Annotated in this window: 417 protein-coding genes, 1 tRNA gene, 1 pseudogene and 3 riboswitches (2 of these 422 only partly in view); of the genes and pseudogenes, 254 read left to right on the plus strand and 165 right to left on the minus strand. The window is 72.0% G+C overall.

Going from position 1 to position 456,032, the window contains the following annotated elements; translation table 11 throughout:
* Positions 1 to 386 carry the end of a low specificity L-threonine aldolase gene (locus FLW16_RS00250; RefSeq protein WP_142556453.1) on the plus strand. The gene continues 703 nt to the left of window position 1, outside the view, so 386 of the gene's 1,089 nt are visible here — the last part of the coding sequence; the start codon falls outside the window, past its left edge; its stop codon occupies positions 384 to 386.
* Here FLW16_RS00250 and FLW16_RS00255 read toward each other — a convergent pair.
* A complete protein-coding gene (locus FLW16_RS00255) occupies positions 383 to 1,300 on the minus strand; it encodes an AraC family transcriptional regulator (protein ID WP_142556454.1) in 918 nt (305 codons plus the stop codon). The two genes, FLW16_RS00250 and FLW16_RS00255, sit on opposite strands and share 4 nt — an antisense overlap.
* 89 nt (positions 1,301 to 1,389) lie before the next feature.
* Between FLW16_RS00255 and FLW16_RS00260 the strand changes: the two genes are divergently transcribed.
* Positions 1,390 to 2,241 carry an alpha/beta fold hydrolase gene (locus FLW16_RS00260; RefSeq protein ID WP_142556455.1) on the plus strand — a complete coding sequence of 284 codons (852 nt, stop codon included), beginning with the start codon at positions 1,390 to 1,392 and terminating at the stop codon, positions 2,239 to 2,241.
* 28 nt (positions 2,242 to 2,269) lie between these two features.
* Here FLW16_RS00260 and FLW16_RS00265 read toward each other — a convergent pair whose 3' ends face one another.
* The gene (locus FLW16_RS00265) at positions 2,270 to 2,959 is read right to left on the minus strand and encodes a DUF305 domain-containing protein (RefSeq protein ID WP_142556456.1); all 690 of its coding nucleotides are present in this window, start codon (positions 2,957 to 2,959) and stop codon (positions 2,270 to 2,272) included.
* A gap of 106 nt (positions 2,960 to 3,065) precedes the next feature.
* On the opposite strand from FLW16_RS00265, the gene FLW16_RS00270 reads away from it, so the two are divergent.
* On the plus strand, positions 3,066 to 3,731 hold the full coding sequence (locus FLW16_RS00270) for a DUF3105 domain-containing protein (protein WP_142556457.1): 666 nt from the start codon (positions 3,066 to 3,068) through the stop codon (positions 3,729 to 3,731).
* Positions 3,732 to 3,753: 22 nt separating this feature from the next.
* Here FLW16_RS00270 and ald read toward each other — a convergent pair whose 3' ends face one another.
* Positions 3,754 to 4,872 (minus strand): alanine dehydrogenase, encoded by a 1,119-nt coding sequence (ald, locus tag FLW16_RS00275; RefSeq protein ID WP_142556458.1) that lies wholly within the window; start codon positions 4,870 to 4,872, stop codon positions 3,754 to 3,756.
* A 177-nt stretch (positions 4,873 to 5,049) separates the two neighbouring features.
* Here ald and FLW16_RS00280 point away from each other — a divergent pair, with 177 nt between their 5' ends.
* From FLW16_RS00280 to FLW16_RS00290, 3 genes are all read left to right on the plus strand, one after another.
* Positions 5,050 to 6,654, plus strand: coding sequence for a SecDF P1 head subdomain-containing protein (locus FLW16_RS00280; RefSeq protein ID WP_396684859.1), 1,605 nt, complete (start codon positions 5,050 to 5,052; stop codon positions 6,652 to 6,654).
* A 204-nt stretch (positions 6,655 to 6,858) separates the two neighbouring features.
* The gene (locus FLW16_RS00285; protein WP_260614713.1) at positions 6,859 to 7,383 is read left to right on the plus strand and encodes a hypothetical protein; all 525 of its coding nucleotides are present in this window, start codon (positions 6,859 to 6,861) and stop codon (positions 7,381 to 7,383) included.
* 90 nt (positions 7,384 to 7,473) lie between these two features.
* The gene (locus FLW16_RS00290) at positions 7,474 to 8,160 is read left to right on the plus strand and encodes a hypothetical protein (RefSeq protein WP_142556461.1); all 687 of its coding nucleotides are present in this window, start codon (positions 7,474 to 7,476) and stop codon (positions 8,158 to 8,160) included.
* 11 nt (positions 8,161 to 8,171) lie between these two features.
* On the opposite strand, the gene FLW16_RS00295 is transcribed toward FLW16_RS00290, so the two are convergent.
* Complete coding sequence (locus FLW16_RS00295) at positions 8,172 to 10,424, minus strand: molybdopterin cofactor-binding domain-containing protein (protein WP_142556462.1); 2,253 nt, start codon at positions 10,422 to 10,424, stop codon at positions 8,172 to 8,174.
* Between the two features lie 119 nt (positions 10,425 to 10,543).
* Between FLW16_RS00295 and FLW16_RS00300 the strand changes: the two genes are divergently transcribed.
* Positions 10,544 to 12,067: a PucR family transcriptional regulator gene (locus FLW16_RS00300; RefSeq protein WP_142556463.1), complete on the plus strand. Its 1,524-nt coding sequence runs from the start codon at positions 10,544 to 10,546 to the stop codon at positions 12,065 to 12,067.
* Here the strand turns inward: FLW16_RS00300 and FLW16_RS44865 are convergent.
* Positions 12,064 to 12,195, minus strand: coding sequence for a hypothetical protein (locus tag FLW16_RS44865; RefSeq protein WP_260614714.1), 132 nt, complete (start codon positions 12,193 to 12,195; stop codon positions 12,064 to 12,066). The two genes, FLW16_RS00300 and FLW16_RS44865, sit on opposite strands and share 4 nt — an antisense overlap.
* A 1,269-nt stretch (positions 12,196 to 13,464) precedes the next feature.
* On the opposite strand from FLW16_RS44865, the gene FLW16_RS00305 reads away from it, so the two are divergent.
* The 3 genes from FLW16_RS00305 (at position 13,465) to FLW16_RS00315 (ending at position 17,588) form a co-directional block, all read left to right on the plus strand.
* Positions 13,465 to 14,757 carry a helix-turn-helix domain-containing protein gene (locus FLW16_RS00305; protein ID WP_142556464.1) on the plus strand — a complete coding sequence of 431 codons (1,293 nt, stop codon included), beginning with the start codon at positions 13,465 to 13,467 and terminating at the stop codon, positions 14,755 to 14,757.
* A gap of 261 nt (positions 14,758 to 15,018) precedes the next feature.
* Positions 15,019 to 15,597, plus strand: coding sequence for a copper resistance CopC family protein (locus tag FLW16_RS00310; RefSeq protein ID WP_142556465.1), 579 nt, complete (start codon positions 15,019 to 15,021; stop codon positions 15,595 to 15,597).
* Positions 15,594 to 17,588 (plus strand): bifunctional copper resistance protein CopD/cytochrome c oxidase assembly protein, encoded by a 1,995-nt coding sequence (locus FLW16_RS00315; protein WP_260614716.1) that lies wholly within the window; start codon positions 15,594 to 15,596, stop codon positions 17,586 to 17,588. Before FLW16_RS00310 ends, FLW16_RS00315 begins: the two co-directional genes overlap by 4 nt.
* A 165-nt stretch (positions 17,589 to 17,753) precedes the next feature.
* Here the strand turns inward: FLW16_RS00315 and map are convergent, their stop codons facing one another.
* Positions 17,754 to 18,602 carry a type I methionyl aminopeptidase gene (map, locus tag FLW16_RS00320; RefSeq protein ID WP_142556466.1) on the minus strand — a complete coding sequence of 283 codons (849 nt, stop codon included), beginning with the start codon at positions 18,600 to 18,602 and terminating at the stop codon, positions 17,754 to 17,756.
* Positions 18,603 to 18,645: 43 nt separating this feature from the next.
* Between map and FLW16_RS00325 the strand changes: the two genes are divergently transcribed.
* Entirely contained in the window at positions 18,646 to 18,822 is a 177-nt protein-coding gene (locus FLW16_RS00325) for a hypothetical protein (protein WP_260614717.1), read from the plus strand.
* Between the two features lie 151 nt (positions 18,823 to 18,973).
* Here FLW16_RS00325 and FLW16_RS00330 read toward each other — a convergent pair whose 3' ends face one another.
* Positions 18,974 to 19,264 carry a hypothetical protein gene (locus FLW16_RS00330; protein WP_142556467.1) on the minus strand — a complete coding sequence of 97 codons (291 nt, stop codon included), beginning with the start codon at positions 19,262 to 19,264 and terminating at the stop codon, positions 18,974 to 18,976.
* A 103-nt stretch (positions 19,265 to 19,367) separates the two neighbouring features.
* Between FLW16_RS00330 and FLW16_RS00335 the strand changes: the two genes are divergently transcribed.
* Positions 19,368 to 20,327 carry a LysR family transcriptional regulator gene (locus FLW16_RS00335; RefSeq protein ID WP_142556468.1) on the plus strand — a complete coding sequence of 320 codons (960 nt, stop codon included), beginning with the start codon at positions 19,368 to 19,370 and terminating at the stop codon, positions 20,325 to 20,327.
* A 22-nt stretch (positions 20,328 to 20,349) separates the two neighbouring features.
* On the opposite strand, the gene FLW16_RS00340 is transcribed toward FLW16_RS00335, so the two are convergent.
* Entirely contained in the window at positions 20,350 to 20,928 is a 579-nt protein-coding gene (locus tag FLW16_RS00340; protein WP_185949185.1) for a hypothetical protein, read from the minus strand.
* A gap of 131 nt (positions 20,929 to 21,059) precedes the next feature.
* Here FLW16_RS00340 and FLW16_RS00345 point away from each other — a divergent pair, with 131 nt between their 5' ends.
* Complete coding sequence (locus FLW16_RS00345; RefSeq protein ID WP_142556469.1) at positions 21,060 to 22,208, plus strand: lipase family protein; 1,149 nt, start codon at positions 21,060 to 21,062, stop codon at positions 22,206 to 22,208.
* Between the two features lie 140 nt (positions 22,209 to 22,348).
* Here FLW16_RS00345 and FLW16_RS00350 read toward each other — a convergent pair whose 3' ends face one another.
* The 4 genes from FLW16_RS00350 to FLW16_RS00365 all read right to left on the minus strand — a co-directional run bounded on the left by FLW16_RS00350 (position 22,349) and on the right by FLW16_RS00365 (position 25,097).
* On the minus strand, positions 22,349 to 22,762 hold the full coding sequence (locus FLW16_RS00350; protein ID WP_221890826.1) for a lasso peptide biosynthesis B2 protein: 414 nt from the start codon (positions 22,760 to 22,762) through the stop codon (positions 22,349 to 22,351).
* Between the two features lie 5 nt (positions 22,763 to 22,767).
* A complete protein-coding gene (locus tag FLW16_RS00355; protein WP_185949186.1) occupies positions 22,768 to 23,040 on the minus strand; it encodes a PqqD family peptide modification chaperone in 273 nt (90 codons plus the stop codon).
* Between the two features lie 38 nt (positions 23,041 to 23,078).
* Positions 23,079 to 24,869, minus strand: coding sequence for an asparagine synthase-related protein (locus FLW16_RS00360; RefSeq protein ID WP_142556471.1), 1,791 nt, complete (start codon positions 24,867 to 24,869; stop codon positions 23,079 to 23,081).
* A gap of 102 nt (positions 24,870 to 24,971) precedes the next feature.
* Complete coding sequence (locus FLW16_RS00365) at positions 24,972 to 25,097, minus strand: lasso RiPP family leader peptide-containing protein (RefSeq protein ID WP_142556472.1); 126 nt, start codon at positions 25,095 to 25,097, stop codon at positions 24,972 to 24,974.
* Positions 25,098 to 25,651: 554 nt separating this feature from the next.
* Here FLW16_RS00365 and FLW16_RS00370 point away from each other — a divergent pair.
* The gene (locus tag FLW16_RS00370; RefSeq protein WP_142556473.1) at positions 25,652 to 27,421 is read left to right on the plus strand and encodes an ABC transporter ATP-binding protein; all 1,770 of its coding nucleotides are present in this window, start codon (positions 25,652 to 25,654) and stop codon (positions 27,419 to 27,421) included.
* A 61-nt stretch (positions 27,422 to 27,482) separates the two neighbouring features.
* On the opposite strand, the gene FLW16_RS00375 is transcribed toward FLW16_RS00370, so the two are convergent.
* The gene (locus FLW16_RS00375) at positions 27,483 to 28,157 is read right to left on the minus strand and encodes a response regulator transcription factor (protein WP_142556474.1); all 675 of its coding nucleotides are present in this window, start codon (positions 28,155 to 28,157) and stop codon (positions 27,483 to 27,485) included.
* Entirely contained in the window at positions 28,154 to 29,008 is an 855-nt protein-coding gene (locus FLW16_RS00380; protein WP_142556475.1) for a sensor histidine kinase, read from the minus strand. Before FLW16_RS00380 ends, FLW16_RS00375 begins: the two co-directional genes overlap by 4 nt.
* Before the next feature lie 132 nt (positions 29,009 to 29,140).
* On the opposite strand from FLW16_RS00380, the gene FLW16_RS00385 reads away from it, so the two are divergent.
* The 4 genes from FLW16_RS00385 to FLW16_RS00400 all read left to right on the plus strand — a co-directional run bounded on the left by FLW16_RS00385 (position 29,141) and on the right by FLW16_RS00400 (position 32,486).
* Positions 29,141 to 29,845, plus strand: a complete 705-nt coding sequence (locus FLW16_RS00385) for an ABC transporter ATP-binding protein (protein ID WP_142556476.1) — start codon at positions 29,141 to 29,143, stop codon at positions 29,843 to 29,845.
* Positions 29,842 to 30,606 (plus strand): ABC transporter permease, encoded by a 765-nt coding sequence (locus FLW16_RS00390; protein ID WP_142556477.1) that lies wholly within the window; start codon positions 29,842 to 29,844, stop codon positions 30,604 to 30,606. Before FLW16_RS00385 ends, FLW16_RS00390 begins: the two co-directional genes overlap by 4 nt.
* Positions 30,603 to 31,373, plus strand: a complete 771-nt coding sequence (locus FLW16_RS00395) for an ABC transporter permease (RefSeq protein WP_142556478.1) — start codon at positions 30,603 to 30,605, stop codon at positions 31,371 to 31,373. Before FLW16_RS00390 ends, FLW16_RS00395 begins: the two co-directional genes overlap by 4 nt.
* Before the next feature lie 447 nt (positions 31,374 to 31,820).
* Positions 31,821 to 32,486 carry an LmbU family transcriptional regulator gene (locus FLW16_RS00400; protein ID WP_260614718.1) on the plus strand — a complete coding sequence of 222 codons (666 nt, stop codon included), beginning with the start codon at positions 31,821 to 31,823 and terminating at the stop codon, positions 32,484 to 32,486.
* A 91-nt stretch (positions 32,487 to 32,577) separates the two neighbouring features.
* On the opposite strand, the gene FLW16_RS00405 is transcribed toward FLW16_RS00400, so the two are convergent.
* Together FLW16_RS00405 and FLW16_RS00410 are read right to left on the minus strand one after the other, a co-directional pair.
* Positions 32,578 to 34,407, minus strand: coding sequence for an ABC transporter ATP-binding protein (locus FLW16_RS00405; protein WP_185949187.1), 1,830 nt, complete (start codon positions 34,405 to 34,407; stop codon positions 32,578 to 32,580).
* A gap of 62 nt (positions 34,408 to 34,469) precedes the next feature.
* Entirely contained in the window at positions 34,470 to 35,246 is a 777-nt protein-coding gene (locus tag FLW16_RS00410) for a hypothetical protein (RefSeq protein ID WP_142556480.1), read from the minus strand.
* Positions 35,247 to 35,683: 437 nt separating this feature from the next.
* Here FLW16_RS00410 and FLW16_RS00415 point away from each other — a divergent pair, with 437 nt between their 5' ends.
* The 7 genes from FLW16_RS00415 to FLW16_RS00445 all read left to right on the plus strand — a co-directional run bounded on the left by FLW16_RS00415 (position 35,684) and on the right by FLW16_RS00445 (position 43,493).
* The gene (locus FLW16_RS00415) at positions 35,684 to 35,896 is read left to right on the plus strand and encodes a mersacidin/lichenicidin family type 2 lantibiotic (RefSeq protein ID WP_076431873.1); all 213 of its coding nucleotides are present in this window, start codon (positions 35,684 to 35,686) and stop codon (positions 35,894 to 35,896) included.
* A gap of 103 nt (positions 35,897 to 35,999) precedes the next feature.
* On the plus strand, positions 36,000 to 38,957 hold the full coding sequence (locus tag FLW16_RS00420) for a type 2 lanthipeptide synthetase LanM family protein (protein WP_142556481.1): 2,958 nt from the start codon (positions 36,000 to 36,002) through the stop codon (positions 38,955 to 38,957).
* Between the two features lie 62 nt (positions 38,958 to 39,019).
* Positions 39,020 to 39,769 carry an ATP-binding cassette domain-containing protein gene (locus tag FLW16_RS00425; protein WP_142557255.1) on the plus strand — a complete coding sequence of 250 codons (750 nt, stop codon included), beginning with the start codon at positions 39,020 to 39,022 and terminating at the stop codon, positions 39,767 to 39,769.
* The gene (locus FLW16_RS00430; RefSeq protein ID WP_142556482.1) at positions 39,766 to 40,464 is read left to right on the plus strand and encodes a hypothetical protein; all 699 of its coding nucleotides are present in this window, start codon (positions 39,766 to 39,768) and stop codon (positions 40,462 to 40,464) included. The genes FLW16_RS00425 and FLW16_RS00430 overlap by 4 nt, the downstream gene beginning before the upstream one ends.
* Positions 40,465 to 40,510: 46 nt before the next feature.
* Complete coding sequence (locus tag FLW16_RS00435) at positions 40,511 to 41,299, plus strand: Tat pathway signal sequence domain protein (RefSeq protein WP_142556483.1); 789 nt, start codon at positions 40,511 to 40,513, stop codon at positions 41,297 to 41,299.
* 140 nt (positions 41,300 to 41,439) lie between these two features.
* Positions 41,440 to 42,111 (plus strand): NADPH-dependent F420 reductase, encoded by a 672-nt coding sequence (gene npdG / locus FLW16_RS00440; RefSeq protein ID WP_142556484.1) that lies wholly within the window; start codon positions 41,440 to 41,442, stop codon positions 42,109 to 42,111.
* An 86-nt stretch (positions 42,112 to 42,197) separates the two neighbouring features.
* Positions 42,198 to 43,493 (plus strand): esterase-like activity of phytase family protein, encoded by a 1,296-nt coding sequence (locus FLW16_RS00445; RefSeq protein ID WP_260614719.1) that lies wholly within the window; start codon positions 42,198 to 42,200, stop codon positions 43,491 to 43,493.
* Positions 43,494 to 43,555: 62 nt separating this feature from the next.
* Here the strand turns inward: FLW16_RS00445 and FLW16_RS00450 are convergent, their stop codons facing one another.
* The gene (locus tag FLW16_RS00450; protein ID WP_142556485.1) at positions 43,556 to 44,236 is read right to left on the minus strand and encodes an alpha/beta hydrolase; all 681 of its coding nucleotides are present in this window, start codon (positions 44,234 to 44,236) and stop codon (positions 43,556 to 43,558) included.
* A 113-nt stretch (positions 44,237 to 44,349) separates the two neighbouring features.
* Here FLW16_RS00450 and FLW16_RS00455 point away from each other — a divergent pair, with 113 nt between their 5' ends.
* Positions 44,350 to 45,528 carry a PLP-dependent aspartate aminotransferase family protein gene (locus FLW16_RS00455; protein ID WP_142556486.1) on the plus strand — a complete coding sequence of 393 codons (1,179 nt, stop codon included), beginning with the start codon at positions 44,350 to 44,352 and terminating at the stop codon, positions 45,526 to 45,528.
* 63 nt (positions 45,529 to 45,591) lie between these two features.
* Here the strand turns inward: FLW16_RS00455 and panB are convergent, their stop codons facing one another.
* A complete protein-coding gene (panB, locus tag FLW16_RS00460) occupies positions 45,592 to 46,437 on the minus strand; it encodes a 3-methyl-2-oxobutanoate hydroxymethyltransferase (protein WP_142556487.1) in 846 nt (281 codons plus the stop codon).
* A 201-nt stretch (positions 46,438 to 46,638) separates the two neighbouring features.
* Between panB and FLW16_RS00465 the strand changes: the two genes are divergently transcribed.
* The 3 genes from FLW16_RS00465 (at position 46,639) to FLW16_RS00475 (ending at position 50,490) form a co-directional block, all read left to right on the plus strand.
* Positions 46,639 to 47,928 carry an MFS transporter gene (locus FLW16_RS00465; RefSeq protein WP_142556488.1) on the plus strand — a complete coding sequence of 430 codons (1,290 nt, stop codon included), beginning with the start codon at positions 46,639 to 46,641 and terminating at the stop codon, positions 47,926 to 47,928.
* 416 nt (positions 47,929 to 48,344) lie between these two features.
* Positions 48,345 to 49,859, plus strand: a complete 1,515-nt coding sequence (locus FLW16_RS00470; protein ID WP_142557260.1) for an MFS transporter — start codon at positions 48,345 to 48,347, stop codon at positions 49,857 to 49,859.
* Between the two features lie 7 nt (positions 49,860 to 49,866).
* Positions 49,867 to 50,490, plus strand: a complete 624-nt coding sequence (locus FLW16_RS00475) for a TetR/AcrR family transcriptional regulator (RefSeq protein ID WP_142556489.1) — start codon at positions 49,867 to 49,869, stop codon at positions 50,488 to 50,490.
* A gap of 284 nt (positions 50,491 to 50,774) precedes the next feature.
* On the opposite strand, the gene FLW16_RS00480 is transcribed toward FLW16_RS00475, so the two are convergent.
* The 3 genes from FLW16_RS00480 to FLW16_RS00490 form a co-directional block, all read right to left on the minus strand.
* Complete coding sequence (locus FLW16_RS00480) at positions 50,775 to 53,291, minus strand: glycosyl hydrolase family 18 protein (RefSeq protein WP_260614721.1); 2,517 nt, start codon at positions 53,289 to 53,291, stop codon at positions 50,775 to 50,777.
* Between the two features lie 185 nt (positions 53,292 to 53,476).
* Positions 53,477 to 54,196 (minus strand): response regulator transcription factor, encoded by a 720-nt coding sequence (locus FLW16_RS00485; RefSeq protein WP_142556491.1) that lies wholly within the window; start codon positions 54,194 to 54,196, stop codon positions 53,477 to 53,479.
* The gene (locus tag FLW16_RS00490) at positions 54,193 to 55,740 is read right to left on the minus strand and encodes a sensor histidine kinase (RefSeq protein ID WP_142556492.1); all 1,548 of its coding nucleotides are present in this window, start codon (positions 55,738 to 55,740) and stop codon (positions 54,193 to 54,195) included. Before FLW16_RS00490 ends, FLW16_RS00485 begins: the two co-directional genes overlap by 4 nt.
* Positions 55,741 to 56,083: 343 nt before the next feature.
* On the opposite strand from FLW16_RS00490, the gene FLW16_RS00495 reads away from it, so the two are divergent.
* Genes FLW16_RS00495 through FLW16_RS00505 form a run of 3 tightly spaced genes read left to right on the plus strand, consistent with a single transcriptional unit; the run spans position 56,084 to position 59,372 of the window.
* On the plus strand, positions 56,084 to 57,022 hold the full coding sequence (locus tag FLW16_RS00495) for an ABC transporter ATP-binding protein (RefSeq protein WP_142556493.1): 939 nt from the start codon (positions 56,084 to 56,086) through the stop codon (positions 57,020 to 57,022).
* Positions 57,019 to 58,593 (plus strand): DUF1349 domain-containing protein, encoded by a 1,575-nt coding sequence (locus FLW16_RS00500; RefSeq protein WP_142556494.1) that lies wholly within the window; start codon positions 57,019 to 57,021, stop codon positions 58,591 to 58,593. Before FLW16_RS00495 ends, FLW16_RS00500 begins: the two co-directional genes overlap by 4 nt.
* Positions 58,590 to 59,372, plus strand: a complete 783-nt coding sequence (locus tag FLW16_RS00505; RefSeq protein ID WP_142556495.1) for an ABC transporter permease — start codon at positions 58,590 to 58,592, stop codon at positions 59,370 to 59,372. The genes FLW16_RS00500 and FLW16_RS00505 overlap by 4 nt, the downstream gene beginning before the upstream one ends.
* Here the strand turns inward: FLW16_RS00505 and FLW16_RS00510 are convergent.
* The 4 genes from FLW16_RS00510 to FLW16_RS00525 form a co-directional block, all read right to left on the minus strand.
* Complete coding sequence (locus FLW16_RS00510; RefSeq protein ID WP_142556496.1) at positions 59,369 to 61,117, minus strand: NAD+ synthase; 1,749 nt, start codon at positions 61,115 to 61,117, stop codon at positions 59,369 to 59,371. The two genes, FLW16_RS00505 and FLW16_RS00510, sit on opposite strands and share 4 nt — an antisense overlap.
* Positions 61,118 to 61,167: 50 nt before the next feature.
* Entirely contained in the window at positions 61,168 to 62,682 is a 1,515-nt protein-coding gene (locus tag FLW16_RS45870; RefSeq protein ID WP_142556497.1) for a BTAD domain-containing putative transcriptional regulator, read from the minus strand.
* A gap of 81 nt (positions 62,683 to 62,763) precedes the next feature.
* Complete coding sequence (locus tag FLW16_RS00520; protein ID WP_142556498.1) at positions 62,764 to 64,785, minus strand: sensor histidine kinase; 2,022 nt, start codon at positions 64,783 to 64,785, stop codon at positions 62,764 to 62,766.
* Positions 64,786 to 64,875: 90 nt separating this feature from the next.
* Entirely contained in the window at positions 64,876 to 66,081 is a 1,206-nt protein-coding gene (locus tag FLW16_RS00525) for an MFS transporter (protein WP_221890827.1), read from the minus strand.
* A gap of 73 nt (positions 66,082 to 66,154) precedes the next feature.
* On the opposite strand from FLW16_RS00525, the gene FLW16_RS00530 reads away from it, so the two are divergent.
* A complete protein-coding gene (locus FLW16_RS00530; RefSeq protein WP_142556499.1) occupies positions 66,155 to 67,117 on the plus strand; it encodes a DUF5937 family protein in 963 nt (320 codons plus the stop codon).
* A 28-nt stretch (positions 67,118 to 67,145) separates the two neighbouring features.
* Here FLW16_RS00530 and FLW16_RS00535 read toward each other — a convergent pair whose 3' ends face one another.
* Positions 67,146 to 69,233, minus strand: coding sequence for a sensor histidine kinase (locus tag FLW16_RS00535; protein WP_142556500.1), 2,088 nt, complete (start codon positions 69,231 to 69,233; stop codon positions 67,146 to 67,148).
* A gap of 246 nt (positions 69,234 to 69,479) precedes the next feature.
* On the opposite strand from FLW16_RS00535, the gene glnA (FLW16_RS00540) reads away from it, so the two are divergent.
* Positions 69,480 to 70,841: a type I glutamate--ammonia ligase gene (gene glnA, locus FLW16_RS00540; protein ID WP_142557264.1), complete on the plus strand. Its 1,362-nt coding sequence runs from the start codon at positions 69,480 to 69,482 to the stop codon at positions 70,839 to 70,841.
* Between the two features lie 160 nt (positions 70,842 to 71,001).
* The gene (locus FLW16_RS00545) at positions 71,002 to 71,760 is read left to right on the plus strand and encodes a hypothetical protein (RefSeq protein ID WP_142556501.1); all 759 of its coding nucleotides are present in this window, start codon (positions 71,002 to 71,004) and stop codon (positions 71,758 to 71,760) included.
* A gap of 93 nt (positions 71,761 to 71,853) precedes the next feature.
* Here FLW16_RS00545 and FLW16_RS00550 read toward each other — a convergent pair whose 3' ends face one another.
* Positions 71,854 to 73,044 carry a MalY/PatB family protein gene (locus FLW16_RS00550; RefSeq protein WP_260614722.1) on the minus strand — a complete coding sequence of 397 codons (1,191 nt, stop codon included), beginning with the start codon at positions 73,042 to 73,044 and terminating at the stop codon, positions 71,854 to 71,856.
* Positions 73,041 to 73,565, minus strand: a complete 525-nt coding sequence (locus FLW16_RS00555) for a DinB family protein (protein ID WP_142556502.1) — start codon at positions 73,563 to 73,565, stop codon at positions 73,041 to 73,043. Before FLW16_RS00555 ends, FLW16_RS00550 begins: the two co-directional genes overlap by 4 nt.
* 169 nt (positions 73,566 to 73,734) lie before the next feature.
* Between FLW16_RS00555 and FLW16_RS44880 the strand changes: the two genes are divergently transcribed.
* Positions 73,735 to 73,941: a CGNR zinc finger domain-containing protein gene (locus FLW16_RS44880; RefSeq protein WP_260614723.1), complete on the plus strand. Its 207-nt coding sequence runs from the start codon at positions 73,735 to 73,737 to the stop codon at positions 73,939 to 73,941.
* Positions 73,942 to 73,945: 4 nt separating this feature from the next.
* Here the strand turns inward: FLW16_RS44880 and FLW16_RS00565 are convergent, their stop codons facing one another.
* Positions 73,946 to 74,803, minus strand: a complete 858-nt coding sequence (locus tag FLW16_RS00565) for an alpha/beta hydrolase (protein ID WP_142556503.1) — start codon at positions 74,801 to 74,803, stop codon at positions 73,946 to 73,948.
* Between the two features lie 69 nt (positions 74,804 to 74,872).
* Here FLW16_RS00565 and FLW16_RS00570 point away from each other — a divergent pair, with 69 nt between their 5' ends.
* The 5 genes from FLW16_RS00570 to FLW16_RS00590 all read left to right on the plus strand — a co-directional run bounded on the left by FLW16_RS00570 (position 74,873) and on the right by FLW16_RS00590 (position 82,043).
* Positions 74,873 to 75,574 carry a type 1 glutamine amidotransferase gene (locus FLW16_RS00570; RefSeq protein WP_142556504.1) on the plus strand — a complete coding sequence of 234 codons (702 nt, stop codon included), beginning with the start codon at positions 74,873 to 74,875 and terminating at the stop codon, positions 75,572 to 75,574.
* A gap of 287 nt (positions 75,575 to 75,861) precedes the next feature.
* On the plus strand, positions 75,862 to 78,882 hold the full coding sequence (locus FLW16_RS00575) for a bifunctional [glutamine synthetase] adenylyltransferase/[glutamine synthetase]-adenylyl-L-tyrosine phosphorylase (RefSeq protein ID WP_142556505.1): 3,021 nt from the start codon (positions 75,862 to 75,864) through the stop codon (positions 78,880 to 78,882).
* Between the two features lie 123 nt (positions 78,883 to 79,005).
* Entirely contained in the window at positions 79,006 to 80,367 is a 1,362-nt protein-coding gene (locus tag FLW16_RS43295) for a hypothetical protein (RefSeq protein WP_185949188.1), read from the plus strand.
* A 78-nt stretch (positions 80,368 to 80,445) separates the two neighbouring features.
* A complete protein-coding gene (locus FLW16_RS00585; RefSeq protein WP_142556506.1) occupies positions 80,446 to 81,684 on the plus strand; it encodes an MFS transporter in 1,239 nt (412 codons plus the stop codon).
* Positions 81,681 to 82,043 (plus strand): ester cyclase, encoded by a 363-nt coding sequence (locus FLW16_RS00590; RefSeq protein WP_142556507.1) that lies wholly within the window; start codon positions 81,681 to 81,683, stop codon positions 82,041 to 82,043. Before FLW16_RS00585 ends, FLW16_RS00590 begins: the two co-directional genes overlap by 4 nt.
* On the opposite strand, the gene FLW16_RS00595 is transcribed toward FLW16_RS00590, so the two are convergent.
* From FLW16_RS00595 to FLW16_RS00610, 4 genes are read right to left on the minus strand one after another with little or no spacing between them, the layout of a single operon-like run.
* A complete protein-coding gene (locus FLW16_RS00595; RefSeq protein ID WP_221890828.1) occupies positions 81,982 to 82,344 on the minus strand; it encodes a hypothetical protein in 363 nt (120 codons plus the stop codon). The genes FLW16_RS00590 and FLW16_RS00595 overlap by 62 nt on opposite strands.
* 32 nt (positions 82,345 to 82,376) lie before the next feature.
* A complete protein-coding gene (locus FLW16_RS00600) occupies positions 82,377 to 82,817 on the minus strand; it encodes a nuclear transport factor 2 family protein (protein WP_142556508.1) in 441 nt (146 codons plus the stop codon).
* 32 nt (positions 82,818 to 82,849) lie between these two features.
* Positions 82,850 to 83,179, minus strand: a complete 330-nt coding sequence (locus FLW16_RS00605; protein WP_142556509.1) for a hypothetical protein — start codon at positions 83,177 to 83,179, stop codon at positions 82,850 to 82,852.
* A gap of 48 nt (positions 83,180 to 83,227) precedes the next feature.
* On the minus strand, positions 83,228 to 83,998 hold the full coding sequence (locus FLW16_RS00610; RefSeq protein ID WP_142556510.1) for a hypothetical protein: 771 nt from the start codon (positions 83,996 to 83,998) through the stop codon (positions 83,228 to 83,230).
* 128 nt (positions 83,999 to 84,126) lie between these two features.
* Between FLW16_RS00610 and FLW16_RS00615 the strand changes: the two genes are divergently transcribed.
* The gene (locus FLW16_RS00615; RefSeq protein WP_142556511.1) at positions 84,127 to 84,648 is read left to right on the plus strand and encodes a GNAT family N-acetyltransferase; all 522 of its coding nucleotides are present in this window, start codon (positions 84,127 to 84,129) and stop codon (positions 84,646 to 84,648) included.
* 98 nt (positions 84,649 to 84,746) lie between these two features.
* Entirely contained in the window at positions 84,747 to 85,241 is a 495-nt protein-coding gene (locus tag FLW16_RS00620) for a hemerythrin domain-containing protein (protein ID WP_260614725.1), read from the plus strand.
* On the opposite strand, the gene FLW16_RS00625 is transcribed toward FLW16_RS00620, so the two are convergent.
* Positions 85,238 to 85,852 carry a bifunctional 2-polyprenyl-6-hydroxyphenol methylase/3-demethylubiquinol 3-O-methyltransferase UbiG gene (locus FLW16_RS00625; protein ID WP_142556513.1) on the minus strand — a complete coding sequence of 205 codons (615 nt, stop codon included), beginning with the start codon at positions 85,850 to 85,852 and terminating at the stop codon, positions 85,238 to 85,240. The two genes, FLW16_RS00620 and FLW16_RS00625, sit on opposite strands and share 4 nt — an antisense overlap.
* A gap of 4 nt (positions 85,853 to 85,856) precedes the next feature.
* Positions 85,857 to 86,729, minus strand: coding sequence for a LysR family transcriptional regulator (locus tag FLW16_RS00630; protein WP_142556514.1), 873 nt, complete (start codon positions 86,727 to 86,729; stop codon positions 85,857 to 85,859).
* An 83-nt stretch (positions 86,730 to 86,812) separates the two neighbouring features.
* Here FLW16_RS00630 and FLW16_RS00635 point away from each other — a divergent pair, with 83 nt between their 5' ends.
* On the plus strand, positions 86,813 to 88,054 hold the full coding sequence (locus FLW16_RS00635; RefSeq protein WP_221890829.1) for an MFS transporter: 1,242 nt from the start codon (positions 86,813 to 86,815) through the stop codon (positions 88,052 to 88,054).
* Positions 88,051 to 88,281 carry a hypothetical protein gene (locus tag FLW16_RS00640; RefSeq protein ID WP_221890830.1) on the plus strand — a complete coding sequence of 77 codons (231 nt, stop codon included), beginning with the start codon at positions 88,051 to 88,053 and terminating at the stop codon, positions 88,279 to 88,281. The genes FLW16_RS00635 and FLW16_RS00640 overlap by 4 nt, the downstream gene beginning before the upstream one ends.
* An 83-nt stretch (positions 88,282 to 88,364) precedes the next feature.
* On the opposite strand, the gene FLW16_RS00645 is transcribed toward FLW16_RS00640, so the two are convergent.
* Complete coding sequence (locus FLW16_RS00645; protein WP_260614727.1) at positions 88,365 to 88,862, minus strand: hypothetical protein; 498 nt, start codon at positions 88,860 to 88,862, stop codon at positions 88,365 to 88,367.
* A gap of 425 nt (positions 88,863 to 89,287) precedes the next feature.
* On the minus strand, positions 89,288 to 89,659 hold the full coding sequence (locus tag FLW16_RS00650; protein WP_142556516.1) for an MmcQ/YjbR family DNA-binding protein: 372 nt from the start codon (positions 89,657 to 89,659) through the stop codon (positions 89,288 to 89,290).
* Between the two features lie 304 nt (positions 89,660 to 89,963).
* Here FLW16_RS00650 and FLW16_RS00655 point away from each other — a divergent pair, with 304 nt between their 5' ends.
* Both FLW16_RS00655 and FLW16_RS43300 read left to right on the plus strand, forming a co-directional pair.
* Positions 89,964 to 90,728, plus strand: coding sequence for an SDR family NAD(P)-dependent oxidoreductase (locus tag FLW16_RS00655; protein ID WP_142556517.1), 765 nt, complete (start codon positions 89,964 to 89,966; stop codon positions 90,726 to 90,728).
* Positions 90,725 to 90,862: a hypothetical protein gene (locus tag FLW16_RS43300; RefSeq protein WP_185949189.1), complete on the plus strand. Its 138-nt coding sequence runs from the start codon at positions 90,725 to 90,727 to the stop codon at positions 90,860 to 90,862. Before FLW16_RS00655 ends, FLW16_RS43300 begins: the two co-directional genes overlap by 4 nt.
* A gap of 142 nt (positions 90,863 to 91,004) precedes the next feature.
* On the opposite strand, the gene FLW16_RS44885 is transcribed toward FLW16_RS43300, so the two are convergent.
* Entirely contained in the window at positions 91,005 to 91,682 is a 678-nt protein-coding gene (locus FLW16_RS44885) for a hypothetical protein (protein ID WP_260614728.1), read from the minus strand.
* Here FLW16_RS44885 and FLW16_RS46090 point away from each other — a divergent pair.
* Positions 91,572 to 91,868, plus strand: a complete 297-nt coding sequence (locus tag FLW16_RS46090) for a hypothetical protein (protein WP_396684864.1) — start codon at positions 91,572 to 91,574, stop codon at positions 91,866 to 91,868. The genes FLW16_RS44885 and FLW16_RS46090 overlap by 111 nt on opposite strands.
* Here the strand turns inward: FLW16_RS46090 and glnA (FLW16_RS00670) are convergent.
* Positions 91,771 to 93,195, minus strand: a complete 1,425-nt coding sequence (glnA, locus tag FLW16_RS00670; protein ID WP_142556519.1) for a type I glutamate--ammonia ligase — start codon at positions 93,193 to 93,195, stop codon at positions 91,771 to 91,773. The two genes, FLW16_RS46090 and glnA (FLW16_RS00670), sit on opposite strands and share 98 nt — an antisense overlap.
* A gap of 169 nt (positions 93,196 to 93,364) precedes the next feature.
* Positions 93,365 to 94,399 carry a hypothetical protein gene (locus FLW16_RS00675; protein ID WP_142556520.1) on the minus strand — a complete coding sequence of 345 codons (1,035 nt, stop codon included), beginning with the start codon at positions 94,397 to 94,399 and terminating at the stop codon, positions 93,365 to 93,367.
* 130 nt (positions 94,400 to 94,529) lie between these two features.
* Between FLW16_RS00675 and FLW16_RS00680 the strand changes: the two genes are divergently transcribed.
* Positions 94,530 to 94,991 carry an RDD family protein gene (locus FLW16_RS00680; protein WP_142556521.1) on the plus strand — a complete coding sequence of 154 codons (462 nt, stop codon included), beginning with the start codon at positions 94,530 to 94,532 and terminating at the stop codon, positions 94,989 to 94,991.
* A gap of 128 nt (positions 94,992 to 95,119) precedes the next feature.
* Here FLW16_RS00680 and FLW16_RS00685 read toward each other — a convergent pair whose 3' ends face one another.
* The 4 genes from FLW16_RS00685 to FLW16_RS00700 form a co-directional block, all read right to left on the minus strand.
* Complete coding sequence (locus tag FLW16_RS00685; protein ID WP_142556522.1) at positions 95,120 to 95,914, minus strand: class I SAM-dependent methyltransferase; 795 nt, start codon at positions 95,912 to 95,914, stop codon at positions 95,120 to 95,122.
* Positions 95,915 to 95,934: 20 nt separating this feature from the next.
* Complete coding sequence (locus FLW16_RS00690; RefSeq protein ID WP_142556523.1) at positions 95,935 to 96,606, minus strand: DUF4191 domain-containing protein; 672 nt, start codon at positions 96,604 to 96,606, stop codon at positions 95,935 to 95,937.
* A gap of 29 nt (positions 96,607 to 96,635) precedes the next feature.
* Positions 96,636 to 97,577, minus strand: a complete 942-nt coding sequence (gene lipA / locus FLW16_RS00695; RefSeq protein ID WP_139578173.1) for a lipoyl synthase — start codon at positions 97,575 to 97,577, stop codon at positions 96,636 to 96,638.
* A gap of 135 nt (positions 97,578 to 97,712) precedes the next feature.
* Positions 97,713 to 98,888, minus strand: coding sequence for a hypothetical protein (locus tag FLW16_RS00700; RefSeq protein WP_142556524.1), 1,176 nt, complete (start codon positions 98,886 to 98,888; stop codon positions 97,713 to 97,715).
* Between the two features lie 83 nt (positions 98,889 to 98,971).
* Here FLW16_RS00700 and FLW16_RS00705 point away from each other — a divergent pair, with 83 nt between their 5' ends.
* Together FLW16_RS00705 and FLW16_RS00710 are read left to right on the plus strand one after the other, a co-directional pair.
* Positions 98,972 to 99,625, plus strand: a complete 654-nt coding sequence (locus FLW16_RS00705; RefSeq protein WP_142556525.1) for a TetR/AcrR family transcriptional regulator — start codon at positions 98,972 to 98,974, stop codon at positions 99,623 to 99,625.
* Entirely contained in the window at positions 99,622 to 99,909 is a 288-nt protein-coding gene (locus FLW16_RS00710) for a DUF6204 family protein (protein ID WP_260614729.1), read from the plus strand. The genes FLW16_RS00705 and FLW16_RS00710 overlap by 4 nt, the downstream gene beginning before the upstream one ends.
* Positions 99,910 to 99,912: 3 nt before the next feature.
* Here the strand turns inward: FLW16_RS00710 and lipB are convergent, their stop codons facing one another.
* From lipB to FLW16_RS00740, 6 genes are all read right to left on the minus strand, one after another.
* Positions 99,913 to 100,587, minus strand: coding sequence for a lipoyl(octanoyl) transferase LipB (gene lipB / locus FLW16_RS00715; RefSeq protein ID WP_260614730.1), 675 nt, complete (start codon positions 100,585 to 100,587; stop codon positions 99,913 to 99,915).
* 2 nt (positions 100,588 to 100,589) lie between these two features.
* A complete protein-coding gene (locus FLW16_RS00720) occupies positions 100,590 to 101,330 on the minus strand; it encodes a peptidase E (protein WP_142556527.1) in 741 nt (246 codons plus the stop codon).
* Positions 101,331 to 101,364: 34 nt separating this feature from the next.
* Positions 101,365 to 102,255 carry a TIGR01777 family oxidoreductase gene (locus FLW16_RS00725; RefSeq protein WP_142556528.1) on the minus strand — a complete coding sequence of 297 codons (891 nt, stop codon included), beginning with the start codon at positions 102,253 to 102,255 and terminating at the stop codon, positions 101,365 to 101,367.
* A gap of 111 nt (positions 102,256 to 102,366) precedes the next feature.
* Positions 102,367 to 103,869, minus strand: a complete 1,503-nt coding sequence (gene sucB, locus FLW16_RS00730) for a 2-oxoglutarate dehydrogenase, E2 component, dihydrolipoamide succinyltransferase (RefSeq protein WP_142556529.1) — start codon at positions 103,867 to 103,869, stop codon at positions 102,367 to 102,369.
* A gap of 33 nt (positions 103,870 to 103,902) precedes the next feature.
* Entirely contained in the window at positions 103,903 to 105,282 is a 1,380-nt protein-coding gene (gene lpdA / locus FLW16_RS00735; RefSeq protein ID WP_142556530.1) for a dihydrolipoyl dehydrogenase, read from the minus strand.
* 153 nt (positions 105,283 to 105,435) lie between these two features.
* A complete protein-coding gene (locus FLW16_RS00740; protein WP_142556531.1) occupies positions 105,436 to 106,956 on the minus strand; it encodes a leucyl aminopeptidase in 1,521 nt (506 codons plus the stop codon).
* A 136-nt stretch (positions 106,957 to 107,092) separates the two neighbouring features.
* Between FLW16_RS00740 and FLW16_RS00745 the strand changes: the two genes are divergently transcribed.
* From FLW16_RS00745 to FLW16_RS00755, 3 genes are read left to right on the plus strand one after another with little or no spacing between them, the layout of a single operon-like run.
* Entirely contained in the window at positions 107,093 to 107,452 is a 360-nt protein-coding gene (locus tag FLW16_RS00745) for a GntR family transcriptional regulator (RefSeq protein WP_142556532.1), read from the plus strand.
* Positions 107,449 to 108,462 carry a DUF1648 domain-containing protein gene (locus tag FLW16_RS00750; RefSeq protein WP_142556534.1) on the plus strand — a complete coding sequence of 338 codons (1,014 nt, stop codon included), beginning with the start codon at positions 107,449 to 107,451 and terminating at the stop codon, positions 108,460 to 108,462. The genes FLW16_RS00745 and FLW16_RS00750 overlap by 4 nt, the downstream gene beginning before the upstream one ends.
* A gap of 5 nt (positions 108,463 to 108,467) precedes the next feature.
* The gene (locus FLW16_RS00755) at positions 108,468 to 109,391 is read left to right on the plus strand and encodes a CPBP family intramembrane glutamic endopeptidase (RefSeq protein WP_260614731.1); all 924 of its coding nucleotides are present in this window, start codon (positions 108,468 to 108,470) and stop codon (positions 109,389 to 109,391) included.
* A gap of 13 nt (positions 109,392 to 109,404) precedes the next feature.
* On the opposite strand, the gene FLW16_RS00760 is transcribed toward FLW16_RS00755, so the two are convergent.
* Together FLW16_RS00760 and FLW16_RS00765 are read right to left on the minus strand one after the other, a co-directional pair.
* Entirely contained in the window at positions 109,405 to 110,364 is a 960-nt protein-coding gene (locus FLW16_RS00760; protein ID WP_142556536.1) for an adenosylcobinamide-GDP ribazoletransferase, read from the minus strand.
* Positions 110,365 to 110,382: 18 nt separating this feature from the next.
* Positions 110,383 to 111,429: a bifunctional adenosylcobinamide kinase/adenosylcobinamide-phosphate guanylyltransferase gene (locus tag FLW16_RS00765; protein WP_142556538.1), complete on the minus strand. Its 1,047-nt coding sequence runs from the start codon at positions 111,427 to 111,429 to the stop codon at positions 110,383 to 110,385.
* Positions 111,430 to 111,592: 163 nt separating this feature from the next.
* Between FLW16_RS00765 and FLW16_RS00770 the strand changes: the two genes are divergently transcribed.
* Positions 111,593 to 111,799, plus strand: a complete 207-nt coding sequence (locus FLW16_RS00770) for a hypothetical protein (RefSeq protein WP_139578251.1) — start codon at positions 111,593 to 111,595, stop codon at positions 111,797 to 111,799.
* A 91-nt stretch (positions 111,800 to 111,890) separates the two neighbouring features.
* Here the strand turns inward: FLW16_RS00770 and FLW16_RS00775 are convergent, their stop codons facing one another.
* A complete protein-coding gene (locus FLW16_RS00775) occupies positions 111,891 to 112,889 on the minus strand; it encodes an aldo/keto reductase family protein (protein WP_142556540.1) in 999 nt (332 codons plus the stop codon).
* A gap of 64 nt (positions 112,890 to 112,953) precedes the next feature.
* Between FLW16_RS00775 and FLW16_RS00780 the strand changes: the two genes are divergently transcribed.
* Entirely contained in the window at positions 112,954 to 114,033 is a 1,080-nt protein-coding gene (locus FLW16_RS00780; RefSeq protein ID WP_142556542.1) for a hypothetical protein, read from the plus strand.
* A 42-nt stretch (positions 114,034 to 114,075) separates the two neighbouring features.
* Here the strand turns inward: FLW16_RS00780 and FLW16_RS00785 are convergent, their stop codons facing one another.
* Complete coding sequence (locus FLW16_RS00785) at positions 114,076 to 114,711, minus strand: DUF3043 domain-containing protein (protein WP_142556544.1); 636 nt, start codon at positions 114,709 to 114,711, stop codon at positions 114,076 to 114,078.
* 147 nt (positions 114,712 to 114,858) lie between these two features.
* Here FLW16_RS00785 and FLW16_RS00790 point away from each other — a divergent pair, with 147 nt between their 5' ends.
* From FLW16_RS00790 to FLW16_RS00810, 5 genes are read left to right on the plus strand one after another with little or no spacing between them, the layout of a single operon-like run.
* Complete coding sequence (locus FLW16_RS00790; RefSeq protein WP_142556546.1) at positions 114,859 to 115,659, plus strand: PspA/IM30 family protein; 801 nt, start codon at positions 114,859 to 114,861, stop codon at positions 115,657 to 115,659.
* Positions 115,656 to 115,934, plus strand: coding sequence for a PspA-associated protein PspAA (locus FLW16_RS00795; protein ID WP_142556548.1), 279 nt, complete (start codon positions 115,656 to 115,658; stop codon positions 115,932 to 115,934). The genes FLW16_RS00790 and FLW16_RS00795 overlap by 4 nt, the downstream gene beginning before the upstream one ends.
* Positions 115,934 to 116,824 (plus strand): zinc metalloprotease HtpX, encoded by an 891-nt coding sequence (gene htpX, locus FLW16_RS00800; protein ID WP_142556550.1) that lies wholly within the window; start codon positions 115,934 to 115,936, stop codon positions 116,822 to 116,824. Before FLW16_RS00795 ends, htpX begins: the two co-directional genes overlap by 1 nt.
* A 14-nt stretch (positions 116,825 to 116,838) precedes the next feature.
* Complete coding sequence (locus FLW16_RS00805) at positions 116,839 to 117,387, plus strand: PspA-associated protein PspAB (protein ID WP_142556552.1); 549 nt, start codon at positions 116,839 to 116,841, stop codon at positions 117,385 to 117,387.
* 15 nt (positions 117,388 to 117,402) lie between these two features.
* Positions 117,403 to 118,149, plus strand: coding sequence for a maleylpyruvate isomerase family mycothiol-dependent enzyme (locus FLW16_RS00810; RefSeq protein WP_142556554.1), 747 nt, complete (start codon positions 117,403 to 117,405; stop codon positions 118,147 to 118,149).
* 51 nt (positions 118,150 to 118,200) lie between these two features.
* Here the strand turns inward: FLW16_RS00810 and nadA are convergent, their stop codons facing one another.
* Positions 118,201 to 119,355: a quinolinate synthase NadA gene (gene nadA / locus FLW16_RS00815; RefSeq protein WP_221890833.1), complete on the minus strand. Its 1,155-nt coding sequence runs from the start codon at positions 119,353 to 119,355 to the stop codon at positions 118,201 to 118,203.
* Positions 119,356 to 119,550: 195 nt separating this feature from the next.
* Between nadA and erpA the strand changes: the two genes are divergently transcribed.
* Both erpA and FLW16_RS00825 read left to right on the plus strand, forming a co-directional pair.
* Positions 119,551 to 119,904: an iron-sulfur cluster insertion protein ErpA gene (erpA, locus tag FLW16_RS00820; protein WP_036321717.1), complete on the plus strand. Its 354-nt coding sequence runs from the start codon at positions 119,551 to 119,553 to the stop codon at positions 119,902 to 119,904.
* Between the two features lie 199 nt (positions 119,905 to 120,103).
* Positions 120,104 to 121,090 (plus strand): carbohydrate kinase family protein, encoded by a 987-nt coding sequence (locus tag FLW16_RS00825; RefSeq protein WP_142556558.1) that lies wholly within the window; start codon positions 120,104 to 120,106, stop codon positions 121,088 to 121,090.
* Positions 121,091 to 121,100: 10 nt separating this feature from the next.
* On the opposite strand, the gene FLW16_RS00830 is transcribed toward FLW16_RS00825, so the two are convergent.
* The gene (locus FLW16_RS00830) at positions 121,101 to 121,322 is read right to left on the minus strand and encodes a sulfurtransferase TusA family protein (protein ID WP_225898452.1); all 222 of its coding nucleotides are present in this window, start codon (positions 121,320 to 121,322) and stop codon (positions 121,101 to 121,103) included.
* A 92-nt stretch (positions 121,323 to 121,414) separates the two neighbouring features.
* Positions 121,415 to 122,548: a cysteine desulfurase family protein gene (locus FLW16_RS00835; RefSeq protein WP_142556561.1), complete on the minus strand. Its 1,134-nt coding sequence runs from the start codon at positions 122,546 to 122,548 to the stop codon at positions 121,415 to 121,417.
* 322 nt (positions 122,549 to 122,870) lie between these two features.
* Between FLW16_RS00835 and coxB the strand changes: the two genes are divergently transcribed.
* The 5 genes from coxB (at position 122,871) to FLW16_RS44330 (ending at position 127,316) form a co-directional block, all read left to right on the plus strand.
* Positions 122,871 to 123,566 carry a cytochrome c oxidase subunit II gene (gene coxB / locus FLW16_RS00840; RefSeq protein WP_260614736.1) on the plus strand — a complete coding sequence of 232 codons (696 nt, stop codon included), beginning with the start codon at positions 122,871 to 122,873 and terminating at the stop codon, positions 123,564 to 123,566.
* On the plus strand, positions 123,563 to 125,227 hold the full coding sequence (gene ctaD, locus FLW16_RS00845) for a cytochrome c oxidase subunit I (protein WP_260614737.1): 1,665 nt from the start codon (positions 123,563 to 123,565) through the stop codon (positions 125,225 to 125,227). Before coxB ends, ctaD begins: the two co-directional genes overlap by 4 nt.
* Complete coding sequence (locus tag FLW16_RS00850) at positions 125,224 to 125,619, plus strand: cytochrome c oxidase subunit 4 (RefSeq protein ID WP_139578199.1); 396 nt, start codon at positions 125,224 to 125,226, stop codon at positions 125,617 to 125,619. The genes ctaD and FLW16_RS00850 overlap by 4 nt, the downstream gene beginning before the upstream one ends.
* Before the next feature lie 141 nt (positions 125,620 to 125,760).
* Positions 125,761 to 126,930: an Ig-like domain-containing protein gene (locus FLW16_RS00855; RefSeq protein WP_142556567.1), complete on the plus strand. Its 1,170-nt coding sequence runs from the start codon at positions 125,761 to 125,763 to the stop codon at positions 126,928 to 126,930.
* A 209-nt stretch (positions 126,931 to 127,139) separates the two neighbouring features.
* Positions 127,140 to 127,316, plus strand: coding sequence for a response regulator transcription factor (locus tag FLW16_RS44330; RefSeq protein WP_396684599.1), 177 nt, complete (start codon positions 127,140 to 127,142; stop codon positions 127,314 to 127,316).
* Between the two features lie 141 nt (positions 127,317 to 127,457).
* Here FLW16_RS44330 and FLW16_RS00865 read toward each other — a convergent pair whose 3' ends face one another.
* Genes FLW16_RS00865 through FLW16_RS00880 form a run of 4 tightly spaced genes read right to left on the minus strand, consistent with a single transcriptional unit; the run spans position 127,458 to position 131,606 of the window.
* Positions 127,458 to 129,089: a ubiquinol-cytochrome c reductase cytochrome b subunit gene (locus tag FLW16_RS00865; RefSeq protein ID WP_142556572.1), complete on the minus strand. Its 1,632-nt coding sequence runs from the start codon at positions 129,087 to 129,089 to the stop codon at positions 127,458 to 127,460.
* Positions 129,086 to 130,165 carry a ubiquinol-cytochrome c reductase iron-sulfur subunit gene (locus tag FLW16_RS00870; RefSeq protein WP_142556574.1) on the minus strand — a complete coding sequence of 360 codons (1,080 nt, stop codon included), beginning with the start codon at positions 130,163 to 130,165 and terminating at the stop codon, positions 129,086 to 129,088. The genes FLW16_RS00865 and FLW16_RS00870 overlap by 4 nt, the downstream gene beginning before the upstream one ends.
* Positions 130,162 to 130,971, minus strand: coding sequence for a c-type cytochrome (locus FLW16_RS00875; RefSeq protein WP_142556576.1), 810 nt, complete (start codon positions 130,969 to 130,971; stop codon positions 130,162 to 130,164). The genes FLW16_RS00870 and FLW16_RS00875 overlap by 4 nt, the downstream gene beginning before the upstream one ends.
* 17 nt (positions 130,972 to 130,988) lie before the next feature.
* The gene (locus FLW16_RS00880; protein WP_030508904.1) at positions 130,989 to 131,606 is read right to left on the minus strand and encodes a heme-copper oxidase subunit III; all 618 of its coding nucleotides are present in this window, start codon (positions 131,604 to 131,606) and stop codon (positions 130,989 to 130,991) included.
* Positions 131,607 to 131,768: 162 nt separating this feature from the next.
* Here FLW16_RS00880 and FLW16_RS00885 point away from each other — a divergent pair, with 162 nt between their 5' ends.
* The 3 genes from FLW16_RS00885 (at position 131,769) to FLW16_RS00895 (ending at position 134,381) form a co-directional block, all read left to right on the plus strand.
* Positions 131,769 to 132,164 (plus strand): response regulator transcription factor, encoded by a 396-nt coding sequence (locus tag FLW16_RS00885; protein ID WP_079313344.1) that lies wholly within the window; start codon positions 131,769 to 131,771, stop codon positions 132,162 to 132,164.
* 265 nt (positions 132,165 to 132,429) lie between these two features.
* Positions 132,430 to 133,479 carry an anthranilate phosphoribosyltransferase gene (trpD, locus tag FLW16_RS00890; RefSeq protein WP_142556578.1) on the plus strand — a complete coding sequence of 350 codons (1,050 nt, stop codon included), beginning with the start codon at positions 132,430 to 132,432 and terminating at the stop codon, positions 133,477 to 133,479.
* A 98-nt stretch (positions 133,480 to 133,577) separates the two neighbouring features.
* The gene (locus FLW16_RS00895; RefSeq protein ID WP_142556580.1) at positions 133,578 to 134,381 is read left to right on the plus strand and encodes a sensor histidine kinase; all 804 of its coding nucleotides are present in this window, start codon (positions 133,578 to 133,580) and stop codon (positions 134,379 to 134,381) included.
* Between the two features lie 34 nt (positions 134,382 to 134,415).
* Here the strand turns inward: FLW16_RS00895 and FLW16_RS00900 are convergent, their stop codons facing one another.
* The 3 genes from FLW16_RS00900 to FLW16_RS00910 all read right to left on the minus strand — a co-directional run bounded on the left by FLW16_RS00900 (position 134,416) and on the right by FLW16_RS00910 (position 137,140).
* A complete protein-coding gene (locus tag FLW16_RS00900) occupies positions 134,416 to 134,703 on the minus strand; it encodes an Lrp/AsnC family transcriptional regulator (RefSeq protein ID WP_079313341.1) in 288 nt (95 codons plus the stop codon).
* A gap of 67 nt (positions 134,704 to 134,770) precedes the next feature.
* Positions 134,771 to 136,492, minus strand: coding sequence for a DEDD exonuclease domain-containing protein (locus FLW16_RS00905; protein WP_142556582.1), 1,722 nt, complete (start codon positions 136,490 to 136,492; stop codon positions 134,771 to 134,773).
* Between the two features lie 78 nt (positions 136,493 to 136,570).
* Entirely contained in the window at positions 136,571 to 137,140 is a 570-nt protein-coding gene (locus FLW16_RS00910) for a GNAT family N-acetyltransferase (RefSeq protein WP_142556584.1), read from the minus strand.
* A gap of 325 nt (positions 137,141 to 137,465) precedes the next feature.
* On the opposite strand from FLW16_RS00910, the gene FLW16_RS00915 reads away from it, so the two are divergent.
* The 5 genes from FLW16_RS00915 (at position 137,466) to FLW16_RS00935 (ending at position 143,251) form a co-directional block, all read left to right on the plus strand.
* Positions 137,466 to 138,782 (plus strand): NYN domain-containing protein, encoded by a 1,317-nt coding sequence (locus FLW16_RS00915; RefSeq protein WP_142556586.1) that lies wholly within the window; start codon positions 137,466 to 137,468, stop codon positions 138,780 to 138,782.
* Between the two features lie 136 nt (positions 138,783 to 138,918).
* Positions 138,919 to 139,881 (plus strand): C40 family peptidase, encoded by a 963-nt coding sequence (locus tag FLW16_RS00920; protein WP_142556588.1) that lies wholly within the window; start codon positions 138,919 to 138,921, stop codon positions 139,879 to 139,881.
* Positions 139,882 to 140,196: 315 nt separating this feature from the next.
* A riboswitch (cyclic di-AMP (ydaO/yuaA leader) is annotated at positions 140,197 to 140,351 on the plus strand.
* A gap of 74 nt (positions 140,352 to 140,425) precedes the next feature.
* Complete coding sequence (locus tag FLW16_RS00925) at positions 140,426 to 140,998, plus strand: C40 family peptidase (protein WP_260614738.1); 573 nt, start codon at positions 140,426 to 140,428, stop codon at positions 140,996 to 140,998.
* A gap of 117 nt (positions 140,999 to 141,115) precedes the next feature.
* Positions 141,116 to 142,030, plus strand: a complete 915-nt coding sequence (locus FLW16_RS00930) for a hypothetical protein (RefSeq protein WP_142556590.1) — start codon at positions 141,116 to 141,118, stop codon at positions 142,028 to 142,030.
* Between the two features lie 111 nt (positions 142,031 to 142,141).
* Positions 142,142 to 143,251 (plus strand): glycosyltransferase family 4 protein, encoded by a 1,110-nt coding sequence (locus FLW16_RS00935; RefSeq protein WP_142556592.1) that lies wholly within the window; start codon positions 142,142 to 142,144, stop codon positions 143,249 to 143,251.
* A gap of 13 nt (positions 143,252 to 143,264) precedes the next feature.
* On the opposite strand, the gene FLW16_RS00940 is transcribed toward FLW16_RS00935, so the two are convergent.
* The 4 genes from FLW16_RS00940 to FLW16_RS00955 form a co-directional block, all read right to left on the minus strand.
* The gene (locus FLW16_RS00940) at positions 143,265 to 144,521 is read right to left on the minus strand and encodes an Nramp family divalent metal transporter (RefSeq protein WP_260614739.1); all 1,257 of its coding nucleotides are present in this window, start codon (positions 144,519 to 144,521) and stop codon (positions 143,265 to 143,267) included.
* Positions 144,522 to 144,754: 233 nt separating this feature from the next.
* On the minus strand, positions 144,755 to 145,228 hold the full coding sequence (locus tag FLW16_RS00945) for a manganese catalase family protein (protein ID WP_142556594.1): 474 nt from the start codon (positions 145,226 to 145,228) through the stop codon (positions 144,755 to 144,757).
* Between the two features lie 264 nt (positions 145,229 to 145,492).
* A complete protein-coding gene (locus FLW16_RS00950; RefSeq protein ID WP_142556596.1) occupies positions 145,493 to 146,326 on the minus strand; it encodes an SAM-dependent methyltransferase in 834 nt (277 codons plus the stop codon).
* A 306-nt stretch (positions 146,327 to 146,632) separates the two neighbouring features.
* Complete coding sequence (locus FLW16_RS00955; protein WP_142556598.1) at positions 146,633 to 148,432, minus strand: long-chain fatty acid--CoA ligase; 1,800 nt, start codon at positions 148,430 to 148,432, stop codon at positions 146,633 to 146,635.
* Positions 148,433 to 148,670: 238 nt separating this feature from the next.
* Between FLW16_RS00955 and FLW16_RS00960 the strand changes: the two genes are divergently transcribed.
* From FLW16_RS00960 to FLW16_RS00990, 7 genes are all read left to right on the plus strand, one after another.
* A complete protein-coding gene (locus tag FLW16_RS00960) occupies positions 148,671 to 149,438 on the plus strand; it encodes a metallophosphoesterase (RefSeq protein WP_142556600.1) in 768 nt (255 codons plus the stop codon).
* Positions 149,439 to 149,452: 14 nt separating this feature from the next.
* Positions 149,453 to 149,890 carry an SRPBCC family protein gene (locus FLW16_RS00965; RefSeq protein WP_142556602.1) on the plus strand — a complete coding sequence of 146 codons (438 nt, stop codon included), beginning with the start codon at positions 149,453 to 149,455 and terminating at the stop codon, positions 149,888 to 149,890.
* A complete protein-coding gene (locus FLW16_RS00970; protein ID WP_142556603.1) occupies positions 149,887 to 151,047 on the plus strand; it encodes an ArsA family ATPase in 1,161 nt (386 codons plus the stop codon). The genes FLW16_RS00965 and FLW16_RS00970 overlap by 4 nt, the downstream gene beginning before the upstream one ends.
* Positions 151,044 to 151,478, plus strand: a complete 435-nt coding sequence (locus FLW16_RS00975; protein ID WP_142556605.1) for a DUF5304 family protein — start codon at positions 151,044 to 151,046, stop codon at positions 151,476 to 151,478. The genes FLW16_RS00970 and FLW16_RS00975 overlap by 4 nt, the downstream gene beginning before the upstream one ends.
* Positions 151,479 to 151,621: 143 nt before the next feature.
* Complete coding sequence (locus FLW16_RS00980; protein WP_142556607.1) at positions 151,622 to 152,566, plus strand: ROK family glucokinase; 945 nt, start codon at positions 151,622 to 151,624, stop codon at positions 152,564 to 152,566.
* Positions 152,544 to 153,320, plus strand: a complete 777-nt coding sequence (locus tag FLW16_RS00985) for an endonuclease/exonuclease/phosphatase family protein (RefSeq protein ID WP_260614740.1) — start codon at positions 152,544 to 152,546, stop codon at positions 153,318 to 153,320. The genes FLW16_RS00980 and FLW16_RS00985 overlap by 23 nt, the downstream gene beginning before the upstream one ends.
* Before the next feature lie 152 nt (positions 153,321 to 153,472).
* Entirely contained in the window at positions 153,473 to 154,672 is a 1,200-nt protein-coding gene (locus FLW16_RS00990) for a hypothetical protein (protein WP_142556609.1), read from the plus strand.
* Positions 154,673 to 154,717: 45 nt separating this feature from the next.
* On the opposite strand, the gene FLW16_RS00995 is transcribed toward FLW16_RS00990, so the two are convergent.
* Positions 154,718 to 155,185: a hypothetical protein gene (locus tag FLW16_RS00995; RefSeq protein ID WP_142556611.1), complete on the minus strand. Its 468-nt coding sequence runs from the start codon at positions 155,183 to 155,185 to the stop codon at positions 154,718 to 154,720.
* Positions 155,186 to 155,197: 12 nt separating this feature from the next.
* A complete protein-coding gene (locus FLW16_RS01000) occupies positions 155,198 to 155,962 on the minus strand; it encodes a carboxylesterase (protein WP_142556613.1) in 765 nt (254 codons plus the stop codon).
* A 118-nt stretch (positions 155,963 to 156,080) separates the two neighbouring features.
* Between FLW16_RS01000 and FLW16_RS01005 the strand changes: the two genes are divergently transcribed.
* Together FLW16_RS01005 and FLW16_RS01010 are read left to right on the plus strand one after the other, a co-directional pair.
* A complete protein-coding gene (locus FLW16_RS01005) occupies positions 156,081 to 156,779 on the plus strand; it encodes a 1-acyl-sn-glycerol-3-phosphate acyltransferase (RefSeq protein WP_142556615.1) in 699 nt (232 codons plus the stop codon).
* 334 nt (positions 156,780 to 157,113) lie between these two features.
* Positions 157,114 to 158,652, plus strand: coding sequence for an MDR family MFS transporter (locus FLW16_RS01010; RefSeq protein WP_260614742.1), 1,539 nt, complete (start codon positions 157,114 to 157,116; stop codon positions 158,650 to 158,652).
* Between the two features lie 75 nt (positions 158,653 to 158,727).
* On the opposite strand, the gene mmuM is transcribed toward FLW16_RS01010, so the two are convergent.
* From mmuM to FLW16_RS44890, 4 genes are all read right to left on the minus strand, one after another.
* Positions 158,728 to 159,582, minus strand: coding sequence for a homocysteine S-methyltransferase (mmuM, locus tag FLW16_RS01015; RefSeq protein WP_142556618.1), 855 nt, complete (start codon positions 159,580 to 159,582; stop codon positions 158,728 to 158,730).
* A 135-nt stretch (positions 159,583 to 159,717) separates the two neighbouring features.
* Positions 159,718 to 160,185 carry a MerR family transcriptional regulator gene (locus tag FLW16_RS01020; protein WP_142556620.1) on the minus strand — a complete coding sequence of 156 codons (468 nt, stop codon included), beginning with the start codon at positions 160,183 to 160,185 and terminating at the stop codon, positions 159,718 to 159,720.
* Positions 160,186 to 160,704: 519 nt separating this feature from the next.
* Complete coding sequence (locus FLW16_RS01025; RefSeq protein ID WP_260614743.1) at positions 160,705 to 163,359, minus strand: VIT domain-containing protein; 2,655 nt, start codon at positions 163,357 to 163,359, stop codon at positions 160,705 to 160,707.
* A 4-nt stretch (positions 163,360 to 163,363) separates the two neighbouring features.
* Positions 163,364 to 164,320, minus strand: coding sequence for a helix-turn-helix domain-containing protein (locus FLW16_RS44890; protein ID WP_260614744.1), 957 nt, complete (start codon positions 164,318 to 164,320; stop codon positions 163,364 to 163,366).
* Between the two features lie 505 nt (positions 164,321 to 164,825).
* Here FLW16_RS44890 and FLW16_RS01035 point away from each other — a divergent pair.
* Positions 164,826 to 165,779 (plus strand): PhoX family protein, encoded by a 954-nt coding sequence (locus FLW16_RS01035; protein ID WP_260614806.1) that lies wholly within the window; start codon positions 164,826 to 164,828, stop codon positions 165,777 to 165,779.
* Between the two features lie 126 nt (positions 165,780 to 165,905).
* Here FLW16_RS01035 and FLW16_RS01040 read toward each other — a convergent pair whose 3' ends face one another.
* Positions 165,906 to 166,667 (minus strand): trypsin-like peptidase domain-containing protein, encoded by a 762-nt coding sequence (locus FLW16_RS01040; protein ID WP_185949191.1) that lies wholly within the window; start codon positions 166,665 to 166,667, stop codon positions 165,906 to 165,908.
* A 39-nt stretch (positions 166,668 to 166,706) separates the two neighbouring features.
* Positions 166,707 to 167,615, minus strand: a complete 909-nt coding sequence (locus tag FLW16_RS01045; protein WP_142556626.1) for a helix-turn-helix domain-containing GNAT family N-acetyltransferase — start codon at positions 167,613 to 167,615, stop codon at positions 166,707 to 166,709.
* A 264-nt stretch (positions 167,616 to 167,879) separates the two neighbouring features.
* On the opposite strand from FLW16_RS01045, the gene FLW16_RS01050 reads away from it, so the two are divergent.
* The 4 genes from FLW16_RS01050 to thiI all read left to right on the plus strand — a co-directional run bounded on the left by FLW16_RS01050 (position 167,880) and on the right by thiI (position 172,549).
* On the plus strand, positions 167,880 to 168,905 hold the full coding sequence (locus tag FLW16_RS01050; RefSeq protein WP_142556628.1) for a 6-phosphofructokinase: 1,026 nt from the start codon (positions 167,880 to 167,882) through the stop codon (positions 168,903 to 168,905).
* A 184-nt stretch (positions 168,906 to 169,089) separates the two neighbouring features.
* Complete coding sequence (macS, locus tag FLW16_RS01055) at positions 169,090 to 170,340, plus strand: MacS family sensor histidine kinase (RefSeq protein WP_142556630.1); 1,251 nt, start codon at positions 169,090 to 169,092, stop codon at positions 170,338 to 170,340.
* Positions 170,341 to 170,432: 92 nt separating this feature from the next.
* Positions 170,433 to 171,083 (plus strand): response regulator transcription factor, encoded by a 651-nt coding sequence (locus FLW16_RS01060; protein WP_142557287.1) that lies wholly within the window; start codon positions 170,433 to 170,435, stop codon positions 171,081 to 171,083.
* A 269-nt stretch (positions 171,084 to 171,352) separates the two neighbouring features.
* Positions 171,353 to 172,549, plus strand: a complete 1,197-nt coding sequence (thiI, locus tag FLW16_RS01065) for a tRNA uracil 4-sulfurtransferase ThiI (protein ID WP_142556632.1) — start codon at positions 171,353 to 171,355, stop codon at positions 172,547 to 172,549.
* 89 nt (positions 172,550 to 172,638) lie between these two features.
* On the opposite strand, the gene aroF is transcribed toward thiI, so the two are convergent.
* Positions 172,639 to 173,679 (minus strand): 3-deoxy-7-phosphoheptulonate synthase, encoded by a 1,041-nt coding sequence (aroF, locus tag FLW16_RS01070; protein ID WP_142556634.1) that lies wholly within the window; start codon positions 173,677 to 173,679, stop codon positions 172,639 to 172,641.
* Positions 173,680 to 173,930: 251 nt separating this feature from the next.
* Between aroF and FLW16_RS01075 the strand changes: the two genes are divergently transcribed.
* Together FLW16_RS01075 and FLW16_RS01080 are read left to right on the plus strand one after the other, a co-directional pair.
* Positions 173,931 to 174,551: a sulfite oxidase-like oxidoreductase gene (locus FLW16_RS01075; RefSeq protein WP_142556636.1), complete on the plus strand. Its 621-nt coding sequence runs from the start codon at positions 173,931 to 173,933 to the stop codon at positions 174,549 to 174,551.
* 27 nt (positions 174,552 to 174,578) lie between these two features.
* A complete protein-coding gene (locus FLW16_RS01080; RefSeq protein WP_260614745.1) occupies positions 174,579 to 175,721 on the plus strand; it encodes a sensor histidine kinase in 1,143 nt (380 codons plus the stop codon).
* A gap of 38 nt (positions 175,722 to 175,759) precedes the next feature.
* Here the strand turns inward: FLW16_RS01080 and FLW16_RS01085 are convergent, their stop codons facing one another.
* Positions 175,760 to 177,127 (minus strand): HAMP domain-containing sensor histidine kinase, encoded by a 1,368-nt coding sequence (locus FLW16_RS01085; RefSeq protein WP_142556638.1) that lies wholly within the window; start codon positions 177,125 to 177,127, stop codon positions 175,760 to 175,762.
* Between the two features lie 216 nt (positions 177,128 to 177,343).
* Here FLW16_RS01085 and FLW16_RS01090 point away from each other — a divergent pair, with 216 nt between their 5' ends.
* Positions 177,344 to 178,072: a LytTR family DNA-binding domain-containing protein gene (locus FLW16_RS01090; protein WP_142557289.1), complete on the plus strand. Its 729-nt coding sequence runs from the start codon at positions 177,344 to 177,346 to the stop codon at positions 178,070 to 178,072.
* 34 nt (positions 178,073 to 178,106) lie between these two features.
* On the opposite strand, the gene FLW16_RS01095 is transcribed toward FLW16_RS01090, so the two are convergent.
* Positions 178,107 to 178,688: a TetR/AcrR family transcriptional regulator gene (locus tag FLW16_RS01095; RefSeq protein ID WP_260614746.1), complete on the minus strand. Its 582-nt coding sequence runs from the start codon at positions 178,686 to 178,688 to the stop codon at positions 178,107 to 178,109.
* 77 nt (positions 178,689 to 178,765) lie between these two features.
* Here FLW16_RS01095 and FLW16_RS01100 point away from each other — a divergent pair, with 77 nt between their 5' ends.
* Complete coding sequence (locus FLW16_RS01100) at positions 178,766 to 179,710, plus strand: ATP-binding cassette domain-containing protein (protein ID WP_142556643.1); 945 nt, start codon at positions 178,766 to 178,768, stop codon at positions 179,708 to 179,710.
* Entirely contained in the window at positions 179,707 to 180,534 is an 828-nt protein-coding gene (locus FLW16_RS01105; protein ID WP_260614747.1) for an ABC transporter permease, read from the plus strand. Before FLW16_RS01100 ends, FLW16_RS01105 begins: the two co-directional genes overlap by 4 nt.
* A gap of 339 nt (positions 180,535 to 180,873) precedes the next feature.
* On the opposite strand, the gene FLW16_RS01110 is transcribed toward FLW16_RS01105, so the two are convergent.
* Positions 180,874 to 181,713, minus strand: a complete 840-nt coding sequence (locus FLW16_RS01110) for a deoxyribonuclease IV (RefSeq protein WP_142556645.1) — start codon at positions 181,711 to 181,713, stop codon at positions 180,874 to 180,876.
* 192 nt (positions 181,714 to 181,905) lie between these two features.
* On the opposite strand from FLW16_RS01110, the gene uraD reads away from it, so the two are divergent.
* From uraD to alc, 9 genes are read left to right on the plus strand one after another with little or no spacing between them, the layout of a single operon-like run.
* A complete protein-coding gene (gene uraD, locus FLW16_RS01115) occupies positions 181,906 to 182,379 on the plus strand; it encodes a 2-oxo-4-hydroxy-4-carboxy-5-ureidoimidazoline decarboxylase (protein ID WP_142556647.1) in 474 nt (157 codons plus the stop codon).
* Positions 182,376 to 182,723, plus strand: a complete 348-nt coding sequence (gene uraH / locus FLW16_RS01120) for a hydroxyisourate hydrolase (protein WP_142556649.1) — start codon at positions 182,376 to 182,378, stop codon at positions 182,721 to 182,723. The genes uraD and uraH overlap by 4 nt, the downstream gene beginning before the upstream one ends.
* A gap of 1 nt (position 182,724) precedes the next feature.
* Positions 182,725 to 183,585: a factor-independent urate hydroxylase gene (pucL, locus tag FLW16_RS01125; RefSeq protein ID WP_142556651.1), complete on the plus strand. Its 861-nt coding sequence runs from the start codon at positions 182,725 to 182,727 to the stop codon at positions 183,583 to 183,585.
* Between the two features lie 3 nt (positions 183,586 to 183,588).
* The gene (locus tag FLW16_RS01130; protein ID WP_142556653.1) at positions 183,589 to 184,446 is read left to right on the plus strand and encodes a xanthine dehydrogenase family protein subunit M; all 858 of its coding nucleotides are present in this window, start codon (positions 183,589 to 183,591) and stop codon (positions 184,444 to 184,446) included.
* Positions 184,443 to 184,934 carry a (2Fe-2S)-binding protein gene (locus FLW16_RS01135; protein ID WP_142556655.1) on the plus strand — a complete coding sequence of 164 codons (492 nt, stop codon included), beginning with the start codon at positions 184,443 to 184,445 and terminating at the stop codon, positions 184,932 to 184,934. The genes FLW16_RS01130 and FLW16_RS01135 overlap by 4 nt, the downstream gene beginning before the upstream one ends.
* Positions 184,935 to 184,987: 53 nt before the next feature.
* Positions 184,988 to 186,352, plus strand: coding sequence for an 8-oxoguanine deaminase (locus FLW16_RS01140; protein ID WP_260614748.1), 1,365 nt, complete (start codon positions 184,988 to 184,990; stop codon positions 186,350 to 186,352).
* Positions 186,353 to 186,395: 43 nt separating this feature from the next.
* Positions 186,396 to 187,565 (plus strand): glycerate kinase, encoded by a 1,170-nt coding sequence (locus FLW16_RS01145; RefSeq protein WP_185949192.1) that lies wholly within the window; start codon positions 186,396 to 186,398, stop codon positions 187,563 to 187,565.
* 10 nt (positions 187,566 to 187,575) lie between these two features.
* Positions 187,576 to 188,889, plus strand: coding sequence for an allantoinase AllB (allB, locus tag FLW16_RS01150; RefSeq protein ID WP_142556659.1), 1,314 nt, complete (start codon positions 187,576 to 187,578; stop codon positions 188,887 to 188,889).
* On the plus strand, positions 188,886 to 189,851 hold the full coding sequence (gene alc, locus FLW16_RS01155; protein WP_142556661.1) for an allantoicase: 966 nt from the start codon (positions 188,886 to 188,888) through the stop codon (positions 189,849 to 189,851). The genes allB and alc overlap by 4 nt, the downstream gene beginning before the upstream one ends.
* A gap of 117 nt (positions 189,852 to 189,968) precedes the next feature.
* On the opposite strand, the gene FLW16_RS44895 is transcribed toward alc, so the two are convergent.
* The 5 genes from FLW16_RS44895 to thiO all read right to left on the minus strand — a co-directional run bounded on the left by FLW16_RS44895 (position 189,969) and on the right by thiO (position 195,216).
* On the minus strand, positions 189,969 to 190,718 hold the full coding sequence (locus FLW16_RS44895; RefSeq protein ID WP_260614750.1) for an NUDIX hydrolase: 750 nt from the start codon (positions 190,716 to 190,718) through the stop codon (positions 189,969 to 189,971).
* Between the two features lie 179 nt (positions 190,719 to 190,897).
* The gene (pknB, locus tag FLW16_RS01165) at positions 190,898 to 192,892 is read right to left on the minus strand and encodes a Stk1 family PASTA domain-containing Ser/Thr kinase (RefSeq protein ID WP_142556663.1); all 1,995 of its coding nucleotides are present in this window, start codon (positions 192,890 to 192,892) and stop codon (positions 190,898 to 190,900) included.
* A gap of 211 nt (positions 192,893 to 193,103) precedes the next feature.
* The gene (locus tag FLW16_RS01170; protein ID WP_142556665.1) at positions 193,104 to 193,868 is read right to left on the minus strand and encodes a thiazole synthase; all 765 of its coding nucleotides are present in this window, start codon (positions 193,866 to 193,868) and stop codon (positions 193,104 to 193,106) included.
* Positions 193,869 to 193,870: 2 nt separating this feature from the next.
* Positions 193,871 to 194,071: a sulfur carrier protein ThiS gene (gene thiS, locus FLW16_RS01175; RefSeq protein ID WP_139574490.1), complete on the minus strand. Its 201-nt coding sequence runs from the start codon at positions 194,069 to 194,071 to the stop codon at positions 193,871 to 193,873.
* Positions 194,068 to 195,216 (minus strand): glycine oxidase ThiO, encoded by a 1,149-nt coding sequence (gene thiO, locus FLW16_RS01180; protein WP_142556667.1) that lies wholly within the window; start codon positions 195,214 to 195,216, stop codon positions 194,068 to 194,070. The genes thiS and thiO overlap by 4 nt, the downstream gene beginning before the upstream one ends.
* Positions 195,205 to 195,315, minus strand: a riboswitch (TPP riboswitch). Its footprint overlaps the gene before it by 12 nt.
* Positions 195,316 to 195,634: 319 nt before the next feature.
* Here thiO and FLW16_RS01185 point away from each other — a divergent pair.
* The 3 genes from FLW16_RS01185 to thiE are packed head-to-tail and all read left to right on the plus strand — an operon-like array spanning position 195,635 to position 197,913.
* Positions 195,635 to 196,813 (plus strand): NAD(P)/FAD-dependent oxidoreductase, encoded by a 1,179-nt coding sequence (locus tag FLW16_RS01185; protein ID WP_142556669.1) that lies wholly within the window; start codon positions 195,635 to 195,637, stop codon positions 196,811 to 196,813.
* Positions 196,814 to 196,856: 43 nt separating this feature from the next.
* Entirely contained in the window at positions 196,857 to 197,231 is a 375-nt protein-coding gene (locus FLW16_RS01190) for an Rv2175c family DNA-binding protein (protein WP_142556671.1), read from the plus strand.
* 28 nt (positions 197,232 to 197,259) lie between these two features.
* The gene (gene thiE, locus FLW16_RS01195) at positions 197,260 to 197,913 is read left to right on the plus strand and encodes a thiamine phosphate synthase (protein ID WP_396684644.1); all 654 of its coding nucleotides are present in this window, start codon (positions 197,260 to 197,262) and stop codon (positions 197,911 to 197,913) included.
* 99 nt (positions 197,914 to 198,012) lie between these two features.
* Here the strand turns inward: thiE and FLW16_RS01200 are convergent, their stop codons facing one another.
* Positions 198,013 to 199,080 (minus strand): polyprenyl synthetase family protein, encoded by a 1,068-nt coding sequence (locus FLW16_RS01200; RefSeq protein ID WP_142556673.1) that lies wholly within the window; start codon positions 199,078 to 199,080, stop codon positions 198,013 to 198,015.
* A 140-nt stretch (positions 199,081 to 199,220) separates the two neighbouring features.
* Here FLW16_RS01200 and metF point away from each other — a divergent pair, with 140 nt between their 5' ends.
* A complete protein-coding gene (gene metF, locus FLW16_RS01205) occupies positions 199,221 to 200,150 on the plus strand; it encodes a methylenetetrahydrofolate reductase [NAD(P)H] (protein WP_142556674.1) in 930 nt (309 codons plus the stop codon).
* 14 nt (positions 200,151 to 200,164) lie between these two features.
* Here metF and FLW16_RS01210 read toward each other — a convergent pair whose 3' ends face one another.
* Together FLW16_RS01210 and FLW16_RS01215 are read right to left on the minus strand one after the other, a co-directional pair.
* Positions 200,165 to 200,734, minus strand: coding sequence for a GNAT family N-acetyltransferase (locus FLW16_RS01210; RefSeq protein WP_142556676.1), 570 nt, complete (start codon positions 200,732 to 200,734; stop codon positions 200,165 to 200,167).
* A 44-nt stretch (positions 200,735 to 200,778) separates the two neighbouring features.
* The gene (locus FLW16_RS01215) at positions 200,779 to 201,255 is read right to left on the minus strand and encodes a YbaK/EbsC family protein (protein ID WP_142556678.1); all 477 of its coding nucleotides are present in this window, start codon (positions 201,253 to 201,255) and stop codon (positions 200,779 to 200,781) included.
* Positions 201,256 to 201,381: 126 nt separating this feature from the next.
* Here FLW16_RS01215 and FLW16_RS01220 point away from each other — a divergent pair, with 126 nt between their 5' ends.
* Both FLW16_RS01220 and FLW16_RS01225 read left to right on the plus strand, forming a co-directional pair.
* The gene (locus FLW16_RS01220; RefSeq protein ID WP_260614753.1) at positions 201,382 to 202,269 is read left to right on the plus strand and encodes a L,D-transpeptidase family protein; all 888 of its coding nucleotides are present in this window, start codon (positions 201,382 to 201,384) and stop codon (positions 202,267 to 202,269) included.
* A 404-nt stretch (positions 202,270 to 202,673) separates the two neighbouring features.
* Positions 202,674 to 203,111, plus strand: a complete 438-nt coding sequence (locus FLW16_RS01225) for an SAV_6107 family HEPN domain-containing protein (RefSeq protein WP_142556683.1) — start codon at positions 202,674 to 202,676, stop codon at positions 203,109 to 203,111.
* 105 nt (positions 203,112 to 203,216) lie between these two features.
* Here the strand turns inward: FLW16_RS01225 and FLW16_RS01230 are convergent, their stop codons facing one another.
* Together FLW16_RS01230 and FLW16_RS01235 are read right to left on the minus strand one after the other, a co-directional pair.
* Positions 203,217 to 204,461: an arginine deiminase gene (locus FLW16_RS01230; RefSeq protein WP_142556685.1), complete on the minus strand. Its 1,245-nt coding sequence runs from the start codon at positions 204,459 to 204,461 to the stop codon at positions 203,217 to 203,219.
* Positions 204,462 to 204,589: 128 nt separating this feature from the next.
* Entirely contained in the window at positions 204,590 to 205,084 is a 495-nt protein-coding gene (locus tag FLW16_RS01235) for a transcriptional regulator (protein WP_030508976.1), read from the minus strand.
* 499 nt (positions 205,085 to 205,583) lie between these two features.
* On the opposite strand from FLW16_RS01235, the gene pyrR reads away from it, so the two are divergent.
* The 20 genes from pyrR to FLW16_RS01345 all read left to right on the plus strand — a co-directional run bounded on the left by pyrR (position 205,584) and on the right by FLW16_RS01345 (position 229,035).
* Positions 205,584 to 206,141: a bifunctional pyr operon transcriptional regulator/uracil phosphoribosyltransferase PyrR gene (gene pyrR, locus FLW16_RS01240; protein WP_142556687.1), complete on the plus strand. Its 558-nt coding sequence runs from the start codon at positions 205,584 to 205,586 to the stop codon at positions 206,139 to 206,141.
* Positions 206,138 to 207,073, plus strand: coding sequence for an aspartate carbamoyltransferase catalytic subunit (locus tag FLW16_RS01245; RefSeq protein ID WP_142556689.1), 936 nt, complete (start codon positions 206,138 to 206,140; stop codon positions 207,071 to 207,073). The genes pyrR and FLW16_RS01245 overlap by 4 nt, the downstream gene beginning before the upstream one ends.
* Before the next feature lie 26 nt (positions 207,074 to 207,099).
* Positions 207,100 to 208,401: a dihydroorotase gene (locus FLW16_RS01250; protein ID WP_142556691.1), complete on the plus strand. Its 1,302-nt coding sequence runs from the start codon at positions 207,100 to 207,102 to the stop codon at positions 208,399 to 208,401.
* The gene (carA, locus tag FLW16_RS01255) at positions 208,398 to 209,513 is read left to right on the plus strand and encodes a glutamine-hydrolyzing carbamoyl-phosphate synthase small subunit (protein ID WP_142556694.1); all 1,116 of its coding nucleotides are present in this window, start codon (positions 208,398 to 208,400) and stop codon (positions 209,511 to 209,513) included. The genes FLW16_RS01250 and carA overlap by 4 nt, the downstream gene beginning before the upstream one ends.
* A complete protein-coding gene (gene carB / locus FLW16_RS01260) occupies positions 209,506 to 212,784 on the plus strand; it encodes a carbamoyl-phosphate synthase large subunit (protein WP_142556696.1) in 3,279 nt (1,092 codons plus the stop codon). The genes carA and carB overlap by 8 nt, the downstream gene beginning before the upstream one ends.
* 73 nt (positions 212,785 to 212,857) lie before the next feature.
* Positions 212,858 to 213,715: a dihydroorotate dehydrogenase electron transfer subunit gene (locus FLW16_RS01265; RefSeq protein ID WP_142556698.1), complete on the plus strand. Its 858-nt coding sequence runs from the start codon at positions 212,858 to 212,860 to the stop codon at positions 213,713 to 213,715.
* Positions 213,716 to 213,736: 21 nt separating this feature from the next.
* Positions 213,737 to 214,711, plus strand: coding sequence for a dihydroorotate dehydrogenase (locus tag FLW16_RS01270; protein ID WP_142556700.1), 975 nt, complete (start codon positions 213,737 to 213,739; stop codon positions 214,709 to 214,711).
* Positions 214,708 to 215,406 (plus strand): orotidine-5'-phosphate decarboxylase, encoded by a 699-nt coding sequence (pyrF, locus tag FLW16_RS01275; protein WP_142556702.1) that lies wholly within the window; start codon positions 214,708 to 214,710, stop codon positions 215,404 to 215,406. The genes FLW16_RS01270 and pyrF overlap by 4 nt, the downstream gene beginning before the upstream one ends.
* Positions 215,407 to 215,625: 219 nt before the next feature.
* Complete coding sequence (gene mihF, locus FLW16_RS01280; protein WP_030450375.1) at positions 215,626 to 215,949, plus strand: integration host factor, actinobacterial type; 324 nt, start codon at positions 215,626 to 215,628, stop codon at positions 215,947 to 215,949.
* Between the two features lie 122 nt (positions 215,950 to 216,071).
* The gene (gene gmk, locus FLW16_RS01285; protein WP_142556704.1) at positions 216,072 to 216,632 is read left to right on the plus strand and encodes a guanylate kinase; all 561 of its coding nucleotides are present in this window, start codon (positions 216,072 to 216,074) and stop codon (positions 216,630 to 216,632) included.
* A gap of 13 nt (positions 216,633 to 216,645) precedes the next feature.
* Entirely contained in the window at positions 216,646 to 216,909 is a 264-nt protein-coding gene (rpoZ, locus tag FLW16_RS01290; protein WP_030508986.1) for a DNA-directed RNA polymerase subunit omega, read from the plus strand.
* A 15-nt stretch (positions 216,910 to 216,924) separates the two neighbouring features.
* Positions 216,925 to 218,202, plus strand: a complete 1,278-nt coding sequence (gene coaBC / locus FLW16_RS01295) for a bifunctional phosphopantothenoylcysteine decarboxylase/phosphopantothenate--cysteine ligase CoaBC (protein WP_142556706.1) — start codon at positions 216,925 to 216,927, stop codon at positions 218,200 to 218,202.
* 66 nt (positions 218,203 to 218,268) lie between these two features.
* Complete coding sequence (locus FLW16_RS01300) at positions 218,269 to 218,637, plus strand: hypothetical protein (protein ID WP_142556708.1); 369 nt, start codon at positions 218,269 to 218,271, stop codon at positions 218,635 to 218,637.
* A gap of 186 nt (positions 218,638 to 218,823) precedes the next feature.
* Positions 218,824 to 220,011 carry a methionine adenosyltransferase gene (metK, locus tag FLW16_RS01305; RefSeq protein ID WP_142556710.1) on the plus strand — a complete coding sequence of 396 codons (1,188 nt, stop codon included), beginning with the start codon at positions 218,824 to 218,826 and terminating at the stop codon, positions 220,009 to 220,011.
* Between the two features lie 154 nt (positions 220,012 to 220,165).
* Positions 220,166 to 222,802, plus strand: a complete 2,637-nt coding sequence (locus tag FLW16_RS44340; RefSeq protein ID WP_221890836.1) for a primosomal protein N' — start codon at positions 220,166 to 220,168, stop codon at positions 222,800 to 222,802.
* A gap of 40 nt (positions 222,803 to 222,842) precedes the next feature.
* Positions 222,843 to 224,525: a hypothetical protein gene (locus FLW16_RS01325; RefSeq protein ID WP_142556712.1), complete on the plus strand. Its 1,683-nt coding sequence runs from the start codon at positions 222,843 to 222,845 to the stop codon at positions 224,523 to 224,525.
* A gap of 23 nt (positions 224,526 to 224,548) precedes the next feature.
* Complete coding sequence (locus FLW16_RS01330) at positions 224,549 to 225,790, plus strand: hypothetical protein (protein ID WP_142556714.1); 1,242 nt, start codon at positions 224,549 to 224,551, stop codon at positions 225,788 to 225,790.
* Between the two features lie 46 nt (positions 225,791 to 225,836).
* A complete protein-coding gene (gene def / locus FLW16_RS01335) occupies positions 225,837 to 226,385 on the plus strand; it encodes a peptide deformylase (RefSeq protein ID WP_142556716.1) in 549 nt (182 codons plus the stop codon).
* Positions 226,385 to 227,314: a methionyl-tRNA formyltransferase gene (gene fmt, locus FLW16_RS01340; protein WP_142556718.1), complete on the plus strand. Its 930-nt coding sequence runs from the start codon at positions 226,385 to 226,387 to the stop codon at positions 227,312 to 227,314. Before def ends, fmt begins: the two co-directional genes overlap by 1 nt.
* A gap of 239 nt (positions 227,315 to 227,553) precedes the next feature.
* On the plus strand, positions 227,554 to 229,035 hold the full coding sequence (locus FLW16_RS01345; protein ID WP_142556720.1) for an RsmB/NOP family class I SAM-dependent RNA methyltransferase: 1,482 nt from the start codon (positions 227,554 to 227,556) through the stop codon (positions 229,033 to 229,035).
* Positions 229,036 to 229,065: 30 nt separating this feature from the next.
* Here FLW16_RS01345 and FLW16_RS01350 read toward each other — a convergent pair whose 3' ends face one another.
* On the minus strand, positions 229,066 to 229,938 hold the full coding sequence (locus FLW16_RS01350) for a winged helix-turn-helix transcriptional regulator (RefSeq protein WP_142556722.1): 873 nt from the start codon (positions 229,936 to 229,938) through the stop codon (positions 229,066 to 229,068).
* A gap of 54 nt (positions 229,939 to 229,992) precedes the next feature.
* Here FLW16_RS01350 and FLW16_RS01355 point away from each other — a divergent pair, with 54 nt between their 5' ends.
* Positions 229,993 to 231,297: an MFS transporter gene (locus FLW16_RS01355; RefSeq protein ID WP_142556724.1), complete on the plus strand. Its 1,305-nt coding sequence runs from the start codon at positions 229,993 to 229,995 to the stop codon at positions 231,295 to 231,297.
* An 89-nt stretch (positions 231,298 to 231,386) separates the two neighbouring features.
* Positions 231,387 to 232,058 (plus strand): ribulose-phosphate 3-epimerase, encoded by a 672-nt coding sequence (gene rpe, locus FLW16_RS01360; RefSeq protein ID WP_142556726.1) that lies wholly within the window; start codon positions 231,387 to 231,389, stop codon positions 232,056 to 232,058.
* Positions 232,059 to 232,187: 129 nt separating this feature from the next.
* Here rpe and FLW16_RS01365 read toward each other — a convergent pair whose 3' ends face one another.
* From FLW16_RS01365 to FLW16_RS01385, 5 genes are all read right to left on the minus strand, one after another.
* On the minus strand, positions 232,188 to 233,219 hold the full coding sequence (locus FLW16_RS01365) for an ABC transporter ATP-binding protein (protein WP_142556728.1): 1,032 nt from the start codon (positions 233,217 to 233,219) through the stop codon (positions 232,188 to 232,190).
* The gene (locus tag FLW16_RS01370; protein WP_142556730.1) at positions 233,216 to 234,280 is read right to left on the minus strand and encodes an ABC transporter ATP-binding protein; all 1,065 of its coding nucleotides are present in this window, start codon (positions 234,278 to 234,280) and stop codon (positions 233,216 to 233,218) included. Before FLW16_RS01370 ends, FLW16_RS01365 begins: the two co-directional genes overlap by 4 nt.
* Before the next feature lie 57 nt (positions 234,281 to 234,337).
* Positions 234,338 to 235,318, minus strand: coding sequence for an ABC transporter permease (locus FLW16_RS01375; RefSeq protein ID WP_142556732.1), 981 nt, complete (start codon positions 235,316 to 235,318; stop codon positions 234,338 to 234,340).
* Between the two features lie 78 nt (positions 235,319 to 235,396).
* Positions 235,397 to 237,190, minus strand: coding sequence for an ABC transporter substrate-binding protein (locus FLW16_RS01380; RefSeq protein WP_142556735.1), 1,794 nt, complete (start codon positions 237,188 to 237,190; stop codon positions 235,397 to 235,399).
* Between the two features lie 32 nt (positions 237,191 to 237,222).
* Positions 237,223 to 238,242, minus strand: coding sequence for an ABC transporter permease (locus tag FLW16_RS01385; protein ID WP_142556737.1), 1,020 nt, complete (start codon positions 238,240 to 238,242; stop codon positions 237,223 to 237,225).
* Between the two features lie 339 nt (positions 238,243 to 238,581).
* Positions 238,582 to 238,729: riboswitch (FMN riboswitch) on the plus strand.
* Positions 238,730 to 238,885: 156 nt separating this feature from the next.
* On the opposite strand from FLW16_RS01385, the gene ribD reads away from it, so the two are divergent.
* From ribD to FLW16_RS01415, 6 genes are all read left to right on the plus strand, one after another.
* Positions 238,886 to 240,034: a bifunctional diaminohydroxyphosphoribosylaminopyrimidine deaminase/5-amino-6-(5-phosphoribosylamino)uracil reductase RibD gene (ribD, locus tag FLW16_RS01390; RefSeq protein WP_142557299.1), complete on the plus strand. Its 1,149-nt coding sequence runs from the start codon at positions 238,886 to 238,888 to the stop codon at positions 240,032 to 240,034.
* Positions 240,035 to 240,643, plus strand: a complete 609-nt coding sequence (locus FLW16_RS01395; RefSeq protein ID WP_142556739.1) for a riboflavin synthase — start codon at positions 240,035 to 240,037, stop codon at positions 240,641 to 240,643.
* Positions 240,640 to 241,275, plus strand: coding sequence for a nicotinamide mononucleotide transporter family protein (locus tag FLW16_RS01400; RefSeq protein ID WP_142556741.1), 636 nt, complete (start codon positions 240,640 to 240,642; stop codon positions 241,273 to 241,275). Before FLW16_RS01395 ends, FLW16_RS01400 begins: the two co-directional genes overlap by 4 nt.
* Complete coding sequence (locus FLW16_RS01405) at positions 241,272 to 242,531, plus strand: bifunctional 3,4-dihydroxy-2-butanone-4-phosphate synthase/GTP cyclohydrolase II (RefSeq protein ID WP_142556743.1); 1,260 nt, start codon at positions 241,272 to 241,274, stop codon at positions 242,529 to 242,531. Before FLW16_RS01400 ends, FLW16_RS01405 begins: the two co-directional genes overlap by 4 nt.
* The gene (ribH, locus tag FLW16_RS01410) at positions 242,528 to 242,998 is read left to right on the plus strand and encodes a 6,7-dimethyl-8-ribityllumazine synthase (RefSeq protein ID WP_142556745.1); all 471 of its coding nucleotides are present in this window, start codon (positions 242,528 to 242,530) and stop codon (positions 242,996 to 242,998) included. Before FLW16_RS01405 ends, ribH begins: the two co-directional genes overlap by 4 nt.
* Positions 242,999 to 243,144: 146 nt before the next feature.
* On the plus strand, positions 243,145 to 243,594 hold the full coding sequence (locus tag FLW16_RS01415; protein WP_142556747.1) for a PH domain-containing protein: 450 nt from the start codon (positions 243,145 to 243,147) through the stop codon (positions 243,592 to 243,594).
* Between the two features lie 320 nt (positions 243,595 to 243,914).
* On the opposite strand, the gene FLW16_RS01420 is transcribed toward FLW16_RS01415, so the two are convergent.
* The 5 genes from FLW16_RS01420 to FLW16_RS01440 form a co-directional block, all read right to left on the minus strand.
* Positions 243,915 to 245,060: an LLM class flavin-dependent oxidoreductase gene (locus tag FLW16_RS01420; RefSeq protein WP_142556749.1), complete on the minus strand. Its 1,146-nt coding sequence runs from the start codon at positions 245,058 to 245,060 to the stop codon at positions 243,915 to 243,917.
* Entirely contained in the window at positions 245,057 to 246,052 is a 996-nt protein-coding gene (locus FLW16_RS01425) for an ABC transporter substrate-binding protein (protein ID WP_142556751.1), read from the minus strand. Before FLW16_RS01425 ends, FLW16_RS01420 begins: the two co-directional genes overlap by 4 nt.
* Positions 246,049 to 246,894: an ABC transporter ATP-binding protein gene (locus FLW16_RS01430; RefSeq protein WP_142556753.1), complete on the minus strand. Its 846-nt coding sequence runs from the start codon at positions 246,892 to 246,894 to the stop codon at positions 246,049 to 246,051. The genes FLW16_RS01425 and FLW16_RS01430 overlap by 4 nt, the downstream gene beginning before the upstream one ends.
* The gene (locus FLW16_RS01435; RefSeq protein ID WP_142556755.1) at positions 246,867 to 247,712 is read right to left on the minus strand and encodes an ABC transporter permease; all 846 of its coding nucleotides are present in this window, start codon (positions 247,710 to 247,712) and stop codon (positions 246,867 to 246,869) included. Before FLW16_RS01435 ends, FLW16_RS01430 begins: the two co-directional genes overlap by 28 nt.
* 72 nt (positions 247,713 to 247,784) lie before the next feature.
* Positions 247,785 to 248,753, minus strand: coding sequence for a YafY family protein (locus tag FLW16_RS01440; RefSeq protein ID WP_142556757.1), 969 nt, complete (start codon positions 248,751 to 248,753; stop codon positions 247,785 to 247,787).
* Positions 248,754 to 248,843: 90 nt separating this feature from the next.
* Between FLW16_RS01440 and FLW16_RS01445 the strand changes: the two genes are divergently transcribed.
* On the plus strand, positions 248,844 to 249,977 hold the full coding sequence (locus tag FLW16_RS01445) for an epoxide hydrolase family protein (protein WP_142556759.1): 1,134 nt from the start codon (positions 248,844 to 248,846) through the stop codon (positions 249,975 to 249,977).
* A gap of 34 nt (positions 249,978 to 250,011) precedes the next feature.
* On the opposite strand, the gene FLW16_RS01450 is transcribed toward FLW16_RS01445, so the two are convergent.
* A complete protein-coding gene (locus FLW16_RS01450; protein ID WP_260614758.1) occupies positions 250,012 to 250,602 on the minus strand; it encodes a hypothetical protein in 591 nt (196 codons plus the stop codon).
* A gap of 1,089 nt (positions 250,603 to 251,691) precedes the next feature.
* On the opposite strand from FLW16_RS01450, the gene FLW16_RS01455 reads away from it, so the two are divergent.
* Positions 251,692 to 251,958 (plus strand): DUF4031 domain-containing protein, encoded by a 267-nt coding sequence (locus tag FLW16_RS01455; RefSeq protein ID WP_142556761.1) that lies wholly within the window; start codon positions 251,692 to 251,694, stop codon positions 251,956 to 251,958.
* A gap of 111 nt (positions 251,959 to 252,069) precedes the next feature.
* Here the strand turns inward: FLW16_RS01455 and FLW16_RS01460 are convergent, their stop codons facing one another.
* Together FLW16_RS01460 and FLW16_RS01465 are read right to left on the minus strand one after the other, a co-directional pair.
* A complete protein-coding gene (locus tag FLW16_RS01460; RefSeq protein ID WP_142556763.1) occupies positions 252,070 to 252,684 on the minus strand; it encodes a metal-dependent phosphohydrolase in 615 nt (204 codons plus the stop codon).
* A 36-nt stretch (positions 252,685 to 252,720) separates the two neighbouring features.
* On the minus strand, positions 252,721 to 254,064 hold the full coding sequence (locus FLW16_RS01465) for an MFS transporter (protein WP_142556765.1): 1,344 nt from the start codon (positions 254,062 to 254,064) through the stop codon (positions 252,721 to 252,723).
* An 88-nt stretch (positions 254,065 to 254,152) separates the two neighbouring features.
* Between FLW16_RS01465 and FLW16_RS01470 the strand changes: the two genes are divergently transcribed.
* From FLW16_RS01470 to FLW16_RS01535, 14 genes are all read left to right on the plus strand, one after another.
* Positions 254,153 to 254,485 (plus strand): helix-turn-helix transcriptional regulator, encoded by a 333-nt coding sequence (locus FLW16_RS01470; protein WP_142556767.1) that lies wholly within the window; start codon positions 254,153 to 254,155, stop codon positions 254,483 to 254,485.
* Positions 254,486 to 254,634: 149 nt separating this feature from the next.
* Complete coding sequence (locus FLW16_RS01475) at positions 254,635 to 257,763, plus strand: hypothetical protein (protein ID WP_142556769.1); 3,129 nt, start codon at positions 254,635 to 254,637, stop codon at positions 257,761 to 257,763.
* 184 nt (positions 257,764 to 257,947) lie between these two features.
* Positions 257,948 to 258,850, plus strand: coding sequence for a MoxR family ATPase (locus FLW16_RS01480; RefSeq protein WP_142556771.1), 903 nt, complete (start codon positions 257,948 to 257,950; stop codon positions 258,848 to 258,850).
* Entirely contained in the window at positions 258,843 to 260,042 is a 1,200-nt protein-coding gene (locus FLW16_RS01485) for a VWA domain-containing protein (protein ID WP_312847109.1), read from the plus strand. The genes FLW16_RS01480 and FLW16_RS01485 overlap by 8 nt, the downstream gene beginning before the upstream one ends.
* On the plus strand, positions 260,035 to 261,135 hold the full coding sequence (locus tag FLW16_RS01490; protein WP_142556773.1) for an XdhC/CoxI family protein: 1,101 nt from the start codon (positions 260,035 to 260,037) through the stop codon (positions 261,133 to 261,135). Before FLW16_RS01485 ends, FLW16_RS01490 begins: the two co-directional genes overlap by 8 nt.
* Positions 261,132 to 261,719 carry an NTP transferase domain-containing protein gene (locus FLW16_RS01495; protein ID WP_142556775.1) on the plus strand — a complete coding sequence of 196 codons (588 nt, stop codon included), beginning with the start codon at positions 261,132 to 261,134 and terminating at the stop codon, positions 261,717 to 261,719. The genes FLW16_RS01490 and FLW16_RS01495 overlap by 4 nt, the downstream gene beginning before the upstream one ends.
* A 16-nt stretch (positions 261,720 to 261,735) precedes the next feature.
* Complete coding sequence (locus FLW16_RS44900; RefSeq protein ID WP_312847112.1) at positions 261,736 to 261,903, plus strand: SAM-dependent methyltransferase; 168 nt, start codon at positions 261,736 to 261,738, stop codon at positions 261,901 to 261,903.
* A 95-nt stretch (positions 261,904 to 261,998) separates the two neighbouring features.
* Positions 261,999 to 263,033 (plus strand): LLM class F420-dependent oxidoreductase, encoded by a 1,035-nt coding sequence (locus FLW16_RS01505; RefSeq protein ID WP_142556777.1) that lies wholly within the window; start codon positions 261,999 to 262,001, stop codon positions 263,031 to 263,033.
* 97 nt (positions 263,034 to 263,130) lie between these two features.
* Positions 263,131 to 264,267: an aminopeptidase P family protein gene (locus FLW16_RS01510; protein ID WP_312847110.1), complete on the plus strand. Its 1,137-nt coding sequence runs from the start codon at positions 263,131 to 263,133 to the stop codon at positions 264,265 to 264,267.
* Between the two features lie 25 nt (positions 264,268 to 264,292).
* Positions 264,293 to 264,853 (plus strand): elongation factor P, encoded by a 561-nt coding sequence (efp, locus tag FLW16_RS01515; RefSeq protein WP_142556779.1) that lies wholly within the window; start codon positions 264,293 to 264,295, stop codon positions 264,851 to 264,853.
* Between the two features lies 1 nt (position 264,854).
* Complete coding sequence (gene nusB / locus FLW16_RS01520) at positions 264,855 to 265,265, plus strand: transcription antitermination factor NusB (protein WP_142556781.1); 411 nt, start codon at positions 264,855 to 264,857, stop codon at positions 265,263 to 265,265.
* A gap of 96 nt (positions 265,266 to 265,361) precedes the next feature.
* A complete protein-coding gene (locus tag FLW16_RS01525; RefSeq protein WP_142556783.1) occupies positions 265,362 to 266,084 on the plus strand; it encodes a methyltransferase domain-containing protein in 723 nt (240 codons plus the stop codon).
* Positions 266,085 to 266,126: 42 nt separating this feature from the next.
* A complete protein-coding gene (locus tag FLW16_RS01530; protein ID WP_142556785.1) occupies positions 266,127 to 267,371 on the plus strand; it encodes a DNA polymerase IV in 1,245 nt (414 codons plus the stop codon).
* A 147-nt stretch (positions 267,372 to 267,518) separates the two neighbouring features.
* Positions 267,519 to 267,896 (plus strand): DUF3040 domain-containing protein, encoded by a 378-nt coding sequence (locus FLW16_RS01535; RefSeq protein ID WP_142556787.1) that lies wholly within the window; start codon positions 267,519 to 267,521, stop codon positions 267,894 to 267,896.
* Between the two features lie 250 nt (positions 267,897 to 268,146).
* Here the strand turns inward: FLW16_RS01535 and FLW16_RS01540 are convergent, their stop codons facing one another.
* The 3 genes from FLW16_RS01540 to FLW16_RS01550 all read right to left on the minus strand — a co-directional run bounded on the left by FLW16_RS01540 (position 268,147) and on the right by FLW16_RS01550 (position 272,899).
* Positions 268,147 to 270,564: a DUF3488 and transglutaminase-like domain-containing protein gene (locus FLW16_RS01540; protein ID WP_142556789.1), complete on the minus strand. Its 2,418-nt coding sequence runs from the start codon at positions 270,562 to 270,564 to the stop codon at positions 268,147 to 268,149.
* A 35-nt stretch (positions 270,565 to 270,599) separates the two neighbouring features.
* Entirely contained in the window at positions 270,600 to 271,856 is a 1,257-nt protein-coding gene (locus FLW16_RS01545; protein ID WP_142556791.1) for a DUF58 domain-containing protein, read from the minus strand.
* 62 nt (positions 271,857 to 271,918) lie between these two features.
* Positions 271,919 to 272,899 carry a MoxR family ATPase gene (locus FLW16_RS01550; protein WP_142556793.1) on the minus strand — a complete coding sequence of 327 codons (981 nt, stop codon included), beginning with the start codon at positions 272,897 to 272,899 and terminating at the stop codon, positions 271,919 to 271,921.
* 489 nt (positions 272,900 to 273,388) lie between these two features.
* Here FLW16_RS01550 and mraZ point away from each other — a divergent pair, with 489 nt between their 5' ends.
* The 18 genes from mraZ to FLW16_RS01640 all read left to right on the plus strand — a co-directional run bounded on the left by mraZ (position 273,389) and on the right by FLW16_RS01640 (position 295,382).
* Entirely contained in the window at positions 273,389 to 273,820 is a 432-nt protein-coding gene (gene mraZ, locus FLW16_RS01555; RefSeq protein ID WP_079318531.1) for a division/cell wall cluster transcriptional repressor MraZ, read from the plus strand.
* Positions 273,821 to 274,102: 282 nt separating this feature from the next.
* Positions 274,103 to 275,026, plus strand: coding sequence for a 16S rRNA (cytosine(1402)-N(4))-methyltransferase RsmH (gene rsmH, locus FLW16_RS01560; protein WP_142556795.1), 924 nt, complete (start codon positions 274,103 to 274,105; stop codon positions 275,024 to 275,026).
* Complete coding sequence (locus tag FLW16_RS01565; protein ID WP_142556797.1) at positions 275,023 to 275,940, plus strand: hypothetical protein; 918 nt, start codon at positions 275,023 to 275,025, stop codon at positions 275,938 to 275,940. Before rsmH ends, FLW16_RS01565 begins: the two co-directional genes overlap by 4 nt.
* A gap of 1,028 nt (positions 275,941 to 276,968) precedes the next feature.
* The gene (locus tag FLW16_RS01570; RefSeq protein ID WP_260614759.1) at positions 276,969 to 278,699 is read left to right on the plus strand and encodes a penicillin-binding protein 2; all 1,731 of its coding nucleotides are present in this window, start codon (positions 276,969 to 276,971) and stop codon (positions 278,697 to 278,699) included.
* A 79-nt stretch (positions 278,700 to 278,778) separates the two neighbouring features.
* The gene (locus tag FLW16_RS01575) at positions 278,779 to 280,350 is read left to right on the plus strand and encodes a UDP-N-acetylmuramoyl-L-alanyl-D-glutamate--2,6-diaminopimelate ligase (RefSeq protein ID WP_142557307.1); all 1,572 of its coding nucleotides are present in this window, start codon (positions 278,779 to 278,781) and stop codon (positions 280,348 to 280,350) included.
* A 63-nt stretch (positions 280,351 to 280,413) separates the two neighbouring features.
* On the plus strand, positions 280,414 to 281,781 hold the full coding sequence (gene murF / locus FLW16_RS01580) for a UDP-N-acetylmuramoyl-tripeptide--D-alanyl-D-alanine ligase (RefSeq protein WP_142556801.1): 1,368 nt from the start codon (positions 280,414 to 280,416) through the stop codon (positions 281,779 to 281,781).
* Positions 281,778 to 282,854 carry a phospho-N-acetylmuramoyl-pentapeptide-transferase gene (mraY, locus tag FLW16_RS01585; protein WP_142556803.1) on the plus strand — a complete coding sequence of 359 codons (1,077 nt, stop codon included), beginning with the start codon at positions 281,778 to 281,780 and terminating at the stop codon, positions 282,852 to 282,854. The genes murF and mraY overlap by 4 nt, the downstream gene beginning before the upstream one ends.
* The gene (gene murD, locus FLW16_RS01590; RefSeq protein ID WP_142556805.1) at positions 282,836 to 284,212 is read left to right on the plus strand and encodes a UDP-N-acetylmuramoyl-L-alanine--D-glutamate ligase; all 1,377 of its coding nucleotides are present in this window, start codon (positions 282,836 to 282,838) and stop codon (positions 284,210 to 284,212) included. Before mraY ends, murD begins: the two co-directional genes overlap by 19 nt.
* On the plus strand, positions 284,209 to 285,669 hold the full coding sequence (gene ftsW, locus FLW16_RS01595; protein ID WP_142556806.1) for a putative lipid II flippase FtsW: 1,461 nt from the start codon (positions 284,209 to 284,211) through the stop codon (positions 285,667 to 285,669). The genes murD and ftsW overlap by 4 nt, the downstream gene beginning before the upstream one ends.
* A 1-nt stretch (position 285,670) precedes the next feature.
* Positions 285,671 to 286,750: an undecaprenyldiphospho-muramoylpentapeptide beta-N-acetylglucosaminyltransferase gene (gene murG, locus FLW16_RS01600; RefSeq protein ID WP_142556808.1), complete on the plus strand. Its 1,080-nt coding sequence runs from the start codon at positions 285,671 to 285,673 to the stop codon at positions 286,748 to 286,750.
* Positions 286,747 to 288,171, plus strand: a complete 1,425-nt coding sequence (murC, locus tag FLW16_RS01605; protein ID WP_142556810.1) for a UDP-N-acetylmuramate--L-alanine ligase — start codon at positions 286,747 to 286,749, stop codon at positions 288,169 to 288,171. Before murG ends, murC begins: the two co-directional genes overlap by 4 nt.
* A 31-nt stretch (positions 288,172 to 288,202) precedes the next feature.
* Positions 288,203 to 288,874, plus strand: a complete 672-nt coding sequence (locus FLW16_RS01610) for a cell division protein FtsQ/DivIB (protein WP_142556812.1) — start codon at positions 288,203 to 288,205, stop codon at positions 288,872 to 288,874.
* Positions 288,875 to 289,121: 247 nt separating this feature from the next.
* On the plus strand, positions 289,122 to 290,585 hold the full coding sequence (gene ftsZ / locus FLW16_RS01615) for a cell division protein FtsZ (protein ID WP_142556814.1): 1,464 nt from the start codon (positions 289,122 to 289,124) through the stop codon (positions 290,583 to 290,585).
* A 33-nt stretch (positions 290,586 to 290,618) separates the two neighbouring features.
* Positions 290,619 to 291,332 (plus strand): YggS family pyridoxal phosphate-dependent enzyme, encoded by a 714-nt coding sequence (locus FLW16_RS01620; RefSeq protein ID WP_142556816.1) that lies wholly within the window; start codon positions 290,619 to 290,621, stop codon positions 291,330 to 291,332.
* Between the two features lie 134 nt (positions 291,333 to 291,466).
* The gene (locus FLW16_RS01625) at positions 291,467 to 291,994 is read left to right on the plus strand and encodes a cell division protein SepF (RefSeq protein WP_142556818.1); all 528 of its coding nucleotides are present in this window, start codon (positions 291,467 to 291,469) and stop codon (positions 291,992 to 291,994) included.
* Positions 291,995 to 292,098: 104 nt separating this feature from the next.
* The gene (locus FLW16_RS01630; protein WP_396684701.1) at positions 292,099 to 292,365 is read left to right on the plus strand and encodes a YggT family protein; all 267 of its coding nucleotides are present in this window, start codon (positions 292,099 to 292,101) and stop codon (positions 292,363 to 292,365) included.
* A gap of 49 nt (positions 292,366 to 292,414) precedes the next feature.
* Entirely contained in the window at positions 292,415 to 293,278 is an 864-nt protein-coding gene (locus tag FLW16_RS01635; protein ID WP_142556820.1) for a DivIVA domain-containing protein, read from the plus strand.
* 46 nt (positions 293,279 to 293,324) lie between these two features.
* Positions 293,325 to 295,382 carry a hypothetical protein gene (locus tag FLW16_RS01640; RefSeq protein WP_142556822.1) on the plus strand — a complete coding sequence of 686 codons (2,058 nt, stop codon included), beginning with the start codon at positions 293,325 to 293,327 and terminating at the stop codon, positions 295,380 to 295,382.
* A 105-nt stretch (positions 295,383 to 295,487) separates the two neighbouring features.
* Here the strand turns inward: FLW16_RS01640 and FLW16_RS01645 are convergent, their stop codons facing one another.
* Entirely contained in the window at positions 295,488 to 296,111 is a 624-nt protein-coding gene (locus FLW16_RS01645; RefSeq protein ID WP_142556824.1) for a TetR/AcrR family transcriptional regulator, read from the minus strand.
* A gap of 70 nt (positions 296,112 to 296,181) precedes the next feature.
* Between FLW16_RS01645 and FLW16_RS01650 the strand changes: the two genes are divergently transcribed.
* Positions 296,182 to 297,075, plus strand: coding sequence for an NADP-dependent oxidoreductase (locus FLW16_RS01650; RefSeq protein WP_142556826.1), 894 nt, complete (start codon positions 296,182 to 296,184; stop codon positions 297,073 to 297,075).
* A gap of 101 nt (positions 297,076 to 297,176) precedes the next feature.
* On the opposite strand, the gene ileS is transcribed toward FLW16_RS01650, so the two are convergent.
* The gene (gene ileS, locus FLW16_RS01655; protein WP_142556828.1) at positions 297,177 to 300,335 is read right to left on the minus strand and encodes an isoleucine--tRNA ligase; all 3,159 of its coding nucleotides are present in this window, start codon (positions 300,333 to 300,335) and stop codon (positions 297,177 to 297,179) included.
* A 701-nt stretch (positions 300,336 to 301,036) separates the two neighbouring features.
* Here ileS and FLW16_RS01660 point away from each other — a divergent pair.
* Genes FLW16_RS01660 through FLW16_RS01670 form a run of 3 tightly spaced genes read left to right on the plus strand, consistent with a single transcriptional unit; the run spans position 301,037 to position 302,959 of the window.
* Positions 301,037 to 301,432: a TraR/DksA C4-type zinc finger protein gene (locus FLW16_RS01660; protein ID WP_142556830.1), complete on the plus strand. Its 396-nt coding sequence runs from the start codon at positions 301,037 to 301,039 to the stop codon at positions 301,430 to 301,432.
* 53 nt (positions 301,433 to 301,485) lie between these two features.
* On the plus strand, positions 301,486 to 302,037 hold the full coding sequence (gene lspA, locus FLW16_RS01665) for a signal peptidase II (RefSeq protein WP_260614762.1): 552 nt from the start codon (positions 301,486 to 301,488) through the stop codon (positions 302,035 to 302,037).
* Positions 302,030 to 302,959: an RluA family pseudouridine synthase gene (locus FLW16_RS01670; protein WP_142556834.1), complete on the plus strand. Its 930-nt coding sequence runs from the start codon at positions 302,030 to 302,032 to the stop codon at positions 302,957 to 302,959. The genes lspA and FLW16_RS01670 overlap by 8 nt, the downstream gene beginning before the upstream one ends.
* 102 nt (positions 302,960 to 303,061) lie before the next feature.
* On the opposite strand, the gene FLW16_RS01675 is transcribed toward FLW16_RS01670, so the two are convergent.
* Together FLW16_RS01675 and FLW16_RS01680 are read right to left on the minus strand one after the other, a co-directional pair.
* Entirely contained in the window at positions 303,062 to 304,675 is a 1,614-nt protein-coding gene (locus FLW16_RS01675; RefSeq protein WP_142556836.1) for a serine/threonine-protein kinase, read from the minus strand.
* Between the two features lie 96 nt (positions 304,676 to 304,771).
* Positions 304,772 to 306,736, minus strand: a complete 1,965-nt coding sequence (locus FLW16_RS01680) for a serine/threonine-protein kinase (RefSeq protein ID WP_142556838.1) — start codon at positions 306,734 to 306,736, stop codon at positions 304,772 to 304,774.
* Positions 306,737 to 307,098: 362 nt separating this feature from the next.
* Here FLW16_RS01680 and FLW16_RS01685 point away from each other — a divergent pair, with 362 nt between their 5' ends.
* Together FLW16_RS01685 and FLW16_RS01690 are read left to right on the plus strand one after the other, a co-directional pair.
* Positions 307,099 to 309,942, plus strand: coding sequence for a M14 family zinc carboxypeptidase (locus FLW16_RS01685; RefSeq protein ID WP_221890838.1), 2,844 nt, complete (start codon positions 307,099 to 307,101; stop codon positions 309,940 to 309,942).
* 66 nt (positions 309,943 to 310,008) lie between these two features.
* On the plus strand, positions 310,009 to 311,439 hold the full coding sequence (locus tag FLW16_RS01690; protein WP_142556840.1) for a M1 family metallopeptidase: 1,431 nt from the start codon (positions 310,009 to 310,011) through the stop codon (positions 311,437 to 311,439).
* A gap of 54 nt (positions 311,440 to 311,493) precedes the next feature.
* On the opposite strand, the gene FLW16_RS01695 is transcribed toward FLW16_RS01690, so the two are convergent.
* From FLW16_RS01695 to FLW16_RS01710, 4 genes are all read right to left on the minus strand, one after another.
* Positions 311,494 to 312,129 carry a response regulator transcription factor gene (locus tag FLW16_RS01695; protein ID WP_142556842.1) on the minus strand — a complete coding sequence of 212 codons (636 nt, stop codon included), beginning with the start codon at positions 312,127 to 312,129 and terminating at the stop codon, positions 311,494 to 311,496.
* Positions 312,126 to 313,271 (minus strand): sensor histidine kinase, encoded by a 1,146-nt coding sequence (locus FLW16_RS01700; protein ID WP_142556844.1) that lies wholly within the window; start codon positions 313,269 to 313,271, stop codon positions 312,126 to 312,128. The genes FLW16_RS01695 and FLW16_RS01700 overlap by 4 nt, the downstream gene beginning before the upstream one ends.
* 180 nt (positions 313,272 to 313,451) lie before the next feature.
* Positions 313,452 to 315,296: a cellulose binding domain-containing protein gene (locus FLW16_RS45875; RefSeq protein WP_142556846.1), complete on the minus strand. Its 1,845-nt coding sequence runs from the start codon at positions 315,294 to 315,296 to the stop codon at positions 313,452 to 313,454.
* A gap of 244 nt (positions 315,297 to 315,540) precedes the next feature.
* On the minus strand, positions 315,541 to 316,245 hold the full coding sequence (locus FLW16_RS01710; RefSeq protein ID WP_142556848.1) for a GNAT family N-acetyltransferase: 705 nt from the start codon (positions 316,243 to 316,245) through the stop codon (positions 315,541 to 315,543).
* A 302-nt stretch (positions 316,246 to 316,547) separates the two neighbouring features.
* Here FLW16_RS01710 and FLW16_RS01715 point away from each other — a divergent pair, with 302 nt between their 5' ends.
* Positions 316,548 to 317,321, plus strand: coding sequence for a MerR family transcriptional regulator (locus tag FLW16_RS01715; protein ID WP_142556850.1), 774 nt, complete (start codon positions 316,548 to 316,550; stop codon positions 317,319 to 317,321).
* 109 nt (positions 317,322 to 317,430) lie between these two features.
* Here the strand turns inward: FLW16_RS01715 and FLW16_RS01720 are convergent, their stop codons facing one another.
* Positions 317,431 to 320,061, minus strand: coding sequence for a serine/threonine-protein kinase (locus FLW16_RS01720; RefSeq protein WP_142556852.1), 2,631 nt, complete (start codon positions 320,059 to 320,061; stop codon positions 317,431 to 317,433).
* 325 nt (positions 320,062 to 320,386) lie between these two features.
* Here FLW16_RS01720 and FLW16_RS46095 point away from each other — a divergent pair, with 325 nt between their 5' ends.
* The 5 genes from FLW16_RS46095 (at position 320,387) to FLW16_RS01745 (ending at position 328,151) form a co-directional block, all read left to right on the plus strand.
* The gene (locus FLW16_RS46095) at positions 320,387 to 321,388 is read left to right on the plus strand and encodes a chorismate mutase (protein WP_142556854.1); all 1,002 of its coding nucleotides are present in this window, start codon (positions 320,387 to 320,389) and stop codon (positions 321,386 to 321,388) included.
* A gap of 80 nt (positions 321,389 to 321,468) precedes the next feature.
* Positions 321,469 to 324,990 (plus strand): DNA polymerase III subunit alpha, encoded by a 3,522-nt coding sequence (dnaE, locus tag FLW16_RS01730; RefSeq protein ID WP_142556856.1) that lies wholly within the window; start codon positions 321,469 to 321,471, stop codon positions 324,988 to 324,990.
* Between the two features lie 403 nt (positions 324,991 to 325,393).
* Complete coding sequence (locus tag FLW16_RS01735; RefSeq protein ID WP_142556858.1) at positions 325,394 to 325,852, plus strand: hypothetical protein; 459 nt, start codon at positions 325,394 to 325,396, stop codon at positions 325,850 to 325,852.
* Between the two features lie 32 nt (positions 325,853 to 325,884).
* Entirely contained in the window at positions 325,885 to 326,382 is a 498-nt protein-coding gene (locus tag FLW16_RS01740; RefSeq protein ID WP_142556860.1) for a hypothetical protein, read from the plus strand.
* A gap of 104 nt (positions 326,383 to 326,486) precedes the next feature.
* A complete protein-coding gene (locus tag FLW16_RS01745) occupies positions 326,487 to 328,151 on the plus strand; it encodes a hypothetical protein (RefSeq protein WP_142556862.1) in 1,665 nt (554 codons plus the stop codon).
* Positions 328,152 to 328,259: 108 nt separating this feature from the next.
* On the opposite strand, the gene FLW16_RS45880 is transcribed toward FLW16_RS01745, so the two are convergent.
* From FLW16_RS45880 to murA, 4 genes are all read right to left on the minus strand, one after another.
* Positions 328,260 to 330,782, minus strand: coding sequence for a tetratricopeptide repeat protein (locus FLW16_RS45880; protein WP_142556864.1), 2,523 nt, complete (start codon positions 330,780 to 330,782; stop codon positions 328,260 to 328,262).
* Between the two features lie 4 nt (positions 330,783 to 330,786).
* Positions 330,787 to 331,203 carry a hypothetical protein gene (locus FLW16_RS01755; protein ID WP_142556866.1) on the minus strand — a complete coding sequence of 139 codons (417 nt, stop codon included), beginning with the start codon at positions 331,201 to 331,203 and terminating at the stop codon, positions 330,787 to 330,789.
* Positions 331,204 to 331,267: 64 nt separating this feature from the next.
* Complete coding sequence (locus FLW16_RS01760; protein WP_260614766.1) at positions 331,268 to 334,147, minus strand: transglycosylase domain-containing protein; 2,880 nt, start codon at positions 334,145 to 334,147, stop codon at positions 331,268 to 331,270.
* A 52-nt stretch (positions 334,148 to 334,199) separates the two neighbouring features.
* Entirely contained in the window at positions 334,200 to 335,504 is a 1,305-nt protein-coding gene (murA, locus tag FLW16_RS01765) for a UDP-N-acetylglucosamine 1-carboxyvinyltransferase (protein WP_142556869.1), read from the minus strand.
* Between the two features lie 101 nt (positions 335,505 to 335,605).
* Here murA and FLW16_RS01770 point away from each other — a divergent pair, with 101 nt between their 5' ends.
* Complete coding sequence (locus FLW16_RS01770; protein WP_142556871.1) at positions 335,606 to 336,091, plus strand: hypothetical protein; 486 nt, start codon at positions 335,606 to 335,608, stop codon at positions 336,089 to 336,091.
* Between the two features lie 64 nt (positions 336,092 to 336,155).
* Here FLW16_RS01770 and FLW16_RS01775 read toward each other — a convergent pair whose 3' ends face one another.
* From FLW16_RS01775 to FLW16_RS01820, 10 genes are all read right to left on the minus strand, one after another.
* Positions 336,156 to 337,556 carry an amidase gene (locus FLW16_RS01775; protein ID WP_142556873.1) on the minus strand — a complete coding sequence of 467 codons (1,401 nt, stop codon included), beginning with the start codon at positions 337,554 to 337,556 and terminating at the stop codon, positions 336,156 to 336,158.
* 78 nt (positions 337,557 to 337,634) lie between these two features.
* A complete protein-coding gene (gene ybaK / locus FLW16_RS01780) occupies positions 337,635 to 338,132 on the minus strand; it encodes a Cys-tRNA(Pro) deacylase (protein ID WP_142556875.1) in 498 nt (165 codons plus the stop codon).
* Positions 338,133 to 338,213: 81 nt separating this feature from the next.
* A complete protein-coding gene (locus FLW16_RS01785; RefSeq protein WP_142556878.1) occupies positions 338,214 to 338,414 on the minus strand; it encodes a hypothetical protein in 201 nt (66 codons plus the stop codon).
* 239 nt (positions 338,415 to 338,653) lie between these two features.
* A complete protein-coding gene (locus tag FLW16_RS01790) occupies positions 338,654 to 339,010 on the minus strand; it encodes an arsenate reductase family protein (protein ID WP_142556880.1) in 357 nt (118 codons plus the stop codon).
* 31 nt (positions 339,011 to 339,041) lie between these two features.
* On the minus strand, positions 339,042 to 341,033 hold the full coding sequence (locus FLW16_RS01795; RefSeq protein WP_185949193.1) for an HNH endonuclease signature motif containing protein: 1,992 nt from the start codon (positions 341,031 to 341,033) through the stop codon (positions 339,042 to 339,044).
* Between the two features lie 410 nt (positions 341,034 to 341,443).
* Positions 341,444 to 342,760, minus strand: coding sequence for an NAD(P)/FAD-dependent oxidoreductase (locus tag FLW16_RS01800; RefSeq protein ID WP_142556883.1), 1,317 nt, complete (start codon positions 342,758 to 342,760; stop codon positions 341,444 to 341,446).
* Complete coding sequence (locus FLW16_RS01805; RefSeq protein WP_260614767.1) at positions 342,757 to 344,205, minus strand: NAD(P)/FAD-dependent oxidoreductase; 1,449 nt, start codon at positions 344,203 to 344,205, stop codon at positions 342,757 to 342,759. The genes FLW16_RS01800 and FLW16_RS01805 overlap by 4 nt, the downstream gene beginning before the upstream one ends.
* Positions 344,202 to 345,641: an FGGY family carbohydrate kinase gene (locus FLW16_RS01810; RefSeq protein ID WP_142556885.1), complete on the minus strand. Its 1,440-nt coding sequence runs from the start codon at positions 345,639 to 345,641 to the stop codon at positions 344,202 to 344,204. Before FLW16_RS01810 ends, FLW16_RS01805 begins: the two co-directional genes overlap by 4 nt.
* Positions 345,638 to 347,161 carry an amino acid permease gene (locus tag FLW16_RS01815; protein WP_142556887.1) on the minus strand — a complete coding sequence of 508 codons (1,524 nt, stop codon included), beginning with the start codon at positions 347,159 to 347,161 and terminating at the stop codon, positions 345,638 to 345,640. Before FLW16_RS01815 ends, FLW16_RS01810 begins: the two co-directional genes overlap by 4 nt.
* 75 nt (positions 347,162 to 347,236) lie before the next feature.
* A complete protein-coding gene (locus tag FLW16_RS01820; protein ID WP_142556889.1) occupies positions 347,237 to 348,001 on the minus strand; it encodes a DeoR/GlpR family DNA-binding transcription regulator in 765 nt (254 codons plus the stop codon).
* 198 nt (positions 348,002 to 348,199) lie between these two features.
* On the opposite strand from FLW16_RS01820, the gene hisD reads away from it, so the two are divergent.
* The 9 genes from hisD (at position 348,200) to hisF (ending at position 354,467) form a co-directional block, all read left to right on the plus strand.
* The gene (gene hisD, locus FLW16_RS01825; protein ID WP_142556891.1) at positions 348,200 to 349,507 is read left to right on the plus strand and encodes a histidinol dehydrogenase; all 1,308 of its coding nucleotides are present in this window, start codon (positions 348,200 to 348,202) and stop codon (positions 349,505 to 349,507) included.
* The gene (locus tag FLW16_RS01830; RefSeq protein ID WP_142556893.1) at positions 349,504 to 350,580 is read left to right on the plus strand and encodes a histidinol-phosphate transaminase; all 1,077 of its coding nucleotides are present in this window, start codon (positions 349,504 to 349,506) and stop codon (positions 350,578 to 350,580) included. The genes hisD and FLW16_RS01830 overlap by 4 nt, the downstream gene beginning before the upstream one ends.
* Complete coding sequence (gene hisB / locus FLW16_RS01835) at positions 350,577 to 351,182, plus strand: imidazoleglycerol-phosphate dehydratase HisB (RefSeq protein ID WP_030509942.1); 606 nt, start codon at positions 350,577 to 350,579, stop codon at positions 351,180 to 351,182. Before FLW16_RS01830 ends, hisB begins: the two co-directional genes overlap by 4 nt.
* Positions 351,182 to 351,334: a hypothetical protein gene (locus tag FLW16_RS43310; protein WP_185949194.1), complete on the plus strand. Its 153-nt coding sequence runs from the start codon at positions 351,182 to 351,184 to the stop codon at positions 351,332 to 351,334. The genes hisB and FLW16_RS43310 overlap by 1 nt, the downstream gene beginning before the upstream one ends.
* Entirely contained in the window at positions 351,331 to 351,963 is a 633-nt protein-coding gene (gene hisH / locus FLW16_RS01840) for an imidazole glycerol phosphate synthase subunit HisH (RefSeq protein ID WP_142556895.1), read from the plus strand. The genes FLW16_RS43310 and hisH overlap by 4 nt, the downstream gene beginning before the upstream one ends.
* A gap of 108 nt (positions 351,964 to 352,071) precedes the next feature.
* The gene (locus FLW16_RS01845) at positions 352,072 to 352,443 is read left to right on the plus strand and encodes a hypothetical protein (RefSeq protein ID WP_142556897.1); all 372 of its coding nucleotides are present in this window, start codon (positions 352,072 to 352,074) and stop codon (positions 352,441 to 352,443) included.
* Between the two features lie 4 nt (positions 352,444 to 352,447).
* Positions 352,448 to 353,173, plus strand: a complete 726-nt coding sequence (gene priA / locus FLW16_RS01850; RefSeq protein ID WP_142556899.1) for a bifunctional 1-(5-phosphoribosyl)-5-((5-phosphoribosylamino)methylideneamino)imidazole-4-carboxamide isomerase/phosphoribosylanthranilate isomerase PriA — start codon at positions 352,448 to 352,450, stop codon at positions 353,171 to 353,173.
* Between the two features lie 100 nt (positions 353,174 to 353,273).
* A complete protein-coding gene (locus FLW16_RS01855) occupies positions 353,274 to 353,693 on the plus strand; it encodes a RidA family protein (RefSeq protein ID WP_142556901.1) in 420 nt (139 codons plus the stop codon).
* A gap of 3 nt (positions 353,694 to 353,696) precedes the next feature.
* A complete protein-coding gene (gene hisF / locus FLW16_RS01860) occupies positions 353,697 to 354,467 on the plus strand; it encodes an imidazole glycerol phosphate synthase subunit HisF (RefSeq protein WP_139574373.1) in 771 nt (256 codons plus the stop codon).
* Between the two features lie 58 nt (positions 354,468 to 354,525).
* On the opposite strand, the gene FLW16_RS01865 is transcribed toward hisF, so the two are convergent.
* Together FLW16_RS01865 and FLW16_RS01870 are read right to left on the minus strand one after the other, a co-directional pair.
* Positions 354,526 to 354,756, minus strand: a complete 231-nt coding sequence (locus tag FLW16_RS01865) for a hypothetical protein (protein WP_139574372.1) — start codon at positions 354,754 to 354,756, stop codon at positions 354,526 to 354,528.
* A 529-nt stretch (positions 354,757 to 355,285) separates the two neighbouring features.
* Positions 355,286 to 355,849 carry a TetR-like C-terminal domain-containing protein gene (locus tag FLW16_RS01870; protein WP_142556903.1) on the minus strand — a complete coding sequence of 188 codons (564 nt, stop codon included), beginning with the start codon at positions 355,847 to 355,849 and terminating at the stop codon, positions 355,286 to 355,288.
* A gap of 179 nt (positions 355,850 to 356,028) precedes the next feature.
* Here FLW16_RS01870 and FLW16_RS01875 point away from each other — a divergent pair, with 179 nt between their 5' ends.
* The 3 genes from FLW16_RS01875 (at position 356,029) to FLW16_RS01885 (ending at position 358,635) form a co-directional block, all read left to right on the plus strand.
* Positions 356,029 to 357,201 (plus strand): MFS transporter, encoded by a 1,173-nt coding sequence (locus FLW16_RS01875; RefSeq protein ID WP_221890839.1) that lies wholly within the window; start codon positions 356,029 to 356,031, stop codon positions 357,199 to 357,201.
* A 346-nt stretch (positions 357,202 to 357,547) separates the two neighbouring features.
* A complete protein-coding gene (locus FLW16_RS01880; RefSeq protein WP_185949195.1) occupies positions 357,548 to 358,243 on the plus strand; it encodes a DUF998 domain-containing protein in 696 nt (231 codons plus the stop codon).
* A gap of 107 nt (positions 358,244 to 358,350) precedes the next feature.
* Positions 358,351 to 358,635 carry a chorismate mutase gene (locus FLW16_RS01885; RefSeq protein ID WP_142556909.1) on the plus strand — a complete coding sequence of 95 codons (285 nt, stop codon included), beginning with the start codon at positions 358,351 to 358,353 and terminating at the stop codon, positions 358,633 to 358,635.
* Positions 358,636 to 358,941: 306 nt separating this feature from the next.
* Here FLW16_RS01885 and FLW16_RS43315 read toward each other — a convergent pair whose 3' ends face one another.
* The 3 genes from FLW16_RS43315 to FLW16_RS01890 form a co-directional block, all read right to left on the minus strand.
* Entirely contained in the window at positions 358,942 to 359,097 is a 156-nt protein-coding gene (locus FLW16_RS43315; protein WP_167538708.1) for a hypothetical protein, read from the minus strand.
* A 282-nt stretch (positions 359,098 to 359,379) separates the two neighbouring features.
* The gene (locus FLW16_RS43320) at positions 359,380 to 359,544 is read right to left on the minus strand and encodes a hypothetical protein (protein ID WP_185949196.1); all 165 of its coding nucleotides are present in this window, start codon (positions 359,542 to 359,544) and stop codon (positions 359,380 to 359,382) included.
* 101 nt (positions 359,545 to 359,645) lie between these two features.
* Positions 359,646 to 360,281, minus strand: coding sequence for a TIGR03085 family metal-binding protein (locus FLW16_RS01890; protein WP_142556910.1), 636 nt, complete (start codon positions 360,279 to 360,281; stop codon positions 359,646 to 359,648).
* A 314-nt stretch (positions 360,282 to 360,595) separates the two neighbouring features.
* On the opposite strand from FLW16_RS01890, the gene FLW16_RS01895 reads away from it, so the two are divergent.
* Together FLW16_RS01895 and FLW16_RS01900 are read left to right on the plus strand one after the other, a co-directional pair.
* Entirely contained in the window at positions 360,596 to 362,386 is a 1,791-nt protein-coding gene (locus FLW16_RS01895; protein WP_142557315.1) for an ABC transporter ATP-binding protein, read from the plus strand.
* Positions 362,367 to 364,241, plus strand: coding sequence for an ABC transporter ATP-binding protein (locus tag FLW16_RS01900; RefSeq protein ID WP_142556912.1), 1,875 nt, complete (start codon positions 362,367 to 362,369; stop codon positions 364,239 to 364,241). Before FLW16_RS01895 ends, FLW16_RS01900 begins: the two co-directional genes overlap by 20 nt.
* Before the next feature lie 40 nt (positions 364,242 to 364,281).
* Here the strand turns inward: FLW16_RS01900 and FLW16_RS01905 are convergent, their stop codons facing one another.
* Positions 364,282 to 364,689, minus strand: a complete 408-nt coding sequence (locus FLW16_RS01905) for a nuclear transport factor 2 family protein (RefSeq protein WP_142556914.1) — start codon at positions 364,687 to 364,689, stop codon at positions 364,282 to 364,284.
* An 87-nt stretch (positions 364,690 to 364,776) separates the two neighbouring features.
* Between FLW16_RS01905 and FLW16_RS01910 the strand changes: the two genes are divergently transcribed.
* Both FLW16_RS01910 and FLW16_RS01915 read left to right on the plus strand, forming a co-directional pair.
* On the plus strand, positions 364,777 to 365,346 hold the full coding sequence (locus FLW16_RS01910; protein ID WP_142556916.1) for a TetR/AcrR family transcriptional regulator: 570 nt from the start codon (positions 364,777 to 364,779) through the stop codon (positions 365,344 to 365,346).
* 46 nt (positions 365,347 to 365,392) lie between these two features.
* On the plus strand, positions 365,393 to 365,848 hold the full coding sequence (locus tag FLW16_RS01915; protein WP_221890840.1) for a RidA family protein: 456 nt from the start codon (positions 365,393 to 365,395) through the stop codon (positions 365,846 to 365,848).
* Positions 365,849 to 365,930: 82 nt separating this feature from the next.
* Here FLW16_RS01915 and FLW16_RS01920 read toward each other — a convergent pair whose 3' ends face one another.
* The 4 genes from FLW16_RS01920 to FLW16_RS01935 all read right to left on the minus strand — a co-directional run bounded on the left by FLW16_RS01920 (position 365,931) and on the right by FLW16_RS01935 (position 370,071).
* Positions 365,931 to 366,731 (minus strand): ABC transporter permease, encoded by an 801-nt coding sequence (locus FLW16_RS01920; RefSeq protein ID WP_030509955.1) that lies wholly within the window; start codon positions 366,729 to 366,731, stop codon positions 365,931 to 365,933.
* Between the two features lie 64 nt (positions 366,732 to 366,795).
* Positions 366,796 to 367,665: an ABC transporter permease gene (locus FLW16_RS01925; RefSeq protein WP_076432239.1), complete on the minus strand. Its 870-nt coding sequence runs from the start codon at positions 367,663 to 367,665 to the stop codon at positions 366,796 to 366,798.
* A gap of 74 nt (positions 367,666 to 367,739) precedes the next feature.
* Complete coding sequence (locus FLW16_RS01930; protein ID WP_081903772.1) at positions 367,740 to 368,972, minus strand: ABC transporter substrate-binding protein; 1,233 nt, start codon at positions 368,970 to 368,972, stop codon at positions 367,740 to 367,742.
* 46 nt (positions 368,973 to 369,018) lie between these two features.
* The gene (locus tag FLW16_RS01935) at positions 369,019 to 370,071 is read right to left on the minus strand and encodes an ABC transporter ATP-binding protein (RefSeq protein WP_142556918.1); all 1,053 of its coding nucleotides are present in this window, start codon (positions 370,069 to 370,071) and stop codon (positions 369,019 to 369,021) included.
* 121 nt (positions 370,072 to 370,192) lie between these two features.
* On the opposite strand from FLW16_RS01935, the gene FLW16_RS01940 reads away from it, so the two are divergent.
* The 15 genes from FLW16_RS01940 to FLW16_RS02010 all read left to right on the plus strand — a co-directional run bounded on the left by FLW16_RS01940 (position 370,193) and on the right by FLW16_RS02010 (position 382,914).
* Positions 370,193 to 370,936: a FadR/GntR family transcriptional regulator gene (locus tag FLW16_RS01940; RefSeq protein WP_142557318.1), complete on the plus strand. Its 744-nt coding sequence runs from the start codon at positions 370,193 to 370,195 to the stop codon at positions 370,934 to 370,936.
* A gap of 5 nt (positions 370,937 to 370,941) precedes the next feature.
* Positions 370,942 to 371,742, plus strand: coding sequence for a cache domain-containing protein (locus FLW16_RS01945; RefSeq protein ID WP_142556920.1), 801 nt, complete (start codon positions 370,942 to 370,944; stop codon positions 371,740 to 371,742).
* Positions 371,743 to 371,833: 91 nt separating this feature from the next.
* Positions 371,834 to 372,184 (plus strand): phosphoribosyl-AMP cyclohydrolase, encoded by a 351-nt coding sequence (hisI, locus tag FLW16_RS01950; RefSeq protein ID WP_142556923.1) that lies wholly within the window; start codon positions 371,834 to 371,836, stop codon positions 372,182 to 372,184.
* Complete coding sequence (locus FLW16_RS01955; RefSeq protein WP_185949197.1) at positions 372,181 to 372,807, plus strand: Trp biosynthesis-associated membrane protein; 627 nt, start codon at positions 372,181 to 372,183, stop codon at positions 372,805 to 372,807. The genes hisI and FLW16_RS01955 overlap by 4 nt, the downstream gene beginning before the upstream one ends.
* Positions 372,808 to 373,244: 437 nt before the next feature.
* A complete protein-coding gene (locus FLW16_RS01960) occupies positions 373,245 to 373,928 on the plus strand; it encodes an RDD family protein (RefSeq protein ID WP_142556927.1) in 684 nt (227 codons plus the stop codon).
* 10 nt (positions 373,929 to 373,938) lie between these two features.
* Positions 373,939 to 374,364 (plus strand): DUF2752 domain-containing protein, encoded by a 426-nt coding sequence (locus FLW16_RS01965; RefSeq protein WP_142556929.1) that lies wholly within the window; start codon positions 373,939 to 373,941, stop codon positions 374,362 to 374,364.
* Between the two features lie 144 nt (positions 374,365 to 374,508).
* The gene (trpC, locus tag FLW16_RS01970) at positions 374,509 to 375,333 is read left to right on the plus strand and encodes an indole-3-glycerol phosphate synthase TrpC (RefSeq protein ID WP_142556931.1); all 825 of its coding nucleotides are present in this window, start codon (positions 374,509 to 374,511) and stop codon (positions 375,331 to 375,333) included.
* 65 nt (positions 375,334 to 375,398) lie between these two features.
* On the plus strand, positions 375,399 to 376,604 hold the full coding sequence (trpB, locus tag FLW16_RS01975) for a tryptophan synthase subunit beta (RefSeq protein WP_260614814.1): 1,206 nt from the start codon (positions 375,399 to 375,401) through the stop codon (positions 376,602 to 376,604).
* 22 nt (positions 376,605 to 376,626) lie between these two features.
* Positions 376,627 to 377,421 carry a tryptophan synthase subunit alpha gene (trpA, locus tag FLW16_RS01980; protein ID WP_142556935.1) on the plus strand — a complete coding sequence of 265 codons (795 nt, stop codon included), beginning with the start codon at positions 376,627 to 376,629 and terminating at the stop codon, positions 377,419 to 377,421.
* A gap of 137 nt (positions 377,422 to 377,558) precedes the next feature.
* Positions 377,559 to 378,128: a DoxX family protein gene (locus FLW16_RS01985; RefSeq protein WP_142556937.1), complete on the plus strand. Its 570-nt coding sequence runs from the start codon at positions 377,559 to 377,561 to the stop codon at positions 378,126 to 378,128.
* A gap of 51 nt (positions 378,129 to 378,179) precedes the next feature.
* A complete protein-coding gene (locus FLW16_RS01990; RefSeq protein ID WP_260614770.1) occupies positions 378,180 to 378,926 on the plus strand; it encodes a DsbA family protein in 747 nt (248 codons plus the stop codon).
* Positions 378,927 to 379,174: 248 nt separating this feature from the next.
* Positions 379,175 to 380,131 (plus strand): ADP-ribosylglycohydrolase family protein, encoded by a 957-nt coding sequence (locus tag FLW16_RS01995; protein ID WP_142556939.1) that lies wholly within the window; start codon positions 379,175 to 379,177, stop codon positions 380,129 to 380,131.
* Positions 380,132 to 380,222: 91 nt separating this feature from the next.
* Positions 380,223 to 381,272 (plus strand): prolipoprotein diacylglyceryl transferase, encoded by a 1,050-nt coding sequence (lgt, locus tag FLW16_RS02000; protein ID WP_142556941.1) that lies wholly within the window; start codon positions 380,223 to 380,225, stop codon positions 381,270 to 381,272.
* Positions 381,269 to 381,988, plus strand: coding sequence for a VIT1/CCC1 transporter family protein (locus tag FLW16_RS02005; RefSeq protein WP_142556943.1), 720 nt, complete (start codon positions 381,269 to 381,271; stop codon positions 381,986 to 381,988). Before lgt ends, FLW16_RS02005 begins: the two co-directional genes overlap by 4 nt.
* Positions 381,985 to 382,914 (plus strand): hypothetical protein, encoded by a 930-nt coding sequence (locus FLW16_RS02010; protein WP_142556945.1) that lies wholly within the window; start codon positions 381,985 to 381,987, stop codon positions 382,912 to 382,914. The genes FLW16_RS02005 and FLW16_RS02010 overlap by 4 nt, the downstream gene beginning before the upstream one ends.
* A 55-nt stretch (positions 382,915 to 382,969) precedes the next feature.
* Here the strand turns inward: FLW16_RS02010 and FLW16_RS02015 are convergent, their stop codons facing one another.
* Entirely contained in the window at positions 382,970 to 384,553 is a 1,584-nt protein-coding gene (locus tag FLW16_RS02015; protein ID WP_142556947.1) for a bis-aminopropyl spermidine synthase family protein, read from the minus strand.
* A gap of 158 nt (positions 384,554 to 384,711) precedes the next feature.
* On the opposite strand from FLW16_RS02015, the gene gltB reads away from it, so the two are divergent.
* The 4 genes from gltB (at position 384,712) to FLW16_RS02035 (ending at position 393,210) form a co-directional block, all read left to right on the plus strand.
* Positions 384,712 to 389,253, plus strand: a complete 4,542-nt coding sequence (gene gltB / locus FLW16_RS02020) for a glutamate synthase large subunit (RefSeq protein WP_142556949.1) — start codon at positions 384,712 to 384,714, stop codon at positions 389,251 to 389,253.
* Positions 389,254 to 389,321: 68 nt separating this feature from the next.
* Entirely contained in the window at positions 389,322 to 390,806 is a 1,485-nt protein-coding gene (locus FLW16_RS02025) for a glutamate synthase subunit beta (RefSeq protein ID WP_142556951.1), read from the plus strand.
* Between the two features lie 176 nt (positions 390,807 to 390,982).
* On the plus strand, positions 390,983 to 392,665 hold the full coding sequence (locus FLW16_RS02030; RefSeq protein WP_260614772.1) for a S8 family serine peptidase: 1,683 nt from the start codon (positions 390,983 to 390,985) through the stop codon (positions 392,663 to 392,665).
* A gap of 128 nt (positions 392,666 to 392,793) precedes the next feature.
* Entirely contained in the window at positions 392,794 to 393,210 is a 417-nt protein-coding gene (locus FLW16_RS02035; protein ID WP_142556953.1) for a DUF2784 domain-containing protein, read from the plus strand.
* Here FLW16_RS02035 and FLW16_RS02040 read toward each other — a convergent pair.
* Positions 393,131 to 393,985, minus strand: coding sequence for a hypothetical protein (locus tag FLW16_RS02040; RefSeq protein ID WP_142556955.1), 855 nt, complete (start codon positions 393,983 to 393,985; stop codon positions 393,131 to 393,133). The genes FLW16_RS02035 and FLW16_RS02040 overlap by 80 nt on opposite strands.
* 107 nt (positions 393,986 to 394,092) lie before the next feature.
* On the opposite strand from FLW16_RS02040, the gene pyk reads away from it, so the two are divergent.
* From pyk to FLW16_RS02070, 7 genes are all read left to right on the plus strand, one after another.
* On the plus strand, positions 394,093 to 395,526 hold the full coding sequence (pyk, locus tag FLW16_RS02045; RefSeq protein ID WP_142556957.1) for a pyruvate kinase: 1,434 nt from the start codon (positions 394,093 to 394,095) through the stop codon (positions 395,524 to 395,526).
* 147 nt (positions 395,527 to 395,673) lie between these two features.
* A complete protein-coding gene (locus tag FLW16_RS02050; protein ID WP_260614773.1) occupies positions 395,674 to 397,065 on the plus strand; it encodes an ABC transporter ATP-binding protein in 1,392 nt (463 codons plus the stop codon).
* Positions 397,023 to 397,535: an ATP-binding cassette domain-containing protein gene (locus FLW16_RS44925; protein ID WP_260614815.1), complete on the plus strand. Its 513-nt coding sequence runs from the start codon at positions 397,023 to 397,025 to the stop codon at positions 397,533 to 397,535. The genes FLW16_RS02050 and FLW16_RS44925 overlap by 43 nt, the downstream gene beginning before the upstream one ends.
* Positions 397,532 to 399,541, plus strand: coding sequence for an ABC transporter ATP-binding protein (locus FLW16_RS02055; RefSeq protein ID WP_142556959.1), 2,010 nt, complete (start codon positions 397,532 to 397,534; stop codon positions 399,539 to 399,541). The genes FLW16_RS44925 and FLW16_RS02055 overlap by 4 nt, the downstream gene beginning before the upstream one ends.
* A 127-nt stretch (positions 399,542 to 399,668) precedes the next feature.
* Complete coding sequence (locus FLW16_RS02060) at positions 399,669 to 400,142, plus strand: anthrone oxygenase family protein (protein WP_142556961.1); 474 nt, start codon at positions 399,669 to 399,671, stop codon at positions 400,140 to 400,142.
* Between the two features lie 121 nt (positions 400,143 to 400,263).
* Positions 400,264 to 400,626 (plus strand): nuclear transport factor 2 family protein, encoded by a 363-nt coding sequence (locus tag FLW16_RS02065; RefSeq protein WP_142556962.1) that lies wholly within the window; start codon positions 400,264 to 400,266, stop codon positions 400,624 to 400,626.
* Complete coding sequence (locus tag FLW16_RS02070) at positions 400,623 to 401,231, plus strand: NAD(P)-dependent oxidoreductase (RefSeq protein ID WP_142556964.1); 609 nt, start codon at positions 400,623 to 400,625, stop codon at positions 401,229 to 401,231. Before FLW16_RS02065 ends, FLW16_RS02070 begins: the two co-directional genes overlap by 4 nt.
* A gap of 5 nt (positions 401,232 to 401,236) precedes the next feature.
* Here the strand turns inward: FLW16_RS02070 and FLW16_RS02075 are convergent, their stop codons facing one another.
* From FLW16_RS02075 to FLW16_RS02105, 7 genes are all read right to left on the minus strand, one after another.
* Positions 401,237 to 401,674: a thioesterase family protein gene (locus FLW16_RS02075; protein WP_142556967.1), complete on the minus strand. Its 438-nt coding sequence runs from the start codon at positions 401,672 to 401,674 to the stop codon at positions 401,237 to 401,239.
* Positions 401,671 to 402,816, minus strand: a complete 1,146-nt coding sequence (locus tag FLW16_RS02080; protein ID WP_142556969.1) for an acyl-CoA dehydrogenase family protein — start codon at positions 402,814 to 402,816, stop codon at positions 401,671 to 401,673. The genes FLW16_RS02075 and FLW16_RS02080 overlap by 4 nt, the downstream gene beginning before the upstream one ends.
* A gap of 236 nt (positions 402,817 to 403,052) precedes the next feature.
* Positions 403,053 to 404,339: an ABC transporter substrate-binding protein gene (locus FLW16_RS02085; protein ID WP_142556971.1), complete on the minus strand. Its 1,287-nt coding sequence runs from the start codon at positions 404,337 to 404,339 to the stop codon at positions 403,053 to 403,055.
* A complete protein-coding gene (locus FLW16_RS02090; RefSeq protein WP_221890865.1) occupies positions 404,300 to 405,346 on the minus strand; it encodes a branched-chain amino acid ABC transporter permease in 1,047 nt (348 codons plus the stop codon). The genes FLW16_RS02085 and FLW16_RS02090 overlap by 40 nt, the downstream gene beginning before the upstream one ends.
* 91 nt (positions 405,347 to 405,437) lie before the next feature.
* Positions 405,438 to 406,328 (minus strand): branched-chain amino acid ABC transporter permease, encoded by an 891-nt coding sequence (locus FLW16_RS02095; RefSeq protein WP_142556975.1) that lies wholly within the window; start codon positions 406,326 to 406,328, stop codon positions 405,438 to 405,440.
* The gene (locus FLW16_RS02100; RefSeq protein WP_396684876.1) at positions 406,328 to 407,164 is read right to left on the minus strand and encodes an ABC transporter ATP-binding protein; all 837 of its coding nucleotides are present in this window, start codon (positions 407,162 to 407,164) and stop codon (positions 406,328 to 406,330) included. The genes FLW16_RS02095 and FLW16_RS02100 overlap by 1 nt, the downstream gene beginning before the upstream one ends.
* A 47-nt stretch (positions 407,165 to 407,211) precedes the next feature.
* Positions 407,212 to 408,087, minus strand: a complete 876-nt coding sequence (locus FLW16_RS02105; RefSeq protein ID WP_142556977.1) for an ABC transporter ATP-binding protein — start codon at positions 408,085 to 408,087, stop codon at positions 407,212 to 407,214.
* A gap of 187 nt (positions 408,088 to 408,274) precedes the next feature.
* On the opposite strand from FLW16_RS02105, the gene FLW16_RS02110 reads away from it, so the two are divergent.
* Positions 408,275 to 409,453 (plus strand): CdaR family transcriptional regulator, encoded by a 1,179-nt coding sequence (locus tag FLW16_RS02110; protein WP_142556979.1) that lies wholly within the window; start codon positions 408,275 to 408,277, stop codon positions 409,451 to 409,453.
* A gap of 383 nt (positions 409,454 to 409,836) precedes the next feature.
* Here FLW16_RS02110 and FLW16_RS02115 read toward each other — a convergent pair.
* Positions 409,837 to 409,910: transfer RNA gene (locus FLW16_RS02115), tRNA-Leu, on the minus strand.
* 139 nt (positions 409,911 to 410,049) lie between these two features.
* Between FLW16_RS02115 and FLW16_RS02120 the strand changes: the two genes are divergently transcribed.
* Positions 410,050 to 410,628 carry an ANTAR domain-containing response regulator gene (locus tag FLW16_RS02120; RefSeq protein WP_142557327.1) on the plus strand — a complete coding sequence of 193 codons (579 nt, stop codon included), beginning with the start codon at positions 410,050 to 410,052 and terminating at the stop codon, positions 410,626 to 410,628.
* 207 nt (positions 410,629 to 410,835) lie between these two features.
* Entirely contained in the window at positions 410,836 to 412,137 is a 1,302-nt protein-coding gene (locus FLW16_RS02125) for an ABC transporter substrate-binding protein (protein WP_142556982.1), read from the plus strand.
* Between the two features lie 99 nt (positions 412,138 to 412,236).
* Here the strand turns inward: FLW16_RS02125 and FLW16_RS02130 are convergent, their stop codons facing one another.
* From FLW16_RS02130 to FLW16_RS02155, 6 genes are all read right to left on the minus strand, one after another.
* Positions 412,237 to 412,737: a hypothetical protein gene (locus tag FLW16_RS02130; RefSeq protein ID WP_142556984.1), complete on the minus strand. Its 501-nt coding sequence runs from the start codon at positions 412,735 to 412,737 to the stop codon at positions 412,237 to 412,239.
* Positions 412,738 to 412,877: 140 nt separating this feature from the next.
* Positions 412,878 to 413,813 (minus strand): ABC transporter ATP-binding protein, encoded by a 936-nt coding sequence (locus tag FLW16_RS02135; RefSeq protein ID WP_260614775.1) that lies wholly within the window; start codon positions 413,811 to 413,813, stop codon positions 412,878 to 412,880.
* Positions 413,810 to 414,739 carry an ABC transporter ATP-binding protein gene (locus FLW16_RS02140; protein WP_142556986.1) on the minus strand — a complete coding sequence of 310 codons (930 nt, stop codon included), beginning with the start codon at positions 414,737 to 414,739 and terminating at the stop codon, positions 413,810 to 413,812. Before FLW16_RS02140 ends, FLW16_RS02135 begins: the two co-directional genes overlap by 4 nt.
* On the minus strand, positions 414,729 to 415,718 hold the full coding sequence (locus FLW16_RS02145) for a branched-chain amino acid ABC transporter permease (protein WP_142556988.1): 990 nt from the start codon (positions 415,716 to 415,718) through the stop codon (positions 414,729 to 414,731). Before FLW16_RS02145 ends, FLW16_RS02140 begins: the two co-directional genes overlap by 11 nt.
* A 13-nt stretch (positions 415,719 to 415,731) precedes the next feature.
* Positions 415,732 to 417,021, minus strand: coding sequence for a branched-chain amino acid ABC transporter permease (locus FLW16_RS02150; protein ID WP_260614776.1), 1,290 nt, complete (start codon positions 417,019 to 417,021; stop codon positions 415,732 to 415,734).
* Between the two features lie 452 nt (positions 417,022 to 417,473).
* On the minus strand, positions 417,474 to 417,854 hold the full coding sequence (locus FLW16_RS02155) for a PaaI family thioesterase (protein ID WP_142557333.1): 381 nt from the start codon (positions 417,852 to 417,854) through the stop codon (positions 417,474 to 417,476).
* Positions 417,855 to 417,952: 98 nt separating this feature from the next.
* On the opposite strand from FLW16_RS02155, the gene polA reads away from it, so the two are divergent.
* Entirely contained in the window at positions 417,953 to 420,634 is a 2,682-nt protein-coding gene (gene polA / locus FLW16_RS02160; RefSeq protein WP_142556990.1) for a DNA polymerase I, read from the plus strand.
* A gap of 78 nt (positions 420,635 to 420,712) precedes the next feature.
* On the opposite strand, the gene FLW16_RS02165 is transcribed toward polA, so the two are convergent.
* Complete coding sequence (locus FLW16_RS02165) at positions 420,713 to 421,534, minus strand: DUF2127 domain-containing protein (RefSeq protein ID WP_221890842.1); 822 nt, start codon at positions 421,532 to 421,534, stop codon at positions 420,713 to 420,715.
* Between the two features lie 74 nt (positions 421,535 to 421,608).
* Here FLW16_RS02165 and FLW16_RS02170 point away from each other — a divergent pair, with 74 nt between their 5' ends.
* From FLW16_RS02170 to coaE, 4 genes and pseudogenes are all read left to right on the plus strand, one after another.
* Positions 421,609 to 422,655, plus strand: coding sequence for a polysaccharide deacetylase family protein (locus FLW16_RS02170; protein WP_142556994.1), 1,047 nt, complete (start codon positions 421,609 to 421,611; stop codon positions 422,653 to 422,655).
* A 199-nt stretch (positions 422,656 to 422,854) separates the two neighbouring features.
* Positions 422,855 to 424,318, plus strand: a complete 1,464-nt coding sequence (gene rpsA / locus FLW16_RS02175; protein WP_142556996.1) for a 30S ribosomal protein S1 — start codon at positions 422,855 to 422,857, stop codon at positions 424,316 to 424,318.
* A gap of 193 nt (positions 424,319 to 424,511) precedes the next feature.
* Positions 424,512 to 425,027, plus strand: a pseudogene (locus FLW16_RS02180) (GNAT family N-acetyltransferase); the annotation flags it as partial.
* 10 nt (positions 425,028 to 425,037) lie between these two features.
* Positions 425,038 to 425,643 carry a dephospho-CoA kinase gene (gene coaE, locus FLW16_RS02185; protein WP_142557000.1) on the plus strand — a complete coding sequence of 202 codons (606 nt, stop codon included), beginning with the start codon at positions 425,038 to 425,040 and terminating at the stop codon, positions 425,641 to 425,643.
* Positions 425,644 to 425,871: 228 nt separating this feature from the next.
* Here coaE and FLW16_RS02190 read toward each other — a convergent pair whose 3' ends face one another.
* The 3 genes from FLW16_RS02190 to FLW16_RS02200 all read right to left on the minus strand — a co-directional run bounded on the left by FLW16_RS02190 (position 425,872) and on the right by FLW16_RS02200 (position 427,907).
* Positions 425,872 to 426,072 (minus strand): hypothetical protein, encoded by a 201-nt coding sequence (locus FLW16_RS02190; RefSeq protein ID WP_142557002.1) that lies wholly within the window; start codon positions 426,070 to 426,072, stop codon positions 425,872 to 425,874.
* Positions 426,053 to 427,246: an SRPBCC family protein gene (locus FLW16_RS02195; protein ID WP_221890843.1), complete on the minus strand. Its 1,194-nt coding sequence runs from the start codon at positions 427,244 to 427,246 to the stop codon at positions 426,053 to 426,055. The genes FLW16_RS02190 and FLW16_RS02195 overlap by 20 nt, the downstream gene beginning before the upstream one ends.
* A 67-nt stretch (positions 427,247 to 427,313) precedes the next feature.
* Positions 427,314 to 427,907: a TetR/AcrR family transcriptional regulator gene (locus FLW16_RS02200; protein ID WP_260614778.1), complete on the minus strand. Its 594-nt coding sequence runs from the start codon at positions 427,905 to 427,907 to the stop codon at positions 427,314 to 427,316.
* 141 nt (positions 427,908 to 428,048) lie between these two features.
* On the opposite strand from FLW16_RS02200, the gene FLW16_RS02205 reads away from it, so the two are divergent.
* Entirely contained in the window at positions 428,049 to 428,885 is an 837-nt protein-coding gene (locus FLW16_RS02205) for an alpha/beta fold hydrolase (protein WP_142557004.1), read from the plus strand.
* Positions 428,878 to 429,438, plus strand: a complete 561-nt coding sequence (locus tag FLW16_RS02210) for a TetR/AcrR family transcriptional regulator (RefSeq protein ID WP_142557006.1) — start codon at positions 428,878 to 428,880, stop codon at positions 429,436 to 429,438. Before FLW16_RS02205 ends, FLW16_RS02210 begins: the two co-directional genes overlap by 8 nt.
* Here the strand turns inward: FLW16_RS02210 and FLW16_RS02215 are convergent.
* Positions 429,435 to 435,227 carry a TIR domain-containing protein gene (locus tag FLW16_RS02215; RefSeq protein ID WP_142557008.1) on the minus strand — a complete coding sequence of 1,931 codons (5,793 nt, stop codon included), beginning with the start codon at positions 435,225 to 435,227 and terminating at the stop codon, positions 429,435 to 429,437. The genes FLW16_RS02210 and FLW16_RS02215 overlap by 4 nt on opposite strands.
* A 78-nt stretch (positions 435,228 to 435,305) precedes the next feature.
* Between FLW16_RS02215 and FLW16_RS02220 the strand changes: the two genes are divergently transcribed.
* From FLW16_RS02220 to FLW16_RS02245, 6 genes are all read left to right on the plus strand, one after another.
* Complete coding sequence (locus FLW16_RS02220) at positions 435,306 to 436,496, plus strand: SLC13 family permease (RefSeq protein ID WP_142557010.1); 1,191 nt, start codon at positions 435,306 to 435,308, stop codon at positions 436,494 to 436,496.
* 106 nt (positions 436,497 to 436,602) lie between these two features.
* The gene (locus FLW16_RS02225) at positions 436,603 to 437,214 is read left to right on the plus strand and encodes a biotin transporter BioY (protein WP_260614780.1); all 612 of its coding nucleotides are present in this window, start codon (positions 436,603 to 436,605) and stop codon (positions 437,212 to 437,214) included.
* 7 nt (positions 437,215 to 437,221) lie between these two features.
* The gene (locus FLW16_RS02230) at positions 437,222 to 438,595 is read left to right on the plus strand and encodes an AMP-binding protein (RefSeq protein WP_142557014.1); all 1,374 of its coding nucleotides are present in this window, start codon (positions 437,222 to 437,224) and stop codon (positions 438,593 to 438,595) included.
* 1 nt (position 438,596) lies between these two features.
* Positions 438,597 to 439,742 (plus strand): thiolase family protein, encoded by a 1,146-nt coding sequence (locus FLW16_RS02235; RefSeq protein ID WP_142557016.1) that lies wholly within the window; start codon positions 438,597 to 438,599, stop codon positions 439,740 to 439,742.
* Positions 439,743 to 440,417, plus strand: coding sequence for an energy-coupling factor ABC transporter ATP-binding protein (locus FLW16_RS02240; protein WP_079315775.1), 675 nt, complete (start codon positions 439,743 to 439,745; stop codon positions 440,415 to 440,417).
* A complete protein-coding gene (locus tag FLW16_RS02245) occupies positions 440,414 to 441,019 on the plus strand; it encodes an energy-coupling factor transporter transmembrane protein EcfT (RefSeq protein ID WP_142557018.1) in 606 nt (201 codons plus the stop codon). The genes FLW16_RS02240 and FLW16_RS02245 overlap by 4 nt, the downstream gene beginning before the upstream one ends.
* A gap of 18 nt (positions 441,020 to 441,037) precedes the next feature.
* Here the strand turns inward: FLW16_RS02245 and FLW16_RS02250 are convergent, their stop codons facing one another.
* Genes FLW16_RS02250 through FLW16_RS02260 form a run of 3 tightly spaced genes read right to left on the minus strand, consistent with a single transcriptional unit; the run spans position 441,038 to position 443,549 of the window.
* Positions 441,038 to 441,880, minus strand: a complete 843-nt coding sequence (locus tag FLW16_RS02250) for an inositol monophosphatase (protein WP_142557020.1) — start codon at positions 441,878 to 441,880, stop codon at positions 441,038 to 441,040.
* Positions 441,853 to 442,515 (minus strand): hypothetical protein, encoded by a 663-nt coding sequence (locus FLW16_RS02255; protein WP_142557022.1) that lies wholly within the window; start codon positions 442,513 to 442,515, stop codon positions 441,853 to 441,855. The genes FLW16_RS02250 and FLW16_RS02255 overlap by 28 nt, the downstream gene beginning before the upstream one ends.
* The gene (locus FLW16_RS02260; RefSeq protein WP_142557024.1) at positions 442,512 to 443,549 is read right to left on the minus strand and encodes a hypothetical protein; all 1,038 of its coding nucleotides are present in this window, start codon (positions 443,547 to 443,549) and stop codon (positions 442,512 to 442,514) included. The genes FLW16_RS02255 and FLW16_RS02260 overlap by 4 nt, the downstream gene beginning before the upstream one ends.
* Before the next feature lie 244 nt (positions 443,550 to 443,793).
* Here FLW16_RS02260 and uvrB point away from each other — a divergent pair, with 244 nt between their 5' ends.
* The 6 genes from uvrB (at position 443,794) to FLW16_RS02290 (ending at position 450,187) form a co-directional block, all read left to right on the plus strand.
* Positions 443,794 to 445,905 (plus strand): excinuclease ABC subunit UvrB, encoded by a 2,112-nt coding sequence (gene uvrB, locus FLW16_RS02265; RefSeq protein ID WP_142557026.1) that lies wholly within the window; start codon positions 443,794 to 443,796, stop codon positions 445,903 to 445,905.
* A gap of 457 nt (positions 445,906 to 446,362) precedes the next feature.
* Positions 446,363 to 446,902, plus strand: a complete 540-nt coding sequence (locus tag FLW16_RS02270; protein WP_142557028.1) for a hypothetical protein — start codon at positions 446,363 to 446,365, stop codon at positions 446,900 to 446,902.
* A gap of 240 nt (positions 446,903 to 447,142) precedes the next feature.
* Entirely contained in the window at positions 447,143 to 447,625 is a 483-nt protein-coding gene (locus FLW16_RS02275; RefSeq protein ID WP_142557030.1) for an Rrf2 family transcriptional regulator, read from the plus strand.
* 105 nt (positions 447,626 to 447,730) lie between these two features.
* Entirely contained in the window at positions 447,731 to 448,969 is a 1,239-nt protein-coding gene (locus tag FLW16_RS02280; RefSeq protein ID WP_260614784.1) for a cell wall metabolism sensor histidine kinase WalK, read from the plus strand.
* Entirely contained in the window at positions 448,966 to 449,274 is a 309-nt protein-coding gene (locus tag FLW16_RS43325; RefSeq protein ID WP_185949198.1) for a hypothetical protein, read from the plus strand. Before FLW16_RS02280 ends, FLW16_RS43325 begins: the two co-directional genes overlap by 4 nt.
* A 307-nt stretch (positions 449,275 to 449,581) precedes the next feature.
* A complete protein-coding gene (locus FLW16_RS02290) occupies positions 449,582 to 450,187 on the plus strand; it encodes a DUF4126 domain-containing protein (protein WP_142557031.1) in 606 nt (201 codons plus the stop codon).
* Positions 450,188 to 450,434: 247 nt separating this feature from the next.
* On the opposite strand, the gene FLW16_RS02295 is transcribed toward FLW16_RS02290, so the two are convergent.
* Positions 450,435 to 451,130: an acyltransferase gene (locus tag FLW16_RS02295; protein ID WP_142557033.1), complete on the minus strand. Its 696-nt coding sequence runs from the start codon at positions 451,128 to 451,130 to the stop codon at positions 450,435 to 450,437.
* Between the two features lie 156 nt (positions 451,131 to 451,286).
* Between FLW16_RS02295 and FLW16_RS02300 the strand changes: the two genes are divergently transcribed.
* From FLW16_RS02300 to FLW16_RS02320, 5 genes are all read left to right on the plus strand, one after another.
* Complete coding sequence (locus tag FLW16_RS02300) at positions 451,287 to 452,957, plus strand: CTP synthase (protein WP_142557035.1); 1,671 nt, start codon at positions 451,287 to 451,289, stop codon at positions 452,955 to 452,957.
* A 14-nt stretch (positions 452,958 to 452,971) separates the two neighbouring features.
* A complete protein-coding gene (locus FLW16_RS02305) occupies positions 452,972 to 453,583 on the plus strand; it encodes an NUDIX domain-containing protein (protein WP_260614786.1) in 612 nt (203 codons plus the stop codon).
* A 35-nt stretch (positions 453,584 to 453,618) separates the two neighbouring features.
* Complete coding sequence (locus FLW16_RS02310; RefSeq protein ID WP_260614787.1) at positions 453,619 to 454,557, plus strand: site-specific tyrosine recombinase XerD; 939 nt, start codon at positions 453,619 to 453,621, stop codon at positions 454,555 to 454,557.
* A 98-nt stretch (positions 454,558 to 454,655) separates the two neighbouring features.
* Positions 454,656 to 455,543, plus strand: a complete 888-nt coding sequence (locus FLW16_RS02315; RefSeq protein WP_142557039.1) for a ParA family protein — start codon at positions 454,656 to 454,658, stop codon at positions 455,541 to 455,543.
* A gap of 46 nt (positions 455,544 to 455,589) precedes the next feature.
* Positions 455,590 to 456,032, plus strand: the 5' portion of a protein-coding gene (locus FLW16_RS02320) for a ScpA family protein (RefSeq protein WP_142557041.1). The gene runs 433 nt beyond the window's last position; 443 of the gene's 876 nt are visible here — the first part of the coding sequence; its start codon is at positions 455,590 to 455,592; the stop codon falls past the right edge of the window.

A 456,032-nucleotide genomic window follows, 5' to 3' on the forward strand; every position in this document is an offset into this window, starting at 1 on the left:
CGTCGCGCGGCCTGCCGTACCTGCGCAAGACGAGCATGCAGCTCGCCTCGAAGATGCGCTTCGTGTCGGTGCAGTTCGAGGCCCTGCTCGGGGGCGACCTGTGGCTGCGCAACGCCCGTCAGGCCAACGCGATGGCCCGGCGGCTCGCGGACGCCGTACGGGACCTGCCCGGGGTGAGCGTGCCGCGCCCGGTCGAGGCCAACGCGGTCTTCGCGATCCTGCCGGCCGACGTGGCCGACCGGCTGCGCAAGCGGTTCCGGTTCTACAACTGGAACGAGCAGATCGGCGGGGGCATGGTCGAGGTGCGGTGGATGTGCGCCTTCGACACGACCGAGGCCGACGTGGACGCGTTCGCCGCGGCGCTGGCCGAGGAGCTGCGCGCCTAACCGCGGTCCGCGGCCGTCGTCCCGTCGTCGGTCCGGTACGGCGGCCGCGCCCTCTGGCGTCTCCCGTGAGCCGCGGAGAGAGCCTCCTGGCCGGGCCACGCGATGCCGTCGACGGCAAGGAACGGCTCGCCCGCCACGTTCGCCGGGGTCACTCCGGTGAACTCCACGACGTCTCGATGCAGGTGGGACTGGTCGGTGTAGCCGGCCTCCACCGCGACTCGGGCCGCGCTGCCACCCGCGACCAGGCGGTGGGCGGCGTGGTCGAAGCGGACCAGCTTCGCGGCGCGCTTGGGCGGCAGGCCGATCTGCGAGTGGAATCGGGACCACAGGCGCTTACGGCTCCACCCGAGCTCGGCGGCCAGCCGGTCGACCCGGACCAGGCCGCGGCCTCCGGCGATCCGGCGCCAGGCCCAGGCCACCTCCGGGTCCACCGGCGGCCCCGTCTCATGCCGGCGGGCGAGCAGCGCGCCGGTCAACGCGAAGCGATCCTCCCAGGAGGGGACGCCGGCCAGTTGCTCGCGGACCTGTGACGCCTCCCGGCCCCACAGGTCGTCGAGGGCCACCACGGCGCCGTCGAGGTCGGCGGGGGAGACGCCCAGAATCGCGCGTGCGACGACCGGGGACAGGCGCACCTGCACGCACTCGACGTTCTCCCCGCGTGCCCGGACCGCGCCTCCGGACCCGAGTCCGGGCCCGGCGACGAGACTTCCGCGCTGCTGCCGCCCGGCGGCGTAGTCCACGACGGGCGAACCGGCGCCGAACTCCAGCAGCAGCGTCACGGCCGGGTGCGGGACCATCCGGAGCGCGTCCAGGTCGCCGACGCGGAACCCGGCCATGGTGACACCGGCCACGCGGCTGGGCCGCCGCGGGCAGGCGACGTCCCACACGGCCTCACCGTGCACGAATGTCGACACGGCCGCCAGGCTATGCGAGTGCGCATTGACATGCGGGCGGGGAACATTCGTCCAAGACACCGGCGCGCACCCGCGGCCACAGTGGGCGCATGACTGTTTCCGACGGCGAGCGGCATGCGGAAGCCGAGACCACCGAGAGTTCGACGCTGTCCCTGGACGACGGCGACATCCACGTGTGCCAGGACGGCCCACGCGACGCCCCGCCACTCCTGCTGATCCACGGGTCCGCCTCCTCGACCCGCTCGTGGGACTCCTTGGTTCCGCTGCTGACCGGTTCGCATCGCGTCATCCGGATCGACCTGCTCGGGCACGGCCGGTCGGCCAAACCGGCCGGTCCGAGCTACGCGACCCCGGACCAGGGACGCCGGGTCGGCGTGGCACTGGACCGGCTCGGCGTCGAGCGCGCGATCGTGGCCGGTCATTCCAGCGGCGGCGTGGTCGCCACCGCTCTCGCCGAGCAACGACCCGACCTGGTGATCGCGCTCGCGCTCGTCAACACCGGGCCCCGCATGGACGCCTTCATCGCATCGGAGTCCGCAGCGATCGCACCGTCGCAATGGCCGCCGACCGACGAGCAGATCCGCCAGTTCGCGAGCACCGGTTTCAGCCGCGCGGGCTATCGGATCCCCCAGGAGCTTCTGGACGAGGTGCGCATGATGACCTACCACACGCTCACCGCGACGATGCAGGGCGCCCGCGACTACCTGGAGCAACAGGCGCTCCCGGAGCGGCTGACGGCCCTCGGCAAGCCGCTCCTGGTGATCTTCGGCGAGGACGACCGCAGATGGAGATCCTCGTCCGCCGCCGACTACCGGAAGGTTCCGGGAGCGAAGGTCGAGTTGCTGCCCGGTCTCGGGCACTCGCCCATACTCGAGGATCCGGTGCGGACCGCCGGTCCCCTGCTGGCCTTCACCGCGCTCCACGCCGCACGGGCGGACTGAAGGGGCTCGCCGGACCGGCCGGAGAGGGCTAAGGCGCGGGGAGCGGCTGGGCTCCCCGCTTGGCCAGCAGCTCCTTCATCGTGCGGATCTCGGCGTTCTGCCCGTCCACGATGTGCTGGGCCAGGGCGCGCACCTCGTCGCGGTCCGACAGCCTGAGCAGGCCCTCGGCCATCTCCACGCCGCCCTGGTGATGGCGGATCATGAGCTGGAGGAAGAGGACCTCGGCGTCCCTGCCGGTGGCCTGGCGGAGCCGGTTCATCTCCTCCTCCGTGGCCATGCCGGGCATCGTGCCGGGCATCGTGCCGGGCGCCGGGGCGGTCGTGGCCGCCCCGCCGTGCCCGTGCCCGGACATCCAGGCCATCGCCGGGCGGCCGGAGCTCTGGTCGAGGCCCCACTGCTGCAGCCAGCCCATGAAAATTCCACGCTGGGTGCTCTGCGTCGTGATGATGTCGTACGCCAGACTGCGCAGCGCCTGGTCGGAGGTCTTGTCCCTGAGGACGAAGGACATCTCCACCGCCTGCGCGTGGTGGACCCCCATGTCCCTGGCGAAGCCGGCCTCGGGGGAGGTGTCCCCGGGCGTCGCCTGCCTGGTGAAGAACAGCACGAGCGCCGCCGCCGCGAGGAGGACGACGACCAGCCCGAGGACGGGGAGGCGGCGCCGGGCCGGGGGAGCGGTCTCGACCGTGTCGTCCCCTGGGGCGTCGATGTCAGTGCTCATCGCCCACAGGCTACTCGCCACAGCCGTCGCACTGCCCGAAGCAATACCTTTAGCCACTATTCTCCATACGCAGCGGGGGTGTCAGTGATCAGCGGTTGGAGGAGCGATGACCAAGGAGAAGTCGCAGGCGAGGCGTGAGCACCTCGCCCGCATGCGCGCCGAGCAGAAGCGTAAGGAGCGGCGCGCCGCGCTTCTCATGTGGGGGATAGGCGGCCTCGTGATCGTCGTCCTGGTCGCCCTCGTCGCCGTCTACGTGGTCAACGACCGCTCGGCCAAGTCGCTCAGCGCCGTGAAGACCTTCAACTACAAGGGCTCCGACCACTCCTGGAACAAGGTCTCCTACAAGGAGACCCCGCCCGTCGGCGGCCAGCACAACTTCTACTGGCAGAACTGCGGCATCTACGACAAGCCCATCCACAACGAGCACGGCGTCCACTCGCTGGAGCACGGCGCCGTGTGGATCACCTACCGGCCCGACCTGCCCAAGGCCGAGGTGGACAAGCTCAAGAGCCTCGCCTCCGCCGACTACATGCTGCTGAGCCCCTACCCGAACCTGCCGTCCAAGATCGTCGCCAGCTCCTGGAACCACCAGATCGCGCTGGACTCGGCGGACGACCCCCGGCTGCCGGAGTTCGTCAAGAAGTACAAGCAGAACCCGACCACCACCCCCGAGTACGGCGCCTCCTGCTCGGGCGGCATCGGCACCACCGACGAGCAGCCGCTCCCGCCGGCCCAGCAGGAGACGATGCCGAGCACGGCCCCGTCCTCCTGATCCGGACGTCCCCTGGCCGGGTTCAGGGAACCAGCACGCGGTCCACGGGCACGGCCTCCAGCCCGTGGGCCTCGGCCACCGGGCGGCTCGTGAGGTGGCCCTGGTGGGTGCTCAGACCGAGGGCGAGCGCGGGGTCGGCGGTCAGCGCCTCGCGCCAGCCCAGGTCGGCGATCGCCAGCGCGTACGGCAGCGTGACGTTGGTCAGCGCGTACGTCGAGGTGTGCGGCACCGCCCCCGGCATGTTGGCCACGCAGTAGAACACCGAGCCGTGCACCCGGTAGACCGGGTCGGCGTGGGTGGTCGGCCGCGAGTCCTCGAAGCAGCCGCCCTGGTCGATGGAGATGTCCACCAGCACCGACCCCGGCTTCATCCGCGAGACGAGGTCGTTGCTCACCAGGGTCGGCGCCTTGGCGCCCGGCACGAGCACCGCGCCGATCACCAGGTCCGCGTCCACCACCGCCCGCTCGACCTCGTACGCGTTGGACGCCACCGTCTGGCAGCCTCCCCCGAACACGAGGTCGGCGTGGCGCAGCCGGTCGACGTCGCGGTCGAGCAGCAGCACCTGGGCACGAAGGCCCACCGCGACCGCGGCGGCGTTCATGCCCGACACCCCCGCGCCGATCACCGCCACCTTGGCCGGATAGGTGCCGGGGACGCCGCTCATCAGCACTCCGCGCCCGCCGCCCTGGCGCATGAGATGGTAGGCGCCCACCTGCGGCGCCAGCCGTCCGGCGACCTCGGACATGGGCGCGAGCAGCGGCAGCGTGCGGTCGGGTTTCTGCACGGTCTCGTACGCGATGCCGGTCACGCCCGACTCCAGCATGGCCCGGGTGCAGGACTCCGAGGCGGCGAGGTGGAGATAGGTGAACAGCACCTGCCCCTTGCGCATCCGGTGGTACTCGTCCGGCACCGGTTCCTTGACCTTCAGGATCAGGTCGCCCTCGGCCCACACCTCGTCCGCCGTGCCGAGGATGACGGCCCCCGCCGCGGCGAAGTCCTCGTCCGGGATCGCGGACCCCAGCCCCGCGCCCTTCTCGACGAGGACCCGATGACCTTTGCGTACGAACTCGTTGACCCCCGCGGGTGTGAGCGCGACCCGGTACTCGTGCGTCTTGATCTCTCGGGGAACTCCCACCTTCATGCTTTCACTGTCTGCTCCCAACGCCTGTGTGGCCATCGGGCAACGGGCAACCATTTGGCGGATATTCATGACAAATTGTCAATAAAAGAGCGTGTTGAGCGTTCCATGGCCGGCCGGTTACCCGCAGTTGGCAGACCTCGGTAGGCTCTGCGAGCGGTGTAAGGGATCGAGGTGGGAATGCACAACGCGCCCGTGCCGGGAGACGAGGAGCCCGGCCCGCGCCCTGGCGGCCTGACATCGGGAGCCGGGACGTCTCCCATGCCGGAGCCGGTCGGCCCCGAGGACCGCGGCGGCGTGCCCGCCGAGACGTCCGGCGGGTGGGGCGGCTGGTTCGGCGACACGTCCGGCGCGTCCGGTGCCACGGGAGAGACGGCCGTCCTGCCCGCCGCCGGCGGCGGACCGGGTGACACGTACGGCGTGCCCATGGGCGGGCCCGGCGACCCCGGTGGAGGCCCCCTGGCACCCGCCGTGCCCGGTGGGCCCGGTGGGCTCGCCGATCCGCTCGCTGATCCACTCGGTGGCCCGGGTGGTGCGCGGGGTGAGCGTGGCGGGCTCGGCGGGTTCGACGACCCGCTCGGTGTGCGCGGTGAGCCGCCGGGCGGGCTCGACGATCCGTTCGGTGACACGATCACTGGGCCGGTCGCTGTGCCGGGTGAGCCCGGTGGGCCTGCCGGGCCCGCTGATCCCCTCGGCATGCCGGGCGGATTCGGCGGCCCGGGTGACCCTCTCGGCGTGCCCGGTGGGCCCGCTGATCCCCTCGGCGTGCCCGGTGGGCCGGGTGACCCGCTCGGGGTTCCCGGCGAACTCGGTGGCGTGCCCGGTGTCGCCGACGCTCCCGCCCTGCCCGGTGAGCCGGTGGAGCCCGCCGCGCCCGGGATGCCGGGCGCACCCGATGGCACGGCCGCGGGCGGGGTCGCGGAGCCGGGTGACGGGCCGTCCGCCCCCGCCGGGCCCAAGGAGCCGAGGGCGGCCAGGGGGACGACGATCGCCCTCGTCGTGGCCCTCGTGCTGGTGGTCGTCATGTCCGGCGTCCTCGGTGCCGTCGCCGTGGTGATGACCCGCAACCCGGACGCCCCGCCGCTCAAGCAGACGCCCGTACGCACCCTGCTGACGCCCGTGCACTTCGCCCCGGTCACCGGGGTGGGGCCGGCGCCCTGCGCCGGAACGGACGCGATCCCGGACGACAAGGGCACCTCCTGCTATCAGCTCGACCCGGGGGTCACGGTCACGACCGTGCAGAAGATCGAGGAGGTGACGGATAACGACGGCACCTACTCGATCAGGCTCGTGCTGTCCCCCTCCAGCCAGGAGCAGATCGCCGCGCTCACCCGTGAGACGGTCAAGCAGCAGCTCGCGATCGTGGTGGGGGAGAAGGTGGTGGCCGCCCCGCGGGTGGCCCAGGAGATCACCCAGGACAGCCTCGGCATCGCGGGCTTCGACAAGACCCAGGCCGACGCGATCATGGCGCTGCTGACCGGGTCCACCCCCGCGAGCCAGCCGAACCCGGCCGCCTCACCCGCCGCCACCGGCGCCGGCCAGCCCGGCGGCACACAGCCCGGCGGCACGCAACCGGGCGGAACCCAGCAGGGCGGCACGCAACCGGGCGGCACCCAGACCGGTGGTACGCAGCCGGGCGGCACGGTGTACGAGGGCGGCCAGCCTGGCGGGTCGCAGACGGGCGGCACACAGCAGGGCGGCGGCACACAGCAGGGCGGCGGCACACAGCAGGGCGGCGGCACACAGCAGGGCGGCGCGCAGCCCACCCTTGAGGGGTTCCAGTGAGCGCGCATCACGGCCAGGACCGCCGCTCCCGGACCTGAGCCGGGCGGCCGGTGCGACCTTCTCATGGTGATCCAGGTCCTGGATCACCATGGGTGGGGCGACGGGTTCGGGTCAGCCGATGATCGCGATCCCGGTAAGGTCGCTGTCATGCAGCGTATGACCGGTTTGTTGATAGGTGCGGTTTTCGGGACCGTCTTCGTGTTCGTGAACTCGCAACCACCCCTCGGTCATGCTCTCGCCCTCGTCCTCAGGATCGCCGCGGCCGTCGCCCTGGCCGGGGTCGTCGCCATGTGGTTCATCGCCGTCGGGCGCGCCAGGTCCACCGGGGCCGAACCCGGCATCGGGGGAGGCGGTGAGGCCGGCAAGATGTTCGGCGCCGGCTTCGCGGTGGTCGTCGTGATCGAAGCGGTCGCGCTGTTCGGCGGCATCGCGGTGCTGCGCGCCCTGGACCGCCCCGAGGAGAGCAACGTCGCCTGGATCGCTCTGGTCGTCGGTGTTCATTTCGTCGCCCTCGGGCCGATCTGGAGGGACCGGTCGATCATGGTGCCCGGTGCGGTCCTCACCGTGCTCGGGGTCGCCGGGCTCGTCATGACCGCCACCTCGGCCGTGGCCTGGGTGCCCGTGGTCGGCGGGGTGCTGTCCGGTGTGACGCTGCTGGCCGGATGCCTGGCCGCGGCGGGGCGCGGCCTGGCCGCCCAGCGGTCCCTCGCCTCTGGCGGACGCCGGTGACGGTCCCGGGCGGCCCGTCGCGAGGGCGGCAGCGGCCGGTGCAAGCCGGGGTCAATCCGGGTGCAAGCAGATCCCGGTAACGTACGGCGCGTGTCAGCACGATGGTTGCGAGGCGCGGCCGCCACGGCCGCGACCGCCGCGTTCCTGGTCCCCGCCTCTTCGCTCGCCGCCGCCCCGGCTCTCGCGCACACCGCGCAAGCCCCCGCACAGGCTTCCGACCGGGCGTCCGCGCACGGCACGACCGCACCGGCGGCCGTCGCCAAGAAGCTGTTCAGCGCCTGGCTGCGCGCGGACCGCCACGCGGCATCCCGGGTCGCCACCGCGGGGGCCGTCTCCACGCTCTTCTCCTACCCCTTCCGGGCCCCGGACGAGTTCGCGGGCTGCTCGGGCAACGCCTGCCGGTTCGTCCACACCAGCGTGCGCGTGCCGGGCGGGCTCGACGGCGTCCTGATGGTCGTCTCGGGCTCGAAGGTCACGAAGGTGTACGAGTCCCGTCATCTCACGAAGCCGTCCGCCGCCGCCAAGTACCTGTTCGACGCCTGGCGCGCGGGCGACCGCAACCGGGGCCTGGAGATCGCCACGACCACGGCGGTCAAGACGCTGTTCCGGACGAAGTACGACCCGAAGGGCGTGAAGTACTTCTTCCAGGGCTGCAGCTCCGAGCCGAAGGGCTACGGCTGCGCCTACTCCTACGAGGGCGGCGGCATGTTCATGCACGTGCGGGGCGCGAAGAGCCGCGGCTACGAGGTGACCTCGATCGGCTACATCGCCGACTGATCCGGTGGGGCTCAGCCGGCGACGGGCGTGAGCGCGATGTCCTCGGGCCGGATCGGGACGCGGGGGAGAGCCAGCCCGGTCGCGGCCCTGACCGCCGCGGCCACCGCCGGGGTCGACGACAGCGTGGGCGGCTCGCCCGCGCCCCGCAGGCCGTACGGCGCGTGGGGGTCGGGGTTCTCCAGTACCGACAACCGCATGGGCGGCATGTCGAGGATGGTCGGGATCAGATAGTCGGTGAACGAGGGGTTGAGCACCCGGCCGTCCCTGACCTGGATCTCCTCCATCAGCGCCAGGCCCAGGCCCTGCGCGGACCCGCCGTGGATCTGCCCTTCCAGGGCCAGCGGATTGAGGATCTTCCCGACGTCCTGCACGGCGGCCAGTTCGACGACTCTGACCAGGCCGAGCTCGACGTCCACGTCGACCACGGCCCGGTGCACGCACAACGCGAGCTGCGTGTGGGAGTCGCCCTGGCCGGTGACGGGGTCCATGGGGAACGTGGGCCGGTGGCGGTACTCCCGCGTCTCCTCGACCGGCCCGAACCGATCGAGCACCTCCTCCAGCGACAGCTCCGGATGCGCCGCCCGCAGCGCGTCGAGGCGCGCCCGCACCGCCTCGCAGGCCGTCTTGACCGCCCCGCCCGTGACGTACGACTGGCGGGAGGCCGAGGAGGACCCGGCCGAGCCGACCGCGGTGTCCGCCGGGGCGATCGTGACCCTGGCGATCCCGAGCTCTGTGCGCGCGATCTGGGCCTGGACGGTGACGAGCCCCTGGCCCACCTCGGCGGCGGCGGTGTGCACGAGCACGTGCGGCTCGTCCCCGGCGAGCTCGACCCGCACCCGGGCCGTCGAGTAGTCGTCGAAGCCCTCGGAGAAGCAGATGTTCTTGATACCGACGCCGTAGCCCACGCCGCGCCGCACGCCCTCGCCGTGCGTCGTCTGCGCGACGCCGCCCGGCAGGAGGCGCAGGTCGGGCTCGTCCGCCGGCTCCGGCGGCAGCGGCATCGCGGCCAGCTCCCCGAGCATGTCCGCGAGCGGCACGGGGCTGTCGATCACCTGCCCGGTGGCCAGGCGCGACCCCTGCGACACCGCGTTGCGGACGCGGATCTCGACCGGCGACAGCCCGCAGGCCGCCGCGAGCCGGTCCATCTGCGACTCGTACGCGTAGCACGCCTGGACCGCCCCGAACCCGCGCATCGCCCCGCAGGGCGGGTTGTTCGTGTAGACGCCGTAGGCGTCGATCCAGACGTTGCCCACCTCGTACGGGCCGACGCCGAGCGAGGCGGCGTTGCCCACCACGGCGGGGGTGGACGAGCAGTAGGCCCCGCCGTCGAGCAGGATCTCCGCCTTGACGTAGACGAGCCGCCCGTCGGCCGTGGCGCCGTGCTCGTAACGCATCCGCGCCGGATGCCGGTGGACGTGGCCGAAGAACGACTCCTCGCGGCCGTACACCATCTTCACCGGGCGGCCCGTCCGCAGCGCCAGCATCGAGGCGTGGACCTGCATCGACAGGTCCTCCCTGGCGCCGAACGCGCCCCCGACCCCGGCGAGCGTCAGCCGCACCTTCTCCTTCGGCAGGCCCAGGCAGGGCGCCACCTGGTCCTGGTCGACGTGCAGCCACTGGGTGGCGACGAACAGGTCCACCCCGCCGTCCTCGGCGGGCACGGCCAGGCCCGATTCCGGCCCGAGGAACGCCTGGTCCTGCATGCCGACCTCGTACTCGCCGGTGACGACCACCTCGGCCTCGAAGGTCCCGCCGACCCTCACCGGCTGGTGCCGTACGAGGTTCCCCTCGGGGTGGACGGCGGGACAGGACGGGTCGAAGGCGGCCCGGCGGGGGTCGGTCACCGCCTCGCGCTCCTCGTACCGCACGACGATGGCGGCGGCGGCGCGGCGCGCGGTCTCCGGATGGTCGGCGGCCACGATCGCCACGGGCTCGCCCTGGTAGCGGACCTGGTCGACGGCGAGCACCGGCTGGTCGCGCCGCTCCAGCCCGTGGAACTTCTCCCCGGGCACGTCCTCGTGCGTCAGCACGGCGAACACGCCGGGCATCGCGAGCGCCGGACCGACGTCGACGGAGCGGATCCACGCGGACGGGTGCGGGCTGCGCAGCGTCGCGCCCCAGAGCATGCCCTCAAGCCACAGATCCGAGGAGTACGCGAACTCTCCGGTCACCTTCAGCGTGCCGTCGGGGCGCGGCGCGCTCTCACCGAGGCCCGAACGCGTCCCGGTCCTCGTCGGCTCGCCCGCCGTCTCCTCAGTCGCCATCCGCCGCTCCATCGTCGTAGTACAGCAACCGGATGGCGGCGGGGCCTATCGGCGCGGCGATGAAACCCGGGGACGGGCGTAGTCGATGCTTGTAGATATCTCCAAATACGCTGTCTGTCGTGCTGTTGCATGATCTGCTCGCGGCCCGGGAACTGCGGCTCACCCTGCTCACGGGCGACGAGCGGCTGGACCGCGAGATCGAGGGCGTGCTCATCACCGACCTGCCCGATCCCCGGCGCTACCTGTCGGGCGGCGAACTGGTGCTGACCGGCCTGATGTGGCGCCAGTCGCCCGACGACTCCGCCCGGTTCGTGGACGCCCTGGCCGAGGCGGGCGTGGCCGCGCTCGGCGCGGGCGACGCGCGGCTCGGCACGGTCCCGGACGACCTGGTGGAGGCGTGCAGAGCACGCGGGCTGCCGCTGCTCGAAGTGCCCGTCGAGGTGTCGTTCGGAGCCGTCACCGAACTCGTCGGCAGGCGCGTCGCCGCCGCCCAGGCGGGCGACCTGCGCGGCGCCCTCGGGCGGCACCGCAGGATCGTCGCGGCGGTGGCAGAAGGGGCCGGGCTCGGCGAGCTGTTCGCCCTGGTCGAGGCCGAGCTCGGTGTCACGGCCGCGGTCGTGTCCGCCTGCGGCGCGGTCGTCGCGGGCGCGCTGCCCGAGGAGCAGGCCGTACGGCTGGCCCGCGACTACCTCGCCGCCGTCCGCCTGCCGGTCGTCGTGGACCGCGGCGGGCCGTTCACGGTGTTCGCCGTGGACCGATCGCAGCGGGCCGCCGGCTGGGCCCTGGTCTGCAGGGGCGAGGTCGACGTGGAGATCGGCTACGAGCTGGCGGCGTGCGTCGCGATGGAGCGGACGCGGGCGGAGGAGGGCCGCCGGGTGGAGCGCCGGCTGGCCGAGCAGCTCATCGCCCTGGCCTGCGCGGGCGGCGACCTCGCGGAGCTGTCGGCCCGGCTGCGGACGTGCGGCATCGACCCGGCCGAGCCGTACGCGGTGGTCGCCGCCACGGCGAGCAGGCGCGGGGCGACGGAGGGACCCGACCGCGCCCTGCTGGGCGGTCAGGTGGTGGAGGAGCTGCTGGACCGCGGGGTGGTGGCCGCCGCGGGCGCCGACGCGTCTGTGGCGCTGGTCCCTCTGCGCGACGACACCCCCTGGGGCGATCGCGAGGCACTCGCGGCGCTGCTGCGCGCCCGTACGGCGGTGCTCGCCGGCGGGCTGCCCTCGATCACGGTGTCGGCCGGGCTGAGCGGCGCGCTGACCGGGCCGCAGGCCATCCGGGGCGGGGTGGAGGAGGCGGGCCACGCCCGGCGGATGGCCGAGGCGCGTGGCGGGGGAGTGGTCACCAGTGACGAGATCTACACGCACGCGCTGCTGCTGGCGACCGTGCCCGGCGACGTGCGGTCCTCGTTCGCCGGACGGCTGCTCGGGCCGTTGTTCGACTACGACCGGCGGCACGGGGCCGAGCTCGTGCGCACGCTCGGCGCGTTCCTCGACTGCACGGGATCGTGGAACGCCTGCGCCGAGCGGCTGCACGTGCACGTCAACACGGTCCGCTACCGGATCAGACGGGTGGAGGAACTGACCGGCAAGGATCTGTCGTCGATGGCCGACCGCGTCGACCTCTTCCTCGCCCTCCGCGCCGGCTAGCCCTCCGCGCGGGTCAGCCGGCTGATCAGCGCATCCTTGGTCGCGACCTGTCCCATCTTCGCGGCGAGCACGCACAGGGCCGCGCGCTGCAGAGGAGGTCCGAGGTCGACGCTCAGCCGTCGCGCCACGCGGCCAGGGGCCCGAGCAGCCGCAGGCGGCAGGGTGAGTGGTCGGACGCTTTACGCTCATTCGCGCTATCCATACGTCTTAACTCCACCTGGTAACGGCGTAGATGCATTCTGTGGGTCACTGCGATCGGGTGAAAACGCGCTCCCGGGCCGGTGCACACGATGAGTCGCCACTGCGCTCCTCGCCACTGCACCTCGGCGGTTCCCCAAAACTGCGGCGTCGCGATGTCATCCCCGTGTCGCCGGTCGTCGGGCACGCCGTCGGGCCCGTTCCGGCAGAGCATCAAATATGCCATCCTCCATCTAGATATCGTCTGGATGCTTCAGATAATGCGCCGGTTCCCGTTGGCCCGGAATCTTCTACTCACCGGTAAGCCCAACCGCCTCCTTCGAGCTGCTCGGATGCCCCAAGGGGAGTTGCGGGTCGCGATTGCGGGGAGACCCGGTTCCGCAGCCGGGAGTGATGCCCGGCGAACGCGGTCCCAGTGGGAAACGCGCCGCCGGGGCGCGTGCCACCGCCCGCCCTGACCCCGCTGACCTGCTCTGATCCCGAATCGGCCGGTCGTTCGTCGTTCTCATCGGCCTCGGATGGGGGCCGCCGGCCGTACGGACGCGAGCGCGGGACGGAAGGCTCCGCGCAAACGGGCCCGTTCACCCGTTGTATGACGGTCCGGTGTGCCCGACGCTTTCCTGTCGGGATTGCGGACCGGCCAGCCGGCCGCCTTCAAGGATTAGGTCGGCGGTCGCCTCCGGTGTTCTCGTGAAGGCCGGCGTCAGCGGAATGCCGGGAAGCCTCTCGAATCGACGCCGGCCCCCACCGGTAATTTGAGATCGCAACCGTTCGATGTGCTTGCAAACGGGAAAGGCGTCAACGCCGGTTGCGGGATTCCAATTCCTGGGGCGGCTCCTTGTCGGAAATCGCGACCCGGACTGTGAGCGGCGTCTGCCGACGACACCGGCTCCGTTCCCCGCTGATCAATCGTCTGCCGCCTGGCCCGTATCAGGTGGACGGCCGGTCCCCGGCGGCGGGGTCGTCCGCCGAGGACGGCGACGTCCTGCTCCGACCGGTGGCCACTGGCTCAGCAGCAGCTGGGATCGAAGGTGGCGTATTGGCGGTCGGAAGACGCGGCAGCGCCGTTGGCCGTAGCATTGCCACCAACGGTCACAAGGGCCAAAATCAGGGCGGTAAGTAGATACGAGGCTGGGCGGCGCACGGTGGATCTCCCATCAGCTCAGATTGCCGGGCCTACAATATTTCAGGAGTTGCCAATGGCCGCGCAAGATCTGGTCGGACAGCGCATCAAGGCGATACGGCGGCAGCGCGGGCTCTCGCAGGCGCAGTTGGCGCATCCTGAACTTTCCGACAGTTACGTATCACTGATCGAGAGCGGCAAGAGGACGCCGACGCCGGCTGTTCTCGAGCTGCTCGCCCAGAAGCTCGACTGCTCGCTCACCTACCTCGTCAACGGCGTGACCGCCGAGCAGATGGAGGATCTGGAGGTCGGCCTGAGCTTCGCGCGGATGGCGCTCGAGAACGGTGAGGTCGCCGAGGCCCGCCGCAGGTACGCCGAACTGCTCGCGGACAACAACCTGATTGGGCTCACCGCGCTCCGGGTGGAGGCCCGCTACGGGTATGCCCTGGCCCTGGAGGCGTGCGGCGAGCTCGGTGAGGCGATCTCGGTCCTCAACGAGCTCAACGGCTCCGAGACAGAGGCGATGCCGCAGGAGCGCAAGATCGCCGTGGCGCTGGCGCTGTGCCGGTGCCACCGTGAGCGGGGCGACTTCTCCGCCGCCGTGCAGGTGGGCGAGCAGGCGCTCGCCACCTTCGCGCGCAGCGGCTGGAACGACGAGCTGGTCGAGCTCGGCGCCACCCTTCTGACGGCGTACATGGTGCGCGGCGACCTGCTGCGAGCGGGCCACTTCGCGAACGAGCTGCTGGCCGCGGCCGAGACTCTCGGCACCCCGAGGGCGACGGTGGCGTCGTGCTGGAACACGGCGCAGGTGGTGGAGAAGACCGGCCACGGCGAGGAGGGCATCGCGCTCCTTGAACGGGCGCTCGCCTACCAGTCCGAGAACGGCGAGCCCCGTAATCTCGCACGTGTACGTACGGCGTACGCGGCGATGATGCTCCGGGTTCGTCCGGAGGAAGCGGAGAGGGTGCGCGAGCTGCTCCTGCGGGCCCAGCGGGAGTTGGAGGCCTCGGCAAGCAGCACCTTCGACCGTGCGCGGTGCTCCAGTGTCCTCGCGTGGGCGGAACTCGTGCTCGACCGTCCGGACAAGGCGGTGGAACATCTCCGGGACGCGATGACGCACCTCCAGCACACCAAGAGCGGCCTTCTGCCCGCCTCCAACGTCCTGTTGAGCCAGGCGTACTTCCTGCTCCACCAGGACGGGGACGCGGCCGCGGCGCTCGACTTGGTCACCGGCTGGCTGGAGGACGCGCCGCAGACCCTGAAGGCCGCCGAGGACTGGATGAACGTGGCGGAGATGCGGCGGCGGATCGGCGATGACGAGCAGAGCGTCGCCGCGTACCAGCGCGCGCTGGCCTGCGCCGGGCTCTGACCGCGCCGACAGGCAACGGGCTCATAGGTATCGCTCTGCCGGGCCCGGAGGCTGATCGCCTCCGGCCCGGCTCGCGTCCAGCTCTCATGGACCGCGAGGACGAGTCCGGGAACCGCGGGCGGATCGATCGGCCCATGGCCGCCCGCCGCACCGAGTGGCGGTGTGGAGGCCGCGGCGTGATCAGGCGTGTCCTCGGGTTATCCCCAGTCTCCCGATGCGAGGTATGGACCGGACCCCCGCGTCGGTAGCCTGGGAGGTGCCATGAAGAGACCCTTCCTCGCCGCCTTCGCCGCGCTTGTGGCGGCTCTCCTGCTGTGTGCCGCGCCTGCCCTGCCGGCTCAGGCGCACACCTCGCTCAAGAGTAGCGACCCGCAGAAGAACGCCCAGGTCAAGACCTTGCAAAAGGTCACGCTCGAGTTCGCGGACTCCGTTCAGTTCCCGGTCGTGATCGTCCGCGGCGAGGACGGCAAGCGCTATGAGAAAGGCGACCCGGTCGTCGACGGGCCCAAGGTCACCGAGGCGGTGACCGAGCCTGTTCCCCCGGGTCGCTACACGATCGCCTGGCGCGTGGTCTCTCCCGACGGGCATCCGCTCGAGGGGGAGATCCCGTTCACCGTGGTCGGCGACCAGTCCGTGGGGGCGGCGACCTCGGCCGCCGCTCCCGGCGACACCTCCTCCTCGTCCGCGCCGGCGGCCGCCGCGCCCGCGACGGCACTGGCACCTGCGGCGCAGGCCGATGACGGCGGGCAGAGAGGCGTTCCCGGGTGGATCTGGGCGGTGATCTTCGGGATCGCCGGCGTCGGCATCGGGATGTTCCTGAGCCTGCGGAAGAAGCCGTGAACAGGGCGGTGCGCCTGACCGCCGCGGCGCTCTGCGCGGCCGTCGGCGCACTCGTCATCGCGATGGTGCTCGGCGGCGCCGCGACGCCGCGGATCATCCCCGGCCTGCCCGACGAGGGCACCCTGACTCGCTGGATGCTGCCGCTGTCGAAGCTCGCGATGGACGTCTCCGGCGTCCTGACCGTCGGGCTGCTGGCCGCGGCCGCGGCCTTCCTGCCCAACGACAAGGGCCTGCTCGGCAAGCAGGCGCAAAGTTACGTGAAGGGCGCGTCGTGGTCCGCGCTGGCCTTGGCGGTCGCCGCGGCGGTGGCGCTCGTCTTCAGCCTGTCGGAGACCCTCGGCGCGCCGGTGGGGCAGATCCTCGCAGGCAACGAGCTCACCAGCTACGCCAGCCAGGTGCCGCAGGGCATCGCGCTGACCCTGGTCGTGCTGTTCGCCGTCGCCATCGCGCTGTTCGCCCGGGGCGCGATCACGGCGGGCGCCGCCGGGGGGCTGCTGGTCTTCGCGCTCGTGACGCTGCTGCCGCCCGCGCTCACCGGGCACTCCTCCTCCTCGCCCAACCACGGGCTGGCCACCACCTCGGTGGCCATGCACCTGCTCTTCCTGGCCCTGTGGGTGGGCGGTCTCGGGGTGGTCTCCGTGCACGCGCTGCGCGGGCGGCCGCTCCTGGACGTCGCCGCCGCGCGCTTCTCCCGGATGGCGCTGTGGTGCTTCGCCGGGGTCGGCGTCTCCGGGCTCGCCGCCGCCGCCTCGCGCCTCACCTCGGTCGGCGAGCTGTTCACCTCGAACTACGGCCTGCTCCTGCTGGCCAAGATCGTCGCGTTCGCCGTGCTCGGGTTCGTCGGCTGGCGTCACCGCGGCCGTACGCTGCCGAGGCTGTCGGCGGGGGAGCCGCACGCCTTCCTCCGCCTCGCCCTCGGCGAGGTCCTGCTGATGGCGGCGACGATCGGCCTGGCCGTGGCGCTGTCGCGGACCGCCCCGCCGCCCGTCGACACGCCGGTCGACCGGGCCTACGAGCTGCTCGGCTACCTGGTTCCGCCGCCGGTGACGCTCGCGAACCTGCTGACGCTGTGGTGGTTCGACCTGTTCTTCGCCGTGCTCGCCGTCGTCATGGCCGGTCTGTACGGCGCGGGCGTCGTGCGACTGGCCCGCCGGGGCGACCGGTGGCCGCGGGGCCGCACGGTCAGCTGGTACCTCGGCGTCGTCATCCTCGTCCTCAGCACGCAGAGCGGCGTGGCGCGTTACTCGCCCGTGCTGTTCAGCGTGCACATGACCGAGCACATGATCCTGTCGATGCTGGTCCCGATCTTCCTGGTGCTCGGCGCGCCGGTCACGCTGGCGCTGCGCGCGCTCAAGCCCGCCGCCCGCCGGGGCGACCGGGGACCACGCGAGTGGATCACGGTGATCCTGCACAGCAGGGTCCTGAAGTTCGTCAGCCACCCCGCGATCGCGACCGCGATCTTCGTGGTGTCGACGTTCGCCCTGTACTTCACCCCGTTGTTCGCCGCCGCCATGGAGGAGCACCTCGGTCACATCGCGATGACCGTGCACTTCCTGCTGAGCGGATCTCTGTTCTTCTGGGTGATCATCGGCGTGGATCCGGCGCCGCACAAGCTGCCCCACGTCGGGCGGCTGCTGCTGCTCATGGTGACCATGCCGTTCCACGCGTTCTTCGGGATCGCTCTGATGAGCATGGGCACGGTGCTCGCGGCCGGTTACTACGACCAGCTCGGGCGCACCTGGGGCGCCTCCTCGCTGACCGACCAGCAGGCCGGCGGCGGAATCGCCTGGGCCTTCGGTGAGATCCCCACGCTGATCGTGCTGCTCGCGCTCGGCTTCCAGTGGTGGCGCGACGACGAACGCGTCGCGCGCCGGGCCGACCGCCGGGCCGACGCCGCGGCGGCCAAGTCCGGCGGCACCGGAGACGCGGAGCTGGACGCCTACAACGACTACCTGGCGAAGTTGAACAGGCGCGACAGGGCCGTCGAGTAGGCCGCCCGCGCCGGTGGTCCGTGCCGCCGGCGATCGTCTCCCGCCGAGACCCGCGGCCTGGCGGAACCCACGCGACGCCTCACGGAGACCACGCGACGCCTCGCGGAAACCACGCGGCGCCTCGCCGGAGCACCGGCGAAGCGCCACGGCGCCGCTCCGGAGCTCCTACGGCAGGGTGAGGATCTCGTGACCCGTCTCGGTCACCACGATCGTGTGCTCGAACTGCGCGGTCCGCTTGCGGTCCTTGGTCACCGCGGTCCACTTGTCGGGCCAGATCTCGTAGTCGATCGTGCCGAGAGTGAGCATCGGCTCGATCGTGAACGTCATCCCCGGCACCAGGGTCACCGACAGCGAGGGGTCGTCGTAGTGGGGGACGATGAGCCCGGAGTGGAACGAGGTCGCGATGCCGTGCCCGGTGAAGTCGCGGACGACGCCGTAGCCGAAGCGCTTGGCGTACGCCTCGATCACCCGGCCGACGATGTTGAGCTGGCGGCCCGGCGCGACCGCCTTGATCGCCCGCATCATCGCCTCGTGGGTCCGCTCGACCAGCAGGCGGGACTCCTCGTCGACCTCCCCGACCAGGAAGGTGGCGTCGGTGTCGCCGTGCACGCCGCCGATGTAGGCGGTGATGTCCACGTTGACGATGTCGCCGTCGCGCAGCACGGTGTCGTCCGGGATGCCGTGGCAGATCACCTCGTTGATCGAGGTGCACAGCGACTTCGGGTAGCCGCGGTAGCCGAGCGTCGAGGGGTAGGCGCCGTGGTCGCAGAGGAACTCGTGCCCGATGCGGTCGAGTTCGTCGGTCGTCACGCCGGGGGCGACGTGCTTGCCGACCTCCTCGAGCGCCTGCGCGGCGATCCGGCCCGCGATCCGCATCTTCTCGATGGTCTCGGAGGTCTGGATGTCGCTGTCGCCCTTCTTGGGCTCGGCCTTCCCCACGTACTCGGGCCGGGGGATGTGGGCGGGAACCTTACGGATGGGCGAGATTCGCCCGGGGCGGAGCAGCGTGGTCATGCGGCCAAGTCTAGTTGCGCGTCAAGGGGGCACGATTAAGGACGTGAGCGATCAATGGTGGTTCTGCCTGAAGCACATGAGCGTCGAGCCCGAGAAGGGCTGCCCGAACAAGGACCGGCTGGGTCCCTACGACTCCCGCGACGCCGCCGCCCACGCCCTGCAGACGGCGGCCGAGCGCAACGAGCGCTGGAGGGAGCAGGACAAGGATTGGGACGACTGACCCCCTGAGCCCATCCCCGGCCCTCCGGTAGCTCTCCCCGGGCCCGGTTGGGTTCTCCCTGTCGCGACCCCCGGAGGGTCAGCGTGCCCTGGCTCAGCGGCCCGGCTCAGCGCGCCCTGGCTCAGCGCGCCCTGGCTCAGCGCGCCCTGTCTCATCGTGCGGGGGCCGGGGCGGGCTCTGCCGCGTGCCGTCGGGCCGTCGCGCGGCGGGCGACGAGCCGCCCGAGCGTCCACACGCCGATGCCGCTCCACACCAGGTTGAGGATCGCCGAGGGCCAGGCCGAGTGGTACGCGCTGTTGATCATCAAGGTGGCCGCACCGCCGAAGTTGAGCAGCTGGTAGGGCAGCCCGTCCGCGGACATCCTGCCGGACGACACCATCGCGTACGCGAACAGGAGGACGACGGCGCCCGCGGTGCCGATGATCGTGATGAAGGTGGACATCAGGACGGTTCGCCGTCCATGGAAATGCTCATGCCTCGATGATCTGCCCCCGGAGAATGAAGAGCAAGTGAAGGATTCTTAACTCGAACGTAAGATCTGCTGCATGGATATCGACCCGCGGCGACTGCGGATCCTGCACGAGGTGTCCCGCAGAGGCGGCGTCATGAAGGCCGCGCAGGCGCTGCACCTCACGCCCTCGGCCGTCTCACAGCAGCTGGCCCAGCTCGAGCGGGAGGTCGGCCTCGCGCTGTTCGACCGGTCGCAGCGCAGGGTCACGCTGACCCCGGCCGGGCGGGTCCTGGCGGCGTACGCCGAGCGCATCGAGGAGCAGCTCGCCGAGGCGAGGCACGAGCTCAACCGCTTCGCCGAGCGGCTGTCCGGGCCGGTCACGATCGCGGCGTTCCCCACCGTGATCCGGCATCTACTCGTCCCCGCGCTGCGCGAGCTGGCCGTACGGCACCCGCGGATCACGCCCGTCATCCACGAGCTGTTCGGGCCGGGCGCGGTGCAGGAGCTGCGCCTCGGCGGCGTGGACCTGGTCGTGACCGAACGCGACATGAGCCAGCCGGCCGCGTCGCTGCCGTCGATGTCCCGGCACCGCCTCCACGACGACGAGTACCGCATCGTCGCCCCGCCGTCGTGGGACGAGGTGCCCGCCACCGTCGCCGACCTCGTGGACCTGCCGTGGGTGGCCGGAGTGCCGGACCAGGCGTGCGGGCAGGCGCTCGAACGGCTCGCCCAGCTCCACGGGTTCGTCCCGCGCCGCGTGCACCTGATCGCGGAGTTCCCGCCGGTGCTCGGGCTGGTGTCGGCGGGGCACGGAGTGGCGATCGTGCCGTCGCTGGCGCTGCTCGACGTGCCGCCGGGCGAGGTGGTCGTCACCGGCATCCGCGGCGTGGGCAGCCGCAGGATCGAGGCGCTGACCCGGGTGAGCCGTACGACGTCGGGGGAGCCCGACCCGATGCAGGCCGTGGTGATCGAGGTGCTGCGCGAGGCGGCCGAGGCGGTGGACCGGCGGGTACGCGAGCTCAGCCGCGCGCCGCTCGGCTCGCCCGCGTCCTGACCGCCGCCGGACGCCGGCCCCCTCAGTCGCTCACGTGGGGGCCGGTGATCCGTTCGGCCAGGCGGGCGAGGCGCTCCCGCAGGCCGAGCCGCCGCACCTCCCCGGCGGCGCTGCTCACCAGGTGCTGCGCCGCGTCGAAGCTCAAGGCGGCCCCCTCGGCGGGCACGGCGATCGCGTCGTGGGCCAGGGCCTCCAACTCGGGGTCGCCGCCGTCGACGGCGAGGATCGTGGCGCCGGTGCGGCGGGCGTCGTCCACGCGCTCGAGCAGGGGCACGGGGGCCCGTTGCTCGGCGACCACGAAGAGCGTCTCGCCCCTGCCCGCGGTCCGCAGGCGCTCCATCCCGACCCGCAGGTGGGCGGGCGCGCCCGGCGGCGGCGCCCAGCGGACGAGCGTGGGGGAGAGCTGGGCGAGCCCCGACAGCCGGGCCTCGTCCGCGAGGTGGGCGGTGACGTGCCACGGCTCGTCCTCGGGGGTGCCGACGACGAGGAGCCCCCCGGGCGACCGGGTGGCCCGCAGGGCCAGGCCGAGCTCCCGGGTGCGTTCGAGCCATCCGGTGGAGGCGAGCACCTCGCGCAACAGGTTCACCGATGCGGCGTCCATGACCGTCATGGTGCCTGACATGAGCGCGTGAAGTCCCGCCAATTGGGTCCTTGACACACCGTTACTGCCAGGTAACGATCAGCCCACGGCGCCGATCCTGGAACGTGATCCAACAGCCGGAAGGCGGCTTTATGAAGCTTCGCGTTCGTGCCACCCTGTCCATGATCGGGGCTCTCCTCCTGCTGCCCGCACTGGGCGGCACCGCACGCGCGACCTCCGCCGGGGACGTCGTCGACGCGAGCCGTACGACGGTCTACCTCGTGCCAGGCAAGTTGCTGGAGGTGCCGGTGAAGGCCTGGCACCTCCGCTACCGGTCCACCTCCGCCACCGGAGAGCCGAACGTCGTCTCGGGCACCCTGCTCGTGCCCGACTCCCCGTATCCCCTCGGCAGGCGGCCCATCGCCGGGTACGCGGTCGGCACGCACGGCATGGGCGACCAGTGCGCCCCGTCGGCCGCCATGGCGAACGGCACCGAGGCCGAGCTCGCCATCGTGAGCCTGATGCTGCTCAAGGGCTGGGCCGTCGCGATGACCGACTACGAGGGTCTCGGCACGCCGGGCGACCACACGTACATGGCGGGCCTGTCGCAGGGGCACGCCGTGCTCGACTCGATCAGGGCGGCGACGCGGGTGCCGGGCGCGAACCTGTCCGGCAGCGCTCCCGTCGTGGTCATGGGCTACTCGCAGGGCGGGTCGTCGGCGGCCTGGGCCGCCCAGCTCCAGCCGTCGTACGCGCCCGAGCTGCGGCTCAAGGGCGTCGCGGCGGGCGGGGTGCCGGCCGACCTGCGGGCCGTGGCCGACCACCTGGACGGCACCGGCGACTTCGGGCTCGCCGCGGCCGCCGGCATCGGGCTGGACGCCGCCTATCCCGAGCTGCACCTGGACGGCTACCTGACCCCCGAGGGCGCGGCGCTGTTCGGCGACGCCCGTGACGACTGTGTGAGCGACCTGCGCACCAAATTCGGCGGGCGGCGGCTGGCGGAGTTCACCACGGCCGACGTGATGAACCTGCCGGACTGGCGGGCCCGCCTCGCCGAGAACCGCCTCGGCGCGTCCGCGCCGCGGGTGCCGTTGTTCCTCTACCACGCCAAGGGCGACGAGATCATCCCGTACGAGGTGGGCAAGACCCTGCGGAAGGAGTACTGCGCTCAGGGCGCTAACGTCCTGTGGACCGGCCTGCCGGCCGGTAGCCACGTGCTCGGCGCGGTCGAGGGCGCCCCGCTGGCGGTCGCCTGGCTGGCCACCCGCGTCGCCGGTCTCCCCGCGATCCCGAACTGCTGACGACGACGGGCAGCGACGCGGGCAGGCTGAGCGTGGGTTCGTCGTCGCGGTGCTCCCGTCGGCGGGTCGGATCATCGGCACGGTGATGAGCCGTCAGGGAAACCTTGAACCGGAGCGTCGGGGATATCCTGTTCCTCACGTCACGACCGGGACCTCGCCCGACTCGGCCGGACGTGAGACGCGTGAACGACCGTGTAGGCCGATACCTTCTCGGGCTCTCCCACCGGCCGGCCATCCACCTCCACCCAGGCGTGAGCGGTGAACGGGTGCATCGCGAATCCGGCGCGCCAGTCGGGGGCGCTTCCCCGGAGGCGGCACAAGATCACGACGGCCACCGAACGTTGGAGGCATCCCTGCCCGGTGCAGCGCGGGCTCAGCGCGCACACCACGTTCCGCGCTTCACCGGCCTCCGTCGCCGACGCGTGAGCGGCGCCTCGGCAAAGGCGCGTCAGCACGGCGGCAAGACGATCTGGGGAAAGCAGGATCAACAGCCGCGCGACGGTGATGGCCAGGCGCGCTTGAGCCCGGTACTTGACCGGATGGACCGTTTCCAACGTGATCAGTCCGAAGAGTCGGCGCGAATGAGGCGCGCCTCGACAAGAGCCGCGACCAACTGGTCGATGTCGGCTTTCACCCGCAAGCGATCGATGTCATGAGTTTGAGCGATCGACTCGACCACTTCGGTGGCTGTGTCGCCGTCGAGCAGGCGTTTCAGCATCAGAAGTGCGGTGCCGTTGATGCGCCAGTAGGCCGCTTTACGCCCGGTCCCGACCAGGATCGCTTGCCCGTCGACTTCCTGGAGCACAATTCCCTTGTTCAATTGGATAGCCACGATGTTCCCTTATTTGTCGTGAAGATGGAGACGGGCGATCAATCGACTCCACGCAGCCATCGCTCCGCGGTGACCAACTTCTCAAGTTCAAGTAGCCCGATGTCGGATGCCGCTGGTTCAGCCAGAATCGGCTCGATCAAATCTCGCTGAACGAGGTCGCGCTCCACCAGACGGCTGTCCTTGAACTCGACGAGGAGCTTGTCCCGGCGGGCTCGATGCTCGGCGTAGATATCCGAGGTGAAGTCTCCCCGGCCTCTCTTGTCGTAGAAGCCGCTTGGCGCGATTCCGTTCATCGTGGCCGCCAGCAGCGGCTTGTCGACAGAGTCGCTGATCCGGGCGGATGCTGGAGCGCGGAGCACCGCGCGCACGACGCGGCTGTCGGTGAAGGGCGCGCACCAGCGAATGTCGTACTGGCTGTACACCTCGGAGAACTGCCGGAGTATCTTGCCTTGAAAAGCGACCGACTCCACGGTCTGGTGTGCGAGCGGGTCGCGGCCCAAGGGCTCGGGCACCGACGTGGCCGCCTCGGAGAACGCCCGAACGATAAGGTTTCTCGCCTTGGTCGTGATCCAACGGGGGAGAACCACCGGTGGAAACCAGGAGTACGCGTCCTCGGGCCGCGAGGGGGCATCGTGTGCGATCGAGGCAGCGACACGCAGAAAATAGCTCTGATAGCTCTCCCGGGATGACGCGCCCCTGAGAAGCGGAACAAGACGCTGCTTCTGCGTGAGTTGGAATCTGCGCATACGCCTCAAGGCCGCCACGGCATTCTCGCGCCACAGAGCCCGGAACAAGCCGGGAACCACGTCGAAGAGTTCGTCGCCGCCGAGGCCGGTGAAGTGAACGTGAGCCCCGGTCCGGCAGACCTCGTCCGCCAGGAGGTCGAGGTAGCCGCGGGAGGCGGCCCAGACAAGAGGACCTTCGGCGATGGAGGCCGGGCTCGGGTCGGGATCCAGGTCGAACGCCGTGCTCTGTTCGGCCAGCGGCGGGAACTCGTGCAGGGGCAGCCGGAGGTCTCGGGCAACCTCGCGGGCACGGGTCGTCTCGTCATTCCATGAGCTCATGGACGACGTTCTGTAGGTCGTGAATTCCACGTCCAGGTCCGCGAGCAGGAAACAGAGGCTCGTCGAGTCCAGGCCGCCGGACAGGTCCGCACTGACGCGCCTGGCGCCGCTGTGTATCGCTCCGCCGGCCGCTTCACGGAGCGACGCGCGAACAGCGTCGGCCGACGACGCGAAGTCTTCGCCCGAAGCCGGAGGAGCCCACCATCGCACTGGCCGAGCCGACCCCCGCGCGTCGATCCGCAACCACTCGCCGATGCCCAGCGAGCACAGGCCAAGCCACGGTGTTCGCGGAGCGAACGCGTGGATGGGCAGTGCCTTCACCAGGGAGAGTGCAAGCCACGTCTCATCGACCTGGGGCTGTGTCATCTCCCTCAGCACACGCGGGCTGTTGGAGGCCAGCGCGACACCGTGGACGATGCCCCAGAACAGCTGCCTCTGCGTGCTCAACGAGCCTTGCAGACGCTGCTGCCCGTTGGCTGAGACAAGGAGGAAGCTGTGTAACGTCAGGCTCTTAGCGATGTCGTCGACGCGTGCGCTCGTCGAGAGGCCGTCGACTTCGGCCGCGACGACAGGGGCGCTGTTCGCTTCGGGAACGGCGATCCTCGTTCCGTCCGCCAGGTCCCGGACCGCCCAGTCCGACAGATCATCCGTGAGGATCCAGGGCCTTCCCGAAGGATGCCGGACGACATCCGGCTCGACATCCCAGCCGAGACGGCCGGCGATGTGGTGATCGAGGTCTCGGTCCGGTAAAGCCAGAAACTTCACGTGACGTCACCCAACCATTGGAGTTCCAGTTGCGTCCTCGGCGAGCCGACCAGGCGAATGCGCGGGTGAGGTGAAATGAATCACCTCACCCGCACACCGGACTCACGGGGAGATGAAGGTGTGCCCACCGAAGAGGTCGCGGTAGTCCCACCACGGGTAGCCGTTTGTCACTTCACGGAACCCGCCAATCTCCTCCAGGACCGGAGCGACGTAAGACTGCTTAGCCATGTCTCTCACCTCCTTCCTAATAGAACTGGTACCACAAGATAGGCGCAGTCAGCGCCTACTGGCCCCCGCAATAGGCGGCAGTTGTTGTTCTCTGCCCCAAGCCTGCGGGCCGTGGGGTCACGCTAACACGCCGGCGGAGAAGCGGCCAGATTCGCGATGAGATGTCCGATGACGGCCTCGATATTTTTTTCTGCTTTCGACAGCCCGGGCCCTAGAAGAATGAGGATGTGCGCGCGAATACCATGCGCTCCACTATCTGTCATCCCCCTTGACTCGGAGCGGAGTGCTTATTGACATGATGCGACGGCGGTTCTGATGACGGTATGCATCTTTCTCAATCCGCCTCGCAATGAGAGATCGGTCACATTGTCTGCGGCAGACTCCCTGTGATAGTCCGAAATCATTCTTCCGCCGGCCTCTTGGCGCCTCATGTCGTGCTGGGTCTTCCATGCGATCGGGCCGAAAGACCGAGGTCGTAGACCTCCGGATGTCGCGCGACCACCCGTGATCTTGTTCTTCCGCTCGGACGTTGAATCGTGATTGGATGGTGTGACATGCGACGTGGCGATGGAGCCCGTTCGTCGCTCCGTGCGCTGCTGGGTCTTCTGAGGGGCAATGGCGGACTTCTCGCAGCCGGGATCGTCGTCAGCCTGCTGGGAGCCGCCGCGTCGTTGCTGCTTCCCGTTGTCGTGAACCGTCTGGTGAAGGAGGTCGGCGGCTCCGGCGGGACGTCTCTGATCCCGCATGTTCTGCTGGCATGCGCGATCCTCCTGGCCGTAGGACTTCTCAGCGCGCTGCAGCAATATCTCCTCTACCGCATGGGGGAGGGCATTGTTTTCAACGCCCGGCGGAAGCTGATCCGTTCGTTGCTGCGGCTGCCGATCCGTGAGTTCGACGAGCGCCGAAGCGGCGACTTGGTGTCTCGCGTCTCCAACGACACGACAGTCATTCGCCTGGCATTGACCCAAGGGGTCCTCGCGAGTGCCGGCGGAATCGTCACCATGGTGGGCGCGCTGGCCGCACTGCTGCTGCTCGATGCCTCACTCTTCGGGCTGACGCTGGGGATAGCCGCAATTTTCGCGATACTCACGACTGGGATGTCGCTGGGCGTCAAGAAGGCGAGTCGCGAACTGCAGGAAAGCGTCGGTCAGCTCACCTCGGCGCTGAGCAGGGCGATTGTCGGCATCAGGACGATTCGCGCCGGGAATGTGACCGATCCCGAAGAGCGGGCCATCATCCGCACCGCCGATGACGCGCGCAAGGCGGGGTTGAAGGTCGCAAGGATCACAGCGCTCCTGGAACCGATGTCGCTCCTGACCATGCAGGCCGCTGTCCTGATGGTGCTGGGGGTCGGCGGCCTCAGGGTCGCGGCCGGTCAACTCGCCATCGGCGACCTGGTGTCGTTCCTCATGTACGTTTTTCTGCTGATCGCCCCGCTCGGACAGATCTTCTCCGCCTTGGGGTCCCTGGGCTCCTCGATGGGTGCGATCGATCGCATTCGGGAGATCACCGAGCTGCCGAGCGAGTCCGACGATCACGGGGTCACGTGCACGTCCAAGGGGCGCGCAGGAGCGGCGAGCGTCACGTTCAGGAACGTCACCTTCGATTATCGGGCCGCGGCCGTGAACGGCTCCTCGCGGCGGGGCGCGCTCTCGGATGTGTCCTTTCATATCGATCCCGGTCAGCGAGTCGCTCTGGTCGGCCCTTCGGGAGCGGGCAAGACCACCGCCCTCAGCTTGATCGTGCGCTTCTACGATGCGACTTCCGGTCAAATCCTCATCGACGGCGTGGACATCGCAGGTCTTCCTCACGAACTCGTGCGTGACCGCGTTGCGTACGTCGAGCAGGACTCGCCGGTATTACCGGGGACGATCCGCGAGAATCTCACGCTCATCGCGCCGAAGGCCACGGACGCCGACTGCTGGGACGTCCTGGACGCCCTGGAGCTCGGAGAGAGGATTCGGGTCTCGACCACGAGATTGGACACTCCGGTCGGGGAGTTCGGCGCCACCCTGTCGGGTGGAGAGCGTCAGCGGCTTGCCGTCGGACGCGCGCTTCTCGCACGGCCCCGGCTCCTCCTCCTCGACGAGTCGACGGCGAATCTCGATGGACGAACCGAGATGCTCGTCCGCCGGGCGATCGCGTCGGCGGCGGACAACTGCACTCTCGTGATCGTGGCTCATCGCCTCGCGACCGTGCGAGACGCCGATTCCATCATCGTCTTGGACGAGGGCCGTGTGTCGGCGCAAGGCAGCCATGATGACCTGATGAAGGAGAACCCGCTGTACCGGGAGCTCGCCCGTAATCAGCTCCTTGTCGAGTGAACGCGTGCGCCGGTTCGCGGGTGGCTGCACGTGTTCGATCGCAAGACGCCTAGGCGCGTGTTCAACGTGTCGACTGGACGAGGTTGCTCTCGTAGGCCGCGATGACGAGGTGCGCGCGATCTCGTGCCTGGAGCTTGCTCAGCAGGTTGCCGATGTGGGTCTTGACGGTTTTGATCGAGATCGTGAGCCTCGTCGCGATCTCGTCGTTGGAGAGCCCGCGGCCGACCAGGGTGAGGACCTCGGTCTCCCGTTCGGTGAGACCGTCCAGGCTCCCCGGCTTCACGACTGCCGGCTGGGCGATGTAGGCCTCGATCAGGCGTGTAAGGACACTCGGGGCGAACAGTGACTCGCCCTGATGCGTTCGGCGAATCGCGTCGAGGAGTTCGTCCGGGTGGGCATCCTTGAGGAGAAAGCCGCTGGCGCCGGCTTGCAGGGCGGCGCGGACATACTCGTCGAGCTCGAACATCGTGAGAACGATGACCTTCACCGACTCAGTGCCTGGGGCGGCCATTATGCGGCGGGTGGCTGCGATTCCATCTGTGCCCGGCATTCGGATGTCCATCAGCACGACGTCGGGATGGAGCTCAGCGGTGAACTCGACCACCTCATCGCCTGTGCCCGCCTCGCCGACCACCGTCATGTCGTGATTGGCGTTGATGACGGCGGCCAGGCTGTGACGCAGCAACGGCTGGTCATCGGCGATGACGATGCGAATCGGGATTTCGCGGTCACTCATGACGTCCGAGCCTCGGGAATTCGGGCGGTGACGCGAAACCCGTTCTCGACGTGCTCGGCTCGAAAGGTCCCGCCGATGGCGGCGACGCGCTCCCTGAGCCCCTCGATCCCATGCCCGGCTCCAGGGTGAGGTGTCCATCCGTCCACAGGGCCTTCGTCCCATACGCTCGTGACCACCCAGTCGCCGTCGCGGCGCACGTGCACGTTCACGCTTGTGGGTCCGGCATGCCGAGCGGTGTTCGTGAGGGCCTCACGCACGATGGAGCAGACCGTGAGTTGCGCCCCGGAGCTGATGTCATCGATCTCGCCGACCCTGAGAGTGACGGTCGGGCCTGCCCTCTCGGCATCCTCGATGATGGCCGGCAGGTCGTGAAGGGATTCCGCGGGCCGCAGAGGTGCGGTCGTGCCGGTCGAGTCACGCAGCACGTTGAGCATCCGGCGTAGCTCCGTCGTGGTCTGCCGTCCGATGCGCTCGATGTCCGACAGCGCCGCGAAGCTGTCATCCTCCGCGCCGGGATAGCGTGCCGCGCTCGCCCGGACAGTGATCAGGCCAAGGCCGTGGGAGACGATGTCGTGCAACTCGCGAGCGATGCGGAGTCGTTCGGCCTGTGCCGCGCGTTCGCCGGCCCATGCCGTCAGGCGCGCTTCGTACGCGATCCGCTGCCGGCGTGCGTGAAACAGCGCCCACACGGTGACCGTCAACGCCAGCGCGGCGATGACGACCGGGAGGACGACCGCGGCGGTACCTCCGCGGCCGACCGCGAGAAGAGCAAGCAGGAGCACGACGAGGACGGCGATGGCCAGTGGCCAGACTCGCCGACTGCGCTTCGGAAGTGCCTGACCCGGCCCCATCCCCCAAGTCTAAGGACTCGCTCCCGGATGAAGCATCAGTCCTGGGTCCGAGAGACCCAGGTCCGAGCCGCGAGACGATGTCCGGTCTTCGGCCCGATGACTGGAGGTCATGCTCCGGGTTCACATGTGAACATGATTACGATCGACAGCCTCGTCAAGCGGCGCGGTTCCAAGGAGATTCTGAGCGGCATCAGCTTCCAGGCCCGCCCCGGAAGAGTGACCGGTTTCCTCGGCCCCAACGGAGCGGGCAAGAGTTCCACGCTGCGGATTCTGCTGGGCCTGGATCGAGCGACCTCCGGCACGGCACTCATTAATTCTGTCCCGTTCGTGCAGCTTCGTGATCCGCTCGCCACGGTCGGGGCCATGCTGGACGGCTCCGGCGCGCATCGGGCGCGGACGGGCCGGGCACACCTGCGGTGGGTGGCTCGCTCCGCGGGGCTGCCGCGTACGCGCGTCGACGAGGTTCTTGACATCGTGGGCCTGACGAACGCCGCATCGAGGCGGGTCGGCGGCTACTCCCTGGGCATGGGGCGTCGCCTCGGGCTGGCGGCGGCGCTGCTCGGAGACCCGGAGATCCTGATCCTGGACGAGCCGGTGAACGGGCTGGACCCGGACGGCATCCGCTGGATCAGGGCCTTCCTCCGCGAACACGCCGCGTCCGGCCGTACCGTGCTGCTCTCCAGCCACCTCATGGGGGAGCTCGCGGAAACCGTGGATGACGTCGTGGTCATCAACGAGGGCAAGGTCGTGGCGGATGGCACCCTCGACGAGATCACCGGCTCTCACCGCACTCTGGAGGACGCGTTCTTCGCCCTCACCACCGGGGGTGCGCCATGAGGGCGCTCGCGGCGGAGGCGTCGAAGCTCGCCTCGTTGCCGACGGTGTGGATCGCGATGGCCGCCGGGGTGCTCGTGCCGAGCGTGATCGCCGCAATCACCGCGTCGTCGACCCGCAGCACGATCACGCGCGGCGCCGCGACGATCGCCGGGCCCGACACCGGTTATCAGGAACTGGCATTCGGCGTAGTTGGTGCGATCATCCTCGGTGTCGTCGCCATCAGCAGCGAGTACTTCACCGAGAGCGCGGAATCCGGAGGCGGGCGTCAGATCACCACCAGCCTGACCGCCGTTCCCGCCCGCCTTCGGTTCCTGCTCGCGAAAATCCTCGCGGTCGCGATCGCCGGCGCGGTACTCGCGGTCATCGCGTCAGGGACCACCATGGGCGTCGTCCACGTGGTGCTCGGCGAGCACGCTCCGGCAATGGGAGCGGACGACGTTCCACGGCTGGCCGGTGTCGTCTGCTACTGGGTGTACACCGCGCTCCTCGCCTTCGGGATCACCGTGCTCACCCGTCACGGGGTAGTCCCGCTCGCGGTGCTCATCGCGAATACCTCGGTCGTCACCGTCACCTATCTGCTGACCAAGATCACACCGCTGGCGAATTACCTGCCCGACATGGCCGGGGTCCGCATGTTCATCCCGAGGCTCGCCGACAACACCGTCGAGATCAGCCCGCTCACCGGAGGACTGGTGATGACCGCCTGGGTGGCGGTGCTGCTCGTGATCGCCGCCGTCGCATTCACGCGGAGGGACGCATGACCGCCCCTACGACGGCGACTCGCACCCGTGGCCGGGAAGCCGCTCAGGCGCTCGCGGCGGAAATGTCGAAACTCGTGTCTCTTCCGGCGACCTGGCTGACGCTCGGAGGCACTCTGGTGGTGAATCTGATCCTCGCGATCGCGTTCACGATCGCCGGGCTCCAGGGCTCCACCGGCACCAAGAGCGCCATCGACATCGGACTGGCTTCGATCAGCTACGCGCAAGCCGGCTTCGTCATCCTCGGCGTCCTGACGGCCTGCTCCGAATACATCGGTGGGCAGATCCGCACCACGCTGACCGCGATGCCCCGCCGCGCCCTTCAGTTCACCGCCAAGCACCTCGCGTTGGCGCTAGTCGTGTTTCCCGCAGCGGCGATCACGGCTGTGTCCGGAGTCGTGCTCACGGCTGGTGTGCTCGGCGACACCGCTGCGCCGGTGACCTCAGGTCGTGTCGCGGGGGCGCTGAGCGGTGTGACCGCGTATCTCGCGCTCACAGCGTTGATCAGCGCCGCCGTCGGTGCGCTCGTGCGCCGGACTCTTGCGGCAGTCGTCGTCCTGCTGGGGTACTTCTTCATCGTCGGACCGCTCCTGCGTGATCACACCCCTGCGGCGAAGTACCTTCCGGACAGTGCCGGATTCGCCATGTGGTTTCCGGTAGCGGACGACGCGAGCGCGGTGACACCGGCGCAAGGCGCCCTGCTCCTCACGGCTTGGACCGTCGCCCTGATCGTCTTCGTCGTCATCGGGTATCGCCGTTGGGATATGTGAAGCACGGTTCCCCAGAACCACTGGTGAGATGGCCGGTCGAGGCCGTCGGCGAGCGCGATCACGATTTGCGGCTGGAGCGCAAGGGCGCTGGGGGTGATCCGGGCATTGCGGAGTTGGGGAGTCGTCCTTCACGCCCCCATGTCAACAGAGTGGTTGACATTGCGTGACATTGGTGGAAATCATGCAGATGTTCCCGGCAGTCTCCGTTAGCGGAAGCGTGCTCAGGGGTGCTGCCGCGTGTCCGTGTTCCTCCCTGCTTCGCACATATCGCTGCCGAGGAGTGCGGTCAACCAGCTCCATGACGACTGGGTAAGGGGGTACCGCTCTGTCACACCCTGAGATTGAGGGATCCGATCGGGAAAACCGTCCCTCATGAATCAGAGGCGGAGTCGAGGCCGAACCACCTTGGCTCTCTACGGGGTTTCAGAACCAGGGGGATGATGACCAATGGCGATGCCACTTCTCGATCCTGTCCCGAGGAAGGAAGAAGAGCGCGGGACTGCCCGCCGGGGAGCCGGTGACATGAGAAGGCATTCTCAACAGGAGAGGCTGGGGCTCGACGCGTCGGTACGAGCGGGGAGACTCGGGCTGCGTCTTCCAGTGGACCTGACATTCGAGTCATGGCAGAGGATCGGCAATCAGTTATGCGTCATCGCGAACTCCTCCACCTGGTGGCTGGGCGACTGGCTCGTCTACGGTGAGGAGTTCTTCAGCGACCGGTACCGGATGGCTATCGCAAAGACATCCTTGTCGTACAAGACCCTCCGTAACTATGCATGGGTGGCCCGTAAGTTCCCAATGTCCCGTCGACGGGACACGCTGAGCCTGCAGCACCACGCGGAGGTGGCCGCCCTCACCGAAGACGAGCAGGAGTTTTGGCTCACGCGGGCGGAGAAGGAAGGCTGGTCGCTCAACAGGCTGCGCAGGGAGATACAAGCAAGCCGCGGCTGCGGCCAGGACGCGGACACGGTGACGGTGACCATCTCCGTCGAGGTCTCGTCGGAGCAGGAGGAGCGGTGGAAGGAGGCGGCGCAGGTCGCGTCCGTCCCCTTGCCCGAGTGGATCACCGCGACACTCGACCGAGCCGCTGTTCAGGACCGCGATACGAGGTAGCTCTTGGTCGCCGGCGACAGGTGGGCGGAGGACGTGGCTCCCGATACCCGTCGCCGGCCGGTCCGATCCTCCGGCGGTCCCCATCCGCGTTTCACTCCGGGCTCTGCGCCGTCGCGCCCGGTGAGCCGGAAGTCATGTAGGCGGCGGCCTGCAGTGTGTACATCTCGGCGTACAAACCCCTGTCCGCCATGAGGCTGTCGTGCGTCCCACGCTCCAGGATGCGCCCATCCTTCAGCACGAAGATCTGGTCGGCGTGCCGGACGTTGGAGAAACGGTGTGAGATGACGATCGCGGTGCGACCCCGCAACAGCTTCCGCAGGTTCTCCAGCAGCGCGTGGTCGGCCTGCGCGTCCAACGCCGACGTCGGCTCGTCCATGATCACGAGGTCCCGGCCCCGGTAGAAGGCGCGGGCGATGGCCAGGCGCTGTCGCTCACCTCCGGACAGCGCGGTGCCGCCACCGAACTCCGGGCCGAGCGGGGTCTCGTACCCGCCCGGCAGTATGTCGACGAATTCTCGCGCGCCCGCTTCGTCGACGGCCGTGCGGACGGCCGTCTGCCCGTCCGGCCGCGTCGTGTCCCCAAGTGCCACGTTCTCGGAGACGGAGAAGTGGTAGGTCATGTGGTCCTGGAAGACGGTCGTCACCTGGTCGCGCAACCCCTCACGGGAGAGCTCGGAGGTGTCCGCACCGTTCCAGAACACGGCGCCCGACGAGGGCTCGTACAGGAAGGCCAGGATCTTCGCCAGCGTGGTCTTGCCCGAGCCGTTCTGGCCGACGAACGCGACTATCTGGCCGGCTCGGATGGTCAGGTCGACGTTGCGCAGCGCCGGCCGGGCGGTCTCGGGATAGACGAAGCCAAGGTCGCGCACGCACAGCTCACGCAGCGGTCCCGGCTGCGCGCCCTGACGGCTGACCAGGCTCCTTCGCATGAGCTGAGCGTAGAAGGCGTGCTGGTCGTCGAGGAACAGCCCCGCCTCGGACAACTCGGCCAGCGGACCGCCCAGACCGGCCATCGCCGTCGCCAGCCTGCTCAAGCTGAGCACGGTGGTGAGCACCGTCGAGGTGTCCATCGCCCCGGCGGCGTAGAACCAGGCGAGCACGGTCACGACCACGCACAGGATCAGGCCGAACGCCAGCACTCCCAGCACCTGTCTGCGCCACTGCCCGCGCAGAGTCTTGCGCAGTTCCGCGTAGCGCCTGCGGGTCAGGAGGTCGTATCTCTCGGCGAAGTGCTCCGACAGGCGGAAGGAGCGCACTTCCGCGGCGGCCTGCCGGCCGGTGATCAGCATGCCGACGTACCTGCGCATCCGCTCAAGCGGGGTCATCCTGGTGAAGAAGGCGAATCGGTCGCCGGCGAGCTTGGAGCTGACGACCGCGATCGGGGCCGCGGTGAGCGCCATCACCGGCAGCAGCCATGGCTCCAGCACGATGAGCAGCACGGTGAAAGCGGCTACCTGGAAGGCGGAGGCCAGCAGGCCGTTGACGCCCCTCACCACCTGCCGCGGTTTGCCGTCGGCGGTCTCCTCCGCCCGGCTGATCCGGTCGTGCACGACCGCGTAGTCGAAGTCGGCGAGGTCGAGCTTCGCGATGGCGGCGTGCATGCGGCGGCTGCTGAACTGACGCACCCGGTCCACGAGCAGCTCGTTCAGCGTATGACGCAGGTTGCCGAGAACGAGCGTGACCAGGGTGAGCAGGACCGCTCCCGCAAGCCACGGGATGAGCGTCCTGGTCGCCTGGGCGGGGCCGTCGGAGGACCCGAGGAAGACCCCTACGCTGCCGCGGAACAGCAGCAGCAGACCGACGCCGAGCAGGCCCTCGACGGCCGGCAGGAGGATCACCCCTGTCCAGAACAGCGTCGCGTCCGCCTGCCTGCTCAGCCTGAGGGCGGCCATGACGGTGGCGGCGGTGCCGGAACGGCTCATCGCTTCCCTCATCGCCATGCCGGCGGCTTCCCCCTGCTCCACGGGGCTCGCTGGAGAGCCCTTCATCGGCGTTCGTATCCGAGCAGGTCCAGCAGGTGCCCGTGGCGGTGCTCGAAGGCGCGGACGGCAGCCTCGGAGTACGCGGCCCGCCAAGCGCCCGACCGGCCGTCACGGAAGGTGAACGACGCTCGGTTGAACAGCGACTTCGCCAGCGTCGCCGGATCCGCCTCGGCGCCCAGGAACGCGACGACCCGCTCGACCGCCGCCTCTTGGAGCTCGAGGGTTCCGCCGCCGTCGGGGCCTACCAGTTCCTCGAAGGAGACCCTGCACACGGCCGGATGCGCGGCCAGCCAGCGACTGCTTCGCAGTTCCGAGAGTCCGGGGAACTGCTCGTCCTCCAGGGCGTAGGCGATCTGTTCGTCGAGGTGGGGAAGAGAATGGAGTATGTCGCTGTAGAGGCCGAAGCGGACCAGCTTGCCGATGCCCTGCGGTCGCGTGTCGGTGAGGAAACGCACCATCGACAGAAGGCTGTCGCGCGGGTCGCGGTGCAGGAACAGAATGCGTGGCTCACCGCCCGCGCGCCATTCATGGATGAATTTGCCGTACACCCGCGCGAGGTCCATCTCGTGCACGAACCAGCAGGTGTTCGGAGGAGTGTCGGAGAAGGTACCGGTGGCGGTGCGCCACAGGGTCTTCTGCGCGAGCTCGCTGAGCATCGTCTCGTGCGGATAACGGGAGGCCAGCGGGACGCCCAATCGATGGAGCCAGGCCCACATCACCGCCGTCCGGGCCACGTCGGTCAGCCGCGCGAAGCGCTCGGGGTCCTCCGCGACCCGCATCAGGAGCAGTTCCTCTTGGTCGTAAACCTGTGAGACGAGATTCCACGAGGCGTCCTCGTCAAGAGTCATGCGCTCGTCCGGTGACGTCTTCACCTCTCCCTGGAGGCCGTACCCGAGAGCGAGCATCAATTCCTTGATGAGATGGGTGCCCGCTTTGGGAGGCGATACCACGACGACTCTTGGAGCACGGGCCATGAAATTTCCCTCCTCATAACGCCCTACAGCAATACCACGGTCCGCGCCGGGCTGAAAGGCGGATAGAACTCGGCGTGAAAATTCCGGGATAATACGTCGGCGACTTCACCGGGTCAACCCTCCTCATGTGTTAGTGCAAGAATGGGATTTTTGAAAGTCCGTCTCGATGAGAGGTTGCTCACATTGTCGGGAGTTCCGGTCACATGTGATATTTCGGAACGACCGCTTAGGAGAGGAGAAAAATGCAGACGACAGATCTGGCCAAGGCGTGGAAGGACCCCGGTTTCAGCGCCACCCTCACCGCTGAGCAACTGTCCACCCTTCCCGCGAACCCGGTCGGCGACCTCGCCGACATCGCCGACTTCGCCAACGAGGGCGAGGTCCAGCCGATCATGATGTCTTGGGCTCCGTGCTGGATCACCTGGAGCAGCGACACGAATTGCTGCGCCTACTGACGCGGCAAGGTGAGAGGAGGTCGGGCGTCCGCTCCGCGCGGGCGCCCGCACCTCGTGTCCCTGCCGACCTGGATCGCCGAGTCTGTGAAATATAGGGGTCAGAATGGCGCCTGAGCACGCGATCGATTCACTGCTCCAATTCTCGAAGCGCAACGTCGATGCCGCCGCCGCTGATCTGACCGAGAGAGTGCGGGAACGTCTCGGATCCCTCGCGGCCGAGCCGCTTCTCCGTCACCTGACAGCGGCGCCGCCCCGCGCCGGGCTCGCCAGGATCGTTCTCAGGATCCTCGTACTGGAGCTCAACGTGCAGCGGGTCGAGGGCCTCTTGCACGGCGCCACGCCCGCCGAGCGCTTCGACTTCTTCTTGGCGCGGTTGTCGGACACGGACTTCACCCGGCGAATATGGCGCGATTATCCGCTGATGCATGCGGAATGCCACCGGCTGCTCGCTCACTGGGTGAGCGCGCGCTGTGCGTTCGCCGAGCATCTGGCGGCCGACTTCGGGCTGTTGCACGGGCTTGGCATCCAGGCGGACCTACGAGAGATCGACGGCATCTCCTTCGACGCCGGCGACAGCCACGAAGGTGGCCGGTCTGTGGCTATCGTCCATTTCGGTCGCGGGCAGAGCGTCGTGTACAAGCCCAGAGCGGTCTCGATGGAGGCTCGGTTCCAGGCGTTGGTGGACTGGGTGAACGCCAAGGGGTTCGAGCCGCGGTTGCGCACCGTGCGCGTCCTCGACCGCGGCGACCACGGATGGCTGGAGCACGTCGGGGGCGGCGAATGCGACACCTCCGCCGCCGTCGAGCGGTTCCACCGCCGCCAGGGCGGCTATCTGGCTCTGCTGCACGCGCTCCGGGCGCGGGACCTGCACATGGACAACGTCATCGCGGCCGGTGAGCACCCCTTCCTCGTCGATCTCGAGTGCCTGTTCACGGGAGAGCTGAACGCCTCAAAGGCCGACGGCGCCGGAGATGAGGCCCTGATGCGCGGCCTGTTCGACTCGACCGTGCTCGCGGTGGGCATGCTGCCGTTCTCGCGTCCCCGGACGGATGCGGCGGGCAGGGAGACGAGTGGCGACGTGAGCGGGCTCAACGGCGGCGGCGACTCGCGGTTGAGCGCGGGCGAGCTGCCCCAATGGGTGGACGCCGGCACGGACACGATGCGGCTGGCATATGGCCGGGTGCCCGTCCCCGCGTCGACGAACCTGCCGCGCCTCTACGGGGAGGTGCGACGGTTCGACGAGTACCGAGACGTCTTCCTGGCGGGGTTCGAGCGCATGTACAGGCTCATCCGGACGCACGCCGACGATCTGCTCGCCGAAGGTGGCCTCCTGGAGACCTTCCGTGGTGCCCGGACCCGTTACATCCTCGGCGCGACCCAGACGTACAACGCCTTCCTCTGGGCGAGCTGCCACCCGCACCTCCTGCAGGCGGTGGAGCAACGCGAGAAGTACCTCGACCGTGCGCTGTCCCGCCAGAAAGGACTCGCGCTGGGAGCGGAGATCGCGGCCAGCGAACGTGCGCAACTCGCGGCCGGCGACATTCCCCTCTTCACGGCGGACGCGGACGGCACCTGCCTCATCGGCGGAGACGGACGGGTGATTCCCGGCGCGCTGGCTCACGATGGGCTGAGCGCCGTACGTGAGCGGATCGCGGGATTCGGCGAGGACGATCTTCTGCGCCAGCGATGGATGGTGGAGTGCGCTGCGGCCACGGCCGCCGCCCCGGATCTCGACTCCTCCCCGGTCTTCCGGGTGCCCAGGGACGACAAACCGGTCCACCGACGGTCCAGCTCGAAGGAGGCGCCCGACGCCGGGACCGTCGTCGGTCATGCCATCGAGATCGGGGACGAGCTGATCCGGTCCGCGCTACGCCATGAGGGGGAGGTCGGCTGGCTCGGCCTGGCCTCGGTAAGCGGGGGACAGTGGCAGCTCCTACCGACCGGGCTCGACCTCTACTCCGGCAACAGCGGCATCGGCCTGTTCTTCGCCTACCTGGCTCGAGTGACCGGCCAGGACAGGTTTCATGAGCTGGCACGGGATATCTCGTACGGCATCGTGCGCCGGATGGAACGCGCGATCTCGTTCGGCCATCGCGAGGGCCGGCAGAACCCAATTCTGACCCTCGGAATGTCGGGCGGCTTGACCGGCGCCCTCTACTTTCTGACGCACTGGGCGGCTCTCACCGCGGACACCGTTCCGCTCACTCGGTTGATCGACGACATCGCGCCGGGGACGGAGGAGATCTGTGGCGCCGACGAGATCCATGATGTCATCGGGGGCGCCGCCGGTCACGTCCTCGCTCTCTGCGCTGCCTGGAGGGTCGCCCCTTCCCACGGGCTCGTGCGGCTGATCGGGAAGGTGAGCACGCACCTGGCCGAGCGCGGGGTCCGCACCGGCGACCAGATCAGCTGGCCCACAGCGCAATTCGACGGCCTGGCGCTGGGCGGATTCGCGCACGGTGCGTCCGGCATCGCGCTGGCCCTGGCCAGGGCGGCGCGGGTGACCGGCGACGACACGCACCTCGAGACCGCCAGGGCCGCGCTGCGTTTCGAGAGATCACTGCGCGACGAACACGGCGAAGCCTGGCCGGACCTGCGGCCGCACGTCCCCTGGGAGACGATGGTCGCCTGGTGTCACGGCGCGCCGGGAGCCGGTCTCGCCCGGCTGGCACTGGCGGAGACGCTGGGCGACGACAGGTCCCTGGCCGCCGACATCGAGCTCGCGGCTCGCATGACCGCCTACTATTACGAAGCGGCGCATGAATATTATCCGGTACGAAATCTATCGCTTTGTCACGGCGAGCTGGGAAACCTGGATTTCCTCTGGTCGGCCGCCCGCAGGACAGGAGAAAGCGACCTGCTCCGCCTGGCGGAGAACGTCACGTCGGCCGTGCTCGCAGTACAAGGGGATCATGGTTGGATCTGCGGGGTGCCGCGCGGGATTCGCACTCCCGGTTTACTGCTCGGACTTGCCGGTATAGGGCTCGGTTATCTGCGCATCGCCGATCCCGCCCGGGTGCCCTGCCTTCTCACACTCGACGCTCCGGCCGATAACCCGTGATATGGTCCGCATCGGATACGATCACAGTTCCGGCCGAGAAACTATCGAGTGGAGGGCGGCGAGTGCGCCTCCGGAACGTCTCCTATCGTTACAGACGCAAAGGTCCTTGGGTTCTTCGTGGTGTCGACGTCGAGGTGCCGTCCGGCCGCATAACCGAGGTAACCGGAATGAATGGTGCCGGTAAATCGACGCTCCTGCGGCTCGTGGCAGGACTGGCCCGGCCGTCGGCCGGCCACATCGAGCACCGGCCGCGAATCGTTGGATATGCTCCCGAGCGTTTTCCCGCCGCGCTTCCCTTCACGGTTCAGGAATACCTCGAACACGTATGCCGTATCCGCCGCGTGGCCGACCGGCAGGCCGTGATCGGCCATTGGACGGAGAGGTTGCGGTGCCGGCACCTGGCCGCGACCCGAATCCGTGATCTCTCCAAGGGCAGTGCCCAGAAGGTCGGGCTGATCCAGGCGTTCCTGGCCAAGCCGGAACTTCTCGTGCTCGACGAGCCTTTCGCCGGGCTCGACGTGGCGGCCATGAACGCCGTCTCCGCCGCCGTGAACGAGGTGGCGGCGCAGGGCGGCAGCGTCGTCGTGAGCGACCACCAGAACTACCTCGGCGACGTCGACCTGCGACAGCGGTGGGAAGTCGGCGGGGGCACGGTGTCCGTGCTGCCGGCCTCGCCCAAGCCGCGGGAGGAGAAGCAGACCGTGGTGCTGCGGGTGCGGGTGGAGGAACGCAGCGCGGGCGTCGCCGTCGAGCACCTGCGCGAGCTGGGCTATGACGTGGAGGTCGGCGGCCCGGCGGAGGTCCGGAAGTGAACGTCGCGGCCCTGAGCTGGTTCTACATCAAGGCATACGGAAACTCCTATCGGTTCATCCAGCCGCTCGTCCCCACGCTGGTGCTGCTGGCGATCCTTTCCGGCGCGCCGCCGGGCACGCCGGGCGCGGCCCAGGCCGCGGTGCTGGAGACGTTGGGGTACCTCAGCGTTTTCATGATTCCGATGTGGGCGTGGGCGTCTCGCCAGGTGCTGGACACAGAACCGGACACCCATCGGCTCGTGTCGGCCACGATGGTGAGCTCCCGTCCCAGGCTGCTGACCGGGCGTCTGCTGGCCTGTTACGCAGTGAGTCTGGTGCTTTCGGCGATCGCCCTGCTGCCGCCCCTGTGGATGACCCTGCAGTCGGGGGCGGGCATGCGGGGGCTGCTCTCCGGCGCGGTGCTTCTGGTGGTCGAACCGGCTGTCGCTCTCGTTTTCGGCATCCTGACCAGTCGCGCACTGGTCCCGTCCACCGGCGGATCCACCCTGTTGTTCCTGGGAGGGCTCCTCGTGGCCGCGCTTTTGGACGCCCGGGTCGGGTTCTGGCCGGGTCCGCCGATCGTGTCGGGGGTCGGTGCGGCCAACGAAGGGCTGGACGCCCTGCTCGCCGCCCTGCCCGGCGTGGCATCGCGCGCCCTGACGTGGACGGCCATCGGAATCGCCGTGTACGCGTTTTTGCGGAGGCGCCGCGAGTGAAAGTCGTCGCCGGTTCCCGTCCTTCTAGTGGAGAATGAGGTCCCCCATGCGCCAGCCCAGCCGTCGTAGCGTCCTGAAGGCTTCCGTGGTGACGCTCGGAGCGATCGGAGCGGGAATTCCGTTAGGCGGTCCCGCGTTCGCCGCCGACTACAATCCCGCCCCGCGGGACCCGGAATTTCCGGACGTCGAGGGAATGCGCGGGGACCGGCGGGCGAACGAGCTGTGGTACACCTACGAGAATGTCTTCCAGTATCAGGCGACCCCCGAGATAATCGACGCCTACACCGCCATCGGCGCGGTCGCGGGCGGATCGCCCGAGCAACTCTATCCCCTCTATCAGGAGCACCGCAGGGCGGGCACCTATCCCGACGGATTCATCGCCCAGATGGCTCCGGCCAAGGACGCGCTCGAATATATCTCCCGCTTACAGCTCGACATCTACGACCGCTTCTACCGGCATGACAGGAATGGATTGACGGCGGCGTTCGTCTGGTTCGGCGAGGGAGTTCTTTTCGATCCGCGCATGCCGTACGGATCGCGTACTCACATGATGAACGTCAAGCCCGGCGAGCCGCCGCAGAACTGGCACGCATGGCATCCGATCATCAGGGCCACGGTGTTCCTCGGGATCGATGTCACGCGATGGATCGAGCTCAACCGTCTCGTCGGGATCGGCTGGACGATCCAGTCCATCACCAAGCCGCGTGCCGGGGCCGACAATCCCTACCTCGACAAGGAGAGCGTCCACAATGTGGTGAAGACGTGGCGCCACATGTCCCCGGAGAAGATGGACGACATGTTCGACAACTTCCCCTACCCCCCGGGCATCTCCTGACATCGGCGCCCAGCGTGAGCCTTCACCCGCCCGCGGGCGGGTGAAGGCCGCGTGGGGCTGCGGCTGACATTTCGCGTCCTCTCGCGTCCTCTGAGGCACGCCCCGGGCCGCTCTCGGTGGTGACCTGGCATCATCTGACCATGGCTGACCACACCACCACAGATCTTCCCGACGTCTCCGGACTGACCATCGGCATCCTGGGCGGGACCGGGGACCAGGGCAAGGGACTGGCCCGCCGGTTCTCGCTGGCCGGGCACACCGTGCTGATCGGCTCGCGCAGCGCGGAGCGCGCCCAGGAGGCGGCGCGTGAGATCGGCGTACGCGGGGCCCCGAACGCCGAGGTGGCGGCCGAGGCGGACGTCGTGATCGTCGCGGTGCCCTGGGAGGGGCACAAGGCGCTGCTGGAGTCCCTGCGTGAGCCGCTCGCCGGGAAGATCGTGGTGGACTGCGTCAACCCGCTCGGCTTCGACAAGCAGGGGGCGTACGCGCTGCCCGTGGAGGAGGGCAGCGCGGCGCAGCAGGCGGCCGCGGTGCTGACCGGCAGCCGGGTGGTCGCGGCCTTCCACCACGTGTCGGCGGTGCTGCTGCTCGACCCGTCGGTGGCGGAGATCGACCTCGATGTGCTCGTGCTCGGCGACGACCGCGAGGCCACCGACGTCGTACGCGCGCTCGCCGGCCGCATCCCCGGCGCGCGCGGCGTCTACGCGGGCCGGCTGCGCAACGCCCACCAGATCGAGGCGCTCACGGCGAACCTGATCTCGATCAACCGCCGATACAAGGCCCACGCCGGCATCCGGGTCACCGACGTGTAGCCATCCGCGCTTCACCTGGTCGTCACGTCGGAGACGTGGTCGTTCACTACCTTCGGGCGCTGTCGTCGCCGTCTGAAAGGTCTCCAGTGCTACGTCACGTCTCCGCCGCCGGTCTGGCGATCGCCGCCGCGCTCACCCTCACCACCACCGGTACGGCCGCCGCCGATCCGGCCAAGGGCCCCGTCGTCGCCGACGTCACGCTCCCCGCCCCCGCGCTGAAGCAGGTGCAGCCGTCCATCGCCGACGACCACGGCGTGCGGCTCGGCGGCGTCGGCAGCGGCCTGTTCCCGGCCGGCCGGGCCGGGGAGTTCTGGCTCGTCACCGACCGCGGCCCGAACGGCCAGCCGACCGTGGACGGGGAGAAGCGCCGGACCTTCCCGGTGCCCGAGTTCGCTCCGGCGATCGTCCGGGTCGCCCTCGCGCGCGGCACGGCGAAGATCAAGCAGTACATCCCGATCGTCGGCGCCTCCGGCAGGCCCGTGACCGGCCTGTCGAACCAGGCGGGGCACGACGAGACGCCCTACACCTGGGACGGCCGCACCGCGCTGCCGTACAACCCGAGCGGGCTGGACGTCGAGGACCTCGTACGCACCCGCGACGGCGATTTCTGGCTGGTCGACGAGTACGGCCCGTCGCTGGTGCGGGTGTCGCCGGACGGCCGGGTGCTTGAGCGGCACGTCCCCGCGGGGCTCGGGCCGACCGGCGCGGACTACCCGGTGAAGGAGACGCTGCCCGCGATCCTGGCGAGCCGCCAGCAGAACCGCGGCTTCGAGGGACTCGCGATCTCGTCGGACCAGCGCACGCTGTACCTGGCCGTGCAGAGCCCGCTGGCCAACCCCGACAAGAAGGCCGCGAAGAAGTCGCGGATCGGGCGCATCCTCACCTTCGACCTGCGGAGCCGGAAGGTGACCGCGGAGTATCCGTACCGGTTCGAGGACGTCACGACCTTCGACCCGAAGGTGAACGGCGACCAGAGCGAGATGAAGATCTCCGGCCTGGCGTACGCCGGCCGGGACCGCCTGCTCGTGGACGAGCGCACCGACAACGTCGCGCGGGTGTACTCGATCGACCTGGCGAAGGCGACGAACCTGCTCGGCGGGCCGTACGACGACCCGAAGACCAGTCCGTCTCTGGAGGAGCAGGCCGGGGCGTCCGGCGTCAGGCTGCCCGCCAAGTCGCTCGTGCTGGAGCCGAACGCGCTGGTGCCGTCGCTGCCCGGCAAGATCGAGGGGATTGCGGTGCTCGACCCGCGCACGATCGCGCTGGCCAACGACAACGACTTCGGCCTCGGCGACTTCGGCCCCGACGGCAGGCTGGTGGACAGCGGCGTGCCGAACCGTCTCGTCGTCGTCCGGCTCGCTCGCGCACTCGGCGCCCGCTGAGTACGCCCCGCTGACCGCGCCCGCTCAGGGCGCACGCTGAGGGCGCACGCCCACGGGCGCGGCTACGTGGCGGTGGCGAGCAGCCAGTCGGCCACCGCCTCCGGCGCGACGATCTGGTGCAGGTGTTCGCCGGGGATGCGGGCGACCGGCCAGCCGCGCTCCCCGGCCTCGTGGGCGAGGGCGGCGTAGGTGTCCGCGAACCACAGGTAGCCGCTCCTGAGGTGGTCCCAGCGGGCGGGCACCGGGATCTCCTCCAGGTAGTACGCGAGGGGCAGCCGCGCCTGCTCGGCCACGACCACCTGGCGGACCACCGGGTCGGGCAGGAGGGCGGCGACGTCGTCCTCGGGCCACCAGTCGGTCCAGCGGGGCAGGACGCCCGCGTCGTCGGCGAGCGAGCGCAGGAAGGCGAGGTGCTCCGGCTCCGCCGCCTGGCACACGCCCCTGCGCGGCGGCAGCGCGGCGTCGACGAACAGGCACGCGGCGACCTGCCCGGCGAGGGCCTGCGCGATCAGCGGCACGAACAGCCCGGCGTTGCTGTGCGCCACGACGGCCAGCGGCCCGCGCGGCGCGCTCGCCGCCACCGCGCTCACCACCCTCGGCCAGTAGGGCGGCGGACCGGCCGTCACGTCGGTCAGCCGCGGCACCACGGCGGTGTGCCCGCGCGCCCGCAGGATCTCGGCGACGGGGGTCCAGGTCGAGGGGCCGACGGAGGGGCTGTGCACGAGGAGGAAGCTGACGTCCATTCCTTCATCCTCACCATGGGAGGCGGCGCCGGACGCCTTCTCCGCTCGCCGCGTAACCGGTCGTCGGGTAGCCAACCTGACAAGAACGGTTGTTCTGGGTAATTCTGGACGGCATGAGCTCCCTGCATCCGGAAACGCGCGTCGTCCACCTGCCCCGGCCCACGCCGGAGGCCAGCACGCCGATCTCCATGCCGATCTATCAGACCTCGGGATTCGTCTTCGACGACCCGGCCGTCTTCGCCGACGGCATGGGGCGGCCCGACGGGGCGTACGTCTACGGCCGGCTCTCCAACCCCACCGTGCGCGCGCTGGAGGAGGCGGTCGCCGGCCTGGAGGGCGGCGTGGCCGCCGTGGCCACCGGCTCGGGCATGGGCGCGATCAACGCCGTGCTGCTCGGCCTGCTGAAGTCGGGCGACCACGTGATCGCCCAGTCGGCGCTGTACGGCGCCACCGCGCAGACGCTGGCCGACCTGGCGGAGCGCTTCGGCGTCGAGGTCACCCGCGTGCCGGAGGACGACCCCGCGGCCGTACGCGCCGCCGTGCGGCCCACGACCAAGCTGCTGTATCTGGAGACGATCGCCAACCCGATGACGCAGGTCGCCGACCTGCCGGGGATGTGCGCGGCGGCGCGCGAGGCCGGGATCCTCACCGTGGTCGACAACACCTTCGCCTCGCCGGTCCTGTGCCGCCCCATCGAGCACGGCGCGGACATCGTGGTGCACTCCGTCACCAAGTACCTGTCCGGGCACACCGACGTCGTCGGCGGGATCGCCGTGTTCGCCTCTGAGGACGTGTACCGCAGGGTGTGGTCGTACGCGGTGGAGCTCGGCGCGACGGCCGACCCGTTCGCCGCGTGGCTGACCCTGCGGGGGATGCAGACGCTGCCGCTGCGGATGGAGCGCCACTGCGCCAACGCCCGCGTGCTCGCGACGCGGCTCGCCGGGCATCCGGCCGTGACCGCGGTGCACTGGCCGGGCCTGCCCTCCCACCCGTCGCACGAACTCGCGGCGAAGCTCCTGCCCGACTTCGGCGGCGTGTTCTCCTTCGACCTCGCCGGAGGGCGTGCCGCCGGCGAGGCGTTCATGCGCAACGTGCGGCTCGCGCTGCTCGCGCCGTCGCTCGGCGGCGTGGAGACCCTGATCCTCCACCCGGCCACCACGTCGCACCGCACGGTGAGCGCCGAAGGCCTGGCCGCGGCGGGCATCGGCGAGGGGACGGTCCGGGTGGCCGTGGGCATCGAGCACGCCGAGGACCTGTGGGCCGACTTCGCCCAGGCGCTCGACGCGATCTGAGACGCCCCCGCGGGACGCAGGTCGCGGGCGGCCACCGCGTGTGCGGCGGCCGCCCGCCATGCGTCAGCGGTAGCTGTGCTCGGGCCGGGGGAAGACGCCGGAGACGACCTCGTCGGCGTACGCGCGGATCGCCCGGTCCATCTCTCCGGCCAGGTCGAAGTACTTCTTCACGAACTTCGCGGGCTGCGGGGTCAGGCCCATCAGGTCCTGCCAGACGAGGACCTGCGCGTCGGTGTGCGGCCCCGCCCCGATGCCGACCGTGGGGACGCTCAGCGAGGTGGTGACCCGCTGGGCGAGGTCGGCGGGAACGCATTCGAGCACGACGGCGAAGGCGCCCGCGTGCTCCAGCGCCTTGGCGTCGGCCATGATCTCGTCACCCGCCTGGCCGCGGCCCTGCACCCGGTAGCCGCCGAAGGCGTTGACCGACTGCGGGGTCAGGCCGAGGTGGGCCATGACCGGAATTCCGGCCGACACGAGCATCTCCACCTGCGGGAGGACCCGGTGGCCGCCCTCCAGCTTGACGGCGTGCGCGCCGGCCTCCTTCACGAAGCGGGCCGCGGTCTCCAGGGCCTGCTGGGGTGAGGCCTGGTAGGAGCCGAACGGCAGGTCGGCCACGACCATCGCCCGCGACGAGCCGCGTACGACCGCGGCGGTGAGCGGGATGAGGTCGTCGACCGTGACGGGCAGCGTCGAGTCGTAGCCGTAGACGACCATGGCGGCCGAGTCGCCCACGAGCATCACCGGGATGCCCGCCTCGTCGAACACCCTCGCGGTCATGGCGTCGTACGCCGTCACCATCGGCCACTTCTCGTGGCGCTCCTTGGCTGCCGCGATGTCGCGGACGGTGACCCTGCGTCCCGCGGCCCCGCCGTAGAGGGCGGGCTTGGACACAACCGAAACAGAGGACATGGCTACCTCCAGGCCTCGTGGCGCCCCTGTGGCGTCCCCGGACAGTCAGATCATTGCATGCCGGCATGGGCTGGAACACCCCCATACGGGCGCCGTAATCCTGGGTTGCGATGAGTGGGACCAAAGGGACGAATGAGGCGACCCGGCCGCAGGAATGTCGGAGGCGCCCGGCACAATGCCGTGCGGAGGTAAGGAACCACAATGGCTTTTGATCGTTACCGGCGGGTGCTCGCCCTGCCGGGCGTGCGGACGTTGCTGCTGGTCGGCATGATTGCGAGAATTCCCCTCACTGGCACCGGCATGACGCTGACCCTGCACGTGGTGAACGACCAGAAGCTGGGCTTCCTCCAGGCGGGTCTGGTCGGCACCGCCTCCATGGCGGGCGCCGCGATCGGCTCGCCGCTCGTCGGCCGGTTCGTCGACCGGCGCGGGCTGCGGCCGGCGATGGCCGTGACGACCATCGTGCAGCTGTGCCTGTGGTGCGCCGCGCCGGCGATGCCGTACGCCGTGCTGCTGCCGGGCGCGTTGATCGGCGGGCTGTTCAGCCAGCCGGTGTTCGGCGCCATCCGGCAGTGCGTGGCCGCGATGGTGCCGGTGGAGAACCACCAGACCGGCTTCGCCCTCGACTCGATGGGCGTGGAGTTGTCGTACATGGTCGGCCCGGCCCTCGCCGTCGCGAGCGTGACGGCGTTCGGCAGCACCGCGACGATGTACGGCGTGGCCGCCGGCCTGGCGGGCTCGGGAGTGGCGCTTTACCTGCTCAACCCTCCCACACGGTCGGCCGAGGAGGACGCGGGGCACGAGGGGGCCGTCCCCCGGCGGCAGTGGCTGCGGCCGGGCCTGCTCGCCCTGCTCTGCCTGGTGTCCGGGCTCACCTTCGTGCTCACGACGACCGAGTTGAGCGTCGTGGCGATGCTCAAGGCGGACGGCGCGACCGCCTGGACCGGGCTGGTCCTCGCGCTGTGGTGCGCGTTCTCGCTCGTCGGCGGGTTCGTGTACGGCGGGCTCTCCCGGGGGCTGTCGCCCGTGGTGCTCGCGGGCGGCCTGGCGGTGCTGACCGCGCCCGTGGGCCTGGTCGGCGGGGGCTGGGGCTGGCTGTGCCTGGCGCTGGTGCCGGCCGGACTCCTGTGCGCCCCGGCGCTGTCGTCCACCGTGGACGCCGTCAACCGGCGCGTCCCCGCGGCGGCGCGGGGTGAGGCGATGGGCCTGCACGGCACGTCGCTGACGATCGGAGGGGCGCTGGCCGGGCCCCTCGCCGGCGGGCTCCTGGACGCCCACGGCCCCGCCTGGGCCTTCGCCGTGTCCGGAGCGGTCGGCGTCGCGCTGGCCCTGCTCGTCGCCCTGGTCAGGCGGGATGCTCCGGCCGCCGCCCCCACCCCGGCCGGATCGAGTGCGGCGGCCCGCTCGGAGGGCGAGAGCGGCTTCGGCGCGGCGGCCGGCGCGGCCGGTCCGGACGCCGCGACGCCCCTGCCCGCCCCCGCGGCGGACTGAAACCGGGTCACACGCAGGATTGGATCCCGCTCCGGAGCGGGAATAGAACCGGCCCCCGCGCGGATGTACAAGGGGCGCGCGGATGTCCCTTGGGACCGCCGTGCGAAGGGTGTCCGCCGCCGCCCGCTCCGGGTGGCCGTGCGAGACGCAACGACGTCCCCGCAGGCCGGAAGGCGCGGGTATCGGGGACGAGCAGTGCGCGGGCCGGGCGCCCCGGCCGAGCGTCTTTTTGCCCAACTGACCAGCGGATACGGCGGCACCGCCCCAGATTATGAAACGGTCCCGTTGCGTATCGGAATGACCAACGCTACGCTTGCGTTGCGAAACTCAGCCGTATCGAAATCATGGGGGAATCCGTGGAAGCTCTCACAGAAGCTCAAACAGGTCACCCACGCCGATGGCAGGTCCTCGGCGTGATGGTGTTCAGCCTGCTGGCCGTCGTCCTCGACAACACCATCCTCAACGTGGCGATCAAGACGATCGCCGATCCCGTCCACGGTCTGGGCGCGACCCAGAGCGAGCTCGAATGGGCGATGAACTCCTACACGCTGGTGTTCGCCGGCCTGCTGTTCACCTTCGGGGTGCTGGGCGACCGCTACGGGCGTAAGCGGATGCTCATGGCGGGCATGGTCCTGTTCGGCCTGGCCTCCCTGGCCAGCGCATATGCGCAGGACCCGATGCAGCTCATCGCGGCGAGGGCCCTGATGGGCCTCGGCGGCGCCGCCATCATGCCGGCCACGCTGGCGATCATCTCGAACGTCTTCCCGATCCACGAGCGGGGCAAGGCGATCGGCATCTGGGCCGGCGGCGTCGGCATCGCCGTGGCGATCGGCCCGATCACGGGGGGCCTGCTGCTGGAGCACTTCTGGTGGGGCTCGGTCTTCCTCGTCAACGTGCCCATCGTGATCCTCGGCCTCGGGCTGATCGCCGGGATCGTGCCCGACTCCAAGGACCCGAACAAGTCCGGTCTCGACCCGGTCGGCGTGCTGCTGTCCATCCTCGGCCTGATCAGCCTCGTCTACGGCATCGTCCGGATCAGCGACCTCGGCACCGTCGCCGACGTCTCGGTCGTCGTGCCGTCGCTGCTGGGTCTCGCGATCCTCGCCGCGTTCGTCTGGTACGAGAGCCGGATCGACCACCCCGCCTTCGACGTGCGCAACTTCCGCAACGCCGGCTTCTCCACCGCGATCGCCACCGTCGGCCTCGTGTTCTTCGCGGCCATGGGCGTGATGTTCTTCCTGGCCTTCTACTGGCAGATCGTCCGGAACTACTCGCCGCTGCAGTCGGGGGCGCTCGTCCTGCCGTTCGCGGCCGCTCAGCTGATCTTCGCGCCGCAGAGCGCGCGGATGGTCCAGAAGTACGGTGCCCGGGCCGTCGGCACGGTCGCCATGCTCGTCATCACGCTGGCCCTGGCGTGCTACGCCTTCGTGCAGGTGGACACCCCGATCTGGATCCTGCTGGTCCTCGGCTTCGTCCAGGGCGCCGCGATGGCCAACATCATGCCCCCGGCGACCACGGCCATCATGAACGCGCTGCCGCGTGAGAAGGCCGGCGTCGGCTCCTCGATGAGCAACGTCGTCCGGCAGGTCGGCGGCACGCTGGGCATCGCCATCCTGGGCGCGGTCCTGTCCGCGAGCTACCGCAGCGACATGGAGGACAAGGTCTCGGCCCTGCCGGAGCAGCTTCGCCACGTCGTGACCGAGTCCATCTCCGGCGCGGCCGGCGTCGCCGGGCGACTGGGCCCGCAGGGCACGAGCCTGCTCGACGCCGCGAACGCCGCGTTCGTCACCGGCGTCCACTGGGCGGCCCTCGGATCGGCCTTCGTCGCCCTCGTCGGCACTCTCGTGGTGGCCCGCTGGATGCCGGGCAAGACCGGGGCCCACGCCGCGGTCACCAAGACTGAAACCGAAAAGGAAGCGGCGGTAGTGTGAACTCGTCATGAAGACGCAGCAGACGGCTGAGGGGGTGGCCCGCCCGGCGGGCCGCCCGCGCAGCGAGAAGGCGGAACGGTCGATCATCGAGGCCACCCTCGAACTGCTCGGTGAGGGCATCGGGGTGTCGGAGCTGTCCATCGAGTCGATCGCCAGCCGCGCCGGTGTCGGGAAGACCACGATCTACCGCAGGTGGTCCAACAAGGAGGACCTGGTGGTGGACGCTCTGGCGACGCTCAAGCCGCCGATCCCGCTGCCGCAGGGCGGAACCGTGCGAGACGACCTGGTGACCTACCTCCGGGTGATCCAGGAGGAGGCCCTCCACCACCGCACCCGCTGCATCATGAACATCGCCATGAGCGACTCCGAGCGGCATCCCCGGCTGGCGGAGCGGTTCCGCGAGCTGACCGTGGAGCCGCGCAGGGCGGTGGTGGCGGCGGTTCTGCGGCGCGGCATGGAGACCGGGGAACTGCGCGCGGACCTCGACATCGACATGGCGCTGGCGCTCCTCAGCGGGGCGGTGATCTGGCTCACGAAGTGGTCCCACCCCGGCGACTCCCATGCCGGCCTTCCCGAGCGGATCGTCGACGAGGCGCTCAAGGGCTTCCGCCCCCGCCCCTCCGAGCCCTGACCCGTCCCTCCACCCCCGAGCTGTGACCCGGCTTGCCACCCCGAGCCGTGATGCGGCCCTTCACCTCCGAGTCGTGACCCGGTCCGTGCGGCCGACGGTCGTACGGACCACGCTCGCCGGTGTGATGCGCTGCGCGGAGCGGCGCACCGCGCTGAGCCTTCTCGGGGATCCGGGTACCACTGGCGGGAATGGACGCGAGGGCGGGCGGCCGTCAGACGATGACGCCGTCTCCGACGACCCCATGACCGGTGCCGGACGCCTGCCCGGCACCGGTCACGGCGTTCCTATTTCAGGCCCGCGTCGAGCGCGCCCATCAGTGTGCCGGTGTCGCCGGACATCTCCCAGATCATCGCCCCGAGCAGGCCCTTGCTCCGCAGCCAGGCGGCCTTGCGCCCGATCGACCAGGCGTCGTCGAAGCTCCACCACTGGCCGCCGTTGCCGGTGTAGCAGGAGGTCGCCACCGCCTGCTCGTCATGGCTGACCGTGCAGTTCGGGACGCTCGCCACCAGGTTGGAGTAGCCCCGGGTGCCGGCCTCCTCCTGGAACTGGCCGGGCGCCGCGCCGGTGGCCTGCTGCCACTCGCCGCCCTTCCCGCCGTCGGTCACGCCCTGCCAGCCGCGCCCGTAGAACGCCAGGCCGATCGTGAGCTTGCGCGGGTTCACCCCCGCCTGGAGATAGGCGTTCACCGCGTTCTCCACGCTGAAGTGGAACGAGTAGGGGTCGTCCGCGTCGGTATAGAGGTTCCCCTGGTGCCCGGTCCGGTTGGGCTCCCACGAGTTGTCGCTGCCCGCGCCGTGGAAGTCGTAGCCCTGGATGTTGAACACGTCGAGATACTTGGCCACCTGCGGCAGGTCCCAGCCGGAGGCGATCTTCGCCGGGTCGGCCGGTGTGAACGCGCTGAGCAGGTAGTACTTGCCCGTCGTGGCTCCGAGCGCGTCGAGCTGCCGGCGGAACTCGGCGATCAGCGCGGTGTTGTTCGCCTTGTCGTTGGGGCTGACGTGATTGCCGGCGTGGCCGTCCGAGCCCGGCCACTCCCAGTCGAGGTCGATGCCGTCGAAGATCCCGGCGGCGCTGCCCGGGCCGCCCGCGCTGTTGTACACGGGCAGGTTGCCCTTGATGTACATGTCGATGCAGGAGCTGACGAACTTCTTGCGGGAGGCGTCGGTGGCGGCGACGTCGGAGAAGTATTTCGAGTACGTCCAGCCGCCGATCGAGATGAGCACCTTGAGGTCCGGGTGCTTCGCCTTGAGCTTGCGCAGCTGGTTGTAGTTGCCGCGCAGGTTCTCCCAGCCGGTGTCGCCGACGCCGTCGACCGACTGGGCGGCGCTCATCGGCCGTCCGTAGTCGGCGTCCGCGTCGCCCGCGCCGTCGCCCTGGCTCGGGTCCTGCGGGTTGGACGTCGTCCCCTTGGTCACACCGTTCAGGCAGGTCAGGTTGACCGGGTCGATGTTGGCGAAGGCGTAGTTGAGGTGGGTCAGCCGCGCCGCCGCTCCGGTCGTCTCGAGGTTGCGCACGAAATACTGCCTGCCGTAGATGCCCCACTGGACGAAGTAGCCCACGCGGGCGTAGCCGTTCCCGACGATGTCGGCCGTGCTCACCTTTACTGGGTCGCTCGGCGCCGACACGTTGTCGTACAGGTCGCGCGCCCGCACCGTGAACGTGTACTCGGTCGACGGCGACAGTCCCGTGACCTTGGCCGAGGTGCCGGTCACCGTGGTCGCCAGATCGTTCCCGGCGTACACGTCGTAGGCCGCCACGCCCTTGTCGTCGGTGGAGGCCGTCCAGGCGAGCGTGACGCTGGTGGCGTCCTTGGCGGTGCTGCGCAGACCGGACGGAACCGTGGGCGGCCGGGTGTCGTCGGCGGGGTCGTTGGTCGTAACCGTGAGGGCGCCGCTCGCCGGGGACGGGTTGCCCTTGCGGTCCTTCGCCCTGACCGTGAACGTGTAGGCGGTCTTCGGCGTCAGCCCGGTGACCGTCGCGCTCGTCCCGGTCACCGTGGCCGCGAGTGCCGAGCCGTTGTACACCTCGTAGGTGGTGATGGGCAGGCTGCCGGGGGTCGCGGCGTCCCAGGCCAGCATCACCGTCTTGGTGGTCTTGGCGGTGGCGCGGAGGTTCGCCGGCGCACCCGGCGGCGTGTCGGCCGCGCCGTCACACCTGACGTCGTTGACCCGGCAGCTCGCCGGCTCGGCCGCCGCGCTCAGCGTGAAGGAGGGGCTGTACGGCTCGGTCGACCCGTGCGCCGCGACGGTGGTGTTGTAGAAGGCCGGGGTGAGCGTGACCTGCCGCCCGCTCTGGTTCAGGGTGCCGTTCTGGGCATTGCTCGCGGTCACCCCGGCCGGCAGCTCGAACACGATCGACCAGCCGTTCAGCGCCGTGCCGGAGTTGTTGTTCACGACGAACTTCCCCTGCGTGCCGCTGCCGGTGAAGGTCGCGGTCAGCGGTGCGGGCGGGGGAGGCGGGTCGCCGGTCCCGTCGCAGTTGGCGCCGTTGATCGTGCAGTTGGCCGGCTGGGCCGCGGCGCTGAGCGTGAAGGAGGGGCTGTACGGCTCGGTGGTGCCGCCCGCCCGGATCGTGTTGATGTAGTAGGCGGGGGTGAGCCTGACCTTCGTGCCGTTCTGGCTGATGGTCGCGTTCTGCGGATTGCCCGCCGTGACACCTGCGGGCAGGTCGAACTGGATCGACCAGCCGGTGACGGCCGTGGAGCCGGAGTTGGTGACGACGAACTTGCCCTGTGTGCCGCTGAGCGTGAAGACGGCGGTGATGCCGGTGGCGGCCCGCGCCGGTACGGAAAGAGCGGACATCAGCAGGAGTGTCACAAGGAAAACGGCTGTTCGGCGCATCCGGCCTCCATTAATCGTTAGGAAAGTTTCCTAAGAATTAGCCGGAGCGTAGTTCCGCCGCGCGACACGGGCAAGGCCCAATTTCCCTCAGGACCGGTCCGGTCAGGTTCGGCCGGTGAGGTCCGGCCCGGTCAGGTTCGGCCCGGTCAGGTTCGGTCCGCGAAGCCCGGTCCCTGCGGGCCGAGACCCTGGCGGTCCGGAGAGCCCGTGGAGCGGGGCACGACCAGTCCGGTCTCGTACGCCAGGACGACGGCCTGGGTCCGGTCGCGCAGGCCGAGCTTGCCCAGCACCCGGCTCACGTGCGTCTTGACCGTCTCCTCGGTGACGGTCAACCGGGCGGCTATCTCGGCGTTGGACAGACCCTCGGCCACCAGCCGCAGCACCTGCGTCTCGCGCGGGGTGAGCGTGGCCGGGACGGCGGGCTCGGGCATCGGCCGCAGGCGGGCGAACTCGGCGACGAGGCGGCGGGTGATCGAGGGGGCCAGCAGCGCATCGCCCGCCGCCACGACGCGGACCGCGTCGAAGAGGCGCTCGGCGGTGACGTCCTTGAGCAGGAAGCCGCCGGCCCCGGCGCGCAGCGCCTCGTAGACGTACTCGTCCAGGTCGAAGGTCGTCAGGATGAGGACCCGCGTTCCGGAGCCTGCGAGCCGCCGGGTGGCCTCGATGCCGTCCATGACCGGCATGCGGATGTCCATGACGACGACGTCGGGGCGCAGCTCCCGGCACATCCGGACGGCCTGCGCCCCGTCGGAGGCGGTCGCGACGACGGCGAAGTCCGGCTGGCTGCCCAGCAGTTCGGCGAAGCCGGTGCGGACGACCAGATGGTCGTCCGCGACGACGACGCGGATCGGCGTCGCGCCGGTCACGGGTGCCCTCCCACAGGGCCGGCGGGTGCGGCAGGACCACCATTGCAGGCGGGACCCGAGTGGCGGGGAGGACTGTCAGGGGCGCCGGAATCCCGGGAACCATGGGCATCCGGAAGGCGGGGGAACTGTGCCTCCACGACGAATCCGCCGCCGGGCGCGGAGCCGATGCGCAGTTCGCCGCCGACGGCAGCGGCCCGTTCCCGCATCCCGGCCAGTCCGTGACCGGCCAGTCCGTGACCGGCCAGTCCGTGACCGGCCAGTTCACCGGCCACGCCGCCCGGCACGCCCGCGTCTTCCGATGCCCCGGCTCCGCCGGACGCGTCGGCGCCGCCCGATATGCCCGTGCCGTCGGGCCCGCCGCTGCCGGTCGCCGTGCCCGAGGAGAGCGGAATGCCGGGGCCGTTGTCCCGTACGCGCAGTCGCAGAGCGTCGCGGGCATAGTGCAGTTCCACGTCGACGGCGGCGCCCGGCGCATGCCGCCGGGCGTTGGTGAGCCCCTCCTGGATGATGCGATAGGCGGCGAGCTCGACGCCGGGGTCGAGCACGGCCGGGGAACCGCTGAGAACGAGGCGGACGGCCGTTCCCGCGGCGTCGCGCGCCTCGTCGAGCAGCGCGTTGAGCTCGGCCGGCCGCAGGCCGGGCTGCGGGCGCAGATCCGCCGCACGTTCCCGGTCGTCCTCGCGCAGCACGCCGAGCAGGCGCCGCATCTCGGTTAGCGCCGCACGGGCGGTGTCGCCGATCGCCCGCAGCCGCTCCGCTCCGGCGGACGGCATGCCGGGCACGGCGAAACGGGCCGTCTCGGCCTGCACGGCGACCATGGAGATGTGGTGGGCGACCACGTCGTGCAGTTCCCGGGCGATGCGCGCCCGCTCGCCGCGCGCGGTGTGCTCCAGCAGGGTGCCGGCGATGACCTGCCGGGCGGCCAGGTTCTCCGCGGCCTCGCCTGCGGCCCGCCGGGCGACTCCGGCCAGGGCCGCCGCCGGCGCGGTGCACGCCAGCAGCAGGACGAGGACCCGCGTCTCGCCCTCCGCGCGGACGAGCAGCTCCACGCCAGAGGGCAGAGGCCAGGAGGGCAGGCCGAGCAGCGCCGCCACGACGTACGGCGCGGCGAGTGAGGGACCGAGCCACCGCGCTCCGGTGAGACCGAGCCGGTAGAGGCAGATCACCGCGACGGCCGCGCCCGCGACGGTGAGCGTCCGGAAGGCCGTGAGAGACAGCAGGCCCGCCGCGCCGACGACCACGGCGGCGACGGCCGGCTGGGCCCGCAGGAACACGGCCGGCAGCGTGGTGGCCAGGCCGAGCAGGCCGAACGCGACCAGACGCAGCGAGGCCCCGGCGGGATCGGCCCCCGGGCCGGTGGGCGGCGCGATCGGCGTGCCCGCAGCCGTGCCCATGACCGTCCCCACGACCGTGTCCGCAGCCGTGCTCGCTGCCGTGCCCACCGGCGCGGTCACGCCGTGCCCGAACAAGGGCGGCGGCGTCGCGCCGCGGGCGTGCGCGACCGACTCGGCCAGCGCGAGCAGGGCCGCGAGCACTCCCAGCACGACGGGCGCGTACGAGGTGCGGAAGACGGAGATCCGGCCATGCGCACGGAGGGCGGGAGCCCCGCCATACGCCGTGCCACCAATACGAGGGGCGGACGCCCGGCCATGAATACGAAGGGCGGACGCCCGGCCACGAATACGGAGGGCGGATGTCCGAGCGCGAAGGGCCCGCCCCCGCCTGTCCCTCCGGCTGTCCGCTCGCTCCACGGGAGGTCATTGTCCCAGGCATTCCCTTTCCGGACATCCCTCACAGGAGGGATGGAAGGTCCCTCACGCCGGGGACGGTGAAGATGGCTCCCCGCCGTGACGCCGTGCGCTCCCGCCGCCGCCTAACCTGCCGGGCATGCGAGCGGCCATCGAAGTGATCGGGTTGCGTAAGCGCTACGGCAGCACCGTGGCGCTGGACGGGATGTCCTTCACCGTGCTGCCGGGGCGGGTCACCGGCTTCGTCGGGCCCAACGGCGCGGGCAAGTCCACCACCATGCGGGTGATCCTCGGCCTGGACACGGCCGACCAGGGCTCCGCCCTGATCGGCGGCCGGCCGTACCGGAGCCTGCGGGCCCCCCTGTGCCAGGTCGGCGCCCTGCTGGACGCCGCCGCGCTGCAGCCGTCCCGTACGGCACGCAACCACCTGCTGTGGCTGGCCCACTCGCAGGGGCTGGGCGCGCGGCGGGTCGACGAGGTGATCGAGCAGGTCGGACTGGGGGCCGCGGCGCGGCGCAGGGCGGGCGGGTTCTCGCTCGGCATGCGGCAGCGTCTCGGCATCGCCGCCGCGCTGCTCGGGGATCCGCCCGTCCTCATGCTGGACGAGCCGGTCAACGGCCTCGACCCGGAGGGCATCGTGTGGATCCGCGGCCTGCTGCGCGCACTGGCCGCCGAGGGACGGGCGGTGCTGGTGTCCAGCCACCTGATGAGCGAGATGCAGGACATGGCCGACCACCTCGTGGTGGCGGGCCGGGGGCGGGTGGTGGCGGACACGAGCGTCGCGGACCTGATCGCCGCCGCCTCCGACGGGCGGGTCACACTGCGCACGACCGCGCGGCCGGAGGCGATGGAGGTGCTGGCCCGCGCCGGCGCCAGGGTGGCCGTCCAGGACCGCGACACGCTCACCGTCTCCGGGCTGCCGGCCGGGCGGATCGTCGCCCTGCTCGGCGCGGACGACGTGCCGTTCTCCGAGGTGTCCGCGCACCGCGCGTCGCTGGAGGAGGCGTACATGGAGCTGACCCGGGACGCGGTCGAGTTCCGCGCCACGACCCCCCGAGACGAGACGGCGACCTCATGACGGACCCCACGGCAGACCACGGGACAGACCGCGGGACGGGCGGGCGCGACGGCTTCCGGCACATGGTGCGCGCCGAATGGACCAAGTTCAGGACCGTACGCGGCTGGGTGGCCGGCATGGCCGTCGCCGTGGCGCTCGTCGTGGCGCTGGGGCTGCTGTCCGCGTCGGGCAGCCACGCCTCCTGCGGCATGAACGGCGTCGAGACCGCCTGCACGCTCACGACCGGGCCGGGCGGTGAGGCGGTGAGCGACCGCTTCTTCTTCGTCCACCGCCGGCTGGACGGCGACGGCTCGATCACCGTGCGGGTGAACTCCATGACCGGGCAGATCCGGCTCCCCGACGCCGTTCCCGGGGTGCGCAGGGTCGTGGCCGGAGTCGTGCCGTGGGCGAAGGCCGGGATCATGGTGAAGGACGGCGTCCGGCAGGGCGCGTCGTACGCCGCGGTCATGGTCACCGCCCGGCACGGCGTGCGGATGCAGCACGACTTCACCGAGGACGTCGCCGGCGGCTCCGGCGGCGTCTCGCCGGGTTCGCCGCGCTGGCTGCGGCTGACCCGGTCGGGCGGCACCCTGACCGGCTACGAGTCCGCGGACGGCAGGCGATGGACCCTGGTGGGCACGGCCCGTCCGGCCCGGCTGCCCGCCACGGTGGAGGCCGGAATGTTCGTGGCCTCCCCGGGCGACCTGACGGTGAGCAGAGGGAATCTGGGCGGCGCCTCCGTCCAGGTCCGGTTCACCGAGGCGACCGCCGTCTTCGACCAGGTCCGGGTGGACGGGCGGACGGGCGGCGCGTGGAGCCACGACGACGTCGGCGTGGTGTACGAGGCCGACGGCGCGACGCCCCACCACCCGGGCCGGTTCACCGGATCCGGCGGCACGTTCACGATCACCGGAGTCGGCGACATCGCGCCCAGCGCGGAGGGCACGCGGATCGAGAGCACGCTCTTCGGCCTGGTCGCCGGGCTGGTCGCGGTGATCGTGGTGGCCGTGCTGTTCGTCACCGCGGAACACCGGCGGGGCCTGATCCGCACGACTTTCCTGGCCGCCCCCCGGCGGGGCCGGGCGTTCGCGGCCAAGGCCCTGGTCGCCGGCGCGGTGGCCTTCGCCGCCGGCCTGGCCGCCGCCGCCCTCACCGTTTCCCTCGGAGCGCGCATCCTCCGGGCGAACGGCAACGCGGTCCTCCCGGTGAGCACGCTCACCGAACTGCGGGTCGTGGCCGGCGTCGCGGTGCTGACGGCCGCCGTCTCGGTCCTCGCCCTCGCCTGCGGCGTCCTGCTGCGGCGCGGCGCCGCGGCCGTCACCGCCGTCGCCGGGCTCGTCGTGGTGCCCCACATCCTCGCGACGGCCTCGGTCCTGCCCCTGGATGTGGCGCGGTGGCTGCTGCGGCTCACCCCGGCGGCCGGGTTCGCCGTGCAGCAGAGCGTCCCGGAGTACGCGCAGGTGCTCGGCTACTACAGCCCTCAGGGCGGCTACTACCCGCTGCCGCCCCTGGCCGGGCTCGCCGTGCTCTGCGGCTACGCCGCGCTCGCCGCCGTCCTGGCCGTCGTACGCATGAGCAAGGGGGACGCATGAGACGCGAACTGCACGCGGAGTGGACCAAGACGCGCACCGCCCCGGGCACGGCCTGGCTGCTGTCGGCCGTCGTCGTGCTCACCGCCGCCGCGAGCGCCGCCGTGGCCGCCACCGTGTCCTGCCCGGCGGCGGGGTGCGACCAGGACGTTCCGCGGCTCGGCCTCGCCGGGGTCCAGGCGGGTCAGGCGGCCGTGGCCGTCCTCGCCGTGTTCGCGGCCAGTGGCGAGTACGGCAGCGGCATGATCGCGACGACGTTCGCGGCGATGCCGCGCAGGGGCCGGGTCCTGGCCGCGAAGGCCGCCGTCCTCACCGGCCTGACGCTGGCCGCCGGGACGGTCGCGGTGCTCGCGTCCGTGCTGGCCGCGCGGCTCATCCTGCCGGGCAACGGGTTCACGGCCGCGAACGGCCACCCGCCGCCGTCCCTGGCCGACGGCCCGACGTTGCGCGCGGCGGCGGGCACGGTGCTCTACCTCGCGCTGATCGCTCTGCTCAGCCTCGGCGCCGCCACCGCCTTGCGCGACTCCGCGACCGCGGCCGGCGTGGTGTGCGGCCTGCTGTACGTGCTGCCGCTCATCCCGCTCATGATCGCCGATCCGGGCTGGCGGCGGCTGCTCTGGCAGGCCACGCCGGCGAACGCCTGGCTCGCGGTCCAGACGACCACACACCTGGACGACCTTCCGATCGGCCCATGGGAGGGCCTCGGTGTGACGGCCGCGTGGGCCGCCGCCGCGCTGCTCGGCGCCTGGCTGCTGGTCCGCGCCCGCGACGTGCGCGTTTAGAGGCGCTCGCGCCAGCGGGTGGTGATGGGCAGGCGGCGGTCGCGGCCGAAGTTCTTGGGCGTGATCTTCGGGCCCGGCGGGTACTGACGGCGCTTGTACTCGGCCAGGTCCACCAGGCGGATGATCTGTGTGACCAGTTCGGGGTCGTGACCGGCCGCGACCAGCTCGTCGCGGCCCATGTCCCGCTCGACGTAGTCGCGCAGCAGCCGGTCGAGCACCTCGTACGGCGGGAGCGAGTCGGTGTCGCGCTGGTCGGGCCGCAGCTCCGCGCTCGGCTCCTTGGTGATCGAGTTCTCCGGGATCGGGGGCTGTCCCGGCTGGGCGTTGCGCCACTCCGCGAGCTTCCAGACCACGCTCTTGAGCACGTCCTTGATCGGGGCGAACCCGCCCGCCGAGTCGCCGTACAGCGTGGAGTAGCCGGTGGCCAGCTCGCTCTTGTTGCCGGTGGTCAGCACCAGGTGGCCGTGCTCGTTCGACAGGCTCATCAGCAGCATGCCGCGTACACGGGCCTGCAGGTTCTCGGCCGCGAGGCCGTGCAGCTCGATCTCCTTCTCGAACGCCGAGACGATGTCGGCGATCGGGGCGACCTGGGAGTCGACGCCCTGGCGGCGCACCAGCTCCTCCGCGTCCGTGATCGAGTGGTCCGAGGAGTAGCGCGAGGGCATCAGCACCACGTGGACCCGCTCGGGCCCGACGGCGTCGGCGGCGATCGTGGCGACGAGGGCGGAGTCGATGCCGCCGGACAGGCCGAGGATGACCGACCGGAAGCCGTTCTTGCGCACGTAGTCGCGCACGCCGAGCACGAGCGCGTTGTAGATCTCCGCCAGGTCGTCCAGCCGCTCGGCGACGACCGGCGCCTCCGGCTCGTACGGCTCGACCGGCGCGGCCGACAGCAGCACCCGCTCGACCGTGATGACCGTGCCGTCGTGCGCGTCGTGGCGCGACTCGCCGAGCTCGCCCGTGCCCTCAGGAAGCTCCAGGTCGGTGACGAACAGGTCCTCCTCGAACTGCGGCGCGCGGGCGACCAGTTCCCCGGAGGCGTCCACGACGAGCGAGTCGCCGTCGAAGACCAGCTCGTCCTGGCCGCCGACCATGTTCACGTACGCGAGCGCGCAGCCCGCCTCGCGGGCCCGCCGCGCGCACAGCTCCAGCCGCACGTCGTCCTTGTTCGTCTCGTACGGCGAGCCGTTGGGGACGACGAGCAGGCCGGCGCCGGCCTCGGCGACCACCGAGACGGGACCGCCGTCCTGCCACAGGTCCTCGCACACGGCCACGGCGACGTCCACGCCGTGCAGGCGGAAGATCGGCAGGCGGTCGCCGCGCACGAAGTAGCGGTACTCGTCGAACACCCCGTAGTTCGGCAGGTGGTGCTTGGCCGACTTCGTCACCACCCGGCCCTCGTGGAGCAGGGCGACCGCGTCGAGCGGGGCGCCCTTGGGCTGCCCCACGCGCGGGGCGAGGTCGGCCCGGTCGAGGTAGCCCACCACGACGGGGAGATCGCCGAGTCCCTCGTCGGCGAGCCGCGTGGCCGCCTTCGACAGCGCCGTGATCGACGCCTCCACGAACGACGACCGGAGCACCAGGTCCTCGGCGGGGTAGCCGGTCAGGAACATCTCGGGGAACACCACGAGGTGCGCGCCGCGCTCGGCGGCCCTGCGGGTCCACTCGACGAGCATGTCGGCGTTGCCGGCGATGTCACCGACGACCGGATTGGTCTGGGCGAGAGCGATACGCAGTTGAGCCACGGTCCCACCCTAAGGTGTCCGATTAGTTGTCGTCAAAGCGACGATAAGGGTCAGGCGCCGGGTGACCCCGGGCTGACCAGCCCTCTTTCGTACGCCAGGACCACGAGCTGCGCGCGGTCGACCAGGCCGAGGCCGCGCAGCAGCGCGGTGACCTCGTCGGCGACCTCCTGCTCCGGCACGGCGAGCGTCATCGCGATCTGCCGGTTGGTGAAGCCCCGGGCGACGAGCTTGATCAGGTCGATGTCGGAGTCGGACAGCCCTTCCGGCGCCGCCGGGTCGCGCCGCCCGGCGAAGGCCGCGATGAGGTGCGTGGTGACCGCGGGGTCGAGCAGCGCGTCGCCCGCGACGGCCGCCCGGACCGCCGCGATGAGCTGCTCGGGCGCGGAGGTCTTCAGCACGAAGCCGCTCACTCCGGCCCGCAGCGCGGCGTAGAGGTTCTCGTCGGTGCCGAAGGTGGTCATCATGATCACCTTCGGTGGCGCCTCCGTGGCGAGGATCCGCCGGGCCGCCGCCAGGCCGTCCAGGCGCGGCATCTGGATGTCCATGAGCACCACGTCGGGCCGCGCCGACTGGACGAGCGCGATCGCCTGCTCGCCGTTCTCCGCCTCCCCGACGAGGTCGAGCCCCGGCTCGCTGTCGAGGATCACCTTGAGACCGGTGCGCACCAGCGCCTGGTCGTCGGCGATCAGCACGCGCAGGGCCGCCCCTCCCGGCACGGACGGCGCCGGCGGAGTGGTCGGCGAGGGGACCGACGGCTCCACGCCATGCCCGCTCGCAGGCCCGCTCAGCGGCCCGCCGGCGGCAGGACCGGGCGCGTCCAGATGCTCGGCCTGCAGGAGGATGTCCTGCTCCAGCCTCTGCAAGGTGGGGCCGAGGTCGAGCCCGAGTTCGTCGCGCAGCGCCTCCCGGGCCCGGCGCAGCGCACCGAGCGCGTCGCCCTGCCGCCCGGCGCGGTAGAGCGCGAGCGCCAGCAGCCGCCAGGCCTCCTCCCGCAGCGGGTGCGCCGACGCGTGCGCCTCCAGGTCGGGGATCATCGGGCCGGTGCGGCCCAGCCGCAGCGCGGCGTCCGCGCGGCGCTCCACGGCGAGCAGGCGAAGCTCGTCCAGCCGCGTGGCCTCGGTCTGCGCCCAGGCCAGCTCCTGGAACCCGGCGAGCGCGGGCCCGCGCCACAGGGCGAGGGCCGCCTCCATCCGCTCCAGCGTCGCGGCCGGGCCCTCGTGATCGCTCTTGACCAGGTGCTCGAAGTGCCAGGAGTCCACGTCCTCGACGTCCGCCCGCAGCGCGTAGCCGGGCGGGGCCGACACCAGGACCCCGGCCTCCTCGCGCGGCGCGCGGTTCGGTTCGAGCGCCCGCCGCAGCCGGGAGACGTACCCCTGGATCGTGGACAACGCCTGGGCGGGCGGCTCGCCGGGCCACAGCTCGTCGATCAGCACGCTCACCGGTACGGCGCGCCCTCCGGCCACGAGCAACCGGGCGAGCACGGCCTGTTGCCGCTGGCCGCCCAGGTCGAGCGTCTCGCCATTGGTAATCGCTTCGAACGGCCCGAGAGCACGAAAAGTCACCATCGCACGGTAAGCGTAGAGGCAGTGGCCCTCCCGGTCGTGCCGAGCGCCTCTCGGTTGGGTCACGAGGCGGGCGGCGGGCGCTCAGGCGGTGAGCGGGAACCGGGCCTCGACGACCGTGCCGCCGGTGTCGGGGGCGGCGACCACGCAACTTCCGCCCAGCTCGGCCGCGCGCTCGCGCATCGAGGACATGCCGACCCCCGCGCGCAGCCGCGCGGGCGGGCCGATGCCGTCGTCGGCGACCGTCACGCGCAGTTCGCCGCCGTCCCCGGCCGGGGAACGCGTGACGCGGACCTCGACGCGGGTGGCCCGCGCGTGGCGGCGCACGTTGTTCAGCGCCTCCTGCACGATGCGGTACACCGCGACCTCCACGGCGGCGGGCAGCCCGGCGAGATCGCCGTCCACCAGCACCGAGACGTCTTCGACGCCGTCCGTCCCCGCGGGCAGCGTCTCCTCCGCCAGCGTCCGTACGGCTTCCTCCAGACCCAGGTCGTCGAGGGCCGGGGGCCGCAGGCCGTACACGAGCTCGCGGATGTCGCCGGCCACCGCGTCCATGCCGACCCGCAGGTCCCGCAGCAGGTTGTCGGCCGTGTCCGGCGACTTCGCCAGGCTGATCCTGGCCATGTTGATCGTCATCGCCATCGCCCCGAGCGTCTGGCCTAGCCCGTCGTGCAGGTCGCGGCGCAGCCGCCGGCGCTCCTCCTCGCGGGCGGCGAGGATGCGCTCGCGCGAGCGCTGGAGGTCGGCGGCCATCCGCACGGCGTGGGCCACGTCGGCCACGTAGGGGAGCAGCGTGGAGAGCACCCGCTCGTCGTGGGCGGGGGCGAACCGCCGTGTTCCGGGCGGGCCGACGAGCAGCCGGCCCACCGGCTCGCCGTGCCAGACCAGCGGCACCTCGCGCGGCGACGGCCCGACCTGGCCGCTCTCGACGTATCGCGGCCTGCCGTCGGCGATCTCGACGGCGACCCCGTCGACGGCCAGGCCCTCGCGCACGACCGTCACCACCGAGGCGAGCGCCTCACCGGGGTCGGCCCGCCGCACCTCCTGCGTCAGCCGCTCGGCGAGCAGCGCCGGGTCGCCCACCCTGCCGTAGAGCGCGCGATCGACCACCCGCTGCAGGGCGCGGCGCAGCGGCTGGAAGAACGCGCCGGCGAACAGCGCCGCCACGAGGCCGCCCACCTGGTGATATCCGGACAGGACCAGGCTGGAGACCGCCCCGGCCCCGAAGTAGACGGCGCTGATCGTGCCCAGGAGCCCGGCGGTGACGAACGTCCGGCTGATCACCGTGTCGATGCCGTACAGCCGGTAGCGCAGCACCGCGAAGAGGATCGCGAACGGGATGAGCGCCGTCCACAGCGTCGCGGGCAGCCACATCGCGGGGCCGAGCAGGTACAGCGCCACGTACACGGCGAAGACCGACAGCGGCCAGGCGATCTGCCGCCGCGTCACGGGATCGGCGCGCCGCAGCCGGAGCGCGAGCGAGGCCAGCGCCGCCACCACACAGACCTGGATCGCGTACTGCAGGACGTTCCACGCCGTGCCGTAGTACGGGACGAGGCCTCTGACCTGCAGCGGGTTGTGGATCACCGCCGGCCAGTCGTACGCGGCGGGGTCGGGGTCCGGGCGCAGCAGGCCCAGGACGACCTCGGCGAGGGTGGTGACGGCACCGGCGGCGACGACCGCGCGCCAGCGGCGGGAGGGGAGCGTCCCGGTGGGCGAGTAGAGCGGAACCATGACCGCCAGCAGCAGGCCCGACACCGCCCAGCAGACCAACTGGACCGCCCGGGCCGTGATGGCCGCTCCCATCTCGCCCTGCGACGCCCAGTGGAACATCAGCGCCGTGAAGGCCACGTTGCCCGACCCCAGCAGGCCGCCCACGCAGATCAGCCAGGCCATGCTGAACCGGGGCCGCTGGGACACCAGGAACGCTCCCGTGAGCGGGAACGTGAGCGCGACGCCGAAGTCCGGCGTCAACGGGGGGTGCGGCTGCCATTCCGCGGGGATCCGCACCTGGACCAGCACCCCCACGAGGGTCAGGACCAGTGCCACGGCCGCCATCACCCAGGCCACCGTCCGCGCGGGAAAGGCTGGGGGGTTCTCGTCCATCCTGCGATGGATTATGTCCTGTCCCGTTCCGCTCTGACCAGGAAACGGCTGGGGCGTGCGTCTCCGCAGGCCTACGTCGTCTGCGCGGGCCTACGCCGTCTGGGCGGCGCGGCGGCGGACGGCGCGGCCGATGAGGAGCTGGCCGACCGTCGCGAGGAGGCCGAGGCCGCCGAACAGGGGCCACACCAGCCCGGGGGCGGCCGCCAGCAGCCGGGTGCCCACCAGCGGCGCGAGCAGGGAGCCGGCCGACCAGGCCAGGCCGTACAGACCCGAGTAACGCCCGCGCAGGTGAGGTGGCGCGAGCGCCGCGACGATCGCGCCAGGGATCCCGGCCGTGAGCACCTCGCCGAGCGTCCAGACGGCCACCGCCGCCGCGTGCCCGGCCGCCGACGACGCCAGCGAGGTCAGCGCGAACCCGAGCCCGACGAGCGCGAACCCGGCCGCGAGCACCTTGGACGAGTCGAACCTGGCCAGCCACGCGTTCGTGAGCGGCTGGACGACCACGATCAGCAGGCCGTTGACCGCCATCGCCATGCCGTACGCGCTCGTGGGCAGCCCCTGCCCGGTCATGGCGAGCGGCAGCGTGCTGTACGCCTGCAGGTAGACCAGCGCGTAGGCCAGGTTGGCCAGCACGAAGACCAGCATGAGCCGGTCGCGCAGCACGTCGGCGAACCGGCCGGGCTGCGCGTCCTCGCGTGCCGGGCGGGTCTCCGGGATCGCCCGCCACACGAGGAGGCCGAAGACCAGGCAGGTGACGGCGTCCACCCAGAACAGCACGGTGAAGCCCGAGCGGGCGAGCCACCCGCCCGCCACCATGGCGACGGAGAAGCCGAGGTTGATGGCCCAGAACAGCAGCCCGAACGCCCGCGGCCGGTCCTCCGGCGGCACCAGGTCGGCGACGATCGCCTGAGAGGCCGGGCGGTAGGCGTCCACCACGATGCCCAGTACGAACATGCCCACGACGAGCCCCGGCACGCTGGTCGTGTAGCCGAGCGCGATCATGGTGACGGCCGTGGCGACCATGCCGCCCGTGAGCGTGGCCCGGCGCCCGAGACGGTCGGCCAGCCATCCGGCGACCGGCTGCGACAGCAGCGATCCCACGCCGAACATCGTCATCACCAGCCCGGCGGTGGCGAGGGAGACGCCGCGCGCCTGCGTGAGGTAGATGCCGATGAACGGCTCCACCATCGTGCCGAGCCGGTTGACGAACGTTCCGCCGAACAACACCCAGAACGGACGGGGCAGGCCGCCGACCTTCGACTGGATGAAGCCGGGCCTGCTGATCACAGTGGTCACGGCGTCCACCCTTGGACAATCGGGATGCGTCGTGCCAATCTTTTAGCCCTGGCTGAAACATGGGGGAGCGGCCGTGGCGGTGGAGTGGCGGTTCACGCCGGACGACGTGGCGCGGCTGCGCTTCGCGTTCTCCCCGATGTGGGAGCTGGTCGCCAGCCTCCGGGTGCTGCGCGCCCCCGGCCGCCACTCGCTGCACCTGCCGTGGCTGCGGGCCGTACGGCCGCGCCTGCGTGAGGTGGATCTCAGGGATCTGTTCGCGCTGGTCCCGGTGAGCGGCTACATACCCGACTTCCTCACCCCGACGCCCGACACCCCGCTGCCGGACTTCGCCGCCGAGCTGGAGCGGGTGCGCGCCACGCCGCCCGCCACGGCGTACGAGGAGATGGTCTGGGTGCAGACGCCCGATCCCGCGGCGCTGCGGCGGTTCGCCGACGACCCGGCGGAGGGCGTGCGGCGGGTGGCCGGCCAGCTGCGGGAGTACTGGTCGGTCGCGTTCGAGGAGTTCTGGCCAGGGATCCGCGCGCTGCTGGAGGCCGACGTCATGTGGCGCGCCCGCACGCTGGCGGCCGGGGGAGTGCGCGAGCTGTTCGCCGACCTGCACCCGGGCGTCGCCTGGCACGGCGACCGGCTCGTCACGGCCAAGAACTGCGCCTACGACGGCGACCTCGGCGGGGACGGCCTCGTCCTCGTGCCGAGCGCCTTCTCCTGGCCCGACGTCTGGGTGATGTACGAGCCGTACCTGCCGATGCTGTGCTACCCAGCGCGGGGCGTCGGGACGCTGTGGTCGGACGGCACGCCCTGCACGCCCGAGGCGCTGGCCGCGCTCATCGGCCGCACCCGGGCGCAGGTGCTCACCGCGCTGGCCGAGCCCGGCTCGACCACCGGGCTCGCCCGGCGGCTCGGCCTCACGCCCGGCGCGGTCAGCCAGCACCTCGCCGTGCTGTCCGACGCGGGCCTGGTGGCGCGGCGGCGGCTCGGCCGCGAGGTGCTCTACCGGCGGACACCCGTCGGCGAGTCGCTCGCCGCCGTCTGCTGATCAACCCCTGCTGATCAACCCCTGCTGATCACCTCAGGCCGGGCGGGGCGGGCACGGCGGGCAGCCGGGCGGTGACCGTCGTGCCGCGGCCGGGTTCGGAGGTGACGGCGCAGGTGCCGCCCAGCTCGGCCGCCCGCTCGGCCATCGAGCTCATGCCCACGCCCGACCTGCGGCCCGCCGGCAGTCCCACGCCGTCGTCGGCCACGACGACCCGCAGTTCGCCGTTCCTGTGCAGGACCACCCGCACCCGCCGGGCCCGCGCGTGCTTGCGCGCGTTGGTCAGCGCCTCCTGCACGATCCGGTAGGCCGCCACCTCCACCGCCGCGGGCAGCCCGGTCATGTCCCCGGTCACCTCGACCTCCGCGACCGACTCCTCACCGGCGACCAGGCCGGGGCGCGCCTCCTCCGCCAATGCCCGTACGGCTCCCGCCAGTCCCAGGTCGTCGAGCGCGGGAGGACGCAGGCCGTACACGAGCTGCCGGACGTCGGCGGTGACGCTGTTCATGCCCTCGCGCAGGTCCCGCAGCAGAATGTCGGCCGTCTCCGGGGACCGTTCCAGGTTGTGGCGCGCCATGTTGATCGTCATCGCCATCGACGCCAGCGTCTGCCCGAGCCCGTCGTGCAGGTCGCGGCGCAGCCGCCGCCGCTCCTCCTCTCTGGCCGTCAGGATGCGCTCGCGGGAGCGTTGTAGCGCGGTGGTCAGCGACACCGTGTGCGCGGCGTCGGCGACGTACGGCGCCAGCACCGCGATCACGCGCTCGTCGTGGGCGGCGGGGAAGCGGCGTCCGCCCGGCGGGCCGATGAGCAGGCGGCCGACCGGCTCGCCGTGCCAGACCAGCGGCATCTCCCGCGCCACGGGACCGGGCCGCCCGCTCGTCGTGACGGTGCCGTCGATCTCCACCGCGATGCCCGTGACCGACAGGCCCTCGCGCAGCACCTCCAGGGCCGCCAGCAGGGCGTGCGCGGGGTCGGCGTGCTGCAGCCGCCGCCGCAACCCGGCGGCGAGGGCGAGCGGGTCGCCGCCCCTGCCGTACAGCGCGCGGTCGACGAGGCGCTGCAGGCCGCCCCGGATCGGATGGAAGAACGCCCCGGCGAACAGGGCCGCGGCCAGGCCGGCGAACCGGTCGACCCCGGACAGGATCAGGCTGGAGCCCGCCCCGACGAGCACGTAGACGGCGGCCACGACGCCGACCAGGCCCGCGCCGACGAGGGCCCTGCTGATCAGCGTGTCGATGCCGTACAGCCGGTAGCGCAGCACGGCGACCGCGATCGCGGCCGGCACCAGCGGGAGCGTGAGCGAGGCCGTCCACCAGACCGGTTGACCGATCACCCAGGGGATCACCACCCCGGCCATGGTCACCAGGGGCCACAGGATCTGGCGGCGCTCGATCCCGTCCGCGCGGTTGAAGCGGACGACGAGCGAGGAGAACGCCAGCGCCATGCCCACCGCGACGACCGCGTGCATCACCTGCCGCGTGCCCTGGTAGTACGGCGCGAAGGCCGCCACCTCCAGCGCGTTGTAGCCGGTGCGCACGCTCGACGGGGCGATCAGCGAGCACAGCCAGTCGAGGGCGAGTGCCGTGGCGGTCACGCCCCCGGGCACGCACCACCGCTTGGACAGGATGCGCCCGGTGGGATAGAGCAGCGGCAGCAGCACGCCGAGCGCGTACGTCGTGAGGTTCCACACGCCGTCGGCGAACACCCACAGCGGGTGGACCAGCGGATGGCCGCCGCTGTGGACGAGCAGGGTCGCCGTGTTGGCGGCGAGGATGTTGGCGGCCGAGCCCAGGCCGCCCAGGCACAGCAGCCAGCCGAGCAGCAGCCGGGGCCGCGAGATCACCAGCAGCGCGCCGAAGATCGGGAACGTCGTGCCCGCCACGTCCTCGGGCGCGAACGGCAGCGGCGTGTAGGGGGCGTCGGGCAACTGGGCGGTCACCCAGATGTCGGCGAGCTCCAGGCAGATCGCCACGCCCGCGATCGCCACCGCGACGGCGGGCCCGAGCGCCCGCACCCGGCCCGGCCAGTCGAGCGCCCGCAGCCGCAGGAGCCGGGGTTCCGCGGAGTCGAGCAGCGGTCGTGCCACGGACGTGGGCTCCTTCGGGTCGTGCACCGGCATGCCGGGAAGGTACAGCGCGCGGGTCGACACCCGATCAACGCCGGATCAACAGCAACGACGACCCGGTCATGGTTTTTGTTCGCTGTGATCTATATCACCTTCTCCGTCCGCCCTCCGGCGCGCCGTCGCCGTCCCGGGTCCGCGGTGATCTCCAGGACAGCCGGCTCACACTCCCTCGTAACCCCTGTGAAACACTCAGGAGGCAGACTGGTAGGCGACCAGACCTGTAACTCCGTGAGGTACGCCTTGGACCGCCAGCAGGAATTCGTGCTCCGCACGCTCGAAGAGCGAGACATCCGGTTCATCCGGCTGTGGTTCACCGACGTGCTCGGTTTCCTGAAGTCGGTGGCGATAGCGCCGGCCGAGTTGGAGGGCGCGTTCGCCGAGGGCATCGGCTTCGACGGCTCGGCGATCGAGGGCTTCTCGCGGGTCTACGAGTCGGACATGCTGGCCAAGCCCGACCCGTCGACGTTCCAGATCCTGCCGTGGCGCAGCGAGTCGCCGGGCGCCGCCCGCATGTTCTGCGACATCCTGATGCCGGACGGCTCGCCGTCGCACGCCGACCCGCGCTTCGTGCTCAAGCGGACGCTGGCCAAGGCGGCCGACATGGGCTTCACGTTCTACACCCACCCCGAGGTGGAGTTCTTCCTGCTGCGCAACCGGCCGGAGAAGGGCGACAAGCCCCAGCCCATAGACGAGGGCGGCTACTTCGACCACACCCCGCACAGCGCGGGCCACGACTTCCGCCGCAACGCGATCATGATGCTGGAGTCGATGGGCATCTCGGTGGAGTTCAGCCACCACGAGGGCGCGCCGGGCCAGCAGGAGATCGACCTCCGCTACGCCGACGCGCTGACCACGGCCGACAACATCATGACGTTCCGGCTGGTCATGAAGGAGGTGGCGCTGGAGCAGGGCGTGTGGGCCTCGTTCATGCCCAAGCCGTTCACGGACTACCCCGGGTCCGGCATGCACACGCACATGTCGCTGTTCGAGGGCGACCGCAACGCCTTCTACGAGCCCGGCGCCGACTACCAGCTCTCCAAGATCGGCCGGTCGTTCATCGGCGGCCTGCTCCGGCACGCGGCGGAGATCACCGCCGTGTGCAACCAGTGGGTCAACTCCTACAAGCGGCTGTGGGGCGGCGCCGAGGCGATCGCCGGCGCCGGCGGGGAGGCCCCCGCGTACATCTGCTGGGGGCACAACAACCGCTCCGCGCTCGTGCGCGTGCCCATGTACAAGCCGCACAAGGGCGGCTCGACCCGCATCGAGTTCCGGTCGCTTGACTCCTCCTGCAACCCCTACCTCGCCTTCGCCGTCATCCTGGCCGCCGGGCTGAAGGGCATCGAGGAGGGGTACGAGATGCCGCCGGGCGCCGAGGACGACGTGTGGGCGCTGACCAGCGCGGAGCGGCGGGCGCTCGGCATCCAGCCGCTGCCCCAGTCGCTGGACGAGGCGATCGCGGCGATGGAGCACAGCGAGCTGGTCGCGGAGACGCTGGGCGAGCACGTCTTCGACTACTTCCTGCGCAACAAGCGCGCGGAGTGGCAGGATTACCGTCGCCAGGTGACCGAGTACGAACTCGGCCGCTACCTGCCCGTGCTCTGACGGAGATCGCTCCGTCACCGCGGTGTTACAGCCTGCAAATCTTTCTGACACTCCCGTCTGTTTGGCTGGTCCCTACGCCGGAACAGTAAAATCGGTTCACTTGTTACGACTTTTACGGGTGAGCCGTATCAAGACGTGACTCAGGGAGGGCGTGGGCCATATGACGGCGGCTGCGGCGCTGCAGACCGTTCTGACCGTACCGAAGCGTTTCCGGGGACCCGAGGGCACCGCCAACGGCGGCTGGATCGCGGGCACCCTCGCCGGCACGCTGACGGGGGGCGGTCACGACGCGCCGGTGGAGGTCACCCTTCGCAGACCGGTCCCGCTGGAGACCGACCTGTCGGTCGAGCACGTCGGCAACGCCGTCGTCCTCAGCCAGGGCGGCGGCCACCTCGTCGAGGCGATCCCCGTCGCCGAGACGCTGACGCCGCCGCCGTTCGTGCGGTTCACGGACGCGGCCCGCGCGGAGGCGGGCTTCCCCGGCAGGCACGGCCACGCCATCGCGGGCTGCTTCGCCTGCGGGCTGCGTGAGCCGGGCGACGGGCTGCGGATCTTCCCCGGCCCGGTGGAGAACCCCGTGGACGGCGGCGAGCTCGTGGCCGCCGGCTGGCGGGTCCCGTTCAACGTGACCGACGAGCAGGGCGTGGTCCCCGACTCGATCGTCTGGGCGGCGCTGGACTGCGCCACCGGGTGGGCGCACTACCGTAGCTTCCCGGACCGGCGGCCCATCCAGCCCCCGCTGCTCGGGCGGCTGACCGGGCAGGTGTTCCGCCGGGTCTACCCGATGGGCCGATACTCGGTCGTGGCGCGGGCGGAAGGCCGCGACGGCCGCAAACTGTTCGGCACGAGCGCGGTCTACGAGGTGGACGGCGCGCTCGTCGCCGCCGCCAAGGCCACCTGGATCCTGCCCCGCCAGTGACCCGGCCCGGCCGGTGATCCCGCCCTGTCGCACGTCACGCGGCGCCGGCCGGATGGTCCCGGGGATCGTGACCACCGGCCGGCGGAGCCTCGCTCAGGACGGGCCGCAGGACAGGGCCGACGTCAGGCGGCCGAGGATCTCGTCCAGGATCGCCGGGCTCGTGGCGAAGTTGAGCCGTGCGAACCCGGCGGTGTCCACCGGCGTCTCCTGCGCGAACTCGGCGCCCTCGGCCAGCTTGACCCCCGCCTCGCGCTCCAGGCGCTCGGCGGGGGCGACGCCCCCGAGCGGCGTGCCGGTGAAGTCGAACCAGCTCAGGTAGGTGGCCTGCGGCGAGTGGTAGCCGAGGTCCCACGGCAGGTCCGCGGCCCACCGCTCGACCGTCCTCCGGTTGCGCTCCAGCGTCCGCATCAGGCCGGCGTGCCAGTCCGCCGACTCCCGCCACGCCGCGACCGTGGCCGCCCGGCCCACGATGGCCGGCGTGCCGAAGTAGTCGTACGGCATGCGCGACAGCGTCTCCCACACGCCTTCGTGCCCGACGTGGGCGACGGCGCAGCGCAGCCCGGCGATGTTGAACGTCTTCGTGGCGGAGGTCGCGGTGATCGTCCGCGCCGCCGCCGCGGGCCCGAGCGAGGCGAACGGGACGTGGCGGTGCGGCGCGTAGGCGAGGTCGGCGTGGATCTCGTCCGAGACGACCACCAGGTCCAGTTCCTCGGCCGCTTCGGCGAGCGCCTCCAGCTCCTCCCGGGTGAAGACCCGTCCGGTCGGGTTGTGCGGGTTGACGAGCACGAGCATCCGGCAGCCCGCCGCCCGCAGCCGATCGGTCAGCCCCTCGGCCGCGAAGCCCCAGCCGTTTCCGGTCCGTGTCATGGGCAGCGGCACGATCCGGCGTCCCGCCCGCGCGATGCTCGCCAGGAACGGCGGATAGGACGGCACGTGGACCGCCACCCCGTCGCCGGGCCGGGTGGCGTGCTCGACCATCACCTGGAGGATCTGGATCAGGTCGGTCAGCACGCGGACGCGCCCCGAACGCGGCGTCCAGCCGTGCCGCGCGGCCATCCGCTCCGCGAACGCCTCGGCCACCGGGTCCTCGCCCCGCCAGAACGGATAGCCGAAGTCCTCCCGTTCGGCCAGCCGGATCACGCACTCCCGTACGGCCGGCGGCACGCCGAAGTCCATGTCGGCGACCCACGCGCCGAGGACGCCGGGCGTCAGGGAGCCCCACTTGACGCCGTACCCGGACCGCAGCCGGTCGACGTCGACGTGGGCGAAGGGGTCGCGGGTCATGATCGTCCTTTCGTCCCGGAGCCGGCCACGGAGGCGACTCCGGAGCCGGTCGTGGAGCCGGTCGCGGAGGCGAGGATCCAGTCGCGCAGGATCTCCATCTGGCCGTGGTGCTGGGCCAGCTCCTCGTACACGTGCAGGAGCGCGGCCCCCTGGGTCAGCTCGCGAGCGGGCCCGAGGAACGCGGCGGGCGGCGTGCCCCGCAGCGGCTCGGCCGGCCGCGCGGCCCGCACGTCCAACGCCAGCCGGTCGCGTACGGCGGCGGCCCGTTCGAGCAGGGGCCCGACGGGCCCGGCGGCGGCGAACTCCGCGTCGCGGTCCCGGACCACCTCCCGGCCCGCCACAAGCGCGCCCGCCCAGTACGTGACCACGCCGAGGCAGTGGGTGAGCAGGGCATGGGGAGAGTTCGCGCCGGGGAAGGGCGGCCGGACGTTGGCGAGGTCGTCGCCCAGCTCGGCGACGATGCCGGCCATCCCGTCGAGGGCACGGCAGGCGAAGTAGAGGTAGTCGTCTTCGTCGATCACCGCGACCTCCGATGGCGTCACTGGTTCAGGGGGTGACGATGGGACGGCGTGCCGGCCAGCTTCTTGCGCACCACGAAGTCGGGGCCGAGCCGTACGGGAAGTCGTCCTGCTCGCCGTCGAGCAGCGCGTCCACGGTTCTGGCCCACGACGCGGCGGACTCGTCGTAGTAGTGCCAGTCGAGCAGATCGGTCCTGACGTGGGTCCAGCCGGGGTGTCCGCGGGGGTGTCCTCGGCGCGGGTGCGAGAGTGCGCCCGCCCCGAGTGCACCCGCCTGTTCGTCGACCGCTCACGGGGCGGCACCCGGCACTGGTGCGGCATGGAGGAGTGCGGCAACCGGGTCAAGGCCGCCAACTACCGCTCCCGCAAGAAGGGATGAGCGCTCACCCCGTGAGGCGGGCGGCCACGACCGCGGCGCAGCGGGGGTCGAACAGGATCGTGTAGTGGTTGCAGTCCGGCACGACCTCGTCGCGCAGGCCGGGCAGGACGGCGGCCCACCGCGCGGTGAGGTCGTCCGGGAGCATCCCGACGTCCTGGTTCAGCAGCCCGCGCGGCGCGCGGAGCAGGAGCGGCGCCGGCTCGACGGCCTTGAGCGCCGTCCCGATCGCCTCGTGCTCGGTGAGCAGCCAGCGGCCGTCCTGCCGTACGGCGTCCTCGCGGGCGCGCGAGCGGACGGCGCCGTCCGGCCCGGCGGCGTCGTAGCGGACGTAGTCCTCGATGAGCGGGGACCAGTCGCCGGCGAGCGCGGGATGGGCGCGGAAGAAGTCGAGGTAGGCGTCCACGCTCGGATAGGTCTGGGAGAGCCGGACGATGGCCGGCCCGAGCGTCGCCTCCAGCACCTCGTCGGGGTCGGCGCCGGGCGGCAGCGGCAGCGGCAGGCCGCCGTCAACCAGCACCACCCGGGCGTAGCGGCGCCGCGCGCCGTGCAGGGCCGCGACGTAGGCGCCCATCGAATGCCCGGTGAGCACGCTCGTGCCGTCCGCGCCCACGTGCTCTGCGACCCGTTCCAGGTCCTCGGCATGCCGGTCCAGGCCGTACGGGCCGGGTAGATCGGCGCTGTGGCCGCGCCCGCGCAGGTCCACCGCGACCAGCGACCAGCCGGGCGGCAGCGCCTCGGCCACCGCCCGCCACGCCATGAGGGAGGCGGTGATGCCGTGCGCCGCGATGATCAGGCGGGGACCGCCGCCGAACCTGGCGATCCGCAGCCGTCCGCCGGGGACGGCGACCTCATCGATGTTCATGGTTCGGACTGTACGGTACGACCTTCTCAGGTATCGCCTGTCCCGATATGTGTCTTTAAGCTCTCCCATATGGGTGAACGTCTGATCGTCATCGAGCACGAGGCCGACGCCGGCCTGGGCTTCTTCGCGGGATGGCTGGAGGCCGCCGGAGTCGAGGTCGAGATCGTCCGGCCGTACAAGGGGGAGCCCGTGCCCGGACGCGCCGCCGGCGGGCTGCTGGTCCTCGGCGGCTCCGCGGCGGCCTGGGACGACGAGGGGTACGGCTGGCTGCCGGCAACCAGGGACCTGATCGCCCGCGCCGTGGACGAGGGCGTGCCGACGCTCGGCATCTGCCTCGGCGCCCAGCTCATGACCATGGCGTGCGGCGGGACCGTCGAGCGCGGCGACGCGGGCCTGGAGATCGGCCTGGGGGAGATCGAGCCGCTGCCCGAGGCCGCCGCCGACCCGCTGCTGTCGGCGCTGCCGTCCGGCCCGGTCCGGGCGGTCCAGTACCACTACGACGCCATGACCACCCTGCCCGAGGGCGCCGTACGGCTGGCCACCGGCACGCGGTACGCCAACCAGGCGTACCGGCTCGGCGACCGGGCCTGGGCCGTGCAGTTCCACCCCGAGGCCACGCCCGCGATCTTCGCGTCCTGGACCGGCGGCGGGGAACTGCCGCCCGAGCGCGCCGAGGAGCTGAACGCGCAGGTCGAGGCGGCCGGAGACGAGCTCGAGCGCACCTGGAGGCCGGTGGCCGAGGCGTTCGCGGCCCGGCTCGCCCGGCGCTGAACCGGGCTGAACCGCGCTGATCGGGCTGACATGGGCTGACATGGGCGGAGGAGCGCGCGGGGAAAACCCGTGATGGGCCGATTACGCAGAGAAACCGCTAAGGACGCGCACAAGGCGGAGGGTTAGCGTGTGCGCTGAGCCCGGCACGCGCCGGGCGGCGACATCCAAGGTCGGCCTCCCGGTAGGGGCCGATCTCTGCGAGGAGGCTTCCGACCCATGTGTACGGTTACTGGGAAGGTTCGTCTCGGGGGGCCGACGTGATCGACGTCGGGGTGGAGGAAGGAACGGTGAACGCCGCGCCTCGGATACAGACGACGGCAGGGCGCCTGGCGGCGCTCGGATTCGCCGACGGTGCGCGGGCCGAACGGCTGCTCGACGAGCTCGGCCCCGAGGCGGTCGGCGACTTCGCGCTGCTCGACGACATCGTCAGGGCCGCCGACCCGGATCTGGCGCTCACCACGCTGAGCCGTCTGGTGGAGCGGGACCCGAGCGTGCTCGGGGCGTTCCGCGCCGACCCGGACCTGCGCCGCAGGGTGCTCGGCGTGTTCGGGCTCAGCGCGGCGCTCGGCGAGCACGTCGTACGGCACCCGGAGTGCCTGACGCCGATCCAGTGGACGCGGTGGCCCACGCTCGGCGACCTGCGTGAGGAGATGCTGCTCGCGGTCGGGGCGGACCCGGACGCGGCCGAGCCCGTCGCCGAGCCCGTGGCCGAGCCCGTGGCCGAAGGGGTGACCGCCGGGCCGGGCACGTCGGGACCGGTGATGGAGGCGCTGCGCGTCGCCTACCGTAACCGCCTGCTGCACCTGGCCACGCGGGACGTGACGGGTGAGTGCACCCTCGCCGAGGCCGCCGCCGCGCTGGCCGACCTCGCCTCGGCCGCGCTGGAGGCCGCCCTCGCCATCGCCAGGGCCGAGGTGGCCGACGCGGGCGACGTGCGGCTGGCCGTCATCGGCATGGGCAAGTGCGGGGCCCGCGAGCTGAACTACATCTCCGACGTCGACGTCGTCTTCGTGGCCGAGCCCAAGGAAGGCGTGGACGAGACCAAGGCGCTGCAGACCGCCACGCGCCTCGCGCAGGGCATGATGCGGGCCTGCTCGGCGAGCACCCCCGAGGGCGCGCTGTGGGAGGTGGACGCCAACCTGCGCCCGGAGGGCAAGATGGGCCCGCTCGTGCGCAGCATGGAAAGCCACCTCGCCTACTACCGCAGGTGGGCCAAGACCTGGGAGTTCCAGGCGCTGCTCAAGGCGCGCCCGGTCGCGGGCGACCTGGAGCTCGGCCAGGAGTACGTCGCCGCGGTCAACGAGCTGGTCTGGCAGGCCGCCGCCCGGCCGCACTTCGTGGAGGACGTGCAGTCGATGCGCCGCCGGGTGGAGGCGCACGTGCCCGCGGGCGAGGCCGACCGGCAGATCAAGCTCGGGCCCGGCGGGCTGCGGGACATCGAGTTCGCCGTCCAGCTCCTCCAGCTCGTGCACGGCCGCTCCGACCCGCTGCTGCGCCGCAGGGCCACGCTGTCGGCCCTCGCCGCCCTCTCCAGGGGAGGCTACGTCGGGCGCGACGACGCCAAGGCGCTCGCCGAGGCCTACACCTTCCTGCGCCAGGTCGAGCACATGCTCCAGCTCCACCGGCTGCGCCGCACCCACGTGGTGCCGTCGGACACCGCCGACCTGCGGCGGCTCGGCCGGGGGCTGGGCATGACGACCGACCCGGTGGGGGAGTTCACCACCACCTGGAAGCGGCACGCGCTGGAGGTGCGGCGGCTCCACGAGAAGCTGTTCTACCGCCCGCTGCTGCAGGCCGTCGCCCGGCTGCCGGAGACCGAGGCCCGCCTGTCCACGGCCGCCGCCACCGCGCGGCTGAAGGCGCTCGGCTACGCCGACCCCGAGGGCGCGCTGCGTCACATCGCCGCGCTCACCAGCGGCGTCTCCCGCCGGGCGGCCATCCAGCGGACGCTGCTGCCGGTCATGCTCGGCTGGTTCGCCGACGCCCCCGACCCGGACGCCGGCCTGCTCGGCTTCCGTCAGGTGAGCGACAAGCTCGGCACCACGCCGTGGTATCTGCGCCTGCTGCGCGACGAGACCGCCGCGGCCGACCGCCTCGCCCACCTGCTCGGCACCAGCAAGTACGTCACCGGGCTGCTGCTGCACGCCCCCGAGGCCGTCGCGATGCTGGGCTCGCCCGCCGAGCTGGCCGTACGGCCCGCCGCGACGCTCGCCGCCGAGGCCGCCGCCGCCGTGGGCCGCCACGCGGAGGACGCCGAGAACGCCGTCGCCGCCGTCCGGGCGCTGCGCCGCAGGGAACTGCTGCGTACGGCCTGTGCCGACCTGTCGGGATTGATCGACATCGAGGAGGTCGGCCAGGCGCTTTCGTCGCTGAACGACGTCACGATCCAGGCGGCGCTGGACACGGCGATCAACAAGGTCACGCTGGAGCGGCGGGCCCCGTTCCCGACGCGGATGGCCGTGATCGCCATGGGCCGCCTGGGCGGCCTGGAGAGCTCCTACGCCAGCGACGCCGACGTCATGTTCGTGCACGCGCCGCTGCAAGGGGCGGCCGAGCGGGACGCGGCCGTGGCCGCCCACGCGGTGGCCGAGGAGACCCGGAGACTGCTCGCGCTGCCCGCCCCCGACCCGCCGCTGCAGCTCGACGCGGGCCTGCGGCCGGAGGGGCGGCAGGGGCCGCTCGTGCGCACGATCGCCTCCTATCGGGCCTACTACGACCGCTGGGCCTCGCACTGGGAGGCCCAGGCGCTGCTGCGGGCCCGGTTCTGCGCGGGCGACGCCGAACTCGGCCGCGAGTTCGTCGCGCTCGTCGAGCCGCTGCGCTACCCGGCCGAGGGCATCTCCGCGGACGCCGTACGCGAGATCCGCAAGCTCAAGGCGCGCATGGAGGCCGAGCGGCTGCCGCGCGGGGCCGACCCGGCCCTGCACACCAAGCTCGGCAGGGGCGGGCTGAGCGACGTGGAGTGGGTGGCCCAGCTCATCCAGTTGCGGCACGCGGGAGCCGTACCCGCGCTGCGTACGACGCGCACCCTGGACGCGCTGCGCGCGGCGGCGGGGGAGGGCCTGCTCGACCCGGCCGACGAGGAGGTGCTCGCACAGGCGTGGCTGTTCGCCTCGCGAATCCGCGACGCCCTCATGCTGGTGCGCGGCCGGGCGGCCGACAGCATTCCCACTCCCGTCAAGGAGCGCGTGCTGCTCGCTCGGGCGCTCGGTTATCCGCCCGAGGGCACCGAGGACTTCGTCGAGGACTACCGGCGCGCCACCCGGCGGGCCAGGACCGTGGTGGAGCGCGTCTTCTACGAGGACTGAGTCCGGGCAAGAGCCCGAGCGAGGGTGATTGCCGCCTTGGCGCGCGGCTTGTTCCGTATGACGTATATGTATGCGGATCGGAGCGTTGCCATCGCAGCCCGTAACGTGTATCAACGGGTGCGGGTGATCTCTTTGATCTCGTATTACGCGGACCTGGCCATCGGGCTGATCCTGGCCTTCCTGCTGCTGTCGCTTCTCGTCAGCGGCATCAACGAGGGCATCGTCAGGCTGCTCGGAATCCGCAGCAAGTTCCTGTGGGCGTACCTGCGCGACACCCTCGACGGCGCGGAGACGGCGGACGGGACCTCCCGGCTCGACCGGATCCTGGACGCGCTCAAGAGGTTCGGCCGCAAGGCGCGGACCCCGCTGACGCAGGCGGCGTCGCCGGAGGAGGGCCGCTCGCGCCTGCCCGCCAGCGTGCTGGGGGTGTTCGCGCGGCTGCCGTTCGGCCGGGACCCGCGGCCCGCGTTCAGTCAGCAGCCGCCACCCGTGGAGAGCCCGCCGCTCGCCGCCGCCGCAGACTCCGTGGCCGCTGAGCAGATGGCCGCTGAGCAGATGGCCGCTGAGCAGATGGCGGCCGAGCAGATGACGGCCGGGCAGGCGACGGCTTCGGCCGAGGCCCCGGCGGGCGCGTCGGCGGACCCCGCGCACCCCGCAGGACAGGCCGATCCCGAGGAGACCGCCGTCCTCACGGTGGACCCGGCGGCGGTCGGCGTGCTGCCGCCGGGCCAGGGCAAGTCGATGGCCGAACTGCTCCACGAGCGGCTGCAGGAGATCGACCACGCCAAGCGGGGAAGGACGAGCATCGCCGACATCCCGCCCGCGCGCTTCGCCGTCGCCGTGATGGAGATCGCCACCGAGCACGGCGGCGTGGAGGCTCTCATGCGGGACCTCGACGCGCTCAAGAGCCCCTTCTCCCGCCCGCTCAAGGCCGTGTGGGACAGGGCGAGCCACGACCTGGAGGCGTTCCGCCGCGGCGTTGAGGACTGGTTCGACGGCGAGATGGAGCGGCTCAGCCTGCTCTACCGCCGCTACGTCCGCTGGGTCCTCGTCGCGCTCGGCCTCGTCGTGACGCTGGTGTTCAGCATGGACTCCCTGGAGTACGGCAAGACCCTGCTGCGCGACAACGCCTACCGCAGCGCGGTGACCGCCTTCGGCCAGTCGGGCCCCCAGGCGCTGGAACCGCTGCGCGAGCAGTGCGAGCCGGGCCAGGACCCGTACGCGTGCGTCACCGACGTGCTGAGCACCCCGGCGTTCGTGAAGATCTTCACGTACGCCCCGGTGAGCGTCACCATGGACGCGGCCGACGGTCCGGCGTGGGCCTGGCACGGCGGGGGCTGGTGGCAGCGCCTCACGTCGCCGGGCCACTGGCCGGGGTTCCTCATCACGCTGATCGCCCTGTTGTTCGGCGCGCCGTTCTGGTGGGACATCCTGCGCCGCGTGAGCGGCCTGCGCGCCCGGACCTCCGGCTCCACCCCCTCCTGACCGGCGGCGCCGCACGCCGCGGGGTGAGGCCGCGATATCCGGTTGCGGCGGCCGATCACCGTGCGTACGGTCGGCCGGGTGCGTGGGCGAGGGGCGGCCGGGTCGCTGTGGCGGCACCGGGACTTCATGCTGCTGTGGAGCGGCCACACGGTGAGCCTGTTCGGTTCGCAGATCAGCTGGATCGCCCTGCCGATGGTCGCGGTCGCCGGGCTGCGCGCCACCACGTTCGAGGTGGCGGTGCTGGGGGCCATGAGCACGCTGCCGGCACTGGTCGTCTCGCTCCCGGCCGGCGTGCTGGCCGACCGTCACCGCAGGCGGCGACTCATGATCGCCTGCGACGCCGGATCCGCGCTGGTCATGGCGTCGGTGCCGATCGCCGCCGTGGCGGGCCGGGTCACGATGGCCCAACTCTACGCGGTCACCCTGGTCGTCGGCGCGCTCGGCGTGGTTTTCGGCACCGCGGCCGGCAGCCTGACGCCGGTGCTGCTCGGCGGAGACCGGCTCACCGATGCCAACGCCAAGATGAACACCGCGCGCGGCCTGGCCGAGATGGCCGGGCCGAGCGTCGGAGGTTTCCTGGTGGGGCTCGTCGGCGCCGCCCGCGCGGTCGCCGCGGACGCCCTCTCGTACGCCGTGAGCGCCGCGGCCCTGGCGTCGATGCGCCTGCGGGAGCCGAAGCCCGAGCGCTCCCCGCTCCGCGGGCGCTTCCTCGGCGAGATCGCCGAGGGGCTGCGGTTCGTGCTCGCCCAGCCGGTGCTGCGCGTGCTCGCCCTCTCCGGGGCGGTCAGCGCCGTGCTGCTGCGCGGGATCAGCTCGATGTGGCTGCTGTACGTCGTGCGGGAGCTGGGCTGGAGCGCCCGGGCGGCCGGGCTCGTCTACGGCCTGAGCCTCGTCGGCGGGGTCGCCGGGAGCATGGTGGCCGGGCGGGTGACGGCCAGGTTCGGCATCGGCCGCGTGATCGTCCTGGGCGCCCTGCTGTCGGCCCCCTTCGAGCTGGTCACCCCTCTCGTGCCGCCCGGCCTGGCCGGCCAGTGGACCGTCGGGCTGGTCTTCACCTTCCTGACGGCCGCCGGGATGGTCCAGATGACCGCGGCCCAGACCGCGCGCCAACTGCTGTGCCCGCCCGGCATGCTGGGCCGGATCAACGGCTCCACCCACTTCATGCAGGCGGGCCTGCTGCCGCTCGGGCCGCTCCTGGCCGGCGCCCTGGGCTCCTGGATCGGCCTGCGCCCCGCCCTCATCATCCTGGGCGGCGCGACCCTGCTGTGGCCGCTCCTGCTGTTCCTGTCACCCGTACGCACCGTGGATGTGAGATGACCATGATGGACGACGACCGGTCGCGGCTGCCCCGGCGGCTCGCGACGCGCTACTTCGAGATGTGGAACACCGGCGACGCCTCGGCGGCCGAGGAGATCCTGAGCCCGGCCTGGGCCGATCACGCGCATCCCGAGGTGGCCGGGCCGAAGGGCGTGCGGGAAGCGGTCGAACGCATCCGCGGCGCGCAGCCGGACCTCCGGTTCCGGATCGACGCCGTCCTCGGGGAGGGCGACCTGGTGGCGGTCGTCGGGAACGCCGGCCGCGGCCAGGACGCGGACGGCACCCCGCTGGTCTGGCTCATCCGCGTCGAGGACGGCCTGCTCGCCGAGATGTGGACCTACCGCGACATCGGCGGGTGATCGGTGACGTCCGTGCACCCCGCAGCCGCTGCTCCCGTTCGGCCAGCGCCGGCGTGACGCTGTGGGGGTGGCGGGCCGGCATGGTGCCCAGCAGGTCGGCCCCGGCCATCCCGATCGAGGCGCCCATCCCGGCGTACAGCGTCACGCACCAGGCCGCGTCGCCGACGAGCACCACCCGGCCCCGGTGCCGGCACCCGTCCATGTGCACCTGCTCGACCGAGTCGAACAGCACCTGCTCGGCCGACTCCAGCGCGTCCAGCGCCGCCCCCAGCACCGGGTCCGTCGGCTCCGGCCCGAACACCTCACGCAGGCGTCCCGGACTTCTGCGGCCGGTCAGGGCTCGAGGTCGGTGACTCCTCTTCCGCTCGACATGTCGAGCGGCACGGAAACCTGGTCGTGCGCGATGAGCCATTCGCCGTCGGTCTTCCGCAAGCAGAAAGTGCCCCGGACCCACATGCCGCTCGTCGCCGTCCCGTTCCTCAGCGTGCCGCTGAGCCGGCCGAAGCAGTGACCGAATGCCACCTCGTCGCCCACGGTGAGGGTCAGATCGCGAACCTCGTAATCCACATCCTGGAAGAACTCGAACACGTTCGCCCAGTTCTTCAGTTTCGCGTCGACCCCCACATGCTGCAGCGGCGGCTCGACGTCGAAGGACACGACGTCCGTGGCGTAGAGCCGCTTCAGGCCTTCGAGATCCTTGGCCCGGATCCCTTCGACGATCCTGCCGATCTGCCGCCTGACCCTGGCTTCGTCTTCTTCGCGTCGCGTAGGCATCGCTACCCGTCCCTTCGGTTCGGTGTCTCTCGCTACTTCGACCGGACAGCACCCGGAAATGTCAGGCCGGCAAGTCGCGCCCACCTCGCGAACCGATCAGGGGGTGTCTCCTGGGGGTCGCCGGTGGTCCAGTCCCAGTTGGTGATCGTGGTGCGCATCAGCCGGGCGGCGCTCGACAGGTGGCTGTCGGCGCCCCAGTAGAGGGTGACCGTGCGACGGCAGCCGGGGCTGTCGACGGCGATCCAGGCGACGGGGGCACGAGGGTCGCCGCGGCGCGCGAAGCCGGGGACCAGGCCGGGACGAGGCCGCCGATCCGGACGCCGGAGAAGTCGACGACCACGTCCACACGAGGACATGGGCATGATGGCCAACCTCGAGATCGTCTAGGCCGTCCGGCCCCGTCAGCCGATTCAGGCCACCTTCGAGGACGGAGCGGTCCAGGTGTTGCAGGCCCCGGGGTCGCCGGACGTGAAGCCCTCGTTGGCCCAGTAAGTGATCGACTTCCTGTTACCGCCGTACTTGCCCGCCCAGCCGCGCAGATAGTAGAGCAGATCGTCCCAGTCCTCGCGGGCACGCCGGAAGGACTTCCAGAAGCTTCGCAGGGAGGCTCCGGCGAAGCAGTAGCCCTGGAGACTGTATCGCCGGGTCTGCTCGGCGAGTTCGGCCTTGTTCCGGTAGTCGACGTCGAGCCAGGCCCGGTAGATGCCGGCGACGTTCTGCATGTGTTCGCCGTACTTCATCGCCAGGAGGTTGAACAGGTAGAGATCACCCGGCTCCTCCAAGAGGCCCTTCGAAAGCACGATCAGGATGGTGTGCGACGCGTCGCAGTAGTAGGAGTCCCAATCGCCCTTGTGCCACTTGGCGCCGCAGTACTTCGCCGGCACCTTGGTGGCGTACGTGAGCTTCACCCGGGACTGCTTCAGACCCGCCTGCTTCAATTCAGCGGTCCAGGAGCGGTTGAGGCAATTCAGTACCTCGTTCAGATAGACCTTGGCCGACCTCGCGTCCGCCTTCTTCACCGGTCTTTCCCGGCAGTCGGTGTCAGGCAAGGGTCCCGCGCCGTACAGGCGGTTGTCCGTGAGGGTCCTGTTCTTGATCGGATGGGCGGCGGCCGTGCCGGAGACGGCCGGGACGAGCCCCAGTGCCACGGAACCGGCGAGCGCGATCTTGGCGAGTTTCACGGACGACGAGGCTAGGCCACCGGAAAGTCCACCGGAAGTCCTTTTGTGAATATCGATCCGCTGGTTTCGCGTGTGGCATGGAGATGTATAACGGGGCGTCGGCAGTCGAAAGCGGATATGGAGCGTGCATGGTCATCAGACGCGCCGGACCGGCGGACGCGGAGGCGATCGCCGCCGTCCACGTCCGGTCGTGGCAGGCCGCCTATCCGGGACTCATGCCCCAGGCCCATCTCGACGGGCTCACGCCGGCCACGCGCCTGCCCGTCTGGAAGCGGCTGCTGGGGGAGTCCTCTCCACGGCGTACGGAGGTGCTCGTGGCGGAGGCGGACCGCTCCGTCGTCGGGTTCGCCTCGTTCGGCCCCAGCCGGGACGACGACGTCGATCCGGCCTCGGTGGCGGAGATCTCGGCGATCTACCTGATGCCCGAGGCATGGGGCGCCGGGGTCGGCGGGCGTCTCATGGCGGCCGCGCTGGACAGCCTCGCCGCCGCCGGTTATGAGCAGGCCACCCTCTGGGTCGTCGATGGGAACGCCCGTGCCCGGCGGTTCTACGAACGTGGCGGCTGGCGCCCCGACGGCGCCGTACAGCGGGACGAGTCGGACGGCTTCCCGCTGACCGAGGTCCGCTACCGCCGGACCCTGCGCCGTTGACCCATCGGCCGGCCTGGTGATAGATCCTTGTGCAGCGTCGCGGTGCACCCGGCAAGGAGACCGCCGAGGGCATGGAGGCGCCAGCACAAGGGACGACCTTGACGACATCGCATGGACGCCTGGTGGCGTTCGGCAACCAGCTGATCGACGTACACATCTGGCTCCGCGAGGAGCTCGCGGCGCTGCGCGAGGACATCGACGCCTATCTGGCCGGCGGTGCGCGCCCCCGCGAGCTGCGTGCCCACTGCCTGGCCTTCTGCGCCGCGCTGAACCGCCACCACACCGGTGAGGACGACGGCGCGTTCCCCGAGCTCGACCGGCGGTTCCCCGAACTGCGTCCGGTGCTGGAGGAACTACGCCGCGACCACCGCCTGGTGGAGGACTCCCTCCGAAGGCTCCAGGCTCTCGCCGGCCGCCTGGACCGGGCGACGGACCCCGCCGACGTGCACCGTGAGCTGGACAGCCTGGCCGCGCTGATGGAGACGCACTTCGTCTACGAGGAGAAGCGGATCGTCTCGGCACTCAACGCGCTGGACGCGCCGGACTGGCACCGCTCCCGTCCCGAGTTCCTGCGTACGGACGGGGAGCGCTAGCGGCCGGGCTTCGTCCAGGTCAGGGAGTACCGGCGGAGCACATGCCGGCGGTAGCGCACGCCGGGCAGCAGGCGGCGTGCCGCGGCCCGCACCTGCCCGTAGCTCATCCGCGGTTCGGCCACCGGCATCCCCTCGGGCCCCCGCGCGCGGCGCAGCACCTTCGTGACCCGTACGACGGGAGCGGCCGCGATCGTCGCCGCCCACTCCGCGGGGGACGCCTCGCGGGCCAGGCCGACCACCACCAGCGTGCCGCCGGGGCGCAGCAGTTCGCGCATCCGGGTGAGGGCCGCGTCGAAGTCCATGTGGTGGATCGTGGACACCGAACAGACGAAGTCGTACTCCTCGGCGGGCAGGACGGCGGTGAGGAAGTCGCCCTCGACGAAGGTGGGCTCCGGCCGGCCGGCCGACAGCTCGCGGGCACGCGCGATCATCTCCGGCGAGCTGTCGACGCCGGTGACGCGCTTGGCCCGGCCGGTCAGCTTCCGCGCGAGCAGTCCGTCCCCGCAGCCGACGTCCAGCGCGTCACCGCACCCTTCGGGGACGGCCCGGAGGATGCCCGGGTGGCGGGCGACGTTGGTGTTCCAGTACGGATCCGAGTCGGCCTGGCGCATCGGATCATCGTAGGGCGGGCGTCATGACGAAGTCCCGGAATCGGGTGGCGGGGGCGGCCGGGGCGTGGTCCGTACGCCAGGTGAGGCCGATGGTGCGGCGGGCGGCCTCCGCCGCGATCCTGACGCCGACGGTGCCGGACTGGCCGGCGAAGGGCTCGGGAACGATGGCCACGCCGAGCCCGGCCGCGACCAGGCCCTCGATGGTCGCGAGGTCCTGGCTCTCGAAGGAGACGGCGGGGGACACCCCGGCGGCGCGCAGCAGCGCGTCGACCAGGGCCCGGTAGCCGAAGCCGACCGGCGTGGTGACGAGTTCCTCGTCCGCCAGCTCCTGGAGTTCCACCTCCTCCCGGTCGCGCAGCCGGTGGCTCGGCGGCACGACGAGCACCAGCCGCTCCTCCTGCAGGGGATGCCAGCCGAAGTCCCCGGGCGGGCGTGGGGAGGTGATCGCGAGGTCGGCGGCCCCGGCGCGCAGGTCCTGGACGATCTCGTGCGCCGGTTCCTGGCGCAGCAGGATGCGCATCCGGGGGGCGTGCTCGTGGAAGGAGCGCAACAGCCGCGGGACGAGGGAGGTGGCGATGGAGTCGAGGAAGGCCAGGCGCACCACGCCGGTGTCCGGGTCGAGCAGGCTCCGGAGATCGGCCAGCAGCTGCTCGTAGCGTGCCGTGAGGTCGCGCGCGGCCGCCACCACGAGCCTCCCGTTGGGCGTCAGGTGGACCCCGTCCGGTGCGCGCTCGAACACCCGGGTGCCGAGCTCGGTCTCCACGCGGGCGAGGGCGCGCGAGAGCGTCGGCTGGCTGGTGCGGAGGATGGCGGCGGTGTCGGTCACGTGCTGGTGGTCGGCGAGGGCGACCAGCCAGGACAGGTCCCGGAGCAGCATGCCCGCCATCATACGCATCGCGTATCGAAACCCGCGTGTTGTCGCATTGGACGCATAGGGGCAGGAAGCGCACAGTCATTGGGGTGACCGCTGTTCTTGAGACTTCTGTCGTGGAAGGACACCTGCCGGGGACGGCCGGATACCGGCGCGTCGTCGTCGCGCTGTTCGCCGCCGGGGTGGCGACCTTCGCGCTGCTGTACAGCACCCAGGCGATCCTGCCCGAACTCGCCGCGCAGTTCGGGGTCTCCACCGCGGAGAGCACGCTGAGCGTGTCGCTCACCACGCTCGGGCTCGGGCTCGCGCTGCTGGTGGCCGGGCCCCTGTCCGACGTCGTCGGGCGCACCCGGCTGATCCACCTGTCGCTGACGGCGTCCGCCGTCGTCGCGGCGGCGTGCGCGCTGGCGCCCGGCTGGCCGGCGCTCATGGTCCTGCGGTCGCTCCAGGGCATCACGCTGGCCGGGCTCCCCGCGGTGGCCACCGCCTACCTGCGCGAGGAACTGCACCCGTCCACGCACGCCCGCGCCGCCGGTCTGTACGTCGGCGGCACGGCGCTGGGCGGGATGGCCGGCCGCCTCCTGACCGGCGCCGTCGCCCAGGCCGCCGGCTGGCGCTGGGCCCTCGCCGCGGCCGCCGTGCTCGGCCTGCTGTGCGCCCTTACCGTACGCGTGCTGCTCCCGGCCTCCCGGCGCTTCACCGCGGCCCCCGCGAGCGTCCGTGCCCTGCTCCGCGGGAGCCTGCGCGCGGTGTCGGACCGCGGGCTGCTCGCGCTCTACGGCATCGGCGGCTGCTCGATGGGAGCCCTGGTCGCGGTGTTCAACACCCTGGGCTTCCGGCTCGCGGGCGCGCCGTTCCACCTCGGCGTCGGAACCGCCGGCCTGATGTTCCTCGTCTATCCCATCGGCTCCGTCAGCTCCGCGGTGTTCGGCCGGCTGGCGGACGGCTACGGGCGCCGGACCGTGACGCCGCTAGGGTGCCTGCTGGCCGTCGTCGGCGCGCTGGTCACGCTGCCGTCCTCACTGCCGGTCGTGGTCATCGGACTCGCGCTCCTCACGGCGGGGTTCTTCGCCGTCCACGGAGTGGCCAGCGGATGGGTCCCGGCCCGGGCGTACGCGGGCGGAGTGTCCACAGGCCAGGCGGCGTCGCTCTACCTGTTCACCTACTACCTCGGGTCGTCCGTCTTCGGCAGCCTCGCGGGCCGCGCCTGGACGGACGCAGGCTGGCCGGGCGTGGTCGCCCTCGCCGTGCTCCTGCTCGCCGCCACCGGCGCTCTCACCCTCCTGCTGCGCAGGACGCCCGCCCTCGCATCGGATAGAACACCAGGGTGACCTCCGACAGTGCGCTCGACCCCGCGACGATGACCGACCTCTGGGACCGGCGGTGGCCCGAGTGCCCGCCGTTCGCCCACCGGCTTCGCGACCACTATCCGGATCTGCGCTGGCTCTATCACCCTTACGACGGGGGCGCCGACGTGATCGCGCCCACACGCACGGAACGCGATGCTCTGAAGGAGCGGCATCGGGACTGGTTGTCCGCGCACCCCTTGGGCCTGTAGCTGTCACGGCTGCCGTGGGCTCCGCAACCATGCCGGCTGGGGCGCTCGCTCTCAGGTCGGATCGTGCCGGCCGGATCTCGTCGTCACCCCGGCCCGCGACTCAGGCGGAGGTCGCCTCCGAAGGCTTCCGCGATCACGCGTCCCGTCTCGAAGACGAACTCCGCCTCCACCCATCGGGCCGGATCCTCGGCGTCGAATCCCTTGGTCACGCGGACAAGCCGCTCGCCGACATGTCGTACGAAGGGCACCTCGGCGGGAGCGGGCACGATGTCCACCCGGCTGCCGAGCTCCTCCATCGCGTAGCTCTCTTCCGGCTCGTCCGGCGTGATCCGCAGAGCCCAGTCGGCGGTGTCACGGACCACGACGGTCGTCGTCTCCAGACGGAGCCACACGTGCAGGAGTTCGGGGGCGTCGGACCTGTGGGTGAACAGGGCCGCGGTGACCGAGACCAGACGCAGGCCCTCCAGATCGGAAAGTTCCATCACCGTGCAGGTGCCCCAATGCGCGTACTCATCCCCGCGATCCTCGTCCCACTCTCGCCGGAAGTACCGCACTCCATCGGCCGGCCGGCTTTTGGACATGTTGGGGGTCGTAGACCACCAGAGAGTATTCATGGGCGAGGGCCACGACATTTGTGAGCCTCTGTGGGTCGCTGCCATAGAGGAAGGTCAGCGATACGAAGTACGCACCGAGATCCTCCCGCCCCCATGGCAGACGCCGGCCCAGATCCGGAGCCCAGGGGGAGATGCTGTCCGCGAGGTCTGGCCAGCGTCGCAATACCTCGGCTCGGAACAGGAGTACGTCCGGACTGGCGTCTACGCCCTGTACGTCTTCGTCGGCCAGGCGGTCGCAGACCTCGCTTGCCTCGCCGGACGCGGACTTCCAGAAATACAGGTCATAGGCCACGAAATCATCATCCCAACCTCGCAGCCACTCCGCAGCGGCAGCGAGCGGGGGACCCGGTTGAGATGTCGGGCCACGGTGGCCGGAACCGTGGCCCGCCGCCTCACCCGTCTTCTCGCGGTCTCACGCGGTCATGCTCGGCTACCAGCCGCTTCGGCGCCTGCTGGCGCCATGCCTCTTCCACGAGACTCCTGACGCGTTCCGCCGGGACCCTGCCGAGCTCGACCTGCAGCCCGAGGAAGCTCTTCCTGGCATCCGGGCGGCGTACGGCCTTGTAGGCGGCTGGATCGGCCTGCGACGCGTCGGCGGCCTGCTGCTCGGCGACGCAGAACACCGCGGTCGTCTCGTCCCTGCCCATGCCGAGGAAGGTCCGGCCCCGGACCTTGAAGACGGGAACGTGGAACCGGAAGTGACTGACCTCTTCGACCTCGGGCAGTGCCGTTGCCCAGCGCCGGATGTCGTCCGTAGTGGTCACGAAGGGACTATATCCAGGTGCCCCCGCGGCAGTTCGTCCCGCAGGGCCGCGGTGACCGCGACCAGACGCCGGCCTTCACATCGGCACGATCCATCCCCGCACCGGTCGTCCGTCCGCGATCGGTCGGGGTCCTTCGGCGGACGCAAATCGCGCCGGCATCGCGGATGGTAGACCTCCTGGCCGTCGCCATGACGGCGGCGCGGGATTGGACTTGCCGGTCCAATTCTTACCTCGCACAGTGGCAGTGCCGCGCGGGTGACCTTCCTGTGCGGGCACAGGCGGACGAGGATGACAGGAGCACGTGATGAGCGGACGGCTGCAAGGCAAGCGGGCGCTGGTGACCGGATCGACGAGCAACATCGGGCGGGCGATCGCGGAGGCGTTCTCGGCCGAGGGCGCGCACGTGATCGTGTCCGGCCGCAGCGCCGAGCGGGGTGGGAGAGTCGTCGACGGCATCCGCGCACGTGGTGGCCGGGCCGACTTCGTGAAGGCGGATCTGGACGGAAGCGCCGAGGCCTCGTACGCCCTGGCGCGGGAGGCGATGTCCGTTCTCGGCGGGGGCATCGACATCCTGGTGAACAACGCCGGGATCTACCCCGGCGACAGCACGGCGGACACCGACGAGAAGACCTTCGACCAGGTCTACGCCGTCAACGTGAAGGCGCCGTTCTTCCTGACCGCCGCGATCGCTCCGGCCATGGCCGAGGCCGGCGGCGGGGCGATCATCAACCTGGGCTCGTGGATCGCGCGCCTGGGCATTCCCATGGGCGCGCTCTACAGCTCCACCAAGGGCGCGGTGGAGACCCTCACGCGCGCCTGGGCCGCCGAATTCGGTCCTCGCGGCGTGCGCGTGAACGCGATCTCTCCGGGCGTGATTCTGGAGCCCACGCCGGGAACGCCGCACCCGGGCGAGGTCATGATGAACGGCACCCCGGCAGGGGGCATGGGCGAGCCGTATGCCGTCGCGTATGCCGCGGTCTACCTCGCCAGTGAGGAGGCCGCGTTCGTCCACGGCATCGTGCTGGACGTGGACGGCGGCCGTACGACCACGGCCGTCATCGCCGGATGACGCGGCGCATCGCCACGCCCGCCTTCACGGTGTGCGCCGTGACGGCGGGCGTGCTGCCCGGTCAGGCCCGCCTTGAGCGGGTGATGCGGAAAGCCTGCGGCAAGGTGCGGGACCTTCCCACGGGCTTTCCGTGAGCCAGCCGGAAACCGCGCAATGAACGAGCATGTCACCGCGCGGTCGCCGGTCACAGGTTGTAGATCTGATCCGTCCCAATGACTGACCTGTAGCGACCGCCCAGCTCATACGCTGAGCTGGGCTTTCAGTGTTCGCCGATTCTCATCGTTTCGCAGCGCTTTTCGCGCTCATGTGCCCTGGAGTTCGAAGCTGATCCAATTGAGGGTCGTAGCAGTTCAACCCGAGCCGTGTGGCGATCTCAACTGCAAAGGCGGAGGCTTCCTCGGCCCGGCTCCATGACATCGGAAAATACATATACGGCCCCCTCGCCCCGCCGATCAGCGGCGCTGCGGACCATGGAGTGTTGTCGTCTTCGTCAAGCTCAGGCCACTGTTGCAGGAGCATGTTCACAAACTCAACGATCAACGGGGTTGGTGGTATCTCCTCGTCCGTATCGACGTACTGCTCGTACAGCGCATGATGGATCTCCGCAGCTTCCCGATCATTCGAAGGACGCTTACCGTCCCAAACAGCAAGGTCGTAGCTCATATTGAATGATCTCAGAATCGCTCGTGGGACGGATAGTCCAAGCGGATCGCTGTCCTGATCTCTCGTCTGCCGTCGACCCGTCGCGAAGTGGCAGCGGGCCGGGGACAGAGCACCGACGACAACGGCGCGCAGGTCGGTCCCTGGAAGCTTGAGCGCGCAATGCGGAAAGCCCGCGGCAAGGTGCAGGACCTTCCCACGGGCTTCCGATTCCACGACTTGCGGCACTACCTCACGTCGCTGCTGATCTCCTCGGGCGCTGACGTCAAGGTCGTTCAGGCCCTTCTCAGGCATCGATGCGGTGCTCGCCGCTCGGGCGGGACTGAGGCAGAACCAGGCGGAAACCGCGCGATGAACATGCATGTCACCGCGCGGTCGCCGATCACACGTCGTAGTAGAGCTCGAACTCGTGCGGGTGCGGGCGGAGACGGATCGGGTCGACCTCGTTCTCGCGCTTGTAGGAGATCCAGGTCTCGATGAGGTCCGGCGTGAACACGCCGCCCTCCAGCAGGTAGTCGTGGTCGGCCTCGAGCGCGTCGAGCACCTTCTCCAGCGAGCCCGGCACCTGCGGGATGTTGCGGGCCTCCTCCGGCGGCAGCTCGTACAGGTCCTTGTCGACCGGCTCCGGCGGCTCGATCTTGTTGCGGATGCCGTCGATGCCGGCCATGAGCATGGCGGCGAAGGCGAAGTACGGGTTGCAGGACGGGTCCGGCACGCGGAACTCGATGCGCTTGGCCTTCGGGTTCGAGCCCGTGATCGGGATGCGGACGCAGGCCGAGCGGTTGCGCTGCGAGTAGACCAGGTTGACCGGGGCCTCGTAGCCGGGCACCAGGCGGTGGTAGGAGTTCACCGTCGGGTTGGTGAAGGCCAGCAGCGACGGGGCGTGCTTGAGCAGGCCGCCGATGTAGTAGCGCGCCATGTCCGACAGACCGGCGTAGCCGACCTCGTCGTAGAACAGCGGCTCGCCGTCCTTCCAGAGGGACTGGTGGCAGTGCATGCCGGAGCCGTTGTCACCGAAGATCGGCTTGGGCATGAACGTGACCGTACGGCCCGCCTGGATGGCCGTGCTCTTGATGATGTACTTGTACAGCATCAGCTTGTCGGCCGTCTCGAGCAGCGTGCCGAACCTGAAGTCGATCTCCGCCTGGCCGGCGGTGCCCACCTCGTGGTGCTGCATCTCGGTCTCGATGCCGGCCTCGATGAGGTTGCGCACCATCTGCGACCGCAGGTCGGTGAAGTGGTCCATCGGCGGGACCGGGAAGTAGCCGCCCTTGTAGCGGGGCTTGTAACCCAGGTTGCCGCCCTCGGAGGCCTTGCCGGTGTTCCAGGCGCCCTCGATGGAGTCGATGTAGTAGTAGCCGGCGTTCTGCCTCGTCTCGAAGCGGACGTCGTCGAAGATGTAGAACTCGGCCTCGGGGCCGAAGAACACGGTGTCCGCGATGCCGGTGCCCTTGAGGTACTCCTCGGCCTTGCGCGCGACGTTGCGCGGGTCGCGGCTGTAGGCCTCGCCGGTCAGCGGGTCGTGCACGAAGAAGTTGATGTTCAGCGTCTTGTGCTGACGGAACGGGTCGAGCACGGCCGTGGACGGGTCGGGCAGCAGGAGCATGTCCGACTCGTGGATGGCCTGGAACCCGCGGATCGACGAGCCGTCGAACATGAGGCCGTCGGTGAAGACGTTCGGGCCGAAGTTCTCGGACGGGAAGGTGAAGTGGTGCGTCGTCCCCGGCAGGTCCGTGAACCTGACGTCAACGAACTGCACACCCTCGTCCCGGATGAACTTGAGGACGTCATCGGCGGAGTTGAACACTCTCGAACCTCCCAGGGGCATGGGCTAGCAACCCGAAAATAGGCCGATGCCGTTTCCGCCCCATGTCTCGATTGTTTCGCGCGTGTTAAGGGAAAGCGCTACCCGGGCGGTCGTGGCGATAACGTCGGCCCGCCGTTCCCCAGGCTCCATCGTACGGCCTTCTCGCAGGTCAGGTGCCCAACGCGGCCGGACAACGCGGCCCGCCGGAAACGCCTGAGGCGCGGTCGTAGGGGTCGACGGGCTCGCCGGAGGGCCTCGCTCCCTGCGGGTCGCCGGGGAATCGCGGGTGGACGAATCCGTTATCCGGAGCGCAATTCGCACCGAAGAGGGCGGATCTGTCCGTGGCCAGCCAGACGACGAGTTTCCCGTCCTCCCGGTAGGCGGAGAACTCGCTCCTGTGGTGCTCGACGACCCTCGTCACGATCAGGGGCGCGCCGGGGCGGCTGACCGGGTGGACGAACAGATAGTCCGTCTCGATCGTGACGCCTCCGCCGGCCCTTTCGGAGATCGTCGTCTCGCCGGAGACCTTCACGACGTCCCCGACCGGCTCGGCCGCCTCCGGGGCGAGGCTGAACAGCCACGACCGGGTGCCTGAGGGGCCGCTGTCGTCCAGGTGGCGCAGGAACGTCTCGCGCTGCCGGGGATGCAGCAGGCGGGCGAACTCCTCCGGGCGCCCGCCCCGCACGGTGGCCGGGTCGAGGTGCGCGGCCGACAGCAGCCGCCGTACGCGCTGCAGGGCCTGACCGACATCCTTCTCCGTGAGCCCGCCGAGCGCGCGGGCCGCGGGCATGGCCAGCCCCTGCTCCCCGTCGGCGTAATCGACGGCGGGAGTGCCGGCGAACGGACCGGTGGACGGCGCCGGGACGGGGCCGTGGTCGAACAGGCCCTCCTCGCCGTCGGGGATCGGCGTCAGCACGGGCCCGGGCCGGGCGACCACGGGGCCGGAGATCATCAGGTCCTCGCCGCCGGCGGCCGGGCGGACGATGCCGAGCCTCTCCATGACGTCGGGCCGCAGGACGACGACGAGCCCCACGAGCGCGACCAGGCCGGCGATCACCAGCAGCACGGCCGGGCGGCGCCGCCGTCCCTGCGGTGGCGCGGACGATCCGGCCGCCGCGGTCATCCGCCGGATCTCGTTCTCGTCGAACTGCGCGACCAGCGCCTCGAAGCGCGCGTCGATGTCATCGGGGTCCGCCGGCCGCACGGTTCCCTCCAAAGCGCTCAGGTCGGAAACGATTCACGATACCGGGATTTAATGCCGTAAGCCTGCTCATGATGTACGGCATCGCGGCCGGACGCCAGACCGGAGACCCTCCCCGTTACGCTGGGAAACCATGAGTGACCGGCAGCCGCGTTGGACGCAGACCTGGATGGGTGGCCCGCGGGCCGCCGGGGTGGACCTGGGCTATCCGGGGCAGCGCCTCGGCCTGCCCGAGCAGGGCGCAGGGGCGGTCGCGGGGTGGGGGCGCAGGATCGGCGCCGTCGTCGTCGACTGGCTGCTGTGCACCTGGGCCATCGCCGGGGGCCTGCTGCGCTTCCAGGGCAACGACGTCGGCGCGGTCGGCCTCGGGATCTTCGCGGTGGAGTACGTCCTGCTGGTCGGCACGATCGGCATGACGCTGGGGATGCGCCTGTTCGGCATCCGCGTGGCCGGGCTCGACGGCGGGCGGCCGTCCTTCCCCGGCGTGCTGGTGCGCACGCTGCTGCTGTGCCTCGCCGTGCCCGCGCTCATCTGGGACCGCGACCGGCGCGGCCTGCACGACCGCGCGGGCGGCACGGTGGTCGTCAACCTCTGACCCGCAGGGGCGGCCGCGGCCACGGCGCTGCTGTTCGGCTCCGGCGTGCTGGGCGCGTTCTTCGACAACATCCCCTACGTCGCGACGATGGTGCCCGTCGTCGAGGAGATGGCCGCCCCCGCCGCGTCCTACGACCGGGGCCTGACGCACTGGAAGATCGCCGTACCGGGGAGCAGGCGGCCGCGCAGCGGGCTCCAGCCGCCCCACGCGCGGTCGTGGCCCGGCGGCCACTCCGGCTCGGTCAGGCCGGTCAGGACGAGGCCGGAGGCGGCGATCAGGCCCACCCAGTCGCCCATCGTCCGGTGGTGCTCCACGTACGACGGCTCGCCGTCATCGCCGAACTCGACGTACGGCGACCGGTCGAAGTAGGGCCGGTCGGCGGTCAGGCCGCGCGGGCCCGGATCGTCGGGGAAGGCCCACCGCACGGGGTGGCTGACGGAGAACACGAACCGGCCGCCCGGCCGCAGCACCCGGCGCAGCTCGGCCAGCACCGCCCCGGCGTCCGCGACGAACGGCAGCGCCCCGTAGGCCGAGCACGCGAGGTCGAACGACTCGTCCGCGAACGGCAGCGTCTCGGCGTCGGCCTGGACGACGGGCAGCCGCACCCCGGCGGACATGTCGATCCGCCGGGAGTGCTGCAACTGCCGGAAGGACAGGTCGACGCCGACGACCGTCGCGCCCTGCCCCAGCAGCCACCGGCCGCACTGGCCGGCGCCGCATCCGATCTCCAATATCCGGCGCCCCGCCACGTCGCCGAGCAGCCGGGCCTCGGCCTCGTCGAGGCCCTCCGGGCACCACACGAAGCCGTCGTCGCGCAGGAAGCCGCCGTGCTCGGCCTGGTACTCGTCGGCCGCGCCGTCCCACCAGCCCCGGTTGGCCCGTGAGGTCTGCGACCGGGAGACCGGCCGCCTTCCGACACCCACCCTGTCGTCTTCCGATCGGGTCAGCGCATCTTGGGGCCGCGCGGCATCCGGGCGCCCTTGGGGATGGGGCCCTTCGGCATCGGGATGGCCGGGGTGAGGGCGCGCATCCGGTTGTTGACCTCGGACACCGCGCCCTTCTTCAGGTTGCGGGGCAGCTTCATCATGTGCCGCTGGAGCTTGGCCAACGGGATCTGGCCCTCCGCGTCACCGCACTGGACGTCGTACACGGGCACGTCGACCGCGACGCGCTGCACGCGCTTCTTCTCCGCGACGAGCATGCGCTGCACCCGGTTCGGCGGGCCCTCGGACACCAGGATGACCCCCGGAAATCCGACGACCCGGAAGACGAGGTCCTGGTCGCGGTTGACCGCGACCGGCTTCTCCTCGACATACCAGGTGCCGCGCAGGCTCTGCAGGATCGCGTACGTCGCGCCCGGCTGACCGTGGAGCATCGAGTACTGCGCCTTCTGCGCCAAGCGGCTGAAGACGACCATCCCGACCAGCACGGCGGCGAAGACGCCGAACACGATCCACGTCCAGCCGAAGATCACGCCGATGACGACGAACAGGACGAGCGTGCCCAGAGCCGACGCGTAGACGATCGGCATCCCCTTGGGGTTCGCCTGCTGAATGATCTGTGCGACCATCCGGAGTTGCTTGAGGCGACCCGGAGCCGCTGCGTCTTTCGCCATGGTCTGAAGGATACAAACGCCGAGCTGACTTAATGAAAACGAGACTCGCCCACGCGGGCGGCGATCGCCTGCTGGTACAGGCGGCCGGCCCGGTAGGACGAGCGCACCAGCGGCCCGGACATGACGCCGGCGAAGCCGATCTCCTCGGCCTCCCGCTGGAGCTCCACGAACTCCTCGGGCTTGACCCACCGGTCCACCGGGTGGTGGCGCGGGGTGGGGCGCAGGTACTGCGTGATGGTCACCAGGTCGCATCCGGCCTCGTGGAGGTCGCGCAGCGCCTGGGTGATCTCCTCGCGCTCCTCGCCCATGCCGAGGATGAGGTTCGACTTGGTGACCAGCCCCGCCTCGCGGGCCATGCCGATGACCGCCAGCGAGCGCTCGTAGCGGAACGCGGGCCGGATCCGCTTGAAGATCCGGGGCACGGTCTCGATGTTGTGCGCGAAGACCTCCGGCCTGCTGGAGAAGACCTCTTCGAGCTGGCCGCGGTCGCCGTTGAAGTCCGGCACCAGCAGTTCGACGCCGCAGCCGGGCACCATCTCGTGGATCTGCCGGGCGGTCTCCGCGTACAGCCAGGAGCCGCCGTCGGGCAGGTCGTCACGGGCGACGCCGGTCACCGTGGCGTAACGCAGGCCCATCTGGTGCACCGACTCGGCGACGCGGCGCGGCTCGTCCCTGTCGTACTCGGCCGGCTTGCCGGTGTCGATCTGGCAGAAGTCGCAGCGCCGGGTGCACTGGTCGCCGCCGATGAGGAAGGTGGCCTCGCGGTCCTCCCAGCATTCGGAGATGTTGGGACAGCCCGCCTCCTGGCACACGGTGTGCAGCCCCGCACCCTTCACCAACGACTTGATCTCGTTGAAGTTGGGGCCATTGCGCAGCCGCGTCTTGATCCACGGCGGCTTCTTCTCGATGGGGGTCTGGCTGTTGCGCACCTCCAGGCGGAGGAGCTTTCGGCCTTCAGGAGCGACGGTCATGCGACTTCCTTCGCAGCACTCCGCGGCAACGGTCCGCGGGCCCGGGGTCCGAGCGGGAGCACGCGGCCCTGCGCCGTACGCGGGCCTGCGTGCCTGTCGGAACGCTCGTTCACGAGCCCAGCTTATTACCTGCTTTCAGGTGATCCGGGACAGCTCCCGGACCGTACGCGCGAGGTGGCGCGACAGCTCGGCGTCGATCCGGTCGGACTCGCCGGAGCCGAGGCCCACCGAGCCCTCCTCGACGCCGGCCGATTCGAGGAGGACGGCCCGCAGCGCCGTCGGCGGCTCCGCCTGCCAGGCGGCCTGTCCGGCGAGGGAGTCCTCCCGGCGCGCGGCCACCAGGCCGGGGTCGGTCTCCCTGGAGAACACGGCGCGGCGGATCTCCTCGGGCGTCTCCCCGCGCCTGGCCGCGGCCATCACGGGGGTGAGGCGGCTTTCCGCCATGGTGAGCGCGTCGGCGTACTCGACGACGGCCCGCGACGAGACGGCGCGGGCCGCGACCTGGTCGGCGTAGTAGACGGCGTGCTGCGACTGGGCGGAGACGAGCCGCCGCAGCGCGAGCTCGGCGAGGAACAACGGCCACACCAGCACCCAGCCGGTGACCTTGCCGATCGCCTGCGACGCCATCCTGCCCCCAGGAACGGTGCTGTGCCCGTTCAGCACGGGGTCGCCGAAGTCGCGGTAGCGGTCCACCCGCATGCCCATCAGGGCGTGCCGCCACTCTCCCGTGGTGGCGAGCGCGGACGGCACGAGCAGGCCCCGGCCGGGGTCGCCGCTGACGTCGCGCGCGAGCTCCGCTCCGAGCATGCCCGCCCGCTCGCGCGGCGTCAGCGTGAGCAGCAGCGGAAGGCCGACGAGCAGCACGGGCCGCCGCCGTATCCCGGTCCGCAGGTGGGCGCACCGGAAGAGCCGGTCGTGCAGGTGGATCGCGGCCGGGGGCGCGGCGCCGACGGCCCCGGCGATCCGGTCGGCGGCCTCGAACAGGGTGGGCGCCTCGGCCCTGGTGACCTCCTCGGCGCCGTCCGGGAGCCGGACCGTGCGGGGCCTGGTCAGGATCGCGATGGCGGCGAGCACGCCGCCGAACAGCCAGCCGAGCACGTTGCCGTGCCAGTCGACGACGATGAGGACGCCGGCGGCCAGGATGGCCGCGGTCACCGCGTGGACGACGGCCGACAGGGCGAAGGAGACCAGCCTGGCGGCCGTCCGGCCTGGCCTGTCCAGTCGCCGGCCGCGGAGCCGGAGGAACCGCCTCCTGGCGTCACGCGGGAGCAGATCGGTACGGACCTCGCCGGGGGGTGAGGAGAGGTTCATGCCGCGAGTATGTCCGAGGCCGTCCCGCCGGGCGAGATCCGAGAAAAGTGCAGTCGATTGCAACTTTGCAGTAGAGTTCAGCAATGGCCGAGGGACTGCGGGAGCGCAAGAAGCGGCGGACCCGGCAGCGCATCGCCGAGGTGGCGGTCGGGCTGTTCGTGGAGCGCGGATTCGACAACGTCACGATGGCCGAGGTCGCGCAGGCCGCCGAGGTGTCGGTGAACACCGTCTACAACTACTTCCAGGCCAAGGAGGACCTCGTGCTCCCGCCCGAGGAGGCGTCGCCCCTGAGGCTGGCCGACATCGTGCGGGAGCGGCCGCCGGGCCAGTCGGCGGCCGTCGCGGTGCTGGAGCGCCTGCGCCGGGAGATACACGGACGCGAACGCACGGTCGGGCTGAGCGCGGGATTCGGACGTGTGCTGGAGATGATGCGGGCCGCCCCCACGCTGACCGCCCGGCTGGAGGACCTCGGCCGCCGGATGACCGACGCGCTGGCGCTCGCGCTGGCCGAGGAGACCGGCGCGGACCCCGGCGATCCGCTGCCGCGCGTGGTCGCCTGGCACATCGGCTGCCTCCACTCGCTGGTGTACGCCGAGATCGGGCGGCGAACGACGGCGGGGGAGAGCCAGGACGCCATCGCGGCCGCCGTGCTGGAGTTGCTCGACGTCGCCGAGAGCCTCCTGGGCGAGCGGATCCGCGCCTATGCCGTACGAGAGGGACGACCGTGTTCAGAGTGACGATCAGAGGAAAGTTCAAGGGGCTCGACGACGCCGGCCGGGCCGCCGTGACGGCGGCGGGCGGCGCGGCCTACACCGAGGGCGGCACGTTCACCAACGACGCGAGCGTGTCCGCCTTCACCTTCCGCTGCCAGGTGCCCGCGGGGCCGGACGACGGCGAGGACGAGGCCGCGCTGGGAGCGATGGCCGCGCTGGACGCGCACGGGCACCCGTACGAGATCCTGCGGGTCGCGGTGACCGACATGCGCCAGATCAAGATCCGCAGGAAGGGCCGCGGCGCGTAGCCGTCAGGCGAGATCCTCCTCGTACAGGTCGTACGGCTCCTCGCCGAGCGCCTCGGCGAGGCGCTTGCCGGCGAACGGGATGACCTCGTCGACCATGATCCGCCGGCCGGTCTCGGCCGCCAGCGACGTGACCCCGGCGTCGTCACCGGCGATGCGGGTGTACCAGCTCAGGTCGTTGACGCAGTTGAGCGCGAAGCCGTGCATGGTGACCCCGCCGGAGACCCGGATGCCGATCGTGCCGAGCCTGCGGTCGGGCAGCCCGTGCGCGGGGTCGCCGGGCACCCACACCCCGCCGCGGCCCTCGACCCGCCGGGCCGTCAGCCCGAAGTCGGCGCAGACCTGGATCAGGACCTCTTCCAGCAACCGGATGTAGGAGACCACGTCGCCGATGCGGATGATCGGGTAGCAGACGAGCTGCCCCGGGCCATGCCAGGTGATCTTCCCGCCCCGGTCGACGTCGATGACCGGCGTGCCGTCGACCGGCCGCTCGTGCGGCAGCGTCCGCTTGCCCGCCGTGTAGACGGGGGCGTGCTCCAGCATGAGGCACAGGTCGGAGATCTCGTCGGCCGCCCGCCGGGCGTGCAGCCGCCGCTGCAGGGTCCACGCCTGCTCGTACGGTACGTCGACGCCCAGGCGGACGATGGCCACGCCCTTCACGTTCCCATCGCCCTTCAGCACGTTCACAGAGTAGAGGTCAGCAGCCGGGGCTCGATACGCAGCTCCTTGACCGCGGGCCCGTCCCGCTCGATCCGGTAGGCGTACCCCTCGGGGTCGGTGGTCACGGCCTGGATGAACTCCGTGCCCACGTAGTGCAGCGCTACGCCCTCGTCGGCGGCGTAGCCCTCGGGCAGCTCGCCCGACGCGACCGACTCGTGCAGCAGCGCCCGCCGCTGCGGGTCGGAGTTGTAGTGGACGCCGCAGGAGTAGGGGAGCAGGCCCAGGCCCTCGGCCCAGGGCCGCAGCCTCGGCCCGAACGAGTCGGTGTTGCCGCCCACGTGCCAGCACAGCGCGCCGGCGCTCTGCCCGGACAGCACGATCCCCGCCCGCCACGCCTCGGCGAACGCCTCGTCCAGGCCGTGCAGCCGCCACAGCGCGGCGAGGTTGGCGACGCTGCCGCCGCTCACGTAGATCGCGTCCTGCTCCAGGATCCACTCGCGGGGGTCCTCGACGTTCGGCATCGGGAAGACCGTCAGGTGGCTCACCTCGACGTCCCAGCGGGCGAACGCGCCGTACATCTTGAGCAGCCAGTCGGCGTCGTCGCCGGTGGCCGTGGCGAGCAGGCCGAGCTTGGGCCGGTCCTGACCGGTCAGGTCGAGGACGTAACGCAGCAGGGCGGTCGGCTCGATGAACCCGTATCGCTCCGTCTGCCGGAACGACCCGCCTCCGATGGCGACGATGTGCGACTGCCCGATGCGGCTCATGCCCACCACTCCCGTTCCCGGATCGAATGACTCTTTAGAGTACGGCGGCCAGCGCCTCGCCGACGGTGGGATGGGCGAACCGATGACCCGCGTCGAGCAGCCGCCGGGGGAGCACCCGCTGACCGGCGAGCAGGGCCTCCTCCGCGAACTCCCCGAGCGCCAGGCGCAGCGCGAGACGCGGGGCCGGCAGCGGCATCGTCGGGCGCCGCAGCGCCTTCGCGAGCGCGGCGGTGTACTCGGCGTTGGTCACCGGCTCGGGAGCCGTGAGGTTCACGGGCCCGGCCAGCTCGTGCGCGAGCAGGAAGCGGACCGCGTCCACCCAGTCGGGCAGCGAGATCCACGAGACGTACTGCCTGCCGCTGCCGAGCACGGCGCCCGCGCCCATCTTGAAGATCGGCAGCATCCGGGCGAGCGCGCCGCCCCGGCCGCTGAGCACGAGACCGGTGCGCAGCGGCGTCACCCGCACGCCCGCCTCCTCCGCGGGTGCGGTGGCGGCCTCCCAGCCGCGCACCAGATCGGCCAGGAAGCCCGTGCCCGGCGGCGCGGACTCGTCCACCGCGCGATCCCCGGTGTCGCCGTAGAACCCGATCGCGGAGGCGGACAGCAGCACCCGCGGCCCGCCATCGGCGCGGGCCAGCGCCTCCGCGAGGGCGCGCGTGCCGCTGACCCGGCTTTCCACCAGCTCCCGCTTGTACGCCTCGGACCACCGCCGGTCGCCGATCCCGGCGCCGGCCAGGTGGACGACGGCGTCCGCGCCCTCCAGCGCCCCGGGGTCGAGCACGCCGCCCGCAGGGTCCCAGAAGCGCTCGTCGGGCCCGGCGGGCGCGCGCCGTACCAGGCGGCGCACCTCGTGCCCGTCGGCGCGCAGCGCCCGCACCAGAGCCGTCCCGAGCAGTCCGGAGGAGCCCGTCACCACTGTCGTCATCGTCTCCACGCACCGATCACTACCCGGAAACGAAGGGGGCCGCCCCGCGAAGCGCGGGACGGCCCCAGTGTCGTCCGGGTCGTACGGCTCGCGCCGGCCCCGGGCGTACGGCTACGCCAGGCCGAGCTGGGCCTCGAAGCGGCCCTCCTCGAGACGGTGCTTGACCGTCGTGAGGAAGCGGGCCGCGTCGGCGCCGTCGACCAGGCGGTGGTCGTAGCTGAGCGCGAGGTACACCATCGAGCGGACCGCGATGACCTCGCCCTCCGGGGTGTCCACGACGACCGGGCGCTTGACGACCGCGCCGGTGCCCAGCATGCCGACCTGCGGCTGGTTGAGGATCGGCGTGTCGAACAGCGCGCCCCGGCTGCCGGTGTTGGTCAGCGTGAACGTGCCGCCGGTGATCTCGTCCGGGCTCACCTTGTTGGTGCGGGTGCGCTCGGCGAGGTCGGCGATCTTACGGGCGAGCCCGGCGATGTTGAGGTCGCCCGCGTTCTTGATCACCGGGACGAGCAGGCCGCGCTCGGTGTCGGTCGCGAAACCGAGGTGCTCGACGTCGAAGTAGGTGACCTCGTTCGTCTCGCTGTTGATCGTGGCGTTCAGCTTCGGGTGCTGCTTGAGCGCCTCGACCGCGGCCAACGCGAAGAACGGCATGAACGACAGCTTCACGCCCTCGCGCCGCTGGAACTCGTCCTTGGCCCGGTTGCGGAGCTGCGCGATGCGGGTGACGTCGACCTCGACCACGGTGGTGAGCTGGGCCGAGACCTGCAGCGACTCCACCATGCGCTTGGCGATGGTCTGCCGCAGGCGCGACATCTTCTCCGTACGGCCGCGCAGCGTGGTGTCCACCCGCACCTCCGACGCGGCGGGCGCGGCGGCGGCCGGGGCGGCGAGAGCCTGGGCCGGGGCGGACGCCGCCTGCGGGGCCGCGGGAGCGGCGGCAGCGGCGGCGGCCTGCTCGCGCTGGACGCGGGCGGCCTCGATCACGTCCTGCTTGCGGATCCGGCCGCCGACGCCGGTGCCGGTCAGCGCGTCGAGGTCGACGCCGTGCTCGGCGGCGAGCTTGCGGACCAGCGGCGTGACGTACGGGCTCTCGCCGGACGTGGGCAGCGGGGTCGGCTCGCTCGGCTGCGCGGCCGGGGCGGGCGCCTGTGCCTGCGGCTGCGGAGCCGGAGCCTGCGGGGCCGGGGCGGGCGCGGGCGCCGGGGGCACCGGCTGCGGCGTCACCACGGACGGCGCGGGCTGCGGGATCGACGAGATCGGCGCGGCGGGCTCGGGCGCCGCCGCCTGCGGCGGGGCCGGAGCGGGCTCAGGCTCGGGCTCGGGCTGCGGAGCGGGAGCCGGCGCCGCCGGCTCGGCGGCGGCCGGGGCGGCGCCCGCCTCGGAGTCGATCAGGGCGAGCTCGGCGCCGACCTCGACCGTCTCGTCCTCGGCAACGATGATCTTGGTCAGGTAGCCGGCGGACGGCGAAGGGATCTCGGTGTCGACCTTGTCGGTGGACACCTCGAGGAGCGGCTCGTCGGCCTCGACGCGGTCGCCTTCCTTCTTCAGCCAGCGGGTGACGGTGCCCTCGGTAACGCTCTCGCCGAGCTGGGGCATGGTTACGGAGACCGGCATGGTGTGTCTTCTCTCGCGTTCGCTAGGAGGGCTTCAGTTGTGGACGTGCAGCGGCTTGCCGGCCAGGGCCAGCATGGCCTCGCCGAGGGCCTCGGACTGGGTCGGGTGCGGGTGGATGAGCTGGGCGACGTCGGTGGCCGTGGCCTCCCAGTTGAAGATCAGCTGAGCCTCCGCGATCAGCTCGCCCACCCGGCTGCCGACCATGTGGACGCCGAGCACCCGGCCGTCGCGCTCGGCGACGACCTTGACCTCGCCCTGGGTCTGCAGGATCTTGCTCCTGCCGTTGCCCGCGAGGTTGTAGTTCAGCTCGACGACGTCGTGACCGCGCTCGCGGGCGACCGACGTGGCGATGCCCACCGACGCGACCTCGGGCTCGGAGTAGGTGATGCGCGGCACGCCGTCGTAGTCGATCGGCACCGGGTTCAGCCCGGCGATGTGCTCGGCGACCAGGATGCCCTCGGCGAAGCCGACGTGGGCGAGCTGCAGCGTGGGGATCAGGTCGCCCACGGCGTACACGCCCGGCACGCTGGTCTGGCAGAACTCGTCGACGAGCACGTAGCCGCGCTCCATGGTGACGCCGTTCTCCTCGTAGCCGAGGCCGGCCGAGACCGGGCCGCGGCCGACGGCGACGAGCATGATCTCGGCGTCGAGGGTCTTGCCGTTCTCCAGGGAGACGACGACCCCGGTGTCGGTGGTCTTGACGCTCTCGAACCGGGCGCCCAGCTCGTACTTGATGCCACGGCGGCGGAAGGCGCGCTCCAGCAGCTTGGAGCTGGACTCGTCCTCCAGCGGCAGCAGGTGCGGCAGCGCCTCGACGATCGTGACCTCGGCGCCGAACGAGCGCCACACGCTGGCGAACTCGACGCCGATGACGCCGCCGCCCAGGATGACGACCGAGGACGGGATCCGGTCGAGGACCAGCGCGTGGTCGCTGCTGATCACCTTCTCGCCGTCGATGTCGAGGCCGGGCAGCGACTTCGGCACCGAGCCGGTCGCCAGCACGACGTTGCGGCCCTCGTAGACCTGGTCGCCGACCACGACGCGGTTGGGACCCGCCAGGCGGCCCTCGCCCTCGACCACGGTGATCTTCTTGCTCTTGATGAGCCCGGCCAGGCCCTTGTAGAGGCCCCCGATCACCTTGTCCTTGTACGCGTGGACGCCGGGGACGTCGATGCCCTCCAGCCGGGTGCGGACGCCGAACGACTCGCCCTCGCGGGCCTGGTCGGCGAGCTCGGCCGCGTGCAGCAGCGCCTTGGTGGGGATGCAGCCGCGGTGCAGGCAGGTGCCCCCGACCTTGTCCTTCTCGATGAGGACGACGTTCATGCCGAGCTCGGCCGCCCGCAGGGCACAGGCGTAACCACCGCTACCGCCACCTAGGACGACGATGTCGTAGGGGCCGCTGCCATCAGCCACTGGAATGCTCCTTGGTCGTATTCGCACCGCCGGGTGGACCCGGCAGCATCTTTTCACTTGTCCAGGAAGATCGTGGCCCCGGCCCGGGCCCGCGCGGGCACGCCGCGGCGGAGCCGTCTTCCTTCTTCGAACAGCCCGCGAAGGCTCTTTCTGTTAAACAGCCTGCGTGGACGTGCCGTTCCCCGCGTAGCGCTCGGCGACGGCGACGAGCGTGCGGGTCAGCGCGCCGGTGCCGCCCTTGGGCGTGTAGCCGTGCGGCTCGCCCTTGTTGAACGCCGGCCCGGCCATGTCCACGTGCGCCCAGCGGACGCCGGCGGGGACGAACTCCCGCAGGAAGATGCCCGCGGCGAGCATGCTGCCCCACCGCTCCGGCTGGAGGTTGGCGATGTCGGCGACCGCGGAGTCGAGCCCCTTGCGCAGCTCGGCGGGCAGCGGCATGCCCCAGGCGCCCTCGCCCTGCTCGCCGGCGATGCGGACGATCTCCTCGCGCAGGGCGTCGTCGTTGGCCATCACGCCGGCCGTGCGCCACCCGAGCGCCACGATCTGGGCACCGGTCAGGGTGGCGACGTCGATGATCACGTCGGGCTCGTCCTCGGTGGCACGGGCGATGCCGTCGATCAGCACCAGGCGGCCCTCGGCGTCGGTGTCGAGCACCTCGACGGTCTTGCCGCTGTAGGTGTGCAGGACGTCGGAGGGGCGCTGGGCGCTGCCCGAGGGCATGTTCTCGGCGAGGCAGAGGTAGCCGACCGCGTTGACCCGCAGGCCCAGCCGGGCGATCGCGACGAGGGCGCCGAACACGGCTCCCGCCCCGCCCATGTCCGACTTCATCCAGTCCATGGAGGCGGAGGGCTTGAGGGACAGGCCGCCGGAGTCGAAGGTGATGCCCTTGCCGACGAACGCGACCTTCCGGGTGGCCTCGGGGTGGCTGTAGGCGACGCGGACCAGGCGCGGCGGATTGACCGAGCCCTGGCCGACGCCGATGATGCCGCCGTAGCCGTCCTCCTTGAGCCTGACCTCGTCGAGCACCTCGACCGACAGGCCGGCCTCGCCGCCGGTCTCCTGGGCGATCTCGGCGAAGCGCGCGGGCCACAGGTCCGACGGCGGCGTGTTCACCAGGTCGCGGACGAGGGTGACGGAGTCGGCGAGCGTCGCCGCGTGCGCGACGGCCTCCTCGGCCCCGGCCGCGCCGGACAGGACGGTCAGCTCGCCGACCGGCTGCCTGCGGTCACCGCCGGTGCGGTAGCGCGTGAAGTCGTAGGCGCCCAGCAGGCCGCCCAGCGCCACGGCCTCCGCTTCGGCGGCCGTACGGGCGGGCAGAGCGAGCGCGGCGGACGCCGTGCCTGCGAGTGAGCGGACGGCCGCTCCGGCCGCGCGGCGCAGGGTTTCCAGGTCGTAGCCGTCCTCGGCGCCCTCCTGCGGCGCGTCGCCGAGGCCCACGGCGACGGCGACGGGCGCTGGCAGCGCCCCGAGGGTCGGGATCTTGACGACCTCTTCGGCCTTGCCGGTGAACCCCATTGTGGTGAGGATCTCGGCGAGTCGTCCGTCCAGGGCCTGGTCGAGGCCTTCGCCTCCGGGAGCCGGGCGTGGACCCTCCGGGGTCGTGTGGACGCCGATTATGAGAGCACTGGTCTCGATGGAGACCGCGTCAGATGCGTTTATGCGCACTGTGGTCACGTGAGCCGATGCTAGCTGGGCTTACTCGGCTACGCATAAACGAGGGTTCATCCTACCTATCGGTAATCTTGATGATGCCAATGAAACTAGCACCATCGCGATCTTTCGGGCGTATGGTGCTAATGTCGATAGCATCATGTTGCTCACGCTCGATCTCAACGATCCGCGGCCCCTGCACGAACAGGTGGCCGCCGCCATAAGGCGCGCGATCGGGGCCGGGGACGTCGCGCCCGGTGATCGGCTGCCGCCGGCCCGCGACCTGGCCCACGCGCTGGGCGTCAACGCGAACACCGTGCTGCGCGCGCTGCGCGACCTGCGGGACGAGGGCCTGCTGGAGTTCCGCCGCGGGCGCGGGGTGTCCGTGCTGCGGCGGCCGGACGGCCGCGAGGCGCTCGGGACGCGTGCGCGCGACCTGCTCGACGAGGCCGCCAGGTATGGCCTCACCGCCGACGACGTCGTCGCTCTCATCAAGGACCTCAGCGAGGAAATGGCATGACCGACCCGCAGGACACCTCCGTAACCGGCTTCCGCACCCGGTTCCTGCTGGCCTCCGCGGCCTGGGCCGTGCTGGTCGCCGCCGTGCTCGTGGCGGTGCCGCTGGCCTTCGCCGATCGCCTGCCCGACCCGCTGGCCACCCACTGGGGGCCGTCCGGGCGGCCCGACGGCTCCATGCCGTTCCCGGCCTTCGTGCTCCTTCCGGTCGTGCTGTGGGCCGTCGTCGCGGGGGTCGGCGCAGGGGTCGGGGCGCGGGCCCGCACGCTGGTCCGCCGTACGCCGCGCGCCTGGTACTGCGCCGGGCTGGCCTGGGCGGGGGGGCTCATGGTCGTCACGCAGGCCTTCACGATCGCCGCCAACCTCGACCGCGGCCACTGGACCCGCGCCGCGAGCATGAGCTGGCAGGTCGTGGTGATCGTCGCCGCGCCGATCGCGCTCGGGGCGCTGGGCCGGCTCGCCGGCCTGTGCGGCCCGGACGTTCCCCCGGCGCCACCGCGGACGCGACCGCGGATCGACCTCGACCCGGGGAAGCGGCCGGTGTGGGTCTCCACCACCACCGCGCCGTGGGCGGCCTGGCTGGCGATCGTGGCGCTCGCCGCCGCGGTGGCGCTCGCGGGGACGGCCCTGTCCGGCCTGTTCCCCGGCGGCTGGCGCGCCGTGGTGCCGCTCGCCGTCGTGGGCGTGGTCGGAACGGTGCTGTCGTCGGTCTCGGTGCGGGTCGTCCCCGAAGCGCTGACCGTGTCGGTCGGCCCGCTGCGGTGGCCCTCGCGCAGGGTGCGGCTGGAACGCGTCGAGCGGGCGTGGGTGGAGGAGCGGTATCCGGCCCAGGTGGGTGGATGGGGCTACCGCGGCCTTCCGGGACGGGCCACGATCATGATCCGCGGCGGCGAGTGCCTGGTCGTGCGGTACACCTCCGGCGGGCGGCTCGCCATCAGCGTGGACGACGCCGAGGCCGGCGCCGCCCTGCTCAACGCCCTCATCGCCCGGCGGCACCCCTCCCTCGGAAGGTGACGACCGTGATCCGGCGCAATGCAGACGTCTGGCTCTTCCTCCTTGTCGCGTTCGGGGCCTCGTGGCTGATCGCGCTGCCCGTCTGGCTGGGGGCCGTACGGCTCGGCACGCCGGCCTTCGCGCTGGTCGGGGGCCTGATGATGCTGACGCCCTCCCTCGGCGTACTGGCCGTGTGGCTCACCCGGCGGCGCGGCACGCCGCTGAGGGAATGGGCGCGGGCGACCGGGCTCACGCTCGGACCGGACCGGGGCGGGACGGCCGCGCTCCTGGTGGCGGCGCTGCTCGGCGTGCCGCTTCTCGTGGCCGTCGCCCTCCTGGTCAGCGCCGCCGCCGGCGTGGTGAGCCTCGACTTCGCCGGGCTGAGCCTGTTCCGCGCGCAACTGGGCGCGGCCCTCGGCAAGGTGCCGCTGGACCCGCGGGTCCTCTACGCCGTGCAGGCCGTGCAGGCCGTGCTGATCGCCCCGTTCCTCAACGCGATCCCCGCGCTCGGGGAGGAGTGGGGCTGGCGGGGCTGGCTGCTGCCGCGCCTGCTCGGCGACCCGGCCGTCTCGTCCGCGCCGGGACCCCGCCGTGTATGGCCCGCGATGGTGCTGTCCGGCGTGATCTGGGGGCTCTGGCACGCTCCGCTCACGCTGAAGGGCTACAACTACCCGGCGCTCGGCGCCTGGGCGGCGGCGCTGTTCGTCGGCTTCTGCGTCATATTCGGGGCGCTGCTCGGCTGGATGCGGCTGCGCTCGCGCAGCGTGTGGCCCGCGGTCATCGCACACGGCTCGTTGAACGCGTTGGCGGGCCTGGCGCTGCTCCTCGGCGACGCGGCCGCCCCGCCGAACGCGGCGCTCGCCGGCATCACCGGGGTCGTCGGCTGGATGCTGCTCGCGGCCGCCGTCCTCGTCGTCTACCGGCTGCGTCCCGTCACCGCGCCGCGCTGAGTGCTCACGAGCGTCACATCAGCAGGACGGCGGCCAGCAGCGTCACCGTCGTGGCCGTCTCCACCAGGGCGCCGAGCACGTCGCCCGTGACGCCGCCCAGCCGCCGTACGGCCCGGCGGCGCAGCAGCGCGGCGGCCCCCAGCCCGGCGGCCATCGCCAGCAGCAGCCCGGCCACCGTGATCAGATACGGATCACCCGACAGGAGACGCAGCAGCCCGCCGGGCCGCGGGTCCGAGTAGGCGGTGTACCCGTAGGTCGCCTCGGAGTAGGAGTAGGGGACCGGTTCGGGATAGGCACGGCCGAAGGGGTTCGACAGACCGAACGGCCAGCAGTAGTCCAGCAGCGACGGGCCGGTGGCCGCCACGAGGGCGAGCACCACGACGACGGCCGCCGTGGCGATGGTGACCGTGATCGCAGTGCCCCGCCGTACCGTGCCGGCGACGAGGGCGCCGAGGCCGGTGGGCCGGGCGCCGGGCACGCCCTCGCGGCAGGCCCAGGTGACGGCCAGCCTGCCGGTCGCCGCGGCCGCCACCAGCGCGACCCAGGCGGCCGTGCCGCTCCGCGACAGCACGGCCACCTGCACGAGCAGGGCGACCACGAGGGTGACGACCCCGAACGGGCCGATGTCGGAGCGCTTCATCACGTCGAGCGCGCCGTCGGCCGGCTTGCCGCTGCCGAGCCCGTCGGCCAGGTCCGCGAGGCCGTCGAGATGCAGGGCCCGCGTCAGCCACGCCAGGGCCCCCACCGCGAGGACGGCCCCGAGCAGTGGTGAGCCCGACGCCGCACCGGCGGCCTCGAGCACCACGGCGGCGGCCAGGCCGAGCAGCACGCCGACGAGGGGAGCCAGCGACATGGCGCGTCCCGCCACTGCGCGGTCGACCTCCACCGGCCGTACGGGGAACACCGTGAGGGTCCCGACCGCGAGCCGCCAGGCCGCGCCGAAGCCGCTTGTTCGAGGGGGTTCATCGGGCACGAGGGCAGATCGTAGTTGTCACAGCGGCAGCGGGACGACCCGGCCGGACACCACCAGGGCGACGTCCTCGGACTCGCGGGCGAGGGCCTGGTTGAGGCGGCCGAGCGCGTCGCGGAACAGCCGTCCGGCGGGCGTGGCCGGGATCACCCCGAGGCCCACCTCGTCGCTCACCGCCACCACCCGGGCGCGGGTGCCGCGCCAGGCGGCGGTCAGCGCGTCGCACCGCTCCGCCACCCGGTCGAGGGCGGCGCGGTGGCCGGCGGCGGGCGTGCCGTCCGGCCAGGCGGCGCACTCGTCGAACACGGCGGCGAGCCAGGTGCCGATCCCGTCGATCAGCAACGTCCCCGGACCGCCGGACAGGGCGGACAGGAGGTCGGTCGTCTCCACGGTCCGCCAATGGGCCGGGCGCCGTTCACGGTGGGCGCGCACCCGGGCGAGCCAGGCCGGGTCGTCACCGCCCGAGGGCCCGGTGGCGACATAGGTCACCTCGGGTTCGGCGGCCAGACGCAGTTCGGCCTCCTCGGACTTGCCCGACCGCGACCCGCCCAGCAGCAGCGTCCGGCGCGGCCGCACCCACGGCTCCGCCTGCGCGCTCGCCGTGTCCACGACGGTCCCGTCGGGGACGGCGGCCGCGCCCCACAGGGCGAGGCGGCGGGCCAGGTCGCTCTCCGCCGGGACGCGGTGGTCGAGGTGCACCGCGATGATCCGCGTCGCGGGCGTGACCCGACCGCGGCGGCGCAGGTCGCCCAGCCGCTCCGGCCGGTCGGGCAGGTCCATGAGCACCACGTCGAAGGGCGCGTGCTCGTCCCGCCCGGGGGAGCCGGTGGCGGGCCCCGCGGCGTACAACAGGCGACCGCCGCCAGGCCCGGTGACCTCGCACCCGTCGGCCGTCCGGCTGATCACGTACCCGGCGGGCGGGCGGCCGTCCGTGAGCCGTACGCGGCCGTCGAGCACGACGGAGGCCGGACGCCGGTGGCCGGGGGCGAGCCGGCCGCAGGACGCGCAGGGACAGCCGGGGACGGGCCAGCCCTCCGGGCCGCCGGTTCCCTCCAGGCGGATCTCCATGCCGCTGCCTTTCCGCGTCCGTGTCGCCGGGCGGCCCCGCGTCGGCGGGGGAGTGGACGCCGGGAAGAGAGGATAGGGTCCGGCTGCACGGTCTTTGTGCCGCACCGTCCCCGGCGTGAAGTCCCGGTGCGGGGGCGGCGAGGAACCGAAGGAGCGGGTGCGGATGATTTGGCGGTGGCGTTACGAGGACGCGAACGGCGGCGAGGTCACGGACCGGCCGCTGCCCCGGGAGATCTTCTCCAGCCAGTCGGACGCGGAGTCGTGGCTGGGGGAGAGCTGGCGCGAGCTGCTCGAGGCCGGTGTCGAGCAGGTGACGCTCATGGAGGACGAGCGGATCGAATACTCGGGGATGTCCCTGCGCGCCGAGTGATGCGCCGGGTGAGCCGGGCGGGGGCCGGGACCGCGACGGGCGCGGTCGCGACCCCCGTGACGACACCGGTCCTGCGGGACCGGAGACGGCGTCAGGGACGCGCGGACGGGCTGACGGTCTTGGCCGGGTCACGCTCGACGACCGGGCCGAGCACGTCGTCGATCTTCTTGAGCACCTCGGCGTCGAGCTTCACGCCCGAGGCCTTGACGTTGTCGCGGACCTGCTCGGGCTTGGTGGCCCCGATGATGGCCGACGACACGTTCGGGTTCTGCAGCACCCACGCCACGGCGAGCTGGGCCATGGAGAGCCCGAGGTCGGCCGCGATCGGCTTGAGGTCCTGCACCCGGCGCAGCAGGTCGTCGTCCATCAGCCGGCCGATGAAGCCCGAACCGGACGGGTCGGTGGCGCGGGACCCGGCCGGCGGCGGCTGGCCGGGCAGGTACTTGCCGGTGAGCACGCCCTGCGCGATCGGCGACCAGACGATCTGGCCCAGGCCCTCCTTCTCGCACAGCGGCACGACCTCGGCCTCGATGACCCGCCAGAGCATCGAGTACTGCGGCTGGTTGGACACCAGCCGGTCGAACCCCATGTCGTCGGCGATCTTCAAGGCCCGGGCGATCTGGTCGGCCGACCACTCGCTGACGCCGACGTACAGCACCTTGCCCTGCCGTACGAGGTCGTCGAAGGCCCGCAGGGTCTCCTCCAGCGGCGTCTCGACGTCGAAGCGGTGCGCCTGGTAGAGGTCGACGTAGTCGGTCTGCAGCCGGCGGAGCGACCCGTTGATCGACTCCGTGATGTGCTTGCGGGACAGTCCCCGGTCGTTCTTGCCCTCACCGGTGGGCCAGTAGACCTTGGTGAAGATCTCCAGCGACTCGCGGCGGACGCCCTTCAGCGCCCGGCCGAGGACCTCCTCGGCCCTGGTCCCGGCGTAGACATCGGCGGTGTCGAAGGTCGTGACACCCTCGTCGAGAGCCGCGCGGACGCACTCGACGGCGGCGTCCTCCTCCACCTGCGACCCATGGGTGATCCAGTTGCCGTAGCTGATCTCGCTGACCATGAGGCCACTGCGGCCAAGATGACGGTATTCCATGGGTCCGACCTTAGGTCATGACATCGCGTCACAGCTCTGGGTGGTTCGCGGTAAGGTGCCCGGCGTGCGCCGGTTGATCGCTTCTCGCCCCGTACGACTGGCTCTGGCCGTCGCGCTGGTCGCCGGTGTCGCCGCCGGGCTTGTCGTCGTCGCCCGCCGCCGCCGTGCCGCCGTGCCGGCCGCTCCCGCCCCGCAGGCTCCGCGCCCTGCCCCGCCGCAGGATGCGGGATATCCGGCCCGGCGCGGCCCCGAGCCCGTGCTCGGATGGCCCACGAGCGAGGACCTCGAGAGATACGACCGGCCGGAGGCCGGCGCGCCGATCGCCCGTCTCCTCGACGGGCTCCCCCGGATCGAGCGGCCGCGCGGGAGGAAGGCGCGCCGCTGGACCGCCGCGCTCGTCGCGCTCGGCCTGCTCGTGCTCACGTCGCAGTTGCTGGAGACCGCCGTCTTCCGTCCGGCGGCGGGGACGCCGTCCGGCCGGGCGGCGTACGCGGGCGGGTACGCCGAACCCGTCCCCGCGGTCCCGTCCCCGGATCCGGTCGCCGACGTGCCCGTGGCCCAGCCGCCGCCGCCGTCGCCCGACCCGGCGTGCGCGCTCAGGAGGACGGGCTCCACGACCCCGGCCGTACGGCCGATCTCCCGGCCGGTGACGGCCGCGGTGAACCGCCAGTGGCGGCGGATAGAGAGATGGCTGAAGGCGCACGCGCCGAAGACGTACGCCTCGCTGAACAAGCCGGCCGGGGCCCGTCTGGTGGCCAAGGCCGAGGCGAGGATCGGGAGGCCCGTCCCCGATTCGCTGCGGGCCTCGCTGCTGCGCCACAACGGCGCGCGCGGGACGGCGGCGTTCCAGCTTCCGCGCAAGCACGCGATCATGGGCGCGCGTGGGCTGGTCTCGTCCTGGCCGGAGGTCTGCCAGATGGGCGGAGGCATTCCCTTCGCCTACTCCTCCGACTACGACGACTACCTCGTGACGAACTCCGCCACGGGCGGCGTGGGCTCGGCGGACGGGGACCTGCCGTACTTCGAGGACGAGTGGTCGTCGTACTACGCGCTGCTCAAGGCCACGGCGGACGCCCTCGCCGAGGGCGGCCCGGTGGGCGGGTCGGTCCCAGTGGTAGGCGAGGGCGTCCTGGAGTGGAAGTGAAGCGGCCCAGGTCGGGCGGCCCGGTTCAGAGGGCCGTGCGGGTCACTTCTTCGCGCCGGCCGTGTTCTTGAGGGCGACCGGGAGGCCGCCGGGCAGGACGGTCGGCTTGGGGAAGCGCAGGCGGCGCATCTGGGACGAGCGCATCGCCGCGTAGAAGCCCACGCCCTTGAGGTCCTCGCCCGGGAACTTCGCCGCCGCCTCCTTCTTCACCTTCGTGGCCACGTAGAACGAGCTCGCCAGCACGAGCACCATCACGACCGGCAGCGACAGTGTGTAGACCAGCATGACGGCCGAGCGGACCGGAATCGGGAACGGCACCATCGACAGCAGCATGATGACGAACACGACGGGCAGGAAGTACTGCCCCGGCAGTCGCCGCGAGTCCACCCAGTCGCGGGCGAACTTGCGCACCGGGCCGCGGTCGCGCGCCGGAAGCGCCCGTTCGTCGCCGCGCAGCATGGCCTCGCGTTGCTTGCTGCGTAGCGCCTTGTCGCGCTCGCGCGCCAGGCGGTAGGCCTCCTTGCGGTTGGCCGGAGCGGTCACCGGGGAGCGGCGGCGGCCCTGCGCCTCGCTCCGCTTCGGGGTGGGACGGCCCTTACCCGGGGTGCCGTGGGGCTTAGGATCCTCTACAGGGACGGGGGAGTCCTCCGCTGAGGTCTGGCTGCGACGTCGGAACACGTCGCCCAGCCTACCGGGAGTGCAACTTAGTGACGCCCTCGCGCGTTATGCGTAGGGTGAACCCAGGCGGCCACGCCGCCTGACAAGGGGCTTGAGACGGCTGGGGTCACCCACGCACAACCTTGGAGAAGGGGACGGCCGACGCGCATGAGCGTGATGAAGAGACTTTCCATGATCTTCAAGTCCAAGGCCAACAAGGCCCTGGACAAGATGGAGGATCCGCGGGAGACGCTGGACTATTCCTATCAGCGCCAGCTGGAGCTGCTGCAGAAGGTCCGCCGGGGCGTGGCCGACGTGGCCACCAGCCGCAAGCGGGTGGAGCTGCAGATCAACCAGCTCGAAGGGCAGGCCACGAAGCTGGAGAACCAGAGCAGGCAGGCCCTGTCGGCCGGGCGAGAGGATCTGGCCCGCGAGGCGCTCACCCGCCGCAACGGTCTCAACGCCCAGATCGCCGACCTGCGCATCCAGTACAGCAACCTGCAGGGCGAGGAGGAGAAGCTCACCCTCGCCAGCCAGCGGCTCCAGGCCAAGGTCGACTCCTTCCGTACGAAGAAGGAGACCATCAAGGCCACCTACACGGCGGCCGAGGCCCAGACCAGGATCAACGAGGCGTTCTCCGGTATCTCCGAGGAGATGGGCGACGTCGGCCTGGCGATCCAGCGGGCCGAGGACAAGACCGCGCAGATGCAGGCGCGCGCGGGCGCCATCGACGAGCTGCTCGCCAGCGGCGCGCTGGACGACTTCACCGGGCAGCGCGACGACATCCAGGCGGAGCTCGACCGCATGGGCGCCGGCTCGGACATCGAGCTGGAGCTCGCCAAGATGAAGGCCGAGCTCGGCCAGGGCCCGGCGCCGAGGAGCGCCATCGAGCCCGGCCAGCAGGGCCAGGCCGCCCCGTCCAGCCAGCAGCACACCCAGCAGCTGCGCCAGCCCGGGGAGGGGCTGTGATCGTCAGAATCATGGGTGAGGGACAGGTCGAGATCGGCGCCGCCGACATCGACGTACTCAACGAGCTCGACAGCGAGCTGGAAGCGGCGATCGAGTCGGGCGACGAGACCGATTTCCGCACCAAGCTGCACGCGCTCCTCGACAAGGTGCGTCACGTCGGCAAGGCCCTGCCGGACGACTCGCTGGAGCCGTCCGAGCTGATCCTGCCGCCGGCCGACGCCTCGATCGAGGAAGTGCGGGAGATGCTCGGGGACACCGGGCTCATCCCTGGCTGATGGCCTCCACGCGGTTCGCCCCTGATCGCGGCCTCACCGTCCGGATGACCGTGACGATGTTCCTGCTCGGGTTGCTCTACGTCGCGTTCGTGGCCGTCCTGGTCGCGGCGGGCGTACGTGCGGTCACCGTGCTCGTGATCGCCGGGGGTCTCCTGCTGGCGCAGTACTTCCTGTCCGACAAGATCGCGCTGTTCGCGATGCACGGGCGGGAGGTCTCCCCGCAGGAGGCTCCCGAGCTGCACGGGATCATCGACCGGCTGAGCGCGATGGCGGGGATGCCGAAGCCGCGGGTGGCGATCGCGGACTCGGACATCCCGAACGCGTTCGCCACCGGACGCAACCAGAAGAACTCGGTGGTCTGCGTGACCACCGGCATCCTGCGCAGGCTCGACGCGCGGGAGCTCGAAGGGGTGCTGGCCCACGAGATGTCCCACGTGGCCCACCGGGACGTGGCGGTGATGACGATCGCCTCGTTCCTGGGGGTCGTGGCCGGCCTGATGACGCGCTTCGCGCTCTACACCGGTCTGGGCGGCCGGAGGAACGACAACGGGCCTCCGATCGGCCTGATCATCTTCGCGGTCTCCGGCCTGGTCTACGCCGTCAGCTTCCTGCTGACGCGGGCGCTGTCGCGCTACCGCGAACTGGCCGCCGACCGCGCGGGCGCGCTGCTGACGCAGCAGCCGAGCGCCCTGGCCAGCGCGCTGGTCAAGATCAGCGGCGAAATCGGCAGGATCCCCACCAGGGACCTGCGCGAGGCGCAGCCGTTCAACGCCTTCTTCTTCGTGCCCGCCCTGTCGGGGCAGAGCGTCGCCTCGCTGCTGTCGACCCACCCGTCGCTGGAGCGCCGGCTGGACCAGCTCGCCAGGATCTCCGCGGCGCTGGGCCGCTGATGAGGAGGCGCTGAATGGGCTGGTTCGACTCCCTGCTCGGCCGCTCCAAGCCCGCCAGGCCCGACCTGGACGCGCTGTTCGCCCTGCCGTCGGCCGCCGTCACGTTGCAGGCCGCCACCGGATTCGCCCCGGCGGGAACCGGCTCTGTGTGCTTCCGCGCCGCGGAGGGCGGCGCCTTCGCCCGGCTCGAACAGGACATCGAGGCCCTGATGGGCAGGGTCGAGGTCTCCCGGGACTCCTACGGCTACACCTGGCTGCAGGTGCGCAACCCCGACGTCGCCGGGCTCGTGACCGACCTGCACGCCGCCAACTCGTCCCTTGAATCGGCCGGGTTCGGCCCGTCGTTGCTGTGCTCGCTCGTCACCTTCGCCGACCCCTCGCACAGGAAGCTGGCGATCGTGTATCTCTACAAGCGCGGCACGTTCTACCCCTTCGCCCCCATCGGCGAACCACGCCGCGACAACGCGCTGGAACTGCAGGTGCGCGGCGTCCTGGACCACGAGCTCACGATCGAGCCCGAGCTCGCGAGCTGGTTTCCCGTCTGGGGCGCCCCCGGCCTCTGACCTTCGGGAGTCCTCATGACCGAGTGGACCCACGTGCGGCACACCGAGGCCGCGGCCGCGGAGATCGGCCGGATGGCCGAGGCCGTACGGGGACGGGACGGCGCCACGCCCGTGCCGACCTGCCCGGGATGGGACCTCAGGGAGCTGGTCGAGCACACCGGCGCCGTGCACCGGTGGGCCGCCGCGATGGTGCGGGACGCCGCCGGCCGCCGATACGACCGCGCCGCGATGGACCACGGCTTCCCCGAGGACTTCGCCGGCCACGCCGACTGGCTGGAGGCGGGAGCCGTCCAGCTAGCCGAGGCGCTGAAGGGCCGCGACCCGGACACCGAGGTGTGGGGCTGGGCGGGGGACCGCAGCGCCCGCTTCTGGTCCCGCCGCCAGCTCCACGAGACCGTCGTCCACCGCGCCGACGCCGAGATCGCCCTCGGCGCCGCCCCCCGGATCGACGAGGACGTCGCGGCCGACGGTGTGGAGGAGTTCTTCGACGTGCTTCCGTACGCCCGGTGGCGGCCGCTCGTCGCCGAGCTCAGGAGCGACGGGGAGACGATCTCCTGGCGGACCGATACGGGCGGGGCCTGGCTCGTCCGGCTCACCCCCGAGGGGTTCACCTACGAGAGGTCCGACGCCCCGGCCGACGTCGTCGTGCACGCGCCGACGACCGGGGACCTGATGCTGACGCTGTGGAACCGGCGCGAGCCCGACGCGGTCCACGGCGACGACGATCTGCTGCGATTCTGGCGCGAGCGGGCCAAGATCTGAGAAAGCGGGCGCCCCCGGAGATCCGGGGGCGCCCGCTTCTCGAAATCACGACTAGGGCAGGGCCAGCATGCGGTCGAGGGCGACCTTGGCCCAGTGGGTGGTGTCCGCGTCGACGGTGATCTGGTTGACGACCTCGCCGTCGGCCAGCGACTCCAGCGCCCAGACCAGGTGCGGCAGGTCGATGCGGTTCATGGTGGAGCAGTAGCACACGGTCTTGTCGAGGAACGTGATGGTCTTGTCGGAGAACCGGTCGGCCAGGCGGCGCACCAGGTTCAGCTCCGTTCCGACGGCCCAGGAGGACCCGGCCGGGGCCTCCTCCAGCTTGCGGATGATGTACTCGGTCGAGCCGACGAAGTCGGCCTTGGTCACGACCTCGTGGCGGCACTCGGGGTGCACGAGCACGTTCACCCCGGGGATGCGGGCCCGCACCTCGTCCACGCACGCGGCGGAGAAGCGCCCGTGGACCGAGCAGTGGCCCTTCCACAGGATCATCTTCGCGTTCTCCAGCTGCTCCCGGGTGAGGCCGCCGTTCGGGCGGTGCGGGTTGTAGACCACGCAGTCGTCCAGCGACAGCCCCATCTCCAGCACGGCCGTGTTGCGGCCCAGATGCTGGTCGGGCAGGAACAGCACCTTCTCGCCCTGCTCGAAGGCCCAGTCGAGGGCGCGCTTGGCGTTCGAGGAGGTGCACACGGCGCCGCCGTGCCGCCCGCAGAACGCCTTGATGTCCGCGCTGGAGTTCATGTACGTGATCGGCACCACCCGGTCGGCGATGCCGGCGTCCTCCAGGGCGTCCCAGCAGTCCTCGACCTGGGTGAAGGTCGCCATGTCGGCCATCGAGCAGCCCGCGGCCAGATCGGGGAGCACCACCTTCTGCGTGTCACCGGTCAGGATGTCGGCCGACTCCGCCATGAAGTGGACACCGCAGAACACGATGTACTCCGCCTCGGGCCGGGCGGCGGCCTCGCGGGCGAGCTTGAACGAGTCGCCGGTCACGTCGGCGAACTGGATGACCTCGTCACGCTGGTAGTGGTGACCGAGCACGAACAACCGGTCGCCGAGCCGCTCCTTGGCCACGCGGGCGCGCTCCACGAGGGTCGGATCGGACGCGGGAGGCAGCTCGCCCGGGCAGTCGACGCCGCGTTCGCTGTGCGGGTCGGTGCCCCGGCCGAGGACGAAAAGCGGAAGGCCGGTCTCTGTGATCGTCACGACCACACCCCCTCGGGGACTTATCGTCTAACTGACGACTAATCATTACACATCACATCGCCTGGTTCGTCGCACGGTTGCCCGTGAGGCACGTGGAATGTGTAGGGCTTCACGGGTGTTGGTAGCGTCTAGGTAGGACGTCGGAACCAATCGACCGCCCCGAAGGGCGGTTGGCGCAGACGCGGGAGTCAGCACATGACGGTTGAGAGCAGCGAGACCACGCAGCAGGGCCTGATCCTGACTGACGCGGCCGCCGCCAAGGTCAAGAGCCTGCTCGAGCAGCAGGGCGAGGAAGGGCTGCAGCTTCGGGTGGCCGTCCAGCCGGGTGGCTGTTCCGGGCTGCGTTACCAGCTCTTCTTCGACGACCGCTCGATGGACGGCGACGTGGTCTCCACCTTCGGCGGCGTGAACGTCGTCACCGACCGGATGAGCGCGCCGTACCTCGTCGGGGCCACGGTCGACTTCGTGGACACCATCGAGAAGCAGGGCTTCACCATCGACAACCCCAACGCCACGGGGTCGTGCGCGTGCGGCGACTCGTTCAACTGACGAGCGCGTCGTTCGACTGACGGCGAGCGCGCGCCCGGCGGCGCCGGGCTCGTGCCGCGATAGAGCGTGGGTCGAGCGCCCCGTACGGATGGCTCCGTACGGGGCGTCGTCATGTCCCGAGACGGTACGCTCAGTAGGTTCGGCGGGATCAACGTCCCCGCCCTGTCTCTTTGATGCTGACAACGAGGAGAATGACCCCGTGCGCATCGCCGTCACCGGCTCCATCGCCACCGACCACCTGATGACGTTCCCCGGCCGCTTCGGCGACCAGCTCATCGCCGAGCAGCTCGACCGGGTGTCGTTGTCGTTCCTCGTCGACGATCTGCAGATCCGCCGTGGCGGATGCGCGGCCAACATCGCGTTCGGCATGGGCTGCCTGGGACTCACCCCGGTCCTCGTCGGCGCCGTCGGCACCGACTTCGCCGACTACCGCTCCTGGCTGGAGCGCCACGGCGTCGACTGCGCCTCGGTGCACATCTCCGAGTTGCACCACACGGCGCGCTTCCTGTGCACCACGGACGAGGACCACAACCAGATCGCCTCGTTCTACACCGGTGCGATGGCCGAGGCGAGGGAGATCGAGCTGGGCCCGATCGCCGAGCGTCTCGGCGGGCTCGACCTCGTGCTGATCAGCCCCAACGACCCGGCGGCGATGCTGCGGCACACCGACGAGGCGCGCCGGCGGGGCATCCCGTTCGCCGCCGACCCGTCGCAGCAGCTCGCCCGCATGCCGGGGGAGGAGATCCGCCAGCTCGTGGAGGGCGCGGCGTACCTGTTCAGCAACGACTACGAGCTCGGGCTGATCGAGCAGAAGACCGGCTGGTCCGGCGAGGAGATCCTCGACCGGGTCGGCGTCCGGGTGACCACCCTCGGCCCCAAGGGCGCCAGGATCGACAGGAAGGGCGAGCCGTCGCTGCACATCTCGCCGGCTCCGGAGCTGGGCAAGGCCGACCCGACCGGCGTCGGCGACGCCTTCCGCGCCGGGTTCCTCGCGGGCCTCGCCTGGGGGCTGCCGCTGGAGCGCTGCGGCCAGATCGGCAACCTCACCGCCACCCACGTGCTCGAGCGGGTCGGCTGCCAGGAGTACGAGCTGAGCCAGCGCGTCTTCCTGGAGCGCTTCGCCGCGGCGTACGGCTCCGAGGCGGCCGACGAGGTGGGCGCGCACGCCCGCTGCCACTACGCCTGAGGACAGGCTCTCAGTAGTTGCGGCGCACGTGGATGGACCAGCCGCCCTGCGGCAGCTCGTAGCTCCCCACGTGCTCGTGTGACTTCAACCGGCACCAGGCCGGGACGTCGGTGAACGCGGCGGGGTCGTCGGCCAGCACGGCGACCACGCCGCCCGTCGCCACCTGGTTGATCCGCTCGGCCAGCATGATGATCGGGATCGGGCACTTGCGGCCCAGCGCGTCGATCGTCAGCGCGGGCGGCTCCGCCGGCTGGACCGGCCCGGCGGGCTCGGCCTGAGCCGCCTCGGGAGACCGCCGGGCGCCGCCCGTCCGTCTGCGCCACATCAGTGCACCCCCAAGCTCGACCGGATCCGCCGCACGATGTCCGGGAGCACCGCGAGGAAACGATCGATGTCGTCCTCGGACGCGCCACGGGGCAGCGATACCCGCACATTCCCATGCGTAAGCACGCCCATTGCCTCCAGAACGTGCGATGGACGAAGCGTACTCGCCGTGCACGAGCTGCCGGACGAGACGGCGAAACCGGCCTTGTCGAGCTCGGTCAGCAGCGCCTCGCCCTCGACGTACAGGCAGGAGAACGTCACGATGTGCGGCAGACGCAGGACCGGGTCGCCGACGACCTCCACGTCGGGCACCAGGCGGGGCACCTCGGCGCGGATCCGGTCGACCAGGGCGGACAGCCGCCGCCCCTCGGCCTCCGCCTCCTCGGCCCGGGCGCGCAGCGCCGCGGCGGCGGCCACGATCGCGGGCACGTTCTCGAACCCCGGCACGCGCCGCCGCTCCCGCTCGTCCTCGGGCAGGGGCGAGCGCCAGCGCACGCCCTTGCGCACCGCCAGCACGCCCACCCCGGCCGGGCCGCCCCACTTGTGCGCGCTCGCGGTGAGGACCGACCAGCCCTCGGGGACCGGCAGGCGGCCCGCCGACTGGGCGGCGTCGACCAGCAGCGGCACGCCCGCCTCCCGGCAGGCCCGCGCGGCCTCCTCCACCGGCTGGAGGGTCCCGACCTCGTGGTTGGCCGTCTGCAGGCACGCCAGGGCCGTGCCGGGCCGCGCGACGGCCTCGGCGAACGCGCCTTCGTCCACCCGGCCCGTGCGGCCCACGCCCACGATCTCCACCTCGCCGCCGGCGCGCTCGTGGACCTCGCCCGCGTGCAGGACGCTGGAGTGCTCGACGGCGCCCGCCACCAGGCGGGTCCCGGCCCGGCGGCGGCCGGCCAGCGTGCCGAGCACTCCCAGGTGGACGGCCTGCGTCCCCGACGAGGTGAACGACACCTCGTCGGGCCGGGCGCCGATCAGTTCGGCTACCTCTGCCCTCGCCCGCTCCAGTAACATCTGGGCGCGGCGCGCCGTGCCGTACAGGCGGGCGGGATCGGCCCAGCCGGCGTCGATCGCCGCCAGCAAGGCGTCACGGGCCGCGGGATGGAGAGGTTCGGTCGAAGCCGCGTCCAGGTAGGCCACAGTTAGGACATTAACGGGGGCTGCTCAGAGGGGCGGCGCCGGTCCGCGCTAATGTGTCCCCCAGCGTGAACTCAGGAAAGTAAAGGGCAGACCGGCCACAAGGTTGGTGCCGGTCTCACCCAAGGGTCAATTGGAAAAACCGCCCAGGAGAGGAACTCTTGGGCTTCATCTGTGGGGTAGGCGATCCGTGAGTCCGACCCGCCGTACGACACGGCGACCGTGGGCACGCCGCCGGTTGCCCGGAGCCGCCGCCCTGGCGCTGCTGGTGGCGTCCGGGACGGCGTGTAGCAACCAGGCGATCGATCAGTGGTCCCGTGGGGGCATGCCGGAAGGTGTCACCAAGCAGGCCGACATCGTCCAGACGCTCTGGAACGGGAGCTGGATCGCGGCTCTCGCCACCGGTGTGGTCGTCTGGGGACTGATCCTGTGGGCGTGCATCTTCCATCGTAAGAAGAAGAACAGCCCCGATCAGCTGCCTCCGCAGGTGCGCTACAACCTGCCGATCGAGATCCTCTACACGGTGGTCCCGGTCATCATGGTCGCGGTCTTCTTCTACTTCACGGCCCGCGACGAGACCGAGATCACGCGGATCACCAAGGCCGCCCCGGTCAAGGTCGCCGTCGAGGGCTACCAGTGGAGCTGGCGCTTCACGACCGAGTACCAGGGCCAGAAGGCCGTGGTCGCGGGCGTGCCGGTGGACCTCAGCAAGCAGAGCCCGGAGAACCCGCAGGGTCCGCAGCTCGTGCTGCCGGTCAACACCCAGGTGCAGTTCGACCTGCACTCGCCCGACGTCATCCACTCGTTCTGGGTGCCGGCGTTCCTGTTCAAGCAGGACGTCTTCCCGGGCAACGTGCACAACCACTTCCAGATCACGACGCTCAACAAGACGGGCGTCTTCGTCGGCCGATGCGCCGAGCTCTGCGGCACCGACCACAGCAAGATGCTGTTCTCCGTGAAGCTCGTGCCGCAGGCCGAATTCGACCAGTACATCAAGAGCCAGGCGGGGAGTGCGCAGTGACCGCCATCCAGGAACCGGCCGGCATCGTCGCCCGGCCGTACACCAAGGGCACGGTCATCGCCAAGTGGCTGTCCTCGACCGACCACAAGGTGATCGGGCACCTCTACCTGATCACGTCGTTCGTGTTCTTCCTCATCGGCGGCCTCATGGCGCTGGTGATGCGGGCCGAGCTCGCGCAGCCGGGGCTGCAGGTCGTGTCGAACGAGCAGTTCAACCAGCTGTTCACGATGCACGGCACGATCATGCTGCTCATGTTCGCGACGCCGCTGTTCGCCGGCTTCGCCAACGAGCTGATGCCGCTGCAGATCGGCGCCCCTGACGTGGCGTTCCCCCGGCTGAACATGGTGAGCTACTGGCTCTACCTGTTCGGCAGCACGATCGCCGTCTCCGGCTTCTTCACCCCGAACGGGTCCGCGTCGTTCGGCTGGACCGCGTACGCGCCGCTGTCCAACGCGGTGACCTCGCCGGGTCTCGGCAGCGACCTGTGGGTCATGGGCCTGGCGCTGTCCGGTCTCGGCACGATCCTCGGCGCGGTGAACTTCATCACCACGATCCTCACCATGCGCGCCCCCGGCATGACGATGTTCCGGATGCCGATCTTCACCTGGAACATCCTGCTGACCAGCATCCTCGTGCTGCTGGCCTTCCCGGTGCTGGCCGCCGCGCTGCTCGCCCTGGAGGCCGACCGCAAGCTGGGCGCGCACATCTTCGACTCGCCCACGGGCGGGGCGATGCTGTGGCAGCACCTGTTCTGGTTCTTCGGGCACCCCGAGGTCTACATCATCGCGCTGCCGTTCTTCGGCATCATCACCGAGATCCTTCCGGTCTTCAGCCGTAAGCCGATCTTCGGGTACATCGGCCTGGTCGGCGCGACCATCGCCATCGCGGGCCTGTCGGTCACCGTCTGGGCGCACCACATGTTCGTCACCGGACAGGTGCTGCTGCCGTTCTTCTCGTTCATGACGTTCCTCATCGCCGTGCCGACCGGTGTGAAGTTCTTCAACTGGATCGGCACCATGTGGCGGGGACACCTGTCGTTCGAGGCGCCGATGCTGTTCGCGGTCGGCTTCCTGGTGACCTTCCTGTTCGGCGGTCTGACCGGCGTCATCCTGGCGTCGCCCCCGCTGGACTTCCACATCAGCGACACCTACTTCGTCGTGGCCCACTTCCACTACGTGGTCTTCGGCACCGTGGTGTTCGCGATGTTCGCCGGGTTCTACTTCTGGTGGCCCAAGTTCACCGGCAAGATGCTGAACGACAAGATCGGCAAGCTCCACTTCTGGCTGCTGTTCTTCGGCTTCCACCTGACTTTCCTGGTGCAGCACTGGCTGGGCGTCATCGGCTTCCCCCGCCGCTACGCCGACTACTCGGCGGCCGACGGCTTCACCGACCTGAACATGGTCTCCTCGGCCGGCGCGCTCCTGCTGGGCCTGTCCACCCTGCCGTTCTTCTACAACGTCTGGGTGACGTGGCGTAAGGCTCCCAAGGTCACCGTGGACGACCCGTGGGGCTTCGGCGGCTCGCTCGAGTGGGCGACCTCCTGCCCGCCGCCGCGGCACAACTTCCTGTCGCTGCCGCGGATCCGGTCCGAGCGCCCGGCGTTCGACCTCAAGTACCCGCACATCACCGCCAAGCCGGAGCTGGTGGAGGAGTCCCGATGAAGATCCAGGGATGGATGTTCCTGCTCTGCGGCATCTTCTTCGCCGCCGCGGACGTGGTCTACTGGTTCTGGTCCAAGGAGCCGACCGGCACCACCGCCATGGCGATCTCCGTCGGCCTGGCCCTCATGATCGGTTACTACCTGCTGTTCACGGCGCGCCGCATCGGCGACCAGCCGGAGGACAACAAGGAGGCCGAGATCAGCGACGGCGCGGGCGAGATCGGCTTCTACAGCCCGCACAGCTGGTGGCCGCTGTTCGTGTGCCTGTCGGCCGCGCTCACGTTCTTCGGCTTCGCGGTCGGCTGGTGGCTGTTCTTCATCGGCCTGTTCTGCACGGTCATGAGCATGATCGGGTTCGTGTTCCAGTACTACCGGGGCAACTTCTCGCACTGAGTGCGTGAACCCCGCTGGGCGGCCGGTCGGCGATCTCGCCGACCGGCCGTTCGCGTTCTTTGCCGGCACGCGGTCCCCTGACTGCCCGAACGGTACGCCACCAGGGAATAACCCCCGGAAAGCGACGCTAGGGGGACGGACGTGCGTGCTGGTGCGGGGGCGCTGGCCCTTCTCGTGATGGTTGCCGGGTGTTCCACGTCAAGCGGGCGGGACGAGGATCGAGGCTCCGGGACGGCGATCAGCATCAGCCCGATCGACGGCGCCGCCGACCTGCCGCCCGAGCTTCCGATCCTGATCGGCGCGGCGGGCGGCAAGCTCACCCACGTGGCCGTACAGGCCGCGGGACGGCCCGTGGCGGGCGTCTTCAGCCCCGACCGCACCCAGTGGCGCAGCGAGCGTCCCATGGCCCCGGGGACGGCCTACAGCGTCGAGGCGACGGCCGCGGGCCCCGGCGGGTCGGCCACCAGGACCGTGCGCTTCGCCACGAAACAGGCCGCCAAGACCTTCGGCATCTCCACCCTGCTGCCCAACAAGCAGGACACCGGCCTGACGGTCGGCGTCGGCATGCCGATCATCATCACCTTCGACAAGCCGGTCACCGACCGCGTGTCCGTCGAGCGCAACCTGATCGTGCAGGCGTCCAAGCCCATCGACGGCGCCTGGCACTGGCTCGACGACAAGAACGTGGTCTTCCGCCCGGAGAAGTACTGGCCGACGTACACGAAGGTCCGCGTCACCGCGCGCCTGGCCGGCATCAGGGGCGGCGAGGGCATGTATGGCAAGCAGGACTACGTAAGGGACTTCGAGGTCGGCCGCTCGCAGATCAGCGTCGCCAACACCCAGACCCACTACATGAAGATCGAGCGGGACGGCAAGCAGATCAAGAACATGCCGATCAGCGCGGGCATGGGCGGCGTGATGCGCCACCACACCACCAGCGGCATCCACGTGGCGATGTCCAGGGAGGACGTCACGGTCATGACCTCGCCGGACGCCGGCCCGGGCCAGGCCGGCTACTACCAGACCACCGTCTACAACACCGTGCGCATCTCCAACAGCGGTGAGTACGTCCACTCGGCGCCCTGGTCGGTGGGCGACCAGGGCAACTCCAACGTGAGCCACGGCTGCGTGAACGTCAGCCCGGAGAACGGCAAGTGGTTCAAGGAGAACACCCTGATCGGCGACCCGATCATCGTGACCGGAACGCCGCGCAAGCTGGAGGCCACCAACGGCTGGAGCTACTGGCAGGACTCCTGGCCGGAATGGCTCAAGCGGAGCCGCCTGCGCGCGGCTCCCGCCGAGGCCCTCTGAGCGGCTTTCCGCCACCGCGTGGGGCGCTGCGTGTCTCGTGGCGGCGGAAGACCGCCCAGCACACCGCCAGGGCCGCCGCGAACGCCGGCAGCCAGGCCAGACGGGCGGCGATCCAGCCGGGATCGCCGGCGACGGTGTGCAGGCCGGGCAGCGCCCCGCCCGCGGCCTCGGCAGGCCACAGGGCTCACCGAGCGGGGGGGGGGGCCGAGGTGCTGACCCTCGTCGGGCGCGACCTGTCCAACGCGGAGATCGCCGCCGAGCTGTTCGTCAGCGCCGCCACCGTCAAGACGTACGTGACGCGGCTGCTCGCCAAGCTCGGCGCCCGTGACCGGGTGCGGCTGGTCCTCATCGTCTACGAGACGGGCCTCGTGTCACCGACCGGCTGAGCGGGAGAGCGCCCCGATGAGCGAGGCGGGGAACACGGTGGATGTGAGCGCCCCGATGAGCGAGGCGGGAAACACAGCGGCCCGGCCGGGGGAGTGGTTCCCCCCTGCCGGGCCGCTTCGTGCCGGTCGGTCAGGTGCCCGTCAGTGGAGCTCCTTGCGGTCGCCGGCGCCGACGCCCGCGTGCTCCTCTTCGTGGGCCTCCTCGTGGTGGCCGTCGGTCAGCGGGACCCGGTCGGTTCCGTACGCCTGGCTCATCTTGGCCCGGAGCCGGCCGATCGCGCTGCGGGCGCCCTTGGGCGGGATGCCCTCGCCGTCCTCGGCGCTCTCGAGAACCGGGATCTCCTTCTTGCCGCGGATGTGCTCGGCGATGTCCTCCGCCGGCGGCGTGTGGACCTCGATGTACTGGCCGTTCGGCAGCCGCTTGATGACGCCGGACTCCACGCCGTGGGACAGCACCTCGGCGTCCTTGCGCTGGAGGCCGATGCACATCCGGTAGGTGACCCAGTACGCGATGGCCGGGCCGACGAAGATGGCGATCCGCCCGAACCAGGTCGTCGTGTACAGGTCGACGTGGAAGTTCGCCGAGAGTTCGTCGTTGGCGCCCAGCAGCCACAGGATGCCGTAGAACGTCATGCCCGAGATGCCGATCGCGGTGCGGTGCGGGTTGTTGCGCGGCCGGTCGGCGACGTGGTGCTCGCGGCGGTCGCCCGTGACCCACTGCTCCAGGAACGGATACAGCGCCAGGCCCGTCATGACGAGGCCCAGCGGCACCAGCGCCGGGATCAGCACGCTGAAGGTCACCGTGTGGTCGAGGAAGTTGATCTCCCACGACGGCATGAGACGGAGCGCGCCCTCCAGGAAGCCCATGTACCAGTCGGGCTGGGAGCCGGCCGAGATGTCCGCCGGCGTGTACGGCCCGAACAGCCAGATCGGGTTGATCTGGGCGAACGTGCCGAGCAGCGCGATGACGCCGAACGTGAACAGGAAGAACGCGCCCGACTTGATCATGAAGGCCGGGTAGAACGGGGCGCCCACCACGTTCTTGTCGGTCCTGTTCTTGCCCGGCATCTGCGTGTGCTTCTGCACCCACATGAGGATCATGTGGGCCGAGACGAGCGCGAGCAGGATGCCCGGGATCAGCAGGATGTGGATCGAGTAGAACCGCGAGATGACGTCGTGGCCCGGGTACTCGCCGCCGAACAGGAAGAACGAGACGTAGGTGCCCACGATCGGGATCGACTGGGCGACGCCCTGGGTGATCCGCAGACCCGCGCCGGAGAGCAGGTCGTCGGGGAGCGAGTATCCGGTGAGGCCCTCGAGAAGCGCCAGCGAGAGCAGGAGGATGCCGATGATCCAGTTGAGCTCGCGCGGCTTGCGGTATGCCCCGGTGAAGAAGATCCGGAGCATGTGCACAGTCATGCCGCCCACGAACAGCAGCGCCGACCAGTGGTGGATCTGCCGCATCAGCAGACCGCCACGGACGTCGAAGCTGATGTGCAGCGCCGAGGCGTAGGCCTCCGACATCTTCACGCCGTACAGCGGGGCGTAGTTGCCCGTGTACGTGACCTCGCCCATGCCCGGCTTGAACCAGAACGTCAGGAACGTACCGGTCAGCAGCAGGATGATGAACGAGTAGAGCGCGATCTCCCCCAGGAGGAACGACCAGTGGTCGGGGAAGATCTTCCTCAGGTTGCGCTTGAGGAAGTTCCCCGCGCCGATGCGGTCGTCGATGAACGTCGACGGGCCTGCGATGGCCTTCGGGGGAGCGTTCATGATGCGTTCTCCCTAGCTTCGGCTTCGGCGTCGCCACGCTCCCAGAAGCTGGGACCGACGGGGACCTTGAAGTCCGACTTCGCGACGAGGTAGCCCTCCTCGTCGATTCCGATGGGGAGCTGCGGCAGCGGCCGGGCGGCGGGGCCGAAGACGACCCTCGCTCCGTCCGCCGCGTCGAAGGTCGACTGGTGGCACGGGCAGAGGATGTGGTGCGTCGTCTGCTCGTAGAGAGCCGCCGGGCAGCCCACGTGGGTGCAGATCTTGGAGTAGGCGACGATGCCGTCGTGCGTCCAGTTGAGGTTCGTGCCGGACTTGAGCTCCTCCGGACGGAACTTCAGCAGGATCAGCGTCGCCTTGGCCAGCGCGTTCAGGTCCTCCTCGTAGCCCTCGGGAACCACGGAGAGGATGCCGCCGGGAGAGTTGAAGTCGGCCGCGCGGATCGGCTGGCCGGAGCCCTCGACCACGAGGCGGCGCGGCTTGCCGTCCTTGGTGGGCTCGCCCCAGACGGTGTGCCTGAGCGCGGTCCCCGGCAGCGGGCCGAGGTCCTTCAGCAGCACCAGCGGGGCGAGGCCCAGCGGAGCGGCGGCCAGCAGCAGCGTGCGGCGCAGCAGCCTGTGCTTGACGAACCCGCTCTCTTCGGCGCCCTGGAGGAAGGTCTCCTTGACGTACTCGCGCGTTTCGTCGTCGGAGCGCATCTCGTGGCGCTCCTGGACGAGGTTGTACTTCGGCATGATCTGCCGCACCCAGACCGTGAGGCCCGCGGCCAGCGCCAGCAGGGCCAGGGCCAGGGTGCCGCCGAGTGCGAGGTTCGACGTGGCCGTCTTGTTGATCGAACCGACCTGGAAGATCACGTACGAGGCGATGAAGCCGGCCCCGGCCAGGAAGGTGATCAGGAACAGCAGCGCGACGAGGCGCTCGGCCTTGCGGGCCTTGACGGGGTCCGGCGGGATCACGCCGGGAACGCCCTCGGGCGCGTGGATCGGGTCGCTGTCGACGATCGGCGCGTCTGCGGGCGGCGTGCCGAGGACGCGCGTCCGCACGCGGCCGCTCTCGGGGTACTCGTTCTGCTCTGTCATGCCGCCCGTCGCTTCTTCGCTGTGATCCAGATGGAGGCCAGGATCAGGAGGCTGAGACCCACGACCCACGCTACAAGACCCTCGGTGACGGGGCCGATACGGCCCAGACCCGAACCGCCCGGGTCGACCTGCGACCGCACGTGGGTGATGTACGCGATCATGTCGCGCTTCTGCTCCGGCGTGATCGTCGAGTCGTTGAACACCGGCATCGCCTGCGGGCCGGTGGCCATCGCCTCGTAGATCTGCGTCGGCGTCGCCGGGTTCAGCGGCGGCGCGTACTTGCCGTAGGTCAGCGCTCCGCCGGCGCCCACGAAGTTGTGGCACTGGATGCAGTTGGCGCGGAAGAGTTCGCCGCCCTTGGCCGGGTCACCCTTGGCCGGGTCGACCTGCTCGGCGCTGGGCACCGTCGGGCCGCCGCCCAGTGACTGGACGTACGCCGAGAGCTGGTCGACGGCCTCGTCGGTCGCCCACTCCGCGCGCGGCTTGCGCGGGGCCTGCGGGCCCGCGTCGGCGGCGGGCATGCGGCCGCTGCTCACCTGGAAGTTCACGGCGGCGGCTCCGACGCCGATGAGCGTCGGAGCCTTCTTGGTGCCCTCGGCGTTCATGCCGTGGCAGCTCGCGCAGTGCGCCACGAAGAGGCTCTTGCCCTGCGCCACGTCGTCGGCCTTGCCGGACGCGATCGCGGCGTCCGCGGTGCTGCCGTTCGGCGCCGCGAGCGCGTAGCCGCCGCCGAGCAGGCCCAGCGCGAGCGCCAGGACGGCGACTCGCGCGAGGGGATGGCGCCGTCGGGCGGTGATGGAGTTCACCGAAATCCCCGTTCCGATCATTTGATGATGTAGATGGTCGCGAAAAGGCCGATCCAGACCACGTCGACGAAGTGCCAGTAGTAGGACACGACGATCGCGCTGGTCTGCTGCTCATACGTCAAGCGCTTCGCGGCGTACGTACGTCCCAGGATGAACAGGAACGCGATCAGACCACCCGTCACGTGCAAGCCATGGAAGCCCGTGGTCAGGTAGAACACCGAGTCGTACGGGGAGTGCGAGAGGATGTGCCCCTCCTCCGCCAGGTGCCCGTACTCCCAGAGCTGTCCGCCCACGAAGAACGCACCCATCAGGAAGCTTACGACATACCAGAATCGCAGCTTCTTGACCTGGCCTTTCTCGACGGCCCACACGCCCAGCTGGCACGTGACGCTCGAAAGGACCAGGACGGTCGTGTTGAAGGTCGCGAACGGGACGTTGAGGTCCGCCTCGGGCCAGTGCGTGCCCTGCCCCAGGCTGACCGACCGGATGGTGAAGTACATCGCGAACAGCGCCGCGAAGAACATGAGCTCAGAGGACAACCACACGATGGTCCCGACCTGAACCAGGTTCGGCCGGCTGGACCCGTGCGGTCTCGTCGTCGTAGTAATTGCGGATGCTGTCGCCACGCCCAGCATTATTGCGGCTCCCCAGGTCGGGTCGCCCCACGACCCCCCGCTAGGGTCCATACGCGCCTACGAAACGGGCATGTCATAGCAATTGCCCCGGGGCTGCGAGCCGTGCAGCCGCGCCGGTAGCATCACGATGACCATACCCCGCGATTCGACAGTGAGCGTGAAATGAGGGTTCTCGTCTACAGCGACGACGCAGGCACCCGCGAGAAGGTGCGGCTGGCCATCGGGCGGCGCCCCGCCGCAGACGTGCCCCTCGTCGAGATCGTCGAGTGCGCGACCCAGCCGGCCGTGATCAAGCACCTCGACTCCGGCGACATCGACGTGGCCGTCCTCGACGGCGAGGCCCAGCCGGCCGGCGGAATGGGGGTCAGCCGGCAGGCCAAGGACGAGGTGCACAACTGCCCGCCGATCCTGCTGCTCATCGCCCGCAGGGACGACCGGTGGCTGGCCAACTGGTCTCGCGCCGACGCGGTCGTCGCGCAGCCCATCGACCCCGTCGTCCTCGCCGAGGCCGTGGCCGACCTCATGCGGCGCCGCCTCAGCCTCACCCGGGCACACTGATCCGGGCACACTGATCCGGGCACATCGTCTCCGGGCCCTGGAACCCCGGGCGCCGGCACCGGGCGCGCACTGACGCCGGGCGCCGTCGCCCCCGGTCCGGGGGCCCACGTGTCACGCACCGGCCCGCCCGGGCCGGGGCACACGCGGTACCTGACTCACCGGGACCCGGTCGTCACCGGGCCGTGGCTTCACCCGGGCACGCCGACGCCGCCCAGTCGCACCTGACCGCCGACCCGACCCCACATCGAATCCCGCGGAGCCCACCATGGACACGCGCACCACCTGGCCCTCCACGCTGAACGCCCTGCTCGCGGGTGAGAACCTGACGGCCGACGAGACGGCCTGGGTGATGGGGGAGATCATGTCGGGGTCGGCCACCCCGGCGCAGATCGCCGCCTTCGCCGTCGCCCTGCGGGCCAAGGGCGAGACCGTCGCCGAGGTGACGGGCCTCGTCCGCACCATGTTCGAGCGCGCGACCCCGCTCGCGGTCGAGGGGCCGGTGGTCGACATCGTCGGCACCGGCGGCGACCGGGCGCACACCGTCAACGTCTCGACGATGGCCGCGATCGTCGCGGCGGCGGCCGGCGCCCGGGTCGTCAAGCACGGCAACCGGGCCGCCTCCTCGCTGTGCGGCGCGGCCGACGTGCTCGAGCACCTGGGCGTCGCCCTCGACCTGTCGCCGGAGACCACCGCCAGGGTCGCGGTGGAGGCCGGCATCGCCTTCTGCTTCGCGCCCGTCTACCACCCCGCGCTGCGCTTCACCGGCCCGCCACGCAAGGAGATCGGCGTGCCGACGGTGTTCAACTTCCTCGGGCCGCTCGCCAACCCCGCCCGCCCCGCCGCCCAGGCAATCGGCGTGTTCGACGCGCGCATGCTGCCGGTCATGGCCGGGGTCTTCGCCGAGCGCGGCGTGTCGGCGCTGGTCTTCCGGGGCGACGACGGCCTGGACGAACTGTCCACCGCGGCCCCGTCGACGGTCTTCGTCGTCCGGGACGGCACCGCGACCCAGACGACGATCGACCCGGCGGACCTCGGCATTCCCCGCTCCCAGCCGGGCGACCTACGCGGCGGCGACGTCGAGTTCAACGCGGCGGCGGTGCGCGACCTGCTGCGCGGCAAGACGGGGCCGGTGCGCGACGCGGTGCTGCTGAACGCGGCGGCCGGCCTGGTCGCCTACGACGGCCCGGGCGACGACCTGGCGGGCGACCTGCGCACGGCGTACGCCCGCGCGACCGAGGCGGTCGACTCGGGCAGGGCCGCGCAGACCCTGGAGCGCTGGGTCGAGATCAGCCGCGCGCTCGGCGGTAAGGCCTGATCGCGCTCCTGATCCGGATCGCCTCCACCGCTGGAGGGATCAGGCGTCCGCCTTGATGGGGACGTGCCGGGTTCGGCCTGAGCCGTACCGTTCCCGCCATGATGCGCCTGTTCGCCCTTCGCGTCATCCACCGATGGGCCGCCTTGGCCCGCGGCGGGATGGCCGTACTCGCCGCCGGCCTGCGCGGCGCGCTCTCGGCCGGTTCTCACCCCGGCGGGGTCTCCCCGGGACGGGACCGCGGCAGGGGCGGCCGGCAGGTCCGGGCGGAGGGCGGGAACGGCGCGCGGCCCGGGCGTCCCGTTCACCCCGGCGCCGAGGACGACGTCGTCTGGGAACGCCTGCGGATCGCCTCGGAGCTGCACGACCTGGTGGCCCACGACCTGAGCGTGATGACGCTGGGCGTGGGAGCGGGCCGGGTGATCATGGACAAGGACCCGGAACGGGCGCGGCAGACCTTCCGCGAGGCCGAGGAGTCGGGCCGCAGAGTCCTGTCCGACCTGCGCCGGATGATGGGTCTGCTGCGCATGGACGGGCAGCGCCGCGGTCCCCAGCCGGGCCTGGGCGACCTGCCCGGGCTGTTAGACGACTTCCGCGCGAGCGGGCTCGCCGTCTCGTTCACCGAGGTCGGCGCCCGGGGGAGCGGCCCCACGCTGGAGCTGTCGGCATACCGCATCGTGGAGGAGGCGCTGGGCAACGCCCTGTGGTACGGCATGGCCCGCACGGCGACGGTCACGCTGCGGTGGCTGCCCGCCGTCGTCGAGGTCGTCGTCCACGACGACGGGCTGCCCCGCGACCGGCTCGTCGGCACCTGGGAGCGCGCGGCGCTGTTCGGCGGCTCGGTCGCCGCGCACCCGCTTCCCGGCGGGTTCGAGGTCCGCGTCCGGCTGCTGCGTCCGGCCTGATCCGCCGCGTTCCGCCCTGCCCGGCCGGGCGGGATCAGTCCGCGTCGGCGAGGCCGATGGAGAAGGCCGCCTCCAGGTCGTGGCGGGAGTAGGTGCGGAAGGCGATGTGCGTCTCGGTGTGGCGCACGCCGGGCACCTTGTTGACGCGGCCGGGCACGACCTCGGCCACCTCGTCGTAGCGGCCGACCCTGACCATGGCCAGCAGGTCGAACTCGCCGGTGATCGAGTACACCTCGCTGACGCCCTCGATCTCGGCGATGGCCTCGGCGACCTCGGGGATCCTGTCGACGTCCGCCTTGATGTGGACGATCGCGGTGACCATTCGCGTCTCTCCTGCTGTCTCGCGGCTCGGGTCTGTCGCCCCCGACCTTAGTGCCACTCCCGCCGCGTCACCGCAGGGGCCGTCCCTCACGGCGGTCGCCGCGCTGGTGCCGGTAGGCGCGCTCGATGCGCTCGATCAGCCGCCCCGCGCCGTACGCGGGAAGGCTCCAGGTGCCGTCGACCTGGACGAGGCGCACGCCGGGGGAGTCGAGCCAGCGCAGCAGGCACTCGGTCTCCTCGGCGCTGGCGGCCGGGGTGGGGCCGGGACCGGGCAGGACCGTCTCGGCCGTGGCGACCAGCGCGTCCACGTACGGCGTGGGGTGGGCGCCCCGGGGCATCACGCCGGCCGCGGCGAGCCTGCCGTGCCGGATGACGTGGATGTCCCAGCCCCCGTCGAAGGCCGGGCTGGCCGCGACCATCTGCGGGATGGCGGTCAGCGAACGCAGGCGCTGCATGCGCGCGGCGGTCCTGACGTAGGCCGCGAGCCGGTCCCGGTCGACGGCCGCCTCCTCGTAGCGCTGCTCGGCCGACAGGCGGCTCATGCGCGCCTCCATCGCCGAGAAGACCGCCTCCGCGTCGAGCTCCATCGCGTGCCGGGCGCGGCGGACGTGGCGGGCGTAGCTCTCCTCGCTCTCGCGGCCCTCGCAGGGCGCGCCGCAGCGGCCGATCTCGGCGAGCGCGCAGGCGGGGCGCCGCACGCGGGCCGACAGCCGCTCGGTGCACTGGCGCAGGGGCAGCGCCTCGTGCATGGCGGTCCGCGCGTCGTCGGCGGTGCGGCTGCTGCCGAACGGGCCGAGGTAGGCCGCGCCGTCGTCCTTCACCTCGCGCACGACGCTGAGCCGGGGGAACGCCTCGTCGGTCAGCTTGAGCCAGACCACCCGCTCGGGGAAGCGGGACCGTCTGTTGTAGCGCGGCTTGGTCGCCCCGATCATCCGCAACTCGCGGATCTCCGCCTCCAGCGCGGTGGCGCAGACGATCGTCCTGACCCGCTCGGCGATGCCGACCATCTCGCGGATGCGCGAGCGGGTCTCGCTCGCGGTGAAGTAGCTGCGCACGCGGTTGCGCAGGTTGGAGCTCTTCCCGATGTAGAGCGCCTCGCCCTTGGCGTCCTCGAAGATGTAGACGCCGGGCCTGCCGGGCACCCCGTCGGCGAGGTGGCGTTTGCGCTGCTGCTCCGGGGTGGGGGCGCGCACGAAGCCGCGCAGGTCTTCCAGCGTGTGCACGCCGAGCGATCCGACCCGCGCGATGAGGCCGTGCAGCACGTCGACCGTGGCCTTCGCGTCGGCCAGCGCCCGGTGGCAGGGCTCGGTGGAACTGCGGAAGACCCGCGCGAGGGTGGCCAGCTTGCAGTTGGGGGTCTCGTCGCGGGTCAGCACGCGGCGCGCGAGGTCGGCCGTGTCCACCACCGGGTTGGCCGGGGGCGGGTAGCCGTTGACCTGGCACGCCGCCTTCAGGAACGACATGTCGAACGGCGCGTTGTGCGCCACGAGCGCCGCCCCGGCGATGAACTCCAGGAAGCTCGGCAGCACCTCGGAGAACTTCGGCGCGGCCACGACCATCGCGTCGGTGATGCCGGTCAGCACGGAGATGAACGGCGGGATCGGGCCGCCGGGGTCGACCAGCGTGGCGAACTCGCCGATCACCTCGCCGCCGCGCACCTTCACCGCGCCGATCTCCGTGATGGCGTGCTCCGCGGCCGACCCGCCGGTGGTCTCCAGGTCGAAGACGACGAACGTCACCTCCCGCAGGGGAGTGCCGAGCTCGTCCAGCGTGCCCTGTACCGCATCCACGCCCATGACCATAGAAGTCCCGACCGACAATTGCCGCCCCCGCCCCAGGCGGAGGCAAAGCGACGGTCAGGCGGGCGGCTACGCGGAGGACGCTCCGGCGCGCCACTCGCGGGCCAGCATCGCGTAGACCAGCTCGTCGCTCCACGCGCCGGCGAAGAACTCGTTCTCCACCAGGCGGGCCTCCAGGCGCATGCCGAGCCGCTCCATGAGGCGGGCGGAGGGGGTGTTGCGCGCGTCGCAGCCGCCGTGGATCCGGTGCAGCCCGAGCCCCTCGAACCCGATGCGCAGGATCTCGCGGGCCGCCTCGGTGGCCAGGCCGCGGCCCTGGTGAGCCGGGTTGAAGACGAAGCCGATCTCGCCCTGGCGGTGCTCGCGGCTGCGCAGGAACAGCGTGAGGTCCCCGATCACGGGCCCGCCGCCGGCCAGCGCGGCGGCCACGCTGAGCACGTCGCCGTCCTCCCCGAGCGACGCGCAGGCGATCTTCCGGTCGAGCGCGGCCTTCGTCTCCTCCCGCGTACGGGCGTCCCAGTAGAGGTATCTGGCGACCTCCGGCAGGGAGTGGAAGGCGTGCAGGTCGTCGAGGTCGGCCTCGGTGAAGGGGCGCAGGACCAGCCGGGGGGTCGTGATCGGGTACGGCGGGGTGAACACGTCGCCAAGCGTAGGGACAGGGCCCGGGCGCCCGCCAACGGGTTGTGCCTCGCCCGGCCCCGCCGGCGCGGGGCACGGTCACAGATCTTGAACGCGGCATGGACACGGTGCGACGGCCGTACCCTTGAAAGAAGACAAGAACAAGGGAGTGTCTCGCAGATCTTGCCGTGTGAGGGCGGTCCGGTGGGCGCGCCGCGAGGCCAGGGCCTCGCGGACGGCGGGCATCGGGGACGTTCTCGCACTCGGGGGCGACAGCACCGCGAGGCGCCGCCGGGGCGACCGCAGTGGGCAGAAGATCTGTAGGACACGACCGAGGAGCGACGAGATGAGTTCAGCCGGAGAAGGCCTGTCTCGTCCGTTGCCCGAGCAGGTCCGCTTACACGTGGTGGAGGTCGCGGCGCAGGTGCTGGGCACGATGCCCGCCGCGGCCGTGCCGCCGCCGTTGCGCAACATCGCCAGATTCGACCCGCGCAAGCGCGCCCGTCTGGGCAGCGCGCCGATCGCGGCCCAGCTGGAGAACGACAAGGAGTTCCGCGAGCGGGTGGCCGAGACGGTGGAGACCGCCTGGCCCGAGCTGGTGGCGAGCCTGGCCGAGGGCACGGTGCCCCCCGCGGCCGAGCCGGTGCTGGTCGCGGCGGCGGCGTACCTCACCCGCCCGCCCGGCTGGCCCGACCTGGTCGAGCAGGCGCGGACCGACCTGGAGCAGGCCGCCGCCGCGGGCACCCAGCGGGAACAGGCGGAGACGCGGCTGCGTGAGCAGCTCGCGGCCCAGCGTGCCTCCGCCAAGGAGGAGATCGACCGGGTGCGCGAGCAGCTCAAGGCGGCCCGGGCGGAGAACTCCGACCTGCGGCGCAAGCTGCACGACGCCCGCGAGCGGGTCAGGGCCGCCGAGGCCAGGGCGGCCGAGCTGGAGGCGGAGACGGCCGAGGCGCGGGCCAGTGCCGCGAACGCCAACGGCGCCGCCGAGACCGAGTTGCGCCGGCTCAGGGAGCGCCTGGCGGACGCCGAGCGCCAGCTGGAGGCCAGCCGCAGGGCCGCCCGCGAGGGCCGCAGCATCGAGGACGCCCGGGTGCGGGTGCTGCTGGACACCCTCCAGGACGCCGCCGCCGGGCTGCGCAAGGAGCTCGGCCTGCCCACGACGATCAGCAGGCCGGCCGACTACGTGAACGCGGTGCTGCCGGGCGAGCCGGGAGTGACGGCCGTGCCCGCGCGGGCGCTGGCCAACGACGATCCCCAGCTCCTCGACCAGCTCCTGGCCATCCCCCATCTGCATCTGATCGTCGACGGCTACAACGTGACCAAGACCGGTTACCCGTCGCTGACCCTCGCCGACCAGCGGGCCCGGTTGCTGACCGGGCTCGGCGGGCTCGCCGTGCAGACGCGGGCGGAGGTGACGTGCGTGTTCGACGGCGCCGAGCTGAACGGGCCCGTCCAGGTGTCCGCGCCGCGCGGGGTGCGGGTGAGGTTCAGCGCGCCCGGGGAGATCGCCGACGACCTCATCCGCACGCTGGTGCGGTCCGAGCCGCCGGGCCGGGCCATCGCCGTGGTCTCCTCCGACCGGGAGGTGGCCGAGTCGGTGCGCCGCATGGGCGCCCGGCCGGTGCCCTCGCTCCTGTTGCTGCGCCGTCTCGGCCGCGGCTGAAGCGCCGTACGCGCGCTCCGGACCGGCGTCGTCACGGGGAGTGATGACTGCCGCGAATACCTGCGAATAGGTTGAAGCTTCAAGATCGCCTAGATAGAGTCGCGCCGCAGGTTTCGTTGATCTAAAGGGGGCCTCAGTGCGAGGGCGTGTGCCGGTGGCCGCCGGTCTGGCCGCCGTGGTCCTGCTGACGCCGGTGACGGGCGCGCAGGCGGATCCGAAGCCCACAGTCGCGCAGGCCAAGGCGAAGCTGAGCAAGCTCAACGAGCAGGCCGACAAGCTCGTGGACCGCTACAACGCGGCCAACGAGAAGTGGAAGAAGGCGAGGCAGAAGTACCTCGCGATCAACGACGACTACAAGAAGCAGAACGTCCGGGTCGAGGCGCTGCGCTCCGGGCTGGTCTCGATGGCCGTCAGCAGCTACCAGGTCGGCGAGATGGGGTCGTGGGGCGGCGTCTTCTACAGCTCCAACCCCGATGCCATGCTCAGCGGCCTCGCCACGCTCAACCACATGTCGGCCGAGCGGGCCGGGCGGCTCAGGGAGTACGAGGGCGCCATCAAGGACCTCAAGGACCGCCGTGACCAGAGCAAGGCGGTCTACAAGGAGGCCGCGGACGTCAGGGGCGAGCTCGCCGACGAGAAGGACAAGGTCGACAAGCTCGTCCGGGAGCAGATGAAGCTGCTGCGCTCGCTCGGGACGTTCAACCCCGGCAACCCCAACAGTCCCGGCGTCGTCTACACCGGGCCGGCGTCCGGCAACGCGCTGTCGGCCCTCCAGTTCGCCTACAAGCAGGTCGGCAAGCCCTACCGTTACGGGGGCACAGGACCGGACTCCTGGGACTGCTCGGGGCTCGTGCAGGCCGCCTGGGCGGCGGCGGGCGTGACACTGCCCCGGACCAGCTACGAACAGTGGGCCTGGGGTGCGAGCCGCAGGGTCTCGCTGGACGAGCTCCAGCCGGGCGACCTGCTCTGGCACGCCGGATACGGGCACGTCGGCATCTACGCCGGCGACGGCAAGGTCGTCCACGCCCCGCAGACCGGCGATGTTGTGAAGATTGTCACACTCGCGGAGTATCACGCCATCGGAGCTGTGCGTCCCTGAGGGCCCGATCCTCTCTGTGATCTCTGTGCCTTTTGTGGCTCATGTGACCCGATTTGGCCGCTGTTGCCGAGATTGTGAGCAGAGTCACATTTATCCGTTTGTGGGGCGGGTAAGCTGCGCTTTCTTCGCCGCGGCCTTCGTTATCCGATCTTTATCCGGCGGGAGGGCTTTGCCGAACGCGGCGGGTCCTCGGTAGCTTCTGGGCCGCGGCGAGTACGCCTCGCCGCGGCGCACCCGGTCCGGCCGGCCGGGTCGCGCAGTCATCCACCGTCATCGGCGTCCTCCATCACCCTCCCCTTAGCGGGATCCCCCGGCGCCGGTGGCCTGCCGAGTCCGTGCAGTCAGGAGGCACGGAGCCGGGGAACCATCGACCTTCACGCGAAGGTCCGGGGTGAATCGGCGCATCGCGCGCCGTAGGGCGACTTCCCCGCCCGAACCCGTCAGCTAACCCGGTAGGCGTGAGCGGAAGACCCGAGGAGAGATCCTGTCTACCACCCCCGCTAGTCTGTCCCGTCTTGCCCGAATTGCCCTTGGTGGTGCCGCTTTGACGGCATCCGTAGGGGTCGCCGGAGCACATCCGGCGGCGGCCGACACGGTGACGGTCACGGTCGTCAAGACGGCCACAGCGACGAAGTCGGGCACGAAGACGGGCGCCGCGAAGAGCGCGGACGCCGCCGCCCGCAAGGCCGCCGCGAAGAAGCGGCAGACCAAGAAGCACTCCGCCAAGCGGAAGATCGGCAGGGCCTCGCTGCAGCGAACCAAGGCCCAGCGCGCGGTGAAGGTCGCGGAGAAGCAGATCGGCGACCCCTACCGCTACGGAGCGACGGGACCGGGCGCGTTCGACTGCTCGGGCCTGGTCCAGTACGCCTGGCGTAAGGCGGGCGTACGGCTGCCGCGCACGACGTGGTCCATCCGCGGCGCGGTCAGGAAGAAGGTGTCCTGGGGTCACTTCGAGCCCGGTGACCTGATCTTCACCAGCGGAGGCGGCCACGTCGGCATGTACGTCGGGCACGGCAAGATGATCCACGCTCCGCACACCGGCACGCGGGTGCGGATCGACAAGCTGGACGCCTACCGGAGGAGCACCTTCGTGGGTGCCGTCCGTCCGGGCGTCTGACGGGCACCGGTCACCAGCCCCCTCGACCGGCGCCGTCCCTACGGCCCCGTCCACCTCGCCGAGGTGGACGGGGCCGTGGCACGTGCTGGTTACCATGCACGGCTTACCATGCACGGCGTGACTGCCACGAGCGGCGTGCCCGCGGGCGTGCCGGGCGCGCGCGCCGAGGCCGAGCGGCGCCGGCCCGAAGTTCCGCCTCACGGGGTCCGTCCCCGCCGGATCGCGGCCGTGGCCGCCGCGCTGGCCGTGCTGCTCACCGGGCCGGCCGCCGCGGCCCCGCCCGACCCGCTGCTTGCCCTGCGACTGGACGCCCGGGCCGCCGTGCGGGAGCGACCGGGCATGTGGACCGGCGCCTCCGTCGCCCGCGGCGAGCGCGCGGTCGTCGTCGGGTCGCCCCGGCCGCTGGTCGCCGAGATCGCCGCGCTGGCCGATCGCGCGGGCCGCACGGTCACGAGGATCTGGGGCGGGTACGGCGGCGCGGTGGTCCTCGTGCCGCGCACCGAGGAGCAGGCCGCCGTGCTGGCCGCGCCGGCGAAGGTGGACGGCCTGGCGGCCGTCGCCACCGGCGGCCGCGTGATCGTGCAGCCGGCGGCGTTCGCCCGCCTGTCCGCGACCGGCCGCCTGGTCGTCGTGACCCATGAGCTGACGCACGTCGCGACCACCGGTCCCCACGCGGTGCCGATGTGGCTCATGGAGGGCTTCGCCGACTACGTGGGCTACCTGGACAGCGGACTGCCGGTCCGTACGGTCGCCGCCGAACTGGCCGCCGACGTGGCCGCGGGGAGGGCGGCGCTGAACGGCCTGCCGGGGCCCGCCGACTTCGCCGCCAGGCCCGCCCAGGCGTACGAGGAGGCGTGGCTCGCCTGCCGCTACGTCGCGGCCCGGTTCGGGGAGCGGAGGCTGGTCGCCCTCTACCACGCCACGCTGCGCGAGGGGATCGGCGTCGCGCTGCGGGAGGTTCTCGGGCTGTCCGCCGACGGCCTGACCCGCGAATGGCGGTCGTACGCGCGCGAGCAGCTCGCCCGGTCCTGATCTCCGTGGGACGCCTGATCTCCATGAGGTGCGGGTGCGACCGCGGCTGCGACAATGCGTTCTCGGGCGGCGCGGGCGGACCGCGCGACCACGCCGGCAGCGGGGGTGAGGATGACGAAGCGGACGCTGATCGTCACGAACGACTTCCCGCCCAGACCGGGCGGCATCCAGGCGTTCGTGCACGGCCTCGCCTCGCGCAGGCCGCCCGGCTCCGTGGTCGTGTACGCCCCACGCTGGAAGGGGTGCGAGGAGTTCGACGCCCGCCAGCCGTACGAGGTGGTCCGTCATCCGTCCTCGCTGATGCTGCCGACGCGCTCGGTGGCGAGGAGGGCGGCGGCGCTGGTCGAGGACGGCGCCACCGTCGTCTTCGGGGCGGCGGCGCCGCTGGGGCTGCTCGCTCCCGTCCTGCGCGCCGCGGGCGCGGGCCGGATCGTGATGCTCACGCATGGGCACGAGGCGTCGTGGGCCCGCCTGCCGGGCGCGCGCGCCCTGCTGCGCCGCATCGGCGCGGGGGCCGACGTCGTGACCTACCTCGGCGAGTACACCCGCCGCCGGATCGCCCGGGTCGTCCCCGCCTCCAGGCTCGTACGGCTCGCGCCCGGCGTGGACACCGCCGCCTTCCACCCGGGGGCGGGCGGCGACAAGGTCCGCGCGTCCCTCGGACTGGGCGACCGGCCGGTGGTCGTGTGCGTCTCCCGGCTGGTGCCGCGCAAGGGCCAGGACGTGCTGCTGCGGGCCTGGCCGCTCGTCCTGCGGCGGGTTCCCGGCGCGGTCCTGCTCCTGGTCGGCGGCGGCCCCCTACGGCGGTCGCTGGAGCGGACGGCCGCCCGGACCGGGCTGCGCGGCTCGGTGGTCGTCACCGGGTCCGTCCCCTGGGCGTCCCTCCCGGCCTACTACGACGCGGGCGACGTGTTCGCCATGCCGTGCCGCAGCAGGTTCGGGGGGCTCGACGTCGAGGGCCTCGGCATCGTCTACCTGGAGGCGTCGGCCACGGGGCTGCCGGTGGTCGCCGGCTCCTCCGGGGGCGCCCCCGACGCCGTACGGCACGGTGAGACGGGCCTGGTGGTCGACGGCACGTCGCACACGGCGGTGGCGGGCGCGCTGTGCGACCTGCTGGCCGACCCGGCCCGCGCCCGCGAGATGGGCGAGCGGGGCCGGGCCTGGATCGAGGAGGAGTGGCGGTGGGACCTCGTCGCGGCCCGGTTCGCCGCGCTGCTGTGACGGAAGGCCGCTTTCAGCCGGTGAACACCTCCACGAGGAGGAAGCCGTTCAGCGCGCAGATCACGCCGGCGACGACGACGCCGGCGACGGTGGTGAGGCGGCGGTTGACGAGATCGCCCATCAGCTTCCTGCTGCCGGTGAACGCCACGAGCGGGACCAGGGCGAACGGGATGCCGAAGGACAGCGCGACCTGGCTCAGCACGAGCGCCCGCGTGGGGTCCACCCCGGCGGCCAGGACCGCCATGGCCGGGATGATCGTGACCAGCCGCCGCGCCAGGATCGGCACGCGGCGGCGCAGGACCCCCGCCATGATCACCTGCCCGGCGTAGGTCCCCACGCTGGAGGAGGCCAGGCCGGAGGCGAGCAGGGCGAGCGCGAACGCGACGGCCGCCCCGGGGCCGAGGACCTGCCCGAGGCCGGCGTGGACGGCCTGCAGGCTGCCGGGATCGCCGCCGCCGAACGTGACGGCGGCCACGGTCAGCATCGCCATGTTCACCAGCCCGGCGGTGCCGAGGGCGACGGCGATGTCCATCCTGCTGGCGCGCACGGCCTCCCTGCGACCGCCGTCCGCGCCCTGGTGCTGGGTGAGGGCCGAGTGCAGGTAGACGACGTGGGGCATGACGGTCGCCCCGATGATCCCGGTGGCCGGCAGCAGGCTGTCGGTCCCGGCCAGGCGGGGCACGAAGCCGCCCGCCACACCCGCGAGGGACCCCGACAGCAGCACCTGGTAGGCGATGCCGGCCAGGACCACACCGAGCATCGCGGCGATGGTCGCCTCGAACCGGCGGCGTCCGCGCGGCGCGAGCATGAGCAGCAGCGAGGAGACGACGGCCGTGACAGCGGCGGCCGGCAGCAGCGGCACGCCGAACAGCAGGTTCAGGGCGATCGCCCCGCCGATGAACTCGGCCAGGTCGGTGGCGGCGGCGACCAGCTCGGCCTGCACCCACAGCGGCAGGCTCACCCGGCGCGGCAGGTGGTCGCGGCACAGCTCGGGCAGGTTGCGGCCGGTGACGATGCCGAGTTTGGCCGAAAGCGCCTGCACGAACATGGCCGGTACGTTCGCGAGGGCGATCACCCACAGCAGCATCGTCCCGTACTGGGCGCCGCCCGCCATGTTGGTCGCGAAGTTGCCCGGATCGACGTACGCCACGGAGACGACGAAGGCGGGACCGCACAGGCCGGCCAGCCGCGCCAGACGGCCCGGCGCCGCCCGCCTCTCGGCGGGTGCGGCGGGCGCGGGCCCGTTCAGGGGACGGCGGGAGTCGAGCACGAAAGCCTCACAGGAAGTACGAAAGCCTCACAGGCGGGAAATCGGGCGTGCGGCACGGCGGGTGCCCCACCACGCCGGTCTGGGCGCGTTCTCCGGCGGCCGGAGGCGGCACGCGGTGCGGGACGGCGCGCGCGGAACGGCGCGGGCTCCGTGGGCCGGGCGCGGCGCGGTTGTAAAGAGCGACGGTGTCCGACCGGCCTCCGCATGCGCTCGCGGGCTCGACGGGGGCTCGGTCAGGTGAGCTTGTCCTTGAGCTTGCCCACGGGGCCCACCTCGGTGCCGAGGGCGGGGCTCTTGGGCTCGCCCACGCTGCCGTCGTAGGTGTCGTACAGCTTCGGGTCGGGCGGCGGCGCCATGGCGAGGTCCCCGAGCGGCTCCGGGTCGAGGAGATAGGCGAACCGGTGGCGGCCGTCGGGCTGCGGCCCGCTCGCCCAGCCGCCCGCCTGGGCCTCGGCGCCGTCGCCGCCCGCGACGATGTAGCGGCCGTTCCAGGGGTATCCGTTGCTGTCGGCGGGCAGCGGGCCTCCGCCGGCGACGATGGCCTGCTGCGGGTCCATCCCGCCCAGGACCGCGCCGAGCGCGGGGTCGGCGGTGGCCGTCTTCGTGACCGCGGTGGAGGGCGCGCCTTCGAGGAGTTTGCGCGCGTACACCGGGTCGGGCTTTTCGGGCTTGGCCTCGAACTGCAGGCGCCGGTTGTGCCGGAACATGGGACTCCTCGCGTAGGAAACCACAGGGAGCCGCAGGCCTTACGCGGGCCAAGGGCGCGACCCCGCTGGTGCGTGGGGTGGGGGGTCACGCATAAATCCCAACACGTGCCGCAACGGGACCACAGGAGCGACACCTAACGAAGGATCCAATGGATGGACAGGTGCCGTCCCACGCCGTGATTAGGTGCGAAGAGCCAGCTGTTCGCGCATATGCGACACATCGGCGTGCGCGAGCGGGCCGGAGAAGGAGCGGAGACCGGCCGGTCAGGATTTGCGGCCGATGCCGCCGGCGACGCAGACGCCGCCGAGGTCGAGGGGGTACCGCACGGGTTCCTCGGGGCGCCACTCGGGCACGTGCACCACCCCGGGCTCGACCAGGTCGAGGCCGTCGAAGAACCGCACGATCTCGGGCATGTCCCGGGCCCGGCCGGTGCCGAGCATCTGCAGCAGCACCGCCTCCAGTTCGCGCATCTCCGGCGCGCAGGAGCAGAAGTGGGTGAGCTGCATGTAGCTGCCCGGGGACAGGCGCGCCTTGTAGGCGTCCACGAGGCCGTTCGGGTCCTCCGCGTCGGCGAGGTGGTGGACCACGGCCACCAGCAGCAGGCCGACGGGCCGGGAGAAGTCGAGGAAGCCCTCGACCTCGGGGTGGTTGAGGATCACCTCGGGCTCGCGCATGTCCGCGGTGATCACGCGGGTGCGCTCGTCGGTCTGCAGGATCGCCCGCGCGTGGGCCAGCACGATGGGGTCGTTGTCCACGTAGACGACCTTCGCGGCGGGGTTGATCCGCTGCGCGACCGAGTGGGTGTTGTCCATCGTGGGCAGGCCCGAGCCGATGTCGAGGAACTGGTCGATGCCCTGCTCGGCCATGTACTTCACGCCGCGGAACAGCATGGCCCGGTTGTTGCGGGCGCCCTCGCCGCGGTCGGGGAAGTGCCGCATGCCCTCCATGGCGACCGCGCGGTCCGCCGCGAAGTTGTCCTTGCCGCCCAGGAACGCGTCGTACACCCGCGCGATGCTGGGCTTGGTCGTGTCGACCTCCGGCGGGAGGTAGTCGGGATCGCGGTGCGTCCAGTTCCAGCTGCCGACCCTGTCGCCCATCGCCCGCCCTTCTCCAGCCATCGATCATGGGATGCGTCTGGAGCATAGTCAAGCAAAGCGCAATATTGCGGGCCAGCCGCGATATTTTCGGCATTCCGCGAGGTCGATCAGGTATCGCCGCAGGTCGTCTTCGGCCGGGGCGCAGAAGATCCGCACCAATCAGTACGATCCGGCTGCCCTAATCACACCAAGTCCCAGGCCGCGCGGCCGGTCTCCGCGACCGTGTCCCGCTCCGCTCGCACGGTGCGCCGAAACGGCCGAAACTTTTCAAGAATCCTCGACATGTTTCGGCGCACCCAGGCTCGCTCAGTCGCCGTACAGCTCGTCGATCTGCTTGGCGAAGTCGCGGGCCACGACGTGCCGCTTGATCGACTGCTTCGGCGTGACGTGGCCGGTCTCCTCGCTCAGCTCGATGTCGAGGATGCTGAACTTCTTGATCTGCTCGGCCTTGGAGACCATCCGGTTGGCGTCGTCCACGGCCTGCTGCACCTCCGCGACGACGTCCGGGTCGGAGCAGAGCTCGGTCATGGAGGCGCCGGAGCGGCCGTTGGCCTGCTTCCACTGCTCCATCGCCTCGTGGTCGAGGGTGACGATCGCCCCGATGAACGGCTTGCCGTCGCCGACGACCATGACCTGACTGATCAGGCGGTGCGCCCGGATGGCGTCCTCGAGCGGGGCCGGGGCGACGTTCTTGCCGCCGGCGGTGACGAGGATCTCCTTCTTGCGGCCGGTGATGCTGAGGTAGCCGTGTTCGTCGAGGCGGCCGACGTCCCCGGTGTGGAACCAGCCCTCCGGGTCGATCGCCTCCTTGGTGGCGCGCTCGTTGTTCCAGTAGCCGTCGAAGACGTGGCGGCCCTTCACCAGGATCTCGCCGTCGTCGGCGATGCGGATGCTCACGCCGGGGAACGGCTTGCCGACCGTGCCGATCTTGTTGGCGCCAGGGATGTTGACGGTGGAGGGCGCGCTGGTCTCGGTCAGCCCCCAGCCCTCGAACACCTCGATCCCCACGCCGCGGAAGAAGTGGCCGAGCCGCTCGCCGAGGGCCGAGCCGCCGGAGACCGCCGCCGTCAGCGCGCCGCCGGTGGCCGCCCGCAGCTTGCCGTACACGAGCTTGTCGAAGGCCGCGTGCTTGAGCCGGGCGCCGAGGCCGGCCCCGCCGGTGCTCTCGGCCTTGCTCCACTCGATCGCGGCCCGTACGGCGGCGTGGAAGATCTTGCCCTTGCCCTCCGCGCTGGCCTTCTGCTCGGCGGCGTTGTAGACCTTCTCGAACACCCGCGGCACGCCCAGCAGGAACGTGGGCTTGAACTCCCGCAGGTCGGGGGCCACGTTCTTCATGTTCGGGCTGTGCGCGAGCACGGTGCCGGTCTCGATCAGGACGATCTGGATGAGCCTGGCGAAGCTGTGGGCCAGGGGAAGGAAGAGCAGCGCGGCCCGGCCCTCCACGTCGAACAGCGTCTCCAGCGGCCCGTGAGAGACGTTGCGCGCGGTGAACAGCAGGTTGTCGTGGGTCAGGCGGCAGCCCTTCGGCATGCCGGTGGTGCCTGAGGTGTAGATGATCGTGGCGAGGTCGCGTCCGCCGCGGCTCGCCCTGCGCTCGGCCAGCGTGTCGTTGGTCACCTCCACGCCGAGGCGCTCCAGCTCGGCGAACCCGCCGTCGTCGACGCGCCACAGCAGCGGCAGCCCGGGCACGGCCTCGCGGACGGTCTCCTCGTGCGCGGCCGTCTCCACGAACGCGGCCTTGGCGCCGCTGTCGGTCAGGATCCACTTCACCTGGTCGGCCGAGGAGGTCTCGTAGATCGGCACCCCGACCGCGCCCGCCGCCCAGATGGCGTAGTCGGCGACCGTCCATTCGTAGCGGGTGCGCGACATCAGCCCGACCCGGTCGCCGGGTTCGATCCCGGCGGCGATCAGTCCCTTGGCGACGGCCGCCACCTTGTCCCTGAACTGCGCGGCGGTGACCGGCGTCCACGGCGTGGCCGGGTCCTCGTCCTCCTTGCGGCGTATGACGACGGCGTCCGGCTCGTCCACGCCGCGCTGGAACACCACGTCGGTGCAGTTCGCGGACGGGGGCACGTCCACCAGCACGGGAACGCTGAACTCGCGCACGGGTCACTCCTTCGCGCACGGCCGCGCGGTCCCCGGAGCGCAGAGCGGGGACCGCGTTGCGGGCATAACTCTTCGTGTCTCACCGGACGCTACCGCGCGATGTTACGCATGGGTAGGTCCGTCACCCAGGCGTTATCCAGGGACAAATCGACGCTATCAGTGTCCCCCGCGCGGCGGGCCCGACACCTTTCCGTTACCCAAGCGGCTGCTAGGTAAAGCGGCCGTTACCATGTCCCCCATGCGCATCCACGTCGTCAGCGACGTCCATGGCCGGGCCGGCGCGCTCGCCCGCGCGGGCGACGGGGCCGACGCCCTGATCTGCCTCGGCGACCTGCTCCTGTTCATCGACTACGCCGACCACTCGCAGGGCATCTTCCCCGACCTGTTCGGCGCGGAGAAGGCGAGCGAGTACGTGGAACTGCGCACGGCGGGCCGCTTCGACGAGGCGCGGCAGCTGTCGGCCGGTCTGTGGGCCTCCCTCGACGGCGACCCCCGCGACCTCATGGAGGCGGCGGTCCGCCGCCAGTACGAGCAGATCTTCTCCGCCATGCCGACGCCGGCCTACCTCACGTACGGCAACGTGGACCTGCCGCGCATGTGGGCCGACCATCTGCGGCCCGGGCAGCGGGTCCTGGACGGCGAGGTGGTCGAGATCGGCGGGCTGACCTTCGGGTTCGTCGGCGGCGGCCTGCGCACCAAGTACCGCACGCCGTACGAGATCGACGACGAGGAGTACGCGCGCAAGGTCGAGGCGGTCGGCGAGGTGGACGTGTTGTGCTGCCACATCCCGCCCGCGATCCCCGACCTGCTGTACGACGTGGTGGCCCGGAGGTTCGAACGGGGGAGCGAGGCCACGCTGGAGGCGATCAGGAGGACGCAGCCGCGCTTCGCGTTGTTCGGCCACGTCCACCAGCCGCTGGTCAGCCGCACCCGTGTCGGGCGCACGGAATGCGTCAACGTCGGCCATTTCCGCGGCCGTGGCACGCCTTTCGCCCTGGAATGGTGAAGTACGGTGGGCGCATGGCTGATCGCACTTCGTCGAGCATCACGATCGGCGCCGGCCGGTCGACAATCATGGCCGTCATCGCCGACTTCCCGGCCTATCCGGAGTGGGCCGGCCAGGTGAAGAAGGCCGAGGTCCTGGAGACGGACGCCGACGGCCGTGCCTCCCGGGTCCGCTTCGTCCTCGACGCGGGCGTGATCAGCGACGAGTACGTCCTCGGGTACGACTGGGACGACGACGCGGGCGTGAGCTGGCGGATGGCCGAGGCCGGGAAGATGCTCTCGGGCCTGACCGGCAGCTACCGCCTGACCGAGAACGGCGGCGGCACCGAGGTCACCTACGACCTCGCCGTGGACCTGAAGGTCCCGATGATCGGCATGATCAAGCGCAAGGCCGAGAAGGTCATCGTCGACACCGCGCTGAAGGGGCTCAAGCGGCGCGTCGAGAGCCGATGAGGATCCTCCTCTTCACGGGGAAGGGCGGGGTCGGCAAGACCACGGCGGCCGCCGCGACCGCCACGCTCGCCGCCGAGCGGGGCAACAAGACGCTGGTCGTCTCCACCGACACCGCGCACTCGCTCGCCGACGCGCTCGGCGTGCCGCCCTCGTCCGAGCCGGTCGAGGCCGCGCCCGGCCTCCACCTGCAGCAGGTGGACACCCAGAAGTCGCTGGAGCGGCACTGGGGCGAGTTACGCGACTACGCCGGCAACGTGCTGGCCGAGCTCGGTCTCGACGAGGTCACCGCCGAGGAGATCACCGTACTGCCCGGCGCCGAGGAGATCCTCGCGCTGCTCGAACTGCGTGAGCAGGCCCGCACCGGCCGCTGGGACGTGATCGTCGTCGACTGCGCGCCGACCGCGGAGACGCTGCGCCTGCTCGCCCTGCCGGAGGCGCTCGACTGGCACGTCAACCGCCTGCTTCCCACCGGCAGGCGGATGCTCAGGGCGCTGTCGCCGGTCATCCGGCATGTCGCCAAGGTGAGCGTGCCCGAGGGCGAGGTCGTCTCGGCGGGGGAGCGGCTGCACCGCGGCCTGCTGGAGGTGCGCGCGCTGCTGACCGGCGACGACGCGTCCGTGCGGCTCGTGCTGACCCCCGAGGCCGTGGTCGTCGCCGAGGCCCGCCGCACCCTCACCTCGCTCAGCCTGTACGGCTACCGCGTCGACGCGGTGATCGCCAACCGGGTCTTCCCCGCGGAGGGCGCCGACGAGTGGCGGCTGGGCTGGGTGGAGGCCCAGGCCAGGCAGCTCGCCGCGGTGCACGAGTCGTTCGCGCCGCTGCCCGTCCTCACGGTCCCCTATCTTCCGGCGGAGCCGGTCGGCACCGACGCCCTCTCGGGCCTCGCCGCGCGGATGTACGCGGACCGGGATCCCTTCGCGCGCCCCGACGTCGAGCCGCCGCTGCGCTTCACCACCGACGAGCTGGCGCTGTCCCTGCCGCTCGCGGACCGCGACGATCTCGACCTCGCCCGCAAGGGGGACGACATCATCGTCACCGCGGGGTCCTACCGGCGCGTCATCGCCCTGCCCGCGGCCCTCGCCCGGCGTGAGATCTCCTCGGCCGCGCTCCGGGACGGCCGGCTCCGGGTACGGTTCGAGGCAGGAGGGGCGAAATGACGGATTCCAACGACACCACTTCGCGCAGCCAGGACCCGCTCGGGTCGGCGGCGGAGGAGGCGATGAAGCTGCTGGACGCCGTACAGCGGCGGATGGGCCGGGAGTTCGGCAAGGGGCTCGTGAAGGGCGGCGTGAGCGGCTTCGGATCCGCCTTCGGCGGCGCCGGCGCGAGCGACCGGGGCGGCGACGTGTGGAGCGAGGCCGTCTCGGAGGACCACGACGAGTACGTCTGCCGGGCCTGCCCGGTGTGCCGGGTCATCGCGGCACGCCGCGAGTCCGGCGGCGACGTCACCGGCCACCTGATCGCGGCGGGCGGAGAGCTGTTCGCGGCGTTCCGCGAGGCGGTCGACGCCCTCCAGCGCCCCCCGTCACGCTCGACCGGGGAGCGGCGATCCGGCGAGTCGAAGGTCGAGCACATCGACCTGGGATGACGGGCCGGTTAAGGGCGGGCGACGGCGGGATTGCCACAACCCGGCTTGATCGGCTTCAATCGGCGCGGCGTGATGGCTCGGGCGGGTGACGGCCCGGGCGGAAGCGGATCGGGCGGAAGCGGATCGGGCGGAAGGAAGACGGCATGGCGCTGACCATCGGCGTGGACGTGGGCGGTACCAAGATCGCGTATGGTGTCGTCGACGAACACGGCGCCATCATCGAGCGCGGCCTGCGGCACAGCCCCGCGGGCAGCCCGGAGAAGATGGCGCTCACGATCGCCGATGCGGTGACCGAGCTCGCGGCACGGCACCCGGTCGAGGCCGTCGGCATCGGCGCGGCGGGCTTCGTCGACGAGACCCGCTCGATCATCCGCTTCGCCCCCAACCTCGCCTGGCGCGAGGAGCCGCTGCGCGAGAAGGTGGGCGAGCTGGTCGGCCTGCCGGTCGTGGTCGAGAACGACGCCAACGCCATGGCCTGGGGCGAGTACCGCTTCGGCGCGGGCCGGGGCGAGAGCCACGTCGTGTGCGTGACCGTGGGCACGGGCATCGGCGGCGGCATCGTGCTCGGCGGCGAGCTCTACCGCGGACGGTGGGGGATGGGCGCCGAGCTCGGCCACATGCAGGCGGTGCCGGGCGGCCGTGCCTGCGGCTGCGGCAACTGCGGCTGCTGGGAGCGGTACGCCAGCGGCAGCGCGCTGCTGATGGAGGCCAGGAACAACGCGCAGGCCGACCCGGCGGGCGCGGCGCACCTGCTGCGGCTCGGCGGCGGTTCGGTCGAGGGCATCCAGGGCGAGCACGTGACCGAGGCGGCGCGCCAGGGCGACCGGGCGGCGCTGGCCGCCTTCGAGTCACTCGCCCAATGGCTCGCGCAGGGGCTGGCCGACATGGCCGCGGTCCTCGACCCCGGGTGCTTCATCATCGGCGGCGGCGTCTCCGGCGCGGCGGACCTGTTCGTCGACCGGGTGCGCGAGGAGTTCGCCGCGCGGCTGACCGGCCGGGGCCACCGCCCGCTCGCCGAGATCAGGGTCGCCGAGATGGGCCCGTCGGCGGGGCTGGTGGGAGCCGGTGACCTCGCCCGGTTCCGCTGACGGCGTGCTGCGGGTCGCGACCTACAACGTCCGGGGACTGAAGGACGACCGGAGGGCGCTGGTCCGGGTGATCCGCGCCCTGCGGCCCGACGTGCTGTGTCTCCAGGAGGCTCCCCGCCTGCCGGGGTGGCAGCGGGAGCGGCGGGCACTGGCCCGGGCGGCCGGTCTGTCCGTGGCGGCCGGAGGCCGGGTGGGCGGGACCGCCGTGCTCACCGCCCCGGCCGTACGGCTCCTGCACGGGCGTGGGCACCGCCTGCGGTGGTTCGCCGGGCTCGAATGGCGCTCCATCGCGCTCGCCGTCGTGGAGAAGACGGTGGAGAAGGACCGCGAGAGGTACGCCGTGTGCTCGGCCCACCTCGACCTCCAGGCGGGGGCGCGCCTGAGCCACGCCGCCCAGATCGTTCCGCTCCTGGAGCGCGCGGCCCGGGAGTTCGGGGCCGCGCCGGTGCTCGCCGGGGATCTCAACGAGACCCCCGGGGCCCCGGTCTGGCGTCTTCTGGGGGGCCGCTACACGGACTGCTTCGCCGCCGTGGGAGGCCCCGCGCAGGTCCTGGGGGACGGGGACGACGGCCGGGCCGGTGCGACGTTCCCGGCCCGCGATCCCCGGGTGCGGATCGACGCGATCTTCGTGGGCCCGGGCCTGACCGTCATGTCGTACGGCGGCGCGGACGTCCCGGCCGAGGACCTGCCCGCCGCGAGCGACCACCGGCCGGTCGTCGCCGAGATCGCCTTCACGCCGTCCGCCCGGGCCTGACACGCCGCCGACGGGCCGGGCGACGGCCTCGGATTCCTTCCGGCCGGAGGCTCGGCTGGAGGACGCCGGCACGGTCGCGTCCCCGCGTCTCTAGGTAATCGGATTCGCGGCCTGTGTGACGGGGAGTGCCCGGTCCCCCGTACGATCGTTTCATGACCCGCCGCCTCATACGGCGTGCGGTGCCGTTGTGTGTGCTGTCCGCCGGCCTGCTGGCCGGGCTCCTCCCGCGCGCCACATCGGTCGCGCACGCGCACGCAGGGATCGTCCGCGCCCAGGCGGAGCGCAGCCCGTCGGGGGACGAGGTCGCCCAGGACGCCGGCTCCTCCACCGGACGGCTCCAGCCCGACGGCTCGCTGTCCGACGTGGCCGGCCTGTCGGCCAAGGACATCTGGGCCGTGGGCCAGCAGAACGCCTGGGACTTCTGGCGCAACCAGGGGATCATCACCCACTGGGACGGCTCCTCCTGGAGCGAGGTGCCGATCCGGGGCGACGCCACCGGCGCCGGCCACCTGCGGTCGGTCGCCGCCGCCTCCGCCACCGAGATCTGGGCCGTCGGCGACGGCCACGACGCCCTGCCGTACGTCGCGAAGGGCTCGCGCGACGGGTTCGACCGCGTCGGCGTCCCGCAGCTGCGCACCGGGGACTGGCTCGGCGGGGTCGCCGCCTCGTCCGGGCGGGTGGTCGCGGCCGGCAGCCGGGACGGCAAGGCGTTCCTGCTGAGCAGCGGCGGCTCCGCCAAGGGCACGACCTGGAAGACGGCCCAGGGCCCCGCGGGCGCGCTGTACGGCGTGGCGCTCGCGGGCCGGTCGGACGGCTGGGCGGTGGGCGACTCCGGATCCGGGCCCCTGGCCATGCGCCTGACCGGCAGCGGGTGGAAACAGGCCGACCTGCCGGAGATCAAGGGCGGCTTCCTGCGGGACGTGTACGCGGACGGCCGCAAGCGCGCGGTCGCGGTCGGCGGCGTCTACCAGAGCGACGGCGGCATCGCCCCGCTGGTCCTCGACTGGGACGGCAGGCACTGGAAGCGGGTGACGCCGCCGGAGCGGCGCGCCGAACTGTACGGCGTCACGGGAGACGGCGACGGCCTGTTCTGGATCTCCGGGTACGACCCGAGGCACGAGGCCGAGGGCTTCCTGCTCCGCTACGACGGATCGCGCTGGACCACGCTGCGGGGCCCGGCGCCGGCCGAGGAGCGCACGGTGCGGCTCCAGGCGGTCGCGCACGTCGGCGACCTGACCATGGCGGTCGGGCACACGCTGGACGACAAGGGCCGCTACACCGACCTCGTGGAGCGGTTCGGCCCGCCTCCCGCCGACGTGAGCACGGTGAAGGCGGCCTCCGAAGCCGAATGAACACCGGCGCGGCGTGGCCCGGACCGGCCGGGACACGCGCCGGAGTCAGACGACCGCGCCGTCGTCCCAGCCGGAGTCGGCAGGCGGGCCGTCGCCCATGCGCACGACGAGGATCACGAACCCCGCGATGAACGCCGACACCGCGGCGAACACGATCCAGCCGTCCATGGGCCATTGCAGCAGCGCGGCCAGGAGCAGGTAGGCGGGGCCGCCGAACAGCGCCAGCCAGGAGAGCCTGCTGAGGGCGTCGCCGTGCGGAAGCGGCGGCGGGGCCGGTGGGATGTAGTGGTCGTCGTCGGCCGGGGCGGGAGCCTGCTCCTCGCCGGTCGGGTCGTCGTCCCGGGCCTCGTCGCCGGGAGCCGCGTCGCCGGGGGCGCCGTCGCCCGCGTCGGTCTCCTCGGTGACGTTCTCCCGGTCAGGCCATGGTTGTTCGGCCGAGGCGTCCTCGGCTGTCTCGTTGAACGAGGCGACGATCTGGCGCCAGACCTCGTCCTCGTCACTTTGCGGCGTCACGTCGATCCCGGGTCACAAGTCCTTCGTCAAGGGTACCGAGGCGTGGGAGCGGATGAACTCCAGACTCCCTTCGAAGATCACAGGCGCGTCGTTGTCGAGGGTGGCGACGTGGTAGCTGTCCGCCAGCTCTCTGACCTCCAGATTGTTTCCCATTCTCGCCCGCAGGAACGCGACGCTCCCCGGCTTTACCACGTGGTCGTTTCTGCTGTGGAAGACCAGCACCGGCTGGGTCACCTTGGCGATGTCGGACTGGACGAGCCTCCACAGCCGGGGCAGCGTGGCGGCGGCCCGGACGGGTGTGCGCGGATAGCCGAGCTCGCTCACGCCCTCCTTCTTGATGTCGCCCGCCACCCCCGGGATCGAGCGTACGACGTACTTGAGCGCAGGGGCCAGCGCCAGCAGCGGCACGTCGTTGACCACGGACGGGTTGACGACCACGACGCCCGCGACGGCGTCACCGTGGACCTCGGCCAGGCGCAGCGCCATGCAGCCGCCGAGCGACAGGCCCATCACGAACGCCTCCGCGCACCGTCCGCGCAGGTCGGCGAACGCCTTGTCCAGCTCGGCGTACCAGTCCTCCCAGCGCGTGCGGCTCATCTCCTGCCACGTCGTTCCGTGTCCGGGCAGGCGCGGCAGGGACACCGTCATCCCCGCCCCGGCCAGGTGTTCACCCCACGGCCGCAGGGACTGCGGCGAGCCGGTGAACCCGTGACAGAGCAGGACGCCGATGTCGCCGCCCTCGTGGTGGTACGGCTCCGCGCCGGGCAGCACTGGCATGGGTGACCTCCGTGAAACGGCGGCGTGTTCCGCCCGATACTCGCACGTTGGTCAGCGTTAGTGCGAGAGGGCTGGGCGTGCGAAGATGACTGCACATCCGAGCCGAGGGGGTGCCCGCGTGTTTTATTGGGTGGTGAAGGCCATCCTCTGGCCGATCCTCCGCTTCGTGTTCCGCCCCTGGGCCGAGGGGGTGGAGAACGTGCCGAAGGAGGGCCCGGCCATCCTGGCCGGCAACCACCTGTCGTTCGCCGACCACTTCTTCGGGGCCGGATTCCTGCCGCGCAAGGTGATTTCCCTGGGCAAGGCCGAGTATTTCACCGGCCGCGGGCTCAAAGGCGTGGTGAGCCGCGCTTTCTTCTCCGGCGTCGGCACCGTTCCGATCGACCGTTCCGGCGGCAAGGCGAGCGAGGCGGCGCTCCGCACCGGCCTGCGCATCCTCAGGGAGAAGCAGGTGCTCGGCATCTACCCCGAGGGAACCCGCTCGCCCGACGGCCGCCTCTACAAGGGCAAGACGGGCGTGGCCCGGCTCGCGCTGGAGTCCCGGGCGCCGGTGATCCCGTGGGCCATGGTCAACACGTTCGAGATGATGCCCCCCGGCCGGCCGCTCCCCAAGTTCGGCATCCGCCCCGGTGTCCGGTACGGCAAGCCGCTCGACTTCTCTCGCTATTACGGCATGGAAAACGACCGCCTCGTGCTGCGCGCGGTCACCGACGAGATCATGTACGCGCTGATGGAGCTGTCGGGTCAGGAGTACGTCGACAAGTACGCCGCGGCGGCCAAGACGGAAACGACCAGGGCAGCTCGCGAGAATTCCTAATACTTCCGGACCGGACGGGTAACGTGGCGGTGTTCGCCGCGCACCTTGGGACGTTCAGACACGTTCGGATCGGAAGGCGTAGGAGCATGCCAGCACGCAGGCACCGCACATGGGCCCGGCCCGGCGCCGCGAGGCACGGAGCGGACGACGGAGCGGACGGCCCGCCCCCGACCCCGACCCCGGCGAGCAGGTCCGCCGCGTCCGGCGGGGCCGCGGCCCGGCACTGGGCCGGGGGCTCGGCCACGGACACGACCCGTCGCGCCGCTCGTGAAGCCGTATCCCGGGACGCCGCTCACGGGCGCGCTGCCCGAGACGCCGCGCGAGGATGCCCCGCATGAGCGTCCGCGAGGAGCAGCAGGCCGACACCGGATATCTGCCGCACCGCCAGATCCTGGTCGTGCTCTCCGGAGTGGCGGCCGGAATGCTGCTGGCCGCCCTCGACCAGAGCATCGTCGGCACGGCCCTGCCGCGCATCGTCAGCGAACTCGGCGGCCTCGACAAGCTGTCGTGGGTGGTCACCGCCTACCTGCTCACCTCGACCGCGGCGACCCCGCTGTGGGGCAAGATCTCCGACCTGTACGGCAGGCGGGTGATCTTCCAGACCGCCATCGGCATCTTCCTGCTCGGCTCGGTGCTGGCCGGGCTGAGCCAGAACATCGGCCAGCTCATCGGGTTCAGGGCGATCCAGGGCCTGGGCGGCGGCGGCCTGATGGCGCTGGCGTTCAGCATCATCGGCGACGTCATCCCGCCGCGCGAGCGCGGCCGATACCAGGGCTACTTCGGCGCCGTCTGGGGCACCTCCAGCGTCGCAGGGCCGCTGCTCGGCGGCTTCTTCACCGACGGCCCCGGCTGGCGGTGGATCTTCTGGATCAACCTGCCGATCGGGCTGATCTCGCTCGTCGTGACCTCGATGGCGCTGCGGATCCCCTTCACCCGCCGCAGTCACCGCATCGACTACCTGGGCGCGGCGCTGATCGTGGCCGGGGTGACGTGCTTCCTGCTCTACCTCGACTGGGCGGGCGGCGACATCGGCTGGACCGCCCCCGGCTCGCTGGCCCTGCTGACCGGATTCGTCGCGTTCGCGGCCCTGTTCGTGTTCGTCGAACTGCGGGCGGCCGAGCCGATCCTGCCGATGCGGTTGTTCCGCAACAAGATCTTCAGCGTGGGCAACGGCTTCAGCTTCCTGGCGGGCCTGGCGATGTTCGGCGGCATGATCTTCCTGCCGGTCTACCTCCAGGCGGTCCAGGGCATGTCGCCGACCGTGTCGGGCCTGGCGCTGCTGCCCGCGGTCTTCGGCATCTTCTCCACGTCGATCACCTCCGGCCAGATCATGAGCCGGACCGGCCGATACAAGATCTTCCCGATCCTGGGCGGGGCGGTCCTCCTGGTGGCCATGTGGCTGCTGTCCACGATCAAGGTGGACACGCCGTACTGGCAGGTGGCGGTCTACGCCTACCTCTTCGGCGCCGGGCTCGGGTTCACCATGCAGACGATCGTCACGGCGATCCAGAACGCGGTGGAGCGCGGCGACATGGGCGTGGCGACGAGCTCGGCGACGTTCTTCCGGATGATGGGCGCGGCCATCGGCACGGCGATCATGGGTGCGGTCCTCACCAACCGGCTCGCCCACCACCTGACCGCCGAGTTCGGCGGCAGAATGCCGCCTGGGCGCGTCGACGCCAACAACGTGCAGGCGATCCAGCATTTGCCGCAGCCGTTCAAGGATCACGTGCTGGTCGCGTTCACCAGTGCGATCGACGACGTGTTCCTCGCCAGCCTGCCCTTCGTCGCTCTCGCGCTGGTCGTGGCGTTCTTCCTCAAGGAGATCCCGCTCGCCGCGCGGAGCACCGAGGGCCCGGCCGCCATGGGCTGACCCGCGCGTGGCCGGCGGCGTAGGGCCCGGGGGCGGGCGGTTCGCCGCCGGCGCGGCGAGCGGTCCCCGGCGGGCTCAGGCGAGGTGGGAGCGGATCTCGCGGATGTGGGCCGGGGTGGTGCGGCAGCAGCCGCCCACGTAACGGGCGCCGAGCGAGGCCCACCCGGCCGCCGCCCTGCCGAACTCGACGGGATCGGCGAGACCCAGCCAGCGCCGGTTCGCGGCGTCCCAGGTCTCGCCGGAATTCGGGTAGACGATCGAGGCTCCGTGCTTGATCAGCTCGGGTATGAACCGCGGCGCGGTGCAGTTGACGCCCACGGCGACCACCTGGGGGAGGTCCGCGAAGATCGCGGCGCACTCCTCGAACGGCGTCCCGTCGCTGACGTGCTCGCCGTCTCGGCAGGAGAAGGTGACCCACACCCGTACGGACGGCGTCTCGCGCAGGAGCCTCGCGAGCGCCCGCGCCTCGGCCTGCGAGGGGATCGTCTCGCACGCCAGCAGGTCGGCCCCTGCGTCGGCGAGGATCTCGAACCGCTCCCGATGCCACTCGGTCAGGCCGTCCTCGTCGAGGTCGTAGTCGCCGGTGTACTCCGCGCCGTTGGCCAGGTAGGCGCCGTACGGCCCCACGCTCGCGGCGACGAGCCCGTGCCCGGCCTCGTCCCGCGCCTGTACGGCGAGCGTCACCGACAGCCGGATGAGGTCGTGGGCCCTCTGAGAGGTGAGGCCGTGCCGTACGAACCCGGGGACGCTCGCCTGGTAGCTCGCCGTGGTGGCGACGTCGGCCCCGGCCCTGAAGTAGTCGAGATGCGCCTGACGGATGACACCGGGATCGTCGGCGAGCAGCCGTGCCGACCACAGGTCGTCGCTCAGGTCGCAGCCGAGTGTCTCCAGGTGCGTGGCGAGGCCGCCGTCAAGGACAATTGGGTTCATACCGGGCAACATTACGTGCTCACGCGGGGCGCGGGCGTGACGGCATCGTCGCCGGCGGGACCAGCGCCCGGGCGCCTCCGGCCGGCTCGCGGCCGAGCTGGTGGAGGCGGGGGCCACCGTATGCGGGGGAACCGCTCAGCGGGAGTCCGCCGGTCGGCTGGGCGCCCACAGCCGGTCGGCGTCGCCGGCGGCGAGCCGGCCTCGGTAGACGTCGATCTTGTGGTCGATGAGTCTGAGGTTCTCCTGCACTTCGGCGAGCTTGGCGGCCACCTCGGCGCGGTGGGCTTCGAGGAGGGCAAGCCGTTCCTGCTCGTTGCCGGCCCCGGCGGCGACGAGCTGGGCGTAGCGCCGGATGGCCTTGATGGGCATGCCGGTGGCTCGCAGCTTCGTGCAGATGACGATCCATTTGAGGTCGAGCAGGCGGTAACGCCGCCGTCCGCCGGCCGTGCGGCCGACGGGGGTGACGACCAGGCCGGCGCGTTCGTAGTAGCGCAACGTGTGCACGCTGACCCCGGTGCGGCGGGCGGCCTCGGCGATGCTCAGGCCCTCCTGCGGGTCCGGGGGAGCGGGCTTGGGAACCGTCTGCGAATCGACTTCGAGCACACTCGAAATCCTAGGGCGAGACCGTGGCTCTTCCTGGGGTGAGGCCGAGGCTCTCCCCGGGCGAGGAACCGATCGGCGATCCCACGCGTTGGCGGCACATGGGGCTGAAAGGGCTCATCAATCGGTTGCTGCGCCGCCGGTCTCCCGTCCCCGCAGGTGGACGCGACGATCGGCCCGACACGGGAGGGGTGAGGGAGCCGCGGCGTCCCGCACCCACCCCGCCGTCCGATGTCATTCGCCTACCCGAACCCTCGTAGGGGCTTCGCCCACAGCGGAACCCGAATCGATGCGGCCGGGCCCGGCTTCCCCGCCGGTGTCCCGGCCGCGCTGGTCTTCTCTCGGCGGCCTGTCACCTCGCGCGGCGCCGCCTGACGAGTGGGCGGCCGGCCGGTCGCGCTCATGGGCGCGGGTGGTGCGGCCCGGCGGGGCCGGCTCTCCTCGCCGATACCCCGCCGCCCGGCCTCGGCCCTGCTCCAGCCTGCCCCAGCCCTGCCCCGTGCCGACCTTGCGCGTGCCGGCTCACGATCGCTTCCAGAAGGGACGCCGGCCTTCCTCCGCGCCGGACGCGCAGCCCGGGGAACCCGGGGACGTGGAGCCGGAGCGGCCGGTCAGGGCGGTCAGCAGGCCGGCCGTCCGCCGCCAGAGGTCGTCGAGTGAGACCTCGGCCCACTCGGCCCTCTCCAGGTCGGCCGCGAGCGCGGCGAGGTCCGAATGACCGCCCACCATCTGGGCGACGACGCGCAGGCGACTAGCGAGATCCGCCAGATAGCGCCGCCGCTCCCGCTCGGGCAGCGACTCCGCCTGGCTCAGCTTCGTGAGCTCCTCGGCCAGCAGGGGCCGGATGCCCTCGAAGCCCGTGACCGGTGCGGTCCCCTCGCCGGGATGCGGAAGGAAGCGACCGACGGAGAACCCGCGGGAGGCCCGTCTCGGAGCCGGTGCGGGCGCGGCGGCGTAAGGCGGGGCCGGAGGAGCGGCCGGGGGTGCGCCGGGCGGCGGGGCCGCTGCGACGGGCAGGTCCGCCGCCGAACCGGAAGGTGCATCCGGTCCGGCCGTGGTGAAGGCGGCCATCCTCGCCATCATCGGAGCGCCCGCCGCCATCATCGGCATCGCGGTCGGCATCTCCCAGCCGCTCGGCGGTTCGACCGGCTGGATCACCCGATGCTCCGGGCCGCCCTCGGCCGTGACGCGGGTGTCGACGGCCACGAAGGCGGTGAACCGGCACAGCACGCCGAAACGCAGCGAGGTGTCGACGATCCGCTGTTCGAGGGAGTGGTCGCCCATGGCGTACCGGTCTTCCAGACCGCGCAGATGCGCCCGTGCCCACACGGCCCGGGAGGCCGGGCCGTGGGCGGGACGGCCCTCGATCCGCTCCTCCCAGGGGCGGCCGTCGGCCGTGCGGCCCCGCACGGTGAGGGCTCCGGCGGTGCGTCGTCCCCGGTAACGCCCGCTCACGACCAGAGGGACGCCGGGGTAGAGCGAACCGGCGTGCGTGACGGTGTCCGCCACGAGGTCCATGCCTTCCGCCTTCAGCGCGACGTCCGTCACCAGCGGCGAGCCGATGCGACGGTGGATGTGCTCCATCGCCGCGTCGAGCCGGTCCTCCGACTCGACCAGTTCGCAGCGGCCCGAGCCGAGCAGGGCCAGCCGTCCGAGGAACCCGGCGTTCACCGCCCTGTCGATGCCGACGGTGTGCACCCGGATGCCGTGCAGCCGGGCGCCGATGCGTTCGAGGATCTCGTCCTCGTTGCCCACCTGGCCGTCGGTCACCAGGACGAGCACCCGATCCCTTGCCTGCTCGCGGGACGGACCGGATTCGCCGGGCCGGTCGTCCTCACGCAACCGGCCCGAGTCCGTGCCGGCGGCCGCCCCCGGGGCGGGCGCGTCGTGGCCGTCGAGCAGCCGCAGGGCCTCCTGCAGTGGGGCGAGCATCTCCGTCCCCCCGCGGGCGTCGAGCCGGGACAGGTGCTCGACGGCGCGGTATCGGTTGCGGTCGCTCGCGTCCACCAGGCCACCCGGGAAGGCCCGCTCCACCACCGAATCGAACGAGAGCACGGCGAACCGGTCGTGCCGGGTCAGCGTGTCGACGATCCGGGCGGCGGCGCGCCGTGCGGCCACCATCTTCCAGCCCGTCATGCTGCCGGAGCGGTCGAGCAGCAGGACGACGTCTCGGGACGCGGTCCGGGTGGCGGCCTCCTGCGGCGGCAGCAGGGTCAGCACGAAGGTTCCCTCGGCGCCCGCCGCGTCCTTCACCGTGCCCTCTGCCGCGTCCTCCGCAGGGCCCTCCGCAGGGCCCTCCGCAGGGCCCTCCGCAGGGCCGCTGCCGCTGCCGTCGGCCGTGCCTTCGCCGGGTGAGCCGGTGTCCGCGGTGCCGTCCGGGACGAGCGCGAGCGACGAGGAGGCGTCGAACGCCAGGCGCAGGATGAAGTCACGGTCGAGCCGCTCGCCGGGCCGCAGCCTGATCGTGTCCCCCTCCCGGTCGACCTCGTGCAGGCTGGAGCGGACCTCCCGCAGACCGAGCCCGGCGGGGTCGATCGTCGTCGCGAGCGACAGCCGTACGGGATAGGGGAAGCCGGGAAGCAGGACGGGCGGCGTGATCCGGGAGGCGTCGGGCACGGCGTCGGTGTCGGGTGCCACGCCGCCACCGGCCGGAGGCCCGGGCAGCGGAGCCCCGGGGATGTAGCGGGGCGCCACGACCAGCGGGAAGCGGAACTCGGCCGCGCCGTCCTCGTAGGGGAGCGGCTGGCTCAGCGTGAGGCGGATGACCACCCGCTCCCCGGGGACGATGTTGCCGACCCTGATCGTGAACACGTCGGGCCGGTCCTCCTCGGCGATCGCCGCGCGCCTGCCCTCGGCGAGCGCCCGGTCGTAGTCGGCCCGTGCCTGCCCGCGCTCCTTGAGCACGCCGTCGACCACGCGGTCGTCCGCCTCCATCCGGAAGGCGGTGACCGCGGCCCGCGGCGGCAGCGGGAAGACGTACGTCGCCTCAAGCGACACGTCGAAGGCATTGCGGAAGACCTGGACGACCTCGACGCCTGCCACCAGTCCGGTGACGTGGGCGGCGACGTCCACGCTCTCCAGCGGAAGGTTGCCCTTCTCGGTCTCCAGTGCTCCGAGCCCGGCGTCCGGCACGGGCCGGCACTCCTCCGGCCGCAGAGGTGTGATGGGAACGGTCATGGCGTCATCTCTCCAGCGTGTCGGAAGCGTGTGGATCGAGTGCCGAGGCGTCGTGAGTGTCATGGGCGCCGTCGAACGGCCCGGCCAGACCGAGCGTGGCCAGGGCCGTGAGGAGCGGCGCCGCGGCCCGGCGCAGTGCGGCCACATCGTGACCGTCCGGGACCCGGTGGGCCGGATCGAGCAGGACCGTCACCCCGGGTGCGAGCCGTACCCCGTGCACGACGTCCGGGAACACCGTGTGCGCGGGTACGGCCTCACTGCGTGCGATGTCGCCGTGCGTGGTGTCTCTGTTCGCGGTCGCGAAGTGGCCGGAGTCCGCCGTGGCGGCGGATGAGGCCGGGCGCGCCCAGAAGCGGTCGCGCGCCGTCGGCCGCGCGACGTCCGGTATGGCGGGTGCGGTGCCGGTTTCCGGCCTCGTCCCGCACCGATCGGGCGCGGGCGGTGTCGCGATGTCCGGCGCGCCCGGAGCGTGGTTCGCGACGTTCGCCGTGGCCGGGGCCGCCGGACCGCGCGGAGGAGGCGGGACGAGCGGCCTGGGTGGCGGCCCGTGTGGCGGCCCGGGCGGCGGCCCGGTGAGCCCGGCGACGCGCTGGAGCATGGCGTCGGTCGCGCCCGTCAGCTCCGCCTGGATGGCGGCGATGGACAGGCCGTCCGCCTGACGGCGCTTCACGGCCACGAGCTGGAGCAGGTGACGGCGGCCGTAGAGGGCCACCCGGCCGCGCCGGCCCAGCGGAGGGTCGAGCAGCCCGATCGTCGTGTACCAGCGGATGAGACGTTCGTTCGGCACCTCGCGGACCCTGCCGTTCACGCGGGGCTCCGGGCCGTTCACGCGGGGCTCCGGGCCGTCGACGCGGGGCTCGGGACCGTCGTCGCGTGGCTCCTGGCCGTGGGCGTGCCGATCCTGGCCGAGCAGGTCCGCCGCCCGCTCCGCCAGTTCGCCGATCGTCCAGGTGTCGCTCATGCCTCCACGATGACACTGTCACAATAACACTGTCAACATCGCTCCGGTCATGCGGCGTCATGGTTTTCGAAGAGTTCGTCTCGGCGAGGGACGCCGCTTCTCCCGCCGTTCACACGAGACGGGTCGACTGGGCGCCGCCACGTGTGCGACGTGCCGCCGGGGGACAGGAAGACGCAGGACAGGAAGACGCAGGACAGGAAGACGCCGGACGGAACACCCGGTCGGGTGCCCGCAGGGCGGGTAGGGGAGCGGGGCGGCCCCGGCCCGGTCCGGGCTCGCCGGCCGCAGCGGGAACGAACGAACGGCCCGCCGGGGGCGGACCGGCATGACCAGGGGCAGGTCAAGGAGGCGGTCAGCGGTGCAGGGGACTTCCGTCCGATCGGCGGCGCTCTCGGCGCTGCCGGGAGCGTTGTGGCGCGCGACGTTCGCACGGCCTGACGGCGGATGCGAGCCGCGCGGCGGGAGCGAGGCGTACGGGCGGGGGGATCCGGACGGCCCGTTCCCTATGGAGGTGTTGCGAACCCTGCCGCCGGGCTTCGCCGGCCGGATCGTGGCGCGGTCGGGAGAGCGAGCCGGGGGAGTCGTCTGGCACGCGGCCCCGGACGGCGGCGGATGCTTCCCGGACGGGGACGGCTGGATATACGTGTCGAACTGCGCGCTGCCGCTGCTCGGCGGCGTGACGGCGCTGCGTTTCGCCCCGGACGGGACCCTGCGCAGCGGATATCGCATCCTGTCCGGAGCCGACCGCAGCGGGGCCGGCGCCGCGACACCGTGGCACACCTGGGTGTCGGGCGAGCTGACGCCGTACGGCCGGGTCTTCGAATGCGACCCGTACGGCCTGCGCGCCCCCATGCCCCGGCTCGCGATGGGCCTGTTCGCGCACGGCGGCGTGGCCTGCGATCCCGACCGGGGCGTCGTCTACCTCACCGAAGGGGAGCCGGACGGGTGCCTGTACCGGTTCCGCCCGGACGACTGGGGCGACCTCACGACGGGCGTGCTCGAGGTGATGGTGGGCGACTCCGGCGAGGAGTCCGTGGCCTGGGAACGGGTGCCGATCCCGGCTCTCCGCGACCATGTGCCCCTGCGTGAGCAGGTGAAGGGGGCCAGGAGGTTCGCGGGCGGCGGTGACTGTCACTATTCCGACGGCCTGGTGCGGTTCGTCACCGAGGGCGACGGCCGGGTGTGGGCGTACGACGCCGCCCGCGAGTGCCTGAGGGTGCTGCACGAAACGGCCGGCGCGTCAGGCGGCGGCGCCGGCGGCGAGATCACCCTCGTCGCCGGGGACCGGGCGGTGCCGTTCCTGCGCGTCACGGACGGCTGGACCGTCGCGGGCTCCTCGCTGTCCCCGGCCGGCGACAGGCTCTACTTCTCCTGCCGTCCACCGCAGGATGTCCGGCCCGCTCCGGCTCCCGTGACCGTCGAGGTCCGCGGGCCGTTCCGCGATCTCGTCCGCGCCTGAACCGGCGCCGTACGGCTCCGCGAGCCGATTCGCCGCAGCCCCTCCCCGGATGGCGGACGCGGTCGCCGGGCGGCGGGTGGGCTCCACGCCCCCGGGCGCGGCGTGCGACTCGTCGCGCGGCGGCTGTCAGGAGCAGGGATCGTGTGGAACGGCGGTGGTGGCGTTCTCGCCCGCCGCCGCGACCGCCTCGATCTGGGCGGCGGTGAGCGCATAGCCGACGGCGGCCCTCTCCGTGTCCACCGCGAAGACCATGCCCATCGCCCGGTCCCCGCCCGTGACGAGCGGCGCGCCCGCCATGCCGGGTTCGACGGCCGCACCCAGGAAGCGGTGGACCCGCAGCGACACCCGTTCGCGGTCGTAGATGTCGTACGAATCGGCGGGCTGGTCCGGCCCCACCGTGGCGGGGATCACGACAGGGGCGTCCGCTCCCTTGGGGTAGCCGACGACCACGGCGGCGGTCCTCGCGGCCCTCGTGAGCCGCAACGGCTGGGCGGTGAGCCCCGGTGCCCGCAGGACGGCGGCGTCCACCTCCGGGTCGAAGGCCACCACCCGCGCGGCGAACCGTCGCCCGTCGTCGAGGACCACCTCCAGGTCGCGGTTCACTCCCGCCACGGCGTGGGCGTTGAGCAGGACCCTCTCTGGCGCGTAGACGAATCCGGTCGTCTCCGTCCGTTGGTCGCAGGAGGAGGCGAACCCCCGGACTCGTACCACGCTGTGCGTGAACAGGGGCTGAGTCTCGGCCCCGGCCGTACGGGCGGCGGGCGGCCGGCGGGCAGGCGGTGAGTGCTCAACCATGGCAGCGCACCCCGCCGTGCTCCCCGCCGTGCTCCCGGCCACGCACACCGCGAGGGCGATCGCCCCCGCGCCCCGCCCCACCGATCCCCGCATGGAGATCATGGTAGAGACCGCCAGGACGGGTCCGGAAGGTCACAGGTCTTTGGCCCAGACCTGGTCGTTGACGGGGATGCCCGACTCCTCGGCCGGGTGCTGCTCCACCAGTTCGAACCCCGCCGCCTGGTAGATCCGGCGGGCGCTCGAGAGCGCGTCGCGGGTCCAGAGCATGATCCGCCGGTAGCCGGCGGCCGCGGCGAAGCGCAGGCACTCCTCGACCAGACGCCCGCCGATGCCCATGCCGCGCGCGGACGGCTCGACCAGCAGCAGGCGGAGTTGCGCCGTCGTGTCGTCCTTGCGGACGCAGAAGACGCACCCCACCGGCTCGCCGCGCACCTCGGCGATCCAGGCCGCCTCCCGGCGGGGGTCGTGCTCATCGACGTACTCGGCGACGATCCGCGCGACCAGGGCCTCGAACGCGGCGCCCCAGCCGTACTCCTCGCTGTAGAGGGCTCCGTGCCGGTGCACGACCCAGCCGAGGTCGCCCGCCCGCGGCGGCCTGATCACGTACGGCTCGCGCCGTTCGGCGGGCTCCAGCAGGCTCCGCACGGTGCCCATCGCGGAGACGAGCCGCCGGCGTTCGGGATCGGTCAGCTTCGCCAGCAGGGCCTCGATCTCGGCGGCCGAGCGCCGGTCGAGCACGGCGAAGGTGTCGCGGCCCTTGGGGGTGAGCCGTACGACCTGGCGGCGGGCGTCCTCGGCCGACCGCTCCCGGGACACCAGCCCGTCGCTCTCGAACCTGGCGAGGATCCGGCTCAGGTAGCCGGGGTCGAGACCGAGCATGGCCCTGATGTCGGCGGCGTCCGCCGCCTCCGTGGTGCCGAGTTCGAACAGCACCCGCGCCTCGGTCAGGGAGTAGGAGGTGTCGTGCATTCCCGCCCCGAGCACGCCGATGACGGACGTGTAGAAGCGGTTGAACGCACGGACTTCCGAAACGATGTCCATTTTTTCCCTTGTCTAACTCAAGGAAATGGTTGACGGAGTCAAACATAGAACCGCGGAGAGCCGTTGGGAAGACGCCTCTCACGACGCGGGCGGTCTCGCCGTGCGAGACTGGGTTGGTCTGGTCGGCCGGGTGGCGTAGCCTCTCCTTTTGGTCTAGACCATTGAGATAGTCTCAGGCAGAATGCGGTGCGGTGGAGCGCCGGGGTCTGCGTCGGGCCGGCCGCGCCATTCCACGCGTAATCCCAGATGGAGGAAGAACCCGTCATGCGTATTGGAGTCCTGACCGGAGGCGGCGACTGCCCCGGGCTGAACGCGGTGATCCGCGGCGTCGTCCGCAAGGGCGTCGGCGTGTACGGGCACGAGTTCGTCGGGTTCCGGGACGGCTGGCGTGGCCCTCTGGAGGGCGACACCATGCCGCTCGACATCCAGGCCGTCCGGGGCATCCTGCCGCGTGGTGGCACGATCCTCGGCTCCTCCCGCACGAACCCCATCAAGATCGAGGGCGGCGTCGAGCGGATCAAGGAGAACCTCGCCGCGCAGGGCGTCGACGCGCTCATCGCCATCGGCGGTGAGGACACGCTGGGCGTGGCCAAGCAGCTGTTCGACCGCGACGTGAAGGTCGTCGGCGTGCCCAAGACGATCGACAACGACCTCAACGCCACCGACTACACCTTCGGCTTCGACACCGCGGTCAACATCGCGATGGAGGCCATCGACCGGCTGCACACCACCGCCGAGTCGCACCACCGCGCGCTGATCTGCGAGGTCATGGGCCGCCACGCGGGCTGGATCGCGCTGCACGCGGGCATGGCCGCCGGCGCCAACGTCATCCTGATCCCGGAGAAGCCGTTCGACATCGAGAAGGTCTGCGCCTACGTCGAGTCGCGGTTCAAGACCCGCTACGCGCCGATCATCGTCGTCGCCGAGGGCGCCCACCCGCTCGAGGGCCAGATGGCGCTGCAGGCGGGCGAGCTGGACGCGTTCGGCCACGTGCGTCTCGGCGGCATCGGCGAGGTCCTCGCCAAGGAGATCGAGAAGCGCACCGGCAAGGAGGCCCGCACCACGGTCCTCGGCCACATCCAGCGCGGCGGCACCCCGACCGCCTACGACCGCGTTCTCGCGACCCGCTTCGGCCTCGGCGCGATCGACGCGGTGCACGAGGGCGACTTCGGCAAGATGGTCGCGCTGCGCGGCACCGACATCGTCCGCGTCGCCCTCGCCGAGGCGACCGCCGAGCTCAAGACCGTGCCGGCCTCCCGCTACGAGGAGGCCGAGGTCTTCTTCGGCTGATCGGTCGCGGACCCGTCACCACGGCCCGCGCACGATCCGGTACGGCTCCCGCGTCGCCCCGCGGGAGCCGTACGCATGCGCGGCCCCGAATGGCGCCGAGTGAACCGCGGGGGCGCGGTGATTGCCCGAGTATGTGAGCGGAGGGCCCGGCCCTCCCTGCTCGATCAGGAGAGGGCGCCGCGCGATGGGCATCGAGGGACCGTTCTGGCGGGCGATCGCGGTCTTCCGTGTGGCGTCGCTCGCGTACGCGGCGTTGCTCGTGCTCAGGGCCGGCGGCTACGCCCGTCCGGCCGTGGCCTGGGCCCTCGTCGGCGTCATGGCCGTCTGGACGGTCGTCACACTCGTCCCGCGTCCCGCCGCGCGGCGCGAGCCGCTGCTGGCCGCCGACCTCGTCGTCACGGCGGGATGCCTGCTGGCCACGCCGTACGCGCAGAGCCGCGGCGACATGCTGGCCGGGGCGATCCCGATCACGGCGACCTGGGTGGCCGGGCCCGTCCTGGCGTACGGCGTGGCGCGGGGACGCCGGGCCGGTGCGGTCGCCGCCGCGATCATGTCGGCGGCCGACCTGTGGCTGCGCAGCGGCAACGGGGTCGACCTCGCCTCGATCCCGGTGAACGGCGCCGTGCTCATGTTCATGGCCGGGGTCGTCGTCGGGCACGTCGCCCGGCTCGCGCGGGAGGCCGAGGAGCGCATGCGGCGCGCCGCGCGGATCGAGGCGGCGGGCCGCGAGCGGGAGCGGCTGGCCCGGGGCATCCACGACTCGGTGCTCCAGGTGCTGGCCCTGGTGCAGCGCAGGGGCGCGGAGATCGGCGGCGAGGCGGCCGAGCTGGGCAGGCTCGCGGGGGAGCAGGAGGCGGCGCTGCGGGCGCTGGTGCAGGCCCCGCCCGTGGCGGAGGCGCCCGACCCCGTGCCGCCGCCGGGCCTTCGCGGCCGGCTCCGGTCGCCGGCGCGGCCTCGTCGTCCCCTCGCCGACCGGGGAGCCCTTTCCGAGTCGGACCTCACGGGAACCGGCCCGGCGGAGCCCGAGGTCGATCTGCGTGACCTGCTGCGGCCGTACGGCACCTCCCGGGTGACCGTGTCCGCGCCCGCGACGCCGCTGCCGTTGCCGGCCGAGAGCGCGCGGGAGGTGGCGGCGGCCGTCGGCGCGGCCCTCGACAACGTCGTGCGGCACTGCCCCGAGGGCGCCCGCGCGTGGATACTCGCAGAGGAGGACGGCGGCGCGGTCGTCGTCACCGTACGCGACGACGGGCCGGGCATCCCCGAGGGCCGGCTGGAGCAGGCGGCTCGCGAGGGGCGCATGGGCGTGGCCCGCTCGATCCGGGGTCGCGTGGCCGACCTCGGCGGCACGGTGGCGATCACCTCGTCGCCGACGGGAACGGAGATCGAGCTGTCGGTCCCGGTGCGGGCGGACGAAGGGAACGAGAGGCGGTCGTGAGCGGAGACGGACGGCTGCGCGCGAGTGATCCCGCGCGCCCGGCCACGGGCGCGGAAGCCGAGGACGGCCGGGAACGCCCGCGGGTGCGGGTCATGGTGGTCGACGACCACCCGATGTGGCGGGAGGCGGTCGCCCGGGACCTGACCGAGGCCGGGTACGACGTCGTCGCCGCCACCGGGGAGGGCCGCCAGGCGCTGCGCGTCGCGGCGGCGGTGCGGCCGGACGTGGTGGTGCTCGACCTGCGGCTGCCGGACCTGCCGGGCGTGGAGGTGGCCCGGGGGCTGGGCGCGTCCGCGGCCCCGCCGCGCGTGCTCGTCCTGTCGGCCAGCGCCGAGGAGGCGGACGTGCTGGAGGCGGTCAAGGCGGGCGCCTCCGGATATCTCGTGAAATCGGCGAGCCGGGAGGAGTTCCTGGACGCGGTCCGGCGCACCGCCGAGGGCGACGCCGTCTTCACTCCCGGCCTGGCCGGGCTGGTGCTGGGGGAGTACCGCAGGCTGGCCCACCGGGCGCCGGGCCCCGGCCAGGCCGCCGCGCAGGACGGCCCCCGGCTGACCGACCGGGAGACCGAGGTGCTGCGCATGGTCGCCAAGGGCCTGACATATCGGCAGATCGCCGAACGTCTGGTGCTGTCGCATCGCACGGTGCAGAACCACGTGCAGAACACGCTGAGCAAGCTCCAGCTCCACAACCGGGTCGAGCTGGTCCGCTACGCGATAGAGAAGGGCCTGGCCGAACTCGACTAGTCTGCTGTCCGAAACGTTCGCCTGTCCGCAACGTTCGCCGGCCGAGGGAGCGGGGCGGGCTTCGCGAGGGCCGGGGGTTCCTTCCGGCGCGGCGACCCGTCCGGCCGAGGTTCGGGGACGCCCCGCGAGGCGGCGATCGGCGCTGTCGCGGCGGCGGCATTACAGTGGGGAAGCCCGCATCGCTGTGACGCGTTGTCCTTGGCGTATGTCCCCTGGCCGTGCCCTCCCCGGCGTGACGGCCGTCCATGTCCGTCCGGAGGTTTCCACAGATGACCATGACCGCCCTCGGAGAGCCCTCGGTGCTGCTCAAGTTAGGCGAGGTGGTTCTGAAGGGCCGGAACCGCGAGATCTTCGAGATGCGCCTGCGGGCGAACATCAAGCACGCTCTCAAGGACCACCGGGTCGACATCCGCCAGCGGCACGGGGTGATCGCCCTGTTCCTGCCCGCGGGGACCGCAATGGAGGAGGCCGAGGCGGTGGCGGCCCGCGTGGCCGACGTGCCCGGGATCGTGCTGGTCCACCTCGCCTGGCGGGTGGCGAAGGACCCCGACTCGATCACCAAGGCCGCGATCGAGCTGATCGGTGACAGCGACGAGGTGGCCCGCAAGGCGCGCTTCGCCGTACGGTCGCGGCGTCGCGACAAGCGCTTCCCGCTGCGCTCCAACGAGCTGGACCGCGTGGTCGGCGGGGCGATCAACGACACCTACGGGCTGCCGGTCGACCTGAGCAACCCGGAGCTGACCGTGCACATCGAGGTGGACAAGGACGAGGCGTTCCTGTTCACCGGGGGCCGGCCTGGCCAGGGTGGCCTGCCGGTCGGCTCCAGCGGCCGGGCGCTGGCGCTGCTGTCCGGCGGCATCGACTCCCCGGTCGCCGCCTACCGCATGATGCGGCGCGGCCTGCGGGTGGACTTCCTGCACTTCTCCGGCATCCCGTTCACCACCTCGGAGTCGATCTACAAGGCGTACGCGCTGGTGCGCAACCTGGACAAGTTCCAGGGCAAGTCGCGGCTGTGGGTGGTGCCGTTCGGCAAGGCGCAGCAGTCGATCAGGAACTCCGGCCAGGACCGGCTCGCGGTGATCGCGCAGCGGCGGCTGATGCTCAAGACGGCCGAGGAGGTCGCCCACCGCATCCACGCCGAGGCGCTGGTCACCGGCGACAGCCTCGGCCAGGTGTCCTCGCAGACCCTGGCCAACATCACGGCCCAGGACCACGCCGTGGACCTGCCGATCCTGCGCCCGCTGATCGGCCTGGACAAGACCGAGATCATGGCCGAGGCCCGCCGGATCGGGACGCTGGAGATCTCCGAGCTGCCCGACGAGGACTGCTGCACGCTGCTCGCGCCCCGGCAGGCCGAGACCCGCGCGAAGATCGAGGACCTCAAGCAGATCGAGAAGCGCCTGGACGCCGAGGACCTCGCCGCCCAGCTGGCCGACTCGATCCAGCCGTACAAGCTCGACGTCTGAGCCGGCGTTCGTCCCCGGCCCCGCCGGGACCCGGGACCGCCTGATGCGGTTCCGTGGCCCCGGCGGGGGCGCGCCAAGGCGGGACGGGTTCAGGCGGGGATCGGGGACGCCGCCGTCGTCGCGGTGCGGCCCACCAGCGGGGGGAAGTCGCGCATGACCACCGCGAGGGCGTCCAGGTCCCCGTTCACCAGGGCCTGCGGGCCGTCGCACAGGGCCTGCTCGGGGTGCGGGTGCACGTCGATGATCAGTCCGTCGGCCCCGACCGCGACCGCGGCCCGCGACAGCGGCAGCACGAGGTCGCGCCGGCCGCCGGAGTGCGACGGGTCCACGATCACCGGCAGGTGCGACAGCCGCTGGACGACCGGCACCGCAGAGATGTCGAGCGTGTTGCGGGTGGCGGGCTCGTAGGTGCGGATGCCCCGCTCGCACAGGACGATGTCGAGGTTGCCGCGCTGGGCGACGTACTCGGCCGCCATCAGCCACTCCTCGATGGTCGCCGTCATGCCCCGCTTCAGCATGACCGGCTTGCCCGCCGCGCCCACGGCCTGCAGCAGCGCGAAGTTCTGCGCGTTGCGGGTGCCGACCTGCAGCATGTCGGCGTACGACGCCACGAGCGCCACGTCGTGGGCGTCCACGACCTCGGTGACGATCGGCAGCCCGGTCTGCTCGCGCACGTCGGCCAGGATCCGCAGGCCCTCCTCGCCCAGTCCCTGGAAGGCGTACGGCGAGGTGCGCGGCTTGTAGGCGCCGCCGCGCAGCAGCGTCGCGCCCGCCGCCTTGGCCATCAGCGCGGCCTCCAGCGTCTGCTCCGGTGTCTCGACCGCGCACGGGCCCGCGATGAGGGTGACGGTGTCCGGGCCGATCGGCACGCCGCGCACGGTCACCGTGGAGCGTTGGGGATGGTTCTCCCTGCTCACGAGCTTGTACGGCGTGGAGACCCGCACGACGTCCGCGACGCCCGGCATGGCGCGCAGGTTCAGTGTGGCGAACTGCTCGACGTCGCCGATGAGGCCGACGATCGTACGGTTCACGCCGCGGCTCGCGAACGCCTCCCCTCCGGCGGAGGCGACGAGGTCGGCGATCGCCTCGATGTCGTCCTGCGTGGCCTCGGGGGTCATGACGATGACCATGGTGACTCCTGTCGCTGTCGACGGTGCGGGTCCGGAAAAACGACGAAGGCCCCGGGTCCGTGTGGACCCGGGGCCTTCGTTCGCCGTGGCTGTCAGCGCAGCGCATGGAGGCGATCGGTCCTCACGGGTCCGTCGCCATACCAAAACGACCAAGCGGTGCGCATGTGACGCAATATAGCGCACGGTTCCTTGATCGTGCCGCACCCGCACCTCCGGGGTCCGGTGCGGTCGTCCTCCGGGCGGATGGCAGGATGGCACGCGTGCCGGAGAATCCTGAGGAGGAGACGCGCCTGCCGCCGGGCCAGTACGTCCCACGCGGACGGCCCGTCGTCCACTACGGGCGGGTCCCGGCGTTCCGCCCTGAGACGTGGCGTTTCCAGGTGTTCGGCGCCACGGCCTCGGGCCGGGTCCACGAGTTCTCGTGGGAGGAGTTCGCCGCGCTGCCCAGGGCGACGGTCATGGCGGACTTCCACTGCGTCACCAAGTTCTCCCTCATGGGGAACGAGTGGGGCGGCGTTCCCACGTCGGTGCTGCTCGACCGCGTCCCGCCGGCGCCGGGTGTGCGTCACGTCATGGTCTGGGCCGAGTACGGCTACAGCGCCAACATGCGCATGTCCGACTTCGAGCGCCCGACGACGCTGTTCGCCACGCACCTCGACGACAACCCGCTGTCCCCCGAGCGCGGCTATCCCGTACGGATCGTGGTGCCGCACCTGTACGCCTGGAAGAGCGTGAAATGGGTGCGCGCGGTCGAGTACCTGACCGAGGACCGGCGCGGCTTCTGGGAGGAGCGCGGCTACCACAACGTGGCCGATCCCTGGAAGGAGCAGCGCTACTCATATCAGGAGGACCCGGGCGACGGCCCTCCGTGAGGCCGCCGAGCGGCTACGGTGTCCGGCGTGTCTTCAGCCGTCTGGATCACGCTGTGCGCGCTCTGCGGGGTCTGCGGCGGCGCACTGGGCCGCGCCCTCGCCTGCCGCGGGCCGGCCCCCGGCGAACTGCCCGGGGAGGCGACGTTCCTCGCCCTGCGCGTCGCCGGGCTGGCCGCGGGCTCGCTGCGCGCCGGGCTCACCCACGGCTCCGCCCGCCGCGCCGCACGGCACCTGCGGACGTTGCTCGGCACCGCCGGCCTGGTGGTCGCCACGAGTGACCGCGTCCTCGCCAGGGACGGCACGGGTGTGCCGGCGGACGAGGCGGTCCTCGCCGAGGCGCGCGCGACCATGGCGGACGGCAGGCCACGCCGCGCCCCCGCCGCGGGCGGCGACCGGCACGGGGTGGTCGTCCCCCTGACCCTGGAGGGGCGGGCGGTCGGCGCTCTCGCGGCGTACGACACGGAGATCGGCGCCGCCATGGTGCGCACGGCGGCCGAGGTGGGCCGCTGGATGTCCGGCCAGCTCGAACTCGCCGAACTCGACGCCTCCCGCAGGCGGACCCTGGAGGCGGAGGCGCGGGCCCTGCGGGCGCAGATCTCGCCCCACTTCGTTTACAACTCGCTCACCACGATCGCCTCGTTCGTCCGGACCGATCCCGAGCGCGCCCGCGAGCTGCTGCTCGACTTCGCCGACTTCATCCGGTACGCGCTGCGCCGTGCGGCCGACTTCACCTCCCTCGCCGACGAGCTGAGCTGCGTGGACCGCTACCTGCTGCTGGAGCAGGCGAGGTTCGGCGACCGGCTGCGCTTCACCGTCCAGGTCGCCCCCGAGGTGCTGCGGGTCGACGTGCCGTTCCTGTGCCTGCAGCCCCTGGTGGAGAACGCCATCAAGCACGGCATGCCGGGGGAGGTCCGGGTCGTGATCAGGGACGCCGGGCCGGAGGCGCACATCTGGGTCGAGGACGACGGCGTCGGCATGGACCCCGAGCATCTGCGGGCCGCGCTCGCCGAGGAGAGCAGCGGGATCGGGCTGAGCAACGTGGACCTGCGCATGCGCCACCTCTACGGCCAGGACTACGGGCTCATGGTCGAGACGGCGCCCGGCAAGGGCACCCGCATCCGGCTGCGCATCCCCAAGAGCCGCCCCCGGGCCGTCCCTGCCCGCTCCTGAACCCCTCTCGCCGCGCCCCCGGCGGCCGGGCCGGGCGCTCAGCCGGTCAGGAGCGGGAGCCGGAGGACGAACCTGGCGCCGCGCGGGGAGTCCTCGACGCACAGGCTGCCCTCGTGCGCCACCGCGATCGCCCGGCACAGGGCCAGGCCGAGGCCGCTGCCGTCGGGATCGAGGCGCCGTCCCGCCTCCAGCCGGGTGAAGGGTTCGAAGATGCGATCCCTGTCCTCCTTGCCGACGCCGTCGCCGTCGTCCATCACCACCACCAGCGCCTGGGCGCCGGCGCGCTCGGCGCTCACGTCCACCTGGCCGGCGGCGTGGCGCTGCGCGTTCACCAGAAGGTTCGTCACGATGCTGGCCAGTTGCACGCGGTTGCCGAGGACCCGCACGTCCGGCTCGGTCCTGGCGAGCACCGGCACGCCCGCGGCGCGCGCCGCCGCCTCGGCGCGTACGAGCGCCCCGAGGTCGACCGGCTCGTACGAGCACGGCGTGTTGCGGAGCCGGGCGAAGGCGAGCAGTTCGTCGATGATGTGCTGCATGCGGTCGGCGGCCGGCAGCGACCTGGCGATCGCCTCCCGTGCGTCGATCTCCGGGTAGAGCAGCGCCTCCTCCAGCCCGGTACGCAGCCCGGCGAGCGGGGACTTGAGCTCGTGGGACACGACGGCGGCGAACTCCCGCTGCCGCGTGACCGACGACTCCAGCCGGCCGAGCGTCTGGTTCGCGGCGCGGGCCAGCTGGGCGATCTCGTCCCGGCCGGACGGCTGCGGCACCCGCAGGGACAGGTCGTTGGCGTTGATCTCCGACATCCGCTGCCGGATCGCGTTGATGGGGCGCAGGACGCGGCCCGTCGCCCGCCAGGTCGTCCACGTCCACAGGGCCGCCAGCAGCGCCCCGCCCGCGCCGATGAGGAGCTCCAGCCGGTGCCCGCGCAGGGCGGGCGGCTGGTCCGTGCCGGCGTAGACGAAGTGGGGGTCGCCCCGCCAGAGCTCCCAGGACTGCAACGACGGGACCCGGGCGGCGGTGAGCATGACGCACCGCTCGCTCTCGGGGCACTCGGTCACGTCGCGGAAACGGTTCTCCTCGGTCGGCCTCACCGTGCTCAGCGGCCGATCGCGGGCCATGGGCCCGGCCATCACCACCCGGCCCCGCGAGTCGGTGAGCTGGACGAGCGGGACCCGCGCTGTCGGCGCCGGCGGCGGGACCTGCCCGCGTTCCATCAGGCCGATCCACTCGGTGGCGACGCGACGCGTCTCCTTGAAGATCTCGCTCTCGATCCGGTGCCGGATCAGCAGGCACAGGCCGATCCCGATCACCGCGGCGACGAGCACGGACACCGCCGCGACGGTCAGCGTCACGCGCGCCTGGATGGAGTGGGAGAGGGGAAGGAACGTGCCCGGCCTGATGCTCATCAAAGTTCCTCGTTCGGCCTGGTCTCCCTGTCAACGGTAAGCAGCCCTGGTGGATAAAAGGCCTTTTGGGCGGCGAAAGGCCAATAGTTCTACCTAGTCTTGGCCTGGAACTTGCCTCGGCACCGGCCCGCTATGGTGGCGGAGAGTATCGGGAATGTCACCTACCGCTCGGTCACCCCTTGCGCGGAGGGCGGGGCACGCGGCACGGTGGACGCCATGCTGCGTGTCCTCGCGGTGGACGACGAGGTCCCCGCCCTGTCCGAGCTCGCCTTCCTGCTCCGCCAGGACGCCCGGGTGGAGCACGTGAGCACGGCGACCGACGGCGGGGCCGCCCTGCACGACATGGTCCAGATGATCGCCCACGGGGAGCGCCTCGACGGCGTCTTCCTGGACGTGCGCATGCCGGGCCTCGACGGCCTCGACCTGGCCCGGCTCATCGGCGGTTTCCCCACGCCTCCCCGCCTGGTCTTCGTCAGCGCCCACGACTGCGCGGTCCAGGCGTTCGAGCTGGAGGCCGTCGACTACCTGCTCAAGCCCGTACGCCCGGAACGCCTGGCGGAGGCCGTACGCCGGCTCTCGGCCGCCGTCGCGCCTCCCGGCGCCGAGGAGGACCTGGAGACGATCCCGGTCGAGCTCGGGGGCCGCACGAAGTTCGTGGCCCGGCAGGACGTGTGCTACGCCGAAGCCCACGGCGACTACGTGCGCCTGCACACGGGCGACGCCGTCTACCTCGTGCGGATGTCCCTCGCGGCGCTGGAACGCCGCTGGGCGGGCGCGGGGTTCATCCGGGCCCACCGCAGCACCCTCGTCAACGCCCGGCACGTGAGCGAGCTGCGCTTCGACGCCGGGCGGGTGGTCCTGCAGGTGGGCGGCGAGACGCTGCCGGTGAGCAGGCGGCACACCCGGCAGGTGCGCGAGCAGCTCGTCCGCCAGTTCCGTCCCTGAGCCTCCACGCGATCACCCCGCACCCCGCGGCGCCTCAGGGGCGGGCCGGGGACGCGACCATGCCGCTCTCGAAGGCGCGGGTCACGGCGGCGGCGACGCCGTGCCGGGGGAGCAGCCCCTTCTCGGCCGCCTCCCAGCCGGTGTAGGTGAGGGCCCACAGCACCTGCTGGATCCACTCGGCGCTGACGCCGGGGTCGAACACGCCCTCGGCCTGGCCGCGCTCGATGAGGCTGACGGTGGTCGGCACCGACAGGTCGGGCTCGAAGCAGGCGGTGAACTCCTCGAGCACCCGGGGGTCGCCGAACAGGAACGCCAGACGGTCCCCGGCGTCCACCAGGGCGGCGATCAGCCTGCGCATCGCCTCGAGCGGCGGGCCCTGGTCGATGGCCGCCCCGGCCGTCGATCTCTCCACCACGCGGAAGGAGTCGACGACGGCCGCGTTCACGAGGTCCTGCCGGTCGGAGAAGTAGCGATGCAGCGTGCTGCGGCCGATCTGGGCGGCTTCGGCGATGTCCGCGAGCGTCGCGCCGCGGTCGCGGGCGAGGACCGAGGCCGCCGCGGCGAGGATGGCACGGCGCGTACGGCTGCGCGTGCCCGATTCCCTGGTGTCGGTCACCTCCGGAAGGCTAGCAGCGCCTCCATTAGGAGACGATCGCGGTTGATAATGAGACATCGAGGTCTCATTATGAGCTCATGAACTCTTATTCCATCGTCGCCGAGGGGCTGGGCAAGCGCTACGGCGACACCCGAGCCCTCGACGGGTTCGACCTGAGGGTCGCCGGCGGGAGCGTGTGCGCGCTTCTCGGCCCGAACGGCGCGGGCAAGACCACCGCCGTCCGCGTGCTGACCACGCTGGCGCGGCCGTCCTCCGGCCGCGCGCTCGTGGCCGGGTTCGACGTCGCGCGGCAGCCGGCCGAGGTGCGCCGCCGCATCGGCCTGGCCGGGCAGGAGGCGGCCGTGGACGAGATCCTCACCGGGCGGGAGAACCTCGAGATGTGGGGGCGGCTCCACCACCTGGGCGCGGCGGCGGCGCGCCGCCGCGCCGGCGAGCTCCTGGAGCGGTTCGGGCTGGCCGAGGCGGCCGACCGGAGGGTCAGGCACTACTCCGGCGGCATGCGGCGGCGTCTCGACCTGGCCGCCGCGTTCCTCCAGGCTCCGCGCGTGCTCTTCCTCGACGAGCCGACCACCGGGCTCGACCCCCGCAGCCGCACGGAGGTCTGGCGCACCGTGCGCGGGCTCGCCGACGCCGGCAGCACCGTGCTCATGACGACGCAGTACCTGTTCGAGGCCGACCAGCTCGCCCGGCAGATCGCGGTGATCGACGGGGGGAGGGTGATCGCGGACGACACCCCCGAGCGCCTGAAGTCTCTGATCGGCGGCGACCACCTCGACCTCGTCGTGCGCGATCCCGCCCGCCTCGGCGACGCCGCCGCGGTCCTCGCGGGCGTCGCGCAGGCCGAGCCCGTGGCCGACGCGGACGCGCGCCGCCTGACCGCCCCTGTGCGCGACCGCGTCGGGGCGCTCACGACGGCCGTACGGGAGCTGGAGCGGCGCGGAATCGAGGTCGAGGACGTCTCCCTGCGCCGTCCGACGCTGGACGAGGTCTTCCTGAGCCTGACGGCGGAGGCGGCGGCGTGAGCGCCCCGGCCGCCCCGGACGCGCCGCCCCGGTGGGGTGAGCGGCTGCGCTGGACGCTGTCGGACGCGTCGGTCATCGCTCGCACCAACCTCACGCACTGGGTCCGCAACCCGGCCGCCGTCCTCAACCTGACGATGTATCCGATCGTCATGGTCGTGCTGTTCGGCTACGTCCTCGGCAGCGCGATGAACGTCGCGGGCGGCGGCGACTACCGCGAGTTCCTGATGCCGGGCATGTTCTCGCAGACGATGGCGATGGGGGTGATGACCACGATGACGGTGGTCAGCCTGCAGACCGCCCGCGGGGTGACCGACCGCTACCGCTCGATGCCGATCTCGCGGCCCGGTGTGGTGCTCGGCCGCGCATTCGCCGACATCGTCAACTCGGTGCTCGAACTGCTGATCCTGCTCGCGTGCGGCCTGGTCGCCGGATGGGGCTGGCATCGGGGGATCGGCGACGCCCTGGCCGCCGTGGGCCTGCTCCTCCTGCTGCGCTTCGCGCTCATCTGGGTGGGGATCTACCTCGGGCTGGCGCTCACCCCGGAGGCGGCGAGCGCGGCCTGGCTGCCGCTGCTGCCGCTCACGATGCTGGCCAACACCTTCGTGTCCCCGGCGCTCCTGCCGGGCTGGCTGGGGGCGATCGCGGAGTGGAACCCGCTGTCGGCGACGGTCGCCGCGTGCCGGATGCTGTTCGGCAACCCCGGCTGGCAGGGCGATTCCTGGGCCGCCGGGCACGCCCTCACGCTGGCGATCGGCTGGCCGCTGCTGATCACGCTCGTCTTCCTGCCCCTGTCCGCCCGGCGCTATCGCCGCCTCGGCGGCTGAGCCGCGCACACTCGCCGGGGCGCGCGGGCCGGCCGGGGGCGTCTTCGCGCGCCCCGATCTACCGCTCGTCGCCTCCCGGGGCCCGCTCGTCGTGCGGGAGCGGGCCGCATGGCGCTAACTAGAGACCGCTCGTCCGAAGGGCCATCCCCCGGCCCAATTACACCTCGTAGTCTTTCGCACGTCGCAAGACACGCGGGGTAATCACAAAGTGAGCAGGTTGTCACCGGTTGGTTACCAAGCGGGGCCCTACTCGGGGGGGAAGGGCCCCGCCCACGCGTATCGGGGGGGTGCGCGGCGATCCGGCCATACGGGGGCGCCGGATCGCCGCGAACGCCCCGGTCAGGCGCCGCGCAGTTTCTTGAGCAGTTCGATGTCCTCGCGGTGCTTTTCCACCTTGCCGGGCGTCTCGATGCAGATGGGCACCCCGGCGGCCGTGGGGTGGCGCATCAGCTCGCCGAACGCCTGGGCGCCGATGTGCCCGGCCCCGATGTTCTCGTGCCGGTCCCGCTTGGAGCCGCAGGGGTCCTTCGAGTCGTTGGCGTGGACCAGCTTGAGCCGGCCAGGAGCGACGTCGTTCAGCGCGTCCATCATCTCCTTCACCCCGCCCGGCGCGGCCAGGTCGTGCCCCGCCGCGAAGGCGTGGCAGGTGTCGAGGCACACGCCCACCTTGGGGTGGTGGTCGAGGGCCTCCAGATAGGGACCGAGGTCCTGCACGGTCGCGCACAGCATCTGGCCCTGGCCCGCCATCGGTTCGAGCAGCAGGTCGGGGCCGTCGTCCGGAAGCTCGTCCAGCACCGGCAGCAGGTGCTCGTGGATCTGGCGCATCGCGGCCTCGCGCGACTGGCTCACGGCAGAGCCGGTGTGGACGACCACGCCGAGCGCGCCGGTCTCGACGCCCCTGCGCAGGGTGTGGCGGATCACCGCGATCGAGTTCTCCAGGGTCTCCGGCGTCGGCGACCCGCAGTTCACGAGATAGGCGGCGTGCAGGAAGACCGGCACGCCCGACTCGCGGAGCTTGGCGTCCTCGGCGGGGTTCCCCTCGCTGAGCGCCCAGCCCCGCGGGTTGGTGACGAAGACCTGGATCATCTCCGCGCCGATGTCGGCCGCGTACTTCAGCCCGCCCTTCGCGAGGCCGCCCGCGACGAAGACGTGTCCGCCGATGAGAGTGGAAGGAGTCATGATGCCCCCCAGAGTATTGGCACAGAGTATTGGCGCAGGACATCGGCGCAGGCTGGTGCCGCCGTCTTCCGCCACAGCCCCTTTTGCCACAGCCCCTTTGTCACAACGTACAAAGCGGCGTCCGGAGCGGGGCGTCCGGTTCGGACGTCGCGCCGCTGGAATCAGGTCGGGCCCGGCGGTTGACTGACGGGCATGCGCGAACTCGGCCAGGACGACCTGCGGGCCTGCTGCGCCTCCGCCAGGTGGCTGGAGGCGGTCGCCGCGCGCGGGCCGTTCCGGGATCTCGACGAGCTCCGCCGCGCGAGCGAGGCGGCTGTCGCGACTCTGACCTGGGACGACGTGCTGGAGGCGCTGGCGGCGCACCCGAGGATCGGCGAGCGTCCTGACGGCGCGGGACGCGAGGCCGCGTGGTCGCGGTCCGAGCAGTCCGGGACCGCGGACGCCGGCCGGGAGGTGCTCGGCGCGCTCCGCGAGGGCAACGCCGCCTACGAGAGCCGGTTCGGTCACGTCTACCTGGTCTGCGCGACGGGGCGGGAGGCCGGCGAACTGCTGGCGCTGCTGCGGGAGCGGCTCGGCAACGACGAGAAGACCGAGCGCAAGGTCGTCAGGGACGAGCTGTCGAAGATCGTCGCGGTGCGGCTGGCCAAGCTCTGGGAGGGCCGGTGAGCCTTTCGACGCACGTGCTCGACACCGCCGCCGGGCGGCCGGCCAAGGACCTGTTCGTACGGCTGTCGCGGCGCGCCGCGCACGGGTTCGTGCCGGTGGCGGAGGGACGCACCGACGGCGACGGCCGCATCCGGGAGTGGACGCCGCTGGGCCGGGAGTGGGACCCGGCCGAAGATCCGCGCCCGGGGACCTACCGGCTCGTGTTCGACACCGGCGCCTACCTCGGGGACGAGGCGTTCTTCCCCGAGGTGAGCGTCGTGTTCACCATCCGGGAGGCCGGCGAGCACTACCACGTGCCGCTGCTGCTGAGCCCGTTCGCCTACTCGACCTACCGGGGGAGCTGACGTGGCCGTTCTGGGGCCCAACAGGTACGGCAAGGCCGAGACGAGGGTCGTGCGGGTGACCCGGCACGGCGACGCGCACCGGATCAAGGACCTCACGGTCAGCACGTCGCTGTCGGGCGACATGATCGAGGTGCACCTGAGCGGGGACAACTCCGCCGTCCTGCCCACCGACACGCAGAAGAACACGGTCTTCGCGTTCGCCAAGAAGCACGGCGTCGGGGCGATCGAGGATTTCGCGCTGCTGCTGGCCCGTCATTTCGCGGAATCCCAGCGCGCGATCCACCACGCGAGGGTCGCCGTCGAGGAGCACGCCTGGGAGCGCAACGGCGCGTTCGGGCACTCGTTCGTCCGCTCGGGCCGGGAGGTCCGCACCTGCGTGGCCCACCACGACGGGACGCGGTCGTGGGTGGTCTCCGGGCTGCGCGACCTCGTCGTGCTCAACACGACCAACTCCGAGTTCTGGGGCTTCGCCAAGGACGAGTACACGACGCTGCCGGAGACCCGCGACCGCGTCCTGGCCACCGCCGTGGACGCGGCGTGGCGGCACGCGGACACCTCCCAGGACTGGGACAAGACCTACGAGAACGCGCGGGGCGCCCTGCTCGCGGCCTTCGCCGACACCTACAGCCTGTCCCTGCAGCAGACCCTCTACGCCATGGGCACGCGCGTGCTGGCCGAGTGCCCGGGGGTCTGCGAGGTGCGGCTTTCGCTGCCGAACAAGCACCACTTCCTGGTGGACCTCGCGCCCTTCGGCCTGGACAACGACGGCGAGGTCTTCTTCGCCGCCGACCGGCCGTACGGGCTGATCGAGGGCACGGTGCTGCGTGAGCACGCGCCCGCCGCCGGCCCGGCCTGGGAGTAGCCGATGGACTTCCTGCGACCGCTGACCTGGATGGACGCCCTGACGCTGAAGGCCGAGCGGCCCGAGGCCACACCGATCCAGGGCGGCACCGACGTCATGGTGGAGATCAACCTCGACAAGGGCCGCCCTGCCGCCCTGCTCGACCTCACGCGGGTCCGCGAACTCCGGGACTGGTCGCGGGAGGGCGACGAGATCCGCGTGGGCGCGGGCGTGACCTACTCCCGGCTGATCGCCGAGCTCGGGGCCGATCTGCCCGGCCTGGCCCAGGCGTCCCGTACGGTCGGGTCGCCGCAGATCCGCAACCGGGGCACGGTCGCGGGCAACCTCGGCGCGGCCTCGCCCGCGGGTGACAGCCACCCGCCGCTGCTGGCCTGCGGCGCGGTCGTGGAGGCCGAGTCGGTGCGCGGCACCCGGCTGATCCCGATCGGGGCGTTCTACACCGGTGTGAAGCGCAACGCGCTCGCCCCCGACGAGCTGATCCGCGCCGTGCGGGTCCCGGCCGCCACAGGCCCGCAGTACTTCTCCAAGATCGGCACCAGGAACGCCATGGTGATCGCGGTGTGCTCGTTCGCGGTCGCGCTGGACCCGTCGGGGCGCCGGGTGGGCACGGGCATCGGCTCGGCCGCGCCGACCCCGCGCCACGCGCCGCGGGCCGAGGACTTCGCGTCGGCGGAGCTGGACTGGGACGGCCATGGCCCGCTCGATCCCGGGGTGGCGCGCGGCTTCGGCGAACTCGTGGCCGCCTCCGCCGCGCCGATCGACGACGTGCGGGGCCGCGCCGCCTACCGCACGCGCGCGCTGGCCGTGATGGCGCGCCGCGCGCTCGGCTGGGCATGGGACGACGTCAGGGGGAAGTCATGAGGGTGAACCTCACCGTGAACGGCCGCCCGATGACGGCCGACGACGTGTGGGAGGGCGAGAGCCTGCTGTACGTCCTGCGCGAGCGACTCGGCCTGCCGGGCGCAAAGAACGCCTGCGAGCAGGGCGAATGCGGCTCCTGCACGGTCTATCTCGACCACACGCCGGTCTGCGCGTGCCTGGTCGCCGCGGGTCAGGCGGAGGGGCGCGAGGTGGTGACGGTCGAGGGCCTGGCGACCTCCGGCGGCGGGCCGGACGCCGGGTTGAGCGAGGTGCAGCGCGCGTTCGCGGACGCGGGGGCCGTGCAGTGCGGCTTCTGCACGCCCGGTCTCGTCGTGCAGGCCCACGCGCTGCTCGCGGGCGCCGAAGGGGTGCCGCCGGACGCCGACATCCGGGAGGCCCTCGCCGGCAACCTGTGCCGCTGCACCGGATACGAGAAGATCCTCGACGCCGTGCGCCTGGCCGCCGCCCGCCGCGCGGGGACGGCATAGGTCCCCGCCCATGACGCACCACGACCCCGCCATCGTCCTCCCCGGGAGTTCCGTTGCCTGAAAGCCCACGTCCGGTGGTCATCGAGAACGCCCACGTCGTCCCCGTCGCCGGGGAGGAGATCCCGTCCGGCCACGTCGTCGTGGAGGACGGCCTGATCACGGCGGTCGGCCCCGGCCCGGCGCCGGCCGTGCCCGAGGGGGCCGAACGCGTCGACGGCTCCGGCTGCCTGGCCACCCCCGGCCTGGTCAACACCCACCACCACCTCTACCAGTGGGCGTCCCAGGGGGTGACGCCGGACGGGACGCTGTTCGAGTGGCTGGTGGCGAGCTACCGGCTGTGGGCCCGGATGGACGCCGAGGTTGTGTCGGGCGCCGCGACGGCGGGGCTGGCCTGGCTGGCCCTGTCGGGCTGCACGACCTCGGCCGACCACCACTACGTCTTCCCCAAGGGCAGGGGAGACCTCTTCGAGGCGGAGATCGAGGCCGCGCGGCGGGTCGGGCTGCGCTTCCACCCCTGCCGGGGATCGATGGACCGGGGCGCCTCGTCCGGCGGCCTGCCGCCGGACGAGGTCGTGGAGGACGTCGACGAGATCCTCCAGGCCACCGACGACGCGATCCGGAAATATCATGATCCGTCGTTCGGGTCGATGCTGCGCGTCGCGGTCGCCCCCTGCTCGCCGTTCTCGGTCAGCGGCGAGCTCATGACCCGCTCGGCCGACCTCGCCCGCTCCCACGGCGTACGGCTGCACACGCACGTGGCGGAGACGGCCGACGAGGACGAGCACTGCAGGGAGCAGTTCGGCGTGCTGCCCGTCGAATACCTCGACCGGCTCGGCTGGCTGGGCCCCGACGTGTGGCTGGCCCACTGCGTCCACCTGACCGACAAGGACGTGCGGCGCTTCGCCGAGACCGGCACGGGCACGGCCCACTGCCCGTCCTCCAACGGCCGCCTCGGCGCCGGCATCGCCCGGATCTCCGACCTGCTGGCCGCGGGCGTGCCGGTCGGGCTCGGAGTCGACGGCGCGGCCTCCAGCGAGATGACCCCGCTGGCCGGGGAGATCCGCATGGCCGTGCTCACGCAGCGGGCCAGGTACGGCCCGCGCGCGCTGACCGCCCGCCAGGCCCTGGAGATGGCCACGCTCGGCGGCGCCCGCTGTCTCGGCCGGGAGGCCGAGATCGGCTCGCTGGAGCCCGGCAAGCTCGCCGACGTGGCGCTGTGGCGGCTCGGCGCCTTCCACTCCGCGATCGACGATCCCGTCGTCGCGTTCGCGTACGGCGCGACCCCGCCGCTCGCCCGGCTGCTCGTGGGCGGCCGGACCGTCGTGGACGACGGCGAACTGCGCACCGTCCCGGGAGAGGAGGCCGCGCGGGCCGGGGCCGACGCCCATCGCCGGCTGACCACCATGGATCATGTCTGAGGCGTTCCCGGACACGATCGAAGGGCCACAGGTGAGCCACACCATGACAGGACACGTCGTCATCGCACCGGACAAGTTCCGGGGGTCGCTCACCTCGCCCGAGGTGGCCGCGCACGTGGCCGCCGGGCTGCGTTCTCCGGGATCGGGGAACGTCCCGGTCGTCGAGCTGCCGGTGGCCGACGGGGGCGACGGCACCGTGGACGCGGTCGTGGCGAGCGGGTTCACCCGGGTCGAGACGGAGGTGACCGGGCCGGCCGGCGACCCGGTCACCGCGAGCTACGCCGTGCGCGACGAGCCCGGCGCACGGGTCGCGGTGATCGAACTGGCCGAGGCCTCGGGCCTGCGCCGGCTGCCGGGCGACCCGGTGCCGCTGACCGCCACCAGCCGCGGGACCGGTGAGCTGATCGCCCACGCCGTACGGCACGGCGCGACGCGGATCGTGCTCGGCCTCGGCGGCAGCGCCTGCACCGACGGCGGCGCGGGGATGGCCCAGGCCCTCGGCGTGCGGCTGCTCGACGCGGCGGGCGACGACCTGCCGCCGGGCGGCGCCGCGCTGCGTGACCTGCACGCCGTCGACGCCTCGGGCCTGCTGCGCGGGTTCGAGGTGATCGTGGCGAGCGACGTGGACAACCCGCTGCTCGGGCCGTACGGCGCGGCGGCGGTGTACGGCCCGCAGAAGGGCGCGAGCCCGCAGGACGTGGCCGTGCTGGAGGCCGGGCTCGCCCGGCTGGCGGCCGTCGCCGCGCACACCCACGGCCTGGCGGGCGCCGCCGAGCACGACGGCGTCGTGCGCGCGATGGGCGTGGCCGGGCGGCCGGGGGCGGGCGCCGCAGGCGGGGTGGGCTTCGGCGCGCTGACGTTCCTCGGCGCCGAGATCCGGCCCGGCATCGGCTATCTGCTGGATCTGGTGGAGTTCGACCGGCACGTGGAGGGCGCCCGGCTGGTGATCACGGGCGAGGGCTCGATCGACGAGCAGACCCTGCGCGGCAAGACACCGGTCGGCGTCGCGGCCGCCGCGGCCAAGCACGGCGTGCCGGTCGTGGCCGTCTGCGGGCGGCGCACCGTCGGCGACGACGAGCTGAGGGCGGCCGGCATCGAGGCGGCGTACGCGCTGACCGACGTCGAGCCCGACGTGCGGCGGTGCATGGCCGAGGCCGGGCCGCTGCTGGAGCGGCTGGCGGCGCGCATCGCCGCCGGACATCTCACGACATGAGGAGTGGCGCGTGGGAGAACCGTACGACCTGGTGGTGAGGTCCCGGCGGACCGTGACCCCGGAGGGGGAGCGCCCGCTCGCGGTCGCCGTGCGCGGCGGCGTGATCGCGGCCCTGCGGCCCTACGACGAGCCGCCGGCGGCGGAGGAGTCCGCCGACCTCGGCGACCTGCCGCTGCTGCCCGGGCTGGTCGACTCCCACGTGCACGTCAACGAGCCCGGCCGCACCCACTGGGAGGGCTTCGCGACCGCCACCAGGGCGGCGGCGGCCGGGGGCGTGACCACGATCGTGGACATGCCGCTCAACTCACTGCCCCCGACCGTTGACGTGGCCGCGCTGGAGGTCAAGCGGAAGGCCGCCGAGGGCCGGTGCCATGTGGACGTCGGCTTCTGGGGCGGCGCGATCCCCGGCAACCTCGCCGACCTGCGGCCCCTGCACGAGGCCGGCGTGATGGGCGTCAAGTGCTTCCTGTCGCCGTCGGGCGTCGACGAGTTCCCCGCGCTCGACCGCGAGGGGCTGCGGGCCGCGCTGGCGGAGGTGGCGGCCTTCGACGGCCTGTTGATCGCGCACGCCGAGGACCCCGGGCTGCTGTCCGACCCCGGCGGCCCCGCGTACGACGACTTCCTGCGGTCACGCCCCCAGGAGGCCGAGCGCCGGGCCGTCGAGCAGGTGATCGCCCTCGCGGCGGAGACGGGCGCGCGGGCGCACATCGTGCACGTGTCGGCCGCCGCCTGCGTCGAACCGCTGCGCGCGGCGCAGGCGGCGGGGGTGTGCGTCACCGCCGAGACCTGCCCGCACTACCTGACCCTGGCGGCCGAGCAGGTCACCGGGCCCGCCTACAAGTGCTGCCCGCCGATCAGGGAGGCCGCCAACCGCGACGGGCTGTGGCAGGCGCTCGCCGACGGCGTGCTCATGGGGATCGTCTCCGACCACTCCCCGTCGACGCCCGACCTCAAGGTGCCCGACTTCGCCGCCGCCTGGGGCGGCATCTCCTCGCTCCAGGTCGGCCTGCCCGCGGTGTGGACCGCGGCCCGCGCCCGCGGGCACGGCCTGGCCGACGTGGCCCGCTGGATGGCCGAGGGACCGGCCCGCCTGGCCGGCCTGCCCCACAAGGGGGCGATCCGGGAGGGCGACGACGCGGACCTCGTCGCCTTCGACCCCGACGCCGAGTTCACGGTGGACGTCGCGGCGCTCCACCACCGCAACCCGGTGTCTCCCTACCACGGGGCGCGGCTGGCGGGCGTGGTGCGCACCACCTGGCTGCGCGGCACGCCCGTCGATTTCGCCAGGCCGCGTGGCCGGCTGATGACGAGGGGAGCCCGATGACCGGCTTCACCCACCTGCCCGACCTCGCCCTGCGCACGTACGGCGGGTCGGTCGTGGCCGCCAACGACGAGTCGTTCGCCGAACGGGAGGCCCTGATCAGGCCGGGACCGGCCGAGTTCCGGCCGCACACCTTCGGCGCCAAGGGCCAGGTCTACGACGGCTGGGAGACCCGGCGGCGGCGCGAGCCCGGCCACGACTGGGCGATCGTGCGGCTCGGCCTGCCGGGGATCATCAGGGGCGTGGTCGTGGACACCGCGTGGTTCCGCGGCAACTACCCGCCGTACGCGTCGGTCGAGGCGTGCGCGGCCGAGGGCTATCCCTCGCCGGACGAGTTGGACGGCTGGGTGGAGATCGTGCCGAAGAGCCCGCTGAAGGGCGACGCGGTCCACGAGTTCGCCGTGACCGATCCCCGCCGCTTCACCCATGTGCGGCTGAATATCTTCCCCGACGGGGGCGTCGCGCGGCTGCGGGTCCACGGGCGGGTCGTGCCCGACCGCGCGTTCCTGGAGGGCCTCACCGTCGATCTGGCCGCCCTGGAGAACGGCGGCCTGGTGACGGCGTGCTCCGACGAGTTCTACTCCTCGCCGAACAACGTCCTCGCGCCCGGCCTGGCCCGCAACCAGGCCGAGGGCTGGGAGACCGCCCGCCGTCGCGACGGCGGCAACGACTGGCTCGTCGTCGCCCTGGCCGGGCCCGGCCGGGTGGCCGTGGCCGAGATCGACACGACCAACCTGGTGTTCAACGCCCCCGGCTGGGCGTCGCTGAAGGGCGTGGACGTGGACCGGGCGCCGCTGGAGGACGAGGACGCCTGGTTCCCGCTGCTGCCCAGGACGCGCCTGCAGCCCGACACCCGCCACCGCTTCCGCCTCGACGACGACCGCCGGATCACCCACGCCCGGCTCGACATCCACCCCGACGGCGGCCTCGCCCGCCTCCGCCTCCTCGGCACCCTCGCTCCCTGATCCCCGCCCCGACGTCGGGGTTGACGATTCACGCTCAGGAGCGCCGCCGGGGTGGTTCCGGCGAGTGGGGCGGCGGCCGGCGACGCGCGGGCGGCGACCCGGAGCGTTCGGGGACGATCACGACTGCTGCGCCGCGTACCGGCGGACGACCGGTTCCAGGTAGCCGACGTGGGGCCCGCTGAGACGCGCGAGTCCGGCGGGGGAGTGGACCAGGGTGATCCGGTCCAGCTCCGGGTCACGGCCCAGAGCCGTCTCCGACGCCACGAGATCCGCGAATCGTTCGTGCAGGAACGACGCGGGCCGGGACGGAGCGAGGAACAGGACACCGACGCTTCCGTCCTCGTCCCGGGTGACCAGCCATAGGGTCAGATCGCCGGGCGCCGCGTCGACACCGATCTCCTCGGCCAGCTCCCGCGTGGCATGCCGGCGAAGCGCGGCCGTGTCGAGGAGCCCGTCGCCCTCGGGAGGCTCGACGGAACCGCCCGGAAGTTGCCAGCGGCCCGGAGCGGCCGTCCACGGCGACATCCGCACAACCATGAGGCGCCCGTCGTCCGACGGCTGCACGATGCTGACGAAGAGGGACGGCAGCCACACTGTGGCCCCCGGGACACGGCGCAGGGCATGGAGCCGGTAGGTCGTCCGGGCCCAGGTGATGACCAGGCCGTCCGGATCATCTCGTTCCAGCCCCGCGCATGACACGGCCGGTCCGTCGAAGAGGGCCGGATTGGCCCGCACCGCCTCATCCCACGCGCGGTTCACGGCCGCCTGCTCTTCGGGTGGGATCCGCGGCGCGGCGGCTTCGACGAGGCGGAGCCGGCGAGTCTCCAGGAGTTCGACGCCGGAACGTTCTGGCAGAGCCTCGCTCACCGGCTCATGTTCGCACGTACACCGCCCGCCGGGCGCGACTCTTACCGCACAGGGGGGGGCGCGTCCCGGCACCGCTCGTGTCTCCGCTCCGGGCAGGCGCCGCCGGCCGCGCGGCGCCACACCGGGAAGCGGCCTCGGGCAACCGCGCGACCGGGCCGTACGCGACCGGACAGCCGGCGTCAGTGCCAGATGGTGATGGTGGTGCCCGGGGGCTGCTGGCCGAGCGGATTCTCGCCGACCACGCGGTCCGTACCCACCAGCCTGCGGGTCTTGACGTTGAAGCCGGCCGCCTTCAACTCCGCCACGGCGTCCCTGATGGCCTTGAAGCGCACGTCGGGCACGTTGACGACGGCGGGCGGGCTCTGGCCGGGATCGGCGGGATTGATCTCCCACGGCCAGTGGAAGCCCTGGTCCGGGCCGCGTGAGGCCGTCAGATGGACGGTCGCCCCGGCCACCACCTCGGCGCCGCCGGGCGGGTCCTGGGCGATCACCGTGCCCGGCGGGGCGTCGTCGGCGGTCTCGTCGATCTGGACGTTGAAGCCCTTCTCGCGCAGGAACTTCTCCGCCTGGTCGCGCATCATCTGCGTGACGTCCGGCATCAGCAGACCGGCGCTGACGACGAAGTTGACCGTGCTGCCCTTCTTGACGCGCTTGCCCACCGGCGGGTTGGTACGGATGACCTGGTCGCGGGGGATGGTGTCGCTCGCGCTCTTGCTCACCCGCCCTGGCGTCAGCCCGGCCTCGGCGATCTTCGCCCGGGCGTCCGTCAGGCTCAACTTCTCGACTATCGGCACGGTGATCAATTGCGGGCCGGCCGACGGGATGAGGGTGAGCACCGAGCCCTTGACCACCTCGGCGCCCAGGCCCGGCTCGGTGTCGAGAACGATGTCCTTCGGCACCTTGTCGTCGAACCGCGCCTGGCCGACCCGGACCTCGAAGCCGGCCTGCTGCGCCACCTGCCTGGCGACCGTGACGGGCTTGTTCACCAGGTCGGGGACCTTCGTGTAGCGGCCCTGGGAGAACCACCAGCCGGTGAAGGCGACGCCCGCCAGCATGACGAGGGCCAGCGCGGCGACGAACCAGACGGGCCTGATCCTGCGGCCCCGGCGCCGCCCCGTCTCGGCCCCGGCCAGCAGTTCCGAGCGCGGCTGGATCATCGTGTGACCGAGCGGTGACTCGGGCTCCGCGAGCGCGTGCTGCGCGGTGCCGAACGACGAGGCCCCGCCGGCCGGCGGGATGGTCCGGTGCGCGCCCGTCCGTATGCCGCTGTGGGCGCCGGTGTCCGGGGCTCCGTGCGGCGCGGCGTGCGCACCGGTGTGCCCGGTCCTCGGCAGCGTACGGTGGACCTCGACGGCGGCGACGAGCATGGCGGTCGCGTCCGCCGGGCGCGCGGCGGGGTCCTTGTCGGTGGCCGCGGCGACGAGCGCGTCGATCTGCGGCGGCATGTCGGGCACGATCGAGGACGGCGCGGGGACGGTCTCGTGCACGTGCCGGTAGGCGATCGACATCGGCGTCTCGCCCGCGTACGGCTGCCGCCCGGTGAGCAGCTCGAACAGCATGATCCCGGCGGCGTACACGTCGCTGCGGGCGTCGGCCGTGCCGGTCGTGACCTGCTCGGGCGACATGTAGCCGATCGTGCCGATCATCATGCCGGTCTTGGTCTGGTTGGTCGCCTCGATCGCGCGGGCAAGGCCGAAGTCCACGACCTTCACCCGGCCGTCGTCGGCGAGCAGCACGTTCTCGGGCTTGACGTCGCGGTGGATGAGCCCGGCCTGGTGGGCCGCGCCGAGGGCGGCGAGCACCGGGATGACCATCTCCAGGGCCTCGCGGGCCGGGAGGCGGCCGCGCCGGCGCAGGACGTCGCGCAACGTCCGCCCGGGGACGTACTCCATCGACAGATAGACGTGCGCCCCGTCGGTGCCCTGGTCGAAGACCTGCACGATGTTGGGGTGCGAGAGGCTGGCCACCGACTTGGCCTCGCCGATGAACCGCCGCACGAACTGCGGGTCCTCGGCCAGCGAGCGGTGCATCACCTTGACGGCGACCGTGCGGTCGAGCCGGACGTCCAGAGCCAGGTAGACGGAGGCCATGCCACCCCGGGCGATCCGGGACTCGACGCGGTAGCGCCCGTCGAGCAACTGCCCCACGAGCGGGTCGGTTAGCGTCGTGTCCACTCGCCAGAGTTTACGGGTGATTTGCCGCCCGGCGTGTTCCCGAATCCCAAACCGAGACCTATTCGGCCGCCTCCCGTGCGGTCCGAAAAGCCGTGCCGATTCCGAAAACCGGGCTTACCAGACGAGGAATCGCACGCCTCCCCGCCCGCTCGCGCAGGCGTCTCGGGACGGGCGGGCGAGGGGAGGACGGCTGGTCGCGGTGGTGGCGGATTCAGGACGGGCGGGCGGGGGAGGACGCCTCGGCGTAGCGGCGGCGGGGGATGCGCCCGGCGAGGCGGGCCAGCCGCCCGGCCGTGACCGCCTGCCGCATGGCCGCGGCCATCAGGCCGGGCTGGTGCGCCCGGGTCACGGCGCTCGCCAGCAGCACGGCGTCGCAGCCCAGCTCCATGGCCAGGGCGGCGTCGCTGGCCGTGCCGATGCCGGCGTCGAGGATCACCGGCACCGTGGCGGCCTCGACGATCAGCTCGATGCTGTGCGGGTTGCGGATGCCCAGCCCGGAGCCGATCGGGGCGCCGAGCGGCATCACGGCGGCGCACCCGGCGTCCTGGAGCCTGCGGGCCAGCGCCGGGTCGTCGCCGATGTACGGCAGCACCACGAAACCGTCGGCGACCAGCCGCTCGGCGGCGTCGAAGGTCTCGATCGGGTCGGGCAGCAGGGTCCGCTCGTCCGCGATGACCTCCAGCTTGACCCAGTTCGTCTCCAGCGCCTCGCGGGCCAGGCGGGCGGTCAGCACCGCTTCCCCAGCGGTGAAGCACCCCGCCGTGTTCGGCAGCACCTTGATGCCGCGGGTGCGCAGCACGTCGAGCACCGAACCGCGGGACTCCGGGTCGAGCCTGCGCATCGCGACGGTCGTCAGCTCGGTGCCGGACGCCTCCAGCGCCTGTTCGAGCACCTCCAGCGACGGCGCGCCGCCTGTGCCCATGATGAGCCGCGAGGTGAACTTCTCCCCGCCCAGCACGAGGACGTCGTCGGTCATGCTCACCCTCCCTGCACGGCCGTGAGCACCTCGACGCCGTCGCCGTCGGCGACCTGGGTGGAGTCCCAGGCGCTCCGGCTCACGACTTCGCCGTTCAGCGCCACCGCGACCCCGGACGTGAGGGGCGTGAGGGTCCGTACGGCGTCGCCGATCGTGGCGCCGTCCGGCAGTTCGGCCGCGCCTCCGTTGATCGTTACTTTCATTGGCTGAATCTCCCTGGATCGCAGAACCGGGCGACCTGGGGCACCTCGTCGCCGGTGAGGAACGCGGCGACGGCGTCGGCGGTGATCGGGGACAGCAGCACCCCGTTGCGTCCGTGCCCGGTCGCCGCGAGTACGCCGGGCGGCCCTGCCGGGCCGATGAGCGGCAGGTTGTCGGGCGTGCCCGGACGGAAGCCGGTCGTCGTCTCGGCCAGTTCGAGCTCCGTGATGCCGGGCACCAGTTCGCGGGCGTCGCGCAGCAGCTCGTACACGCCTCCGGCGGTGACCCGCGCGTCGAACCCCATCTCCTGGGTCGTGGCGCCCAAGGTGATCTCTCCGTCGCCCCGTGGGACCAGGTAGGCGGGGGAGCCGTGCACCAGCCCCCTGACGCACCGGGTGAGGAAGCCCCGGGGCCCGCGCAGCCGGAGGATCTCGCCCTTGACCGGGCGCACCGGCAGGCCGGGCAGCAGCGACGCCGACCACGACCCGGCCGCCACGACGACCTGACCGGCCGCGATGGCGCCGCCCGACTCCAGCCGTACGCACGGAGCACCGGGCCCCGGGGCGTCGATCCCGGCGACGCGCTCGGTCACCAGCGTGCCGCCCGCCTTCTCGAACGCCGCGAGGAGGGCGCGCACGACCCTGCGGGGGTTGACCCACGCGTCGTCGCGGGCCAGCAGCCCGCCGCGTACGGAGGGGGAGAGCATCGGCTCGAAGGAGCGGCACTCGCGCCCGGTGAGCCGCTCGACCCGCAGGCCGAGCGTCCGCTCGAAGGCCGCGAGGTCGTCGAGGACGGCCATGTCGTCCGCGCCGCGGGCGACCTCCAGCGTGCCCTCGGTCCGGTAGTCGAGGTCGTCGCCGGTCTCGTCCTCCAGCTCCGCCCGGAACGCCGGCCAGGCCGCCAGCGACGCGAGGCCGAGCCGCAGCAGCGGCTCCTCCGTGTAGGTCACCTCGCTGACCGGCGCGAGCATCCCGGCCGACGCGTGAGTGGCGCCGCCTCCCGGCGCGGGGTCCACCACCGCCACCGACAGGCCCCGCCGGGCCGTGCGCCAGGCCGCGGCCAGGCCCTCCACCCCGCCGCCCACGATCACGACGTCGTAGCCGGACTGCGCGCCGGACCGTGCGCCGGATGGCGATGTGCGGGACACAGCGCTCCCTTCGCCGGCATTACCCGGATCAGGTCGGGGCGGTCGAGAGCCTCACGCTCTCCTCTCAGCCCGGTCCGCCGGGCTCCCGCGCGTCTTACGCCCACAAGGGTAGTACGCCGCCCATGACGGCCGATCGCCGGATCGGTGGGTCCGGGGCCGTCCGCCGGGCGGATGACGGCGCGACATGGATCGACACGCGCCGCTCGTGGGCGACCGCACCTTCCGGGGCGGCGATCCGCACCGCCTCACGCACGTGCCGCACGCCACGAACGTCCGGCTGCGCGTGGTCCGGTAGAACGTCCGGTGAGGACCCGGCGTACTTCACAACCCGGGCCCCCGCGGAAGTGCGCGGCAATTGCCCAACTCGTTATGGGGGGCCCGTTGGCCAGGGCCCCCGTTGACAATCTATGGTCAAGCTGTGGATCACGTCGTGGTGGTGGGTGCCGGCCTGGCCGGCGTGCGAAGCATCGAGGCGTTGAGGGCCGGTGGATTCACCGGCCGCATCACGCTCATCGGCGAGGAACACCATCGCCCCTATGACCGGCCGCCGCTGTCGAAGGCGGTGCTGCTCGGAGAGACCGACTCCACCGTGGTCGACTCCGACCTCGACGCCCTCGACGTACGGCTGTGCCTCGGCACGGCGGCCAAGGGCCTGCGCGACGGCGTGCTGGAGACGACCGAGGGCGAGCTGGAGTACGACGGCCTGGTCATCGCCACCGGCGCCACGCCGATCCGCCTGCGCGGCGAGGGCCGCCAGCACGTGCTGCGCACGATCGAGGACGCGCTCGCGCTGCGCGAGCTGCTGGTCCCCGGCGCCCGCGTGGCCGTCGTCGGGGCCGGCTGGATCGGCGCCGAGGTCGCCACCGCGGCGGCCAGGGCGGGCTGCGCGGTGACCGTGGTGGAGGCGGGGGAGAGCCCGCTCGCCGTGGCGCTCGGGCCCGCCGTGGGCAGCCACACCACCGACTGGTACGCGCGGGCGGGCGTCGAGCTGCGCCTCGGCGCGATGGTCGGCACCGTGGACGCCGACGGTCTCACGCTCATGTCCGGCGCCCGGGTGCCGGCCGACGTGATCGTCACCGGCGTCGGGGTGCGCCCGGCCGTCGACTGGCTGAAGGGGTCGGCGGTGCGGCTCGACGACGGGGTGGTGGTCGACGAGCACCTGCGCACGTCGCTGCCCAACGTGGTCGCGGTGGGCGACTGCGCGAGCTGGTGGTCGCGCAGGTTCCGCACCCGGCTGCGGGTCGAGCATTGGGACACCGCGCTCCAGGCTCCCGACACGGCCGCCGCCACCCTGCTGGGCGAGGAGGCGGTCTACGACCCCGTGCCGTACTTCTGGTCCGAGCAGTTCGGTCACATGGTGCAGTTCGCCGGTCATCGGGAGGCCGGCGACCGCATGGTGCTGCGCGGCGACCCGCGCAGGGACGCGAAGTGGTCGGTGTGCTGGCTGACGGCGGACGACCGGCTCGCCGCGGTGCTCACCGTCGACCGGCCGCGCGACGTGGTGCAGGGCCGAAAGATCATCGAGAGTGGCCGGCGGCTCGATTCCCTGCGGGTGGCGGATGCGGCCGTGCCGCTCCGCGACTGCATTATGGCCTAATCGAGGTGTTTCCTGGCAGCTCGCCTGTGGTAATGGTGGACCCGTGACGCTTACTGTTGCGCAGATCGACCGGGAGACCGACCAGCTCGTAGGGGAGTGGCTCCCCCTCTCGGAGGCCGCCAAGAAGCTGGCACTGAGCATCGGCCGTGCCAAGCAACTCCTCAAGGACAAGAAGCTCGTCGGCGTCCGGCGGGGCGGCGGCGAGCCGCAGATCCCCGCGGTGTTCATCGCGGACGGCGAGGTGCTCAAGGGCCTGCCCGGCACGCTCACGGTCCTGTCCGACGCCGGGTATGACGAGGTGGAGTCGATCCGGTGGCTGTTCACCCCGGACGACTCGCTGCCGGGGTCCCCGATCGACGCGATCGTGAAGGGCCGGCACACCGAGGTCAAGCGGAGGGCCCAGGCCCTGGGCTTCTGACCCCGCGGCCGCGTGGCATTGTGGTCGGGTGAACGACATCCGGCGACAGCGGCTCGCGCAGGCCAGGCTCTACCTCTGCACTGACGGCAGGAGGGACCGCGGCGACCTGGAGAAGTTCCTCGACGCGGTCCTGTCCGGCGGGGTGGACATCGTCCAGCTCAGGGAGAAGGGCCTGGAGGCGCGCGAGGAACTGGACCTGCTGGAGGTCTTCCGCGCGGCCTGCGACAGGCACGGCGCGCTGCTGGCGGTCAACGACCGGGCGGATGTGGCCTACGCCGCCCGGCCCGACATCCTGCACCTCGGCCAGGACGACCTCCCGGTCCCGGTGGCCCGGGAGATCCTCGGTCCCGATGTCCTCATCGGCAGGTCCACGCACTCTGTGGCCGAGGCGTCGGCCGCGGCCGTGGAGCCGGGGGTGGACTACTTCTGCTGCGGGCCGATCTGGCCCACGCCCACCAAGCCCGGCCGTCCTGCGCCCGGCCCCGCGCTGCTGGAGCATGCCGCGCGCCTGGGCGCCGACCGGCCGTGGTTCGGCATCGGCGGCATCGACCTGGGCAACCTCGACGAGGTGATGGCGCACGGCGTGCGCCGCGCCGTGGTCGTCCGGGCCGTCACCGAGGCCGGCGACCCCGGCGCCGCCGCCGCCGCGCTCAAGGCCCGGCTGTCCGCCGTACCGCTCTGACGGGACGCCTCCTCCGGGCCCGTCCCGTCAGCCCGCGACGCGGCCCGGCAGTGGGCGGCGGCGGCCCGGTCCCGCCGCAGGCCCGGCCGATGCGTCCCGTCAGGTGCGGCGGGCCGTGGCGGCCACGGCCAGGGCGGCCAGTGCCGTGCGGGCCTCCTCCTCGATCGGCGCCTGGTCGAGGGCGTGCAGCGCGTCGTCGAGGTAGCGCTTGATCATGCCTTCGCACGCGGCGAGCGCGCCGGTCTCCTCGATCACGCTACGCAGCCGCCCGACGCCCTCGGCGTCCAGCTCGGGGTCGCCGAGCAGGGCCCGTACGACCGCCGCCTGGGCGGGGGTGGCCGAGGCGAGCGCACGCGCGATCAGGACGGTCCGCTTGCCCTCACGAAGGTCGTCACCGGCGGGCTTGCCGGTCTCCGCGGGGTCGCCGAACACGCCGAGGATGTCGTCGCGTAGCTGGAAGGCGATGCCCACCTGCTGGCCGTACTGCACGCAGAGGCGGTCGATCCAGGCGTCCGTGGCCCGGGCGGCGAGGACGAGCCCGAGCCGGAGCGGCTGCTCGACCGAGTATTTGCCGCTCTTGTACAGCGCCACCCGCAGCGCGCTGTCGAACGTGCTCTCGCCCTGCGCCTGTTCGAGCAGGTCGAGGTACTGCCCGCACATCAGCTCGGTGAGCATGTAATCGTGCAGCGGCTGGGCGGCGGCGATCGCCTCGGGCGCCAGGCCGCTCGTGCGCCACATCTCCCCGGACCACACCAGCAGCAGGTTGCCCAGCAGCACGGCCGTCCCTTCGCCGAACTGCCGCGCGGAGCCGTGCCAGCCCGCCTCGGCGTGCATCCGTTCGAACCGGCGGTGCGCCGACGGCATGCCCCGGCGCACGTCGCTCGCGTCCATGACGTCGTCGTGGATGAGCGCGCTGGCCTGCAGGAGTTCCAGCGAGGCGGCGGCGAAGTGCAGGCCGGGGTCGTCGCCTCCCCCGGCGGCCCGCCAACCCCAGTGACAGAAGGCGGGGCGCAGCCTTTTGCCGCCCGCTAGGAAGTCCTCCGCGGCGGACAGCAGGGTGGCCAGATGAGGGTCACCGAAGTGTGGTCGCTGCCGGTCGAGGAACTCCCGGAGTGCGCGGTCCACCTCCGTACGGATGGAATCGAGCGAGGCGGCGGAAGCGGTCATGCTCAGAGACTAACCGGGGTTGATCCGGGCACCCATCGGCAGATCCCCTCCAAGTGGGCCAACTCACTCTGATAGGGCAAATGTCCACATAGCAAGACCGTGGAGGCCGTGAAAACCGCCATCGCTGTACCCTTGCCGGTATGGCTCTCGGTCTGCCCTCGCGGCTTCCTGATCGCGTCCCGACGGTCCGCGAACTGCTGGCCGCGGGCGAGCGCTCGTTCTCGTTCGAGTTCATGCCGCCGAAGACCGACGAGGGGGAGCGCCAGCTGTGGCGGGCGATCCGCGAGCTGGAAGCGCTGCGGCCGACGTTCGTCTCCGTGACCTACGGCGCCGGCGGCTCGACCCGTGACCGCACGGTGGACATCGTCGAGCGGCTGGCGCACGAGACGACGCTGACCCCCGTCGCCCACTTCACCGCGGTCGACCACTCGATCCGCGAGCTGCGCCACCTCGTCGGCAGGTTCGCCGACGCGGGCGTGCGCAACATCCTCGCCGTGCGCGGCGACCCGCGCGGCGGCAACCCCCTGGACGAGTGGGTCAAGCACCCGGAGGGCGTCCTGTACGCCGAGGAGCTGGTGCGGCTGATCCGCCAGGCGGGCGACTTCTGCGTGGGGGTGGCCGCCTTCCCGTACAAGCACCCCAGGTCGGCGACCATCGAGTCGGACACCAGGTATTTCGTGCAGAAGTGCCGGGCCGGCGCGGACTACGCCATCACCCAGATGTTCTTCAGGGCGGAGGACTACCTGCGGCTGCGTGACCGCGTGGCGGCCCAGGGGTGCGACACCCCGATCATCCCCGGCATCATGCCCGTGACGCAGATGAGCACGATCGCCCGGTCGGAGCAGCTGTCCGGCGCGCCGTTCCCGCCGGAGGTGGCCGAGCGGTTCGCGGCCGTCGCCGACGACCCGGCCGCGGTCCGCCGTCTCGGCATCGAGCACGCCGTCGAGCTGTGCCAGAAGCTTCTCGACGAGGGCGCGCCCGGCATCCACTTCATCACCTTCAACCGGTCGAGCGCGACCCGCGAGGTGTTCCAGGCGCTGCACAGCGTGCCCGCCGCCGTGGCCGGCTGAGCCGGCCGGTCCCGTCAGCCTTCGCGGGCGCCGGGCTCGGGCAGCGGCAGGCGCACCCCGGCGATCACGTACTCCTCGTAACCGCCTGGGAAGACGAACCTGGTCATCAGGTCGGCGAACCCGACGTCCCGGTAGAGGTGCCGGGCCACGGTGGGGGCGTCGTGCGTCGACAGCACGGCCGTGCGCTCCGGGCGGCCCTCGCACAGCGTGTGGATCAGTCGCCGGCCGATTCCCTGGCCCTGATACTCGGGGCGCACGTGGATCTCGGCGATCTCCAGGGCGTCGCCGAACCAGGCGTTCGCCACCACCGGCCCTGCCCGGTCCTGCAGCGCCCCGCGTACGACGTCGTGCCACCACTGGCCCTGGCCGCCGTGGAAGCCGTAGGCGAAGCCGGCGACGCCGGAGGCCTGCGTGTCCTCCGCGAGCACGCAGTCGAAGTCGGGATAGGTGGCGTGGTTACGCATGATCGCCATGCGGCCCGCGAGCTGGTCCGACGGCGGGCGCATGGCGACCGTGTAGATCTCCAGCACGGTGTCCAGCACCGCCCTGAACTCGTCGGGCCCCACCCGTCGCAGTTGGATCACTCGTCGCACACTAGCAAAACGCCGCCGGACCGGTCCGGCAGGCGTCATTCCACCTCGGCGGCCGTGCCCCCGGTGATGCGCAGCAGTTCGTCGTAGGACGTGGGGAAGACGGTGTGGGGGTGCCCCGCGGCGGCCCACACGACGTCGTGCTTGCCCAGCCAGGTGTCCACCAGCGTCCGTATGGGCGCGGGGTGCCCGACCGGGGCGACGCCGCCGATGGGCTGCCCGGTGTGCTCGCGGACGAACTCCGGTGTGGCCCGCCGCACCTTCGCCGCCCCCACGAGCCTCGCGATCAGGTCGGTGTTCACGCGGTGGGCGCCGCTGGTCAGCACCAGCAGCGGCGCGCCGTCGGCGTCGAAGATCAGGCTGTTGGCGATCGCGCCGACCTCGCAGCCCAGCTGGGCCGCCGCCGTGGCGGCCGTCGGGGCGGCCTCGTCGAGCACGACGACCTCGCCCGCCACCGAGTGGGCCCGCAGGGCCTCCTGGACCCGGACGACGTTCGGATGCAACTTTTCTGCCACCCGGTCACTCTAAACGGATTGCCAGGACATACGCGGCCGATTATGGCCACTTACGATCACGCGGCTCACAATCGGACCGTAAGGTGAGTCCTTTGATCGAGAAACGGGCTTATGAGGGGGTTGGTCATGATGAGGGGTCGACGGCGACTGCTCGTCGCGGTGGGGGCGGCGACGTTCGCGACTGCCTTCGCGGCGACCGGCGTGAGCGGCACGGCGCAGGCGCGCACCGCCCTGCCGACGGGGGCGGTCACCGCGGGGACCGCGCTCCCGGGGCTTCAGGCGTCCTCGGCGCTTCGGGCGTCCTCCGCGCTCCCGGCGCTCCCGGCGCGGAGCGCCGTCCCCGCCCGCGCCACCGGTTATCCGCCGTTCACCGCCCCGGGCAAGACGCTCAAGCTCGGCGCCAAGGGCTCCGCCGTGAAGGCGCTGCAGGCCCGGCTCAAGGAGCTCGGGTACGTGCCCGGCAGCGCCGACGGCCGGTACGGCGGGGCGACGCTGACGGCGGTCTGGGCGTTCCAGAAGGTGCAGGGGATCACGCCGACCAGCACGGTCGCCGCCCGCACCTGGAGGGCGCTGGAGAACCCCCGGGCGCCCAAGGTCCTGGTGCCCAGGGGCAAGGCCACCCGCGTCGAGGTGAACCTGACCAAGCAGGTGATGGTTCTGTACCGGGGTGGCGTGCCGGTGCTGATCAGCCACATGTCCAGCGGCAGCGGCATCCCCTACACCGAGTACGCCACCTGGAACGGCAAGCGGCAGCGGTTCTCCGGCAGCGCCCGCACGCCGACCGGCGACTACAAGACCACCTGGCGGGCCAAGGGCTGGCACCGGTCCTACCTCGGGCAGCTCTACAACCCCATCTTCTTCAACGGCGGCATCGCGCTTCACGGCGCGCTCTCGGTGCCGCTCTACCCGGCGTCGCACGGCTGCGTGCGGCTGCCCATGAACGTGGCCGAGATCCTGCCGGGCCTGCTCGGCAAGGGTGTCCCTGTGCACGTCAGGGGCGCCTTCAGGCGCTGACGCCATCCCCGGAGGGGCCCCGCGCGAGGTGGTCGCGCGGGGCCCCTCCGCCGTTTCCGCCCCGCGTTTCGAACGCGGTCCTCGAACACGTATTCGTTGACAGCCTTGACAGAGGACATGATCGAATCTATGTTCGATGGAGTGGGCGTGGGACTCGCGGCTCGCGCCCACCCCGTCGGATTCGTGCCTTCGTCGTCGGCGGAGACGGATGCGGCACGGCCCGCGGCGTGGGCCGGACGGGGAGAGGGGAAGCTCCTCGTCCGGCCGCCCACGGGAGCCTGAGAAACGTCGGGCGATCTCGAGCGGTTCACGGGATCTCCCGGCCGGCGAAATTGTCGGTGCGATCTGCGACTGTGAAGTCACCGGCGACCTTCGCCGGAGTGCCACGACTCAAGGAGGCGGGCATGACTGAGGAGAACGACGACCAGAAGAGCGGGCCCCGGCTCTCGCAGGCGGTTCTGGCACACCTCGCGGACGCCAGGGCATGCCTCGCCGACGCCACCGTCGGGCCCACCCCCGCGGACCGCTACGTGTCGGCCCACCTGGCGGCCCTCCGTGCGGCCGCCGGGATCCTCGCGGCCCGTCCGCGGCCGATGGACGGCCGCAGGCGGCGGCTGCGCAGCGCCTGGGAGCTGCTGCCGGAGGCCGAGCCCAAGCTCGCGGACTGGGCGGCCTACTTCGCGGTCAGCGCGACCAAGCGTGCGGCGGCCGAGGCCGGCATGGTCCGAGCCGTCACGCAGAACGACGCAGAAGAGATCATAGCGGAGGCGGACAGGTTCGTCGGCGAGGTCGAGTCGATCCTCGGCCTGCCCGGCCGCCCCACCCTGCCCATGGCCGGCTGACCTCCGTCTCCGCCCATGGCCCCGGCCCCCGCAGCACCCGCGCAGGGGCAGCAAGGAGCCGGGGCGCCCACCGTGATGCGGGGAACGAGGCGCACGCCGGGGTGATCAGACGGGGTCGCGCTCCAGCGGGCAGCTCATGCACCGCGGCCCGCCGCGTCCGCGGCCGAGCTCGCTGCCCCGGATGGTGATCACCTCGATGCCGTGCCTGCGCAGGTGGTTGTTGGTCGTGGTGTTGCGCTCGTAGGCCACGACCACGCCGGGTTCCAGCGCCAGCACGTTGCAGCCGTCGTCCCACTGCTCGCGCTCGGCCGCGTGCACGTCCTGCGTCGGCGTGAGGACCTTGATGTCGTCAAGGCCGAGGGCCCGGGCGATCGCCTTGTGCATGTCCTCCGGCGGGTGGTCGGTGACCTTCAGCTCCTTGTCGGTGTCGCCCGGCTCCACCGTGTACGACGGGAGCATGCCGAGCCCGGCGTACTTGGTGAACACGCCCACGTCGACGTTGGTCATCACGGTGTCGAGGTGCATGAACGCACGGGTCTTGGGCAGGTCGAGCGCCACGATGCGGGTCGCCGATCCCGCCCGGAACAGGTTCGTCGCCAGCATCTCCACGGCCTGCGGCTGGGTGCGCTCGCTCACCCCGACGAGCACGACGCCGTTGCCGAGCACCAGGACGTCGCCGCCCTCGATGGTGGCCGGGGCCATGCGCACGCCCTCGTACCAGACGTTGAACCCGCCGGCGTCGGGGTTGCCGTATCCCGCGGCGAACAGCGGGTGCCATCGGTAGACCGCCTCGTAGTTGACGGTCTCCCGCCTGCGCGCCTTCTTGCGCATCGCGTTGATCGACACCCCGTCGTACACCCAGCAGGAGGTGTCGCGGGCGAACAGGTGGTTGGGCAGCGGCGGGAGGACGAAGTCGTCCATGCCGAGCGTGTGGAAGGCGATGGAGCCGGGGTCGCAGCCCAGCTCCATGATCTCGCGTTTGGTGATCCCGCCGGTCAGCAGCGGCGCGAGCGTGTCCGCGTCGAGGGCGTCGAGCGTGTTGCGGATCGCGTCGGCGGCCAGCGGGCCGAACCAGTGCTCGTCGACGCTGCCGTCGAGGATGTGCTTGCGCGCGTCGGGGATCTCGATCACCTCCCGCAGGAGGTCGCCGAGGTGGTGCACCGTGACGCCGCGCCCGGCGAGCACCTCGCACCACTCCCGGTGCTCCTCCAGCGCGCGGTGCACCCACAGCACGTCGTCGAACAGCAGGCTGTCCTTGTTGCCCGGGGTGAGCCGCTTGAGCGCGAGTTCGGGTATGTCGACCAGGACCTGGCGAAGCCTGCCCACCTCGGAGCCCACGTAAAACGTCATGTCCTGCCTATCCCCGCGTGGCGGGAATCACTCGTACCGGCGGCTCCCCGTTGCGGAGGCGCCGCCCATGACTACGCCGGAGAGGGCGGACATCGGTGCGGGGAGCCGCGTACGAACCGGGCGGGAGGTCAGAAGGACTCGACGGCGCGGCGGGCCTCCGCGTCGAGCACGCCCCAGTGGATGAACTCCTCGGTCAGCTCGACCGGCGACTTGTCATAGATGACCGCGAGCGAGCGCAGGTCCTCCTGCCGGATGGACAGCACCTTGCCGTTGTAGTCGCCCCGCTGGCTCTGAATGGTGGCGGCGTAACGGGCAAGCGGGCCGGCCTTGTCCTTCGGCAGCTGCGACAGCCGCTCCAGGTCGATGACCAGCTTGGGAGCGGGCGCAAGCGGGCTGGGGGCGGCTCCGCCCGGAAGAAGCTCCGACACCGGCACTCCGTAGAAATCCGCGAGCTCGGCGAGCTTCTGCACGGTCACCGCGCGGTCACCTCGCTCGTAGGAGCCCACGACGACGGCCTTCCACCGTCCGCGGGACTTCTCTTCCACACCGTGCAGGGACAGCCCCTGCTGGGTCCGGATAGCGCGCAGGCGCGCGCCCAGCGACTTGGCGTAGTCAGACGGCATCGTGTGGCCCCCGGCTTTCTATGTCTCTTCTCACTTGATTGTGCGTCCTTGTCCCAAGCGTTCCGAACACCGGGGCTGGTGCCCGTGACCGGCACCTTCGGTGACCGCTGCGTCGGGTTTTACCCAGGAAGGTCGCGTGTTGTGGTTACGGACAGTGACGGTAAAGCCGACACTCCCAAAGGTCAAGCTGATTGGAAAAAAGAGCGTCAAACAGTGCTCTCACCGAAATCACCGACACCCGGCGCGATGCGGCTTCCGATCCCCGGCCCGCCCCTCGCTCACCCCTCGCCCGGCCCCCGAACGTCCCGGAACGTCACCGGAGGGTCCCCGAAGATCCCCGGAGATCCCCGGCACGTCCTCGTCACGCCGAGGGCGAACGGCTCCTCCGGGGGCATCACCCCTGGCGGGAGGGGGGTTCGCAGACGGCCCTGATACTCTAAGCAGAACCGACACCCTTTTAAGACCCGTCCCGTGAGGCGGGAAAGGCGGTGACTTTTTCATGTCTGATGCCCGAAATCCGGCCCGCGCCGTCCTGGAGGGGCCCGACATCCACCGGGCGCTCACCCGGATCGCGCACGAGATCCTCGAACGCACCAGGGGCGCGGAGAGCGTCGTCCTGATCGGCATCCCCACCCGGGGCGCCACCCTCGCGCACCGCATCGCCGGGCGCATCGCGCAGTTCGAGGGGATCAAGGTTCCCGTCGGCGCCATCGACGTCACGATGTACCGCGACGACCTGCGCCTGCGGCCCGCGCGCCCGCTCGGCCGCACCGAGCTGCCCGCGGACGGCGTGGACGGCAGGACCGTGGTCCTCGTGGACGACGTCCTCTTCTCCGGCCGCACCGTGCGCGCCGCGCTCGACGCGCTGAACGACGTGGGCAGGCCCAGGGCCGTCCAGCTCGCCACGCTCGTCGACCGCGGCCACAGGGAGCTGCCGATCCGCGCCGACTACGTCGGCAAGAACCTGCCGACCTCCAAGAGCGAGAAGGTCAAGGTCTTCCTGGAGGAGACGGACGGGCGCGACGCGGTCGTGCTCATCAAGGAGGACGACCGATGAAGCGTCACCTGATCTCGACCGGCGACCTCACCCGCGACGACGCCCTCCTCATCCTCGACACGGCCGAGGAGCTGGCGCGGGTCTCGCAGCGGTCCATCAAGAAGCTGCCGACGCTGCGCGGCCGCACGGTGGTGAACCTCTTCTTCGAGGACTCCACCCGGACCCGCATCTCCTTCGAGGCCGCGGCCAAGCGCCTGTCGGCCGATGTGATCAATTTCTCGGCCAAGGGGTCGAGCGTGTCCAAGGGCGAGTCGCTGAAGGACACCGCGCTCACCCTGGAGGCCATGGGCGCCGACGCCGTGGTGATCCGGCACAGCGCCTCGGGCGCGCCGCACCGCCTGGCCACCTGGGTGCGCGGCAGCGTGGTCAACGCCGGGGACGGCACCCACGAGCACCCCACCCAGGCGCTGCTCGACGCCTTCAGCATCCGCCGCCGGCTGGGCCGGCTGGAGGGCCTGAAGATCGCCGTCGTGGGCGACGTGCTGCACAGCCGGGTCGCCCGGTCCAACGTGCTGCTGCTGCACACGCTCGGCGCGGAGGTGACGCTGGTCGCGCCCCCGACCCTGCTGCCGGTGGCGGTCGAGACCTGGCCCTGCCAGATCTCGTACGACCTCGACGCCGTGCTGCCCAAGTCGGACGTCGTGATGATGCTGCGGGTCCAGCTGGAGCGGATGAACGCGGCCTACTTCCCCTCGGCGCGGGAGTACAGCCGCCGCTACGGCCTCGACCGCGACCGCTTCGCCCGCCTGCACGACGACGCCATCGTCATGCACCCCGGCCCGATGAACCGCGGCATGGAGATCTCCGCGGAGGTCGCCGACTCGCCGCGCTCGACGATCGTCGAGCAGGTCGCCAACGGCGTGACGGTCCGGATGGCCGTCCTCTACCTGCTGCTCGGCGGTTCCGAGCCCGCGATCGGAGGCGCCGAATGAGCACGTACGACCTTCACGAGGGGACTGTGACCACCATCCTCATCAGGGGCGCCCGGATCCTGGGCGGCGCCCCGAGCGACATCCTGCTGCGCGACGGCGTCGTGGCGGAGACCGGCGACCTCGCGGGCGCGAAGGCCGACCAGACGGTCGACGCCGACGGGCTGGTCGCCCTGCCCGGCCTGGTGGACCTGCACACCCACCTGCGCGAGCCCGGCCGGGAGGACGCGGAGACCGTCGAGACCGGCACCCAGGCCGCGGCGCGGGGCGGGTACACCGCCGTCCACGCCATGGCCAACACCTCCCCGGTGGCCGACACCGCCGGCGTGGTGGAACAGGTCTGGCGGCTCGGCCAGGAGTACGGCCACTGCGACGTGCAGCCCGTGGGCGCCGTGACCTCCGGCCTCGAGGGCCGCCAGCTCGCCGAGCTCGGCGCGATGGCCGACTCCGCGGCCCGCGTGCGGGTCTTCTCCGACGACGGCAAGTGCGTGTCCGACGCCGTGCTGATGCGCCGGGCGCTGGAGTACGTCAAGGCGTTCGACGGCGTCGTGGCCCAGCACGCCCAGGAGCCCAGGCTGACCGAGGGCGCCCAGCTCAACGAGGGCGAGGTGTCGGCCAGGCTCGGGCTGACCGGCTGGCCGGCGGTCGCCGAGGAGGCGATCATCGCGCGCGACTGCCTGCTGGCCGCGCACGTCGGCTCCCGGCTGCACGTCTGCCACGTCTCCACCGCGGGCTCCGTCGAGATCATCCGCTGGGCCAAGTCGAAGGGCTGGGACGTGACCGCCGAGGTCACCCCCCACCACCTGCTGCTGACCGACTCCTGCGCGGAGAGGTCGCCGCTCGGGCCGTACAACCCGATCTACAAGGTGAACCCGCCGCTGCGCACCGACGAGGACGTGCGGGCGCTGCGCGAGGCGCTGGCCGACGGCACGATCGACTGCGTGGCCACCGACCACGCGCCCCACCCGGTCGAGGACAAGGAGACCGAGTGGGCCGCGGCGGCCATGGGCATGATCGGCCTGGAGACCGCCCTGTCCGTGGTCCAGGAGGCCATGGTCGAGACCGGGCTGCTCGACTGGGCCGGCGTCGCCGACCGCATGTCCGCGCGGCCGGCCGCGATCGGCCGCCTGGCCGGGCACGGCCGCCCGATCGAGCCCGGCGCCCCCGGCAACGTCACGCTGTACGACCCGTCGGTCCGGCAGCCCGTCGACCCTGCCGCGATGGCGTCGAAGAGCCGCAACACCCCCTACGAGGGTCTGACCCTGCCCGGCCGCGTCGTCGCCACGTTCCTGCGCGGCCGCCCCACCGTTCTCGAAGGGAAGCTCGTATGACAGCCCTGCTCGTGCTCGAGGACGGACGCGTCTTCGAGGGAACGCCGTACGGCGCCGTGGGCGAGACGTTCGGCGAGATGGTCTTCAACACCGGCATGACCGGCTATCAGGAGACGCTCACCGACCCCTCCTACCACCGCCAGATCGTCGCGATGACCGCCCCGCACATCGGCAACACCGGTGTCAACGACGAGGACCCCGAGTCCCGCAGGGTCTGGGTCGCGGGCTACGTGGTGCGCGAGCCGTCCCGGATCCCGTCGAACTGGCGCTCCCGCAGGACGCTCGACGACTACCTGCGCGACCAGGGCGTGGTCGGCATCGCGATGCCCGGCACCCGCGCCCTCACCCGCCACCTGCGCGAGCGCGGCGCGATGCGCGCGGGCATCTTCAGCGAGGGCGGCGAGATCGCCGACCTGGTCGAGCGGGTGCGGCGCTCGCCCGGCATGGAGGGCGCCGACCTGGCCCGCGAGGTCAGCACGGCCGAGCCGTACGTCGTGCCGGCGGTCGGGCGCAAGCGCTTCACCGTCGCCGCGGTCGACCTCGGTATCAAGGCCATGACCCCGCAGCGGATGTCCGAGCGGGGCTGCGAGGTGCACGTGCTGCCGGCGACCGCCAAGGCGGCCGACATCCTCGCCCTCGACCCCGACGGCGTCTTCTTCTCCAACGGCCCTGGCGACCCCGCCGCGGCCGGGTACGCGGTCGAGTCCCTGCGCGAGGTGCTGGACGAGAGCGTGCCGTTCTTCGGCATCTGCTTCGGCAACCAGATCCTCGGCCGGGCGCTCGGCCTCGGCACATACAAGCTGCGGTACGGCCACCGCGGAGTGAACCAGCCGGTGCAGGACCGCAGGACCGGCAAGGTCGAGATCTCCGCGCACAACCACGGCTTCGCCGTGCGCGCGCCGCTCGACGGGCCCTTCGAGACCCCGTACGGCGCGGCCGAGGTGAGCCACGTCAACCTCAACGACGACTGCGTGGAGGGGCTGCGCCTGCTGGACCGCCCCGCGTTCAGCGTGCAATACCACCCCGAGGCGGCCGCCGGCCCGCACGACGCCGCGTACCTGTTCGACGAGTTCTGCGAGCTGATGGACAAGAAGGGGGCCAAGGGTGCCTAAGCGTACGGACATCAGGTCCGTCATGGTGATCGGCTCCGGCCCGATCGTCATCGGACAGGCGTGCGAGTTCGACTACTCCGGCACCCAGGCCTGCCGCGTCCTGCGCAGCGAGGGATTCCGGGTCATCCTCGTCAACAGCAACCCCGCCACGATCATGACGGACCCGGAGTTCGCCGACGCCACCTACGTCGAGCCGATCACGCCGGACATCGTCGAGAAGATCATCGCCAAGGAGCGGCCCGACGCGCTGCTGCCCACGCTGGGCGGCCAGACGGCGCTCAACACCGCCGTGGCGCTGCACGAGGCGGGCGTGCTCGACAAGTACGGCGTCGAGCTGATCGGCGCCGACATCGACGCCATCCAGGCGGGGGAGAACCGCGAGCGGTTCAAGGAGATCGTCGCCAAGGTCGCCGCCGAGCACGGCCTCAACGCCGAGTCGGCGCGCAGCCTGATCTGCCACACCATGGACGAATGCCTGAGCGCGGCCGGCGAGCTGGGCTACCCGCTCGTCGTCCGCCCGAGCTTCACCATGGGCGGCGCGGGCTCCGGCTTCGCCCACGACGAGCAGGAGCTGCGCCGCATCGCCGGCGCCGGCCTCGACGCGTCCCCGACCACCGAGGTGCTCCTGGAGGAGTCGATCCTCGGCTGGAAGGAGTACGAGCTGGAGGTCATGCGGGACCGCAACGACAACGTGGTCATCGTGTGCTCCATCGAGAACATCGACCCGATGGGCGTCCACACCGGCGACAGCGTGACGGTGGCGCCCGCGCTGACGCTGACCGACCGCGAGTACCAGAACATGCGCGACGTCGCGATCGCGGTCATCCGCGAGGTCGGCGTGGACACCGGCGGCTGCAACATCCAGTTCGCGGTCGACCCCGAGACCGGCCGGATGATCGTCATCGAGATGAACCCGCGCGTGTCGCGGTCGTCGGCGCTGGCGTCCAAGGCCACCGGCTTCCCGATCGCCAAGATCGCCGCCAAGCTCGCGATCGGCTACACCCTGGACGAGATCCCCAACGACATCACCAAGGAGACCCCGGCGTCGTTCGAGCCTTCGCTCGACTACATCGTGGTCAAGGTGCCGAGGTTCGCGTTCGAGAAGTTCGCCGGGGCCGACCAGACGCTGACCACCCACATGAAGTCGGTCGGCGAGGCGATGGCGATCGGCCGCTCCTTCCCCGAGGCGCTGCAGAAGGCGCTGCGGTCGCTGGAGAAGAAGGGGTCGTCGTTCAGCTGGGCGGGCGAGCCCGGCGACCTGGACGAGCTCCTGGAGGCCTGCCGCAGGCCGCACGACGGGCGGCTGCGCACCATGCAGCAGGCCATCAGGGCGGGCGCGACCCCCGAGCAGGTCCACGAGGCCACCTCGGTGGACCCGTGGTTCGTCGACCAGCTCTTCGCGATCGACGAGGTCGCCCGGTCGATCACCGGGCTCGACCGGCCCACCCTCGACCTGGCCAAGCGGCACGGCTTCAGCGACGCGCAGATCGCCGAGATCCTGGGCGTGCCGGAGCCCGAGGTGCGGGCCAAGCGCCACGAGTTCGGCGTCAGGCCCGTCTACAACACCGTGGACACCTGCGCCGCCGAGTTCGCCGCGCGCACGCCGTACCTCTACTCGACGTACGACGAGGAGAACGAGGTGCCGGTGGGGGACCGGCCCAAGGTGATCATCCTGGGCAGCGGTCCCAACCGCATCGGCCAGGGCATCGAGTTCGACTACGCCTGCGTGCACGCGTCGTTCGAGCTGGCCAAGGCCGGCTACGAGACCGTGATGGTCAACTGCAACCCCGAGACCGTCTCGACCGACTACGACACCTCCGACCGGCTCTACTTCGAGCCGCTCACCCTGGAGGACGTCCTGGAGGTCGTGCACGCCGAGCAGGAGACCGGGCCGGTCGCCGGCGTCATCGTGCAGCTCGGCGGCCAGACGCCGCTCGGGCTCGCCCAGGCGCTCAAGGACGCGGGGGTGCCCGTGGTCGGCACCTCGCCCGAGTCGATCCACCTCGCCGAGGACCGGGGCGCGTTCGGGCAGGTCCTCGCCGAGGCCGGGCTGCCCGCGCCCAGGCACGGCACCGCGACGACCGTGGAGGAGGCGCGGGCGGTCGCCGAGGAGATCGGCTACCCGGTGCTCGTGCGGCCGTCGTACGTGCTCGGCGGCGCCGGCATGGCGATCGTGTACGACGAGGACACCCTCGGGGCGTACATGGCGAAGGCGGCCTCCGAGCACCCGGTGCTGATCGACCGGTTCCTCGACGACGCCATCGAGATCGACGTGGACGCGCTGTTCGACGGCGAGGAGCTGTACCTCGGCGGCGTCATGGAGCACATCGAGGAGGCCGGCATCCACTCCGGCGACTCGGCGTGCGCGCTGCCGCCGATCACGCTGGGCGGCTTCGACATCAAGCGGATCCGCGCGGCCACCGAGGCCATCGCCCGCGGCGTGGGCGTGCGCGGCCTGCTGAACGTCCAGTACGCGATGGCCTCCAACGTCCTGTACGTCCTGGAGGCCAACCCCAGGGCCAGCCGTACGGTGCCGTTCGTGTCCAAGGCCACGGCGGTGCCGCTGGCCAAGGCGGCGGCGCGGCTGATGCTGGGCGCGACGATCGCCGAGCTGCGCGCCGAGGGCATGCTGCCGGCCGACTACGACGGCGGCACGCTGCCGATGGACGCGCCGGTCGCGGTCAAGGAGGCGGTGCTGCCGTTCAACCGGTTCCGCGGCGTGGACACCGTCCTCGGGCCGGAGATGCGCTCGACCGGCGAGGTCATGGGCATCGACGAGTTCTTCGGCACGGCCTTCGCCAAGTCGCAGTCGGCGGCCTACGGCGCGCTGCCGACCAAGGGACGGGCGTTCGTCTCGGTCGCGAACAAGGACAAGCGGGCCATGATCTTCCCCGTGAAGGCGCTCGCGGACCTCGGCTTCGAGATCCTGGCCACGGAGGGCACCGCCGAGGTGCTGCGCCGCAACGGCGTGCGTGCCAAGATCGTGCGCAAGCACAGCGACGGCGTCGGTCCCGACGGCGAGTCGACGATCGTGCGGCGCATCCTCGACGGGGAGGTGGACCTCATCGTGAACACTCCGTTCAGCAGCCCCGGCCAGTCGGGGCCGCGCCTGGACGGGTACGAGATCCGCACCGCCGCCGTGAACCGCGGAATCGCCTGCATCACGACCGTCCAGGGACTGGCCGCCGCCGTACAGGGCATCCAGCACATCGTCAGAGGCGACATCGACGTGTGTTCCCTCCAGGAACACGCCAGGAGGCTGCGAGACTAGCCCGGGACACGCGGAGGGCTTGGGCGCTCGTATCCGCGCGAGCGGAGCGAGCGCCAGGAACAGGGAGCAGGGAGTGGCCGGCAGTCCGGTTCAGGTCACGGGCACGGTGCTGACGACGCGCCGCGTGGACGCCTACCATGCGCTCACCGTCGTCGCGCCGGGCATCGCCGACCGGTTCCGGCCCGGCCACTTCGTCACGGTCGCCGTCGGGGGCCGCGACTCCTCGATGCTCACCCGGCGGGCCTTCACGATCCACGACGTGAAGCCGGACTACGGTGGCACGGTGGAGCTCGTCTTCGGCGTGCGCGGTGCCGGGACGGCCTGGCTCGCCGACCTGCGGGCGCGCGACACGCTCGACCTGGTCGGCCCGCTCGGCCGTCCCTTCCCCCTGCCCCGCGACCCCTGCACCTGCGTGCTGGTCGGCGACGAGCACGGCGCGGCGCCGCTGTTCGCGCTGGGGGACGCGCTGCAGCAGCGGGGCTGCCGCATCGACTTCGTGCTGGGGGCGCCGTCGGCCGACCGGGTCTTCGGGGCGCTGCGGGCCCGACGGATGGGTGAGACGACCACGCTGACGACCGAGGACGGCTCGCTGGGCATGCGCGGCAAGGTGACCGACGTGCTGCCCGGCGTGATCGCCGACGCGCGGGCCGACGCGGTCTACGCGTGCGGGCCGATGGAGACGCTGCGCGGCGTCACGGCGGTCGCCGTCGAGCTCGGCATCCCCGTGCAGGTGGCCGTGGAGGAGTCCATGGCCTGCGGCATCGGCGTCTGCATGACGTGCGTGGTGCCGGTCATCGGCGACGACGGCGTGACCCGCATGGTCCGCGCCTGCACCGAGGGGCCGGTGTTCCGGGGGGAGCGGGTGCGGTTCGACGACGTCGGGACGATCCCGTTCGACGCGCTCGGCGCGCCCGGCGGACGGCATGTCTGAGCCGGGGCGGGGGAGGCGGCCGTGACCGCCGACCTGCGGACCTACCTGGCCCATGTGGAGCTGCCCAACCCGGTGCTGACCGCCTCGGGCTGCGGCGGGACCGGCCGCGAGCTGGCCCAGTTCTCCGACGTCCACCGGCTGGGCGCGTTCGTCACCCGGTCGATCACCATGGCCCCCCGCGCGGGACGGCCGACGCCGCGGATGGCCGAGACCCCCTCCGGGCTGCTGAACGCCGTGGGCCTGCAGGGGCCCGGCGTCGAGGCGTTCCTGGAGCGCGAGCTGCCCTGGCTGGCCGAGCGGGGGGCGCGCACGGTCGTGTCGATCGGCGGCGGCACCGTGACCGAGTACACCGCGCTGGCGCGGCGCCTGGCCGGCGTCGACGGCATCACCGCCGTGGAGATCAACCTGTCGTGCCCGAACGTCGAGGACCGCGGCAGGGTGTTCGCCCGCGACGGGGCCGCCGCGGCGGAGGTCGTGGCCTCGGTGCGCGCGGCCACACCGTACGAGGTGCCGGTGATCGCCAAGCTGTCCCCTGACGTGGCGGACGTCGTCGCGGTCGCACGCGCGTGCGTGGACGGCGGCGCCGACGCCCTCGCCATGATCAACACCCCGGTCGGGATGAGCATCGACGTGGACACGATGCGCCCCTCGCTCGCGGCGGGCACCGGCGGCCTGTCCGGCCCCGCCGTACGGCCCCTGGCGGTGCGCTGCGTGTGGCAGGTCCACGCGGCGCTGCCGGGAGTGCCGATCATCGGCATGGGCGGCGTCTCGACCGGCAGGGACGCCCTTGAGCTCGTCCTGGCGGGCGCCTGCGCCGTCGCGGTGGGCACGGCCCTGTTCCACGACCCCTACGCCTGCCCGCGCGTCCTGAGGGAGCTTGAGGAGCTTCTGCAGGAGCGCGGGTTCGACCGGCTCGCCGACGCCGTGGGCCTGGCCCACCGCCCGGCGGGCGCGCAACCACGAACCAGAACAGATCTCGAGGAGAGTTCGCTTTGACCACGCCCGCTCCCATCGCCGTCGCCCTGGACGCGCCCGACCTGGAGACCGCGGCCCGCTGGGCCGGCCTGGTCACCCCGCACGTCTCCACGGTGAAGGTGGGGCTGGAGCTCTACCTGCGGTACGGGCCCGACGTGATCGCCTCGGTGCGCGGCGCGAGCGGCGTGCAGGTCTTCCTGGACCTCAAGCTGCACGACATCCCGAACACCGTCGGCGCCGCCGCCCGTGCGGTCGCCCGGCTCAAGCCGACATACCTCACCGTGCACGCCGCGGGGGGCCCCGCGATGGTCAGAGCGGCCGTCGAGGGGGCTCCCAACACCCAGATCGCGGCCGTGACGCTCCTGACGTCGCTTTCTGAGGCCGATCTCCGCGAAATCGGTATCCAGGGACCCCCTGCGGACGTCGCGCGCCGTATGGCCGCCGTGGCCGTCGGGGCGGGCGCCCAGGCCCTCGTCTGCTCGCCCAGGGAGGTCGCCGCCGTACGCGCGGAGGTCGGCCCGGACGTGACATTGATCACCCCCGGCGTGCGGCCCGCCGGCGCCGACACCCAGGACCAGGCGCGGGTGGCCACTCCGGAGGACGCGATCGCCAACGGGGCCGACCTCCTCGTGATCGGACGGCCCATCACCGGGGCGCCCGACCCGGGCGCGGCGGCCGCCGGGATCGCCGCCGCGCTGCGCCGCGTGAGCCCCTGAGCGGGCGCAGGGCGGCCTCCGGCGCCGTCACCATGCGTCATCCCGCTCCGGGCCTGCTGAGGCGGTTTTGATCTACGAAGAGTGACTTTTCCAATACCAAAAGTAGTAAAATCAATTTTGTAGTCCGAGAAACCGCCCTTGACGTTGCCGTTACGGCCAAGACCAGCTAGTTTCCCCTCCCGTCCGAGTACATCGACAAGAAATTCGAGGTGACCCGGCGTGGCTCTTCCTCCCCTGACCCCCGAGCAGCGCGCCGCAGCTCTTGAGAAGGCTGCCAAGGCACGCAAGGAGCGTGCCGAGGTCAAGAACCGGCTCAAGCACGGCGCGGTTTCTCTGGCTGAGGTGCTGAAGGATGGGCAGACCGACGACGTCATCGGCAAGATGAAGGTCTCGGCTCTGCTGGAGTCGCTCCCTGGCGTCGGCAAGGTCCGCGCCAAGCAGCTCATGGAGCGCCTTGGTATCGCCGAATCCCGCCGCGTGCGGGGTCTCGGCGCCAACCAGCGCGCCTCCCTGGAGCGCGAGTTCGGCGGCGCCGAGAGCTGATCTCGGCGGCGTACGAGCGAGTTTCACGGGGGTACGGAGTGACCGACACGTCCCGGTCCGCTGGAGATCGGGCCCACGAGGCAGTCGCGACCAGCGGAATCAGGACGCCCGGCGGTGACTCCATGCCTCGCCCGCGCCTGACGGTCCTGTCCGGTCCGTCGGGTGTGGGGAAGTCCACGGTCGTCGCCGAGCTCCGGCGGTCCCACCCTGAGGTGTGGCTGTCGGTCTCGGTGACAACCCGGAAGCCCCGTCCGGGGGAGCGGCACGGCGTGGAGTACTTCTTCGCCGGCAACGACGAGTTCGACGAGCTCGTCGCCTCCGGCGAGCTTCTGGAGTGGGCCGAGTTCGCCGGCAACCGGTACGGCACGCCGAGGCGGCCGGTGCTGGAGAAGCTGGCGGCAGGCGTCCCCACTCTGCTGGAGATCGACCTGCAGGGCGCCAGGCAGGTGCGTACGACGATGCCCGATGCCCTGCTGGTGTTCCTGGCCCCGCCGAGCTGGGAGGAGCTGGAGCGGCGGCTGCGCGGCCGCGGCACCGAGCCTCCCGATGTGATCGCCCGCCGTCTGGAGGCGGGCCGGATCGAGCTGGCGGCGGAGAAGGAGTTCGATCTCACGATCGTCAACACGTCCGTCAAGGGCGTGTGCCACCGGCTGATAACCTTGATGGGAAACTCACCTAGCTAGGGGAATCACTGACGTGGCAAGCAGCTCCGCCTACGCGGAAGGCATCACCAACCCGTCGATCGACGCGCTTCTCGACATCGTCGACAGCAAGTACAGCCTTGTGATCATGGGTGCGAAGCGGGCGCGCCAGATCAACGCCTACTACTCCCAGCTCGGCGAGGGCCTGCTGGAGTACGTGGGGCCCCTCGTGGAGACCCACGCCCAGGAGAAGCCGCTGTCCATCGCCCTGCGCGAGGTCTCCGAGGGCCTGCTCACCTCTGAGCCCATCGAGGGCTGAGCACCGCCTCCGTCGATGACGTCTGTCGTGCTGGGCGTGAGCGCCGGCATCGCGGTCTACAAGTCCTGCGAGCTGCTCCGCCTGTTCACCGAGTCGGGTCATGACGTGCGCGTCGTGCCGACCCGGGACGCTCTGCGGTTCGTGGGCGAGCCGACCTGGGCGGCGCTGTCGGGCAATCCGGTGACCACCGAGGTGTGGGAGTCGGTGCACGAGGTGCCGCACGTGCGCATCGGGCAGTCCGCCGATCTGGTGGTCGTCGCCCCGGCGACGGCGGACGTGCTGGCCCGCGCCGCGCACGGCATGGCCAACGACCTGCTCACCAACACCCTGCTCACGGCGCGCTGCCCGGTGGTGTTCGCGCCCGCGATGCACACCGAGATGTGGGAGCACCCGGCCACGCGGGCGAACGTGGCGACGCTGCGCGAGCGCGGCGCGATCGTGATCGAGCCCGCCGTCGGCAGGCTCACCGGCGCCGACACCGGTCCCGGACGGCTGCCCGACCCCGCCGAGATCTTCGAGGTGTGCCGCCGTGTGCTGGCGGGCCGGCGCGAGGACCTGGCCGGGCGGCACGTCGTCGTGTCCGCCGGCGGCACCCGCGAGGCGATCGACCCCGTGCGCTTCATCGGCAACCGGTCTTCCGGGCTGCAGGGCTACGCCCTCGCCCGTACGGCCGTCGCCCGGGGCGCGGAGGTCACACTCGTGGCGGCGAACGTGACGCTGCCCGATCCCGCGGGCGCGAAGGTCGTGCGGGTGGAGTCGGCGCGGCAGCTGCGCGACGCGGTCCTCGCGGCGGCCGAGCACGCCGACGCGGTCGTGATGGCCGCCGCGGTCGCGGACTTCCGGCCCGTACGGCAGAGCGACACGAAGATCAAGAAGTCGTCCGCCGAGCCCGACCCAATCCATCTGGTGAAAAATCCGGACATCCTGGCTGAGCTGGGTGAGGTCCGCCGGGCCAGGCGGGAGGCGTACGCCGCGGCGGCGGGCGGCGGGCGTGAGGCAGGCGACGGGCCGGGCGCCCCGAAGGAGTCCGGAGCGGACGGGCCGCGTCCCCGGGTGATCGTGGGATTCGCGGCGGAGACCGACGACGTCCTGGCCAACGGCCGGGCCAAGCTGGAGCGCAAGGGCTGCGACCTGCTCGTGGTGAACCAGGTCGGGGAGAACCTGGCGTTCGGCACGCCGGACAACGCCGCCGTCGTCCTCACGGCGGAGGGCGGGTCCGTGGAGATTCCGAGGGGTCCCAAAGAGGATCTCGCCGACGTAGTGTGGGACTTGGTGGCGCAGCGTCTCGCCTGACCTTCGCGTGGTGCCGGCGCGGGCGCCCGCCCCCCCCACAGCTCGTGCGTCGAGGGAGCGATCGCCATGCCGGTGTCCGCCACGATCAGGGAGCGCTGCCGGGCGATGCTCGGCCCCGGCGAGGACATCCGCTACGTGTTTCCCGCGGTGGCCCTGCCGCCTCCCGCCACGATCGGTTTCCTCGTCGTGGTGACGGACCGGTCCATCACCCTGCTGTCCACCAAGATGTTCAGCAGGGACGAGCCGTCAGGGGTGTGGGCGCGATACCCCCGCCGCACCCGTCTCGGGCCGGTCGAGTTCGGGGCGGGGCCCCACATCGAGATCGGCGGCATGACCCTGGAGGTCGACGACGAGTACGCCGCCGTGGTGGCGGCGGCGGACGCGGAGGCGTTCTCGCCCGGTGACCTGCCCAGAGATCCCCTGCCCGACCTCTGACGCGCCGTCCGCGAGCGGGGCAGGCGATCCCGCGGGCGACCGACGCGGCGACCCGAACCCGGATGGCTTCGCGGCTCCGCAGCGCCTAGGGCTAGACTCGCGTGAGCATCGAGTGGCCGCGGTGGGGCTGGGCTCTACCGCCGGTCACTCATGGACGTCAGCAGCCGCTGCATGAGGAGCCCTGAGTTGTCCCGTCGCCTGTTCACCTCCGAGTCGGTCACCGAGGGCCACCCGGACAAGATCGCCGACCAGATCAGTGACGCGATTCTCGACGCCATGCTCAAGGACGACCCCAAGAGCCGGGTCGCCGTCGAGACGCTGATCACTACTGGCCAGGTCCACGTCGCCGGCGAGGTGACGACGGAGACCTATGTCGACATCCCCGCCCTGATCCGCGAGAAGATCCTCGAGATCGGCTATGACGCCTCCCACAAGGGCTTCGACGGCGCCTCCTGTGGCGTGTCGGTGTCCATCGGAGCGCAGTCGCCGGACATCGCGCAGGGCGTGGACGACGCCTACGAGCACCGCGAGGGCGAGGGTGCCGACGACTTCGACCGTCAGGGCGCGGGCGACCAGGGCCTCATGTTCGGCTACGCCTGCCGTGAGACCCCCGAGCTGATGCCGCTGCCGATCCAGCTCGCGCACCGGATGGCCCGGCGCCTGTCCGAGGTGCGGAAGAACGGCACGGTTCCCTACCTGCGCCCGGACGGCAAGACCCAGGTCACCATCGAGTACGACGGTGACCGGCCCGTCCGCCTCGACACCGTGGTCGTCTCCACGCAGCACGCTCCGGAGATCGACCTGCGGGAGATGCTGACGCCCGACATCCGTGAGCACGTGGTCGAGCCGGTGCTGGCCGACCTGGAGATCGAGACCGAGGGCTACCGCCTGCTGGTCAACCCGACCGGCCGCTTCGAGATCGGCGGGCCCATGGGCGACGCCGGGCTCACCGGCCGCAAGATCATCATCGACACCTACGGCGGCATGGCCCGCCACGGCGGCGGCGCCTTCTCCGGCAAGGACCCGTCCAAGGTCGACCGCTCGGCCGCCTACGCCATGCGCTGGGTCGCCAAGAACGTCGTCGCGGCCGGCCTGGCAGACCGCTGCGAGGTCCAGGTCGCCTACGCCATCGGCAAGGCCCAGCCGGTCGGCCTGTTCGTCGAGACGTTCGGCACCGAGAAGGCGCCGGTCGACGTGATCCAGGAGGCGGTGCTCCAGGTCTTCGACCTGCGTCCTGCCGCGATCATCCGCGACCTCGACCTGCTGCGCCCGATCTACTCCGAGACCGCCGCCTACGGCCACTTCGGCCGTGAGGGCTTCTCCTGGGAGTCCACGGACCGGGCCGACGCCCTGCGTAAGGCCGCGGGTCTGTGACCTGCGTCTGAAGAGCACCGCGATCATCGTCGCTCCGGGCGGCGCCCGCCCCTGACGGCGGGCGCCGCCTGCGCGTGCCCGGCGGACAGCCGGACGTCCACAGGCGGCGGGCGTACGTGCGATTGCGGCTCGCCGGGTCTGGTAGGACGGAGACGTGACCGAGCCGACCCGCGCCCCGCATCCTCAGGAGGCGCTCCTTCCGGCGCCCCCGGCCGCCCCGCAGCGGGCCACCGAGCGGACGCGGGGGGGCACAGAGCGGACGCGGGGGAGCACAGAGCGGACGCGGGGGACGGCTGCGCGGGCGGGCGGAAGCGCAGGGCGGGCGGGCGCGTCCAAGGGCGCGCGCGAGGCGGCGCCGAACCTCCCCGTCGCCAGGGTCGTCGTGGACACGCCGCTGCCGCACCTCGACCGGCCCTTCGACTACCTCGTCCCCACCACGATGGACGCCGAGGCGGTGCCCGGCTGCCGGGTGCGCGTCCGCTTCGCCGGGCAGCTCGCCGACGGCTACCTGCTCGAACGGCTCTCCGAGAGCGAGCACGAGGGCCGGCTGTCCTTCCTGGAACGGGTGATCTCCCCGGAGCCCGTCCTCACTCCCGACATCGCGCGGCTGGCCCGCGCCGTGGCCGACCGGTACGCCGGGACCATGTCGGACGTCCTGCGCCTGGCCGTTCCGCCGCGGCACGCCCGGGTCGAGGCCGAGGCGAGAACCCCCGCGCGCCGGGCGGCTTCCCCCGGCGCCGGCGCGGCGGACGAGGACGTTCCCCCGCCCGCCCCTGAGCCCGTACGCGCGACGGCGGACACCGGCGGCCCCCAGCCCAGCCCCATCGAGGGAGCGGGGCCCACAGAGCAGGATGCGGGGCGCACAGAGCAGGATGCGGCCCACGGAGACGCGGCGGACGCGGTCACGACCCACCAGGACACGGCACCCGCGGGCACCGCGCACGGGGTCACGGGGCACGGGGTCACGGGGCACGGGGTCACGGGGCACGGGGTCACGGGGCACGGGGTCACGGGGCACGGGGTCACGGGGCACGGGGTCACGGGGCACGGGGCGGCGATCCACGGGGAGGTGACGCCAGGGGAGGCCGTGCCACAGGAGGCGGCGGGGCAGCGGGCGGCGCGGGCCTACGGCGACGCCTGGAGTGCCTACCCGGCGGGTGCCTCCTTCCTTGAGGCGCTGGCCGAGGGCAGGGCGCCGCGCGCCGTATGGACGGCCCTGCCCGGCACGGACGCCGGCGGGCCGTCGTGGCCGCACGCCATCGCGGCCGCCGCGCGGGCGACGCTGGACGGCGGCCGGAGCGTCGTCGTGGTGGTGCCCGACGGCAAGGACGTGGCGCTGGTGACCGCGGCCCTGGGGGAGACGCCGCACGTGGCGATCACGGCGGACCTCGGGCCCGCGGAGCGTTACCGGCGCTGGCTCAAGGCGTTGCGCGGCGAGATCGGGATCGTGGTGGGCAACCGCCCCGCGGCGTACGCGCCGGTGGCCCGCCTCGGGCTCGCGGTCGTCTGGGACGACGGCGACGACCTGCACGCCGAGCGCCACGCGCCCTACCCGCACACGCGGGAGGTCCTCGGCCTGCGGGCGCACCAGGCCGGTGCGGGCCTGCTCGTCGGCGGCTACGCCCGCACCGCCGAGGCCACGGCCCTCGCCGAGACGGGCTGGGCGGCCCCGCTCGTCCCCGACCGGGCGGCGGTCAGGGCCCGGGCGCCCCGGGTGCGCCCGGCGGGCGACGACGCGGAGCTGGCCCGCGACCAGGCGGCCAGGGCGGCCCGCCTGCCCAGCCTCGCCTGGCGGGCGCTGCGGGAGGGGCTGGAGCACGGTCCTGTGCTCGTCCAGGTGCCGCGCAGGGGCTACCTGCCCGCGCTGGCGTGCCGCCACTGCCGCGCCCCCGCCCGCTGCTCCGGCCTGCCGCCGGTGCGCCCGGCCCCGGCGGCAGGGGCCGCCTCGGGAGACGCGGTGCCCGGCGGCGGCAGGACGCGGTCGCTCGCGGAACCCGTGCTCGCGGAACCCAGGGCCACCGGACCGGTGTGCTCGGGCCCGCTGGCGCTGCGCGGCGGGCACGCCGTGCCCTACTGCCGCTGGTGCGGACGGATCGCGGGCGACTGGCGCTGCCCGTCCTGCGGCGGGACCGGCGTGCGGGCCGTCATCGTGGGCGCGCGGCGCACCGCCGAGGAGCTGGGCCGGGCCTTTCCTTCTGTGGCCGTGCGCACCAGCGGGCGCGACGGCGTGCTCGCGACGGTGAGCGGCGCCCCCGCGCTGGTCGTGGCGACGCCCGGGGCCGAGCCGGTGCCGCACGGCGGCTACGCGGCCGCCGTGCTGCTCGACGGATGGGCGCTGCTGGGCCGCCCCGACCTGCGCGCGGCCGAGGAGGCGCTGCGGCGCTGGACGAACGCCGCGGCCCTGCTGCGGCCGGCGGGGGAGCTGGTCGTCCTGGCCGACGCCGCGGTGCCCGCCGTGCAGGCTCTGCTGCGCTGGGATCCGGTCACCTTCGCCGAACGCGAGCTCGACGAGCGGACCGAGCTGGGCTTCCCCCCGGCCGTGCGGATGGCGACGCTGACGGGCCCGGGCGCGGCGGTCAGGGAGACGCTGGCGGGCGCCGGGCTGCCTCCCGGGGCGCAGGTGCTGGGGCCGGTGCCGGTGGAGGACGGGCTGGAACGGGCCATGGTCCGGGTGCCGCGCCACCTCGGGTCCGCGCTGGCCCGCGCGCTCAAGGGCGCCTCCGGTGTGCGCTCCGCGCGCAAGGCGCCGGACGTGGTACGTGTGAACATTGATCCGCTCGACCTCATCTGACCGATTCGCCTCGCACAAAGCGAGCCGTTAGCGTGCCTCTGTGTCGATCGAATGGGTGAACCGGGCCATCGACGGCCTCCGCGCCTGGGGGCGCGAGCGGAACGTCGAGGTCGACGTCGACGAGGTACGTCTGCTGTGCGACTACGCCAGCGACTACCTGGAGGTGAACGAACTGGGCGATTTCCGGCCGGGCACCTTCGAGGAGCTCCTGCTGGAAATCTACCCACGCAAGGTCATCGCGCCGCCGGAGAGTGCGCCGGAGACGGTCGCCGCGGCGCGGACACTGGTCGAGTTCCTGCTGGACACGGGCGAGATCGGCAGCAAGACGGCCACCCGGATGCGGGAGACCATCGACCGCATCGAGCCGGAGATGCCGCAGGCGCTCGCCGACACGTCCAAGTTCGGCATGGCCAAGAGCCTGTTCAGCGCCATCGGACCCGACTCCCTGGAGCTCGACGCGGCCCAGACCGCGAGGGCCCGGGGTGTGGGGGCACAGGGCGCGGCGGACGGCGACGAGTGCGACTGCCCCGGCTGCGCGCCCCTGCCGCCCGTACGGCTCGCGCCGCGCGAGGAGGTGGCGCTGGCCGTGCGCGAGGTGCCGCTGCTGCGCGACGCCCACCGGGTGGTGACCTGGCTGGTGGAAGGCGGCCGCACGGTGACGACGCGCCGGTCGCTGCGGGTCAGGGACGCGCGGGCGTGCACGGCCGAGCTCGGCGTCGAGCGTCCGGAACCGGCGTGGCGTCTCGCGCTCGATGTGGGCCTGGCCCGGCTCGACGGCACGGCCGTCGTGGTCGCGGAGGACTTCCGTGAGCTGGACGCGCGCGGTGAGGACGAGCTGCTCGACCTGTGGCGGGCGGCGCTGGAGTTCCTCGTCGAGAGGTCCGTGCCGCTCACCGGGGAGGCGGTGGTGGACGAGGGGATGTCCCAGATCCACGACCTGCTCTACCGGCTGCAGTCGCCCGTCCCGGTGGACGCGCTCGCCGACTACCTGCGCGAGGTGGCCGCCGGGCGGCCGGTCGGCAGGCTGGACGAGGCGCTGACCGCTCTGGCGTACGCGGGAACGGTCCAGCGCACCGAGGACGGCCTGGCCCTGACCTCGCACGCCCTGTGGGGCCTGCGGGAGCTGTACGCCGGCATGGGCCTGGACGCGCCGCTCGCGCCCGCCCCGGCCGAGGGCGACGCGAGCGGGCTGATCGCCGGCCTGATCGGCGACGGCACCGCGGACGAGGCGGCCGAGCGGGACATCGCCGAGTGGCTGTCGCGGCGCACCGCCGAGCAGGCGGCGTCGGAGCTGCTCGCCGCCGTGGCCGGCGCCCCGGCGGAGGTGCGCGGGGTCGCCGTGACCATCGTGGACCGGCTGGGCGTCGAGGCGGCGCCGGTCGTGCGGTCCTACCTGGACGACGCCGAGCTGCGCCCGCACGCCATCCACTGGCTGTCCTCGCGCGGCCTGGACGCGCCCGCGCTCACCCCCGAGGAGGTTCTGTGGGTGAGCGTCGACATGCTCGCGCTCGCGCTGCCCGCCGCCGAGGCCGACCCGGAGGGCTTCGCGGAGAACATCGCGGCCTCGGGGCCGCCCGCCCATCTGATCGAGGACATGTGGCGGGTGGACCACCCCGACGTGGTCGAGGTTCTCGAACTGCTCGGCAGCACGCTGCCGGACCAGGCGGCCGCCAAAGCCGCCCGGAAAGCGGCTTTCAAGGCTCGTTCGCGGGGCATCAGGTGACTGCTGTGCAGTAAGTTGCTGGAATGGCCGACAGCGACGTGCTCACCTTCCCGCCGGTCGACATCGCCCCCGACGAGCAGCTCGTCCACGCGGTGCGTGAGGTCCCGCTCGTGCGGGACTCCCGCCGCATCGCCGAGTGGGTCCGGGCCCGCTGCGCCGCGTCGCCCCGGGGTGTGTGCGAGGTGACCGAGCAGGGGCTGCCGCACCCCGCCGAGGCCGAGGCGGTCGTCGCCGAGCTGGGGCTGGAGGCCGCCAGGCTGCGCCTGCTGTGGGTGGTCGCGGTCAACGGCCGTCTCGTGGAGGTCACCAGGCAGGGCGCCCGCCCCGGGCCCGGCGTGCCCGACCCCATGGAGTTCTGGGACGGCGTGGTCATGGACGTGCTCGACCGGACAGAGGAGGGCCTGACCGGGTCGGCCGTCGTCGACGAGCACCTCACCGAGATCCTCGCGACGATCTACTCGGTGCGTGAGGGCATGCCGCTCGCCGCCCTGGCCGGCGGCATCCTCCAGGCTCACGAGGTGGGCTGCGAGGCGCGGCCTGCCGACCTGAGGCGGCTGCGGATGACCCTGCCGGGGGAGCTGGCGGCGGCCATGGCGCTGCTGGAGTACTGCGGGCTGATCGAGCTGACCGGGGAGCTGGTCCGGCTCACCCAGCCGGGCGTGTGGGCCGTGCGCCGCGACCTGCTGAGGGAGGGCCACGACGCGCCGTCGCTCGGCGAGGTGGCCGCGCTCGCCGAGCTGGGCGCCGCCGACCTCATCGACGCCATGCTGACCGGCAGGGCCTCCGCCAGCGCCGCCACGCTGTGGCTGGAGCGCCGGGTGCCGGAGGACGCGGCACGCGAGCTCATCAAGATCGCCGCGTCGGGCAACGCCGCCCAGCGCGGCACCGCCGGGACCGTGCTCGAGGAGCTGGGCCCGGAGGCCGCGCAGGCCGTACGGGAGGCCCTGGACGAGCCGATGATGTGGCGCTACGCGGCGGCCTGGCTGGGCGTGCGGGACCTGGAGGCGCCGGCCCTCGGCGAGGGTGACGGGGCCTGGGTGGCGGTGGACACCCTCGCCGCCCTGCTCTACATCGGCGCCCCGGTCGACTCGGTGGCCCATTTCGACCTCCTCGGGGAGGACCTGCTCACGCTGGTGCCCGAGATGGGCCGGGCCGACCACCCCGACGCCCTCGCCGTGCTGGAGATGCTCGGCAGGCACCATCCCGATCCGCTGATCGCGAAGACCGCCAGGAAGACGGCGATGAAGGTGCGTTCACGCCCGTAGACTGGGGTGATCCTCCTCGTGTACGTGACGTGAACGGAGCCAACCCTTGGCCATTCAGCCGATCCGCCTGTTCGGCGACCCGGTGTTGCGCACTCCGGCCGAGCCGGTGGTCGACTTCGACAAGGAACTGCGCAAGCTCGTCAAGGACCTGACCGACACGATGATGGACGCGCCGGGCGCCGGCCTTGCCGCGCCGCAGATCGGCGTCGGTCTGCGCGTGTTCACCTACTACGTGGACGAGCAGCTCGGGCACCTCATCAATCCCGATCTCGACCTCGGCGGCGAGATCGACGAGGAGGGCGAGGAGGGCTGCCTGTCCTTCCCCGGCCTGACCTTCCCGACGCCCCGCGCGATCAGGGCGGTGGCCAAGGGCTTCAACGTGCACGGCGAGCCGGTGACGATCGAGGGCACCGACCTCATGGCGCGCTGCTTCCAGCACGAGACCGACCACCTGGACGGCGTGCTGTTCATCGACCGGCTGGACTCCAAGCAGCGCAAGCTCGCCATGAAGGCGATCCGCGAGGCCGAGTGGAGCGGCCTGTCGGCGCCGGTGGTGAAGATCTCGCCGCACGCCACGCAGGGAAGGGCCCTGTAGTGCGCCTGGTCTTCGCCGGCACGCCCGACACCGCGCTCCCGTCGCTGCGCGCCCTGCTCGACTCGCCCCGCCACGAGGTGGCGGCCGTGGTCACCCGGCCGGACGCGCAGTCGGGGCGGGGACGCAAGGTGCACCCCAGCCCGGTGGCCCAGCTCGCGGAGGAGTCGGGGATCGAGGTGCTCAAACCGGCGAAGGCCGGAGACCCGGAGTTCCTCGACCGGCTGCGGGCGATCGGCCCCGACTGCTGCCCCGTGGTCGCGTACGGCGCCCTGCTGCCGCAGGCGGCGCTCGACATCCCCCCGCAGGGGTGGATCAACCTGCACTTCTCCGTGCTGCCAGCCTGGCGCGGCGCGGCGCCCGTCCAGCACGCGGTGCTGCACGGTGACGACGTGACCGGCGCCTCGACCTTCCGCATCGTGAAGGAGCTGGACGCGGGGCCGGTGTTCGGCGTGCTCACCGAGCGGATCCGCCCGGACGACACGAGCGGCGCGCTGCTGGCCCGGCTCGCGGAGGCCGGCGCGGGCCTGCTGCTGGCCACGCTCAACGGCGTCGAGGACGGCACCCTGGAGGCCCGTACGCAGCCCGCGGACGGCGTCAGCCTGGCCCCGAAGATCACGGTCGAGGACGCCAGGATCGACTGGGCCGCGCCCGCGATGAGGGTGGACCGGCTGGTGCGGGCCTGCACTCCGGCTCCTGGCGCGTGGGCCGAGTTCCGCGGCCAGCGGGTCAAGATCGGCCCGGTACGGCTCGCGCCCGACGCGGACAAGCTCGCCCCGGGAGAGATCGCGGCCACGCGGAAGGCCGTCCTCGTCGGGACCGGCACCCACCCCGTGGAGCTCGGCGAGGTGCAGCCGCAGGGCAAGCGGCAGATGAGTGCGGCCGAATGGGGCCGCGGCGTCCGGTTCGCGGACGGTGAGACCCTGGTCTGAAGGGCCCTGCCCGCCGGGATCCCGGCCCCGGCACCGTGCCGGGCGGACGGCATGGTGGGGAGCGGAGAGTGGGCCGCCGAGCCGGAGCCGTCTCGGTGAGCGGCGGAGCCAAGGCGGCGGATCAGCGAGCGACAGGGGCGTAGGCGGCAGCCGAGGGCCGAAGGGCCGTGGGCGGCAGCGTCGAAGATGGCAGCGTCGAAGATGGCGTGGCCGAGGGTGGCAGGGTCGAGGGTGACACCGTGAAGCAGGGCAGAGGTCAGGGCGGCGGCGGGCGGCGCGGCCAGGGGAGCGGCCAGGGCGGCGGCAAGGGTGGCGGCTCAGGACAGGTCCGCCCGGGACACGGCGGGCAGGCCGCGCACGCGGCCAAGGCCGGGCAGCCGAGGCAGGGCCGCGGGCGCCCGCCCCGCGACGAGGCGCGCAACGCCGCCTACGACCTGATGCGGGCCGTCGACGAGCGCGACGCCTACGCCAACCTGCTCATGCCGACCCTGCTGCGGCAGCGCCGCATCGCGGGACGCGACGCGGCCCTCGCCACCGAGCTGGCGTACGGCACGCTGCGCGGCCTCGGGACCTACGACGAGGTCATCGCCGCGTGCAGCGACCGGCCGCCGGAGGAGGTGGACCCGCCGCTGCTCGACGCGGTGCGTCTCGGCGTCCATCAGCTTCTGCGCACGCGGATCCCGCCCCACGCGGCGGTCAGCGCCACCATCGACCTCGTACGGCTGCGCGTCGGGCCGGGCCCGTCCCGCTACGCCAACGCCGTGCTGCGCAAGGTCGCGGGCCGCACGCTGGAGGAGTGGCTGGAGATCGTCGCCCCGCCGCGCGCGCAGGACCCGGTCGGCAACCTGGCGGTCACCTACAGCCACCCGCGCTGGATCGTCACCGCCCTGCGCGACGCGGTGGGCGGGGACGTGGACGAGGCGGCCGCGCTGCTGGAGGCCGACAACGAGCGGCCCCGCGTGGCGCTGGTGGCGCGGCCGGGGCGGGCCACGGTGGAGGAGCTGGTCGCGGCCGGGGGCGAGCGGGCCGCCTACTCGCCGTACGCGGTCTACCTGCCCGAGGGCGACCCGGGCGCCATCCCCGCGGTGGGGGAGGCGCGGGCCGCGGTGCAGGACGAGGCCAGCCAGCTCGTCGCGCTCGCGCTGACCCGCGTGCCGCTCGACCGGGACTCCACGTGGCTGGACATGTGCGCCGGCCCCGGGGGGAAGGCCGGGCTGCTCGACGCGGTGGCGGCGCAGCGGGACGCCCGGCTGCTCGGCGCCGACGTGCAGTATCACCGCGCCCGGCTGGTGTGGGGCACCACCCGTGAGGCGAAGGTGATCACGGCCGACGGCACGCGGCCCGCCTGGCGGCCCGGCGCGTTCGACCGGGTCATGCTCGACGCCCCCTGCACCGGGCTCGGCGCCCTGCGCAGGCGGCCGGAGGCCCGGTGGCGGCGCGACCCCCGGAGCATTCCCGAGCTCACCGCGCTGCAGCGGCGGCTGCTCGACTCGGCGCTGGAGGCCGTCCGGCCGGGCGGCGTCGTGGCGTACGTGACCTGCTCACCGCACCTGGCCGAGACCCGGGCGGTGGTGGAGGACGTGCGCGACCGGGTCGAGGTGCTGGACGCCCGCGCGTTCCTGCCCGAGGTGCCCGGCCTCGGCGACGGCCCGTACGCGCAGTTCTGGCCGCACCGGCACGGCACGGACGCGATGTTCCTGGCGCTGCTGCGCCGCGCCTGACAGGTGCAGGGGCAGAAGCTCGGATCGTTGTCATCGACCGCGGACGAGGGCGAGAATCTCATCCACTGAACCGGCCGGATCGCTGATCGGAAACTGCACCGCCCGGATGACCGCGTCGGGGTCGACCAACAGGGTGAGGCGCTTGAAGCGGTCGACGCCGGCCGTTCGGAAGGTCGGCAGCAGCAGCCCGGCGGCGAGCCTGCTGTCCTGGTCGGACAGGAGGGGGTAGGACAACCTCGCGTGCGTGACGAAGGCGGCCAGCTGGTCGGGGCGCTGGGTGCTCACGCCTCGGATCGTGGCACCCGCCGCCTCGAAGTCGGCACCCCGTGACGCGTAGGTGAGAGCCTCCAGAGTGCACCCCTTCGTCCCCGGGATGTCGGCCCAACCGGGCGGGTAGCCCTGGGTGCCCGGGGCGAAGGCGCCGGGGAAGAAGAAGAGCACGGTCCAGACGCCCGCCGCATTGGGCGTGACCGGCTCGCCGTCGTGTCGTTCCAGCAGGACATCCGGCATCTTCCGGTTGACCAGCTCGTGCACGCGACGGCTCTCGGCGGACCCGTCCTCGCTGGTCGCGGTCAGCGCCCCATCGCCCATCACATGCCTGACGCCCCAATCCTGCAGGGCGATGAGCGCCGGCAGCAGGCCTTCACCCTTCGTGGTCAGCACGTAGTCGTAGCGCGGCGGGCGATCGGAATAGGGCCGCCTCTCGAGCACCCCGTGTTCGACAAGGCCGGCCAGGCGTTCGGCCAGAGCTCGACGGCTGACGCCGAGCTCACGCTGAAGGCCGTCGAAGCGGGTGATGCCGCCCGCGACGTCCCGCACGATCAGGAACGTCCACCAGTCGCCGATCACTCCGAGCGCCTGAGCGATACCGCAGTCGGAGTGGGGCAGATCGGCGCGCTTCACGCACTCCAGTATAGTGCGTTCCATTATGGAACTTACTTGAGGAGAGGCGCCGGGATGGGAATCGACAGTGGAGGTGGGGCGGGCGTCTTCTGGCGGTGGTGGACGGCCGGCACGACGAGCGCGGTCGGCTCGGCGGTAGGCGCAGTGGCGCTGCCTCTGACGGCCTTGACGGTGCTCGACGCCTCCGCGCTCGAGATGGGCATGATCGCCGCCGCCGGTTACGTCGCCTGGATCGTGATAGGCCTGCCCGCCGGGGTGGTGGTGCAGCGACTCCCCATGCGACGGGTGCAGGTCGGCGCCGACCTGGCCCGCGCGGCGTCGGTCATCTCCATCCCGCTGGCCTGGTGGCTGGACCGGCTGACGATCGCCCAGCTGGTGATCGTGGCCCTCGTCACGAGCTTCGCGACCGTCGTCTTCGACGTCGCCAACTCGACCTTCCTGCCGTCGATTGTGAGCAGGGAGCAGTTGCAGTCCCGTAACAGCCTCACGTCCGGCACCCACGCCACCACTCAGCTCGGTGGGCCGTCGGTCGGCGGCCTCATCGTCCAGGTGCTCGGGGCGGTGCCCACCCTCCTCGTCGACGCGGCCGGCTACCTTGTCTCAGCCCTGCTGCTGCGGACCCTGCCGGAACGCCGCGCGGAGGCCCCCGACCGCTGGCCACCGGTGCGCGCGATGATCCGCGAAGGCTGGCGTTTCGTCGTGCGCCACCCGGCCATGGGTCCGTGCATGTGGGCCGCCACCGCGGCCAACACGGTCTGCGGGGCACAGCACGCGCTCTACGCGTTGTACCTCGTACGCGAGCTGCACGCCGCACCCGGCCTCGTCGGCCTGCTGCTGGCGGCGGACGGCGTCGGCACGCTGATCGGCGCGGCTTTGACGAACCAGGTCACGGCCAGGCTCGGCACCGCCCGCACTCTGATCGTCGCCGGCTTCGTCGCGGTCGCCGGGGCGCTCGTCGTTCCCCTCGGCACCGGCTGGCAGGGCTTCGCCGCCTTCGCCGCCGGCAACGTGGTATTCGCCGCCGGCGTCGTGATGCTCAGTGTGGTGACCCGCACGTACCGGCAGATCGCCAGCCCGCCCGACCTGCTGCCTCGGGTGATGGCCACGGTCCGCTTCGTCTCCTGGGGTGCGATCCCGATCGGCGGGTTGATCGCCGGACTGATCGCCGGCGTGCTCGGCGGCCGGGTCACCCTGATGATCTTCGTCGTCGCGGCCGCCTGCATACCCCTGGTCCTGCTGGCCTCGTCGATCCGGCACCTGCGCGACCTCACCGACCATCAGCAGAGCGACGAATCCACCGGCTCGCTGCCGCGTCGGCGGCTCGCCCCTGAAGTCCAGGCGGACACGTCCACCCCGTGAAGCCCGGGTACGCGAACTTCCGCCCGCCGACGGGCGGCCCCCGGGGGAGGGGTGGGACGGACGCCCGGGCGAAATAGACTGCAGGCACTATGGCCGTTCAGATCTCGCCCAGCATCCTGTCCGCAGACTTCGCCCGCCTCGCCGACGAGGCGGCACGGGTGGAGAACGTCGCCGACTGGCTCCACGTCGACGTGATGGACTACCACTTCGTGCCGAACCTGACGCTCGGCCTTCCGGTCGTCGAGTCACTGCTGAAGACCACCTCGACGCCGGTCGACTGCCACCTCATGGTCCAGGACCCGGACCGGTGGGCGCCGGACTACGCGGAGGCGGGAGCCGCCAGCGTCACCATCCACGCGGAGGCGGCCAAGGCCGCCGTGCGTACGCTGCGGGCGATCCGCGCCGCCGGGGCGAGGGCCGGTCTGGCACTCAACCCGGCGACCGCCGTGGAAGGGTACGAGGACCTGCTGCCCGAGATCGACATGCTGCTCGTCATGACCGTCGAGCCGGGCTTCGGCGGGCAGCGCTTCCTCGACATCGTGCTGCCGAAGCTGTCGCGGGCGCGGGCGCTGATCGACAAGCACGGCGGCGAGGTGTGGCTCCAGGTCGACGGCGGCGTCTCCGTGGAGACGATCGAACGCTGCGCCGAGGCCGGGGCCGACGTCTTCGTGGCGGGCAACGCCGTCTACGGCGCCGACGACCCCGCCCGCGCCGTCGAGGAACTCCGGAGCCTCGCCGAGCGGGCCACCCCGCCCGCCTGAGCGGACGCCCCCTGCTCGGGAAGCGGTCTCCTCATCGGTCCGTCAGGCCGTGCCGTACGGCACGGCCTGGCGAGGCGAGTGCCCGGCCGGCGGGTTCACTCGCCGGGGCCGCGAATCCGGTGGCTCGCGTCAGGCGAGAGCGGGGTCGAGGACCACGTCCTCGCCCTGCGTGGTGGGCGCCTCGGGGAAGTGGCAGGCGGTCAGGTGACCCTCGCGGTTGCCGCTGAGCCTGACCAGGGGCGGCACCTCAGTGGCGCACTTGTCCTGGGCCTTCCAGCAGCGCGTGCGGAACCGGCACCCGGACGGCGGGTTGATCGGCGAGGGCACGTCGCCGGCCAGGCGGATGCGCTCGCGCGGCTCGCTCGACACGTCCGGCTCGGGCACGGCCGACAGCAGGGCGTGCGTGTACGGATGCCGGGGCCGCTCGTAGATCGACTGGCGGTCGCCGATCTCGACGATCTTGCCGAGGTACATCACGGCGACGCGCTGGGAGAAGTGCCGTACGACGGCGAGGTCGTGCGCGATGAACAGGAACGCGATGCCGAGGTCACGCTGCAGTTCCTGCAGCAGGTTGACCACCTGGGCCTGGATGGAGACGTCCAGCGCCGACACCGGCTCGTCGGCGATGATGAGCGTGGGATTGAGCGCCAGGGCCCGGGCGACCCCGATGCGCTGCCGCTGGCCGCCGGAGAACTCGTGCGGGAAGCGGTTGTAGTGCTCGGGGTTGAGGCCGACGATCTCCAGCAGCTCCTGGACCCGCTTCTTGCGCCCGCCGGACGGGTTGATGTCGTTGACCTCCATCGGCCCGCGGATGATCGTGCCCACGGTCTGGCGCGGGTTGAGCGAGCTGTAGGGGTCCTGGAAGATCATCTGGATCTCGGGGCGGATCGGCTTGAGCTGCTTGCGCGAGCTGTGGCTGATGTCCTTTCCCCGGTAGAGGATCTTGCCCGAGGTGGGTTCGAGCAGGCGGGCCGCAAGGCGGCCGGTGGTGGACTTGCCGCAGCCCGACTCGCCCACCAGGCCGACGGTCTCGCCCGCGCCGACCGTGAGGTCCATGCCGTCCACCGCGTGGACGGCCCCGACCTGACGCTTGATCAGCGTGCCGCCCCGCACAGGGAAGTGCTTGACCAGCCCCTTGAGCTCCAGCAGCGTCTCGTTCATGCGCGGTCCTCGGTCTTCGCGGTGCGGAGTTCCCTCTTCTGCCCGAGGGTGAGGTAGCAGGCGTCGCCGTGCCCGGTCTCCGGGGAGATCGACGGCCGCTGCTTGAAGCACAGCTCCGGCCCGGCGAGCTCCGGGTAGTCGCAGCGCGGGTGGAACGGGCAGCCGGACGGCGGGTTGAGCAGGCTCGGGGGAGTGCCGCGCACCGGCCTCAGCGGGACGTCCACGGACGAGTTCAGGCGCGGCATCGACGACAGCAGGCCCCAGGTGTAGGGGTGGCGCGGCTCGCGCAGCACCTCGCGTACGGTGCCGCGCTCGGCCGCCCGCCCGGCGTACATGACCAGGACGTTGTCGGCGGTGCCGGCCACGACGCCGAGGTCGTGGGTGATCAGGATGATCGCGGTGCCGAACTGTTGCTGAAGCTCCTTGAGCAGGTCGAGGATCTGTGCCTGCACGGTCACGTCGAGCGCGGTCGTCGGCTCGTCGGCGATGAGCAGGTCGGGGTCGCACACCAGCGCCATCGCGATCATCGCGCGCTGCCGCATGCCGCCGGAGAACTCGTGCGGGTAGTGGTCCACCCGCGTCTCCGGCTGGGGGATGCCCACACGGCGGAGCATCTCGACGGCCCGGTCGCGGGCCTCCTTCTTGCTCGCGCCCTTGTGCTTGCGGTAGACCTCGCCGATCTGCCGGCCGATCGTGTGGAACGGCGACAGCGCGGTGAGCGGGTCCTGGAAGATCATGGCGACGCGGTTGCCGCGGAGCTTCTCCATCGTGCCGCGGCTCGCCGAGATCAGCTCCTGGTCCTCCAGCCAGATCTCCCCGCCGATCTTCGTGTGGGCGGGGTCGTGCAGGCCGAGGATGGCGAGGTTGGTCACCGACTTGCCCGATCCGGACTCGCCGACGATGCCGAGCGTGGTGCCCTTCTCCAGATCGAAGGACAGGCCGTCGACGGCGTGCACGATGCCGTCTTCGGTGCTGAACTCGACGCTCAGGTCGCGGACGGACAGGAACGGCCCGGGGCCGCGCGAGGTCCCCGGCTCGCCGCTCCACGACACGGTGGTCACTTGCTGCTCCAGTTCCCGGTTCGACTTGGTTGGGCGTTCGACTTCATAGGGCGCGGCTCAGCTCAGGCGGACCCGCGGGTCGATGAACGCGTAGAGCACGTCCACGACGATGTTCAGCAGGACGATCGCCGCCGCGCCCACGATGGTCACGCCGAGCAGCATCGGCAGGTCGGTGTTCTGCACCGCCCGTACGGCCAGCTCGCCGATGCCGTGGAGGCTGAACGTCTGCTCGGTGATGATCGCGCCGCCCAGGAGCGTGGCGAGGTCGACACCGAAGATCGTGATGATGGGGATCATCGCGCCGCGCCAGGCGAAGCGGAAGAACACCGCCCGGCTCGACATGCCCTTGGCGCGCGCCGTGCGGACGTAGTCCTCGGCGAGCTGCTCGACCATCTGCGAGCGGGTCATGCGGGTGTAGTTGGCGGTGAAGATGATCGACAGCACCACCCACGGCAGCATCAGGTGGGTGAACCAGTCCAGCGGGTTCTCGGTGATCGGCACGTAGGACGGGCGCGGGATCAGCTGCAGGGTGTCCACGAGGTAGAACGCCAGCAGCGGCCCGACGAAGTAGATCTGGAGCGAGGCCCCGATGACCGACGAGGAGCTGGCGATCTTGTCGAGCGGCTGCCCGACCTTCCACGCCGCGATCATGCCGGTGAGGATGCCGAACGCCAGGATGACCACCGAGGCGCCGAGGGTGAGCGACAGCGTCACCGGGAAACGGTCGACGATGGCGCTGAAGACGGGCTCCTGGGTGGCGAAGGAGTAGCCGAGGCAGGGCGCCGGGCAGGAGCCGAACTGGACGAACTCCCGGCCCGCGAAGATGCCGACCAGCCAGTGCCAGTACTGCACGAACAGCGGCTCGTCCATGCCCAGGTTGTGCCGGATCAGCGCCAGCGTCTCGGGCTGGCAGATCTTGCCGCAGAACGCCCGGGCGGGGTCACGCGGGACGGCGTAGAAGAGGTAGAACGTGATCGCGCTGATGATCACCAGGATCACGAGGGCGCCGGTGACGCGGCGTACCAGATAGCTGGTCATGGTCTCGCACTTGCTCCTGCGGGCGGGACGGGCCGGGGGCCCGCCGCCCCGTGGAGGGGCGGCGGACCCGGGATGCTGCTACTTGACGTAGATGTCGAGCGCGGACTGCTCGCCCGTGACGGGGTCGAACTTGACCCCGCCGAGGCCCGAGCCGTACAGGCCGAAGTACGTCTGGTAGTACTCCGGCACGATCGCGCCCTGGTCCATGATCTGACGGTCGATCGCGGCCCACGCCTTACCGGCCTCGGCGGCGTCGGTGATCGCGTTGGCCTTGTCGATGGCGTCGTTGATCTCCGGCACGTTGAGGTGCGTGTAGTTCGGCGCGTTGTCCGAGATCAGGCGGCCGTCGTACTGCGGCTGGATCGCGGTCGATCCGGTCGGCCAGTCGGCGGCCCAGCCACCCCAGTAGATGTCGTACTTGTTGTCCACCGGGCCGATGGCGTCGTAGTAGGTGCCCGCGTTCAGCGGCTTGGCCACGACCTTGAAGCCGGCCTTGGTGAGCGCCTCCTTGATGGCGATGGTCACCTTCTCCTGGGTCGGCGTCTGGTTGTAGGCGTAGACCACCGTCGGGTTCGGGGTGCCCGACTTGGCGAGCAGCGCCTTGGCCGCCTCAGGGTCGCCCTCGGGCTTGCTCAGCTTGTTGTACAGGTCGAACGCCTCGTAGCCGAGGACGGTCGGGCTCATCACGGTCGTGGCGATCTTGCCGGTGTTGATCTCGCCGCCGCCGATCTGCTGGATCTGCTTCGCCGGCCAGGCCGTGATGATGGCCTTGCGGACGTTGACGTCGGTGACCCGCTTGGTGTTGATGTTGTAGAAGGTCGTGAACGGCGTCAGGCCCTGCAGCGACCGCTTCATCAGCTCGGCGTTGCCCAGCACCTCCTGGACCCGCTCGGGGGCGACCGGGTTGTGGAAGGTGAACGCCTGCTTGTCGTTGCCGGTGTCGGCCATGAAGCGCTCGGTGGTCTGCTGGGACTGGAGGCCGAACTCCATGTGGAACTTGTCCGGGTACGCGTGCCGGACGGGGTCGGTCTTCGGATCCCAGTTCTCGTTGCGCTCCAGGTCCAGCGACTTGTCCGTGATGTGGCTCACGATCTTGTAGGGACCCGAGGAGAACGGCTGCTTGTCGTACTTCTGCTTCGTGTCCTGCGCCTTGGGCACGGCGCCGTAGCCGGTCATGGCCACGGTGAAGTTGAAGTCCGGGTGCTCCCCGTTGAGATGGAAGATCACCGTCTTGTCGTCCGGAGTCTCGATCGAGTCGAGCTCCTTGCCGTCGTAGGGGCCCTTGTACTGGTCGCGGAACGGCTTCTTCGGGTCCGGCACCAGCCAGGTCTCGGCGTAGTCCGGGCCCTCGGTGATGAAGTCGGCGAACAGGCGCTCGAAGCTGTACTTGATGTCACCGGAGGTGATCGGCGTGCCGTCCTGCCACTTCAGGCCGTCCTTGAGCGTGAACTTCCACGTCTTGCCGACGTCGGTGGTGGTGCCGGTGTCGGTGGCCAGGTCGCCGACGAGCTTGATGTTGCCCGACTCGTCCTTCTTGTAGTTGGTGAGCTGGCGGGTGAACAGCGCCGAGACCGAGGAGTTGTAGTTCAGGTAGACCCGGCCCGGGTCGAGGTGGCTGAAGTCGTCACGGTCGATCATGTAGACCGTGCCGCCGGACTTGGCGCCCGGCACCTCGGGGGCGGGGCCGGTGGAGTCGGCCGCGGTCCCGACCGAGATGGCGCTGACGGCCTTGTTCTCCAGCGGCTTCTGGGAGGCGCCCCCCGCGCTCTGGGGCGCTCCGCCCCCTCCGCCCTTGGCGCAGCCGGCCAGGGCCAGCGCGCCCGCCGCGAGCACGGCCGTCATCGAGGCGATCCGCCTGCTGTGGGATCTCATGTGGTCCTTCCTATGGGGGAGAGCGCGCGTGGTCAGCGCTTTGTCTTGGGGTCGAAGGCGTCGCGGATGGAATCCCCGAGCAGGTTGAAGGCGACGACGAAGATCAGCATCGACACGCCCGGGAACAGGAGGTAGGTCACGTCGGAGTGGTAGACGTTCGCGCCCACCTGGAACATCCGGCCCCAGTCGGGGGTGGGCTCGGTCATGCCGACGCCGAGGAAGCCCAGGCCCGCCTCGGCGCCGACGTACAGCGGGAGCGCGAGCGTGGCCTGGATGATGATCGGCGTCCAGAGATTGGGCAGCAGTTCCTTGAAGATCACCCGCGCCGGCGACGCACCGGTGACGCGGGCGGCCTCCACGAACTCACGAGCCCGCAGCGACAGCACCTGGGCACGCAGCAGCCGGGCGATCGTGGCCCAGCCGAGGACGGTGAGGACGACGCAGATGGACACGTATCGCAGCCAGACCGGCGTCTCCTCCTCGGGCAGCACGAACGCCGCCTCGACGACCGGCAGGAAGACGATCAGGAAGAGCTGCGAGGGGAAGGCGAGCAGCGTGTCGATGACCCGCCCGATCACGTAGTCGGTCTTGCCGCCGATGTAGCCCGAGGTGATGCCCATCACGATGCCGATGATCGTGGACACGACGGTCACGATGACCGCGATGCTCAGCGAGGTGCGGATGCCGTACACGAGCTGCGTGAACACGTCGCGGCCCAGGCCGGGCTCCAGCCCGAACCAGAAGTCGCCGCTCACGCCGCCGTTGGGCGCGATGGGATAGCCGAACTCGTTGAGCAGGCCGGGCTGGTTCTGGCCGTAGGTCGTGTACGGGTCCTTGCCGTACAGCGCCGCGATCACGGGAGCCAGAAGCGCGATCAGGAAGAACGCGAGCACGATGATCGCCGAGACCACGCCCGTCTTGTCGCGCCGGAAGCGGCGCCACATGAGCTGGCCGGGCGAGCGGCCGACGACGGCGGAACCGGAACCGGCCGTGCCCGCGGTGTCCGCGGACTCCGCGGCGGCGTCGGTCGCGGTCGAGGAGGGGAACGTCATGGTGCGGTGCTCCCGGATGGACCATTAATGATCGGAAGAGATCCGACTATAGGGAACCCTGGCAACTAATTTTGCGGGGGTCAATCACTTGAGGCGGCCAGTTCGCCACTTGCTTGCTTCGTTGTGCAAAGTAAATCACCTTGTGTCCTGCGGCCGCATTGACCTCGGTATACGTGGCGCGGAACACTACTTATTACACAAATGCTTTTGTGTCACAACTTTGTGACACAACCCGAACATGGCTGAGACCAACCGCATCCGGTAACCGTGTGCTACAGATCACCGCAATCCCGCCCTAGGGCAACGAGCCGGGCACGGCTACACTGACGGGTAGCAGAGCAGCGTGCTCCGGGGTCGGTGTAATTCCGAACCGGCGGTGACACCCTGTCAGGGGTGACAGTCCGCGACCCGGCCGAAGCCATCGGCCGGTGGACCTGGTGAGATTCCAGGACCGACGGTGAAAGTCCGGATGGGAGGAAGCGCGCGAACGGGCGGCCGTGGTGCCGCCGGACGGCCGTGTGGCCGTGCCGGCAGCGACGCCGTCCGTGCAGGTGATGCGAGGCCGCATCCCGAACGATCCCCGGGGCCCGCCGTAGACAACGGCGAGAGGAAGACCGGGGTGACCTCAGGGGACATCCTTCACATGCGGCGCGCGATCGCGCTCGCCGCCCGGGGCCTGGGCGGCACCAGCCCCAATCCCGTCGTCGGCTGTGTGATCCTCGACGCGTCGGGCGAGGTCGCGGGAGAGGGCTTCCACGCCTACGCCGGCGGCCCGCACGCCGAGGTCGTGGCGCTGCGCGAGGCCGGCGAACGGGCCAGGGGCGGCACGGCCTACGTGACGCTGGAGCCGTGCAACCACACCGGCAGGACCGGCCCCTGCTCCGCCGCCCTCCTGGAGGCGGGCGTGGCCCGGGTCGTCGTCGCCGTCTCCGATCCCAACCCCAAGGCCGCGGGCGGCGCCGCCGTCCTGCGGCGGCACGGCGTCGTGGTGGACGAGGGCGTGCTGACCGCCGAGGCCGAGGAGGTCAACGCCGCCTGGCTGACCTACGTGCGGGCCGGCAGGCCGTACGTGACCTGGAAGTTCGCCGCCACCGTGGACGGCCGCTCGGCGGCCGAGGACGGCACCAGCCAATGGATCACCTCGCCCGAGGCCAGGGCCGACGTGCACCGCCTGCGGGCCGAGAGCGACGCGGTCGTCGCCGGCATCGGCACCGTGCTCGCCGACGACCCCCGGCTGACCGTCCGGCTCGCCGCCGGCGTCCCCGCCCCCCCGCGCGCGGCGCCCGTGCTGCGCGTGGTCGTGGATTCCGGCGCCCGCACCCCGGCCGCCGCCCGTGTCCTGGACGGCGAGGCCCCGACGCTGGTCGCCGTGGCCGAGGACGCGGCCGTCCCCGGCCACCTGTCCCCCCACGCCGTACGGCTCCCGCGCGTCCCCGGCGGGATCGACCTGCACGCCCTCCTGGCCGAGCTGCACGACAGGCAGGTCGTGAGCGTGCTGATCGAAGGCGGGCCCGCCCTCGCCGGCGCCTTCCTCCGCGAGGGCCTGGTCGACCGGGTCGTCGGCTACCTCGCCCCGGCGCTGCTGGGAGCGGGGGCGGCCGCGCTCGGCCCCGCGGGCGTCTCGACGATCACCGAGATCCACCGGCTGGAGTTCGCCGAAGTCACCCCCGTCGGACCGGACCTCAAGCTGGTCCTGCGTCCGAAGTCCCCCGTGCCTCCCAAATCCCCTGTGCCTCCGAAGTCCCCTGTGCCTCCCAAATCCCCTGGCCCGCAGTCCCCTAAGGAGAGCTGAATGTTCACCGGAATCGTCGAGGAGCTCGGCGAGGTCGTGGCACTCGAGCCGCGGGGCGACTCCGCGCGCCTCACGGTGCGCGGCGCGGTCGTCACCGCCGACGCCGGGCACGGCGACTCGATCGCCGTCAACGGCGTCTGCCTCACGGTGGCCGACGCCGAGGGGGACTCCTTCACCGCCGACGTGATGAAGGAGACCCTCGACCGGTCCTCGCTCGGGGCCCTGCGCCCCGGCTCACGGGTCAACCTGGAGCGCGCCGTACGGGCCGACCAGCGGCTCGGCGGGCACATCGTGCAGGGTCACGTCGACGGGACAGGGGAGGTGCTGTCGCGCGAGCCCGGGGAGCACTGGGAGGTCGTGTGGCTCTCGCTGCCCGCGAACCTCGCCCGGTATGTCGTGGAGAAGGGCTCGATCGCGGTGGACGGCGTCAGCCTCACCGTGGCCGGCGTGACGGACGACTCCTTCTCCGTCAGCCTGATCCCCACCACGCTCGAACTCACCACGCTCGGCCGCAAGCAGCCGGGCGAGCCGGTCAACCTCGAGGTCGACGTGATCGCCAAGTACGTCGAGAAGCTCACCGCGGCGACCGTCAAGGGGGTCTCGGCATGAGTTGGACCGACGCGGCGGCCTTCTACGCGTTCGGCAAGCCCGTGCTGTGGACCGACCTGGTGGGCAACGTGTGCGCGCTCGGCACGGTCTGGCTCGCGATCAGGAAGACGATCTGGACCTGGCCGGTGCAGCTCGTCGGCTCGGTGCTGCTGTTCGTGGCGTCGGTCAGCGCGCACATCACCGGCAACGCGCTCAAGCAGGCGCTGTTCGGCGTCCTGGCGGTCTACGGCTGGGTGAAGTGGTCGCGCGGCACGCGAGGCGGCGCGGAACTGCCGATCCGCTCGGCGCGCCTCCGGGAGCGCGTGGCGCTCGTGAGCGTCATGGTCGCCGGGACGGTCGCGGTCGCGCTGCTGTTCGTCTTCCTCAACTCCCGGGGCTGGAACATCTCCTGGGCGCCGTGGCCCGACGCGTACATCTTCGTCGGCAGCGCGATCGCCACCTGGGCGCAGGGCAGGGCCCTGGTCGACTTCTGGATCATCTGGATCGCGGTGGACCTCGTCGGGGTGCCGCTGGCGTTCAACTCCGGGCTCGTGGTCTCCGGCCTCGTCTACGGGTTGTTCTTCGTCATGGTGTTGATCGGGTTCCGCGGCTGGCTGCGCCAGTCGCGCGAGTTGCGGGCGGTGACCGCATGACTGAGATCAGGCTGGACCCGATCGAGCGGGCCGTCAGCGACATCAGGGACGGCAGGCCCGTCGTGGTGGTGGACAACGAGAACCGGGAGAACGAGGGCGACCTCATCTTCGCGGCGTCGAAGGCCACGCCCGAGCTGGTCGCCTTCATGATCCGCTACACGAGCGGCGTCATCTGCGTCGGCATGGAGGGCGCCACGCTCGACCGGCTCGGCCTGCCGCTGATGGTGCAGGACAACCGCGAGCGCCTGCGCACCGCGTACACGATCAGCGTGGACGCCAGGGACGGGGTGACGACGGGCATCTCCGCCGCCGACCGGGCCAAGACGATCAGGACGCTGTGCGACTCGGCCACCGAGCCGTACGAGCTGGTGCGGCCGGGGCACATCTTCCCGCTGCGTTACCGCGAGGGCGGCGTGCTGGTGCGGCCGGGGCACACCGAGGCGTCGGTGGACCTCGCCAGGCTCGCCGGGCTGACGCCGGCCGGCGCGCTCGCCGAGATCGTCAACGACGACGGCACGATGGCGCGCCTGCCCCGCCTGCGCGAGTTCGCCGACGAGCACGACCTCGCGCTGGTGTCGATCGAGCAGCTCATCGAGCACCGCCGCAGGTCCGAGCGGATGGTCACCCGGGTAGCCGAGACGCGCATCCCCAACCGCTACGGCGTCTGGCGCGCGTACGGCTACGCCAGCGCGCTCGACGGCGGCGAGCACCTCGCGCTGGTGTACGGCGACATCGACGACGGCGAGAACGTGCTCGTCCGGGCGCATTCGGAATGCCTCACCGGTGACGTGCTCGGCTCGCTGCGCTGCGACTGCGGCGTGCAGCTCGACACCGCGATGCGCATGATCGCGGAGGACGGGCGCGGCGTGATCGTGTACCTGCGCGGCCACGAGGGGAGGGGCATCGGCCTGCTGGCCAAGCTGCGGGCCTACAGCCTGCAGGACAACGGCAGCGACACCGTCGACGCCAACCTGGAGCTGGGGCTGCCGGTGGACGCCAGGGAGTTCTCCAACGCCGGGCAGATGCTCGCCGACCTCGGCGTGAAGTCGGTGCGGCTGCTGACCAACAACCCGGCCAAGGTGCGGGGCATGGACGGGTACGGCATCAAGGTCCTGGGCCGCGAGGCCATGCCGGTGGCGATGAACCCGTACAACGAGAGGTATCTGACCGCCAAGCGCGACCGGCTCGGCCACGAGATCTCAGGCGGCGTCCCCCGGGACATCCACGGCGAGCACTTCGGCAAGGAGGGCGTATGAGCGGCGAGGGACGGCCGGACGCGGCGGTGGTGGACGCGGGCGGGCTGACCGTCGGCATCGTCGCCGCCCGGTGGCACGAGAAGATCACTGACCAGTTGCTGGCGCGGGCGGAGCGGGCCGCGCGGGACAGCGGCGCGGCCGTGGTCACGGCCCGCGTGGCCGGGTCGCTGGAGATCCCGGTGGTCGCGCAGGCCCTGGCCCGGCGCTGCGACGCCGTCGTCGCGCTCGGCGTGGTGATCCGGGGGGAGACGGCCCATTTCGACTACGTCTGCGACTCGGTGACCGCGGGTCTGACCAGGGTCTCGCTCGACGAGTCGACCCCGGTGGGCAACGGGGTGCTGACCTGTGACACCCTTGATCAAGCGGTCGAGCGGTCCGGCGTGCCGGGCAGCAAGGAGGACAAGGGGTACGAGGCGACGATCGCCGCCCTGGAGACCGCGCTCCTCCTGCGCGGCATCGCCGGCTGACATCGCCCGATCCTCGTAGTCGCAGCCGTCGCATCCGCAGCGCCGAGCCGGGAAGACTTGATTGGTGATCACGCAGTATCCGCCCGCCGCACCGCAGGCCGGGCACGCCGCACGCCGCCGCGCCGTGCCCACTCGCGGGGGTCGTCATGCCTGAGAGCGCGCCCCCGCTGCCCGTCACCTGGCGTCCCCGCGTCACGACGATCATCGCGTACGGCATGGGGGCGGTGATGGTGATCGGCTCGATCCTGTTGGCCGTCGGCCTGCCGGAGCAGTTCAAGCTCCCCGACCGGCTGGGCATGGTCGCCTTCGGCGTGGCGGTGGCGTGCGTGCTGCACCTGCTCGGGCGCCTGCGGGTGCGGGCGGACGAGAAGGGGATCACGGTGGTGAACCCGCTGCGGGTGCACCACTTCGAATGGGCCGAGGTGCTGGACGTCACCATGCTGGAGGGCGACCCCTGGCCCAAGCTGGACCTCGCCAACGGCCTCAGCCTGGGCGCGATGGGCATCCAGAGCACCGAGCGGGAACGATCGCGGCGGGCGGTGGCCCAGCTCACCGCCCTCATCCGAGAGCGCGGCGAGGCCCCCGACCGCCTCTGAGCGGGCGATCCCGCACCTCGCTGAAAGGTCGCCACAATCAGAAATGCCGGCGGCCCGAAAATAATCGCCATGTTCGCTGTTGCAGGCGCGTGCCACTTACGGCGCGGTCATGCGGCAGGTCGTCGCCCAGCACGAGCTCGATCGCCGGCTCAGGAGAGAAGACGAGATCCGGAGCGCGGCGACCGCTCTGCTGCACGCTCTGTCGAGCATGTCCGCCGAGCATGTCCGCGCGGGCCTTCTCGCTGGCCGAGCAGCGGGCAGTGAGGCATGACCAGGCGGGGACGGCGGAGCGGCTCGCCGCGCGGGGGCCCGGCGGGCCGTCAGGCGCTCAGCCGTACGGGCTCGCCGGCGCCGAGCAGGCCCCTCCGGCGTAGTTCGGGCAGCACGCCCTCGCCGAACCAGAAGGCCTCCTCCAGGTGCGGGTAGCCCGACAGGACGAACTCCTCCACGCCCAGTGAGGCGTACTCCTCGACGAGGTCGGCGACCTCCGCGTGGCTGCCGACGAGCGCGGTGCCCGCGCCGCCCCGCACCAGGCCGACCCCCGCCCACAGCCCGGGGTGGATCTCCAGGTCCCTGACCCTGCCGCCGCGGAGGCCACCGTGGAAGCCTTCGTGGAGGGCGAGCATCCGCTGCTGCCCCACCGACTCGCTGCGGGACAGGACGGCCCGCGCCGACGCGATGTCCTCGGGGGAGATCCGGTCGAGCAGCCGCCCGGCCTCCGCCCACGCCTCCTTGGAGGTGTCCCTCGTGATGACGTGCAGGCGGATGCCGAAGCGCAGCGTGCGGCCCTCGGCGGCGGCCAGTTCGCGCATCCAGTCGAGCTTGGCCGCGACCTGGGACGGCGGCTCGCCCCAGGTGAGGTAGACGTCCACGTGCCGGGCGGCGACCGGGCCCGCGGCGGCCGAGGAGCCGCCGAAGTACAGCTCGGGCACGGGGTCGGGCCGCTCGGCGACCGTCGCCCCCTCGACGTCGTAGTAGTCGCCGGTGAAGTCGAACGGTCCGTCCCACGCGCCGCGCACGATCGACAGGAACTCGGCGGTCCGCGCATACCGCTCGTCCTTGCCCAGGTGGTCGCCGAACCGCCGTTGCTCGGCCGCCTCCCCGCCGGTCACCACGTTCAGCAGCAGCCGGCCGCCGGAGATCCGCTGGTAGGTGGCGGCCATCTGGGCCGCGAGCGTGGGGGACAGCGCCCCGGGCCGGAACGCGACCAGGAACTTCAGCCGGGTCGTCACCTGGGTCAGCGCGGCGGTGACCAGCCAGGCGTCCTCGCAGTAGGTGCCCGTGGGGGTGAGCACGGCCTCGAACCCGGCCTGCTCGGCCGCGCGGGCCACCTGGGCGAGGTAGTCGATCGTGGGCGGCCGGAACGCGCCGGCCGGCGACTGCCCGTGCACGCGGCGCAGGCCGTGCCCGCCCCCGGTGATCGCCCTGCCGTCGCCCGAGGTGGGCAGGAACCAGTGGAATCTCATTGCTGCGCCTTCCTGACGACGTCGTTGAAGCGGTCGTCGACGAACTGGGAGAACGTGATGGCGCCCGGCACGAGGCCCTCGGCGGTGAACGCGTCGGCGATCTCCTGTTCCGAGGAGACGACCGCGTCGTCGATCACGATGGGGGTGGCGACGGCGTTGGCCACGGCCGCGTTCGCCACCTCGACCGGCAAACCGGTCTCCTGCGCCCACACCTTCGCCCACTCGTCCAGGTGGGTGGCGGCCCAGTTCCGCGCCTTGGCCAGCCGGGTGAGGAAGTCGCCGATCGCGGCCCGCCTGCCCGCGTCGTCCAGCGCGGCGGGAGCGGCGACCTGGAAGTTCAGGCCGTTGACGATGCCCGCGCCGTCGACCACGAGCCGGGCCTTGTGCTGGATCTCGGCCTGTGAGGTGAAGGGGTCCCAGATGGCCCAGGCGTCGACGGTGCCGGACGAGAACGCCGCAAGGGCGTCGGCGGGCTGGAGATACTGCGGCTGGATGTCCTTGAAGGACAGGCCCTCCTTCTTCAGGACCGCCAGCAGGTGGTAGTGGGCCGAGCTGCCCTTGGCGACCGCGATCTTCTTGCCCTTGAGCTGGGCCGGCGAGGTGATCGCGGACCCGTCGGGGACGAGGATCGCCGATGCCTTGGCGCTCTGCCGGTACGCCGCCACGACCTTGATCTTCGAGCCGGAGGCGGCGGCGAAGACGGGCGGGGTGTTGCCCACGCCGCCGATGTCGACCGCGCCCGCGTTGACCGCCTCCAGCAGCGGCGGCCCGGAGGTGAACTGCGACCACGTGATCGCGTAGGAGGTGCCGTCGAGCAGCCCGGCGGCCTTGAGCAGAGCCTGCGACCCGGCCTTCTGGTCGCCGACCCGGAGGGTGACGCGGCCCGTGGCCTGCCCGTCCTTCCCTCCGGACGCGCCCTGTCCCGTCGAGGCGCAGGCCGTGGCGGCGGCCGCCAGGGCGATCAGCAGCGCGGCGAGCGCTCTCCTGGTCATGCGGGTCCTTCCGGGGTGACGCCCAGCGCGGACAGCAGGGCCGCGCGCAGGGTGAGCAGGTCGGGGTGGTCGCGGTGCCGGGGACGCGGCGCGGCAACGGTCCACTCGTGTGCGACGCGCCCGCCGTCGAGCACAAGGATCCGGTCGGCCAGCAGCAGCGCCTCGTCCACGTCATGGGTCACCAGCAGCACGGCCGGGCCGTGCGCCGCCCACAGGTCGAGCACCAGACGGTGCACGGTGATCCGGGTCAGCGCGTCGAGCGCGCTGAACGGCTCGTCGAGCAGCAGCAGCCCCGGTTCGCGGACGAGCGCGCGGGCCAGGCTCGCCCGCTGCGCCTCGCCGCCGGAGAGCGTCAGCGGCCACGCCGGCGCCCGGTCGGCCAGGCCCACCTCGGCCAGCGCCGCCTCCGCCCTGCCGGCCGGGTCGGGCCCGGTCAGGCCGAGCGTGAGGTTGTCGCGCACCCGCTTCCACGGCACCAGCCGAGGCTCCTGGAAGGCCACGGCGACCGAGCCGTCCACCTCCAGGCCGCCCTCGACCTCCTCGTCCAGGCCGGCGAGTGCGCGCAGCAGCGTGGACTTGCCCGACCCGCTGCGGCCGAGGAGCGCGACGAACTCGCCGCGCGCGATCGTCAGGTCGAGGCCGTCGAGCACGGTGCGGTCGCCGAAGCGCCGGGTGAGCCCGCGCACGGTGGCCAGTACGGCCTCCGCCGGCCGTACGGCGTCCGGGGCCTGCGCGCTCACCGTGCCGTTCACCGCCGGGACACTCACCGCCGGAACATTCACCGGGACGTTCACCGGGACGTTCACCGGCACGTTCACCGGGGCAGGAACTCGCGCCGCCATACCAGCGCCCTCCTTTCCAGGAGCCGCACCAGGGCGTCGGTGAGCAGGCCGAGCGCGCTGTAGACGAGCAGGCCCACCACGATCACGTCGGTGCGCAGGAACTCCCGCGCGTCGTTGATCATGTAACCGAGGCCTGCGTCGGCGTTGACCTGCTCGGCCACGATCAGCGCCAGCCAGGCCACCCCGAGGCTCTGCCGCAGCCCGACGAGCGTCTGGGGGAGCGCGCCGGGCAGCACGATGTGCCGCACGAGAGCGGTCCGGCCGAGCCTGAGCGTCCGGGCGACCTCGGCGAGCTTGCCGTCCACGCCCCGGATGCCCGCGAACGTGTTGAGGTAGAGCGGGAAGGAGACGGCGAGCGCCACCAGCAGCACCTTGGGCGTCTCCCCGATCCCGAACCAGAGGATGAACAGCGGGATCAGCCCGAAGAACGGCAGCGCCCGGAGCATCTGCATGATCGGGTCGACGGCGTTCTCACCGGTCCGGCTCAGCCCGGCGACCAGCGCGAGGCCGACGCCCGCGACCGCTCCGGCGGCGAAGCCGAGGAGCACCCGTTCGAGGGACACCGCGATCGCCGTGGGCAGCGTCCCCGAGCGCACCAGGTCGAGCGCGGTCGCGGCGATCTGCGACGGGGCGGCGAGCAGGCGGGCGGGCAGCAGTCCGAGCACGCTGGCGAACTGCCACAGCAGCACGACGACGAGGGGGCTGACCCATCTGTGCCACCCCCTCCGCGGGCCGCGGGCCCTGGCGGAGCGGAGACGCGGCCGGGGATCCGCCCGGACCGCGCCCCCTAACTCGCCCCGGAGTTCGACGACGGACATGGACACACCTCGCAGTTGACGACGAAGGATTCGCCATCAGGGTTGCCCACATTTCCTACCAAGTCAATAGGTTTACTGCTTCGGGGCTGCCGCGGCGCGGGCGGCGCGGGCGCTCAGAGCGCGCAGATACGCCCGCAGTTCCGGCGGCTCGTGCACCTCGAACTCGCAGCCGAGCATGAGCAGGCGCGACGCGATCCACTCCAGGGTGTCGGCCGGTCCGCGCAGGCGGCAGCTGTGGTCGTCGATCGGCTCGACGTTCCCCGCGGCGGCGCCGAGCCGGCCTGCCACCTGGGCGGCCGGAAGGCGCACGGTCGCCACCACCTCGTAGACCGGCGCGGACGAGTGCAGCGTGGCGGCGACGAACGCGGCCGGGTCCTGTTCCGGCGGCACGCGGGCCGGGAACCGTGCGCCGGTCGGGTGGGGGTCGCCGATCCGGTCGGCCCGGAAGATCCGCCAGTCGTCGCGGTCGTTGTCGTATGCCAGCAGATACCACCGGCGTCCGGTCGCGACCAGGCGGTACGGCTCGGTCAGGCGCCTGGTCTCGGCGCCGTCGCCGGACCGGTAGGCGAAGCGCAGCCGCTCGCGGTTGGCGGCGGCTCCGGCGAGCACCACCAGGGTCCGCGGGTCCACGGGCGGCTCGGCTCCGGCGAGCATCGGCACGGTCGCGGCGGCGAGTGTGCCCACCCGGTGCCGCAGCCGGGAGGGCAGCACCTGCTCCAGCTTGGCCAAGGCGCGCACGGACGCCTCGTCGATGCCGTCCACCGGATGCGCGGCGGCCGTGCGCAGGCCGACGGCGATGGCCACGGCCTCCTCGTCGTCCAGCAGCAGCGGCGGCATGGCCGCACCCGCGGCGAGCCGGTAACCGCCCACCGCGCCCATCGTCGCCTCGACCGGGTATCCCAGCTCGCGCAGGCGGTCGATGTCGCGGCGGATGGTGCGGGGGCTGACCTCCAGACGCTCGGCCAGCTCGCTCCCCGGCCACTCGCGGGGCGTCTGCAGCAGCGACAGCAGAGCGAGCAACCGCGCGGACATGTCACTCATGGCACCAAGCATGCCCGGTCATCTAGGACAGACCGCGACCTACATGGCCCCTAGCGTCGATTCCGTCATCGCGACGCACCCAGGAGAGACATGAGCACCGAGATCCGCCCATTCCGTATCGAGATCGCTGCGGCCGGCCTGGACGACCTGAACGACCGGCTGGACCGCGCCCGGTGGCCCCGTGAGCTGCCCGGCGACGGATGGAGCCGCGGCGTCCCTGCCGCCTTCCTCCGGGAGCTCGCCCGCTACTGGCGCCAGGAGTACGACTGGCGCGGGCACGAGGCGCGGCTGAACGAGTTCCCGCAGTTCATGACCGAGATCGACGGTCAGGACATCCACTTCCTGCACGTACGCTCGGCCGAGCCCGACGCTGTGCCGCTCGTCCTCACGCACGGCTGGCCGAACTCGTTCGTGGAGTTCACCGAGCTCATCGGCCGGCTCACCGACCCCCGTGCGTACGGCGGCGACCCCGCCCCGGCGTTCCACGTCGTGGTGCCCTCCCCGCCGGGCTTCGGCTTCTCCGCGCCGCCGCGCGGCGCCGGCTGGACCGCGGCGCGCGTGGCACGGACCTGGGCGGAGCTGATGCGTCGTCTCGGCTACGAGCGGTACGGCGCGCAGGGCGGGGACTTCGGGGCCTACGTCGCCCCGGAGGTGGCCAAGGCGGCGCCGGGCAACGTGGCCGGCGTCTACATCGTCAGCGGTCTCGGCTTCCCCACGGAGAAGGACCTTCCTGAGATGACCGAGGACGAGCGGGCGGCCTACGCCCGGCTGATGGCACAGGACTGGATGAACGGCGTCGACCACCACGCGCTGCTGCGCGCGGCGCCGCAGACGTTCACGTACGGGTGGCACGACTCACCGCTCGCGGCGCTGGCCTGGATGACCCAGAAGTTCCACGAGTTCAACGCCTCCGGCAGGCCTCTCGAGGAGGTCATCGACCGGGACCTGTTCCTGACCAACGTGAGCCTGTACTGGTTCACCGGGACGTTCGGGACGTCGGCCTGGCCCTATTACGAGAGCACCGGCTTCGGCTGGCCGGAGGGCCAGACCGTCGCGCCGACCGGCGTTTACAGCGGACCGCCCGGCATCCGCCGGCTCGCCGAGCGGCACAACACCATCCTTCACTGGCCGGAGGACAACCCGGGCGGCCACCACTTCATCGCGATGGACCAGCCGGATCGCCTCGCCGCCGACATCCGCGCGTTCTTCGCCAAGGTGGGCTGACGGCGCGGACCGGCCGCGCCGTCCTCCGCGGCGGTCAGCTCGCGCCCGGGATGTTGACGTTCTGCTCCTTGAACTTGTAGCCGGTCTTCGCGGCGTCGCGCTGCAGGCCGGTCATAGAGCTCTTGCCGGCCTCGATGTCGGCCGGCGTGGCGGTGCCCTTGTGCAGCTTGTCGGTCAGCGCGCTGAACTGGGAGTTGACGCCCTCGAGGGCCCTGCACAGGCTCGGATTGGCCGTGGCGAAGCTCTTGGCGACCTTCAGCTGGTGCAGGGCGAAGGCGCCGGCGATCGCGGCCTTCGCGATCGTGCGCTTGCGCTTCTCCGCTCCGGCCCTGAAGCCTCCGCTGCGCAGCGGTTTGTAGATGTAGCGGTGGAATGCGCCGAGCGCGAGACCCGCGTGCAGCGCGAACCGGGTCTTGGCGAACTTCTTGGCGTTGCCGCCGGTCGGGCACGGCGAGTTGTACTCGCTCTCGGCCGCGGTCGGCGTGACGAGCGCCACCGGGCCGGCCGCGGCGGCGCCCCCGGACGCCGGGGCGGTGGTCGTGCCGCCGCAGCCGACGAGCAGCGCCATCGTCAGCACGGCCGCCGCCGCGAGCGCGGTAAGGGATCGAACAGTTCGTGCAGCCATCGTTTCCCCCTATGACCCGGTGATCGTGTGGACCCTGTGGTTCCGCCGCGCGACCGGCCCGCGCACCGTCCGGCGTCCCCGATCCGGGCCGTCGCGATTGTGTGATCGGCGCCCTTCGCCGCGAGCGCCCACGGGGCCACGGCTGGCGCGGGGCCGTCCTGGCCTCCGACGCGAGGGCGCGTTCTGGACGACGGTTGCCGCCCAGGTGGCGACTATGCGGGCTTTTGCCGGGCCGGGGCGCTTTCCATGCCGTGGGCGGACGGACATTTTGGCGCCGCCGCACGGTTGGTATGGCGAAAGAACGGAAGATGCTGCGAATTCACCGGGGAAATCCGGCCTGGCGTGGTCCGGCGCCTCGTGTGGACGTAGATCCCACGCCAGTGGAAACCAGGGGCAGAACCATTCCGGAGCCGACCCGGCCCGTCATTCATCGATCCATGCCAAACGCCGGACCGGGACTCGCATCGGATTTTCCCTGGATCACTGCGCGCGACGGGCGTTGGGCTGGACGCCTCCCGGAAGCGATTCGGACAATGAGGTAGAAACGACCCGATCCGCCGCACCGCGGCTTGATCGAAAGGGAGAAAGGCCATGCGAGGTGGACGATTCAGCATGATCGTCGGCTCGGCGCTCCTCGGCACGATCGCGCTCTGGCCGGCCGCGGCGTCTCCGGCGTCGGCGTCGGCGGGCGTGGACGGCGCGGCCGTCACGCAGGCGGCTCCCGGTGATTCCTACGCGAAGCCGAAGCCGCCCAAGTGCACCTATCGATGCACCAACCACCGTAAGTACAAATGCTGTCCCAAGTGCCAGCGACTCCCGGGGAAGTGTTAGGGGGTAATCCCCGTCGCGGCAGCCCTCGGGGGACCGTCGGCGCGTTCTCCGGGCATCGGTAATTCGCTCGGAATCCGCTGCCGCCGTGCCTGCGTCGGCTGCCGTATCGCCGGGGACGGGCGGCGGCGAAGTGGCGGCCGGCGCCCCGGGCTATGCTCGCCCGGGACGGAACCGGGGGACGACCCCGGACCCCGCAGGGACCGATCGGGTAGTCCTGGCTTCGCTGCGGGTCACCCGACCGGCCCAGGGGAGGGGCGCATGGCGGTGCTGATCGACCGGCCGAACTGGCCGGGACCCCGGGGCCTGCTGTGGTCCCATCTGGTCAGTGACTCCTCGCTGGAGGAGCTGCACGACTTCGCCCGCCTGCTCGGCGTGCCCGAGCGGGCCTTCGACCGGGACCACTACGACGTGCCGGAGACGGTCTACGACCGGGCCGTGTTCCTCGGGGCCGAGCCCGTCGGCAGTCAGGAGCTCGTGCGTCGCCTGCGCGAGTCGGGCCTGCGCCGGCCGAAGACACGCACCTGATCTACATCGTAAAGGCGCGCGATCGGACGACCGGCGGCTCTTCGCCCGGTCTCCGCCGACCGTGACGCCCTCGGGCTCGAACCGGGTGGCGCGGTCCGAGGGCCCGGCATCTCAGAGGCCGGCCAGCTCGGCGGCGATGTTCTCACGTGCCCGCAGCTCCCACAGGTCCCGGCCCACGGGAGTGCCGAACAGGCGGGGCCTGCCGAGCAACTCCCGCAGCACCCCGGCCCGTCCGGCTCTGAAGGCAGGGTCCGGCACGTGCCGGTACTCCTCGCGTACGGCCCTCGTGTACGCCTCGTAGGCGGCGGGCGGCGCCGCGAGGATCGCCAGATCGGCGTCGCACAGGACGGCCGCGTTCACGTCACCCGGCTCGTAGGCGTGCCCCGCCGTGAGCCGTACGAGCCGGGCCACCTCGCGCACCCGCTCCGCGGGCAGGCCGCAGGCGGGCAGCCGCGCCTGGGCGAGCTGGGCGCTGCGTTCCTCGTCCCACCCCGGCCGCCCGTCGTAGACGGCGTCGTGGAACCACGCGGCCAGCCGTACGGCGTCGGCGTCGCCGGCCTGGGCGGCGAGCGGCTCGATCGCGGACAGGACCGCCCGCAGATGGGCCGTGGTGTGGTAACGCCGGTGCGGTTCCGCCCAGCGGGCATCCAGTTCGGCGGCGAGCGCCCGCCCGGCCGGCGAGCCGGTGAGGCAGCCGGGCCGAGCCGGGCTCCGATCGTCGGTCATGTGCCGAAACCCTAAGGGGCGCCGCGCGGGGTCTCTTCAGGCCGTGCGGGCCGCACGCTCGCCGGCGAGGCCCAGGATCGCCGCGAGGAGGGCCAGGACGACGACCGCGCAGCCGTACACGGTGGCCGTGGCCCGCAGACCGAGCGACGGCGCCGCGATCCCCGCCGCGACGGCGGGCACGCTGAAGGCGAGGTAGCTGACGACGTAGACGGAGGCGAACATCCCGGCCCGCTCGGCGGGGCCCGCCAGCGCCGCGAGCGAGCGGAACGCGCCGAGGAAGGCGCTGCCGAACCCGCAGCCCGCCACGACCGTCCCGGCGAAGAACATCGGCGTGGACGCGGCGGCGAGCGCCGCCAGGGTCAGACCGGCGCCGGCGGCGAGCACCAGCGATCCGCCCGCCATGACCCGCCGCGCCGGCAGGTCGCGCACGACCAGCGACGCCGCCGCCCCGGCGGCGGTGAGCGCGGCGACGACGAGCCCGCCGACCAGGCGGTCGGGGACGCGCAGCACGCCCGCGGTCAGCGAGCCGCCCAGCGACAGGTAGAGCCCGCCCAAGGCCCACGTGGCGACCAGGCAGGGAACGGCCGCCGCGAACGCGCCGCGGACGGGCCGGGGCACGGCCACCCGCGGGCGCAGCGAGACGAGCGCGTCCCGCCCCCGGCCGCGGCGGGGCGCGACCGGCTCGGGCAGCAGCGCCATCGCGGCCGCCAGCAGGACGAAGACGGCCGTGAGCAGGACGAAGACCGAGGTCGTCGGGGTGGTCGTGTAACGCACGAACAGGCCTGCGCCGAGCGCTCCCGCGGCCAGCCCGCCGGTCGGCGCGACGCTGTTGACCAGCGCGCCCAGTTGACGGACGCGGCGCGACGCGGGCTGCAGGTCCACCAGACCGGCGCTGATCGCGCCCGTCGCCGCGCCGGTGGCCAGGCCCTGCACCGCTCTGGCCAGCAGCAGCGGCCCGGCGCCGTCCGCCGTCAGGAACGCGATCATGGCGCCCGCCTCGGCCAGCAGGGCCGCGATCAGCACGGGCCGCCGGCCGACGTGGTCGGACAGCCCGCCGACGGTGAGCAGCGCGATCAGCAGCGCGAGGGCGTAGACCGCGAACACCGCGGTCAGCGTGGCGGCCGAGAACCCCCAGCGCTGCTGGTAGAGCACGTACAGCGGGGAGGGGGTGCTCGAGGCGGCCATGAACGCCACCAGGGTCCCGGCGAGCAGCCAGAACCCACCCCTGCGGGAGATCCGGCCGCGCGCCGCCGCCCCCGCCCCCGCCGCCTCCGTCGCCGTTCCGGCCGCGCCCTCCCGCCGTGCGGATGCGCGGCCCGGCGCTCGCGGATCCGCCTCCAGGGTGTTCGCGGACGGAGCGCAGCCCCCCGAGTTCGTCATCTCGGCACTCCCATCATTAACGGTTCCAGATTTTTCGAACCGTCACACCGTACGACGGAGCGCCCGATAGTTCAACTATTATCGAACCATGCCTGGAGCCCGCGACCTACCGCACCCCGACGCCGCGAGCCTGGTGCTGACCGACGTGCTGTTCGCGCTCAGCGACCCCTCGCGGCTGGCGCTCGTACGGCGGCTCGCGCAGGGCCCGCTGGAGGTGGCGGCGTGCCAGCCCACCGGGGGAGAGGTGCCGAAGTCGACGCTGTCGCACCACCTGAAGACCCTCCGTGAGGCCGGTGTCATCCGCAACGTCCCGGAGGGCCGGCAGCGGTACGTGAGCCTGCGCAGGGAGGACCTGGACGCCCGCTTCCCCGGACTGCTGGACGCCGTGCTCGGCACGCCGCCGGAGCCGGTCGCCGGCTGACTCTTTCCCCCTGGCGCCGGGGCGGGGGGAAAACTCATGATGCGCCCTGCGGTGTCGTTGCCTGCCGGACATCACTGTGATTACTTCGCTTAGAGGTTCTGCTCAAGCACGGCCAGGCGTCTCAGGTGTTGTCTTGGGAAGGGTGCGGCATGCTGGCACACGCGAGGAACACCGGGGAACAGGTGACGTCGGCGCCCGCGGCGGTGTGGTGGAACGACACCGTGTGGCTCGCCTATCGGGCGGTGAACGGCAGGGCTGTTCTTCGCTCGGTCGACGTGCTCGGCGACGGCTCCCAGAAAAGGCATGAGGCGGCATTCGCGTGCGGCGAGACGGCCGCGCTCGCTGCGCCGGACGACCGGCTTCACCTGATCACCGGAACCGCGGGCGGAACGTACGAGCACAGATCGACCCTCGACGGGGTCGGCTTCAGCGCGGTGCGGCCGTTGCCGATAAGCGATGGTTTCATCGGACCCTCCGCCTTCACCGCATACTCGGGCGGGCTGGCGGTCCTGTGGGCGGAGAACATCGGCGGCCAAGCTCATTTGCTCACCAGCGCCGACGACGGTTCCACATGGGAAGACGCACTGTTGCCGTTCTCGGTGCAGCCCGAACCGGCGATCTGCGCCGATCCGGTGTCAGGCGGGCTGCTCGTCGCCTATGGTGACCGCGCCGGTGGTGAAGGATCCTTCACGATCGCCCTCGTCGACCCCGAGGGCCCGTTCGTGGTTCGGCGCATCACCGCACCGACCCCTGGCGCGTGCGCCCGCGCCGCCATTTGCGCCACGAATTACCACAATCATCCAGGTCTACACGTCGCCGCTCAGGAGCGGAGTCGATTCGGCAACGGCGAGTGGCGGGCTCGCAGCGGTTTGAACGCGCTTACCGAAATAGGTGAGCCGGAGGATTTCGGTGGCGCGTCGGACGGCCTGTCGCTCGTGTTCGACGGCACTCACGCCTGGGTCGCCTGGAAGGATTATCTCGGCGGGGACCTGAGCGTCGGGCCGTACGCGACGACGTTCGACCTGCCCCTTGACCTGCATGCGAAGCTCGGCACTCCGTGTGACCCGGCGGGTTGTCCTCCGGACCCCCGGCTGGTCTGCGCCGCGACCGACGTCGTCGAATGGCAGATCGTCCCGCCGATCATCCACAACGCGCGCCGCGGCGACCTGATCCTCACGCCGGGAGACGGCGTCGGGCTCATCGGGGCCTTGCTCGGGCGGTTGCGGCCACCCCAGACATACGACCACATGGGGATCATGATCGGCGACCATACGCTGATTCGGCACGCCACGATGGCCCACGATCGGCTGCAGCGTCGCAATCCGGGGCGTTTCATGACGGGGGAGTTCTTCGGTGAACGGGCACCTGCCGACGGGTTCCGTCCGGATGCTCTCACCTATGGATGGCCCGGCACGATCACGCAATCAGTGGAAGACGCCTTCTTCACCGGTTTCAACACCCTCGGCCCGACCGGCCGGCCGTTCAACCGGCAGGGGGACTTCTTCGCCCACAACCCGGGCGTCGGTCCGCTTCCGAGGCCTGCGGCGGACGCCCCGCGATCAGAGTGGGAAGCGTGGATGAAACAGCAGCTTTTCGCGGACCCGGAATATCCGTCGGACAGCTATCCGATACACAACCTCCCGAACCTGCCCGCATATGTACGGGACACCGGTCAGACGATCGAGGGGATCGTGCTGAAGCCGCCACCGGAGCTGGAGGCTCGTGACCCCCACATCCGGCAGGTGCTGCACCGGGTGGCGGCCGCCGCGGAGACGATCGACGGTCACTACCGCTTCTACGCGTACACCTCCTCCGGCATAGCGCTCGACTCGAAGCTGTTCGGCCCGGCCGCGACCGACCCGATCTGGGAGGGCAGACCGCCGGGTGCCGCGTGGGCGGCCGGCACTCGGCCCGTCGTCTGCTCCAGCTTCGTGTGGGCGGCGATTCAACTCGCCAACGCCGCCGCTCCCGGTCAGCGGATCGAGCTGGAAGGCTCGGCGACGGAGGACCCGGAGGAACTGCTGGCTTCACCGAGCGTGGACGGCCTTTACCGCTATCTCAGCGATGAACGGGAACATGCCGGGCAGGCGCTGCACGAGCTGCTGGTCGAAAGGGTGCGCAAAGAGGTCTATCAGGCCGTGCAGGAACTCAAATACGAGGAGCGCCTGCCGATCGACCTGACGACCATCGGCATAACCGGCCTGCTTGGGGTGCTCGCCGGTCCCGCGGCCGCCGCCATCGCGTTGCTGGGCCTCACTCCCGAGAACATCGCGAACCTGAAGCTGCTGTTCGAAGACATGCCCGATGACGTGGCGACGCAGATGTGCAACACCTTCGCGAAAGATCGAGCCGACGAAACGGATGAGAGGCTGTGGGAGTCACCGGGTGAGGGCCTTGCCGTGTCACCCGACGACATCAGACTGTTCTGGGATCCGCCGACGTCGACCACGCGCGAGCGAGTCTGGCACGGCTTGTACGGCCGTGCCGAGCGACTGCTCCTCACCCCGTCGCGGCCGGAGCCGAGGAGAGTGCACCAATGGGACCGGTCAAGAGGACCGGCGCTCGTCACGGGAACGGTTCGCTATCGAGACATCGAGATCGAGGGCGCGACCGTCCGCTTCGGCTGTGAGACGACGATGACCAGGAAGGCCGATCGCCACACGGGGTATGCGCTCGCGGTGAGCGCGGGGCGCTATGAGGCTTTCGCGTCCGCGTACTGGCCGGATACGAACCAGCAGCTCACCGGACGCGTCCTGGTGGAGGTGGAGGCGGGGGACCAACCCGGCCCCATCGACATCCTTCTCGAGGATCCGCCGGAGTGGCGACGTCTTCTGAGCTGCACCGGCAGGATCGACACCGTACGCCGAGTGCTGGTAGGCGAGGACGACTGGGCCCATGCCACCGTGAACGCGCAGGCGACTTTGACGTGGGCGCCGGAAACCTGGGGACCGCCTCCTGACAACGCGTTCGTCACCACGTGGTCCACCGCCTTCATCGGCGACCACGCGCAACGCTTCAACGTCAGGGTCGACATGTCCGTCACACTGCGAGCGGACCTCTCGCTGGAGGTCACCGTCCGGTCGATGCTGTGCGAGAACTACTTCGACACGAGCAAACCCCCGGCGGGCGACCAGATCGTCACGACGCACGCCCTCGAACCGTTCACGGTGGCTCCGGGAGGCGGCTCCGACGTGAAGTTCGACCATGTCAGCGGGAACTTTCCCCCCGATCGTGGTCATGTCGAGTTCACGATCAGGAATCTCACCGCGCCGGCCTGACGCGGTCACCGGCGGGCCTGCCACGCCGGTCGACGGCAGCGCCGCGCTCTGAAGGCCGTGCGCCGAGAACGAGGGGCCGGCCGGAGGATCTGTGCGATCGTGGCGACGCGGCGCCGCATGACCCGCCCGGCTTTGGCGGATTCGGCCAGAGCCTCGCGGAACGCCCGCCACGTAGCCTGTCCGTGTGCTGCGGCGGACGACCACGATCCCGGACATCGACGCGCCTGCGAGGCTGGCGGAGCTGCTCGACCACCACGACTACCTGGCCGACGAGGGCGTGACGACCGCGGCCTACCTCGCCCTGAAGATGGGCCGGCCGCTGTTCCTGGAAGGCGAGGCGGGCGTCGGCAAGACCGAGCTGGCCAAGACGCTGGCGGCGATCCTGGACGCGCCGCTGATCAGGTTGCAGTGCCACGAGGGGCTCGACGCGGCGCAGGCCATGTACGACTGGGACTTCCCGCGACAGCTCCTGCATCTCAAGGCGGCCGAGGCGGCCGGCGTGGCCGACGTCGCCGCGCTGGAGGGCGAGATCTACGACCGGCGGTTCCTCATCGCGAGGCCGCTGCTGCGGGCCCTGGAGACGCAGCCGAGCGTGCTGCTCGTGGACGAGATCGACCGGGCCGACGACGAGTTCGAGGCGTTCCTGCTCGAGGTGCTGTCCGACTTCACGATCACGGTGCCGGAGATCGGGACGATCAGCGCGGCGACCCCGCCGGTCGTCGTCCTGACCTCCAACAGGACCCGCGAGGTGCACGACGCGCTCAAACGGCGCTGCCTGTACCACTGGCTGGAGCACCCGGGGTTCGACCGGGAGGTGGCGATCCTGCGGCGGCGCCTGCCCGGATGCGCGGAGCGGCTCGCGGCCGACGTGGCGCGGACGGCGGGCCGGATGCGCGAGGCCGGTTTGGTCAAGCCGCCGGGCGTCGCCGAGACCCTCGACTGGACCGAGGCGCTGCTCACGCTCGGCGCGGTGGAGCTCGATCCGGCCCTGGCCGCCGCCACGCTGGGCGCGGTGCTCAAACACCGGGAGGACCAGGAGACCGTCCGGGCCCTGGGGCTGCTCACACCGGACGGCGGCCGTGGCTGACGATGCCGCCGTGACCGGGCGGGGCGGGGGCGCCCTCCGCCCGGGCCTGCTCGCGTCGCCCGATGCCGCACCTGTCGCGGTGCTGACCGGATTCGCCCGGACGCTGCGGGCGGCCGGGGTCGCGGCCGACCACCATCGCACCCAGAGCTTCCTCGCGGCGCTCGGCCACCTCGACGCCGCCGACGGGCGGAACGTCTACTGGGCGGGCCGCCTCACCCTGTGCGCCGGGCCCGACGACCTGCCCCGCTACGACCGCTGCTTCGCGGCCTACTTCTCCGCCGCCTTCCCCGCGCCGCGCCGCCTGCGCGCGACTGCCGTGTCCGTGACCCGCCCGGTGGCGGCGCCGTACGGCGGCGGGGAGCGGGAGCCGGCGGGCGAGCCGGGCGCGCCCCCGGCCACGGCGAGCGAGATCGAGGTGCTGCGGCACCGGGACGTGGCGCGGATGAGCGAGGACGAGCGGCGGGAGGTGCACCGCCTGCTCGCGCTGCTGCGCGGCGCGCGGCAGCCGCGCAGGTCGCGGCGCTACCGTCCGTCGCCACACGGCGGCGCGACCGACGCGCGGCGCACGGTCAGGGAGATCCTGCGGCACGGCGGGGAACCGGCCCGGCTGCGCCGCCGCGTGCGCAGGGACCGCCCGCGGCGGGTCGTCATGCTCGTGGACGTCAGCGGCTCGATGGCCGCCTACGCCGACACGCTGCTGCGCTTCGCCCACGCGCTGGTGCGCGCGGAGCCGGGGGCGACCGAGGTGTTCAGCGTGGGAACCCGGCTCACCAGGATCACCGCCGCGCTGCGCCACCGCGACCCCGGCCTCGCCATGGCCGAGTGCTCGGCGGCCATCCCCGACTGGAGCGGCGGCACCCGGCTGGGGGAGGAGGTGCGGGCGCTGCTGCGCCTGCCCGATCCCCGGGGCGCGATCGTCGTGATCGCCTCCGACGGATGGGAGCGGGGCACGGCCGACCTGCTGGGCGCGCAGATGGCCCGGCTGTCCCGGCTCGCCCGCCGCGTCGTGTGGGTCAACCCGCACAAGGGCGACCCGGCGTACCGGCCGCTGACCGCGGGCATCCGCGCGGCGCTGCCGTACGTCACGGACTTCGTCGCCGGGCACAGCCTGGCCGCGTACGAGGACCTGGCCGCGCTGCTGGCGGGCGACCGGCCCGTGTGGGCCGTGGGAAGGGGAGGGGCCGATGCGTGACGTGCTGGACCAGGTGCTGCGCTGGTGGGAGCAGGGGCGGCGGTTCGGCCTCGCCACCGTCGTCGGCACCTTCCGCAGCGCGCCCCGCCCGCCAGGGGCGGCCATGGCCGTCCTCGACGGCGAGGCGGCCGGCAGCGTGTCGGGCGGTTGCGTCGAGGGAGCGGTCTACGAGCTCGCCGCGCAGGTCGTCGCCACCGGGACGCCGGTGCTGCAGCGGTACGGCGTGAGCGACGACGACGCCTTCGCGGTCGGCCTGACCTGCGGCGGGATCATCGACGTGTTCGTGGAGCCGGTCTCGAAACAGGACTATCCGGAGCTGGGGGAGGTCGCCGCGGACGTCGCCGCGCGGCGTCCGGTCGCGGTGGCCACGATCGTCGCGGGCCCCGGTCGCGTGGGGGCCCGCCGCGTGGTCTGGCCGGACCGGGCGGCGGGCTCGCTCGGCTCGGCCCGGCTCGACGACGCGGTGGACGACGACGTGCGCGGCATGCTCGCGCAGGGCCTGACCGGCGTGCGGCGCTACGGCCCCGAGGGCGAGCGGCGGCTGGACGACCTGCGGGTGTTCGTGCAGTCGTTCGCGCCGCCGCCGCGCATGCTGGTCTTCGGCGCGATCGACTTCGCCGCGGCCGTCGCGCGGATCGGCCGCTTCCTCGGCTACCACGTGGTGGTGTGCGACGCGCGGCCGGTCTTCGCCACGGCCAAGCGGTTCCCCGAGGCCGACGAGGTCGTGGTGGCCTGGCCGCACGACTACCTGGCCGCCGCCGAGGTCGACGAGCGCACCGCGATCTGCGTGCTCACCCACGACCCGAAGTTCGACGTGCCGCTGCTGGAGGTGGCCCTGCGCACCCCGGCGGCGTACGTCGGGGCCATGGGGTCGCGGCGCACGCACGCGGACCGGCTGGCGCGGCTGCGCGAGGCCGGCCTGACCGAGGACGAGATGGCCCGGCTCAGGTCGCCGATCGGGCTCGACCTCGGGGCGCGCACGCCGGAGGAGACGGCCGTGTCGATCGCGGCCGAGCTGATCCAGCTGCGCTGGGGCGGCAGCGGCAGGCCGCTCACCGAGACGTCGGGACGCATCCACGGCGAGTCGCGATGAGCGGTGCGGCGGTCGCGGGGCTGCTGCTGGCGGCCGGAGGCGGCAGCCGGTTCGGCCGGCCGAAGGCGCTGGTGGAGTTCGAGGGGGAGCGGCTGGCCGACCGCGGGGTGCGGCTGCTCGCCGAGGGCGGATGCCGGCCGGTGCTGATCGTCCTCGGGGCCGCCGACGTGCCGGTCGCCGGCGCGGTCGTCGTGCGCAATCCCGGCTGGGCGTCCGGCATGGGGTCGTCGCTGCGGGCCGGGCTGGGCGCGCTCCCGCCGGCCGCCCCCGCGGTGGTGATCGCGCTGGCCGACCAGCCGCTGGTGCGGCCCGAGGCGGTGCGCCGGCTGATCGCGGCGTTCCAGGCCGGCGCCCGCGTCGCCGTCGCGGCGTACGGCGGGGCGCCGCGCAACCCGGTGCTCATCGCGCGCGAGCACCTGGCGGAGGCGGCCGCGCTCGCCGAGGGCGACGCGGGCGCGCGGCCCTTCCTGCGCGCGCACCCCGAGCTGGTCACGGCCGTGCCCTGCGACGACGCGGGCGATCCCGCGGACGTCGACACCCCGGCCGACCTGTGCCGGCTCAAGGGACGACTCCATAAGGAGTGATTCGCCCGAGTGCGGCATCCGCCGGTTCCTCGACCTCGGCGCTGGACTGCCGACGCGGGGCAGCGTCCACGAGATCGCGCTGAAGGAGGCCCCCGACTCGCTCGTGACGTACGTGGACAACGACGCGCTGCCGCTGCGCGGCGGCTTCCTGCCGGTGCTCGGGGGCGTCGGCCGCCGCCCCTGACGGTGGTCGTGCCCGGCCCGCGGCACTAGCCTTGGGACCCGAGTACGGAACATCATTCGGTTACTGGCGGGTTCACGCGCGGAAGGACGAAGCGGATGCGGATCGGGATGGCCCTCAACTACTCCGGGGGCTTCAAGGAGACCGTCGCCGAGCTGGCCGACTACGAGAAGGCCGGGCTCGACATCGTGTTCGTGGCCGAGGCGTACAGCTTCGACGCCGTCAGCCAGCTCGGTTACATCGCGGCGAGGACCGAGCGGCTGCAGATCGCCTCGGGCATCCTGCCGATCTACTCCCGCACGCCGGCCCTGCTGGCCATGACGGCCGCCGGCCTCGACTACGTCTCCGACGGGCGGTTCACGCTCGGCATCGGCACGTCGGGCCCGCAGGTGATCGAGGGGTTCCACGGCGTGCCGTACACCGCGCCGCTCGGCCGCACCCGCGAGGTCATCGAGATCTGCCGCACGGTCTGGCGGCGCGAGCGGCTGCAGTACGCGGGCAAGCACTACACGCTGCCCCTGGAGGGCGGCACCGGCCTCGGCAAGCCGCTCAAGCTGATCAACCACCCGGTGCGCGAGCGCGTCCCGATCGTGATCGCGGCCATCGGGCCGAAGAACGTGCAACTGGCCGCCGAGCTGGCGGAGGGCTGGGAGCCCATCTTCTTCGTGCCCGAGAAGGCCGGCGACGTGTGGGGCGCGTCGCTCGCCGCCGGGCGGGAACTGCGGGACCCCGCTCTCGGCGAGCTGGACGTGATCGCCCAGGCCATGCTGGCGATCGGCGACGACGTCGGCGACATGCTGGAGCTGGGCCGTTCCATGGCCGCCCTCTACATCGGCGGCATGGGCGCCAAGGGCAGGAACTTCTACAACGACCTGGCCCGCCGCTACGGCTACGAGAAGGAGGCCGAGCAGATCCAGGACCTCTACCTGGAGGGCAGGAAGAAGGAGGCCGAGGCGCTCGTGCCCAGGGAGCTGCTGGAGCGCATGTCCCTGGTCGGCCCCGAGGGGCACGTCAGGGAGCGGCTCGCCGCGCTGCGCGAGGCCGGGGTCACCACGCTCAACGTCGCGCCCATGGCCCGCACCCACGAGGAGCGCGTCAAGCTCATCGAGAAGATCCGCGAGCTGGCCTCCTGACCGCCGCCTCCCCGGACCCGCGTCCTGCCGCCGGCGGCAGGACGCGCGGGGAGGGGAGCAGGAAAGGCCCCGGCGGGGGCGGCGGTAGAGTCCGTCCGTGACCGATGCCGCAGGGATTCACGCCGCAGGGACGCACGCCGCACGCGCCGGGAGCGATGCCACCGGGGCCGCGGCGATCCACGCCGCGCGCCGCGCGCGGCTGGCCGGGGCGCTGCGCGAACACGAGGCCGCGGCCGCCCTCGTCACCTGGCCGGTCAACGTCCGCTACCTGACCGGCCTGGCGAGCTCCAACGCCGCCGTACTCGTCGTCGCGACGGGCGAGGCCGCGCTCGCCACCGACTCGCGCTACCTGGAGACGGCGCAGGCGGTGTGCTCGGGCGTCGAAGTGATCGAGGACCGCGACGTCGCGGGAGCCCTGCTCAAGCGAGGGCCGGGCGCGGCGAGGGTCGCGGTGGAGGCCGACCACATGCCGGTGGGGCTGTTCCAGCGGCTGACCGCCGAGCACGCCGGCCTCGCACCGGTCGGCGGTCTCGTGGAGGCCGTCAGGGCCGTGAAGGACGAGGGGGAGATCACGGCGCTGCGGCGCGCCTGCGCGATCACCGACGAGGCGTTCTCCCTGGTCGTGGAGCGCATCGCCCCCGGTGTCACCGAGCGGGAGATCGCCCGGTGGCTGGAGGCCGCCATGGTCGAGCTCGGCGCCGACAAGCCGGCCTTCGACTCCATCGTGGCGAGCGGACCCAACGGCTCGATCCCGCACCACTCGCCCTCGGACCGGCCGGTCGAACGGGGCGACCTGGTGACCATGGACTTCGGCGCCCGCTACGACGGCTACCACGCCGACATGACCCGCACGGTCACGGTCGGCCCGCCCGCGACGTGGCAGCGCGACCTCTACGACCTCGTACGGCAGGCCCAGCGGGCCGGCCGCCACGCCGTACGGCCGGGGGCGACGGCGCACGAGGTGGACGCCGCGGCGCGCGACGTGATCGCGGAGGCGGGTCACGCCGAGCGGTTCGGCCACGGGCTGGGCCACGGAGTCGGCCTGGAGATCCACGAGCTGCCGTTCCTGGGCCCTGGCAGGACCGGTAGACTAGAGGATCGAGTTCCGATCACCGTCGAGCCGGGGGTCTATCTTCCGGGCAGGGGCGGTGTGCGCATCGAGGACACGCTGGTGACGCGTGGTGACGGGCCGGAGCTTCTCACACTGACGACCAAGGAGCTGCTCGTCCTGTAGGGCAGCCGCACGCGGGAGACGCTACGTGGCGACGACGAACGACCTGAAGAACGGACTCGTGCTCAAGCTCGACGGTGGGGAGCTGTGGACCGTTGTCGAGTTCCAGCACGTCAAGCCGGGTAAGGGCGGCGCGTTCGTCCGCACCAAGCTCAAGAACGTCATGTCCGGCAAGGTCGTCGACAAGACCTTCAACGCCGGCGTGAAGGTTGACGTGGCCAACGTCGACAAGCGGGACATGCAGTACTCCTACCTCGACGGCGACGACTTCGTCTTCATGGACACCGAGACCTACGACATGGTCAACGTCCCGCGCGAGATCGTGGGCACCGCCGCCAACTACATGCTGGAGAACACGACCGCGACCGTCGCCTTCAACGAGGGCAACCCGCTGTACGTCGACCTCCCGGCGGCCGCCGAGCTGACGATCGCGCACACCGACCCGGGCCTGCAGGGCGACCGCTCCACCGGCGGCACCAAGCCCGCCACCCTGGAGACCGGCGCCGAGATCAAGGTCCCGCTCTTCATCACGACCGGCGAGAAGGTCAAGGTCGACACTCGCACCGGCGAGTACCTCGGTCGGGCCTGACGTGTCGGCTCGGGGGAAGGCCCGCCGCCGCGCGCTGGACGTCCTCTTCGAGGCCGAGGCCCGGCAGTTGAGCCCGCTCAACGTGCTCGCCGAGCGGGTGGAGCGGGCGGACCCGCCGGTCAACGAGTACACCTCCTTCCTCGTCGAGGGCGTGGTCCGGCACCTCGACCGCATCGACGAGCTGATCTCGACGTACGCCGAGGGCTGGACCCTGGAGCGCATGCCGGCCGTCGACCGCAACGCCCTGCGCGGCGGGACCTACGAGATGCTGTGGTCGGAGGAGGTCCCGGAGGGCGTGGTCATCAGCGAGTGGGTCCACCTGGTCGCGGAGCTGTCGACCGACGAGTCGCCGCAGTTCGTCAACGGACTGCTGGCCCGATTCAAGCAGCTCAAGCCCTCGCTTTCGCTCTGACCCCACGGCCCTCGGCCCGGCAGTCCCGGCAGCTCCGCCGGCTCCGGTGGTTCCGAGGGGCCGACAGTTCCGAGAGGCCGGACAGGGAGGCCACAAGTGCGTGACGCCACACGCCGCGCCGTCGTCTGGGAGGCGCTGCGCGCGCTCCTGGCCGAGCGGACGGCCGCCACCGGGCGCGACACGCTCGACATCGTGGACGCCGGCGGCGGCACGGGCGGCTTCGCCGTGCCGCTGGCCACGCTCGGACACGCCGTGACCGTGGTCGACCCGACCCCCGACTCGCTGGCCGCGCTGGAGCGGCGCGCCGCCGAGACGGGCGTCGGCGTGAAGGGCCTGCAGGGCGACGCCGCCGACCTCGGCGACCTGCTGGACCCCGGCAGCGCCGACCTGGTGCTGTGCCACAGCGTGCTGGAGTACGTCGAGGACCCGGCGGGCGCGCTGGGCGCGGTCGGCGGCATCCTGCGGCCGGGCGGCGTGGTGAGCGTGCTGGCCGCCAACTCGGTCGCCGCGGCCGTCCACCGCTCGCTGGCCGGCAACTTCGACGAGGCGCGCCGGGTGCTGTCGGACCCGGCGGGCCGCTGGGGCGACCGCGACCCCACGCCGCGCCGCTTCTCCCGGGAGACGCTGGGCGCGCTGCTGGCCGGTGCCGGGTTCACCGTCGGCGAGGTGCACGGCGTGCGGATCTTCGCCGACCTCGTCCCGGGCATGCTGGCCGAGAGCGACCCCGACGGCCTCGTGGCGTTGGAGCGGGCGGCGGCGACCCACCCCGTGCTCCGCGACGTCGCCACCCAGATCCACGTCATCGCCTACCGCCAGTAGAAACAATGTTCGGATAGTGCCGTGGTCGGGTAGGGTGACCTCATGTCCCGGAACCAGCTGCTGCCTCGGGATCCGTCGCCACCGCCGGACGGTCCGGTCGACGACAGCGGCTGCCCCATCCTGCACGTGGACATGGACGCCTTCTACGCCAGCGTGGAGCTGCTCGACCACCCGGAGCTGCGGGGCACCCCGGTCATCGTCGGCGCCACCGGCGCGCGCGGGGTCGTGCTGAGCGCCACCTACGAGGCCCGCAGGTTCGGGGTCCACTCGGCGATGCCGATGACCCGGGCCCGGCGCATCTGCCCGCAGGCCACGGTCATCCCGCCCCGCCACTCAAAGTACGCCGAGGTGTCCCGCGGCGTCATGGAGATCTTCCAGGCGGTCACCCCCGAAGTGGAGCCGATCGCCTCCGACGAGGCGTTCCTCGACGTCGGCGGGGCCCGCCGCAGGCTCGGCAGCCCGGCGGCCATCGCCCGGCTGATCCGCGCCCAGGTCGCCGAGCGGTACGGCATCACCTGCTCGGTGGGGGTGGCGAGCACGAAGTTCGTGGCCAAGCTCGCCTCGCGCCAGTGCAAGCCTGACGGCCTGCTCGTGGTCCCGGCCGACCGGGTCGTGGAGTTCCTGCACCCGCTGCCCGTCGCCGCCCTGTGGGGCGTGGGAGAGCGCACCGAGCAGGCCCTCGTACGGCTCGGCATCCGCACCGTGGGGGACCTGGCCCAGGTGCCGGCGGCGACGCTCCAGCGCGAGTTCGGCGCCGTCGGCGCGCACCTGGCGGCCCTGGCCTGGGGGCGCGACGAGCGCCGGGTGGTGCCGCACGCGCCCGACAAGAGCATCGGCAACGAGGAGACGTTCCCGCACGACGTCGACGACCCCGAGACGATCAGGCGTGAGCTGCTGCGGCTGTCGGAGCGGGTCGCCGCGCGCCTGCGGGCCGGCGGGCACGTCGGCCGCACGGTCAGCGTCAAACTCCGCCGATCCGACTTCACGACCATCACCCGGTCGCGTACGCTGCGCGAGGCGACCGACGTCGCGAAGGAGATTTTCGACACATCATGCGAGCTCTACGAGGCCGCCGGGCTGGAGCGGGTGCGGTTGCGGCTGGTCGGCGTGCGCGTGGAGAACCTGCTCCCGGCAGCCGCGGCGACGCGTCAGCTGGGCCTGGGGGAGCGGGAGACCGGCTGGCGGGAGGCCGAACAGGCCATGGACCGGGCGGCCCGCCGCTTCGGTCCGGACGCCGTGAAGCCGGCATCGCTTGTTCGGCGTCCGTTTGGTCCAATAGGTCCATGACGTCACCTCCGGTTTGGACCGCGTTGGACGTTTTCTTTCGCCTACGTCTGAGGCCTCGTATTCTGGGGATAACCGACCGCGAGGTTCGGACACCCCGTGTCGTCCGTTGCCGTCTTCCCCTGAATGGGGCCGTCCTTGGGAGGCGCCGTGCCGCTGTCTGAGCACGAGCAGCGCTTGCTCGACCAGATCGAGCAGGCCCTCTATGCCGAGGACCCGAAGTGGGCGAACACCGTACGGATCAGCGATCCGCGCAGCCACTACAAGCGCCGCCTGGTGAAGGCCTCCATAGGCTTCGCACTCGGCGTGGTCCTGCTGATGGTCGGCGTCGTCGCGGCCCAGATCTGGCTCGGTGCCGCCGGCTTCGTGGTCATGCTGGCCACCTGCCTGTGGGGCCTGTCGAGCTGGAAGCGCATGAACGGGTTCGGTGACTCCCCGCCGTCCCGGACCCGCGGCCGCCGCCCCCAGCGCCAGAGCTTCATGGAGCGCATGGAAGAGCGCTGGCGCCGCCGCCACGACGAGCACTGATCCCCATCTGAATCACCGCTCCCCATCCGAGGCAACGCCGGTGGGCCCGCGTCGCGGGCCCACCGAGTCGTCTGCGGCGATCCGCGCTCATCCCTCGCGTCGCCGTGCGGCCGCTCGCTGGCCGCGTGCCGGGCTTGACCCGGTGAGGGGTCAGACGCCCCCGGCCCCGCGTCGTCCGGCAGCGCGGCTGCCGGGGGCCTCAGTGGCGGGCACACATCAGTAGCGGGCACCGGTCAGTGGCGGGCACCGGTCAGTGGCGGGCACCGGTAAGGGTCCGCTCCCTCTCGGAGTCGCCGGCCCCGGCCCCGGCCCAGGTGCCCGTTCCGCCGGGCCGCGCCCGCCAGAGCCGCAGTCCCTCCAGCCGGTCGAACACGTCGAGCGCGCCCTCGCCGGCCGCACGCACCCGCAGCAGGACGGACATCGGGGCCAGCACGGCCCCCAGGCGCCGCCACCGTGAGGCCCTCGATGCGAGATCGCGCCTGATCCGGCGCAGGTCCGCGGGGACGGGCCCCGACGCCGAGGGCGTGGGGGCGTACCTGAGCCGCTCCTCGGACGTGACGACGCGGGTGAGCGACTCGGCGGCCTGCGGCCCGGGCGCGTACCGCTCGCCGATCCGGCGGCCGAGCGCGCGCGGCGTCTCGCTCGGCTCCCCGGCCATTCCCAGGTCCGTGAGCATGTCGCGCAGCTCGGCCCAGGCCGCGTGGCCGCCCGTCGCCGTCCGCGTCATCCGGCGAAGGCGCCGGCGGCGCACCAGGAGCCGCGCGGCGGCGGGCAGCAACAGCAGCGCGAGCGCGGCGGCGGCGCCGATACCGATCTTGACGGCCACGGGCGTGCCCGGGTCGGCCGCGATGGCCGTGCCGTCGAGGTCGCGGTCGAGCTGGCGCGGGTTCGGCCGGGCCGGTCCGGCGCTCTGGCCGCCGTCGTCCTTCTCGTCCGCCGACGGCCCGTCGGACGGGCCCGTCGTGGGACCGTCCGTCGGCGTGACGGGCAGCGAGTACAGCGGCACCTGGGCCGTGCCCTGCCCACCGGCCCCGGCGGGGGTGGGCTCGAACCGCAGCCAGCCGATCCCGTCGAAGAACAGCTCCGGCCACGCGTGGGCGTCGTGGGTGCGGACCGTCCACACGTCGCCGATCTTGGTGCCGCCCGTGTAGCCGATCGACACCCGCGCCGGGATGTTGAGCAGACGCGCCATCACGGCCATCGCCCCGGCGAACTGCTCGCAGTAGCCGGTGCGGTCCCGCAGCAGGAAGCGGGACAGCGCCTGCGCGCCCGATCCGGACGCGCGCACGTCGTAGGTGAACCGGCCGGCCCGGGTGAACCACTCCTGCAGCTCGACCGCGGCCTCGTACGGCGTGGCGGCGTCGGCGGTGACCCGGCGCGCGAGGGCGGCCACCCGGGGGTCGAGCCCGTCGGGCAGCTGCAGATAGCGCTCGCTTTCCGGGAGGGTCACCGCCGTGCGCAGCTCGGTCGCGGTGGGCTCCGGCTCCTCGGTCACCACCCGATAGTCCAGCCCGGACGCCTCGTCCTCGGTGGAGAAGACCATGAGCGAGGACCGGTCGGCGCGCCAGTCGCCGTCCGCGTCGACCTGCCGGGCCGGGTACGGCAGCGGCAGGAAGTTGAGCTTGTCGATGTCCTCGCTCATCGTGACCCGCATCTCGGCGCGCTTCACCGACACCCCGGGGCGGAGGCCGGGAGTGGGCGGCAGCGGCCCCTCCGACACGCGGTCCTCCGAGAGCCCCCGCAGCGGGGACAGCGTCCACTTCGACCCGTCGAAGATGTCGAGAGAGTAGATCCGCAGATAGCGCGGTACGTCGTCGCTGCTGGTGTAGGTGAGCACGGTCGCGTTGCTCTGCTGCCTGAGCTGGCCGCCGAGCTTGGCGATGGCGTCGGGGATGCCGATGTTGCCGCCGCCCCCGCCGAGGCCGTTGCCGACGCCGAAGCCGAACAGCGGATCGGGGGAGAGCGCCGGCAGCACCGCGGGCACCAGGACCGCCAGCGCGATCGCCGTCACGCCGATGCGCTTGCCGGACAGGGCGAGCCGCTCGGTGTCGGGGGCGGCGCCGCGCGCGGAGCCGGAGGAACGGCGCACCACGACGGCCCGGCCCCAGCGGCTCAGACGCTCCCGCCCGTCGGTGACGAGCAGGCCGATGTAGCCGAACGCCGCGACGACGAACGCGATCCAGCCGATCGGCTCCGTGACCACCGCCGCGGGCACCGTGAACAGGGCGAGCAGCGGCAGACCGGCCAGCGCCGCCCGTCGCAGCCGCACCGCGAAGACGTCCACGAGCAGGGCGATCAGCGCCACGCCCGCCGTGGTGAGCAGCGTGATGCCGGGATTGTTCGGCACCGGGGCGGCGTACTGCTGGATGTCGTCGAACCCGGAGCCGACCAGTTCGGCGAGCCGGACGAGCGAGTCCTTGGTGGGGACGATCCGCAGCCACGCCTCGTCCGGCGTGAAGACGAGCGTCAGGTAGAGCAGGACCGCCACGGGCGTCACGGCGGGCGCCACCCACGGACGGGCGCCCAGGCGGGAGGCCACCGCCCCGGCCACGGTGGTGACGAGGATCGCCCCCATGCAGGACCAGAACCAGGCGCCGCCCTCGAAGAGCGGGTAAAGCGTGACCGTGACGGCCGCCGTGGCCAGCCCCGCCGCAACCGGCAGTTTCATTGCTTCTTACCCTCCGTCACGCCGGAGCGGCCGGCTCAGGCCGCGCTCCTGTTGTTTCCGGCCTCCGGCCACACACCCGCGAGCGAGGCGCCGGCGGGCAGGTCGAGCACCCGCCACCCGGCGCCGGTCAGGACCGAGCGCGCGGCCCGCGCGTTCTCGTCGGCGACGGCGTCCCAGGAGGCCCCGTTCCCGGAAGCGCGGTCCCACGAGGCGAGGTCGAGCAGGACCGCGACCGCGGTCACGCCCGAACGCCTGAGCTGGGCGAGCGCCCGGGCCTCCTCCTGGTCGAGCGCCCCGAGGACCGCGATGATCAGCCCTTCCCCGCCGCCCTGGCGGAGCGCGCCGACGCCGTGCTCCAGCGAGCGCGCCGTGCTCTGCCGGATGACGGCGAGCGTGTCGAGCAGCGACCACGACTGACCGGTGTCCACCACGTGCCGCGCGCCCTGGTCGGTGACCAGGCGCAGGGCGAGCCCCTCGGCGGACAGGTGCACGCCGATGGACGCGGCGGCCGAGACCGCGACCTCGAACGACGAGCGCGGTCCCTCGCCCCGGTGGGCGTGCCTGCGGGTGTCGAGCAGCAGCGCGCCCCGGCTCTGCAACTCCTGCTCCTCGCGCCTGACCATCAGCTCGCCGCGCCGCGCGGTCGAGCGCCAGTGGACCCGGCGCAGGTCGTCGCCCTGGCGGTACTCGCGGGGCGCCACGTCGTCGTCCCCCGCCGCCGCGACCGACCGCGTACGGCTGTCGCCGCCGCCGCTGTACTCGCCCGACAGGCGCACCGGCGGCAGCGGCACCACCTCGGGGGTGACCACGAGCGTGTCGGTGACGGTGAACGAGCGGGTCAGCTCGACCAGCCCGAACGGGTCGGCGATCCGCACAGAGAGCGGCCCGATCGGGAAGCGTCCCCGCAGGTCCGAGCTCACCTTGTAGTCGATCTCCCGGACGCCGCGCGACTCCATCCTGTCGAGGACGAACCTCGGCCGCGTGCCCAGCGCGTACTGCAGCGTGTCCTCCACCAGGAGCAGCCCGGTGGGCAGCCGGGTGACGTTCTCCAGCCGCAGGGTGACCGTGCTCTCCTCGCCGGCCTGCACCCGCGCCGGGCTGAGCCGCCTGGCGGAGGCCAGCCGGTATCGCGTGCGCGCCACGACCATCGACGCGATCAACGGCATCGCGACGATCAGCACGGCCACGCGCAGCAGGTCCTGCTCCCCGAGGACGAGGGCGCACAGCAGGGCCGCCACGCCGGAGGCGAGGAACGAGCGTCCCCGCGGGGTCAGAGCCTTCAGCCCGGTCATGGGCCCTCCGTCACTTGCTCACTGTCACATCGCCGGGCGTGCGCCCGGCTCACTCGCGTCCGCTACTTGGCGTCGGGGACGGGGACGCGCCGCACCAGCTCGCCGACGAGCTGTTCGGGGTGGCGGCGCTGCCCCTGTGCCTCCAGGCTCGGCAGCAGGCGGTGCGCCAGCACGGGGACGGCCAGTTCCTGCAGGTCGTCCGGGATCACGTAGTCGCGGCCGGACAGCGCGGCGTGGGCCCGCGCGCTGCGCACCAGATGAAGGGTGGCCCGCGGGGAGGCGCCGAGCCGCAGGTCGGGGGAGTGCCTGGTGGCGGACACCATGTCGACGGCGTAGCGCTTGACCGGCTGGGAGACGTAGACCGCGCGGACGGCCTGGATCAGCGCGGCCACCTCGGCCGTGGTCGCGACCGGGTCCATCTTGTCCAGCGGCTGGGAGGCGCCGTGCACGTCGAGCATCTCCAGCTCGGCGGCCGGCTCCGGGTACCCCATCGCGATCTTGGCGGTGAAGCGGTCGCGCTGCGCCTCGGGGAGGGGATAGGTGCCCTCCATCTCGATCGGGTTCTGCGTCGCGATGACCATGAACGGCGACTCCAGCGCGTAGGTCACGCCGTCGACCGTGACCTGGTGCTCCTCCATGCACTCCAGGAGGGCGGACTGCGTCTTGGGGGAGGCGCGGTTGATCTCGTCGCCGACGACGATGTTGGCGAAGACCGGTCCCGGCTTGAACTCGAACTCCCGCGTCTGCTGGTTGTACGCGCTGACTCCGGTGATGTCGCTCGGCAGCAGGTCGGGGGTGAACTGGACGCGCTTGACCGGGCAGTCGATCGAGCGCGCCAGGGCCTTGGCGAGCATCGTCTTGCCCACGCCGGGCACGTCCTCGATCAGCAGGTGGCCCTCCGCCAGGAGCACGGTGAGAGTAAGGCGGACGACGTCGCTCTTGCCCTCGATCACTGATTCGATCGAGTTGCGGATCCGGTGGGCGGTGTCGATCAGATCCTCGAGCCGGGCTGAAGCATCGGTGACGTCGGGAGTTACTGCCACCAGGCCTCCATGAGGGTGCGTCCCCGAGAATGGGGCGTTAAACGTTCCTTTTCCATTCTGTGTACTGACCCTATGTCCCCTCTGGTTCTCGGGCGACTTTGTCCGGAAATCCGGGTGAACTGCCCACAGTGTTGTGGCATCTCTTCACGGTCACGTGGCGCGTTGGTCCGAATCCCGTGACACATGAAGCCGGGGCGCCCAGGCGCGCTCCACTTCCCCCCACCGGGTTCCTCCACCGGGCTCGGGCCGCCGCCGGGAACCCCGTACGCGCCGGGGTTTCCTGGGGGCCGACACGCCCGTGCGCGGGCCGGGGGGCGCCGCGGCGCCCCACTCCGACCCACCCCATTTCACCTGCGAAAACGCCGCCGATTTTGAATGCCGACACACGCAGAATCAGTTGACGGTGGGGAGAAGTGGAGTATGGTGGTGCGCAGTGGAGGGCAGGGGCTATAGCGCTGAGCGCTCCACAAGGCACAGGAGGTGGGTCCGGTGTTCCTCGGCACCCACCACCCGCGCCTCGACGACAAAGGACGGCTGTTCCTGCCGGCGAAGTATCGCGAGGAGCTGGCGGAGGGTCTGGTGATCACCAAAGGCCAGGAGCGCTGCCTCTACGTCTTCCCCGTAGAGGAGTTCCAGCGCATAACCGAGGCCCTGCGTACCGCTCCGGTGACGGCGAAGGCGGTCCGCGACTACAGCCGTGTCTTCTTCGCCAGCGCGTCCGACGAGGTGCCGGACAAGCAGGGACGCATCACGATTCCCCAGACGCTGCGGCGGTACGCCGGGCTGGAACGTGACTGCGTCGTGATCGGCGCCAACACGCGGCTGGAGATCTGGGACGCCCAGGCATGGGACACCTACCTGGAGGCCCAGGAGCAGGCATTCTCCGATCTGTCGGAGGAGGTGCTGCCCGGGATTTTGTAGATCGTTCCTTTCTTTGATCAATTGACCCGTCGGTGACGTTCGGCGAGGTCTCCACCCGCTCCCATGTGGCAGCTGATGCACCTTCCCCGGTGTCAGACGCCACGGCCGGCGACGCGGATGGGGACCTGGCCGGACGGGTCGGTTCTCCGGGAACCGGCATGGGTGGGGGTCCGTTGGGTAGTCACCGGCGGCACAGCCGCGAATCCGCGAGTACTGCGGCGTAAATGGGGGTTGGAAGCGTTGTCGCAAGAGCCCGGTCAGCCGGGTGGTCACGTTCCGGTCATGCTCGATCGCGTGCTGGAGTTGCTCGCTCCGGCGTTGTCCGGACCGGAGCCGGTGGCCGTGGACGCCAACCTCGGTCTCGGCGGGCACGCCGAGGCGCTTCTGGCCGCCCACCCCTCTCTCCACCTCGTCGGCATCGACCGCGACCCCACCGCCATCGAGCGTTCCACCGCCCGGCTCGCGCCGTACGCGGATCGGATCACTCTGGTGCGCGCCGTCTCCGACGAACTGGCCGACGTGCTCCGTGACGCCGGACGGCCCCGCGTGGACGCCGCGCTGTTCGACCTCGGCGTGTCCTCCCCTCAGCTCGACGAGGCCGAGCGCGGTTTCGCCTATTCCTACGACGCCCCCCTCGACATGCGGATGGACCGCGAGCAGGAGCTCACCGCCGAGCGTGTGGTGAACACCTACTCCGCCGCGGACCTCACCCGCATCCTGCGCGACTACGGCGAGGAGCGCTTCGCGGCACGCGTCGCGAACCTCATCGTCAAGGAGCGCGCCAAGGACCCCATCACCAGCACGAAACGGCTTGCCGATCTGGTCCGCGCGGCGATACCCGCCGCCACGAGGCGGACCGGGGGAAATCCGGCGAAGAGAACGTTCCAGGCGCTGCGCATCGAGGTGAACGGAGAGCTGTCGGCGCTCGAGCTCGCGCTCCCCGCCGCGCTCGACGCGCTGGCGCTGGGCGGGCGCGTGGTCGTGCTCGCCTACCACTCCCTGGAGGACCGGCTCACCAAGCAGGTCCTCGCGGCGCGAACCAGGGACACCAGCCCCCCCGGGCTGCCGGTCCCTCTGGAGGCTCACCAGCCCCGGTTCCGCCTTCTGACGAGGGGAGCGGAGCTCCCGGACGACGAGGAGGTGGCCCGCAACCCGCGGGCGGCCTCGGCCCGCTTGCGGGCGGCAGAGAGGATCCGCGAGGGATGAGGACAGAGCAGGAGAGCAGGAGGGCGGCCGGGCGCACGGCCGTGCCGCCCCGCGTGCCCGGCCGCACGCCGGGCCGGACCGCCGCGACGGCGGGCGAGGCCGCTCCGGAGAAGCGCCGCGTCCGCCCCGGCGCGCCCACGACAGGCGACGACCGCACGCGCGAGGCCGCCCCGGCTCCCCGCGGCGGCGCGGAGAGCCGTCGCCGTGAGGCCGCCCCGGCTTCCCGGCCCGGCGCGGACGGCCGGCTCCGTCGTGAGGAGGTCCCGGCTCCCCGGAAGGCTCCTACGGACGGGCGCCGGGGTGAGGCGGCCGCGGCCACCCGGCCGGGTGGCGCGGCGGCGTCCGCGGGATCCGTCACGGCCCCGAAGCGCGACGGCTCCCGGGCGCGTACGGCCGCCCCTGCCACTTCCGGCGCAGTCGCATCCGACACGGTCGGATCCCGCACGGTCGAATCCCGCACGGCCACCCGTCCCGCGCCGTCCCGTGGGGCCCGGGGCCTCACCGAGGTCGCGCCCGCTCCGCGGCGCGCCAGGCGCGGCGGCCCGGAAACCCGGCCGGCGGCGGCCGCGCGTGCCACAATGGCGCGGCGGGCGTTCCGGCGGCCGCCGCGTGCGCCCTTCGTGCTGCTCGTGGTGGGCCTCATGTGCGGCGGCCTGGTGACCCTCCTGCTGCTGAACGTGGTCCTCTCGCAGGACTCGTTCAGGCTGAGCGACCTGCAGTCGAGCATCGACGAGCTGCACGAGCAGGCCGCGGAGCAGGAGAACCAGCTCCGCCAGTGGACGCAGCCGGGCCCGCTGGGCGAGCAGGCCGCGGCGCAGGGCCTCGACCCCGACAAGTCCGCGCCGAAGTTCATCGACGCGGGCGGCGGCGCGGCGGCGCAGGAGCAGGCCCAGAAGGAGGGCACGGACCGGTGAGAGACAGCGGCCGGAACCCGGGTCCCGGCCGCGGGGGTCCCAGCGGGCGCGGCGGTGGCCAGGGCCCGGGCGGTGACAGGAGGAGCCCGGGCTCCCCGGGGCGGCCGTCCCGCCAGGACGGGCCGCCGAGGCCCGGCCGTCCGGGCCGGCCCGCCGACCCCGGACGTGACGACCCGGCGGGCGGCACGACGGGCGGAACGGCACGGCGCGGCAGGACCGGTGGTGCCCCGGAAGGCGGAGGCAGGCAGGGCGGCGGCCGGGCGGACGGTGCGCGCGACGCCGCGGGCGGGCGCGACGACGCCGGGAACGGCCGCGCCGGCGAGTCGCCCGGGAGGCGGCGGTCCGCGCCGGGCGGATCGGTCCCGCCCTCCCGCGCGCCGCGGAGGGGCGAGCCCGGTGTGCCCGGCGGAGGCCCGCGCCGCGCCGGCGCGCAGCACCCGGCCCCGGGTGGCGGGCGTCCGCGTGGCGCGCGCGCGAGCGGATCGGGCGACGACGGTGACCGGCCGCGTGGCGCGGGGTCCGGGCAGTCGCGGTCGGGTGCGCAGGAAAGCTCCGACCGCCCGCGTGGCGGCGCGCCGGGTCACGGCGCGCGGGGAGCCGCGTCCGGCGCTCCCGGCCGCCCACGCGCCGCGGCCTCAGGCGATCCGCGTTCCGGCGCCCCGGGAAAGCCAGGCGTCCCGGGAAAGCCCGGCACTTCAGGATGGCCGGGCGCCCCAGGAAAGTCCGGTGCCTCAGGAAAGCCCGGCGCTTCCGGCAGACCCGGCGTTCCGGGAACATCGGGAACGGCCGGGGACGGCGCTTCGGCGAAGGCAGGGGCCCCGGGCAGGATCGGCGCACCGCGCCCGTCCGCACCCCGCCCGTCCGCACCGCGCCCGTCCGCACCGCGCCCGTCCGCGCCGGGAGCGCCCGGCGGGACAGGCGCGGGCCGTCCCCGTACCGGCGGCGCCCCGCCGCGTCCCCAGCGTCCGCAGGGACCGCTGGGACCTCAGCGTTCTTCGGGTCCGCCGGGCCCGCCGCGTCCGCCCGCCGTGCTCCGGCTGGGCAACCCCGCCCGGCGGCTGAGGGCGGCGCTGGTGGTGATGGCGATCGTGCTGTCGCTGTTCGCCGGCCGGCTGGTCCAGCTCCAGGGCTTCGACTCCAAGGTGCTCCAGGCGAGGGCCGCGGAGCAGCGCGTGCGGCCAGAGACGCTGCCGGCGCGGCGCGGCTCGATCACCGACGCCGGGGGCCACGACCTCGCCGTCACGGTCGAGGCCAGGGAGATCTACGTCGACCCCAAGGACGTCGACCCGGACAAGCGCGACCTGGTCGCCACCACGCTGGCACGGGAGCTGAACAAGCCCAAGGAGCAGATCGCCGCCGCGCTGGCCAAGACCACCCAGCGGTACATCCCGATCGCCCGCGACGTCGAGCCGCCGCGGGCCAAGCGCATCATGGGCTTCGAGCTCAAGGGCGTGGGCATGAAGGAGACCTACCGCCGTCTCTATCCCGGGGGCTCGCTCGCGGGCGGCCTGCTCGGCTTCGTCGGCGTCGACGGCAGGGGCCTGGAGGGCCTCGAGAGCGCGTACGACGACATCCTGGCGGGCAAGGACGGCAAGCAGAGCGTGGAACTCGGCGCGAATCGGCAGCGCATCCCGATGACGCGCAGCCAGCGCGAGGCGCCGGTGCCCGGGCGGGACGTGCGCCTGACCGTCGACAGGGACATCCAGTGGGCCGCGGAGCAGGCGCTGGACCGGCAGGTACGCGCGACGGGAGCGCGCAGCGGCAGCGTGATCGTCATGGACGTGCGGACCGGGCAGATCATCGCCATGGCGAACGCGCCCCAGGCCAACCTCAACGACTGGCAGTCGGCCCCGGCCGAGGACCGCGCCAACCGCGCGGCGTCCGAGGTGTTCGAGCCGGGCAGCACCAACAAGGTGATCACGGCCGCGGCGGCGATGGAGGCGGGCGCCGTCACCCCCGACACCGTCTTCCGCGTGCCCGACCACATCCAGTGCGCCGACCAGCAGCTCAAGGACGCCCACCCGCACAAGCCCGAGCCGCTGACGTTCACCGGGATCCTCGCCGAGTCGAGCAACGTCGGCACGATCATGGTATCCGACAAGATCTCCAGCCAGCGGCTGTACGACATGTTCCGGTCCTTCGGATTCGGCGCGCGCAGCGGATCGGGGGTGCCCGGCGAGCAGGCCGGCCTGCTGCCGCAGTGGCAGACATGGTCGGGCAGCCAGCGCTGTACGATCGCCTACGGCCAGGGCATCTCGGTCACCGCGCTGCAGATGGCCAGCGTCTACCAGACGATCGCCAACGGCGGAGTGCGGATGACCCCCTCGATCGTGGCGGGCACCACCGACGAGCACGGCGCGTTCGTCCCCAGCCCCGCGGCCAAGGGCACGCGCGTGATCAGCGAGACCACCGCCAAGAAGATCGCGCTGATGCTGGAGGCCGTGGTGGGCCACGAGGGCACGGGAGAGGAGGCCTCGATCGAGGGCTACCGTGTCGCGGGCAAGACCGGCACCGCCATGCGGTACGACGAGAAGTGCGCGGGATACTGCGGGTACACCGCCACGTTCGTCGGCTTCACCCCCGCGGACCAGCCCCGGCTGATGGCCCTGGCGGTCATCCAGGACCCGAAGAAGGACCACTACGGCGGCTCCGTCGCCGCCCCGGTGTTCAAGGACGTCATGACTTTCGCGTTGAAGAGCAGGAAGATCCCGCCGACCGGTACGAAGGCGCCCGCGATGGTCCTTCGCCCGTCGGAGTGACGGCGGAGTGACCGGAGCAGGAGTGGCCGGGGCGAGCGACGGAGGAGGGTACGCTCTCGCCGTGCGTTCCCCGTCGTCCATGCGTCCCGAGGCCGTCCAGGCCCGTCCCCTGTCCGCGCTGGCGTCCCTGCTCGGCACGTCTTCGGCCGTCCCGTCCCCCGGAGCGCGGGCGGTGCGCGGCACGGTCACCGGCATCACCCTCGACTCGCGCCGGGTGCGGCGCGGCGATCTGTACGTGGCCGCGCCGGGCAACGCCCGGCACGGCGCGGAGTTCGCCGGCGACGCCCTGGCGTCGGGCGCGACGGCGATCCTGACCGACGAGGAGGGGCGGGACCGGGCCGTCGCCACCGGGCTGCCGGTGCTCGTCGTGCCCGATCCGAGGGCGGTGCTCGGCCAGGTCGCCGCCTGGGTGTACGGCAGGCCGGCGGCCGGCATCACGCTCATCGGCGTCACCGGCACCAGCGGCAAGTCCACCTCGACGTTCCTGCTGGAGGCGGGACTGCGGGCGGCGGGTCACCGCACGGGCCTGGTCGGCGGTGTGGAGATCCGCGCGGGCGACGTGCGGTTCACCCCCGAGCTCACCACCCCGGAGGCGACCGACCTGCAGGGACTGTTCGCGCTGATGCGCGAGCGGGGCGTGAGCGCGGCGGCCATGGAGGTCTCCAGCCACGCCCTGGCCCTCGGCCGCGTGGACGGCCTGTTCTACGACGTGTCGATCTTCACCAACCTCTCGCAGGACCATCTGGACTTCCACCGCGACCTCGACGACTACTTCGCGGCCAAGGCGCGCCTGTTCACCCCCGAGTTCAGCCGGGCGGGCGTGGTGAACATCGACGACGCCCACGGACGGGAGCTCGCCGCCACGGCCAAGATCCCGATCACCACGTTCTCCGCCACCGGGGCGCGGGAGGCCGACTGGCGCGCGGAGAACGTGCGCCTCGGCTCCGCCGGCAGCACGTTCCGCCTGGTCGGTCCCGGCGGGGTCGAGGCCGAGGTGTCGGTGGCCCTGCCCGGCCCGTTCAACGTGGCCAACACGCTCGGCGCGCTGGTGGCGCTGGTGGAGGCAGGGGTCCCCCTGCAGGCCGCGGTGACCGGCGTCGGCGAGTTCGGCGGCGTGCCGGGCCGGATGGAGCGGGTGCCGGGCGCGGACGACGTCCAGGTGATCGTGGACTACGCGCACAAGCCGGGCGCGGTGGAGTCGGTCCTGCGCTCGCTGCGCGCCGTGCTGGACGACGGGCCGGGAGGCCGCCTGGTGATCGTGCTCGGCTGCGGCGGCGACCGCGACCGCGGCAAGCGCCCGATGATGGGCGAGGCCGCCGTCCGCCTCGCCGACCTGGCCGTGCTCACCAGCGACAACCCTCGCACGGAGGACCCGCTCGCGATCCTCGCCGCGATGCTGGAGGGCGCGCTGCGGGTACCCGTCAAGGAACGGGCCCACGTGGTCGTGGAGCCGGACCGGGCGGCCGCCATCCGCCTGGCCGTCGGCGGTGCGGCGCCCGGAGATGTGGTAGTTGTGGCCGGCAAGGGACACGAGCAGGGGCAGTATGTCGGGGGCGAGGTCATACCCTTCGACGACCGCGAGGTGGCCGCCGCGGCCGTCGCCGAGCGGAGCCGGGCGCGGCGGGCGGCGCGAGAGGCCGCCGATGCGTGAGCCGATGCCGGGCCGTGCCCTGGCGGCTGAGTTAGCGACGCGAAAGAGAGCAGGAAAGACACCATGATCCCGTTGCCGCTGGCCCGGGTGGCCGAGATCACGTCCGGAGCGCTTAACGGGGCGGCCGACCCCGCGGCCGTGGTCCGGGGGCCCGTCGTGATCGACTCACGGGCGGCCGGGCCGGGCTCGCTGTTCGTGGCGATCAAGGGGGAACGGGCCGACGGGCACGACTTCGCCCGGCAGGCCCGCGACGCCGGCGCCGCCGCCGTCCTCGCCACCCGGCCCGTCGAGGCGCCGGCCGTGATCGTGGGCGACCCGCTCGCGGCCCTGGCCTCGCTCGCCACCGCCGTGCTGTCGGAGCTGCCCGGCACGACCGTGGTCGGGGTGACCGGCTCCGCGGGCAAGACCACGACCAAGGACCTGCTGGCCGGTCTCGCCGCCCGGCTCGGCCCCACGGTCGCCCCCGTCGGCTCGTACAACAACGAGATCGGCCACCCGCTGACCGTGCTCAAGGCCGACGAGACCACCAGATTCCTGGTACTGGAGCTGAGCGCGCGCAACATCGGCCACATCGCCTACCTCGCGGGGATCGCCCCGCCCCGCATCGGCGTCGTGCTCAACGTCGGCACCGCGCACCTGGGGGTGTTCGGCGGCAAGGAGGCGATCGCGCAGGCCAAGGGCGAGCTCGTCGAGGCGCTGCCCGCCGACGGGGTCGCCGTGCTCAACGCCGACGACCCGCTGGTGCGCGCGATGGCCGGACGTACGAGCGCGCGGGTGACCTACTTCGGGCGCTCGCCGGAGGCGCACGTGCGGGCGGAGGACGAGACGCTCGACGCGACCGGCCGCGCCTCGTTCACGCTGCGCACGCCGTCCGGCGCCGCCCCGGTCCGGCTGCGCCTGTACGGCGCGCACACGGTGGAGAACGCCCTGGCCGCGGCGGCGGCCGCGCACGAGCTGGGGCTGCCGGTGGCCGACATCGCCGAGGAGCTGTCGGCGGCCGAGCCGCGCAGCCGCTGGCGGATGGAGGTCACCGAGCGGCCCGACGGCGTGACCGTGATCAACGACGCCTACAACGCCAACCCCGACTCCATGCGGGCCGCCTTCGGCAGCCTCGCGGTGATGGGGGAGGGGCGGCGCCGGTTCGCGGTGATCGCCGCGCTGCGCGAACTCGGCGAGGACGGCCCGGCGCTGAACGAGGACCTCGGGCGGCTGGCCGCGGGCGCGGGCCTGGAGGCGGTCGTCGTCGTGGGGGAGGACGCCGAGCCGGTGCTCAGGGGCGCGCCCGGCGCGATCCACGTCCCGGACGCCTCGGCGGCGGCGCGGGAGTTGTCGGGCCGGCTCGCGCCGGGCGACGTGGTGCTGGTGAAAGGGCCGCGTGCGGCCGGACTCGAGCGGGTCGCCGAGGCGATCCTCGGAGGTGACGCCCGGTGAGGAACATCCTCATCGCGGGGGCGATCTCGCTGATTCTCTCCATGGTCGGCACGCCGCTGGCCATCCGGCTGTTCGCCCGCAGGGGTTACGGCCAGAACATCCGGGAGGAGGGCCCGTCGGGACACTACGACAAGAAGGGCACTCCCACGATGGGCGGCACGGTGATCGTCATCGCGTCGCTGATCGGCTACTTCGTGGCTCACGGGGCGACCGTCTTCTCGGCCGTCAGCGACCCCCCGACGGCGTCGGGACTGCTGGTGCTGTTCCTGATGACGGGCCTCGGCGCGGTCGGCTTCCTCGACGACTTCATCAAGATCTACAAGCAGCGGAGCCTGGGCCTGCGCAGCGGCGCCAAGGCGGGCGGGCAGCTCGTCGTCGGAGCGATCTTCGCGGTGCTCGTCCTGCGGTTCCCCAACGCCTACGCCGTGACCCCCGCGGAGACGCGCGTGTCGTTCCTGCGGGACATCGGGCCGTCGATCGGGCTGATCGGGTTCATGATCTGGGTCGTGTTCTTCATCGTGGGCTTCTCGAACGCGGTGAACCTGACCGACGGCCTCGACGGCCTGGCCTCCGGCGCCACCTGCCTGGTCCTCGCGGCGTACGTGCTGATCGGCAACTGGCAGCTGCGCAACAGCTGCACGACGGTCGGCTTCGGCCCCAACTGCTACTGGGTCCGAGATCCGCTCGACCTGGCGGTGGTCGCGGCGGCGGTGCTGGGCGCATGTCTGGGCTTCCTGTGGTGGAACGCCCCGCCCGCCAAGATCTTCATGGGTGACACCGGCTCGCTGGCCCTCGGCGGCGTGATCGCCGGCCTGGCCTTCACCACCCGGACCCAGCTCCTGCTCGTCATCCTGGGCGGCCTGTTCGCGATCATCACGATGTCGGTGATCATCCAGGTCGGGTCCTTCAAGCTGACCCGCAGACGCGTCTTCCGGATGGCGCCACTCCAGCACCACTTCGAGTTGTCGGGCTGGGCCGAGACGACGATCGTGGTGCGCTTCTGGCTGATCGCCGCCTTGTGCGTCGCCGCCGGTCTCGGACTGTTCTACCTCGAATGGATGCCGAAACAGTGAACGTCGTCGTCGCCGGCCTCGGCGTGTCGGGCGCCGCCGCGGCGCGGGCCCTGGCGGCGCGCGGCGAGAGCGTGACCGTGCTGGAGGCCGCGGACGGCGAGCGGCAGCGTACGACGGCCGCCGAGCTCGCCGAGCTGGGCGTGGAGGTGCGCTTCGGCGAGCCCGCCCTGCCCGCCGGGACCTCGCTCCTGGTCACCTCGCCGGGCTGGCGTCCCACCCACCCGCTGCTCGTCGCCGCCGCGGACGCGGGCGTCGAGGTCATCGGGGAGGTCGAGCTGGCCTGGCGGCTGCGGCAGGAGCCCGCGGCCCCCTGGCTGGCGCTGACCGGCACCAACGGCAAGACCACCGCCGTCCGCATGCTCACGTCCATGCTGTCCGCCGCCGGGCACAAGGCCGTGGCCGTGGGCAACGTCGGGGTCCCCATCGTCGAGGCCGTCGACGGGCCGTACGACGTGCTGGCCGTGGAGCTGTCGAGCTTCCAGCTCCACTGGTCCTCGACCCTGGCCCCGCTCGCGGCGGCCGTGCTCAACGTGGCGCCCGACCACATCGACTGGCACGGCTCCATGGAGGAGTACGCCGCGGCCAAGGCGCGTATCTTCGCGGGAGCGGGGACGGTGATCTACAACGCCGACGACGCGGCGTCGTCCCGCCTGGCCGAGCCTTACGCCTCGCGGGTGGGCTTCACGCTCGCCGTTCCCCGGCCCGGTCAGCTCGGAGTCGTGGAGGACCTGCTGGTCGACCGGGCCTTCGTGGCCGACCCGGCGACCTCGGCGGAGGAGCTGGCCTGCCTCGCCGACGTGCGGCCGTTCGCGCCGCACAACGTCGCCAACGCGCTCGCCGCCGCCGCCCTGGCCCGCGCGTACGGCGTGCCCCCCGAGGCCGTGCGGCGCGGCCTGCGGGAGTTCACGCCCGACCCGCACCGGATCGCGCACGTGGCCAGGGTCGGCGAGGTCGACTACGTGGACGACTCCAAGGCCACCAACCCGCACGCGGCCGCCGCGTCCCTCGCCGCCTACGAGTCGGTCGTGTGGATCGCGGGCGGCCAGCTCAAGGGCGCCGACGTCGACGATCTCGTACGGCAGTCCGCGCCCCGGCTGCGCGGCGCGGTGCTGCTGGGGACCGACCGGGATGTGATCCGCCGCGCATTGGCGCGACACGCCGCGAATGTCCCCGTGGTGGACGTGCCGGGGCAAGACACTGGGGTCATGGACCGTGTCGTCGCCGAAGCCGCCCGGCTCGCCACCCCGGGTGACACCGTGCTGCTCGCCCCCGCCGGAGCGTCACTGGACATGTTCGCCAGTTACGGAGCGCGTGGGGAGGCCTTCGCCCGAGCCGTGCGGCGGCTGGCGGCCCGGTGACGGGCCCCGCGACCGGCTCCGCCGGTGCCGGGACCGCGCGGAAGGCGGAGCGCCAGGGGCCCGAGCCCGTCGGCTGGGCCGCCGCCCAGCTCGCCGCGCTGCGCGAGCTGCTCGGCCGCCCTCTGACGTCCTACCACCTGGTGCTCGGCTGCAGCGCGCTGCTGCTTGCGCTCGGGCTGATGATGGTGCTGTCGGCGTCGAGCATCGAGGCGCTGCAGCGGACCGGCGACCCGTTCTACTGGTTCCTCAAGCAGGTCACGTCGGTGGCGATCGGGCTTCCCCTGATGTGGGTGTGCTCCCGGTTGCCGCAGCGGTTCTTCCGCCTGGCCGGCTACCCGCTGATGGGCCTGTCGATCCTCGGCCTGCTGATGGTCATCTTCCTCGGCCAGGAGCTGCTGGGCGCCCAGCGCTGGATCGTCATCGGCCCGTTCTCCGTCCAGCCGTCGGAGCCGGCGAAGCTGGCCCTGGTGCTGTGGGGCGCCGACCTGCTCGCGACGCGGGCGCGCGCCGGCCGCATCGAGTGGCGCCAGCTGCTGATCCCGCTGATGCCGGGCGTGGCCCTGCTGGCCGTCCTGGTCATGCTCGGGCGCGACCTCGGCACGACGCTCGTGCTCATGATGATCTTCCTGGCGCTGCTGTGGGTGGTCGGCGCGCCGGTGCGGCTGTTCGGCGGGATCCTCGCGCTGCTCGCGCTGGCGACCGCCACTATGATCGTCGTCGAGCCGTACCGGCTCGGCCGCCTCACCGGCTTCATGCACGTGTGGGAGACCGCGCAGAACGAGGGATTCCAGTCCGCCCAGGGACTGATGGCCATCGGTTCGGGCGGCTGGTTCGGCCTCGGGCTCGGCGCGGGCCGGCAGAAGTGGAACTACGTTCCGCACGCGGAGAGCGACTTCATCTTCTCGATCCTGGGCGAGGAGCTCGGGCTGATGGGGACGCTCGTGGTGGTCGCGCTGTTCGGCCTGCTCGGGTACGCCGGGCTGCGCATCGCCATCCGGACGAAGGACCCCTTCGTCCGGCTGTCGGCCGCCGCCGTCACCGCCTGGATCGCCGGGCAGGCCGTCGTCAACATCGGCGCGGTCATCGGCGTCTTCCCGGTCACCGGCATCCCGCTGCCCCTGGTGTCGTACGGCGGATCGGCGCTGCTGCCGACGCTCGCCGCGCTCGGCATGCTGGTGTCGTTCGCCAAACAGGAGCCCGGAGCGCCCGAGGCGCTGGCGGCCCGTGGCCCGGGACCGGTCGCGCGGGCTCTAAGCTGGCTTGGCCTGAACGGCCGCGCCGGGCGGCGGCCCGCGACCTCGCGGGCATCGGCCCGTCAGCGGGCGGCACGGCCGCGTACGGCACGAAGAGGAACGACAGGGAACGGACGCGGGAACATTCGCGAGAAGATCAGGGAAGACGTCCGCGGCGACGTCCGTGAGAACGTCCGCGAAGACGTCCGCGAGAACAGGGAGTGACATGAGGGTGGTCCTCGCCGGCGGCGGGACGGCCGGCCATATCGAGCCGGCGCTCGCGCTGGCCGACGCGCTTCGCCGGCTCGACCCGAGGATCGGCATCACCTGCCTCGGCACCGAGCGCGGCCTGGAGACCCGCCTGGTGCCCGCCCGGGGCTACGAGCTCGAACTCGTGCCCGCCGTGCCGCTGCCCCGCTCGCTCAGCCCCAAGCTCCTCACCGTGCCCGGCCGCCTCGCCGGGGCCATCGGCAGCGCCGCGGGCATCCTCGACAAGGTCGGCGCGGACGTCCTGGTCGGCTTCGGCGGATACGTCGCCACGCCCGGCTACCTCGGCGCCCGGCGGCGCGGCGTGCCGATCGTGGTCCACGAGGCCAACCCCCGGCCCGGCCTGGCCAACCGGCTCGGCGCCCGCCTCACCGATCACGTCTTCACCGGCCACCCCGACGCCGTGCTCCCGAACGCCGAGTACATCGGCATCCCGCTGCGCCGCGAGATCAGCATGATGGACCGCCTGTCGATGGGCGACAAGGCACGGTCGTACTTCGGGCTGGAGTCCGACCGGGTGACGCTGCTCGTGTTCGGCGGCTCCCAGGGCGCCCGCTCGATCAACCAGGCGGCGCTGGAGGCCGCGCCGTACCTGCGTGCGGCCGGCGTCCAGGTGCTGCACGTGATCGGGCCCAAGAACGCCGTCGAGGTCGAGCCCCCGCCCGGCGACCCCCAGTACGTGATCCTCCCGTACGTGGACCGGATGGACCTCGCCTACGCCGCCGCCGACCTCGTGCTGTCCCGCGCGGGCGCCATGACCTGCGCCGAGCTCACCGCCGTGGGGCTGCCCGCGGCGTTCGTGCCGCTGCCGCACGGCAACGGCGAGCAGCGCCTCAACGCCGAGCCCATCGTGCGGGCCGGGGGCGGCCTGATGGTCGACGACGCGAACCTGTCGGCCGCCTGGATCGTCCAGACGCTGCTGCCGATCCTGAACGACCCCGAGCGCGTGGTCGCGATGTCCGAGGCCGCATCGCGGATGGGCCGCAAGGACGCCGACATGGCGCTCGCCCGCAAGGTGCTGGAGATCGCTCACCGATGAGTCTCGTCAAGCTCGTGGATCCCGTCCCTGCGGCCGACCTGGGGCGGGTGCACTTCATCGGCATCGGCGGCGCCGGGATGTCCGGCATCGCGCGGATCCTGCTCAAGCGGGGCGTGCCGGTGTCGGGCAGCGACGCGCGGCCATCCGAGCTGCTGGCGGAGCTGCGCGAGCTGGGCGCCGTCATCCACGTCGGCCACGCCGCTTCCCACATCAAGGACGTGGACACGGTCGTGGTGTCCACCGCGATCCGCGACTCCAACCCCGAGCTGGGGGAGGCGTTGCGGCAGAACCTGCGGGTGATCCCGCGCGCCGCCGCGCTGGCCTCGGTCATGACCGGCCGCACCGGCATCGCCGTCGCCGGCACGCACGGCAAGACCACGACCACCTCGATGCTGACCGTGGCGTTGCAGAAGTGCGGCGAGGACCCGTCGTACTGCGTCGGCGGGCAGCTCGTGACGACCGGGCTCGGCGCCGACGACGGCGCGGGCGAGGTGTTCGTGGCGGAGGCCGACGAGAGCGACGGCTCGTTCCTCATGCTCGCTCCGGGCATCGCCGTGGTGACCAACGTCGAGGCCGACCACCTCGACAACTACGGCGACCCCCAGGCCGTCCACGACAGTTTCGCCCGCTTCGTCGAGCGGATCGGGTCGCTGCTCGTGGTGTGCGCCGACGACCCCGGCGCCGCCGCCCTCGTGCCCGTCGCGCGTGAGCGCGGCCTCACCGTCGTCACGTACGGCGAGAGCGCCGGCGCCGACCTGCGCACGACCGACGTGGTGCCGCGCGGCCTCGGCGTGGAGTTCGGCGTGGAGCTCGGCCCCGCCGTGCCCGGGGGAGCGGGACGCGGCGAGGTGCGCCTCGCCGTGCCGGGCCGGCACAACGCGCTCAACGCCACCGCGGTGATCGCCGTGGCGCTCCACCTCGGCCTGCGCTTCGACGACGTCAAGGAGGGCCTGGCCGCCTTCACCGGGGCGAAGCGGCGGTTCGAGTCCAAGGGCGAGGCCGCGGGCGTGACGGTCTTCGACAGCTACGCCCACCACCCGACCGAGCTGACCGCGGATCTGCGCGCCGCCCGTGACGTCGTCACCGGCGACGGCCGGGTCATCGCGGTCTTCCAGCCGCACCTCTACTCGCGCACCCGGTTCTTCGCCGACGAGTTCGGCGCGGCGCTCGGCCTCGCCGACGAGGTGGTCGTGCTGGACGTGTACGGCGCGCGCGAAGACCCCGAACCGGGGGTCTCCGGCGCGCTGGTCGCGGGGAAGATCCCGCTTCCCGTCGAGCGGGTCGTCTACGCGCCCGACCGGCAGGCCGTGCCGGCGCTCGTCGCCGGCCGGGCCCGTGCCGGGGACATCGTCCTGACGATGGGCGCGGGAGACGTGACGGAGCTCGGCCCGAAGATCGTCGCGGAGCTGTCCGCCCGGTGATACGGGTCGTGATCCGGAGCGTGGGGGACCGGTGAGGCGGGCCGTCCGGCGTTCGGCCCTCGCCACCCTGCTGGCCGTCGGGGTGGTGGGCGTCGCCACGTGGGTCGTGTTCTTCTCGCCCGTCCTCGGCGTGCGGGAGGTCGAGATCACCGGCAACAGCCGGATCCCCGCCGAGCAGCTGAGACAGGCCGCGGGGGTGCGCACCGGCACGCCGCTCGCCACCGTCGACCTCGCCGGGGTCGAAGGGCGGCTGCGGGCGATGCGCGCGATCGAGTCGGCCACGGTCGACCGCGGCTGGCCGGGAACGCTGCGCATCAACGTGGTGGAACGCGTCCCCGCCGCCGCCGTGCCCATGGGCGTGACGACCGCGGTGATCGACCGGTACGGCGTCGTCCTCCAGCAGGTGACCGCGGCCCCGCCCCGGCTGCCGGTGCTGCGCGTCCAGCGGGCCGCCGTGGACGACCCCGCCACCAGGGCCGGGCTCACCGTGCTGCGGGCGCTGCCGGACAGCGTCCTGCAGCGCCTGCGGGAGCTGCGCGTCCCCTCGCCCCGGTCGATCACGCTCAAACTCACCGACGGCCGCACGGTCGTATGGGGAGACGCGGGGCGCTCGGCGCAGAAGGGACGTGTCCTGCTCGCCGCCCTCGCCAAGCCGGGAACCAGCTTCGATGTCAGCTCGCCGCAGGTGGTGACGGTCAAGTGAGATATCTCACGGGCCGCGGACGCATGATCCGGGACCGCCTTTCAGCGGGGCATCGTGTGAATAGGACAGCGCGCGACACGCCGGACGGCCTTGCGGCGCGGTTAGTTGACCCTGGGGGACGCGCAACCCTACTGTCCGTATCAATCCTCAGGTTGACATAACTCTAAATCTCAACTTGAGGGTGAGAGTTCAGAAGACGGCGGGCCCTGCCCGCATGAAACGCAAACGAGCGGAAAGGCCCCTCGTCGTGGCAGCACCGCAGAACTACCTCGCGGTCATCAAGGTCGTCGGCATCGGCGGCGGCGGAGTGAACGCCGTCAACCGGATGATCGAGGAGGGACTCAAGGGCGTCGAGTTCATCGCCATAAACACTGACGCCCAGGCGCTGCTGATGAGTGACGCCGACGTGAAGCTCGACGTGGGGCGCGAGCTCACGCGGGGCCTCGGCGCGGGCGCCAACCCGGAGGTGGGCCGCAAGGCCGCAGAGGACCACCGGGAGGAGATCGAGGAGGTCATCAAGGGCGCCGACATGGTCTTCGTGACCGCGGGCGAGGGCGGCGGCACCGGGACCGGCGGCGCGCCGGTCGTGGCCAGCATCGCCCGCTCGCTCGGCGCGCTGACGATCGGCGTGGTCACCCGGCCCTTCAGCTTCGAGGGCAAGCGCCGGGCCATGCAGGCCGAGGCCGGCATCGAGACCCTCCGCGAGGAGGTCGACACGCTGATCGTCATTCCGAACGACCGGCTGCTGTCGATCTCCGACCGCCAGGTGAGCGTGCTCGACGCGTTCAAGGCCGCCGACCAGGTGCTGCTGTCCGGTGTGCAGGGCATCACCGACCTCATCACCACGCCCGGTCTGATCAACCTGGACTTCGCCGACGTGAAGTCGGTCATGTCCGGCGCGGGCTCGGCCCTCATGGGCATCGGCCACGCCAGGGGCGACGACCGGTCGGTCGCCGCCGCCGAGATGGCGGTCTCCAGCCCGCTGCTGGAGGCGAGCATCGACGGCGCCCACGGCGTGCTGCTGTCCATCGCGGGCGGCTCCGACCTGGGCCTGTTCGAGATCAACGAGGCGGCCCAGCTCGTCAGCAACGCCGCCGCGCCCGACGCCAACATCATCTTCGGCACGGTCATCGACGACGCGCTCGGCGACGAGGTGCGGGTGACGGTCATCGCGGCCGGGTTCGACGAGCCCGAACCGGCCAAGTCGGCGGCCGCGCCGCTGTCGCGGCCCCAGCAGGCCCGCCCGGCGCAGGCCGCGCCCGCGACCCGTCCCGCGCCCGCCCCGGCCAAGCCGGAGCCGCGTGCGGAGCCCGCGCAGCCGCCGGTGCGTCCGATGAGCAGCGTGGCGCAGCCCGCGCCCGCGCCGGCGCAGCCCGCGACTCCGCCGGTGACCCAGCTTCCGATGAACGCGCTTCCGGCGAACCCTGTGCCGCCGCCGGCCCAGCCCGCGAGCCAGCCGGTTCAGCAGGCGACGCCGCAGGCCGCGTCCGCGCCGCAGGCCCAGCAGGCCGAGGCGGTCACGCCGTTCCCGCGCGACGCGGCGGCCGAGGGCGGGCGCGACCAGGGCGCCACCGGGCCGCTGTCGATCCCGCGTCCTACCCCCGAGCCGCCGACCCCGATCACCTCCAGGACCGCTCAGCCGGGTCCCCGGCGTCCGGTGGTGTTCGAGGAGCAGGAGGAGGAGCTCGACGTGCCGGACTTCCTCAAGTGACGCTGGACGTTGGTACGGCCGGAGGCACGGTCCGTGGGTGACCGGCGCGAGCAGCTGGCCGCGGCGCTGGCCGAGGTGGAGCGGCGCATCGACGACGCCTGCAGGGCCGCGGGCCGGTCGCGGTCGGAGATCACCCTGATCGCGGTGACGAAGACCTACCCGGCCTCCGACGTGCGGCTGCTCGCCGAGCTGGGCGTGTCGCACGTCGGCGAGAATCGCGACCAGGAGGCGGCGGCCAAGGCGGCCGAGTGCGCCGGTCTCGGCCTCACATGGCATTTCATCGGCCAGTTACAGACGAACAAGGTCCGCTCGGTCGCCTCCTACGCCCACATGGTCCACTCGGTGGACCGCCCCCGTCTGGTGGACGCGCTCAGCCGCGAGGCCGTACGCGCGGAGCGAGAGGTGGACTGCCTCATCCAGGTCGCCCTCGACGCCGCACCGGGCGAGGGCGATGCCGGGCGGGGCGGCGCCGCGCCGCAGGAGGTGCCGGCGCTCGCTGGGCTCGTCGCGAAGGCGGAGGGGCTGCGCCTGCGGGGGGTCATGGCGGTCGCCCCGCTGGGGGAGGACCCGGCCGCCGCGTTCGCCCGGCTGCGGGCCGTCGCTGAGCGGGTCCGCGAGGAACACCCCGCCGCCGATGTGATATCGGCCGGGATGAGTGGAGATATCCCCCAGGCTGTGGCGAACGGCGCGACACACCTGCGAGTCGGTACGGCGTTGCTCGGCCGCAGAAAGCCCTTCGTCAGGTAATGTCCCCCAAGTGGACCATGGTGTCCGCGCTCAGGTAGAGGTCGATCAGCGGTGAGCTCCAAGGGGGGTACGGCTACCGCCCTGGCCTTCCGAAGGGACCTTGAAGGCACCAGTAAAGCGGAGGACGACGAGCGATGGCCGGCGCGATGCGCAAGATGGCGGTCTACCTCGGTCTCGTGGAGGACGACCGCTACGAAGACAGGTACGCGGCAGAGTACGGCACCGACGAGGAGTACGGCGACGAGGAGTACGAGTCGCCCCGGCGCGGCTTCGCCGGCCCCTCGGCCACACACTCCGGGCCCCTGGAGCGCGAGGACGACACCGAGACGGCCGTCCCCGCTCCGCGTCCCCCCACAACCGTGCTGGAGCGCCGTACGACCGATCTGGCGCGCATCACCACCCTGCATCCCCGCACGTACAACGAGGCGCGGACGATCGGCGAGCACTTCCGCGAGGGCACGCCGGTCATCATGAATCTGACAGAGATGGTCGACAGCGACGCCAAGCGCCTTGTCGATTTCGCGGCAGGTCTCGTCTTTGGCCTACACGGCAGCATCGAACGTGTTACCAACAAGGTGTTCCTGTTGTCCCCCGCCAACGTTGAGGTGACCGCCGAGGACAAGGCCAGAATCGCGGAACGCGGCTTCTTCAACCAGAGCTAGAGTTCCATACATGAACAGTGACCGGCTGAGCGGTGCCCGTGCGGCCCGAGGACGGCTGGACCGAGGGGAGGCGGGGCTCGACCGTGGGGATCATTAGCGAGATCTTGGTCATCGCCCTGACCCTCTTCCTGGTTCTGCTGATCGGCAGAATGATCATAGATACGGTGCAGGCGTTCGCCCGCGCCTGGCGGCCCACCGGGGTCGTCCTGGTGCTGGCGGAGGTTGTTTACACAATGACCGACCCGCCTCTCAAGTTCCTCCGCCGTTTCATTCCGCCCCTCAGGTTGGGTACGGTGGCCTTTGACCTGAGCTTCACAGTGCTGTTCATTGTGGTTTTGGTCTTGATCCAAGTCGTGAACGCGCTTCGTTGATCGGGTACCGTCCGACCGGACAGACTCCAAGCGCGCCAAGGAGACCCAAATGCCGTTGACGCCCGCTGATGTGCGGAACAAGCAGTTCAGTACCACCCGGCTGAGGCCGGGGTACGACGAGGAGGAGGTCGACGCGTTCCTCGACGAGGTCGAGGCCGAACTGGACCGCCTCATCCAGGAGAACGAGGAGCTCCGCGCGAAGCTGGCCGAGTGCCTCAGGGGCAAGGTCCCCGGGGGCATGGGCATGCCCGGCTCGATGCAGATGGCGCCCGCTCCCGTGGCCGAGCCCAAGCCCGAGATGATGGCCCCCCAGCCGGAGCCGATCAAGCCTCCGGAGCCGGCCCGTCCCGAGCCGGTGCCCGTCGGCATGGGCCTGCCGCCCGCCGAGGACAACATGGACACCGCGGCCCGCGTGCTCGCCCTCGCCCAGCAGACGGCCGACCAGGCGATCGCCGACGCCCGTCGCGAGGCGGACGAGACCGTGACCCGCGCCCGGCGTGAGGCCGACGACATCCTCGGCAAGGCCCGCCGCCAGGCCGAGCAGATCATCGGCGACGCCCGCGCCCGCGCCGAGACGCTGGAGCGCGACGCCCAGGAGCGGCACCGCCAGGCCATGGGCACCCTCGTGCAGACCCGCGACGAGCTGGAGCGCAAGGTCGAGGAGCTGCGCAGCTTCGAGCGCGAGTACCGCAGCCGTCTCAAGCTGTACCTGGAGAACCAGCTCGCCGAGCTGAACGTCGCGGGTGAGGGCAGCGGAGGCTTCCCGATCGTGGGCGCCGCCCCGGCCATGGCCCACGCCGTCGCCCCCGGTCCCCAGCAGATGAGCGCCGCCCCCAACCCGTTCGGCCAGGAGCCCTCGCAGCACTCCGGCGCCTTCCCCGGACCCGACGGCCCCCACAACGACCGCCGGTAAGCAGTTGCGGGTCCTCACAGGGACCTGAAAGCTCGGAGAACCCCCCGTGATCCTCATCAGTGCCGCACTGGTCCTCGCCGCAATCGTCCTGCTCATCGCGGGCGTCGTGCTGGGGACACCCCCTCTCGTGATGTGGTCGATCGTCGTCAGCGTGCTGTCGGCGGTCTGTCTGCTGATCGGGGCACTGCTGAGGCGCCACGAGCTGTTCCCCGCCGGTGGGCGTGCCGCCGAAGGAACCGCTCCCACCCCCCAGGGTTCGTCCGTGCCCCAGCTCGCGCACATCGGTGCCGTGAGCGGGGCGTACGGCGGAGCCCTCGCCGGGGCACCGGCGCATCCGGTGGCGACGCCCATGGTGGCGGCACCGCCGGTCACGCATCACGGGGCACTGCCCCCGCAGACCTTCCCGTCCCCGCCACCCCAGCGGACGGGACCGATCACGCGGCCGCCGGCCGGCTCCGGCCGCGGCCTCGCCCCCGACGCGATCGTTCTGGTGATCCCCGGGCGCAAGCGCTTCCATCTGGCCACCTGCCGCCAGCTCGCCGGGCGTGAGACCGAGGAGCTCACGTACGAGGAGGCCCGCGAGGAGGGCTTCACCCCCTGCACCACCTGTCTCCCCGAGATCTCCACCCGTACGGCGGAGCCGGAGGAGACCTCCCTCCGTGACGACACGGCCCGCGGCGACGCGGCTCGCGATGAGAGCCTGCGCGCGGAAGCCGCCCCCACGACCACCACGTCTTCGGCCGGAACCTCCGGCACGACCGGCAGGGAGCCGTCCCGTCCCACGCCCGCTGATCGAGAGCCGCCCGTCGCGCGGTTCCCTCAGCCCGGCGTCCCGGGGCCGCGCCTGCCCGAGTCGTCCGGCCCTGAATCGTCCGGCCCGTCCACGCCCTCCGGCGGCAAGCCGTCCGACGACGAAGCGCGCGAAGAGCCCCGTGAGGCGGCGGAGAAGGCGTCAGGGAAGACCACCGACGCCGGCGAGGCCGATGAGCAGGACGGCCCGGCGCGCGACACGGCTTCCGAGGCCGATGCCGGGACCGAGGGCGACGAGCACACGCCGGTGGACTGGTTCGGCCGGAGCGCGTCGCCGGAGTCCGGCGCCGAGACGACGGCGCCGCGGCCTGCCGCCCCCACCCCCTCCACCCCGCCGTCCTCGTCTTCCGCTTCCACCTCCGCCGCGTCTGCAGGGTCGTCCGGATCCTCCGCGCCGTCCTGGCCTTCTGCCACGTCATGGTCCGCACCGGCCTGGTCTCCGCCGGCGGCAGGATCGGCGTCGGGCCGGGAGGACGACGAGACGGACGACTCGCTGACCGACACCGCGGAGCACGACTGGTTCAGGCCCGGCGGGGTCCCCCTGCCGTGGGACCCCGCACGGTCAAAGGCGGCCGGGGAGGCGGGGAGGCAAACCCCGTCGTCTGAGGACGGGGAGTCCGATGGCCCTGCGGCCGGGGACAAGGCCCCGGGTGCGGCTGCGGCCTCGCCCCAGAAGGCCACCTCTTCCCGGGCGGACGACGAGCAGGCCCGTGACGACCAGAGCCACTCCGGCGCCGCGGACGCGCAAGCGCCGTCCCGCCCGGAGGACGCCCCCACGCCCCCGCGTGCGGGGACCGCAAAGCCGGTGGAGCCGGCAGAGACCCCCGGATCCGGGCGCGCCGGATCCGCGGCCTCGGCCGGCTCCACCTCCGGCTCGGCGCCCGCCGCCGAGCGAACCGCTGAGAAGAGCACGAAGAAGAGCAGCGAGAAGACCGGCTCCGCCCACGAAGAGGACGGCGCCGGCAAGGGCGACGGCGCCGCCGCGGCGCCCCGCGCCGCAAAGACGGCCACGTCCGGTCCCGGCAGCACGTCCGGTCCCGGCAGCACGGACAAGGACGGCGAGGACCGCGGCGGGTCCGGAGACGAGACCGGTGAGGATCTCACCGCTGACTCGGCGGAGCCGTCCGCGGATGGGGACACGCCGGTGCGGGTCATGGTCGGCACCCGGCGCTACCACGAGGCCGGTTGCCCCTTGATCAGCGGGATGGGCGACTCGGGCATCGAGACCATGACACGGGCCGAGGCCGACGAGGCGGGCCTCACCCCCTGCTCGGTCTGCCAGAACGACCGTTGACGCGGCCTGCCGCATCTGCCTGCCGCATCTGACGGTGCGCGATGGGGGTGCGCGATGGGGGTGCGCCGCTGTTTCCGCCGCGGCGTGGTCACGTAGGCGGCCCTGCTAGGTCGTCCCTGTCCTAGCTGGAGGAACGGTTCCTCCCGCATGTCCAGAAGGACAGGCGACCTCCCACGCCGCCTCGATCATCCGGAAGATCTCGTCCACCGCGGCCTCCGGATCGGCCGCCTCACGAGCCAGCGAGTAGGCGTCGATCACGAACCTCGCGATCGTCCGGCAGGCGGTCGTGGTCTCCGGCAGATCGAGATCGGCGGCGATGGCTCTGGCCAGCGACTCCGCGTGGCGCAGCCTCATCGACTCCTCGTACTCCCGCAGGGCGGGCGATTCGTCGACCATGCGCCAGATCGGGGCGGCGCTGTCGGCCGTGCAATGCCGCACCAAGGCATGGATCTCGCGGCGCAGCGCGGGGATGAGCGGCTGGTGCGGGGCCCGGCCGGCGACCGCCTGCGTGAGGCGTTGCTCGAAGTCCTGGTCCTGCTCGAACACCAGGGCCTCTTTCGAGGCGAAGTGGGAGAAGAGCGTGGTGACGGCCACGTCGGCCTCGGCGGCCACGTCACGGATGCCCACGGCGTCGTACCCGCGTTCCAGGAAGAGCCGCAGGGCGGTGTCGGCGATCTTCTGGCGGGTGGCGGCCTTCTTGCGCTCACGGCGTCCGGACGGCACGGTCATGCCCTGATGCTATCAGATGCAAAATCAGAACCGTTTTTAAACGCTAACGGTTAGTGCTACGGTCGGCCGCATGAAGAAAGTGAGCTTCGCCGAGTTCGGCGGTCCGGACGTTCTGCAAGTGGTAGACGCCGAGGAGCCTCACGCGGGCCCCGGCCAGGTACGCATCGCCGTGCGGGCGGCGGGCGTGAACCCCGTCGACTGGAGGATCCGCGAAGGCCAGTTCCAGAAGGTCCATCCGATCGAGTTGCCCGCCGGAGTCGGGCTGGACGCCTCCGGGGTGGTGGACGAGGTCGGCGAGGGCGTCGAAGGGGTCGATATCGGCGACCACGTGTTCGGCGAAGGTTCGAGCACCTATGCCGAGTTCGCCGTGCTGTCGGCCTGGGCCCGTATGCCCGAGGGGCTGACGTTCGAAGAGGCGGCCGGGTATCCCTCCGTGGTGGAGACCGCGCTGCGTGTCATCCGCCAGGTCGGTGTTCAGCCCGGGCAGACGCTGCTGGTCAGCGGTGCGTCCGGGGGAGTCGGATCGGCGGTGCTGCAGATCGCCCGCGACCGCGGCATTGCGGTGATCGGCACGGCTGGGGCCGCGAACCAGGACTACCTGCGTAGCCTGGGTGCCGTCGCGACGACGTACGGCGAGGGCTGGGTCGAGCGGGTGCGGCAGCTCGGCCATGTCGACGCGGCTCTCGATCTGGCCGGCTCGGGCGTGATCCGCGAGCTCGTCGAGCTGACCGGGGATCCGCAGAAGGTGATCTCCATCGCCGATCTCGGGGCGCCGGAGCTCGGTGTCCGGTTCTCCGGAGTGGCCGGGAGCATGCCGGAAGCGCTCGCCGAGGCCGTCGGCCTCATCTCCCGGGGGAAGCTCCACATTCCGGTCGAGAAGTCGTACACGCTCGCCGAGGCCGCGGCGGCGCACATCGACAGCCAGGCCGGTCACACGCGCGGGCGCCGGGTCGTCGTCGTCTGAGTCGTCTCCCGCGCAGTCGCACGTTGGCGGCGGCGAACGTGCCTGCGGGCGGTACACATGCCGATGGGGCCGGTCGGCGACCGGCCCCATCGGTTTCGGGATCAGGCCTTGCGCAGGCGGAAGGACAGGCCGAGGTCGGCGTCCTCGTGGACCGGGAGGTCCTCGTCCGGGACGCCTTCGGTGAGGCTCGCCGCCAGCACCTCGTCGGCGACGGCGTCGCCGCCCTCGCGCAGCGCCTCGGCCAGCTCACCGCCGGCCGACCACCACAGGTGGATGCGGTCGGTGATGGACAGGCCGGTGGACTTGCGGGCCTCCTGGACGAGCCGGATCACGTCGCGGACCAGGCCGGCCCGGCGCAGCTCGTCGGTGATCGCCAGGTCCAGCGCCACGGTCTCGCCGGTGCCGGTGTCCACCGCGCCGGTCTCCACGGCCCAGCCCGACTTCGGCTGCTCGGTCACGATCACGTCGTCCGCGCCCAGCTCCACCATGCCCAGTTCCCCGGCCTCGACCGTCGCGGACCCGCCCGAGCGCAGGGCCCGGGCCAGCTCCGCCGCGTCGGCGCCGGACACGGCCGCGGCGACGAGCTTGGTCTGCGAGCCGAACCGCTTGCCGAGGCTGCGGAAGTTGGGCTTGACCGTGAACGTCACCAGGTCGGCGGAGAACCCGGACAGGTCCTCCAGCCGCTGCACGTTGAGCTCGTCGGCGATCAGGTCGCGCAGCTCGCCGGGGAGCGAGGCCCAGCCGGGGGCGCCGACCAGGGCCCGGCCGAGCGGCTGGCGGGTCTTGACCGACGACGAGGCGCGCGCCGACCGGCCCAGCTCCACGAGCCGTCGCACCAGCGCCATCCGCTCCGACAGCTCGGGGTCGAGCAGCGCGGCGTTCACCTCCGGCCAGGTGGCCAGGTGCACCGAGGCCGGGGCGTCCGGGTCGCGCAGCACGTCCCACAGGTAGTCGGTGAGGAACGGCACGAGCGGGGCCATGAGCCGGGTGACGGTCTCCAGGCACTCGTACAGCGTCGCGAAGGCCGACGCCTCACCGGACCAGAAGCGGCGGCGCGAGCGGCGGACGTACCAGTTGGACAGGTCGTCCAGGAACTCGGTGAGCCGTCGCCCGGCCCTGGCGGTGTCGAACTCCTCCATCGACGCGGTGACCTCGGCCACCGTGCGGTGCAGCTCCGCCAGCGCCCACCGGTCGATCAGCGGCCGCTCGGCGTACGCCGGGGCCTCGGCCGTCCGGGCCGGGGACCACGACTCGGCGTTGGCGTAAAGCGCGAAGAACGACGCGGTGTTCCAGTAGGTCAGCAGGACCTTGCGGACGATCTCCTCCAGCGCGGCGTGGCCGATCCGCCGGGGCGCCCAGGGGGACCCGGAGGTGGCCATGTACCAGCGCAGGGCGTCGGCGCCGTGCTGGTCCATGAGCGGCATCGGGCGCAGCACGTTGCCCAGGTGCTTGCTCATCTTGCGGCCGTCCTCGGCGAGGATCAGGCCGAGGCAGAGCACGTTCTCGTACGACGACCGGCCGAACACCAGCGTGCCGACGGTCATCATCGAGTAGAACCAGCCGCGGGTCTGGTCGATCGCCTCGCAGATGAACTGGCCGGGGAAGGAGTTCTCGAAGACGTCCTTGTTGACCAGCGGCGCGCCCCACTGGGCGAACGGCATGGCGCCCGAGTCGTACCAGACGTCGATCACGTCGGGCACCCGCCGTGCCTCCGCCCCGCAGGTGGGACAGGGGAACGTGACGTCGTCGACGAACGGGCGGTGCGGGTCCAGCGCGGTCAGGTCGCGGCCGGCCAGCTCGCCCAGCTCCTTCAGCGAGCCGACGCACGTGACGTGATCCTCGTCCTGCGAGCAGACCCACAGCGGCAGCGGGGTGCCCCAGTAGCGGGACCGCGACAGCGCCCAGTCGACGTTGTTGCGCAGCCACTCGCCGTACCGGCCGTGCTTGATCGTCTCCGGGAACCAGTTGGTGCGCTCGTTCTCGGCGAGGAGCCGGTCCTTGATCGCGGTGGTCCTGATGTACCAGGACGGGAGCGCGTAGTAGAGCAGCGGGGTGTGGCAGCGCCAGCAGTGCGGGTAGCTGTGCTCGAAGTGCTCGCCGCGGAACAGCAGCCCGCGCTCGCGCAGGTTCTCCGTCAGCGGCTCGTCGGCGTCCTTGAAGAACAGGCCGCCCACGAACGGCACGTCCGGCAGGAAGCGCCCGTCCGGGCCGATCGGGTTCACCACCGGCAGGCCGTAGCGCTTGCAGACGGCCATGTCGTCGGCGCCGAAGGCGGGGGCCTGGTGGACCAGGCCGGTGCCGTCCTCGACCGTGACGTACGTGCCGAGCACGACGTAGTGGGCGCCCTCGATGTCCACCAGGTCGAAGGGCCGCCGGTAGGCCGTGTGCTCCAGCTCGGAGCCCCGGTAGGTGGCCAGCACCTCGGCGTCCTCGCCGAGGACCCGCCGCAGCAGCGGCTCGGCCACCACCAGCACCTCGTCGCCGCGCCGGGCCGCGACGTACGTCACGTCGGGGTGCACGGCGACCGCGGTGTTGGACACCAGGGTCCAGGGAGTGGTGGTCCAGATCAGCAGCGAGGCGCCCATCTCGGCCAAGGGGCCGGAGACGACGGGCATGCGCACGTAGACCGACGGGCTGGAGACGGTCTCGTAGCCGCCGGGCTGGCCGAGCTCATGGTCCGACAGGCCGGTGCCGCACCGGGGGCAGTAGGGCGTGATCCTGTGGTCGCGGAACAGCAGGTCCTTGTCCCAGATGGCCTTGAGCGACCACCAGACGGCCTCGACGTACTGGGGGTCCATGGTGCGGTAGGCCTGGGACATGTCGACCCAGTAGCCCATCCGCTCGGTCATCTCCTCGAACGCGTCGACGTTCCGCAGCACCGATTCGCGGCAGCGCGCGTTGAACTCGGCGATGCCGTACGACTCGATCTCGGGCTTGCCGGAAAGGCCGAGTTCCTTCTCGACGGCGACCTCGACGGGCAGGCCGTGGCAGTCCCAGCCGGCCTTGCGGGGCACGTGGTAGCCGCGCATCGACTTGTAGCGGGGGAAGACGTCCTTGAAGACGCGGGCCTCGACATGGTGCACCCCGGGCATGCCGTTGGCCGTGGGCGGGCCCTCGAAGAACACCCAGGAGGGGCCGTCGGCGTTCTGCTCCAGCGAGCGCTCGAAGACCTTCCCGTCCCGCCAGCGTTCGAGGACCTCGTGCTCGAGGGCCGGCAGGTCGACCTGCGCGGGAAGTGAGCGGAAATATTGGGAAGACATCGTCGGGCGGGACCTCCACGCGGTGGCTGTGACAGCGCTGCTGACATGGCGTGAAGGGACGAAGCCGTAGACGGCTCCGCGGTACCACCCTTCTTGACGCCCGGCCGGTGCCGGACGCCCTCTCGTTTCGCTCTGCGCTGCCGGTTCTACTCGGCCGGGACGGCCTTTCTTCCGGCGGCTCCGGGGTGATCTTCCCTTCGCGGCCCGCCCCGGGCTCACACCGTCCCCGGGTCGCTGAGCGGGCGGATGCGGAGGTACTCGTCCCCATCAACACCTTGCAGACTAAGACGATAACGCAACCCGGCCGGAAGGGCTTCCCGATATACGGGTGACGTCCCGGGTGAGACCCGGCTCGTCGCGGGAATACGTGGGGAGGAACACGCGGAGGCTCCGCGATTGTTGTGAGGGTGTGCGGGTGGGCACCGGCGGCCGGCGGAAGGGCGACGGAGGCGGCCCCGCGGGCCCTCGCCTCGGAACCGGTGCATGGGTCCCGGTGGCACCGTCCGCGACAAAATGATCGAAATAGAGGGTGACGAGGAGGAGCTGCCCGAATGCGCCACCCGGTTACGGGTGGGGTAAAAGCCGCAGCGAGTCCGTTGCCGATCCGTTATCGGCGACTTATTCTGCCCGGACCGGCTCGAAACGCACCCGCCGCGAAGGTGCCCTGGGTCGAAGGGTTCTGGGCGAAGGGGAGGCCCGCAATGACGACGCGCACGGCGAGAACCGCCACCAGTGACGACGTCTGGTCCGACGAGGAGCTCGCCGAGGTCCATGAGCGGCTGCGGCACGAGATCGAGGAGTTGCGCGCCGACATCGCCCGGGCGGAGGAACAGCTCGCGTCCGGGGACGTGAGCCAGGGCGCGGGGGACGATCCGGCGGACGCCGGGGCCAAGACGTATGAGCGTGAGCGTGAGATCGCCCTTACCCTGAATGCGCGCGACCTGCTCGCGCAGAACGAGCGGGCGATCGCCCGCGTCGAGGCAGGGACTTACGGAGAGTGCGAATCGTGCCACAAGCCGATCGGCAAGGAACGCCTGCGGGCATTCCCGAGGGCGACGCTGTGCGTAGCGTGCAAGCAGCGGGAGGAGCGCCGCTGAGCGGTGAACCGGCGCGGCCCAACCGGGCGCGGAGGATCGCTCTCCTCGTCGCCGTGGCCGCGGTCGTGTACGCGCTCGACCAGGTCAGCAAGTTCCTCGTCGTGGAGTTCCTTGAGCACGAGGAGCCTCTCACCGTCGTGCCCGGCGCGCTGGTGCTGACCGTGATCCGCAACGCCGGCGCCGCCTTCAGCATCGGCACCGGCATGACGATCGTGTTCACGGTGATCGCGCTGGCCGTCGTCGTCGCGATCGTGCGTACGGCGCGGAAGCTGCACAGCCTGCCCTGGGCGATCACGCTCGGCCTGCTGCTGGGCGGGGCGGTCGGCAACCTGACCGACCGCATCTTCCGGTCGCCGGCCCCGTTCCAGGGGCATGTGGTCGACTTCATCCAGGTGTTCCCGGTCACCCGGTTCCCGGTGTTCAACCTCGCCGACTCGGGCATCGTGTGCGGCGGCGTGCTCGCCGTGTTCCTCGCCTGGCGCGGCTACCAGATCGACGGCACCCGCCAGACGGACGAGTCCGCCGAGGACCACGCGCAGGACCACGCGGAGGGCGAGGCGGACAAGCAGGCCGGCGAGCCGGCGGGGGAGCGGGCCGATGGGTGACCAGCGCAGCCTGCCCGTGCCGGACGGCCTGGAGGGCGAGCGTCTCGACGCCGCCCTGGCCCGGCTCTTCGGCTTCTCCCGCACCCGCGCGGCCGAACTGATCGCCTCGGGGGACGTGCTGGTCGACGGCGCCGTCCCGGCGAAGTCCGACCGCGTCCACGCCGGGGCCTGGCTGGACGTCACGATCCCGCCGCCGCCCGCCGCGCCGATGCCCGTCGCCGAGCCCGTGCCGGGCATGACGATCCTGTACGAGGACGACGACGTCGTCGTGGTGAGCAAGCCGATCGGCGTCGCGGCGCACCCCACCGTCGGCTGGACCGGCCCCACCGTGATCGGCGGCCTGCTCGGCGGCGGCCACCGGGTGTCCACGAGCGGCGCGGCCGAGCGGCAGGGCATCGTGCACCGGCTCGACGCCAACACCACCGGCGTCATGGTCGTCGCCAAGAGCGAGCGGGCCTACTCGCACCTCAAGCGGGCGTTCAAGGAACGCACGGTCGACAAGCGTTACCACGCGCTCGTCCAGGGGCACATGGACCCGCTGCGGGGCACCGTGGACGCCCCGATCGACCGGCATCCGTCGGGCGACGGGCGCTTCGCGGTGGTGGCAGGCGGCAAGGACTCGGTCACGCACTACGACACGATCGAGGCGTTCCGGGCGGCGTCGCTGCTCGACATCAAGCTGGAGACCGGCAGGACCCATCAGATCCGGGTCCACATGGCCGCGCTCAGGCATCCGTGCGTGGGCGACCTGCTGTACGGCGCCGACCCCACCCTCGCCGCCCGCCTCGGAGTGGGCCGGCAGTGGCTGCACGCGGTCTCGCTGTCGTTCGAGCACCCGGCGACGGGGGAGTGGATGACCTTCACCAGCGACTACCCGGCGGACCTGGCCAACGCGCTGGAGATCCTCGCGGACGAGGGCTGACGCCGCGCTCCGGGCATCCGGGTCGCCCGTTGTGGCAGCCTTGCGGCGCTCTGTGATGACGTGGTCAGGCAGTGATGGCGCGGTCAGGCAGTGATGGCGCGGTCAGGCATCCCAGTCGTTCTCCGGCTGGGTGTAGCCGTCGGGGATGTCACCGGTGTCGTCCGTGGTGGCCTCCTGGCCCTCGTCTTTTCCCTGGCCCCCACCCTTGCCCTGGGACGGCTTGACGCTTCCGCCGCCGTTCCCGGGCGTGGAGGGCTTCCCCTTGCCGGATCCCTTGCCTGTCTGCTTCTCGGGGCCCTTGGGCTTGCCCGCGCCCTTGGACGTGCCCTTGGACGAGGCCCCGGTGGGCTTGTCGTTGGGCTTTCCCCTGCCGGGCTTCTCGGGTGGCCTTCCGGCGGACCTGTCCGCGGGCCCGCCGCGATCCTCCGTACGGTGCCCGCCGGCGGCGCCGTTCCCGGTGTTCGCCACCGGGCGGGTGGCGGCCGTCTTCTCCGCCTCGCGGCTCTCGGTCCGCTTGCCGGTCTTGGCGGCCTCGGCGTTCCTGGGTTCGGCGGTCCTGGTCGCGAAGACCGTCACCGTGGGCGTGCTCACCACGGCGGTCCCCCTCGGGTCGGCCGGAAGCCTGGCGGTGGCGAACGCGACGGCCCCGGCCGCCAGTCCGACGAACGCGACGAGCGCCCCGGAGCCCGCCGCCAGCGCCCAGGGCCTGCGGCGTCCGCCCACCGGTACGGACGCGGGCACCGGGACCGGCGTCGGGGTGCCCTCGCCGAGGGGCACGGGCGCGGACACGGGCATGGACACGGGAGCCGAAGGCGCGGTGTCGAAGATGGGCATCAGCCGGGCGAGCCGGGGCGGCTGCCGCGGCTGCGGCACGACCGGGTCGGTGACCTGGCCGGTGGCCACGGCGTGCAGGTGCTGCGCCGCGTAGTCCGCGGTCATCCTGCGGGCCGGGTCCTTGATCAGCAGGCCCTCGATCACCGGTGCCAGCGGCCCGGCGTGGTGCATCGGGCCCGCCTCCTCGTACATGACCGCGGCCAGCGTCGCCAGCGCGTGACCACGGTGGAACGGCGAGCGTCCCTCGACGGCCATGAACAGCGTCACTCCGAGCGACCACAGGTCCGACGCCCGCTGCGCCTGCTGCCCCGCCGCCCGCTCCGGTGCGATGAACGCCGGGGTGCCGATCAGCATGCCGGTGCGGGTGACCGGCGAGTCGTCCTCCATCGCGGCGATGCCGAAGTCCGTCAGCACCACCCGGCCGTCGTCGGCGAGCAGCACGTTGTCGGGTTTGACGTCCCGGTGCAGCACCCCGTTCGCGTGGGCGAGGCGCAGTGCGGCCAGCACCTGGGACCCGATCTCCGCCACCCGCCGCGGCGGCAGGGGGCCCTCCTCGCGGATGACCGATCCCAGCGTCCGGGACGGGATCAGTTCGAGGACGATCCAGGGGTAGCCGTTCTCCTCGAAGGCGTCGTACACTGCCGCCACGCTCGGATGGCTCAACCGCCCGGCCGCCCTGGCCTCGCGGAAGGTCCTGATGGTGAAGACCTCCCGCTCCGGACCGGTGAGCTCGGCCGACGCGAGCAGTTCCTTGACGGCGACCTCCCGTTCGAGCACCTGGTCGACGGCTCGCCACACGGTGCCCATGCCGCCCCGCCCCAGCGGCTCGATCAGGCGATAGCGTCCTGCCACTACACGTTCGGAGGTCTGCGCTTCAGCCATGGTTGTCGCGCTACCCGTCTTGAGCGAACGCATGCGACATGATTACTGTTCTGGGACGAAATCCCCCTCAACCTGCGGATCTTCACCAAATCGTTACTATGGCTGGAAGGTGCGTGCGAAGGCGTTGAAGTAGGACAAACCGGATGTCCATCGGGAGTCGGCGACCTGCCAGTAGAGGGCGACGCAACGGCCGTCGTCGAGCCTGAAGGCGCGGTCGAGCACCCGCACCTTGCCTGCGTCGGTGGTGTGGGTGAACTCCCAGTCCGCGGCGGGAACACCGAGGTATCTCCTGGACGTCAGGCCGATGCGCTCGTAGCCGCGCAGGTAGCCCTTCTTGGTCGAGGCCGCCTCGACCGTGCGCAGGGCGGCCACCGGGTCGGTGGTCTCCCAGGGGGTGAAGTCGACCTGCAGGTAGTCGCGCCCGCTCGGATCGTGGAAGCGCACGCGGGTGGCCTCCCTTCGGAACGGGACCCAGCCGGAGGGCAGGGCGATCGAGAAGCCCAGCGGGTCGCGGTGGGTTCTCCACCCCTTCGGCAGCGCGCCCGTCGTCGGCGTGGGGGATTCCGGCGACGGCTCCTCCGAGGGCTCCTCCGTCGGCTTCTCCGACGGCTCCTTCGACGGCTCCTGTGACGGGGGCGCGGACGGCTCGCCGGAGGCGCTCGGCTCGGTGTTCCCCGACGTGTGATCGGAGCCAGAGGTGGGATCGGTCCCCGAGGGCGTGAGGTCCTCGGCGACGGTCCCGCTGCCGGCCAGTGAGCGGTAGCCGTACCAGCCGCCCGCGACGACGGCCACGAGCAGCAGCGGTAACAGGACGAACAGGGCCACCTTGGCAGCGGAGCCGCGCCCCGGAGGGCGCGCACCCGGTGCGGGGTACGCGCCGGGGTGGCTCCCCGGCGGGACGGCGGGCCCGCCGGGGCCCGCGTGGCCCGTCTGGACTCCTTGGCCGCCCGGACTTGTGGGGTAACCCGCCATGCCCGCGCCGCCGCCGGGGCCGGTCGGCCCCGGGTGACCGGCGGCCCCGGGCCAGGCGGCGCCGCCGGGGCCGGCCGGGCTCTGGCTCCAGGACCCGGGCTGCCCCGGCTGCGCGGGCTGTCCCGGGACGGACGGCCCGCTGTCCATGCTGTTCCAGCCGGAGGAGGTCTGCGGCCACGGGCCGGCGGAAGGCCGCGGCGGCCCGGACGGGGCACTGCTCCACGAGCCGGGCTCGGGCCCGATGCTCCGGGGATCGGGGGCGGCGGCGGGTCCGGGGCCGGCCGCGATGGCGGCGTTGAGCAGGGCGGCGGCCTCGGCCGCGCCCATGCGTCTGGCCGGGTCCTTGCGCAGCAGGCCTTCGAGCACCGGCGTGAGGGCGCCCGCCCGCTGGGGCACAGCCGGGTCGTCGTGCAGGATGGCCGCCATCGTGGCCACGGGGGAGTTGCGGTCGAAGGGGGTCCCGCCCTCGACCGCGGCGTACAGCGTCGCGCCGAGCGACCACAGGTCGGACTCGGGGGTCGCGGGGTGGCCGTTCAGCCGCTCCGGTGGCATGAACGCGGGGGTGCCGATGATGCCGCCGGTCATCGTCAGCCCGTTCTCCTCCGGCATCGTCGCGATGCCGAAGTCGGTCAGCACCACCCGGGTCTCCCCGTTGAGCAGCACGTTCTCCGGCTTGACGTCCCGGTGCAGCACCCCCGCGGCGTGCGCGGTGCACAGCGCGTCGAGCACCTGCAGGCCGATCGCGGCGACCCGGCCGGGCGGGAGGGCGCCCTGCTCGCGCAGCACCTGGCCCAGCGACCGCGACTGCACGAGTTGCATCACGATCCAGGGGCGGCCGTCCTCCTCGATCACGTCATGGACGACGACGACGTTCGGATGGTCGATGCGGCCCGCAGCCCGCGCCTCGCGGATGGTCCGCCGGTTGAACGTCTCCCTGTCCTCTTCGGAGGTGGGGTGGTAGAGCACCTCTTTCACGGCCACCGTGCGGTCGAGCAGGTCGTCGTGGGCACGCCAGACCACGCCCATGCCTCCGCGGCCGATCGGTTCGAGCAGGTGATACCTGCCCGCCACCCGACGCTCCTCGTCCACCCTGTCCTCCTCGAAACCCCCTGAATGGTCCCACAGCCCGGCATGCGGGCGTCCGTCTTCGATCTCATGACACCGTGCGCCGGCGGTGGAACTCGCACGCCGCGACGGCGGACTGTGACCGCCGCTGACGCGGGCGAACCCGATGCCCAGTTGTTATCGGACGTTATAAAAGGACGATTCGGTCAGTTGCTCCCACATTGACTTGCGGAAACGCCATTTCTCACAGTTTCCGTTGAAGCGTGGTTATGATTCGCGGCGCCTTGTCCGGTTTATTCCCTTCTAATACTGTCCGCAGTGACTTTGTCGTTTCCCGGACGGGTGCTCCCCCCGAGACATCCCCCGTCCCCCCGCCTGGAGGCGAGATGCGGTTACGCACCACGTTGTGCGGAAGATCCCCCTACGGCATGGCGCTCGGCGCCGCGGTCCTGGTGTCGGCGGCGCTCACGCTGACGCCCGCGTCCCCCGCGCAGGCCGACCCGGCCGACGCCCGCAAAGCGCCCGGACGGTGCAGCACCGACCCGAACGCCCACCTGGGCACGGTGCCGACCCCCGAGCAGTTCTTCGGCTTCCCGCTGGGCAAGGGACAGCCCCGGGTGCTCACGACCGAAGAGATCGACAAGTACGTGGAAGCCGTGGGAGGCGCCTCGGACCGCGTGGTCACGGGCACCGTGGCGCACAGCGTGACCGGCCAGGACCTGCCGTACGCCATCGTGTCCGACTCCCACAACATCGTCCCCGGGCAGCTCAAGAAGATCGCGGACCAGATCGGCTCGCTGCGCGACCCGAGGTCGCTGCGGGCCGACAAGGCGGCGCGCATCGCCGACGACTCGCCCGCCATCGTCTGGATCGCCGGCAACGTGCACGGCGGCGAGAAGAGCGGCGCCGACGCCGCGCTCAAGACCCTGTACGAGCTGGCGAGCGGCCTGTCCTGCGACGTCGCGAAGCGCAACGACAACCTGGTCACGGTCATCATGCCGACCCAGAACCCGGACGGCCGCGACGCGAGCCGCAGGACGAACGAGTACGGCTTCGACCTCAACCGGGACTGGTTCGCCCGCACCCAGCCGGAGACCGACGGCAAGATCGAGATGCTGCGCCGGTATCCGCCGCAGGTCTTCGTCGACGCGCACGAGATGGGCGGGCGGCAGTACTTCTTCCCGCCCAACGCCGACCCGATCCACCACGAGATCGCCGACCAGCCGGTGAACTGGATCAACCGGATCGGCGCGGCGAACGCGGCGGGCTTCGGCTACAACGGCGCCTGCGGCGGCGCGGTCACCACCGAGTGCTACTTCAACTACGCGACGTACGACCTGTTCTACATGGGCTACGGCGACAGCGTCCCGGCCGCGGGCTTCGGCGCCGCCGGGATGACGTTCGAGAAGGGCAGCTCGTCGGCGGTCGAGGACCGGGTGCAGCAGCAGTTCAACACCCAGTGGGCGACGACCGGCTGGGCCGCCGACAACCGGCGCGAGGTCCTGAACGGCTACTACTCGATCTGGCGGACCGCGCTCGCCGAGGGGGCCGCCGGCGCCCTGGAGCCGAACGAGGTCGTCCAGCCGACCAACACCGTCCGGTTCCCGGTGCCCGACATCACGATCCGGTCGTACTTCCTGCTGCCCGACCGGCAGCTCGGCGACGTGCGCCGGCTGGTCGAGCGGCTGCGCCGCATGGACGTCGAGGTCTACCGGGTGAGCAAGCCCGTGAAGGTGCCCTCCGCGCGGGTCTTCGGCGGCCGGACGGCCAGTGACGTGACGGTCCCCGAGGGGGCCTACTGGATCCCGATGGACCAGCCGCAGAAGCACTGGATCCAGGCGGTCATGGGGGAGGACCCGTACGTCCCGTTCCCCTACTTCTACGACGTCTCCTCGTGGAGCAACCCGCTGCTCGCGGGCGTGGACACGATCTCCACCGGCGACGTGCTGTCGCCGAAGGCCGACCTCGTCAAGGACGTCGACGGCGGCGTGGCCTCCGCCGCGCCCCGGGGCGGGTCGTACTCCTACCCGATGGACTCGGCCGCCGCGTCCGAGCTGACCTTCCGGCTGCTCGGCGCGGGCGTGCCGCTCACGCGTGACGACCGGACCGGGGTCGTCAGCCTGCCCGCCACGGCGATGAACCGCGGCGAACTGGACAAGCTGGCTCGCTCGCTGGGCGTGACGGTCGAGGGCGGCAGCGCCCCGGCCTCCGGCGCCGCGCTGCGCACGCCCGACGTCGGCCTGTTCGCCGGCACCGGTGTCTCCACCACCTCCGGCTCGTACGGCGAGGCCCGCTACGTGCTCGGCGACCGCTGGGGCCTCGGGCTCACGCCGGTGACCACGGCCGACATCAACGGCAACACCCCGGCCTTCACCGAGCGGACCGTACTGCTCGTCCCGGACGGCAGCAGCGCGAACGGCGGGCTGACCGCGCAGGGCCTGGCCAACCTCAAGCAGTGGGTGGCCGCGGGCGGCACGTACGTCGGGCTGCGCAACGAGGGCACCCGGGTCGCCAGGGCCGCCGGTCTCACCTCCACGACCGAGAAGGCCAAGCCGACCGGCTACCAGGTCATCGGCTCGCACTTCCGGGTGGACGTGGCCCAGGGCAGCCCGGTGTCGCTCGGCCGCCCGGCGGAGGACTTCCAGTTCAACAACGGCGACCCGATCCTCAACCCCAGCCAGACCGGGGTGAACGTGCTCACCTACCCCTCGGATGACACGTTCTGGTCCAACGGCTACACGGTGGGCGCCGAGGCGCTCAAGGGCACGGCCTCTCTCGTCGACGAGCCGACCGGGGCGGGACACGCCGTGCTGTTCGCGTACAACCCTCTGTTCAGGGCGTACAACGAGAACGGCATCCACCTCGTCGCCAACGCGCTGCTCTACCCGGCCGGCGCTCCGCACGCGTCGCCTCAGGCGAAGCAGCGCATCGCTTCGGCACAGCCGGAGACGGAGTCCCTGCGCAGCGCCGCGGCGACGGCGCAGGAGCCGCCGAACCTCGGCGGGGAGTGGCGGCCGATCGTCATCCAGGTGGCCGACGCCGACCTGGCGCGGACGCAGGCGGTGGTCCAGCGCTACACGGACACGGCGCTGACCGCGTCCGCGGACGGCTCGTCCTACATCACGATCCCGAACCCCGACGGACTGTCCGCCGACGAGCACCCGTTCGTCCGCGACCTGGTCCGCGACCTCGGCGCGGCGGGCATCCCGCTCCGCTCCGTCGTCGCCTGATCCCACGCAGGAAACCGGGCCGAGCGTCCGGCCTCCCCGGCCGCTCGGCCCCATGAAAGGACTTCCATGTCATCGTCCCGCTCGCGCCGGGCGGCGCGGCTCGGCGGCGCCGCCCTCGCGGCCGCGCTGCTCACCGCGACCCAGGCGACCACCGCTCTCGCCGCTCCCGGCGACCCCGGGGAGCCGCGCTACTCCGCGGGCGCCCCCTCGCTCGGCGACCCGTACTTCCCCGACCAGGGCAACGGCGGCTACGACGTGCGGCACTACGACGTCACGTTCTCCTACGACCCCGCGACCAAGGTCATGGACGCCACGACGGTGATCACCGCGGCCGCCACCCAGGACCTCGACCGGTTCGACCTGGACTTCCGCGGCCCGCAGATCACGTCGCTGAAGGTGGGCAAGCACCCGGCCGCCTACCGGCGGGACGGGCAGGAGCTCGTCGTCACCCCGCGGCCGAAGCTCAAGACCGGGGAGACCTTCACGGTCACGGTGACGTACGCCGGGACGCCGCCGGTCGTCACCGACCCCGACGGCTCCATCGAGGGCTGGGTGCCGACGGACGACGGCGCCTTCGTACCGGGCGAGCCGCAGGGCGCGCCGGCGTGGCTGCCGGCCAACGACAGCCCTGTGGACAAGGCGACGTTCACCTTCCGCGCGACGGTCCCCGAGGGCGTCACGGTGGTCGGCAACGGCCGCCTGGTGTCGAAGACGACCGCGAACGGCACGACGACGTTCGTCTGGGACTCGGCCGAGCCGATGGCGACCTATCTCGCCACGGTGACCCTGGGGAACTTCGTCGTCAACGAGACGACCACGCCCGGCGGCATCCCGGTCTACACGGCGGTGGACCCGCGCCTGGTGACCCAGTCGGCCGCGGCCGTCGCCCGGATCCCCGACATCCTGGACTACTTCTCCTCGATCTTCGGGCCGTACCCCTTCAACCAGGCGGGCGCCATCATCGACCGCGCCCCGGACGTCGGCTACGCCCTGGAGAGCCAGACCAAGCCGATCTTCTCCAGCGCGCCCAGCGTCGGCACGATGGCGCACGAGCTCGCGCACCAGTGGTACGGCGACAGCGTGAGTGTCGGCAAGTGGTCCGACATCTGGCTGAACGAGGGCTTCGCGACGTACGCGACCTGGCTGTGGACCGAGCACACCGGCGGCGCGACCGCGCAGCAGACGTTCAACAGCTCCAGCAACTACGGCCGGGCGGCGACCTCGTCGTTCTGGCAGGTCGTCACGGCCGACCCCGGCCCCGAGGACATGTTCGGCAACGTGCCGTACAACCGCGGCGCGATGACGCTGCACGCGCTGCGCGGCAAGATCGGCGACGCCGCCTTCTTCACGCTGATCAAGGACTGGGCGGGCCGGCACCGGTACGGCAACACGAGCACCGCCGACTTCATCCAGGCGGCGGAGAAGGTCTCGGGCACGGACCTCAAGGCGTTCTTCGACGTGTGGCTGTTCCAGAAGGGCAAGCCCGCCTCCTGGTGAACCGTTCCGGCGGCTCCCCGGCGGGGGAGCCGCCGGTCTTTCCGGGTGGCGCGTTCACGAACGCAGGTGCAGGGCGAGCTGGATGCGGTCGCGCAGGCCCAGCTTGCGCAGCACGCTGGACACGTGGTTCTTGACCGTGCCCTCGGTGATGAACAGGCGCGCCGCGATCTCCCTGTTGGCGGCCCCGGCGGCGACCATCCGCGCCACCTCCACCTCGCGAGCCGACAGCAACTCCTGCCCGCGGAAGGCGACCGGGCTCACCGGCAGGTGCCGCAGCTCGGCGACCAGGCGGGCCGCGACCGGGCTGCCCAGCACCGTCTCCCCGCGGCTCACCCGGTGGACGGCCGCGACCAGGTCCTCCGGCGAGCAGTCCTTCAGCAGATAGCCGGTCGCGCCGCCGCGCAGCGCGCCGAAGATGTACTCGTCCTCGTCGAACGTGCTGAGCACGACGACCGCCACCTCCGGGTGCTCGGCGGCCAGGCGGACGATCAGCTCCACGCCGTTCATGCCCGGCATGCGCATGTCCACGAGCGCCACGTGCGGACGGCGCTCGCCGATCACCCGCAGCGCCTCGTAGCCGTCGGCCGCCTCGCCGACGACCTCGATGCCGTCCTCGACCTCCAGCAGCTTGCGCAGCCCCTGGCGCAGCAGCGCCTGGTCGTCCACCAGCACGACCCTGACCGGCGTCATGCCCGGACCCCCAGCGGCAGCTCGGCGCGCAACTCGAACCCGCCGCCCGGCCTGTTGCCGCCGGCCAGCGTGCCGCCGAGCGCCCTGGCCCTGTCCGCCAGCGACGTCAGCCCGAAGCCGCCGCGCGCCCGGTCGTCCCTGCCCGTTCCGTCGTCCCTGACCACGAGCGCCACCTGGTCGTCGCCGAACGTGAGCGTGCCGTGGACGTGCTCCGCCTTCGCGTGCCGCAGCGCGTTGGTGAGCCCCTCCTGCAGCACCCGGTAGAGGACGAGCTCGGTGTCGGCCTCCAGGCGCCGCTCCTCGCCCCGCACCTCGAAGCTCACGGTGATGCCGGTGCCGTCGAACGACGCCGCGAGCCGTTCGAGCGCGGCGCTGCCGACGCGGCCGTCCAGCGCGAGCGGCCGCAGCGCGCGCACCCAGCGCCGCGCGTCGGTCAGCGCCTCCACGGTGAGCTCCTTGGCCTGGCGGACCTCCGCCCAGGCGGCCTCGGGGCGGCGCTCGCGGAACCGCTCGGCGTTCTCCAGGCCCATCTTGATGACGGTCAGGTGGTGGCCGACCGAGTCGTGCATCTCCGCCGCCATCCGCGCCCGCTCCTCGGCGACGGCCAGCTCCCTGATCCGCTCCAGCAACCCCTGGGCCTCCTCGCGCCTGCGCCGTGCCTCGACGATGGACGCCACCATGCCCAGGACGAACGCGGAGAACGCCGCCATCCAGGCCGCCTGGACCAGGCCGTCGGCGATCGTCGAGCCCACGAGCGGAGGCATGACGGCGCACAGGACCACGACGCACGACAGGATGGCCGTCGCGACGCGTAAGCCGTACAGGAAGGCCAGATCGGCCACCGCGAGGAGGATCAGGGGCAGGTGATACCCGGCCGACCCGGTGACCCCCATCATGAGCGTCGTCGCGAGGAACAGCGGCGCCACCCAGAGGCGGCCCCGCCCCCGGCTCCAGGGCAGGGCCGGCCAGAGCACCGTGGCCAGCACCAGGTTGGCGCCGAAGAGCACGCACTGCAGCGGGGCGGTGGCGCCGGTCGCGGCCGCTTGGGCGAGACCGGCGGCCAGGATGGCCGTCATCGCCCAGAATACGAAATTGAAAAGGGACGGCCGGTCGGCGTCGCGAAGCCAGTCGAAACGCGCCATGCCTCGACCCTAGAGCGATTCGGACCGGGCGCAATCGCCCATCGGAACCATGACCGCGGTCATGCCCGCGTCTATTGGTGTACCGCGCGCGTGCGGGTCACGAGCCGGTGGCCGCCCCGGAGACGGTCTGAGAGCGGGGGCCGGCGCCCGCCCGTGCGTACGGGCGGGCGCGGGCGGGTGTCAGCCGGTGGTGCAGGAGATCGGCGACGGGACGTCACCGGCGCCGTTGGCGGTGAAGCCGAACGACGTGGACGCACCGGCGGCCAGGCCGCCGTTGTAGCTCACGTTCTTCGCGGTGACGGCGGCGCCCGACTGGGACACCGTGGCGTTCCACGAGGAGCTGATCGTCTGGCCGTTCCGGTACGACCAGCCGACGGTCCAGCCGGAGATCGCGGTGGTGCGGGTGTTCGTCACCGTCACATCGGCCTGGAAGCCGCCCGGCCAGGAGTTGACCACCGTGTACGTCGCCGAGCACCCCGAGCCGCCGGGCGTGGGAGAGGCCGAGGGCGACGGGGACGGCGAGGGCGACGGCGTACGCGAGGGCGAGGCGGACGGCGACGGCGACGGCGAGGGGGACGTGGTGCCGCCGCCGGACGCCTTCAGGACCGTGATGGAGTACGGCGGGAGCGTGATCGAGGTGGCGGACGACGCGCTGCTCGTGCTGATCGAGGTGGCGCCCTTGCGCCACTGCACGACGGTGGCCGCGCCGCCCGGGGAGAAGCCGGAGTAGGACAGCGAGACCGTCGTGGAGTTGTTCAGGTCCTTGTTGACGAGCACGACGTTGACCCCGCCGCTGGTCTTCACCGCGTGCGCGGCGAGCAGCGAGCTGGACGAGGACGCCTTGACCAGCGTGTCACCCGGAGATCCGGCCCTGCCGACCATGGCCAGGCCGTAGTACGGCGGGAGCGGCGTGTTCACCGCGGGCTCCCCTGAGCTGCCCGAGGACAGGATGCCGAAGTCGTTGTAGTCGGGGGTCCCGTCGTCGTTGGTCTTCGGGCTGCTGCTGGTGCCGTTGTGGAGGCTCCACCAGTCGACGTTCATCACCCCGTTCTCGAACCAGGTGAGGTAGCTGTCCGCGGCGCCCAGGGCCGTGGTCGCGCTGTTGAGCTGGTAGTTGAGGTTCGCCTCCGTGACCGCGATGCCGATGCTCGACGCCCTGCTCCCGGCGTACTTGCCGAGAAGGGAGCGGATCGTGCTCACCATGGGGGCGATCTGCGAGACCTTCGTCAGGCTGTCGTCCGCCGACGTGGCGCCCGGGTACCAGTGGACGATCACGAAGTCGGCCTTGTCCTGCACGATGGACATGACCGTGTTGTTCCAGTCCGCGCTGTCACCCGAGCCGACGACGCCGTCCGGCCAGCCGCCCGGGGTGGTGAGCACGACGCCCACCTTGATCGAGGAGTCCACCGCCTTCATCGCCGAGACGTACTGCAGGACGTTGTTCGCGTACGCCTTCGGGCTCTTGTCGGCGTGGTTGTCCTGCTCCCAGCCCGAGCCGTAGTGGCCGTTGCCGTAGACCTCGTTGCCGATCTCCCAGTATTTGACGCCGTACCCCTTGGTGACGTTGGCGTACCGCACCCAGTCGGCGGCCTCCTGGGCCGTGCCCGTTCCGTAGTTGGCGATGACGACGGGCTGCGCGCCGGCGGAGCGCACCGTGCTCACATAGGTGTCGAAGTCGGTGCCTGGGGCGACATAGCCGCCCTCGGTGGTGTGCGTCTTCCAGTGGTAGATGTCGCCGTACGACCCGCCGGGGTAGCGGACGGCGGTGAAGCCGGCGTCCCGCAGCAGACCCGAGATGGGGGAACTGTTCATGTTCCCGTCGTAGACGGCGACGTTGACGCCGTGCCCGGCGGCCGGGATCGTGCCGAGAGTCGTGCCGGTGTTCACCGACACTGTGGCGGAGGTCGCGGCCGAGGCGGGCGCGGTGACGGCCGTCGCCGCCACCAGGGCCGACGCGGCGGCGAGCGCCGCCGACGTCAGCAGGGCCAGGCCGGCGCGCCGCCGGCGGGTGAGCGAGCCGTGCATGGGGAGCTCCTTCGAGCGGTCGCGCTGTCGCCCTCTCCGGGCGCAGGTCGAGCCGCATCCTTTTCCCCGCCATGTCGTACGGTCAACGCTCAGGCGGCCCGCAAGGCTCTGACCTGGGGCTGATTTCGTATGGAGGTGCAACTTTCATCGGCGAGCGGAGGCCGGCGACAGACTGTGGCACTTCACCCGCCCCGATGCCGTCGTGTGGTGACTTCCCCGGACGACGGCCTATCGTGACGACCCGTCACGGCGTACGGAACCCGCGGAACGTCACGCGCTTGCGGACCGCGAAGCCGAGCCGCTCGTAGAGTGCGATCGCGTCGACGTTGGCCTCGGCCACGTGGAGGAACGGGCGCTCGTCCCGAGCCGTGATGCGGGTGACCAGGGCGCGCACCAGACGCGAGGCATGACCTCGCCCGCGGGCTTCGGGGGCGGCGCAGACGGCGCTGATCTCGGTCCATCCAGGCGGGCGGAGCCGTTCGCCCGCCATGGCGACCAGGGCGCCGTTCTCGCGGACGCCAAGATAGGTGCCGAGTTCGTGCGTCCGGGGCCAGAACGGCCCCGGCCGGGTCCGCGCGGTGAGATCGAGCATCTCGGGCACGTCGCCGGCGCCCAGCTCGACGATCCGCGAGCCGGGCTCGGCATCGGCGCGACCCGGGGAGGTGCCCGCGGGCCAGATCATCTGGAAGCCGCCGAGAGTGAAGACCGGCTCCCAGTCCGCGGGCGGGGTCGCCGGGCAGCTGAACAGATCGGCGAATTCGCCACGGCCCAGCAAGCGCGCGAGGTCGGCCCACTCCGCCGGGCCGGGGTCGGCGGACACCGTGGAGAAGGTCGCGACCTCCGGCAGATAACCGGCCGCCCGGCCGAGCCGGCGGGCCAGGTGGGCGTGATGACCGCGGAGTGACTCACCGACCGGGTCGTCGAGTGTGACGGCGTCGCGGTCGACCATTGTGCGGTGCCTTTCGTGTCTGCGCGCGTGAGCGTCGGTGACCAGCCGTCGACAGGGTCGTGACCGGGGGTTCTCGCTGCCGCAGTGTAGTCAGTGGCGGCCGTTGCCGAGGTCCTCGGTGAGCCCGGGATGGGCCGGCCGCCGGCCCGGCCACGTCGTGCCGGCGACCCGCGGCCCCGTGATCGCGACCGCCTCGTCGCGGCCTTCCGTACGTACGCCCGGGCCCACCTCACGGGTCGCGGCCGATCGCGCGCTCGCGGGGGCTTGAACCTCACGCCGGGGGAGGTCGTAGCGTTTCGGGCGTGATCGGGGCAGACGACGCCGGACGGCGATGGTCGATCGGCGAACTGGCGCGGGCGACCGGGATGACGGTGCGCGCGCTGCACCACTACGACGAGATCGGACTGCTGAGCGCGAGCGAGCGTACGCCCGCCGGGCACCGCCGGTACACCGAGCGCGACCTGCGGCGGTTGTACCGCGTCCGCGCCCTGCGGGCGCTCGGCCTGTCGCTGGAGGAGATCGCGGGTGTTCTCGACGGCGCGGCGGACGACCCGGAGTCGATGCGGGAGCTGCTCACGGTGCAGTTGCGCAGGCTCGACGAGCACGCCGAGCTGATCGGGATGCTGCGTCAGCGGATCCGCGGCCTGCTCCGGCAGACCGGCGACTCGTCCGGCCTCGATCCGGATCGGTTGATGACCACATTGGAGTTGATGTCGGTGTTCGAGACCTACTTCACCGAAGAGCAGCGCGAGCGGCTGGCCGAGCGCAGGAACGCGCTGGGCGGCGAGGGTGTCGAAGCGGCCAAGCGCGAGTGGACGGGGCTGGTCGAGGAGGGCCTGCGGCTCGTGGAGAGCGGCGTGCCCGCGCAGGACGAGCGCGCCCGGGACCTCGTACGCCGCTGGGACGCGCTGGCGGGCGGGTTCCACCCCGACGGACCGGACGGCGAGCGGACCAGGGCGGCGGCCCGCAGCATGTGGCGGGACAACAGCGCGGAGATCGGCCGGAGCCTGCCCTGGCCGGCCGAGCGGATGGCGGGCCTGGTGGCCTACCTGGAACAGGCCCGCCAGGCCGGCTGAACGGCCCGTCGCCCCCCGTCCGGCCCGGCCGTCCTCCGGTGGACTAGGACGGCCGGCGGCCGGGCGCCGAACTCCCGCGCCGCCGTCGGCTCCCCGGCGGGGGAGCGCGTCACTTCGCGGGCTTGAAGGTGGCGGCGATGGTCTCGAAGAGCTTTTTCTTCTTCTTCCAGTCCTTGTCCTGGGTCTTGTAGAGCAGCGCGTAGCCGTTGTGCTTGTCGGTGACGAAGCCGCGGTCGATCACGCGTGACCGGTAGCGGCTGTCGCCGAAGGTGAACTCCCAGTCGGCCGCGGTCTTCCAGTACCCCTTGACCTCTCTGATCTCGACGAGCTTGTAGCCGGGGAAGTTCTGGCTCATGCCGGGCACGTCGCGCCGCCAGACCTTCAGAGCGTCCGACTCGGGGCTCGTGGTGTGGTGGACCTCCAGGTAGGTGTGCGAGTCCCCGCGGAAGCGGACCTCGCCGTTGCCCCTGCCGTCGACGTTCCACCCCTTCGGCAGCGAGATGGAGAAGCCGCTCGAGTGCTTGTACTTGTGCCAGCCCTCGGGGACGTCCCCGGGCCCGGGGGTGTCGGAGCTCGGGGAGGGCTCCGGAGACGGGGACTTCGTCGCCTCCTCCGAGGTGGAGGGGGACGCGGACGGCTCGCCGGAGGACGGCGCGGCGGAGGAGGGCGCCGAGGTGGAGGGCTTCTCGCCGCCCTTCCCCGTCGCCGCCGGATCCGACCCGGCGGCGCGCTCGCCGCCCGAGCCGCCCTCGCCCGCCCGCAGGCCGAGGTAGCCCGCCACGCCCGCGATGACCAGCAGCGCGGGGATGAGGATCAGTGCGACCTTCAGCATGCCGTTCGACGACCGGGGCGGGACCGGGCTGGTGGACACCTCGTGCCACCCCGCCCCGCCCTGCGGGGGTACTGCCGGAGGCGCCTGCCTCAGTCCGGCGATCGGGCTGCCGACGCCGGCGATCCCGGCCGCGCCCGAGCCGTCCTGCGCTCGGTCCGCCGTGGCGGCGCGTCGTTCGGCGCCCGCGCCCGGCGTGGATCCGCCGCTCGCGAAGGGCCGCGACGTCTCGGCGCGGGCCGCTCCGGCGCGGTCGTCCGCCCGGTCCGTACGGCTGTCGCTCCCGCCCCCGGAGCCGGTGCCCGAGCCGGTGCCCGAGCCGGTGGAGGCGGACGACGCCGGACCCGCCGTGCCCTTCGATCCGGTGGTCCCTCCCGCGGTGCCCGCGCCGGAGGACTGTGACGGCGACGACTGTGACGGCGACGATTGGGGCGTCGTGGGCGGGCGCTCGCCGGAGGAGGTGCCGGAACCCTTCGTCTTCCCCGATGTGGCCGAGTCCTCCGGCGCCCCACGGTCCTCCGTGCCGGAGGCCGCGCCGGAGGTGACGGCGGGGCCGACCTTGGCGGTGCCGTCATCGGCGCTCGCTTCCGCCGCCGCGGGACCGGATCGTCTCCCGGGCTTCTCCTTGGCGGGAGAGCCGGTCGAGGGCTTCGTACGGGCGGGCGGGGCGGCCTGCGCTCCGGTCTCCGGCATGGTCGCAGGCGCCTTCCCTGCCTGCTCCTGAACCGGGCCGTCCCCCTGCTCAGGCGCCCCTTCGTCGCGGATGACCGGGAGGGGCGAGGTGATCTCGCCGGGGCCCGCGGCCTCGCCCGCGGCCCCGGTCCCACCGCGCCCGGCCGCCGCTCCCGCGCCGGCTGCGGGCGCACGGCCCGCCTCCGCCGCCTCGTCGCCGTCCGAGGGACGCTCGTCCCGCCGGGCGGAGGACGCGGGCGGGGGAGACGCGGGCGGGGGAGACACGGGCGGGTACGGCGCCGCGCCCCGAGAGGCCTTGCCCTGCCGTGAGGCGGGCGTTTCCGGCTTCGCGGCCTCCGGCTTCGCGGGCCGTGGCGAAGCAGGCTCGGCGGGCGCGGCGGCGGGCCGCGACGGCGGCGGGGACAGGTCCCGCGACGCGCGCTTGAGCAGCCGGGTCAGCTCGTCGTAGCCCGGCCGGTCGGCGGGCTCCTTGGCGAGCATCCGCAGGAGCACGGGACCCAGCGCGCCCGCGTGCCGCGGCGGGGCCGGGTCGTCGTTCAGCACGGCGTGCATGGTGGCCATCGCCATGCCCCGGTCGTGCGGGGGCTTGCCCTCCACCGCCGTGTAGAGCGTGGCGCCGAGCGACCACAGGTCCGATTCGCGCTGCGCGGCCTCGCCGCGGAGCCGCTCGGGGGCGATGAAGGCGGGGGTGCCGACGAGCCCGGTGCGGGTCATGGTGGAGTCGGCTTCGAGCCTGGCGATGCCGAAGTCGGTCAGGACCACCCGGGCGTCATCGGTGAGCAGCACGTTCTCGGGCTTGACGTCGCGGTGCAGCACGCCCTGGCGGTGGGCGGCGCGCAGCGCGTCCAGGATCTGCAGGCCGATCTCGACGGTGCGCTCGGGGGGCAGCGGGCCGTCCTCCCTGATCACCTGCCCGAGCGAGCGGGACGGCACCAGCTGCATGATGATCCAGGGGCGGTCGTCCTCTTCGATCACGTCGTGGACGACCACCACGTTCGGGTGGGTGAGGCGGCCCGCGGCCCGGGCCTCGCGCATGGTCCGGCGATTGAGGTCGCTGAGCTCGTCGCCCATGGCGCTGTCGTAGCGGACCTCCTTGACCGCGACCGCGCGGTCCAGCAACTGGTCGTGGGCGCGCCAGACGACGCCCATGCCACCCCGGCCGATCGGCTCCATCAACTGGTACCGGCCTCCGACGAGCCGGCCTTCCGCACGCGACACTCGAACCCCTTCCTGGACCCATGAATCGTCCCACGGATGGCAAAGGGATCAACCGCGTCCATGACAGGCGATCCCGAAATCCGAGACAGATCGGTTCGAGTCGTGGCCCGTCGCTGCTAAGGTCCTTGTTATGGGTAGGTACAGCTCGTTTACGAGGCCGGCTCCGGGAGGGCCGGTCGCGTGACGTGAGCTAGCGACCATCCGGAGCCGGCTTGAGGCAGGGACGCCAGCGTCTCTGCCTTTTTCGTTCTCTCGGATGTCCGATCTCAGCGAGTCCCCATGGCAGACGGCCGGTTCCGCGGGGCCGGCCCACGGAGGAGCCCACATGTCGAAGGCAGCCCAACTCGACCGCGACGCCGTACGGATCGGCGACCTCGTGATCGGCGACGGGCGCCCCGTTGTGGTCATCGGGGGCCAGGACGCCCGCTGGCTGCGCCTGCGCGGCGACGGCGGCCCTCCCGTCGACGGAGCGGAGACCGTGCAGGACATGCCGGGGGGCTCCTCTGGGGACGGGTCTTCCGGGGACGGGGCGGTCGCCGAGGCCAGGGCGCGCTGGGCGGGCCCGCTGCTGGTGGAGCCCGCCACGGTCGCCGACCTGCCCGCCGTGGCCCGGCACGCCGACGGAGTGGTGGTCGGGGCGGCCTGGGCGGCCGACCCCGATCTCGTCCGCGCCGCGGCCCGGCTCGGGCTCCCCGTCGTCCTCCAGCGGGGAGGCGCCCGGCATGGGCGCGCGGCGACGCTGGAGGAGTGGCTGGCCGCGGTGGACGAATGCGCGGCCGAGGGCAACGAGGCGGTCGTGCTCTGCGAGAGCGGCGGCCACGGCGAACCGGAGGACGCCGCGCCCGACCTCGGGCTCATGCGCGCCGCCCGGGAGCGCACCGGACGCCCCGTGCTCGCCGGGCTGGGCGGCGACGGCGGGCTGGCGGACGCGGCGGTGGCGGCGGGGGCGGACGGCCTGCTGGTCGGCCCGGGCGCGCCCGAGCGGGCCCTCGCGGCGGCGCACGAGGCGGCGACCGTCATGGCGGCGCTCGTACGGCCGGACGATCCCGAGACCCTCGACGCGGCCCGGGCCGCGATCGACCGGGTGGACGCGGCCCTCGCCACGCTCCTCGAACGCCGGGCCGCGCTGGCCGGGCGGATCCAGCGGCTCAAGCCCGTCGGGGGGTTCCGGGGGCGGGACATGGAGCGCGAGCGGCGCCTCGTCGCGGCCATGGCCCGCCGCGCCCCCAGCCTCGGCGCGGGGCTGCTCGCCCCCATCATGAACGCCGTGATCGAGGCCGGGTTGCGCCTGTCCGAGGAGAGGCGGGACGGCGAGGAACGGAGATAGGATTCTGTTTCACCTGAGTCCCACTGGTTCGCGATCACGGCGTAGGCTCTGGTCCGCGGTCCGGTGACGATGGGGGTCTCATGGGTGATTCGTTTGTTCATCTGCACGTCCACACCGAGTATTCGATGCTCGACGGAGCGGCGCGGCTGAAGCAGATGTTCAAACTCGTGGGCGAGCTGGAGATGCCCGCGATCGCGATCACCGACCACGGCAACATGCACGGCGCCTACGACTTCTACAAGCAGGCGACCGCCGCCGGGGTGAAGCCCATCCTCGGCATCGAGGCGTACGTCGCGCCCGAGTCGCGCATGCACAAGAAGCCGGTGCTGTGGGGCGAGCCGCACCAGAAGAGCGACGACGTGTCGGCGGGTGGCTACTACACCCACATGACCATCTGGGCGCGGAACAAGACCGGCCTGCACAACCTGATGAAGCTCAGCTCGCGCGCCTACACCGAGGGCTTCGTGCGCAAGTGGGCCCGGATGGACGCCGAGATCCTCGCCGAGCACGCCGAGGGCCTGATGGCCACCACCGGCTGCCCGTCCGGAGAGGTGCAGACCCGTCTGCGGCTCGGCCAGTACGACGAGGCGCTCAAGGCGGCCGCGAGGTACCAGGAGATCTTCGGGAAGGACAACTACTTCCTGGAGATCATGGACCACGGGCTCGACATCGAGCGGCGGGTCCGCGACGGCCTGATCCGGATCAGCCGCGAGCTGGACATCCCGCCGGTGGTCACCAACGACTCCCACTACACGTACGAGTCGGACGCGGCCGGCCACGACGCGCTCCTGTGCATCCAGACCGGCAAGCAGCTGAGCGACCCCGACCGGTTCCGGTTCGACGGCAGCGGTTACTACGTGAAGTCGGCCGACGAGATGCGGGCGGTCGACTCCTCCGACATCTGGCAGGAGGGCTGCCGCAACACGCTGCTCGTGGCCGAGAAGGTCGAGCCCGAGGGCTTCTTCCCCTACCACAACCTGATGCCGACCTACCCGATCCCCGAGGGGATGACGGAGGAGGAGTACTTCCGGCAGCAGGTCTGGGAGGGCATGAAGCGCCGCTTCCCCGGCGGGGTGGACGAGGAGCACCGCGTCTGGGTCGAGAACGAGATCGGCGTCATCCTCCAGATGGGCTTCCCGAGCTACTTCCTCGTGGTCGCCGACTTCATCATGTGGGCGAAGAACAACGGCATCCGGGTCGGTCCTGGCCGTGGTTCCGCCGCGGGCTCGCTGGTCGCGTACTCGCTGGGCATCACCGACCTCGACCCGATCCCGCACGGCCTGATCTTCGAGCGGTTCCTCAACCCCGAGCGCGTCTCGATGCCCGACATCGACATCGACTTCGACGAGCGCCGGCGCGCCGACGTGATCCGCTACGTGACCGAGAAGTGGGGCGCCGACAAGGTCGCCATGATCGCCACGTTCGGCACCATCAAGGCGAAGGCGGCCGTGAAGGACGCCGGTCGCGTCCTCGGCTACCCGTACGCGCTGGGCGACCGCATCTCCAAGGCGTTCCCCCCGGCGGTGATGGGCAAGGACATCCCGCTGTCGGGCATCTTCGACTCCGACCACCCGCGCTACAACGAGGCGGGCGAGCTGCGCAAGCTGTACGACGAGGACGTCGACGTCAAGGCGACGATCGACCTCGGGCGCGGCCTGGAGGGCCTGATCCGGCAGACCGGCGTGCACGCCGCGGGCGTCATCATGTCGGCCGAGCCGCTGACCGACCACATCCCGATCATGCGCCGCGACTCGGACGGCGCGATCATCACGCAGTTCGACTACCCGACCTGCGAGACGCTCGGCCTGCTGAAGATGGACTTCCTGGGCCTGCGCAACCTCACGATCATCGACGACTGCCTGAAGATGATCGAGGGCAACACCGGGAACAAGATCGAGCTGCTGGAGCTCCCGCTCGACGACACCAGGACGTACGAGCTGCTGGCCAAGGGCGACACGCTCGGCATCTTCCAGCTGGACGGCGGCGGCATGCGCACGCTGCTGCGGCTGATGAAGCCCGACAACTTCGAGGACATCTCCGCGGCCCTCGCGCTCTACCGGCCCGGCCCGATGGGCGCCAACTCGCACACCAACTACGCGCTGCGCAAGAACGGCCAGCAGGAGATCATCCCGATCCATCCCGAGCTGGAGGAGCCGCTCAAGGACATCCTCAACACGACCTACGGCCTGATCGTCTATCAGGAGCAGGTCATGGCCATCGCGCAGAAGGTGGCCAACTACACGCTCGGCGGCGCCGACCTGCTCCGCCGCGCGATGGGCAAGAAGAAGAAGTCCGAGCTGGACAAGCAGTTCGAGTTCTTCGAGAAGGGCATGAAGGAGAACGGGTTCTCCGCGGCGGCCATCAAGGCCCTGTGGGACATCCTTCTCCCGTTCTCCGACTACGCCTTCAACAAGGCCCACACCGCCGGTTACGGCCTGGTGTCGTACTGGACCGCCTACCTCAAGGCCAACTACCCGGCCGAGTACATGGCGGCGCTGCTGACCAGCGTCAAGGACGACAAGGACAAGTCGGCGCTCTACCTCAACGAGTGCCGCCGCATGGGCATCAAGGTGCTCCCGCCGGACGTCAACGACTCCGACTTCGACTTCACCCCGCGCGGCAGCGACATCCGGTTCGGACTGTCGGCCATCCGCAACGTCGGCGCGAACGTCGTGGACGGGATCATCGCGGCGCGCAAGGAGAAGGGCAGGTTCACCGACTTCAAGGACTTCCTGCGCAAGGTCCCGGCGGTCGTCTGCAACAAGCGCGTCATCGAGTCGCTGATCAAGTCGGGCGCGTTCGACTCGTACGGGCACGTGCGCAAGGGCCTGCTGATGGTGCACGAGCAGGCCGTCGACGCGATCATCGACATCAAGAAGAACGAGGCGATCGGCCAGGACTCGCTGTTCGGCGCGATCGACGGCGGCGAGGACCAGACCTTCGACGTGCAGATCCCGCCGGGGGAGTGGGACAAGACCACGTTGCTGCAGTTCGAGCGGGAGATGCTCGGCCTGTACGTCTCCGACCACCCGCTGTTCGGCGTCGAGCACATCCTGTCGGCCGGCGCCGACTGCTCGATCGCCGCGCTGCAGGACGACAGCCGCCCCGACGGGCAGGTCGTCACGGTCGGCGGCATCCTGTCGGGCCTGCAGCGGAAGGTGACCAAGAAGGGCGACACCTGGGTCCTCACCATGCTGGAGGACCTGGAGGGCTCGATCGAGGTCATGATCTTCCCATCGGCCTACCAGCTCTGCGCGACCGTGCTCGCCGAGGACGCGATCGTCTTCGTCAAGGGCAGGATCGACAAGCGGGAGGACGTCGCGAAGATCATCGCGATGGAGGTGACCGCGCCGGACCTCACGGCCGAGTCGGGCGGGCCGCTGGTGGTGAGCATGCCGATCAACCGCTGCACGCCGCCCGTCGTCGGCCGGCTCAAGGAGGTGCTGACCACCCATCCCGGGACCACGGAGGTCCACCTCCAGGTGCACAACGGGCCGCGTACGACGGTCATGCGGCTGGACGACCGGCTCCGCGTGAGCCCGTCGCCCGCCCTGATGGGCGACCTCAAGCAGCTGCTCGGCCCGGCCTGCCTGGCCGGCTGACCGGCCGCGGGTCCTTCACATCGCGGTGCCGCCGAGCGCTCGGCGGCGCCGCCTGCCGGCTCATCGCTCGCCGGCTCATCGCTCGCCGGCTCATTGCTCCCCGGCTCATTGCTCCCCGGCGGACGACCGGCGACGCACCGGTCGCGCGGCCGACCGCCCGGTGCGCCGGCGTCACCGATCAGGCCGCCCCTTTCGCGCGCGACAGCGCATGGCCCGGAATTGATGCGGTTTGATTCGCATCGCTCGTGGTTGATTCCGATCACTCGCCGGCTGCTGCGCCGCCATGCGCCGGATGTGTATGCCTGAGTACGTCGAGGCCCGGGAACGGCGCGGCCGTCCGGATGGCGGCGGCGCGGGAATCAGGGCCTCCGGCGATCGACCGGCCACGAGGAGGCGGGCAATCGTGAGAACTTCCAGGAATTCCAAGGCCCGGGCCGTGGGAGGCGTGATCGCCGCCCTCGGCCTGGGCGCGGCGTTGCTCGGCGCGCCCGCGCCGGCGCAGGCGAGCGCTCTCAGCTGGGCGCCCGGCGGATGCAACAAGGAGGCCCCCACCGGCTCCGGCTTCGCGGCCAGTGCCTGTGTCAGCTACACGTCGAACTCGCGCAGGGCCTACTACCACTCGGACGCCTACATCGACGCCAAACCATCCGGTTGCTTCCAACTGAAGATCGAAGAGTTCGACTGGAGTGGCAACCGGGTCGCGACGCAGGACTGGCAGAGGTTCTGCGGGACGGGCCGCTACGCCGGACCGACGTTCGAGGCGTCCGCCAGTTACGGCCGCCTCTACAGCGAACTCACCATCGTCAACGGATCGAAGGTCTACGTGATCAACAGCCCGTACATCGGCTATTCCTTCCCCTGATCCTCCCTCCCCCGGAAAAGGAGACACCGAACGTGGCATCGCGAAGGTCGGCCCTGGCCCTGTCCGTCGCCGGCGCGCTCGTCCTGGGTGCGCCGACCGCCCCGGCGTACGCCGACAACAGCACCAAGACGGGATCGTTCGGCAGCGGACGGCATATAGAGGTCCGGGTCTGGAAGGCTCCCGGCAACAACAACCCCGGCTTCTCCACGTCCGTCTGGACCTACAACGGGGCAGCCCTGTGGAAGGTGGACTGGGTCAAGGACGTCACCACTGTCTACGTCAACAGCGTCAGCGGATTCAGCGTCAGCTACGCCGAGTCGGGGGGGCCGAGCGGCACCGTGAACACGTCCGGCACCGAGCTCTCGCTGGAGTGGACCAACGAGAACGCCTACGAGTCCGAGGTCAAGGGCAACATCAGCAACAGCGTGCTGACCACGATCAGCACGAAGGTCTGCGGGCAGGGCTCGGCCTACTCCCGGTCCCTCGGCATCGCCAGCAGCGTCGTGTCCACCTGCGCCGGCTGGTTCTAGGGCCCTTCCAGGAGGCGCCGCAGCGGCGGCAAGGCATACCCCACGGGCGGCCCGGCGACGGGCCGGGCCGCCCCCGGCACGAAATCGGCGAAGTGAGGGATGGCGTGAGCAGAGCGTCTCGTGCCGGCGTGAGGCGGCGGGCCGCCGCCCTCCTGCTGGCGGCCACGACGACGGCGGGATGCGGGCACCACTCCGAGGGGACCGGCCCGGGCGACGCGGGTTCCGGGGCTCGGCGCGCGGCCTCGGTGGAAGTGCTGCGCACGCCGGACGGGCTCTACGCCCCGTTCCACCGTCCACCCGCCCCCAGCCTCTACGACTCCGCGTACGCCCTGGACGTCCTGCGACGCGTCGGCTCCCCGGGCGGCCCGATCGGCGACCCGGCGGCCTTCCGCGCGGAGGTCGCCGACCAGCTCGACGGCGATCCCCTCTTCGGCCTCCTGTACCTCGCCATGATCGAGCAGAGCACGGGCGCGACCCTTCACACGGCTCAGGACGTGGAGCGGATACGGGGGATGCTGACCCGCGAGGGCTTTTTCGCCGACCCGTCCGTCTCGGGCGCGCCCGCACGCGACGACGGCCTGCGCCTGGCGGGAACGACCGCGGCGCTGCGCGCCCTCACCGGCTTCGGCGGCGTGCTCACCGCGAGGGAGCGGCAAGCGGTGCTCGGCTGGCTCTCGGAGCGCGGCCCGGCGGCCTCCGCCACCAGCCTCACCCAGCGCTGGCACCTCGTGCAGGCGTTCGACGCCATCGCGGCGCCGCTGCCCGGCGCGGTGCGCCGCGAATTCCTCCGGGCACTCGACCGGTGGTGGGCCGGCGCGCGCGACCGCCTCGACCGGCCGGCGGCGGGGGACCTACGCGTCGAGACCTGCTCGTACGTCCTGCTCGCCGGCGCGCTCGGCGCCGACCTGACGGGCCGCAGAGCCACTCTCGCCGCGGCCCTCGAACCCGCCGGCGCGCCGGGCGACGACACCCAGCCGGCACAGATGACGGCGCTGGCCTGGCAGGCGCTCGGCGAAGACCCGGGTGCGCTCGCGCCGCTGCGCGACGCCCTGCGCGCCGCCCCGCTCGGGCCCGGACTGCTCGTGACGAAGGTCCAGGTCGCGGGTGATCTTTCCGCGTCGCTGGCCGTGGAGACCCTGCGGGCCGAGTCGGGGCGGGACACCAGGGACACGGCCCTGACCCGTGCGCTTCAGGAGCGGCGGGCCGAACTGGGCGGCTCCGACCCGCGGACGCGGGCGATGTGGCTGGCCGCCCTGTCGCTGGCCACAGGAGGGACCAAGCGGAGCGACGCCGTGCCCGTGCCCGGGCTCGCCGGGCCCGCGCTGCTGACCCTGAGGAAGGTGCGGAGCTGGTTCCAGACGGCGGAGGCGCTGAGAGCGGCCGGCGCCCGCCCACCCGCGCCCCGGATCGTCCCCTGGCCCTACCGCACCCCCGAGCAGCGGTACGCCTGGCACCTGGTCACGCTGGAACTGGGCGCCGGGGCCGCCCCGGCGGCGCTACGGCCTGCTCAGCCGGCGGCGGAGGCGATCAGCGAACTGCGCAGCGGCTCCCTTGTCCGGGCCTGGGCCGCGCTGGGGGCGGCGCACGCCTTGGGCTGGCGTCCGGACTCGGCCACCCGCGCCGAACTGGCCCGGCTGCTGCGCCCCCTGCGGTGCCCCGACGCGCCCGCGCTGTTCCACGACGCTTCCGCCGCCGACTGCGACGTCTACTCCACCCTCGCGGCACACCGGATCCATCGGCTCGCGGGCATGACGGCGCCCCCGCTGTGACACACCTCGGCGGACCGGGAGGGCCGCTGCCGTGGACGGCCCCGGCACGGCGTCGCCTCGACCGGGGGGGCATGTCCGCCCGCCGAAGAGCTCGTGCCGCACCGGCGATCAGATCGTGCAGCCGGGGATGAGCACGTGGCCGAGTCGTCCGTCGTCGCCGCGCAGCACGGCGTGCGGGAGGTCGTCCACCCAGTCGCGCACCTGCTCGGACTCGTCGGCCGTACACGCCTCCCTGCGGGGCGGCTCCGTACGGTCCGCGCGCGACAGGGCGCGCACCTCCCGGACCTCCCGCCCGGCGCCGAGATCCTCGAAGATCGACAGCGCCTCCGCCAGGCTGCGGCGGGCCTCCTCCGGCCCGGCCGCGAGGCCGAGCGCCGTCAGCGCCCGGGCCCGGTGGTAGGGGTCGCCCAGCTCTTCGAACAGCGTGACCGCGCGCCGGCCCCACGCCAGAGCGGACGGTCCGTGGCAGGCCGCGCACCTGTTCCGGTAGGCCGTGCACAGGTTCATGAAGATCAGCGCCTGCGCGTGGCGGTCGTCGAGGTCCCGCGCGGCGGCGAGGGCGGCGCACAGCTGCCAGAGGATGTACGTGGGCGTGCGGTCCGGGCGGCCGCTCAGGTAGGTGAGCGCGAGATTGACCCGCGCGTGCATGAGAGCGGTGCGGTTGCCCAGTCCGAGTCCGTCGAGACGCTGGAGCAGCGTGACGGCCTCGGTCAGCACCTTCGCCGCCTCAGGGTGGCGCCGCCTCGCACGCAGGGCGTCCCCCAGCGCCACGGCGGCCTGCGCCCTGCCGCGAAGGTCGCCCGCGAGAGCGCAGATGCGGCGGTCGCGGCGGTGGCATGCCTCCGCCTTGGCCAGGGCCCCCATCCGCAGGTACGTCAGCCCGAGGTTGTGCAGCACCGGGCTGCGGGCGCGGTCGTCGCGCGCCAGGCCGAGGGCCCTGCGCAGCTGCGCGGCGGACTCGTCGTAGCGGCGGGCGAGGCGGTAGGCGTTGCCCAGGGTCATGGCCGCGGCGAGTTCGGCGTGACGTCCAAGCCGTCCGGCCGCGTCCACGGCGGCCAGCGCCGTGGTGATCCACTCGCCGGTGCGCTGCCGGAACTCGAAGTAGGGCGCGAGGTCCACCGCGAGCGCGTGCGACCGCGCCCAGTCGCCGCGCCCGGCGGCGGCGACGGCCGCCACGAGCGTGCGTCCCTCGGCGTCCAGCCACGTCACGGCCTCCTCCCGGGAGGCGAACACCTCCCGCCGGGCCTGGGCCTGTGCTTGTGCTTGTGCTTGTGCTTGTGCCTGGGCCTCCGGCAGGGACAGCCACGCGCCGGCCGCACGGGCCCGGGCGCAGCAGTGGTCGAGAAGCCGGTCGCACGCCTCCTCGTGCCGGTCGGGCCCCGCCTGGTCGCGGGCCCGCTCCTCGGCGTACAGGCGGACGAGGTCGTGCATGCGCCACCGGCCGTACGCGCCGCCGCGCTCCACGAGATGCGCGCGGTGCAGGGCCTCCAGCAGGCGGCGGGCACCGCGAGGCTCCCGGTCCGCGACGACGGCGGCGGTCTCGGTGGACAGGTCGGGGCCGGGGGCGGCGGTCATCAGCCGGAACATCCGGGCCTCCTCCGCCTCCAGCCGGCGGTAGGACAGCTCGAAGGCCGCGCGCACCCCACGATCCTCGTACGACAGCTCGTCGAGCCGGGTCGCGGCCTCCTCCAGGTCCTCGGCCATCGCCCGCAGGGGACGGGCGGGATCGGCGGCCAGGAGCGCGGCCACGATCCGCACGGCCAGTGGCAGCCCGCCGCACAGACCGGCGATGTCCGCCGCCGCGGCGGGCTCCCGGGCGACCCGGGTGTCGGCGTCGCCCAGGGCCAGGCGAAGCGCGCGGGCCAGGAGTTCGACGGCCGCGCCGGGCGCGAGCATGCCGAGGTCGAGGAGGCGCGCCCCCACGTCCAGCGTGTGCCGGGAGGTGATCAGCACCTGCCCCGTGCCGGGCAGCAGCGGCCTGACCTGCTCGGCTGAGGAGGCGTTGTCGAGGACCAGCAGGATCGGCCGGCCCTGCTCGGCGTACGCGTCCAGCACCGTCGCGAACAGCCGGGCCCTGTCCTGGGTGCCGGGAGGGACGCGTTCGGGGTCCAGCCCAAGCGCCCGCAGCAGCTCGCCGAGCACCTCGCCAGGCCGCGCGCCGCACTGCCGCCCCTGTGCGGTCCGATCGCGGCCGGGACGCTCGTCCCTGCCGTGCTGTTCCGCGTGGCCGGGGACGTCGCAGTGGCAGGGGAGGTCGGCGTAGCCGTGCAGGTCGGTGAACAGCACCCCGCCGGGAAACCAGCCGCGCTCCCGGGCGAGGTGCGCGGCCTGCAGGGCGAGCTCGGTCTTGCCGGCGCCGCCGAGACCCGTGACAAGGGCGGCGCGCGGGCGGTCCGGCTCGGCGCGCGTACCGGCACCGGCATCCGGAGCGGGACCGGCATCCGGAGCGGGACCGAGCAGGCCGAGCAGCACGGACAGCTCGTCGTCCCTGCCGGTGAACGCCTCCGTCCGCGGGGGCGCCCCGGACAGCGCCGGGGTCACCTGCGGGGGAAGCCGCACGGTGACCGTGTGGCCCTGGATCACCGCGTTGAGGAAGAGCCCGCCGCTGATCGTGTTGCGGGTCGCGGCCACCCGTTCAGTCCTTCCCCGCGCGCTCGTCCGGCGCGGACGGGCGGGGACCGGAGACGAACGGTCCGCTGATCGTGTGCCCCTGGATGACCGGGCCGTAAATCGTGCCGCCGCTGATCTCGTTGTGCACCGCGGCCCGCACGTCGCGGTGCACGGCGTTGTCCACCGCGTTGCCCACGGCGTTGTTCATCCTGCCCGCGTCGCTCGCCGGTGTGGGCGCCGTCTCCTGCCTGCGGGTCAGCAGCAGCCCCCACACCCCGACGCCCAGGCCCGCCAGGCCGACGAAGAGCCCGATGACGCTCGCGAGTTTGTCGGCCTTGTCGAGCCCCACCGTGGAGAGGTACACGGCGAGCGCCGAGCCGGCGCCGACCGCGGCGATCCCGCCGGCCCATGTGAGAACACGTGTGAGAACACGTCCGCGCATGCCCCCATCATCGCCCCCCGCCTCCCCGCGCGGCAGGCGCAATGGCGGGCGCGGCATCATCCGCTCAGGCGTGGCGCCGTACGCGGTGGACAGGGTGGTGGCGGCGAGCCGGTGCTTCGGCTCGGCGAGATGCCCGGCCTCGCGCCGGCTGCTTCGCCGCGTGCGCCGCACCGTGCTTCGCGTCGTGGGTCGCGTCGTGGGTCGTTCGCGGGTGCCGGCCCTCGTGGCTCACCGCGCCGTGCCGGGCCCCGGGCGTGCGGGGCGGAACCGCCGCCCGGCGTCCTGCCGTCCCGTGGTCGGCCGTCCCGTGGTTGTTCGCACCGTGTTTCTGCGTCCCGCGCTCTGCCGCCCCGTGTTGTGCCGCCCCGTGTTGTGCCGCGCCGTGTTGCGCCGCGCCGTGGCGTGCCGTGTCACGTCGGGCTTCGGCGCGTCGGACGGCGGGCGGCGCCGCTGGAGGAGCGGCGTGGGGGCGGGCGAGACTCGCCCAGCCCGTCCCGTCTGTCGTCGCCGGCACGCCGCCGGGCCCTCTGCGGAGTGGCGCACGGGGCGAGGTGCCACGGGCCACCGAGCGGGCGCCGGTGGCGGCCGGCGAGTCGCGGGTGGGGTGGACCACGGTGGAGCGGCTCGGAGGGGCGGCGGAGACGGCGCGGACGGCGGTGGGGGTGGTCCTGCCGCCTCCGGCCAGGGGGGTGGTCCTGGCGCTGCCGGAGCCCTGCTCGCCGCCGCTCGCCGCGCCGTCCGTCGCGTCCTTGTCGGAGGCCGAGGCGCTGTCGCCGTCGTCGTGCTTCCCGCGCTCGGCCTCCCGCTTCTTCTTCTCCTTCTCGCGCTGCTTCTCCAGCGCCTCCTTCAGGCCGGGCGTGAAGCCGCCGCCGAACCGGGCCATGTCCGGTGGGACGAAGCCGTACGGCGGGGTGTCCCGCAGGGCCGCGTGCATCGAGTCCACCCAGATGGGGCCGGGCAGCGAGGCGCCCTGCACCGCGCCGTAGTAGCGGCCGCCGATGGTGACGCCGGTGAGCGGATAGCGGTAGGAGCCGCGGATGTCGCCCACGCTGACGGCGGCGGCGAGGCCGGGCGTGTACCCGGCGAACCAGGCCGAGGTGTAGCCGTTGTTCGTGCCCGTCTTGCCCGCGGCGGGCCGGCCGATGGACTGGCCGCGCATGGTGCCCTTGGTGAAGACTCCCGTGAGCACGTGGCTCACCGCGTCGGCGACCGCGGGTTCGAGCGCGGTCACACAGGCGGGCGGTATCTCGGTGCGGGTGCCGTCGCGCTCCACGACGGCGGTGATGGCCATCGGCCGGCAGTAGCGGCCGCGGGCGGCGAACGCCGCGTACGCCGCCGCCACGGTCGTCGGGTCCATCTCGTTGGCGCCCAGCGTGAACGTCGGCACCTCGTGGAGCGGCGTGCCGTCCGCCCGCCTGATGCCGAGCGACTTGGCCGTCTGCACGACGTCGCACAGGCCGACCTCGCGCTCCAGCCGCATGTAGAAGATGTTCACCGACTGCCAGGTGCCCATCTCCAGGCTGTACGGCCCGCCGCCGCCCTCGCCGCCCGCGTTGTGGATGACCGTGTTCGGGTCGTTGACGGCCCTGCCCGAGCAGTCGCGGTAGCCGTACGACGGGACGTACGCGCCGGGGATCGTGAAGCCGTCGCCGAACCGCATTCCCTGCTTGAGCGCGGTGGCCAGCGTGAACACCTTGAACGTGGACCCCGCCTGCAGGCCGAGCCCGCCGCCGTGCGCGGTGTCGGCAGCCAGGTTGTAGGTGGTGCTGGGCCCGAGGTCGCGGTCGTGCGGGTTGCGCCCGTAGCGCTTGCTCACCGCCATCGCGCGGATGAGCCCGGTGCCCGGCTCGATCATGGTCTCCGACGCCACCTGGTTGTCGCGGGGCCTGACCCGCGCGGCGATGGCACGCTCCGCGGCCCGCTGCGCGACCGGGTCGATGGTCGTCCAGATGGTCAGCCCGCCCCGCTGGAGGCGCCGCTCCCGGTCGGCCCTGGTGTACCCGAAGGCGGGATTGGTGAGCACCTCGCGCTCCACGTACACGCAGAAGAAGGGGTGGGCGCTGCCGGCGCAGCCGCCGGGCTCGGGGCGCAGGTGCAGCGCCAGCGGCTCGGCGGCGGCGGTGCGCGCCGCGTCCTTGCCGATCACCCCGAGCTCGGCCATCCGGCCCAGGACCAGGTCGCGCCGCGCGCGCAGCCGCTCACGGCGCTCGTCGCCCAGTGAGGGATCGGTGTCGTACGGCGTGCGCACGGCGCCGGCGAGCGTCGCGGCCTGCGTGAGCGTGAGGTCGGCGGCGTCGACGCCGAAGAACCGCTTGGCCGCCGCCTGGACGCCGAACGCCCCCGCGCCGAAGTAGGCGATGTTGAGGTAGCGCTCGAGGATCTGGTCCTTGGTGTATTTGCGCTCCAGCGCCAGCGCGTACCGCAGCTCGTCCAGTTTGCGGCGGAACGAGCGTACGAGGGCCTGCGCGCGCTCCTGTTCCGACTCGGCCTGGCTCAGCATGATGTTCTTGACGAGCTGCTGGCTGATGGACGAGCCGCCCTGCCTGATCCCGCCGGCCCGGGTGTTGGTGACGAAGGCACGCAGCGTGCCCTTGAGGTCCAGGCCGCCGTGCTCGTAGAACCGGGCGTCCTCGATGGCCACGATGGCCTGGCGCATGACCGGGGCGACCGCGCTCAGCGGCACCGACTGCCGGTTCTGGTAGTAGAACTGGGCGATCTGGTGCCCGTTGCGGTCGAGCAGCCGGGTCACCTCGGGCAGCGGCTCCTCGCGCAGCGGCGCGGGCAGGTCGGTGAGGGTGGACGCCGCGCTCCTGGCCGCCAGGCCGGCCCCGCCCACGAGAGGCATCACCAGCCCGGCGACCAGGATGCCCCCGGCCGCGCCGCACAGGCCCAGGGCGAGGACGGCGCGCCCGAGATCGACGCGGCCGAGAAGACGAGAGGTCACGGGATATCAGTGCGACCTCTGGCGTTTCTCCAAACCCGGGGGCCGCAAAGCTTTACGTGAGCCTGTTGATCTTCAACCCGAGGGAGGTGAACTGTTCGAACGGTCTGTGGTAACCGCGTTCGATGTGGTTGACGCCCCGCAGGGTCGAGGTGCCCTCGGCCACGGCGGCGGCCAGCACCGCGGAGAACCCGGCGCGGATGTCGGGGAGCGTGACGTCGGCCCCGCGCAGGTTGGAGACTCCGCGTACGACCGCCGAGTGCTTGGCGTTGGTGTCGTGGTAGCGGCACGCCGGTCCGCCCAGGCACTGCGCGAACACCTCGATCTCGCACCCCATCTTCTGCAGCGCGGGCACGTACACGAGCCGGTTCTCGAACACCGTCTCGTGCAGCACCGACATGCCCTCGGCGCGGGTGAACAGCACCATCAGCGGCGTCTGCCAGTCCGTCATGAAACCGGGGTGGGTGTCGGTCTGCACCGCCGCGGCGCGCAGGCCGTCCGGGGCGGAGGCGCACAGCCACTCGTCGGTTATCTCGAACCGCGCGCCCATCCTCGCCAGCGTGGTGATGGCGGTGACGAGCCGGTCCTGGTGGCAGCCGTGCACGCGCACCTCGCCGCCCGTCACCAGGCCCGCCACGAGGTAGGAGAACGCCTCGATGCGGTCGCCGGCCAGCCACGTGGAGGCGCCGTGCAGCCGCTCGACGCCCTCGATGACGATGCGGCGGTCGGGGCTCAGCTCGATCATCGCGCCCATGCGCTGGAGGAACAGCGCCAGCTCCACCACCTCGGGCTCCATGGCCGCGCCCTTGATGACGGTCTTGCCCTCCGCCAGCACCGCCGTCATGAGGATCGTCTCGGTGGCGCCCACGCTGGGGTAGGGGAGCGTGATGCGGCTGCCGCGCAGCCGGGCCGCCTTGGCGGTGATGCCGTTGTCGCCGACCTCGATCTCCGCGCCCATCGACCGCAGCGCCTCGACATGGAAGTTGACCGGCCGCCTGCCGATCGGGTCGCCGCCGACGAGGGGGACGAACGCCTCACCCGCCAGGTGCAGCAGCGGGCCGAGCATCAGGATCGGGATGCGGTTGAGCCCGGTGTACTCCTCCGGGACCCGCGGCCGGATCTCGCTGCCCCGCTCGATGGTGATCTCACCCGGGGTGATCTCCACGTGGATGCCGAGGGCTTCGAGCATGGCGGCGGTGAGCCCCACCTCGCCGACCTCGGGGGCGTTGTGCAGCGTGCTCGGACCCGTGCCGAGCATCGCCGCCACCATGTGTTTCGAGACCGCGTTCTTCGATCCCCGGACCTCCACGTCCCCCCGCAAGGGGCCGGACGGGTCGATCTGCCATACTTCTTCGCTCACTCGGCCTCCTTGGCCCACACCGATGCCGTGTGTCCCCTGCACCCGGCTCCAGCAAGAGTAACGGGACCGGACCCAATCACCACGTGGGTACTATCGGGACGGTGCGGCATCTGAGGGGCAATCTGGCGACGATCGGCCTTACCGTCCTGGTGCTCGCCGTCCTCGGGGTGGCCGCCGGATACGTGTGGTCGGCGCTCGCCCCCGCCGCGCAGTACGTGCTGGTCGACGGGACGCCGCATCTGGCCGATCCAGAGACGCAGTCGCTCATCGAGGCCGACGGCTGGTTCGCCGTGGTCACCGGCGCGTTCGGCCTGGTCTGCGGGATCGCGGGGTACGTGCTGTCGCGAGGCAGGCCGGTCGAGGTCCTCGTGGGGCTCGCGGCCGGCGGGCTGCTCGCCGGATGCGTCGCGATGCTGATCGGCGGCACGGCCAAGGGCGGGGTCCAGGCGGCGGGACCGGGCGGCTACACCACCACGACCTCGCTGGACCTGACCGCGCACGGCGTGCTGTTCGCCTGGCCGCTCGTGGCGACCGCGGTCTTCTGGGTCATCGAGTTCGCCGTGACCTACAACGAGCGAAGCCGCTGAGCTCTGTCACCAGACCCTGCCTGCTGAGCCCTGCCACTGAGCCCTGCCGCCTGAGCTCTGCCGCCTAAGCCCTGCCGAGGCCCGGCTCGGTCCGCCAGAAGCCGGTCGCCCGTTCGAAGGCGTGCCCGAGGCGCAGGACGTCCATGTCGGCCCACGGCCTGCCCACGATCTGCAGGCCGACCGGGAGACCGTCGGGCGTGAAACCGCACGGCACCGACATCGCGGGCGCGTGCAGCACGCTGATCCAGTAGCACGACCGCATCCACGCCAGGTAGTCGGGCATCTCCACCCCGTCCACCTCCGTGACGTACGGCTGCTCGACCGGGAACGGCGGCACCTGGCTGACGGGCGCCACCAGGAAGTCGTAGCGGCCGAAGAACTCGCGCATGCGGTGGAACAGCCCGGTGCGCAGCCGCTCGGCCCTGGCGAGGTCGGCCCCGGTGACCTTCCGCCCCTGCTCCACGTTCCAGGCGACGTTGGGGCCCACCTCGGGGAGGTCGCCGAAGTTGAGCGCGTAGTACCACGACCGGTAGACGCGGAACGCCTCCTCGGCGCCGGACAGGTCAAGGTCCACCCGCTCGACCTTGGCTCCCAGCGCGGCCAGCGTCTCGGCCGCCCGCGCCGTCGCCGCGGCCGTGCGGGGGTCGACCGGGAGGCCGCCGAGGTCGGGGCTGAAGGCGACGCGGACCCCGGAGATGTCCAGGTCGAGGGACGCCGCGAACGCCGAGCCGTCCTCGCGGATCGAGAAGGGCGAGACCGGGTCGAACCCGGCCACGGCCGACATGAACAGCGCCAGGTCGCCGGCCGTGCGGGCCATCGGCCCCGGCACGCTGAGCGTGAACCAGGCCGCCGTCGCCGACTTCGCCGGCACCCGCCCCGGAGTGGGCCGCAGGCCCGCCACGTTGCAGAACGACGCGGGATTGCGCAGCGACCCGCCCATGTCGGAGCCGTCGGCGAGCGGCACCATCCGGCACGCCAGCGCCGCCGCGGCGCCCCCGCTGCTGCCGCCCGCGCTCTTCGACAGGTCGTAGGGGTTGCGGGTCGCCCCGAACACCTCGTTGACCGTGTGCGAGCCGGTGCCGAACTCCGGGGTGTTCGTCTTGCCCAGGGCGATCCCGCCCGCCTCGCGGATGCGCCGCACGAGCGGGTCGTCCTCGGCGGGGACGTGGTCGGCGAACGCCCGCGAGCCGTACGTGGTCCGCACGCCCGCGGTGTCGGCCAGGTCCTTGTGCGCGACCGGGATGCCGTGCAGCGGGCCGCGCACCAGGCCGCGCCGCAGGTCCTCGTCGGCGCGTGCGGCCTGGTCGAGCGCCCGCTCGGCGGTCAGCGTCACGACGGCGTTGACCCGCGGGTTCGTCTCCTCGACGCGCCGCAGGCACGCCTCGGTCAGTTCGACCGCGCTCACCTCGCGCGCCCGCAGCAGCGCGGCCATCTCCGTCGCGGTGAGGTCGACCAGTTCGTTCACGTTTCCCCCGTTCGGTGCGGTTCCCCGGCCAGTCTTATGGCCGCTGAGCCGTACGGGCGACGGCAACAGTAGACAGGCTCAGAGCTTCGCGATGGGGGCGGTCACGGCCTGGGCGAGCCGGACGAGGTTGCCCGGCGCCGTCTCGATCTGCAGGCCGCGCCGCCCGGCGGAGAAGTAGATCGTCTCGAAGCCGAGCGCGGAGTCGTCCACCACGGTCGGCAGCCGCTTGCGCTGCCCGAGCGGGCTGATGCCGCCGACCACGTAACCGGTGACCCGCTCCACCTTGGCCGCGTCGGCCATCGCCGCCCGCTTGCCCTTCAGCGCCGCCGCGAACGCCTTGAGGTCGAGCTTGCCCGCCACCGGCACGACCGCGACCGCCAGGCCCGCCTCGGTCTCCGCCACCAGCGTCTTGAAGATCCGCTCGTACGGCAGCCCGAGCGCGTCGGCCGCCTCCTCGCCGTACGCCTGGGCGTTGGGGTCGTGGTCATAGGGGTGAAGGGTGAACTCCGCCTTCGCCTGCGTGAGGGCGACCGTCGCCGGAGTGCTCTGGCCGCCCTTGCTCTTGGTCTTGCTCACGACGGTAAGCCTAGTGCGGAGGCTCCTCCCCGCTTCGCCCCCTGTGGACAACTCAGCGATCCGAACGGGAGAGCAGACGGATCACTCGTCCGCGTGTTCCTGTGCCACGTCGGTCACCGCGTGGTCGAGCTGTTCGAGGCGGCTCAGCTCTCGTCGGTACTCCTGAAGCTGTGCTTCCTTGCCCTTCCACTGGTCACGGCTCATGCCTCTCGACAGATTCAGATCCTCCTCGACGAGTTGGATCCAGCGAGCGAGCAGGACCTTACGGTCTACCTCTTCCATTGCCTAGGGCTCGACCTCCCGTGCCTAGGGCTCGACCTCCCGGCCTGCGACCCAGCGGTAGCGGGTCATCTCTCCGTTCTGCCGAAGGGACACCCACGCTTCCGCCACGTCCGACCGCTGGGATGTCTCTTCCGTGCTGGTCACGGGAGACCAACGAATGGCCGCACGGCACAATGCCCGGCTAGCGCGAACAAGCAGATCTTCGGCTGAGGCAGGAACCCGCACCGGCAGCGGGGAAGTCAGGGCAGGACGAAGCGCACGGCCTCGGGGGAGCGGGCCACCACGGCCGTGCCGTCGTCGGCGGTGATGATCGGCCGCTGGATCAGGATCGGGTGGGCGGCCATGGCCTCGATCCACCGGTCACGGGACGCCCGGTCGCGCGGCCACGACTCCATGTCCAGCTCGGCCGCGACGGGCTCGCCGAGGCGGGCGACGTCCCAGGGCTCCAGGCCAAGGCGGCCCAGCACCTCGGCGAGCTCCTTCGTGCTCGGCGGGTCCTCCAGGTAGTGACGGACGGTGTACCTGGCGCCCTCGGCGTCGAGCAGCGACAAGGCCGACCGGCACTTCGAGCAGGCCGGATTGATCCAGATCTCCATGCGGGCATTGTCCCGCGCCAAGCCGGCGGGCTCACTTGCGCGGCCGGAAAGGCGTAAAGCGGCTGCGGTAGGTGAAGGCCCAGCGGTCGGTGCCGATCTTGTGGCGGGTGTAGCGGTCAGGGTGGCGGTAGCGGTCGCGGTTGTGGAACTGGCAGGCCGGTCCGAGCAGTTTGAGGTCGGTCAAGCCGCCGGTGCTCCAGTTGTCGGCGTGGTCGATCTGGCACATGGTTGCCGGGAGTGGGCAGCCGTCGATCCAGCAGGTGGCGTAGCGGGTGAAGATGGCTCGTCGTTGGGCGGGGGTGGCCAGGCGGACCTTGCGGCCCATGTCCAGCACCTGCCCCTCGGCGTCCATCACCAGCCGCACCAGGGTGGAGGTGCGGGCAAGCCGGTGCACGCTGGAGACCGGCAGCACCTGCCCGGTCGCCAGCAACAACCCCGGCACCGTCCCCGACAATGACCCCAACGCCGTCCCCGGCACCGCTCCCGGTGGCCATCCCGGCGCTGCGCACGAGCACCGCGCTGTGTTGTCGCACCCGCATCCGCCCTCGCCGTGTCCCCGGTGCTCGTGACCGTGACCTTCACGCGTGGTCTGCCCATGCCGGCAGTCCCCCGCAGGCCGATGCCCGGCGTGGGCGTGATGCGCAGCGGCGTGCTCGGGAGGAGGATCCGGCAATCGCGCTGCGTGCGGAGGCGCCGTGTGGGGAGGCGCGCTACCGCCACATGCAGGCCATGCAGCTGCGCGCCTGGCACGCGTTGCTCCAGCGTGGGCCTCACCACGGTCGCATTCCCCACTCGCGGTGGGTGCCGTGTCGTCGGCCTCGGCAGAGGCGGCGCTCGCGGTGTCGTGCTCGCCGGTTCGCTGCTTACCGTTCCCGTGCTTACCGTTCCCGTGCTTACCGTTCCCGTGCTCACCGGGCGCAGGGTCGCGGGCTTCCTCATCGCGAGGGCCGGTGGTGGCATGGTCGGAGCTCCCGGCGGCGGAGTCCGCGGCTGCATCGGCACCGGCATCGCTCCCTGCCCCGGCATCTGCCCCGGCCTCGACAGGGCCGCGGTCGGCGGGACGGCACGGGCTTTCATCCTGGGCAGGGGCGGCGTCGTCGGCGCTGCCCGCGTCAGCGAGGCCGCCCATCTCGCTAAAGGCGCCAGGGGTGTCGGCGTCGATGGGGGCGTGGTCGCTGGTGTCGCCGCTGCGAGTGTCGCTGGTGTCGGTCTCGGTGATGTCTTCTGGGTGATCGGAGTGGTCGGTGCCAGGGTCGGCGGGTTGAGAGGCGGCGGGTTGAGGGGCGGCGGCTTCGGGGTCGGCAGGGAGGGATTCGGCGTTGACCAGGACCAGGAGCTCGGTGGCGATCTTCTGCTCCAGCAGCGCGATGAACGCGTCGGCGTTACGCACTCGCAGCGGGCGGTCGTCGCCCTCCGCGCGTGGTTTGGCGTAGGCGTCCAGCAGGGCGCGCAACCGGGCGGCGGCCTCGCGAGGGAGGTGGAACTCTCCCTCCAGGCCTCCGCCCCGGGTGGGGCGGACCCGCAGGAACCGCCGCGCGTAGTCGGCCTGCTCGTCGCGGTCTTCCCCGTCGGGGTCGAGCACCGCGCGTAGGTAGCGGCCGGCTTTGGCCACCTCCGCCGCCCCTGCCTTGCCCGCCAGCTCCAGCAGGATCGGCTCGGCCAGCCCCGCGTGCTCATCACTCAACTGCGCGGTGGCCGTGCAGATCGCCTCCACCACCCCCGCCGCCAACCCACCCTCAGCGAACTTCTCCCGCACCCGGGGCAGACGCGCCAGCTCCACCGCCAGCGTGAGCAGGCGGCCCGCTCCCGCGACGCTCATCCCTGCGGCGGTGCGCAACCAACTACGGGTGGAGGCATGCCCATGCCGCTTGGCCTGCCCCGCACCATGCACCCGCCCCACCCGATCCGCCAACGCGCACGTGATCCGATCCCGCGCGAACAGCAAATCCTCAGCCTCAGCACGACAGATGCCCGCATCGTCCGGCAACGGCGCCAGCGCCAACGCCTGCGCCGACTCACGCAACGACGCCACCAAAGCCCACGACGACCGGGTCTTTTCTCGATCGCTACCCGACCCGCGGCCACCGGCACCAGCGCCCTCAGCGCTTCCTGAATCACCGGTATCACCGTCAGCGTCCTGTCGCCGAGTGCCCTGTTGCGGGGCACCTTCATGGCACGGGCAGGCCACACCCGCGCAGAAACGGCCGGAGGCATCCGACGGCCACGGAAGTGATCGGGCCGACACTCCGGCCCACCGGGGATTCAAGATATTCGGACGCCGAGAGTGCTCGTGGACGAGGCCGAACGCGTCCATCGCACCCCCAGAGTTCACAAGTAGATTCGAATCACTGTTCTAATTCTTTCCTGGTCTCCTCCCTGAATCAACCGCAGCTGGGCGATTAGTTGGAACTACAGGTGTCCGACCCGTCGTGGTCACGCCAGCGAGATGGTGATCGGACCGCCGCGCGGGTCCGCGCCGGACAGCAGGGACGACGGCACCCGGAACACCCGGCCGGGGGAGACCGGCCACGGCAGGGTGCGGCGGGCGATCTCACGGCCGTCCTGCGTCACCACCACCCTGGCGACGGCGCGGTGTTCGTCCGGCCACAGCAGGATCCGGCGACGGGGCGGCGCGCCCGCACCCGGCCTGACCAGGCCGGGGGAGACCCATCGGAACGGCGCCTCAGCCCGCAGTTCGATCCCCGGACCCCGGCCCGTGCCCGAGTCCGTCGCGTCTGAGTCCGTCGTGTCTGAGTCCGTCGTGCCCGAGCCCGTCGTGTCTGAGTCCGTCGTGCCCGAGTGCCCGGACAGGTAGGCCAGGACGTGCCGCACCACGTGGCGGCCGTCGAGGGCCGCCACGTCGGCGGTGTCCACGGGGTGGACCAGGTTGCCGACGGCGAAGACGCCGGGGCGGCTTGTCGCCAGGGTGTTGTCCACGACGGGGCTCCTGCTGCCCGGGTCCATCGCCAGCCCGGCCGCCCGGGCCAGTTCGTGGTCCGGAACCCAGTCGCCCGTGAACACCACCGTGTCGCAGGGCACGGTGCGGCGCTCGCCCGTGCGCAGGTCCTCGACCTCGACAGACTCCACGGCGTCGCGGCCGTCGATCCGCACGACCCGGGTGGAGGTGGCGACCGGCACGCGCAGCACGGCCCGCCCCGGCACGCTGAACGCCGCGTACGACTCGGCGCGGGCGTGCTCGCTGGTCATCAGCACCGTCCGGCAGCCCGCCTCGCGCAGGGTGAGCACGGCCGACCAGCTCACCAGCTCGGCCCCGACGACGACGGCCCGCGTGCCGACCCTGCCGTGGTGCAGGTGGACCACGTTCTGAAGCTGCCCGGTCGTCAGCACGCCCGGCGGGCGGTCGCCCGGCACCATGCGGGCCGTACGTGGACGTTCCCTGGCGCCGGTCGCCAGGACGACGGCGCGGGCGTCCACCCGCAGGCGGCCCTCCGGGGTGGTGACGTCGAGAATGCGCTCTCCGGCCCATCCGGTGACCATGGCCGAGGTGCGCACCTGCGCCCCGGACTCCAGCGCGCGGTTGGCCAGCAGGCGGGCGTACGCCGGGCCGGTCATCACCGTGCGCAGGTCGCGCAGGCCGTAGCCGGTGTGGTCGCTGTGCCGGGGGATGCCTCCCGCCTCGCGCTCCCGGTCGAGCACCAGGACCCGCAGACCGGCCGCCGCGAGACCGGCGGCGGCGGTCAGGCCGGAGGGGCCGCCGCCCACGACGGCGACGTCGGTGACGAGGTTCATCGCGACTCCTTCGTGAGAGCGAGGCGTTGGCCGATCTCGGCTCCGCAGAAGAAGCCCTGGCAGCGGCCCATCATGGCCCGGGTGCGGCGGCGCAGGCCGTCGATGTCGGCCGGGGGAAGCGGGGAGGCCAGGGCGTCCCTGATCTCCCCGGCGGTGACCCGCTCGCAGAAGCAGACCACGGTCCCGTACGCCGGGTCCCCGGCGATGAGGTCGTCGCACATGTACGGCCGGGGGAACGCCTCGCCGATGTTGGGCATCCGGGGCGGCTCCGGCAGATCCTCGCGTACGGAGGTGGCGAGGCCCGCCTCGGCCAGCAGCCCGGCGGCGTGCTCGGCCAGCGCCATGGACGAGGTCAGCCCGGTGGACCGGATGCCGCCGAGCACGAGATAGCGCTGCGCGCCGTCGAGGTGCACCTGGTAGTCGCCGTGCTCGGTGGCCGCACGCAGCCCGGCGTAGGAGGCCGTGACCTCCTCCGTCATGAGGGTGGGCATGAGCGCGAGGCCCTTGTCCACCAGGAACGCGAACCCCTCCTCTGAAGTGGAGGTGTCGGCGCGGTCGCGCAGGTCCTCGGCGGTCGGGCCGAGCATCACGTTGCCGTAGATCGTCGGGCTGATCAGCACGCCCTTGCCGCGCGAGCTGGGCACGGGCAGCACGATGCGGTCGGCCAGCGGCCTGGCCATCTTGTCGAAGACCAGCAGCTCGCCCCGGCGCGGCGTGACCGTGAACCGCTCGTGCCCGAACAGGCGGTCGACGGCGTCGGAGCCCAGCCCCGCGGCGTTGACGACCCAGCGGGCCCGCAGCGGGCCCCGGTTCGTCAGCAGCACGGTCTCGTCGCCGCCGTCGCGCTGGACGCCCTCGACCCGCGTGTTCAGCAGCACGGCGGCCCCCCGCGCCAGCGCCTCCGTGGCGAACGCCAGCGTGGTGGTCCACGGGCAGATGATCGACTCCCCGGGCACGGTCAGCCCGCCGAGCGCTCCCGGGCCGAGGGCCGGGACCAGCCGGTAGACCTCGTCCGCGCCGACGATCTCGCACTCGCGGTAGCCGTTCTTCACCGCCTTGTCCGCCAGTGTGGGGAGCGCGGCCAGTTCCTCGCCGGTCCAGGCGACCAGCAGCGCGCCGGTCCGCTCGACCGGGATGCCGGCGTGCTCGGCGTATCCGCCGAGCAGCTCGTATCCCCGCCGCACCAGGCGCGACTCCAGAGTGCCCGGCGTCGCGTCGAAGCCGGTGTGCAGGATCGCGGTGTTGGCCTTGCTGGTGCCGTCGCCGACGTCCGAGCGCGCCTCGACCAGCGCGACCGACAGGGCGCGGCCATCCGATTCACGCCCTGTCACCTGCCGCCCTGCCAGCTCGCGGGCCACGGCGGCGCCCACGACGCCGCCGCCGACCACCGCAACGTCGACCGTCCCGTCCGGCAGCGGCCCGGACCTGCTGACTCCCCCGTTCACATGTCCCTCCCCGTGTCGATCGCCGCGCGGACACCCCGCCGCCAGCGCGTCATGAACTCCTCCGCCCGCTCCGCCGGCCAGCGCGGCTCGTACGTCGTCGCCGGGGCCCACGCGGGAACGGCGTCCGCCACCGTGAGCGAGGGGGTCACGGCGAGGCGGGCCAGCGCGGCGGCCCCGAGCGCGGTCGCGTGCGGCGACGGGTAGACGTCCACCGGCGCCTGCAGCAGGTCGGCCTGGGCCTGCATGAGAGCGGCCGACCGGGTGAGCCCGCCGTCCACCCGCAGGCGGGCCAGCGGGCGGCCGAGGTCGGCCGCGACGACCGCGGCCAGGTCGGCCACCTGGGCGGCGATGCCCTCCAGGACGGCGCGGATCAGGTGACCGGGCCGGGTGGACAGCGTCATGCCGAGGAACGCGCCGGTCGCGTCGGGCCGCCACCAGGGCGCGGCCAGCCCGGCCAGCCCGGGGACGAACAGCGCGCCCTCGGCGTCCGGCGCGGCCAGCGTGTCCAGGTCGGAGGCGTCGCCGACGAGGCCGAGGCCGTTCAGCCACCGCACGGCGGAGGCCGCCGTGTAGACCTGCCCGTCCACGCAGTAGGGCGTGGCCCCCCTGGCCCGCCACGCCACCGACGTGGTCAGGCCGGAGGCCGAGCGCACGGCCCGCTCGCCGGTGTTGGCGAGCAGGAACGCCCCGGTGCCGTAGGTGCACTTTGCCTCGCCGGCCGACAGGCAGCCCTCGGCCAGCAGCGCGGCCTGCTGGTCGACGACCAGTCCGCCGACCGGGATCTCCCCGCCGAAGGCCCGGGTCGTCCCGACCACCTCGTCGCAGGCGACGATCGCGGGCAGCCGCTCGCCGTCCAGGCCGAACAGGCCGAGCAGTTCCCCGCTCCACTCGACCGCGTCGAGGTCGAGCAGGGCCGACCTGCTCGCGGTCGCCGCGTCGGTGACGAACTCCCCGGTCAGGTGGTGGACGAGCCAGGTGTCGCTGGTCGTCACCACCCCTTCGCGGGTGAGGTTGCGGCGGATCCACGCCATCTTTGGAGCCGAAAAATACGGGTCGAGCACGAGCCCGGTCAGCTCGGCGATCCTCTCGGCGTGCCCGGCGAGACCGGTGCACACCTCCTCGGCCCGCCGGTCCTGCCACACCAGCGCGGTGGTCAGCGGCTCGCCGGTCGCCGGGTCCCAGGCCAGCACGGTCTCGCCCTGGTTGGCCAGCGTGACCGCGCCGACGGGCACGCCCGCCGCCGCGACCGCCTCGCGCCCGGCGGCCAGCACCGAGCCGAGCAGTTCGCGGGGGTCCTGCTCCACCCGCCCGCCCGGCAGGTACGCGGGGCGGACCGGCGTCTCGGCCAGCGCGAGGACGGCGCCGTCGCCGCCGACCACGACCGCCTTGGTGCCCGAGGTGCCCTGGTCGATCGCCAGTACGGCCGGCGCGCTCACAGGAGCTCCGCGGAGTCGCCGCTCTCGCGGGTCAGGCGGTCCCGGCCGCGCACCCACACGACGGCGAACACGACGGCGCCGAGCACGAGCGAGCCCAGGGCGTACAGCTGCGCCGTGCGGAAGTCGGACGGGATGAGGAAGATGGCGAGCTCGATCACCAGCCAGATCACCGCCCCCGCCACGACCAGAGGCTCCCACTTCCCGAGGCGGAAGTCGTCGGGCCGCGGCCGGTGCCGGCGACGGGTGGCGAGGTAGAGCGCGACCGTGCCGGCGTACAGAAGGGCCGGCATGAGCGTGCCCGCCCCGAGGAGCTGCGACAGGGCGTCGGCGTTGCCGGAGAAGGCGAGCACGATGGCGATCGACGCGCCGGCCGCGAGCACGGTGGCCCAGGTCGGGCCGCCGGTGGCGCGCGGCACCCGGCTCAGCGCCGTGGAGAACGGCAGCCGGCCGTCGCGGGCCATGGCGTGGACCAGGCGGCTGCAGCTCACCATGATGACCAGGCCGCAGGCGAAGATCGCGAGGCTCACGACGACGAGGAAGGCCCGCGCCACCCCGGCGCCGAGGACGTTCTCGACGACCTGGGCGACCGGCGCGGAGGAGGCGGTGATCGCCGCCACGTCGTGCCCGAGGGCGGCGGTGACCACGACGAGGAACAGCATGCCGAGGGCGACGCTGAGCAGGATCGCGCGGACCATCGCCCGGGGCACCACCTGCTTGGGGTTGATCGTCTCCTCGGCGAGGTTGGCCGCGGACTCCCAGCCGACCAGCGTGAACGCGCCGAGCAGCGCCGACAGCATGAACGGCCCGAGCCAGCCGAAGTAGCCGTCGCCGGAGACGGCGCCGGTGGAGGTGAGGTTGGACCACTCGGCGTGCCCGCCGAAGATCGCGAACCCGGCGATCAGCAGGGTCAGCCCGATCATCGCGATCACCTCGGCGCTGACCGCGAGATTGTTGATCTCCGTCGTGATCGGGGTGGACCAGATGATCAGAGCCATCTGGACGACCAGCACGACGAGCGTGGTGAGCGCGCCGGCCATGGGCGTGTACTCCCAGCCGAACAACGGGAACAGCGCCACCTGGGCCAGGCCGTAGTCGACCGCCACCGCGACGATCGCGAGGAACGCGAACGACACCCAGCCGAACCACCAGCCCAGCACCGGCGAGGCGAGCCTGCTCGCCCACTGGTAGCTGTAGCCCGACAGCGGGATTCGGCTGGCCAGCGCGCCGTACAGGAGGGCGACCGCGACCGTGCCCGCGCCGACGATCGGCCAGGTCCAGATGCCCGCGGGCCCGCCCGAGTTGAGCACGGTGCCGTACGTCGTGAACAGGCCGGTGGTGATCGAGATGAAGGAGAACGCGACGGCGAAGGACTCGAACGACTTCAGCGTGCGCGAGAACTGCTGGGCGTACCCGGCGTGGGAGATGGCCGCGTCGGCCTGATCGGCGCCTTTTCGATTCGCGCCGTTCCTGTGAGCGCTGTTTCGATCATGAGATGGCGGGCGCGTGGAAGGATGGGTCATGGATCGTCTCCTGGCTGGAGCTGGGGAGATTGCAACGGTCCGGGCCCGGCGGCGTGGCCGCGCCGCCGGGCCACCCTACGGGTTGATCACCTCGGCACCCGCCCTGACCAGGGCGGATGTGAGCGCGGGAGAGGGTTCCCCGTCCGTGATGAGGCCGGACAGGTCGTCCAGGGCGCACACCCGGTAGGCGGCGACCCTGCCGTGCTTCGAGTTGTCGGCGAGCACGTACGTCCTGGCGGTGTTGGCGAGGATCACGCGCTTGGTCGCGACCTCGTCGAGGAAGTAGTCGGTGAGCCCGGCTTCGGCGTCCACCCCGCCCGAGCCGAGGAACGCCACGTCGGCGCGCAGGTCCTGGAAGAACCCCAGGGTGTGGGCGTTGGAGACGGCGAGGTCGCCCTGCCGGACCCGCCCGCCCGCCACCAGCACCTCCACGCCGGGACGGCCCGCGAGCTCGGCCGCCACCAGCAGCGAGCAGGTGGCGACCACCCCCCGGAAGGACGGGGGGACGGCCCTGGCGACGTGGACGGCGGTGGTGCCGACGTCGATGATCACGGTCTGGCCCGGGCGCAGGAGCTGCGCCGCGAGCTCGCCGATCACGGCCTTCGCCTCCGACTGGCTGGTCGAGCGCTCCAGGTAGGACAGCTCCTCGCCGGTCCCGGACGGCGCCGAGGTCGCCCCGCCGTGGACACGGACGAGCAGCGCCCGGCGCTCCAGGATCGCCAGGTCGCGCCGGACGGTCTCGTGGGAGACGCCGAGCAGCGCGGCGAGGTCCTCGGTGCGCACCGTCCCCTTCCGCCCGAGGGCTTCGATGATCCGCTGGTGGCGCTGTGCCGGAAGCAAGAGATCCGCCTTTGACCGAATGTGACTGGTATTGCCCGAGAGTGTGGATTAGTGCCCGAAAACCTGTCAAGGGGCGGGCCCGGAAAACGGGCGGCGGAGAAGAGTCCCAGCTCCCGGGGGGTGCGCGCGCGGGTGAAACGCCCGTCCCGAATGCTGGACACGCGCTGATCCGTCCCTGGTCGTCCGTAGACTGGGACGGTGATTTCCCGTATCGACCTGCGCGGGTCCCTTCCTGCCGACCTGCGCGACGTGCTGCCCCGCGCCGAACTCGACGTCGAGGCCGCCCTGGAGAAGGTGCGGCCCATCTGTGAGGACGTACGCCATCGTGGCGCGGCAGCCGTACGGGAGCTGACCGCGAGATTCGACGGTGTCGAGCTGGAGTCCGCCCGGGTGCCCGCCGAGGCGATCACCCGCGCCCTGGAGGAGCTGGACCCGGCCGTGCGCGCGGCGCTGGAGGAGTCGATCCGCCGCGCCCGCCTGGTCCACCGCGACCAGCGGCGCACCGACACCACGACGCAGGTCGTGCCGGGCGGCACGGTCACCGAGCGCTGGGTGCCGGTCGACCGCGTGGGGCTGTACGTCCCCGGCGGCCGGGCCGTCTACCCCTCCAGCGTGGTCATGAACGTGGTCCCCGCCCAGGAGGCGGGCGTGCCCTCGCTGGCCGTCACCTCGCCCGCGCAGAAGGAGTTCGGCGGGCTCCCGCACCCCACCATCCTCGCCGCCTGCGCGCTGCTCGGCGTCGAGGAGGTGTACGCCGTGGGCGGCGCCCAGGCCGTCGCGATGTTCGCCTACGGCACCGAGGAGTGCCGCCCGGCCACGATGGTGACCGGTCCCGGCAACATCTGGGTGGCCGCGGCCAAGCGCCTGCTCAAGGGCCGCATCGGCATCGACTCCGAGGCCGGGCCCACCGAGATCGCGGTCCTCGCCGACGAGACCGCCGACCCGGTGCACGTCGCGGCCGACCTGATCAGCCAGGCCGAGCACGACGTCATCGCCGCATCCGTGCTGGTCACCACCAGCGTGGAGCTGGCCGACGCGGTGGAGAAGGAACTGCCCGGCCAGGTGGCCGCGACCCGGCACAGCGAGCGGATCACCGAGGCGCTCGCCGGCCGTCAGTCGGGCATCGTGCTCGTCTCGGACATCGAGGACGGGCTGAAGGTCGTGGACGCCTACGCCGCCGAGCACCTGGAGATCCAGACGGCCGGCGCCCGCGCGGTCGCCGCCCGGGTGCGCAACGCCGGTGCGATCTTCGTCGGGCCGTACGCGCCGGTGTCGCTCGGCGACTACATGGCGGGCTCCAACCACGTGCTGCCGACCGGCGGCTGCGCCTGCCACTCCTCGGGGCTGTCGGTGCAGACGTTCCTGCGCGGCATCCACGTGGTGAACTACAGCCGCGAGGCGCTGGCCGGGGCCGCGCCGTACGTGTGCGCGCTCGCCGACGCCGAGGACCTGCCCGCCCACGGCGCCGCCGTCCGCGCCCGCTTCGACTGGGAAGTACCCGCATGACGACCCTCGACGACCTGCCGATCCGCGACGACCTGCGCGGCAAGCACCCGTACGGCGCGCCGCAGCTCGACGTGCCGGTGCAGCTCAACACCAACGAGAACCCCTATCCGCCGTCCGCCGCGCTGATCGACGATCTCGCCCGTGCCGTACGGCAGGGCGCGACGACGCTGAACCGCTACCCCGACAGGGACGCCGTCGAGCTGCGCAAGGACCTCGCCGACTACCTCGGCCACGGGCTGACGGCCGGCCGGCTGTGGGCGGCCAACGGCTCCAACGAGATCATCCAGCAGATCCTCCAGGCGTTCGGCGGCCCCGGCCGGTCAGCCATGGGGTTCGAGCCGTCGTACTCCATGCACCCGATCATCGCGGGCGGCACGAACACCCGCTGGATCGAGGGCCTGCGCGAGGAGGACTTCGCGATCGACCCCGGCGCCGCCGTCGCCGCGATCGAGGAACACCGCCCCGACGTGGTGTTCCTGACCTCGCCGAACAACCCGACCGGCACGGCCCTGCCGCTGGAGGTGATCGAGCGGATCCTCGCCGCCGCGCCCGGCATGGTCGTGGTGGACGAGGCGTACGCCGAGTTCGCCCGCACGGGCACGCCGTCGGCCCTGACCCTGCTGCCCGGCAACCCCCGGCTGATCGTGACGCGCACCATGTCCAAGGCGTTCGCGATGGCCGGCACCCGGCTCGGCTACCTCGCCGCCGACCCGGCCGTGGTCGACGCCATGCTGCTGGTCCGCCTGCCCTACCACCTGTCCACGCTGACCCAGGCGGCGGCCCGGGTGGCGCTGGCGCACCGCGAGGAGCTGCTGGGCACGGTGGACACGCTGCGCGCCGAGCGGGACGCCACCGTGGACTGGCTGCGGGGGCGTGGCCTGGTGGCCGCCGACTCCGACGCCAACTTCGTGCTGTTCGGTACGTTTGCGGATCGGCGGTCCGTGTGGGAGGGACTGCTCGATCGCGGGGTGCTGATCCGGGAGACCGGCCCCGCGGGCTGGCTGCGCGTGTCCATCGGCACGCCGGAAGAGATGGCGGCGTTCCGCGCCGCGCTGGAAGGGGTCCTCGCATGACCGAGCTCAACGAGCGCCGCGGCCGCGTCGAGCGCACGACGAAGGAGACGTCGGTGCTGGTCGAGGTGGGCCTCGACGGCACCGGGATCGTCGACGTGTCCACCGGCGTCGGGTTCTACGACCACATGCTCGCCCAGCTCGGCAAGCACGGCCTGTTCGACCTGACCGTGAAGACCGAGGGCGACCTGCACATCGACGCCCACCACACGATCGAGGACACCTCGATCGCGCTCGGCGCGGCGTTCCGCGAGGCCTTGGGCGACAAGTCGGGCATCCGGCGGTTCGGCAGCGCCTCCTGCCCGCTGGACGAGGCGCTCGCGCAGGTCACGGTGGACCTGTCCGGCCGGCCGTACCTCGTCCACACCGAGCCCGAGGGCATGGCCCCGATGATCGGGCCCGACTACGACACCACCATGACCCGGCACATCCTGGAGTCGTTCGTCGCGCAGGCGGCGGTCTGCCTCCACGTGCACGTGCCGTACGGGCGCAACGCCCACCACATCGTGGAGGCGCAGTTCAAGGCGCTCGCGCGGGCGCTGCGCGAGGCGTCGGAGCGGGATCCCCGGGCGACCGGCGTGCCCAGCACCAAGGGCGTGCTCTGATGACCTTCGCGTCCGGCGGGATGATCTTCATCGGCCTCTTCCTGATCGGCGGGGTCATCTCGGGCATCCGGCAGGGCCTCAAGCTGCTGGCGGCGCTCGCCGGCGTCGGGGCCGCAGTGGCGATCACCGCGGGAGTGATGTGGTGGCAGTGAGCAGACGGGTCGTCGTTCTCGACTACGGCTCGGGCAACCTCCGCTCGGCCGAGCGGGCGCTGGCCCGGGTGGGGGCGGACGTCACCGTCACCGCCGACTTCGACGCGGCCCTCGACGCGGACGGGCTCGTCGTCCCCGGCGTCGGGGCGTTCGCCGCGTGCATGGAGGGGCTGAAGGGCGTGCGCGGCGACCAGATCGTCGGCCGCCGCCTGTCCGGCGGGCGCCCGGTGCTCGGGATCTGCGTCGGCATGCAGATCCTGTTCGAGAAGGGCGTCGAGCACGGCGTCCACACCGAGGGCTGCGGCGAGTGGCCCGGCACGGTCGAGCGGCTCGACGCGCCCGTGCTGCCCCACATGGGGTGGAACACCGTGACCGTGCCCGAGGGCAGCGTGCTGTTCCGTGGCCTGGAGGAGGGGACGCGCTTCTACTTCGTCCACTCCTACGGCGTGCGCGACTGGCGGCTGCGGGCCGGCGACGGCTTCCGCGAACCGCTGGTGACCTGGGCCGAGCACGGCGTGCCGTTCGTGGCCGCCGTCGAGAACGGTCCCCTCATGGCCACCCAGTTCCACCCGGAGAAGTCCGGGGACGCGGGGGCCGTGCTGCTGTCCAACTGGCTGAGCACGTTGTGAGCGTGTCCGGCACGCGAAATCTCGAGGCAGCGGTGCGACACTGGGAACCGGCGGGGCTCCGGCGCGCACGGCCGGCCAGGCCGTGACCGGACCCGAGCGGGAGGCCCGATGAGCAAGGAACGGGCCCGCCGGAGGGCGGAGCGCGAAGCCGAGCGCGAACGCCTCGCGGCGGCCCGGGCCGAGCGCGTGGCGAGGGCCGCCAGGCGGCGCGAGTTGCGCGAGCGGCTCGTCGGGCCCGTCGCCGGAGCCGTGGGCGCGGTGCTGCCGCGGCCGGCCAGGCCGGTGCGGGTGGCCCGGCAGCGCGGGTATCTCGCCCGCCGCCGCCGCACGGAGAACGCCGTCGTCGTCGTGCTGTGGTTCCTCGTCCAGGTGCTCGCCTGGATCCTGCTCGACTCGTGGATGGCCCGGCTGGGCGTGTTCCTCGGCTCGATCCTGTTGCTCCCGGTGCTCGTCACCATCGTCTTCGACCGGAGGTCATGACCAAATGTCGCTCGTATTGCTCCCAGCCGTCGACGTCGCCGACGGCCAAGCCGTCCGCCTCGTACAGGGCGAGGCGGGGACGGAGACCTCGTACGGGGATCCGCTCGCCGCCGCTCTGGCCTGGCAGAAGGCCGGCGCGGAGTGGGTCCACCTGGTCGACCTCGACGCGGCGTTCGGCCGGGGGAGCAACCGGGAGCTGCTCGCCTCCGTCGTCGGCGCGCTCGACGTGCACGTGGAGCTGTCCGGCGGGATCCGCGACGACGCCTCGCTCGAGGCCGCGCTGAGCACCGGCTGCCGCCGGGTCAACATCGGCACCGCCGCGCTGGAGAACCCGGAGTGGTGCGCCAAGGCGATCGCCGAGCACGGCGACCGCATCGCGGTGGGGCTCGACGTGCGCGGCACCACGCTGGCCGCCCGCGGCTGGACCCAGGAGGGCGGCGACCTGTGGGAGGTGCTCGACCGGCTGGAGTCGGAGGGCTGCCCGCGCTACGTCGTCACCGACGTCACCAAGGACGGCACGCTGCGCGGTCCCAACCTCGACCTGCTGCGCGAGGTCTGCGCGCGGACCGACCGCCCGGTCGTCGCCAGCGGCGGGGTGTCCTCGCTCGACGATCTGCGGGCGATCGCGTCGCTCGTGCCGGACGGCGTCGAGGGCGCCATCGTGGGCAAGGCGCTGTACGCCCAGGCGTTCACGCTGGAAGAGGCGCTCGCGGCGGTGAAGAGCGCATGAGCGAGCGCAGCGAGCGAATCAGAGAGCACAGCGCCTGGCGAGGTGCTGAATTGCGCGCCTCCGGCACGACCGGACTCCGAGCCGAAGGCGAGGAGGTGGCATGAGCACGCAGATGCCCGAAGGGCGGATCTCCTCCGGCGGCCCGTGGGAGGACCGTTACGGCTACGCCCGCGCGGTCGTCGCCGGGCCGCACGTGCTCGTGTCCGGCTGCACCGCCACCGTGGGCGGTGAGGTCCAGCACGTGGGCGACGCCTACCAGCAGACGCTCACCGCCTTCTCCATCGCGCTGGACGCCGTGGAGAAGGCCGGCACCACCCGGGCCGACGTGGTGCGCACCCGCATGTACGTGGTGAACGCCGACGACTTCGACGCGGCGGGCAAGGCGCACGGCGAGATCTTCGGCGACGTACGGCCCGCGTGCACGAGCGTGCAGGTCGCCGGGCTGGTCGACGCGCGCATGCTGGTCGAGGTCGAGGTCGAGGCCTACCGGCCGGTGGCACCCGGCGACGATGAGGGCTGAGCGATGACCGTAGCGGTGCGGGTGATCCCCTGCCTGGACGTCGACGCGGGCCGGGTCGTCAAGGGGGTCAACTTCGAGAACCTCAGGGACGCCGGCGATCCGGTCGAGCTGGCCGCGCGTTACGACGCCGAGGGAGCCGACGAGCTGACCTTCCTCGACATCACCGCCTCCTCGGGCGAGCGCGAGACCATGCTCGACGTGGTGCGCCGTACGGCCGAGCAGGTGTTCATCCCGCTGACGGTAGGCGGAGGCGTGCGGTCGGCCGACGACGTGGACCGGCTGTTGCGCGCGGGCGCCGACAAGGTCGGCATCAACACCGCCGCCATCGCCCGGCCGGAACTGCTGACCGAGACCTCGCGCCGGTTCGGGTCGCAGTGCATCGTGCTGTCGGTGGACGCGCGCCGCGTGGTCGACGGGCCGCCCACGCCCTCCGGGTTCGAGGTGACCACCCACGGCGGTCGCCGGGGGACCGGCATCGACGCGGTGGAGTGGGCCCGGCGCGGGGAGGAGCTCGGCGTCGGCGAGATCCTGCTCAACTCGATGGACGGCGACGGCACCAAGTCGGGATACGACCTGGAGATGCTGCGGGCCGTTCGGGCGGCGGTGAGCGTCCCGCTGATCGCCTCCGGCGGCGCCGGGCGGCTGGAGGACTTCCCGCCCGCGGTGGACGCCGGGGCGGACGCGGTGCTGGCCGCCTCGGTCTTCCACTTCGGCCAGCTCAAGATCCACGAGGTCAAGGACACGCTGCGCGCGGCCGGTCACCCGGTCCGCTGAGCGCCCACCGGGGGCCGGGATCCGGCCCCCGGTCGGTGGGTCCTCGGCCGGTGGATCCTCAGTCGATGTCGACGATCGCCGTGGGGTAGGCGTCCGGGCCGGTGCCGAGTGAGGAGGACGCCATCGACTGGTACTGCCACTGTCCCTGGAAGGAGCCGCCCTGGCCGCACCCGTTGTCGCCCCAGCAGGTCGTGGCGGCGGAGGCGTCGTGGGCCGGTTGGGCCGCAGCGAGGCCGACGGCGGCGAGGAACGCGAGGCCCAGCAGGCTCGGGAAACGCTTGGCACGCATAGCTGTCTCCTGTCCGTCGAGGGATCATGCGGCGCTCCGGAGTCCGCCCTCCTCAATGGTCGGCCGGACATCACTCAACCGTCCATACCAATCACCGCAAATAGGGCGATAGTGGGCGAAAATCGGCATACGCGATTGTGTGGTCTTTTACCGGGATCCCTTCTGTGGTGAGAGGGACGGCCCTCGACCTGTCCGGGCGAGCGGCCGTCAGCGGTGGGTGCGCCGCCGGGCGGCCTAGAAGGCCGCCGCAGGCGAGGCGCGGTTCAAGGCCGTCGTCACGTTCTGACCGGCACTCGGCGGCACGGCGGCACGTCGGCCGAAGATCGCTTTGATATGGCCGGCGGGCCGCCGGGCAGACCGCCCGGTCACCACCCGCCTAAGGGCGACCGATTCCTGCCGGAGCTACGACCTGTCGCGTCGGGACAGTCCTTTCAATCGATGGAGGAAGCATGAGCATGAACCCCGGCACTCCACGCCGGGTTGCTCTTGTCACTGGCGGCTCGGGTGGTATCGGCCGGTGCGGGTGTTGTCAGTCCGGCAGCAGGTGCGACACGAGGCTGCGTGCCCATTCGGGAGAAGGGGGCTGGTCGGTGAAGACGGCCCGGTAGTAGAGGGGGGCGAGCAGGGCGTCTATGGCGCGTTCGACGGCCGGGGTCTGATTGCCCCGGGCCTGTTCCCGCTCGAGTATGGCTTCGAGCTGTTGCTGGCGCTCCCTGCGGCACACGCCGGCGCCTTCTCCGCCTGTGCCGATGATGGCGCGTACCAGGACAAGGGTGTCCGGGTCACTGAGGTCCTTGGCCAGGTCGGATGCAAAGCGTTCCAGGTCCCCGCGGAGGCTGCCGGTGTCCGGGATCACGATGTTGCCGGAGAAGCGGCTGGTTGCGACGTCGGCGAGCAGGTCGCCGACGGAGCCCCAACGGCGGTAGACCGTGGTGGCGTGCACACCTGCGCGGGCGGCTATCACCGGGATCGTCAGTTCGCTGGCCTCGTCGGCGAGCAGTTCCTTGACCGCCTGGTGGACGGCCGCGCGGACTTGGGCCGAGCGGCCGCCCGGCCGGCTCTCGGTGCGGGACGGGTTGGTCGTAGCGGGCATGTGACCATTATTGCATTGATCACTGCTTTATAATCGCAGCGATCACTGCGTTTGTGGTACGTTGAAGCCACTAACGCAACGATCGCTGCGAGGCTTGCATGTCTGTTGAATCCTCCGACACCGCCGCACCACCCGTCCGTGGCCCGCATCGCGTGCCGTGGAAGGGCGCCTTTCCTTGCGTGGCCGCCATCTTCGTCCTCTTCCTGGCCGCTTCCAGCGCACCGTCCCCGATCTACGTGATCTACCAGCAGCAATGGCAGTTCACCGCGTGGGTGCTGACCGTTGTCTTCGCCCTGTATGTGTTCGGCCTGCTGGGCTCGCTGCTCGTCGTCGGAGCACTGTCGGACCACCTCGGCCGCCGACCGGTACTCGCCGCGGCGATCGCACTGGAGGCGGTCGCGCTCGTCCTGTTCCTGGTCGCCGGGAACGTGCTCGTCCTGTCCGCCGCCCGGGTGCTCCAGGGCATCGCGACCGGGGCGGCGACGACCACGCTGAGCGCCGCTCTCGTCGATCTCGAGCCGTCGCATGCCCGCGGGCGGGCAGGCGTCATCACCTCGGTAGCCCCCCTGACCGGGCTCGCTCTCGGCGCTCTCGGCAGCGGCGTGCTGGTGGAGTTCGGCCCCGCACCGACCCGGCTGGTCTACGCGCTGCTGCTCGGCGCGATGGTGCTGGCGGCGGTGGTCGTCGCCCTCATTCCGGAGACGTCGCTCCGCCGGCCGGGAGCCGTCGCCTCCCTTCGCCCGCGGGTCGCGATGCCTGCGCACCTGCGCGCGGACATCGTCCCGGTGGTGCCGGCGATGATCGCCACCTGGGCCTTGGCCGGGATGTACCTCTCGCTCGGCCCATCCGTTGCCGCGGAGTTGCTGGGGCTGCACAACCATCTGATCGGCGGCGTCGTCGTGGCGCTCCTGGCGGGCACCGGAGCGCTCGCAGTCGCCCTGCTCCGCACCCGTCCCGCATCCTCGCTGCTGACCCCCGCGTCCGCAATGCTCGGGCTCGGCACCCTGATCTCGCTCGCCGGGACGGCGGAGAACCTCACCTGGCTTGCCGCCGCCGGCACCATCGTCGCGGGTCTCGGCTTCGGCGCGTCGGTGCTGGCGACGTTCGGCACCTTCGCCCGGATCGCTAGGCCGCACGAGCGCAGCGCGGTCTTCGCTCTGGCCAACATCATCAGCTATCTGGGCAACAGCGTGCCCGCCGTACTCGGCGGAATCGCCGTCACCACTCTGGGGCTGAGGACCGCCACCGTGATCTACGCGCTGGCGATCGCGGTGATCAGCTTCTCCGCCTTCGTCCTCCGCCTGAACCAGGTACGGGCCAAGCGCCGCGCCATCATGGCCCCGTGCGCGTGAGGCCCCAGGGGAACTGGCGACCGCCGTTCTCGTCACACCAATCGATGGCACGACCGTCGTCTGCGCCACATCATCGCTAACTGCGCATCTCCCATCCGCTCGACCATGCCGCGCCTACCCTCCACCAACCTCAGCTGTGGGAGACCCGGGCATGCGTCCACTCCGCTAGCTGCCGCCAGTTCATCTTGAAGCCGCCACACTCGTGACGGCGGCAACGTGTCAGTGCTTAGTGCGCTGCTCTCGCCTGAGGATCCGTACACCGTCCTTAGCGGTACGCCGACGGGAGTAGTCCCGGCGCCGCCCCATGCCGGATGCGCGGCGGACGTCCGCCGCCGACCCTGGGGGCATGCCCAATGACAGTGATGACCGCGTCCCCGGGGGCGAGCGCGTCGCGTTACGCCGGCTGGCGTTGACCGGTGTCGTCGGGCCGATCCTGTCGGTCCTCGTGTTCACGGTGGCGGGCGCGCTCAGGCCCGGTTACTCGCCGGTGCACCAGGCGATCAGCGCGCTCGGGAACGGCGCCGGCGGCCGGCTCGTCGACGCGGTCGCGGTGGCGATGGGAGCCGGGCTCGTCGTCTTCGCCGTCGTCTTCGCGACGCTGCTGCGGCCGGTCCTGGGCCGCGGCGTCCGCCGGTTCGCCGCCGTGTGCATCGTGCTGGACGGGCTCGGCGTCGCCACCGCGGGGGTGTTCACCGACGCTCCCGCGACCACCGCGCTGCACACCGCCGGCGCCTCGCTCGGCGCGATCAGCACACTGGTCGCCTTCGCCGTCATCGGAGTCGCGCTCCGGCGCGACGCCCGGTGGCGCCGCTGGGGCGGCTACTCCCTCGCCGCCGCCGTGGTCGCCCTCGCCCTGGTGGCGGCCGAGTACGCCCTTCTCATGCCCCGCTCGCCGCTGCACGCGCTGCACGTCGGCGGCCTGCTCGAACGCGCGGACTTCGTCTGGCACTACGCCTGGTACGTCGCGTTCGGCTACCGGCTCTTCCGGGGCCCGGTCGACGCGGCCGGCCGGGTGGAACCGATCAGTTCCGAGCACGCGTGAGGCGAGGGCACGAGGTGTGGGCTCGAACCCCGGGGGCGGATGTACGGGCTCTCCCGCACCGGCCCTAGAGTTGCCGGTGATCATCGTCTCGCCATCCGGAGGAACATGTGTCCGGCCCCACCTCGCTCGACGACGTCCGGCGCCGGATCGACGAGCTCGACGCCCGTCTGACGACGCTGCTGGCCGAGCGGCAGCGTCTCGTGCGCGCCGCAGCCGCTTTCAAGACGGACGAGCAGGCCGTACGGGCTCCCGACCGGGTGGAGCGGGTCGTGACCGCGGCGCGGGAGCGCGCGGAGCGCGAGGGGCTGTCCCCGGAGGTCGCCGAGGCCGTCTGGCGGGCGATGATCGGGGCGTTCGTGGAGTACGAGCTCACGGAGCACCGACGCGGGTAGCACGTCGCGGCGGGCTCGCCTCGGCCGCTTCAGTTCACCGGGACTCGTAGGAGCCGGGGCGGGTGTGAGAGCGAGATGTGGGGGCAGAGGTGCCGACCTCGGGGTGAGCTGCTCGCCGGTCATGAGGGGATGCGAAAGGAGAGGCCGGCGGAGCAAGGCGAATGCCCTGCCGGCCCTGTGCTCTGCCGACCCTGCGCGGAGAGCCTCGCGGCTCTGGCTGTTACTACGGTTCTGTTGTCGTTCGTCGCTGCCTGTGGTCGGGGTCGGGGTTGCCTGAGGGGGAGCGGGGGCGGGCGGTCCGCGGCCTCAACTCAGGACCGAGGTGAAGAAGGTCGCCAGTCGGCTGGCTCCGGTGTTGACCGTGTCGAACACGCCTCGCACGGCGCCTGCCGCCGCGTGCGGCTGGCTGTAGAGGTAGAAGACCACGAACGCGATGGCCGCGTACGTAAGAACCTTCTTCACCTTCATCGGGGGGCCTCCTGCAATCGGTATCCCGGTTGTTTGTACCCGGCGGCAGTGTTGATCATAACTAGCCGAGAGGACATGAGGCCGTTCCGCCCTCATCGTGAGACGGCGGGATCGACGGCCTCCTCGCGCCGCGTCCAGGAGCCCTCGCGGGCCTGCCGGGACGCCGCCGGCCAGGCCCGGAAAGAACGCGGCGCGGCCCGGAACGAGCGCGGTCCGGCCTGGAAAGGGCAGGGCACAGCCCGATAAGAACGGGGCTCAACCCGAAAAGAGAGGGGCTCAGCCCGAGAAGAGCGAGGTGAAGAACGCGGACAGGCGTTCGGCTCCCGTGCTGATGCCCCCGAAGACGTTCCTGACCGCGCCGGCGGCGTTCGCGGGCTGCGTGAACAAATAAAAGATCACGAACGCGATGGCCAGGTAGGTCAGGACCTTTTTGAGGTTCATCCGGGCTCCCAAACGCTCCCACACATCGTGCTCTGGTCTCATGCTGCCCCATTGCACGACGTTTACGTGGAGGATTCCGGACAACTCCCGCGACTTCGTTCTCATGGCCCCAATCGGGCCTCTTGGAGCCGGGCGACCGCCGCGGCGTCCCCGTCGTACGTCACCCGGGCGTGCGCCTGCCGTCCGAACGCGAACAGCAGCAGCTCCGACGGTTCGCCGGTGACCACCACCGCGGGCTCCGCCATCCGCCCGGCGGCCTTGGCCCCGTCGGGACGGCGGAGCACGACGCCCACCGGAGCCTTGCGCAGGAAGAGCCGGGCGCCGCCGCGCAGCCGGTTCCAGAACGCCTCCTGCAGGTCCCGCGGGATGACACGAGGCTCCCAGCCGGCCTGCGCCCGGCGCACGTCCTCGTGGTGGACGAAAAGCTCCACCGTGTTGACGATCTCGTCCAGGCGGGGGACCAGCCCGTACGGCGTCCAGCGCGGCGGGCCGTGACGGACGAGCCCGACCAGCTCGGGATAGGGATGGCTCCGCTTGATGCGGTCCTGCACGGCGGCGGTGTAACCCGCCAGGAACGGCAGCGCGATGCCGGGCGCGGCGTCGAGCCGGCGCTCGCGCAGGACGAGGTGGGCCGTGAGGTCCCCGGTCGCCCACCCCTCGCACAGCGTGGGCGCCTCAGGACCGAGGCGGTCGAGCAGGTCGCAGAGCGCCGCGCGCTCCGTCTGGGCGTGTGTCACGTGATCAGCCTATGCGTCCGTCGTCCCGTCCGGACCTGCGGCCGCGCATCACCGAGGAATAAACAGATTGATCAGGATGATAGGGAGTAACTAGGACTGTCGAGCAGATGCTGCCCCTCGCAGCGATCCGCGAGACACGACTAGGACCAAGGGCTTGGGCGGCGTCGGTCCGGTGACCGATCCGGTGGCGTCCCCGAGTGAGTAACGTCCCCCTCCGGGGCGCTCGCAGGGAGCGGCCCCGGCAGGTCCCCCGATCGGAAGGAACGCACCGCGTGCCGACGAAGGAGTCCCCCACGCGGCCCGGCAGCTCAGTCATGCTCCAGGGTCTCAAGGTCATCGGCGTGGCGATCAGAACCGAGCCGAGGATCTTCACCGGCGCGGTCCTCGCCAGCGCCCTCTACGGCGCGATGACCGTCGCCTCGTCCTGGGCGCTCGGCTGGGCGACCGACAACGCGGTGCTGCCCGCGTTCAGGGACGGCGCGGCGAGCACCGGCGCGCTGGTCGCGGCGGCCCTGCTGATCGTGGGCGTGGCGGTGCTCAAGGCCGCGGGGATCATGGGCCGGCGCATCATGGCCGGGATCCACCAGTACCGCATGCAGGCCCACTCCCGCCGCGCCGTCACCCGGCAGTACCTGCGGCTGCCCCTCGCCTGGCACCACCGTCACCCGACCGGGCAACTGCTGTCCAACGCCAACTCCGACGTCGAGGCGGCCTGGGGGCCGCTCGCCCCGCTGCCGATGGCGGTGGGTGTGGTCGTGATGCTGGTGACGGCCGCCGTGGCGATCGTGCTGGTCGACCCGGTCCTCGCCGTCGTCGGCTTCCTGATCTTCCCGGCCGTGGCCGTGCTCAACCTGGTCTACCAGCGCAGGCTTTCACCGCTCGCGATGCGTGCCCAGCAGTTGCGGGCCGAGGTGAGCGAGGTCGCGCACGAGAGCTTCGACGGCGCGCTCGTCGTCAAGACCCTCGGCAGGGAGGACGCGGAGACCGCGCGGTTCCAGACGAAGGCCGACGCACTGCGGGACGCGAACGTCGCGGTCGGCCGCGTCCGCGGACTGTTCGACCCCATGCTCGAGGCGCTGCCCACGCTGGGCGTGCTCGCCGTGCTGCTCGTCGGGTCGCTGCGGCTGGAGTCCGGCGGCGTCGCGGCCGGTGACCTGATCCAGGTCGCCTACCTGTTCACCCTTCTCGCCTTCCCCGTACGGGCGCTCGGCTGGGTGCTGGCCGAGCTGCCGCGCAGCGTCGTCGGCTGGACGCGGGTCAGGGACGTCCTCGACGCCACCGGCTCCATGGAGTACGGCACCGCCCGCCTGGACGCCTCCGGCCCGGCCCGGGTGGAGGCCGAGGGCGTCTCCTACGCCTATGTGCCGGGGAGCCCGGTGCTGAGGGACGTGCGCTTCGCCGTCGCGCCGGGCCGTACGATCGCGGTCGTCGGACCGACCGGGGCGGGCAAGTCGACGCTCACCCAGCTGCTCGCGCGCCTGATCGACCCCGGCGAGGGCGTCGTCCGCGTCGACGGCGTCGACCTGCGCGAGGTGGCCAAGGGCGAGGTGAGCGCCTCGGTGGCGCTCGTCCCGCAGCAGACGTTCCTGTTCGACGACACCGTGCGCGGCAACATCGCGCTCGGCGGGCAGATGCCCGACGAGCGGGTCTGGGCCGCGCTGCGGCTCGCGCAGGCCGACGGCTTCGTCAGCGCGCTGCCGTCCGGCCTGGACACGCGGATCGGCGAGCGCGGGGCCACGCTGTCGGGCGGTCAGCGCCAGCGCCTCGCGCTGGCCCGCGCGCTCGTGCGCGACCCCCGGCTGCTCATCCTCGACGACGCCACCTCCAGCGTCGACCCGCAGGTCGAAAAGCGCATCCTGTACGGCCTGCGCGACGGCGCCGCCGAGGCCACGGTGATCGTGGTCGCCTACCGGATGGCGACGATCGCGCTGGCCGACGAGGTCGTCTACCTGGAGCAGGGCGTGGTCGCCGACCACGGCACGCACGAGGAGCTGCTGGTCCGCTGCGCGGGCTACCGCGACCTCGTCACCGCCTACGAGCGCGAGGAGGCCGAGCGGGCCGCGCTCGACATCCGCGAAGACACCGATGAGGAGGTCGTCGCATGACGCACGGCCCGAAGCCCTTGACGAGGAGTGTGACGCGGTGACCGCCGTGACCGACCCCGCGACCGGCACGGCCACAGGAGAGACCTCGTCCCTGCGGTCGGCCGACCGGGGCGCCCTGGAGACGCTCAGGCAGGGCCTGCGGCTGTCGCCGGAGTTCCGCCGCGGGCTCGCCGGGACGCTCGTGCTGGCCGTGCTGGCCACCCTGGGCAAGGTCGTCGTGCCGATCGCCGTGCAACAGGTGATCGACCGCGGCCTGCGCTCGGGCGTGCCCGACCTGCCGTTCATCCGGAACGCGGTGGTCCTGTGCGCGCTCGCCGTCGTGCTGACCGCGCTGTGCGGCTACCTCATGAACATCCGGCTCTACCGTTCCACCGAGTCGGGCCTGGCGACCCTGCGCGGCAAGGGCTTCCGCCACGTGCACGACCTGTCGGTGCTGACGCAGAACACCGAGCGGCGCGGCGGCCTGGTCTCCCGCGTGACCGGCGACGTCGACCAGATCAGCACGTTCATGCAGTGGGGCGGGCTGATGGTCATCGTGTCCGCCGGCCAGCTGGTGGTGGCGACCGTGCTCATGGCCGTCTACTCCTGGCAGCTCACGCTGATCGTGTGGGCCTGCTTCCTGCCGCTGGTGCTGGCCCTGCCCCGGTTCCAGCGCCTGGTGGCCGGGGCGTACACCCGGGTGCGCGAGCGCGCGGGCGACGTCCTCGCCGCCGTCAGCGAGTCGGTCGTCGGCAGCGCGGTGATCCGGGCGTACGGCTCGGAGGACCGCACGGCCGAGCGGATCGACACGGCGGTTGACGGGATGCGGGCGGCGCAGACCCGAGCCCAGAAGATCGTCGGGTTCACGTTCCCGGCCACCGAGCTGATCGCCTCGATCACGGTCGCGCTGGTGGTGGTGGCCGGGGTCTGGCTGGGCGTCGCCGACTCGATCACGGCGGGGCGGCTCATCGCGTTCCTGTTCCTGATCACGCTGTTCATCAGCCCGCTGCAGACCGCGACCGAGGTGCTGAACGAGGCGCAGAACGCGATCGCCGGATGGCGCCGCATCCTGGGCGTGCTCGACACCCCGGCCGATGTGGCCGACCCGGAGAACGGCGCGGTGCTGCCGCGCGGGCCGATCTCGGTCCGCTTCGACGGCGTGGGCTTCGCCTACCCCGGCGGGCCGCCCGTCCTCCACGACGTGTCGGTCGAGATCCCGCCGCGTACGCGGGTCGCGGTGGTGGGGGAGACCGGCTCGGGCAAGACGACCTTCGCCAAGCTGCTCACCCGGCTCATGGACCCGACCTCCGGCCGGATCCTCGTGGACGGGACCGACCTGCGCACGGTCAGCTTCTCCTCGCTCAGGGAGCGGATTGTCATGGTCCCGCAGGACGGGTTCCTGTTCGACTCGACGCTTGAGGACAACATCCGCTTCGGACGGCCCTCGGCGACCCGGGAGGAGATCGCCCGGGCGCTGACCGAGCTCGGCCTGGCCGACTGGCTCGACGGCCTGCCCGCCGGCCTGGACACCCCGGTCGGCCAGCGGGGCGAGTCCCTGTCGGCCGGAGAGCGGCAGCTCGTCGCGCTCGCCCGTGCCTACCTCGCCGACCCCGACCTGCTGCTGCTCGACGAGGCCACCTCCGCCGTGGACCCGGCCACCGAGGTGCGCCTCGCCCGCGCCCTCGACGGCGTCACCCGCGGTCGTACGGCCATCTCGATCGCCCACCGCCTGTCCACCGCCCAGGCGGCCGACGAGGTGCTGGTGTTCGAGCACGGCCGGATCGTCCAGCGCGGCCCGCACGCCGTCCTGGTCGAGCAGCCCGGCGTGTACGCCGACCTCTACGCGTCCTGGACCACCGCCACCACCGCGCGCTGACGTTCCGCCGATCACCGCGGCCGACGTCTTCCGGCCTTGATCAGGCCCGTAAGGCGTCGGAGAGGCCGAGCGGGTTCCAGTAGTCGCGCAGGAGGAGGATCTGTCCGTCGCGGATGCGGAACACCTGCACGGAGCGGGCCTGGTAGGGGGCGCCCGTCGCCGTCACCACGGCCCTGGTCTCGAGTTCGACGACGAGCACCTCCGGATCCGTCGTCTCGTAGACGCTCGTGGTCCACATGTCCTCGATCCGCATCGCCGCGGTCGCCTGGCCCGAGGAGAAGGCGCGGATGGCCTCGCGGCCCTCGACGCGCGCGGGCATCCCCGGCGGGGCGAACGGCAGCTCGATCACCCCGTCGGGGGCGAACAGATCGGCGAAGCCGTCCAGGTCGCCGCCGAGGATCAGGGAGCGTCTGCGGGCGAGCACGTCTCGTGGGGCCGGCCGGTCCATCGGGCACTCCGTTCGTTGAACGCGTGTTTACTAAACGACCGTACAACGAAATGCGGAAAGGGATCAATCACGCCGTAGAATCGATCGGTGACCGAGGCCGGAGCCCGCCTGACGCGGGCGGAGCGACGCCGCAGGACCGAGGCGCGGATCCTCGCGGCGGCGGGTCGCCTGTTCGCCGAGTCGGGATACGCGGACACGACGATCCGGGCCGTCGCCGCGGCCGCCGGGGTGAACCCCGGGCTCGTCATGCACTACTTCGGCTCCAAGGAGGAGCTCTTCCTGAGCGTCGCCAGGGCCCGGCCGTCCGGGCCTCTCGGAGGCGAGCCGGAGCAGGTCGTCGAAGAGATGCTCGACCGGCTCGCCGCCTCGATGGCCGACGAGCCGGTCGAGTCGCTGGCCGTCCTGCGCTCGATGCTCACCCATCCGGGAGCCTCCGAGGCCGCCTCCGAGGGAGCGGCCCGATACCGGGCGCAGCTCGCCGAGGCCATCCCCGCCGCCGACGCCGGCGTACGGGCCGCGCTGATCAGCGCGGTGCTCATCGGCGTGGTCCTCGGACGGCACCTGCTGAAGCTCGAAGAGCTGCGCGACGCGCCTCCCGAGCAGATCGCCGAACTGCTGCGCCCCTGCCTGCGCTCCCTGACGGGCGCGGACGGCTGATCTGCGCCGAGACTGTCATGAAGGAGATCGCCGCCAGGGCGGCCGTATGAGCGGAAGCGAGCGGGACATGGAGGACGTCGTGGGGAAGCCGGTGCTGGTCGAGCGGGGTAGCACGGACAGGATCGCCCCGCCCCTCGGTGCGTACAGCCATGCGGCGCGTGTCTCACCGGAGGGTGCCGTCCTGCACATCGCGGGGCAGGTCGGCAACGCCCCCGACGGAACGGTCGCCCCGGACGCGTACGGGCAGGCCGTCCAGGCGTTGCGCAACATCGCCGCGGTCGTCGAGGACGCCGGAGGCACCCCGGCGGAGGGGCTGGTCTCGCTGTTCACGATGGTCGCGAGCCGGGAGGCGCTTCCCGGCGTGCGCCGCGGCATCGGCGAGGTCTTCGCCGAGTGGTTCCCCGAGGGGGACTATCCGATCAACTCGTTGTGCGTGGTGGCCGGGCTGGCCCGCGAGGACCTGCTGGTAGAGATCGCCTCGGTGGCGGTGGTGCCGGGATGACGCCGGAGGACTTCCCCGCGCTCTTCCCCGCTCTGCGGCAGAGGACAGCGGTGGGCGCACAGATCTGCCGTCTCCCGCGCGTTCAGTGGGTCTGCGGGTCTCCGCCGGACAGGCGCTGGGCCAGGTAGATCGGGATCACCGACAGCAGGATCAACGCGGCGGCGACCACGTTGACCACCGGCGCCTGGTTGGGCCGGAACAGGTTCTCGAAGATCCAGATCGGCAGCGTGCGGACGCCGGCCCCGGCGGTGAACGTCGTGACGATGATCTCGTCGAACGACAGCGCGAAGGCGAGCAGCCCGCCCGCGAGCAGCGCCGAGCGCATCATCGGAAACGTCACCAGACGGAACGTGGTGAACGTGTCCGCCCCGAGGTCGGCCGACGCCTCCTCCAGGTTCAGGCCCATGCGGCGCAGCCGGGCCAGCACGTTGTTGTAGACGGTGACCACGCAGAACGTCGCGTGGCCGACGATCACGGTCAGCAGCCCGAGGGGGAGGCCCAGCACCGTGTGGAAGGTGTTGCTCAGCGCGATGCCGGTCACGATGCCGGGCAGCGCGATGGGCAGCACGATCACGAGCGAGACCGTCTCCCGGCCGAAGAACCGGTAGCGCTGCACCGCGAAGGCGGCCATCGTGCCGAGCACGAGCGCGATCGCGGTCGCGCCGAGACCCGCCTGGACCGAGGTCCACAGCGCGTCGCGCAGACCGGCCGAGTCCCAGGCGGCGCCCCACCAGCGCAGTGTGAACCCGGCGGGCGGCCAGGAGAAGGTCCGGTCGGAGTTGAACGAGTTGAGCAGCACCACGGCCAGCGGCACGTAGACGACGGCCAGGCCGATCACCAGCGCCGCCCGCAGCAGCGTCCGGGACGTACGAGAGAGATTCACCGGGCCTCCTTCGCCGGCCGGTGGACCAGATCGCTGTGCTTGCCGGTTCGTTCGCTTCGCTGTCTCACAGGTTCTCCAGCGCTCCGGTGCGGCGTACGGCCGCGAGGTAGACCAGCATGATCACGACGGGGACGGTGGCGACGGCGGCGGCGAAGGGCAGGTTGTTGGCCGCGCCGATGTTGTCGTAGACCACGTTGCCGATGAGCTGGGTCTTGCCGCCGACGATCTTCACGGTGATGTAGTCGCCCAGCGAGAGCGAGAACGTGAAGATCGACCCCGCCACGGCGGCGGGGAAGGTCAGCGGCCAGACCACCGTGCGGAAGGTCCGCCACCCGCGCGCGCCGAGGTCGCCGGCGGCGTCGAGCAGCGAGTCCGGCAGCCGTTCGAGGCCCGCGTAGATCGGCAGGATCATGTACGGCAGCCACAGGTACGACAAGGTCACCACGGTGGCGGTCAGGCCGTAGCCCCAGCCGAGCACGCCGTCCGAGGACAGCATCACCCGCCACGCGTACGCCTTGACCAGGTAGGACGCCCACAGCGGGGTGAGCACGGCGATCACCAGCCAGCGCTGGGCCCGCGGCGAGGCCAGCTTGGCCATCGCGAACGCCATGGGGAAGGCCACCACCAGGTCGATCAGCGTGACCGCCGCGGCCACGCCGATCGAGCGCAGGGCGACCGTGCGGTAGACCTCGCCGGTGACCAGGTCGGTGAAGTTGGCCCAGGTGAACACCTTGACCACGTCGCCGGTGAACACGTCGGTCGACCAGAACGCGGTGACGAGAAGGGCCGCGAGCGCGCCCAGGTAGGCCAGCCCCAGCCAGGCCAGGGGCGCCGACAGCAGCAGCGACAGCCGCACCCCGGCGTGCCGGTGCAGGAACGAGGCGGCCCGCCTCCGCATCCCGGGGGAGGCGGCCGTCGTGGTGATGGTCGTCATCGTCTTCTCTCCGTGCGGCTTGTCTCCGTGCGGCCGAGGGGGACGGCCGGGCGGCCGTCCCCGCTGGGGAGCGCTCAGCCCTTGATCTCGGTCCAGGCCCGGGTCCACTCGGAGTAGTCGGTGCACTTGACGTCGGTGCGCCCGTCGAGGCACTGCGTGATCGGCGTGGTCCAGTAGTGGACCTTGGAGAAGTACTCCTCGTCGGTCGCGTGGTAGGTGTCGCAGAACGACTTGTCGGAGGTCTGCTCGCACGCCTTGGCGTTGGACGGCGCCTCGCCGAACCACTCGGCCACCTGCGCGTTGGCCTTGGGGGAGATGATCCAGTCGAGCCACTTGTAGGCGCAGTTGGGGTGCTTGGCCTTCGCGGCGACCATCCAGGTGTCCGACCAGCCGGTGGAGCCCTCCTTCGGCAGCGTCGTCTCCACCGGCGCCTTGTCGGCCTCCACCAGGTTGGCGATCACCTGCCAGGTCGTGCCCACGACCGTGTCGCCGGACTTGAACGACTGCACCGCCTTGGTGTAGTCGGACCAGTACTCGCCGATGTTCTGCTTCTGCTGCTTGAGCAGGTCGACCGCGGCCTGGAGCTGCTTGTCGTCCAGCGCGTACGGGTCCTTGATCCCCAGCTCCGGCTTGGCCGACATCAGGTAGAGCGCGGCGTCGGCGATGTAGATGGGCGAGTCGTACGCCGTCACCTTGCCCTTGTACGGCGAGGCGGGGTCGAACACGACGCCCCAGGAGTCGGGGGCCGGCTTCACGGTGTCCGTGCGCCACATGAGCAGGTTCGCGCCGCGGCCGTGCGGGATGCCGTACGCGACCCCGTTGACCGAGTTCCACGGCTTGAGCTTCAGCCCGTCGAACACGTCCGCGTAGTTCGGCACGAGGTCGGTGTTGACCGGCGCGACCGTGCCCGAGGCGATCAGGCGCAGCGAGGCGTCGCCCGAGGCCGACACGGCGTCGTACTCGCCGGTCTTCATCAGGTTGACCATCTCGTCGGAGGTGCCGGCCGTCTTGGTGTTGACCGTGCAGCCCGTGGCCTTCTCGAACGGGTGGACCCAGTCGACCTTGGGGTCGTTGGAGCCGTCCTCCGCGTACCCGGCCCAGGCGACGAGGTTGACCTGTCCCTCGCCGGGGCCGAGGGACTTCAGGGCCTCGATCTTCGGCGGGGTGAAGGCGCCGCCGCCGGGGGCCGCGGCCGGGCCGCCGCCAGTGGTGGACGACCCGCCGCCGCAGCCCGCGACGGCGGCGAGCGCCAGCGCGGCGGTGACGACGAGAGAAGGCCTGGCGAAACGCGGACGGGGGGACCGCATCGTGGTTCTCCTTGCTGTGAGTGGTGCTGTGTGCGCGGTGGCGGAGTCAGCCGGCGGTGACCGGCTCGGCGGGGGCGTCGATGGGGAACTCGTGCCGGCGGTTCCACACGAGGCGGACGCGGGCGCCGCGCAGGCCCGTCACGTCCATGGACGACGCCTGCAGGTTCTGCTGGAGGGCGATCAGGCGCCCGCCCGCGTCGAGGTCCACGACGAACCGGGTCGCCGGACCGGCGTACACGACCTCGCGGATCACACCGGCGGCCTCGTGCTCGTCCGGTCCCGGCGGCTCGTCGCCGAGCACGACGCGCAGCTTCTCGGGCCGGACGCTGAAGGTCCCCTCCCTGCCCAGCACGGCCCGCGCGGCCTCGCCGGAGATGAGGTTGGAGGTGCCGACGAAGGAGGCGACGAAGGCGGTGGCCGGGCGCTCGTACACCTCGGCGGGGGTGCCGACCTGCTCGATCCCGCCCTGGTTGAACACCGCGATCCGGTCGCTCATCGTCAGCGCCTCCTCCTGGTCGTGGGTCACGAACAGGAACGTGATGCCGACCTCCCGCTGGATCGCCTTCAGCTCGACCTGCATCTCCTCGCGGAGCTTGAGGTCGAGGGCGCCGAGCGGCTCGTCGAGCAGGAGCACGCGCGGCCGGTTGACCAGCGCGCGGGCCAGCGCGACCCGCTGGCGCTGGCCGCCGGACAGCTGGGCCGGGCGCCGCTTCTCGAAGCCCTCCAGCCGCACCGAGCGCAGCGCGGCGAGCGCCCGCTCGCGCCGCTCCGCCCTGGGCACCTTCTTCACCCGCAGGCCGTACTCGACGTTGTCCAGCACGCTCATGTGGGGGAACAGCGCGTAGTCCTGGAAGACCGTGTTCACATCCCGCTCGAACGGCGCGAGCCGCGTGACGTCACGCCCGCCCAGCTCGACCGTCCCTGCGGTGGGCGACTCGAACCCCGCGATCATGCGCAGCACGGTGGTCTTCCCCGAGCCGGACGGCCCGAGCATCGCGAAGAACTCCCCGTCGGCGACGTCGAGGTCGATCCCGGCGACCGCCTCGACCGGCCCGAAGCTCTTGCGCAGGCCACGGAGACTGACTGCTTGGTCTGGCATGAACTGAAACATATGGAGTTAAATGTTTCACGTAAAGACCCGATCCGGCATCACTGTTGTCAACTTTCGCGGGAGTCCCCTTTCGCGGACGGCGTGGGCGAACAGGAGTGCGACCGTGAACATGGCTCGCCTGGCCGTCTTCTCACCCGTGGACAGCACCGCGCGGGTGGACGTCGTGGTCCGGCGGCTCGCCGACGCGATCGCGGTCGGCCTGCTCGCCGACGGCGAGCAGCTGCCCAGCGAGGCGGAGCTCGCCGGCAGGCTCGGCGTCTCCACCGTGACCCTGCGGGAGGCGCTCATGGCGCTGCGCCAGCAGGGGATGGTCGAGACGCGGCGCGGCCGCGGCGGCGGCAGCTTCGTACGCCTGCCCGCCGGGCTCGACCCCCTGGCTCGGCTGCGCGCGTTCGCGGCCGACGAGCTGCGCGACTTCGGCGACCACTACGCGGCCATCGCCGGGACGGCGGCCAGGCTCGCCGCCGAGCGCTCGCTGCCCTCGGACGTCGCGCCCCTGTGGCGCACCCTGGACGAGATGGACGCCGTCGCTGCCGCGCCGGAGACGGCCGGGTCCGCGGAGGCGTGCGCCCGGCTGCGCAGGCTCGACGGCCGGTTCCACATCGAGGTGGCGGCGGCCTCGCAGTCGGCCCGCCTCACTCAGGAGGAGATCCGGTTACAGGCTGACATCGGACCGTTGCTCTGGCTTCCGCGCGAGGGCCTGAGCGGGCACGATGAGACGGCGGCACAGCATCGCGCCATCGCCGGGGCCGTCGAGCGCGGCGACGGCGAGCAGGCCAGGGCCGTCGCCGAGCGGCACGTGCTCGACGCGACACGACACCTCATCGAGCTTCGGTTGCGGCTGCGGGAGTAAGAAGCATGAGCACACCGGCGTCACTTGTGCAGGCCGGGCAGGACCACGCCGCCGCGGCGGTGGCGCGGGTGCGCGAGGCGGCCGAGGGCGTCTTCGAGGCGCTGCGCGAGGTCCGCGACGCCGCCGTCGCCTGCGTCCTGCCCGCGGGCGGCACGCGCCGCCCGGTCGTGGCCGACCTCGCGGCGCTGCGCCCGCTGCTGTGGGCCCGGCTGCGCGGCGGCGCGCTGCCCGTCCATCTGCCCGTCCATCTGCCCGCCCATCTGCCGGCCCATCTTCCGGCGCTGATCGCGGGGATCGGCTTCATCGCCGCGCCCGGCCTGCTGGCCGACGCGCCCTGGTACCTCGAATGGTGGCAGGAGAACCCCTCCGGCGACCCCGTGCAGCTGCTGCGGGACATGGACCCGGCGAGCAGCGCCTTCTACGACTACACCCACTGGGACTGGTACGCCGGCCCGTCCTCCGGCGCGGAGCGCACGATCTGCGGCCCGTACGTCGACTACCTGTGCACCGACGAGTACAGCCTCACGCTGTCGGTGCCCGTGCTGGCCGGGGGGAGCTTCGCCGGGGTGGCCGCGGCCGACGTGTTCGTGCGGCGGTTCGAGGCCGCGGTGCTTCCGGCGCTGCGGGAGATCCCCGGCCCGGCGTTCCTGGTCAACGCCGAGGGGCGGGTCGTCGCGTCCAACACCGCGAGCCGGGTCGCGGGATCGGTCTACCGGGGCGGCTCGCGCGACGGTGACCACGTCGTACGCCGGGTGGGCGACCTGCCGCTGTCCCTGGTGACCGCGACGACCGGCGAGGCCGTGTAACGGCCGCGGGTCAGCGGCGGCTCGGCGGCGGGGTAGTGGCGGCGGGGTAGTGGCGGCGGGGGCGGCCGGGACCTGCGGCACAATTGGCCTCATGGCCCTCGACCCGAAGATCGCCGACCGGCTGAAGCGCACACCGGACGGCCTGGTGCCCGCGATCGTCCAGCAGCACGACACCGGCGAGGTGCTCATGCTCGCCTGGATGGACGACGAGGCGCTGCACCGCACGCTCACCACCGGCCGGGCGACCTACTGGTCCCGCAGCCGGGGGGAGTACTGGGTGAAGGGCGACACCTCCGGCCACGTGCAGTGGGTCAAGCACGCGGCGCTCGACTGCGACGGCGACACGATCCTGCTCAAGGTCGACCAGGTGGGGGCGGCCTGCCACACCGGCGACCGCACCTGCTTCGACGCCGACGTCCTCGACGTGAGCGGCGCGCCGTGACCGCTCCCGCGCCCGCCCGCGACCAGTCGCGTACGGCGCGGCGCTCGCTGCTCGCCTGGCTGGCCGCCTGCGCCCTGGGAGGCGGCCTCGCGCTGCTGTCCGCGGGCCGCGTGTGGGTCACGCTCGGCACGGCGGAAGGCCCCGCAGGAGCGGGCGGCGGCTCCCTCACCGGCAACGACCTGGTCGCGTGGCTCACCCCCGCGGCGCTGGCCGCGCTGGCCGCCGTGCTGGCCGTGCTGGCGACCCGGGGGATCGCGCGGCGGGTGACGAGCGTGGTGGTCGCACTCCTCGGCGCGGCGGTCGCGGCCGGGGCGTGGGACGGCACGCGCGGCGCGACGATCGCCTCCGCGGCCGCCCAGCACATGACGACCGCGGTGACGTCCGCAGGCCACATCTCCCTGGAGTCGCGCGCCTGGGTCTGGCCGGTGCTGACCGCCGCGGGCGGGCTCGTCCTGGCCGGGGCGGGCGTGGCGGCGGCGGTCCTGAGCGTGCGCTGGCCCGGCATGTCGAGCAGGTACGAGCGGGGGGCCGGGCACGCGAGCACGGACGGAGCCACCCGGGTGAAGGACGCCGACAGGGCGATGTGGGACGCGATCGACGAGGGCGAGGACCCCACCGCGTAGCCGGTCCGCCGGCGAGGGAGTCCTCGCACGCGAGTTGGACCGTTCCCACCTCAGATTACAAATTGTCCACAAAGCCGATTCTTGCCGGACCGGCCGCCCCGCTGCCGATAGGCTTCGCGCCGACCTCTGATCATCGCACAGGAGACCGAATGAGCCACGGGAGCCGGCCGGGCGGCACGGGCGGCCACGGCCGCCCGCACGGCCGGGGTGACCGGCCTCCGGCCTCCGGCGGCCATCGCCATCCGCTCCGGCCGGTCCGCACCGGCGCCGGCCACCCTCCGGCGCCGGTGGGAACGGCATGGTCGCCGCGTCGCTCCTCCCCGGCATCCCCGGCCCGTCTCCAAGCGGTGCTCCGCGGATCCTCGGGGCCGTCTCCGGTCTCGTCGCGCTGAAGAAGATCCGAGACTCCTTTTCCCCCACTCACGCAGGAGTACCACATGACGTACGGCAACGACCCGGGCTACAACCCGGGTGGTCACCCCCAGAACCAGCCCGGCCCGCAGGGCGGATATCCCCCGCCGCAGGGCGGCTACCCGCCGCCTTCCCAGGGTGGCTACCCGCAGGGCGGCGGCTACCCGCCGCCGCAGGGCTCGTACCCGGCCCCGCCCGGCGGTGACCAGTACGGCGGTCAGTACGGCGGCCAGTACGGCGCGCCCGGCGGCTACCCGGCTCCCGAGCTCGCGCACTGGGGCCTGCGCGTCGGCGCCACGCTGATCGACGGCCTCATCGTCGGCGTCCCCACCTGGATCCTGAGCATCATCGGCAGCGCCCTGAGCGCCGGCTCGGTGGACCAGGAGACCGGTCAGGTCGGCTCCGGCTTCGGCATCGGCCTGGTGCTCTCCCTCGTGGCCATCGTCGTCGGCCTCGGCCTCGGCCTGTGGCTGAAGCACAAGGAGGGCACGACCGGCCAGACGGTGGGCAAGAAGGTCGTCGGCATCCAGACGGTCAAGGAGCAGACCGGCGAGTACATCGGCTTCGGCATGGCCGTCGTCCGGTACATCTGCCACATCGTGGACGGCCTGCCCTGCTACATCGGCTACCTGTGGCCGCTGTGGGACGCCAAGCGGCAGACCTTCGCCGACAAGATCGTCGGCACGGTGGTCGTGCGCGCCCCGCGTTAGGCTGACCTTCATGGAAGAGACCGGACGGCGCGCGTGGGACCGGGTGCGGTCGCTGCGCGCGCCGTTCGGCGCCGCGGCCGTTCTGACCGCGGCGGTGACGTACCTGGCGGTGGTCGACCCGCACGAGCCGGGTCACTACCCCGTCTGCCCCCTCTATTACCTGACCGGCCTGTACTGCCCCGGGTGCGGCGCGCTGCGCGCCGTGCACGACCTCGCCCACGCCGACCTCGCAGGGGCGGCGCGGATGAACCTGCTCTTTGTCTTCTGCGTTCCTGTCGTAATCACGTTGTGGGCCCGCTGGGCGTTACGATCATGGCAGGGACGGCCCGCGCGCCCGGACATGGCGCGCCCCGCATACCTGTGGGGACTCCTCGCCGTCGCGGCCGTCTTCGGAGTGGTGCGTAATACGCCTTTGGGGCAATTCCTCGCACCGTGAATCGACCCGGTGGCGGACCGACGCGAGACGGGCCGATACCATCGCAGGGCAGGACACGCAGAGCAGCCGACCGGAGGGACCCTTACGCGTGAGCGAGCGGACAGGCAAATCGCGCGAGCTCCGAGCCGAAGGCGAGGAGGACGCGTGAGTGTTCTTGAGGACATCATCCTGGGCGTGCGGGAGGACCTCGAGGAGCGGCAGCGCAACGTGCCGATCGAGGAGCTCAAGCGGCTCGCCGCCCGTGCCCCCGAGCCCCGGGACGCCTACGCCGCGCTCGGCGGCGACCGGGTGTCGGTCATCGCGGAGGTGAAGCGGTCGAGCCCCTCGAAGGGCGCGCTCGCCGCCATCGCCGACCCCGCCGCCCTCGCGGCGGACTACGAGGAGGGCGGCGCCCACGTCATCAGCGTGCTGACGGAGCGGCGCAGGTTCGGCGGGACGCTCGCCGACCTCGCGGCCGTGCGCGCCGCCGTGGACATCCCCGTCCTGCGCAAGGACTTCATCGTCACCTCCTACCAGCTGTGGGAGGCCAGGGCGCACGGTGCGGACCTCGCCCTGCTCATCGTGGCGGCCCTCGACCAGCAGGCGCTCGTCTCGCTGATCGAGCGGGCCGAGTCGATCGGGCTCGCCCCGCTCGTCGAGGTGCACACCGAGGAGGAGCTGGTCCGCGCGGTCGACGCCGGCGCGAAGATCATCGGGGTGAACGCCCGCAACCTGAAGACGCTCGAGGTGGACCGCGAGGTGTTCGCCACGCTCGCGCCCAAGGTGCCGGACGGCGTCATCAAGGTGGCCGAGTCCGGGGTGCGCGGTCCCCACGACCTGCTCGCGTACGCGCGGGCGGGGGCGGACGCCGTGCTGGTGGGCGAGAGCCTGGTCACCGGCAGGGACCCCAAGACGGCGGTCAACGACCTCGTGACCGCGGGCGCCCACCCGGCCTCCCGGCAGGACACCGGCTCCGAGAGGCACTCGTGAACGACAGCGCAGCGGAAGGAGGCCACGTGACCGCGACGGAGGGGACCATCCTCACCTCCGCGGACCTGGCCGGCAACGGGGTCCACGGAAACGACCCGGACATCCACGGCAAGTTCGGCAAATTCGGCGGCAGGTACGTGCCGGAGGCGCTCATCCCGGCCCTCGACGAGGTCGCCGCGGAGTACGAGAAGGCCAAGACCGACCTGGGCTTCCTGCGCGAGTTCGACCACCTGCTCCGCACGTACGCCGGCCGTCCCACGACGCTGACCGAGGTGCCGCGCTTCGCCGAGCACGCGGGCGGCGCGCGGATCCTGCTCAAGCGCGAGGACCTGACCCACACGGGCGCACACAAGATCAACAACGTGCTCGGTCAGGCGCTGCTGACCAAGCGGCTGGGCAAGCGGCGCGTCATCGCGGAGACCGGGGCGGGCCAGCACGGCGTCGCCACCGCCACCGCCGCGGCGCTCATGGGCCTGGAGTGCGTCATCTACATGGGCGCGGTCGACTGCGAGCGCCAGGCGCTCAACGTCGCCAGGATGAAGCTCCTCGGCGCGACGGTCGTGCCGGTCACCAACGGCAGCCAGACCCTCAAGGACGCCATCAACGAGGCGTTCCGCGACTGGGTCACCAACGTCGACCACACCCACTACCTGTTCGGCACCGTCGCCGGTCCGCACCCGTTCCCGGAGATCGTGCGGGACTTCGCCCGGATCATCGGCGTCGAGGCCCGCCGTCAGGTGCTCGAGCTCACCGGCAAGCTGCCGGACGCGGTCTGCGCCGCCGTCGGCGGCGGGTCGAACGCCATCGGCGTCTTCCACGCCTTCATCGAGGACGAGGACGTCCGGCTGTACGGCTACGAGGCCGGCGGCCGGGGCGTGGACACCGGCGAGCACGCGCTGACCCTGACCGAGGGCAGCGTCGGCGTGCTGCACGGCGCGCGCACCTACGTCCTGCAGGACGAGGAGGGCCAGACGATCGAGTCGCACTCGATCTCGGCCGGCCTCGACTATCCGGGCGTGGGCCCGGAGCACGCGTGGCTGAAGGACACCGGCCGGGCCACCTACGAGGGCGTGACGGACGAGGAGGCCATGGAGGCCTTCGCCCTGCTCGCCCGCACCGAGGGCATCATCCCGGCCATCGAGTCCTCGCACGCGCTCGCGGGCGCGCTGCGGCTGGGCCGCGAACTCGGCCCGGACGCCGTCATCCTGGTGAACCTGTCGGGCCGCGGTGACAAGGACATGGGCACCGCTATGAAGTACTTCAACCTCTGATCAGCATCGATAGGGCATCCCGATGACGACACTCCACGCGGTGTTCGACAAGGCCCGCGCCGAGGACAGGGCCGCGCTGGTCGGCTACCTGCCGGCCGGCTTCCCGACCAAGGACGGCGCGGTCGCCGCGGCGACCGCGATGGTCGAGGCGGGCTGCGACGTGATCGAGATCGGCCTGCCGTACTCCGATCCGCTCATGGACGGCCCGACCATCCAGGACGCGGTGCACCGGTCGCTGACCAACGGCACCCGTATCGCCGACGTGCTGCGCACCGTCGAGGGCGTGGCGAAGTCGGGGGCCGCGACGCTGGTCATGACGTACTGGAACCCGATCGACCGCTACGGCGCCGAGCGCTTCGCGCGCGACCTCGCCTCCGCGGGCGGCGTCGGGACCATCACGCCGGACCTGACGCCCGAGGAGTCCGAGCCCTGGCTCGCCGCGAGCAAGGAGGCCGGCATCGACACGGTCTTCCTCGTCGCGCCCAGCTCGCCGGACGAGCGGATCGCCCGGGTCGCCGCCTGCTGCACGGGCTTCGTGTACGCGGCCTCGCTGATGGGCGTGACCGGCGCCAGGGAGACCGTCGGCTCGGCGGCGGAGGGTCTGGTCAAGCGGACCAAGGCGAACACGCCGCTGCCCGTCTGCGTCGGGCTCGGCGTCGGGAACGGCGCCCAGGCCGCCGAGGTCGCGGCGTACGCCGACGGTGTCATCGTCGGGTCCGCCTTCATCCGGCGCCTGCTCGACGCGCCGGACGAGAAGTCCGGTCTCGCGGCGGTACGTGAACTCGCATCCGAACTCGCCCGGGGTGTCCGGCGCTGAGGCGCCCTGGGGTTTCCTTCCCGTACATGCGCCGTGAGCAGCCAAGATGAGGCGGCTTACCATGCTCTTATCCAGCACATGGTGAGGTTGAGTCCCGGTACTGTTCAGTCGGTGTTGCCTACCGGGCGAGGAGACTCATGGTTCAGTTGGCATCCGGCGCCTCGGTGTCCGAACGGTTACAGCCCGCGAAACCCGTGCTCTCCTGGGTCACGACCGCCGCACGGGTCGTGCTCGCCGGCGTACTGATCGTCGCCGGGGCGCTCAAGATCGGAGCGCCCGCGTTGTCGGTGCAGGCGGTGCGGGCCTACCAGCTCCTGCCGGACTCCGTCGCGCAGGTGGTCGGGTACGGCCTGCCCGTCCTGGAGATCATCACGGGCCTGCTGCTGCTCGTCGGGCTGTTCACGCGCGCGGTGGCGGCCGTCGGCGGGGTGCTGATGGTGGCGTTCGTCATCGGCATCGCGTCGGCCTGGGCCAGGGGGCTGCGCATCGACTGCGGCTGCTTCGGCGGCGACGGCACGCTCGCCGCGGGACAGGACCCCAATTACTTCTGGGAGTTGATGCGCGACATCGGGCTGCTGGTCTGCGCGGCGTGGATCGTGGTCAGGCCGGCGGGCCGCCTGTCGCTGGACTCCGCGCTGGGCTTCACGGGGGAGCGGGAAACGGCGGACGAGGACGACTCGGACGGCGGGGAGGACGACGGTGCGTGACCGCGGACGATCGCGGGACGTCGCCGTGAGGAAAGCCAGGGGGGAAGCTTCGTGAGCAAGCGGACGAGTGAGGCGGCCAGGGCCCGGATCGCGGCCCAGCGGGAGACCTTGCGCAAGCAGGAGCAGCGCAAGCGCATCACGATGATCGTCACCATCGCCGTGATCGTCGTGATCGCCGTCGCCTTCACGGTGTGGTCGGTGCGGCAGGGAAGCGCGGAGGAGACCTCGGGGAACGCCGCTCCCGTCACCGTGGAGAAGGACGGGACGGTCGTGATGGCCAAGTCCGGCGTGACCAAGCCCGTGGTCGACGTGTTCGAGGACTTCCAGTGCCCCGCGTGCAAGCAGTTCGAGGAGACCAGCGGCTCGACGCTGAAGAACCTGGCCGCCGAGGGCAAGGCCAAGGTCGTGTACCACCCGATCACGATCTTCACCCAGGAGCCGACCAAGGGTAACTCGCTGCGCGCGGCCTCCGCCGCCCGCTGCATCACCGACGGCCGGCAGTGGCTGGCGTTCCACGACGTGCTCTACAAGAACCAGCCGAGCGAGACCGTGACCGGCTTCACCGTCGACGAGCTGATCAAGTGGGGCAAGCAGGCCGGCGTCACCGCCGAGGACTTCGACAACTGCGTGCGGCAGCAGCGCAACGTCGCCGCGCACCAGGAGTTCTCCGCGCAGACCATGAGCGCGCAGAAGCTGACCGGCACGCCGACCGTCAAGCTCGACGGCAAGGAGCTCGACACCAACGTCGCCTTCGTGCCGAGCTCGCTGCGCGACGCGGTGGAGAGCGCGGGCAAGTGACCTCCCGCGGGGACGGCCCCACGCGGGCCGTCCCGCGCCCGCCCTTCGCCGGCCAAGAATCGGGCAAGGGCCGCGCGACTCTCCCGTGACGGGGGTAGAGCCGGACAACCGCTCGTGACCGAGCGGCGGCCGATGCCGGTGCCGCCGGGCCGATGAGCGTCCGCGCGAGCCCGCCTGACCCACCTGACCCGCCGTCGGGACGGCCGCGTGCCGGGTTTCGCCTCCGCGGCCGTGGTTAGCATGCCCGCATGCCGTACGACGACCGGTCTCCCTTCATCGGACCCGCGGGCGCCGCGAGGAGGATCCACGGGGCGATGATCGCCTTCGCGGCGGGCGACGCGCTCGGCGTGCCCTGGGAGGGCCGCCCGCCGGAGCGCATCGACCCGGCCGAGGTCGTCCGGCTGCCGGCCCCGGACCGGGGGTGGCCGCGCGGTGCGACCTCCGACGACACCGCGCAGATGGTGCTGGTCGCCCGCTGCCTGGCCGACACGGGCGGGCGGCCCGCCTCCATGGACTTCCTGACCCGTCTGGCCGGCGCGGCGCCCGGGGTGCGCGGTCTCGGGCCGACGACGATGCGGGCCCTCGCGCACTTCCGCGCCACGGGGGAGCTCCCGCCGCCTTCGGCCGGCGACCTGCCCACCAACGGCGCGGCCATGCGCATCGCCCCCGCCGGCTGGGCCGTGCCGCCCCACCTGCCGGAACGCCGCCGGAGCCTGTGCGAGGTGCTGTCGGCCGCGACGCACCGCGCGCCCGCGGCCGTGGCGGCGGCCTGCGTGATCGCGGCAATGGCGTCGTCCGCGGTCGAGGGTGCGGGCACGGCCGACCTTCTGGCCGCGGCCGAGGCCGAGGCCCGCTGGGCGGGCGAGCACTACGGGCCGATGGCCGCCGTGGCGGACGCCGCCCGCGGCCGGTGGTCGCCCCCGCCCGAGGGCGTCTCCCTGGACGCCGTGGAGACGGCCGCCGCGGTGGTCCACGTGATCCGCGAGGCCCCCGGCCTGGCCGCGGCGCTCCCGTACGCAGTGTCGCTCGGCGGGGACACCGACACGGTCGCGGCGCTCGCGGGCGGCGTCCTCGGCGCACTCGACCCCGAGGGGGTCGCCGCACTCGGCTGGCTGGGGCTGGTGGATCTCGGCGAATACCCGGGCCTGCAGGAGCTCGCCGCACGCCTGGCCGCCCTCCGCGACAGGCCTGCCTCCGGGCTCTGAGCGGGGTGCGGCGGGTGGTCGGCGCAGGTCGCGGGGCGGATGCCCGCGCCTCGCTCCGGACCCGCCCTCTCTTGCGGTAACGTCACGTTACATGCCCCTCCTCGCCTCGATTCCCAGCCCGTCACAGGGGGTCTGGAATCTCGGACCGATCCCGATCCGCGCGTATGCGCTGTGCATCGTGCTCGGCGTCATCGTCGCCGTCTGGATCGGCGAACGCCGTTGGCGCGCCCGCGGCGGCGCCCCCGGGACGATCACCGATCTCGCGGTCTGGGCCGTGCCGTTCGGCCTCGTCGGCGGACGCCTTTATCACGTCATCACCGACTGGCAGATCTACTTCGGCTCGGAAGCGCCCAAGCGGCCGATCGACGCTCTGTTCATCTGGGAGGGCGGCCTCGGCATCTGGGGCGCGATCGCCCTCGGCGCGCTCGGCGTCTGGATCGCCTGCCGCCGTCGCGGCATCTCCTTCACCGCCATCGCCGACACCCTCGCCCCCGGCGTCGCCGTGGCCCAGGCCATCGGCCGGTGGGGCAACTACTTCAACCAGGAACTGTTCGGCGGCCCCACCGACCTCCCGTGGGGCCTGGAGATCGAGCCGGGCCGCCCGGGCACCGTCCCCGGCGCGAGCACCTACCACCCGACGTTCCTGTACGAGTCGCTGTGGGACCTCGCGCTCGCCGGCGTGCTGATCCTGGCCGCCCGCCGGTTCGGTCTGCGGCACGGCCGGGTGTTCGCGATGTACGTCGCGGGCTACACGCTCGGCCGGTTCTGGATCGAGGGGCTGCGGGTGGACCCCGCCCACCACATTCTCGGCCTGCGGCTGAACCAGTGGACCTCGGTCGTCATCTTCCTGTGCGCGCTGGCGTACCTGTGGCTGGCCCGCAACCGCACCGGCGAGGAGCCGCTGGGCGTGCAGGCCGGCGACACCGGCGCGGACCACGCCGACCCCGCCCACGGGCGGGACCAGGCCGACGAGCCGGAACTCCTGCGCGACGACGAGCGGGAGGACCGGGAGACGCGAGGCGGCGCCGGAGATCTGCCTCCACCGGACGGCGACGCGGGCTCCGGCACACCGGCGGCGACCGCGAGAGCGGGCGCCGCGAGCGACGGCGTGGCGGCGGAACCGGAGGCCGGCCAGCGATGACGAAGGCCACGACGGGGGCGCGGGCCGAGATCCACCATGAGCACCGGGACGTCACCGGCGGCTGGTTACGCCCCGCGGTCTTCGGCGCGATGGACGGGCTGGTCTCCAACTTCGCGCTGATCGCGGGCGTCGCCGGCGGCACCGCGGAGACCAGGATCATCGCTCTCGCCGGCATCGCCGGCCTGGCCGCCGGAGCGTTCTCCATGGCGGGCGGCGAGTACGTGTCGGTCGCCAGCCAGCGCGAGCTCGCCCAGGCGGAGATCGACGTCGAGCGCCGGGAGCTGGAGCGGCACCCCGAGGCCGAGGAGGCCGAGCTCGCCCGGATGTACGAGCAGCGGGGCGTGGACCCGGAGACCGCCAGGGAGGTCGCCCGGCAGATCTCCCGCAACCCGGAGGAGGCCCTGGCGGTCCACACGCGGGCCGAGCTGGGCGTGGACCCCGACGACCTGCCCTCGCCTGTGCTGGCCGCCGTGTCGTCGTTCCTGTCGTTCAGCATCGGTGCGCTGGTCCCGCTCCTGCCCTACCTGCTGGGCGTGCGGGGGCTGTGGATCTCCGCCGTGGTGTCGATGGTGGCGCTGTTCGCCGCCGGCGCCGTGGTCTCCCGGGTGACGGCCCGCAGCTGGTGGTTCAGCGGCCTGCGCCAGCTCGTGGTGGGGGCCGTCGCGGCGGCGCTGACCTGGGGCCTGGGCTCGCTGATTGGAACCGGCGGTCTATGACCAAGCGCAAGCGCCGGTCGTCCGCGCCCGCCGAGGGGCGGACCGGGGCCGCCCTCGCCGAGCTGGGGCTGGACGACCGGCAGCAGCGTGTGTTCGTGTGGTCGGTCACCGCTGTGGGAGTGCTGGCGATCGCCCTGGTGCTGACGCTGGTGGTCAACGCGATCGGCGGCGGGCAGTCGCAGCCGGTGCAGGCGTCGGGCGAGGTGTCAGGGGAGGGCCTGCCCGCCACCTTCCAGTCCTGGCCGTCCCTGAAGGAACTGGCCCCGATCGCCGACAGGAAGGCCGACACTGCGCCGCTGACCGTCCAGGAGGTGTTCGGCGCGCGGACGCTCACGGCCGGGAAGGTCACGCTGCGCAGGCTGGCCGGTCGCCTGGACCAGGCGTGCGCGGGCGCCGTGTGGGGGGCCGACCTCGCCGAGGCCCTGGCCGAGGCCGGATGCGGCCAGGCGGTCCGCGGCCTGTACGCCACCGCCGACGGGGTCTACGTCGCGCAGTACACCCTGTTCAACCTCGCGGACGTCGCGGCGGCCGAGTCGCTGGCGAAGTCGCTGGCGTCGCTTTACCGGGGCGCCTGGGTGCAGCCGCTGGAGTCGCCGCGGGCGAAGTTCGGCGCCTACAGCGAGGGAAACGCCTACGTCCTGGGGCACTACCTCGGGGTCGCCTGGATCGGCAGGGCCGACGGCGTGGAACCGGGGGAGAAGGACGACTTCATCATGCTCGGCCTGGCCGTGCGGGAGGCCGAGAAGGCGGTCTTCCGGCGTGTGGTCAAGGTGGCCGGGGTGCCGTCGGACCCCGCGCAACCGCCGGGCCCGGCCGACACCGCCCAGCCCTCCGAGGAGCCCCCCTCCGAACCCGGCGCCTCTCCTGCCGTGTCCGCGCCCGGCGCGAGCACGTCCGCGCAGCCGTCCGTCCCCGCCGCCAGATAGACGAGCGCGATAGATCGGCCGGCGGACTCAGCGTGATCCGCCCGGCCCGGCCTCGTCAGGTCGTGGTGGAAGCGCCGATCTGCGACCTCGTCCGGGCCCTCATCCCGGCGAGGCGGTGGAGGGGGAGTTCCAGCGGGGTGGCGTCGAGGGCCCAGGGTGCGGCCTCCTCGACGGCGGCCCTGGCCTGCCGCTTGGTGAGCCCGGCCGTCCCCGCCGGCCCAGGTTCGGTGAGCGCCTCGCGCCAGGCGTTGGCGACCTTCCCGTGGGCGCTGTCCATGATCCTGCGCACCACCCGCTCCGGGCCGCTGTCCGGGGGCGGGAGCCGTACGGCGTCGAGGACGTGGCCTTCGGCGGCCAGGCGATAGACGGGGGCGAGCAGGGCGGCGAGCGCGGGCAGGTCGGCGACCGTGTCCGCCACAGGGCCCGCGGTGAGCACGCGCACGTGCCGGGCGCGCGTCGCGAGCAGCAGGCGGGGCAGCGCGGCCTCCAGCCCGGCCGGCACGGCGATCGCCACCCTCTCGGGATCGGCGGCGTACGGCTTGGCCAGCAGGGTGGCGAGCCGGGTGCGCGGCACCTGCGGCAGCAGGCCGCGCGGCCAGTCCCCGGCGAGCAGGTGCGGTCCGAACGCGGTCACGGCCGCCTCGTCCGGCGCCGCCGCCGGGGCGGACTCGACGGCCTGGGGGCCCTGGGTGTAGATGGCCGTGGCGAGGCGGTCGAGCCGGGCGGCGATCGCCGGCCACGTCTTCGTGGTGGGCCGCAGCACGTACAGGTCTGCCGCGCTGCCGATCGCCTCCGCCCCGTGATACCGGTTGAAGTGCGGAAATATCGCCTCGTGCAGCAGGTTGAGGTCGAAGAGGGCTTTTTGCACCTTCAGTGCGAGCATCGGGGTGCGCTCCGAGGCGCCGTACGCCACGAGGATCCGTCCCTGGTCGCGGTCGCGCAGGCCCTCGGCGGCGCGGGCGGCGAACAGCCCGATCCCCTCGGGCGTGTACGGCGGGTCGGTGATCGCGAGGTCGGCCCAGCCGCGCAGCGACGGCGGCAGGCCGAGGCGCAGGTCGGCCCAGCGGGTGCGGACCCCCAGGTCCTGGGCGTCGATGTACTCGAGGATGCGGTCGTCGATGTCGGCCACGGCGACCTCGACCTCGGGGTGGACCATCCGCACGGCCAGCGAGGTCAGGTCGTGGTCGCCGACGCACAGCAGGCGGGCGCCGGGCAGCCAGAACCGCCGCCCCAGCAGCAGGGCGCGGCGCAGCACGGTCTCGGCGGTCGCGGAGACGTGGTCGAGCGCGTGCCGTCCCCGGGGGGCCCCCGCGATCAGCGTCTCCAGGCGTTCGAGCGTCTCGGCGTGCGCCGCGACCATTCCGGCGACCGGATTCCCAAGACCGGAAATATCCGTATCAATCCCGGCGTTGTAGCGGTTGACCTGATCAATGGGAATACGGACATGGTCGCCGCGGTGCTCAAGGGGGAGCACCCGCAGCAGCGACTCGATCGTCCGCCGCGACGTGGCGGTCTCCCGGACCAGGTCCGCCAGGGTCCACCAGCGGCCGCCTGACAGGAGCGCCAGCGCTCCGCGCAGGCGCAGGCCGTCCACGCCGGCATCCGCCAGCAGTTCGTCGATCGCCTCATGACCACCCATGCGCAAACCCTATCCACGGCGCTGACCTGTGAAGGTTCGCGAAGCGGACCTGAGGGGCACTATTCCGGCAGCGTGTTGTAATCTCTAAGAACCACAACCGCAGCAGGGCCAGCGTCGTCCCTCTGTTCCACGCAGACGTTGACGACGGGAGTGACTACATGCCTGCTGCCCGCCTTGGCCTTCCCGGAGGTCTCCCCGAGCCCCAGGGACTCTACGACCCCGGATTCGAGCACGACGCCTGTGGCGTAGCCATGGTGGCCGATGTTTCGGGCCGCCGCAGCTACGACATCGTCGCCAAGGCACTGACCGCGCTCCGCAACCTCGACCACCGGGGTGCCAGCGGCAGCGAGCCGGACACCGGCGACGGCGCGGGCATCCTCACGCAGATCCCCGACGCGTTCTTCCGCGCGGTGGTGGCCGAATTGGGATGGAGCAGCCCGCTGCCGCCCGAGGGCGCGTACGCCGCGGGCACCGCGTTCCTGCCGCTCGACGAGCAGGCGAGGGCCTCCGCGGTCGGCCTCATCGAGCAGATCGCCGCCGAGGAGGGCGTGACCGTCCTCGGCTGGCGCGACCTGCCGGTGGACCGCGACCTGCCCGGCGCCACCGCGCGGGCGGTCATGCCCCACTTCGCCCAGCTGTTCGTCACCTCGCCCGGCGGCGAGACCGGCGTCGACCTCGACCGGATCGTGTTCGCCTTCCGCAAGCGGGCCGAGCACGAGGCGGACGTCTACTTCTCCTCGCTGTCCTCGCGGACCATCGTCTACAAGGGCATGCTGACCTCGCTGCAGGTCGAGCCGTTCTTCGCCGACCTGTCCGACGAGCGGTACGTCAGCGCCATCGCGCTGGTCCACTCGCGTTTCTCGACCAACACCTTCCCCTCCTGGCCGCTGGCCCACCCGTACCGGTACGTCGCCCACAACGGTGAGATCAACACCGTGCGCGGCAACCGCAACTGGATGCGCGCCCGCGAGGCCATGCTCGCCACCGGCCTGATCCCGGGCGACCTGCGGCGGCTGTTCCCGATCTGCGACCCCGACGGCTCCGACACCGCCTCGTTCGACGAGACGCTGGAGCTGCTGCACCTCGGCGGCCGGTCGCTCCCGCACGCCGTGCTGATGATGATCCCGGAGGCGTGGGAGAACCACACCGAGATGGACCCGGCCCGCCGGGCCTTCTACGAGTTCCACTCCACCCTCATGGAGGCGTGGGACGGCCCCGCGTCCATCACCTTCTCCGACGGCACGCTGGTCGGCGCGGTCCTCGACCGCAACGGCCTGCGCCCGGGCCGGTTCTGGGTCACCGACGACGGCCTGGTCGTGCTCGCCTCCGAGGCGGGCGTGCTGTCCGACATCCCGCAGGAGAAGGTCGTCCGCAAGGGCCGCCTGCAGCCGGGCCGCATGTTCCTGGTGGACACCGCGCGCGGCCGGATCATCGAGGACGACGAGATCAAGGCCGAGCTCGCCGCCTCCGAGCCGTACGGCGAGTGGCTGCACGCGGGCCTGGTCCGCTTCGAGGAGCTGCCCGAGCGCGAGCACGAGCACCCCACTCACGAGGCGCTGGTCAAGCGGCAGCAGACCTTCGGCTACACCCAGGAGGAGCTGCGGGTCATCCTCACGCCGATGGCCAGGAACGGCGCCGAGCCGATCGGCTCGATGGGCACCGACACCCCGGTGGCGGTGCTGAGCGAGAAGCCGAGGCTGCTGTTCGACTACTTCAGCCAGCTGTTCGCGCAGGTCACCAACCCGCCGCTGGACGCCATCCGCGAGGAGCTCGTCACCTCGCTGCAGTCGACGATCGGCCCTGAGGGCAACCTGCTCGACCCCGGCCCGGCCTCGTGCCGCCGGCTCGTGCTGCCCTACCCGGTGATCGACAACGACGAGCTCGCCAAGATCATCCACATCAACGACGAGGGCGCGCTGCCCGGCTTCCAGCCGTACGTCGTGTCCGGCCTGTTCGACGCGGCCGGCGGCGGCGAGGCGCTGGTGCGGCGGCTGGAGGAGATCCGCCAGGAGGTCTCCCGGGCCATCGAGGACGGCGCGCGGATCATCGTGCTGTCCGACCGCGGGTCCTCCCGTGAGAAGGCGCCGATCCCGTCGCTGCTGCTCACCGGCGCCGTGCACCACCACCTCATCCGGGAGAAGTCCCGCACCCGGGTCGGGCTCGTGATCGAGACCGGCGAGGCCCGCGAGTGCCACCACATGGCCCTGCTCATCGGCTACGGCGCCAGCGCGATCAACCCCTACCTCGCCCTGGAGACGGTCGAGGACATGATCGCCACCGGTCAGCTCGACCTCGACCCGCGCAAGGCCGTGCGCAACCTGATCAAGGCGTACGGCAAGGGCGTGCTGAAGGTCATGTCCAAGATGGGCGTGTCCACGGTCGCGTCCTACACCGGCGCGCAGATCTTCGAGGCCCTCGGCCTCGGCGCCGAGGTCATCGACCAGTGCTTCGCCGGCACCACCTCCCGCCTCGGCGGCGTCGGCTTCGACGTGCTCGCCAAGGAGGCGCTGGAGCGGCACGCGCGGGCCTACCCCCGCGCGGAGAACCCGCACCGGCGGCTGGAGGTCGGCGGCGAGTACCAGTGGCGCCGCGAGGGTGAGCCGCACCTGTTCAACCCGACCACCGTCTTCAAGCTGCAGCACTCCACCCGCACCCGGCGGTACGAGATCTTCAAGGAGTACACGTCCCTGGTGGACGGGCAGTCCGAGAAGCTCATGACGCTGCGCGGCCTGTTCACGCTGCGTCCCGGCGGCGCGCCCGTGCCGATCGACGAGGTCGAGTCGGTCGAGTCGATCGTCAAGCGGTTCTCCACCGGCGCCATGTCGTACGGCTCCATCTCGATGGAGGCGCACGAGACGCTGGCCATCGCGATGAACCGGCTCGGCGCCAAGTCGAACACCGGTGAGGGCGGCGAGGACCCCGAGCGGCTGCACGACCCCGAGCGGCGCAGCGCGATCAAGCAGGTGGCCTCCGGCCGCTTCGGCGTGACCAGCGAGTACCTCGTCAACGCCGACGACCTGCAGATCAAGATGGCGCAGGGCGCCAAGCCCGGCGAGGGCGGCCAGCTGCCCGGGCACAAGGTGTACCCGTGGATCGCCAAGACCCGGCACTCCACGCCCGGCGTCGGCCTCATCTCGCCGCCGCCGCACCACGACATCTACTCGATCGAGGACCTGGCCCAGCTCATCCACGACCTGAAGAACTCCAACCCGCGCGCCCGCGTCCACGTGAAGCTGGTGGCCGAGGTCGGGGTCGGGACCGTGGCGGCGGGCGTCAGCAAGGCCCACGCCGACGTCGTGCTGATCTCCGGCCACGACGGCGGCACCGGCGCCTCCCCGCTGACCTCGGTCAAGCACGCGGGCGCCCCCTGGGAGCTCGGCCTGGCCGAGACCCAGCAGACCCTGCTGCTCAACGGCCTGCGCGACCGCATCGTCGTCCAGGCCGACGGCCAGCTCAAGACCGGCCGCGACGTGATCATCGCGGCGCTGCTCGGCGCCGAGGAGTACGGCTTCGCCACCGCTCCGCTGGTCGTCTCCGGCTGCGTCATGATGCGGGTCTGCCACCTCGACACCTGCCCGGTGGGCGTGGCCACGCAGAACCCCGAGCTGCGCAAGCGGTTCACCGGCAAGCCCGAGTTCGTGGTGAACTTCTTCGAGTTCATCGCCCAGGAGGTGCGCGAGTACCTCGCCGAGCTCGGCTACCGCTCGCTCGACGAGGTCATCGGGCGGGCCGACCTGCTCGACACCACCCGGGCGGTCGAGCACTGGAAGGCCTCAGGCCTCGACCTGTCGCCGATCCTGCACCAGCCGGAGCTGCCCGAGGGCACCCCGCGCCGCAAGGTCGTCGAGCAGGACCACGGGCTCGACAAGGCGCTGGACAACACGCTGATCCAGCTCGCCGAGGGCGCGCTGAACCTCGGCGACCCGGTCACGCTGGAGCTGCCCATCCGCAACGTCAACCGCACGGTCGGCACGATGCTCGGCCACGAGGTGACCAAGCGGTACGGCGGGGCCGGCCTGCCGGACAACACGATCGACGTGTCGTTCACCGGCTCGGCGGGCAACTCGTTCGGCGCGTTCGTGCCGCGCGGCGTCACGCTGCGGCTGACCGGCGACGCCAACGACTACCTCGGCAAGGGCCTGTCGGGCGGCCGCATCATCGTCCGCCCGCACCCCGACGCGCCGTTCGAGGCCGAGACGCAGGTCATCTCCGGCAACGTCGGCCTGTACGGCGCGACGTCCGGCGAGGTCTTCGTCCGCGGCGTCGTGGGCGAGCGGTTCTGCGTGCGCAACTCCGGCGCGACCGCCGTCGTGGAGGGCGTGGGCGACCACGGCTGCGAGTACATGACCGGCGGCCGGGCCGTCGTCCTCGGGCCGACCGGCCGCAACTTCGCCGCGGGCATGTCGGGCGGCGTCGCGTACGTGCTCGACCTGCGGCCCGAGCGGGTCAACCGCGAGATGGTCGAGCTCGAGGCGCTGGACGACGACGACGCCGAGTTCCTGCGGGAGATCGTCGAGAAGCACTTCGCGGAGACCGGCTCCACGGTGGCCAAGGCGCTGCTCGCCGACTGGGACGCCGCGCTCGGCCGGTTCGGGAAGGTCATGCCGACCGACTACAAGCGGGTCCTGCGGGCGCGGGCCGCCGCGGAGGCCGAGGGCCGCGACATCGACGAGGCGGTCATGGCCGCCGCCCACGGGTGACGCCGATGCGAATCATCGCGACCGTCTCCACGACCGTTTCCACGCAGGGATAGAGGGGGGTAACACCGTTGGCTGACCCGAAGGGGTTCCTGACACACGGGCGCGAGCTGCCGGCGCGCCGCCCGGTCGATGTCCGCATCCGCGACTGGCGCGAGGTCTACGAGGACTTCCCCCGGCCCGCGCTCACCAAGCAGGCGGCCCGCTGCATGGACTGCGGCATCCCGTTCTGCCACAACGGCTGCCCGCTCGGGAACCTCATCCCCGAGTGGAACGACCTCGTCTACCGCGACGACTGGCGCGAGGCGATCGAGCGGCTGCACGCGACCAACAACTTCCCGGAGTTCACCGGCCGCCTGTGCCCCGCGCCGTGCGAGTCGGCGTGCGTCCTCGGCATCAACTCCGACCCGGTCGCGATCAAGCGGGTCGAGGTCGAGATCGTCGACCGCGCCTTCGCCGAGGGCTGGGTCACGCCGCAGCCGCCCGCCGCCAAGACGGGCAGGAAGGTCGCGGTCGTCGGCTCGGGCCCGGCCGGCCTCGCCGCCGCGCAGCAGCTCACCCGCGCCGGGCACGACGTGGTCGTGTTCGAGCGGGCCGACCGGATCGGCGGGCTGCTCCGCTACGGCATCCCCGAGTTCAAGATGGAGAAGCGGCACGTCGACCGCCGCATCGCCCAGATGGAGGCCGAGGGCACCGAGTTCCGCACCGGCGTCAACGTCGGCGTGGACGTCACGGTGGCTCGGCTCCGGGAGGAGTTCGACGCGGTCGTGCTGGCGGGCGGCGCCACGGCCTGGCGCGACCTGCCGGTGCCCGGCCGCGAGCTCAAGGGCGTCTACCAGGCGATGGAGTACCTCCCGCCCGCGAACAAGACCCAGGAGGGCGACTACGCCGAGTCGCCGATCTCGGCGGAGGGCAAGCACGTCGTCGTGATCGGCGGCGGCGACACCGGCGCCGACTGCATCGGCACGGCGATCCGCCAGGGCGCCCTGTCGGTCACCCAGCTTGAGATCATGCCGAGGCCGCCGGAGGCCCGGCCGGGCAGCCAGCCGTGGCCGACCTACCCGATGCTGTTCAAGATGGAGAGCGCGCACGAGGAGCTGGAGGCCGGGGCGGGCGACCGCGTGTACGCGGTGTCCACCACCGAGTTCGCCGGCGACGACGAGGGCAACGTGCGGGCGCTGCGCCTGGTCGAGGTCGAGGGCCCGGCGGCGGGGTTCAGGCCGATCCCCGGCACCGAGCGGGAGATCCCGGCCGAGCTGGTGACGCTCGCCATGGGCTTCCTCGGCCCGGAGAAGGGCCCGCTGCTGAACGACCTCGCGGCGCTGTCCGGCGACCCGGAGTCGTTCTTCGACGCGCGGGGCAATGTGGCCAGGAACGCGTCGTACGAGACGTCGGTCGAGGGCGTGTTCGCGGCCGGTGACATGGGCCGGGGCCAGTCGCTGATCGTGTGGGCGATCGCCGAGGGCCGGTCGGCGGCGGCGGCGGTGGACCGCTACCTGAGCGGGCGGACCGTCCTGCCCGTTCCCATCCCGCCGACGGCGCGGCCTCTCGTCTGAGGGGTGATCCGGCGGCCGTGGTCCCAGGGGACCGGACCACGGCGGTCGGGGTTTAGGGGATAAAACGGGCATATCCCAGTTCGGTGGCCGGGTTGCGAGCGCGTGCGGCTGCCGGGAGGATGCTGTGCCCGGATCGAGGGGCCCCGGCACCAGGGGCCCGCCATCGAGGAGGATCGTTGTACGCACGGGGGCGGCTCGCCGGGGCCATCATGTCCATCACCATGCTCGGCGGGCTGGGGGCCGCGGCACTGCCGGGGGCGGCGGCCGCGTCCGAGCCCGCGCAGAACTACCTGGTCTTCTACAAAGACGGCGGCTCGGCCGCCGCGCAGCGGGCGGCCGAGTCGGCCGGAGGAACGATCCAAGGGCGGGACGACAAGCTCGGCTACCTCGTCGTGCGCGCGTCCGACCCCGAGAAGATCGGCGCCGACCCCTCCGTGGTCGGCGTCACGCTCGACCGTCCCATCGGCAAGACCTCCGACGCGCCCGCCGCCTCCGGAGCCCGGCCCGCAAAGCACGTCCGGTCGGCGAAGCACGTCCGGTCGGCGGAGCACGCCCGGTCGGCCGCGAAGCATGTCAGGTCAGCACAGGGCGGCGACCCGCTCTCGGGCCGCCAGTGGGACATGAAGATGATCGGCGCCACCCCCACCGGGTCGTACGCCAAGGCCCGGGGCAGCCACAAGGTGCTGGTGGGCATCATCGACACCGGCGTCGACGGCAAGCACCCCGACATCGCGCCCAACTTCAACCGGACGCTCAGCCGAAACTTCGTCGTCGACCAGCCGACCGACGAGAACGGCAAGACGCTCGACGGGCCCTGTGAGCACAAGGGCTGCAAGGACCCGGCCGACGTCGACGACGACGGCCACGGCACCCACGTCGCGAGCACCATCGGCTCGCCGATCAACGGCATCGGCGTCGGCGGGGTCGCCCCCGACGTGTCGCTGGTCAACCTCCGCGCCGGCACCGACTCGGGCTTCTTCTTCCTCAAGCCCACCATGGACGCCCTGGAGTACGCCGCCGACGTCGGCGTCGACGTGGTCAACATGAGCTTCTACGTCGACCCCTGGACGTTCAACTGCGCGAACAACCCGAGCGACACCAACAGGGAGCGCCTGGAGCAGCGGGCGATCCTGGAGGGCATGCGCCGCGCGGTCAAGTACGCCCGCGCGCACGGCGTCACACTCGTCACCGCGATCGGGAACGAGGGCCTCGACCTCGGCAAGGTGAAGACCGACACCTCCAGCCCCGACTTCCCGAAGGGCTCGGAGAAGAAGCGGTCCGTCGACAACACCTGCCTCAGCGTCCCGGCCGAGCTCGACGGCGTCATCTCGGTGTCATCCGTCGGCCCCGCCGGGCAGAAGGCGTCGTACTCCGACTACGGCGTCGAGCAGACCGACATCGCCGCGCCGGGCGGCGACATGTTCGACGGCGGTACCGGCCTCAAGGGTGCGAGCCGGGAGATCCTGGCCGCCGCCCCCGAGAACGTCCTGCGCGCCAAGGGCCTCATCGACGCCGCGGGCAAGCCGAAGACGTCCACGGTGATCCGCGACTGCCACGACGGCAAGTGCGCCTACTACCAGTACCTGGAGGGCACCTCCATGGCCGCGCCGCACGTCACCGGGGTGGCGGCGCTGATCATCGGCCGGTTCGGCAAGCCCGGCAAGGGCGGGCTCCAGATGGACCCCGCGCAGGTGGAGCGCCTGCTGTACGCGACGGCGACGCAGAAGGGCTGCCCGGCCCCCCGCGCCTACCGGTACGGCACGGGTGAGAGCCAGGTCTGCGAGGGGCCCACGGCCAAGAACGGCTTCTTCGGCCACGGCCTGGTCGACGCCGCCCGGGCCGCCACCGCCGCGCCCTGAGCCGTGCCCTGAGCCGCGTCCTGGGGCTTGTCCCGGGGCTCGTCGCCACCTGAGTACGCGCCTGAGTAGCCCGCCGGATGCCTGGCGGGCCACGGCGGCCTACCCTCCTTCGCGGAGGAGGGCAGATCATGATCTACCGGCTCGTCTGGCAGGCCACGATGGTGGCGCATTTCCTCGTCATCGCCTACATCGCCCTGGGCGGCTTCCTCGCCTGGTGGCGGCCCCGGCTGATCTGGCCGCACCTCGCGTTGTGCGCCTGGGGGCTGGTGCAGCTCGCCGGGCTCGTGGAGTGCCCGCTGACCGCGCTGGAGAACTGGGGGCGGGCCAGGGCGGGGGAGCACGGCCTGCTGCCCGGCGGCTTCATCGACACCTACATCGAGGGCGTCGTCTACCCGGAGGCGTACGTCTGGCACGTGCGGCTGGCGGTGATCGCCGTCGTGCTCGCCTCCTGGGCGGGTCTCGCGATCAGGATCCGCCGACGCCGCACACGTCCTGCGCGTACGCCAGGAACGTCTGCTGCACCGGAGCCGGGGGCGTCGCGATGAGGTAACGTTTCTCGCCGCCGCCCACGGTGCCGTAGATCGGGAAGAGGTAGGCCTTCTTGGCCTCCGCGAACGCGTGCCAGTCGCACCGCATGGGGGTGACCTCCACCGGGATCTCCAGCCGCGTGGCGTCCGCCGCGAGCTCGGCCACCGGCCTGCGCCTGCCGGAGCGGGGGAGCATCGTGTAGTGCGTGGTGGCGCCGATGTCGTCGATGGTGATCGGCTCCGATCCGCCCTTCCTGGTGACGACGAGGTTCCCGTGGAGGGTCCGGCCCACGCGGGTCCAGGTGTCCCCGAAGGTCACGTCGACCGACTGGCGCAGGATGTAGGCCCCGCACTCGGCCTTCACCAGCCCGTCCAGCGTAGGATCGGGGTGGTGGATCGGGAACTCCACCTTGCGGAGTGTCCCGTCGCCGACCTGGATGTGCGCCACCACCGTGGCCGGGCGCACCGGCGGGATCTTCGCCGGGTCGCAGCGCGCCTCGCCGTACGGGATCCGCAGGTCCGTGCGCGGCGTCTTGCCGAGTGTGGTGTCCAGGCGAGTCGGCGGGAGCGTCGCGAACGAGCCGGTCACGAGCTGGACGTCCTGGAAGCGCACCCGCGTGCCGGTGTCGTTGCGCACGGACACCTCCAGGTCGTGGGATGTCTCGTCGCTGCGCCACTGGTTCAGCGATACCGAAACACCCGTCGGCGGCGCGGTCGATTCGGTACCCTGGCCTCCGCACGCGGCCAGGGTGAACAGCGCCGTTATTACCCCCCAGGTCCGGGTACGTCCCATGGCTGCCAAGGCTAGGGCACGCGGATGATCGCGTGAAGTGTCTGAACATTTGGCGACAGCTGTGTGCGCCGTCACTGCAAGTGGTCTGTACCAATTAGGGTAGTGCTGTGAGTCGTCGAGCAAAGATCGTCTGTACCCTCGGGCCCGCCACCTCCTCACCGGAGCGCCTACGCGAGCTCATCAAGGCGGGCATGAACGTCGCCCGCTTCAACCTCTCGCACGGCAGCCACGAGTTGCACAAGGAGGTGTTCGACCGGGTCAGAGCCGCCGCCGACGAGCTGGGCTGTGCCGTGGGCGTCCTCGCCGACCTCCAGGGCCCCAAGATCCGCGTCGGTCGCTTCGCCTCCGGTCCCGTACGGCTCGGCTACGGCGACGTCTTCACGATCACGACCGAGGACGTCCCCGGAGACCGGGACATCGTCTCCACGACGTACGCGGGCCTGCCGGGCGACGTCAAGGCCGGCGACACGATCCTCGTGGACGACGGCCGGCTGAACCTCGAGGTGACCGCGGTCGAGGGGCCGCGGGTCGTCACCCGTGTCGTCATCGGCGGCATGATCTCCGACAACAAGGGCCTCAACCTCCCCGGCGTGGCCGTCAGCGCCCCGGCGCTCACGGACAAGGACGAGGAGGACCTGCGCTGGGCCCTGCGCACCGGCTTCGACATGATCGCCCTGTCGTTCGTCCGGTCGCCGGACGACGCCGCGCTCGTCCACGCGATCATGGAGGAGGAGGGCGTCAGGCTCCCGCTCCTCGCCAAGATCGAGAAGCCGCAGGCCGTCGACTGCCTCGAGGAGATCGTGGACGCCTTCGACGGCGTGATGGTCGCCCGCGGCGACCTCGGCGTCGAGCTGCCGCTGGAGCAGGTGCCGATCGTCCAGCGCCGCATCATCGAGCTGTGCCGGGAGAAGGCCCACCCGGTCATCGTGGCCACCCAGATGCTCGACTCGATGATGAGCGCCCCCCGGCCCACCCGCGCCGAGGCGTCCGACGTCGCGTACGCGGTGATGGACGGCGCGGACGCGGTGATGCTGTCCGGCGAGACCTCGGTCGGCAACTACCCGATCGAGTCGGTCTCCACGATGGCCCGCATCGCGGTCGCCGCGGAGGGCACCACGCTGCAGGCCACCCACACGCTGGAGCGCCTGCCCGAGACGACCGGCGGGGCCATCGCCCGCGCCGCGGCCGAGGTCGGCGCCATCGTCGGGGCCAAGGCCCTGGTGGCGTTCACGATGTCCGGCGAGACCGCCAGGCGGCTGGCCCGCTACCGCTCGCCGATCCCGCTGCTGGCGTTCACCTCCAACCCGCAGGTGCGCGGCCAGCTCGCGCTGACCTGGGGCGTCGAGACGTTCGAGGTGCCGTTCGTGCACCACACCGACGACATGGTGCGCCAGGTGGAGGCCTCGCTGCTGTCGCTCGGCGTCTGCGAGAAGGGCGACAAGGTCGTCGTCGTGGCCGGCTCCCCGCCCGGCAACCACGGCTCCACCAACGCCCTGCGGGTCCACACCATCGGCTCGGCGGTCGCCCACCCGTCGTCCTGACCCCGGCGGCCGGGTTCCCCCGGGCCACGCGGCCTGGGGCACCCGGCGGCGGGAGAAAACCCCTTGAAGGCGCGGCGCCCTTCGACGGAGCATGGCAGGAGCGAGTCGACCTTTCCTGTCAGATGCCGGAGGAGCGCGCGCCCGTTGATGGACTCCCCTCAGGCACTGGACTCTCCTCAGACACCTGGGCCGGACGCGAGTGACGACGCTGTTCGCCGGTCGTCGTGGCGCTCGCTGTGGCGGTTGCGGTCCTACCTGCGCCCGTACGTGCCCAGCCTGGTGGTGTCCTGGCTCGCCGCGCTGCTCGGCATCGCCGCGGGCACGGTGATCCCGCTGGTGAGCAAGGAGATCATCGACGGCCCGGTGGCCCACGGAGACCTCGGCGGGCTGGCCCCCCTCGGGCTGCTGGCCCTCGGCCTCGGCGTCGCCGAGGCGGTGCTCACGTTCGTCCGCCGCTGGTCGCAGGCAGGGCCGGTCCTCGGCCTCGAGACCGCGATCCGCGACGACCTCTACCGGCACCTCCAGCGGCTGCCGATGGGCTTCCACGACGGATGGCAGTCGGGCCAGCTGCTGTCCAGGGCGACGAGCGACCTGTCGACGATCCGCAGGTTCCTCGGCTTCGGCGTCCTTTTCCTGATCATGAACATCCTGCAGCTCACCGCGGTCACCGTGGTGCTCCTGCGGATGTACTGGCCGCTCGGCCTGCTCGTCGCCGTCTCCGCCGTCCCGGTCGTGGTCCTGGCGCTGCGCTTCGAACGGCGCTACATCGTCATCTCCCGGCAGGTGCAGGACCAGCAGGGCGACCTCGCCACGCTGGTCGAGGAGTCGGCCGTGGGAATCCGCACGGTCAAGGCGTTCGGGCGGCGCGAGCACGTCTTCGCGAACTTCGCCGCCGCCGCCCGCGAGATCCGCCGCACCTCGCTGGCGAAGGTGCGGCTGGCCTCCCGGTTCTTCACCTTCCTCGAAGTCGTGCCGAACGTCACGCTCGCCCTGGTCCTGCTGCTCGGCGCGATCGCGGTCGGCGCCGGCGCGCTGACGCTCGGCACCCTGGTCGCCTTCACCACGCTGGTCCTCCAGCTCGTCTGGCCGGTCGCCTCGCTCGGCTACATCCTCGCCATGGGCCAGGAGGCCATGACCTCGGCCGACCGGGTGGTCGAGGTGCTCGACACGGTGCCCGCGATCAGCGGCGGCCCGGCCGTCATCGAGCGCCCGCGCGGCCACGTGCGCTTCGAAGGCGTCGGGTTCCGCTTCCCCGGCGCCGACCGGCCGGTGCTGCGCGACGTGTGGCTGGAGGTGCGGCCGGGGGAGACCGTCGCCCTCGTGGGGGCCACAGGATCGGGCAAGACGACGCTCACCGCGCTCGTGCCCCGCCTGCTCGACGTCACCGCGGGCCGCGTCACCGTGGACGGGCACGACGTGCGGGACCTGTCGCTCACCTCGCTGCGCTCGGTGGTCGCCACGACGTGCGGGACCTGTCGCTCACCTCGCTGCGCTCGGTGGTCGCCACGGCGTTCGAGGAGCCGACGCTGTTTTCGATGAGCGTCCGCGAGAACGTGACGCTCGGCCATGGACCCGCCACCGAGGACGAGATCAGGCAGGCCCTGGAGATCGCGCAGGCGACCTTCGCCTACGACCTGCCGTGGGGGCTCGACACCCGCATCGGAGAGCAGGGGATGTCGCTGTCGGGCGGTCAGCGGCAGCGGCTCGCGCTGGCCAGGGCGGTCCTCGGCAGGCCGCGGGTGCTCGTCCTCGACGACACCCTGTCGGCGCTCGACGTGGAGACCGAGGCGCTGGTCGAGGAGGCGCTGCGGCGGGTGCTCGCCGAGGCGACCGGCATCGTGGTGGCGCACCGCGCCTCGACCGTGCTGCTCGCCGACCGGGTGGCGCTGCTGCGCGACGGCACCGTCACCCACGTCGGCCGCCACGGCGACCTGCTGTCGGCCGTGCCGGAGTATCGCGAACTGCTCGCCCAGGACGCCGACCTCGACTCCGAGGGATCGATGCGATGACCCAGGGAACCGACAGCGACGCGGAGGACACGACCCCCGCGGCTGCGAACGCCTCGACGAGCGACGCGGGAGGCACCGAGCGAGCCGGAGGGGCGCGCCGCGGGTCTGGACTGAGGAGCGCGCGGGAGCGAAGCGACCAAGCGCGACGAGGGAAGACCGCGGATAAGAGCGCCTCGACGAGCGACGCGGGAGGCACAGAAAGATGGCGCGGGGTCGCCGCGGAGGATCGGGACGAGATCTCCGAGCGCGTCTCCCTGCTGCTGCGCACCCGCTCGCGCCGCCTGCTCGGCGACCTGCTGCGCCCGCACCGCCGGGCGATCGGCGTGCTCACTGCGGTCATCGTGGTGTCCAACGCCGCCGGGCTGGCCCTGCCCTACCTGGTGAAGACGGGCATCGACGACGGCATCCCGCCCATGCTGCGCGGGCAGGGCGCGGGCACGCTGCTCGCGATCGTCGGAACGGTGCTGGCCGCCGCGATCACCCAGGCGCTCACCCGGCAGGCGTTCCTGCAGATGTCGGGCCGGATCGGCCAGGACATCCTGCTGGAGCTGCGCCGCCGGGTCTTCGACCACTTCCAGCGCCTGTCGCTGTCGTTCCACGAGAAGTACACCTCCGGGCGGGTCATCTCCCGGCTCACCTCCGACGTGGACGCCATCGCCGAACTGCTCGACTCCGGTTTCGACGGGCTGGTCACGGCCGTGCTCACGCTGTTCGGCACCGCGGTCATGCTGCTCGTGCTCGACGTACGCCTCGGCCTGGTGGCGCTGCTGCCGCTGCCGGTCCTGCTGCTGTTCACCCGGTGGTTCCGCCGCCAGTCGAGCGTCGCCTACCGCCGTACGCGGGAGGCGGTCGCGCTGGTCATCGTCCACTTCGTGGAGTCGATGACCGGGATCCGCGCGGTGCAGGCGTTCCGGCGGGAGCCGCGCAACCAGGAGATCTTCGAGCGGCTCAACGCGGACTACCGCGCCGCCAACACGCGGGGCATGCGCCTGGTCGCCGTGTTCATGCCCGGGATCAAGCTGATCGGGAACGTCACCGTCGCCGCCGTCCTGCTGTACGGCGGCCTGCTGGCGCTGCGCGGCACGGTCACGGTCGGCGTGCTCGCCGCCTTCCTGCTCTACCTGCGCCAGTTCTACGAGCCGATGCAGGAGATCAGCCAGTTCTACAACGCCCTGCAGTCGGCGGGGGCGGCGCTGGAGAAGCTGTCGGGCGTGCTGGAGGAGCGGCCCTCGGTGGCCGAGCCCCGCCGCCCGGCGCCGCTGCCGCGCGCCGCCGGGGCGTTGCGTTTCGAGGCCGTCAGGTTCGCCTATTCCGACGGCCCGCCGGTGCTGCCGCTGCTCGACCTGGAGATCCCCGCCGGGCAGACCGTGGCCGTCGTCGGCACCACGGGCGCGGGCAAGACGACGCTGGCCAAGCTCATCGCCCGGTTCCACGACCCGGTCGCCGGGCGGGTGCTCCTCGACGGCGTGGACCTGCGCGACCTGGACGAGGACACCCTGCGCCGTCACGTGGTGATGGTCACCCAGGAGAACTACCTGTTCAGCGGCACGGTCGCGGACAACGTGCGGTTCGGGCGGCCCGGCGCGCCGGATTCGGAGATCGAGCGGGCCGCCGAGGCCATCGGCGCCCACACGTTCGTCTCCGCGCTCCCCGACGGATACGAGACCCAGGTCGGCAAGCGCGGCGGCCGCATGTCGGCAGGGCAGCGGCAGCTCGTGGCGTTCGCCCGGGCGTTCCTCGCCGACCCCGCCGTGCTGATCCTGGACGAGGCCACCTCCAGCCTCGACGTGCCCAGCGAGCGCCTCGTGCAGCGGGCGCTGCGGACGATCCTCGCCGACAGGACCGCACTGATCATCGCTCACCGCCTGTCCACCGTGGAGATCGCCGACCGGGTGCTCGTCATGGAGCACGGCCGGATCGTGGAGGACGGCCCGCCGGACCGCCTGATCGCCGGCGCCGGCCGGTTCGCCCGCCTCCACCGGGCCTGGCTCGACAGCCTCGCCTGACCTTCCGCGACCGGGACTACTCCCGGAGTCTTAGCCCCGGGCAGCCGGGGTGATCCCGGTGGGGTAGCGGCAGATGACTCCGTGCGTGGGACGCCGTCGAACTCCGGCTGGACGACGATAGCCGTTCATGGGAACCCCATTCAGGTACATCCACGGGGCGGCGTTGCTGGCCACCGGCCTGCTCGCGGGCGCGTTCGCGTACGGCGCGGCCAACGTGATCCCCACGTTCGGGACCGTTCCGCTGGATGTGCGCCTGACCTTCCACACCACGATGATGAAGGTCAACGAGCCGGTCATGCAGAGCGCGATGGCGCTGGCCATCCTCACCACCTTCGGCCTGGCGATCGCCGGCCGCGGCTGGGCGCGCCGGCTGGCGCTCGGCGCCGGTGCGCTGGCGCTGACCTCGCTGCTCGTCACCGTGTTCGGCAACGTCCCGCTGCATGCGCGTTTCCGGAAGTGGGCCGCCGGTCCGGTCCCGGACGGCTACGCCGAGGTCTTCCGGCGGTGGGAGCTGTTCCACGACCTGCGCACCCTGACCGCGTTGGCCGCTTTCGTCTTGATCGTTTCCATTGCCGTCGTCAACCGGCCCTCCGGCCGCTAAGGAGAACAGCCATGTTCCGTCGCCGTCCTGGTCACTGTGCCGCCGGACCTCCCGAGCCCGGCGGGGCGGAGAACCCCGAACCCGGGGACATGCTCACGACGATCGTGTGCGAGGTGCTCTGATGCCCGGCTTCCACGCCTTTGTGACGCGCCTGCCGTACGAACTGGCCTTCAGCCGGGAGGATCCGGCCACGATCGTGGACCGCTACTACACCCCCGACCTCGAATATCACAACGACGGTGTCGTCCTCGACCGGCAGCGGCTGATCGACCACGCCCGCCCGGCCCGGAGGAACACCCGCGAGCTGGAGATCGAGGTCCACGACACGCTGGTCGACGACGACCGGGCCGCCGCCCGCTACACCATGACCGCCCTGACCAGAAAGGACACGACCCTGCAGATCGAGGTTCACCTGTTCGCCCGGTTCGCCCCCGACGGACGGGTTCAGCGCGTCGACTCGATCACCCGGACGGTGAAGCCGTGAACCTCACTCTCATCGGCTCCACCGGCCGCACCGGCCGCTACGTCCTGGCCGAGGCGCTGCGCCGGGGCCACCGGGTCACCGCCTTCACCCGCAACGCCGCCGCCCTGGAGGCGCGGCCGCATGCCGTCGTCGAAGGCGACGGCCGCGACCTGGAGAAGATGCGCGCGGCCGTGGAGGGCGCGGACGCGGTGATCTCCATCATCAACGGCGGCGACAGCAACGACCCGCACCGCGCGGCCGAGGCCACCCGCACCGTCATCCAGGCCATGACCGATTCCGGGGTCGAGCGGCTGATCGTCACCACTCCCTACCCGATCGTCGCCCGCAAGCCGTTCCTGCTCATCTGGCTGCTGCGCCGCCTGCTGGCCACTCAGTACGCCGACGCTCGCGACCTGGAGGAGGCCGTGAGCACCAGCGACCTGGACTGGACCATCGTCCGGCTGACCCGGCTCACCGACCGGCCCGCCGCGGGGTCGGTCGTGATCCGCCGCGAGCTGCTGGCCACGCCGCGTTCCCTGACCCGGGCGGACGTGGCGACCACGCTGCTGGACATCGCCGAGGAGGGCCACCTGAGCGGCGTGGCCGTCAACGTCCACGGTCGCTGACACCACTAAGCGGGGGGAGGGGGCAGGAGGCGTTCCATGGCGGGGCGCAGGGGCGGGCCGATCTCCACGGGGCGGCGGGTGTGCCGGTCGACGAAGACGTGCGTGAAGTCGCCCTCGGCGACCAGCATGTCGCCGGCGAACAGCGCGAGCTCGTAGCGGACGCTGGAGCGGCCGAGGTGTCCGATCCGCAGGCCCACACTGATCACCTGCGGGAAGGACACCGAGGCCAGGTAGGAGCAGCGCGACTCCACGCACAGCCCGATCGCCGGGCCCTCGTGGATGTCCAGCCCGGCCTCCTCGATCAGCCAGGTGTTGATCACGGTGTCCATCAGCGAATAGTGCACGACGTTGTTGACGTGCCCGTAGACGTCGTTGTCCTTCCACCGGGTGGGCACCTCCCGCCAGTGGGGATACGCCGTCCGGTCGTTCGCAGGCCCGTTCACAGTCCGAGGTCCCGGCCGATGATCTCGCGCATGATCTCGTTGGACCCCGCCCAGATGCGGGTCACCCGGGCGTCCGTCCAGGCCCGCGCCACCCGGTACTCCTTCATGTAGCCGTAGCCGCCGTAGAGCTGCACGCAGGCGTCGATGACCTGGTTCTGCACCTCGGCGGTCCACATCTTGGCCTTGGCCGCGTCGACCGCCGTCAGCTCCCCGTCGGCGTGGGCGGCCACGCACTGGTCGACGTACGCCCGGGTCACCTCCACCTTGGTCACCAGATCGGCCAGGGTGAACTTGTTGTACTGGAAGCTGCCGACCGCCTGGCCGAACGCCCTGCGCTCCTTCACGTACGACAAGGTCTCGGCGAGCACGGCGGCGGCGTGGGAGATGTTGGTGACGGCGCTGCCGAGCCGCTCCTGGGGGAGGCGCTCCATCATGGCGACGAACCCCCGGTCCACCTCGCCGATCACGTTGCCTGCGGGCACCCGCACGCCCTCGAAGAACAGCTCGGCCGTGTCGGCCTCCGGCTGGCCGACCTTGTCCAGCTTGCGCCCCCGGTGGAAGCCGGGCATGCCCTCCTCGACCGCGAACAGCGTGATGCCCTTGGCCCGCTTCTCCGGGCTGGTCCGGGCCGCCACCACGACGAGGCCGGCCTGGTAGCCGTTGGTGATGAACGTCTTGGAGCCGTCGATGATCCAGTCGGAGCCGTCCCTGACGGCGGTCGTGCGCAACGCCGCCAGGTCCGACCCGCCGCTCGGCTCGGTCATGCCGATCGCGGTGATCATCTCTCCCGAGCAGAACGGCGGCAGCCAGCGCTTCTTCTGCTCGTCCGTCGTCAGCTCCACCAGGTAGGGCGCCACCACGTCGAAGTGGATGCTGAAACTGGACGCCAGAGCCATGCCCACCCCGGCCAGTTCCTCGGTGAGCACGGCGTTGAAGCGGTAGTCGCCCGCAGCCGCGCCGTCGTACTCCTCGGGGACCTCCAGGCCGAGGAATCCCTGCCGGCCGGCCTCCCGCCACACCTCGCGGTCGATCAGCCGGCGTTCGATGAACTCCTCGGCCCTCGGGGCGACCGAGCGGATCACGAACTGCCGCACGGAGTCGCGGAAGGCCTCGTGGTCCTCGCCGTAGATGGTGCGTCGCATCGATTCTCCAGACGATTGTTCGGTATGGGGATACTAGTGTCCCTCTTTCCGATCTTTGCCCCGTCGCGTCGCCCAGAGCGGCGCCTCGCTGCGTTGTCGTCGTCGCCGATGACGCTGTCATCGGCTCCTCCTCCGCCTTGCGATGCACCACTCTGGACACCGCTCCTTCCGGGCAAATCTCGTCAATCGCGACACCTGCGAGTAACCTCCGGCGCGGACATGGCGGCCATCGCGCGTCAGCCCACCGGGACCGGGTAGTCCTTCGCCAGCTCGGAGACCTCCGGCTCCCTGAAGACCACCGCGCCGCCGAGCGCCGCCTTGTCGGGCTTGAGCACGTACGACGACCGGGAGGCGGGCTTGTCGAAGAACGTGAAGTTCATCGGCGTGCCGAGGTCGCCGCCGAAGTTCGACTGCGAGCGGTGCGCGGTCAGGACGCCCTCGCGGGTGAGGTCCTTGGCCTCGCACGCCCTCTTCATCGCCTCGTCCACGATCATGGCCGCGCTCCAGCCGGTGGGGACGCCGCTGTCGAGCGTCTCGCCGGGATACTTCGCCTGGTAGTCGGCCACCAGCTTCTGCATCCCGGGAGTCTTCGCGCTGACCGGCGTCCCCGCGGACACGTAGGAGAAGTCCTTCAGCAGGGCCGGCCCGGCCGGGGTCGCGAGAAGCTGCGGAGCGTAGGCCGAGTTGCTGCCGACGAACGGCACGTCCATGCCCTTGGCCAGGGACACGCCGACCAGCGAGGCCGTCTGCCGGGGCCCCACCGAGACGAGCACGGCCTTCACCCCCGCCGCCTTGAACGCCGCCACCTGGGCGCTCATGTCCTGGTCGGTCGCCTTGATCTTCTGCTCGACGATCTGCAGGCCGAGCTTGCCCGCGGCGTACTTCGAGCCGTTGAGCGAGCTCTCGCCGTAGTCTCCCTCGAAGTACAGGTGCCCGATCTTGTCGCCGGACTTGATCCCCTTCTCCTTCGTGAGGAACTCGACGGCGTTGATCATGTCCACGTCGTACGTCGTGCCGGTCACCTGGATGGCCCGGCTGCCGAGCAGCGTGGTCGCCCACGCCATCGGGATCGTGAGCAGCTTGTCGCCGTCGATGCGCCGCTTCAGCGCGGTGATCATCGGGGAACCGATGAACTGCACGATCGCGGCCGACTTGGGCGCGACCTCGGTGTAGGCGGCCACCGCCTTCTGCGTGTCGTAGCCGTGGTCGCGCACGACCAGCTCGTACTTGCGGCCGCAGACCCCGCCGCCGGCGTTGACCTGGTCGAAGTACAGCTGCTGCGCCTGCGTCTGGCTCTTGCCGAACGACGCGTAGGGGCCGGTCAGGTCGGTGAGCGCGCTCACGGTGATCGTGGTGGCCGTGACGCCGGGGCCGGTCTTGACCCCGTCGCCGCCGGCCGCCGCCCCGGCGCCTCCGCCCCCGTCACCGCCCGTGGCCTTGCCGCTGGCGCACCCCGAGGCCGCGACGGCCAGGGACAGCAGGGCTAACGCCGCGACGCCGGCGCGGGTGCCGATTTTGCCCATCTGAGCTCCTTGAGTCGGACGCGGCCGAGCCGCGTGGCGAGCCCGGCCAGACCGCCGGGCAGGAACAGCACCACCGCGACGACGGCGGCGCCGTAGAGGATCCGCGCGGCCTCGGCGGGGGAGACCCCGCCGGAACCCGGCTCGGCCACCAGCGGCAGGGCGTCGCTGTAGCGCGTGAGCAACTGGGGGAGCAGGGAGACGAACGCGGCCCCGACGACCGCCCCGGCGACCGATCCCAGGCCGCCGATCACGATCATCGCGAGGTAGTCGAGCGACAGCAGCATGCCGAAGTAGTCCGGCACGACCTGCTGGAAGACCAGGGCGACCAGCACCCCGGCGAGCCCGCCGTACATGGACGACAGGACGAACACGCCCGCGCGGTATCGGGCGACGGGGACGCCCATGACCCCCGCGGCGATCTCGTGGTCCCTGATCGTGTTCATCGCCAGGCCGGGACGGCCGCGCAGCACGCCCCTGGCGAACACCGCCGCGCCCGCGAGCAGCGCGATCCCGAGGAACCACAGCCGTTCGAGCGAGCCGAACGGCACGTTCAGCACCACCAGCTCCGGGGTGTCGGCGAAGACGAAACCGAACAGCTCCATCGGCGCCACCGGCCGTCCATTGAAGCCGCCGGTCACCGACTCGGCGTTGAACAGGATGTGCTGGCCGACGAAGATCAGGGCGAGTGTGGCGATGCCCAGGTAGGCGCCCTTGAGGCGGCCCGCGATCGGGCTGAACAGGCCGCCGGACACTCCCGCGACGATCACCGCCGCCACGGCCGCGAGCGGCGTCGGCAGCCCCACGTCGGACGACAGGGAGACGTAGGAGTACGCCCCGACCGCGAGGAAGAAGGCGTGTCCCAGGGACAGTTGCCCGGTCGCCCCGGTCAGCAGGTTGATCCCGATCGCGCCGATCGCCGCCGACATCGCGAACAGCCCGGCCTGCAGCCAGAACCCCTCCAGGTAGAAGGGCACCGCGACGGCCCCCGCGAGCACCGCGACACACAGCGCGGCCCGGAGTGGCCGCGCTCCGGACCATCGCGCGGCCCTGAGGCGCCGGGATGTGCCGCGCGCGGGCGTCGCGGCTGTGGGCGTGGGGTCAGACACGGGCCGGCTCCTTCGTGCCGAACAGCCCGGAGGGCCGCAGCAGCAGGATCACGATCATCACGAGGAACGGCGCCGCGTCGCCGATGCCGCGGCCCAGGAAGGCGAGCTCGCTCTGGTAGCCGCTCATCAGCGTCTCGGTGACGCCTACGATCAGCCCGCCGGCCAGCGCGCCCGTGGTCGAGTCGAGCCCGCCGAGGATGGCGGCGGGGAACGCCTTCATCGCCGCGGCGGCCGTGCCCCTGTCCAGGCCCGGTGTCGGGAAGACGCACAGGAACATCGCCGCGACCGCGGCCAGCGCCCCGGCGACGGCCCACGCGCTGAGCGAGACCCGGCCGAGCCGCACGCCCATCAGCGCGGCGGTCTCCGCGTCCTCGGCCGTGGCGCGCATCGCCACGCCCCAGCCGGTGAACTTGAAGGCGAGCAGGAACGCCACGATCAGCGCGGCAGCGACCGCGAGGGCCACGACGCGGGTCTCGGCGACCGCGACCGGGCCAAGCCGCAGCACCCGGTCGCCCCAGGGGTCGCCGAGGGCGAGCACCTCGGTGCCGATCCGGCGGGTGAGCTCGGTCGTGAGCAGGATGTCCACGCCGATCGTGACGATGGCCAGCACGCCGCGCGAGCCGACGTGCGCCCGGCGCAGGATCAGGAACTCCACCAGCGCGCCGACCAGCGCCGCCGCCCCGATCCCGGCCGCCAGCGCCGCCCAGAACCCGATCAGCGGGTGCAGCCGGGCGATCACGTAGCCGCCGGCCAGCAGCAGCGACGCGTGCGTGAAGTTGACCACCTCGGTCGCCTTGAAGATCACCACGAAGCCGAGCGCGATCAGCGCGTACACGGCTCCGACCGAGATCCCGTTGACGAGCAGCTCCAGGAAGACCGCCATCACGCCTCTCCCCGCTCACCGGAGGGGGCGCCGAAGTCGCCGAGATAGGCGCGGATCACCTCGGGGTCGCGCTGGACCTCCTCGGGCGGCCCGTCCGCGATCCGCCTGCCGAAGTCGAGCACGGTCACCGCGTCGGCGATCCGCATGACCATGCCCATGTCGTGCTCGACCAGCAGGATCGAGATGCCGAGGCTCTCGCGCGCCGACTCGATGAGGCCGGCCATCTCCCGCCGCTCGCCGCCGTTCATCCCCGCCACGGGCTCGTCCAGCAGGAGCAGCCGTGGCTCCATGCACAGCGCCCGGGCCAGCTCCACCCGCTTCTGCACGCCGTACGGCAGCAGCCCCACCGGGATGGACATCGCGTCGCCGACGCCGGCGAACTCCGCGATCTCCGCGACGCGCGCGCCGTGCCGTACGGCCTCGCGCCTGGCCGAGGGCAGCCGCAGGCCGGCCGAGACGAAGCCGGCACGGGTCAGGCGGTGCCGGCCGAGCATGAGGTTGTCGCGGACCGTCAGGTGCGGCGACAGGGCGATGTTCTGGAACGTCCGCGCCACGCCCAGCGCGGCCACCTGGTGCGGGCGCAGCGAAGTCAGCTCGGCGCCGCCGAATCGCACGCTGCCGGAGGTGGCGCGGTAGACGCCCGACAGCACGTTGAAGCAGGTGGACTTGCCCGCGCCGTTCGGGCCGATCAGCGCGTGCAGGCTGCCGGGGGCCACGGCGAAGCTCACCGCGTCGAGCGCGGTGAGCCCGGCGAAGCGCACCGTCACCTCGCTGACCACGAGTTCCGCCGGGTCGTCGCCGCTGACCGTACCGACCGGTTGGTTTGTCACGGGTATGCGGCGGCGCCTCGTCGGCTGTGTGCGCGGTTCGCCGCGGCGGTGGGTCATGCCGTCCATCTCGCCAGCCTGGTCCTCTCGTGCGTCTTCCGACCGGGGTCGGTACCGACCGGTCGGTCTGTCGCGGGCGCGCCGACACCGAGGTAGCGGCGGCGCACCTCGTCGCTGGCCGCGAGGTCCGCCGCCGGTCCCGACAGCGCCACCTCGCCCACCTCCAGCACGTACGCCCGCTCGGCCAGCGCGAGCGCCATGGCCGCGTTCTGCTCCACCAGCAGCACCGACGTCCCCTGGGCGTTGATCTGCCGCACGGTGTCGGCGATCCGGGCCGCCATCAGCGGCGCGAGTCCGAGCGTGGGCTCGTCCAGCAACAGCAGCGAGGGCCCGGCCATGAGCGCCCGGCCGATCGCCAGCATCTGCTGCTCGCCGCCCGACAGCAGACCGGCCCGCTGGTGGGCCCGCTCGGCCAGCACGGGGAAGAGCTCGAGCACCCGCTCGCGGGCCGCCGGGACGCGCCTGCCCGGCACGCCCAGCGCTCCGGCGCGGAGGTTCTCCGCCACCGTCATCCGGGCGAACACCCGCCGTCCCTCCGGCACCTGGACCACGCCGCGCCGTACGACGGCCGCGGCCGGCACTCCGTCGAGGCGGGATCCGCCGAAGGCGACCGTCCCCGACGTGATCGCGCCCCGGTGGAACCGCAGCGTCCCCGACACCGCGCGCAGCAGCGTCGTCTTGCCCGCGCCGTTCGCGCCGAGCACCGCGGCCACCGCGCCCCGGGGCACGGCCAGGTGGACGCCCCGCAGGGCGCGCACGGGTCCGTACCGCACCTCCAGGCCCCTGATCTCGAGACCCCCACTGTCCGGGTCAGCAGTCTCCGGGCCGTCGAACTCCCGGCCGCCGATCCCCGGGCCCGCCTCACCAGACATCCGCGCCTCCTGTGACTCCGATGAAGGCACACCCAACCCACCGTGGTCGAGGGCCGTCCAGCGCCGGGAGTCAAGTCGGGACCCCAGCCCATGCCCGCCGGCCGTGCCCTGTGCTTCAGCACAATCCCGCATCACGAAACGAAAACCGAACCTTGTTCCGGACGCCGCCGGCTGGCACATTCGGGGCATGAGGTCCAGGACGGACGCCGAGGTCCGGGAACTGCTGCGGACCTCCGCCGCAGGCCTGCTGGAACGGCTCCCCGAGCTCGCCGACGAGCTGGTGAGGCGCGGCAGGGAAAGCGACGAGGCCTACCGCATGACGGTCCCCTACGAGGACCACTGGAAGAGCACCCACGAGGGGCTGCGCGTCGGCATCACCGCGATCCTGCAGCCCCGGCACGAGCGGCGCGACGTGGCGTACGCCCAGACGGTCGGGCGCAGGCGGGCCGAGTTCGGGCTCCCGCTGGACTCGCTCATGCGCAGCTACCGCCTGGCCGCACAGGTCACCTGGAACGGCGTCATCGACATCATCGGCGACCAGGGCCAGGAGCGGCTGCCCGCCCTGCTGCGCAGCGCCACCCACGTGTGGCACGCCATCGACCGCCAGGCCGTGGCGGCGGCCGACGCCTACCGCCGCCGGGAGAACGAGCTGCTCGGCCGGACCAACCAGCGGGTCAACGCCATGCTCGACGCCCTCCTGGAGGGCCGGGCCGACTCCGCCGTGGCCGGAGTGGCCGCCGACGCCCTCGGCCTGCCCGAGCACGGTCGCTATGCGGTCGTCACAACGCGGCTGCCCGCGCAGCCCGACCGCGTGCACCGCCCCGACGAGATCGGCGGGCTGCGCTTCCTGTGGCGCATGCGCCCCGACCTGGAGATGGCGGTGGTGTACCTCGGCGACCGGGAGCTGGACGACCTGGTGGCCGCGATCACCCCGGTCGTCTGCGCGAGCGCCGGCGTCAGCCCGGTGGTGGAGAGCCTCGCGGACCTCGGCACGGCCCGCCGCCTGGCGGAGGTGGCCATGCGCACGTGTTCGGGGACCGCGCCGGAGATCGCGCGGCTCGACCGGCGGCTGCCCGCGGCCCTGGTGGTCTGCCAGCCGGAGCTGGCCGGGCACCTCGCGGGCGGCGTTCTCGGGCCGATCACCTCCTCACCCGACGGCGGCGTGCTGCTCGCGACGCTGGAGGCGTGGCTGCGCTGCGAGGGGTCCGCGGCCCGGGCGGCCGCAGAGCTCTACTGTCACCGCAACACCGTCTTCAACCGGGTGCGCCGCATCGAGCAGCTCACCGGCCGGTCGCTGGCCCGCCCCCTCGACGTCGTCGAACTCTCCCTCGCCCTCGACGCCGTCCGCCTCCTCCCCGGCACCTGATTCCTCGCATCCAGGGTGACTTCCCGGTTACAGCGCTGACCGGCTCCTGTGCGAGTTGTCTCAGCAGAAGGTGGAGACGGTCTGTATCGAGGCGCGGGACCAGTGGCACGACAGACGAGACCGCGCATTGGTGGACGCGCTTCGAGGGGCCGGTCGAGTCGAGCGCGGCCTGCGAGCGGAGTGGAGGAGATCGGTGGACGACGCAGCGTCCGGCTCTGAAACCGCTAAGGCCGGGCGTCCGATTCCATCGGGAGGTCCCGGCCTCACTTCCGCGAGACCCCAGCGGGGCCCGGTGGTCACAGCATGTCACCGCTGGCCGCTGGAGCGCAACCATGGTCCCGTCGTCGCTCTGACGGCTTGTTAGGGGTCGCTATTCGTGCAAGTGCCCCGAGTGGGATTCGAACCCACACTGAATGGATTTTGAGGCCATCGACTCTGCCGATTGGTCTATCGGGGCTATTTCCGGATTTGTCCGGTTTTGGCAATGGGTGCCACCCAGCAGTCGATCTTGCTTGGAGATCGCTTGGGACATCCCCTGCCGTGGTCCTAATGTAGCGGACGTCGGTAACCTCTTGTGCGTGAGTACGCAGCGGCGAGTGGTGATCGCGGAAGACGAGGCGCTGATTCGCCTCGACCTGAAGGAGATGCTCGAAGAGGACGGTTACGCCGTGGTCGGCGAGGCCGGCGATGGCGAGACGGCGGTCAAGCTCGCCATGGAGCTCCGGCCTGATCTGGTGATCCTGGATGTCAAGATGCCCGTGCTCGACGGGATCTCCGCGGCCGAGCGCATCGTCTCCGAACGTATCGCGCCGTGCCTCATCCTCACCGCGTTCTCGCAGCGCGACCTGGTCGAGCGGGCCAGGGACGCGGGCGCGATGGCCTACCTGGTCAAGCCGTTCACCAAGGGCGACCTGGTTCCGGCCATCGAGATGGCGGTGAGCCGGCACGAGGAGATCGCCGCGCTGGAGAAGGAGGTCTCCACGCTGTCGGAGCGGCTGGAGACCAGGAAGCTCGTGGAGCGCGCGAAGGGCCTGCTCATGGCCCAGCACGGGTGGACGGAGCCACAGGCCTTCCGGTGGATCCAGAAGGCGTCCATGGACCGGCGCCTGAGCATGCGCCAGGTGGCCCAGATCGTGGTGAACGAGAACGGCGGCGAGACCCAGCCGCCCGCCTGAACGCCGCCCTGCTGATCGCTGGGGAGAAGACTCCTGGTCAGGGGCCGTCCCGCTAAGTTGAGGAGTTATTACGACTCCGCATCCAAGTGCGGACAGTTCTGATGCATCCCTGGTCGGGCCGTGCCTTGCCTATGTACCTTTCAGCCAGTCGATCGGGACCAGTCGGCAGCGCTGACGATTCCCGGGCCTGGATGAAGGAGATGCTTCATGATCCGCATTGCCCCCCTTGGGCGGGCGCTGGCCGTCGCCGCGGCCGCCAGCCTCGCGCTGACGGCCTGTGGTGGTGGTGAGGACAGCGCCGCGCCGGCCTCCTCGGCGCCGGCGGCCCAGTCCTCCGCGCCCGCTGCCGCCCCCGCTCAGGGCGATGGCGTTCTCACCGTCGGCACGCTGCTGCCGCAGACCGGTTCGCTCGCCTTCCTCGGCCCGCCGGAGTTCGCGGGTGTCGGGCTGGCGATCAAGGAGATCAACGACGCCGGTGGTGTCCTCGGCAAGCCGGTGACCGAGGTCGACACGGACTCGGGTGACACCTCGACCAACATTGCGTCCCAGTCTGTCGACAAGTTGCTGCAGCAGAAGGCCGACGTGGTCATCGGTGCCGCCTCGTCCTCGGTGTCGCTGTCGGTCATCGACAAGATCACTGGTGCCGGTGTTGTCCAGATCTCGCCGGCGAACACCTCCGACCAGTTCACCACCTACAACGACAAGGGCCTGTACTTCCGTACGGCTCCGCCGGACGTGCTGCAGGGCCGTGTCCTCGGCGACCTCATCCTCGCCGACGGCAACGACACGGTCGGCATCCTGGCCCTCCAGGACGCGTACGGCACCGGGCTTGCGGACAACGTGCAGAAGGCGGTCGAGGGTGGCGGCGGCCAGGTCGTGGAGAAGGTCATCTACGACCCGAAGGCGCCCGACTACTCGGCGGACGTCGCCAAGATCAAGGAAGCCAACCCGAAGGCCGTCGCGCTGATCGGCTTCGACGAGACCAAGAAGATCATTCCTGAGCTCGTCAAGCAGGGCCTGACCGCCAAGAAGGTGAAGTACTACTTCGTCGACGGCAACCTGTCCAACTACGGCACGGGCAAGGACGGCTTCCCCAAGGGCACGCTCGACGGCGCCAAGGGCACCCAGCCGGGCGCCCAGGTCTCCGACGACTTCAAGGCGAAGCTGAAGACGGTCGACCCGAACCTGAAGGACTTCAACTACGGCCCCGAGTCGTACGACGCGACCATCCTCACGGCGCTCGCGGCGATCGCCGCCAAGAGCGACGCGCCCAAGGACATCGCGGCCCACCTGGCCGAGGTCTCCTCGGGCGGGGAGAAGTGCAAGGACTTCAAGTCCTGCAACGACCTGCTGTCGGCCGGCAAGGACATCGACTACGACGGCGCGTCCGGCCCGATCGAGTTCAACGAGGCCGGTGACCCGGCCGAGGCGACGATCGGCATCTACCAGTACGGCGCCGACAACACCAACAAGAACATCGCCTTCAACACCGGCAAGATCGCCGGCTGATCGCGCGCACGAAGGGCCCGCTCCCCTGGGGCGGGCCCTTTCCGCGTTCCGGGACCCTCCGCCGTCGTGGGGGACGTCCCGGGCGTCTCGCCGCGCGGGTCAGGAACGGCCGCAGGCGGTGAGCACCGCGGCGGACGCCTTGCGATACCGGCGCAGCAGGTCTGTACGCCGGGAATCGGCGGTGTCGGCCCTGGACAGGGTCTCGGCGAGGCCGTCGACGGTCGCGACGGCGGACGAGGCCGAGGCCGGCAGGTGGGGGCCGTACATCGCCAGCGTGCCGCGCAGATAGCCGAAACGGCCGCGTACGTCCCCGTCCCAGTGCTGGGCCTCCTCCTGCCCGGCGGGCAGCAGCGACAGCCCCAGGTAGCCGATGGCGGACACCACGCGGGCGCAGGGGTCGTCTCCGGCCTTCGCACCGGTGACGTAGACCGCGCCGCTGGTCTTCCCGGACGCGGTTCCCGTGGACGACGCCGTGGACGACGCCGTGGACGACACGGCGTCCGACGAGGCTTCGGGCTCCGGGGACGGCGACTGGCAGGCGGACAGGCCCACCGCGAGCGCCGAGACGGCCAGTGCGATGCGGAGGGGGGTTCGGGTCATACGGCCCATTGTCACCCCGCTGGTTGCCGATCACGTGGAAATACGGTCACAGACATACGACGAGGGCCCGGCGGGATCCGCCGGGCCCTCGAAAGAGCGCCTCGCCCGGGCGGGATTCGCCGGGCCCTCGAAAGAGCGGCTCAGGCCCGGGCGAGGGTGCCCAGGTAGAGCTGGATGACCTTCGGGTCGTTGATCAGGTCGCGACCGCTGGCCATGTAGGCGTTGTGGCCCTGGTCGAGCACGTAGCCCCGGTGGCAGATCTGCAGGCAGCGGCGCGCGTTCTGCTCCACCATGATCACGGTCACGCCGGCCTTGTTGATCTGCTGGGCCTGGATGAAGACCAGGTCCTGCAGCTTGGGCGACAGGCCCGCGGACGGCTCGTCCAGGAGCAGGACCGACGGCTCGGTCATGAGCGCCCGGCCCATGGCGACCATCTGCCGCTCACCGCCGGACAGCGAGCCGGCGCGCTGCTTGCGGCGCTCCCGGAGGGCGGGGAAGATCTCGCAGACGAACTCGAACCGCTCCTTGAACTTGCCGGGCACCTGGAAGGCGCCCATCTCCAGGTTCTCCTCGATGGTGAGGCTGGGGAAGACGTTGTTCGTCTGCGGGACGTAGCCGACCCCGCGGGCCACCAGCGAGTGGGCCTTGAGGTTGGTGATGTCCTCGCCGTTCAGGGTGACCGAGCCGCTGCGCACCGGCACGAGCCCGAACAGGGTCTTCAGCAGGGTCGACTTGCCGGCGCCGTTCGGGCCGATGATGCCGATCAGCTCGCCCTTCTTCACGTACAGGTCGGCGCCGTTGAGGATGTTGACGCCGGGGATGTAGCCGGCGAACAGCTCGTCGGCCCGCAGCAGCGCGTTCTCGGCTCCGGCGACGTGGTCGGAACGGTCGACGACGGCCGCCCGCGAGACGGACTCGGCGCCGTCCTCGTCCGCCGCCGCGACCGGCGCGGCCTCGCCGGTGCCGTCCGCCGCGGCGACGTCGTCCGGCGTACCGGTGCGGTCCGGCTCGGCGGCCTCGTCCGGCGTGGGCGCGCGGTCTGGCTCTGCGTGGTTTTCCGGCGTGGGGGCGGTCATGCCTTCTCCTCGATCTCGGACTCCAGCTCGGCCTCGGCCTCCTGCAGCTGCTCCTCGAACTCCTCGGCGGACATCGGCGCGTCGTGGTGGGCGCCCAGGTAGGCGTCGATCACGCGCGGGTCCGACATGATGGTGTCCGGCGGCCCCTCCGCGATCACGGCCCCCTGGGCCATCACGATCACCCAGTCGCTGATGTCGCGGACCATGTCCATGTCGTGCTCCACGAAGAGCACGGTCATGCCCTCCTCGCGCAGGTCCTTCACGTGACCGAGGAGCGACTGGGTCAGGGCCGGGTTCACGCCCGCCATGGGCTCGTCCAGCATGACCAGCTCGGGCCCGACCATCAGGGCTCGCGCCATCTCCAGCAGCTTGCGCTGGCCGCCGGACAGCGAGCCGGCGAAGTCGTCGCGCTTGGCGTCGAGCTTGAAGCGCTCGAGGAGCTCCTCGGCGCGTTCGGTGATCTCGTCCTCCTGGCGGCGCCAGCTGCCCGGGATCAGCGCGCGGAAGAAGTTCTCGCCGAGCTGGTTCTGCGCGCCGAGCCGCATGTTCTCCATCACGGTGAGCTTCGACAGGGCCTTGGTGAGCTGGAACGTGCGGACCATGCCCGCCCGGGCCACCCGGTGGGCCGGCACGCCCTTGAGCTGCTTGCCGTTGAACGTCCAGGACCCCTCGTCGGCGCTGTCGAAGCCGGTGAGCTGGTTGAAGAACGTGGTCTTGCCGGCGCCGTTCGGGCCGATGAGCGCGGTGATCGACCCGCGCTGGACCTCCACGTGGTCGACGTCGACGGCGGTGAGGCCGCCGAACCGGCGCACGACCTTGTCGACGACGAGGATGGGGTCGGGCTTGGGCACGCCGGGCTCGCGATCGAGGCCCGCGAAGGCGGCCAGCGCCGCCGCCTTCCTGGTCGGGGTGGTGTCAGCGTGCATCGAGCGCGATCTCCCTCTTGTCGCCGAAGATGCCCTGAGGCCGGAAGATGAGCAGGAGCATCAGGCCGAGGCCGACCAGCATGAAGCGGACCGCGCCGATGTTGTTCACGGTGAACAACGAGGGGAGCAGCCCGGCGCTCACGGCCTCGCTGAGCGTGTTCCCGACGAAGACCAGCAGCACCCAGAAGATAGCGGCGCCGACGACGGGGCTGAAGACGCGGGCCGCGCCGCCGAGGATCACGATCGTGTAGGCGTAGAAGGTGAACTCCGTGCTGAACAGGTCGGGCTGCACCGACGCCTGGCCGAGCGCGAACAGGAAGCCGCCGAGGCAGCCGACCACGCCGCCGAGCACGAGCGCCTGCATCTTGTAGGAGAAGACGTTCTTGCCGAGGCTGCGCACGGCGTCCTCGTCCTCGCGGATGGCCTTGAGCACGCGGCCCCAGGGGCTCTTCATGAGGAGGTAGACCAGCCCGCAGGCGATCGCGATGAGCACCCAGCCGACGGTCAGCACCCACGTCACCCGCTCGTTGAAGCTGATCGGGCCGATGCCGTACGTGCCGGGGGAGTAGGGGTTCATCGCGAAGAAGTCGCCGGAGAAGTTCTGCCGGCCGTCAGAGCCGCCGAAGACGCTGCTGAACTTGACCGACCTGAAGACGAGCCGGACGATCTCGGCCGCCGCGATGGTGACGATGGCGAGGTAGTCGGCGCGCAGCCGCAGGGTGGGGATGCCGAGCAGGAAGGCCAGGACGACGGTGGCCGCCAGGCCGATCAGGATGCCGAGCCAGAACGGCAGGTGGAAGGTGGCCACGGTGACGGCCATGCCGTACGCGGCGACGCCGAGGAAGGCCGCCTGGCCGAAGTTGAGCAGCCCGGCGTAGCCGAACTGGATGTTGACGCCGATCGCGGCGAGCGCGTAGACGACGGTCTCCAGGCCGATCGAGGCCTTGACCGTGGTGACGAAAATGGTGTTCCAGTCCACGTGTGGTCTCCGATCAGCCGATGCGCTCGCGCCGGCCGAGAATGCCCTGCGGCCGGAAGAGCATGACGAGGATGAGCACCAGCAGCGCGCCGACGGTCTTCAGCTCTGTCGGCACCACGACGGTGGACAGCTGGATGAACAGGCCGACGACGATGGAGCCGACGAGGGCGCCGAAGGCGGTGCCGAGGCCGCCGAGGGTGACCCCCGCGAAGACGAGCAGCAGGATCTGGAAGCCCATCTGGTAGCTGACGTTCTGCGACAGGCCGAGCATGACGCCCGCGAGCGACGCGACGGCGCCGCCGACGGTCCAGATGATCCGGATGACGCCGTCGACGTTGATGCCGGAGGAGGCCGCAAGCGCGGGGTTGTCGGCGACGGCCCTGGCGGCCTTGCCGAGGCGGGTCTTGAGGAGCGCGAGCCCGACGATCACGAGCACGGCGAGCTCGATGCCCATCGCGATGAAGTTCTTCGGCGCGGCGGAGATCGGGCCCACCTGGATGCCGGGCTGGGCGTTGTAGTCCGCGTACGGAGCGCCCTCGCCGCCGAAGAAGAACAGGAAGATGTAGCGGAGGAACAGTGCCAGGCCGATCGAGATGATCATCATGGCGACCAGGCTGCTGCCCCGTTTGCGCAGCACTCCCCAGAAGAACCGGTCCTGGGTGTACCCGAAGACCCCGCCGATCACGACCGCGATCACCGCGGCCCAGATGAGCGGGATTCCCACGACCACGTTGAAGAAGTAGGCGCTCATGGCGCCGAATGTGAGCAACTCGCCGTGGGCGAAGTTGGTGAGCCCGGTGGTGCCGAACACCAGCGACAGGCCCATGGCCGCGAGGGCGATGATGAGCCCGAGGTTGAAGCCCTCGAAGGTGAGCTGGGCGACCCGGTCCCAGAAGGAGGAAGAGGAGTCCGACGAGGCCTGCGCGGCGCCCCCGCCCTGCTTGCCGGCGGGCGCGAGGGCGAACAGGACGTTGCGTTCGCTGCCCTCGTAGACCTGCACGTCCAGGGTGGCCCGGTCCTGGAACTTCAGCCCGACATCCTTGGGGAGCGTCGACCGGTCAAGCGTGACCTTGTATCTGCCCGCCTTGGGGACCGGCACCTCCCACTTGCCGTCCGCACCCGTGGTGGCGTCGCCGACGGGTTTGCCGTCTTCGCCCGCCACGCTGATCTTCACGCCGTTCACCGGCTGGCCTTGGTTTTGGAGTGTGCCCTTCAACGCCTCCCCGTCCGCCCAGGCGGGGGAGGAGAGCAGAAAGACGAGTCCACCCAGGAAGGCCGTGAACGCGATCACGGCTCTGCGCAATGGTGCTCCCTCTGTTTCAGGTCATGGCGGGGTCGTGCCCCCCACTGCGGACGCGCAACATCGGCGAGGTTGCTGCGATGTTGTGGCCGGAGCATAAGCCTGAGACGCCCGTTTCGGGGTCGTTCGTCACCAATTGGTGACCATGGTGTGTCACTGACGTGAGAAAGGGTTCGCAGGTCAGGGCATGTAAGGAGTCAACCGCGGGGTCGGTGCTGTGGAAGAGCATGAGCCCGTGGGAGGACCTTTGGGACCGTACACAGCTTCCCCGGCTCCGCACGTTGTCTACTCGGTCTTCCCACGGGCTCTGGAGCCACAACGGTAGCGACCGGAGCGACTCCCGTGCAAAGAGAGTCGCAAGCCGTTCCGTTATCAGGCCCAATGCGTCGTAAGGGGTTTTCGTGGTGGTTGCCCGGCCGGCTCGCGGGCGAGCGCGCCCCGAGAGCCGGGCGGCCTCAGGGAGCGTCCCTGAGCATGCAGGTCAGACGGGCCGTGCAGACCGCCCGGCCCTGGTCGTCGGTGATCTCGATGGCGTACGTCGCGAGCGTGCGCCCGCCGTGCACGCGGGTGGCGACGGCGGTGACGTGTCCCGAGGTGGCGGAGCGGTGGTGGGTGGCGTTGATCTCGATGCCGACGGCGATCCTGCCCGCGCCGGCGTGCAGGGCGGCGCCGGTCGAGCCGAGGGTCTCGGCCAGCACGCAGGACGCGCCGCCGTGCAGAAGCCCGTACGGCTGCGTGTTGCCCTTGACGGGCATCCGGCCGACCACCCGCTCGGCGCTGGCCTCCAGGATCTCGAGGCCCATCCGCTGGTGCAGGTGGTCCCCGGGCGCGTTCATCGACGCCACGAACTCCTCGGGATTCGTCAAGGTCAAGGGGACGCCTCCTGTGGGAAGAGCACGGGTTTTCTGTCGTACAGGGAGACTAGGCTGCGGATGTGCCGAAGAGTGAAGCGACCCCCACCCGTCCGTGTCTGTTGCTGCTGGATGGGCATTCTCTTGCTTATCGCGCGTTCTACGCGTTGAAGGACGCGAACCTCATGACCACCGACGGTCAGCACACCGAGGCGGTGTACGGCTTCACCTCGATGCTGGCCAACATCCTGCGCGATGAGCAGCCGAGTCACGTCGCGGTGTGCTTCGACCGGAGCGAGCCGACCTTCAGGCACGAGGCGTACGACGGCTACAAGGCCAACAGGGCGGAGACCCCCGAGGACTTCCGCGGCCAGGTGCAGCTCATCTTCGAGCTGCTCGACGCGCTGCGGATCCCCCGCATGTCCGTGGCCGGCTTCGAGGCGGACGATCTGATCGCGACGCTGGCGACGCGGGCCTCCGGCGAAGGCATGAACGTGCTCATCGTGACCGGCGACCGCGACGCGCTCCAGCTCGTGGACGACAAGGTCACGGTGCTGATGACCAGGCGGGGCATCAGCGACATGACCCGCTTCACCCCCGAGGCCGTGGTGGAGAAGTACGGCCTCACCCCGGCGCAGTACCCCGACTTCGCGGCCCTGCGCGGCGACCCCAGTGACAACCTGCCGAGCATCCCGAGCGTGGGGGAGAAGACCGCCACCAAGTGGATCTCCGAGTACGGCTCGCTGGACGAGCTGGTCCGGCGGGCCGACGAGGTGAAGGGCAAGGTCGGCGACAAGCTCCGCGAGCACCTCGGCCAGGTGATCCACAACCGGATGCTGACCGAGCTGAAGCGCGACGCCCCGGTCGACGCCGAGGTGTCCGCGCTGACGATGGGCCTGTGGGACCGCGAGGAGGTCAACAAGCTCCTCGACGCGCTGCAGATCCGCGGCGAGCTGCGCGAGCGCCTGTTCAAGACCCTCGGCACCACGGAACCGGAGGTGGGCGAGGGCTTCGAGCTCGAGGTGACCGTGCTCGAGCCGGGCCAGGTGGCCGGCTGGCTGGCCGCCCTCCCCGAGGACCGCGCCGGCCTGGCCTTCCAGGGTGCGTACGGCAGTGGCACCGGGCGCTTCGAGGGCCTGGCGATCGCCTCTTCCGGCGGCGCCGCCTACCTCGACCCCACGCGCCTCACTCAGGAGGACGAGGCGGCGCTGCACGCCTGGCTGGCCGACGACGACAGGCCGAAGGCCGTGCACGACGCCAAGGGGCCGCTGCTCGCGCTGTGGGCGCACGGGCACGACCTGCGCGGCCTCACCTGCGACACGGCGCTCGCCGCGTATCTCGCGATGCCGGGGCAGCGGTCGTTCCCGCTCGACGACCTGGTCCTGCGCTACCTCCACCGCGAGCTGAGGGCGGAGTCCGCGCCCGGCGGGCAGACCTCCCTGTTCGAGGACGCCGACGAGGGCGTGGCCCGGGATCTGGCGCTGCGGGCCCAGGCCGTGCGCGACCTGGCCGACGCGCTGGAGGCCCACCTGTCCAAGCGCGGCGGCACCCGGCTGGTGACCGAGGTCGAGCTCCCGCTGGTGCGGGTGCTGGCCGAGCTGGAGCGGGCCGGCATCGCCGCCGACCGGCAGTACTTCGCGGCGCTGGAGGCCGAGTTCGGCGCGGCCGTCAAGCAGGCGGTCGAGGCCGCCCACCAGGCGGTGGGGGAGCAGTTCAACCTCGGCTCGCCCAAGCAGTTGCAGGAGATCCTGTTCGGCAAGCTCGGCCTGCCCAAGACCAAGAAGATCAAGACGGGCTACACGACCGACGCCGACGCGCTCGCCTGGCTGGCCCAGCAGACCGACAACGAGCTGCCGGTGATCCTGCTGCGCCACCGTGACCAGACCAAGCTGCGCACCACGGTCGAGGGCCTGATCAAGGAGATCGCCGACGACGGGCGGATCCACACCACGTTCAACCAGATCGTGGCGGCCACCGGGCGCCTGTCGAGCGAGAAGCCCAACCTGCAGAACATCCCGATCCGCACCGTCGAGGGCCGGCGCATCCGCAAGGGCTTCGTGGTGGGGGAGGGCTACGACACGCTGCTGACGGCCGACTACAGCCAGATCGAGCTGCGGATCATGGCGCACCTGTCCCGGGACGAGTCGCTGATCGCGGCCTTCGAGTCGGGCCACGACTTCCACCAGGCGACCGCGTCCCGGGTCTTCGACCTGCCCCCGGAGCAGGTGGACGCCGACCTGCGCGCCCGGATCAAGGCCATGAACTACGGTCTGGCCTACGGCCTGTCCGACTTCGGCCTGTCGGGGCAGCTCAACATCCCCGTCGCGGAGGCCAGGGCGCTCAAGGAGGAGTACTTCGAGGAGTTCGGCGGCGTCCGCGACTACTTGGAGTCGATCGTCGCCCAGGCCCGCAAGGACGGCTACACCGAGACCATCCTCGGCCGCCGCCGCTACCTGCCCGACCTGACCAGCGACAACCGGCAGCGCCGGGAGATGGCCGAGCGGATGGCGCTCAACGCGCCCATCCAGGGCTCGGCCGCCGACATCATCAAGGTCGCCATGCTGAACGTGCAGAAGGCGATCGAGGGCATGCGCTCCCGCATGCTGCTCCAGGTCCACGACGAGCTGGTGTTCGAGGTCGCGCCGGGCGAGCTGGAGGAGCTGACCGAGGTCGTGCGCACGCAGATGTGCCGGGCCTACGACCTGAGCGTGCCGCTGGAGGTCAGCGTGGGCGTCGGGACCACCTGGGAGGACGCCGGCCACTGAGCACGGCCCGTTCCGGGTCGTCGCACCGGCCTCATCGCACTGGCCTCATCGCACCGGGCTGGTTCGCCGCGCGGCGGGTCAGGGGCGGCCGGTCGGGCGGGTGGTCGGGCGGGTGGTCGGGCGGGTGGGCCTGTGGTCCCGCTCGGCCAGGGTCAGGCCCGCCTGCTCGACCTCCAGCAGGCTCGCCTCCTGCCGCTCCGACTCGTACGCCGCCCGCCCGCCGCGCAGCCCGAACAGGCGCTTGCTGAGTGCGATGTAGAGCACGGCCGCGATGTTGATCAGGAGGATCACGATCCGGAACGGGCTCACCTTCTCAACGATCTCGTAGATCTCCACCGGGATGAACGCCGAGGTGACGATCACCGAGAAGTACTCGCCCCATCGCCTCAGCAGCCACAGGCCGATCCCCTCGGTCAGCAGCAGGGCCGCGAGGGCGAGCAGGGCGAGGAAGATCCAGGTGAGGGTCGTCGTCCGCGCGCCCAGCGCGGTCCGCAGCGTGTGCACCACCCCGGACTGGTCGAGGTTCCACCCGAGCTTGTGGGCCAGCGGCCTGACCAGCGGGAGGTCCTGGTCGAACGCCCGCCGTACGGCGTCGTGGTGGGCCCGGAACCGCCACACGCCGTACGCTCCCACGATCACGAGCACGGCCTTGGCCCAGCGGAAGACGGCGATCAGCCGTAGCACGGCGGCGTCCCGCAGCGCCCGGCCCCGCAGCACGACGGGCGCGTCGCCGGCCGGTCCGGCCCCGTGCGGAGGGCCCAGGGTGAAGTCGCCGCAGCGCAGGCAGCGCCACGCCTCGCCCAGCGCGGTCTCGGCGCGCAGGCGGCCCCGCAGCGCCTCCTCGTCCGGGGCGTACGTCACGTGCCCGTGCCGTCCGCAGGCACGCAGGCTCCAGTCCACAGGAAAATTGCAACACATGCGAATACGGACACGTCGGGCAGTAAGGTCAAATAACTGTGCGCAACCTTGCCCGAATGACTGCAATCGCCAATGTCGTCGTTGTCGTGATCGGTCTTGTCGCGCTCGTGCTGCTGCCCCGCTCCACCGGCGAGGAACGGTCACAGGTGCGGGCGCAGCCGCGGTCGCCGTCGCCCAAGCCCAGCGCGGCCCCGCAGAAGGCGACCGCCGAATCGGCCAGGAAGGTCAAGGCGAACGAGGCCGGCCTGGTGCCCGTGATCATGTACCACCGCATCCTGCCCAAGCGGCTGGCGTCCATCGACCGGACCCCCGCCCAGCTGCGCAAGGAACTGGAGCGCCTGGCCAAGGACGGCTACGTGCCGATCACCGCGGCCGAACTGGTCGCCAGGAAGATCGACATCCCGGCCGGGACCCATCCGGTCGTCCTGACCTTCGACGACGGCCACCCCAGCCACTTCGCGATGGACCAGCACGGCATGCCGAGGAACGACACGGCCGTCGGCATCATCTACGAGGTCGCGGCGAAGTATCCGAACTTCCGGCCGACCGCCACCTTCTGGGTCAACCGCGACCCCTTCGGCCTGCGTGACCGGGAGAGGCAGAAACAGGCGGTGAAGTGGCTGGTCGACCACGGCTTCGAGGTGGCCAACCACACCTACTCCCATCCCGATCTCCGCCGGCTCTCCAACAAGCGGGTCGGCGAGCAGATCGTCCGGCAGGAGCGGCTGCTGAAGAAGATCGGCGCGCCGGCCTCGACGACCTTCGCGCTGCCGTACGGGTCGCGGCCGAGGAAGCTGAGCAGGGCGCACGACGGCACGTGGGACGGCACCCGCTATCACTTCGACGCCGTCTTCCTGGCCGGGGCGCAGCCCACGGTTTCGCCCTACGCGAAAAGTTTCCCGCGATACGCGATCCCGAGGATCCAGTCCAACGGGAAACACGGCGAATGCCGGCGCTGGTGCACGACCTACTGGCTCGACTGGCTCGACAAACACCCAGGAGAGCGTTATACGTCGGATGGGGATCCGGCCCGGGTGTCGGTGCCGCGTAAACTCCGGGCAACGCTCTCACCGGCGCGGGCGAAGTCGGTGATCACGTACTAGGTGTTCGTCTGGTTGCCTCGGATTGACCCAGCTCGCTCCGTCTCATATGCTGATCGCTGCGCTGTGGGCTCGCGCGCGTCACGGACGGAGCGGGCTCGCGCTCGGTCATCTGGTGGCTACCAGGAACATCCGGTGAACGAAAACGGCCCGCCGCGCTTCTGTCACAACGACATCTGTCCGGTTCGGAGCAATTCCACACATGACGAGCAGCACTGAGGCCACCTCGAGCACCCCGCAGGTAGCGGTCAACGACATCGGTTCCGAGGAGGCCTTCCTCGCCGCGATCGACGAGACCATCAAGTACTTCAACGACGGAGACATCGTTGAAGGCACCGTTGTCAAGGTCGATCGAGACGAGGTCTTGCTCGACATTGGCTACAAGACCGAGGGCGTTATCCCGTCGCGCGAGCTCTCGATCAAGCACGATGTCGACCCGGCCGAGGTTGTCGAGGTCGGAGAGCACGTCGAGGCCCTGGTTCTCCAGAAGGAGGACAAGGAAGGCCGTCTCATCCTGTCCAAGAAGCGCGCCCAGTACGAGCGCGCCTGGGGCACGATCGAGAAGATCAAGGACGAGGACGGCATCGTCACCGGCACGGTCATCGAGGTCGTCAAGGGTGGCCTGATCCTCGACATCGGTCTGCGCGGCTTCCTCCCCGCCTCCCTGGTGGAGATGCGCCGCGTCCGCGACCTGCAGCCGTACGTCGGGCGCGAGCTCGAGGCCAAGATCATCGAGCTGGACAAGAACCGCAACAACGTGGTCCTGTCCCGCCGTGCCTGGCTGGAGCAGACGCAGTCCGAGGTTCGCCAGACGTTCCTCAACACCCTCCAGAAGGGCCAGGTCCGCAAGGGCGTCGTGTCCTCGATCGTCAACTTCGGTGCGTTCGTGGACCTCGGCGGCGTCGACGGCCTGGTGCACGTGTCCGAGCTGTCCTGGAAGCACATCGACCACCCGTCCGAGGTCGTCGAGGTGGGCCAGGAGGTCACGGTCGAGGTTCTCGACGTCGACATGGAGCGCGAGCGGGTCTCGCTGTCGCTCAAGGCGACGCAGGAGGACCCGTGGCAGCAGTTCGCCCGGACCCACCAGATCGGCCAGGTCGTGCCCGGCCGCGTCACCAAGCTGGTGCCGTTCGGTGCCTTCGTCCGGGTCGAGGAGGGCATCGAGGGCCTGGTCCACATCTCCGAGCTGGCCGAGCGCCACGTGGAGATCCCGGAGCAGGTCGTGCAGGTCGGCGACGAGATCTTCGTGAAGATCATCGACATCGACCTGGACCGCCGCCGCATCTCGCTGTCCCTCAAGCAGGCCAACGAGGGTGTCGGTGCCGAGGTCGAGTTCGACCCCACGCTGTACGGCATGGCGGCGACCTACGACGACCAGGGCAACTACATCTACCCCGAGGGCTTCGACGCCGAGACCGGCGAGTGGCTCGAGGGCTTCGACAAGCAGCGTGAGGAGTGGGAGCGGCAGTACGCCGAGGCCCAGGCCCGCTTCGAGGCGCACCGCTCGCAGATCGAGAAGGCCCGCCAGGAGGAGGCGGCGGCCAGCGAGGCCGCTCCGTCGTCCTACAGCGGCGAGACCACCTCGCAGTCCAGCGGCGGCGGCGCCCTCGCCTCCGACGAGGCCCTCGCCGCCCTGCGCGAGAAGCTGGCGGGCGGCCAGAGCTGACATCCGGTCTCCGACCGGAGGTCGAGCCGAGTCCTCCACAGCACCACGAAAGGCCCCGCTCCGGCGGGGCCTTTCCCCTTTCCGCGGTCCTTCGCGACCGGGGGGACACCCTTCCCCCGAAGCGTGGACGGCTCGGACAACGTGATCCTGCGGTACGCGGTGGCCGGCCGCGGCGAGTGACCTCCGGGAACCGGCCCGTGCCCGGCGGAGGCAGGGTGCCGATAGGGTGGCCCCCGTGGTGGAGATCGCGAGAGCCGTGCCCGCGGACGCGGGGGAGCTCCTCACCCTGCAGCGGGCCGCGTACGTGACCGAGGCACAGCTCTACGGGGACCCGTTCATCGCGCCGCTCGTCGAGTCGCTCGACCAGATGCGTACGGTGATCGAGATGGCGGTCGTGCTGAAGGCGACGGACGGCGGGCGGCTGGTCGGCGCGGTCCGGGGCCAGATGTCCGGTTCGACCTGCCTGGTGGGCCGTCTCGTGGTCGCGCCCGACCGGCAGGGGCAGGGGATCGGCAGTGCGCTGCTGGCCGCGATCCACGAGGCCGTGCCCGAGGCGACGGTGTTCGACCTGTTCACAGGGCACCTGTCGGAGGGCAACCTGCGGCTCTACCGCCGCCTCGGTTATCGGGAGACCCAGCGGGAACGGGTGCAGGACCACCTGACGCTGGTCCACCTGCGCCGGGAGCGCCTGCACCAGTCCGCCCGATAGGCTGCGGGACGTGCTGAAAGTTGGGCTCACGGGCGGCATAGGTTCGGGCAAGAGCGAGGTGTCGCGCCGGCTCGCGGCGCGCGGCGCCGTCGTCGTCGACGCGGACAAGATCGCCAGAGAGGTCGTGGAGCCCGGCACCCCCGGGCTCGCGGAGATCGTCGAGGCGTTCGGCGAGGACGTGCTCCGCCCCGACGGCACGCTCGACCGGGAACGGCTCGGCGCGATCGTCTTCGCAGACGCCGAGAAGCTGAAGGTCCTCAACGGGATCGTCCATCCGAAGGTGGGCGAGCGCAGCGAGCAGCTCCAGCGAGAGGCCCCGGACGACGCGGTCGTCGTCTACGACGTGCCGCTGCTGGCCGAGAACAACCTGGCCCCCCTGTACGACGTGGTGATCGTCGTGGACACACCGGACGAGGTGCGGCTGGAGCGTCTGCTGCGGTTTCGCGGCATGCCGGAGGCGGACGCCCGCGCTCGGATCGCCGCCCAGGCCTCCCGCGAGGACCGGCTGAGGATCGCCGACATCGTGATCCGCAACGAGGGTTCCCTGGACGACCTGGACGCCCAGGTCGACAAGGTCTGGCAGGACCTGGGCGCCCGGGTCTCCTCGAAGGCCTGAGCGGGCTGCCCATGCCCCGGAATCGCATGGGCGACGACCTCGTTAGGAATCTACAGCGTAAAGCCGACGGGCGTCCCAGCACCTCCGCGCCGAGCCGGGCGGGACCGATCGCGATGCCGTCGGCGGGATCGCCGCGCAGGCTCATTCCGGTCACGCCCGGGCGGTCCGAGGCGTGGACCCGGACCGATCCGCCGGGCCACGACAGGTCCAGGGCGGAGTCGTCTCCAGTCACCCGGGCCCCAGCGGTTCCCCGAAGACGAGCCGGAAGAACGCGAGGTCCGTCGACGCGATATGCGTGGCCCCCAGCCGTGCGACCGCGCCCGGTGCGGTCTCCCACAGCCGGGCCCGCCACAGCCGGGCCCGCCACAGCGGCTCGGTGGCTCCCCGGGAGCTGGGGAAGTCCTCGACGTCACGGGTACGACTCGACAACAGCCGGTCGGCCGGCGGGTAGGTCCGGTCGGACTGCGCCTTCCACCCACGACCGGTAGGCGTCGAGGACCAGGCCGTGGAAGTGATGCACGCCGTGTTCGGACAGCCCTGAGCCGGACGGGTCGTAGACGATGCGGCCCTGGTCGAAGGCCGGGGTGTTCATGCCACGCTGGACGCTCTCCACGATGGTGATGTCCTGCTGCTGCAGCACCTCGTCGATGTATCGCACCGCCTCCACCTCGGCGTCCATGAGCTCGGCCGTCTCGAAGTAGAAGTCCCAGGTCTCCAGGGTGCGGTCGGGACCGGCCGGAATGATCTGCAGGACCATGAAGTTGCCGCGGCCGGGGTAGCGCAGCAGACAGGTGTTGGGCCACAGCCACCACACCGCGTGCTGCGTGACCGAGGCGCCCGCGACGTCGTACGCGGCGTTCTCCTGCTTGCCGGCCTCGGCGAAGTGGCTCGACCAGATGCCGTGGGTCTTCACCTCGTAGGTGTCCATGTCGACGAGGTCGACGAACTCCTTGTGGGCGATGTGACAGTGGTAGCACTCCAGGAAGTTGTCGACGACGTTCTTCCAGTTCGACGCGATGTCGTAGGTCAGCCGCTTCGCGTGGGTCAGTCCGGCCACGTCGGGGGCCCACTTGGCGATGTCGGCCGCCAGATCACCGGCCTGCTCGGCCAGGGGAGCGGCGCCCGGGTCCAGGTTCACGTAGACGAAGCCGCCGAACTCCTCCACCAGCACCTGGTCGAGGCAGATCTCGCTCTTGTCGAAGTCCTCCATCTTGTCGGCGCGACGAGCCGCCTTCAACTGCCCGTCCAGGCCGTAGGTCCACGCGTGGTAGGGGCAGACGATGTTGCGCGTGGTGCCGGAGCCGGTGAGCAGTTCATGGGCACGGTGCTTGCAGACGTTGTAGAACGCGCGCAGCGCTCCGTCACGATCACGCACGATCGCGATCGGCATGCCGGCCACGGTGGCCGACACGTAGCTGCCGGGCGACGAGAGCTTCTCCACGTGGCAGACCCACTGCCAGGTGCGGGCGAAGATCGCCCGGACGTCGACGCCGAGCCACCGCGGGTCCGTGTACGCCTCCGCCCGCAGCGACATCGATCGTCCTGGGTCCTGGTGGAATCCGGTGCCGACGCGGCGTACGTCGGCCATCGTGACTGGTGCCATGGTGGGAGCATACGAAGGACTGAACGATCGTTCAATATATCCCTGGACGTTCGTTCAAAGCCGCCGGTCAGTCGGCGAGTGCGATCTCCTCGCAGCGAGCGACGCTCCTGCTGATGGAGGCGCGGTCGAGCCCGAGCAGGGCCGTGAGCCACAGACCGTTCTGGATGACGTCGATGTCGGCGGCCCGCTTGCCGCACTCGTCGGGTGACAGCTCGGGGCGAGCCGCGCCGATGAGGGCGGCAAGCCCGGCTCGGTAGCGTTTCTGGGCCTCCGTGTTGATGCGCTCGAAGTCCTCGTGGGCCTGGGCGAGCGCCCAGAGCTGAAGCCGCAGGGACAGGTACTCCGTCGTCAGGAACTCCGGGTCGGCCACCCGCGTCAGCGCGGCACGCAGCCGATCTTCCGGTTCGAGAGTGAGGTCCGGCTCGACCAGCGCGATGTCCTGCTCCTCGATGCGGTGCAGGGCCGCACGGATCAGGCTCGTCTTGTCCTCGTAGTGGTAGTTCACCAGCCCCAGCGAGACCCCGGCCTCACGGGCGACGGCACGCATGCTGACCCCGGATATGCCCTGCAGGGACAGGAGCCGGAGCACCGCCTCGAGGATCCGCGCCTGCCGGTCGACTTTCTCATCGGCGTCCATCGCGCGTACGGGCCTCGGGCTCACGTCCACAACCTTAGTAGCGGCGGGAAGGTCGGGAGCTGCCGTCACTCGCATCCATGCCCCAACTGGTGGACGGGCCCGTCTTGACGCATCTCGGCTAATGCCATTAGCCTTTTAGCTATGCATATGAGCCTGGAGGGCGGCATGACGGAGTTCTTGAAGATCGACGGCGGCGAGATCGCGTACGACGTGACCGGGGAGGGCCCGCTGGTCGTGATGGTCCCCGGCATGGGGATCACGCGGAACACCTACCGATTCCTCGCCCCGGCGCTGGCCGCCGCCGGGTATCGCGTGGCGACCATGGACCTGCGCGGGCACGGCGAGTCGAGCCTCGGCTGGGACTCCTACCCCCGCACCGACACCGCCGACGACATCGTCGCCCTGATCGAGCACCTGGGCGGGCCCGCCGTCGTCGTCGGGCACTCCTTCGCCGGGGGATCCGCCACCATCGCGGCGGCGCGGCGGCCCGAACTGGTCACCGCCATCGTGGAGATCGGCCCCTTCACCCGCGCCCAGAAGCCCGACCTGGGCGGCCTGCTGCGCAACGCCCACCATCGCCGGGGCATGACGCGGCTCATGAGCGCGGGGCTGCTGCGCAGCGTCGGGCTGTGGAAGAGCTACCTCGATTACGCCTACCCCGGCGTCAAGCCCGCGGACTGGGCCGGCTATCTGGCGGCGCTGGAGAAGGATCTGCGCAGGCCCGGCCGGATGGCCGTGGTCAGCACGATGGGCTTTGCCGCGCCCACGGACGCCGGGGCCCACCTGGGCGGCATCCGCTGTCCCGCCCTGGTCGTCATGGGCACCCGCGACCCCGACTGGGCCGACCCCCGCGCCGAGGCGGACGGGATCGTCGCCGGCATGCCGGCCGGGCTCGGGAAAGTGGTGATGATCGAGGGCGCCGGGCACTACCCGCACGCGCAGTACCCCGACGAGGTCGCCGCCGCGATGCTCGCCTTCCTCGGGGAGCGGGCCCGTGGCTAGGGCGGCGCTGTCCCCGGACGCCGTCGTCGACCTCGCGCTGCGGATCGTGGACGAGGAGGGCCCCGACGCGCTCACCCTGTCCGCGGTGGCCGGGCGCGCGGGGGTCGCCACCCCCTCGCTCTACAAGCACGTGCGCAACCTCGCCGAGCTGCGGGTCCTGGTCTCCGGGCGGGTGCTGGGCGAGCTGACGGAGGTCGCGAGCGAGGCGGTGCTCGGCCGGTCCGGCGACGAGGCGCTGCGCGCACTGATGGCCGGCTGGCGCTCCTACGCCGCCCGGCATCCGCGCCGTTACTCGGCCCTGATCCAGGCGCCCCGGCCGGAGACGGCCGAGGCGGGAGACCGGCTGATCGGCATCATCCTCGCCGCGCTGCGGGCGTACGGCCTGGAGGGCTCGGCCGCGATCCACGCGGTCCGCTGCCTGCGCGCCGCCATGCACGGCTTCGCGGTCCTGGAGGCGGCGGGCGCCTTCCAGCTCGCCGAGGACCTCGACGAGAGCCACGCCCTGCTGACGCACATGGTCGTGTCCGGGTTCCGCAGGGCGCCCGAGGCCTAGAACGGCTCGTCCAGGGCCAGCCGCCTGACCTCGGGCAGGTATTCGTCCAGCTCGCCGGGCTCGAACCGGCACATGCCGATCACGTACCAGAACTGGCCCGTCACGTCGCCCTCCAGCTTGTACAGCCCGCCGGGCGAGAACGCGGCCCATCCCTCCGGCAGGCCGAGCAGCGTGGCGCGGCGTTCGCGCCGGGGGACGTCCCACAGGATCACCACGCCGTCGTCCCCGGCGCTGGCGAGCAGGTCGCCCGACGGGTGGAACGCGACCGACCAGATCCGGCGGCCGTGACCGGCGAGGGCGCCGACGCGCGCGCCGGAGGCCGGGTCCCACAGGTGGACGGCGAGATCGTCCCCGGCCGTGGCCAGCAGGTCGCCCGACGGGCTGAAGGCCGCCGTCCACAGCCGCCCGCCGCCGGCGAGGACGTGCAGGCACTCGCCGGAGGCGACCTCCCACAGGCGGGCGGTGCCGTCGTTGCTCGCGCTCGCCAGCAGGTCGCCCGACGGGGAGAAGGCCACCGCGTACACCCTGTCGTCGTGGCCGCTCAACGTCGCCGTCCACTGGCCGGTCGACACGTCCCAGAGCCGCACGTTGCGGTCGTCGCAGCCGGTGGCCACGAGCCTGCCGTCGGGGCTGAACGCGATCGACCTGACGCGTCCCCGGTGCCCGGCGAGGTTGGCGACCTGCCGCCCGGAGGGGCGGTACCACAGGCGGACGGTGTCGTCGTCGTTCGCGGTGGCCAGCAGTTGCCCGTCGGGGCTGAACGCCTCGGCCCACACATGGTCGGTCTCCACGTTGAGCTCGCGCTCGTACGTCCCGGCCACCGGATTCCACAGGTAGACGCCGCCGTCGTTGCTCGCGGTCGCCAGCAGCGGGCCTGCCGGGCTGAAGACGGCCGACACCAGCCGGTCGGCCGCCCCGGTGAGGGAACGCAGGCGGCGGCCCGTGACCGGGTCCCACAGCCGTACGTAACCGTCGTTGCCGCAGGCGGCCAGCATGCCGCCGTCGGCGGAGAAGCGGACCGACGTGATGCGGCGGCCGTGGCCCCGCAGTGTCTGGACGCACTGACCGCTGTGCGGGTCCCACAGGCGGGCGGTGCCGTCGTTGCTGCAGGTCGCGAGCTGCCGGCCGTCGGGGCGGAACGCGAACGGCCACACGGAGCCCCGGTGCCCGGTCAGCTCGGCACGCGCCTGCCCGGTGCGGTGGTCCCAGATCCGTACGACGCCGTCACTGTCGCCGGTCGCCAGCAGCTCGCCGGTGGGGTCGAACAGGACCTGGTAGACGGCACCGCGGTGCCCCGGCAGGCTGCCGGCGGCCGCGCCCGTGGCAGCGTCCCACAGCCGTACGGCTCCCTCCGTGTCGCCGGAGGCGACCAGCCGGCCCTCGGGGTGGAAGGCGAGCGAGTAGATCCGGCCGGGGTGACCGGTCAGCTCGTGCAGTGCGGCGCCGGTGCGGGGGTCCCAGATGCGCAGCACGCCCTGGCCGTCCCCGGCGGCCAGGCGGGTGCCGTCGGGGCTGAGGACCAGGCGGTAGACGGCTCCGCTGTGGCCGTGGAGGTGGTGGCGCACCTGCCCGGTGGCGAGGTCCCACACGCGGATCGCGCCCGCGCTGTCGCCGGTCACCAGCAGCCCCGGCAGGAACACGGCCGTGTATATCGGGGCGGTGTGGCCCGGCAGCTCCCATGCGAGTTCCCCGGACGCCCAGACCCGCATGACCCCGTCCGCGCCGCCGGCCGCGATCAGGTCGCCCGAGGTGACCACGGGCCACACTCCCTCGGGATGGCCGCGCAGGACGTGCGACGGCTCCCCGGTGGCCGGGTCCCACACCCGGACGGTCCCGTCGCTCGCGCCGGTCACCAGCCCGGCCTCACCGTAGGCGACCTTGTAGACGCGGCCCCGGTGGCCCTGCAGCGTGCGCAGGGCGGACCCGGTGACGCTGTCGCAGACCAGGACGCCGCCGTCCTCCCCGCCCAGGGCGACGACGCCGCCACCGGGGTCGTAGGCGACCGGTTCGGGCAGGCGGCTGCTCTCGAAGTGGTAGCCGTACGGCACGCCGACGACGGCGGGGGCCGGCTCGGCGCCGACCCGGCCGCCGTCCGTCCCGGGGACGGCGGGCGCCACGGCCGCGCCGCGCAGCTCCGGCGCTCCCCGGGGGACGCCGGTGACGTCGATGAGCGCGGCCCGGTCCCAGCGGCTGCCCTCGACGGCGACGTCCCGCAGGTCGGCGCGGGCGAGCCGGGCCCGGGTGAGGTCGGCGCCGCGCAGGTCGGCCCCCACCAGCACGGCCTCGTCCAGGCGCGCCCCGGCCAGCCGGGCGTCCCTGAGCACGGCGTGGGACAGGTCGGCCCCGACGAGCCGGGTGTCGGTCAGGTCGGCGCCGGTGAGGTCCACGCCCTGCAACTCGCGGTAGGACAGGTCCTCGCCGCTGAGCCGGGCTCCGCGCAGGTCGGTCCTGGCCGAGGTGCGCAGCCGGGTGGTCACCTTGATGGCGTTGGCCCGTGCGACGTCGCCGGCGCCGGGGGAGGCGAGCGTGCGCGCCGCCCACGCCTGCAGCCGCGAGGCGTCGGCCAGGTCGCACAGGAAGTCGACGGCCAGCGCCGACAACGGCCGCAGGCCGAGCCCCGGCGCGCGGCCGGCGTCGAGCGATTCCGCGAGGTGCCGGGCCACCAGCCACTCCACGACCGAGGCGTGGATGAACCCGAACAATCCCTCGTCGGTGCGGACCAGCAGGCTGCCGGCTCCGACGGCGTGCACGGCCTGCTCGGGCGTCAGCCGCGCGGCCCCCTGCCCTCCAGCGGCGCCCTGCCCTCCCGCGACTCCGGCGCCGTCCGCGTCGGCCGGGTCTGCGCGCTCCGCCTGCCCGGAACCGGTCCCCGGTCCGTACGGCACGCGGCTCTGCGTGTCTGCGGCCAGGCCGGTGAGCGTGTCGGCGACCTCGGCCAGCTCCGCAGGCCGCAGGTAGGTCTCGCCGGTCTCCCACAGCCGCAGCGCGAGCGTCGTCGCGGCCCGCCACAGCTCCTCGCGGGTCAGCCCGCCCGGGGCTCCGGCCACGCCGCGTACGCGCTCCTCCTCGAAGGCCAGCCAGGTGTCGAGGATCTCCTGGTAGAGACCGGCGGCGCTGATCGCCTCCCCGGCCTGGGCGACGGCGCGCAGCCTTTCGGCGGGCAGGTCGGCGATGAAGCTGAGCATGCGGGGGTTGTGCGCCAGGCCGAGCAGGTCGCCGATGCCCGTGAGCAGGGCCATCCGGTCGTCGGCCGCCTGCTGCGAGCCGTACCGGTTGACCAGGTAGGCGCGGATCTGCTCCTCGGTGAACTCCTCGATGCTGAGCACCCGGCGGTTCGGCAGCAGGCCGACCTTCTCCCCGAGGGCGGTCATCACCTGGCTGCGCGACTTGAAGTGCTGGGTGCGGCCGGCAACGACGATCTTCGCCTTGTCCTCCGCCGCGCGCAGCAGGGTGTCGAGGTGGTCGGCCGCCCGCTCGTACGTCACGCGGGTGACCAGTTCGTCGAAGCCGTCGAACAGCAGCACGATGCGCCCCTGGCGGAGCATGTAGTGGAACGCCTTGAGGTCGATCAGCTCCTCGCCGTGGTTGGCGAGGTGCGCCGCGACCAGCCCGGCGACCGAGTGCGCCTTGTCGAGGGCGCGCAGCTCGATCAGGATCGGCGTGAGGTGCGGCAGCTCGGCGGGGATGCGCCTGGCCACCTCGTGCAGCGAGAACGTCTTGCCCCGGCCGAAGTCGCCGAGCACGAGCGCGAACCGCCCGTGGTCGGCCGCGAGCAGCCGCATCAGCTCGTCGGTCAGGTCGTCGCGCACCTCGCCGCCGGTCCTGTCGAGCTCCCTGAACCGCTGCGGGACGTACAGCTCGGGCGGGTAGCGGCGGTCGCCGCGCAGCCTGGCCGTCTGCCCGGCCACGTAGGACGACAGGTCGAGCAGGCCCTGGAACTCGGTGAAGCTGCGCAGCCGCAGCCCGCGCCGCAGCGCGTCGTCGCGTAACGCCCGGGACGGCTGCGGTCCCTGGTAGACCAGCTCGGCCGCGTGCTCCAGCCCCGCCGCGTGGACATGACCGAGGAACGCCTCGACCCGCGCCTGGTCCAGCTCCCCGGCGTGCGCGCCGATCAGGACCTGGCGGACGAACCCGTCCTCCGGGTGGGTGACGAGCAGGCGCGGCGGGTCGCCCGCCACACGGCGGATCTTGGCCCGTTCGAAGCGGGTCTCGCAGACCTCGGCGATCCGGTCCAGCAGCAGGTCGGCCGGGCCGGCGGGCTCCTCCGGCTCTCGCGCCGGCGGCTCGGGAGCCGCCACGGCCGGGGTCTGCGGCCGCCAGCCGCGCCAGCCGTACGGCAGGGCCTCGGGGTCACCCAGCTCCGGCCGGTCCCTGGTCCACCGGCGCAGCCCCTGCGGCGTGACCTGGAGGATCTGGTGACGGCCCGGGGCGAGCGCGGGCACGCACGGCAGCCCGTCCAGATCCCAGACCTCATCCGGACCGCCGCGCCGGGCGTCCCGCCCGTGGACGAGCAGGTCGAGCCGGGTGCCGAGCAGTCGTTCCAGGGTGGCGGCGTCGCGCAGGCCGGGGCGCGGAGGATGGGCGACGACGCCGATCCGCAGCCATCCCTCGAACGGCCGCAGCCGCTCGGCGAACCACGCCGCCTGGGCCTCGCCGACGAAGCCGTAGTCGTCCTCCTCACGGTGGCTCATCGCGATCGTGGAGTTGATCCCGGCGACGACCGTGCGCAGCTCGGGCAGCTCGAACAGCGTCCACGGCTGGGCGCTGTCGAAGGCCGGGCCGTCGAGGCCCTGGTAGAGCTCGCCGAAGAGCGTGGAGAAGTGCCGCCACTTCGGCCAGTAGGGCGGCTGCGGGCGCACGTCGTCGGCCTCGCACGTCGCGAAGTAGGCCCGGCAGGCCGCCTTGGTGACGTCGCGCGGCCCGGGGACGACCACCAGCCGTCCGGGTTCCAGCCCCAGCAGCACGCGCAGCCCGGTGAGGAACGCCAGCGCCTGCTCGCACTCGCGGATGCTGCCCGACTCGGTGAGGTCGCCGGTCACCATCAGCAGGTCGGGCCTGGGCACCCCGGCGTCGGCGAGGCGGGTCAGATCGGCCCACACGCTCGCCTGCAACTCGCCCGCGTCGAGCGGCTCGTCCGCCTCGGCCAGGCCGCGCCCGAACCGCGGCCCGGCGACGTGCAGCACGGTCACCGAGGAGGCGCCGCCCGCGCGCTCGGCCGTCGGGAACGCCGGTTCGGCGGCCGGGGTGCGCCGGGCCCGGGGCACCCGTACGGCGGGGGGCGCGGGGTCGGCGGGCGGCTGGAGGGCATGCGCGCCCGGCCCCGCAGGGAAGCGGGGCGGCTCGGCCGGCTTGGCCCGGCCGGCCAGCGCCTGCCGGATCCGGGTCAGCAGCAGCCGCCGCGCCTCGGCGGGGTCGGTCACGCCGAGGAGGTCCACCCAGGTGATCGTGGACAGCAGGCCGTCGAGCGGGCAGTCCTCCAGCCGGACCGTCACGAGCTTGTTGGACGGGTTGTCGGGATCGGCGCGCAGCGCCGCCTGCCATTCGAGCCTGCCGTACCGGGAACCCAGGTAGTTGCGGGTGAGCACCGCGACGACCAGGTCGGCCTCGCTGACCCCGCGGTCCATGAAGTCGATGAAGTTGGTGCCCGGCACGAAGTCCCACGCCTGCAGCATCGTGCGATAGCCGGCGGCTTCGAGCTGCCAGGCGATCCACGTCGCCCACCGCTCGTCGGCGGGGGAGTAGCTGACGAAGATCTCGGTCCGCGCGTCCCCCCGCCCCGTGTGCGTCATGGAGCCCAGTATTCCCGCTGCCACCGACGGTTTGGAGGGGTTCGATCATCTCCGCGGGCGGCGAGATAGGGTGTCCGCGTGGCGACCGGGCTGCGGAGACTGAGCGTTCTCGACTGGATCAGGTTCGGGCTGCTCGCGGCGGGCCTGGTCTTCGTGGCCACCGGCCTGTTGCCGGCCGAGGAGGCCAGGGGCAGCGTCGAACGCATCGCCCCCCTGCTGCTGTTCCTCGGCGCGGTGATCGTGCTGGCGGAGCTGACCAAGGAGGCGCAGGTCTTCGACGTCATCGCGACCCGCATCGCGATCGTCGGCCGGGGGAGCTACGCCGCTCTCTTCCTGCTCTGCACGGCCTTCGCCTCGCTGGTCACGATCGTCTTGAACCTGGACACGACGGCCGTGCTGCTGACGCCGGTCATGCTGGCCCTGGCGCCGCGCGCGAAGATCGCGCCGCTGCCGCTCGTGATGACCACGGTCTGGCTGGCCAACACCGCCAGCCTGCTGCTGCCGGTCTCCAACCTCACCAACCTGCTCGCCATGAACCGGGTCGCGCTGACCACGCAGGAGTTCGCCGCGCGGATGTGGGCGCCCCAGGCCGTGTCGATCGCGGTGACGATGGCGTTCCTGTGGGCGTTCTACTGGCGGCGCGGCGAGCGGGGCGAGGACCGCTACGTGCCGCCGCCTCCGGTGCCGGTGGCCGACCGGGTGCTGTTCGGCGTCGCCGGGGTGGCGTGCCTGCTGTTCATCGCCGCGATCCTGGCGGGCGTGGAGATCGGCGTCGCGGCCCTCGTCGCGGCGGTCGCGGTGGTCGCCGCCTTCGCCTGGCGCGACCGCGCCAGGCTCGTGTGGGGCCTGATCCCCTGGCGGCTGCTGGTCTTCGTCACCGGGCTGTTCCTCGTGGTCCCGACGCTCAGCCGCCTCGGCCTGGCCGACGTGATGCGCGCGCTCATCGGCGTGGGCGGCGAGGGGGACGGCGCCTACCGCGCGGCCGCCGCCGGAGCCGCGCTGTCCAACGTGCTCAACAACCTCCCGGCGTACGTCGCGGGCGAGCAGGTCGTCCCCGCGGCCAACCACACGCAGCTGCTGTCGCTGCTCGCGGGCACCAACCTGGGCCCGGTGATCACGCCGTGGGGCTCGCTCGCGACGCTGCTGTGGTTCGAGTGGTGCCGGCGGGGGGACGTGCGGGTGCCGCTGGCCAAGTTCGTCGTCACCGGCGCGGGCCTCGCCGTGACCGGCCTTGCCGCGACGGTGACCGTCCTGATCCTCACCGCCTGACCTCCGCCGCAGGTCGTCCGGCTATGGGCGCCCGTGAGAACGACACGGCGGAATGTTGTGGGAATCCTCATTCGCCGTACGGAGGGTCTTGGTATGGGATCGATCCGTGACAGATGAACAGAGTCCGCCTCGGCGGCGTTTCCCCGCGGCCGACGTCGCCAGGGTCAGCGTCTTCGCCGCGCTGATCGCCGTGCTCGGCATGCCGGGCGCGCTGAACATCTTCGGCGACGCGGTGCCGATCACGTTGCAGACGCTCGGCGTCATGCTCGCCGGAGCGATCCTCGGCACGTGGCGCTCCGCCCTCGCCATCGTGGTCCTGCTCGTGCTGGTCGCCGCCGGGTTGCCCCTGCTGGCCGGCGGACGCGGCGGGCTCGGCGTCTTCACCGGGCCCTCGGCCGGCTTCCTGATCGGCTGGCTTCCCGGCGCGGCCCTGACCGGATGGATCGTCGAACGCGGCGGGCGCACGCCGTCCACGGTGCGGCTGGTGACCGCCTGCCTCGCCGGCGGCGTCGGCGTGGTCTACCTCTGCGGCATCCCCGTGCAGGCCCTGGTCACCGGGCTGTCCCTGGGCAAGACCGCGCTGCTCAGCGCCGCCTTCCTGCCCGGCGACCTGGCCAAGGCGGTGCTGGCGTCGATCGTGGCGAGGGGCACCCAGCGGGCCTACCCCGACGCGGTCCCCGCCGTGCACCGCGAGCGGCTGCGGGCAGGGGAACGGTGACGCGCCCGTGCCGGTAGCCGCGCAGGTCATGCGACACGCCTCGGCCCGCCCCGGGCGGATCGCGCTGTCCGGCCCCGGAGGCGACCTCGGCTACGCCGAACTCGCGGCCAGGGCCGCTCGCGCCGCCCGCGGTCTGGCCGACGAGGGCGTCGGGTCCGGCGCGCTCGTCGCGGTCGGCCAGGCCGACCCGGTGGCCCTGCTCGTCGCCGTGCTCGCCGCCGACCTGGCGGGGGCCACGCCGCTGCTGTGCGACCACGCCTGGAGCGAGGAACGACGGGCGCAGGTCATGGCCGCGGTGCCGGTCGCCGCCCGCTTCGACGCCCCGCTGCCGGAGACGGACGGCCCGCCCGTACGGCACCGCCCCGCGCCGGACGACCTGACCTGGGCCTGCTTCAGCTCCGGCAGCACCGGCAGGCCCCGCGCGGTGGTGCGCAGCCGGGCCTCGTGGACCGCGTCGTTCGGCCACCTCGACGAGATGACCGGGATCGGTCCCGGCGACGTCGTGCTGATCCCCGGCCCGCTGGTCTCCTCTCTGTACGGCTTCGCCGCCGTGCACGCGCTGGCGGCGGGCGCGACCGCCGTCGTCCCCGGCCGGTGGTCTCCGGGAGGGCTGGCGGAGTGGTCGCGCCGGGCCACCGCGGTCCACGTGGTGCCCCACCGCCTGCCGGCCGTGCTGGACGCCCTGGAGGCAGCCGGAGGCCCGCTGCGCACCGCCGTGGTCGGCGGGGCCGCCCTGGACGCCGCCGCCAGGACCCGGGCAGCGGCGGCCGGAGTGCGTGTGGTCTCCTATTACGGCGCCACCGAGCTGTCGTTCGTCGCCGTGGACGCCGACGGCGCCGGGCTGCGGCCGTTCCCCGGCGTCGAGATCGACGTCAGGGTGCCGCCCGGGCAGGTCCTGGGCGAGGTGTGGGTGCGCTCCCCGTGGCTCTGCGAGGGTTACCTGGCCGGTGCGACCGGCCCCCTGCGGCAGGATGACGGCGGCTGGATGACGGTCGGCGACCTGGCGGAGCCGCACCGGCCCGGCGAGGTACTGCGGCTGCGCGGCCGGGGCGACGGCGCGATCCAGACCGGCGGCGCGACGGTGGTGCCCGAGGACGTCGAGGAGGTGCTGAGGAAGGTGCCGGGAGTGGACGACGTGGTCGTGGTCGGCACGCCGCACCCCTACCTCGGTGCCGTGGTCACCGCGGTCGTCGAGGGCGAGGACGTGGTGAGGGCCGTGCTGGAGGCGGCGGCGCGCGCCGAACTCGACCCGGCCCAGCGGCCCCGGCGCTGGTACGCCGCCGCGTCCCTGCCGCGGACCCCCACCGGGAAGCCGGCCCGCGGCCTCGTCGCCGCCCGTCTCGTCGCCGGCGACGACCCCGGCCTGCGGCGGCTCGCCTGACATGGACGAGCACGCGGTCGTCGTGGCGGCCCGCCGCACCCCCATCGGCACCGCCGGCCACGCGTTCCGGAGCCTGACGGCCGACCGGCTCGCCGCGCCCGTCATCGAGGCGGTCGCCCGCGACGTGGCGCCTCTCGGCGTCCCGGTGGACGACGTGGTGCTGGGCAACTGCACGGGACCCGGGGGCAACCTCGCCCGGGTCTGCGCGCTGGCCGCGGGGCTGGGTCACGAGGTGCCCGGCGTCACCGTCGACCGGCAGTGCGGCAGCGGGCTCGCCGCGATCCTGCTGGCCGCCCAGGCGGTCCGCTGCGGCGAGGCGGACCTCGTCGTCGCCGGGGGCGTCGAGAGCGCCTCCACCGCTCCGCTGCGGGTTCGCCGGCGGGAGGGCGAGCCGGGCGTGCCGTACGAGCGCGCGCCGTTCGCGCCGGAGGGGCACCCCGACCCGGACATGGGCCCGGCCGCCGAGGCGCTCGCCGCCGCGCGCGGCGTGACCAGGGAGCGCCAGGACGCGTACGCCTGCCGGAGCCATGCCCGGGCGCTGGCCGCACGGGAGGCGGGACGGTTCACGCGCGAGATCGTCCCGATCGGCGGCCGGACGGACGACCAGCGCCCGCGCGTGCTGCGGCCGCGGTCGCTGGCCCGGCTGCCCGCCGCGTTCGTGCCGGGGGGTACGGTGACGGCCGGCAACTCCTCCCCGGTGAGCGACGGCGCCGCGGCCGTCGCGGTCGTGCCCGAGCGGCTGCGCGCGGCGGCCGGCCTGCCCGGTCTGCGCCTGCTGGCCGGCGCCGTCGCCGGCTGCGACCCCGCGCTCCCCGGGTGGGGACCGGTGCCCGCCGTACGGCGCGTGCTGCGGCGGGCCGGAGTGGACCTGGAGAGGGTGGCGGCGGTGGAGATCGTGGAGGCGTTCGCGGCGCAGGCGCTCGCGGTCACCGACGCGCTCGGCCTCGATCCTCTCGGCGCGGACGCCGGCCGCGTGTGCGCCGACGGCGGCGCGCTCGCCCTCGGCCATCCCTGGGGCGCGAGCGGAGCGGTGGTGGTGACCCGGCTGTTCAGCCGGCTCCTCGGGGCTCCTCCGGGGACGCTGGGCCTGGCGGCGGTCGCGGTCGGCGGCGGTCTCGGGATCGCCGCCCTGTTCGAGGTGGTCTGAGTGATCCGGCTGGAGGACGTCCATGTGCGGCTCGGGCAGCGCGAGGTGCTGCGCGGAGTCACGGCCTCGCTGACCGAGCGCCGCGTGGGCGTGGTCGGGGCCAACGGCTCGGGCAAGAGCACGCTCGCCCGCCTCGTCAACGGCCTGGTCCTGCCGTCCTCGGGCACCGTGACGGTGTCCGGGCTCGACACCCGCAGGCACGCGGCCCGCATCAGGCGCGGCGTGGGGTTCCTGTTCACCGACCCGGACGCGCAGATCGTGATGCCCACCGTGGCCGAGGACGTGGCCTTCTCGCTGCGCCGCAAGGGGCTGGCGCGCGAGGAGGTCGAGCGCCGGGTGCGGGAGGTCCTGGAGAGGTACGGCCTGGGGGAGCACGCCGACCACCCCGCGCATCACCTGTCCGGCGGCCAGAAGCAGCTGCTGGCCCTCTGCTCGGTCCTGGTGCTCGAACCGGAGATCCTGGTCATGGACGAGCCGACCACGCTGCTCGACCTGCGCCACTCCCGGCAGGTCGCCGCGCTGCTCCGGACCCTTCCGCAGCAGGTGGTCGTGGTGACCCACGACCTCCCGCTGCTGGAGGACTTCGATCGCGTGCTCGTGATCGACGAGGGGCGGATCGTCGCCGACGCCGAGCCCGCCGCCGCGATCGGCCACTACAGGAAGATGATGGCGTGAGCGGCCTCACCGGCGCCTACGTGCCCGGCGGTTCGCTCCTGCACCGGCTGCCCGCCGGGGTCAAGCTCGCCGGGCTCGCCGTGTCCTGCACGGCGCTCCTGCTGCTGCGCTCGCCCGCGGCGCTGGCGGGCGCCGCGGCCGCCGTCGTGCTGCTGTACGCCGTCTCCGGGGTCGGGCTCGCCGCGGCCTGGGCGCAGGTGCGGCCCGTCCGCTGGTTCGCCGTGGCCCTGTTCGGCGTGCAGCTGGTGTTCGCGGACCTGCCCACGGCGGCGTCCTCGACGCTCCGGGTCGTGCTCGCCGTCGCCCTGGCCGGGCTGGTCACCCTCACGACGCGCACCAGCGCCCTCATGGCCGCTCTGGAGCGCTGCCTCGCCCCCGCCAGGTTCGCCGGCCTCGATCCGTTCCGCCTGTCGCTGCTGCTGTCCCTCACGCTGCGCAGCGTGCCCGTGATCGCGGATCTGGTCACCCGGGTGCGGGAGGCGCAGCGCGCCAGAGGGGTCGAGCGGAGCCCGAGGGCCTTCGCCGTCCCGCTGGTGGTGGGCGCCCTGCGGCACGCCGACGCGCTGGGCGAGGCGCTCGCCGCGCGCGGTCTCGACGACTGACCCCGGGTCGGCGGCGAGTCAGAGCGGCGGCAGGGCGGGCGCCAGGCGGCGGGCCTCGGCGACCAGATCGAGCAGGTCCCCGACCAGAGCGGGCGGCGCGGCGACGAAGCTGCGGTCCTCGGGCGGGCCCTCGGCGGACGCCTCGAAAGGCCCGCCGTCGAGCCCGCGGATCTCCACACCGGCCTCGCGTGCGATCAGGGCCCCGGCGGGCAGGTCGAGTCCCTCCGCGCGGTAGCCGATCATGCCGTCGATGTCGCCCCGCGCGAGCATGGCCCAGCACATCAGCGGCGCCCAGAGCTGGAGCACCCGCCGGGCGCGGGCGTCCATCGTCATCTTCAGCGACCGCGCCGCCGGGTCCAGCCGCGAGACCCCGTGGCCCTGCGTCCAGGCCAGCACCGGCCCGTGCCGGAGGTCGCGGTCCGGGGGCCCGGTCAGCGGCCCCGCAGGCCCGCGGGCTCCGGCGCCGCTGACGGCGGACCAGGTGCGGCCGGAGAGCGGTTCGTGGACCACCCCGAGCACCGGGCGGCCGCCGGCGCACAGCGCCAGGCCCACGACGTACGCGGGAAGGCCGATCGCCACGTTGTTCGTGCCGTCGAGCGGGTCGACCAGCCAGGTCCATCCGCCGTCGGGACGGTCACCGCCGTGGACGCCCGACTCCTCGGCCACGATCCGGTGGGAGGGGAACTCGGCCCTGATGCGGTCGAGGATCAGCTTCTCGGCGGCCACGTCGAGGTCGGTCACGACGTCGCCCGACCCGCCCTTGTCGTGGACGGCGACCGCTCCCGGCGCGCTCTCGCGCAGCACGGCCCCCGCGGCCAGGGCGGCCTCGACGGCTACCCGCCTGGCGTGTTCGAGGTCCACAGGCTCCTCCTGGCCAGCTCGGCGGCACGTGCGGTCTCGGCGTCGTCGAGGCGTTCCCGCCTGACGTGGTGGAGGGGCGTGGCGAGCGGCCCGAGCGACAGGTCCCCGAGACCCGGCCGGCCGCGGCCGAGCGCCACGGTGGCGGCCTCGCCGTCCTCGGGGATGACGCTGCTGTGGAAGGCGCCCGCGACGAGCGTGTAGGTGTCCCCGGCGCCGAACAGCTCGGCGCGCCCCGGGGCGTACGCCACGGTCCTCGGGGTGGGGCGGACGACGTCGCCCGACGGTGTGCTGACCACCTCGAAGACGCGGTGGGTGGGAGACCGGGTGGTGTCGGTCACCACGGCGTGGACGTTGCGCACCTGGCCGTACAGGACGTGGCTGACCAGGTCCCAGCTGTGGCAGTGGACCTGGGAGGTGGTGCTGCGGGCGCGCCGCGCGGCGGCGGTCCACACGTGCACGCACACCCCGAGGTCTCCCTCGCGGACCAGCGGCAGGCAGAGGAACCCCAGCGGATGCCGCACGCCCCGCACGCCCGGCCCGCGTGAGCCACCCTCTGCGATCTCGCCGAGCACGCCGAGGGCCCACTCGCGGACGTCGCCGCCGGCGAGCACGTCGAGCACGTCCCCGTACCTCATGGCGCGTACGGGTCCTTGGCGCGCAGCGCCTTGCGGGTGACCTCGACCACGTCGCGGTCGGTGAACGACTTGGGCAGGGGGAGGTCGACGCGGTCGAACAGCCTGCGGACCTCCTCGACGGTCGGCTCGTCGCTCAGCGGCACCGACCGGTAGCGGTCGATCGCCACGCGGCGGGCCTGCTCGAAGCTCGTGCGCAGCTCGGTGCCGCAGCTCTCGTAGAAGAACGAGCCGCTGAAGGCGATGATGGCCCGGTTGGGGTCCTCGGACGTCATGATCAGGGCGCGGCCGGACATGTCCCAGCGGAAGGTCGTCATGACCGGCGAGAGCCCCACCGCGATGTCGAGCAGGCCGTACCGCTGGCGATACCAGAACGCGGCCAGGACGCTCGCGTACGACTCCTTCCTGGCCCGGTCGGTCGTCCACAGCTCGCCGGTGCCGTCCGGGCGGTCCGACAGCGACCTGCGGTAGTGCGCGTAGCTCTCGCACACCGCCTCGTCCGTCGGGTCGATGATCTCCAGGCGGACCGTGAGGTGCCGCTTCTCACGCCGTGCGGCGGCCACGCACTCGGGCAGCGTGACGGCGCGCATGTAGGTGCCGGTGCCGCCCTTGAACGTCCAGCGGTCGGTGCCCCTCCGGGCGTCGGCGTGCGCCTGCGCGATCTCGTGCTGACTGCCCAGGATGCGGATGACCGCCATGTCCTCCAGGGCCCGGCGGGTGCCCGCGACCAGGTCCTCCAGCTCGTCGAGGCGGTCCAGGCGCTCGGGCAGCCGCGCGAGGACGCCGGAGGTCGCGTGCATGGCCTCCTCGACGGGCTCCTGCCGGACCCGGTCGCGCAGCAGCGCGGTCGCGACCAGGGCCAGGACGACCAGTGTGGTGCCGCTGACGAGCTGCGTCTTCACCTCGTCGGGGATCACGCGATCGGGCAGCACGCCCAGCACGCCCACCGCCACGGCCAGCACGAGGGCGATGGCCCCGTCGACGTTCTTGGCCGCCCACGCGAGCGACCGGCCGACGGCACTCCGCAACCCCGCCATAGGTCAGCCCCGCCATCCCGTCAGTGTCGGCCCCCGACTCGAATCGTAACGACAGGGTCATGGTCCGGCAAAGGGTTCGCCTGATGGGGCGGGGCGGCCCGGAAGCGAGGGGCGGAGCGGGCATCGGGACCGGAAATGTCGGTCGCCGCGCGTAGGTTATGGAGGTGAACCGGAGCGGGCGCGCGGGTGTGTCTGTGCGCCCGCCCGCGCCGGTGGACGGGGCGAGTGAGGAGCTGAGCGGGCGATGACATCCATGATGGACCTGAAGCGGAAGGTCGCGCCCTTCCAGGTCGTCACCGACATGACGCCGTCCGGCGACCAGCCCACGGCGATCGCGGAGCTGGAGCGCCGGGTCAAGGCCGGGGAGAAGGACACGGTGCTGCTGGGCGCGACCGGCACCGGCAAGACGGCCACGATCGCCTGGCTGATCGAGCGGGCGCAACGCCCGACGCTGGTCATGCAGCCGAACAAGACGCTCGCCGCCCAGTTCGCCAACGAGCTGCGCGAGATGCTGCCCAACAACGCGGTCGAATACTTCGTTTCCTACTACGACTACTACCAGCCCGAGGCGTACGTCCCGCAGAGCGACACCTACATCGAGAAGGACTCCTCGATCAACGAGGAGGTCGAGCGGCTGCGCCACTCGGCGACCTGGTCGCTGGTGTCGCGCCGCGACGTGGTGGTGGTCGCCTCCGTCTCCTGCATCTACGGCCTGGGCACTCCGCAGGAGTACGTCGACCGGATGGTCGGGCTCAAGGTCGGCCAGCAGATCGAGCGCGACCAGCTGCTGCGGCGGCTGGTCGACATGCAGTACACCCGCAACGACCTGGCCTTCACCCGGGGCACGTTCCGGGTGCGCGGCGACACGGTCGAGGTCATCCCGGTCTACCAGGAGCTGGCCGTCCGCATCGAGATGTTCGGCGACGAGATCGAGAAGCTGGCGACGCTGCACCCGCTGACCGGCGAGGTCGTCGAAGAGGACGACGAGCTGCACATCTTCCCCGCCTCCCACTACGTGGCCGGCCCCGAGCGGATGGAGCGGGCCATCGCCGGCATCGAGGCGGAGCTCGCGGAGCGGCTCGCCGACCTGGAACGGCAGGGCAAGCTGCTCGAGGCCCAGCGGCTGCGCATGCGCACGACCTACGACATCGAGATGATGCGCCAGGTCGGCACCTGCGCCGGGATCGAGAACTACTCGCGGCACATCGACGGCCGCGAGGCGGGCACCGCGCCGCACACGCTGCTCGACTTCTTCCCCGACGACTTCCTGCTCGTGCTGGACGAGTCGCACCAGACCGTCCCCCAGATCGGCGCGATGTACGAGGGCGACGCCTCACGCAAGCGGACGCTGGTCGACCACGGGTTCCGCCTGCCGTCGGCGATGGACAACCGCCCGCTCAAGTGGGAGGAGTTCCTGGAGCGCATCGGCCAGACCGTCTACCTGTCCGCCACGCCGGGTCCGTACGAGCTGGGCCGCAGCAAGGGCGACGTGGTGGAGCAGGTCATCCGCCCCACCGGCCTGGTGGACCCCGAGGTGATCATCAAGCCCACCAAGGGCCAGATCGACGACCTCATGGAGGAGATCCGGGCCCGGGCGGAGCGGGACGAGCGGGTCCTGGTCACCACGCTGACCAAGAAGATGGCCGAGGACCTCACCGACTATCTGCTCGACAACGGCATCCGGGTCCGCTACCTGCACAGCGAGGTCGACACGCTGCGCCGGATCGAGCTGCTGCGCGAGCTGCGCATGGGCGAGTTCGACGTGCTGGTCGGCATCAACCTGCTGCGTGAGGGCCTCGACCTGCCCGAGGTGTCGCTGGTGTCGATCCTCGACGCCGACAAGGAGGGCTTCCTGCGTTCGGAGACCTCGCTCATCCAGACGATCGGCCGCGCGGCCCGCAACGTGTCCGGCCAGGTCCACATGTACGCCGACAAGATCACGCCGAGCATGGAGCGGGCGATCGAGGAGACCAACCGGCGCCGGGCCAAGCAGATCGCCTACAACGAGGCGCACGGCATCGACCCGCAGCCGCTGCGCAAGAAGATCGCCGACATCCTGGACAGCCTCGTCCGCGAGGACGCCGACACCGCCCAGCTTCTCGGCGGCGCCGGGCGTCAGCAGTCGCGCGGCAAGGCGCCGGTGCCGGGCCTCGCGTCCCGCGGGGCGGGCCAGCACGCGAAGGCGATCGCGGGGGAGATGCCGCGGGCCCAGTTGGAGTCGCTGATCGAGTCGCTGACCGAGCAGATGCACAACGCCGCCGCCGACCTGCAGTTCGAGGTGGCGGCCCGGCTGCGCGATGAGATCAAGGAGCTCAAGCGGGAGGTCCGCGACATGCGCGAGGCCGGCGTGAAGTGAGGCGTAGCGACCGCGCGATCACCGCCCGGTGACCCGTCTGAGCGGGGCGACACGATCGCGCCGTAGTCGTCCGGCCCCGCCGGCCGGACCGCGGCGCGTGCGCACTGCCGCGCCGTGACCGCCCGGGCCCGCCGGCCCGGGCGGTCTGAGCGGGCGGCATCACGCCGTGCCGGCGCCTATGCGGCAGAGTTTCGAAATTCGGCGAATTCTGGTGAATTGTGCGCTGGAATCGTTGGTGGGCGAAGCGCGGAAACCGGTTGGAGTTTTGGCGTACTTATCCGGCTGAAAACGCTGCCGGCCGCGAATTGATGAGCGGGGCGCGGCTCCGGATGAGGTTGACCTGGCCTGTTGCGGGGAAGGCATTCGTCGGCGCGTGGATTTCCTGCCACACGTCAAGGGGGCGGCTTGTTCGAGCGGCTCCCGCCGGGCGAATCCGTCTGCGGCAATCGGGGAAATCATGCGTTCGACGACCACCGCGTCCAGCTCCGCCGTCCGCCTCGCATTCACCGCCGGGTCGGTGACCGCGCTCCTCGCCGGTTGCGGCGGGGTCCCGGTGCGGTCGTTGGCCGCGGTGCCGGTGAGCCATTCGGTCACGGTCGCCCCGGTCTCTCCCAGCCCGTCCGCGACCCCCGCATCGTCGCCGGCGCCCACCCCGTCCGCGACGCCGAGCGACATCGCGGGGTGCCGGGACGGCGACTGCGAGGTGCGGGTGCGTGAGGGGGACGGCATTCCCATCGACCCGAAACTGGGCGTGGACGAGATCACCGTGGTGGGTCTGCGGGCGGACGCCGTCAGGCTCGCCTTCACCGGCACCTCGACGGTCGTCGACGGCGCCAACATCAGCATCAGCCGGAGCTGCTACAACGACCGCTGCCGGGTCAGGGGAGCGGTGACGGTCAGCACGAGCAGGCCGGGCCGCGTCGGCGACGTCGGCCTGCGGCTCGCACAGGTCGAGGGCGACACCGCCGTGCTGGTGCTCGAGCCCGCCACCCGGTAAGGCGACCGAGCCGCACTCCGACCCTCGATCTGGTCCTGGATCCGGCCCTCGATCTGGCCCTCGAGCCGGCCCGGGGCCGGCCGGAGCCGACGCGATGCCTCCTGGCCGCGCTCGCCGGCCGCCGCGCCCTCATCCGGTTCCACTCCACACGGCTGATCGCTCCCACGAGCGGCGGCGGCACCACTTCTGACCAGGCAAAACGGTTCCCGACCTCAATCCTGGATGTGTAGTATCCAGGTTATGCGGATGAGTGAGGGCGTCGAGTGGGCGATGCACTGTTGCCTGACGCTGGCATGGCTCGGCAACGAGCTGCCGGTTTCGACGGCCAAGCTCGCCGCCGGGTTCGAGTTGCCGCCCGCATACCTCAACAAGCAACTCCAGGCGCTGGCGAAGGCGGGGATCATGACATCCACTCCGGGGGTGAGGGGCGGGTTCCGGCTGGCCCGGCCCCTGAAGGAGATCACGGTCATGGACGTGGTCACGGCGATCGAAGGACCTGCCGACGCGTTCCAGTGCACGGAGATCCGACGGCGCGGGGCCGGGGCGGCGCGGCCGGAGTGGCAGTTCCGCACACCGTGCGCGGTCTCGACCGCGATGCGCAAGGCCGAGATGGCGTGGCGGCGGGAACTGGCCGCGCAGACTCTGGCCGACGTGCTGGCCGCGGCGGACCGTCGTGCGCCCCAGGCGGGCGAGGCGATCCGGCGCTGGTACGCGCAGAACTGATCGTCCCGCCAGAACCATCTGCCGTTACCAGGGAGGGGGGAACCGGATGTGAACCCGCATGCGATACAAGCGCGCTCCACGATCGCCGCGGCAGGGCTCTTGCTGGTGGCGTTGGTCGTGGGAGGCGTCGGCCTCGACCTGGCGATCCGCTACCGGATCCAGAACGAAGTCTTCTTCTCGGCCGAGCAGGTCGCCGCACGATGGAGCGCGGCGGCGCGCAACGGCGCCGTGCCGGCTCCGATCCCCACATTCACCGACATCACCCTCGTCCAGCTCGTGGACGCCCGCGGGCGGGTCGTCGACTCCAGCCCGCAGGCGGCGGGCATGCGGCCGCTCAGCACGCTGCGGCCTCCGGCCGACGATCGCCTTCAAGAGCGCACGGAGTGCTCCGCGCAGGACCGGTGTGTCATGCTCATGGCCAATCGGGTCTCTCCCGCGCCGGACTCGCCGGTCGTCTACGCCGGCACGGCGCAGCCGTCCCTCCTGGCCACGCACAATCTGGAGTACGTCATCGCCGCCGGCGGTGTCTTGATCTTGGTTTCGGTGGCCTGGATGACGTGGTGGGGGGTGGGCCGGACCCTTCGCCCGGTGGAGCGGGAGCGCCAGTTCGCCTCCACCACCTCCCATGAGCTCAGGACGCCGATCGCCGGCCTGCGGGCGCGACTTGAGGAGGCTCTCCTCTATCCCGACGACGTCGACCCGCGCGACACCATCCAGGGAGCCTTACGGGCCACCGGCCGGCTCGAGGAGATCGTCGACGACCTGTTGCTGCTGACCCGGCTGCGCGGCGCCGATGCGGCGCCGCCGGAGCTGATAGAGCTCGGCGCGCTGGTGACGGAGGAGGTGTCGGCCCTGGGCCCCGGGGTGCCGGTGCGTGTGCGGGCGGTCGGCGACGTGCGGGTCCGCGGCTCCCGGATCCAGCTGGCCCGAGTGATCGGCAACCTCCTGAGCAACGGGCGACGGCATGCGGCCGGCGCCGTCACGGTGACGGTCGACTCCGCGGGCGGCCAGGCGCTCGTGGCGGTCACCGACGACGGGGCGGGCGTTCCCCCGGCGGACCGCGAGCGTGTCTTCGAACGCTTCGTCCGCCTGGACGAGGCACGCCGCCGGGATGCCGGCGGCAGCGGACTCGGCCTCGCGATCTCTCGTGACATCGCCCACGCCCACAAGGGCACCCTGCGCATCGAGGACTCGCCGGTGGGCGCCCGGTTCGTTCTGACGCTGCCACTGGCGGGAACGGGCGGGAGCCGCGGCGGAGTGGACCGTCGCGCCCCTGGCAACCGCCGTCAAGCCCAGGAGGAACATCTGACCTGGGCGCCGACCGCCCGCCGGGCCGGCCCATGAGCGAGGCGACCGCGTCGGGTGACGCCCGGGAGCGAAGTTCCGGCAAGGTGATCACGCGACCTGCGGTGGCCGAGTCGCTGCGGCGGTGCCCGTCCTGCGGCGGCTGGGAGTACGGCGGTGCCCCCGAGTGCCCGCGGTGTGCGGAGCTGGTGGACGCCATCGTGGAAGAGGGCTGGCGGGACTTCCTCCTGCGCGAGTTCGGCGACGTGTCACGCCCGACGACGAGCGGGCGCTCGCCGAGATGGTGGCCGACGAGCCGGATCGGCATGACTGGCGCGTGGTCGACGCCGCGCTCGACCGCCTGACCTGCGACGAGTGTGGCGGTCGGCTGGGCCGCCGGGCGGGGTGCCCGCGCTGCGACGTGGCGCACGGCATGCGTTACGTCGCCACGGCGATCGACGAACTCGCCGCTGCGACAGGCTGACGGCGCCTCCGGACATCGACCGGGCGGCCGGGCACACCGGCCATACCGAGCCGCCGGCCCGGTGGCCGTGTATGGCTCAGGACCGCGGGTGTCGCAAGCCCGATTCGCGGTAGTAACCGGGGACACGGCGCCGGGGCCGTCCGTTGACGGAAAGGCGGGATTGTCCCGCCGGCCGGAGGAGGTTGCTCATGTTCGCGGCGCTCACCGGGCTCGGACTTTCGACCGCGGCCGGGCTCAACGCGTACATCCCGTTGCTGCTCGTCGGCGTGCTCGCGCGGATCACCGACGCCGTGCGACTGCCGGCCGAGTACGCCTGGCTGTCCGACACCTGGGTCCTCGCGATCGTCGCCGTGCTGCTGGTCGCCGAGTTCGTCCTCGACAAGGTGCCCGTGGTCGACCACGTCAACGACATGATCCAGACGGCGGTGCGGCCCGCGGCGGGCGGTGTGGTCTTCAGCGCGACGGCGGCCGCGGCGAAGGTCGACAACTCGGCGTGGATGGCCGAGCACCCGGCGGTCGGCTGGCTGCTGGGCATCGCCGTCGCCCTCGCCGTGCACGTGATCAAGGCCACGGCACGGCCGGTGGTGAACGCCACCACGGCGGGCGTGGGCGCGCCGGTCGTCAGCACGGTCGAGGACGTGGGCTCGCTCGGCATGAGCCTGATCGCGATCTTCCTGCCCGTCCTTGTGGTGGTGGCGCTGGCCGTGCTGGCGTTCGTGGCCTGGCGGCTCATCCGCAGGGTGCGGCGCTACCGGGCGGCCCGCCGTGCCCGGGTCGCCGCGCCGCCCGGCTGACCGGCGGGTGACGGCGCCCGCGCCTCGTAGCCGGCGCTCGGCAGGCTGGGTCAGCCGATGAACGGGCTCAGGTCCAGGTCGATGTCAACGTCGAAGCCACCCGCCGGGCGGACCGGGGTAGAACCACTCGGGGAAAGCCGCGGTCATCCGGCGTCCTCCTCTCCCTGGCGTGATCACTCGACGTGACAATCGTGCAACCCACCGTAGTCATGGGTGACTCATTCTGCGAGAGGTCGCCGGCGTTCGGTCAGGCCGTACGTGACTCGCGCTCGGGCCGGGTGCGGGGGTCGGCCGGAAGGGGAGAGGTGAGGCGGGCGGCCGAGGGGCTGTGCCAGCCGAGGTCGGGGGAGTGCCGCCGGACGATCTTGGCGGGGACGCCGGCAATGACCGAGTGGTCGGGGAACTCCCCGCGCACCACGGCTCCGCCCGCGACCACCGACTGGCGGCCGATGCGCGTGCCCGGCAGGATGATCGCCCCCGTCCCGATCCAGGATCCCGAGCCGATGGAGACCGGCTTGTTGCGCGGCCACTGCCGTCCGACGGGCGTCTCGGGGTCGTCGTACACGTGGTTCTGGTCGGTGATGTAGACGTAGGGGCCGGTGAAGACGTCGTCGCCGATGTCGATGGACTGGTGGCCCACGATGTGGCTGCCCCTGCCGATCGAGCAGCCCCGGCCGATCCGCACGATCGAGTCGGGCCCGAGGTCCACGCCGGGGCCCATGCCGGCGGAGATGGAGACCCGCTCCCCGACGAGCGTGTGCGGGCCGATCTCGATCCACTGCTCGCCGAAGATGGCGCCCTGGGGGAAGGACAGGCACACTCCCTCGCCCATGCTGCGGAACCGGTAGCCGCCCGGTGCGGCCGGGCTGATCGCCGCGGCTTCCCGCACGTAGGCCCAGCCCCGGTGGACCAGACGGCCCACGGCGCGCTTCACGAACGACATAACGCGACAAGTTACCGTTAGGTCGGCTTGTCCGCTATGGCGGGTTAGTGCACGTGGCAAGCCCAATGTTGCCCAGCGTTTGATATTCTGAGAGCCCGTGGGCATCGCGGCGTCCAATCCGGACGGCCGGATCGACATCGACCACGGGAGCTCTACTTGCGCAGCGCCGCACAAACCAAGCATCTGTTCGTCACCGGCGGCGTCGCCTCCAGTCTCGGCAAGGGACTCACGGCCTCCAGCCTCGGTCGTCTCCTCAAGCTTCGCGGCCTCCGCGTCACCATGCAGAAGCTCGACCCCTACCTGAACGTCGACCCCGGCACGATGAACCCCTTCCAGCACGGCGAGGTGTTCGTCACCGACGACGGGGCCGAGACGGACCTCGACATCGGCCACTACGAGCGCTTCCTCGACACGGAGCTGCACGGCTCCGCCAACGTCACCACGGGCCAGGTCTACTCGAACGTGATCGCCAAGGAGCGGCGCGGCGAGTACCTGGGCGACACCGTCCAGGTCATCCCGCACATCACCAACGAGATCAAGGACCGCATCCGCGGCATGGCGGGGCCTGACGTCGACGTGGTCATCACCGAGGTCGGCGGCACGGTCGGCGACATCGAGTCGCTGCCGTTCCTGGAGGCCGTCCGGCAGGTCCGCCACGAGGTCGGCCGCGACAACGTCTTCTTCCTGCACGTCTCCCTGCTGCCGTACATCGGCCCGAGCGGGGAGCTGAAGACCAAGCCCACGCAGCACTCGGTCGCCGCGCTGCGCAGCATCGGCATCCAGCCCGACGCGATCGTCTGCCGCTCGGACCGGCCGATCACCACCTCGCTCAAGCGCAAGATCAGCCTGATGTGCGACGTGGACGAGGACGCCGTGGTCTCCGCCGTCGACGCGGCCTCGATCTACGACATCCCGAAGGTCCTGCACGCCGAGGGGCTCGACGCGTACGTGGTGCGCAGGCTGGGCCTGCCGTTCCGCGACGTGGACTGGACCGAGTGGGACCAGCTCCTGCGCCGGGTCCACCGGCCCGCCAAGGAGGTCACGATCGCGCTGGTCGGCAAGTACATCGACCTGCCCGACGCGTACCTGTCGGTCACCGAGGCGCTGCGCGCGGGCGGCTTCGCCAACGACGCGCGCGTCAACATCCGCTGGGTCAAGAGCGACGACTGCGAGACCCCCGAGGGCGCGGCCCGCGAGCTGGACGGGGTCGACGGCGTGCTGATCCCCGGCGGTTTCGGCGTGCGCGGTATCGAGGGCAAGGTCGGTGCCGTACGGCACGCGCGCGAGCAGCGGGTCCCGCTGCTCGGCATCTGCCTCGGCATGCAGTGCATGGTCATCGACGCGGCCCGCAACCTGGCCGGGATCGAGGACGCCGACAGCACCGAGTTCGACCCCGAGACCATCAACCCGGTGATCTCCACCATGGCCGACCAGAAGGACGTCGTCGCCGGCGACCGCGACATGGGCGGCACCATGCGGCTCGGCCTCTATCCGGCCAAGCTCGTGGACGGCTCGCTGGCCCGCCGCCTGTACGGCAAGGCCAAGGTGGAGGAGCGCCACCGGCACCGCTACGAGGTGAACAACTCCTACCGGGAGCGGCTGGAGAAGGTCGGCATGGTGTTCTCCGGCCTGTCGCCCGACGGCCGCCTCGTCGAGTACGCCGAGCTGGCCACCGACCAGCACCCGTTCTTCATCGGCACCCAGGCCCACCCCGAGTTCCGCTCCCGCCCGACCCGGTCGCACCCCCTGTTCAAGGGGCTGGTCGGGGCCGCCCTGGAGTACGCGGGCCGGCGTGAGAACGTGGCGAAGGCGGGACGGGCCAAGTGACGGCGGAGAACACGGTGAACGTCGAAGACACCGAAGAGCACTGGAACGTCGTCGCCTCCGCCGAGCGCTTCGCCGGGCGGATCATCACGGTGCGCACCGACACGGTGGAGATGCCCGGCGGGGTGACCGCCGACCGTGACTACGTCGTCCATCCCGGCTCGGTCGCGGTGCTCGCCCTCGACGACGAGGACCGCGTGCTGCTGATCCGCCAATATCGGCATCCGGCACGGCGCCTGCTGTGGGAGCTGCCGGCCGGCATCCGCGACGTGCCGGGCGAGCCGCTGGTCGAGTGCGCGGCGCGTGAGCTCGCCGAGGAGGCCGCCTACCGGGCGCGTACGTGGCACACGCTGGTCGACCTGCGCACCTCCCCGGGCATGTCGGACGAGCGGATCCGGGTCTTCCTGGCCCGCGATCTGGAGCCGATCCCCGACGAGGAGAACACGTACGTGCGCCACCACGAGGAGACCGACATGCCGGCGGTCTGGATTCCGCTGGGCGCGGCGGTCGACAAGGCCCTGAGCGGAATGATCCACAATTCTCCTGCCGTCGCCGGTATCCTCGCCGCATACGCTGCTTCCGCCGACGGATTCAAGGGCCTTCGTCCCGCCGACGCACCGGAGGCATGATTCCGTAGGGAGACGTCCTGAGCGAGCCCGAGGCGGTGCTGTCCAGCTACCTCGCCCATCTGGCGGTGGAGCGGGGGCTGTCTGCCAACACGCTCGCCTCCTACCGGCGCGACCTGCGCCGATACGTCGAACATCTTCGGGCGCGCGGGCTCGAGACGTTCGCGCAGGTCGCCGAGTCGGACGTGGTCGCCTTCCTCGCCGCGCTGCGGGAGGGCGACGAGGACCACCCGGCGCTGGTCGCCAGCTCGGCCGCCCGCGCCGTGTCGGCCGTACGCGGGCTGCACCGCTTCGCCCTGCGCGAGGGGGTGGCCGGGCACGACCCCGCGCACGAGGTGCGCCCGCCGCGCCAGCTCCGGCGGCTCCCCAAGGCGATCACCGTCGCGGAGGTCGAGCGGCTCATCGCCGCCTGCGGCCCGGAGGACTCGCCGCTCGCCCTGCGCAACCGCGCGCTGCTTGAGGTCCTGTACGGCACGGGCGCCCGGATCTCGGAGGCAGTGGGGCTGGCGGTGGACGACGTGCCCACGGGGCCGGCTCACGACGAGGACCATGGCCACGACGGGGACCAGGACCAGGTGCGGCTGCGCGGCAAGGGCGGGCGGACCAGGATCGTGCCCCTCGGCCGCTTCGCCCGCCAGGCGCTCGACGCGTACCTGGTCAGGGCCAGGCCCCGGCTGGCGGCGCACGGCCGGGGGACGCCCGCGCTGTTCCTCAACGCGCGGGGCGGAAGGCTCACGCGGCAGGGCGCATGGGAGGTGCTGCAGGCGGCGGCGGAACGAGCCGGACTTTCCGGTGTATCGCCGCACATGTTGCGCCATTCGTTTGCAACCCACCTCCTGGACGGGGGCGCCGACGTTAGGGTTGTCCAGGAGTTGCTCGGCCACGCCTCGGTGACCACCACGCAGGTGTACACCCTGGTGACGGTCGACAAGCTCCGGGAGGTCTACGCGGCGGCGCATCCCCGTGCGTTGCATTAGAAGGCCCATCTCGGCAGCCTTTGGCGCGCCGCCTTGCCGACCACGTGCCTACCCTTTAGATTCGATCAGGTTCTAAGGCCGTCAGGGAGGACCAACAGGTGACTGCGACCACAGAGGGGACGTGGGTGGGGGCTCCCGGCGCGATCGGGCCTACCGGCCGTCCACGTCCGGTGTTCCCCGAGCCGACCCCGCCGGAGTCGCACGGACCCGCGCGCATCGTCGCGATGGTCAACCAGAAGGGCGGCGTCGGCAAGACGACGACCACGATCAACCTTGGCGCCGCGCTCGCCGAGGTCGGCCAGCGGGTGCTGCTCGTCGACTTCGATCCGCAGGGCGCGCTGTCGGTCGGTCTCGGCATCGACCCCCGGCCGCTCGAGGCGACGGTCTACGACCTCATCATGGAGGAGCCCGACGTCACGGTCGAGGACGTGCTGATCGACACCACCGTCGAGGGCATGCAGCTCCTGCCGAGCAACATCTTCCTGTCGGGCGCCGAAATCCGGCTCGTCAACGAGGTCGCGCGGGAATACGCCCTGCAGCGGGCGCTGGAGCCCCTGCTGCCGCACTACGACATCTGCCTGATCGACTGCCAGCCGTCCCTCGGCCTGCTGACGGTCAACGCGCTGACCTGCGCCCACAGCGTGATGATCCCGCTGGAGTGCGAGTTCTTCGCGCTGCGCGGCGTGGCGCTGCTCATGGAGTCGATCGGCAAGGTCCAGGAGCGGCTCAACAAGAACCTGGAGATCGACGGCCTGCTCGCCACCATGTACGACCCCCGCACGCTGCACGCCCGCGAGGTGCTGCAGACGATCATGCAGGGCTTCGGCGACAAGGTGTTCCACACGGTCATCAACCGGACGGTTCGCTTCCCCGACGCCACCCTGGCGGGGGAGCCGATCACGCAGTTCGACCCCGGCTCGATGGGCGCCACCGCCTACCGTGAGCTGGCCCGCGAACTGCTGGCCAGGTGGCCCGCCCGCGTCTGACAGCGATGTCGTCGTAGGCGCCGCGCGATCACGGCGGTAGGGGACAATGGCAGGTGTGACGACCGGCCAGGAGACCGACCAGGGGACCGGGGAGAGCGCCCCGAGCGGCTTCCAGGTGCACCTGGACGTCTTCGAAGGGCCGTTCGACCTGCTGCTCGGGCTGATCTCCAAGCACAAGCTGGACATCACCGAGGTGTCCCTGCACAAGGTCACCGACGAGTTCATCGCGTACATCCGGTCGCGGGGCCCGGAGTGGGACCTCGACCAGACGAGCCACTTCCTGCTCGTCGCGGCGACCCTGCTCGACCTCAAGGCGGCCCGGCTGCTGCCCACCGGAGAGGTGGAGGACGAGGAGGACCTCGCCCTGCTGGAGGCCCGCGACCTGCTGTTCGCGCGGCTGCTGCAGTATCGGGCGTACAAGGAGGTCGCGAAGATCTTCGCCGGCCGGATGGCCGAGGAGGCGCTGCGCTTCCCGCGCGCCGTGCCGAT

The sequence above is a fragment of the Microbispora sp. KK1-11 genome (assembly GCF_006874435.1).
Classification (GTDB): Bacteria; Actinomycetota; Actinomycetes; order Streptosporangiales; family Streptosporangiaceae; genus Microbispora; species Microbispora catharanthi.

Bases quoted from the DNA above. Each gene is read 5' to 3' on its own strand.
- FLW16_RS02155 (WP_142557333.1), bottom strand. From the start codon at position 417,854: ATGAACGCGCCCGGGGACCACCTGCACCAGCGGATGGGCCTCGAGATC.
- FLW16_RS00480 (WP_260614721.1), bottom strand. From the start codon at position 53,291: ATGTCCGCTCTTTCCGTACCGGCGCGGGCCGCCACCGGCATCACCGCC.
- dnaE (WP_142556856.1), top strand. From the start codon at position 321,469: ATGGGTGATTCGTTTGTTCATCTGCACGTCCACACCGAGTATTCGATG.
- FLW16_RS02275 (WP_142557030.1), top strand. From the start codon at position 447,143: ATGCGGATGAGTGAGGGCGTCGAGTGGGCGATGCACTGTTGCCTGACG.
- ald (WP_142556458.1), bottom strand. From the start codon at position 4,872: ATGAAGGTGGGAGTTCCCCGAGAGATCAAGACGCACGAGTACCGGGTC.
- hisF (WP_139574373.1), top strand. From the start codon at position 353,697: ATGACCGTAGCGGTGCGGGTGATCCCCTGCCTGGACGTCGACGCGGGC.
- FLW16_RS01965 (WP_142556929.1), top strand. From the start codon at position 373,939: ATGGAAGAGACCGGACGGCGCGCGTGGGACCGGGTGCGGTCGCTGCGC.
- FLW16_RS00975 (WP_142556605.1), top strand. From the start codon at position 151,044: ATGACGGATTCCAACGACACCACTTCGCGCAGCCAGGACCCGCTCGGG.
- FLW16_RS00915 (WP_142556586.1), top strand. From the start codon at position 137,466: ATGAGTTCAGCCGGAGAAGGCCTGTCTCGTCCGTTGCCCGAGCAGGTC.
- FLW16_RS01670 (WP_142556834.1), top strand. From the start codon at position 302,030: ATGGGTGACCAGCGCAGCCTGCCCGTGCCGGACGGCCTGGAGGGCGAG.
- FLW16_RS01475 (WP_142556769.1), top strand. From the start codon at position 254,635: ATGCTGGCACACGCGAGGAACACCGGGGAACAGGTGACGTCGGCGCCC.
- FLW16_RS00645 (WP_260614727.1), bottom strand. From the start codon at position 88,862: ATGTCCAAAAGCCGGCCGGCCGATGGAGTGCGGTACTTCCGGCGAGAG.
- FLW16_RS00395 (WP_142556478.1), top strand. From the start codon at position 30,603: ATGACCGCCCCTACGACGGCGACTCGCACCCGTGGCCGGGAAGCCGCT.
- murD (WP_142556805.1), top strand. From the start codon at position 282,836: ATGGATGCCGAAACAGTGAACGTCGTCGTCGCCGGCCTCGGCGTGTCG.
- FLW16_RS00805 (WP_142556552.1), top strand. From the start codon at position 116,839: ATGGGCTGGTTCGACTCCCTGCTCGGCCGCTCCAAGCCCGCCAGGCCC.
- FLW16_RS00545 (WP_142556501.1), top strand. From the start codon at position 71,002: ATGACGGCGGCTGCGGCGCTGCAGACCGTTCTGACCGTACCGAAGCGT.
- FLW16_RS02290 (WP_142557031.1), top strand. From the start codon at position 449,582: ATGTTCGCGGCGCTCACCGGGCTCGGACTTTCGACCGCGGCCGGGCTC.
- FLW16_RS01415 (WP_142556747.1), top strand. From the start codon at position 243,145: ATGCCTGAGAGCGCGCCCCCGCTGCCCGTCACCTGGCGTCCCCGCGTC.
- FLW16_RS00630 (WP_142556514.1), bottom strand. From the start codon at position 86,729: ATGCTGCTCCGGGACCTGTCCTGGCTGGTCGCCCTCGCCGACCACCAG.
- FLW16_RS00625 (WP_142556513.1), bottom strand. From the start codon at position 85,852: ATGCGCCAGGCCGACTCGGATCCGTACTGGAACACCAACGTCGCCCGC.
- murC (WP_142556810.1), top strand. From the start codon at position 286,747: ATGAGTCTCGTCAAGCTCGTGGATCCCGTCCCTGCGGCCGACCTGGGG.
- FLW16_RS01785 (WP_142556878.1), bottom strand. From the start codon at position 338,414: ATGGAAGAGGTAGACCGTAAGGTCCTGCTCGCTCGCTGGATCCAACTC.
- FLW16_RS01445 (WP_142556759.1), top strand. From the start codon at position 248,844: ATGAGCACCGAGATCCGCCCATTCCGTATCGAGATCGCTGCGGCCGGC.
- FLW16_RS00970 (WP_142556603.1), top strand. From the start codon at position 149,887: ATGAGGATCCTCCTCTTCACGGGGAAGGGCGGGGTCGGCAAGACCACG.
- FLW16_RS01755 (WP_142556866.1), bottom strand. From the start codon at position 331,203: ATGCGCGGACGTGTTCTCACACGTGTTCTCACATGGGCCGGCGGGATC.
- FLW16_RS01145 (WP_185949192.1), top strand. From the start codon at position 186,396: ATGACAGGACACGTCGTCATCGCACCGGACAAGTTCCGGGGGTCGCTC.
- FLW16_RS00700 (WP_142556524.1), bottom strand. From the start codon at position 98,888: ATGAACCTCTCCTCACCCCCCGGCGAGGTCCGTACCGATCTGCTCCCG.
- FLW16_RS00570 (WP_142556504.1), top strand. From the start codon at position 74,873: ATGGGTGAACGTCTGATCGTCATCGAGCACGAGGCCGACGCCGGCCTG.
- lgt (WP_142556941.1), top strand. From the start codon at position 380,223: ATGCCCCTCCTCGCCTCGATTCCCAGCCCGTCACAGGGGGTCTGGAAT.
- FLW16_RS01135 (WP_142556655.1), top strand. From the start codon at position 184,443: ATGAGGGTGAACCTCACCGTGAACGGCCGCCCGATGACGGCCGACGAC.
- FLW16_RS00455 (WP_142556486.1), top strand. From the start codon at position 44,350: ATGAGCTCCCTGCATCCGGAAACGCGCGTCGTCCACCTGCCCCGGCCC.
- FLW16_RS01575 (WP_142557307.1), top strand. From the start codon at position 278,779: ATGCGTCCCGAGGCCGTCCAGGCCCGTCCCCTGTCCGCGCTGGCGTCC.
- FLW16_RS00520 (WP_142556498.1), bottom strand. From the start codon at position 64,785: ATGGACGAGAACCCCCCAGCCTTTCCCGCGCGGACGGTGGCCTGGGTG.
- FLW16_RS01245 (WP_142556689.1), top strand. From the start codon at position 206,138: ATGAAGCGTCACCTGATCTCGACCGGCGACCTCACCCGCGACGACGCC.
- FLW16_RS01050 (WP_142556628.1), top strand. From the start codon at position 167,880: ATGCGTATTGGAGTCCTGACCGGAGGCGGCGACTGCCCCGGGCTGAAC.
- FLW16_RS00605 (WP_142556509.1), bottom strand. From the start codon at position 83,179: ATGCCCATGTCCTCGTGTGGACGTGGTCGTCGACTTCTCCGGCGTCCG.
- FLW16_RS02205 (WP_142557004.1), top strand. From the start codon at position 428,049: ATGACGGAGTTCTTGAAGATCGACGGCGGCGAGATCGCGTACGACGTG.
- FLW16_RS00705 (WP_142556525.1), top strand. From the start codon at position 98,972: ATGGCCGAGGGACTGCGGGAGCGCAAGAAGCGGCGGACCCGGCAGCGC.
- FLW16_RS01895 (WP_142557315.1), top strand. From the start codon at position 360,596: ATGCTCCAGGGTCTCAAGGTCATCGGCGTGGCGATCAGAACCGAGCCG.
- FLW16_RS01035 (WP_260614806.1), top strand. From the start codon at position 164,826: ATGGAGGTGTTGCGAACCCTGCCGCCGGGCTTCGCCGGCCGGATCGTG.
- FLW16_RS01790 (WP_142556880.1), bottom strand. From the start codon at position 339,010: ATGGAGATCTGGATCAATCCGGCCTGCTCGAAGTGCCGGTCGGCCTTG.
- FLW16_RS02050 (WP_260614773.1), top strand. From the start codon at position 395,674: ATGGACTCCCCTCAGGCACTGGACTCTCCTCAGACACCTGGGCCGGAC.
- FLW16_RS02040 (WP_142556955.1), bottom strand. From the start codon at position 393,985: ATGGGACGTACCCGGACCTGGGGGGTAATAACGGCGCTGTTCACCCTG.
- FLW16_RS00435 (WP_142556483.1), top strand. From the start codon at position 40,511: ATGCGCCAGCCCAGCCGTCGTAGCGTCCTGAAGGCTTCCGTGGTGACG.
- FLW16_RS01545 (WP_142556791.1), bottom strand. From the start codon at position 271,856: ATGACCGGGCTGAAGGCTCTGACCCCGCGGGGACGCTCGTTCCTCGCC.
- FLW16_RS44890 (WP_260614744.1), bottom strand. From the start codon at position 164,320: ATGAGCGACACCTGGACGATCGGCGAACTGGCGGAGCGGGCGGCGGAC.
- FLW16_RS00370 (WP_142556473.1), top strand. From the start codon at position 25,652: ATGCGACGTGGCGATGGAGCCCGTTCGTCGCTCCGTGCGCTGCTGGGT.
- FLW16_RS43300 (WP_185949189.1), top strand. From the start codon at position 90,725: ATGACGCGGCGCATCGCCACGCCCGCCTTCACGGTGTGCGCCGTGACG.
- coaBC (WP_142556706.1), top strand. From the start codon at position 216,925: ATGACGTCTGTCGTGCTGGGCGTGAGCGCCGGCATCGCGGTCTACAAG.
- lipA (WP_139578173.1), bottom strand. From the start codon at position 97,577: ATGACCGTCGCTCCTGAAGGCCGAAAGCTCCTCCGCCTGGAGGTGCGC.
- FLW16_RS00340 (WP_185949185.1), bottom strand. From the start codon at position 20,928: ATGGACGCCGCATCGGTGAACCTGTTGCGCGAGGTGCTCGCCTCCACC.
- FLW16_RS01355 (WP_142556724.1), top strand. From the start codon at position 229,993: ATGGGAATCGACAGTGGAGGTGGGGCGGGCGTCTTCTGGCGGTGGTGG.
- FLW16_RS00385 (WP_142556476.1), top strand. From the start codon at position 29,141: ATGATTACGATCGACAGCCTCGTCAAGCGGCGCGGTTCCAAGGAGATT.
- hisI (WP_142556923.1), top strand. From the start codon at position 371,834: ATGGCCCTCGACCCGAAGATCGCCGACCGGCTGAAGCGCACACCGGAC.
- FLW16_RS00935 (WP_142556592.1), top strand. From the start codon at position 142,142: ATGACGAAGCGGACGCTGATCGTCACGAACGACTTCCCGCCCAGACCG.
- FLW16_RS00270 (WP_142556457.1), top strand. From the start codon at position 3,066: ATGACCAAGGAGAAGTCGCAGGCGAGGCGTGAGCACCTCGCCCGCATG.
- FLW16_RS01235 (WP_030508976.1), bottom strand. From the start codon at position 205,084: ATGCCGTCTGACTACGCCAAGTCGCTGGGCGCGCGCCTGCGCGCTATC.
- thiI (WP_142556632.1), top strand. From the start codon at position 171,353: ATGACCATGACCGCCCTCGGAGAGCCCTCGGTGCTGCTCAAGTTAGGC.
- FLW16_RS43310 (WP_185949194.1), top strand. From the start codon at position 351,182: ATGACCTTCGCGTCCGGCGGGATGATCTTCATCGGCCTCTTCCTGATC.
- gltB (WP_142556949.1), top strand. From the start codon at position 384,712: ATGCCTGCTGCCCGCCTTGGCCTTCCCGGAGGTCTCCCCGAGCCCCAG.
- FLW16_RS01425 (WP_142556751.1), bottom strand. From the start codon at position 246,052: ATGACCAGGAGAGCGCTCGCCGCGCTGCTGATCGCCCTGGCGGCCGCC.
- FLW16_RS01330 (WP_142556714.1), top strand. From the start codon at position 224,549: ATGGCCGACAGCGACGTGCTCACCTTCCCGCCGGTCGACATCGCCCCC.
- FLW16_RS01710 (WP_142556848.1), bottom strand. From the start codon at position 316,245: ATGGTCGACCGCGACGCCGTCACACTCGACGACCCGGTCGGTGAGTCA.
- FLW16_RS01995 (WP_142556939.1), top strand. From the start codon at position 379,175: ATGCCGTACGACGACCGGTCTCCCTTCATCGGACCCGCGGGCGCCGCG.
- npdG (WP_142556484.1), top strand. From the start codon at position 41,440: ATGGCTGACCACACCACCACAGATCTTCCCGACGTCTCCGGACTGACC.
- FLW16_RS00810 (WP_142556554.1), top strand. From the start codon at position 117,403: ATGACCGAGTGGACCCACGTGCGGCACACCGAGGCCGCGGCCGCGGAG.
- FLW16_RS00495 (WP_142556493.1), top strand. From the start codon at position 56,084: ATGCGAGCGGCCATCGAAGTGATCGGGTTGCGTAAGCGCTACGGCAGC.
- FLW16_RS01300 (WP_142556708.1), top strand. From the start codon at position 218,269: ATGCCGGTGTCCGCCACGATCAGGGAGCGCTGCCGGGCGATGCTCGGC.
- FLW16_RS00850 (WP_139578199.1), top strand. From the start codon at position 125,224: ATGAAGATCCAGGGATGGATGTTCCTGCTCTGCGGCATCTTCTTCGCC.
- FLW16_RS00375 (WP_142556474.1), bottom strand. From the start codon at position 28,157: ATGAGTGACCGCGAAATCCCGATTCGCATCGTCATCGCCGATGACCAG.
- priA (WP_142556899.1), top strand. From the start codon at position 352,448: ATGTCGCTCGTATTGCTCCCAGCCGTCGACGTCGCCGACGGCCAAGCC.
- FLW16_RS01365 (WP_142556728.1), bottom strand. From the start codon at position 233,219: ATGAACGAGACGCTGCTGGAGCTCAAGGGGCTGGTCAAGCACTTCCCT.
- FLW16_RS01985 (WP_142556937.1), top strand. From the start codon at position 377,559: ATGGTTCAGTTGGCATCCGGCGCCTCGGTGTCCGAACGGTTACAGCCC.
- FLW16_RS00390 (WP_142556477.1), top strand. From the start codon at position 29,842: ATGAGGGCGCTCGCGGCGGAGGCGTCGAAGCTCGCCTCGTTGCCGACG.
- FLW16_RS00880 (WP_030508904.1), bottom strand. From the start codon at position 131,606: ATGCTGGGCGTGGCGACAGCATCCGCAATTACTACGACGACGAGACCG.
- FLW16_RS01045 (WP_142556626.1), bottom strand. From the start codon at position 167,615: ATGGACATCGTTTCGGAAGTCCGTGCGTTCAACCGCTTCTACACGTCC.
- FLW16_RS01675 (WP_142556836.1), bottom strand. From the start codon at position 304,675: ATGGCTGAAGCGCAGACCTCCGAACGTGTAGTGGCAGGACGCTATCGC.
- FLW16_RS00475 (WP_142556489.1), top strand. From the start codon at position 49,867: ATGAAGACGCAGCAGACGGCTGAGGGGGTGGCCCGCCCGGCGGGCCGC.
- FLW16_RS00535 (WP_142556500.1), bottom strand. From the start codon at position 69,233: ATGCCGGTGCACGACCCGAAGGAGCCCACGTCCGTGGCACGACCGCTG.
- FLW16_RS45870 (WP_142556497.1), bottom strand. From the start codon at position 62,682: ATGGTGACTTTTCGTGCTCTCGGGCCGTTCGAAGCGATTACCAATGGC.
- FLW16_RS02295 (WP_142557033.1), bottom strand. From the start codon at position 451,130: ATGTCGTTCGTGAAGCGCGCCGTGGGCCGTCTGGTCCACCGGGGCTGG.
- FLW16_RS01700 (WP_142556844.1), bottom strand. From the start codon at position 313,271: ATGGCGCGTTTCGACTGGCTTCGCGACGCCGACCGGCCGTCCCTTTTC.
- FLW16_RS02010 (WP_142556945.1), top strand. From the start codon at position 381,985: ATGACCAAGCGCAAGCGCCGGTCGTCCGCGCCCGCCGAGGGGCGGACC.
- FLW16_RS00450 (WP_142556485.1), bottom strand. From the start codon at position 44,236: ATGGACGTCAGCTTCCTCCTCGTGCACAGCCCCTCCGTCGGCCCCTCG.
- FLW16_RS01660 (WP_142556830.1), top strand. From the start codon at position 301,037: ATGACGACGCGCACGGCGAGAACCGCCACCAGTGACGACGTCTGGTCC.
- FLW16_RS01090 (WP_142557289.1), top strand. From the start codon at position 177,344: ATGCTGCGTGTCCTCGCGGTGGACGACGAGGTCCCCGCCCTGTCCGAG.
- FLW16_RS00500 (WP_142556494.1), top strand. From the start codon at position 57,019: ATGACGGACCCCACGGCAGACCACGGGACAGACCGCGGGACGGGCGGG.
- aroF (WP_142556634.1), bottom strand. From the start codon at position 173,679: ATGGTCATCGTCATGACCCCCGAGGCCACGCAGGACGACATCGAGGCG.
- FLW16_RS01855 (WP_142556901.1), top strand. From the start codon at position 353,274: ATGAGCACGCAGATGCCCGAAGGGCGGATCTCCTCCGGCGGCCCGTGG.
- FLW16_RS01230 (WP_142556685.1), bottom strand. From the start codon at position 204,461: ATGACGTTTTACGTGGGCTCCGAGGTGGGCAGGCTTCGCCAGGTCCTG.
- FLW16_RS00680 (WP_142556521.1), top strand. From the start codon at position 94,530: ATGAGTGACCGGCAGCCGCGTTGGACGCAGACCTGGATGGGTGGCCCG.
- FLW16_RS01100 (WP_142556643.1), top strand. From the start codon at position 178,766: ATGAACTCTTATTCCATCGTCGCCGAGGGGCTGGGCAAGCGCTACGGC.
- FLW16_RS02005 (WP_142556943.1), top strand. From the start codon at position 381,269: ATGACGAAGGCCACGACGGGGGCGCGGGCCGAGATCCACCATGAGCAC.
- FLW16_RS00775 (WP_142556540.1), bottom strand. From the start codon at position 112,889: ATGGAATACCGTCATCTTGGCCGCAGTGGCCTCATGGTCAGCGAGATC.
- FLW16_RS00310 (WP_142556465.1), top strand. From the start codon at position 15,019: ATGAAGAGACCCTTCCTCGCCGCCTTCGCCGCGCTTGTGGCGGCTCTC.
- FLW16_RS00870 (WP_142556574.1), bottom strand. From the start codon at position 130,165: ATGACAGAGCAGAACGAGTACCCCGAGAGCGGCCGCGTGCGGACGCGC.
- FLW16_RS02015 (WP_142556947.1), bottom strand. From the start codon at position 384,553: ATGGGTGGTCATGAGGCGATCGACGAACTGCTGGCGGATGCCGGCGTG.
- FLW16_RS00615 (WP_142556511.1), top strand. From the start codon at position 84,127: ATGGTCATCAGACGCGCCGGACCGGCGGACGCGGAGGCGATCGCCGCC.
- FLW16_RS02055 (WP_142556959.1), top strand. From the start codon at position 397,532: ATGACCCAGGGAACCGACAGCGACGCGGAGGACACGACCCCCGCGGCT.
- ileS (WP_142556828.1), bottom strand. From the start codon at position 300,335: ATGTCTTCCCAATATTTCCGCTCACTTCCCGCGCAGGTCGACCTGCCG.
- FLW16_RS00505 (WP_142556495.1), top strand. From the start codon at position 58,590: ATGAGACGCGAACTGCACGCGGAGTGGACCAAGACGCGCACCGCCCCG.
- FLW16_RS01225 (WP_142556683.1), top strand. From the start codon at position 202,674: ATGACTGAGGAGAACGACGACCAGAAGAGCGGGCCCCGGCTCTCGCAG.
- FLW16_RS45875 (WP_142556846.1), bottom strand. From the start codon at position 315,296: ATGCACGGCTCGCTCACCCGCCGGCGGCGCGCCGGCCTGGCCCTGCTG.
- FLW16_RS01830 (WP_142556893.1), top strand. From the start codon at position 349,504: ATGACGACCCTCGACGACCTGCCGATCCGCGACGACCTGCGCGGCAAG.
- FLW16_RS01405 (WP_142556743.1), top strand. From the start codon at position 241,272: ATGACTGAGATCAGGCTGGACCCGATCGAGCGGGCCGTCAGCGACATC.
- FLW16_RS02135 (WP_260614775.1), bottom strand. From the start codon at position 413,813: ATGACCGCCCCCACGCCGGAAAACCACGCAGAGCCAGACCGCGCGCCC.
- FLW16_RS01490 (WP_142556773.1), top strand. From the start codon at position 260,035: ATGCGTGACGTGCTGGACCAGGTGCTGCGCTGGTGGGAGCAGGGGCGG.
- FLW16_RS00565 (WP_142556503.1), bottom strand. From the start codon at position 74,803: ATGAACATCGATGAGGTCGCCGTCCCCGGCGGACGGCTGCGGATCGCC.
- ribH (WP_142556745.1), top strand. From the start codon at position 242,528: ATGAGCGGCGAGGGACGGCCGGACGCGGCGGTGGTGGACGCGGGCGGG.
- FLW16_RS01220 (WP_260614753.1), top strand. From the start codon at position 201,382: ATGATGAGGGGTCGACGGCGACTGCTCGTCGCGGTGGGGGCGGCGACG.
- coxB (WP_260614736.1), top strand. From the start codon at position 122,871: ATGCCGGAAGGTGTCACCAAGCAGGCCGACATCGTCCAGACGCTCTGG.
- FLW16_RS01530 (WP_142556785.1), top strand. From the start codon at position 266,127: ATGTCCCGGAACCAGCTGCTGCCTCGGGATCCGTCGCCACCGCCGGAC.
- FLW16_RS01040 (WP_185949191.1), bottom strand. From the start codon at position 166,667: ATGCGGGGATCGGTGGGGCGGGGCGCGGGGGCGATCGCCCTCGCGGTG.
- FLW16_RS01540 (WP_142556789.1), bottom strand. From the start codon at position 270,564: ATGAAACTGCCGGTTGCGGCGGGGCTGGCCACGGCGGCCGTCACGGTC.
- FLW16_RS00420 (WP_142556481.1), top strand. From the start codon at position 36,000: ATGGCGCCTGAGCACGCGATCGATTCACTGCTCCAATTCTCGAAGCGC.
- FLW16_RS00900 (WP_079313341.1), bottom strand. From the start codon at position 134,703: ATGGTCACCGCGATCGTCCACATCAAGGCGGACGTCGACAGGATCCCC.
- FLW16_RS01645 (WP_142556824.1), bottom strand. From the start codon at position 296,111: ATGACCGTGCCGTCCGGACGCCGTGAGCGCAAGAAGGCCGCCACCCGC.
- FLW16_RS00960 (WP_142556600.1), top strand. From the start codon at position 148,671: ATGCGCATCCACGTCGTCAGCGACGTCCATGGCCGGGCCGGCGCGCTC.
- FLW16_RS00380 (WP_142556475.1), bottom strand. From the start codon at position 29,008: ATGGGGCCGGGTCAGGCACTTCCGAAGCGCAGTCGGCGAGTCTGGCCA.
- rpe (WP_142556726.1), top strand. From the start codon at position 231,387: ATGGCCGTTCAGATCTCGCCCAGCATCCTGTCCGCAGACTTCGCCCGC.
- FLW16_RS00400 (WP_260614718.1), top strand. From the start codon at position 31,821: ATGGCGATGCCACTTCTCGATCCTGTCCCGAGGAAGGAAGAAGAGCGC.
- FLW16_RS02140 (WP_142556986.1), bottom strand. From the start codon at position 414,739: ATGCACGCTGACACCACCCCGACCAGGAAGGCGGCGGCGCTGGCCGCC.
- mmuM (WP_142556618.1), bottom strand. From the start codon at position 159,582: ATGAACCCAATTGTCCTTGACGGCGGCCTCGCCACGCACCTGGAGACA.
- FLW16_RS01635 (WP_142556820.1), top strand. From the start codon at position 292,415: ATGCCGTTGACGCCCGCTGATGTGCGGAACAAGCAGTTCAGTACCACC.
- FLW16_RS00465 (WP_142556488.1), top strand. From the start codon at position 46,639: ATGGCTTTTGATCGTTACCGGCGGGTGCTCGCCCTGCCGGGCGTGCGG.
- metF (WP_142556674.1), top strand. From the start codon at position 199,221: ATGGCTCTCGGTCTGCCCTCGCGGCTTCCTGATCGCGTCCCGACGGTC.
- FLW16_RS00725 (WP_142556528.1), bottom strand. From the start codon at position 102,255: ATGACGACAGTGGTGACGGGCTCCTCCGGACTGCTCGGGACGGCTCTG.
- FLW16_RS02130 (WP_142556984.1), bottom strand. From the start codon at position 412,737: ATGACCCGAACCCCCCTCCGCATCGCACTGGCCGTCTCGGCGCTCGCG.
- FLW16_RS01025 (WP_260614743.1), bottom strand. From the start codon at position 163,359: ATGACCGTTCCCATCACACCTCTGCGGCCGGAGGAGTGCCGGCCCGTG.
- FLW16_RS00765 (WP_142556538.1), bottom strand. From the start codon at position 111,429: ATGGAGATCCGCCTGGAGGGAACCGGCGGCCCGGAGGGCTGGCCCGTC.
- carA (WP_142556694.1), top strand. From the start codon at position 208,398: ATGACAGCCCTGCTCGTGCTCGAGGACGGACGCGTCTTCGAGGGAACG.
- FLW16_RS00655 (WP_142556517.1), top strand. From the start codon at position 89,964: ATGAGCGGACGGCTGCAAGGCAAGCGGGCGCTGGTGACCGGATCGACG.
- FLW16_RS01000 (WP_142556613.1), bottom strand. From the start codon at position 155,962: ATGCCAGTGCTGCCCGGCGCGGAGCCGTACCACCACGAGGGCGGCGAC.
- murG (WP_142556808.1), top strand. From the start codon at position 285,671: ATGAGGGTGGTCCTCGCCGGCGGCGGGACGGCCGGCCATATCGAGCCG.
- FLW16_RS01690 (WP_142556840.1), top strand. From the start codon at position 310,009: ATGTCATCGTCCCGCTCGCGCCGGGCGGCGCGGCTCGGCGGCGCCGCC.
- FLW16_RS02195 (WP_221890843.1), bottom strand. From the start codon at position 427,246: ATGGCACCAGTCACGATGGCCGACGTACGCCGCGTCGGCACCGGATTC.
- FLW16_RS01440 (WP_142556757.1), bottom strand. From the start codon at position 248,753: ATGAGTGACATGTCCGCGCGGTTGCTCGCTCTGCTGTCGCTGCTGCAG.
- FLW16_RS02035 (WP_142556953.1), top strand. From the start codon at position 392,794: ATGATCTACCGGCTCGTCTGGCAGGCCACGATGGTGGCGCATTTCCTC.
- FLW16_RS00770 (WP_139578251.1), top strand. From the start codon at position 111,593: ATGATTTGGCGGTGGCGTTACGAGGACGCGAACGGCGGCGAGGTCACG.
- FLW16_RS01075 (WP_142556636.1), top strand. From the start codon at position 173,931: ATGGCACGCGTGCCGGAGAATCCTGAGGAGGAGACGCGCCTGCCGCCG.
- FLW16_RS00980 (WP_142556607.1), top strand. From the start codon at position 151,622: ATGGCGCTGACCATCGGCGTGGACGTGGGCGGTACCAAGATCGCGTAT.
- FLW16_RS00885 (WP_079313344.1), top strand. From the start codon at position 131,769: ATGAGGGTTCTCGTCTACAGCGACGACGCAGGCACCCGCGAGAAGGTG.
- FLW16_RS02235 (WP_142557016.1), top strand. From the start codon at position 438,597: ATGGACGAGCACGCGGTCGTCGTGGCGGCCCGCCGCACCCCCATCGGC.
- FLW16_RS01845 (WP_142556897.1), top strand. From the start codon at position 352,072: ATGAGCAAGGAACGGGCCCGCCGGAGGGCGGAGCGCGAAGCCGAGCGC.
- FLW16_RS01905 (WP_142556914.1), bottom strand. From the start codon at position 364,689: ATGGACCGGCCGGCCCCACGAGACGTGCTCGCCCGCAGACGCTCCCTG.
- sucB (WP_142556529.1), bottom strand. From the start codon at position 103,869: ATGCCGGTCTCCGTAACCATGCCCCAGCTCGGCGAGAGCGTTACCGAG.
- FLW16_RS02105 (WP_142556977.1), bottom strand. From the start codon at position 408,087: ATGTCTGGTGAGGCGGGCCCGGGGATCGGCGGCCGGGAGTTCGACGGC.
- FLW16_RS00865 (WP_142556572.1), bottom strand. From the start codon at position 129,089: ATGAACGCTCCCCCGAAGGCCATCGCAGGCCCGTCGACGTTCATCGAC.
- FLW16_RS00470 (WP_142557260.1), top strand. From the start codon at position 48,345: ATGGTGTTCAGCCTGCTGGCCGTCGTCCTCGACAACACCATCCTCAAC.
- FLW16_RS01650 (WP_142556826.1), top strand. From the start codon at position 296,182: ATGAAGAAAGTGAGCTTCGCCGAGTTCGGCGGTCCGGACGTTCTGCAA.
- FLW16_RS00720 (WP_142556527.1), bottom strand. From the start codon at position 101,330: ATGAGCCGCATCGGGCAGTCGCACATCGTCGCCATCGGAGGCGGGTCG.
- FLW16_RS00750 (WP_142556534.1), top strand. From the start codon at position 107,449: ATGACCGACCCGCAGGACACCTCCGTAACCGGCTTCCGCACCCGGTTC.
- thiS (WP_139574490.1), bottom strand. From the start codon at position 194,071: ATGAAAGTAACGATCAACGGAGGCGCGGCCGAACTGCCGGACGGCGCC.
- FLW16_RS01815 (WP_142556887.1), bottom strand. From the start codon at position 347,161: ATGACCCATCCTTCCACGCGCCCGCCATCTCATGATCGAAACAGCGCT.
- map (WP_142556466.1), bottom strand. From the start codon at position 18,602: ATGACCACGCTGCTCCGCCCCGGGCGAATCTCGCCCATCCGTAAGGTT.
- hisB (WP_030509942.1), top strand. From the start codon at position 350,577: ATGACCGAGCTCAACGAGCGCCGCGGCCGCGTCGAGCGCACGACGAAG.
- uraD (WP_142556647.1), top strand. From the start codon at position 181,906: ATGCGCGAACTCGGCCAGGACGACCTGCGGGCCTGCTGCGCCTCCGCC.
- rpsA (WP_142556996.1), top strand. From the start codon at position 422,855: ATGACGAGCAGCACTGAGGCCACCTCGAGCACCCCGCAGGTAGCGGTC.
- FLW16_RS00690 (WP_142556523.1), bottom strand. From the start codon at position 96,606: ATGGCGAAAGACGCAGCGGCTCCGGGTCGCCTCAAGCAACTCCGGATG.
- macS (WP_142556630.1), top strand. From the start codon at position 169,090: ATGGGCATCGAGGGACCGTTCTGGCGGGCGATCGCGGTCTTCCGTGTG.
- FLW16_RS01435 (WP_142556755.1), bottom strand. From the start codon at position 247,712: ATGTCCGTCGTCGAACTCCGGGGCGAGTTAGGGGGCGCGGTCCGGGCG.
- FLW16_RS01110 (WP_142556645.1), bottom strand. From the start codon at position 181,713: ATGACTCCTTCCACTCTCATCGGCGGACACGTCTTCGTCGCGGGCGGC.
- pyrR (WP_142556687.1), top strand. From the start codon at position 205,584: ATGTCTGATGCCCGAAATCCGGCCCGCGCCGTCCTGGAGGGGCCCGAC.
- FLW16_RS00945 (WP_142556594.1), bottom strand. From the start codon at position 145,228: ATGTTCCGGCACAACCGGCGCCTGCAGTTCGAGGCCAAGCCCGAAAAG.
- FLW16_RS02270 (WP_142557028.1), top strand. From the start codon at position 446,363: ATGCGTTCGACGACCACCGCGTCCAGCTCCGCCGTCCGCCTCGCATTC.
- FLW16_RS00745 (WP_142556532.1), top strand. From the start codon at position 107,093: ATGTTGCTCACGCTCGATCTCAACGATCCGCGGCCCCTGCACGAACAG.
- FLW16_RS46095 (WP_142556854.1), top strand. From the start codon at position 320,387: ATGTCGAAGGCAGCCCAACTCGACCGCGACGCCGTACGGATCGGCGAC.
- FLW16_RS01870 (WP_142556903.1), bottom strand. From the start codon at position 355,849: ATGCCCGCTACGACCAACCCGTCCCGCACCGAGAGCCGGCCGGGCGGC.
- FLW16_RS44885 (WP_260614728.1), bottom strand. From the start codon at position 91,682: ATGCCTGAGAAGGGCCTGAACGACCTTGACGTCAGCGCCCGAGGAGAT.
- FLW16_RS01130 (WP_142556653.1), top strand. From the start codon at position 183,589: ATGGACTTCCTGCGACCGCTGACCTGGATGGACGCCCTGACGCTGAAG.
- FLW16_RS01695 (WP_142556842.1), bottom strand. From the start codon at position 312,129: ATGACGCCGGTCAGGGTCGTGCTGGTGGACGACCAGGCGCTGCTGCGC.
- FLW16_RS00410 (WP_142556480.1), bottom strand. From the start codon at position 35,246: ATGCGGGTCGCGGAGGACCCCGAGCGCTTCGCGCGGCTGACCGACGTG.
- FLW16_RS02110 (WP_142556979.1), top strand. From the start codon at position 408,275: ATGAGGTCCAGGACGGACGCCGAGGTCCGGGAACTGCTGCGGACCTCC.
- FLW16_RS02170 (WP_142556994.1), top strand. From the start codon at position 421,609: ATGACTGCAATCGCCAATGTCGTCGTTGTCGTGATCGGTCTTGTCGCG.
- FLW16_RS01460 (WP_142556763.1), bottom strand. From the start codon at position 252,684: ATGACCGACGATCGGAGCCCGGCTCGGCCCGGCTGCCTCACCGGCTCG.
- FLW16_RS00265 (WP_142556456.1), bottom strand. From the start codon at position 2,959: ATGAGCACTGACATCGACGCCCCAGGGGACGACACGGTCGAGACCGCT.
- FLW16_RS43320 (WP_185949196.1), bottom strand. From the start codon at position 359,544: ATGAACCTCAAAAAGGTCCTGACCTACCTGGCCATCGCGTTCGTGATC.
- FLW16_RS01010 (WP_260614742.1), top strand. From the start codon at position 157,114: ATGAGCGTCCGCGAGGAGCAGCAGGCCGACACCGGATATCTGCCGCAC.
- FLW16_RS02085 (WP_142556971.1), bottom strand. From the start codon at position 404,339: ATGGGCAAAATCGGCACCCGCGCCGGCGTCGCGGCGTTAGCCCTGCTG.
- alc (WP_142556661.1), top strand. From the start codon at position 188,886: ATGACCGGCTTCACCCACCTGCCCGACCTCGCCCTGCGCACGTACGGC.
- FLW16_RS00950 (WP_142556596.1), bottom strand. From the start codon at position 146,326: ATGGGCGACAGGGTCGGCAGCTGGAACTGGACGCACCGCGATCCCGAC.
- FLW16_RS01170 (WP_142556665.1), bottom strand. From the start codon at position 193,868: ATGACCGACGACGTCCTCGTGCTGGGCGGGGAGAAGTTCACCTCGCGG.
- FLW16_RS00965 (WP_142556602.1), top strand. From the start codon at position 149,453: ATGGCTGATCGCACTTCGTCGAGCATCACGATCGGCGCCGGCCGGTCG.
- FLW16_RS00295 (WP_142556462.1), bottom strand. From the start codon at position 10,424: ATGGCGACTGAGGAGACGGCGGGCGAGCCGACGAGGACCGGGACGCGT.
- FLW16_RS00365 (WP_142556472.1), bottom strand. From the start codon at position 25,097: ATGGCTAAGCAGTCTTACGTCGCTCCGGTCCTGGAGGAGATTGGCGGG.
- FLW16_RS01865 (WP_139574372.1), bottom strand. From the start codon at position 354,756: ATGCGTGCCAAGCGTTTCCCGAGCCTGCTGGGCCTCGCGTTCCTCGCC.
- FLW16_RS00260 (WP_142556455.1), top strand. From the start codon at position 1,390: ATGACTGTTTCCGACGGCGAGCGGCATGCGGAAGCCGAGACCACCGAG.
- FLW16_RS00895 (WP_142556580.1), top strand. From the start codon at position 133,578: ATGATGCGCCTGTTCGCCCTTCGCGTCATCCACCGATGGGCCGCCTTG.
- FLW16_RS00305 (WP_142556464.1), top strand. From the start codon at position 13,465: ATGGCCGCGCAAGATCTGGTCGGACAGCGCATCAAGGCGATACGGCGG.
- FLW16_RS01900 (WP_142556912.1), top strand. From the start codon at position 362,367: ATGAGGAGGTCGTCGCATGACGCACGGCCCGAAGCCCTTGACGAGGAG.
- murF (WP_142556801.1), top strand. From the start codon at position 280,414: ATGATCCCGTTGCCGCTGGCCCGGGTGGCCGAGATCACGTCCGGAGCG.
- FLW16_RS01380 (WP_142556735.1), bottom strand. From the start codon at position 237,190: ATGAGATCCCACAGCAGGCGGATCGCCTCGATGACGGCCGTGCTCGCG.
- FLW16_RS01060 (WP_142557287.1), top strand. From the start codon at position 170,433: ATGGTGGTCGACGACCACCCGATGTGGCGGGAGGCGGTCGCCCGGGAC.
- FLW16_RS02260 (WP_142557024.1), bottom strand. From the start codon at position 443,549: ATGGCGGGGTTGCGGAGTGCCGTCGGCCGGTCGCTCGCGTGGGCGGCC.
- FLW16_RS02065 (WP_142556962.1), top strand. From the start codon at position 400,264: ATGCCCGGCTTCCACGCCTTTGTGACGCGCCTGCCGTACGAACTGGCC.
- FLW16_RS01430 (WP_142556753.1), bottom strand. From the start codon at position 246,894: ATGGCGGCGCGAGTTCCTGCCCCGGTGAACGTGCCGGTGAACGTCCCG.
- FLW16_RS01940 (WP_142557318.1), top strand. From the start codon at position 370,193: ATGGCTCGCCTGGCCGTCTTCTCACCCGTGGACAGCACCGCGCGGGTG.
- FLW16_RS00550 (WP_260614722.1), bottom strand. From the start codon at position 73,044: ATGACCCGCGACCCCTTCGCCCACGTCGACGTCGACCGGCTGCGGTCC.
- FLW16_RS01565 (WP_142556797.1), top strand. From the start codon at position 275,023: ATGAGGACAGAGCAGGAGAGCAGGAGGGCGGCCGGGCGCACGGCCGTG.
- FLW16_RS01800 (WP_142556883.1), bottom strand. From the start codon at position 342,760: ATGAACCTCGTCACCGACGTCGCCGTCGTGGGCGGCGGCCCCTCCGGC.
- FLW16_RS01625 (WP_142556818.1), top strand. From the start codon at position 291,467: ATGGCCGGCGCGATGCGCAAGATGGCGGTCTACCTCGGTCTCGTGGAG.
- FLW16_RS01495 (WP_142556775.1), top strand. From the start codon at position 261,132: ATGAGCGGTGCGGCGGTCGCGGGGCTGCTGCTGGCGGCCGGAGGCGGC.
- FLW16_RS43325 (WP_185949198.1), top strand. From the start codon at position 448,966: ATGAGCGAGGCGACCGCGTCGGGTGACGCCCGGGAGCGAAGTTCCGGC.
- FLW16_RS01880 (WP_185949195.1), top strand. From the start codon at position 357,548: ATGCCCAATGACAGTGATGACCGCGTCCCCGGGGGCGAGCGCGTCGCG.
- FLW16_RS00335 (WP_142556468.1), top strand. From the start codon at position 19,368: ATGGATATCGACCCGCGGCGACTGCGGATCCTGCACGAGGTGTCCCGC.
- FLW16_RS00345 (WP_142556469.1), top strand. From the start codon at position 21,060: ATGAAGCTTCGCGTTCGTGCCACCCTGTCCATGATCGGGGCTCTCCTC.
- trpA (WP_142556935.1), top strand. From the start codon at position 376,627: ATGACGACACTCCACGCGGTGTTCGACAAGGCCCGCGCCGAGGACAGG.
- panB (WP_142556487.1), bottom strand. From the start codon at position 46,437: ATGTCCTCTGTTTCGGTTGTGTCCAAGCCCGCCCTCTACGGCGGGGCC.
- uvrB (WP_142557026.1), top strand. From the start codon at position 443,794: ATGACATCCATGATGGACCTGAAGCGGAAGGTCGCGCCCTTCCAGGTC.
- FLW16_RS01925 (WP_076432239.1), bottom strand. From the start codon at position 367,665: ATGACGACCATCACCACGACGGCCGCCTCCCCCGGGATGCGGAGGCGG.
- FLW16_RS01935 (WP_142556918.1), bottom strand. From the start codon at position 370,071: ATGCCAGACCAAGCAGTCAGTCTCCGTGGCCTGCGCAAGAGCTTCGGG.
- FLW16_RS01400 (WP_142556741.1), top strand. From the start codon at position 240,640: ATGAGTTGGACCGACGCGGCGGCCTTCTACGCGTTCGGCAAGCCCGTG.
- FLW16_RS01470 (WP_142556767.1), top strand. From the start codon at position 254,153: ATGCCTGGAGCCCGCGACCTACCGCACCCCGACGCCGCGAGCCTGGTG.
- FLW16_RS01385 (WP_142556737.1), bottom strand. From the start codon at position 238,242: ATGACGTTCCCCTCCTCGACCGCGACCGACGCCGCCGCGGAGTCCGCG.
- FLW16_RS02080 (WP_142556969.1), bottom strand. From the start codon at position 402,816: ATGCGACGCACCATCTACGGCGAGGACCACGAGGCCTTCCGCGACTCC.
- FLW16_RS01455 (WP_142556761.1), top strand. From the start codon at position 251,692: ATGGCGGTGCTGATCGACCGGCCGAACTGGCCGGGACCCCGGGGCCTG.
- FLW16_RS01945 (WP_142556920.1), top strand. From the start codon at position 370,942: ATGAGCACACCGGCGTCACTTGTGCAGGCCGGGCAGGACCACGCCGCC.
- ribD (WP_142557299.1), top strand. From the start codon at position 238,886: ATGCGGCGCGCGATCGCGCTCGCCGCCCGGGGCCTGGGCGGCACCAGC.
- FLW16_RS01375 (WP_142556732.1), bottom strand. From the start codon at position 235,318: ATGACCAGCTATCTGGTACGCCGCGTCACCGGCGCCCTCGTGATCCTG.
- FLW16_RS01450 (WP_260614758.1), bottom strand. From the start codon at position 250,602: ATGGCTGCACGAACTGTTCGATCCCTTACCGCGCTCGCGGCGGCGGCC.
- FLW16_RS02215 (WP_142557008.1), bottom strand. From the start codon at position 435,227: ATGACGCACACGGGGCGGGGGGACGCGCGGACCGAGATCTTCGTCAGC.
- FLW16_RS00280 (WP_396684859.1), top strand. From the start codon at position 5,050: ATGCACAACGCGCCCGTGCCGGGAGACGAGGAGCCCGGCCCGCGCCCT.
- FLW16_RS02095 (WP_142556975.1), bottom strand. From the start codon at position 406,328: ATGGCGGTCTTCCTGGAGCTGCTCGTCAACGGGATCTCGGTCGGAGCC.
- FLW16_RS01420 (WP_142556749.1), bottom strand. From the start codon at position 245,060: ATGAGATTCCACTGGTTCCTGCCCACCTCGGGCGACGGCAGGGCGATC.
- FLW16_RS01465 (WP_142556765.1), bottom strand. From the start codon at position 254,064: ATGACGAACTCGGGGGGCTGCGCTCCGTCCGCGAACACCCTGGAGGCG.
- FLW16_RS02060 (WP_142556961.1), top strand. From the start codon at position 399,669: ATGGGAACCCCATTCAGGTACATCCACGGGGCGGCGTTGCTGGCCACC.
- FLW16_RS00990 (WP_142556609.1), top strand. From the start codon at position 153,473: ATGACCCGCCGCCTCATACGGCGTGCGGTGCCGTTGTGTGTGCTGTCC.
- FLW16_RS02255 (WP_142557022.1), bottom strand. From the start codon at position 442,515: ATGAGGTACGGGGACGTGCTCGACGTGCTCGCCGGCGGCGACGTCCGC.
- FLW16_RS01915 (WP_221890840.1), top strand. From the start codon at position 365,393: ATGAGCGGAAGCGAGCGGGACATGGAGGACGTCGTGGGGAAGCCGGTG.
- FLW16_RS00600 (WP_142556508.1), bottom strand. From the start codon at position 82,817: ATGCCTACGCGACGCGAAGAAGACGAAGCCAGGGTCAGGCGGCAGATC.
- FLW16_RS01685 (WP_221890838.1), top strand. From the start codon at position 307,099: ATGCGGTTACGCACCACGTTGTGCGGAAGATCCCCCTACGGCATGGCG.
- erpA (WP_036321717.1), top strand. From the start codon at position 119,551: ATGACGGTTGAGAGCAGCGAGACCACGCAGCAGGGCCTGATCCTGACT.
- gmk (WP_142556704.1), top strand. From the start codon at position 216,072: ATGCCTCGCCCGCGCCTGACGGTCCTGTCCGGTCCGTCGGGTGTGGGG.
- rsmH (WP_142556795.1), top strand. From the start codon at position 274,103: ATGCTCGATCGCGTGCTGGAGTTGCTCGCTCCGGCGTTGTCCGGACCG.
- trpD (WP_142556578.1), top strand. From the start codon at position 132,430: ATGGACACGCGCACCACCTGGCCCTCCACGCTGAACGCCCTGCTCGCG.
- FLW16_RS00790 (WP_142556546.1), top strand. From the start codon at position 114,859: ATGAGCGTGATGAAGAGACTTTCCATGATCTTCAAGTCCAAGGCCAAC.
- FLW16_RS02125 (WP_142556982.1), top strand. From the start codon at position 410,836: ATGATCCGCATTGCCCCCCTTGGGCGGGCGCTGGCCGTCGCCGCGGCC.
- FLW16_RS01085 (WP_142556638.1), bottom strand. From the start codon at position 177,127: ATGAGCATCAGGCCGGGCACGTTCCTTCCCCTCTCCCACTCCATCCAG.
- FLW16_RS00405 (WP_185949187.1), bottom strand. From the start codon at position 34,407: ATGAGCCGTTCCGGCACCGCCGCCACCGTCATGGCCGCCCTCAGGCTG.
- FLW16_RS00415 (WP_076431873.1), top strand. From the start codon at position 35,684: ATGCAGACGACAGATCTGGCCAAGGCGTGGAAGGACCCCGGTTTCAGC.
- FLW16_RS01395 (WP_142556739.1), top strand. From the start codon at position 240,035: ATGTTCACCGGAATCGTCGAGGAGCTCGGCGAGGTCGTGGCACTCGAG.
- FLW16_RS01930 (WP_081903772.1), bottom strand. From the start codon at position 368,972: ATGCGGTCCCCCCGTCCGCGTTTCGCCAGGCCTTCTCTCGTCGTCACC.
- FLW16_RS01200 (WP_142556673.1), bottom strand. From the start codon at position 199,080: ATGACCGCTTCCGCCGCCTCGCTCGATTCCATCCGTACGGAGGTGGAC.
- FLW16_RS01505 (WP_142556777.1), top strand. From the start codon at position 261,999: ATGCGGATCGGGATGGCCCTCAACTACTCCGGGGGCTTCAAGGAGACC.
- htpX (WP_142556550.1), top strand. From the start codon at position 115,934: ATGGCCTCCACGCGGTTCGCCCCTGATCGCGGCCTCACCGTCCGGATG.
- FLW16_RS00330 (WP_142556467.1), bottom strand. From the start codon at position 19,264: ATGTCCACCTTCATCACGATCATCGGCACCGCGGGCGCCGTCGTCCTC.
- FLW16_RS00590 (WP_142556507.1), top strand. From the start codon at position 81,681: ATGACCATGATGGACGACGACCGGTCGCGGCTGCCCCGGCGGCTCGCG.
- FLW16_RS01960 (WP_142556927.1), top strand. From the start codon at position 373,245: ATGACGTACGGCAACGACCCGGGCTACAACCCGGGTGGTCACCCCCAG.